This is a genomic window from Nocardioides daphniae (assembly GCF_004777465.1).
Taxonomy (GTDB): Bacteria; Actinomycetota; Actinomycetes; order Propionibacteriales; family Nocardioidaceae; genus Nocardioides; species Nocardioides daphniae.
On record NZ_CP038462.1, the window covers coordinates 3,198,606 to 3,558,816 of the forward strand.

At 71.4% G+C, this 360,211-nt stretch carries 352 protein-coding genes, 7 tRNA genes, 1 other RNA gene, 18 pseudogenes and 3 riboswitches (1 of these 381 running past the window's edge); of the genes and pseudogenes, 162 read left to right on the forward strand and 216 right to left on the reverse strand.

Going from position 1 to position 360,211, the window contains the following annotated elements:
- From E2C04_RS15745 to E2C04_RS15795, 11 genes are all read right to left on the reverse strand, one after another.
- Nucleotides 1–434: the 5' end (the start) of a TolB family protein gene (locus tag E2C04_RS15745; RefSeq protein WP_158630721.1), read on the reverse strand. 1,270 nt of this gene lie to the left of the window's left edge; only the first 434 of its 1,704 coding nucleotides appear in the window; the start codon lies at nt 432–434; its stop codon lies beyond the left edge, outside the window.
- 194 nt (nt 435–628) lie between these two features.
- Entirely contained in the window at nt 629–973 is a 345-nt protein-coding gene (locus E2C04_RS15750; protein WP_135833315.1) for a histone-like nucleoid-structuring protein Lsr2, read from the reverse strand.
- A gap of 279 nt (nt 974–1,252) precedes the next feature.
- Complete coding sequence (locus E2C04_RS15755) at nt 1,253–2,965, reverse strand: hypothetical protein (RefSeq protein WP_135833316.1); 1,713 nt, start codon at nt 2,963–2,965, stop codon at nt 1,253–1,255.
- 84 nt (nt 2,966–3,049) lie between these two features.
- Nucleotides 3,050–3,826: a type III pantothenate kinase gene (locus E2C04_RS15760; RefSeq protein WP_135833317.1), complete on the reverse strand. Its 777-nt coding sequence runs from the start codon at nt 3,824–3,826 to the stop codon at nt 3,050–3,052.
- 10 nt (nt 3,827–3,836) lie between these two features.
- Complete coding sequence (gene nadC / locus E2C04_RS15765; RefSeq protein WP_135833318.1) at nt 3,837–4,760, reverse strand: carboxylating nicotinate-nucleotide diphosphorylase; 924 nt, start codon at nt 4,758–4,760, stop codon at nt 3,837–3,839.
- 1 nt (nt 4,761) lies between these two features.
- Complete coding sequence (locus E2C04_RS15770) at nt 4,762–6,438, reverse strand: L-aspartate oxidase (protein ID WP_135833319.1); 1,677 nt, start codon at nt 6,436–6,438, stop codon at nt 4,762–4,764.
- Nucleotides 6,439–6,460: 22 nt separating this feature from the next.
- Nucleotides 6,461–6,877, reverse strand: coding sequence for an aspartate 1-decarboxylase (panD, locus tag E2C04_RS15775; protein ID WP_135833320.1), 417 nt, complete (start codon nt 6,875–6,877; stop codon nt 6,461–6,463).
- On the reverse strand, nt 6,877–7,821 hold the full coding sequence (panC, locus tag E2C04_RS15780) for a pantoate--beta-alanine ligase (protein WP_135833321.1): 945 nt from the start codon (nt 7,819–7,821) through the stop codon (nt 6,877–6,879). The genes panD and panC overlap by 1 nt, the downstream gene beginning before the upstream one ends.
- Complete coding sequence (locus tag E2C04_RS15785; RefSeq protein WP_135833322.1) at nt 7,818–8,759, reverse strand: Rossmann-like and DUF2520 domain-containing protein; 942 nt, start codon at nt 8,757–8,759, stop codon at nt 7,818–7,820. The genes panC and E2C04_RS15785 overlap by 4 nt, the downstream gene beginning before the upstream one ends.
- 160 nt (nt 8,760–8,919) lie before the next feature.
- The gene (locus tag E2C04_RS15790; RefSeq protein ID WP_135833323.1) at nt 8,920–9,858 is read right to left on the reverse strand and encodes a glycosyltransferase family protein; all 939 of its coding nucleotides are present in this window, start codon (nt 9,856–9,858) and stop codon (nt 8,920–8,922) included.
- A 7-nt stretch (nt 9,859–9,865) separates the two neighbouring features.
- Nucleotides 9,866–10,987, reverse strand: coding sequence for a sulfotransferase family protein (locus E2C04_RS15795; RefSeq protein WP_135833324.1), 1,122 nt, complete (start codon nt 10,985–10,987; stop codon nt 9,866–9,868).
- 41 nt (nt 10,988–11,028) lie between these two features.
- Here E2C04_RS15795 and E2C04_RS15800 point away from each other — a divergent pair, with 41 nt between their 5' ends.
- Complete coding sequence (locus E2C04_RS15800) at nt 11,029–12,144, forward strand: glycosyltransferase family 2 protein (RefSeq protein WP_135833325.1); 1,116 nt, start codon at nt 11,029–11,031, stop codon at nt 12,142–12,144.
- Between the two features lie 116 nt (nt 12,145–12,260).
- On the opposite strand, the gene E2C04_RS15805 is transcribed toward E2C04_RS15800, so the two are convergent.
- From E2C04_RS15805 to dacB, 11 genes are all read right to left on the reverse strand, one after another.
- Nucleotides 12,261–12,860: a hypothetical protein gene (locus tag E2C04_RS15805; protein WP_135833326.1), complete on the reverse strand. Its 600-nt coding sequence runs from the start codon at nt 12,858–12,860 to the stop codon at nt 12,261–12,263.
- A gap of 10 nt (nt 12,861–12,870) precedes the next feature.
- Nucleotides 12,871–13,389, reverse strand: a complete 519-nt coding sequence (locus tag E2C04_RS15810) for a DUF3180 domain-containing protein (protein WP_158630722.1) — start codon at nt 13,387–13,389, stop codon at nt 12,871–12,873.
- A complete protein-coding gene (gene folK, locus E2C04_RS15815) occupies nt 13,386–13,955 on the reverse strand; it encodes a 2-amino-4-hydroxy-6-hydroxymethyldihydropteridine diphosphokinase (RefSeq protein ID WP_135833328.1) in 570 nt (189 codons plus the stop codon). The genes E2C04_RS15810 and folK overlap by 4 nt, the downstream gene beginning before the upstream one ends.
- Nucleotides 13,952–14,323, reverse strand: coding sequence for a dihydroneopterin aldolase (gene folB / locus E2C04_RS15820; protein ID WP_135833329.1), 372 nt, complete (start codon nt 14,321–14,323; stop codon nt 13,952–13,954). The genes folK and folB overlap by 4 nt, the downstream gene beginning before the upstream one ends.
- Nucleotides 14,320–15,132, reverse strand: a complete 813-nt coding sequence (gene folP, locus E2C04_RS15825; RefSeq protein ID WP_135833831.1) for a dihydropteroate synthase — start codon at nt 15,130–15,132, stop codon at nt 14,320–14,322. Before folP ends, folB begins: the two co-directional genes overlap by 4 nt.
- A gap of 47 nt (nt 15,133–15,179) precedes the next feature.
- Nucleotides 15,180–15,797, reverse strand: a complete 618-nt coding sequence (gene folE / locus E2C04_RS15830) for a GTP cyclohydrolase I FolE (protein ID WP_371870077.1) — start codon at nt 15,795–15,797, stop codon at nt 15,180–15,182.
- The gene (ftsH, locus tag E2C04_RS15835; protein ID WP_135833330.1) at nt 15,794–17,872 is read right to left on the reverse strand and encodes an ATP-dependent zinc metalloprotease FtsH; all 2,079 of its coding nucleotides are present in this window, start codon (nt 17,870–17,872) and stop codon (nt 15,794–15,796) included. Before ftsH ends, folE begins: the two co-directional genes overlap by 4 nt.
- A gap of 129 nt (nt 17,873–18,001) precedes the next feature.
- Nucleotides 18,002–18,553: a hypoxanthine phosphoribosyltransferase gene (hpt, locus tag E2C04_RS15840; protein ID WP_135833331.1), complete on the reverse strand. Its 552-nt coding sequence runs from the start codon at nt 18,551–18,553 to the stop codon at nt 18,002–18,004.
- A gap of 71 nt (nt 18,554–18,624) precedes the next feature.
- Nucleotides 18,625–19,599: a tRNA lysidine(34) synthetase TilS gene (gene tilS, locus E2C04_RS15845; protein ID WP_135833332.1), complete on the reverse strand. Its 975-nt coding sequence runs from the start codon at nt 19,597–19,599 to the stop codon at nt 18,625–18,627.
- Entirely contained in the window at nt 19,596–20,693 is a 1,098-nt protein-coding gene (locus E2C04_RS15850; RefSeq protein ID WP_229721422.1) for a zinc-dependent metalloprotease, read from the reverse strand. Before E2C04_RS15850 ends, tilS begins: the two co-directional genes overlap by 4 nt.
- 48 nt (nt 20,694–20,741) lie before the next feature.
- Complete coding sequence (dacB, locus tag E2C04_RS15855; RefSeq protein ID WP_158630723.1) at nt 20,742–22,211, reverse strand: D-alanyl-D-alanine carboxypeptidase/D-alanyl-D-alanine endopeptidase; 1,470 nt, start codon at nt 22,209–22,211, stop codon at nt 20,742–20,744.
- A gap of 167 nt (nt 22,212–22,378) precedes the next feature.
- On the opposite strand from dacB, the gene E2C04_RS15860 reads away from it, so the two are divergent.
- Complete coding sequence (locus E2C04_RS15860; protein ID WP_135833834.1) at nt 22,379–22,870, forward strand: inorganic diphosphatase; 492 nt, start codon at nt 22,379–22,381, stop codon at nt 22,868–22,870.
- Between the two features lie 73 nt (nt 22,871–22,943).
- On the opposite strand, the gene E2C04_RS15865 is transcribed toward E2C04_RS15860, so the two are convergent.
- The 10 genes from E2C04_RS15865 to E2C04_RS15910 all read right to left on the reverse strand — a co-directional run bounded on the left by E2C04_RS15865 (nt 22,944) and on the right by E2C04_RS15910 (nt 35,269).
- The gene (locus tag E2C04_RS15865; protein WP_135833334.1) at nt 22,944–23,837 is read right to left on the reverse strand and encodes an RNA polymerase sigma-70 factor; all 894 of its coding nucleotides are present in this window, start codon (nt 23,835–23,837) and stop codon (nt 22,944–22,946) included.
- Nucleotides 23,834–24,439 (reverse strand): carboxymuconolactone decarboxylase family protein, encoded by a 606-nt coding sequence (locus E2C04_RS15870; protein ID WP_135833335.1) that lies wholly within the window; start codon nt 24,437–24,439, stop codon nt 23,834–23,836. Before E2C04_RS15870 ends, E2C04_RS15865 begins: the two co-directional genes overlap by 4 nt.
- Before the next feature lie 100 nt (nt 24,440–24,539).
- Nucleotides 24,540–26,558 (reverse strand): acyl-CoA dehydrogenase family protein, encoded by a 2,019-nt coding sequence (locus tag E2C04_RS15875; protein ID WP_135833336.1) that lies wholly within the window; start codon nt 26,556–26,558, stop codon nt 24,540–24,542.
- A gap of 53 nt (nt 26,559–26,611) precedes the next feature.
- Entirely contained in the window at nt 26,612–27,277 is a 666-nt protein-coding gene (locus tag E2C04_RS15880) for a potassium channel family protein (RefSeq protein ID WP_135833337.1), read from the reverse strand.
- Nucleotides 27,270–28,604 (reverse strand): TrkH family potassium uptake protein, encoded by a 1,335-nt coding sequence (locus E2C04_RS15885; protein ID WP_229721421.1) that lies wholly within the window; start codon nt 28,602–28,604, stop codon nt 27,270–27,272. Before E2C04_RS15885 ends, E2C04_RS15880 begins: the two co-directional genes overlap by 8 nt.
- Before the next feature lie 114 nt (nt 28,605–28,718).
- Nucleotides 28,719–30,032, reverse strand: a complete 1,314-nt coding sequence (locus tag E2C04_RS15890; protein ID WP_135833338.1) for a C40 family peptidase — start codon at nt 30,030–30,032, stop codon at nt 28,719–28,721.
- 331 nt (nt 30,033–30,363) lie between these two features.
- Nucleotides 30,364–31,440, reverse strand: coding sequence for a phosphatase PAP2 family protein (locus tag E2C04_RS15895; RefSeq protein WP_229721420.1), 1,077 nt, complete (start codon nt 31,438–31,440; stop codon nt 30,364–30,366).
- Nucleotides 31,441–31,516: 76 nt separating this feature from the next.
- Nucleotides 31,517–32,539 (reverse strand): ABC transporter ATP-binding protein, encoded by a 1,023-nt coding sequence (locus E2C04_RS15900; RefSeq protein ID WP_135833340.1) that lies wholly within the window; start codon nt 32,537–32,539, stop codon nt 31,517–31,519.
- A 13-nt stretch (nt 32,540–32,552) separates the two neighbouring features.
- Complete coding sequence (locus E2C04_RS15905; protein ID WP_135833341.1) at nt 32,553–34,190, reverse strand: ABC transporter permease; 1,638 nt, start codon at nt 34,188–34,190, stop codon at nt 32,553–32,555.
- Nucleotides 34,190–35,269 carry a thiamine ABC transporter substrate-binding protein gene (locus E2C04_RS15910; RefSeq protein WP_135833342.1) on the reverse strand — a complete coding sequence of 360 codons (1,080 nt, stop codon included), beginning with the start codon at nt 35,267–35,269 and terminating at the stop codon, nt 34,190–34,192. Before E2C04_RS15910 ends, E2C04_RS15905 begins: the two co-directional genes overlap by 1 nt.
- Nucleotides 35,262–35,372, reverse strand: a riboswitch (TPP riboswitch). (Overlaps the previous gene by 8 nt.)
- A 97-nt stretch (nt 35,373–35,469) precedes the next feature.
- Between E2C04_RS15910 and E2C04_RS15915 the strand changes: the two genes are divergently transcribed.
- From E2C04_RS15915 to E2C04_RS15925, 3 genes are all read left to right on the forward strand, one after another.
- Nucleotides 35,470–36,462, forward strand: a complete 993-nt coding sequence (locus tag E2C04_RS15915) for an alpha/beta hydrolase fold domain-containing protein (RefSeq protein WP_158630724.1) — start codon at nt 35,470–35,472, stop codon at nt 36,460–36,462.
- Complete coding sequence (locus tag E2C04_RS15920) at nt 36,459–37,883, forward strand: WS/DGAT domain-containing protein (protein ID WP_135833344.1); 1,425 nt, start codon at nt 36,459–36,461, stop codon at nt 37,881–37,883. Before E2C04_RS15915 ends, E2C04_RS15920 begins: the two co-directional genes overlap by 4 nt.
- Nucleotides 37,884–37,977: 94 nt before the next feature.
- On the forward strand, nt 37,978–38,763 hold the full coding sequence (locus tag E2C04_RS15925) for a hypothetical protein (protein WP_135833345.1): 786 nt from the start codon (nt 37,978–37,980) through the stop codon (nt 38,761–38,763).
- A gap of 39 nt (nt 38,764–38,802) precedes the next feature.
- Here E2C04_RS15925 and E2C04_RS17875 read toward each other — a convergent pair whose 3' ends face one another.
- The gene (locus E2C04_RS17875; protein ID WP_158630725.1) at nt 38,803–38,970 is read right to left on the reverse strand and encodes a hypothetical protein; all 168 of its coding nucleotides are present in this window, start codon (nt 38,968–38,970) and stop codon (nt 38,803–38,805) included.
- A 110-nt stretch (nt 38,971–39,080) separates the two neighbouring features.
- Here E2C04_RS17875 and E2C04_RS15930 point away from each other — a divergent pair, with 110 nt between their 5' ends.
- From E2C04_RS15930 to E2C04_RS15955, 6 genes are all read left to right on the forward strand, one after another.
- Entirely contained in the window at nt 39,081–40,019 is a 939-nt protein-coding gene (locus tag E2C04_RS15930; RefSeq protein WP_135833346.1) for a LysR family transcriptional regulator, read from the forward strand.
- Nucleotides 40,020–40,045: 26 nt separating this feature from the next.
- Entirely contained in the window at nt 40,046–41,524 is a 1,479-nt protein-coding gene (gene cls / locus E2C04_RS15935; protein WP_229721419.1) for a cardiolipin synthase, read from the forward strand.
- A gap of 112 nt (nt 41,525–41,636) precedes the next feature.
- Entirely contained in the window at nt 41,637–42,104 is a 468-nt protein-coding gene (locus E2C04_RS15940; RefSeq protein WP_135833347.1) for a hypothetical protein, read from the forward strand.
- An 871-nt stretch (nt 42,105–42,975) separates the two neighbouring features.
- Nucleotides 42,976–43,551: an ATP-binding cassette domain-containing protein gene (locus tag E2C04_RS15945; protein ID WP_158630726.1), complete on the forward strand. Its 576-nt coding sequence runs from the start codon at nt 42,976–42,978 to the stop codon at nt 43,549–43,551.
- A 104-nt stretch (nt 43,552–43,655) separates the two neighbouring features.
- Nucleotides 43,656–44,996 (forward strand): hypothetical protein, encoded by a 1,341-nt coding sequence (locus tag E2C04_RS15950; protein ID WP_135833349.1) that lies wholly within the window; start codon nt 43,656–43,658, stop codon nt 44,994–44,996.
- A complete protein-coding gene (locus E2C04_RS15955; RefSeq protein ID WP_135833350.1) occupies nt 44,993–45,628 on the forward strand; it encodes a hypothetical protein in 636 nt (211 codons plus the stop codon). The genes E2C04_RS15950 and E2C04_RS15955 overlap by 4 nt, the downstream gene beginning before the upstream one ends.
- Before the next feature lie 43 nt (nt 45,629–45,671).
- On the opposite strand, the gene E2C04_RS15960 is transcribed toward E2C04_RS15955, so the two are convergent.
- Together E2C04_RS15960 and E2C04_RS15965 are read right to left on the reverse strand one after the other, a co-directional pair.
- Nucleotides 45,672–48,215: a glycoside hydrolase family 65 protein gene (locus E2C04_RS15960; RefSeq protein ID WP_135833351.1), complete on the reverse strand. Its 2,544-nt coding sequence runs from the start codon at nt 48,213–48,215 to the stop codon at nt 45,672–45,674.
- Nucleotides 48,205–49,005, reverse strand: a complete 801-nt coding sequence (locus E2C04_RS15965; protein WP_135833352.1) for an HAD family hydrolase — start codon at nt 49,003–49,005, stop codon at nt 48,205–48,207. The genes E2C04_RS15960 and E2C04_RS15965 overlap by 11 nt, the downstream gene beginning before the upstream one ends.
- Before the next feature lie 65 nt (nt 49,006–49,070).
- Here E2C04_RS15965 and E2C04_RS15970 point away from each other — a divergent pair, with 65 nt between their 5' ends.
- Together E2C04_RS15970 and E2C04_RS15975 are read left to right on the forward strand one after the other, a co-directional pair.
- Nucleotides 49,071–49,679 carry a phytoene desaturase family protein gene (locus tag E2C04_RS15970; RefSeq protein ID WP_135833353.1) on the forward strand — a complete coding sequence of 203 codons (609 nt, stop codon included), beginning with the start codon at nt 49,071–49,073 and terminating at the stop codon, nt 49,677–49,679.
- Nucleotides 49,661–49,725, forward strand: a riboswitch (guanidine-III (ykkC-III) riboswitch). (Overlaps the previous gene by 19 nt.)
- 12 nt (nt 49,726–49,737) lie before the next feature.
- Complete coding sequence (locus tag E2C04_RS15975; RefSeq protein ID WP_135833354.1) at nt 49,738–50,052, forward strand: DMT family transporter; 315 nt, start codon at nt 49,738–49,740, stop codon at nt 50,050–50,052.
- A gap of 15 nt (nt 50,053–50,067) precedes the next feature.
- On the opposite strand, the gene E2C04_RS15980 is transcribed toward E2C04_RS15975, so the two are convergent.
- Nucleotides 50,068–50,523 (reverse strand): hypothetical protein, encoded by a 456-nt coding sequence (locus E2C04_RS15980; protein WP_188421068.1) that lies wholly within the window; start codon nt 50,521–50,523, stop codon nt 50,068–50,070.
- Between the two features lie 247 nt (nt 50,524–50,770).
- Nucleotides 50,771–54,148: a pyruvate carboxylase gene (locus tag E2C04_RS15985; RefSeq protein WP_135833355.1), complete on the reverse strand. Its 3,378-nt coding sequence runs from the start codon at nt 54,146–54,148 to the stop codon at nt 50,771–50,773.
- A gap of 340 nt (nt 54,149–54,488) precedes the next feature.
- Here E2C04_RS15985 and E2C04_RS15990 point away from each other — a divergent pair, with 340 nt between their 5' ends.
- Nucleotides 54,489–55,340: a hypothetical protein gene (locus E2C04_RS15990; RefSeq protein WP_135833356.1), complete on the forward strand. Its 852-nt coding sequence runs from the start codon at nt 54,489–54,491 to the stop codon at nt 55,338–55,340.
- 83 nt (nt 55,341–55,423) lie between these two features.
- On the opposite strand, the gene E2C04_RS15995 is transcribed toward E2C04_RS15990, so the two are convergent.
- The 7 genes and pseudogenes from E2C04_RS15995 to tmk form a co-directional block, all read right to left on the reverse strand.
- The gene (locus tag E2C04_RS15995) at nt 55,424–56,077 is read right to left on the reverse strand and encodes a TetR/AcrR family transcriptional regulator (protein ID WP_135833357.1); all 654 of its coding nucleotides are present in this window, start codon (nt 56,075–56,077) and stop codon (nt 55,424–55,426) included.
- Nucleotides 56,078–56,176: 99 nt separating this feature from the next.
- The gene (locus E2C04_RS16000; RefSeq protein WP_135833358.1) at nt 56,177–56,557 is read right to left on the reverse strand and encodes an MmcQ/YjbR family DNA-binding protein; all 381 of its coding nucleotides are present in this window, start codon (nt 56,555–56,557) and stop codon (nt 56,177–56,179) included.
- A gap of 99 nt (nt 56,558–56,656) precedes the next feature.
- Nucleotides 56,657–56,729: transfer RNA gene (locus E2C04_RS16005), tRNA-Thr, on the reverse strand.
- A gap of 115 nt (nt 56,730–56,844) precedes the next feature.
- Complete coding sequence (locus tag E2C04_RS16010; protein ID WP_135833359.1) at nt 56,845–57,219, reverse strand: DUF4259 domain-containing protein; 375 nt, start codon at nt 57,217–57,219, stop codon at nt 56,845–56,847.
- A 97-nt stretch (nt 57,220–57,316) separates the two neighbouring features.
- The gene (locus tag E2C04_RS16015) at nt 57,317–58,261 is read right to left on the reverse strand and encodes an alpha/beta hydrolase (RefSeq protein ID WP_135833360.1); all 945 of its coding nucleotides are present in this window, start codon (nt 58,259–58,261) and stop codon (nt 57,317–57,319) included.
- Nucleotides 58,262–58,868: 607 nt separating this feature from the next.
- A pseudogene (locus E2C04_RS16020) lies at nt 58,869–60,050 on the reverse strand (DNA polymerase III subunit delta').
- A complete protein-coding gene (gene tmk, locus E2C04_RS16025) occupies nt 60,047–60,703 on the reverse strand; it encodes a dTMP kinase (RefSeq protein WP_229721418.1) in 657 nt (218 codons plus the stop codon). The pseudogene E2C04_RS16020 and the gene tmk overlap by 4 nt, the downstream one beginning before the upstream one ends.
- Before the next feature lie 73 nt (nt 60,704–60,776).
- On the opposite strand from tmk, the gene E2C04_RS16030 reads away from it, so the two are divergent.
- Nucleotides 60,777–61,412: a class I SAM-dependent methyltransferase gene (locus E2C04_RS16030; RefSeq protein ID WP_135833362.1), complete on the forward strand. Its 636-nt coding sequence runs from the start codon at nt 60,777–60,779 to the stop codon at nt 61,410–61,412.
- A 1-nt stretch (nt 61,413) separates the two neighbouring features.
- Here E2C04_RS16030 and E2C04_RS16035 read toward each other — a convergent pair whose 3' ends face one another.
- On the reverse strand, nt 61,414–62,229 hold the full coding sequence (locus E2C04_RS16035) for a hypothetical protein (RefSeq protein ID WP_135833363.1): 816 nt from the start codon (nt 62,227–62,229) through the stop codon (nt 61,414–61,416).
- Nucleotides 62,230–62,434: 205 nt separating this feature from the next.
- Between E2C04_RS16035 and E2C04_RS16040 the strand changes: the two genes are divergently transcribed.
- A complete protein-coding gene (locus E2C04_RS16040) occupies nt 62,435–62,764 on the forward strand; it encodes a hypothetical protein (protein WP_135833364.1) in 330 nt (109 codons plus the stop codon).
- Nucleotides 62,765–62,908: 144 nt separating this feature from the next.
- Here the strand turns inward: E2C04_RS16040 and topA are convergent, their stop codons facing one another.
- The 3 genes and pseudogenes from topA to E2C04_RS21160 form a co-directional block, all read right to left on the reverse strand.
- The gene (topA, locus tag E2C04_RS16045; protein ID WP_135833365.1) at nt 62,909–65,656 is read right to left on the reverse strand and encodes a type I DNA topoisomerase; all 2,748 of its coding nucleotides are present in this window, start codon (nt 65,654–65,656) and stop codon (nt 62,909–62,911) included.
- 144 nt (nt 65,657–65,800) lie between these two features.
- Nucleotides 65,801–66,547 (reverse strand): ABC transporter substrate-binding protein, encoded by a 747-nt coding sequence (locus tag E2C04_RS16050; protein ID WP_275106523.1) that lies wholly within the window; start codon nt 66,545–66,547, stop codon nt 65,801–65,803.
- Nucleotides 66,548–66,651: 104 nt separating this feature from the next.
- Nucleotides 66,652–66,882: pseudogene (locus E2C04_RS21160) on the reverse strand (ABC transporter substrate-binding protein); the annotation flags it as partial.
- Nucleotides 66,883–67,046: 164 nt separating this feature from the next.
- Here E2C04_RS21160 and E2C04_RS16055 point away from each other — a divergent pair.
- The 13 genes from E2C04_RS16055 (at nt 67,047) to E2C04_RS16110 (ending at nt 77,169) form a co-directional block, all read left to right on the forward strand.
- Nucleotides 67,047–67,535: a MarR family winged helix-turn-helix transcriptional regulator gene (locus E2C04_RS16055; protein WP_135833366.1), complete on the forward strand. Its 489-nt coding sequence runs from the start codon at nt 67,047–67,049 to the stop codon at nt 67,533–67,535.
- Between the two features lie 188 nt (nt 67,536–67,723).
- Entirely contained in the window at nt 67,724–69,016 is a 1,293-nt protein-coding gene (gene urtA, locus E2C04_RS16060; protein WP_135833367.1) for an urea ABC transporter substrate-binding protein, read from the forward strand.
- A gap of 84 nt (nt 69,017–69,100) precedes the next feature.
- Nucleotides 69,101–69,982: an urea ABC transporter permease subunit UrtB gene (urtB, locus tag E2C04_RS16065; protein WP_135833368.1), complete on the forward strand. Its 882-nt coding sequence runs from the start codon at nt 69,101–69,103 to the stop codon at nt 69,980–69,982.
- The gene (locus E2C04_RS20355; protein ID WP_238694343.1) at nt 69,979–70,587 is read left to right on the forward strand and encodes an ABC transporter permease; all 609 of its coding nucleotides are present in this window, start codon (nt 69,979–69,981) and stop codon (nt 70,585–70,587) included. Before urtB ends, E2C04_RS20355 begins: the two co-directional genes overlap by 4 nt.
- Before the next feature lie 50 nt (nt 70,588–70,637).
- Nucleotides 70,638–71,180 (forward strand): branched-chain amino acid ABC transporter permease, encoded by a 543-nt coding sequence (locus E2C04_RS20360; RefSeq protein WP_238694530.1) that lies wholly within the window; start codon nt 70,638–70,640, stop codon nt 71,178–71,180.
- Nucleotides 71,177–71,932, forward strand: a complete 756-nt coding sequence (locus E2C04_RS16075) for an ABC transporter ATP-binding protein (RefSeq protein ID WP_135833369.1) — start codon at nt 71,177–71,179, stop codon at nt 71,930–71,932. Before E2C04_RS20360 ends, E2C04_RS16075 begins: the two co-directional genes overlap by 4 nt.
- Nucleotides 71,925–72,617, forward strand: a complete 693-nt coding sequence (locus E2C04_RS16080; protein ID WP_229721417.1) for an ATP-binding cassette domain-containing protein — start codon at nt 71,925–71,927, stop codon at nt 72,615–72,617. The genes E2C04_RS16075 and E2C04_RS16080 overlap by 8 nt, the downstream gene beginning before the upstream one ends.
- A 1-nt stretch (nt 72,618) precedes the next feature.
- Nucleotides 72,619–72,921: an urease subunit gamma gene (locus E2C04_RS16085; RefSeq protein WP_135833370.1), complete on the forward strand. Its 303-nt coding sequence runs from the start codon at nt 72,619–72,621 to the stop codon at nt 72,919–72,921.
- A gap of 45 nt (nt 72,922–72,966) precedes the next feature.
- A complete protein-coding gene (gene ureB / locus E2C04_RS16090) occupies nt 72,967–73,266 on the forward strand; it encodes an urease subunit beta (RefSeq protein ID WP_135833371.1) in 300 nt (99 codons plus the stop codon).
- Nucleotides 73,259–74,962, forward strand: coding sequence for an urease subunit alpha (locus tag E2C04_RS16095; RefSeq protein WP_135833372.1), 1,704 nt, complete (start codon nt 73,259–73,261; stop codon nt 74,960–74,962). Before ureB ends, E2C04_RS16095 begins: the two co-directional genes overlap by 8 nt.
- Nucleotides 74,963–75,003: 41 nt before the next feature.
- Nucleotides 75,004–75,654: an urease accessory protein UreF gene (locus E2C04_RS16100; protein ID WP_229721416.1), complete on the forward strand. Its 651-nt coding sequence runs from the start codon at nt 75,004–75,006 to the stop codon at nt 75,652–75,654.
- Nucleotides 75,647–76,399: an urease accessory protein UreG gene (gene ureG, locus E2C04_RS16105; RefSeq protein WP_135833374.1), complete on the forward strand. Its 753-nt coding sequence runs from the start codon at nt 75,647–75,649 to the stop codon at nt 76,397–76,399. The genes E2C04_RS16100 and ureG overlap by 8 nt, the downstream gene beginning before the upstream one ends.
- An 11-nt stretch (nt 76,400–76,410) precedes the next feature.
- Complete coding sequence (locus tag E2C04_RS16110) at nt 76,411–77,169, forward strand: urease accessory protein UreD (RefSeq protein WP_158630727.1); 759 nt, start codon at nt 76,411–76,413, stop codon at nt 77,167–77,169.
- A gap of 323 nt (nt 77,170–77,492) precedes the next feature.
- Here E2C04_RS16110 and E2C04_RS17880 read toward each other — a convergent pair whose 3' ends face one another.
- From E2C04_RS17880 to E2C04_RS16140, 7 genes are all read right to left on the reverse strand, one after another.
- The gene (locus tag E2C04_RS17880) at nt 77,493–77,669 is read right to left on the reverse strand and encodes a hypothetical protein (protein ID WP_158630728.1); all 177 of its coding nucleotides are present in this window, start codon (nt 77,667–77,669) and stop codon (nt 77,493–77,495) included.
- Nucleotides 77,666–78,586, reverse strand: a complete 921-nt coding sequence (locus E2C04_RS16115) for a phosphatase PAP2 family protein (RefSeq protein WP_135833376.1) — start codon at nt 78,584–78,586, stop codon at nt 77,666–77,668. Before E2C04_RS16115 ends, E2C04_RS17880 begins: the two co-directional genes overlap by 4 nt.
- A gap of 105 nt (nt 78,587–78,691) precedes the next feature.
- Nucleotides 78,692–78,865, reverse strand: a complete 174-nt coding sequence (locus tag E2C04_RS18875; RefSeq protein ID WP_202977815.1) for a hypothetical protein — start codon at nt 78,863–78,865, stop codon at nt 78,692–78,694.
- A gap of 401 nt (nt 78,866–79,266) precedes the next feature.
- A complete protein-coding gene (locus E2C04_RS16125) occupies nt 79,267–80,760 on the reverse strand; it encodes a DUF7059 domain-containing protein (protein WP_135833377.1) in 1,494 nt (497 codons plus the stop codon).
- A 32-nt stretch (nt 80,761–80,792) separates the two neighbouring features.
- Nucleotides 80,793–81,332 carry a hypothetical protein gene (locus E2C04_RS16130; RefSeq protein ID WP_135833378.1) on the reverse strand — a complete coding sequence of 180 codons (540 nt, stop codon included), beginning with the start codon at nt 81,330–81,332 and terminating at the stop codon, nt 80,793–80,795.
- 112 nt (nt 81,333–81,444) lie between these two features.
- Entirely contained in the window at nt 81,445–83,760 is a 2,316-nt protein-coding gene (locus E2C04_RS16135; protein WP_135833379.1) for a sodium-translocating pyrophosphatase, read from the reverse strand.
- 210 nt (nt 83,761–83,970) lie between these two features.
- Nucleotides 83,971–84,306: an STAS domain-containing protein gene (locus E2C04_RS16140; RefSeq protein ID WP_135833380.1), complete on the reverse strand. Its 336-nt coding sequence runs from the start codon at nt 84,304–84,306 to the stop codon at nt 83,971–83,973.
- A gap of 127 nt (nt 84,307–84,433) precedes the next feature.
- On the opposite strand from E2C04_RS16140, the gene E2C04_RS16145 reads away from it, so the two are divergent.
- Nucleotides 84,434–86,761, forward strand: coding sequence for a DEAD/DEAH box helicase (locus E2C04_RS16145; protein WP_229721415.1), 2,328 nt, complete (start codon nt 84,434–84,436; stop codon nt 86,759–86,761).
- 10 nt (nt 86,762–86,771) lie between these two features.
- Nucleotides 86,772–87,074, forward strand: coding sequence for a hypothetical protein (locus E2C04_RS16150; RefSeq protein WP_135833382.1), 303 nt, complete (start codon nt 86,772–86,774; stop codon nt 87,072–87,074).
- Between the two features lie 22 nt (nt 87,075–87,096).
- On the opposite strand, the gene E2C04_RS16155 is transcribed toward E2C04_RS16150, so the two are convergent.
- From E2C04_RS16155 to ssd, 7 genes are all read right to left on the reverse strand, one after another.
- Nucleotides 87,097–87,447 (reverse strand): Rv3654c family TadE-like protein, encoded by a 351-nt coding sequence (locus tag E2C04_RS16155; RefSeq protein ID WP_135833383.1) that lies wholly within the window; start codon nt 87,445–87,447, stop codon nt 87,097–87,099.
- A complete protein-coding gene (locus E2C04_RS16160; RefSeq protein ID WP_135833384.1) occupies nt 87,444–87,803 on the reverse strand; it encodes a TadE family type IV pilus minor pilin in 360 nt (119 codons plus the stop codon). The genes E2C04_RS16155 and E2C04_RS16160 overlap by 4 nt, the downstream gene beginning before the upstream one ends.
- Complete coding sequence (locus E2C04_RS16165) at nt 87,800–87,976, reverse strand: DUF4244 domain-containing protein (protein WP_135833385.1); 177 nt, start codon at nt 87,974–87,976, stop codon at nt 87,800–87,802. The genes E2C04_RS16160 and E2C04_RS16165 overlap by 4 nt, the downstream gene beginning before the upstream one ends.
- 136 nt (nt 87,977–88,112) lie before the next feature.
- Nucleotides 88,113–88,826, reverse strand: a complete 714-nt coding sequence (locus E2C04_RS16170) for a type II secretion system F family protein (protein ID WP_135833386.1) — start codon at nt 88,824–88,826, stop codon at nt 88,113–88,115.
- Complete coding sequence (locus E2C04_RS16175; protein ID WP_158630730.1) at nt 88,823–89,473, reverse strand: type II secretion system F family protein; 651 nt, start codon at nt 89,471–89,473, stop codon at nt 88,823–88,825. Before E2C04_RS16175 ends, E2C04_RS16170 begins: the two co-directional genes overlap by 4 nt.
- Nucleotides 89,470–90,618, reverse strand: coding sequence for a TadA family conjugal transfer-associated ATPase (locus E2C04_RS16180; RefSeq protein ID WP_229721414.1), 1,149 nt, complete (start codon nt 90,616–90,618; stop codon nt 89,470–89,472). Before E2C04_RS16180 ends, E2C04_RS16175 begins: the two co-directional genes overlap by 4 nt.
- Nucleotides 90,615–91,682 carry a septum site-determining protein Ssd gene (gene ssd, locus E2C04_RS16185; RefSeq protein WP_158630731.1) on the reverse strand — a complete coding sequence of 356 codons (1,068 nt, stop codon included), beginning with the start codon at nt 91,680–91,682 and terminating at the stop codon, nt 90,615–90,617. Before ssd ends, E2C04_RS16180 begins: the two co-directional genes overlap by 4 nt.
- Nucleotides 91,683–91,898: 216 nt before the next feature.
- Between ssd and E2C04_RS16190 the strand changes: the two are divergent.
- Nucleotides 91,899–92,694, forward strand: a pseudogene (locus tag E2C04_RS16190) (HAD family hydrolase).
- Nucleotides 92,695–93,069: 375 nt separating this feature from the next.
- Here E2C04_RS16190 and E2C04_RS16195 read toward each other — a convergent pair.
- Complete coding sequence (locus E2C04_RS16195) at nt 93,070–93,816, reverse strand: Fic family protein (RefSeq protein WP_135833389.1); 747 nt, start codon at nt 93,814–93,816, stop codon at nt 93,070–93,072.
- Nucleotides 93,817–93,844: 28 nt separating this feature from the next.
- Between E2C04_RS16195 and E2C04_RS16200 the strand changes: the two genes are divergently transcribed.
- The 8 genes from E2C04_RS16200 to E2C04_RS16230 all read left to right on the forward strand — a co-directional run bounded on the left by E2C04_RS16200 (nt 93,845) and on the right by E2C04_RS16230 (nt 100,793).
- The gene (locus tag E2C04_RS16200; protein WP_158630732.1) at nt 93,845–94,849 is read left to right on the forward strand and encodes a class I SAM-dependent methyltransferase; all 1,005 of its coding nucleotides are present in this window, start codon (nt 93,845–93,847) and stop codon (nt 94,847–94,849) included.
- A 30-nt stretch (nt 94,850–94,879) separates the two neighbouring features.
- Complete coding sequence (locus tag E2C04_RS16205) at nt 94,880–96,001, forward strand: sensor histidine kinase (RefSeq protein WP_135833391.1); 1,122 nt, start codon at nt 94,880–94,882, stop codon at nt 95,999–96,001.
- The gene (locus tag E2C04_RS16210; RefSeq protein WP_135833392.1) at nt 95,998–96,747 is read left to right on the forward strand and encodes a LytR/AlgR family response regulator transcription factor; all 750 of its coding nucleotides are present in this window, start codon (nt 95,998–96,000) and stop codon (nt 96,745–96,747) included. The genes E2C04_RS16205 and E2C04_RS16210 overlap by 4 nt, the downstream gene beginning before the upstream one ends.
- The gene (locus E2C04_RS16215; RefSeq protein WP_135833393.1) at nt 96,744–97,148 is read left to right on the forward strand and encodes a hypothetical protein; all 405 of its coding nucleotides are present in this window, start codon (nt 96,744–96,746) and stop codon (nt 97,146–97,148) included. The genes E2C04_RS16210 and E2C04_RS16215 overlap by 4 nt, the downstream gene beginning before the upstream one ends.
- Nucleotides 97,145–98,587 carry a sodium/solute symporter gene (locus E2C04_RS16220; protein ID WP_238694344.1) on the forward strand — a complete coding sequence of 481 codons (1,443 nt, stop codon included), beginning with the start codon at nt 97,145–97,147 and terminating at the stop codon, nt 98,585–98,587. Before E2C04_RS16215 ends, E2C04_RS16220 begins: the two co-directional genes overlap by 4 nt.
- A 241-nt stretch (nt 98,588–98,828) precedes the next feature.
- Nucleotides 98,829–99,197, forward strand: coding sequence for a DUF485 domain-containing protein (locus E2C04_RS16225; RefSeq protein WP_135833394.1), 369 nt, complete (start codon nt 98,829–98,831; stop codon nt 99,195–99,197).
- Nucleotide 99,198: 1 nt separating this feature from the next.
- Nucleotides 99,199–99,702: a solute symporter family protein gene (locus E2C04_RS22430; RefSeq protein WP_477529291.1), complete on the forward strand. Its 504-nt coding sequence runs from the start codon at nt 99,199–99,201 to the stop codon at nt 99,700–99,702.
- A complete protein-coding gene (locus E2C04_RS16230) occupies nt 99,702–100,793 on the forward strand; it encodes a solute symporter family protein (RefSeq protein WP_477529292.1) in 1,092 nt (363 codons plus the stop codon). Before E2C04_RS22430 ends, E2C04_RS16230 begins: the two co-directional genes overlap by 1 nt.
- A gap of 85 nt (nt 100,794–100,878) precedes the next feature.
- Here the strand turns inward: E2C04_RS16230 and E2C04_RS16235 are convergent, their stop codons facing one another.
- The 11 genes from E2C04_RS16235 to E2C04_RS20370 all read right to left on the reverse strand — a co-directional run bounded on the left by E2C04_RS16235 (nt 100,879) and on the right by E2C04_RS20370 (nt 112,209).
- Nucleotides 100,879–101,835: a hypothetical protein gene (locus E2C04_RS16235; RefSeq protein WP_135833395.1), complete on the reverse strand. Its 957-nt coding sequence runs from the start codon at nt 101,833–101,835 to the stop codon at nt 100,879–100,881.
- Nucleotides 101,836–101,948: 113 nt separating this feature from the next.
- Entirely contained in the window at nt 101,949–102,644 is a 696-nt protein-coding gene (locus tag E2C04_RS16240; protein ID WP_135833396.1) for a sirohydrochlorin chelatase, read from the reverse strand.
- On the reverse strand, nt 102,644–103,774 hold the full coding sequence (locus E2C04_RS16245; protein WP_135833397.1) for a uroporphyrinogen-III synthase: 1,131 nt from the start codon (nt 103,772–103,774) through the stop codon (nt 102,644–102,646). Before E2C04_RS16245 ends, E2C04_RS16240 begins: the two co-directional genes overlap by 1 nt.
- Nucleotides 103,775–103,830: 56 nt before the next feature.
- A complete protein-coding gene (gene nirD / locus E2C04_RS16250; RefSeq protein WP_229721412.1) occupies nt 103,831–104,223 on the reverse strand; it encodes a nitrite reductase small subunit NirD in 393 nt (130 codons plus the stop codon).
- The gene (nirB, locus tag E2C04_RS16255) at nt 104,220–106,787 is read right to left on the reverse strand and encodes a nitrite reductase large subunit NirB (protein ID WP_135833398.1); all 2,568 of its coding nucleotides are present in this window, start codon (nt 106,785–106,787) and stop codon (nt 104,220–104,222) included. Before nirB ends, nirD begins: the two co-directional genes overlap by 4 nt.
- A gap of 399 nt (nt 106,788–107,186) precedes the next feature.
- Nucleotides 107,187–107,618, reverse strand: coding sequence for a (2Fe-2S)-binding protein (locus E2C04_RS16260; RefSeq protein WP_158630733.1), 432 nt, complete (start codon nt 107,616–107,618; stop codon nt 107,187–107,189).
- The gene (locus E2C04_RS16265; RefSeq protein ID WP_135833400.1) at nt 107,588–108,634 is read right to left on the reverse strand and encodes an NAD(P)/FAD-dependent oxidoreductase; all 1,047 of its coding nucleotides are present in this window, start codon (nt 108,632–108,634) and stop codon (nt 107,588–107,590) included. Before E2C04_RS16265 ends, E2C04_RS16260 begins: the two co-directional genes overlap by 31 nt.
- Nucleotides 108,631–108,990: a molybdopterin oxidoreductase family protein gene (locus tag E2C04_RS20365; protein WP_238694345.1), complete on the reverse strand. Its 360-nt coding sequence runs from the start codon at nt 108,988–108,990 to the stop codon at nt 108,631–108,633. Before E2C04_RS20365 ends, E2C04_RS16265 begins: the two co-directional genes overlap by 4 nt.
- Nucleotides 108,960–110,729 carry a molybdopterin oxidoreductase family protein gene (locus E2C04_RS16270; RefSeq protein ID WP_238694346.1) on the reverse strand — a complete coding sequence of 590 codons (1,770 nt, stop codon included), beginning with the start codon at nt 110,727–110,729 and terminating at the stop codon, nt 108,960–108,962. Before E2C04_RS16270 ends, E2C04_RS20365 begins: the two co-directional genes overlap by 31 nt.
- A gap of 2 nt (nt 110,730–110,731) precedes the next feature.
- The gene (locus tag E2C04_RS16275; RefSeq protein ID WP_338088850.1) at nt 110,732–111,904 is read right to left on the reverse strand and encodes an MFS transporter; all 1,173 of its coding nucleotides are present in this window, start codon (nt 111,902–111,904) and stop codon (nt 110,732–110,734) included.
- Nucleotides 111,808–112,209: an MFS transporter gene (locus E2C04_RS20370; RefSeq protein WP_238694347.1), complete on the reverse strand. Its 402-nt coding sequence runs from the start codon at nt 112,207–112,209 to the stop codon at nt 111,808–111,810. Before E2C04_RS20370 ends, E2C04_RS16275 begins: the two co-directional genes overlap by 97 nt.
- A 266-nt stretch (nt 112,210–112,475) precedes the next feature.
- Between E2C04_RS20370 and acs the strand changes: the two genes are divergently transcribed.
- Nucleotides 112,476–114,446, forward strand: a complete 1,971-nt coding sequence (gene acs / locus E2C04_RS16280; RefSeq protein ID WP_135833401.1) for an acetate--CoA ligase — start codon at nt 112,476–112,478, stop codon at nt 114,444–114,446.
- Between the two features lie 79 nt (nt 114,447–114,525).
- On the opposite strand, the gene E2C04_RS16285 is transcribed toward acs, so the two are convergent.
- The 4 genes from E2C04_RS16285 to E2C04_RS16305 form a co-directional block, all read right to left on the reverse strand.
- Nucleotides 114,526–115,506 carry a TIGR03557 family F420-dependent LLM class oxidoreductase gene (locus tag E2C04_RS16285; RefSeq protein WP_135833402.1) on the reverse strand — a complete coding sequence of 327 codons (981 nt, stop codon included), beginning with the start codon at nt 115,504–115,506 and terminating at the stop codon, nt 114,526–114,528.
- A gap of 456 nt (nt 115,507–115,962) precedes the next feature.
- Nucleotides 115,963–117,135 carry an alcohol dehydrogenase catalytic domain-containing protein gene (locus E2C04_RS16295; RefSeq protein ID WP_238694348.1) on the reverse strand — a complete coding sequence of 391 codons (1,173 nt, stop codon included), beginning with the start codon at nt 117,133–117,135 and terminating at the stop codon, nt 115,963–115,965.
- Nucleotides 117,136–117,361: 226 nt separating this feature from the next.
- Nucleotides 117,362–117,580 (reverse strand): PspC domain-containing protein, encoded by a 219-nt coding sequence (locus E2C04_RS16300; protein WP_135833404.1) that lies wholly within the window; start codon nt 117,578–117,580, stop codon nt 117,362–117,364.
- A 104-nt stretch (nt 117,581–117,684) separates the two neighbouring features.
- Nucleotides 117,685–117,978, reverse strand: a complete 294-nt coding sequence (locus E2C04_RS16305; protein WP_135833405.1) for a hypothetical protein — start codon at nt 117,976–117,978, stop codon at nt 117,685–117,687.
- An 82-nt stretch (nt 117,979–118,060) separates the two neighbouring features.
- On the opposite strand from E2C04_RS16305, the gene E2C04_RS16310 reads away from it, so the two are divergent.
- Genes E2C04_RS16310 through E2C04_RS16315 form a run of 3 tightly spaced genes read left to right on the forward strand, consistent with a single transcriptional unit; the run spans nt 118,061 to nt 119,241 of the window.
- Nucleotides 118,061–118,579: a gamma carbonic anhydrase family protein gene (locus tag E2C04_RS16310; protein ID WP_135833406.1), complete on the forward strand. Its 519-nt coding sequence runs from the start codon at nt 118,061–118,063 to the stop codon at nt 118,577–118,579.
- Between the two features lie 32 nt (nt 118,580–118,611).
- Entirely contained in the window at nt 118,612–118,761 is a 150-nt protein-coding gene (locus E2C04_RS17885; protein ID WP_158630734.1) for a hypothetical protein, read from the forward strand.
- Nucleotides 118,762–118,800: 39 nt separating this feature from the next.
- Nucleotides 118,801–119,241 (forward strand): hypothetical protein, encoded by a 441-nt coding sequence (locus E2C04_RS16315; RefSeq protein WP_135833407.1) that lies wholly within the window; start codon nt 118,801–118,803, stop codon nt 119,239–119,241.
- On the opposite strand, the gene E2C04_RS16320 is transcribed toward E2C04_RS16315, so the two are convergent.
- Entirely contained in the window at nt 119,232–120,299 is a 1,068-nt protein-coding gene (locus tag E2C04_RS16320) for a PP2C family protein-serine/threonine phosphatase (protein ID WP_158630735.1), read from the reverse strand. The two genes, E2C04_RS16315 and E2C04_RS16320, sit on opposite strands and share 10 nt — an antisense overlap.
- Before the next feature lie 80 nt (nt 120,300–120,379).
- Nucleotides 120,380–121,801: a Na+/H+ antiporter NhaA gene (gene nhaA, locus E2C04_RS16325; protein WP_202977816.1), complete on the reverse strand. Its 1,422-nt coding sequence runs from the start codon at nt 121,799–121,801 to the stop codon at nt 120,380–120,382.
- A gap of 130 nt (nt 121,802–121,931) precedes the next feature.
- Between nhaA and E2C04_RS16330 the strand changes: the two genes are divergently transcribed.
- The gene (locus E2C04_RS16330; RefSeq protein ID WP_135833409.1) at nt 121,932–122,519 is read left to right on the forward strand and encodes a phage holin family protein; all 588 of its coding nucleotides are present in this window, start codon (nt 121,932–121,934) and stop codon (nt 122,517–122,519) included.
- On the opposite strand, the gene E2C04_RS16335 is transcribed toward E2C04_RS16330, so the two are convergent.
- The 4 genes from E2C04_RS16335 to nth are packed head-to-tail and all read right to left on the reverse strand — an operon-like array spanning nt 122,429 to nt 125,602.
- Complete coding sequence (locus tag E2C04_RS16335; protein WP_135833410.1) at nt 122,429–123,604, reverse strand: MarP family serine protease; 1,176 nt, start codon at nt 123,602–123,604, stop codon at nt 122,429–122,431. The genes E2C04_RS16330 and E2C04_RS16335 overlap by 91 nt on opposite strands.
- A 5-nt stretch (nt 123,605–123,609) precedes the next feature.
- Nucleotides 123,610–124,332 carry an NUDIX hydrolase gene (locus tag E2C04_RS16340; protein ID WP_135833411.1) on the reverse strand — a complete coding sequence of 241 codons (723 nt, stop codon included), beginning with the start codon at nt 124,330–124,332 and terminating at the stop codon, nt 123,610–123,612.
- Nucleotides 124,329–124,889 (reverse strand): TlpA family protein disulfide reductase, encoded by a 561-nt coding sequence (locus tag E2C04_RS16345; protein ID WP_135833412.1) that lies wholly within the window; start codon nt 124,887–124,889, stop codon nt 124,329–124,331. The genes E2C04_RS16340 and E2C04_RS16345 overlap by 4 nt, the downstream gene beginning before the upstream one ends.
- A complete protein-coding gene (nth, locus tag E2C04_RS16350) occupies nt 124,886–125,602 on the reverse strand; it encodes an endonuclease III (RefSeq protein WP_135833413.1) in 717 nt (238 codons plus the stop codon). Before nth ends, E2C04_RS16345 begins: the two co-directional genes overlap by 4 nt.
- A 217-nt stretch (nt 125,603–125,819) precedes the next feature.
- On the opposite strand from nth, the gene E2C04_RS16355 reads away from it, so the two are divergent.
- The 3 genes from E2C04_RS16355 to E2C04_RS16365 all read left to right on the forward strand — a co-directional run bounded on the left by E2C04_RS16355 (nt 125,820) and on the right by E2C04_RS16365 (nt 129,947).
- Entirely contained in the window at nt 125,820–126,497 is a 678-nt protein-coding gene (locus E2C04_RS16355; protein WP_135833414.1) for a Crp/Fnr family transcriptional regulator, read from the forward strand.
- Between the two features lie 151 nt (nt 126,498–126,648).
- Complete coding sequence (locus E2C04_RS16360; protein WP_135833415.1) at nt 126,649–127,146, forward strand: SigE family RNA polymerase sigma factor; 498 nt, start codon at nt 126,649–126,651, stop codon at nt 127,144–127,146.
- Nucleotides 127,143–129,947 (forward strand): PD40 domain-containing protein, encoded by a 2,805-nt coding sequence (locus E2C04_RS16365; protein WP_135833416.1) that lies wholly within the window; start codon nt 127,143–127,145, stop codon nt 129,945–129,947. Before E2C04_RS16360 ends, E2C04_RS16365 begins: the two co-directional genes overlap by 4 nt.
- A 588-nt stretch (nt 129,948–130,535) precedes the next feature.
- Here E2C04_RS16365 and E2C04_RS18160 read toward each other — a convergent pair.
- The 6 genes from E2C04_RS18160 to E2C04_RS18165 all read right to left on the reverse strand — a co-directional run bounded on the left by E2C04_RS18160 (nt 130,536) and on the right by E2C04_RS18165 (nt 134,802).
- Complete coding sequence (locus tag E2C04_RS18160) at nt 130,536–130,721, reverse strand: hypothetical protein (protein WP_170213474.1); 186 nt, start codon at nt 130,719–130,721, stop codon at nt 130,536–130,538.
- Nucleotides 130,722–130,928: 207 nt separating this feature from the next.
- Nucleotides 130,929–132,437 carry an acetyl-CoA hydrolase/transferase family protein gene (locus E2C04_RS16375; protein WP_135833418.1) on the reverse strand — a complete coding sequence of 503 codons (1,509 nt, stop codon included), beginning with the start codon at nt 132,435–132,437 and terminating at the stop codon, nt 130,929–130,931.
- A 42-nt stretch (nt 132,438–132,479) separates the two neighbouring features.
- A complete protein-coding gene (locus E2C04_RS16380; RefSeq protein ID WP_229721411.1) occupies nt 132,480–133,325 on the reverse strand; it encodes an MBL fold metallo-hydrolase in 846 nt (281 codons plus the stop codon).
- Nucleotides 133,322–134,191: an NUDIX hydrolase gene (locus tag E2C04_RS16385; protein WP_135833419.1), complete on the reverse strand. Its 870-nt coding sequence runs from the start codon at nt 134,189–134,191 to the stop codon at nt 133,322–133,324. Before E2C04_RS16385 ends, E2C04_RS16380 begins: the two co-directional genes overlap by 4 nt.
- On the reverse strand, nt 134,192–134,650 hold the full coding sequence (locus E2C04_RS16390) for a RidA family protein (protein WP_135833843.1): 459 nt from the start codon (nt 134,648–134,650) through the stop codon (nt 134,192–134,194).
- Nucleotides 134,647–134,802, reverse strand: coding sequence for a Sp36 family protein (locus tag E2C04_RS18165; RefSeq protein ID WP_170213519.1), 156 nt, complete (start codon nt 134,800–134,802; stop codon nt 134,647–134,649). Before E2C04_RS18165 ends, E2C04_RS16390 begins: the two co-directional genes overlap by 4 nt.
- 169 nt (nt 134,803–134,971) lie before the next feature.
- Here E2C04_RS18165 and ybaK point away from each other — a divergent pair, with 169 nt between their 5' ends.
- Together ybaK and E2C04_RS16400 are read left to right on the forward strand one after the other, a co-directional pair.
- The gene (ybaK, locus tag E2C04_RS16395) at nt 134,972–135,517 is read left to right on the forward strand and encodes a Cys-tRNA(Pro) deacylase (RefSeq protein ID WP_135833420.1); all 546 of its coding nucleotides are present in this window, start codon (nt 134,972–134,974) and stop codon (nt 135,515–135,517) included.
- 150 nt (nt 135,518–135,667) lie between these two features.
- Nucleotides 135,668–136,303 carry an MFS transporter gene (locus tag E2C04_RS16400; protein ID WP_135833421.1) on the forward strand — a complete coding sequence of 212 codons (636 nt, stop codon included), beginning with the start codon at nt 135,668–135,670 and terminating at the stop codon, nt 136,301–136,303.
- Nucleotides 136,304–136,983: 680 nt separating this feature from the next.
- Here E2C04_RS16400 and E2C04_RS16405 read toward each other — a convergent pair.
- The 6 genes and pseudogenes from E2C04_RS16405 to E2C04_RS18885 form a co-directional block, all read right to left on the reverse strand.
- Nucleotides 136,984–138,045: an LLM class flavin-dependent oxidoreductase gene (locus E2C04_RS16405; RefSeq protein WP_135833422.1), complete on the reverse strand. Its 1,062-nt coding sequence runs from the start codon at nt 138,043–138,045 to the stop codon at nt 136,984–136,986.
- 51 nt (nt 138,046–138,096) lie between these two features.
- The gene (locus E2C04_RS20375; RefSeq protein ID WP_238694532.1) at nt 138,097–138,492 is read right to left on the reverse strand and encodes a response regulator transcription factor; all 396 of its coding nucleotides are present in this window, start codon (nt 138,490–138,492) and stop codon (nt 138,097–138,099) included.
- Nucleotides 138,453–138,743, reverse strand: a pseudogene (locus E2C04_RS20380) (response regulator); the annotation flags it as partial. The pseudogene E2C04_RS20380 and the gene E2C04_RS20375, both read right to left, overlap by 40 nt.
- Complete coding sequence (locus E2C04_RS21690) at nt 138,736–139,038, reverse strand: sensor histidine kinase (protein WP_338088789.1); 303 nt, start codon at nt 139,036–139,038, stop codon at nt 138,736–138,738. The gene E2C04_RS21690 and the pseudogene E2C04_RS20380, both read right to left, overlap by 8 nt.
- Entirely contained in the window at nt 139,035–139,406 is a 372-nt protein-coding gene (locus E2C04_RS18880; RefSeq protein ID WP_202977817.1) for a histidine kinase, read from the reverse strand. The genes E2C04_RS21690 and E2C04_RS18880 overlap by 4 nt, the downstream gene beginning before the upstream one ends.
- Entirely contained in the window at nt 139,352–139,990 is a 639-nt protein-coding gene (locus E2C04_RS18885; protein WP_202977818.1) for a hypothetical protein, read from the reverse strand. The genes E2C04_RS18880 and E2C04_RS18885 overlap by 55 nt, the downstream gene beginning before the upstream one ends.
- Before the next feature lie 281 nt (nt 139,991–140,271).
- Here E2C04_RS18885 and E2C04_RS18890 point away from each other — a divergent pair, with 281 nt between their 5' ends.
- A complete protein-coding gene (locus E2C04_RS18890) occupies nt 140,272–140,577 on the forward strand; it encodes a hypothetical protein (RefSeq protein WP_202977819.1) in 306 nt (101 codons plus the stop codon).
- 157 nt (nt 140,578–140,734) lie between these two features.
- Here E2C04_RS18890 and E2C04_RS16420 read toward each other — a convergent pair whose 3' ends face one another.
- Nucleotides 140,735–141,487, reverse strand: coding sequence for a hypothetical protein (locus E2C04_RS16420; protein ID WP_202977820.1), 753 nt, complete (start codon nt 141,485–141,487; stop codon nt 140,735–140,737).
- Between the two features lie 167 nt (nt 141,488–141,654).
- On the opposite strand from E2C04_RS16420, the gene E2C04_RS16425 reads away from it, so the two are divergent.
- A complete protein-coding gene (locus E2C04_RS16425; protein WP_135833423.1) occupies nt 141,655–141,900 on the forward strand; it encodes a hypothetical protein in 246 nt (81 codons plus the stop codon).
- Between the two features lie 294 nt (nt 141,901–142,194).
- Here E2C04_RS16425 and E2C04_RS21695 read toward each other — a convergent pair whose 3' ends face one another.
- Nucleotides 142,195–142,830, reverse strand: a complete 636-nt coding sequence (locus E2C04_RS21695; protein WP_188421029.1) for a 3-oxoacid CoA-transferase subunit B — start codon at nt 142,828–142,830, stop codon at nt 142,195–142,197.
- 132 nt (nt 142,831–142,962) lie between these two features.
- Nucleotides 142,963–143,604, reverse strand: a pseudogene (locus tag E2C04_RS21700) (CoA transferase subunit A); the annotation flags it as partial.
- A 152-nt stretch (nt 143,605–143,756) separates the two neighbouring features.
- Here E2C04_RS21700 and E2C04_RS16435 point away from each other — a divergent pair.
- From E2C04_RS16435 to E2C04_RS16445, 3 genes are read left to right on the forward strand one after another with little or no spacing between them, the layout of a single operon-like run.
- Complete coding sequence (locus E2C04_RS16435; protein WP_135833425.1) at nt 143,757–144,518, forward strand: IclR family transcriptional regulator; 762 nt, start codon at nt 143,757–143,759, stop codon at nt 144,516–144,518.
- A gap of 10 nt (nt 144,519–144,528) precedes the next feature.
- Complete coding sequence (gene bagA, locus E2C04_RS16440; protein ID WP_188421025.1) at nt 144,529–145,551, forward strand: ATPase BagA; 1,023 nt, start codon at nt 144,529–144,531, stop codon at nt 145,549–145,551.
- Entirely contained in the window at nt 145,548–146,750 is a 1,203-nt protein-coding gene (locus tag E2C04_RS16445) for an ArsA family ATPase (RefSeq protein WP_338088790.1), read from the forward strand. Before bagA ends, E2C04_RS16445 begins: the two co-directional genes overlap by 4 nt.
- Before the next feature lie 99 nt (nt 146,751–146,849).
- Here E2C04_RS16445 and E2C04_RS16450 read toward each other — a convergent pair whose 3' ends face one another.
- Nucleotides 146,850–147,146, reverse strand: a complete 297-nt coding sequence (locus E2C04_RS16450) for a WhiB family transcriptional regulator (RefSeq protein ID WP_135833426.1) — start codon at nt 147,144–147,146, stop codon at nt 146,850–146,852.
- Between the two features lie 270 nt (nt 147,147–147,416).
- Here E2C04_RS16450 and E2C04_RS16455 point away from each other — a divergent pair, with 270 nt between their 5' ends.
- Nucleotides 147,417–149,804 carry a penicillin-binding protein gene (locus E2C04_RS16455; protein WP_158630736.1) on the forward strand — a complete coding sequence of 796 codons (2,388 nt, stop codon included), beginning with the start codon at nt 147,417–147,419 and terminating at the stop codon, nt 149,802–149,804.
- Nucleotides 149,805–149,883: 79 nt separating this feature from the next.
- Here the strand turns inward: E2C04_RS16455 and E2C04_RS16460 are convergent, their stop codons facing one another.
- Nucleotides 149,884–150,342: a GatB/YqeY domain-containing protein gene (locus E2C04_RS16460; RefSeq protein ID WP_135833427.1), complete on the reverse strand. Its 459-nt coding sequence runs from the start codon at nt 150,340–150,342 to the stop codon at nt 149,884–149,886.
- Between the two features lie 113 nt (nt 150,343–150,455).
- Here E2C04_RS16460 and E2C04_RS16465 point away from each other — a divergent pair, with 113 nt between their 5' ends.
- From E2C04_RS16465 to E2C04_RS17890, 4 genes are all read left to right on the forward strand, one after another.
- Entirely contained in the window at nt 150,456–150,911 is a 456-nt protein-coding gene (locus E2C04_RS16465) for a hypothetical protein (RefSeq protein ID WP_135833428.1), read from the forward strand.
- A 34-nt stretch (nt 150,912–150,945) separates the two neighbouring features.
- The gene (locus E2C04_RS16470; RefSeq protein ID WP_135833429.1) at nt 150,946–151,881 is read left to right on the forward strand and encodes a metallophosphoesterase; all 936 of its coding nucleotides are present in this window, start codon (nt 150,946–150,948) and stop codon (nt 151,879–151,881) included.
- An 82-nt stretch (nt 151,882–151,963) separates the two neighbouring features.
- Nucleotides 151,964–152,037 (forward strand) — tRNA-Pro (locus E2C04_RS16475).
- A gap of 124 nt (nt 152,038–152,161) precedes the next feature.
- Complete coding sequence (locus tag E2C04_RS17890) at nt 152,162–152,305, forward strand: hypothetical protein (protein WP_158630737.1); 144 nt, start codon at nt 152,162–152,164, stop codon at nt 152,303–152,305.
- A gap of 68 nt (nt 152,306–152,373) precedes the next feature.
- Here E2C04_RS17890 and E2C04_RS16480 read toward each other — a convergent pair.
- From E2C04_RS16480 to ffs, 7 genes and pseudogenes are all read right to left on the reverse strand, one after another.
- Nucleotides 152,374–153,407: pseudogene (locus E2C04_RS16480) on the reverse strand (aspartate-semialdehyde dehydrogenase).
- Nucleotides 153,404–154,678 carry an aspartate kinase gene (locus tag E2C04_RS16485; RefSeq protein ID WP_135833430.1) on the reverse strand — a complete coding sequence of 425 codons (1,275 nt, stop codon included), beginning with the start codon at nt 154,676–154,678 and terminating at the stop codon, nt 153,404–153,406. The pseudogene E2C04_RS16480 and the gene E2C04_RS16485 overlap by 4 nt, the downstream one beginning before the upstream one ends.
- A gap of 211 nt (nt 154,679–154,889) precedes the next feature.
- A pseudogene (locus E2C04_RS22435) lies at nt 154,890–155,362 on the reverse strand (DUF5063 domain-containing protein); the annotation flags it as partial.
- Nucleotides 155,346–155,954, reverse strand: a complete 609-nt coding sequence (gene recR / locus E2C04_RS16495; protein WP_135833431.1) for a recombination mediator RecR — start codon at nt 155,952–155,954, stop codon at nt 155,346–155,348. The gene recR and the pseudogene E2C04_RS22435, both read right to left, overlap by 17 nt.
- A gap of 18 nt (nt 155,955–155,972) precedes the next feature.
- Nucleotides 155,973–156,326: a YbaB/EbfC family nucleoid-associated protein gene (locus tag E2C04_RS16500; protein ID WP_135833432.1), complete on the reverse strand. Its 354-nt coding sequence runs from the start codon at nt 156,324–156,326 to the stop codon at nt 155,973–155,975.
- A 65-nt stretch (nt 156,327–156,391) separates the two neighbouring features.
- Nucleotides 156,392–158,734, reverse strand: a complete 2,343-nt coding sequence (locus E2C04_RS16505) for a DNA polymerase III subunit gamma and tau (protein WP_135833433.1) — start codon at nt 158,732–158,734, stop codon at nt 156,392–156,394.
- A gap of 77 nt (nt 158,735–158,811) precedes the next feature.
- Nucleotides 158,812–158,901: signal recognition particle sRNA small type (gene ffs, locus E2C04_RS16510), an RNA gene on the reverse strand.
- A gap of 130 nt (nt 158,902–159,031) precedes the next feature.
- On the opposite strand from ffs, the gene E2C04_RS16515 reads away from it, so the two are divergent.
- Nucleotides 159,032–159,119 (forward strand) — tRNA-Ser (locus tag E2C04_RS16515).
- Nucleotides 159,120–159,187: 68 nt separating this feature from the next.
- Here E2C04_RS16515 and E2C04_RS16520 read toward each other — a convergent pair.
- Genes E2C04_RS16520 through E2C04_RS16535 form a run of 4 tightly spaced genes read right to left on the reverse strand, consistent with a single transcriptional unit; the run spans nt 159,188 to nt 161,380 of the window.
- The gene (locus E2C04_RS16520) at nt 159,188–159,433 is read right to left on the reverse strand and encodes a hypothetical protein (RefSeq protein ID WP_135833434.1); all 246 of its coding nucleotides are present in this window, start codon (nt 159,431–159,433) and stop codon (nt 159,188–159,190) included.
- Complete coding sequence (locus tag E2C04_RS16525) at nt 159,430–160,752, reverse strand: EsaB/YukD family protein (RefSeq protein WP_135833435.1); 1,323 nt, start codon at nt 160,750–160,752, stop codon at nt 159,430–159,432. Before E2C04_RS16525 ends, E2C04_RS16520 begins: the two co-directional genes overlap by 4 nt.
- Before the next feature lie 2 nt (nt 160,753–160,754).
- Complete coding sequence (locus E2C04_RS16530; protein ID WP_135833436.1) at nt 160,755–161,045, reverse strand: WXG100 family type VII secretion target; 291 nt, start codon at nt 161,043–161,045, stop codon at nt 160,755–160,757.
- 11 nt (nt 161,046–161,056) lie between these two features.
- Nucleotides 161,057–161,380, reverse strand: coding sequence for a WXG100 family type VII secretion target (locus E2C04_RS16535; RefSeq protein ID WP_135833437.1), 324 nt, complete (start codon nt 161,378–161,380; stop codon nt 161,057–161,059).
- A 248-nt stretch (nt 161,381–161,628) separates the two neighbouring features.
- Between E2C04_RS16535 and eccCa the strand changes: the two are divergent.
- Together eccCa and E2C04_RS22190 are read left to right on the forward strand one after the other, a co-directional pair.
- Nucleotides 161,629–164,652 (forward strand): annotated as a pseudogene (eccCa, locus tag E2C04_RS16540) (type VII secretion protein EccCa); the annotation flags it as partial.
- A 65-nt stretch (nt 164,653–164,717) separates the two neighbouring features.
- On the forward strand, nt 164,718–165,371 hold the full coding sequence (locus E2C04_RS22190) for an FtsK/SpoIIIE domain-containing protein (protein ID WP_420873112.1): 654 nt from the start codon (nt 164,718–164,720) through the stop codon (nt 165,369–165,371).
- Here the strand turns inward: E2C04_RS22190 and E2C04_RS16545 are convergent.
- Nucleotides 165,352–166,935 carry a helicase HerA-like domain-containing protein gene (locus tag E2C04_RS16545; protein ID WP_135833439.1) on the reverse strand — a complete coding sequence of 528 codons (1,584 nt, stop codon included), beginning with the start codon at nt 166,933–166,935 and terminating at the stop codon, nt 165,352–165,354. The two genes, E2C04_RS22190 and E2C04_RS16545, sit on opposite strands and share 20 nt — an antisense overlap.
- A 64-nt stretch (nt 166,936–166,999) precedes the next feature.
- On the opposite strand from E2C04_RS16545, the gene E2C04_RS16550 reads away from it, so the two are divergent.
- Together E2C04_RS16550 and E2C04_RS16555 are read left to right on the forward strand one after the other, a co-directional pair.
- Entirely contained in the window at nt 167,000–167,302 is a 303-nt protein-coding gene (locus tag E2C04_RS16550; protein ID WP_135833846.1) for a type II toxin-antitoxin system VapB family antitoxin, read from the forward strand.
- Nucleotides 167,302–167,826 (forward strand): LytR C-terminal domain-containing protein, encoded by a 525-nt coding sequence (locus E2C04_RS16555; RefSeq protein WP_135833440.1) that lies wholly within the window; start codon nt 167,302–167,304, stop codon nt 167,824–167,826. The genes E2C04_RS16550 and E2C04_RS16555 overlap by 1 nt, the downstream gene beginning before the upstream one ends.
- A gap of 32 nt (nt 167,827–167,858) precedes the next feature.
- On the opposite strand, the gene E2C04_RS16560 is transcribed toward E2C04_RS16555, so the two are convergent.
- The 3 genes from E2C04_RS16560 to E2C04_RS16570 are packed head-to-tail and all read right to left on the reverse strand — an operon-like array spanning nt 167,859 to nt 171,001.
- Nucleotides 167,859–169,223 (reverse strand): vWA domain-containing protein, encoded by a 1,365-nt coding sequence (locus E2C04_RS16560; RefSeq protein WP_135833441.1) that lies wholly within the window; start codon nt 169,221–169,223, stop codon nt 167,859–167,861.
- Between the two features lie 33 nt (nt 169,224–169,256).
- Nucleotides 169,257–170,126: a universal stress protein gene (locus E2C04_RS16565; RefSeq protein WP_135833442.1), complete on the reverse strand. Its 870-nt coding sequence runs from the start codon at nt 170,124–170,126 to the stop codon at nt 169,257–169,259.
- Nucleotides 170,123–171,001, reverse strand: a complete 879-nt coding sequence (locus E2C04_RS16570) for an AAA family ATPase (protein WP_135833443.1) — start codon at nt 170,999–171,001, stop codon at nt 170,123–170,125. Before E2C04_RS16570 ends, E2C04_RS16565 begins: the two co-directional genes overlap by 4 nt.
- Before the next feature lie 103 nt (nt 171,002–171,104).
- Here E2C04_RS16570 and E2C04_RS16575 point away from each other — a divergent pair, with 103 nt between their 5' ends.
- Nucleotides 171,105–171,413 carry a hypothetical protein gene (locus E2C04_RS16575; protein ID WP_135833444.1) on the forward strand — a complete coding sequence of 103 codons (309 nt, stop codon included), beginning with the start codon at nt 171,105–171,107 and terminating at the stop codon, nt 171,411–171,413.
- Nucleotides 171,414–171,489: 76 nt separating this feature from the next.
- On the opposite strand, the gene E2C04_RS16580 is transcribed toward E2C04_RS16575, so the two are convergent.
- Together E2C04_RS16580 and E2C04_RS16585 are read right to left on the reverse strand one after the other, a co-directional pair.
- Nucleotides 171,490–171,577, reverse strand: a tRNA-Ser gene (locus tag E2C04_RS16580).
- Between the two features lie 67 nt (nt 171,578–171,644).
- Entirely contained in the window at nt 171,645–172,061 is a 417-nt protein-coding gene (locus E2C04_RS16585) for a hypothetical protein (RefSeq protein ID WP_135833445.1), read from the reverse strand.
- Nucleotides 172,062–172,171: 110 nt separating this feature from the next.
- On the opposite strand from E2C04_RS16585, the gene E2C04_RS16590 reads away from it, so the two are divergent.
- The 3 genes from E2C04_RS16590 (at nt 172,172) to E2C04_RS21165 (ending at nt 173,169) form a co-directional block, all read left to right on the forward strand.
- Nucleotides 172,172–172,621, forward strand: a complete 450-nt coding sequence (locus tag E2C04_RS16590) for a hypothetical protein (RefSeq protein WP_135833446.1) — start codon at nt 172,172–172,174, stop codon at nt 172,619–172,621.
- A gap of 43 nt (nt 172,622–172,664) precedes the next feature.
- Nucleotides 172,665–172,756 (forward strand) — tRNA-Ser (locus E2C04_RS16595).
- A gap of 287 nt (nt 172,757–173,043) precedes the next feature.
- On the forward strand, nt 173,044–173,169 hold the full coding sequence (locus tag E2C04_RS21165) for a hypothetical protein (RefSeq protein WP_268234018.1): 126 nt from the start codon (nt 173,044–173,046) through the stop codon (nt 173,167–173,169).
- A 153-nt stretch (nt 173,170–173,322) separates the two neighbouring features.
- Here E2C04_RS21165 and E2C04_RS16600 read toward each other — a convergent pair whose 3' ends face one another.
- Both E2C04_RS16600 and E2C04_RS16605 read right to left on the reverse strand, forming a co-directional pair.
- Nucleotides 173,323–174,324, reverse strand: a complete 1,002-nt coding sequence (locus E2C04_RS16600) for a LuxR family transcriptional regulator (RefSeq protein WP_135833447.1) — start codon at nt 174,322–174,324, stop codon at nt 173,323–173,325.
- A gap of 192 nt (nt 174,325–174,516) precedes the next feature.
- A complete protein-coding gene (locus E2C04_RS16605) occupies nt 174,517–176,328 on the reverse strand; it encodes a phosphoenolpyruvate carboxykinase (GTP) (protein ID WP_238694350.1) in 1,812 nt (603 codons plus the stop codon).
- Between the two features lie 499 nt (nt 176,329–176,827).
- Here E2C04_RS16605 and E2C04_RS16610 point away from each other — a divergent pair.
- Nucleotides 176,828–176,900: transfer RNA gene (locus E2C04_RS16610), tRNA-Arg, on the forward strand.
- A 123-nt stretch (nt 176,901–177,023) separates the two neighbouring features.
- On the opposite strand, the gene E2C04_RS16615 is transcribed toward E2C04_RS16610, so the two are convergent.
- The 9 genes and pseudogenes from E2C04_RS16615 to E2C04_RS16650 form a co-directional block, all read right to left on the reverse strand.
- Complete coding sequence (locus tag E2C04_RS16615; RefSeq protein ID WP_158630738.1) at nt 177,024–178,181, reverse strand: tyrosine-type recombinase/integrase; 1,158 nt, start codon at nt 178,179–178,181, stop codon at nt 177,024–177,026.
- Entirely contained in the window at nt 178,174–178,446 is a 273-nt protein-coding gene (locus E2C04_RS16620) for an excisionase family DNA-binding protein (RefSeq protein ID WP_202977821.1), read from the reverse strand. Before E2C04_RS16620 ends, E2C04_RS16615 begins: the two co-directional genes overlap by 8 nt.
- Nucleotides 178,447–178,532: 86 nt before the next feature.
- Nucleotides 178,533–178,970, reverse strand: coding sequence for a replication initiator (locus E2C04_RS18285; RefSeq protein WP_194098869.1), 438 nt, complete (start codon nt 178,968–178,970; stop codon nt 178,533–178,535).
- Nucleotides 178,971–178,974: 4 nt separating this feature from the next.
- Nucleotides 178,975–180,069 (reverse strand): annotated as a pseudogene (locus E2C04_RS22195) (replication initiator); the annotation flags it as partial.
- Nucleotides 180,069–180,314 carry a WhiB family transcriptional regulator gene (locus E2C04_RS16630; RefSeq protein ID WP_135833449.1) on the reverse strand — a complete coding sequence of 82 codons (246 nt, stop codon included), beginning with the start codon at nt 180,312–180,314 and terminating at the stop codon, nt 180,069–180,071. The gene E2C04_RS16630 and the pseudogene E2C04_RS22195, both read right to left, overlap by 1 nt.
- Nucleotides 180,311–181,669, reverse strand: a complete 1,359-nt coding sequence (locus tag E2C04_RS16635; protein ID WP_135833450.1) for an FtsK/SpoIIIE domain-containing protein — start codon at nt 181,667–181,669, stop codon at nt 180,311–180,313. The genes E2C04_RS16630 and E2C04_RS16635 overlap by 4 nt, the downstream gene beginning before the upstream one ends.
- A 9-nt stretch (nt 181,670–181,678) precedes the next feature.
- Nucleotides 181,679–181,945 (reverse strand): hypothetical protein, encoded by a 267-nt coding sequence (locus tag E2C04_RS16640; protein WP_135833451.1) that lies wholly within the window; start codon nt 181,943–181,945, stop codon nt 181,679–181,681.
- On the reverse strand, nt 181,945–182,268 hold the full coding sequence (locus E2C04_RS16645; RefSeq protein ID WP_145965140.1) for a hypothetical protein: 324 nt from the start codon (nt 182,266–182,268) through the stop codon (nt 181,945–181,947). The genes E2C04_RS16640 and E2C04_RS16645 overlap by 1 nt, the downstream gene beginning before the upstream one ends.
- Nucleotides 182,265–182,684, reverse strand: coding sequence for a plasmid replication, integration and excision activator (locus tag E2C04_RS16650; RefSeq protein ID WP_135833453.1), 420 nt, complete (start codon nt 182,682–182,684; stop codon nt 182,265–182,267). The genes E2C04_RS16645 and E2C04_RS16650 overlap by 4 nt, the downstream gene beginning before the upstream one ends.
- Before the next feature lie 148 nt (nt 182,685–182,832).
- On the opposite strand from E2C04_RS16650, the gene E2C04_RS16655 reads away from it, so the two are divergent.
- The gene (locus E2C04_RS16655; RefSeq protein WP_135833454.1) at nt 182,833–183,594 is read left to right on the forward strand and encodes a helix-turn-helix domain-containing protein; all 762 of its coding nucleotides are present in this window, start codon (nt 182,833–182,835) and stop codon (nt 183,592–183,594) included.
- Between the two features lie 214 nt (nt 183,595–183,808).
- Complete coding sequence (locus E2C04_RS16660; RefSeq protein ID WP_238694351.1) at nt 183,809–184,126, forward strand: NUDIX hydrolase; 318 nt, start codon at nt 183,809–183,811, stop codon at nt 184,124–184,126.
- Here E2C04_RS16660 and E2C04_RS16665 read toward each other — a convergent pair.
- Nucleotides 184,114–184,656, reverse strand: a complete 543-nt coding sequence (locus E2C04_RS16665) for an HD domain-containing protein (RefSeq protein ID WP_158630739.1) — start codon at nt 184,654–184,656, stop codon at nt 184,114–184,116. The two genes, E2C04_RS16660 and E2C04_RS16665, sit on opposite strands and share 13 nt — an antisense overlap.
- 204 nt (nt 184,657–184,860) lie before the next feature.
- On the opposite strand from E2C04_RS16665, the gene E2C04_RS16670 reads away from it, so the two are divergent.
- The 4 genes from E2C04_RS16670 to E2C04_RS20405 are packed head-to-tail and all read left to right on the forward strand — an operon-like array spanning nt 184,861 to nt 189,554.
- On the forward strand, nt 184,861–187,002 hold the full coding sequence (locus E2C04_RS16670; protein ID WP_135833456.1) for a site-specific DNA-methyltransferase: 2,142 nt from the start codon (nt 184,861–184,863) through the stop codon (nt 187,000–187,002).
- Nucleotides 187,002–187,187 (forward strand): DEAD/DEAH box helicase family protein, encoded by a 186-nt coding sequence (locus E2C04_RS20400; protein ID WP_238694352.1) that lies wholly within the window; start codon nt 187,002–187,004, stop codon nt 187,185–187,187. The genes E2C04_RS16670 and E2C04_RS20400 overlap by 1 nt, the downstream gene beginning before the upstream one ends.
- Nucleotides 187,188–187,221: 34 nt before the next feature.
- Nucleotides 187,222–188,991, forward strand: coding sequence for a DEAD/DEAH box helicase (locus tag E2C04_RS16675; RefSeq protein ID WP_238694353.1), 1,770 nt, complete (start codon nt 187,222–187,224; stop codon nt 188,989–188,991).
- A complete protein-coding gene (locus E2C04_RS20405) occupies nt 188,988–189,554 on the forward strand; it encodes a hypothetical protein (protein WP_238694354.1) in 567 nt (188 codons plus the stop codon). Before E2C04_RS16675 ends, E2C04_RS20405 begins: the two co-directional genes overlap by 4 nt.
- A 183-nt stretch (nt 189,555–189,737) precedes the next feature.
- On the opposite strand, the gene E2C04_RS16680 is transcribed toward E2C04_RS20405, so the two are convergent.
- From E2C04_RS16680 to E2C04_RS17895, 4 genes are all read right to left on the reverse strand, one after another.
- Nucleotides 189,738–190,034: a hypothetical protein gene (locus tag E2C04_RS16680; RefSeq protein ID WP_135833457.1), complete on the reverse strand. Its 297-nt coding sequence runs from the start codon at nt 190,032–190,034 to the stop codon at nt 189,738–189,740.
- 310 nt (nt 190,035–190,344) lie between these two features.
- Nucleotides 190,345–191,592 carry a M23 family metallopeptidase gene (locus tag E2C04_RS16685; RefSeq protein ID WP_135833458.1) on the reverse strand — a complete coding sequence of 416 codons (1,248 nt, stop codon included), beginning with the start codon at nt 191,590–191,592 and terminating at the stop codon, nt 190,345–190,347.
- Between the two features lie 277 nt (nt 191,593–191,869).
- Nucleotides 191,870–193,141: a hypothetical protein gene (locus E2C04_RS16690; RefSeq protein WP_135833459.1), complete on the reverse strand. Its 1,272-nt coding sequence runs from the start codon at nt 193,139–193,141 to the stop codon at nt 191,870–191,872.
- 544 nt (nt 193,142–193,685) lie between these two features.
- A complete protein-coding gene (locus tag E2C04_RS17895; protein ID WP_158630740.1) occupies nt 193,686–194,933 on the reverse strand; it encodes an ATP-binding protein in 1,248 nt (415 codons plus the stop codon).
- Between the two features lie 123 nt (nt 194,934–195,056).
- Here E2C04_RS17895 and E2C04_RS17900 point away from each other — a divergent pair, with 123 nt between their 5' ends.
- Nucleotides 195,057–195,362 carry a hypothetical protein gene (locus E2C04_RS17900; protein WP_158630741.1) on the forward strand — a complete coding sequence of 102 codons (306 nt, stop codon included), beginning with the start codon at nt 195,057–195,059 and terminating at the stop codon, nt 195,360–195,362.
- A 1,181-nt stretch (nt 195,363–196,543) separates the two neighbouring features.
- On the opposite strand, the gene E2C04_RS16700 is transcribed toward E2C04_RS17900, so the two are convergent.
- On the reverse strand, nt 196,544–196,804 hold the full coding sequence (locus E2C04_RS16700; RefSeq protein ID WP_135833461.1) for a hypothetical protein: 261 nt from the start codon (nt 196,802–196,804) through the stop codon (nt 196,544–196,546).
- A gap of 357 nt (nt 196,805–197,161) precedes the next feature.
- Between E2C04_RS16700 and E2C04_RS16705 the strand changes: the two genes are divergently transcribed.
- Nucleotides 197,162–197,857, forward strand: coding sequence for a DUF3800 domain-containing protein (locus tag E2C04_RS16705; RefSeq protein WP_135833462.1), 696 nt, complete (start codon nt 197,162–197,164; stop codon nt 197,855–197,857).
- Entirely contained in the window at nt 197,854–198,360 is a 507-nt protein-coding gene (locus tag E2C04_RS16710; RefSeq protein WP_135833463.1) for a hypothetical protein, read from the forward strand. Before E2C04_RS16705 ends, E2C04_RS16710 begins: the two co-directional genes overlap by 4 nt.
- A 457-nt stretch (nt 198,361–198,817) precedes the next feature.
- Here the strand turns inward: E2C04_RS16710 and E2C04_RS16715 are convergent, their stop codons facing one another.
- Nucleotides 198,818–199,048: a hypothetical protein gene (locus tag E2C04_RS16715; protein WP_135833464.1), complete on the reverse strand. Its 231-nt coding sequence runs from the start codon at nt 199,046–199,048 to the stop codon at nt 198,818–198,820.
- A gap of 178 nt (nt 199,049–199,226) precedes the next feature.
- Here E2C04_RS16715 and E2C04_RS16720 point away from each other — a divergent pair, with 178 nt between their 5' ends.
- Nucleotides 199,227–200,069 (forward strand): hypothetical protein, encoded by an 843-nt coding sequence (locus E2C04_RS16720; protein WP_135833465.1) that lies wholly within the window; start codon nt 199,227–199,229, stop codon nt 200,067–200,069.
- A 100-nt stretch (nt 200,070–200,169) separates the two neighbouring features.
- Here the strand turns inward: E2C04_RS16720 and E2C04_RS16725 are convergent, their stop codons facing one another.
- Complete coding sequence (locus E2C04_RS16725) at nt 200,170–200,598, reverse strand: peptidase inhibitor family I36 protein (protein WP_135833466.1); 429 nt, start codon at nt 200,596–200,598, stop codon at nt 200,170–200,172.
- A 177-nt stretch (nt 200,599–200,775) separates the two neighbouring features.
- Between E2C04_RS16725 and recC the strand changes: the two genes are divergently transcribed.
- The 5 genes from recC to E2C04_RS16745 all read left to right on the forward strand — a co-directional run bounded on the left by recC (nt 200,776) and on the right by E2C04_RS16745 (nt 210,155).
- Nucleotides 200,776–204,180: an exodeoxyribonuclease V subunit gamma gene (gene recC, locus E2C04_RS16730; RefSeq protein ID WP_135833467.1), complete on the forward strand. Its 3,405-nt coding sequence runs from the start codon at nt 200,776–200,778 to the stop codon at nt 204,178–204,180.
- Nucleotide 204,181: 1 nt separating this feature from the next.
- A complete protein-coding gene (locus E2C04_RS16735; protein ID WP_238694355.1) occupies nt 204,182–207,133 on the forward strand; it encodes a UvrD-helicase domain-containing protein in 2,952 nt (983 codons plus the stop codon).
- Entirely contained in the window at nt 207,031–207,582 is a 552-nt protein-coding gene (locus E2C04_RS20410; RefSeq protein ID WP_238694356.1) for a PDDEXK family nuclease, read from the forward strand. The genes E2C04_RS16735 and E2C04_RS20410 overlap by 103 nt, the downstream gene beginning before the upstream one ends.
- 154 nt (nt 207,583–207,736) lie before the next feature.
- The gene (recD, locus tag E2C04_RS16740; RefSeq protein ID WP_238694357.1) at nt 207,737–209,389 is read left to right on the forward strand and encodes an exodeoxyribonuclease V subunit alpha; all 1,653 of its coding nucleotides are present in this window, start codon (nt 207,737–207,739) and stop codon (nt 209,387–209,389) included.
- Between the two features lie 139 nt (nt 209,390–209,528).
- Entirely contained in the window at nt 209,529–210,155 is a 627-nt protein-coding gene (locus tag E2C04_RS16745; protein ID WP_135833468.1) for an ACT domain-containing protein, read from the forward strand.
- A 60-nt stretch (nt 210,156–210,215) separates the two neighbouring features.
- Here the strand turns inward: E2C04_RS16745 and E2C04_RS16750 are convergent, their stop codons facing one another.
- Nucleotides 210,216–211,637, reverse strand: a complete 1,422-nt coding sequence (locus E2C04_RS16750) for a wax ester/triacylglycerol synthase family O-acyltransferase (protein WP_135833469.1) — start codon at nt 211,635–211,637, stop codon at nt 210,216–210,218.
- Nucleotides 211,638–212,050: 413 nt separating this feature from the next.
- On the opposite strand from E2C04_RS16750, the gene E2C04_RS18905 reads away from it, so the two are divergent.
- From E2C04_RS18905 to E2C04_RS16780, 8 genes and pseudogenes are all read left to right on the forward strand, one after another.
- On the forward strand, nt 212,051–217,585 hold the full coding sequence (locus E2C04_RS18905) for a type I polyketide synthase (RefSeq protein WP_202977822.1): 5,535 nt from the start codon (nt 212,051–212,053) through the stop codon (nt 217,583–217,585).
- Nucleotides 217,567–219,432 (forward strand): KR domain-containing protein, encoded by a 1,866-nt coding sequence (locus tag E2C04_RS18910; protein WP_202977823.1) that lies wholly within the window; start codon nt 217,567–217,569, stop codon nt 219,430–219,432. Before E2C04_RS18905 ends, E2C04_RS18910 begins: the two co-directional genes overlap by 19 nt.
- Nucleotides 219,429–221,900 (forward strand): annotated as a pseudogene (locus E2C04_RS22200) (beta-ketoacyl synthase N-terminal-like domain-containing protein); the annotation flags it as partial. The gene E2C04_RS18910 and the pseudogene E2C04_RS22200, both read left to right, overlap by 4 nt.
- A gap of 884 nt (nt 221,901–222,784) precedes the next feature.
- Nucleotides 222,785–223,222: pseudogene (locus tag E2C04_RS22205) on the forward strand (polyketide synthase dehydratase domain-containing protein); the annotation flags it as partial.
- 461 nt (nt 223,223–223,683) lie between these two features.
- Entirely contained in the window at nt 223,684–224,112 is a 429-nt protein-coding gene (locus E2C04_RS17910; protein ID WP_238694358.1) for a 4'-phosphopantetheinyl transferase superfamily protein, read from the forward strand.
- Nucleotides 224,105–224,410, forward strand: coding sequence for an acyl carrier protein (locus E2C04_RS16770; RefSeq protein ID WP_135833472.1), 306 nt, complete (start codon nt 224,105–224,107; stop codon nt 224,408–224,410). The genes E2C04_RS17910 and E2C04_RS16770 overlap by 8 nt, the downstream gene beginning before the upstream one ends.
- 3 nt (nt 224,411–224,413) lie before the next feature.
- Nucleotides 224,414–225,352 (forward strand): alpha/beta fold hydrolase, encoded by a 939-nt coding sequence (locus E2C04_RS16775; protein WP_135833473.1) that lies wholly within the window; start codon nt 224,414–224,416, stop codon nt 225,350–225,352.
- 2 nt (nt 225,353–225,354) lie between these two features.
- Nucleotides 225,355–226,551 (forward strand): glycosyltransferase, encoded by a 1,197-nt coding sequence (locus E2C04_RS16780; RefSeq protein WP_135833474.1) that lies wholly within the window; start codon nt 225,355–225,357, stop codon nt 226,549–226,551.
- Nucleotides 226,552–226,630: 79 nt separating this feature from the next.
- Here the strand turns inward: E2C04_RS16780 and E2C04_RS16785 are convergent, their stop codons facing one another.
- Nucleotides 226,631–227,071 (reverse strand): nitroreductase family deazaflavin-dependent oxidoreductase, encoded by a 441-nt coding sequence (locus E2C04_RS16785; protein WP_135833475.1) that lies wholly within the window; start codon nt 227,069–227,071, stop codon nt 226,631–226,633.
- Nucleotides 227,072–227,146: 75 nt separating this feature from the next.
- Here E2C04_RS16785 and E2C04_RS16790 point away from each other — a divergent pair, with 75 nt between their 5' ends.
- A complete protein-coding gene (locus E2C04_RS16790; RefSeq protein ID WP_135833476.1) occupies nt 227,147–228,091 on the forward strand; it encodes a 1,4-dihydroxy-2-naphthoyl-CoA synthase in 945 nt (314 codons plus the stop codon).
- A 103-nt stretch (nt 228,092–228,194) separates the two neighbouring features.
- Here the strand turns inward: E2C04_RS16790 and ald are convergent, their stop codons facing one another.
- The 4 genes from ald to E2C04_RS16810 all read right to left on the reverse strand — a co-directional run bounded on the left by ald (nt 228,195) and on the right by E2C04_RS16810 (nt 232,450).
- On the reverse strand, nt 228,195–229,319 hold the full coding sequence (gene ald, locus E2C04_RS16795; RefSeq protein WP_135833477.1) for an alanine dehydrogenase: 1,125 nt from the start codon (nt 229,317–229,319) through the stop codon (nt 228,195–228,197).
- Nucleotides 229,320–229,382: 63 nt separating this feature from the next.
- Nucleotides 229,383–230,618, reverse strand: coding sequence for a kynureninase (gene kynU / locus E2C04_RS16800; protein ID WP_188420994.1), 1,236 nt, complete (start codon nt 230,616–230,618; stop codon nt 229,383–229,385).
- Nucleotides 230,611–231,603, reverse strand: coding sequence for an amidohydrolase family protein (locus E2C04_RS16805; protein ID WP_202977824.1), 993 nt, complete (start codon nt 231,601–231,603; stop codon nt 230,611–230,613). The genes kynU and E2C04_RS16805 overlap by 8 nt, the downstream gene beginning before the upstream one ends.
- The gene (locus E2C04_RS16810; RefSeq protein ID WP_135833479.1) at nt 231,596–232,450 is read right to left on the reverse strand and encodes a tryptophan 2,3-dioxygenase; all 855 of its coding nucleotides are present in this window, start codon (nt 232,448–232,450) and stop codon (nt 231,596–231,598) included. The genes E2C04_RS16805 and E2C04_RS16810 overlap by 8 nt, the downstream gene beginning before the upstream one ends.
- 91 nt (nt 232,451–232,541) lie before the next feature.
- Here E2C04_RS16810 and E2C04_RS16815 point away from each other — a divergent pair, with 91 nt between their 5' ends.
- Nucleotides 232,542–233,276 (forward strand): DNA alkylation repair protein, encoded by a 735-nt coding sequence (locus E2C04_RS16815; protein WP_135833480.1) that lies wholly within the window; start codon nt 232,542–232,544, stop codon nt 233,274–233,276.
- 91 nt (nt 233,277–233,367) lie between these two features.
- A complete protein-coding gene (locus E2C04_RS16820; RefSeq protein ID WP_135833481.1) occupies nt 233,368–234,060 on the forward strand; it encodes an NAD-dependent deacylase in 693 nt (230 codons plus the stop codon).
- A 35-nt stretch (nt 234,061–234,095) separates the two neighbouring features.
- Here the strand turns inward: E2C04_RS16820 and E2C04_RS22210 are convergent, their stop codons facing one another.
- The 3 genes and pseudogenes from E2C04_RS22210 to E2C04_RS22220 all read right to left on the reverse strand — a co-directional run.
- Nucleotides 234,096–234,743, reverse strand: coding sequence for a maleylpyruvate isomerase N-terminal domain-containing protein (locus E2C04_RS22210; protein WP_188420990.1), 648 nt, complete (start codon nt 234,741–234,743; stop codon nt 234,096–234,098).
- Nucleotides 234,740–234,916: an ATP-binding protein gene (locus tag E2C04_RS22215; RefSeq protein ID WP_420873113.1), complete on the reverse strand. Its 177-nt coding sequence runs from the start codon at nt 234,914–234,916 to the stop codon at nt 234,740–234,742. The genes E2C04_RS22210 and E2C04_RS22215 overlap by 4 nt, the downstream gene beginning before the upstream one ends.
- Before the next feature lie 313 nt (nt 234,917–235,229).
- Nucleotides 235,230–236,540, reverse strand: a pseudogene (locus E2C04_RS22220) (histidine kinase dimerization/phospho-acceptor domain-containing protein); the annotation flags it as partial.
- 92 nt (nt 236,541–236,632) lie between these two features.
- Between E2C04_RS22220 and E2C04_RS21705 the strand changes: the two are divergent.
- The 3 genes and pseudogenes from E2C04_RS21705 to E2C04_RS16835 form a co-directional block, all read left to right on the forward strand.
- A pseudogene (locus E2C04_RS21705) lies at nt 236,633–237,145 on the forward strand (acyl-CoA dehydrogenase family protein); the annotation flags it as partial.
- A 193-nt stretch (nt 237,146–237,338) separates the two neighbouring features.
- Nucleotides 237,339–237,776: an acyl-CoA dehydrogenase family protein gene (locus E2C04_RS21710; RefSeq protein WP_338088792.1), complete on the forward strand. Its 438-nt coding sequence runs from the start codon at nt 237,339–237,341 to the stop codon at nt 237,774–237,776.
- A 234-nt stretch (nt 237,777–238,010) separates the two neighbouring features.
- Nucleotides 238,011–238,847, forward strand: coding sequence for a hypothetical protein (locus E2C04_RS16835; protein WP_135833483.1), 837 nt, complete (start codon nt 238,011–238,013; stop codon nt 238,845–238,847).
- Between the two features lies 1 nt (nt 238,848).
- Here E2C04_RS16835 and E2C04_RS16840 read toward each other — a convergent pair whose 3' ends face one another.
- From E2C04_RS16840 to E2C04_RS16850, 3 genes are read right to left on the reverse strand one after another with little or no spacing between them, the layout of a single operon-like run.
- A complete protein-coding gene (locus E2C04_RS16840; RefSeq protein WP_135833484.1) occupies nt 238,849–239,889 on the reverse strand; it encodes a glutathione synthetase in 1,041 nt (346 codons plus the stop codon).
- Nucleotides 239,886–241,055 (reverse strand): peptidase MATCAP family protein, encoded by a 1,170-nt coding sequence (locus E2C04_RS16845; RefSeq protein ID WP_135833485.1) that lies wholly within the window; start codon nt 241,053–241,055, stop codon nt 239,886–239,888. The genes E2C04_RS16840 and E2C04_RS16845 overlap by 4 nt, the downstream gene beginning before the upstream one ends.
- Complete coding sequence (locus tag E2C04_RS16850) at nt 241,052–241,840, reverse strand: N-formylglutamate amidohydrolase (protein WP_135833486.1); 789 nt, start codon at nt 241,838–241,840, stop codon at nt 241,052–241,054. Before E2C04_RS16850 ends, E2C04_RS16845 begins: the two co-directional genes overlap by 4 nt.
- Nucleotides 241,841–241,963: 123 nt before the next feature.
- Here E2C04_RS16850 and E2C04_RS16855 point away from each other — a divergent pair, with 123 nt between their 5' ends.
- Both E2C04_RS16855 and thpR read left to right on the forward strand, forming a co-directional pair.
- Complete coding sequence (locus E2C04_RS16855) at nt 241,964–242,698, forward strand: VIT1/CCC1 transporter family protein (protein WP_229721408.1); 735 nt, start codon at nt 241,964–241,966, stop codon at nt 242,696–242,698.
- A 12-nt stretch (nt 242,699–242,710) separates the two neighbouring features.
- Entirely contained in the window at nt 242,711–243,274 is a 564-nt protein-coding gene (thpR, locus tag E2C04_RS16860) for an RNA 2',3'-cyclic phosphodiesterase (protein ID WP_135833487.1), read from the forward strand.
- A 6-nt stretch (nt 243,275–243,280) separates the two neighbouring features.
- Here the strand turns inward: thpR and E2C04_RS16865 are convergent, their stop codons facing one another.
- The 4 genes from E2C04_RS16865 to upp form a co-directional block, all read right to left on the reverse strand.
- Nucleotides 243,281–243,958, reverse strand: a complete 678-nt coding sequence (locus E2C04_RS16865; protein WP_229721437.1) for a potassium channel family protein — start codon at nt 243,956–243,958, stop codon at nt 243,281–243,283.
- Between the two features lie 110 nt (nt 243,959–244,068).
- Nucleotides 244,069–245,511, reverse strand: coding sequence for a Re/Si-specific NAD(P)(+) transhydrogenase subunit beta (pntB, locus tag E2C04_RS16870; RefSeq protein ID WP_135833488.1), 1,443 nt, complete (start codon nt 245,509–245,511; stop codon nt 244,069–244,071).
- 1 nt (nt 245,512) lies between these two features.
- Nucleotides 245,513–247,042, reverse strand: coding sequence for a Re/Si-specific NAD(P)(+) transhydrogenase subunit alpha (locus E2C04_RS16875; RefSeq protein ID WP_135833489.1), 1,530 nt, complete (start codon nt 247,040–247,042; stop codon nt 245,513–245,515).
- Between the two features lie 444 nt (nt 247,043–247,486).
- The gene (gene upp / locus E2C04_RS16880) at nt 247,487–248,128 is read right to left on the reverse strand and encodes a uracil phosphoribosyltransferase (RefSeq protein WP_135833490.1); all 642 of its coding nucleotides are present in this window, start codon (nt 248,126–248,128) and stop codon (nt 247,487–247,489) included.
- Between the two features lie 123 nt (nt 248,129–248,251).
- On the opposite strand from upp, the gene E2C04_RS16885 reads away from it, so the two are divergent.
- Both E2C04_RS16885 and tadA read left to right on the forward strand, forming a co-directional pair.
- Nucleotides 248,252–248,758, forward strand: coding sequence for a tRNA adenosine deaminase-associated protein (locus tag E2C04_RS16885; RefSeq protein ID WP_135833491.1), 507 nt, complete (start codon nt 248,252–248,254; stop codon nt 248,756–248,758).
- 29 nt (nt 248,759–248,787) lie between these two features.
- Nucleotides 248,788–249,222 carry a tRNA adenosine(34) deaminase TadA gene (gene tadA, locus E2C04_RS16890; protein WP_135833851.1) on the forward strand — a complete coding sequence of 145 codons (435 nt, stop codon included), beginning with the start codon at nt 248,788–248,790 and terminating at the stop codon, nt 249,220–249,222.
- A gap of 86 nt (nt 249,223–249,308) precedes the next feature.
- On the opposite strand, the gene E2C04_RS16895 is transcribed toward tadA, so the two are convergent.
- Nucleotides 249,309–249,650 (reverse strand): hypothetical protein, encoded by a 342-nt coding sequence (locus E2C04_RS16895; RefSeq protein ID WP_135833492.1) that lies wholly within the window; start codon nt 249,648–249,650, stop codon nt 249,309–249,311.
- A gap of 89 nt (nt 249,651–249,739) precedes the next feature.
- Here E2C04_RS16895 and E2C04_RS16900 point away from each other — a divergent pair.
- Nucleotides 249,740–249,829 (forward strand) — tRNA-Ser (locus E2C04_RS16900).
- A gap of 54 nt (nt 249,830–249,883) precedes the next feature.
- Here the strand turns inward: E2C04_RS16900 and E2C04_RS16905 are convergent.
- Nucleotides 249,884–251,188 (reverse strand): GDSL-type esterase/lipase family protein, encoded by a 1,305-nt coding sequence (locus E2C04_RS16905; RefSeq protein ID WP_158630745.1) that lies wholly within the window; start codon nt 251,186–251,188, stop codon nt 249,884–249,886.
- A gap of 175 nt (nt 251,189–251,363) precedes the next feature.
- Nucleotides 251,364–252,293 (reverse strand): calcium-binding protein, encoded by a 930-nt coding sequence (locus tag E2C04_RS16910; RefSeq protein ID WP_135833494.1) that lies wholly within the window; start codon nt 252,291–252,293, stop codon nt 251,364–251,366.
- Nucleotides 252,294–252,723: 430 nt separating this feature from the next.
- On the opposite strand from E2C04_RS16910, the gene E2C04_RS16915 reads away from it, so the two are divergent.
- The 3 genes from E2C04_RS16915 (at nt 252,724) to E2C04_RS16925 (ending at nt 255,871) form a co-directional block, all read left to right on the forward strand.
- Nucleotides 252,724–253,158, forward strand: coding sequence for a DUF4234 domain-containing protein (locus E2C04_RS16915; RefSeq protein ID WP_135833495.1), 435 nt, complete (start codon nt 252,724–252,726; stop codon nt 253,156–253,158).
- Between the two features lie 122 nt (nt 253,159–253,280).
- Nucleotides 253,281–254,231, forward strand: a complete 951-nt coding sequence (locus E2C04_RS16920) for a formylglycine-generating enzyme family protein (protein WP_135833496.1) — start codon at nt 253,281–253,283, stop codon at nt 254,229–254,231.
- 62 nt (nt 254,232–254,293) lie between these two features.
- A complete protein-coding gene (locus E2C04_RS16925) occupies nt 254,294–255,871 on the forward strand; it encodes a sulfatase family protein (RefSeq protein ID WP_135833497.1) in 1,578 nt (525 codons plus the stop codon).
- Between the two features lie 25 nt (nt 255,872–255,896).
- Here the strand turns inward: E2C04_RS16925 and E2C04_RS16930 are convergent, their stop codons facing one another.
- Nucleotides 255,897–258,185: an SCO7613 C-terminal domain-containing membrane protein gene (locus tag E2C04_RS16930; RefSeq protein ID WP_135833498.1), complete on the reverse strand. Its 2,289-nt coding sequence runs from the start codon at nt 258,183–258,185 to the stop codon at nt 255,897–255,899.
- 160 nt (nt 258,186–258,345) lie between these two features.
- Here E2C04_RS16930 and E2C04_RS16935 point away from each other — a divergent pair, with 160 nt between their 5' ends.
- From E2C04_RS16935 to E2C04_RS16945, 3 genes are all read left to right on the forward strand, one after another.
- Nucleotides 258,346–259,770 carry an MBL fold metallo-hydrolase gene (locus tag E2C04_RS16935; protein ID WP_135833499.1) on the forward strand — a complete coding sequence of 475 codons (1,425 nt, stop codon included), beginning with the start codon at nt 258,346–258,348 and terminating at the stop codon, nt 259,768–259,770.
- 1 nt (nt 259,771) lies between these two features.
- On the forward strand, nt 259,772–260,581 hold the full coding sequence (locus E2C04_RS16940; RefSeq protein ID WP_135833500.1) for a sulfite exporter TauE/SafE family protein: 810 nt from the start codon (nt 259,772–259,774) through the stop codon (nt 260,579–260,581).
- A gap of 216 nt (nt 260,582–260,797) precedes the next feature.
- Complete coding sequence (locus tag E2C04_RS16945; RefSeq protein WP_135833501.1) at nt 260,798–261,727, forward strand: TerC family protein; 930 nt, start codon at nt 260,798–260,800, stop codon at nt 261,725–261,727.
- Between the two features lie 28 nt (nt 261,728–261,755).
- Here the strand turns inward: E2C04_RS16945 and E2C04_RS16950 are convergent, their stop codons facing one another.
- The 3 genes from E2C04_RS16950 to E2C04_RS16960 all read right to left on the reverse strand — a co-directional run bounded on the left by E2C04_RS16950 (nt 261,756) and on the right by E2C04_RS16960 (nt 264,408).
- Nucleotides 261,756–261,986, reverse strand: a complete 231-nt coding sequence (locus E2C04_RS16950; protein WP_135833502.1) for a biotin/lipoyl-binding carrier protein — start codon at nt 261,984–261,986, stop codon at nt 261,756–261,758.
- 67 nt (nt 261,987–262,053) lie between these two features.
- The gene (locus tag E2C04_RS16955; protein ID WP_135833503.1) at nt 262,054–263,556 is read right to left on the reverse strand and encodes a hypothetical protein; all 1,503 of its coding nucleotides are present in this window, start codon (nt 263,554–263,556) and stop codon (nt 262,054–262,056) included.
- A 9-nt stretch (nt 263,557–263,565) separates the two neighbouring features.
- On the reverse strand, nt 263,566–264,408 hold the full coding sequence (locus E2C04_RS16960; protein ID WP_135833504.1) for a carbon-nitrogen hydrolase family protein: 843 nt from the start codon (nt 264,406–264,408) through the stop codon (nt 263,566–263,568).
- A gap of 58 nt (nt 264,409–264,466) precedes the next feature.
- Here E2C04_RS16960 and mobA point away from each other — a divergent pair, with 58 nt between their 5' ends.
- From mobA to E2C04_RS16975, 3 genes and pseudogenes are all read left to right on the forward strand, one after another.
- Nucleotides 264,467–264,988 (forward strand): molybdenum cofactor guanylyltransferase, encoded by a 522-nt coding sequence (mobA, locus tag E2C04_RS16965; RefSeq protein WP_158630746.1) that lies wholly within the window; start codon nt 264,467–264,469, stop codon nt 264,986–264,988.
- Between the two features lie 74 nt (nt 264,989–265,062).
- Entirely contained in the window at nt 265,063–266,046 is a 984-nt protein-coding gene (locus E2C04_RS16970; protein ID WP_135833506.1) for an NAD(P)H-quinone oxidoreductase, read from the forward strand.
- A 61-nt stretch (nt 266,047–266,107) separates the two neighbouring features.
- Nucleotides 266,108–266,757: pseudogene (locus tag E2C04_RS16975) on the forward strand (bacterial proteasome activator family protein).
- 123 nt (nt 266,758–266,880) lie between these two features.
- Here E2C04_RS16975 and E2C04_RS16980 read toward each other — a convergent pair.
- Genes E2C04_RS16980 through serS form a run of 4 tightly spaced genes read right to left on the reverse strand, consistent with a single transcriptional unit; the run spans nt 266,881 to nt 270,586 of the window.
- The gene (locus E2C04_RS16980) at nt 266,881–267,492 is read right to left on the reverse strand and encodes a DUF4131 domain-containing protein (protein ID WP_135833507.1); all 612 of its coding nucleotides are present in this window, start codon (nt 267,490–267,492) and stop codon (nt 266,881–266,883) included.
- A 47-nt stretch (nt 267,493–267,539) separates the two neighbouring features.
- Nucleotides 267,540–268,391 (reverse strand): HAD family hydrolase, encoded by an 852-nt coding sequence (locus E2C04_RS16985; RefSeq protein ID WP_229721406.1) that lies wholly within the window; start codon nt 268,389–268,391, stop codon nt 267,540–267,542.
- Nucleotides 268,392–268,398: 7 nt separating this feature from the next.
- Entirely contained in the window at nt 268,399–269,310 is a 912-nt protein-coding gene (locus tag E2C04_RS16990; RefSeq protein WP_135833508.1) for an HAD family hydrolase, read from the reverse strand.
- Complete coding sequence (gene serS, locus E2C04_RS16995; protein WP_135833509.1) at nt 269,303–270,586, reverse strand: serine--tRNA ligase; 1,284 nt, start codon at nt 270,584–270,586, stop codon at nt 269,303–269,305. Before serS ends, E2C04_RS16990 begins: the two co-directional genes overlap by 8 nt.
- A gap of 34 nt (nt 270,587–270,620) precedes the next feature.
- Between serS and E2C04_RS20415 the strand changes: the two genes are divergently transcribed.
- On the forward strand, nt 270,621–271,709 hold the full coding sequence (locus E2C04_RS20415; protein ID WP_238694359.1) for a bifunctional phosphatase PAP2/diacylglycerol kinase family protein: 1,089 nt from the start codon (nt 270,621–270,623) through the stop codon (nt 271,707–271,709).
- A 70-nt stretch (nt 271,710–271,779) separates the two neighbouring features.
- Nucleotides 271,780–272,193 (forward strand): diacylglycerol/lipid kinase family protein, encoded by a 414-nt coding sequence (locus tag E2C04_RS20420; protein WP_238694360.1) that lies wholly within the window; start codon nt 271,780–271,782, stop codon nt 272,191–272,193.
- 99 nt (nt 272,194–272,292) lie between these two features.
- Here the strand turns inward: E2C04_RS20420 and E2C04_RS17005 are convergent, their stop codons facing one another.
- Nucleotides 272,293–272,691, reverse strand: coding sequence for a DUF4446 family protein (locus E2C04_RS17005; protein WP_135833510.1), 399 nt, complete (start codon nt 272,689–272,691; stop codon nt 272,293–272,295).
- Nucleotides 272,692–272,779: 88 nt separating this feature from the next.
- Between E2C04_RS17005 and E2C04_RS17010 the strand changes: the two genes are divergently transcribed.
- On the forward strand, nt 272,780–273,634 hold the full coding sequence (locus tag E2C04_RS17010; RefSeq protein ID WP_135833511.1) for a prephenate dehydratase: 855 nt from the start codon (nt 272,780–272,782) through the stop codon (nt 273,632–273,634).
- 121 nt (nt 273,635–273,755) lie between these two features.
- Here E2C04_RS17010 and E2C04_RS17015 read toward each other — a convergent pair whose 3' ends face one another.
- A complete protein-coding gene (locus E2C04_RS17015) occupies nt 273,756–275,903 on the reverse strand; it encodes a M4 family metallopeptidase (protein ID WP_158630747.1) in 2,148 nt (715 codons plus the stop codon).
- Nucleotides 275,904–276,184: 281 nt separating this feature from the next.
- Here E2C04_RS17015 and E2C04_RS17020 point away from each other — a divergent pair, with 281 nt between their 5' ends.
- The 5 genes from E2C04_RS17020 (at nt 276,185) to E2C04_RS20430 (ending at nt 279,779) form a co-directional block, all read left to right on the forward strand.
- Nucleotides 276,185–276,700, forward strand: coding sequence for an acyl-CoA thioesterase (locus E2C04_RS17020; protein ID WP_135833513.1), 516 nt, complete (start codon nt 276,185–276,187; stop codon nt 276,698–276,700).
- 97 nt (nt 276,701–276,797) lie between these two features.
- A complete protein-coding gene (locus tag E2C04_RS17025; protein WP_135833514.1) occupies nt 276,798–278,456 on the forward strand; it encodes an alpha/beta-hydrolase family protein in 1,659 nt (552 codons plus the stop codon).
- A 14-nt stretch (nt 278,457–278,470) separates the two neighbouring features.
- On the forward strand, nt 278,471–278,929 hold the full coding sequence (locus E2C04_RS17030) for a GNAT family N-acetyltransferase (protein ID WP_202978002.1): 459 nt from the start codon (nt 278,471–278,473) through the stop codon (nt 278,927–278,929).
- 34 nt (nt 278,930–278,963) lie between these two features.
- Nucleotides 278,964–279,473 carry a class I SAM-dependent methyltransferase gene (locus tag E2C04_RS20425; RefSeq protein WP_229721404.1) on the forward strand — a complete coding sequence of 170 codons (510 nt, stop codon included), beginning with the start codon at nt 278,964–278,966 and terminating at the stop codon, nt 279,471–279,473.
- Nucleotides 279,474–279,548: 75 nt separating this feature from the next.
- Complete coding sequence (locus tag E2C04_RS20430; RefSeq protein ID WP_229721403.1) at nt 279,549–279,779, forward strand: hypothetical protein; 231 nt, start codon at nt 279,549–279,551, stop codon at nt 279,777–279,779.
- 4 nt (nt 279,780–279,783) lie between these two features.
- Here E2C04_RS20430 and E2C04_RS17040 read toward each other — a convergent pair whose 3' ends face one another.
- The 7 genes from E2C04_RS17040 to E2C04_RS17065 form a co-directional block, all read right to left on the reverse strand.
- Nucleotides 279,784–280,932, reverse strand: coding sequence for an acyl-CoA dehydrogenase family protein (locus E2C04_RS17040; RefSeq protein ID WP_135833516.1), 1,149 nt, complete (start codon nt 280,930–280,932; stop codon nt 279,784–279,786).
- A gap of 102 nt (nt 280,933–281,034) precedes the next feature.
- Nucleotides 281,035–281,187 carry a hypothetical protein gene (locus tag E2C04_RS17915; RefSeq protein ID WP_158630748.1) on the reverse strand — a complete coding sequence of 51 codons (153 nt, stop codon included), beginning with the start codon at nt 281,185–281,187 and terminating at the stop codon, nt 281,035–281,037.
- Nucleotides 281,188–281,230: 43 nt separating this feature from the next.
- Nucleotides 281,231–282,160: a methylenetetrahydrofolate reductase gene (locus E2C04_RS17045; protein WP_229721402.1), complete on the reverse strand. Its 930-nt coding sequence runs from the start codon at nt 282,158–282,160 to the stop codon at nt 281,231–281,233.
- 359 nt (nt 282,161–282,519) lie between these two features.
- The gene (locus E2C04_RS17050) at nt 282,520–283,731 is read right to left on the reverse strand and encodes an SGNH/GDSL hydrolase family protein (RefSeq protein WP_135833517.1); all 1,212 of its coding nucleotides are present in this window, start codon (nt 283,729–283,731) and stop codon (nt 282,520–282,522) included.
- A gap of 95 nt (nt 283,732–283,826) precedes the next feature.
- Nucleotides 283,827–285,056, reverse strand: a complete 1,230-nt coding sequence (locus tag E2C04_RS17055; RefSeq protein ID WP_135833518.1) for an SGNH/GDSL hydrolase family protein — start codon at nt 285,054–285,056, stop codon at nt 283,827–283,829.
- Nucleotides 285,057–285,135: 79 nt separating this feature from the next.
- Nucleotides 285,136–287,238 (reverse strand): TolB-like translocation protein, encoded by a 2,103-nt coding sequence (locus E2C04_RS17060; RefSeq protein WP_135833519.1) that lies wholly within the window; start codon nt 287,236–287,238, stop codon nt 285,136–285,138.
- 1 nt (nt 287,239) lies between these two features.
- Nucleotides 287,240–287,821 carry a SigE family RNA polymerase sigma factor gene (locus E2C04_RS17065; protein ID WP_135833520.1) on the reverse strand — a complete coding sequence of 194 codons (582 nt, stop codon included), beginning with the start codon at nt 287,819–287,821 and terminating at the stop codon, nt 287,240–287,242.
- Between the two features lie 107 nt (nt 287,822–287,928).
- Here E2C04_RS17065 and E2C04_RS17070 point away from each other — a divergent pair, with 107 nt between their 5' ends.
- The 3 genes from E2C04_RS17070 (at nt 287,929) to E2C04_RS18915 (ending at nt 289,875) form a co-directional block, all read left to right on the forward strand.
- The gene (locus tag E2C04_RS17070; protein ID WP_135833521.1) at nt 287,929–288,342 is read left to right on the forward strand and encodes a DUF1801 domain-containing protein; all 414 of its coding nucleotides are present in this window, start codon (nt 287,929–287,931) and stop codon (nt 288,340–288,342) included.
- A gap of 28 nt (nt 288,343–288,370) precedes the next feature.
- Nucleotides 288,371–288,871 (forward strand): FBP domain-containing protein, encoded by a 501-nt coding sequence (locus E2C04_RS17075; RefSeq protein ID WP_135833522.1) that lies wholly within the window; start codon nt 288,371–288,373, stop codon nt 288,869–288,871.
- Between the two features lie 74 nt (nt 288,872–288,945).
- A complete protein-coding gene (locus tag E2C04_RS18915; RefSeq protein WP_202977825.1) occupies nt 288,946–289,875 on the forward strand; it encodes a GNAT family N-acetyltransferase in 930 nt (309 codons plus the stop codon).
- 36 nt (nt 289,876–289,911) lie between these two features.
- On the opposite strand, the gene E2C04_RS17090 is transcribed toward E2C04_RS18915, so the two are convergent.
- Nucleotides 289,912–290,259: a DUF2218 domain-containing protein gene (locus E2C04_RS17090; RefSeq protein ID WP_135833523.1), complete on the reverse strand. Its 348-nt coding sequence runs from the start codon at nt 290,257–290,259 to the stop codon at nt 289,912–289,914.
- A 113-nt stretch (nt 290,260–290,372) separates the two neighbouring features.
- Here E2C04_RS17090 and E2C04_RS17095 point away from each other — a divergent pair, with 113 nt between their 5' ends.
- The 3 genes from E2C04_RS17095 to E2C04_RS17105 all read left to right on the forward strand — a co-directional run bounded on the left by E2C04_RS17095 (nt 290,373) and on the right by E2C04_RS17105 (nt 292,983).
- The gene (locus E2C04_RS17095) at nt 290,373–290,813 is read left to right on the forward strand and encodes an RrF2 family transcriptional regulator (protein ID WP_135833524.1); all 441 of its coding nucleotides are present in this window, start codon (nt 290,373–290,375) and stop codon (nt 290,811–290,813) included.
- A gap of 51 nt (nt 290,814–290,864) precedes the next feature.
- Nucleotides 290,865–292,082, forward strand: coding sequence for a globin domain-containing protein (locus tag E2C04_RS17100; RefSeq protein ID WP_135833525.1), 1,218 nt, complete (start codon nt 290,865–290,867; stop codon nt 292,080–292,082).
- Nucleotides 292,083–292,170: 88 nt separating this feature from the next.
- The gene (locus E2C04_RS17105) at nt 292,171–292,983 is read left to right on the forward strand and encodes a hypothetical protein (RefSeq protein ID WP_135833526.1); all 813 of its coding nucleotides are present in this window, start codon (nt 292,171–292,173) and stop codon (nt 292,981–292,983) included.
- Nucleotides 292,984–293,005: 22 nt separating this feature from the next.
- Here the strand turns inward: E2C04_RS17105 and E2C04_RS17110 are convergent, their stop codons facing one another.
- Complete coding sequence (locus E2C04_RS17110; protein ID WP_135833527.1) at nt 293,006–293,401, reverse strand: tautomerase family protein; 396 nt, start codon at nt 293,399–293,401, stop codon at nt 293,006–293,008.
- A 124-nt stretch (nt 293,402–293,525) separates the two neighbouring features.
- On the opposite strand from E2C04_RS17110, the gene E2C04_RS17115 reads away from it, so the two are divergent.
- From E2C04_RS17115 to E2C04_RS17150, 8 genes are all read left to right on the forward strand, one after another.
- Entirely contained in the window at nt 293,526–294,938 is a 1,413-nt protein-coding gene (locus E2C04_RS17115) for an APC family permease (protein WP_202977826.1), read from the forward strand.
- 192 nt (nt 294,939–295,130) lie between these two features.
- A complete protein-coding gene (locus tag E2C04_RS17120) occupies nt 295,131–295,532 on the forward strand; it encodes a hypothetical protein (RefSeq protein ID WP_135833529.1) in 402 nt (133 codons plus the stop codon).
- Nucleotides 295,533–295,637: 105 nt separating this feature from the next.
- A complete protein-coding gene (locus E2C04_RS17125) occupies nt 295,638–296,288 on the forward strand; it encodes a phospholipase D-like domain-containing protein (protein WP_135833530.1) in 651 nt (216 codons plus the stop codon).
- Nucleotides 296,279–296,797, forward strand: coding sequence for a phospholipase D-like domain-containing protein (locus E2C04_RS17130; protein ID WP_135833531.1), 519 nt, complete (start codon nt 296,279–296,281; stop codon nt 296,795–296,797). The genes E2C04_RS17125 and E2C04_RS17130 overlap by 10 nt, the downstream gene beginning before the upstream one ends.
- A gap of 144 nt (nt 296,798–296,941) precedes the next feature.
- Complete coding sequence (locus E2C04_RS17135; protein ID WP_135833532.1) at nt 296,942–297,337, forward strand: TOBE domain-containing protein; 396 nt, start codon at nt 296,942–296,944, stop codon at nt 297,335–297,337.
- Complete coding sequence (gene modA / locus E2C04_RS17140; RefSeq protein WP_135833533.1) at nt 297,334–298,098, forward strand: molybdate ABC transporter substrate-binding protein; 765 nt, start codon at nt 297,334–297,336, stop codon at nt 298,096–298,098. The genes E2C04_RS17135 and modA overlap by 4 nt, the downstream gene beginning before the upstream one ends.
- A gap of 400 nt (nt 298,099–298,498) precedes the next feature.
- Nucleotides 298,499–298,879, forward strand: coding sequence for a molybdate ABC transporter permease subunit (locus E2C04_RS20435; protein WP_238694361.1), 381 nt, complete (start codon nt 298,499–298,501; stop codon nt 298,877–298,879).
- A complete protein-coding gene (locus E2C04_RS17150; protein WP_135833534.1) occupies nt 298,876–299,943 on the forward strand; it encodes a sulfate/molybdate ABC transporter ATP-binding protein in 1,068 nt (355 codons plus the stop codon). Before E2C04_RS20435 ends, E2C04_RS17150 begins: the two co-directional genes overlap by 4 nt.
- Nucleotides 299,944–299,958: 15 nt before the next feature.
- On the opposite strand, the gene E2C04_RS17155 is transcribed toward E2C04_RS17150, so the two are convergent.
- On the reverse strand, nt 299,959–301,164 hold the full coding sequence (locus E2C04_RS17155) for an NAD(P)/FAD-dependent oxidoreductase (RefSeq protein ID WP_135833535.1): 1,206 nt from the start codon (nt 301,162–301,164) through the stop codon (nt 299,959–299,961).
- A gap of 193 nt (nt 301,165–301,357) precedes the next feature.
- On the opposite strand from E2C04_RS17155, the gene E2C04_RS17160 reads away from it, so the two are divergent.
- Nucleotides 301,358–301,939 (forward strand): hypothetical protein, encoded by a 582-nt coding sequence (locus E2C04_RS17160; RefSeq protein WP_135833536.1) that lies wholly within the window; start codon nt 301,358–301,360, stop codon nt 301,937–301,939.
- 39 nt (nt 301,940–301,978) lie between these two features.
- Here the strand turns inward: E2C04_RS17160 and E2C04_RS17165 are convergent, their stop codons facing one another.
- Nucleotides 301,979–302,194: an amphi-Trp domain-containing protein gene (locus E2C04_RS17165; protein WP_135833537.1), complete on the reverse strand. Its 216-nt coding sequence runs from the start codon at nt 302,192–302,194 to the stop codon at nt 301,979–301,981.
- 1,197 nt (nt 302,195–303,391) lie between these two features.
- On the opposite strand from E2C04_RS17165, the gene E2C04_RS17920 reads away from it, so the two are divergent.
- Nucleotides 303,392–303,688, forward strand: coding sequence for an RNA polymerase sigma factor (locus E2C04_RS17920; RefSeq protein WP_158630749.1), 297 nt, complete (start codon nt 303,392–303,394; stop codon nt 303,686–303,688).
- 92 nt (nt 303,689–303,780) lie between these two features.
- On the opposite strand, the gene E2C04_RS17175 is transcribed toward E2C04_RS17920, so the two are convergent.
- The 4 genes from E2C04_RS17175 to E2C04_RS17185 form a co-directional block, all read right to left on the reverse strand.
- Complete coding sequence (locus E2C04_RS17175) at nt 303,781–304,167, reverse strand: hypothetical protein (protein WP_135833539.1); 387 nt, start codon at nt 304,165–304,167, stop codon at nt 303,781–303,783.
- 154 nt (nt 304,168–304,321) lie between these two features.
- Nucleotides 304,322–304,549, reverse strand: coding sequence for a hypothetical protein (locus E2C04_RS17180; protein ID WP_135833540.1), 228 nt, complete (start codon nt 304,547–304,549; stop codon nt 304,322–304,324).
- Complete coding sequence (locus E2C04_RS21170; protein WP_275106524.1) at nt 304,531–304,653, reverse strand: hypothetical protein; 123 nt, start codon at nt 304,651–304,653, stop codon at nt 304,531–304,533. The genes E2C04_RS17180 and E2C04_RS21170 overlap by 19 nt, the downstream gene beginning before the upstream one ends.
- Nucleotides 304,654–304,929: 276 nt before the next feature.
- The gene (locus tag E2C04_RS17185) at nt 304,930–305,385 is read right to left on the reverse strand and encodes an Lrp/AsnC family transcriptional regulator (protein WP_135833541.1); all 456 of its coding nucleotides are present in this window, start codon (nt 305,383–305,385) and stop codon (nt 304,930–304,932) included.
- Nucleotides 305,386–305,467: 82 nt separating this feature from the next.
- Between E2C04_RS17185 and E2C04_RS17190 the strand changes: the two genes are divergently transcribed.
- Entirely contained in the window at nt 305,468–306,244 is a 777-nt protein-coding gene (locus tag E2C04_RS17190) for a LysE family translocator (protein WP_202977827.1), read from the forward strand.
- A gap of 1,452 nt (nt 306,245–307,696) precedes the next feature.
- Here E2C04_RS17190 and E2C04_RS17200 read toward each other — a convergent pair.
- A pseudogene (locus E2C04_RS17200) lies at nt 307,697–308,615 on the reverse strand (ABC transporter ATP-binding protein).
- Between the two features lie 78 nt (nt 308,616–308,693).
- On the opposite strand from E2C04_RS17200, the gene E2C04_RS17205 reads away from it, so the two are divergent.
- Nucleotides 308,694–309,134 carry a GNAT family N-acetyltransferase gene (locus E2C04_RS17205; protein ID WP_202978004.1) on the forward strand — a complete coding sequence of 147 codons (441 nt, stop codon included), beginning with the start codon at nt 308,694–308,696 and terminating at the stop codon, nt 309,132–309,134.
- A 13-nt stretch (nt 309,135–309,147) separates the two neighbouring features.
- On the opposite strand, the gene E2C04_RS17210 is transcribed toward E2C04_RS17205, so the two are convergent.
- From E2C04_RS17210 to E2C04_RS17930, 11 genes are all read right to left on the reverse strand, one after another.
- Complete coding sequence (locus tag E2C04_RS17210; RefSeq protein ID WP_135833543.1) at nt 309,148–309,561, reverse strand: VOC family protein; 414 nt, start codon at nt 309,559–309,561, stop codon at nt 309,148–309,150.
- Nucleotides 309,562–309,616: 55 nt separating this feature from the next.
- Nucleotides 309,617–310,105: an SRPBCC family protein gene (locus tag E2C04_RS17215; RefSeq protein WP_135833544.1), complete on the reverse strand. Its 489-nt coding sequence runs from the start codon at nt 310,103–310,105 to the stop codon at nt 309,617–309,619.
- Between the two features lie 29 nt (nt 310,106–310,134).
- Entirely contained in the window at nt 310,135–310,803 is a 669-nt protein-coding gene (locus tag E2C04_RS17220) for a hypothetical protein (protein WP_135833545.1), read from the reverse strand.
- 111 nt (nt 310,804–310,914) lie between these two features.
- Nucleotides 310,915–311,151: a hypothetical protein gene (locus E2C04_RS17225; RefSeq protein WP_135833546.1), complete on the reverse strand. Its 237-nt coding sequence runs from the start codon at nt 311,149–311,151 to the stop codon at nt 310,915–310,917.
- Nucleotides 311,152–311,217: 66 nt separating this feature from the next.
- The gene (locus tag E2C04_RS17230) at nt 311,218–312,081 is read right to left on the reverse strand and encodes a sigma-70 family RNA polymerase sigma factor (RefSeq protein WP_135833855.1); all 864 of its coding nucleotides are present in this window, start codon (nt 312,079–312,081) and stop codon (nt 311,218–311,220) included.
- Between the two features lie 110 nt (nt 312,082–312,191).
- Complete coding sequence (locus E2C04_RS17235) at nt 312,192–312,830, reverse strand: dihydrofolate reductase family protein (protein WP_202977828.1); 639 nt, start codon at nt 312,828–312,830, stop codon at nt 312,192–312,194.
- Nucleotides 312,831–312,841: 11 nt separating this feature from the next.
- Nucleotides 312,842–313,207 (reverse strand): YciI family protein, encoded by a 366-nt coding sequence (locus tag E2C04_RS17240; RefSeq protein ID WP_135833547.1) that lies wholly within the window; start codon nt 313,205–313,207, stop codon nt 312,842–312,844.
- Nucleotides 313,208–313,274: 67 nt separating this feature from the next.
- Nucleotides 313,275–314,408 (reverse strand): thiolase family protein, encoded by a 1,134-nt coding sequence (locus tag E2C04_RS17245; RefSeq protein ID WP_135833548.1) that lies wholly within the window; start codon nt 314,406–314,408, stop codon nt 313,275–313,277.
- Nucleotides 314,405–315,388: an AMP-binding protein gene (locus tag E2C04_RS17250; RefSeq protein ID WP_135833549.1), complete on the reverse strand. Its 984-nt coding sequence runs from the start codon at nt 315,386–315,388 to the stop codon at nt 314,405–314,407. Before E2C04_RS17250 ends, E2C04_RS17245 begins: the two co-directional genes overlap by 4 nt.
- A 19-nt stretch (nt 315,389–315,407) precedes the next feature.
- Nucleotides 315,408–315,881, reverse strand: coding sequence for an SRPBCC family protein (locus E2C04_RS17925; RefSeq protein WP_158630750.1), 474 nt, complete (start codon nt 315,879–315,881; stop codon nt 315,408–315,410).
- Nucleotides 315,882–315,979: 98 nt separating this feature from the next.
- Nucleotides 315,980–316,849 (reverse strand): hypothetical protein, encoded by an 870-nt coding sequence (locus tag E2C04_RS17930; RefSeq protein ID WP_158630751.1) that lies wholly within the window; start codon nt 316,847–316,849, stop codon nt 315,980–315,982.
- Nucleotides 316,850–316,959: 110 nt separating this feature from the next.
- Nucleotides 316,960–317,146, forward strand: a riboswitch (cobalamin riboswitch).
- A gap of 54 nt (nt 317,147–317,200) precedes the next feature.
- Between E2C04_RS17930 and E2C04_RS20440 the strand changes: the two genes are divergently transcribed.
- The 4 genes from E2C04_RS20440 (at nt 317,201) to E2C04_RS17270 (ending at nt 319,160) form a co-directional block, all read left to right on the forward strand.
- Nucleotides 317,201–317,503, forward strand: a complete 303-nt coding sequence (locus E2C04_RS20440) for a nitroreductase family protein (RefSeq protein ID WP_238694362.1) — start codon at nt 317,201–317,203, stop codon at nt 317,501–317,503.
- On the forward strand, nt 317,500–317,829 hold the full coding sequence (locus tag E2C04_RS20445) for a nitroreductase family protein (RefSeq protein ID WP_238694363.1): 330 nt from the start codon (nt 317,500–317,502) through the stop codon (nt 317,827–317,829). The genes E2C04_RS20440 and E2C04_RS20445 overlap by 4 nt, the downstream gene beginning before the upstream one ends.
- A 72-nt stretch (nt 317,830–317,901) precedes the next feature.
- Nucleotides 317,902–318,429 carry a SigE family RNA polymerase sigma factor gene (locus tag E2C04_RS17265; protein WP_135833550.1) on the forward strand — a complete coding sequence of 176 codons (528 nt, stop codon included), beginning with the start codon at nt 317,902–317,904 and terminating at the stop codon, nt 318,427–318,429.
- Nucleotides 318,429–319,160 (forward strand): hypothetical protein, encoded by a 732-nt coding sequence (locus E2C04_RS17270; RefSeq protein ID WP_135833551.1) that lies wholly within the window; start codon nt 318,429–318,431, stop codon nt 319,158–319,160. The genes E2C04_RS17265 and E2C04_RS17270 overlap by 1 nt, the downstream gene beginning before the upstream one ends.
- Nucleotides 319,161–319,191: 31 nt before the next feature.
- Here E2C04_RS17270 and E2C04_RS17275 read toward each other — a convergent pair whose 3' ends face one another.
- The 3 genes from E2C04_RS17275 to E2C04_RS21180 form a co-directional block, all read right to left on the reverse strand.
- Nucleotides 319,192–319,704: a GNAT family N-acetyltransferase gene (locus tag E2C04_RS17275; RefSeq protein WP_158630752.1), complete on the reverse strand. Its 513-nt coding sequence runs from the start codon at nt 319,702–319,704 to the stop codon at nt 319,192–319,194.
- A 44-nt stretch (nt 319,705–319,748) separates the two neighbouring features.
- Nucleotides 319,749–320,102, reverse strand: a complete 354-nt coding sequence (locus E2C04_RS21175; RefSeq protein WP_275106525.1) for a DnaB-like helicase C-terminal domain-containing protein — start codon at nt 320,100–320,102, stop codon at nt 319,749–319,751.
- 82 nt (nt 320,103–320,184) lie between these two features.
- The gene (locus E2C04_RS21180; protein WP_275106526.1) at nt 320,185–321,168 is read right to left on the reverse strand and encodes a replicative DNA helicase; all 984 of its coding nucleotides are present in this window, start codon (nt 321,166–321,168) and stop codon (nt 320,185–320,187) included.
- Between the two features lie 493 nt (nt 321,169–321,661).
- Here E2C04_RS21180 and E2C04_RS17285 point away from each other — a divergent pair.
- Nucleotides 321,662–323,001, forward strand: a pseudogene (locus E2C04_RS17285) (MATE family efflux transporter).
- Between the two features lie 66 nt (nt 323,002–323,067).
- Here E2C04_RS17285 and rplI read toward each other — a convergent pair.
- The 4 genes and pseudogenes from rplI to rpsF form a co-directional block, all read right to left on the reverse strand.
- Nucleotides 323,068–323,514 (reverse strand): 50S ribosomal protein L9, encoded by a 447-nt coding sequence (rplI, locus tag E2C04_RS17290; protein ID WP_135833553.1) that lies wholly within the window; start codon nt 323,512–323,514, stop codon nt 323,068–323,070.
- A 14-nt stretch (nt 323,515–323,528) separates the two neighbouring features.
- On the reverse strand, nt 323,529–323,765 hold the full coding sequence (gene rpsR, locus E2C04_RS17295; protein WP_101525917.1) for a 30S ribosomal protein S18: 237 nt from the start codon (nt 323,763–323,765) through the stop codon (nt 323,529–323,531).
- A 100-nt stretch (nt 323,766–323,865) separates the two neighbouring features.
- Nucleotides 323,866–324,463 (reverse strand): annotated as a pseudogene (locus E2C04_RS17300) (single-stranded DNA-binding protein).
- 115 nt (nt 324,464–324,578) lie between these two features.
- Complete coding sequence (gene rpsF, locus E2C04_RS17305; protein ID WP_135833554.1) at nt 324,579–324,869, reverse strand: 30S ribosomal protein S6; 291 nt, start codon at nt 324,867–324,869, stop codon at nt 324,579–324,581.
- Between the two features lie 273 nt (nt 324,870–325,142).
- On the opposite strand from rpsF, the gene E2C04_RS17310 reads away from it, so the two are divergent.
- Nucleotides 325,143–326,111, forward strand: a complete 969-nt coding sequence (locus tag E2C04_RS17310) for a serine/threonine-protein kinase (protein WP_135833555.1) — start codon at nt 325,143–325,145, stop codon at nt 326,109–326,111.
- A gap of 31 nt (nt 326,112–326,142) precedes the next feature.
- Complete coding sequence (locus E2C04_RS17315; RefSeq protein WP_135833556.1) at nt 326,143–326,940, forward strand: deoxyribonuclease IV; 798 nt, start codon at nt 326,143–326,145, stop codon at nt 326,938–326,940.
- Between the two features lie 167 nt (nt 326,941–327,107).
- Here E2C04_RS17315 and E2C04_RS17320 read toward each other — a convergent pair whose 3' ends face one another.
- Together E2C04_RS17320 and E2C04_RS17325 are read right to left on the reverse strand one after the other, a co-directional pair.
- Nucleotides 327,108–327,686, reverse strand: coding sequence for a DUF4386 family protein (locus tag E2C04_RS17320; protein ID WP_229721400.1), 579 nt, complete (start codon nt 327,684–327,686; stop codon nt 327,108–327,110).
- On the reverse strand, nt 327,683–328,705 hold the full coding sequence (locus E2C04_RS17325) for an NAD(P)-dependent alcohol dehydrogenase (protein WP_158630753.1): 1,023 nt from the start codon (nt 328,703–328,705) through the stop codon (nt 327,683–327,685). The genes E2C04_RS17320 and E2C04_RS17325 overlap by 4 nt, the downstream gene beginning before the upstream one ends.
- A 115-nt stretch (nt 328,706–328,820) precedes the next feature.
- Here E2C04_RS17325 and E2C04_RS17330 point away from each other — a divergent pair, with 115 nt between their 5' ends.
- The 3 genes from E2C04_RS17330 to E2C04_RS17340 all read left to right on the forward strand — a co-directional run bounded on the left by E2C04_RS17330 (nt 328,821) and on the right by E2C04_RS17340 (nt 331,751).
- Nucleotides 328,821–329,426 carry a TetR/AcrR family transcriptional regulator gene (locus tag E2C04_RS17330; RefSeq protein ID WP_238694364.1) on the forward strand — a complete coding sequence of 202 codons (606 nt, stop codon included), beginning with the start codon at nt 328,821–328,823 and terminating at the stop codon, nt 329,424–329,426.
- 74 nt (nt 329,427–329,500) lie between these two features.
- The gene (locus E2C04_RS17335) at nt 329,501–330,673 is read left to right on the forward strand and encodes a lipid II:glycine glycyltransferase FemX (protein ID WP_229721399.1); all 1,173 of its coding nucleotides are present in this window, start codon (nt 329,501–329,503) and stop codon (nt 330,671–330,673) included.
- A gap of 1 nt (nt 330,674) precedes the next feature.
- The gene (locus E2C04_RS17340; RefSeq protein ID WP_135833559.1) at nt 330,675–331,751 is read left to right on the forward strand and encodes an alanine racemase; all 1,077 of its coding nucleotides are present in this window, start codon (nt 330,675–330,677) and stop codon (nt 331,749–331,751) included.
- Nucleotides 331,752–331,978: 227 nt separating this feature from the next.
- Here the strand turns inward: E2C04_RS17340 and E2C04_RS17345 are convergent, their stop codons facing one another.
- A complete protein-coding gene (locus E2C04_RS17345; protein ID WP_135833560.1) occupies nt 331,979–332,452 on the reverse strand; it encodes a hypothetical protein in 474 nt (157 codons plus the stop codon).
- 211 nt (nt 332,453–332,663) lie between these two features.
- On the opposite strand from E2C04_RS17345, the gene E2C04_RS17350 reads away from it, so the two are divergent.
- Nucleotides 332,664–333,533, forward strand: a complete 870-nt coding sequence (locus E2C04_RS17350; RefSeq protein WP_135833561.1) for a pentapeptide repeat-containing protein — start codon at nt 332,664–332,666, stop codon at nt 333,531–333,533.
- A 27-nt stretch (nt 333,534–333,560) separates the two neighbouring features.
- Here the strand turns inward: E2C04_RS17350 and E2C04_RS17355 are convergent, their stop codons facing one another.
- From E2C04_RS17355 to E2C04_RS17365, 3 genes are read right to left on the reverse strand one after another with little or no spacing between them, the layout of a single operon-like run.
- The gene (locus E2C04_RS17355) at nt 333,561–334,943 is read right to left on the reverse strand and encodes a glycosyltransferase family 87 protein (RefSeq protein ID WP_229721398.1); all 1,383 of its coding nucleotides are present in this window, start codon (nt 334,941–334,943) and stop codon (nt 333,561–333,563) included.
- A gap of 27 nt (nt 334,944–334,970) precedes the next feature.
- Nucleotides 334,971–336,383, reverse strand: coding sequence for a transglycosylase domain-containing protein (locus E2C04_RS17360; protein ID WP_135833562.1), 1,413 nt, complete (start codon nt 336,381–336,383; stop codon nt 334,971–334,973).
- Nucleotides 336,281–337,255 (reverse strand): transglycosylase domain-containing protein, encoded by a 975-nt coding sequence (locus E2C04_RS17365; RefSeq protein WP_135833563.1) that lies wholly within the window; start codon nt 337,253–337,255, stop codon nt 336,281–336,283. Before E2C04_RS17365 ends, E2C04_RS17360 begins: the two co-directional genes overlap by 103 nt.
- A 93-nt stretch (nt 337,256–337,348) precedes the next feature.
- Between E2C04_RS17365 and E2C04_RS17370 the strand changes: the two genes are divergently transcribed.
- Both E2C04_RS17370 and E2C04_RS17375 read left to right on the forward strand, forming a co-directional pair.
- Entirely contained in the window at nt 337,349–337,996 is a 648-nt protein-coding gene (locus tag E2C04_RS17370; RefSeq protein ID WP_135833564.1) for a PadR family transcriptional regulator, read from the forward strand.
- Nucleotides 337,997–338,023: 27 nt separating this feature from the next.
- Nucleotides 338,024–339,105 (forward strand): annotated as a pseudogene (locus E2C04_RS17375) (inositol-3-phosphate synthase).
- A 419-nt stretch (nt 339,106–339,524) separates the two neighbouring features.
- Here the strand turns inward: E2C04_RS17375 and E2C04_RS17380 are convergent.
- Nucleotides 339,525–340,946 (reverse strand): CCA tRNA nucleotidyltransferase, encoded by a 1,422-nt coding sequence (locus E2C04_RS17380; protein ID WP_135833861.1) that lies wholly within the window; start codon nt 340,944–340,946, stop codon nt 339,525–339,527.
- A 143-nt stretch (nt 340,947–341,089) separates the two neighbouring features.
- Here E2C04_RS17380 and E2C04_RS17385 point away from each other — a divergent pair, with 143 nt between their 5' ends.
- The 8 genes from E2C04_RS17385 to trxA all read left to right on the forward strand — a co-directional run bounded on the left by E2C04_RS17385 (nt 341,090) and on the right by trxA (nt 350,103).
- Nucleotides 341,090–343,360: a DUF6049 family protein gene (locus E2C04_RS17385; protein ID WP_135833566.1), complete on the forward strand. Its 2,271-nt coding sequence runs from the start codon at nt 341,090–341,092 to the stop codon at nt 343,358–343,360.
- Nucleotides 343,357–345,045: a murein biosynthesis integral membrane protein MurJ gene (murJ, locus tag E2C04_RS17390; RefSeq protein ID WP_229721396.1), complete on the forward strand. Its 1,689-nt coding sequence runs from the start codon at nt 343,357–343,359 to the stop codon at nt 345,043–345,045. Before E2C04_RS17385 ends, murJ begins: the two co-directional genes overlap by 4 nt.
- 64 nt (nt 345,046–345,109) lie before the next feature.
- A complete protein-coding gene (locus E2C04_RS17395; protein ID WP_135833567.1) occupies nt 345,110–347,062 on the forward strand; it encodes a protein kinase family protein in 1,953 nt (650 codons plus the stop codon).
- A complete protein-coding gene (gene sigM / locus E2C04_RS17400) occupies nt 347,059–347,757 on the forward strand; it encodes an RNA polymerase sigma factor SigM (protein ID WP_135833568.1) in 699 nt (232 codons plus the stop codon). The genes E2C04_RS17395 and sigM overlap by 4 nt, the downstream gene beginning before the upstream one ends.
- Nucleotides 347,754–348,356: a hypothetical protein gene (locus E2C04_RS17405; protein ID WP_135833569.1), complete on the forward strand. Its 603-nt coding sequence runs from the start codon at nt 347,754–347,756 to the stop codon at nt 348,354–348,356. Before sigM ends, E2C04_RS17405 begins: the two co-directional genes overlap by 4 nt.
- 34 nt (nt 348,357–348,390) lie before the next feature.
- On the forward strand, nt 348,391–348,534 hold the full coding sequence (locus tag E2C04_RS17935) for a hypothetical protein (RefSeq protein WP_158630754.1): 144 nt from the start codon (nt 348,391–348,393) through the stop codon (nt 348,532–348,534).
- 151 nt (nt 348,535–348,685) lie between these two features.
- Complete coding sequence (gene trxB, locus E2C04_RS17410; protein WP_135833570.1) at nt 348,686–349,681, forward strand: thioredoxin-disulfide reductase; 996 nt, start codon at nt 348,686–348,688, stop codon at nt 349,679–349,681.
- Between the two features lie 98 nt (nt 349,682–349,779).
- Nucleotides 349,780–350,103, forward strand: coding sequence for a thioredoxin (gene trxA, locus E2C04_RS17415; RefSeq protein WP_135833571.1), 324 nt, complete (start codon nt 349,780–349,782; stop codon nt 350,101–350,103).
- Here trxA and E2C04_RS17420 read toward each other — a convergent pair.
- On the reverse strand, nt 350,078–350,758 hold the full coding sequence (locus tag E2C04_RS17420; RefSeq protein ID WP_135833572.1) for a GNAT family N-acetyltransferase: 681 nt from the start codon (nt 350,756–350,758) through the stop codon (nt 350,078–350,080). The genes trxA and E2C04_RS17420 overlap by 26 nt on opposite strands.
- A gap of 84 nt (nt 350,759–350,842) precedes the next feature.
- Between E2C04_RS17420 and E2C04_RS17425 the strand changes: the two genes are divergently transcribed.
- Both E2C04_RS17425 and E2C04_RS17430 read left to right on the forward strand, forming a co-directional pair.
- Nucleotides 350,843–352,057 carry a pyridoxal phosphate-dependent aminotransferase gene (locus E2C04_RS17425; protein WP_135833573.1) on the forward strand — a complete coding sequence of 405 codons (1,215 nt, stop codon included), beginning with the start codon at nt 350,843–350,845 and terminating at the stop codon, nt 352,055–352,057.
- Nucleotides 352,058–352,116: 59 nt separating this feature from the next.
- Complete coding sequence (locus E2C04_RS17430; protein WP_135833574.1) at nt 352,117–352,902, forward strand: lysophospholipid acyltransferase family protein; 786 nt, start codon at nt 352,117–352,119, stop codon at nt 352,900–352,902.
- Between the two features lie 1,317 nt (nt 352,903–354,219).
- Here the strand turns inward: E2C04_RS17430 and E2C04_RS17435 are convergent.
- From E2C04_RS17435 to rpmH, 8 genes are all read right to left on the reverse strand, one after another.
- Entirely contained in the window at nt 354,220–355,269 is a 1,050-nt protein-coding gene (locus E2C04_RS17435) for a ParB/RepB/Spo0J family partition protein (RefSeq protein ID WP_135833575.1), read from the reverse strand.
- Nucleotides 355,266–356,261: a ParA family protein gene (locus E2C04_RS17440; RefSeq protein ID WP_275106527.1), complete on the reverse strand. Its 996-nt coding sequence runs from the start codon at nt 356,259–356,261 to the stop codon at nt 355,266–355,268. Before E2C04_RS17440 ends, E2C04_RS17435 begins: the two co-directional genes overlap by 4 nt.
- Before the next feature lie 423 nt (nt 356,262–356,684).
- Nucleotides 356,685–357,365, reverse strand: a complete 681-nt coding sequence (gene rsmG / locus E2C04_RS17445) for a 16S rRNA (guanine(527)-N(7))-methyltransferase RsmG (protein ID WP_229721395.1) — start codon at nt 357,363–357,365, stop codon at nt 356,685–356,687.
- A gap of 86 nt (nt 357,366–357,451) precedes the next feature.
- Nucleotides 357,452–357,979, reverse strand: a complete 528-nt coding sequence (locus E2C04_RS17450) for a Jag family protein (protein ID WP_135833577.1) — start codon at nt 357,977–357,979, stop codon at nt 357,452–357,454.
- 55 nt (nt 357,980–358,034) lie between these two features.
- Entirely contained in the window at nt 358,035–358,994 is a 960-nt protein-coding gene (gene yidC, locus E2C04_RS17455; protein WP_268234016.1) for a membrane protein insertase YidC, read from the reverse strand.
- Nucleotides 358,995–359,243: a membrane protein insertion efficiency factor YidD gene (yidD, locus tag E2C04_RS17460; protein WP_135833578.1), complete on the reverse strand. Its 249-nt coding sequence runs from the start codon at nt 359,241–359,243 to the stop codon at nt 358,995–358,997.
- Nucleotides 359,240–359,506 carry a ribonuclease P protein component gene (gene rnpA, locus E2C04_RS17465; protein WP_135833579.1) on the reverse strand — a complete coding sequence of 89 codons (267 nt, stop codon included), beginning with the start codon at nt 359,504–359,506 and terminating at the stop codon, nt 359,240–359,242. Before rnpA ends, yidD begins: the two co-directional genes overlap by 4 nt.
- A gap of 114 nt (nt 359,507–359,620) precedes the next feature.
- Complete coding sequence (gene rpmH / locus E2C04_RS17470; RefSeq protein ID WP_135833580.1) at nt 359,621–359,758, reverse strand: 50S ribosomal protein L34; 138 nt, start codon at nt 359,756–359,758, stop codon at nt 359,621–359,623.
- Nucleotides 359,759–360,211 lie beyond the last annotated feature (453 nt).

Below are 360,211 nucleotides of genomic sequence, written 5' to 3' on the forward strand. Positions count from 1 at the left end.
TCGTCGGAGACCTGCGGCTGCGCAGAGCCCTCGTTGCCGGCGCTGCCGTCGACGCGGTCGCCGGAGACCAGCCACGTGGTGCCGGCCTCGGCGTCGGTGACGTAGACCTGCGAGGACGGGTCCCAGCCCTGGCCGCGCGCCGCGGTGCGGCGGGCCCAGGCGATGAAGCGGCCGTCGCCGCTGATGGAGGTCTCCGCCACCACCGCGCCGTCGACGCTCGCGAGTCGCCACGCCTGGCCGGACACCGGGTCGTAGCGGTAGAGGCCGCTGCTGCCGCCCTCGTCGCCGGCGAAGGCGATCCACCGCCCGTCCGCGGAGACCGAGAGGTCGCTGGGCCCCGACGGCACCTCGACGGGCGTGCCGGCGGCGTGCGCCGCTCCGGCACCCGCCGCGGCCAGGCCCGGCAGGACGGTCACCACCAGCGCCGTGGTCACGGCGCAGGTCAGTCTGCCGACGCATGCGTTCACTTCCCCCGATGAATGAACCCGGCTGGTCCACACCGGGCCCACAGGATCCCCCGGGAGGCGCATCGGATCGACCCCCATATTGGGGGTCACGGACGCGACGAGGCCCGGCGTCCCTCCGCTCGGGGGGCGCCGGGCCCGGTGGAGCGAGGCGTCCGCACGCCTCACTCGATCACGTCAGTTGCGGCCTCGTAGGCCGCGATGACGCTGGCGGGGACGCGTCCGCGCTCGGAGACCTCGTGGCCGTTGGCCCGGGCCCACTCGCGCACGGCCTTGGTGTCGGGGCCTCCGGCAGCGCTGCCCGAGTTCTTGCGGGCGGAGCCGCGCTTCGACCCGGTGACCTTGCGGGCGTGGCCCACGTAGCCGGAGAGCGCGTCGCGCAGCTTCTGGGCGTTCGCGTCGGTGAGGTCGATCTCGTACGTCGATCCGTCGAGGCCGAACGTGACGGTCTCGTCGGCAGGACTTCCGTCGAGATCGTCGATGAGGACGATGCTTACCTTCTGGGCCATGAATGACTACCTCTGCACGTGGGGGGTGAATATCGAATGTGACCGTACGCCCTTTTCCACTCACAGCAAAAGGGCAAACCGATGACGGGGACCTTTCTACACTCTGCAGAACTGCTCCTTGAGGAGAAAAGGCCGAAAGCCCCGGGAAATGTCCCGGGGCCCTCGGTCAATTCATTCAGCCGGACACGGTCCACGAAAGTGGAGCGCTATTCCATTTCCCGGCCATTCGCATTCAGCGGCGCCAGACGCGCACCTTCACCTTCACCACCGGGGCCGCCTTCACGAAGGGCGTCGGGAGAACGAGACGCGCACCGTGTGACGCCCGGAGCGCAGGCCGCGCACGCGCAGCGTCATCCGGCCGTCGGCATCGACCCGGACCCCGCGGGAGCGCTTGCCCCACCGGACCACGACCTTGCCCTGCGGGCGGACGCCGAGGCCGTGGGTCACCCGCACGCGCAGCACCACGGGGCGACCCACCTTCGTGGGCGCTGCCGTGGCCCGGAGCTGGCTGCTGGCCCTGGTCACCCGGGTCGCGGTCGAGGTGGCCTGCTCCGGCTCGCCCCAGGCGCGGCCGACGGTCTCGCGCACCGCGATCCGCCGGCCGAGGTCGGCGCGCCGCACGACGTACGAGGTGCCGGTCGCACCGGCGATCGGACGCCCGTCGCGCAGCCACTGGTGGCTGGTGGTGACGCCCGCGGCGTCGCTCCACGTGCCGGGGCGCACGGTGAGGGCGTACGACGGCCCCTTCGGTGCGCGGCCGCGCGACACGGCCGGCAGGGTGGTGTTGCGGGGTGCCGCAACAGCGGTGGGCTCTCCGAGGTCGGCGACCCACCGCCTGGTCCCGTCGGTGGCGAACGAGCTGTAGGCGACGAAGCGTCCGTCACCGCTGATCGCGCTGCCCGCAATGTAGAAGGCGCCCGGCTGCGAGGCGGTGGAGACCCAGTGCGTGGTGCCGAGGCCGAGGTCACGGACGAACGTCTCGATCGCGTGCTTCCCCCTGCCGAGGGCGACGGCCGTGAAGAGCACGAAGCGGCCGTCGTGGCTCAGCACCGGCGCGACGCCGGGGCTGCGCAGGACGCCGTCGACGTCGACGCCCGCGCGCTCCGTGGCCCCGCTCTCCAGCCGCGTGACGTGGATGCCGGAGTGGACCAGCTCGGGCGAGCTGCCCTCCGCGACCAGGTGGGCCACCGAGCCGCCGTCGGCGCTGATCGCGGGCGCGGTGGCGTTGGCCGTGCCCGCACCGGCGGAGACGAGGGCCAGGGTGTCGGTGCTGCGGGTGCGGACCGCGACGTCGAGGGAGGTGTCGTCGTCGCCGGGCACGGCGGCGTCGGTCACGAAGGCGACCCGGTCGCCGTCGCCGCTGATCGTCGGGGCCCATGCGCCGGCGGTGGCTCCCCCGGCGGAGACCAGCTCGCTGGCCCCGCTGCCGACCTCGCGCACCACCACGTCGCTGCCGGGGCCCGAGGTGCCGCTCACCAGGTTGGTCGCCCGGGAGGTGAAGGCGACGGCCGACCCGTCGTCGCTGATCTGCGGCTCGTAGGACACGCCGTTGCCGGCCGCCCCACCCGGCGTCGCGGAGACCAGGGTGTCGGTGCCGGCGGTGCGGTCGAGCAGGCGGACCTGCGCGTCACCGTCGTACGCCGCCCCCACGTCCCCCAGGACGTAGGCGATGCGCCTGCCGTCGGCGCTGACCGAGAGCTGGCCCACCGGCGTGCCGCCGGAGAGCACGGGCGAGGAGCTGCCAGTGGTGCGGTCGACGAGGTGGATCCCGTACGCCGCCCCCTTGCGCCCGGTGTGGACGACCCACCGGCCGTCGGCGCTCAGGTCGAAGCCCGCGGGTGTGCCGCCGAGATCGACGCCGTCGGGTGGGACGACCTCGACCGGCGCGGGGTCGTCGGCGTGCGCCGACCCCGTGGCGACGAGGGGCGACGCGAGCAGCGCCCCCACGACCACGATCGACCTGGCACGTGCACGACGACTGGAAATCTGCATGGCTGAGAGCCCCTCCCCCTGGACGCGCGCCCCCTCCGGGCGCGAGTCACAGCATGGCGTGAACCAGGTCACACTGCCAGAGGTTCAGCAGTTCCGGTCGAAGACCAGGCGCAGGCCCTGCAACGTCAGCCAGGGCTCGTGGTCGGTGAAGCACTCGACCTCCTCGAGCAGCAGCGGAGCGAGGTGGCCGGTGGCCACCACCCGCACCTCGTCGGGGTGCACGCCGAGCTCGCCGATCATCCGGGCCACCAGCCCGTCGACCTGGGCGGCGACGCCGAAGACCATCCCCGACTGCAGCGCCTCGACGGTGTTGCGGGCGATCGCCTGGCGCGGCCGCAGCAGCTCCACCTTGCGCAGCTGCGCGCCGCGACGGCCCAGCGCCTCCAGCGAGATCTCGATGCCGGGAGCGATCGCGCCACCGACGTACTGGCCCTTGGGGTTGAGCACGTCGTAGGTGATCGCGGTGCCGAAGTCGACCACGATCGCCGGGCCCCCGAAGAGGTGCAGGGCGGCGAGCGAGTTGACGATGCGGTCGGCGCCGACCTCGCGCGGGTTGTCCATCAGCACCGGCACGCCCGTGCGCACGCCGGGCTCGACGACCACGGCACGCACGTCGCCGAAGTGGGTCGCGAGCATCTCGCGCCACTCGTGGAGCACCGCCGGGACGGTGGCGCAGACGACGATGCCGTCGACGTGGGTGTCGAGCTCGGCCTCCCCGATCAGGCCGCGCACCAGCACCGCCCACTCGTCGGAGGTACGCCGCTCGTCGGTCGCCACGCGCCAGTGCGCGACGACCTCCTCACCGTCGAGGACGCCGAGGCTGGTGTGGGAGTTGCCGATGTCGGCAGCCAGCAACGTCACGGGGCGGCCCTCAGTCCTCGTCCAGGTCCAGACCCAGGTCGAAGACCTTCACCGAGTGGGTCAGGGCGCCCACCGAGATGAAATCGACGCCGGTCTCGCCGACCTCGCGGGCGCGCTCCAGGGTGAGGCCACCGGAGGCCTCCAGCAGGGCACGACCGGCGGTGAGGCGCACCGCCTCGGCCATCGTCTCGTTGCTCATGTTGTCGAGCAGGATGCGGTCGCAGCCGACCTCCAGGAGCTCACGCAGCTGGTCGAGGTCGGTCACCTCGACCTCCACGGGCAGACCGGGGAACTGCGCGCGGATGGCCTCCAGCGCCGGCACGACGCCACCGGCGGCGATGACGTGGTTGTCCTTGACCATGGCCATGTCGTTGAGGCCGAAGCGGTGGTTGACGCCGCCGCCCATGCGCACCGCGTACTTCTGCAGCGCACGCCAGCCCGGCAGCGTCTTGCGGGTGTCGAGGACCTGGGCGCCGGTGCCCTCGAGCGCGTCGACCCAGTGCATGGTCGCGGTCGAGACGCCCGAGAGGTGCGAGGCGAAGTTGAGGGCGGTGCGCTCGGCAGTGAGCAGGCCGCGGGCAGGCCCGGAGACCCGCATGACGACGTCGCCGGCCACGACCCGGGTGCCGTCGGGCACGCGGTCGGTGATCTCGACGGTGTCGCCCATGACGGCGTGGAAGACGAGGGCGGCCACGCCGAGGCCGGAGACGATGCCGGCCTCACGGGCACCGAAGACCCCCGACGCCGTGGCTTCGTCGGCGATCGTCGCGGCGCTGGTGGTGTCGGTCTCGCCCGGCGGCACGTCCTCGAGCAGGGCCAGCGTCAGGTGCTGCCACAGCGCCTCGACGTCGAGGCCGGCGTCGGTCAGCTCGGTGACCAGCCCGGCGGGGACCTGGCCCAACGTGATGGTGGGCAACGTGGGGGTCAGGGCCATCTCAGGCTCCCTTCACGACGGACGGATCGGTGGCCGGGGCGGGGACGAAGGTGGTGGTGGCGTGGCCGTGGACGACGCGCACGTCGACGTGGCCGCCGCCGAAACGTACGTCGTCGCGCTCGGGGAAGTCGTCGCGCCAGTGCGAGCCGCGGGTCTCCTCGCGCAGCAGCGCCGCGAGGGCGAGCGTGGTGCTGACCGCGAGCAGGTTGGTGGTCTCCCAGGCCGCGGTCGCGGGGGTGGCCGCACTGCGCTGGCCGATCTCGGCCAGCGCCTTGCCGGCGCCGGTGAGGCCGTCCGCGGAGCGCAGCACGCCGACCAGGTCGGTCATGACGCCCTGGAGGTCGCGGCGGGCCTCGGGGTCGACGAGGCCGGGCTCGCGGTGGTCCTCGACGGCGGGCGCCCAGGGTCGCAGCTCGCCGGGCAGCACCTCGGCGATGCGCCGGGAGAAGACCAGCCCCTCGAGCAGCGAGTTGGAGGCCAGGCGGTTGGCGCCGTGCACGCCGGAGCAGGCGACCTCGCCGGTGGCGTAGAGGCCGGGGACGGACGTACGCCCCCACAGGTCGGTGGCGACGCCGCCGGAGGCGAAGTGGTGGGCCGGGGCGACCGGGATCAGGTCGGTGGTCGGGTCGACGCCGTGGCTGCGGCAGGTGGCCAGGATCGTCGGGAAGCGCTGCTCCCAGAAGTCGGCGCCGAGGTGGCGGGCGTCGAGCCACATGTGCGGGCGCCCGGTCTCCATCATCCGGCGGGTGATCGCCTTGGCCACCACGTCGCGCGGCGCCAGGTCGGCCAGCGGGTGCACGCCGGCCATCAGCCGGTTGCCCTCGAAGTCGACCAGGAAGGCGCCCTCGCCGCGCACCGCCTCGGAGATCAGCGGCTGCTGACCCGTCGAGTCGGGGCCGAGGTACATCACCGTCGGGTGGAACTGGACGAACTCCAGGTCGCGCAGCACCGCACCGGCACGCAGGGCCAGCGCCATGCCGTCGCCGGTGGAGACGCTCGGGTTGGTGGAGGCGGAGAAGACCTGCCCGAAGCCGCCCGCGGCCAGGACCACCGCCCGGCAGCGGACCGCACCGACCCCGTCGTGCTGCCCCTCGCCCATGACGTGCAGGGTCACGCCGGCCACCCCGCCGTCGGCGGCGAGCTGCAGGTCGAGCGCCAGCGCGTGCTGGATGACCTCGATCTCCGGCGCCGCGGCGACCGCGGCGATCAGCGCGCGCTGGATCTCCGCGCCCGTGGCGTCGCCACCGGCGTGCGCGATCCGGTCACGGTGGTGGCCGCCCTCGCGGGTCAGCGACAGCTCCCCGTCGTGGTGGTCGAAGTTGGTGCCGAGCGAGATCAGCTCGCGCACCGCGTCCGGGCCCTCGGTGACCAGGATGCGTACGGCCTCGACGTCGCACGCCCCGGCCCCCGCGACCAGGGTGTCGACCTCGTGCTCGGCCGGGGTGTCCCCCGGGCCGAGCGCCGCGGCGATGCCGCCCTGGGCCCACTGGGTCGAGCCCGCGGCCAGCACGTCCTTGGTGACGAGCAGGACCTTGCCGACCCCGTCGCGCAGCCGCAGCGCGGCGGTGAGCCCGGCGATGCCCGAGCCGACCACCACCACGTCGGCCTCGATGGTCCACCCCGGCTCGGGGGCGGCGAGACGTCCGGGCAGCGCCGGTCCGGGGTCAGGGGCGTTCATCGCGGGGCGGGGACGCTCGACGTCAGTTCGCGACGAGGTCGCCGCGGACCAGGTCGTCGGCGCCGAAGGTGTCGGCCGGGTCGGCCGAGGTGCCCATGATCTTGTTGTCCTTGTCGACGAAGACGACCTTCGGCTCGAAGGCCTTGGCCTCGGCGGTCTCCATCTGGCCGTAGGCGATCAGGATCACCAGGTCGCCGGGGTGCACGAGGCGGGCCGCGGCGCCGTTGATGCCGATCACGCCCGAGCCGCGCTCGCCGGCGATGGTGTACGTCTCGAGTCGCGCGCCGTTGTCGATGTCGACGATGTGCACGAGCTCACCGGGGAGGATGTCGGAGGCCTCGAGGAGGTCCTCGTCGACGGTCACCGACCCGACGTAGTGCAGGTCCGCCTGGGTCACGGTGGCCCGGTGGATCTTGGACTTCATCATGGTGCGCAGCATCAGCTGTCTCCTTCAGTTGCGGCGGAAGCTGCGGCACGGGCGAGGTGGCGCGGGACTCCCAGGACCAGGGGCAGGTTGTCGATGAGTCGGGTGGTGCCGAGGCGGGCGGCAATGAGCACGCGCGCCTCGGTCTCCTCGGTGATCTCCGCCGGCAGCGGCGAGAGGTCGGGACGACGGAACTCGAGGTAGTCGAGGTCCACGCCGTGGGCCTGGCGCAGCTCGGCGCGCGCGGCCTCGACCGCGACGTCGAGCCCGTACCGGGCTGCCTCCTGGGCGGCCCGCAGGGTCTGGCTGAGCATCGCCGCGCGGCGACGCTGCTCGGGGTCGAGGTAACGGTTGCGGCTGCTCAGGGCCAGGCCGTCGGGCTCGCGGACCGTCTCGGCGCCGACCACCTCGACGCCCGTGCAGAGGTTCTCGGCCATCTGCCGGACCAGCACCAGCTGCTGGTAGTCCTTCTGGCCGAAGACCGCGACGTCGGGGCGTACGAGGCCGAAGAGCTTGGCGACCACGGTGAGCACGCCACGGAAGTGGGTCGGGCGGCTGACGCCCTCCAGCTCGGCGGCCAGCGGGCCCGGGTCGACGGTGACGGTCTCGTCGGTCTCGCCGGCGCGGACGCCGCCGGGGTAGACCTCGTCGGCGTCGGGGGCGAAGACCACGTCGACCCCCTCGGCCGCGCAGATCTCCAGGTCGGCGTCGAGCGTGCGCGGGTAGCGGTCGAGGTCTTCGCCGGGCGCGAACTGCAGCGGGTTGACGAAGATGCTCACGACGACGCGGCCGGCGTCGCCGACCTGCGCCCGGGCCTCGCGCACCAGGCTGGCGTGGCCCTCGTGGAGCGCGCCCATCGTGGGCACGTAGGCCACGCGCGCGCCGTCACGGCGGGCGTCGGCGAGCAGGCTGGTGAGCTCGGCGCGGCTGCGGGCCAGCGCCGGGGTGGGGTGGGTCATCGGATCTCCTGGTGCGGCGTACGACCCTGGTCGCTGCGCCCGTCGGCGGGCCCGTCACTGCGCCCGCTCGCGGCCCGGTCCAGCGCCGCGGCGATGCGGGAGGCGCGGATGGGCAGGAGGCGGCCGTCGGTGACGACGCGGGCGAGCGTGGCGCGAGCCAGGGCGACGTACGAGGCGAGGGTCTGCGGCGCGTGCGCCGTGATGTCGGTCAGGTGGGCGGAGACGGTCTCGACGTCGCCGCGGACGATCGGGCCGGTGAGGGCCGAGTCGCCGGCGCGCAGCGAGTTGTCGAGCGCCGCCTCCAGGAGCGGGCGGAGCGTGCCCGCGGGGTCGTCGGCACCGGCGGCGCGCAGCATCTCCATCGCCTCGGTCACCACGGTGACGAGGTGGTTGGCGCCGTGGGCCAGGCCTGCGTGGTAGAGCGTGCGGTGCTCCTCGGCGACCCACATCGGGGTGCCGCCTAGGTCGGCGACGAGGCGTTCGGTGAGCTCGCGCTCGGCCGCGGGGGCGGTGACGCCGAAGACGCAGCCGGCCAGGCGCGGCAGGTCGACGTGGGTGCCGGTGAAGGTCATCGCCGGGTGCAGCGCGACGACGCGGGCGCCGACCTCGGCCGCGGGGGCGAGCACGGCGAGGCCGTGGCGGCCCGAGGTGTGGGCGACGACCTGGCCCTCGTGGATCGCTCCGGCGGCGGCGAGCACGGTGACGACGTTGGCGAGCATGTCGTCGGGCACGGTGAGCAGCAGCAGGTCAGCGGCGCGCGCGACCTCGCTGGGCTTGGCCACCGGTACGCCCGGGAGCAGGGCACTGATGCGTCGACGCGAGGCGTCGGACTCGCCCGCGGCCGCGACGACGTCGTGGCCTGCGGAGCGCAGGGCGGCGGACAGGACGGCACCGACACGACCGGCGCCGACCACGCCCACCTTCATGGTGGTGCTCATTCAAGGCCTCACGTTTCAGTCCCTCCGACCATCCCCGAGGGGACCGGTGTGGGTACCAGACGATGTGCTCTGACGTAGTGGTCAACGTGAGCGTACGCCGCGTTCTTCCACCGCGGGAATCGAACTGGCCTGTGACCTGTGCCTCAGTCGGGCGCGTGGGTCAGGGCGTACGCCGGTGGCGCGGGTCGTCGACGCGGAAGGGGCGCGGCGCCCGCGGCATCCACTCGCCGGTCACGTGGTCGACGACGTGCACGCCCTCGGGCGCGTCGACCTGCACCACACCGGTCGGGACGCGGCCGTCGCGCAGCGCGTGGAAGACCTCCCACTCGCGGCGCTTGCGGTGGTTGCGCTCGCTCGTCGCGAACGACTCCGGGTCGCTCCAGTGGGCGAACTCGTCGCCGTCGAGCCACTTCAGCTCGACGCACAGGCCCTGGGGCAGCTCCAGCTCGCGGTAGCTCTCGGGCGTGGTCCGAATCTCCCACTCCGGCGCCTTCGTGTAGACGAAGTCGGGGCCGATCGGGAAGCCCCACTCCTCGGCGTTGCGCAGGCCGAGGTCGAGGTAGGCCCGCTGGGGGGACTCGACGTACAGGCTGTGGCGCGGCAGCCGGACGACCGCCTGCGCCGAGCCGACCTGCCACGACAGGGAGCCCAGCGACAGCTCGCCCTCGCGGGTGAGGACCATGTCGCCGTCCCACTTCCACGAGTAGCGGGTGGTGACCTGGGCGAAGCACCAGTTGTAGAAGTACGCCAGCGAGTGCACCGAGCGCTCGGGGGCGGCGCGGTGCTCGGCGCCGGCGCGGGCCACGTCGAAGGGGTAGTGCGCGACGGTCAGCTTCGCCGCGTGGCCCTCGGCCTCCGCGACGCGCAGCGCCTCCTCGGCCGTGCCGTCGGTGGAGTTGTTGTCGACGACCAGCACCTGGTCGACCGCCCGCAGCAGCGGCGGCAGGGCGTAGGCCAGGTTGCGCGCCTCGTCCTTGACCCGCAGCACGGCGGTGGCCCCGCGGCGCAGCGGCTCGTCCCGACGCCACGGCCAGGTCACGTCGAAGTCGGTGTGGCCCTCGAGGTTGCGGAGGCCGTCGCCGGTGGCGAGGGGGTTCATCGGGGCGTCACTGCCCGCCGGGCTGGGAGCCCTGCGCACCGCGCTCGCGCCCGAGTGCCTTGCGCACCCCACGGCGTACGCCGGCCGGGATCTTCGCGCGGACGTCGTGCGGCACGAGGTCGGCCAGGGCGGAGCTCGCGGCGGGTGCGGGGGCCGGGGCGACCGCAGCCTTGGCCCGGATCTTGCGGGCCTCGTCGAAGCGGGCGGCCACGGCGGTGGAGCGCGAGATCGCCTCGGACTCCTCGTAGAGGTCGGTGTAGGCCTCGCGCAGCTGGTCCATCACCGCGTGGACGGCGGGGGTGTCCTCGGCGGGGTCGGTCAGCAGGTTGAGCTGGTCCCAGGTCTCCTGGGTGAGCTCGTGCAGGCGCTTGGGCAGGCCGAGGTCGGCCAGGGTGACGGTGACCCGGCGCAGGTTGGGGTCGACGAAGCGGTGGACCTCGCGGATGTTCTCCGAGTCGGCGTGCAGCACGGCCTGCAGCTGCAGGTGCTCGGCCATGTCGGTGGTGGTGCGGACCCAGTCGGTGAGCAGGTCGGCGTAGCGCACGAACGTCCGACCCTGGCCGGGAGCGGCGCCGCTGCCCGTGGCGTCGCCGCGGGTGGCGCGCTCGGTGTGGAGCAGCATGTTGACCCAGCCGGCGGCCAGGTGGGCCGAGCCGAGCTTGTTGGCGTAGTACTTCTGCTTGGAGCCGACCACCTCGGCCGGCGGGCGCAGCATCGTGGCGAAGACCGGCTCGGCGCCGACGCGGAGCGCGCCGACCCGCCACAGGCCGAGGAACCAGCTCAGGCGCGGGTCCTTGACGACGAGCTCGGGAGCGACCTGGAAGTGGCTCTCCAGCCAGTCGGCGACCTTGATCCGGGCGGGCTCACGGGCCTCGACCTGACCGGTCTCGAGCCACGCCGAGGGGCGGGCGTCGCTGACCTGGACGTTGACCTCGGCCAGCCAGCGGTCGTGCTGCTCGACGCACCACTGCGGCTCTCCGAACCCCTTGGGGTTGGACTCGTCGGCGACGACCTCGGGCTGCGGGACGTGCATGCCGAGGATCGAGACGATGCCGGCGAGCGTGCTGGTGCCGCTGCGCCCGGCGCCAGCCACGAAGAGGGCCTTGCGGGAAGTGGGAGCCTGCGTCACAGTCGGCGAGCCTACTGCATGGCACCCCTAGACTCGCCGCCATGAAGTGGCCACGGAAGCGACGCCCGACGGTCGGGGTCGTCGTCCCCGCGTGGGGCGTCGAGCGGTGGCTGCCGGCCACCCTCGACAGCCTGCTGGCCCAGAGCCACCGGGCGTGGCGCGCGGTGGTCGTCGACGACGGCTCGCCCGACCGCTCCGGCGAGATCGCCGAGGCGTACGCCGCCCGCGACCCCCGGATCACCGTGCTGCACACCGACAACGGCGGGCTCGGCGCGGCGCGCAACCGCGGCACCGCGGTGGTCGAGGGTGACTACCTGGCCTTCGTCGACTCCGACGACGTGCTGCCGCCCGACTCGTTCGCGACCTCCGTGGCGACGCTCGAGGCGTCGGGGTCGGACTTCCTGGCTGCCTGCCTGCTGCGCGTCGAGGCCGAGCCGCCGGCGGGTCGTGGGGTGGCGGTGCCGCCGTGGATGGCGCGGATGCACTCCCCCGCGCTGACCGGCGCCCGCATCGAGGACCGGCCCGAGATCCTCGGCGACGTCTTCGCCCACAACAAGATGTTCCGCCGCTCCTTCTGGGACCGTGAGCAGCTCGCGTGGCCCGAGGGCGTGCGCTATGAGGACCAGCCGACCACGACGCGTGCCTTCCTGGCCGGGCGCTTCGACGTCACCCCGCAGGTCGTCTACCACTGGCAGATCCGCACCGACGGCACCTCCATCACCCAGCAGCGCTCGTCCCTCACCGACCTGGCCGACCGCTGGGCGACCAAGCGGATGGCGCTCGACTCCGTCACCGCCCACGGCGACGCCACCGTGACCCGGGTCTTCCGGACCAAGGTGCTGCCCGGGGACCTCTGGGTCTACCTGCACGCCGTGCCGGACTGCTCGCAGGAATGGTGGACCGTGCTGCGCGAGGGGATCCTGGAATTCTGGGGCCCCGACGGCCTGCGCGAGTCGATCCTGTCGCCGGCGATGCGGCTGGCAGCGTGGTTGGTCACCCAGGACCGGCGCTCCGACGCCGAGCGGTTCGTGACGTACGTCCGCAGCCTCGACGGGCGACCGGTCCCCCGGACGCCGGACGGCAGCGCCCTGGACGTGCCGGCCGACGTGCTCCCGGTCGGGTCCGTGCCGCCCGAGCGCCTGGTGCTGGCCGGCTGACGCGCCCCTCCCCGCCGGGCGGTCGTGGAATGAACGGCCGTTCGATCATTTCTGTGGACCCCCGGGAACGCGACGACGCCCCCGGAGCTGGGCTCCGGGGGCGTCGCGACGACTTCTCAGGCGCGCTTGCGCAGGTCCTTCGCGGCCTCGATCTTCCAGGCGTCGAGCTCGGCGCGCAGGGCGTCGAGCTCGACCTCGAGCTCGGCGACGGCGACGATCGCGTCGGCGGCGCGGCTCTCGCTCTCCTCGAGGGAGGTGGTGAGGCGGGCGACGGTCGACTCGGCGAGGTCGGCACGGCGGGCCTCGCCGTTCATCTTCAGCGTCGAGGTGGCGGCACGCTCGAGGGCCTTGCTGAGCTCGACCTCGAGGTGGCCGATGACTTCCTCGCGCTCGGCGATGCGGGCGCGCATCGACTGGGCGAAGGCCACGTTCTCGGCGGTACGACGCGCAGTGATGTCGCGGTAGGCCTCGGCCTGATGAGCGCGGTCGGCCGCAGCGTCCCGGCGGGTCTGGGCCAGCTCCGACCAGGTGATCCGCGTCGAGGCAGCGCCCAGGGCGACGGCCGCGAGGGCCGACAGGAGGACCAGCGTGAACTGGCCGGTGGCGGTCGCACCCAGGACGAGGGCGGCCGCGAGCACGAGCAGGCCGACGGCGACGGTGATGCGCGTGGAGCGCTGTCGGCGGCGGGCGCTGGAACGGGGAGACGGGGAAGTCATGACCCTCAGGTTAGAGATGAGGGTCTGACTTGGGTACTCGACACGCCCATTCGAGGAACTTGCCTGCAATGAGAACCGCCCCTCCTCCGAGCGCTGCGGCCACCGCGACCCCGACCCGTCCGAGGAGCAGGTCGGGGTGGGAGTCGAGCCAGGTCAGTCCGTAGCCCGCGTAGCCGCCGGCCAGGAGGGCACCGACCAGCGTCGCGGCCCGCGCCAGGACGAGCCGGTTGACCATCCGCTCGGGGTCGAGGGTGGCACCGTGACCGCGTACCGCACGGCGCGTCTGGACCGCGACGCCGCCGAGCACGGCGGCGAGGAAGGCGAGCGCCGCGACCTGGAGCCAGGAGACCGGCGCCGCGTCGTCGAGCGCGTCCGCGAGGTCGCGGAAGGCCCAGCCGAGGACCGCACCGGCCACCGCGGTGGCGGCCAGCGGCCCGGGCCCCAGCGGGGTCAGGTGCCGCGGCGACAGGTCGGGGCGCTCCTCCTCACCGTCCGGCGGAGGATCGAGCGGGTGGCGGTCCCGACTCACGGGAGTTCGAGGGAGATGTCCTCGCGCTTGACGACGCCGTCCGTGCCGACCTTCTCGAGCAGCTCGGCGACGGGGCCGTGGTCGAGGAGCACGGCGTCGGACTCGAGCTCGTGCCACGGGGCGAGGACGAAGCCACGCTCGGCCGCACGCGGGTGCGGGAGGACGAGGGTGTCGTCGTTGGCGCGGCGGTCGCCGACCTGGATCAGGTCGATGTCGAGCGTGCGCGGCGCGTTGCGCACCTCGGTGCGCTCGCGGTCGAAGGCCTGCTCGACGGTCAGCGCGCGCTCCATCAGGCGGTGCGCCGGCAGCGTGGTGTCGAGCAGGAGCACGGCGTTGAGGTAGTTCTTGGAGCCTTCGGGGGCGTCCACGGGCTCGGTCTCGTAGACCGAGGAGACGCTGGTCAGCCAGACGTCAGGGGTGTCGGCGAGCGCGTTGACGGCGCCCTGCAGCGCGTCCAGGCGGTCGCCGAGGTTGGAGCCGATGGAGACCACGACTCGGCGGATGGGGTGCATCTCTCCGGTGAGGGCGTCAGCGTCGATGATGTGGGGATTCGGCGTCTCAGTCACGTCTGTGTCCTCTTGTGTCTCGTGATGCTCAGGGTCACGTCCTTGAACGTGGCTTCAATCGGCGCATCCGGTTTGTGCACGGTCACTCGCGCCCATTCAACACGTTCGCCGGTGAGGGCGACATCGGCGATCCTCTGGGCGAGGGTCTCGATGAGGTCCACCGGGTCGGTCTCGACCGCCTCCTTGACGCGGTCGACAAGAAGACCGTAATGCTCGGTGTCGGCGAGGTCGTCACTGGCCGCGGCCGGGCGGGTGTCGATGCCGAGCGTCAGGTCGATGACGAAGACCTGGCCCTCGCGGCGCTCGAAGTCGAAGACGCCGTGGTGGCCGAAGCACTCGATGCCGGTGACGGTCAGCTCGTCGGTCATGCGTCCTCCTCGGGCGCGGTCGGGGCGAGACGGCGCCACACCGCCAGGGCGTCGGTGGTCGCGCGTACGTCGTGGACGCGCACGCTCCACACCCCGCGCTGGGCCAGCAGCGAGAGCGCGACGCCGGCGTGCTCGCGCTCCGCGATCGGCCGGGGCGTCCCGTCGGGCGCGGCCAGCAGCGACCCCAGAAAGCTCTTGCGTGAGGCGCCCACCAGCACCGGGAAGCCGAGCGACTCCACGGCGTCGAGGCCGGCGGTCAGCTCCCAGTTCTGGTCGGCGGTCTTGGCGAAGCCCAAGCCGGGGTCGAGCACGAGCTGCTCCTCGCGCACGCCGGCGGCCAGCGCCGCCTCGACGCGCGCGGCGAGCTCACGTCGTACGCCCACGACGACGCCCTCGGGGTAGTGCGTGAACTCCTGCATCCGCTCGGAGTGGGCCCGCCAGTGCATCGCGACGTAGACCGCACCGGTCTGCGCCACCACGTCGAGGATCTCGGGGTCGGAGAGGCCGCCGGAGACGTCGTTGACGACCACCGCACCGGCTGCGACCGCGGCGGCGGCCACCTCGGCCCGCATGGTGTCGACGGAGACCGCGACCCCGCGCCGGGCCAGCTCGGTGATCACCGGGACCACCCGGTCGAGCTCCTCGGCCGGCACCGGACGGGTGGCGCCGGGGCGGGTGGACTCCCCGCCCACGTCGAGCAGGTCGGCGCCGTCGGCCAGCAGCGTGGTGGCGTGCTCGAGCGCCAGGTCGGTGCTCGCCCATCGGCCCCCGTCGGAGAACGAGTCGGGGGTGACGTTGACGATGCCCATCACGACCGGGCCGGGCCGGCTCGGTCGGGGCAGCGCGAAGGGCTGCGTCACCGCGTCCCGGACCGGATCAGCGCCATCGCCTCCGACCGGGTGGCCGCGTCGCGCATCTGGCCGCGCACGGCGGAGGTGATGGTGCGGGCGCCGGCCTTGCGGACGCCGCGCATCGTCATGCACAGGTGCTCGGCCTCGATCACCACGATGACGCCGCGCGCCTCGAGGATGTCGGTCATCGCGTCGGCGATCTGCGTGGTCAGGCGCTCCTGCACCTGCGGGCGCTTGGAGTAGACGTCGACCAGGCGGGCCATCTTGGAGAGGCCGGTGATCTTGCCGGAGGTCGAGGGGATGTAGCCGACGTGGGCGACGCCGGTGAAGGGCACCAGGTGGTGCTCACACATCGACCACAGCTCGATGTCGCGGACCAGGACCATCTCGTCGTGGCCCAGGTCGAAGGTGGTCGTGAGGACGTCCTCGGGGCGCTGGTGCAGCCCGACGGTGAGCTCGGCGTACGCCCGTGCCACCCGCGCCGGGGTGTCGCGCAGCCCCTCGCGCTCGACGTCCTCGCCCATCGCGGCGAGGAGCTCACGCACGGCCGCCTCGGCGCGGGCGTGGTCGAAGGCAGGGACGTCGGCGGGGTCGCGCTCGGGGGCGACGATGGAGTCGGTCACGACGGCTCCGTCGGGTAGGTGGGCGGGCCGGGAGGGGTGGTCGGCGGGGCCGGGTCGACCGTCGGGTCGCCGTGCACGTCGCCACCCGGGCCGGGGGGCGTGATGACGGCGCCCGCGGGCTCCTCGTCCAGGCTCGCGGCATGGGCAGCGTCGCGCTCACGCACGTGCTGCGGCACCTCGACCGGCGGCTGCTGGGAGGGGACGCGGCGCTCCGAGCCGGTCCACGCCGGGCGGACCGGACGGCGGCGCAGGGCCTCGAAGATCTCGGCGACCTCGGCCTTGTCGAGGGTCTCCTTGTCCATCAGCGCGAGGACCAGCGCGTCGAGGACGTCACGGTTCTCGTCGAGGATCTCGAAGGCCTCGTGGTGGGCGGTGTCGAGCAGCGCCCGGACCTCGGCGTCGACCTGGGCGGCGACGGCCTCGGAGTAGTCGCGGCTGTGGCCCATGTCGCGACCCAGGAAGGGCTCGGAGTTGCTGGAGCCCAGCTTGACCGCGCCGAGGGTCTCGGTCATGCCGTACTGGGTGACCATCGCGCGGGCCACGTTGGTGGCCTTCTCGATGTCGTTGCCGGCACCGGTGGTCGGGTCGTGGAAGACCAGCTCCTCGGCGGCACGGCCACCGAGCATGTAGGCGAGCTTGTCGAGCATCTCACTGCGGGTCTGGGAGTACTTGTCCTCGTCGGGCAGCACCATCGTGTAGCCGAGCGCGCGACCGCGCGGAAGGATCGTCACCTTGTGCACGGGGTCGGTGCCGGGCAGCGCCGCGGCGACCAGGGCGTGGCCGCCCTCGTGGTAGGCGGTGACGAGCTTCTCGTGCTCGCTCATCAGGCGGGTGCGACGCTGCGGACCGGCGATCACGCGGTCGATGGCCTCGTCGAGCGCTGCGTTGGTGATCAGCTTCTCGTTGCTGCGGGCCGTCAGCAGGGCGGCCTCGTTGAGCACGTTGGCAAGGTCGGCGCCGGTGAAGCCGGGCGTACGCCGAGCCACCGACATGAGGTCGATGTCCTGGGCGATCGGCTTGCCGCGGGAGTGGACCTTGAGGATCTTGTGGCGACCGTCGAGGTTGGGGGCGTCGACCTGGATCTGGCGGTCGAAGCGGCCCGGACGGAGCAGGGCGGGGTCGAGCACGTCGGGGCGGTTGGTCGCGGCGATCAGGATGACGCCGCCGCGCACGTCGAAGCCGTCCATCTCGACCAGCAGCTGGTTGAGGGTCTGCTCGCGCTCGTCGTGGCCGCCGCCCATGCCGGCGCCGCGGTGGCGACCGACGGCGTCGATCTCGTCGATGAAGACGATGGCGGGGGCGTTCTCCTTGGCCTGCTCGAAGAGGTCCCGCACGCGGGAGGCACCGACGCCGACGAACATCTCGACGAAGTCGGAGCCGGAGATCGAGTAGAAGGGGACGCCCGCCTCGCCGGCGACGGCGCGCGCGAGGAGGGTCTTGCCGGTGCCGGGCGGACCGTAGAGCAGGACGCCCTTGGGGATCTTGGCGCCGACGGCCTGGAACTTGGCGGGCTCGGCGAGGAACTCCTTGATCTCGCTGAGCTCCTCGAGCGCCTCCTCGGCGCCGGCGACGTCGGCGAACGTCGTCTTCGGCATGTCCTTGGTGATCAGCTTGGCGCGGCTCTTGGCGAACTGCATGACGCCACGGCCGCCGCCGCCCTGGGCCTGGTTCATCAGGAAGATGAAGAGGAGCACGATCAGCGCGAAGGGCAGCAGAGTGATCAGCAGCGACCCGAGGACGCTCGGCTGCGGCACCTCGGTGTTGTACTTGTCGATCTTGCCGGCCTCGAACTGCTCCTGCACGGCGCGCTCGATGTCGTCCTGCGTGTGGGACAGCCAGAAGGCCATCACCTTGTCGTTCTCCTTGCGCACGCCCTCGTCGAGCGTGGCCCGGATCTCCTGGTCGCCGTCGACGAACGTGATCTCGTCGACCTGGCCCTTGGCGATGTAGCTGTTCATCTGCGAGGTCGTGACCTCGTCGTACCCGTCTCCGGGCGCGAGGAACTGGATGGCGAGCAGCACACCGAGCGCCGCCAGGACGACCCACAACCACGGGCCCTTGAAAATGCGCTTCACAGGCTTCTTTCCACTCTCACGTCGACCGACCAGCAGACGCCGCCGACGCTACACGCCGGGACCCACAGGCAACCGGACGCAGTCAGCACTCGCCGCCGCGCGGTCATTCTCGCAGGCGAGGCGAAACCGTCAGGAGTAGACGTGCGGCGCGAGCGTGCCGATGTCGCGCAGGTTGCGGTACTTCTCCTTGTAGTCGAGGCCGTAGCCGACCACGAACTCGTTGGGGATGTCCCAGCCGACGTACTTCGGCTCGACCGGCATCGACAGCGCCTCGGGCTTGCGCAGCAGCGTGGCGATCTCGATCGAGGCCGGGCCGCGGGTGCTGAGGCTGTTGACCAGCCACGACAGGGTGAGGCCGGTGTCGATGATCTCGTCGACGATCAGCACGTGACGCCCCGAGATGTCGGTGTCGAGGTCCTTGAGGATGCGCACGACGCCGGACGACTTGGTGCCGGAGCCGTAGGAGGAGATGGCCATCCAGTCCATCTCGACGTGGCGCGGGAGCTCCCGGGCCAGGTCGGCCATCACCATGACGGCGCCGCGGAGGACGCCGACCATGAGCACGTCACGGCCCGCGTAGTCCTCGTCGATCTGGGCTGCCATCTCGGCCAGTCGCTGCTGGATCTGCTCCTCGGTGAAGAGGATGTTGACCAGATCGTTCTCAACGTGGGAGGACTCCATGGGCGAGACGATACATGCCGCGACGGGGCCGGTTTCGAGGGTGGGACACCCTCACGACCCACCGCCTCGGGTCACCCCGCGGCGGGCTCGAAGACGATCTCGCCGTCGCGTCGCCGGGCCCGCAGGTGGCCCGGCAGGTCGATCCACTTCTGGCCCCGCCACGCGGTCACCAGCTCCTCGACGGCGAGCACGTGGGCGTGGAAGAGCTCGGCGTCGATCGCGCCGGCCCGCACGGCCGCGGCGCGCAGGACGCGACGGCGTACGGCGGTGGGCAGGCCGCCCAGCGCGGTGACCTGCAGGGCGTCGGGGCGTGCCGACCACTCCGCCGCGAGCTCGTCGAGCGCCTCCATGTCGACGCGGAGGCTGTCGGCCGTGCGGGCCAGGGTCTCCGCCACCCCGGGACCGAGCTGCTGCTCCAGCACCGGCAGCACGTCCATCCGCACCCGCGACCGCAGGAAGCGGGGGTCGGCGTTGTGCGGGTCGGACCAGAAGGCGATGCCCTCCGCGACGCAGGCGGCCTCCGTCTGCGACCGACGTACGTCGAGCAACGGGCGGCGGTAACGGTCGAACTCGCGACGCATCCCCGCGACCGAACGGCCCCCGCTGCCCCGGGTCAGACCCAGGAGGACGGTCTCGGCCTGGTCGTCGAGGGTGTGGCCCAGCAGCACGGCCGCGGCGCCGACCCGGTCGGCCACCTGGTCGAGCACGGCGTAGCGGGCCTGCCGGGCCGCCGCCTCGGGGCCCTGCCCGTCGCCGGAGACCGTCACGGTCACCGCGTAGGTCTCGTCGGCGCCGAGCGCGCTCATCTGGCTGACGGTGTGGCGGGCCTGGTCGGCCGAGCCCTCCTGGAGGCCGTGGTCGACGGTGACGCCGACGACCCGGTCGCCGGAGCTGCGCGCCTCGAAGACGGTCGCCGAGAGCAGGGCCAGGGAGTCGGCTCCCCCGCTGCAGGCCACCAGCACGACGCGGCGGTCGGCCGGGGGCAGCGCCGCGAGGACCCGGCGCACGCCCAGGCGTACGGCCGCGACCGCCGGGTGCAGGGTCACGCGTGCACGCGGGCGACCCAGGCCGCCGGGTCATGGATCTCCGCCTTGGTGGGCAGGTGCTCGGGGCCCTCCCACACGGCGTTGAAGCCCTCCATGCCGACGGTCTCGACGACCTCGCGCACGAAGATCGCGCCGTCGCGGTACTGCGCCATCTTGGCCTCCAGGCCGAGCAGGCGACGGACCAGGCGGTCCAGCGAGCCGGCCCCACCGCGGCGTTGGGTGAACTTGCGGCGGATCTCGGCGACGGTCGGGATGACCGACGGGCCGACGCCGTCCATCACCACGTCGGCGTGGCCCTCCAGCAGCGACATGACGGCGGTGACCCGCTCCAGCAGCTCGCGCTGCTCGGGGCTGCTCAGCACCTCGACCAGGCTGCCACCACCCTGGCCGCGGGCGACCTCGGCAGCCCGCTTGACGACGTCGCCGACGACGAGCTGGGGGTCGACGGTGCCGGTGACCTCGCCGATCAGGCTGCGCAGGTGGTCACGCATCCACGGCACGGCGGTGAACTGGACCCGGTGGGTCTCCTCGTGCAGGCAGACCCAGAGGCGGAAGTCGGTGGGGTCGACCTCGAGCTCGCGCTCGATGTGCACGACGTTGGGGGCGACCAGCAGCAGCCGCCCTGCCGGGCCGTGGAAGGGGTCGAACTGGCCCAGCACCTTGGAGGAGAGGAAGCCGAGCACCGCGCCGACCTCGGCGCCGGTGACCCGGGAGCCCACCGCGTGGGTGAGGCTGCCGGGGCGCGGGGCGCCGCGCCGGTCGGTGAGCTTGGCGACGACGGGGTCCATGAGGGTCGCGAACGACTCGGTGTTGGCGGTGATCCAGCCGTCGCGGTCGACCACGAGCACGGGGGCCCGGTCATCCAGCGCCTCCAGGCCGGTGAAGCCACGGACCAGGTCGGTGGAGCGGGCGGCCCCGGCGCGCAGCTCGGCGACCACCGCGGCGGCCTCGGCGGCGTCGACGACCGGGGGCGCGGGGGCGGTGCGTGAGCCCACCCGGGCCGCGAACGTCCAGTCGATCATCTGGCCGGAGCTGGCCGCGTCACGGGCCTGGCCGTCGCTCTGCCCCTCGCCGTGCCCCTCGCTCTGCGTCATGGCGCGACACTAGCCGGAACGCGGTTGGGGCCAGCCCCGGTCGGAGCCTCAGCTGCCGGAGCCCACCCCGCAGGAGCAGGAGGCGAGCGCGGCGGCCGCGCCGTCCAGCGCCGAGCGGGCGTCGAGGCTCTTGGCGGGCGAGACCTTGTCGGCGGCCACCACGAAGATCATCGGGACGCCGTCGGCGCCGGTGACGATGCCGGCCAGCGCGTGCACCCCGGTGAGGGTGCCGGTCTTGGCGCGCACCCGGCCCAGGCCGTCGCGCTGGTCGTCGAAGCGGGAGGTCAGCGAGCCGGTGAAGCCGGCCACCGGGAGCCCCTCGACGACGGCCCGCAGGTCGGGGTTGTCGGGCGAGGAGGCGATCCGCAGCACGTCGACGAGCGTGCGCGCCGCGAACCGGTTGTCGCGCGACAGCCCGGAGCCGTCGTACTGCTTCCAGCCGGTCAGGTCGACCGCGAGGTTGCTGAGCACCTCGCCGACGGCCCTGGTGCCCGCGGCGCTGCTCGCCTCGCCGAGGGCGACGCGGCCGACGTGGCGCAGCATCACCTCGGTGGTCTCGTTGTCGGAGACGTCGAGCAACCGTTGGACGATCTGGTCGACCGGCGGTGAGGTCACGTCGGCGACCTCCTCCGCACGCTCCGGCGCGGTGCCCGGCGCGACGCCGGTGACCTTCACGCCGGCGCGGCGCAGGGCCTTGGCGAAGACCACCGCGGCGGCGCGGGCCGGGTCCTCGACGCGTCCCCAGCCGCTCGGGTCGTGGCCGGAGTCGGCCCACAGGGCGGTGATCGGGGAGACCACCTGGTCGGGGACGTAGGAGGGCTCCCAGTGCGGGTTGACGGCCGGGCCGGTGAAGAGGGAGGCGTCGTAGGAGAGCTTGACGCGGGCGAGGCCGCGCTGGCGCAGGCCGTCGGCGGTGCGCTCGGCGAGCGTACGCAGGTCGGCGCGGACCGGCCACGCGTCCGGGTCGGGCTCGCTGGCCAGGAGCGGGTCGCCGCCGCCGACGAGCACGATCTCGCCGAGGCCGCCCTCGACCACGGTCGTGTCGAAGGTGGCGCCGGGGCCGAGCGTGCGCAGCGCGGCCACCGCGGTCAGCAGCTTCGTCGTGGAGGCGGGGAGCAGGGGGTCCTTGCCGCGGGCGAAGACCGGTTCGGTGCCGTCGAGCGCAGCCACCGCGGCCACGACGTGCGGCCCGAGGTCGTCGTCGCCCAGGCGCGGGGCGAGGGCACGGCGTACGGCGTCGGGGTCGAGCGGCGTCACGGGCGCGGCCTCGGCGACCTCGTCGGGCTCCTCGACGCGAGGCAGGTCGAGCCCGCCGGGCAGCGCGACGGCGGCCGGGTCCTTGCCGGGGTCGCCGCCCTTCCAGCCGAGGTGGGTGGGGCCCCAGCGGTACTCGTCGGCGGCGACCGCGCCACCCACCAGCCCGGCGACCAGCAGCACGGGCAGCGCCAGCGCGACCCGTCCCGGACCGCGGCGTCGCGCGCGCTTGCGCGTAGGGTGGTCTGCGTCACGTCGCGCCACTGATGGTCCCTCCCGAATGTGTGTGCGGGCCCATTGTGCGCGACACTGACCGGCGGCAGTACCTCGGTGGCGTCCGACGACGCCCCCGGTCTGCACGGGGGACGACCGCGGACACGTGGCCCCGACAAGTCTTTCAGGCAACACACGATGACGAGGTGAATGCGGTGCTGGAGTTCGACGTGCTGGTCGAGATCCCCAAGGGTGAGCGCAACAAGTACGAGGTCGACCACGAGTCCGGGCGCCTGCGCCTCGACCGGATGCTGTTCACCTCGACGGCCTACCCGACCGACTACGGCTACATCGAGAACACCCTCGGCCTCGACGGCGACCCGCTCGACGCGATGGTCATCCTGCAGGCGCCCACGTTCCCCGGCTGCCTGATCAAGTGCCGCGCGATCGGCATGTTCCGCATGACCGACGAGGCCGGCGGCGACGACAAGGTCCTGGTCGTCCCCTCCTCCGACCCGCGCCTCGAGCACCTGCGCGACATCAACCACGTCTCCAAGTTCGACCGCCTGGAGATCCAGCACTTCTTCGAGGTCTACAAGGACCTCGAGCCCGGCAAGTCCGTCGAGGGCGCTGACTGGGTCGGCCGCGCCGAGGCCGAGGCCGAGGTCCTGGCCTCCTTCGAGCGCTTCAAGGAGCAGGGCCACCACTGAGCCCTCCCGCGCCTCGACTGCCCCGTACGCCTCGGCGTACGGGGCAGTCGCCATTTCGGGGACAGTCGCCGGCTCAGCGGGTCAGCCGCACCCCGGGCGGCACGGCGAGCTTCTCCGGGTTGCGCACCACGAACATCTCCGCGACCACGAGCTGGCCGTCCGCGCCGCGCTCCAGGCGCGCGGTGGCCAGCGACTCGAGCACGCCGTCGACGCTGACCGCGAGGCCGGGGCCGCCGTTGACCTCGACGGCCTCGACACGCGCGCCCTGAGGCGTCACCGCCGCCAGGAAGCGCAGCACCTTCTCGACCCCGCGGATCGGGCGCAGCGCCGCCTGCACGAGCCCGCCGCCGTCGCTGTTCAGCACCACGTCGGGGCTGAGTACGTCGAGCAGCTGCTGGAGGTCGCCCTCGGTGATCGCCTTCTGGAAGCGCACCACCACCTCCTGCGCCTCGGCCGGCGCCACCACGACCCGGGGCCGACGGGCCTCGACGTGCGCCTTGGCCCGGCGGGCGACCTGGCGCACGTTGTCGGGCGTACGCCCCACGGCGGCGGCGATCTCGGCGTACGGCAGGTCGAAGACCTCCCGCAGCACGAAGACGGCCCGCTCGACCTCGCCGAGGGTCTCCAGGACGAGCAGCATGGCGGTGGAGACCGAGTCGGCGAGCGCGACGTCGTCGGCCACGTCCGGCGCGGTGAGCAGCGGCTCGGGCAGCCACGGGCCGACGTACGACTCCTTGCGCCGGGCCAGGGTCCGCACCCGGTTGAGGGCGAGGCGGGTGGTGATCCGCACGAGGTACGCCCGGGGCGAGTGAACCTCCTCGGCGTCCGGCCCGGCGGTGGCGCTGCTCCAGCGCAGCCAGGTCTCCTGGACGACGTCCTCGGCGTCGGCGGCCGAGCCGAGCATCTCGTAGGCGACGGTGAAGAGCAGCGAGCGGTGGGTCGTGAACTCCTCGAGCGGGTCGGTCACCGCGGCTCCCCGACGGCGCTCGCGCCAGCGGAGGGAGCGGGCGCGGCGAGCGGCAGGGCGCAGACGTCGCTGAACCCCTGGCTGGCCAGCCCGGCGGCGTGGTTGAAGCGTGAGCGTTGGTTCTCCACGGCGACCATCATGGTCAGCTCGACGAGCGCGCGCTCGCCCAACGCAGAACGCAGTGCGGCGACCTGCTCGTCGGTGACGGTGGGTGGCGTCGCGGTCATCGCCTCGGCGTAGGCCATCACCTCACGCTCCAGCGGGGTGAAGACGTCGCTCTCGCGCCAGCGCGGCACCTCGCGCACCTTGGCCTCGTCGAGCCCGGCGTCGTGGGCCAGGTAGTAGCCGAAGTCGAGGCACCAGGTGCAGCCGATCGGGGCGGCGGCCGCCATCACCGCGAAGGACGACAGGTGCGGGTCGAGCGCCGACCATCGGGCGATGCGTCGCTCGTGGGCCAGCGTGGCGCGCAGCAGCGGGCGGTGGTGCCACATCACCGGAACGATGTCGGGGACCTGCCCGTACGTCCGTCGTGCGACGGCGCGGACGACGCGGGCAAGGGGCCCCTCCATGGGCGCGGCGGGGATGCGGAACGTGCTGGGCATGGGTGCCTCCTGGGCTGGGACCTCGGACGAGGTCGGTCAGCATGAAGACACCGGCCGGGCCGGTTCCGTGACAGGTGGGCGTGGATTGAGTGGGAGCCGCTCAGCCGATCAGGTCCTCGGCGCGGAGCAGCTCGTCGGGCACGCCGAAGGCGTCGACCAGCTCGACGGCGATCGGGCGGACCTTGCGGCAGAGCGCGTTGACCTCGGTGGTGATCGCCTTGGATCGCTGCACGGTCAGGCGGCCGTGCTCCATGAACCAGGCCCGGTCGGCCTCGATGGTCGAGAGCGCGTAGAGGTCGCAGAGCAGGTTGAGCGCGACCTTCTCGTCGCTCTCCTCCATCGTCTCCATCTTGTCGACGAAGGCCTCCAGCACCAGGCGCTCGACGTGCGCGCGAGCCGTGGCGATCACGTGGTCCTGGACGGTCGAGAAGACCTCGCCGGGGTTGCCGCCGCGGTCGACGCCGCCCTTGATCCGGCGCGCGACGCCGCCGATCATGTGCTCCTCGCGGAAGCGCAGCATGGCCAGCTGGTAGTTCGGGTCGAGCAGGCCGGCCTCCTGGTCCCACTCGTCCTCGCGGCCACCCGGCAGCACGTCGCGGATCCGCTCCAGCACCTTGTGGACGTTGGTCTTCTCGAGCACCGTGTCGACGGCCAGCCCGGCGACGAAGCGGACCATCCCGAACTGGTCCATGTCGGCGAAGCCCGACGAGTAGTCGGTGAGCAGCCCCTTGGCCACCAGCTGGAGCAGGACGTGGTTGTCGCCCTCGAAGGTGGTGAAGACGTCGGTGTCGGCCTTGAGCGCGGCGAAGCGGTTCTCAGCCAGGTAGCCGGCGCCGCCGCACGCCTCGCGGCACTCCTGGATGACCCGGGTCGCGTGCCACGTGCCGAGGGCCTTGGTGCCGGCCGCGCGCGACTCCAGCAGCTTGCGCGCCTTCTCGTCGGCCGCGTCGGGGGCCGAGAAGACCTCGTGCAGCTGCCCGGCGACGACCTCCTGGGCGAAGTGCAGGGCGTAGGTCCGCGCCAGCAGCGGCAGCAGGCGGCGCTGGTGCATGCCGTAGTCGAGGAGCAGCTGCTCGGTGCCCTCCTCGCCGGCCTCGAACTGGCGGCGACGGTCGGCGTACTTCACCGCGATCGCCATCGCGACCTTGGCGGCGTTGATGCCGGCGCCGCCGACGCTGACCCGGCCCTGGACGAGAGTGCCGAGCATGGTGAAGAAGCGACGGCCCTGCGACTCGATGTCGCTGGTGTAGACGCCCTCGGGGCTGACGGAGGCGAAGCGGTCGAGCAGGTTCTCCCGCGGGACCCGGACGCCGTCGAAGTACAGCCGCCCGTTGTCGACGCCGTTGAGTCCGAGCTTGGTGCCACAGTCCTCGATGCGTACGCCGGGCGCCGGCTCCCCGTCGACCCGGATCGGGGTGACCAGGGCGTGGACGCCGTGGTGCTCACCGGCCACCTCGAGCTGCGCGAAGACGACGGCGAGCTCACCGTGGCGGGCGGCGTTGCCGATGTAGTCCTTGCGGGCCCCGGCGTGCGGGGTGGTGAGCACGAACTCCTGGGTCTCGGGGTCGTAGACCGCGGTGGTCTCGATGTCGGCGACGTTGGAGCCGTGGCCGCTCTCGGTCATCGCGAAGCAGCCGAGCAGGCGGCCGGCAGCGATGTCGGCCATCCACCGGTCGTGGTGCGACTTCGTGCCGAGCTGCAGGATCGCGCCGCCGAAGAGGCCGAACTGCACGCCCACCTTGGTCAGCACCGACAGGTCGCCGAAGGCCAGCGTCTCGAAGGCGGCGATCGAGGCGCCGATGTCGCCACCACCGCCGTACTCCTTCGGCAGGCCCATGGCGGTGGCACCGGTGCCGGCCATGTCGACGACGACGTCGCGCACCCGGTCGCGGTAGTCGTCCTTGGGCAGGTCGTCGGCCTCCGCCAGCAGCCCGGCGTGCTCGACCAGCCGCTCCCGGACCTCCTGACGCACCTCGGCGTAGTGACCGTCGAGGAACGCGGTGATCGTGGGGACGTCGAGGGAGAGCTGGCGCGGCTCGACCTGTACGTCGGGCGCCGGCTCGCGCACGGGGTCGCGGGGGGCGTCGGACGCGATCTGGGCAGGGGTGTCGGCCGTCATGCCGAGAGGGTACCGGCGGGGTCCTCGGCTCAAACCCGGCTCGCGCGAGGCACTCAGGCGAGCTCGCTGAAGCGTTCCACCTTCTCCTGGGGGCCCGAGACGATGATGATGTCCCCGGCCTCGACCACGGTCGTCTCCGTGGCGTGCGTGAAGTCGCGGCCGCCTCGCTTGACCCCCACGATCGTGACGCCGTACCGCGTACGCACCCCGGACTGGGCCAGGGTGACCCCGAGGACGCACCGCGGTGGGGTGGTCTTGACGATGGCGTATCCGTCGTCGAACTCGATGTAGTCCAGCATCCGCCCGCGCACGAGGTGGGCGACGCGCTTGCCCATGTCGTGCTCGGGACGCACCACGTGGTGGACGCCGATCTGGGTGAGGATGCGGGCGTGGGCGAGGCTGATCGCCTTGGCCCACACGTTGGGCACGCCCAGGTTCATCACGACGGACGCGGAGACCAGGCTTGCCTCGAGGTCGTTGCCCACGCCGATGACGGCCCGGTCGAACTCGTGCACGGAGAGCTGACGCATGGCCTCCTCGTTCGTCGAGTCGGCCTCGACGACGTGGGTGAGGCGCCCGGCAAGCGACTGGACGATCTTCCGGTCGCTGTCGATGCCGAGGACCTCGGTGCCCTCCTTCACCAGCTCGAGGGCCAGGGACTTCCCGAAGCGGCCCAGCCCGATGACGACGACTCCGTCGGTGCGCGTTGACCTAGCCAATGATCGGCCGCCCTTCTGGTAGTTCGTAGAGACGTTGCCGCTCGTGCAGCGCGAGCGCCGAGACCAAGGTGATCGGACCCAGTCTGCCGAGGAACATCAGCGCGGTCAGGACGAGGTGGCCCGACGTCGGCAGGTCGGCCGTGATGCCGGTGGACAGACCGACGGTCGCAAAGGCGCTGACCGCCTCGAACAGCACCTTGTCGGTCGAGAGGTCGGTCAGCACCAGGAGGACGAGCGTCGCGCTCATCACGGCGGCGATGGAGAGCAGCACCACGGAGAGGGCCTGGCGGGCGACACGGTCGTCGATGCGTCGGTCGAAGGCCTCGACGCTCCGCTCTCCCCTCACCTCCGCCAGCACCACGTAGAGGAGCACCAGGAACGTGGTGACCTTGATCCCTCCGGCCGTTCCTGCGGAGCCGCCTCCGATGAACATCAACACGTTGGTGCCCAGGAGCGTGCCCTCGTGCATCTGGCCGTAGTCGAGGGAGTTGAATCCCGCGGTGCGTGGCATCACCGCCTGGAAGAACCCGGCGAGGAGGCGCCCGGGGGTGTCGAGCGCGCCCAGGGTCGCAGGATTGCGCCACTCGCTGACGGTCACGAAGACGGCACCACCAGCGAGGAGGACCGCCGTCATGGTGACCGTCATCTTGGTGTGCAGGCTCCACCGGCGCGGTGCGTGCAGCTGCCTGCGGAGCTCCAGGAGGACGGGGAACCCCAACCCGCCCGCGATGACCGCGACGGCGATGGGCAGGCAGATCCACGGGTCGCCCACGAAGCCCATCAAGTTGTCGGAGTAGAGCGCGAAGCCAGCGTTGTTGAAGGCCGAGACGGCGTGGAACACCCCGTGGTAGGCGGCTGTCGCCAGTGACTCGTCGTAGGCGAACCGGAAGCGGATCGTGAGGCACACGGCGGTCACCGCCTCGAACAGCAGACTCACCTTGACGACCCCCTTCACCACCGCCCGGACGTCGCCCAACCCGACAGCCTTGGTCTCGGCTGCTGCGGTGAGCCGGGTGCGCAGCCCCATGCGACGCGAGACGAGCAGCCCGAGGAGGGACGCCAGCGTCATGATTCCGAAACCGCCGACCTGGATCAGCGCGAGGATGACGGCCTCGCCGAACCCCGACCAGTACGTCGGGGTGTCCACGACCGTGAGCCCCGTGACACACACGGCGCTGGTGGCCGTGAACAAGGCGGGGACGAACGCCGCACCACCCTCACCCGTGCGCGAGACGGGCAGCATCAGCAGCACGGTTCCCACCGCGACGGCGCCGGCGAAGCCCAGCACGACGGCCTGCGCCGGGTGCCGCACCACCCGGAACGACAAGGGCCTGTGCCCTGACAGTCCGTGCATGTTGAACACGACCACGCGCTTTCGACTCGCCGAGTGCTGACGAGCCACAGTAGAGCCCTCGGCGCCCGACCCGCGGGAGGACCCGGCTCAGGGACGGGTGAAGAAGTTGGGGCTGCGCCAGTAGTACATGGACTCCTTGACGACCGGGCGACCGGTGCGCGGAGCGTGGATGATCTGGCCGTCGCCGGCGTACAGCGCGACGTGGAAGATCGTGCTCGGGTCGCTCGTGTTGGACCAGAAGACCAGGTCGCCCTTGCGCAGGCTGCTCGCCTTGATCGGGGTGGTGGCCCGGTACTGGCCGACCGACCAGTGCGGCAGCGACTTGCCGCCGGCGGCCCAGGCCTTCATCGTCAGGCCGGAGCAGTCCCAGGCGTTCGGACCTGCGGCGCCCCAGACGTAGGGCTCGCCGAGCTGGGCGGCGGCGAAGTTGACGGCTGCGGAGGCGCCCTTCGCGGGGTCGGGGCGGAGCGGGGGCAGGCGCAGGCTTGGGGTCAGGCTTCGGCTCCGGCTTCGGGTCAGGCTCCGGTGCGGGCTCGGGCTTCGGCTCGTCGCTGGGGTCCGGCTTCGGCTTCGGCTGGGGCTCGGGCTGGGGGTCGGGCGCCGGCTGCGGGCGGGCGCCGGGTCGGGCTGGCGCTCCTGCTCCTGGCGTCGGGCCCGCTCGGCCTCCTCGGCCGCCTTCTCCTCCAGCGCCTGCTGGCGGCGGGTGGCGAGCTCGACGCTGATCCCCTCGAGCTCGGCGAGCTCGTTGATCAGCTCGGTCTTGCGGGCCGCGATCTGCTCGGCCTCGGCGATCGCGGCGGACGCGGCGCCGGCGGCGGCGTCGCGCAGCTCGCGCGACTCCTCCTCGAGCGCGGACGCCTCGTCCTCGGCGGTCTCGGCCCGGACGGAGGAGAGCTCGGCGACGGTGGCGGAGGCCCGGAAGCGGTCGTAGCGACCCTCGAGGGCGTCGACCGCGTTGTCCATGGTGACGCGCTGCTCGATGAAGGACTGGACGCCGTCGGATTCCAGCACGGCGGCGACGCCGGCGATCTCGGGCGAGGACTGGTACGAGCGGACCAGCGCGTCGCCGTACTCGCGCTGCTGACGTCGTACGTCTCCCGCGGCGTCGTCGGCGGCGCGGCGGGCCTCCTTGGCCGCGGCCTTCGCCTCCTCCAGCTGCCACAGGGCGCCGTTGTAGGCCTCGGCGGCCTGGGCGGCGGCGACGGCGGAGCTCTCGAGGCGCGCGTTGGCGAGCGCCAGGTCGGCCTTCACGACGGCGACGTCGCGGGCCTTGGCGCGGGCGGCCGACTCAGCTGCCTCGACCTCGTTCTGCGACGGGGTGTCGTCGGCGTGGGCGACGGCGGTGAGTCCGGAGACCAGCGCGAGGGTGAGACCGGCTGCGAGCGTGTGGCGCAGGCGCACTGGGTTCCCCTTCCGGGAGGTCACGGATCGGCGGCTGGCCCGGCGACGGGGGCGGCGGAGGGTCGCTCCGCCGCACGCACCGTCAGCCGGTCACAGCAGCACCTCGGGCGGCTTCCCCACCGTCCGAGGCACAGCCGCAACGCTAGTGCTCATTCGTCACATTGGAAACACTTTCCCCAGAAAAAGTGGAAAAGATCGGCGTGTCGGCTTGACTACTTACAACGTTGTCATTTCGAACTACACCGCTGTCATTCGTCTCCCCGGCGCAGCAACGCAGAACGCCCCGACCCGCGAAGGGTCGGGGCGTTCTGCGGCATCGGGCCAGCCAAGGTCAGGTCTTGCTGGCCGGCACCGGCTCGGGCTCTGACGGCTCCACGTCGGAGACCTCGTCAAGCGCCTCGCGCAGCGCCTTCTTGGAGAACTTCTGGCCCGCGGCCCAGCCGCCGACGGCGAAAGAGACCAGGGCGATGGCGATGCCGGCGATGTCGTCGGCGACGTAGTGCCAGCCGAAGTAGAGGGTGGCGATGATCGTGACTCCGAAGTTGCTCCACGCCAACGCCTTCACGACGCGGTTACGCAGCGTGTACTGGATCATCAGGGCCCACAGCAGCGTCACGCCGGTGTGCAGGCTGGCGAAGGCGGCCACCGACTGCACCTTCCGCGGGTCACCGTCGTGCAGCACGGTCTTGCGCCCGTAGAAGAGCGAGTCCATCAGGTCGCTGGTGCCCGTGTTGGGCAGGTCGGTGAAGAGCCAGTGGTAGCGGAAGCCGGGGCCGAGGCTCGGCAGGCAGTAGTACATCGCCGTGCCGAGGGTCCAGATCAGCACCTGCGAGGTGACGAACCAGTAGCCGAAGCGCAGGTTGCGCGACCACACGACGTACACCGCGACCATGATCGCGACCAGCGGCAGGAAGCCGACGTAGATGGTCGAGAGGAAGTGGGCGCTGAAGCCGGTGCCGAGCAGGTTGTGCAGCACGGTGGCCGGCTCGTTGCCGAAGAACATCGCCCGGTCGAGCACGTGCAGCTCACGGTCGTACTTCGTCTCGCCCATCACGAAGGGCAGGTACGACTTGATGTTGCGGTAGCTGACGTAGGTCACGTAGAAGCACGCGATGCCCAGCACGACCAGGATCCACCGGGCCTTGGTCCAGTGCAGGCGCCACCGGTTCTTCACCGCCGCCCAGCCGGTCGACGGGCGACCCCGACCGACCCAGAAGTACTGCGGGAGCATGTCCGCCAGCAGCGCCGCCAGCACCAGGAGCGGAAGCCGCAACCAGCTCGGACCGAGGAAGCCCTCGGGGTCGACGAACTTGCGGTCCAGCGCCACGGACATGACGAGGGCGATGATGCCCATGAGGGCGGTCGTCCCGATCAGGACGACGTAGGCACGGCGATACACGCGCGCCATCGTATCCATCGGATGGTCAGTCGCCCCGGTCACTGCCGGGCGGCGGCAGGCACCAGCGACGCGGGTCACGTCGAGGTCAGGTCGGTGGCGCGGTGGCCATCCGGGTCGCGTCCACCGACAGTCGTACGCTCGCGCCCACCGCCAGCGGTCGGCCGAGCGGCGCCACGGCGTCGACGGTCCCGACCTCGTCGACCTCCACCCGCAGCCGCAGCTGCTCTGGCGTGGAGGTCACCGCCAGCACCCGGCCGGCCAGCACGCCTGCGTCGTCGACGTGCAGCGCCGAGCGGCGCAGCGCGACCCAGCGGGCCTGCTCCACACCGGCGGCGCGGCAGAGCACCTCGGCCGGCTCACCGGCGCGCACGCCCGCGTAGCCGAGGAAGGTGGCGGTCTGCGGCGTCGCCGGGTGGGCCCACAGGTCGGCGATCGGCCCGTGCTGGACGACCCGGCCGTCGAACATCACCGCCATCGAGTCGGCGACCGCGAAGGCCTCGTCGTGGTCGTGGGTGACCATCACCGCGGTGGTGCCGGCAGCCCGCAGGATCTCGCGCAGGTCGCCAGCCAGGCTCTCGCGCAGGGTCGCGTCGAGCGCCGACAGCGGCTCGTCGAGCAGCAGCAGCCGGGGCTCGACGGCCAGCGCCCGGGCGAGCGCGACCCGCTGGCGCTCGCCGCCCGACAACGTGGCCGGCGACCGGTCGCCGTAGCCGGCCAGGCCGACCAGGGCGAGCAGCTCCTCCACCCGGGCCCTCGCCTCGGCGCGCGGCGTCCGGCGCAGCTTGAGCGGGTAGCCGACGTTGCCCGCCACCGACAGGTGGCCGAAGAGCTGGCCGTCCTGGAACATCAGCGCGAAGCCCCGGCGGTGGGTCGGGGTGCCCGCCAGGTCGACCCCGTCGAAGAGGACCCGGCCGCCACTGAGCGGCTCGAGCCCGGCCAGCGCCCGCAGCAGGGTCGACTTGCCGCAGCCCGACGGACCGAGCACGGCCAGCACCTCGCCGGGAGCCACGGCGAGCGACACGTCTCGCACGGCGGGGACGCCGGCGTACGTGACGTCGACGTGCTCGAGCCGCAGCGCCTCAGTCGTGCTCGTCGTCGTGCCTGTCATGGGTTCCTCTCGCTCACACGGACCCCAGGCTCGGGACCCGCAGCTGCTCGACGGCCAGCATGACCAGCGAGGTGGTCGCCGCGAGCACCACCGAGGCCGCCAGGGCCATGCCGTAGTTCATCTCACCGGGGTGGCCCAGCAGACGGAAGATCACGATCGGCAGCGTCGGCGCCTCGTCGCGCGCCAGGAAGCTGGTCGCGCCGAACTCCCCCAGTGACGCCGCGAAGGCGAAGCCGCTGGCCGCCAGCAGCGGCTTCCAGACCACCGGCACCTCGACGGTCAACCAGGTGCGCCAGGCACCGGCGCCCAGCGAGGCCGCCGCCTGGCGCTGCCGGTCGTCGATGCCGCCGAGCACCGGGACCAGGGTCCGGACCACCAGCGGCAGCGCGACCAGCGCCTGGGCGATCGGCACCAGCAGCGGGGAGTCGCGCAGGTCGAGCGGGCCGGAGTCGAGGGTGACCAGGAGGCCGAACCCCAAGGTCACCGCGGAGACGCCGAGCGGGAGCATGAAGACGGCGTCGAGCCCGCTGCGTACGCGCCTCTCGGCGGCCGAGTGCGAGCGCCGGGTCACCACGACGGCGAGCAGCAGCCCCAGGCTCAGCGCCATCCAGGTCGCGTCGACCGCGGTGCGCAGCGACGAGGCCAACGCCTCGGTCACCGGCACGAGCAGCGCCCGGTCGCTGCCCCGGCCGGTCAGGGCGCGGTAGTTGTCGAGGCTCCACGCGCCGTCGACCCGCAGCGAGCCCTGCACCAGCGTGACGATCGGCAGGGCAACGAAGGCCAGCGTCAGCGCGGTCACCGCGAGGGCGGGCGCATCCGTCAGCCGCACCCGGCGCGGGGCGGACGTACGCCGTGCCACCGGCGCCGCGGGGGCGCGGAAGCGGGCGGTGAGCACCAGCAGGGCGATGACCACGACCAGCTGCAGCACCGAGAGGGCGGCGGCTGCGCGGAGGTCGAAGAGGGAGGTGGTGAGCAGGTAAATCTCGGTCTCCACCGTCGCCCAGCGCACCCCGCCCAGGGTCAGCACGACGCCGAAGGAGGTCGCGCAGAAGAGGAAGACGACCGAGGCCGCGCTCACCACCGAGCCGCGCAGCGCCGGCCAGGTGACCGTGGTCAGCACCTGGAAGGGGCTCGCGCCCAGCGCCGCGGCCGCCTCGCCGGGGCGCGGGTCGAGCGACTCCCAGGCCGCGCCGACGGTCCGGATCACCACCGCGGCGTTGAAGAAGGCCAGGCCCAGCACGACCGCGACCGGCCCCTGCTCCCAGCCGAGGAAACCGAGCGGGCCGCCCTCGCCGAGCACGTCACGGAAGGCGACGCCGACCACGATCGTCGGCAGCACGAAGGGCACCAGCAGCACCGCCCGCACCACCCGGCGCGCGGGCAGGTCGAGGCGGGAGAGGACGTAGGCCGACGGCAGCCCCAGCAGCAGCGACAGGACGGTGCCGGCGGTGGCCGAGGCCAGGGTGAAGCCGAGCACGCGGGCGACCCGCGGGCGGCCCAGCACCTCCAGCACGCCGACCGGGTCGAAGGAGCCGTCGACGACGAATCCGCGCCCGACCATGCCGGCGACGGGCAGCAGGAAGAAGAGGGTGAGCACGACCAGGGGCCCGGCCGCCAACGCGGTCAGGCCCACCAGTCGGCGCAGCACCATCAGCCCGGGGGACGCTCGGTCAGCGGGTGACGACGTCGGTCCACTCCTCCAGCCAGCCACTTCTCGCGCTTCGCGGCGATCTCGGCCGGCTCGACCTCCCAGACCTTCTGCGGCTCGGGCGCGAAGGCGGCCCAGTCGTCGGGCAGGTCGGCCTCGCCGCTGACCGGGCGGACGTACATCGAGTCCGGCAGCTCGCGCTGCACCAGCGGGCTCAGCAGGAACTCGACGAGCTCCTGGGCGCCCTCGGGGTTCTTCGCACCCTTCAGCACGCCGGCGTACTCGACCTGGCGGAAGCAGGTGTCGAGCAACGCGGCGGTCGTGGTCTTCCCGTCCTTCACGGTGAAGGCGGGCGAGGAGTCGTACGACAGCACGACAGGTCGCGTGCCCTTCTCGCCGCCGGCGGTGAACTCGCCGTAGTAGGCCTCGGTCCAGCCGTCGACGATCTTCAGGCCGTTGTCGAGCAGGTCGGTCCAGTAGTCGTCCCAGCGCTGGCCGAAGGCGGCGCGGGTGGCCAGCAGGAAGGCCATGCCGGGCGAGGAGGTCGATGCGCTCGAGACGGCGGTGAGGTCCTTGTACGCCGGCTTCGTGAGGTCCTCGAAGGTGGCCGGCGCCCCGAGCTCCCGCTCCGCGAACCAGGCCGTGTCGACGTTGAGGCAGACGCTCGACTGGTCGACCGGCGCCAGCAGGTCGCCACCGTCGGCCAGGGCGTAGCGCTCAGCGCTGACCGGCAGCTCGGCGGTGTAGGGCGCGAAGACGCCGGCGTCGACGACGCGGGAGGCGAAGGTGTTGTCGATCCCGAAGGCGACGTCGCCCGACGGGTTGTCGGCCGAGAGGGCGAGCTTGGTGGCCAGGGCGCCGGCGTCGTTGGAGGCACGCACGACGAGCTCCTGGCCGGACTCCTCCTCGAAGGAGGCGATCAGCTCGTCGGGCAGGGTGAACGACTCGTGGGTGACCAGCACGACCTGGTCGGCGCGGTCGGCGTCCGAGGAGTCACCTCCCACCAGGCTGCAGCCGCTGAGGGCGGTGAGGCCGAGCAGGGCGGCGACCGCCACCGTCCGCGTACGGGCAGGCATGGACATCTTTCTGACTCCCTTCGCCGGTGCTAACCGGAGCAGGTTCGTAGGGTCTGCGGCTGGTCCGCACTCTCAGCACGCTGGTCCACGTGCTCCCCTGTCTGACGCCGACACCCTACGCCTGCCCCCTCCACGCAGCACGAGGAGTCCCGGAGGCTGCACCTGAACCGCCCCGTCGTCACCGGCCCTCGCCTAGGTTCGGAGGCGTGGACTCCCCCGTCGTCTCGCCGAGCCTGCTGCACCAGGTGGTCGCCACCGTGCTGCCCCGGGTGCGCCGGGCCCGCGACCTCGACGACGCCGACCTCGAGCGCGGCCGCATCCTGGCCTGGCAGCAGACGCTCGTCGGGGGCCTGCCGACGCGGCTGGTGCCGGGCTTCTCCCGGCGCTTCGACGTCGAGGTCGACCACAGCGCAGGCTTTCCGACGTACGTCCTCACGCCGCGTGGCGCCGACGTCACCCGCACCGTCCTCTACGGCCACGGCGGCGGCTACGTGAAGCCGATCGACGCCTTCCACGTGCGCTACGTCTCGATCCTGGCCCGACGGCTCGGGGCGCGGATCGTGCTGCCGGACTATCCGCTCGCGCCCACCCACACCTGGCGCGACTCCCACGAGGACCTGGTCGACCTGGCCGTCGCGTGGGCCGAGCACGCCGACTGCGCCGGCGAGCGGCCGCTGACCCTGATGGGCGACTCGGCCGGCGGCGGGCTGGTGCTGGCGCTCGCGCAGACCATGCGTGACCGCCTACGTCGTCACGGCTCCGGCGCGGTGGCGGGCTCGCTGGTGCTGCACGCGCCGTGGGCCGACCTGACGAGCACCGCGCCGGGCACCGAGGAGTTCTCCGCGCGCGACCCGTGGCTCTTCCTCTCGAAGATTCGGCTCTACGCCGAGTGGTGGGCAGGCTCGCCCGACGACCTCGACCGGCCGGAGGTCTCCCCCGCGCTGGGCGACCTCAGCGACCTGCCGCCGGCGCTGATGCTGCACGGCACCCGCGACACCCTCGCCGCGGCCTGCCGGATGCTGGTGCGCCGGGCGGAGGAGGCCGGGGGAGCTCACCTCCGTCGAGGAGCACGACCTGCTGCACGTCTACAGCCTCTTCCCGCTGATCCCCGAGGGGCGGCGCGCGATGCGCCAGGTGCTGGACTTCCTCGCCTGAGCGGGCGCGCGGGCACCGGCGGACGCCCTATGTTGGCCGGGTGACGTCGACCCCGATCCGTGCCGCCGACCAGACCTGGCTGCACATGGACCGCCTCGACAACCTGCTGCACGTGCGCTGCCTCATGTGGTTGGAGGCGGAGCCCGACCTCGACACGCTGCGGGCGCTGCTGCAGGAGCGGCTGGTCGATCGCCACCCGGTCCTGCGGCGACGGGCCTCCGAGCGCGACGGCGAGTGGTTCTGGGAGGACGCCGACGACTTCGACGTCGCCGACCACGTGCGGCTCGTGCGGCTCGACGGCGACGACGCGGCACTGCGTACGTGGATCGGGGAGCGCTTCGCCGAGCCCTTCACCCCCGGGCGCCCGTTGTGGAGCGCCGACCTGGTCACCGGCATCGAGGGCCGCGGGGCCGCCCTCTTCTGCCGCGTCCACCACGCCGTGACCGACGGCGTCCGGCTGGTGCAGCTGATGTTCAGCCTGTGCGAGACGGAGGCGGGCGGCACGGTGCCGCTGCCCGTGGGCCGGCCCCCGCGCACCGCGGGGCTGCTGGGCAGCGCCGCCGCCGTCGTACGCCGCGCCACCGCCGACCTGGCCGACCTCGCCCTGGGCTCCACCCGGGCGCCGCTGCGGCTCGCCACCTCGTTGAGCCCGCGCCTGCTTCCCCAAGGTCTGGGCCTGGTGCGCCACCCCCACCGCCTCATCGACCTGGTGCAGGGCCTCTCGTCGACCGACAACCAGACCGTCAACACGGTGGCCGAGCTGGGGCGCGTGCTCACCGCGAGCCGCACCCCGCGCACGGCGTGGACCGGCCGACCGGGCGTGGAGAAGTCGGTGGCCTGGGTGACCGACCTCGACCTCGCCCACGTCAGGGCGCTGGGCCGGGAGCACGGCGGCACGGTCAACGACGTCCTGGTCGCGCTCGTGGCGCAGGCGCTGACCCGCTACCTGGCCGAGAAGGACGCCCTGGTCGACGAGGTGGCGTGGATGGTGCCGGTCACGCTGCGACCCTTCGACGAGAGCCTGCCCGAGGAGCTGGGCAACCACTTCTCGCTGGTCTTCCTGCCGATGCCGTTGGGGTCACGCACCCCGCGGCAGGCAGTCGCAGCGGTGCGGCAGCGGATGGAGCGCATCAAGAACAGCCTCGAGCCCGTGGTCACCTTCGGGGTGCAGTGGGCGGTGGCCGAGTCGCCCCGCCTCGTGGCCCACCGGGTCACCAACCTGCTCGCCGACAAGGCGGTCGGCGTGCTGACCAACGTGCCCGGGCCGCGCCGACCCGTGCGGCTGGCCGGGATGAGGGTCACCCACGTGCTGGGGTGGGTGCCCAGCTCGGGCCACCAGCCCCTGGGCGTCTGCCTCTTCAGCTATGCCGGGGCGGTCACGGTCGGGATCGCCGCCGACACCGGGCTGGTGCCCGACCCGGACCGGATCGCGGAGCTGATCGAGGAGGAGTACCGCTCCTGGTGAGGCGAGCGATCGCCGACGCGGTCGTCCTTGTGAAGCCCTGACGGCAGGCGCACACTGGAGGGAGGTGATCCTTCGTCCCCCGGAGGTGAGCTCGATGGACACCCTCCTGATCGACGCCCGCGCCACCCACCAGCTCCTCGAGGAGCGGCTCGCCCGAGCGCGCGTCGCCCGGCCGAGCACCGACCCGGACCGCCCGCGCGACCAGTACCCACCGGTCGACACCTTCCTGGCCACCGCAAGCCGACACCTGGCTGCGACCGTCATGGTCCTGGTGCCGGCCGCGCGCAAACGGCTCCCCGACGGCGCCGAGCGCGCCAAGGAGTACCTGGCCCGGACACGGCAGCTGGCGATGGCGCTGGCGCAGGTGAAGGCGAAGCTCTACGGCTCCGCGTATGCCGTGCACAAGCCGTGGGCGACGGTGTGGGACGCGGTCGAGGAGGAGTTCACCGCGCTCGTCCCGCTGGAGGAGGCGCTCGCCCACGACCTCGACGTGCACCGCGGCGAGGGCGACTCCGACCTGCTGCTGGAACTCCACCAGGCCGAGCTCCACGCCCCCACTCGCCCGCACCCCTACATCCCGCAGCAGGGCGTCCCGGGCAAGGTCGCCCGCGCAGTCGCCCGCCGGGTCGACGCCTTCTGGGACGCCGCCGAAGGGCGGATGGTGCCCGAGCCGGTGCACCACCACGACCGTCGCGGCCAGGGGCTGCTGGTGCAGTACCTGCTCGCCGACCCGCACCTGGAGAACTGGCCCGTCGCGCCGGAGGAGCTGGCCCGGATGGACGTCGACGAGTTGGAGCGGACCGTGCAGGAGATGGGTGACCAGCGGGGCGTGACGCACCCGGGCACCGAGTCGTGGGGCGCCGACGAGCAGCCACGCTGAGGGCGGCTGCGTCGGAGGGCGCGGCCGCGAGGAGAGCGGTCAGGCGGAGGCGGTGAGCCCCGCCATCCGGTGACCCTGCTCGGCGCCGCACCAGCAGGTGAAGGTCAGCTCCACGGCGCCGTCGTCGGTGCTGCGCACGCCGTGGGCCTGGCTCGGGAAGATCAGCTGGGTGCGGTCGCAGGTGGTGCAGCGATGGGTGAACAGCACAGGAGTCTCCTCTCGCCGGATCGGCGACGTGGGTCAGGTTGGTTCAATTCTCATCTTCGGCGAGGCACAGGGGTAGCCTTGGTTTTCTTCGGCTGCCACAGGTGGTTCCTATGCTTTCGCTGCACCAGTTGACCTGCTTCCTCGCGACCTACGAGCACGGCTCCTTCACCGCCGCTGCCGAGGACCTGGGGTATGCCCAGCCCTCGGTCTCGGAGCAGGTGCGCGCCCTGGAGAAGACGGTCGGCGGCGCGCTCTTCACCCGTGTGGGACGCGGCGTGGTGCCGACGCAGACCGGCCACCTGCTGCGCCCGCACGCCGAGAAGGTGCTCGGCGCCGCCGACGAGGCGCTGCGCGCCGTCCGCAGCAGCCACGTCCTGGAGACCGGCACGATCCGGTTCGGGATGTTCGGCATCGCCCGGCTCTACGCCGGCGCCGGGCTGGTCTCCGACGTCGTCACCCGCCACCCCGGCGTGCGCGTCGAGCTGGTCGGGCAGAACTCCAGCGAGGTCACCGAGGAGCTGCGTCGTGGCCGACTCGAGGCGGCGATGGTCGCCGTGCCCGCGCTCGACAGCGAGGGGCTCGAGGTCCGCCCGGTCGCCCGCGACGAGCTGGTCTACGTCAGCGCCGACCCGGCCCGCACCGCGGCACCCGTCACCGTCGAGCAGCTCGCGGCGGCCGACCTGGTGATGCCGGAGGCGACGTGGCGCCGCTCCGACTCCACGCGGATCGTGCTGCGCCAGCTCATCCACGCCGCCGGCCTCACGCCGCGCACCCGGATCGAGGTCGAGGACGTCGAGACCGCGGTCGAGCTCGCCGGGATGGGCCACGCCGACACGGTGGTGCCGCGGGGAGCCGCCCGAGCGCTCCTGCCCCGTCTCGCACCTGACGCCGCGTACGTCTCGCTGGCGCCGCGGCAGTGGGACACGCTCGCGATCGTGCACCGCGCCGGCGCCACCCTCTCGCCCGCCGCCCGGCTGATGATCGAGCTGGCCACCCGACGCATCCAGACCGTCGCCGAGCCGATCGACGAGCCCGTCGGGAGCCGGTGAGGCGCAGCGCTCCCTATGCTGCGAGCGTGGACTTCTCCGACCTCTCCCTCGTCGCCGCCGTCGTCGGCGCGGTGGTGGTCGGGATCGAGATCTCGATGCGGGTCGCGGCGCTGGGCATCATCCCAGGCAACCGCAAGCCCTCCACCGGCATGGCGTGGTTGCTGCTGGTGCTGCTCAACCCGATGCTGGGCTTCATCGGCTTCGGCTTCTTCGGCAGCAACCGGGTGGGGCGACGTCGCCACCAGCGGCTCGAGGAGATCCGCGCGCTGGTCGACGAGCACACGCGTGAGCTGCCGCCGCCGGCCTCGGCCGCCGCCTTCTCCCCGGCCGTACGCTCCGCGGTCACCCTCAACCGCACGCTCGGCGCCCTGCCGCTGCACGACGACAACGACGTGATGCTGCTGCCCGACTACGCGGCCGCGATCGGGACGATGACGCAGGCGGTGCGCGAGGCCCGCGAGACGGTGCACGTCGAGTTCTACATCATGGCGCTCGACGAGGTGACCCGCCCGTTCTTCGACGCCCTGGTCGAGGCGACCGAGCGCGGGGTCACCGTGCGGCTGCTCTACGACCACCTCGGCACCCGCGGCATCCCCGGCTACCGGGGGCTGCTGCGCTTCCTGCGCCGGAGCCGGATCGAGTGGCACCCGATGCTCCCGATCAAGCCACTGTCGGGGCGCTTCCGCCGCCCCGACCTGCGCAACCACCGCAAGCTCCTCGTCGTCGACGGCGAGGTCGGCTTCACCGGCTCGCTCAACCTCACCGAGCCGGGCTACAACAAGCCGAGGAACCATCGCCTCGGGCGCGAGTGGGTCGAGCTGATGGTCCGCGTCGAGGGCCCGGTCGTGGCCTCCCTCGACGCGGTCTTCGTCGGCGACTGGTGGGTCGAGGCCGACGAGGAGCTGGAGGTCGTCGGCCACCCGGTGACCGGGCGCGCACCAGAGTCGCTGCACCACGTCCCGTGCCAGCTGGTGCCGAGCGGGCCGGGCTACCCCAGCGAGAACAGCCTGCGCCTCTTCACCACGCTCCTCTACGCCGCCGAGCGCCGGCTCTCGATCACCAGCCCCTACTTCGTGCCCGACGAGTCACTGCTGTACGCCGTGACCACGGCCGCCCAGCGCGGCGTCGCGGTCGAGCTCTTCGTCTCCGAGCAGTCCGACCAGTTCATGGTCGGCCACGCCCAGGCGTCGTACTACCGGGCGCTGCTCGAGGCGGGCGTCCGGATCCACCGCTACCCAGCGCCGTACGTGCTGCACTCCAAGCACTTCAGCGTCGACGACGAGGTCGCGGTGGTGGGGTCGAGCAACATGGACCAGCGCTCGTTCTCGCTCAACTACGAGCTGTCGCTGATGATGGTCGACGCCCACGTGGTGACCGCACTGCGCGAGGTCGAGGACGCCTACCGGGCCGTCTCGAAGGAGCTGACCCTCGGGGAGTGGGAGCGGCGCAGCGTGGGCGCGCGGTACGTCGACAACGTGATGCGGTTGACCAGCGCGCTGCAGTGAGGGGCTCGGGGTCGCAGGCCAGCCCGAGGGTGGTCGCCAGGTCCTTCTTCAGCAGCGCGACCACCCGGTCCCAGGCCTCCGGCCCCTGACCCGCAGCTGCGGCCTCGAGGCCGTGGGAGTAGCCGGCGAAGCGACGCATCTGGGCCGCCAGGCGACCGACCGCCTCGGCGACGGCCGCGTGGTCGTCGCCCCAGTGCGTGACCACGTCGTGGGTCTGGGCGACCAGCTCACGGGCACCGACCTGCTCCAGCTCGGCCGCCACCCCGCGGGCGTGCTCGGCACGGCCCGCGTCGGTGACCACCCAGGCGTCGGGGCCGTTGCCCCACTTCGCCGTGCCCACCGCAGCCATGTCCATCAGCTCGGCCTCGCAGTCGGAGTCCGGGAGCTCGCTGACGTACGAGAGCTCCGTCAGGTCGGTCTCCTCGAGCAGGGCGAGTTAGGTGAGGACCTTGAGGTGGATGTCGGTGAGGTGCTGCGTCACGGCGACACGGTGACCGCCGGGCATCCGAGGCTGGGAACCGCAGGCCGTGGTCGCATCGCCGGGACACTCCCGCACGGGCGAGCAAGAAGGCCGCCGTGAACCCTCACCACAAGGCCGAAGATGCTTGCCCGATGCACTCACACAACATGCCCGAGGCCTCTACCATACGAACCGATAGAAGAACATCCTTGAATGATCAAGGAATCCCGTGGACCGAAGGTCCGGAAAATATCCTTGACCCCTAGTTGGTTCTGGTCGCAACCCGCTGCCTCCGACAAGACCTGCTACTTTGCAGCCTCTGGAGAGAGATAGGGAGTCGGAGAATGCTGAAAAGATGGGCAAAGACCATTGCAGTGGTGGCCGCGCTGAGCTGCGCGCCAGCCTCCGCCACTGCGGTTGCTGTGAGTTCGAACAACGGAGACGGCAACGCGTGGCTTCAGTCGTGGATCGAAGGCAGTGCTTGGAACGACAGTCGCGTGAGATCGTCGACGGGCAAGATTGTGTACATTTCTGGCGGCATCGGCGTCCCACTTTCGGGTGACTACAAATGCCACCAGAAGGTAGCACCGGACACGACGAGTTCGACCTACAGGAACCACAGCAACCGGCGATGCAACTTCCTCTGGCCCGAGAACGGAATTCAAGGATTCAAGTATCAGCACTGCCGGAACTTGAACAATCTCCCAGACCCCTGCGGCGCCTGGTCCAAGAACGGCTTCTCATGATTTCCCTCGGGGGATAGCCAAGCCCCTACGTTGTTTTACGTTGCACACGAAGGCAATCGCCCAAAATGAAGAGGGATGCTCATCGACATGCTGCGGCGAGCATCCCTCGGTACGTTGTCCCGGGACCGACCACGCAGGAGGATGCGACAGTGCCTGACGGATCGACGAGCACGACGGCTGGCCACAGAGCCTTCGGCGTTGACGAGGTGACGGTCCGTTACGGCGACCACGCCGCTCTCGACGGGGTGAGTTGCACCTTGCAACCGGGAGTCAACGTCCTGCTGGGGCGCAACGGTGCCGGCAAGTCGACGCTGTGCCGGGTGCTGGCCAGCGCCGAGCAGCCCACCCGGGGGCTCCTCCTGACCTCCGAGGGACCGGTCACGGACCTGCGCTCCCACCGGTCCCGTGTCGGGTGGTTGCCCCAGACTCCACCTGTGGCAGCGCACATGCGGGCTGGCGACTACCTGCACTACGCAGCCTGGTTGAAGGGGCTTGCTCGCAGGGAACGGCAAGGGGCGGTTGCCGACGCCTTGGAGCGCACGGGTCTGGGGCCGCGCCGGCACTCCCGGATCGGGACGCTCTCGGGCGGGATGGTCCGACGGCTGGGAATTGCCCAGGCGATCGTGCACCGCCCTCAGCTCCTCGTGCTCGACGAACCGACCGTCGGCCTGGATCCTGAACAGCGAATCCAGTTCTACGCGACCTTGCGCGGCGCGCTCGACGACGACACGGTCACCCTGCTCTCCACCACCTGCTGGAGGACGTGGGCGAGCTGGCACAACGGGTGCTCGTGCTGGACGCCGGCAGGATGCGCTTCGTAGGCGCACTCGACTCGTTCCTCGCGACGACGCCCGAAGCGTCTGACCGGGAGGGTCGGATCAGGCAGGCATTCCTGGCACACCTCGCGGACGAAGGCGCGGCGTAGATGTTCCTGATCTCTCCCGGCCTGGGCCTGCGGATCCTCGTCCCGACCGTCGCTGCCTGCGCCGTCTATCTGCTCGGCGACCTCGACGGCTGGGTCGGACTGTGGGCCTACACGGCCACCACACTCAACATGGCTCTGCTCTTCGGCCTGTCCGCCGTCGCCGGCGGCGGTGCATGGGTGGGATCCACGCTTCGACGCGCCGGCGTCCTCACCATGGCGCGTCAGACGTCCCGCTCGCGGACGTGGGTGGAGCTGCGTCTCTTCGCCGAGCTCGCCGTCTACGTGGTGGCAGCCGTCGTCCTGGTGAGCCTCCTGGCCTGGCTGACCACGGCTCGCGTCGCAGCCACGGGGGGACCAGACCTCCCGGGGCTGGCCGCCCGGACGGCGATCTGCCTGGCCTTCGCCGCGGGCGGCTACGCCCTTGGACGTCGGTGGCCGGCGATCATCGTCGTGCCCGTTGCCGTGATCGTGCCGTACGTGGCAATCGGGACCTGTCTCTACCTGGCCAGCGACCTGCTCCCCGCGACAACTCCCTTGGACGACCGGTTCACCCCCTTCTCCCGCGACGTTCCACATGTCCAGCTCATCCAGGCCGGGGCGTGGGTGCTGGTGACGGTGGGCGTCGTGGCGCTCCTGGCTGCCAACCGCACCTTGGCCTTCGCCTGTACATGGAGCGCAGGCATCGCCGCGTCGTTCCTGATCCTGGTCGGACCTGCGGACCGCGTTCACGTCCCCGAAGCGGCAGCTCCGACGTGTGTGCACGAGGCCAGGGCCATGGTCTGCCTGCCCCTCGCCTCGAGCCATCTCGCACGGCCCCTCGCCCAGGACGTCGACGACGTCATCCGCGCCCTCCCGGGATTGGCTCCTGACTCCGCGAGCTGGGTAGAGGAGTACGTCGAGTGGAACGCGATGCCGCAGGAGAGCTGGCAGCAAGTCTCCGCACGTGCCGCGGCCGACGGATTCGACACCACGTGGGTTCCTGAGGCCGTCCAGGTGGGCATGGCCACCCAGGTGAACCACGGTCAGGTGCGACTGGCCTTGGTCTCGCGCCTCTTCGCTGCCTGGACCATCCCGGGCGGCCCCCCGGAGGGGGCAACCAGCGCCAACGAGGCGCTGTTCCGTTGGGCCGTTGCCGAGCTGGACCTCCCGACCGAGGGAGACGACCTCCACGGGACCCTCGGTGTCGAAGACCTCGAACCACCCACCGACGACCATGCTCGCGAGATGGAGTGGTTCACCGCCCTCTCCGAGCAGGAGCGAAGTGCCTTCTTCACCGAGCATGCTCGGGCGATCCGGTCGGGCACCCTCTCATGGTCCGCCTTCGGAGAAGCGTCCGAGTGAGGACGTTCCTGGCCGTACGACGCCTGGACAACGGCTGGTGGATCGGCGCCATGGCGGCGTCGTGGTTGGCCCTCGCCCTCTTCAACTGGGCCGCTCTCCCTCTGATGTTCCCCTTCGAGGATCCGCGGACCTTCGTGAGCAGCGGGACCGTTGTGGGGCTGGTCCTGCCGTTGGCCATGATGAGCGCCGTGCTCGTCGAAGGACCGCCCGCCCTCGTGGCCACGTCAAGCCGCAGCCTGGGCGTCAGCCGCGGTGCGTGGAGCCTCGGCTACGTACTCGTCTCCGGTGCGCTCGCGGCGCTCGTGGCGGCCTCGTTCGGGCTACCGGTCGGCATCCTGACGTCGGACGCCCTGCTCGTCGCCACGCTCAACGTGGTCGGCGTGGCCCTGCTCGGCGTCGCCCGAGGGTGGGTCGCGGGGGCAACAGTGGTCCTTCTGATGAGCGTCCCGGGCTTGGTCCCGTGGAGTGCCAACTGGGCCTACCGCGTCGACCGGGCGGCCGGAGTGCTCGCCGTCGCAGCACTGGTCGGGATCGTGGCCATCGCCCTCTTCATCCGCTTCGGGGCAATGGGCGCCAGGCAGCAGGCCGCGCGTCTCGGGACGACCGCCGAGCAGATCGATCTCGTCGGCTGACGAGTGCCCGGGGACGGGGCACCGCCCCCGGGCTCCGCCAGCGTCAGACCTCGTCGATCAGGCCCTCGTTGCGCGTCCACGCGGCGTACGGGTCGTTGTGCTCGGGCGTGATGACCGGGTCGGGCACGCCGGAGGTGATGCGCGTGCCGTCGGAGCGGACGCCACCGGTGTGCGGGATCTTGTCCAGCAGCCCGTTGATCCGCTCGCCCTGGTGGTCCAGCGGGACCTCGACCGGCTCGCCGACCGTCACGGTGAGCTTCTTGCCGCGCACGGTGACGTCGACCGGTCCGTCGCCCTCGACGATCGAGAGCTTCAGGGTGTCCTGCGACAGGTCCACCCCCAGGCGCGAGCCGTGCCAGGCCAGGCGGAACTGCATCCGGTCCCAGTCGACCGGCAGACGCGGGTCGAAGGAGAGCTTGCCCTCGTGGTCGCGCAGGCCGGCGAAGCCGAAGACCAGCGCGCTCCACACACCGCCGGCCGACGCGACGTGGATGCCGTCGACGGTGTTGTGGTGCAGGTCGCCCAGGTCGGTGTGCAGCGCGTGCCAGAAGTAGTCCATGGCCACCTCGTGGTAGCCGACCTCGGCCGCCACGATCGACTGCACGACCGCCGACAGCGTCGAGTCTCCGGTGGTGATCGGGTCGTAGTACTCGAAGTCGGCCTTCTTCTCCTCGGGGGTGAAGAGGTCGCCGTGCAGGAAGAGCGCGAGCACCACGTCGGCCTGCTTGAGCACCTGGAAGCGGTAGATGACCAGCGGGTGGTAGTGCAGCAGCAGCGGGCGCAGGTCCTTCGGCGTGCGGGAGAGGTCCCACACCTCGCGGTCGAGGAAGAAGTCGTCCTGCGGGTGGATGCCCAGGCCCTCGTCGAAGGGGACGTGCATCCCCTCGGCGCACTGCATCCACTCCTCGACCTCGTCGGGCTGGACGTGCAGGCGGTGCACCATGGCGCGGTGCGCGGCCGGGTGCTTCTCGCGCAGCCGCTCGACGACCAGCGCGGCGGAGCGCAGGTTGAAGCGCGCCATCAGGTTGGTGAAGAGGTTGTTGTTGACGACCGTCGTGTACTCGTCGGGCCCGGTCACGCCGTGGATGTGGAAGGTCGGGTTGCCGTTGCTGCGCCAGAAGCCGAGGTCGCGCCACATGCGGGCGGTCTCGACCAGCAGGTCGACGCCCTCCTCGGCGAGGAACTCGGTGTCGCCGGAGGCCGTCACGTACTTCATCAGCGCGTAGACCACGTCGCCGTTGATGTGCATCTGCGCCGAGCCGGCGGCGTAGTAGGCCGAGGCCTCCTCGCCGTTGATCGTGCGCCACGGGAAGAGCGCTCCGCTCTGCGCCATCTCGCCGGCGCGGATGCGGGCCGCAGGCAGCATCCGACGACGGAAGTGCAGCGCGTTGCGGGCCATGCCCGGCTGCGTGTAGGTGAGGAAGGGGACGACGTAGATCTCGGTGTCCCAGAAGTAGTGGCCCTCGTAGCCGCTGCCGGTGACGCCCTTGGCCGCGATGCCACCGCCGTCGGTGCGCCCGGCGGCCTGGGCCAGGCAGAAGAGGTTGAAGCGGATCGCCTGCTGCACCTCGGCGTCGGCCCCGACGACCACGTCGGAGCTGCGCCAGAACTCCTCGAACCAGTCCTTCTGCTCGGTCTCGAGACGGTCGAGGCCGTAGCGCAGCGCACGGTCGAGCGTCCGGTCGCAGCGGTCGGAGAGCTCGCTGACCGGGACGCCCTTGGAGGAGTGGTAGGCGACGTACTTCTCGAGCCGGGCGCACTCGCCCTCGGCCAGGTCGAAGCGGTGGACGGCCTTGGCCTGGTCCTCGCCGGCGCGCAGCACCACCTCGACGTCGTCGACGCCGGTGAAGCGGTGCTCGACCGCGGCTGCCATCGTCATCTTGGAGCGCTGGCACTGGTAGCCGAGGACCAGCCGACCGTCCTCGTGGCCGTGCACGCGGGGCATCAGCACGCGCCCCTCGAAGGCGCCCGCCTTGCGGGGGTCGCTCATGCCATCGGCCGACGACTCGGCGGCACGGAAGTCGTCGAGGCCGTCCTGGCGGTTGATCAGCTGCGAGGAGAGCACGACGGGCGCGGAGCCAGTCAGCATCGTGACCTCGAAGGTCATCACCGCGAGGTGACGCTGCTCCATGGAGACCATGCGCGTCGACTCGACCCGCACCCGCTTGCCCGACGGCGTGCGCCAGACCAGCTTGCGGCGCAGCACGCCCTCGCGCATGTCGAGCACGCGCTCGTAGGACTCCAGCTCGGAGACGCCGAGCACCAGCGGCTCGTCATCGACGTACAGCTTGATGACCTTGGCGTCGGGGACGTTGACGATCGTCTGGCCGGTGCGCGCGAAGCCGAAGGCGGCCTCGGCGTGCCGGATCTCCCAGGTCTCGTGGAAGCCGTTGATGAAGGTCCCGTGGGCGACGGCCTCGCGGCCCTCCTCGGGGTTGCCGCGCAGGCCGAGGTAGCCGTTGGCGACGGAGAAGAGGGTCTCCCCGGCTCCGACGCCCTGCGGCTCGTACGACAGCTCCCGCAGCCGCCACTCGTCGACCGGGTAGCGGTCGCGGTCGAGGGGGTGGTGCACCTTGTCACGCGCCATCGCGGGCCTCCTCGCGGTCGCCGGGGACGAGCTCGGCGAGGTCGGCGACGACGACGTCGGCGCCCGCCTCGGTCAGGGCGTCGGCACCGACGCCGCGGTCGACGCCCACGACGAGGGCGAAGTGGCCGGCAGCTCCGGCCCGGACGCCGGAGACGGCGTCCTCCAGGACGACGCAGCGCTCGACCGGGGCGCCCAGCACCTCGGCGGCGTGCACGAACGTGTCGGGAGCGGGCTTGCCGGGCAGGCCCAGCTCCTCGGCGACCGCGCCGGAGACGACGGTGACGAACCGGTCGGAGAGCCCGGCCGCGGCCAGGACGGCCGGGGCGTTGCGCGAGGAGGAGACGACGGCCAGCGGCGTACCGAGGTCGCGCAGGTGGTCGAGCAGGGCGACGGAGCCCGGGTAGGCGTCGACGCCGTCGCGCTCGAGCACCTCGTTGAAGGCGACGTCCTTGCGGTTGCCGAGGCCGTGGACCGTCAGCGTGTCGCCGGAGTCGGTGATCTCACCCTCGGGCAGCTCGATGCCGCGCGAGGCGAGGAAGTCGCGGACGCCGTCGTAGCGCGGCTTGCCGTCGACGTGGGCGAAGTAGTCGCCGGCCTCGTAGGGCGAGCGGTCGCCGCCGCCGGGGGCGTCGGGCAGGGCGAGGAAGTGGTTGAACATGTCCGCCCACGCGCGCATGTGCACCTCGGCGGTGGGGGTGACGACGCCGTCGAGGTCGAAGAGCACGGCCGCGTGCGCGGTCCAGTCGATGGGCGGAGCAGCAGGGCTCACGGTGGGGCGTGAATCGCTCATTGGACGAGCGTAGGCCCCGTACCCTCATGCGTCAGCGTCGTCAGGCAGGCGAAAGGATGTGAAACGTGCCGCACACCGGTCACTTCGCCCCTTTGCCTGCGGTCGTCCCCGACCGTCGTGGCGCGCGACCGACCAGGAGGAGCAGCCGAGAGCCGCACCACGCCGACGTGGCGGCCGGCCGGCTGCCCGCCCGGGTGCCGGTGATGATGACGGCACGGAGCGCCGTCGACCCGGACGGCGCCCAGGCCGGGCACGCCGTCCTGGAGCTGGTCGCCGTGGCGCCGCGCGAGCACCACACCTGGGGGCTGCGGGCCGGTGGTCCGGTCGCCGGCGAGCGCTACTCGACGAACCCCGACTACCTGGCCGCGAAGCAGCAGATGCGACGCACGTCGGCCTCCGGCGGCTCCGCGCTGGGCCTGGCGCTGACCGTGGACCAGGTCGGGAGCCGCAGGCCCGACGTCACCTCACCGCTCCCGGGCCTCTTCCTGACCGGCGCCGGCACCCGCCACCTGCCGGGCGTCCTCAACACGCTCCACGGAGGTGCGGCGACCGCGGGCGCGGTGCTGGGTCGCGACCTGCTGGCGGAGGTGGCGGCGGGGCGGACGTACGCGCGTGAGGGCGGGGGCGGGAGGGCCCGCGTTGCTACCCTTGCCGACGGACGTCAGGACCACTGACCCCCGGACGAGGGAGCCGTACCCGGAAAGCGACAAGACGGCCACCGGGAGGTGCGTCATGGCGTGGTTGGTGCTGGTGCTGTCGGGTGGGCTCGAGGCCGTCTGGGCGGTCGCCCTGGGCAGGTCGGAGGGGTTCACCCGCCCCGTCCCGACGGCCGTCTTCGGCGTCGCCGTCACCCTGAGCATGGTGGGGCTGGCCTGGGCGATGCGCACGCTGCCCGTCGGCACTGCGTACGCGGTGTGGGTCGGCATCGGCGCCTCCCTCACCGTCGCCTGGTCGATGGCGACCGGCGAGGAGCCGTTCAGCGTGGTGAAGCTGCTGCTGATCGCCGGCCTGATCGGCTGCGTGATCGGGCTCAAGCTGGCCCACTGACGGGGCCGCACCCGATCAGCTCAAGCCGTCGAGCCCCTCGAGCGAGTCGGGCACGACGATGTCGAGGTCGTCACCCTCCTCCGACGAGGCGGAGAGCAGACCGTCGGGGTCGCGGCGCACCGGCAGGTGCGACAGGGCCTCGGTGGTCAGGGCGACCTGCACGGCGACGGTCGCCTTGCGGCGCAGCTTGCCGCCGGCCTCGCCGACGACGGACTCCACGGCCTCGGTCACCTGGGCCGGGGTGAAGGTGGCGCGAGTGCCGGCCTCGACCTCGATGTCGGGCAGGGCGATGAGCACCGGGATGAGCTGGCTGCCAAGGCCTTCGATCAGCTGGTAGCGCTCGAACTTGTCCATCGTGCTCCACAGCTGCTCGACGTCGACCTTCTTCCTGCGGACGTCCTTGCGGGCGGCGAGCACCGACTTCGCCACGCCGTGGATCGCCTGGGTCAGCTCGTGCTCGGTGAATCGCATGGGGACAGTCTCGCGCATCCGTGGTCGAGCGCCGTCCCTGCCGGTGCCACCGCTGAGCGGTCGGCCGCCGTGAGCCGCACCACACGTGGCACCATTCCGCTAACTTAAACGCAGTCCAGAGTTATCGTCTTTCCACCGCTCGGGGGGCGGCCCGGACGGGCACGGCCATGCCACCAAGGGCACCAGCGGCGCAGCGGCCGTCACGGGGGGACAGCCGCTGCGCCCGGGGTCAGGCTCTGGGTCAGGCTCAGCCGCGGACGACCAGCACCAGGTCGCCGCCCTGCACCGCACGGGTGCCGGAGATCGCGATCCGCTCGACGACGCCGGCGACCGGGGTCGTGATGGAGGCCTCCATCTTCATCGCCTCGATCGTGGCCACGGTCGCGCCCGCCTCCACGGTGTCGCCCTCGGCGACGCCCACGGTGACCGTGCCGTCGAAGGGGGCCGCCACGTGGCCGGGCTGGTTGGCGTCGGCCTTCTCGGCGGCAGCGACCTCGGCCTCGACCGAACGGTCGCGCACCGGCACCGGACGCAGCTGGCCGTTGATGGTCGCCATCACCGTGCGGATGCCGCGCTCGTCGGGCTCGCCGATCGCCTCGAGGCCGAAGATGAGCCGTCGACCCGGGGCGATCTCGACGACGTGCTCCTCGCCGCGGCGCAGGCCGTAGAGGTACTCCAGCGTGGGCACGACCGAGAGGTCGCCGAACTGCTCGCGCGACTCGTGGAAGTCGCGGGTCGGGCCGGGGAAGAGCAGCTGGTTGAGCGTCTCGCGACGCTGGTTGACCAGGCCCACGGACTGCTCGTGGGTGAGCGTCTCGGCCGGCTGCTTCCAGGTGCGCCCGGCCAGCGCCTTGGTGCGGAAGGGCTCCGGCCAGCCGCCGGGCGGGTCGCCGAGCTCACCGTGCAGGAAGCCGATCACCGAGTCCGGGATGTCGTAGTTGCCCGGGTTCTCCTCGAAGTCGTGCCAGTCGGCACCGACCGCGACGAGGTGCAGCGCCAGGTCACCGATCACCTTCGACGACGGGGTCACCTTCGGCACGTTGCCGAGGATGTCGTTGGCCGCGGCGTACATCTCCTCGACCGCCTCGAACTTCTCGCCCAGGCCCAGCGCGATCGCCTGCTGGCGCAGGTTGGAGAGCTGACCGCCGGGGATCTCGTGGCGGTAGACGCGCCCGGTCGGCGACGGCAGGCCCGACTCGAACGGGGCGTAGACCCGTCGGGTGGCCTCCCAGTAGGGCTCCAGGGCGTTGACCGCGGCCAGGTCGAGGCCGGTCTCGCGCTCGGAGTGGTCGGTGGCCGCGACCAGTGCCGACAGGGGCGGCTGCGAGGTGGTGCCGGCCATCGCCGAGCAGGCCGCGTCGACGGCGTCGACACCGGCGTCGATCGCGGCGAGCAGCGTGGCGAGCTGGCCGCCGGTGGTGTCGTGGGTGTGCAGGTGCACCGGCAGGTCGAAGCGCTCGCGCAGCGCGGTCACCAGGGTGCGGGCCGCCGGGGCGCGGAGCAGGCCGGCCATGTCCTTGACGGCAAGCACGTGGGCGCCCGCCTCCACGATCTGCTCGGCCAGGCGCAGGTAGTAGTCGAGCGTGTAGAGCTTCTCGCCGCGCGCCGACAGGTCGCCGGTGTAGCAGAGCGCGACCTCGGCCACGGTCGTACCGGTGGCGCGCACCGCCTCGATCGCCGGACGCCTCTGCTCGACGTCGTTGAGGGCGTCGAAGATCCGGAAGACGTCGATGCCGGTGGCGGCCGCCTCGGCCACGAACGCGTCGGTGACCTCGCGCGGGTAGGGCGTGTAGCCGACGGTGTTGCGCCCGCGCAGCAGCATCTGCAGGTTGACGTTGGGCACCGCCTCGCGCAGCGCGGCGAGCCGCTCCCACGGGTCCTCGGCCAGGAAGCGCAGGGCCACGTCGTACGTCGCCCCGCCCCAGCACTCCAGCGACCACAGCTGCGGGGTGGTGCGGGCGACGTGCCCGGCGACGTCGAGCAGGTCCTTCGTCCGCACGCGGGTGGCGAGCAGCGACTGGTGCGCGTCGCGGAAGGTGGTGTCGGTGACGCCGACCCGGGTGGCGGCGCGCAGGGCGGCCGCGAAGCCCTCGGGACCGAGGCGGAGCAGCTCCTGGCGGGAGCCGTCGGGCACCTCGCCGGGCTCGAGGACGGGCAGCTTGGTGACCGGCGAGATGGTCACCGGCGCCGGTCCGTGCGGCTGGTTGACGGTGACGTCGGCCAGGTGGGCCAGCATCTTCGAGCCGCGGTCGCCGGTGCGGCGGGCCTGCAGCAGGTGCGGGTGGGTCTCGATGAAGGCGGTGGTGAGCCGGCCGGCAGCGAAGTCGGGGTCCTCCAGGACGGCCTGGAGGAAGGGGATGTTGGAGGCGACGCCACGGATCCGGAACTCCGCCACCGCGCGACGGGCCTTCTCGACGGCCGCGTCGAAGTCGGCGCCGCGGCAGGTGAGCTTGGCCAGCAGGGAGTCGAAGTGGGCGCTCACCTCGGCACCCGTGTAGGTGGTGCCGCCGTCGACGCGCACGCCCGGGCCGCCGGGCGAGCGGTAGGTGGTGATCTTGCCGGTGTCGGGGCGGAAGCCGTTGGAGGGGTCCTCGGTGGTGATGCGGCACTGCAGCGCCGCGCCACGCAGCCGGACACTCTCCTGCGACAGGCCCAGGTCGGCCAGGGTGGCGCCGGCGGCGATCCGCAGCTGCGCGCGTACGAGGTCGACGTCGGTGACCTCCTCGGTCACCGTGTGCTCGACCTGGATGCGCGGGTTCATCTCGATGAAGACGTAGCGACCGGCCGGGTCGAGCAGGAACTCCACGGTGCCGGCGTTCTTGTAGCCGATGGCGCGGGCGAAGCGCACGGCGTCGGCGCACATCCGCTCCCGCAGCTCGGGGTCGAGGTTGGGCGCGGGCGCGATCTCGACGACCTTCTGGTGGCGGCGCTGCACCGAGCAGTCACGCTCGAAGAGGTGGATCACGTTGCCCTCGCCGTCGGCGAGGATCTGCACCTCGATGTGACGGGGGTCGACGACGGCCTGCTCGATGAAGACGGTCGGGTCGCCGAAGGCGGCCTCGCCCTCGCGCATGCAGACCTCGATCGCTTCGCGCAGGTCGGCACGGTCGTCGACCCGGCGCATGCCGCGGCCACCGCCACCGGCGACGGCCTTGACGAAGAGCGGCATCTCGATGCTCTGCGCGGCCTCGAGGAGGGCGTCGACGTCGGTGGAGGGGTCGACCGACTCGAGCGTCGGCACGCCGGCCGCCTTGGCCGCGGCGATGGCGCGGGCCTTGTTGCCGGTCAGGGTGAGCACGTCGGCGTCGGGGCCGACGAAGGTGATCCCGGCGGCCGCGCAGGCCTCGGCCAGGTCGGGGTTCTCCGACAGGAAGCCGTAGCCCGGGTAGACGGCGTCGGCGCCGGCCTGCACCGCGACCTGCACGATCGCCTCGGCGTCGAGGTAGGCGCGCACCGGGTGGCCCGGCTCGCCGATCTCGTAGGCCTCGTCGGCACGCAGCCGGTGCTCGGAGCCGCGGTCCTCGTGCGGGAAGACGGCGACGGTGCGGGCACCCACCTCGTACGCGGCGCGGAACGCACGGATCGCGATCTCACCACGGTTGGCGACCAGGACCTTGCTGAACATCGGTGACCATCCTCCAGTCGTGGGCCGGGCCGGTACGGCCACCCGCACACAGTCCCGCGCGGGCAGGGTACGCGCAAGGCGCGTTCCGTTGGATGACTCCCCCGGCGGCCCGCAGGCGCGCCTGTGCGCGCCCGGAGCCCCGGTACCCCGCCCGCGACCCGCTGTGCGCGACGGCTGCGAGAAGGCTGCGTGTGACGGCGCTGTTACGGCCTGGGGCCGCGCGTGAACATCGTGTGAGAACCCTCGACGCCGCGCGGGTCGCTCCCCCACGCTGGGCCCAGGACCTGGCCTCTCTCGGCGGGCTCCGGACCTGTTCGCCTCCGACCACCCTGGAGGATCCATGACCGACCCCACCCCTGCCCCCGTCAGGTCGCTGGGCAACGCCTTCTCCCTCGGCCTCGACGGCAACGTCGCCGGCGACCCGACGCACGGCCTGCTCGCGGCGCAGCTGCGCTACGTGGCGCGGCTCGCAGCCGGCCTCGGCGAGACGCTGGCGCTCGGACGGCTCACCTCCGTCTCCACGACCGGCACCAGTGCCGTCTCGGCCCAGATCAGCTGGGACCTCGGGGGCGAGTGCGTGCTGCGGGGCCACGTCTTCCCGCCGCTGACGGGGCCGTTGCACCCGCCTGCCTTCCCGCTGGTCGCGCCGGGCACGTCCGGTGACGAGGCCGCGCTGGCCTGCCTGGCGCTGGCCCACGAGGTGCCGGGGCTGGAGTGGGGGGTGCTCGTACGCCGCGACCGCAGCGTCTTGGCGAGCGTCGGCGACCCGCAGCTCGCGCAGATGCCGGAGGTGGGCGTACGAGGTCTCGGGGTGCTGGCGGGGCTCGACGAGCGCTACCGCGAGACCTGCGTGTGGCTCGGCTTCGAGCACCGCACGGTCGTGGTCTCGCCGATGCCGAAGGGGTGCGTGGTGCTCTGCCTGACCAGCGTCGACACGGTGGCGCTGATCGGCGACCTGCTGCGGGTGCGCGCCACCCTGGCGCCGATCGACATGGACCGCGTCACGCCTCTGGCTGCGCCCTACCGCCCGGCCGAGCAGGTGCTCGACGAGGCCGAGGAGCTCGACGACGACTGGGCGTGGGAGCCGGACCCGACCCCGCTGACGGGAGCCCGCTTCGCCGGGTCGGTCGGCGCGGACCGGCCACGCAAGCCGCGGGAGGGCCGCTGGTTCCGGCGCTCGCAGGCGTCGTGAGGTCGCGGCGGCACCCGGGTGGTCGGTGGGAGGTCACTCGGGGCCGTCGTGGCTCGCAGGAGCCACGCGCCGCGGGGAGGGGGTCAGCCCTCGGTCGACCCGGCGACGGCCTCGCCGTGGAGGTGGCCCGCCATCTCCTCGATCTGGCCGACGGCCTCGATGAAGGCCTGCTCGCCGATGTCGGAGTCGCCACCGCCCTGGAGGATCGCGATCGCCGACTGCAGCGCGCTGCCGATGACCGAGATGACCACGATCGCCTCGTTGAGCAGGGGCACGTCGGTGAGCCGGCGGCGGGAGTGGTCGGCGTCGAGCCAGACGTAGACCAGGCCGGTGAGGTCGGTGGAGAGGGCGACGTAGGGCGCGAGCAGCATGGCTGCGCAGTCGGGCTGCTCCATCTGGAGGCGTGAACGGCCGGCGGCCACCTCGACGTTGACCGTCGACTGGCCGACGGAGCGGAGCGCCACGCGGTAGATCGCCCGCAGCAGGGAGGTGCTGGCGTGCTCCTCCATGAGGGCCCAGGCGTCCTCGAAGGGGATCATCTTCAGCGGACGACCGAAGATGGCGGCCTCGCGGTTGGGCATGTAGTTGAAGAAGGTGCTTCTGGAGATGTCCGCGCCGTCGCAGATCTCGGGCACGGTCACGTGGGCGTGCCCCTTCTCGAGAGCGAGACGGACGGCCGTCCGCTCGATCGCGTTCTCAGTCGCACGCTTCTTGCGCGCGCGAAGCCCTTCAGCCATGGTCCATCCTCGCCGGGTGCAGGTCTGCCAGAAACCTTACACATCGCGAGCGCCGCGGCTGGAACCTGTAACTCGACGCCCCCACGCGGAGGGGCGCCCTCACCTCGCGGGCCGCTCCACGAGCGCCACCAGGCCTGCCGGAGCCCGCAGGCAGTAGGAGTCGGTGAGCAGCTCGGCGAGCTCCTCCCAGTCGGTGCCGTCGTCGACGAGGAGGCCGATCACGTTGTCGCCCCACTGGCTGCGGAAGTAGGGCTCACCGAGGTGCTGGAAGGCCGAGACCTCGTCGGGCTCGCCGCGGAAGGTGATCCGGAAGAGCTGGTCCTCGCCGCCGAAGAGGTGCGCCACGGTGTTGCCGTGCACCCGCCACCGCACGCCCACCCAGGCGGGCTCCTCGACCACGTCGGGCAGTGCGTTCAGCACCGCGCCGACGCGGGCGACGTACGCCGTCGGGACCTCGGGTCGTTGCACCTTGCGAGCCATGCGGTCAGCGTGGCACAGGGGCCGACAACGGTGCAGCCCGAGCGCGCCCGGTCCACGAACGACGAAAGCCCCTCTCGCGGAGAGGGGCTTTCGTGTCGGAGCCGCCTGTCGGAATCGAACCGACGACCTAGTCATTACGAGTGACTCGCTCTACCGACTGAGCTAAGGCGGCGTGGCGTTCGCAGTTTCCCCCGGACGGATCCGCGGGACGGACGAGCAACCTCGCAGGAGTATACGGACACCCTCGCCGGGTGCGGAATCGGCGTCCGCCCCCGGCAACGGGTCGCTCAGGCCACGCCCACCGAGCCGAGTCCGTCCCGCAGCGCGGTGGTCTCGCGGAGCCAGGTGTCGTCACCCGACTCGTCCCACAGGTCGCGCAGCTCGGACTCCTGCAGCACGCCTTCGAGCGCGGCGACCGCGGCAGGCGCGAGGGCGCGCAGGTCGTCCTCGTCCTGGTCGACGAGCCACTGCTCGGCCTCCGGGCTCAGCGTCACCGGGACGCCGCAGGCGCTGGCCACGACCGCGGCAGCGGCGACGATCGCGGCGTCGCCCTCGTCGCCGGACAGGCCGACGGCGACGACCTCGGGGCCGGCTCCCTCGAGCTCGTAGCTCCAGTCGGCGGCGTCGTCGTTGTCGAATGGGTCGGTGCCCCAGGCGCCCATCTCTCTCCTCCTGTCACGGGTGTGGTGCGCCCGTCACGGACCCCCGAGGTGGGCGCGGCACCAGCATGGCCGAGCGCACCGGCGAGGGTGGGCGTTTTCAGCAGGAGAGCCCGTCCTCGGGCACCGTGCCGTCGAGCAGGTAGGCCTCGATGGCCTCGTCCACGCACTGGTTGCCGGAGTTGTACGCAGTGTGGCCGTCGCCGTCACGACGCACCAGCACGCCCGACTCGAGCTGCTCGGCCAGCGCCTCCGCCCACACCATCGGCGTGGCCGGGTCACGGGTGGTGCCGGTGACCAGGATCGGGGCGGCGCCGGAGCCGTCGATCTCGACCTTCTCCGACGGGCCGCCCTCGAAGCCGGCGCAGCCCATGAGGCCCCAGGCGAAGACCTTGCCGAAGGTCGGCGACGCCTTCTCGAACTCGTCGAAGTGGGTCGGCACCTCGTCGGCCGGCACGAAGGACGGGTCGTCGAGGCAGTTGATCGCGACGATCGCCTCGAGGCTGTTGTCCCGGTAGCCGCCGGCGTCGCGCGAGGCGTACAGGTCGGCGGACTCGAGCAGCCCCGAGCCGTCGCCGGCCAGCGCCTTGGCCAGCGCCAGGTCGAGCAGCTGCCAGTAGGAGCGGTTGTAGAGCGGCATCACGATGCCGTAGAACGCGAGCCCGGCGGTGAGCTGACGGTCCCCGCTGCCGGGCAGCGGCGTGCGGGAGACCTGCTCGACCAGGTCGGCGATGGTCGCCACGCCCTCGTCGACGCTGTCGCCGAGCCGGCAGTCGCCGCCGTCGACGCAGCTGCGGACGTACGCCCGCAGCGCGGTCTCGAAGCCGCCCGCCTGCACCAGGTTCTTCTCGAGCGTGCCCGCCGAGACGTCGACCGCCCCGTCGAGCACGAAGTAGCCGACGCGCTCGGGGAAGAGCTCGGCGTACGTCGCACCCAGGGCCGTGCCGTAGGAGGCGCCGAAGTAGTCCATCCGGTCCTCGCCGAGCGCCGCACGCAGCACGTCCATGTCGCGGGCGACCTCGACGGTGCTGACGTGGTCGACCATCGCACCGGACTTCCGGCGGCACCCTCGAAGAAGGCCTTGTTGGAGGCCACCACCTCGGCGACCTCGGCCGGGGTGTCGGGAGCCGGATCGGCCGCGACGTAGGCGTCGAGCTCGGCGTCGGTGAAGCAGTCGACCGGCTTGCTGGCACCGGTGCCGCGCGGGTCGAAGCCGACGACGTCGAAGTGGTCGAGGAGCGGTTGGCGGAAGACGCTCTGCGCCGCGGCGGCGTACTCCGTGCCGGGGGCACCGGGGCCGCCCGGGTTGACCACGAGGGCACCGACCCGCTCGTCGGTGGCGGCGTCGCGCTTGAGCAGGCGCAGGTCGATCCGCTCGCCCTCGGGGTCGGCGTAGTCGAGCGGGACCTTCAGCCACCCGCAGTCGAACCCGCCGCCGCAGTCCTGCCAGGCGATCACCTGGTCGTAGTAGGGCGCGAGCGCCGCGTCGGGGGCGGTGGTCGCGTCGCCCTCATCGTCGTCGCCTTCCAGGCGCTCGGGCGCGCCGGAACCTCCCAGGGGGCTGGAGTCCCACAGGGTCTTCACGAAGAAGCCCACGCCGACGGCCGAGCCCAGCAGGAGCGCCACCACGGCGACGAGCGCCACCACCCGCTTCATCGTCGGTCTCCCTCGAGTCGCAGCGCGACCATCATCGACTCCAGCGCCGTCGCCGGCTGCACGTTGAACTCCAGCATCTGCTCGCGCGCGATGAAGATCGCCTCGATCCGACGCAGGTGCTCCTCCGGCGAGGAGCGCCGCGCGAGCTGGGCGATGTCGGCGCGGATCTCCTCGTTGACCAGCTCGGACCGGGCGCCGACGCCGAAGGCGATGGCGTCGCGGTAGACCGAGACCAGGTCCATCAGGGCCCGGTCGATGACGTCGAGCAGGCGGCGCTTGGCGCGACGCTTCTGCCCGGCCTCCAGCTCCTTGAGGCGGGGGCGTACTCCCGCGGCCGCTTGCCGCGACCCTCGACCCCGTACGAGCGGTCCAGCTCGGCCTTCTCACGCGCCTCGACCTCCGCGGACTGGGCGTCGGTCTCCTGCTTGGCCACCTCGACCAGGTTGCCGGCCGCGTTCATGCAGGAGCCGAGCGAGGTCAGCTTGGCGGGCCAGCGGACCACCTCGGCCCGGCGGTTGCGCGTGCCCTCGTCGCGGGCCAGCGCCCGCGCCCGGCCGATGTGGCCTTGGCTGGCGCGGGCCGCGTGCGCGGCGATCGTCGGCGGGACGCCGTCGGTGCGCACCAGGAAGTCGCTCACCTGGGCGGCGGTCGGGGTGGTCAGCGTGACCAGGCGGCAGCGTGAGCGGATCGTGACCAGCACGTCCTCGGCGGTCGGGGCGCAGAGCAGCCAGACCGTGCGGGCGTTGGGCTCCTCGATCGCCTTGAGCAGCGCGTTGAAGCCGTGGTCGTTGAGGCGGTCGGCGTCCTCGATGAGGATCACCTGCCAGCGCTCGCCGTTGGGCGACAGGGCCGCCTTGCGCACCAGCTCGCGCACGTCCTTGACCGCGATGACCAGGGCGTCGGTGCGCACCGCGGTGACGTCGGCGTGCGTACCGCCCATGACCGTGCGGCAGGAGTGGCAGTCGTGGCAGCCGCCCCGCTCGCACTGCAGCGCGGCGGCGAAGGCGAGCGCGGCGTTGGAGCGGCCCGACCCGGGCGGGCCGGTGAAGAGCCAGGCGTGGGTCATGCCCGCCGCGGGCGGCGCGGTCGAGGGTGGAGATGACGTGGCGCTGGCCGACGAGGGTGTCCCAGATCGGGGCCGTGCGCTGCGGCGCCTGGCCGGTCGCGGCGCCCGTCATCGGGCCACCTCCGGCACGGCGGGCAGCAGCGGGGCGACCCGCTCACGGATGTCGGCGTGGATCGACTCGATCGAGTCGCGCGCCGAGAGCACCAGGTAGTGGTCGGGGTCGGCCGCGGCGAGCGCCAGGAACTTGGCGCGCACCCGCTCGTGGAAGTCGAGCGACTCCCCCTCGATCCGGTCGCGGCCCTCGAAGCGGCCCAGGCCGGCCTCGGGCGGCAGGTCGAGCACGACGGTCAGGTGGGGGCGCAGGCCTCCGGTCGCCCAGCGCATGACCTCCTCCACCTCGTCGACGTCGAGGGCCCGGCCGGCGCCCTGGTAGGCGAGCGCGGAGTCGACGTAGCGGTCGGTGATCACCACCTCGCCCCGCTCCAGCGCGGGACGCACGACGGCGTCGACGTGCTCGGCCTTGTCGGCCGCGTACGCCAAGGCCTCGGTGCGCGGCGACAGGTTGCCGGTCTCGGGCGAGAGGACGATGCGGCGGAACTCCTGCCCCACGGCCGTGCCGCCCGGCTGGCGGGTGAGCAGCGCGGTGTGGCCGAGCGAGGTCACCCAGTCGAGCAGCAGCTGCGACTGCGTGGACTTGCCGCCGCCGTCGCCGCCCTCGAAGCAGACGAAGAGACCGGAGTCGGCGTAGACGGCAGGTGAAGTCACGTGCCACACCCTACGGTTCGGCGCCGACAGTGCGGGCAGACGTACGCGCCCCTGTGGCCCTACGGTGGACGACATGGGCTGGTGGACCGATCACGTGGTGCCGCGGATGACCGACGCGACGCTCTCGGCACCTGAGATCGCCGCGCTGCGCGCGCAGGCGTGCAGGCCGCTCGGCGGGCGACTCCTCGAGATCGGCTTCGGCTCCGGGCTCAACCTCCCGCACCTGCCCGAGGCGGTGACCGCGGTCGACGCCGTCGAGCCGTCGGACGTCGGCTGGTCGCGCTCGGCCGACCGGCGCCGCACCGCACGGCTGCCGGTGCGCAGGGTCGGTCTCGACGGCCAGGCGATCGCGGCGCCCGACGCGTCGTACGACAGCGCGCTGGTCACCTTCTCGCTCTGCACGATCCCCGACCCGACGCTCGCGCTGACGGAGGTACGCCGGCTGCTGCGCCCCGGGGGCGTGCTGTCCTTCCTGGAGCACGGCCGCTCCCCAGACGAGCGGGTCGCGGCGTGGCAGCGGCGGCTCGACCCGATCGAGAAGCGGGTCGCGGGCGGCTGCCACCTGAGCCGCGACATCCCGGCGCTCGTACGCGGCGCAGGCTTCGACGTGGTCGCCCTCGAGGAGCGGATGCTGGTGGCAGCCCCCGCGGTGGCGGCCCCGTGGGGCCACGGGTTCGTGGGCGTGGCGCAGGCGGGCGCGGCGCTCTGACTCAGACCAAGGCGGCCGTGACCAGCCAGACGAGCACTCTGGTCAGGATCAGCGAGGCCAGGCCACCGACCCGCTGCGCCGGGACGGTCGAGCTCCTCGGCGCGAAGAGGCCGGTCGCACCACTCAGCAGCAGGAAGGCCGGCACGCCGACCGGCCAGGCGAGCAGGATCGGCCATGCCCAGCCCCATCGGGTGAGCCGCCACGGCTCCGGCCCCACCATCAGCCGGGTGACCGTGCCCAGCCAGACCGTCAGGCCGAGCAGCATGGCCCACGTGGGGCCTCCCCACTCCACGTCGAAGATCTCGATCGAGCCGCGCGAGGTCCAGGAACTGTCGTACTCCCCGATCGACAGCTGGGGCTGGACCTCCTCCAGCTGCTCCGCGAGCGTCTGCGGCGCGACGACGATGCCCACCGTACGGTCGTACTCCCGCGCCGCCTTGCGCGCCTCCTTCTCCGACGAGGCGACGACGTACGTCGTGTAGCGGTGCCACAGTCCCTCGCGCCAGCGCACCTCCACGGTGCGGTAGCCGTCCACGGGCGTCCGGGTGGCCGCGCGGGCCCCGCCCTCGTCCCACTCGCCGTGGCGGGCGATCTCGACGCTCGACCCGACACCCGCGAGGGCGTCGCGCTCCAGCATCTTCAGCAGGTCGAAGCGGGAGTCGGGCGCGGAGCCCTGCAGCACCAGCCCGGCGGAGGCGGCCACGAAGCCCACCAACAGCACCCAGCCGGCGACAAGGTTGAAGAGGGCCGCGCCACGCCCGCGCGACGGCACCTGGCTGAGCTCCGCCGGCCGTGGCTCCGCGATCGTGTCCTGCACCTGACCCCCTGAGGCTGAGGGCTCGCCCGTGCGCGCCACGAGCCGGACCCTAGCGCCGATCGCACCCGTTGTTCACAGGACCGCCACCTGACCGGGTCAAGTTTCACCTCCCCGAAACAAGGGAGAAGCACCGCGGTCGCATCGGCGGCGCAGGCTGTGACGCAGACGGTGACCAGCATCGTCGTCAGACCGAGAGGAGCCGGCCATGATGTTCTCCGCGAAGGCAGTCTTCACCGAACGACGCTCCGGCGTCGCCAACATGGTCGCCGGCATCACCGGGCAGGGCATGGCCCTGATGGCGCTGCGCAGCCAGCCCGGCTGGAACGGCATGCTCGTCGACGAGATCGTGCTGGCCACCCCCGGCGGCTGGACCGAGAAGCGGCTCGAGACCTTCCTGCTGGCCATCGGCGCCTCCACCGTCAAGGTCGTCCCCGTCGACGTCGACGGCCGCGCCCAGGGCGAGAGCGGCGAGCGCGAGGCCCGGATGGCCCACCCGGCCGGCTCCAACCGCGCGTGGATGGCCCGCGCCTCCTGAGCCCACCCCACCCGTCTGCTCGCCAACTCCCTCCGGTGGAGCAGCGCAACGAGCACGAGGGCGTCCGGTTCGTGGGGAACCGGACGCCCTCGTGTGTGTCGTGGGGCGTGCTGAGGTCGTACGCCTGACGTCTTCTCGGCCTGCTCAGGCCTGGTCGGCCGTGGCCTTCTTCGTCGCGGCCTTCTTGGCCGTCGAGGTCGCGGCCTTCTTGGCGGTGGTCTTCTTCGCCGCCGCCTTCTTGGTCGTCGTCTTCTTGGCGGCGGCCTTCTTGGTGGTCTTCTTCGCCGTCTTCTTGGCGCCCTTCTTGGCGGGGCCCTTGTCGCGGCGCTCCTGCAGCAGCTCGGCCGCCCGCTCGAGGGTGATCGCCTCGACGGTGTCGTCCTTGCGCAGGGTGGCGTTGTACTCACCGTCGGTGACGTACTCGCCGAAGCGACCCGCCTTGACCACGATCGGCTGGCCGGAGACCGGGTCGTTGCCGAGCTCCTTGAGCGGCGCGGTCGCCGCGCCACGGCCACGGGCCTTGGGCTGGGCGTAGATCTTCTCCGCCTCCTCCAAGGTGATCGTGAGGAGCTTCTCCTCCGCGTCGATCGTCCGGGAGTCGGTGCCCTTCTTCAGGTAGGGCCCGTAGCGGCCGTTCTGCGCGGTGATCTCGACGCCGTCCTCGCCGACGCCGACGACGCGCGGCAGGCTGAGCAGCTGCACGGCCTGGTCGAGCGTGACGGTGTCGAGGCTCATCGACTTGAAGAGCGAGGAGGTGCGCGCCTTCGCGCCCTTCTTCGCGTCCTCGGGAAGGACCTCGGTGACGTAGGGGCCGTAGCGGCCGTTCTTCGCCACGACGGTGAGGCCGGTCTCCGGGTGCTCGCCCAGCACGACCTCCTCGCCGGCGGGGTTGGCCAGCAGCTCCATCGCCTTGGCGACGGTCAGCTCGTCGGGCGGCAGGTCGTCGGGCACGTTGGCCCGCTTGCCGGCAGGCTCGCCGTCGTCACCCGGACCCTCGATGTAGGGACCGTAGCGGCCCACCCGCAGGTGGATGCCCGAGTCGGGCCCGCCGATGGGGAAGGTCGCCATCTCGCGGGCGTCGATGTCGCCCAGGCCGGTGACGAGCTGCTTGAGGCCCGCGACCTGGTCGGAGCCGTTGTAGAACTCGCCCAGCTCGTTGACCCGGTTGCGGCGTCCACCGGCGATGTCGTCGAGCACCTTCTCCATCTCGGCGGTGAACTCGTAGGAGATCTGCCGGGGGAAGTGCTCCTCCATCAGCCGGATCACCGAGAAGGCGATCCACGCCGGGACGAGCGCGGTGCCCTTCTTGTAGACGTAGCCGCGGTTGATGATCGTGGAGATGATCGAGGCGTAGGTCGACGGACGACCGATCTCGCGGTCCTCCAGCTCCTTGATCAGCGTGGCCTCGGTGAAGCGTGACGGCGGCTTGGTCTCGTGGCCGCTCGCCGAGACGCTGGCGGCGCTGACCGGCGCGCCCTCCTCCAGGTCGGGCAGGCGGGTCTCGGCGTCGTCGCGCTGCTTCGAGGAGTCGTCGAGCCCCTCGACGTAGGCCTTGAGGAAGCCGTGGAAGGTGATCACGCGGCCCGAGGAGCCGAAGACCACGTCGCGGCCGTCGGAGGCGACGCCACCCAGGCGTACGGAGACCGTGTTGCCGACGGCGTCCTTCATCTGGGAGGCGACGGTGCGCATCCAGATCAGCTCGTACAGGCGGAACTGGTCGCCCTTGAGGCCGGTCTGGGCAGGGGTCTTGAAGGTCTCACCGGCGGGGCGGATCGCCTCGTGCGCCTCCTGGGCGTTCTTCACCTTGGAGGCGTAGGTCCGGGGCGCGTCGGGCAGGTACTCCGCGCCGTACAGCTCACGCACCTGGTCGCGCGCCGCCCCGACGGCCGCCGCGGAGAGCGTCGTCGAGTCGGTACGCATGTAGGTGATGAAGCCGTTCTCGTAGAGGCGCTGGGCGACCGACATGGTCACCTGCGCGCTCATGCCGAGCTTGCGGCCCGCCTCCTGCTGCAGCGTGGTGGTGCGGAAGGGGGCGTACGGGGAGCGGCGGTAGGGCTTCGACTCGACCGAGCGGACCTCGTACGACGTGTCGCGCAGCGCCTCGGCGAGGCCCTCGGCGCCGGCGCGGTCGAGGTGGACGACGGAGTCGGACTTGAGCTCGCCGGCCTGGTTGAAGTCGGAGCCGCGGGCGACACGCTTGCCGTCGACGGAGTGGAGCTTGGCCGGGAAGATGCGCGGGTCGGCCTTGGCGCCGCCGTCGAAGGAGGCGTCGAGGTCCCAGTAGGAGGCGACGCGGAACTTCATCCGCTCCTTCTCCCGGTCGACCACGAGCCGGGTCGCGACCGACTGCACGCGGCCGGCGGACAGGCCGCTCATGACCTTCTTCCACAGCACCGGCGAGACCTCGTAGCCGTAGAGGCGGTCGAGGATGCGGCGCGCCTCCTGGGCCTCGACGAGGTCCATGTCGATCTCGCGGGGGTTGGCGGCGGCCTCGAGGATCGCGGGCTCGGTGATCTCGTGGAAGACCATGCGGCGCACCGGGATGCCCTTGGGCTTCAGCTCGTCGAGGAGGTGCCAGGCGATGGCCTCACCCTCGCGGTCCTCATCGGTGGCGAGGTAGAGCTCGTCGGCGTCCTTGAGGAGCTGCTTGAGCTTGGTGATGTGGCTCTTCTTGTCGCGCGGCACCACGTAGTAGGGCTCGAAGTCGTTGTCGACGTCGACGCCGAGGCGGCCCCAGGGCTTGTCCTTGATCTTGGCCGGGGTCTCTGCGGCGCTCTGCGGCAGGTCGCGGATGTGACCGATGGAGGACTCGACGACATAACCCTTGCCGAGGTATCCACCGATCTTGGTCGCCTTGGTCGGCGACTCCACGATGACCAGCTTGTGTGCCACTAGCGATTCCTTGCTCCAGAGTGCCCCGATCGGGCCGAACGCCGCCACGGTAGCGCGTGCTCCCGACAGCGGCTGCCACCGGAGCGATTCGTGGGGCGCGGCCAGTGCCGACGCCCACACGTCAGACTCCCGCGATCCGCTCCCTCACCCGGAACTGCACGCCGTCGGCCTGCGCCAGGTAGACGTCCTGGTCGGCCAGGTTGCCGCGCAGCCGCACCAGCCCGCGCGGGCCACCGTAGAACCAGCCCTCCGGCAGCCCCGCCGCGTCCGCGACCCGCAGGCTGCCGGTCGCGCGGTGCAGCCGCGCCAGGAACTGCACCGCCTCGTAGCAGGACTCCCCCACCACGTTGAGCGTCGGCGCCCACTCCCGAAACGGCGGGCGTAGCGCTCGGCGAGGTCGCCGGACTCGACAGTGTCCATCCCCTCGAAGTACGCGGCCGCGGCCCACAGGTCGTCGTGGGCACCGGCACCCGCCCCGAGCAGCGTGTTCTCCTCGACCGCGGGCGAGAGCCGGGTCAGCACCCCGCCCAGGCCCGCCGCGGCGAACTGCCGGTTGAAGTGCACGGCGTCCTGACCCATCAGCAGCATCAGCACCCCGTCGACGCCACCCTGCCCACCACCGTGCCCGGCCTCGAGCCCTGCGAGCACGGAGCGGAAGTCGGAGGTGCCGAGGGGGACGTACGTCTCGCGCACGACGCTGGAGCCGGTGCCGCGCAGCGACTCCCGGACGGCGCGGCCGGAAACCCGCGGGAAGACGTAGTCGTTGCCGACGACGGCCCACCGGCGTACGTCGCGGTGCTCGGCCAGCCAGCGGGCGGCGGGCAGCACTTGGTTGACCGGGCGCTCGCCGAGCATGAAGAGGCCGGGGGTGTCGTCGCGGCCCTCGTGCATCGCTGCGTACGAGTAGACGACCCGACCGCCGACCCGCCGGGTGATCCCTGCCGCACGGCCGAGATGTGCCAGCCGGCGACCGCCTCGACGGCGCCGGTGTCGACCAGGCGGGCCACGTCGGCGGCCACCACCTCAGGGGCGCGGCCCGCGTCGACGAGGACGAGCTCGACCCGGCGGCCACCGATGCCGGCGCCTGCGTTGAGCTCCTCGGCGGCGAGCTGCCCGCAGGCCACGCAGGAAGGACCGTAGAGACCGGTCGCGCCCTGCATCGGCACGACGAAGGCGATCGGCACGACGTCGGGCGCGCCGCTGGGTGAGTCGACGACCACGCCCATGCGCACTCCCTCCCCAGGGGCGGCTGACGCAGTGGGGCGTCGCGCCGCATGCCCTAGGGTAAGCACTCGTCAGCTCGCTCGCAGGGCCACGAGCCCTTCTGAGACGGGCGCGCAGCCCCTCGGGACACGCCCGTCGGCAGGCGCCGGACGACGAGGAGGCTGCGGTGGGTACCACTCGGGACGAGGCCAGGACCAGCACGCCCACTCCCAGCCCGACCACGACCAGCCCGCCCACGTCGCTGCCGCTGCTGCTGCGTCGCATCGAGCACGTCCTCGAGCAGCGCATCGCAGAAGGCATCGCGCCGGTGCTGGCCGACCTCGACCTCACCCCCGAGCGCTGGCGGGTGATGGCGACGCTCGCCGAGGAGCCCGGCCAGACGATGACGCGCCTGGCCGTCACTGCCGTGCTGCCGCCCGCCAGCCTGACCCGCCACGTCGACCGGCTGGTCGCCCGCGGGCTGGTGCTGCGCAAGACCCATGCCCGCGACCGCCGCCGCATCGTGGTGGCGCTGACCGACCGTGGCCGCGAGGCCTGGGCGCGGGTCGACGCCGAGGAGCAGCAGGTCCACGAGTCGTTGCGCGCCGCGCTCGGTCCGGGTCGCTTCGACGCACTGGTCGCCGAGCTCCACCTGGTCCCGCTGGCCCTGGGCTGAGCCCGGTCGAGCTACGCCGAACTGGGGACGACCTCCCCCGCCGGAGCCCCGATGTGACTCAGGCCACTGCCTCCGAGCACCCTCGCGTCAGAACGTGACGGCGGATTCACACGCACGAAACACTGACCCACTGAGATTGCTTCCATTCGGGAACACCTGACGGCAGGGCTCCCAGGGAGGAAGAACTCGTGCGCAACCACACCACCATCCGGCGCCGCACCGCAGCGGTCGCCTCAGTCCTCGTGATCGGCCTGGCCACGGCCGCCTGTGGCGGTTCCAAGGCGGCCGACGGCGACGACGCCCCCTCCGCGAAGCCGGCGAAGTCCTGCGTCGACGTGTCGGGAGACACCGTCAAGCTCGGCTTCATCAACTCCCTCACCGGCGCGATGGCCATCTCGGAGAAGACGGTCTCGGCCGTGCTCGGGATGGCTGCCGAGGAGATCAACGCGTCCGGCGGGATCATGGGCAAGAAGATCGAGCCGATCCAGGAGGACGGCGCGACCGACTGGCCCACCTTCGCGGAGAAGACCGAGAAGCTGCTCACCGACGACTGCGTCGCAGCGGTCTTCGGCGGATGGACCTCCTCGTCGCGCAAGGCGATGAAGCCGGTCGTCGAGAAGCACAACGGCCTGCTCTTCTACCCGGTCCAGTACGAGGGCCTGGAGTCGTCGAAGAACATCTACTACACCGGCGCGACGACCAACCAGCAGATCCTCCCGGCCATGGAGTTCCTCAAGGCCGAGGGCGTGAAGACGCTCTTCCTGGCCGGCTCCGACTACGTCTTCCCGCGCACCGCCAACGCGATCATCAAGCTCTACGCCAAGGAGCTCGGCATCGAGATCGTGGGCGAGGAGTACGTGCCGCTCGACAAGGACGACTGGACCACCCAGGTGGCCAAGATCGTCAAGGCCAAGCCCGACTTCGTCTTCAACACCATCAACGGCTCGTCCAACGTCGGCTTCGTCAAGGCCTACACCGACGCCGGGCTGAAGGCCGAGACCACGCCGATCATCTCGGTGTCGATCGCCGAGGAGGAGGCCCCCAACATGGGCGCCTCGGTCGAGGGCCAGTACGCCGCGTGGAACTACTTCCAGTCGGTCAAGTCGCCGGCCAACGAGAAGTTCATCAAGGACTGGGTCGCCTACGACGGCCCGAGCGACGTGACGTCCGACCCGATGGAGGCCGCGTACATCTCGCTCCACCTCTACAAGGCGATGGTGGAGAAGGCCGGGTCCTTCGACGTCGACAAGATCAACGCGGCCGCCGACGGCGTCTCCTTCGACGCCCCCGAGGGCAAGGTCGTGGTCGACGGCGACAACCACCACATCACCAAGCCGGGCCTGATCGGACAGATCAACGCCGACAACCAGTTCGACGTCGTCTGGTCGTCCGACGGGCCGATCGCCCCGGACCCGTACCTCGAGGGCTACACGTGGTTCCCGGAGGCGACGCGCGACGCCCTGGTGAAGGCAGCCGGCTGACGCCGCTGCTCCAGTGAGGGGTCCCGCACCCGGCGTGCGGGACCCCTCCCAGCCACTCGTCCCACTCCAGCTGAGAGGCCACCCATGGACTCCCTGATCGCGCCGTTCCTCAACGGCACCGCCGACGGCGCACTCCTGCTCATCGCCGCCCTCGGCCTCGCCCTCACCTTCGGGCAGATGGGCGTCATCAACATGGCGCACGGGGAGTTCCTGCTCGCCGGCGCCGTCTGCGCCTTCTGGACCCAGCAGGTGGTGGCCAGCACCGACGTCTCGATCCTGCTGGCGCTCCCCGTCGCGTTCGTCTTCGCCGGCCTGCTCGGACTCGTCCTCGAGGCCACGGTCCTGCAGTGGATGTACGACCGTCCGCTCGACACCCTGCTGGCCACGGTGGGGGTGAGCCTGGCGCTCCAGCAGGTCTTCCTCCAGCTGTACCCCAGCGGCGTCCCGGTCGAGAAGCCGAGCCTGCTCGACGGGCAGCTCGACGTCCTGGGCTACGCGTGGCCGCTGCGCCAGGTCTTCACGATCGTGCTCGCTGCTGGGTGCCTGGCCGGTCTCGGCGCACTGTTGAAGTACAGCTCGTTCGGCCGCCGGATCCGGGCCACGGTGCAGAACCGTGCGCTCGCCGAGACGCTGGGGGTCGCCACCCGGTCGGTCGACCGGATGACGTTCTTCATCGGCTCCGGCCTCGCTGGCGTCGGCGGCGTCGCCGCGTCGCTGATCGGCGGCACCAACTCCCAGCTGGGCACGCGCTACATCATCCTGGCCTTCCTCGTCGTCGTGGCCGGCGGCCTCGGGCAGCTGCGCGGGACCGTCATCGCGGCCTGGACGGTCGGCGTGGTCACGGCCTACCTGGCCGACTGGACGACGGGGAGCCTGGCGCAGGTCATCACCTTCGTGCTCGTCGTGGTCTTCCTGCAGGTGAGGCCCAACGGCCTCTTCACCGTCCGAACGCGAGGTCTGGCATGAGCACCCCCAGCACCACCAGCACCGTCGAGGGCCCGTCCGTCCAGGTCGCGGCCGGCCCACCCACAGACCGTCGCCGCCCCCGGTCCTCCCCCCGTCTCCCGCGCCGTCTCCCGCGCCGTCTGTCCAAGGACACGGTGTCGCTGCTCGGCATCGGGGTCTTCGCGTTCTTCATGCTGGTCGTGGCGCCGGCGGTGCTGAGCGACTTCCGGCTCAACAACCTCGGCAAGTACGCCTGCTGGGCGATGGTCGCGGTCGGCATCGGGCTGGCCTGGGGGCGCGGCGGCATGCTCGTGATGGGCCAGGGGGTCTACTTCGCCCTGGGCGCCTACGCGATGGCGATGCACCTCACCCTGGAGACCGCCGGGCCCGACGCGATCCCGGTCTTCATGATCCTGTACGACCCGCTCGCCCCGCTGCCCGGCTTCTGGGAGCCGTTCCGCAGCGGCACGTTCACGCTGCTGGCCATCGTCATCGCCCCGGTGCTCCTGGCCGGCACGCTCGGCTACGCGATCTTCAAGCGCCGGGTGAAGGGGGCGTACTTCGCCATCCTGTCCCAGGCGCTGGCCGTCGCCTGGCGTACCTCATCGGCGGCACGATCAAGCTGACCGGAGGCGACACCGGGCTGAGCGACTTCAAGTACTTCTTCGGCTACACCCTGTCCGACCCGGTCAACAAGCGGATGATCTACAGCATCACCGCCGGCCTGCTCGTGCTGTGCCTCCTCGTGGTCTGGCAGCTCTACCGCAGCCGCTTCGGCGAGCTGCTCGTCGCGACGCGCGACGCCGAGGAGCGGGTCCGGTTCCTGGGCCACGACCCGGCCAACATCAAGCTCGTCGCCTACGTGACGGCCGCCGTGATGGCGAGCATCGGAGGTGCCCTGTTCGTACCCATCGCAGGCATCATCTCGCCCAAGGAGATCGGCGCCGCAGCATCGATCTTCATGATCGCCGGGGCCGCCTTCGGGGGCCGGGCCACGCTGTTCGGCCCCGTCCTGGGCGCCCTCCTGCTGGGCTTCGGCCGTTCCTCGCTCTCGGAGCGGTGGGAGAACGGGTGGATCTACGCCCTGGCACTGATGTTCGTCGTGGTGACGCTGCTGGCCCCCGAGGGGGTCGCCTCCGTCCCCCGCCGGGTGGTGGAGCGCCTCCGCTCGTGGCGCGGCACCCCCGGACACACCGCAGCGAAGGAGGCGCGCCCATGAAGGGCCAGGACTACGTGGAGGTCAGGGGCCTCACCGTCGACTTCGACGGGTTCAAGGCCAACGAGGACGTCGACGTGACGTTCATGCAGGGCCGCATCCACTTCCTGATCGGTCCCAACGGTGCCGGCAAGACCACCCTGGTGGACGCGCTCACCGGGCTGGTCAAGGGCACCGGTCACGCGCGCTACGGCAACCTCGACCTGCTGTCGCTGAAGTCGCACCAGATCTCGCGGGCCGGGGTGGGCCGGACCTTCCAGACGGCCACCGTCTGCGAGGAGCTCTCGGTCCTGCAGAACCTCGACATCGCCGGCGGGGTGCACCGCCGGACGTGGGGCATGCTGCGGGCGCGCAAGGGCATCCCGGACTACGTCCAGGAGGCGATGGAGACCGTGGGCCTCGCCGACCTGAGGGACCGTCCGGCCGGGGTCCTCGCCCACGGCCAGAAGCAGTGGCTCGAGATCGGCATGCTGCTGGTGCAGGACGCGAAGGTGATGTTCCTCGACGAGACGGTCGCCGGCATGAGCCACGAGGAGCGCGACGAGACCGGCGAGCTGCTGCGCCGGATCGCCCCCAGCCGCACCATCGTCGTCATCGAGCACGACATGGACTTCGTGCGCAACCACGCCGACGTCGTCACCGTGCTGCATGCCGGCAAGGTGCTGGCCGAGGGGTCAGTCGCCGAGATCCAGGGCAACGCACGCGTCCAGGAGGTCTACCTCGGACGCCACATCGAAGAGGTGACGCATGACTGAGTCGATGCTCGAGCTGGTCGGAGTCACCGCGGGCTACGGCCGCAGCATGGTGCTGCACGACGTGAGCCTGACGGTCGCCTCCGGTGGCGGGACGGCGCTGATGGGGCACAACGGCGCCGGCAAGACGACGCTGCTCCGGGTGGCCGTCGGCCTGCTCCCGGTGCGCAGCGGAAAGGTGCTGCTCGACGGCGAGGACGTGACGAAGCTCAGGCCCAACGCCCGCGTACGACGTGGGCTGGGCTACGTGCCGCAGGGGCAGCTCTGCTTCCCGCAGATGACCACGCTGGAGAACCTCCAGCTCGTGACCCGCACCCGCGCGGAGATCGACGGGGTCCTCGACACCTTCCCTGCACTGCGTACGCTGCTCGCCCGCCGCGCCGGTCTGCTCTCGGGAGGCCAGCGCCAGCAGCTGGCGATCGCCCGCACGCTGCTGACGAAGCCGCGGATGCTGATCCTCGACGAGCCGACCGAGGGCATCCAGCCCAACGTGGTCGAGGACATCGAGCAGGTCATCACCGACCTCACCCGGCGCGGGGACCTGTCGGTGCTCCTGGTCGAGCAGCACGTCGGCTTCGCGCTGCGGGCGACCAGCGACTACTTCGTGCTGGAGTCGGGCCGGGTCACCGCGTCCGGGGTGGGCGGCGCGGGCGCCGTCGAGGCCGTCCGCGACGCGATGGCGGTGTGAGGTGCACCTGACTCCCGCGGACAGCGAGAAGCTGCTGCTCGCCGTCGCCGGCATGGTCGCGCGTGACCGCCTCGAGCGCGGCGTACGCCTCAACCACCCCGAATCGGTCGCCCTGCTCGCCACCTGGGTCATCGAGCGGGCCCGCGAGGGCGCGTCGGTCACCGACCTGATGGAGCGCGGGCGCAGCGTGCTGGGCCGCGACCAGGTCATGGAGGGCGTCGCCGAGATGCTCACCGACGTCCAGGTCGAGGCGACCTTCCCCGACGGGCGAAAGCTCGTGACGTTGCATCACCCCATCGGCTGAAAGGGACCCTGATGTCCCGCCTTCTCCGCCTCCGGCCCCGGCGCCGTGCGCTGCGCCCCGGGCACGGTCGTGCTCAACGGCGACCGTACGCCCGCCGAACGGCTGCGCCTTGTCGTGCTCAACACCGGCGACCGGCCCGTCCAGGTCGGCTCGCACGTGCACTTCGCGTTGGTCAACGACGCGCTCGCCTTCGACCGGGTGGCCGCCCACGGCTTCCGCCTCGACGTCCCCTCGGGCACGTCGCAACGCTTCGAGCCGGGCGCCTCGCGCGAGGTGGCCCTGGTCGCCCTGCGCGGCGAGCGGCTGGTGCCGGGCATCCAGGTGCAGGAGGGCTCCGGTGGTTGAGATCTCCCGCGAGGCGTACGCGGCGCTCTACGGCCCGACGGTCGGCGACCAGGTGCGCCTGGGCGACACCGACCTGTGGCTCGAGGTCGAGCGCGACCTCACGATCGGCGGCGAGGAGGCCGTCTTCGGCGGCGGCAAGTCGATCCGTGAGTCGATGGCCCAGTCGACCCGAACCCGCGCCGAGGGCGCGCTCGACACCGTCATCACCAACGCGATCGTCCTCGACCACTGGGGCGTCGTGAAGGCCGACGTCGGGATCCGCGACGGGCGGATCGTGGCGCTGGGACGCTCCGGCAACCCCGACATCGCCGACGGCGTGCACCCCGACCTGGCGATCGGCCCGTCGACCGACGTGGTCTCCGGCGAGGGCAAGATCCTCACCGCCGGCGCGATCGACGTGCACGTCCACTTCCTCTCCCGCAGCCAGGTCCACGAGGCGCTGGCCACCGGGATCACCACCGTCGGGGGCGGCGGGACCGGGCCGTCGGAGGGGTCGAAAGCGACCACCGTGACGCCGGGCGCCTGGCACCTTCAGGCGGTGCACCGCGCGCTCGACCCGCTGCCGGTCAACGTGCTGCTGATGGGCAAGGGCAACACCGTCTCCGCGGCAGGCCTGGCCGAGCAGGCGCTGGCGGGAGCGGCGGCGTACAAGGTGCACGAGGACTGGGGCTCGACCCCCGCCGCGATCAACGCCGCGCTGCGCGCGGCCGACGACCACGGTCTCCAGGTCGCGCTGCACTCCGACAGCCTCAACGAGGCCGGCTTCCTGGAGTCGACGCTCGGCGCGATCGCCGGGCGCGGCATCCACGCCTTCCACGCCGAGGGGGCGGGCGGTGGCCACGCGCCCGACATCATCAAGGTCGCCGGTCAGCCGCACGTCATCCCCGGGTCGACCAACCCGACGCTGCCGCACACCGTCAACACCGTCGCCGAGCACCTCGACATGCTGATGGTCTGCCACCACCTCAACCCGCGGGTGCCCGAGGACCTGGCCTTCGCCGAGTCGCGAATCCGCGAGACCACGATCGCCGCGGAGGACCTGCTGCACGACCTCGGCGCCATGTCGATCACCTCCTCCGACGCCCAGGCGATGGGCCGGATCGGTGAGGTCGTGGCCCGCACCTGGCAGGTCGCCCACGTGATGAAGGCGCGCTTCGGGGCGTTGAGCGGGAGCGAGCGGGCCGACAACGAGCGGGCGAAACGCTACGTCGCGAAGTACACGATCAACCCGGCCATCGCGCACGGCATCGGCCACGAGGTGGGGTCGGTCGAGGCCGGCAAGCTGGCCGACCTGGTGCTGTGGGACCCGCGCTTCTTCGGGATCCGGCCGTCGGTCGTGATGAAGGGCGGCGCGCTGGTCTGGGCGGCCCTCGGCGACCCCAACGCCTCCATCCCGACCCCGCAGCCGGTGCTGATGCGACCCACCCTGATCGAGGAGTCGGGTGCCGACCACGCGGTCACCTTCGTGGCGCCGGCGGCGCTCGAGGACGGGCTCGCCGAGCGGCTCGGCCTGCGACGTCGGCTCGCGGCGGTCACCCCGACCCGCGACGTCGGCAAGGCCGACATGGTCAACAACACCGCGCTGCCCGACATCGAGGTCGACTCGGAGACCTTCGCCATCACCGTCGACGGCGAGCTGGTCACGCCGTCGCCCGCGACCGAGCTGCCGTTGGCGCAGCTCTACTCGATGTTCTGAACGAGGACAGCGTTTTGATGCTGCGACCTTCGACCCCACACGTGCATCCAGAGATGCTCGCGCTGCTGCTGGCCGACGCCCGGTTGCCGGTCGCCGGCCACACCCAGTCGGCTGGCCTGGAGCCTGCGCTGGCCGCCGGGCCGGTGGACGTGCCGGCGTACGTCGCCCTGCGCCTGCGCACCGTGACCCGCACCGAGGCCGCGACCGCCGTGGTGGCGCGCGCGAGCGTGCTCGCCGGGGAGCCGCTGGAGGAGGTGCAGGACGCCTGGGCCGCGCGTACGCCGTCGGCCGCGATGCGCCGCACCTCGCGCGTGATGGGACGGGCCCTCGTACGCCTGGCGCCGCGTGTCGTGCCCGCGTACCCCGACTGGCCGACGCTGCCCGCGGAGCCCGCGCGGCCCGTGGTGCTCGGGATGCTGGCTGCGCTGGGTGGCCTCGACGCCGCCGCGACCGCACGGGTCGTCGGCTACGACGACGTGCAGACGGTGGTGGCCGCCGCCCTCAAGCTGACCCCGCTCGACCCGGCCGAGGCGACCGGCTGGGTGGTGGGCGCCTTCGCGGCGCTCGCCGGCCTCGTCGACGACGTCGCCGACCTGCTGCACCCCCACGAGATCCCGGCGCGCAACGCCCCGGTGATCGAGGACCACGCCGAACGTCACGCCCACACCACCCGGAGGTTGTTCAGTGCTTGAAACGTCTCGCCCCCGCGCCCTGCGCCTGGGGATCTGCGGCCCCGTCGGCACCGGCAAGAGCTCGCTGATCATGCTGCTCTGCTCGCGGCTGTCCGACGAGCTGCGGATCGGGGTCGTCACCAACGACATCTACACCGACGAGGACGCCCGGATGATCCGGGCAGCCGGGGTGCTCGACCCGGAGCGGATCGTCGCGGTGGAGACCGGGGCGTGCCCGCACACGGCGATCCGTGACGACATCACGGCGAACCTGATCGCGGTCGAGGACCTCGAGGCGGGATGCGTCTCCGGCGGCGATCCGCTCGATCTGGTGATGGTCGAGTCGGGCGGCGACAACCTGACCGCCACCTTCTCCCCCGCGCTGGTCGACACCCAGATCTTCCTGATCGACGTGGCCGGTGGCGGCGACGTCGCCCGCAAGGGCGGCCCGGGCATCGAGCGCGCCGACCTGCTGGTGGTCAACAAGACCGACCTGGCGCCGTACGTCGGGGTCGACGCCGTCCGCATGAAGGCCGACGCCGTCGCGGCGCGCGGGGGCGGGCCCGTGGTCGCGCTGTCGCGGACCGACGAGGCGTCGGTCGGCGAGCTGCTGGCCTGGGTACGCAGCCAGGTCGCCGCCCACCTCAGCGGGGCGCTCGTGCCGCAGGACCCGGGGCCGATGGCGCCGCACTCGCACGCAGGTGGAGATGGGCACAGCCACGCTGGCGAGGAAGCGCACAGCCACGACCACGCGCACGCGCATTGACGGAGTCAGTCGTGTCCCCCGCGCCCGCCGACTCCGCCGAGGTCACCCGGCTGGAGCTGCACGCCACCCCGGGCGGTGGGTGCCGCCTCAGCGGCGGGGGCGGGGTCTTCCGGGCGGTGCTGCAGGGCGCGGCGCCGACGGGCGCCCGGGTGGCGCTGGTGCCGGAGCGGGCGCTGCTGCTGGCCGGCGACGACGTGGCGCTGCACGTGACCGTCGGCCGTGGGCTGCGCCTGGAGCTGGTGGAGACCGGTGGGACGGTCGCCTACGACATGCGCGGCGGGTCGGCGCGCTGGGCGACCCGGTTCACGGTGGAGCCGGGGGGCTGCCTGGTCCACGAGACGCTGCCGTGGGTCTCCGCGGCCGGGTCGCAGGTCGAGCGCTCGCTCGAGCTCGACCTGGACATCGGGGCGCGGGCACTGCTGCGCGAGACGTTGGTCCTGGGTCGCCACGGCGAGGAGCCCGGCGCGCTGACCTCACGCACCCGCGTACGCAGGAACGGTCGCGACGTCTTCGTCGAGGAGCTCGACTCGGCAGACCTGGCACCGCATCGGGTGCTTGACCAGGTCTCCTCGTACGGCGACTTCCACCCGGCCAGCGTCGCGCCCGGGGTGCCTGCGTACGTCCGTGCGGACGCCATCGCGGCCCACGCCGCCCCCGCTGCCCCCGGCGTCACCTGCCTGGAGCTGGCCAGCGGCGACACGGTGTGGCGGCGGTTGGACAGCCAGGCGCACGTCGCGGCGGCGGGGTGGATCGGATCTTCCGGGACCTGAACTGCTGATCCGGGTCCGCCCCGCCCCGCCCCGCCCAGGCGCTCGCCCCCGCCCCGCGAACTGTGGAGTTGATGCTCGGACACGCCGGTCCCGCGGTCATCATTTCCACAGTTTTCGAGTGGGCCGAGCGCACATGAGGGTCAGGAGCTCGGTCGCTGGGTAGGGATCACCTCACTGCCCGGCCGGGCAGGGCCACGTTGCCGACCCAGGAGGCCCGATGTTCCTCTTCTTCAACAACCGCCTCGGCTGTGGTGGTTCGCTGCTGGTCTCACTCGTCCTGACCGCGCTGCTGATCGTCGTGCTGATGGCGCTGTGAGGCCGCCTCAGTCGCGCGCGAGGCCGATCCCCAGCGCCACACCGACCGCGAGCAGCGCCATGAGCCCGGCACCACCGAGGGCGTAGGAGGACCCAAGGACGAGCTCGGGATCGACGCTCTGGTCCAGCCCGGCACGGACGGCGCCGGCCATGAAGAGGGCAAGGGCTCCGAGGATGGCAGTCACGGCGAGTCGCATGGTGCACACGCTGGCACAGAAGACCGGGACGTGCTGGGACGTCGCGCCCACCACCGCTCGCCGGCCGCCCAGCCCCACCAGACCACCCCGACGACGGCAGCCCCGGCGATGATGTCGACGACGTAGTGCTCGGCGTAGTAGACGAGCATGAACGACATCGCGGCCGGATAGAGCAGCAGCGCCCAGCGCCACGGTGAGCGCAGGCGACTGATCAGCCAGACCGCGACGAAGATCGCGATCGCCGCGTGCAGCGACGGCATCGCCGCCACCTGGTTGCCGACGGCCGAGAAGCGTTGGTGCCACGTGCCGACCGGGTCCAGGTCGAACCAGCCGCGGGCGGTGATCCGCTCGACCGTGCCGGGCACGTGGCCCTGCTGCGCGGCCATCCACGGCGGGGCCATCGGGTAGAGCACGTAGATGACGAGCGCGACCACGTTGAGGCTGAGGTAGCGGCACATGTAGCGCAGCCACTCGGCGCGGTCGCGCAGCCACAGCACCACCGCCAGGCCCAGCCCGACGACGAAGTGGGAGACGTAGACGGTGGTCAGCAGCACGTCGTACCAGTGCGGGGGCGAGGTGCGCGAGCACGGCACCCCGCACAGCTGCGCCTGGAGGTACTCGGTCGGCAGCGTCCCGCCGAAGAGCCAGCGGTCCGCGGTGATCGGCTCGGTGACGTGGACCGAGACGATGCCGAGCTCGTCGGAGAGTCCTCGGCCGAAGAGGTAGAGGGTCAGCACGAGCACGGCCGGAGCCCAGTCGCGGACGAAGGCGAGGTGCACCCGCAGCGGGGCGCGGACGTTCCACGCGATGGTGGCCAGCCAGAGCCAGCCGATGACCAGGTGCACCTGCTTGGGCGGGCCGTGGCTGCTGACCCAGACCGCCAGCGCCAGCAGCCAGACCGCCATGGCCAGCGCGGATCAGGCGCGTGGCCGCCGCGACTCGCTCCTGCTCCTGCGAGAGCTCGACCAAGACCGGGCCTCCACGTGTCGGGGGACGGCTCCACCTTGGCATCAGGACGCCGGGCGCGCCACCGCCTCGGCGATCGTCTCCACCAGCCCGACGAACTGGTGCCCGCCGCGCGGATGCTCCACGACGTACGCCGACGGCATCCGCGCCGCGTTGAGCGCGAGGTGGTCGAACGGCACCTCCTCGTCGTCGCGGCAGTGGTGCAGCGCCACCGCCATCGCGGGCTCGGGGCCGTGGTGGACGTACTGGGCGACGTCCCACCCGTCGGGCGACCAGTCGGGCGCGGCCAGCAGCAGCGCCCGACGCGGCCCCCACCTGCTCCGCCAGCACCCACTGGAGGATCGTCGCCCCGAACGAGTGACCGATGACGACGTCGTCGCGCCCGAGGGCGGCGAGGTGACGGCGTACGGGCGCAGCCCACGCCTCGACGGACATGTCGTCGTCTCCGATCAGCGGCATCTCGACCGGCACCTGCAGCCGGTCGCGCAGCCCCGTGGCGAGCACCTTGTCGTCGAGGAACCCGCCCGCCCCGTGGACGAAGAGCAGCCGCATCCATCCATCCATCATGAGGCGTCGGGTGGAGGTTGTCAGCCCTGCTCCGCCCTGTCTCGTACGCGGCTCACGCCAGGTCGAGGAACCCCTCCGCGACCATCTCGCGCACGGCGGGCAGCACCTGCGCGCGCACCCCGACCGGGTCGGAGTCGAGGAGGCTGGCCACCGCGTCGAGGATCTGGCCGACGGTGAGGTCGCCGTCGCAGGCGCCGACCAGCGCGGCCTCGAGGGTGTCGACCTGGCGGGCGCGCCGCATGCCGCGCTGCTGGCGCAGCACGATGGTCTCCGGGTCCTCGGCGCCGGGCGAGCCCTGCGTCTCCTGGCGCACGTCGTTGCGCAGCACCAGGCGCTCCTCGGCCAGGTCGACCAGGCCGGCCAGCGCGTCGTGGGTGGTCTCCCACTCCTCGATCGCCGGCGCGATGGGCTGCTCGACGTCGTAGGGCCACTCGACCAGCTCACGGGCGGTGCCGCCGCGGCGTACGTTGATCCAGCCGAAGCCGACGCCGGCGATGCCCTGCTCCTCCATCCACGACAGCCACGCGTCGTAGCGCTGCAGGTAGTCGGGGCCGCCGTGCAGGCCCGCGTCCTTGAGCCACAGCTCCACGTAGCCCGCCGGGTCGAGGACCTCGCGCTGCACGACGAAGGCCGAGGTGTCGACGGGAAGCCAGCTGGCCAGGCGCTCGTCCCATTCGGTGCCCTCGGCGACCACCCAGTTGGCCAGCACCTGCAGCCAGCCGCCGTCGGTGAGGTGCTCGACGCCGCGTCGGACCACGTGCTCGACGACCTGGTCGCCGGGCAGGCCGGAGTCGCGGTAGACGAGCCGCTCACCGGTCGCGGGCGAGATGACGAAGGGCGGGTTGGTGGCGATCAGGTCGAACTTCTCCCCCGCCACCGGCTCGAAGAAGGAGCCGTCGCGCACGTCGACGTTGTCGATGCCGTTGAGGCGCATGGTGAAGCGGGTCATCGCCAGGGCCCGGGCGTTGACGTCGGTCGCCACCACCGCGTCGCTGTGCGCGGCGAGGTGGAGCGCCTGCACACCGCAGCCGGTGCCGAGGTCGAGGGAGCGGCCCACGGGCGTACGCATGGTGAGCTGGGCCAGCGACGTCGACGCGGGGCTGATCCCGAGCACGTAGTCACCGTCGACCTGGTTGGGGCGTCCGTCCATGCCGGGCGTGAGGTCGGAGAGGATCCACCGGTCGCCGCCGGCGCCCTCGTCGTCGGTGGCGTACGGGCGTACGTCCAGGGTTGCGCGCACCTCGCCGCCGGAGGTCTCCAGCACGCCGGCGGCAACCAGGCGCTGCACCAGCCCGGGCAGCGCGGCGTCGGCGTGCTCCGCCGTGACCGGGCGCTGCAGCGTGAAGAGCCGGGTCAGGGTCTCCAGCGGACTCCCACCGCGGGTGGCCCGCTCGCCCGGCGTCGTCTCGTTGCGGCCCAGCGCCTCGTGCGCGCGGACGCCGAGGGCGTCGGCCACCGCGTCGTAGGTGAACGACGCCCCCGACAGCGCGTCACGCAGGTCGTGGGGCAGCTGGTCGTCGGCAAGCAGCGGGGTGGACTCAGGCATGGCGCCCATCCTCCCAGCCGCCACCGACGACGTCAGCCCTGGTTCTGGATCAGGCCCTCGTAGCAGGTGACGATCGACTTCTCGAGCTTCTTCTGCGAGCCGGCGTCGAGCGAGGCCTTGCCGGTGCGCATCAGCGGCACGAAGAGGTTGCGCATCTGGCCCTCGGTGATCTTGCCCTTGAGGCAGTCCATCATCCCCTCGGGCAACGCGAGCTCGCTGTCGCCGAGCGCCGCGATCACCCGGCCGCGCATGTCGGCGCCGCAGTCGATGAAGTCGTCGAAGAGCTCGTTGGCCTCGGGCTCGGTGAGGTCGAGGTCCTCGAAGGTGAGCTGGGCGGCGTCGCGCTCGAAGTCCTCGGCGTCGTAGTCGTCCGCGAGGCGGTCGGTGCCCATCCGGCCGACGAAGCGCTCGGAGACGCACTCGGCCTTCGGCTTGGTGAGCGGCTGGGTCTCGGCGGAGGTGAGGCCGGACGACATCGCGTCGACGTACTCCTCCTCCGAGGCTCCGCCGCAGGCGGTCAGGACCAGCGCGACGACCGGCACCAGGGCCAGCGATCGGATGCGCAGCTTCATGGACGGGCTCCCTCTCCCTCGGGGCGCGCTCCGCCCCGCTGTGCGACGACCCTAGAGGGTGCGCCGCGGTCGAGGTAGTGCCGTCCCGCGATTGACGACGTACGCCGCCCGCTCACCCCACGTGCTGGCCGGCAGGCTCCGCCGTGGGGTCGCCGTCGGTCGCCAGGCCGCTCTCGCGGCTCTTGGACGCGGCCACGACACCGACGATCACGATGACCGCGACGGCGGCGATTCCGTAGCGGAGCAGCGCGTTCTCGTCGTCGCCCATCGACAGCTGGACGATGGTGCTGGCGATCAGCAGCGAGACCAGGTTCATCACCTTGAGCAACGGGTTGATGGCCGGGCCGGCGGTGTCCTTGAACGGGTCGCCCACGGTGTCGCCGATGACGGTGGCCGCGTGGGCCTCCGACCCCTTGCCCCCGTGGTGGCCGTCCTCGACCAGCTTCTTCGCGTTGTCCCAGGCGCCGCCGGCGTTGGCCAGGAAGACCGCCATCAGGGTGCCGGCGCCGATCGCACCGGCCAGGAAGCCGGCGAGCGCCTCGACGCCGAGGCCGAAGCCGACCGCGATCGGGGCCATCACGGCGAGGACGCCGGGGGTGACCAGCTCACGCAGCGAGTCGCGGGTGACGATGTCGACGACCTTGCCGTACTCCGGACGGCCGGTGCCCTCCATGATCCCCGGGATGTCGCGGAACTGGCGCCGGACCTCCATGACGACCGCGCCTGCCGCACGGGCCACCGCGTTGATCGCCAGCCCCGAGAAGAGGAAGACGACCGCGCCTCCCAGCAGGACGCCGACCAGGATGGCCGGGTCGAAGACCCGGAAGAGCAGGACGTCGTCCGCCCCGGAGTCGGCCACGGCGGAGAAGACCGAGGTTGCGTACGACCCGAAGAGCGCCGTGGCGGCCAGCACCGCGGTGGCGATCGCGATGCCCTTGGTGATCGCCTTCGTGGTGTTGCCGACGGCGTCGAGCTCGGTGAGGATCTGCGCGCCCTGCTCGGAGACGTCGCCCGACATCTCCGCGATGCCCTGGGCGTTGTCGGAGACCGGGCCGAAGGTGTCCATCGCGACGATCACGCCGACGGTGGTGAGCAGGCCACACCCGGCGAGGGCGACCGCGAAGAGCGAGAGGGTCAGCGTGGAGCCGCCGAGCAGGAAGCCGCCGAAGACCGCGGCACCGATGACCAGAGTCGTGTAGACGGCCGACTCGAAGCCGACGCTGAGGCCCGAGAGGATCACGGTCGCGGCGCCGGTGAGCGACGTGCGCCCGACGTCCTTGACGGGACGGTGCTCGGTGCCGGTGTAGTAGCCGGTCAGGCCGAGGATCGCGGCGGCCATGACCACGCCGATGACGACGGCGGCCGACGCGATGAGCCGCGGGTCGCCCGAGGCGTCGGCCATGTCGGTGCCGGTGACGTTGTCGAACGCGGCGAACGACGACGGCAGGTAGACGTAGGAGAGGACCACGCAGCCGAGCGCACCGACGGCCGAGGAGATGTAGAAGGCCCGGTTGATGGTGGTGAGGCCGTTCTCGCCGGCCTTCGCCTTGGTGAGCATGATGCCGAGCACCGCGGTGAGGGCGCCGACGGCGGGGATGAGCAGCGGGAAGACCAGGCCGGCGTCGCCGAAGGCCTGCGACCCGAGGATCAGCGCGGCGACCAGCGTGACGGCGTACGACTCGAAGAGGTCGGCGGCCATGCCGGCGCAGTCGCCGACGTTGTCACCGACGTTGTCGGCGATGGTGGCGGCGTTGCGCGGGTCGTCCTCGGGGATGTTCTGCTCGACCTTGCCGACCAGGTCGGCGCCGACGTCGGCGGCCTTGGTGAAGATGCCGCCACCGACGCGCATGAACATCGCGAGCAGCGCGGCGCCGAAGCCGAAGCCCTCGAGCACGTGGGCCGCCTCGTCACGGAAGATCAGCACGACCGAGCTGGCGCCCAGCAGGCCCAGGCCGACGGTGGCCATGCCGACGAAGGCCCCGGTGCGGAAGCCGACGGTCATGGCGGGCTCACGCCCCTGGGTGTTGGCGGCGGCCGCGACGCGGAGGTTGGCGCGCACGGCGAGCGACATGCCGAGGTAGCCGATGGCGGCCGAGAAGCCGGCACCCAGCAGGAAGAAGACGGAGCGCCCGATCCGCACACCCATGTCGGCGGCGGGCAGGGCGAGCAGGACGAAGAAGGCGATCGCGGCGAAGACGGCCAGCGTGCGGAACTGGCGCGCGAGGTAGGCGCTGGCCCCCTCCTGCACCGCCTGCGCGATCGTCTTCATGCGCTCGGTGCCCTCGGCGGCCGCGAGCACCTGCGACCGGAAGACCGCGGCCATCGCGAGGGCCGCGAGGGCGATCGCCAGGACCACGACCACCAGGGTGAGGTTGCCCCCGGAGAGCTCCGGGGTGGGTCCGTCGACTGCTCCAGCAAGAACCGTCATCTGCGCCCCTCCGTGCCTGTCTGTCAGATGCCTCGACACTCTACGCACATGTGACCTGCGTCACGCCAGCCCCAATTTCCAGACGTGTTCGTACGTCTGCCTGTGAATGCGTGGCGGTGGCGTCGAGAGCGTCCGCATCGGGCCGGAGAACGACAACACCCGCGTACCGAGGTACGCGGGTGCTCGTCGTCAGGTCGGACAGTCACGGCCTCACTGGGCCAGTGCGGTCTCCTGGTCGGGGTGGATCTCGAAGACCTTCGCCAGGCCCGTGATCCGGAAGATCTTCAACAGGCGGTCCTGGCCGCAGACCAGCGACATCGATCCGTCGTGGGAGCGGACCTTCTTGAGTCCCCCCACGAGCACGCCGAGGCCGGTGGAGTCGAGGAACTCCACGGCGCTCAGGTCGACGACGAGGTCGTAGGCGCCTGCCGCCACGAAGTCCGTGATCGTGTCACGCAGCTTGGGGGCCGTGTAGACGTCGATCTCACCCCCGACGGAAATGACGGTCCGACCGCCCTTTTCCTGGGCGTCCAGCGTCAGGTCCATGGTGTCGCTCCTCCCGGTTCGCACCCGGCCCCATGCCGAGCCGCCTCCCGGGTCTTACCCGAGTGGCTGCACGCAGGCTAACAAACGTCCAGCCGAAGTCGTCGGACCCACCAGACAGACTGGACTCGTGACCCCCACCGACCACCGCATCGCCGACGTCGTCGAGCGCCTTGCCGCCGTCCCCGGACGGGAGGACCGGCTGCGCCACCTCGAGGAGCTGCCGGCACGTGAGGCGACCCACGCACCGTGGCCCGAATGGGTCGATCCCGCCGTCCGCGGGGCCTTCGAGGCGCGGGGGGTCACCCAGCCGTGGCTGCACCAGGTGCTCGCCGCCGAGGCGGTGCACGCCGGACAGCACGTCGTGCTGGCGACCGGGACCGCGTCGGGCAAGTCGCTCGCCTACCAGGTTCCGGTGCTGTCGGGCACGCTCGGCGCGCGCGGGTCCCGCGACGAGCGCGGCGCGACCACGCTCTACCTCTCCCCGACCAAGGCGCTCGCCCAGGACCAGCTGGCCGGCCTGACGGCGCTGCGCACGGGCGTACGCGTCACCACGCACGACGGCGACAGCAGCCGGGAGCAGCGCGACTGGGCGCGGGACCACGGGGAGTACCTGCTCACCAACCCCGACATGCTGCACCGCTCGCTCCTGCCCTCGCACCATCGTTGGGCGCGCTTCCTCTCGAAGTTGGAGTGGGTGGTCGTCGACGAGTGCCACCACTACCGCGGCGTCTTCGGTGCCCATGTCGCCCAGGTGCTGCGGCGGCTCCGACGCGTCGCCGCGTCGTACGGCGCCTCCCCGACCTTCGTGCTCTGCTCGGCCACCGTCGCCGAGCCGGAGGTGGCGGCGCACCGTCTCACCGGCCTGGACCACCTGGCCCTGACGGCCGACCACTCGCCTCGCGGGCGGGTCTCCATCGGGCTCTGGGAGCCGCCGCTGACCTCCTTCATCGGAGAGAACGGGGCGCCCGTGCGCCGGGCTGCCTCCTCGGAGACCGCGGACCTGCTGGCCGACCTCGTGACCGAGGACGTCGCCACGCTGGCCTTCGTACGCTCGCGCCGCGGCGCCGAGCAGGTCGCCGTCCGCGCCCGAGAGCTGCTCGCCGACGTGGACGCGTCGCTGCCCGACCGGGTGGCCTCCTACCGGGGTGGCTACCTGCCCGAGGAGCGCCGCGACCTGGAGGAGTCGTTGCGCGCCGGGCGCCTGACCGGCCTGGCGGCGACCAACGCCCTCGAGCTCGGGATCGACATCAGCGGGCTGGACGCGGTCCTGATCGCCGGCTTCCCCGGCACCCGCGCCGCGCTGTGGCAGCAGGTGGGCCGGGCCGGGCGTGACGGGCAGGACGCGATGGCCGTGCTCGTGGCCCGCGACGACCCGCTCGACACCTACCTGGTCGCCCACCCCGAGGCGCTGCTCGGCGCCCCCGTAGAGGCGACGGCCTTCGACCCGGACAACCAGTACGTCCTGGCGCCGCAGCTGTGCGCCGCCGCCCACGAGATCCCCCTGACCGAGGCCGACCTCGACCTCTTCGGGCCGCAGGCCCGCGTGGTGGTCGACGGCCTGGTGGCGGCAGGGCTGCTGCGCAAGCGCCCACGGGGCTGGTTCTGGACCGACTCCTCGCGCCCCAGCGACCACACCGACATCCGCTCCACCGGCGGTGCCGCCTTCTCGCTGATGGAGGCCGAGAGTGGACGGGTGGTCGGCACCGTCGACGCCGCGTCCGTCCACAGCACCGCCCACCCCGGCGCCGTCTACGTGCACCGTGGCGAGACCTGGCTCGTGGAGAGCCTCGACCTCGACGACCACCTGGCCGTGATCACCCGGCGCGACGTCGACTTCTCGACCTCCGCCCGCGAGACCACCGACATCACCATCGCCGCGACCCGTGAGCGGGTGCCGTGGGGTGACTGCACGCTGCACTTCGGGGACGTCGACGTCACCAGCCAGGTCGTCTCCTACCTCGTACGTCGGCAGCCCTCCGGCGAGGTGGTCGCCGAGCACCCGCTCGACCTGCCGCCGCGCACGCTGCGTACGACGTCGGTGTGGTGGACCGTGCCCGACCACGCGCTCGACGCCGCCGGCCTCGACGCGGTCGACCTGCCTGGGGCCGCGCACGCCGCCGAGCACTGCTCGATCGGGTTGCTGCCGCTCTTCGCCACCTGCGACCGCTGGGACATCGGCGGCGTCTCCACGGCGCGCCACCCCGACACCGGCGTGCTGACCGTCTTCGTCCACGACGGCCACCCCGGTGGCGCCGGCTTCTCCGAGCGTGGCTTCCACGCGGCCCACCGGTGGCTCACTGCCACCCGCGACACCATCGCGGCCTGCGAGTGCTTCGAGGGCTGCCCCTCCTGCATCCAGTCGCCCAAGTGCGGCAACCAGAACAACCCGCTCGACAAGGCCGGCGCGCTGCGCCTGCTCGACGTGCTGCTGGCCGGGGCGCCGCCCGAGCAGTAGCGTCGAACGCATGGTGGCTCTCGGGTTGGTCCTCATGCTGGTGGGCCTGATCGCCCTGCTCTCCGCACTCTTCGTCTCCGAGGGCTCGGCCGAGCTGCTCGGCATGGAGCTCAGCGCGCTGACGATCTTCGCGATCGGACTGGTCTCCGGCGTCTGCCTGATCTGGGGCTTCGGGATCCTCAAGTGGGGCACCCGGCGCAGCATCGCCGGCCGCAAGGAGCGCAAGGAGCTGCTGCGTCGCGGCGACCGGCCCGACCGGGACGACCGGCCAGACCGGGACGCGGGTCCGGAGACCGGCAGCCGCCACCGCTGAGGCCACGTCACTTCACCCGACCTCACGAGGGACCTGCCTCGGCCTCACCCAGCAGCTCGTCGTCGAACCCGCCCCAGGCCGGACCGCGTACGCCGGCGACCACCCGCACCCGCCGGTCGGTGACGCGGCAGCGTACGAGGCTGGCGCCGTTGAGCGCCGCCACCTCGTCGGCCTGACCGCAGCCGTCGGCCCCCTGCTGCAGGGCTGCAGCACCGGCCAGCGCCGCCAGGTCGGCGGCCGCCTGGGCGCGGCGGTGGGCGTGCAGCAGGCCGACGCAGGCCGCCATCACGATCGCCATGGTCAGCAGCACCGTGGCGGTGGTGACGACCAAGATCGTCCCGGCCCCGCGCTCCGTCCTCGATCGCCCCGTCACGGCGCGCTCTCCAGCAGCGCCACCGCCTCGGCGTCGACCGGCACGGCCGGCAACGAGGCGAAGAGCCCGCCCGGCCCGCGGACCCTGGCGGTGACGCGGACCCGGACGTGGTCGCCCTGGCCGCTCACCACCGCCACGCGGGCCGAGGCGGGGGCGATGCGCTCCCCCACCTCGACCGCGTCGGCCGCCGCGTCACCCCGGGCCAGGGCACGGGCGGTCTCGCGCGCTGCGTCGACTGCCCGCACCTGGGCCGCGCCGGCCGCCAGGAGCCACACCAGGCCCACGGTCAGCGCCCCGAGCAGCGGCAGCCCCAGGGCGATCTCGGCGGTGACCGCGCCACGCTCGTCGCGCCTCATCCCAGGCCCAGCAGCGAGAGGACGTGGTCGAAGAGCGTGTTGAGCAGCTGGTCGCCGAAGCCACCGGTCAGCATCGCGAAGAGGAGGCCGGCGAAGCCAGCTCCTGCGGCCGTGCCGACCGCGTACTCCGCCGTGGTGATGCCTGCCTCGCTGCGGCCGTGCTGTCCTGCCATCGTTACCTCCTTGGTCGGCGGCCGCTCGTTCGGCCGTGGTTCCACCCTCGCGGCCGTCGGGTGCCGCTGCGTCCGCTCATCCACCGCCCGTCCGCGCCGTCAGGCATGTGCAGAAACGGCGGCCGTCATGACCTGCTCAGCCGAAGGAGAGGCTGCTCACCAGCCCCGCCACGACCGGCACGATCCCCAGCAGCAGGAAGGCGGGCAGCAGGCACAGTCCCAACGGCAGGGCGGCCCGCACGCCGACGGTGCGCGCCAGGTCCTCGACCTCCGTACGCCGTCGCGCCGCCAGGTCGCGCGCCAGCTCGGCCACCGCGTCAGAGACGGCCGCGCCGGTGCGGTGGGAGCGCGCCAACCGCCGACCCAGCGGGCCGAGCACGGGGTCGTGGGCCAGGTCGTCCCAGACCTCGGCGGGGTCCGTGCCCCACACGAGCCGGGCGGTGACCGGGGCCAACCGCTCGGAGACAGGCCCCGGGCTCGCCTCGCAGGCCGCCGTGAGCGCAGCAGCCGGGGAGGCGCCTGCCCGCAGCCCCGCCCCCAGCAGCAGGACCAGGTGCGGCAGGTCGCGTGCCACCTCCCGCTCCGCGCGCGCCGCCAGCAGCGCCGGCCCGCGCCGCAGCAGCCACCCGCACGCCATCGCCACCACCACGGTCCACACCAGCGCGCCCGGCCGCGGCCCGGCGAACGCCAGGCCGGCCACCGCGCCGGCCGCCAGGCAGAGCACGACCTGCGCGAGCCGCGACGACGGCCCACCCCGTCCCTCACGCGCAGTCCGGCGGCGCGCCGGTCGAGGGCGACCACTGAGCAGCAGCGCGCCGGCCCAGCCCAGCGCCGCGACCAGCGCACTCACGCCCGCGCCTCGACCGCGTCGGCGATCCGCTCGATCCAGGCCAGCCCTGCCGCCATCAGCACGAGACCGGCCAGCCCGCACAGCGCGCCGCCCACCCCGAGGAAGAACCGCCACGGCTCGGCGCCGCTCCACGTCACCACGACCAGGGCGAGCACCGGCAGCCCGACGAGCATCCGCGCGGTGGCACGGGCGGAGGCCAGCTCGGCGGTGACGACCCGGCGGGTCGCGGCCTCGAGCCGCAGCTCGTCGGCCACCGCCTCGAGCGCATCGGCCAGTCCCTGCCCGCTGCGGTGGGCCACCTGCCACGCGCCCGCCACCCGGGCCAGCGGCGCCACCCCGGTGCGACGGAGCGCGGCGGGCACGTCGGCACCGAGGTCGTACGCCTGCACCACCGGCCCCAGCTCCGGGCAGACCTCCCCCGCCCAGCGCAGGGCGGAGCCGGGGTCGCGCCCGCCGCGCAGCTCCTCGGCCAGCACGCTGCAGGCTTCGCCCGCCCGGGCCGACCGGGCCCGCCGCTCCGCCCGCGCCCGCCGAGGACGCGGCCAGCGGAGCGTGGGCAGCGTCCCGCCGGGCACCAGGCGTACGGGCCACGACAGCAGGACCGCACACGCCAGCGCCACTGCCGCCAGCGCCGTCGACCAGGTCACCGCCGCCCCTCCAACCGGTCGGCCAGCAAGGCTGCGCCCGGCCCCTCCTTGACCCGCCCGTCCCGGCCGAACTCCAACGCCCACACCGCCTCCGCTCCGCGCTCACCCAGCCGTGGCACCGCCACCTGCGCCAACCGGCGGCGGCCGTCGGCGCCACGGCTCACGTGGAGCAGCACGTCGACGGCGGCGACGAACTGGGCGGCGGCCGCAACGCGGTCGATGCCCGCGGGAGCCGCCAGCGCCTCGATGCGCGCCGGCACCTGCTCGGCGGAGTTGGCGTGCAGCGTGCCGCACCCGCCCTCGTGTCCGGTGTTCATCGCCGCCAGCAGGTCGACCACCTCGGCGCCACGCACCTCGCCGACCACCACCCGGTCGGGGCGCATCCGCAGGGCCTGGCGCACCAACGTACGCAGCGACACCTCACCGCTGCCCTCGGTGTTGGCCGGGCGCGCCTCCAGCCCCACGACCATCGGGTGGTCGGGCCGCAGCTCGGCCGAGTCCTCCACGACCACGACCCGCTCGCTCGGCGGCACCAGGCCCAGCAGCGTGGTGAGCAGGGTGGTCTTGCCGCTGCCGGTCCCGCCGCTGACGAGGTGGGCGAGCCGTCCGGCGACCACGTCGCGCAGCAGCCGCGCGCCCGGCTGGGTCACCATCCCGGCGTCGACCAGCTCGTCGAGGGTGAAGTTGCGGGCCCGCGGGATGCGCAGCGAGACGGCCGTGCCGGGGTGCGCGAGCGGCGCCAGCACCGCGTGGAACCGCGCCCCCTCCGGCAGCCGTACGTCGCAGAACGGCGATGCGTCGTCGAGTCGCCGCCCGCCTCGCGCGGCGAGTCGTTGCGCGATGCGTCGGACCTCGTCCTCCGAGGCCAGGACCACGTCCGTGACCTCGACCCCCTGTCCACGGTCCACCCAGACCGGGCCGGGTCCGTTGACCAGCACGTCGGTGACGGTGGGGTCGGCCACCAGCGGTGCGAGGGGGCCCAGGCCGTGGGCCGTGCGCAGCACGTGTTCGTGCACGTCGCTGACGGCGGTCGCACTGACCGGCAGGCCGAGGCGCTGCAGTGCCAGGGCGATCCGGTGCGGGGTGAGCTCTCCGCCGTGGCGAACCAGGTCGTCGCGGACCGCGTCGGCCATCTCCACGCTCACCGGGCCACCTCCGGGCCGGTGAGGTCGCCGTGCAGCACGTCGTCCAGGAGCCTGTCGACCGCCCGCGCCCAGCCGCCGCGCCGGGAACGGACCGGCCCCAGCCCCAGGTCGACCGACTCGTCGAGACCCCGCCGGAAGGGCAGCCGGGCGACGAGCCGGGCGCCGGTGGCGCTGCGTACCGCCTCGTCACCCACACCAGCAGCGCCCTCGCCACCCCGCCGCACCACCACGTCGAGGCCACCTCCCAGCTCGGAGACCTGACGGGTGGCAGCCGCCAGGCCCGCCACCGACGGCCGCACCACCAGCAGGGCGCGGTCGCACCGGGCGAGCACCTCACGGGCCAGCGCCACCTGCCCGCGCGGCAGGTCCACCACCACCAGGTCGTGGCCGAGCCGCGCGGCCTCCACGACGTCGCGCACGACCGCCGGCGCCAGCGCGTCGGAGGCCCCGACGACCAGCCCGATCCCCTCGTGCCGAGGGACGGCGGCCGCCAACGAGGCGGCCGCGATCCGCCCGGGCGAGGCGGCGATCTCGCGCCACCCGAGCCCGCTCCTCTCGTCGACCCCCACGGTGCGGTCCAGCCCCGGGCCCCACGGGTCACAGTCGAGCGCCACCACACGCAGCCCACGCCGCGCCGCCACCTGGGCCAGGGCCGCCGCAGCGGTGGTGGCGCCCGCCCCGCCCGACCCGGGGAGCAGGGCGACCACCCGTCCCGGCGGCCCCGCGGCTCGCTCCTGCAGCAGCCCGGTCAGCCACTCCCGCGCCCCGTCGAGCGCGGTGACGCTCTCCGCGCCCAGGCTGACGCCGGCCCGGAAGTGACCGGTGGTCGGTGCGCCCCGGCACAGCAGGTGCACGTCGGGGCGGCGCCGCGGACCAGCGGCCAGCACCGCCCCGAGGACGTCGTCGCCGACCAGCACCACCCGGGCGCTGGGCCAGCGCGCCGACGCCTCGACGACGCCGAGCACCTCGACACCACGCCCCGCCCCCGCGGCGCACCGCTGCACCTCGTCGACGACGGCCGCGTCCTGCGAGACCACCATCACGTCGGCGTACGGAGCCGTCACCCCCGGCTCCCCGGACCTCTCCCTCAACCTCATGCCGGCGAGCCTGACGCGCTCCGAGGCCGGCCGCTGGCGGCTGGGCGCAGGCCTGTGGAGGGTCCCGGTGCGAGCCAACTGTGGAGACCCCACGGCCCTGCCCGCCCGGTTGTGGCGCACGCCACATTCACGTACGAGCCGTTCAACTGTGCCCCGTCGGGGACCGTCGCGTGCCTACGATGAATCCATGCACCGCCCCGCAGCGGCCTTCTTCGATCTCGACAAGACGATCATCGCCGCGTCGAGCACCCTTGCGTTCAGCCGCCACTTCGCCGATGGCGGGCTGATCACCAAGCGCGCCATGCTGCGGTCGGCCTACGCCCAGTTTGTCTTCGCGGTCGCGGCGCCGACCACGACCAGATGGACAAGCTGCGCGAGTTCCTCTCCGGCCTGGTCACCGGCTGGGACGTCGCCACGGTCCGCGAGATCGTCGCCGACACCCTGCACAACGTGGTCGACCCGCTGGTCTACGACGAGGCGGTCTGCCTGATCGAGGAGCACAAGGCGGAGGGCCGCGACGTCATCATCGTCTCCGCCTCCGGCCTCGACGTCGTCGAGCCGATCGGCCAGCTGCTCGGCGCCGACGGCGTGGTGGCCACCGAGCTGGAGATCCCCCGAGGGCAAGTACACCGGCGAGATCACCCGCTACGTCTACGCCGAGGAGAAGGCGCGGGCGATCCGCGACCTCGCCGAGGAGGCGGGCTACGACCTGGCCGAGTGCTACGCCTACAGCGACTCGGTGACCGACGTGCCGATGCTCGAGGTGGTCGGCCACCCCTTCGCGGTCAACCCCGACAAGGAGCTGAAGAAGGTCGCCGAGCAGCACGAGTGGCCGGTCCTGGTCTTCAGCCGCCCGGTGGGCCTGAGCAGCCGCGCGAAGGTCTCCCGACCCACGCTGGCAGCGCTCGCGGTGGGCGGTGCGGTGGCCTTCGGCGGCTACGTCTGGGCCAACTCGCGCAAGCGTCCGCGCGGCGTCTGACACGGCGTCCGACACAGCGTCCGACCCGGCCCTCAGGACGCCCTCGACCCACCCTCGTACGCCCTTCCACGGGCGCGCGTATTGCGCCACCGGAGGGCGGACAAGTCAACCCTTGAAGGTCCCGCAGGATCGAGGTAGACAGGACAGCAACAACTCCAGAGCAGCACGTGAGTCGGGTACCCACGCGGCGACCATCCCTTCGAAAGGGCGCTGACCAGGCGGACTTCCGCAGGTCACAACATGAGACAGCACGCTTGATATCCCGCACCCACGTGTCAGCGGCGGCATCCGGTCCTCGACGAGCGGGTGCCGCTCGCATGCTCGGCCAGTCAGCCGCGCTCACGCTCCACCCTCAGCCGCGTTCGCGCTCCACCGTCAGCCGCGCTCGCGGCGTGGCCTCTTCACCGGCCGCAGCGGGCTCAGCTCCATGCCCTTCGCGTACGCCTCGGCGGCGTAGAGCGCCCACGCGTGGACGCCGCGCTGGCTGCCCGTCGCGTAGCCCCGCAGGTTGGACTCGTACTGCTCGCGCAACGCCAGGTGACCGGCCTCCGGCACCATCAGCGCCTTCGGGTCGACGCCGCGCGCGACCAGCACCAGCCGCTCGGCGGCCCGGGCCACGATCCCGTTGTGGGAGGCGAAGGGCGCGGCGGTGGCGATGTCGGCGTGGACCACGGCGGCCAGCAGCAGCGCCGGCACCTGGCTCGACGAGAGCACGACCTCGGCCAGGCCCTGGAGCCGCTTCGCCGACTCCGCGTCGCGCGGGCGACCGAGCGCCTCGGCGGGCAGGGCGGTGGAGGCAGCCACCGCGTGCAGGCGGGCGAAGACCTGGAGCGGCGACTGCTTGAGCTGCGGGGTCAGCGAGAGCACGGAGGCCGAGAGCCGCAGGGCGTCCTGGGCGATCTCGTCGCCCCGACCCTCGGCGATCTCCTCGATCGTCGCGGTCGACCCCTCCAGCACGGCGGAGGCGTGCGCACCCAGCGCGAGCGCCTCGGCGGTCGTCGCCGGGTCGGTCTGGCGCAGTCCGCGGTCGCGCAGCATGACGTCAATGCCGTCGCGCGTGGCGGCGTACGCGGAGGCCACGCCCTCGAGTTCCGCCAGCCAGGCGAGGGGATCGGTGCTCACGTCGCCCCACGCTAGTAGCCTTGTGACGATGGCGAGCGAACGACCCCCGGAGGAGCCGCGCGGCGCACGCAGCGTGGCCGCCGCCCATGTCCACGGTCGCCCCGGCTACCCGCGCGAGTGCGTCGACTGGGTCGTGCCCGGCCACGGCAAGACCGTGCTCGAGATCGGTGCCGGCATCGGCAAGCTGACCGAGCAGCTGGTCGCCGCCGGCCACGCCGTGCACGCGGTCGACCGCGACGCCTCCATGCTCGAGGTGCTGCGTACGCGGCTCCCCTCGGTCCCGGTCACCGAGGGCACCGTCGAGGAGCTCGAGCTGCGCCACCGGTCGGTCGACGCGGTCGTCTGCTCGACCGCCTTCACCTCGTTCGACCTCGACTGCACGCTCCCCGTCATCGCGAAGGCCCTGAAGACCGGCGGCCACCTCAGCGTGGTCTGGCACGAGCGTGACACGCGCATCCCGTGGGTGCGCCGCCTCGGCGCCTTCCTCGAGGGGCCCGTCGGCGCGCGTGACAACGAGCCGCGCACCACCACGATCACCGAGCGCCTGCTGCACTCCCCCCTCTTCAGCTTCGTCGAGGAGCAGACGTACACCATCTGGCAGGACATCGACCGCGAGACGGTCTCCGACCTCGTGCTGTCGCGTTCCTGGGTCGCGGCGCTCTCGCCGGAGGCGCGGGCCCGCGCGGTCGAGGAGGTCCAGGCCTTCTACGCCGACTACGGCCGCGGCATGGACGGCATGCAGCTGCCTTACCGCGTGCACGCGGTGCGCACCCAGGTGGTGCACCAGCCCGGTCTCTTCGACGACGGCACCGACGCGTTGCGGATCACCTCGGGCGCGGGGCCGGTCGCGAGCGTCGCCGGGGTGGCCGTCACAGCCGCGGCGACCGACGCGCAGGCCGACGCGCGAGAGGGCGACGCGCAGGGTGAGGCGCAGGGCGAGGCCAAGGAGGCACCCCCGAAGTTCCGCTTCGACGCCGACCTCTTCACCTCCGACGGCACCGACACGGACATGCTGCTCATCGACTTCACCTGAGCGACGGCGCTCACCTATAGGTTCGTAGGCATGAGCTGGATCCGCCTCCCTCGACGCCCTCCGCTGGGCACCGAGGCGGACCGCGCCACCTTCCAGACCCTCCACACGATCTCGCAGGCCTCCCCCGCGCTGCGCGAGGGGCTGACGCAGGACAGCGCCCAACGCGCCGTGAAGCACCTGCGCGCCCTGCTCGGTACGCCGGCGGTGGCGCTGGCGGACACCGCCGGGCTGCTGGTGTGGGACGGGCTCGGCGGCCACCACGGCCCGCAGGTCGCCGACCTGATCGTCCGCACCGTCGAGGAGGGCGGCACCGGCGCCACCGACCCCACCGGGCTGGAGTGCAACAACCCCGGCTGCCCGGTGCGCCACGCCTTCGCCACCCCGCTCACCGTCGAGGACCGCACCGTCGGCGTGCTGCTCGCGATGGCGCCGGAGCCGAGCGCCGGCCTGCTGCTCGCCGTGCACGAGGTGGCCCAGTGGGTCAGCGGCCAGCTCGAGCTGGCCGAGCTCGACGCCGAGCGGCGTCGCGCCATGGAGGCCGAGGTCCGGGCCCTGCGGGCCCAGATCAGCCCCCACTTCATCTACAACTCCCTGGGCGCGATCGCGAGCTTCGTGCGTACTGACCCCGACCGGGCCCGTGAGCTGCTGCTCGAGTTCGCCGACTTCACCCGCTACTCCTTCCGCAGCCACGGCGAGTTCACGACGCTGGCCGAGGAGCTGCACTCCATCGAGCGCTACCTGATGCTGGAGCAGGCCCGCTTCGGCGACCGGCTCCAGGTCACGCTGCGGGTCGCGCCCGAGGTGCTGGCGGTGACGGTGCCCTTCCTGTGCATCCAGCCGCTCGCGGAGAACGCGGTGCGCCACGGGCTGGAGGCCGTCGAGGGCACCGGCCACCTGTCGATCACCGCCAAGGACCTCGGCCACGAGTGCATCATCGAGGTCGAGGACAACGGTGTCGGCGAGGATCCCGAGCGGGTCCGACGCGCCCTGGCCGGCGACGCGTCGCTCGACTCGGTGGGGCTGGGCAACGTGGACGCCCGACTTCGCAATGCCTTCGGTGACGAGTACGGTCTCGTCGTCGAGACCGCCCCCGGCGCCGGCACCAAGGTCGTGGTGCGGGTGCCCAAGTTCGCTCCGGGAGTGCACTCATGAACCCCAGCCGTCAGCCCGTGCCGCCCAGCGGCCTGCGGGTGCTCGTGGTCGACGACGAGCGCCCGGCGCTCGACGAGCTCGCCTACCTGCTCTCCCGCGACGCACGGGTGGGCGGGGTGCTGACCTGCGACTCCGCGACCGAGGCGCTGCGGCTGCTGCGCGAGACCGAGGTCGACGCGGTCTTCCTGGACATCTCGATGCCGGGCCTGACCGGCCTGGAGATGGCGCAGGTGCTGGCCCGCTTCCGCACCCCGCCGCCGATCGTCTTCGTGACCGCCCACGAGCAGCACGCGGTGGAGGCCTTCGAGCTCGCCGCCGTCGACTACGTCCTCAAGCCGGTGCGCGAGGACCGGCTGGCCGAGGCCGTACGCCGCGTCGTCGAGGGCGCCGCGCCTGCCCCGGCGACCAGCGACGAGCAGATCGCCGTCGAGCTCGGGGGCGTGACCCGCTTCGTCAACCGGCGCGACATCACCCACGTCGAGGCGCAGGGTGACTACGTACGCCTGCACGTCGGCCCCGTCTCGCACCTGCTCCGCGCGCCGCTCTCGCAGCTGGAGGCCGAGTGGGGCGACGCCGGCTTCGTCCGGATCCACCGCTCCCTGCTGGTCGCCCTGGCCCACATCGACGAGGTCCGGATGGACCAGGGCCGCTGCACCGTGGTCGTCGACGGCGCCGAGCTGACCGTGAGCCGCCGGCACACCCGGGCCCTGCGGGAGATGCTCCTGAAGAGGCGCGCCCAGCCGTGAGCTCCACCCCGCCCGAGCGGGTCCGGGTCACCGGGCCCCCTCGGCGCGCGTCGCACACCCGCCGCCCCGGCGCGGGCGACATCGACGAGGGCACCCGGATCGGCGCGATCCTGGTCGGCAGCCTGGTCGGTGAGCAGCGCCGGCTCGCGGTGCGGGTGCTGAGCGTGCTGGCGGTGACCCTGGGCTCGCTGCCGCTGGTCTTCCGGCTGCTGCCCGCCCTGGCCGACGTGCGCCTGCTCGGCATCCCGCTGGCCTACCTGCTGCTGTGGGTGCTGGTGCACCCGCTGCTGATCGGGCTGGGCTGGTTCTACGTACGCCGCGCCGAGGCCAACGAGCGCGCCTTCGCCGCCCTGGTCGAGCACGACCGCCCCGACGACGACGACCGCCAGGCGTTGCGGTGATCGAGTCGTGGGCCGCCCTGGTCGGCGTCGTCGCGGTCGTGCTGGCCACGCTGGGCATCGGCACCTGGGGGCTGCGCTTCTCCCGGACCACCAGCGACTTCATGGTGGCCTCCCGCACCGTGCGCCCGGCGCTGAACGCCTCCGCGATCGGCGGCGAGTACCTCTCCGCCGCCTCGTTCCTGGGGGTGGCGGGGCTGGTCCTCGTCTTCGGCGCCGACATGCTCTGGTACCCGGTCGGCTGGACCGCCGGCTACCTCGTCCTGCTCGTCCTGGTCGCCGCCCCGCTGCGCCGCTCGGGGGCCTACACGCTGCCCGACTTCGCCGAGGCGCGGCTGGAGTCGACGCAGGTCCGGGCGGTCTGCTCGGTGCTGGTGGTGGCGATCGGCTGGCTCTACCTGCTGCCGCAGTTCCACGGCGCGGGCCTGATCCTGCGGGCCGCGGTCGGCGCCCCCGCCTGGGTGGGCACCGCGGTGGTCGCCCTGGTCGTGGTCGCCAACGTCGCCGGCGGGGGCATGCGCTCGATCACCTTCGTCCAGGCCTTCCAGTACTGGCTCAAGCTGACGGCGCTGCTCGTGCCCGCCGCCGTCCTGCTGGTCGTGTGGGTCGGCGACGGCGCGGTCAACCCCGCGGACATCGGGCCGATCGCCGGCAGCACCGCCGGCGACGTGGAGTGGTCCCGACCGATCGGCGTCGGCGCCCAGGGCCTCTACGTCACCTACTCGGTGATCATCGCGACCTTCCTCGGCACGATGGGGCTGCCGCACGTGGTGGTCCGCTTCTACACCAACCCCGACGGCCGCGGCGCCCGTCGTACGACCCTGGTCGTGCTGGGCCTGCTGGCTGCCTTCTACGTGCTGCCGCCCATCTACGGAGGACTCGGCCGGGTCTACGCCGACCGGCTCTCCACACCGCTGCAGACCGACTCCCTCCTGCTCGAGCTGCCCCGCGCGATGCTGCCCGGCTGGGGCGGCGAGGTGCTGACCGGGCTGCTGGCCGCCGGTGCGTTCGCGGCCTTCCTCTCCACCGCCTCGGGCCTCACCATCGCGGTGGCCGGGGTGCTGGGCCAGGACGTCACCAGCCGCACGTTCGGGCGTACGCGGCTCAGCGGCGTCGCCGCCTTCCGCGTCGGCGCCGTGCTCGCGGTGCTGGCGCCGGCGCTGGTCGCACTGACCGGCGTCGAGGTCTCCGTGGCCCGCATGGTGGGGCTCGCCTTCGCGGTCGCCGCCTCCACCTTCTGCCCGCTGCTGGTGCTCGGCATCTGTGGCCGGGGCTCACCGCGCGCGGGGCGCTCGCCGGACTGGCGGTCGGCGGCCTGGGCTCCGGCTCCGCGGTGGCGTGGACGCTGGTCGTCGCCCCGAGCGACACCTGGTGGTCGGTCCTGCTCGGCAGCCCGGCGGCCTGGAGCGTGCCGGCAGCCTTCGCCACGATGGTGCTGGTGAGCCGCTTCGGTGGCGGGCCGTCGGCCACCGCGCGCCGCTTCCTGGTCAGGCTGCACACGCCGGAGGACGTACGCCTCGACCGGGGCTGACCGTTCGTCGGGCTGCGGCGACCGTTGGGCGACCGAGCGTTTCCGCTGGCCGCGCCGCTGCCACCCGGGTGGTGACGCGGAGCTGTGACCTGCGCCACGGTGATCGGAGTCACATCCACCGCCGACGTGCGGCCAACACCCGGGAGGGTCCAGTGAGTCCACACGACCAGGCCGAGAGGCACGATCCCATCTACGACCACCTGGCGGCGAAGGACGAGTTCGCCCAGCTGCGTCACCTCTACCGCCGCTTCATCATCCCGGCCACCGTCGTCTTCCTCGGGTGGTACGCGCTCTACGTCGTGATGTCGATGTTCGCCTCCGACTTCATGAACCACGTCCTCTTCGGCAACGTCAACGTCGCCCTGGTCTTCGGGCTGCTGCAGTTCGTCAGCACCTTCGGGATCGCGTGGCTCTACAGCCGCTACTCCAACACCTACCTCGACCCGCTGGCCACCCAGCTCGCCGAGGAGTACGACGCCGACCGCGCCGGTCGCACGCCCCACGGAAAGCACGAGGCCTGACATGGACGGCAACCAGATCCTCACCTCCGGCCTCTTCCTGCTGGTCGTGCTGCTCACGATCGTCGTGACGCTGCGCGCCAGCCGGCAGACCTCCGGCACGGACGACTACTACGCCGGTGGCCGCGGCTTCTCCGGCTTCCAGAACGGCCTGGCGATCGGCGGCGACTACATGTCGGCCGCGTCGTTCCTGGGCATCACCGGAGCCATCGCGCTCTACGGCTACGACGGCTTCCTCTACTCGATCGGCTTCCTGGTCGCCTGGCTGGTGGCGCTGCTGCTCGTCGCCGAGGTGCTGCGCAACTCCGGCCGCTACACGATGGCCGACCAGCTCGCGTACCGGATGCGCCAGCGCCCGGTCCGCACCGCGGCAGCCACCTCCACGGTCGTCGTGTCGATCTTCTACCTGCTCGCCCAGATGGTCGGCGCGGGCGCCCTGGTGGCGCTGCTGCTCGGCATCGACTCCGCGCGGTCAAGAACCTCACGATCTTCATCGTCGGTGCGTTGATGGTCTTCTACGTGACCGTCGGAGGCATGAAGGGCACGACCTACGTCCAGATGATCAAGGCCGTCCTGCTGATGGTCGGCTCCGCGCTCGTCGTGGTGCTCGTGCTCATCCAGTTCGACTTCAACATCTCCGACCTGCTCGGCTCGGCTGCCGACAACTCCGGTGCGGGCCAGGCGTTCCTGGAGCCGGGCCTGCGCTACGGCGCCGACCTGACCAGCAAGATCGACTTCATCTCCCTCGGCATCGCGCTGGTGCTCGGCACCGCCGGCCTGCCGCACATCCTGATCCGCTTCTACACCACCCCGACGTCGCAGGCCGCCCGCAAGTCGGTGCTGTGGGCGATCGGCCTGATCGGCACCTTCTACCTCTTCACGCTGGTCCTCGGCTTCGGTGCCGCGGCCCTGCTGCAGAAGAGCGACTACGACGTGGCCGGCAACCTGGCCGCGCCGAAGCTGGCCGAGGAGGTCGGTGGCGGTATCGGCTCCACGAGCGGCGCGGTGATGCTGGCGCTGATCGCGGCGGTGGCCTTCGCGACGATCCTCGCGGTGGTCGCCGGGCTCACGCTCACGTCGTCGATGTCGGTGGCCCACGACGTGTGGAACCCGATCTTCCGCAACGGTGAGGCGACCGAGAAGGAGGAGATGAAGGTCTCCCGCATCGCCGCGGGCGTGATCGGACTGGTGGCCATCCTGCTGGCCATCCCGGCCCAGAGCCTCAACATCGCCTTCCTGGTGGCCCTCGCCTTCGCGGTGGCGGCCTCGGCCAACCTGCCGGCGATCCTGATGAACCTCTTCTGGCGCGGCTTCAACACCCGCGGCGCCGTCTGGAGCATCTACGGCGGCCTGATCTCGGCCGTCGGCCTGGTGATCTTCTCGCCGGTCATGTCGGGCTCGGAGACCTCGCTGCTCACCGATGTCGACTTCGCCTGGTTCCCGCTGCAGAACCCCGGCATCGTCTCCATCCCGATGGGCTTCATCCTCGGCTTCATCGGCTCCGTCACCTCGAAGGAGCCGGCGGCGGCCGAGCGCTACACCGAGCTCGAGGTCCGTGCCCTGACCGGCGCGGGCGCGGAGGGTGCCCTCAAGCACTGACGCACACCTCGTACGACGACGGCCCGTCGCACCGCAGGGGGTGCGACGGGCCGTCGCGTGTGCTGCAGCGTGTGCCGCGGCTCGCTCAGAGCTGGCGCAGCTCGAACCAGTCGACGACGAACGTCTGGGTCGGGAAGCGCTTGGAGTTGTTGGGCTTGAGGTGCGCCCGCGCGAAGACCTCGCCGTTGATGATGATCTTCCAGGCGGCGCTGCCGAGCAGGTTCTTGCAGCGCTTCTTGCCGATGTGCTTGAACTTGCCCTTGCCGCAGGTGTGCGTGGCGACCTTCACCGGGGCGCCGCCACCGGGCGTACGCCAGTAGGTGACCCTGTTGCCGACGCGACGGACCTTCCACTGGTACCAGACACCGGGCTCCATCGGAGACTTCGTCATCTGGCGCGCGGTGCGCTTCTTGTCCTTGGGGTCACAGCCGATGTGGGTGGTGTGCGAGGCCTTCCTCGGCTTGGAGCTCCACCACTCCAGCGGGTCGAACTCGACGATCTTCTGCTTGCCGTTGGTGCAGTAGGCGCCGCCCGCGGGGGCGTTGTTGGCCCACAGCGCCGGGCGGGTGCCCTTGGCGGAGCCCTTCGGCATGATCGCGCTGAACTCCATCTCGTAGTTGGAGCCGGCCGCGACGGGCAGGTCCTTCTCGACGCGGCCGGAGCTGTACTTGGTCTGGCGGTTCTTGCCGCAGGGCTTGACGCTGGCGTTCTTCAGCGACGGCTTCTGGCCCTTCTTGGTGCAGTGGCGGCGCGTGGTGATGCTGAGCGCGCCGTCAGCCCTGACGTTGAAGGCGCGGTAGATCGCCTTCGACTTGCCCTCCGGCCCCACCCGGAAGGCCTTGACGGTGGTCCAGCCCTCGAGGCTGTCGAAGCCGGTCGAGTAGACCGTGGTGGCAGCCCTGGCCGTCGTGGCCCTGTCGGCCTCGTCAGCCCTGACCGTCGTGCCTGCCTGGCCGGGTGAGCCGGTCAGCAGCGTGATGCCGATCCCCGTGGCCACTGCGGTGGCCAGGAGCCGGGTGGTGCCTGCGCCCGAGATGCGCATGTCGTTCCCCCTTCGTAGCGGCGGGGTCCGTCCCCGCCCTCACGGCAGGTACCCCCCGATCCGCCGCCGCCAACCGTCGTTCTGGTTTCACCGATCACGGGTTGGTTGGCGGTTCAGGAGACAGGCGCGGCGCCACCCACCGCAGCCCGCGCCCGCTCGGCAACGAGCTCCGCGATCAACGGGTGCGGCCCCAGGACGGGGGCCACCACCCCGGCGGCGTAGCACTCGTCGCGCACCCGCCCGGCGAAGAACCCCTCGGCCAGCAGGTAGGGCGACACCGCGTCGCCCGGGCGTACGACGTCGACGGGTCGCGGCAGCGGACCCGCCAACGCCGCCACACGTACGCTGCCCGCCCACGCCGCGGCGAGGTGGTCACGGGCCTGCTCGAGGTCGGCGACGGCGGCGCGGTCGCGGGAGCCGGCAGCCACCATCACGACGTCCTGGCCGGGACGGGCGCCGGCCAGCAGCAGTCGCACGACCTGCACGCGAGCCAGCATCGGGTCGGGGCCCAGGGCCGGCGCCAGGGCCACCGGGACACTCGCGCGGTCGACGGCGTTGGGGATGTCGGTGGACATGTGGAAGCCGGTCGACAGCAGCAGCGGGACCACGACCGACGGCTCGGTGGCGGCCTCCATGACGTCGGTCAGCAGCGGCTCGCACAGCTCCACGTAGGCGGTGGTCGCGGGCACGCCCATCAGGTCGCCGGCCAGGGCGGTGAGCTCACGCGCGACCTCGTTGCCGGGGGCGTGCCGGGTGCCGTGGGCCACCGTCACCAGCTGGTGGGTGCTGGGACTGTCGGGCTGGTCCATCACTCCACCGCCAGCCGGTAGCCACGCTTGATCACGGTCTGCACCGCGCGGGTGCCCAGGGCCGAACGCAGGCGGGCGACCGCCATCTCGACGGCGTGCTCGGAGCCGGCGCCGCCGCTCGGCAGGTGGGCCAGCAGGTCGGCGCGCGAGACCACCTGGCCGGGGTTGGTGACCAGGGCGTTGAGCACGGCCAGCGGCGAGCCCGACAGGTGCACCTCCACGCCGTCGAGCAGCACCGCGTCACCGTGCAGCAGCAACGTCGACCCGGTGGCCAGCGAGATCGACAGCCCCTGGCGACGCAGCGGCAGCTCGGTCTCGAGCAGCCGGACCATCGCCCCGAGGCGGGAGCGCTCGGGGTAGACCGTCGGCACGCCGTGGCGCTCGAAGGCGGCCGCGGCGACCGGGCCGACGCAGCAGGCGAGCACGTCGGACTGGAAGGCGGAGACCACGTCGTCACGGCGCCCGACCGAGGCGGCGGCCTCCATCAGCGCGGCCACGGCCGGGGCGGCGGTGAAGGTGACGGCGTCGAGCGAGCAGTCGGCGATCTGGTCGATCAGCGCGAAGAGGCGGGCCGGGTCCTCGGCACGCTCGACCCGGTAGATCGCGACCGTCTCGACGCGAGCCCCCTGGCGGCGCAGCGCGTGGGCGACCATCGAGAGGTCCTGGCCGTGCTCCTGCACGACGATCCGCCTGCCGCTGAGGTCGCGCCCGCGCAGGTGGGCGAGCACGTCGTCGAAGCACTCCGAGTCGGGCGACCAGAGCTCACGCAGGCCGTGACGTCGCAGCACGCCCATGCTCTTGGGGCCACGCGCCAGGATCTCGGCCTCGCCGAGCGCGGCGACCAGGGCGTCGTACAGGCCCCACTCCTGGGTGGCGGTGAACCAGCCCTTCATCCCGACGCCGGTGGTGGCTAGGAAGATGTCGACGGGCTCTGCGAGCACGCGCTCGGTGGCCGCCCGCAAGGTGTCGGCATCGACCAGGTGGGGCTCGAGCGAGAGCGCCGGACCCCACACGACCTCGGCCCCGCGGCGGGTGAAGAGCTGGATCTGCTCCTCGACCTTGCGGGCCGCGGTCACCCCGATCCGGAAGCCGTGCAGCGGGGGGTGACCATCAGCGTCGGGGGAGACCATGTCCCCATGATCTCTCGGCGCTGGTCTGACCGATCCCATCAGTGTCCCCAGTGGCGTCACACGCAGCCTCCCTGCCCGGCGGTGACCTCCTCCCCCACCCACACCACGCCGTCGACGACGCGGACGTCGTGCACGGCCAGCCGCACCGTCTCGTCGTCGAGACAGGTGCCGGAGCGGAGGTCGAAGGCCTGCTTGTGCATCGGGGAGGCCACGTAGGGCACGTCGCCCCGTGAGCCGACGATCCCCCGCGACATCACCGAGGCGTGCGACCAAGGGTCGTAGTTGGAGGTTGCGTGCACGTTTCCGTCGAATGTCCGGAAGATCGCGATCGCCCTCCCGCCGACCAGGGCCGCCACGCCACCCTCGACGGGCACCTGCTCGACCCGGCAGACCGCGACCATCTCGCCAGTGACGTCCGCGGCCACGGCCCCCACCTGCGGGCTGCTCATCGGGCACCGCCCACAGGGGCGCCGACGGGGATCGAGGCCGCCACCAGCACCGGGCCGGTCGAGGTGGCCGGCACGATCTGGTCGCGCTGGGTGTCGAAGGTGATGTGCGGGTCGGGCACGTCGGGGGCGTTGACGAAGGAGGTGAAGCGGGCCAGCTTGGCCGGGTCCTCCAGCGTCGCCCTCCACTCGTCGAAGTACGTCCCTACGTGCCGCGCCATCGCCGCCTCCAGCTCGCTGCCGAGGCTGAGCACGTCGTCGACGACGACCTCGCGCACCCGCTCCAGCCCGCCGTCGAGCGAGTCGACCCAGGTGGAGGTGCGCTGCAGGCGGTCGGCGGTGCGGATGTAGTACATGAGGAAGCGATCGACGTAGCGGACCAGCGTCTCGTCATCGAGGTCGCTGGCCAGCAGCTGCGCGTGGGCGGGCACGGCGCCGCCGTTGCCCCCGACGTACAGGTTCCAGCCCTTCTCGGTGGCGATCACGCCGAAGTCCTTGCCGCGGGCCTCCGCGCACTCGCGGGCGCAGCCGGAGACGCCGCCCTTGAGCTTGTGCGGCGAGCGCAGGCCGCGGTAGCGCAGCTCCAACGCGATCGCCATCGACGTGGAGTCCTGGACGCCGAAGCGGCACCAGGTCGAGCCGACGCACGACTTCACCGTGCGCAGCGACTTGCCGTAGGCGTGGCCGGACTCGAAGCCGGCGTCGACCAGCCGCGTCCAGATCGCCGGAAGGTCCTCCATGCGGGCGCCGAAGAGGTCGATCCGCTGGCCGCCGGTGATCTTCGTGTAGAGCCCGTAGTCGCGGGCCACCTCACCGATCACGATCAGCCCCTCGGGGGTGACCTCGCCGCCGGGGATGCGCGGGACGACCGAGTAGGAGCCGTTCTTCTGGATGTTGGCCAGGTAGCGGTCGTTGGTGTCCTGGAGCGCGAAGGCGTCGTCGTCGAGCACGTGGTGGTTGAGCAGGCTGGCCAGGATCGAGGCGATCGCGGGCTTGCAGATCTCGCAGCCGCGGCCGCGGCCGTGGGCGGCGACCACGTCGTCGAAGCGGGTGTGGCCGTGCACCGCGACCAAGTCGTAGAGCTCGGCGCGGGTCATCGCGAAGTGCTCGCACATCGAGGTGTCGACGGTCCGCCCGACCGAGGTGAACCAGTCCTCGACGATCTTCTTGACCAGCGGCTTGCAGGAGCCGCAGGTGGCGCCGGCCTTGGAGCAGGCGGTGACGCAGGCGGCGTCGGCGCACGGGTCGTCGTCGCGGGCGACGCGGTCGGTGATCTCGGCCTTGGTGACGTTGTTGCAGGAGCAGATGACCGCTTCGTCGGGGAGGCCGACGTCGACGCTGCTGCCGCTGCTGGCCGGGAGGATCAGCTCCTCCGGGTTGGCGGGGAGCGGCAGGCCCGAGGCCGCCATCGGGCGGAGGATCCCGTACGCCGACGCGTCGCCGACCAGGATGCCGCCCAGCAGCCGGGTGCCGTCGTCGGAGATGACGAGCTTCTTGTAGACGCCGGTGACGGCGTCGGAGTAGGTGAGCTCGAGGCTGTCGGGGGTGGTCGCGAAGGCGTCACCGAAGGAGGCGACGTCGACGCCCATCAGCTTGAGCTTGGTGGACATGTCGGCGCCGGTGAAGGTGCCGGGCCCGGCGAGCAGGGCGTCGGCGACGACCTCGGCCATCGCGTAGCCCGGTGCGACCAGGCCGTACATCTTGCCGGCGGGGGCGGCGCACTCCCCGATCGCGTAGACGTGCGGGTCGGAGGTTCGACACTGCTCGTCGACCAGGACGCCGCCGCGCTCGGCGACCTCCAGGCCGGCGGTGCGGGCCAGCGCGTCGCGGGGGCGGATGCCGGCGGAGAAGACGACGACCTCGGCCGGCACCGGCTCGTCGCGGTCGGCCAGGGTGAGTCCGGCGGCGCGGCCGTCGGCCTCGACGACCCCCTTGGTCATGGCGCCGGCGTGGATGGTGAGCCCGAGCTTCTCGATGTGGCGGCGCAGCATCGCGCCACCGGCGTCGTCGACCTGGACCGCCATCAGGCGCGGCGCCATCTCGACGACGTGGGTCTCCAGACCGAGCTGGGCCAGCGCGTTGGCGGCCTCCAGCCCGAGCAGTCCACCGCCGATCACGGCGCCGACCTTCGCGGTGGCGGCCGCCTCGCGGATCGCCTCCAGGTCGTCGATCGTGCGGTAGACAAAGCAACCCGGCAGGTCGTGGCCGGGCACCGGCGGCACGAACGGTGCGGCGCCCGTGGCGAGCACGCACACGTCGTACGCCAGCACCTCGCCGCCTGCCAGAGTCACGCTGCGGGCGGTCGTGTCGAGATCGGTGACCTCGATGCCGGTGAGCAGGCGTACGCGGGGGTCGTCGTAGGAACCCTCCGGCAGCAGGCTGAGCGCGTCGGCGCCGACCTCGAAGAAGGAGGTGAGCGCGACCCGGTCGTAGGCGGGCAGCCGCTCCTCACCGATCACGGTGATGTCGTGGGTCTCGGTGAGGCCCCGCTCGATCGCGGCCTGGACGAATCGGTGACCGACCATGCCGTGGCCGACGACCACGAGGTGCTTGCGCAGGTGCGTCATGGCTCTTCCTTCCCTTGCTTGGGAAGGACGCTAGGGAGCGGATGTTGTCACCGAGGTGACCTTCTGTTTCGCTTCGCGCACATTCACCTCACAACCTCTCAGCTCAAGCCGTGCAGGCGTGGGTGCGGCACGAGAAGGCGGTGCCAACTGCCCTGGACGCCTTCGGGAAGCGGCTCCTGAGCGCTTGGCACCGCCTTTTCGTCGCGGCTCGCCTCGCGCTCGCCCTCGCCCTCGCCCCGGAAGGAAACTCCTGCGCTGCGGTGCGCCGCTTGAGCGTCGGACGGTCAGTTGAGTGCGCGAGCTTCCTTCTGAGTCGTGGTCCCGGCAGGTGGAGACCGCCTCACGCTCGCCCCGGAAGGAAACTCCTGCGTTGCGGTGACCCACCTGAGCGTCAGACGCTCAGCCGAGGGCGCGAGCTTCCTGCGGAGTCGTGGTCCCCAGCAGCTGGCAGACCGCCTCCTTGCAGCCGCCGCAACCGGTGGTCGCCCGTGTCGTCTCGACCACCTGCTCCAGCGACGAGCAGGCGCGGACCTCGCCGGCACTCACGCCGGCACAGGAGCAGATCTCGGTGGAGTCGTGCAGCCGCGTGGGCCCGGTCGGGCGCGGTGGCATCAGCAGCGCGCCGGGCTCGTCGGGCCCCAGGCGGGTGCCGCGGTCGTAGTGCTGGGTGATCAGCCCGACGTGGCTGAGGTCGCCCACCAGGGTGGCGGCCACGATCACGCCGTGGCGCACCACCAGCTTGCGGTAGGAGCCAGCGAGCGGGTTGAAGATCTCGACGACCTCGGTCTGCTCGTCGGCGTTCATCTCCTCCGGCTCGCCGAGCACGGCCACGTCGAGGTCGGTGGCGCGGAGCCGGGCGACGCTGCGCGAGCCGCGGTAGGCGCGCTCCTCCCCGGCGAGGATCTCGGCCAGCAGGCTCGCCTGCTCCCAGGCCGGTGAGACGAAGCCGGTGGTCCGCGCCACACCCTCGGCGTCGACGAACTCGGCACAGTCGCCGATCGCGTGGATCTCGGGGTCGTCGACCGAGGCGAGGGGGAGTCGACGACGACCCCGCGGCGTACGGTCAGGCCCGCGTCACGCGCGAGCGCCATCGCCGGGCGTCCTCCCGCGGTGAGGATGACGAGGTCGGTCGACAGCGTGAAGCCGTTGTCGAGCACCAGTCCCTCGTCAGTCAGCCTCACCGCGCGCGACCCGGTGTAGACGCTGGTGCCGAGGCGGCGCAGGTCGCGGGCGAGCGCCTGTCCGCCCGGCGCGGAGAGCTGACGGCTCATCAGGTGCTCCGAGCCCTCGACGACCTCGCAGGCGAGGCCGCGGCCGGCGAGCGCACGGGCGACCTGGAGGCCGAGCAGCCCGCCGCCGACGACGACGGCCCGCCTCGCGTCGGGCAGCACGGCGAGCAGGTCGCGGCAGTCGGCCATCGTCCGGAAGGCGTGCACCTTCGGGTGCAGGTGGCCCTTGCGGTCGACCACCCCACGGATCGGCGGCAGCTTGGGGATCAGCCCGGTGGCCAGGACGAGGCGACCGAAGGCGACCTCGGCCTCCGCACCCGTGTCGTCAACCGTACGCACGACGCGGCGCCCCCGGTCGACCTCCACGACCCGCACCCCCAGGCGCAGGTCGACGCCGTGCTCGGCGAACCAGGCCGGGTCGCGCAGGGTCAGCGCGCCGGCGTCGTGGGTGCCCTCGAGGACCGCCGAGAGCAGGATCCGGTTGTAGGGGGCGTGGTGCTCCTTGCCCAGCACGGTGACCTGCGGCCCGAGGCCGCGCGCGACCAGCCCCTCGACCAGGCGGGCGGCGGCCATCCCGGCGCCGACGACGACGATCCGCCGCTCCCCTGCAGGGCTCATCGGTGGCCTCCCACCTTCAGCGCGGCCGCGCAGACCTTGAACTCCGGCATCCGGCTGCGCGGGTCGAGGGCGTCGTTGACGAGCCGGTTGACCCCCGCCCAGTGGAAGGGCACGAAGACGGTGTCCTCGCGGATCGTGTCGACCACCTTGGCGGCCGCGCGCAGGTCACCGCGGCGGGTGGTGAGCGTGACCAGCGAGCCGTCGTCGATCCCGAGCCGGGCGGCCACCAGCGGGTGCACCTCGATGAACGGGCCACTGTCGGGCAGCTCCTTGATCCGGCGGGTCTGGGCGCCGGACTGGTACTGCGCCAGCACCCGCCCGGTGGTCAGGTGCAGCGGGTAGTCGGCGTCCGGCACCTCGGCGGCGCCGCGGTGCTCGACGACGTGGCAGCGGGCCCGACCGTCCGGGGTGGCAAAGCGGTCGGCGAAGAGGTGGGTCGTGCCGGGGTGCGGCGCGGCCCCTTCCGGCGTCGCCGGGCACGGCCAGAAGACGCCCTGCTCGTCGCGGATCCGGTCGTAGGTGATGCCGGAGTAGTCGGCCCCCCCCGGCCGACGCGCGGCCGAGCTCGGCGAAGACCTTCTCGGGGTCGGTCGGGAAGTCGAGCGACGAGCCGAACCGGTGGGCCAACCCGGCGATGACGTCGAGGTCGCTGCGTACGCCCTCGGGCGGCGCGACCGCCCCGCTGCCGCAGGATGACGCGGCCCTCAAGGTTGGTCATCGTGCCGGTCTCCTCGGCCCACTGGGTGACCGGCAGGACCACGTCGGCCATCGCGGCCGTCTCGCTGAGCACGATGTCGGCGACGACGAGCAGGTCGAGCGAGGCGAGCCGCTCGGTGACGTGGCTGGCGCGCGGTGCGGAGACGACGATGTTGGAGCCGAAGACCAGCAGGCTGCGCGGTCCGTCCGCCTGGCCCAGCGCCTCCAGCAGCTCGTAGGCCGAGCGGCCCTTGCCGGGGATCGTGGCGGGGTCGACGCCCCACACCTCGGCGACGTGGGCGCGGGCGGCCGGATCCTCGATCGAGCGGTAGCCGGGCAGCTGGTCGGCCTTCTGCCCGTGCTCGCGCCCGCCCTGGCCGTTGCCCTGGCCGGTGAGGCAGCCCCACCCGGCGCCCTCGCGCCCCGGCAGCCCGAGGGCGAGCGCCACGTTGATCCAGGCCAGCACGGTGTCGGTGCCCTGCGACTGCTGCTCGGCGCCGCGGGCGGTGAGGATCATCGCCTTCGGGTGGGCAGCCAACAGGTCGGCGAGCGCCCGGACGTCGTCCGCGGGCACGCCGGTCACCCGCTCGACCTGCTCGGGCCACCACGCGGTGACCGAGCGGCGTACGTCGTCGAAGCCGGTGGTGCGCGCGGCGACGTACTCCTCGTCGACGGCGCCGGTGGCGACGAGGTGGTGCAGCACCCCGAGCGCCAGCGCGAGGTCGGTGCCGGGCACGGGCTGCAGGACGAGGTCGGCGCGCTCGGCCGTGGGCGTACGCCGCGGGTCGACGACCACGAGCCTCCCGCCGCTCGCGCGCAGACGGTCGAGGTGACGGGCTGCGGGGGGCATGGTCTCGGCCATGTTGGAGCCGACGAGCACGACCAGGTCGGCGGTCTCGACGTCGCGCAGCGGGAAGGGCAGGCCGCGGTCGAGGCCGAAGGAGAGGTTGGCGGCGGTGGCGGCCGACGACATGCACCAGCGGCCGTTGTAGTCGATCTGGCTGGTGCGCAGCACGGTCCGGGCGAACTTGCCGAGCGCGTAGGCCTTCTCGTTGGTGAGTCCGCCGCCGCCGAAGACGGCGATGCTGTCAGGGCCGGACTCGGCCTGGATCTCGGCGAGCCGGGCGGCGACGAGGTCGAGCGCCTCGTCCCATCCGGCTGCCCGGAACTCGCCCGTCGCGGGGTCACGGACCAGTGGCGTGGTGAGCCGTTCGCGGTGGCCGCGCAGCCCCGTGGCGGTGCGGCCCTTGCGGCACAGCGCCCCCTCGTTGACCCCGAACTCCGCCCACTCGGCGACCTGGAGGGTCCGTCCGACGCGCTCGAGGCGCATGCCGCACTGCAGGGAGCAGTAGGGGCAGTGGGTGGTGGTCGACGAGGGGGCTCTGCCGTCAACGACCATGCTCAGACTCCTGCAGGGGCGAGGCTCGGGAAGCGGGCGACGAGCACGCTGCGACGAAGGTAGACGGTCCAGGTGACGAAGCCGCAGACCACGTAGAAGCCGGCGAAGACGACGAAGGCGCTGCGCACGGCGGCGACCGGGTCCTCCACCCACGGGGCGCCGAAGATCATCGGGATCAGGAAGCCACCGATGGCGCCGACCGCGCCGATGATGCCGATGGCGGCGGAGGCCGACTTGGTGGCCTTGGCGACGGCGGCGGTGCGGCCGGCCTCGGTGCCGTCGCAGGCCTCGAGCGCCTTGGTGCGCCAGATCGTCGGGATCATCCGGTAGGTCGAGCCGTTGCCGATGCCGGTCGCGGCGAAGACGAAGAGGAAGAAGGCCAGGAAGGCCGGGAACCACGCCTGGTTGTCAAGCGCGATCGCCGGGTCGGCCGTCGGGTTGGGGGTGAGCTGCGTCAGCGTCCAGAGCACGCCGAGGGTGCCGAGGACCATGGCACCGAAGACGTAGACGGTGACGCGGGCGCCGCCGAACTTGTCAGCCAGCCAGCCGCCGAAGGGGCGGGTCAGCGACCCGACGAGCGCACCGAGGAAGGCGTAGTAGGCGAAGTTGATGCCGGTGCCGGTCGGGGCGGGCGTCGGCACGAAAAAGTTGAGCTTGATCAGCAGCGGCATCGCGGCGGAGTAGCCGATGAAGGAGCCGAAGGTGCCGATGTAGAGGAAGGCCATGATCCAGGTGTGACGCTCCTTGAGCACCGAGAGCTGCTCGCGCGGCTTCGACTCGGCGGTGGACAGGTTGTCCATGTAGCGGAACGCGAGGAGGGCGGCGACGAGCGAGAGGACGACGTACACCCAGCCCGCGCGCTCGAGGTGGATGCCGCCGTCGCTGGCCTTGACCAGGCCGAAGACGCCGGCGCCACCGATGACGACCGGCAGGCCGAACTGGATCAGCGCGACGCCGAGGTTGCCGCCGGCGGCGTTGAGGCCGAGCGCGGCGCCCTTCTTGGCGGCCGGGTAGAAGAAGTTGATGTTGGCCATCGACGAGGCGAAGTTGCCGCCGCCGAAGCCGGCGGTCGCCGCGATCAGGCAGAAGACCCAGTAGGGGTGGCCTGGTTCTGCACGGCGACCACGAAGAGGCCCGACGGGATGAGCAGCAGCAGCGCAGAGGCGATGGTCCAGTTGCGGCCCCCGAAGATCGGCACCGCCAGCGTGTAGGGCACCCGCAGCAGCGAGCCGACCAGGTTGGGCAGGGCGATCAGGAAGAAGAGCTCCTGCGGAGTGAACTCGAAGCCTGACGCCAGCAGGTAGGCCGACGAGACCGACCAGATCAGCCAGACCGAGAAGCCCAGGTGTTCGGCGAAGATGGAGACCGCGAGGTTGCGGCGGGCCACCTTCTGCCCGGTCTCGGCCCAGAACGTCTCGTCCTCGGGCCTCCAGTCGTCGATCCAGCGTCCGGTGCGGCGCTGCGTGGCGGCAGTGCTCATGGTCTCTCCTCGGTCAGTGGTGTGGCACCACGCTCCTGCCGTGAGGTTTCGGCTGGTTCGGCGTCGCTGCGACGCAACTGTGAACTTGTCCTCACAACCTCACGGTGGTCGCGCACGCGGCTGTGGGCGTACGCCGGTGGTCCCGCCCGCGGGACCGCTCACCGCACCAAGGAGGCCGCTGGCGGGACCGCATCTACCGACCTCCTGTGACGCGGAATACCTTTGGGGTGATCGCCATCACAAGCCACCGCGAAGGGACACCCCTCATGGCCGACGAGACCCTGTCGAACCTGCTGCACGAGAACCGGCGCTTCGAGCCGCCGGCGGAGCTCGCCGCCGACGCCAACGTGAAGGCGGAGGCGTACGACCGCGCGGCAGGAGACCGTGAAGCGTTCTGGGCCGAGGCCGCCGAGCGCCTCGACTGGGGCAAGAAGTGGGACCAGGTGCTCGACTGGAGCAACCCGCCCTTCGCGAAGTGGTTCGTCGGCGGCGAGATCAACGCCTCCGTCAACTGCGTCGACCGCCACGTCGACGCCGGTCGCGGCGACAAGGTCGCCCTGCACTGGGTCGGCGAGCCGGCCGACGACACCCGCGACATCACCTACGCCCAGCTCAAGGACGAGGTCTCGCGGGCCGCCAACGCGCTCACCGAGCTCGGCGTGAAGAAGGGCGACCGGGTCGCCATCTACATGCCGATGATCCCCGAGACGGTCGTGACGATGCTGGCCTGCGCCCGCCTGGGTGCGCCGCACACCGTGGTCTTCGGCGGCTTCTCCTCCGACGCGCTCGCCTCCCGCATCACCGACTGCGGCGCGGAGGTCGTGGTCACCTCCGACGGCGGCTACCGCCGTGGCGCCCCGTCGGCGCTCAAGCCCGCGGTCGACGAGGCCGTGCAGAAGGTCAACGCCGCGGGCGAGGTGACCGTGCGCAACGTGCTGGTGGTGCGTCGTACGGGTCAGGACGTCGCGTGGAACGAGGGCACCGACGTGTGGTGGCACGACGTCGTCGACGGCGCCTCACCCGACCACACCCCCGAGATGCACGACGCCGAGCACCCGCTCTACGTCATGTACACCTCCGGCACGACCGGCAAGCCGAAGGGCATCCTGCACACCACCGGCGGCTACCTCGTCGGGACGTCGTACACGCACTGGAGCGTCTTCGACCTCAAGCCGGAGACCGACGTCTACTGGTGCACCGCCGACGTCGGCTGGGTGACCGGCCACTCCTACATGGTCTACGGGCCGCTCGCCAACGGCGCCACGCAGGTGCTGTACGAGGGCACCCCCGACGCGCCGCACAAGGGCCGCTGGTGGGAGATCATCGAAAAGTACGGCGTGACGATCTTCTACACCGCGCCCACCGCGATCCGTACCTTCATGAAGCAGGGCGACGACATCCCGGCGAAGTTCGACCTGTCGTCGATCCGCCTGCTCGGGTCGGTCGGTGAGCCCATCAACCCCGAGGCCTACATCTGGTACCGCGAGCACATCGGCGGCAACAAGGCCCCGATCGTCGACACCTGGTGGCAGACCGAGACGGGCCAGATCCTGATCTCCCCGCTGCCCGGCGTGACGGCCGGAAAGCCGGGCTCCGCGATGCGGCCGCTGCCCGGCATCGTGGCCGACGTGGTCGACGACGAGGCGAAGTCGGTGCCCAACGGCTCCGGCGGCTACCTCGTCCTCAAGGAGCCGTGGCCCGCGATGCTGCGCACCCTGTGGGGCGACGACCAGCGCTTCGTCGACACCTACTGGTCCCGCTGGCAGGGCCTCTACTTCGCCGGTGACGGCGCGAAGAAGGACGAGGACGGCGACCTGTGGGTCCTCGGCCGCGTCGACGACGTGATGAACGTGTCGGGCCACCGGCTCTCCACCACCGAGATCGAGTCGGCCCTGGTGTCGCACCCGAAGGTCGCCGAGGCCGCCGTGGTCGGTGCCGCCGACGACATGACCGGCCAGGCCGTCTGCGCCTTCGTGATCCTGCGTGACAACGCGGGCGACGGCGGCGAGGACATCGTCACCGAGCTGCGCAACCACGTGGCCCACGAGATCGGCCCGATCGCCAAGCCGCGCCAGGTGATGGTCGTGCCCGAGCTGCCCAAGACCCGCTCCGGCAAGATCATGCGCCGCCTGCTCAAGGACGTCGCCGAGGGCCGCGACGTCGGCGACGTGACCACGCTCGCCGACTCGTCGGTGATGGAGCTGATCAAGGCGCGCGAGGCCGGCAACGCGAAGTGAGCTGACTGCGTGAGCTGAGCTCGTACGCAGCGACGGCGCGGCACCCGGGTGGGTGTCGCGCCGTCGTGCGTACGGGGGGTCAGGCACCGGTGGTGCCCACGGCCTCCCGCAGCCGCGGCAGTAGCTCGGCCTTCGCCACCTCCAGGAACTGCTCCTGGTACTGGTCGCCCACCTGCAGCAACGCGAGGTTGGTGAAGCCGGCGTCGGCGTAGGCCTTGACGTTCTCGACGATCTTGTCGAGGTCGGGGCCGCAGGCGATCGACTCGGCGACGTCCTCGGGGCGCACCGACTTCGTGGCTTCGTCGAAGGAGGCCGGCCCCGGCAGCTCGGCGTTGACCGCCCACCCGGACGCCGACCAGCGGAACTGGTCGTGGGCCAGCTCGAGGGCAGTGCGCTCGTCGGGCGCCCAGCAGATCGGGAGCTGACCGAACTTGCGACCCCCGGAGCCCTGCTTCGCGGCGTCCCACGCCTCCACCAGGCTCGCGTCGGGCGTCACGGCCACCATGTCGTCGGAGAGGGGCGCGAACTGGTCGATCCCCTGCTGGCCGGAGATCGCTGTCGCGATCCGCACCGGCTCGTCGGGCAGGTCCCACAGCTTCGCCTCGTGCACCTCGAAGTACGAGCCGTCGAAGTTGAGCGTCTCCCCACCGAGCAGGTGCGAGATGATCTCGATCGCCTCGACGAGCATCTCCTGCCGCACCCCGACCGAGGGCCACGCACCGACGACGTGCTCGTTGAGGTTCTCGCCCGACCCGAGCCCGAGGGTGAAGCGGCCGTCGCTCAGCAACCCCATGGTCGCGGCCTTCTGCGCCACAACGGCGGGGTGGTAGCGCCGCGTCGGACAGGTCACGAACGTCATCAGCCCGACGCGCTCGGTGGCCTGCGCGACCGCGCCCAGCACGCTCCAGGCGTACGGGGAGTGCCCCTGGCTCGCCAGCCACGGGAAGTAGTGGTCACTGCTCACCTCGAAGTCGAACCCGGCCGCCTCCGCGCCCTGGGCGTACCGCACCAGCTCGCGCGGTCCGGACTGCTCGGTCATCAACGTGTATCCCAGCCTCATGGGGGTCCGTTACCCCGGGAGCGCGCCCGGTACTCCCCCTCGTGCGCGCGACTCCGCCGGGCCTCCTGTCTGGACCAGTGGCCTCGCCGTCCCGCCGCTGCTTGACTGCCTCCCATGCTGCTGATGCTGGCCTGTGGGGGGCTGCTGGTCGTCGGGGTCGCGCTCGCGTGGCGGTGGCGTTGGGCTGCATCTTCCAGGCCAGGTGCACCACGACGTCCGCCCCGCGCAGCAAAGGCCTCAGGTCGTCGGAGGAGATGTCGACCGCCTGCCACGTGACGGACGTGGGCACTGCGTCGGGCGTGGGGGACGCCGTCTCCCCGGGGCAAGGACCTCACGCTCACCACCCGAGGCGACCTCGCTGCTGACCAGCGGGAGGGCACCCTTCGCGAGCACGCACCACGGCGCCGACTCCGAGGAGTCGACGCCGTGACGACAGGCGCTGGAAGAGCCGCAGGATCAGGGCTTGAAGACCACCTTCACCATGCCGTCCTCCTTCTTCTGGAAGTGCTTGTACGCCTGGGGCGCCTCGTCGAGCGGGAGGTGGTGGGTGGCGAAGGCGTCGACGCCGAACGGGTCGTCCTCGACCAGCATGGAGAGCAGCTCGTCGGTGTGGGCGCGCACGTTGGCCTGGCCCATCCGCAGCTGCACCTGCTTGTCGAACATCTGGAACATCGGCATTGGGTCGACCGCACCGCCGTAGACGCCCGAGAGCGAGACGGTGCCGCCGCGGCGTACGGCCTCGATCGCGGTGTGCAGGGCAGCGAGCCGGTCGATGCCGGCCTTCTTCATCATCGGCTCGGCGATCGCGTCGGGCAGCAGCCCCACGAACTTCTGCACGCCCTGGGCCACCGGGGACCCGTGGGCCTCCATGCCGACCGCGTCGATCACCGAGTCGGCGCCGCGACCGTCGGTCATCTCGCGGACGACGGCGGCGACCCCGCCGTCACCCTTCACCTCGTCGAAGTTGATCGTCTCCGCGCCGAAGGCCGCCGTGCGGGCGAGCCGCTCCGGCACCCGGTCGACGCTGATGACGCGGTGCCCGGCGCGTACGCCCATGCGTGCGGCCATGTCGCCGATCGGGCCCGCGCCGAGGACGAGCAGCGTGCCGCCGTCGGGGACGGCGGCGTACTTCAGGCCCTGCCAGGCCGTCGGCAGCACGTCGGAGAGGAAGAGGAACCGGTCGTCGGAGTGCTCGTGCGGCACCTTGACCGGGAGGAAGTTGCCGAACGGGACGCGCAGGTACTCCGCCTGACCGCCGGGCACCTGGCCGTAGAGCTTCGAGTAGCCGAAGAAGCTGGCGCCCGTGCCGTGCTCAGGGTTCTGCGTGGTCTCGCACTGGCTGAAGAGCTTCTGGTCGCACATCCAGCACGAGCCGCAGGAGACGTTGAACGGCACGACCACTCGGTCGCCCACCTTCACCTTCGTGACGTCGGCGCCGACCTCCTCCACGATGCCCATCGGCTCGTGCCCGACGATGTCGCCCGGCTCCATGAACGCGGCGAGCGTCTCGTAGAGGTGCAGGTCAGAGCCGCACAGGCCGGTCGAGGTGACGCGGATGATGATGTCGGTCGGCTCTTCGATGCGCGGGTCCGGCACCTCCGTGACCTGCATGTTGTGGTGCCCTGCCACGTCACTGCCTTCATGAGTCAACCACCTTCGAGTCGGGAGCGGGGCCACGGGACGAGCCCCTGCACAGGCACTACCCACAGAGTCGGGGTCGTACACGGACGCCCCGGGTCGGCCGCTCACGACGCGTCAGCGCAACTGGTCGATCGATGTCGCTCCCAGCGCCGGAATCTGCATCCATCGACCAGTTGTCACCGGCTCAGTTGTCACCAGCTCAGTTGTCACCAGTTCAGCGCGACAGCTCGTCCGGCATCAGGATCCACAGCACCGGATAGATCAGCAGCTGGCTGCCGGGCACGACCATCAGCAGCAGCACGAAGAGCAGCCTGGCCGTCCACGGGCCGAGGCCGAAGCGCTCACCGAGGCCGGCGCAGACGCCACCGAGGATGCGGTGGTCACGCGGGCGGTAGAGGCCTCGCTGGCCGAGGCTGGCACGGATGTCGGACATGGGTTCCTCCTGGGGTGGTAGTCCTCCCAGCCTGCTGCGCCGCGACGACCCGCACCATCGGGATCGACCCTGACCCGACCCGGGGATCGACCCTCGACGACGGCTCAGGCGAAGATCCCGAGCACCACCACGGCGACCCCGACACCGACGGCGAAACCCACCAGTGCGGTGCCGAGCCGCTCCAGCCACCAGCCGAACGCCACGGTGGCGACCGGCCAAACCGCGCTGAGACCGACGTACGCCGCGACGTTGAGCAGGCTGTCGCTCGTGCCGAAGCCACTCCGCGCGAAGCCGACCAGGAGCAGGCACGGCACGAAGACCCAGCCGGCGAGGAAGCCGCCCAGGCCGGCACCGAGGGCACGCATCGCCACGCGTGCTGCAGTCCCCGCGCCGGTCATGGGGCGACCCTAGGGGCGTCGGCACGCGCGTGAAGCGGAATCAGTGAGCCGCCTGTCGGCGCCGGGCGCTAGCCTCGCCCGCATGCTGATCGCACTCGGTGACCACGCCCCCACCATCGACGACTCCGCCTGGGTCGCCCCCAACGCCACCCTCGTCGGCCGCGTCCACCTGGCCGAGGGCGCCTCGGTCTTCTACGGCGCCGTGCTGCGCGCCGACAACGAGCCGATCACCATCGGCAAGGGCTCCAACGTGCAGGACAACTGCGTCTTCCACGTCGACCCCGGCAAGCCCGTCACGCTCGGCGAGGGCGTCTCCGTCGGCCACGGCGCCGTCGTGCACGGCGCCACCATCGGCGACCACGTCCTGGTCGGCATGAGCGCCACCGTGATGAACGGCGCCGTCATCGGCGACGAGGTCCTCATCGCCGCCGGCGCCCTGGTCACCGAGGGCATGCAGGTGCCCCCGCGTACGTTGGTCGCCGGCGTCCCCGCGAAGGTGCGACGCGAGCTCACCGACGACGAGGTCGCGAAGCTGCACCGCAACGCGGCCGTCTACGAGGCGCACCGCGAGACCCACCGGGGCGCCACCGTCGTCGACTGACGCGGAGGTCGTCGCGGGTCTACGGTGTCTCCATGACCGCCAGCACACCGAACGGGAAGTACAGCCAGCTGCCGAAGGCTCCCGCACTCGACGAGACCGTCACGAGCGTCGAGGTCGACCGCTCGGCGGAGCCGGACGACGTACGCAACGTCGACCAGCACGAGGCCCTGCGCGACGACTGACAGGGCGAAACCGTCGGCGGCACCGGGCAGACTCACCCCGTGACCGACGACGACCTCCTCGCCCTGCTCGACTCCACGCTGGGCCCGGTGCTCACGCCGGCCGGTTTCGACCGTGCCCAGGGCGACTGGAGCCAGGCCGTCTTCTGCGCACCGCAGGACGCGTTCATCGCCGCGCACCCGTGGCTCCCGCAGGCCAGGCCCGAGGAGTGGCAGCGAGGGCACTCCACCGACCTCACGATCGAGTTCGACCAGACCACCGGCCTGCTGGCGCGGGTCGACCTCGAGGGCCGGTCCCTCCCCTCGACCCTGTACGCCGTCGGCGAAGGCGCCCTGTCGGCCGAGCTGAAGGCGTCGTACGCGCGACCCCTCACGGAGAGCCTGGCCGTGGTGGTGCAGGCGCTCGAGGCTGTCTTCCGACCGCCCGCCGAGGCGCCCGACGCCGGGACGAGCGACGTCGACCCGATCGACGACTACGCGTAGAGCTCGAGCCAGTCGCGGTCGTCCACGACCGCCTGGGTGGTCTCCGCCTGCGGGGAGTACTCCATCAGCATCACCGCGACGTCGTCGCCGAGCTCGTGACGGTCGGAGTGGTCACGGACCTGCTGCAGCAGTCGGGAGAGGGCCACCTCGAGGGTGTTGTCGGCCAGGATGCGCGCGTGGGCGCCCAGGTCGAAGAACTCGCCGCGACGGTCCCGGGCCTCGGTGACGCCGTCGGTGTAGAGCAGCAGGCGGTCGCCGGGCTGCCAGGCGAACTCGTGGCGACCGAAGGTGAGGCCCAGCCCCAGGGGCAGGTCGGCGTCGCGCTCGACGAACTCCCACGTGCCGTCGGCATGCACCAGCAGCGGAGCGGGGTGTCCAGCGTTGACCATGCGGACCACACCGGCCTCGGTGGTGTCGAGCACCAGGGCGGTCACGAACTCCTCGTCGGAGAAGAAGGGGTGGAGGTAGCGGCTCATCTCCACCGCCACCGACTCCAGGTCCGGCTGGATCGCCGCGGCCTGGCGGAAGGCCCGGATCACGCGGGCCGACTGCTCGACCGCCTCGATCCCCTTGCCGCGCACGTCACCGATCAGGAAGCGGATGTGCGTGCTGGAGTGGTAGCAGTCGTAGAGGTCCCCACCGATCACCGTGTCCTGGGTGCCGGACTCGTACCGGACCGCGACGCCAGTCTGCCCGACGCGCGCCGGCACGACCGGCAGGACCGCGTACTGGGCGATCTCGGCCAACGCCTTCAGCTCGCCGATCCGCTTCGTCGAGCGGCGGCGTACGTAGGCGATGACGACCGCGACGCTGCTCATCAGGGCCACGTCGACGACGCGGACCAGGTGCTGCCCGCCCCAGAGGTCCTCGTTCCAGAGGTCGGAGCCGACAGCCAGGGCAGTAGCGGCGACGGCCAGCTCGCTGGTGTGCCGGGTGCGGAGCGCGATGCTTCCGACCACGGGCGCCAACGCGAAGAGCGGGGAGAGGGCGACGTCGACGACGACGACGTCCGCAACCACGAGCGCCGCCAGCAGGGTCACCGCGATGCGGCCGACCACCTGCGTCGGTGTCGCTCTCATCTCTTCGTCACGCCCTTCCCCACCTGCGGAGCGGGGCCGCTACCGGAAGTAACCCCAACCTAACGCACGTCAGGCTGATCCGAGGGGTCTTGGCGGGTACCCGAGGGCAAAGACTCGTGCACCGCCGTCGCATCGCTCCTCCGCGTCGCGGCGAGCAGGACCACGACGCCCACCACGGCGGCCGTCACCGAGGCGGCGATGATTCCGAGCTTGGCCTCGTCGGTCAGCAGCTGGGCGCCCGGGAAGGAGAGGCTCGCGATGAAGATCGACACCGTGAAGCCGACGCCGGCCACGGCGCCGAGGCCCAGCAGCATCGGCCACGTCGCGCCCTCGGGCAGACGCCCCACGCCCAGCTTCACCGCCACCACGGTGAAGAGCAGGATGCCCAGCGGCTTGCCGACCACGAGGCCGAGGATGACCCCCAGACCCACCTGCGAGGTCAGCGCCGCCGCCAGGTCCCCCAGGCTGAGCGGCACGCCGGCGTTGGCGAGCGCGAAGAGCGGGAGGACGACGTACGCGGAGAACGGGTGCAGCCGCGACTGGAGCAGCTCGACCGCGGGGACGGACTCGTCGAGCAGGAAGCGCAGACGCGCGATCTCGTCGGGGTCCAGGTGGTCGTCGCGCAGCGTCTCGACGGCGAAGCGGCGCGCCACCTCCTCCTTGAGCAGCGGCACGGCGGGGGTGAGCAGTCCGATCGCGACACCGGCGAGCGTCGCGTGCACCCCGGAGGCGAGCAGAGCGAGCCAGACGCCGACGCCGACCACGACGTAGGCCCACCGGTTCCAGATCCGCACCATGCGCATCGCGACCATCACCAGCAGGCCGCCCACGGCGAGCGCGAGCGCCGGCAGCGAGAGGTCGGCGGTGTAGAACACGGCGATCACCAGGATGGCGCCGATGTCGTCGACCACCGCCAGCGTGAGCAGGAAGAGCCGCGCCGCGCTCGGGATGCGCCGACCCAGCACGCCCAGCACCCCGACCGCGAAGGCGATGTCGGTGGCCATCGGGATGCCCCAACCAGCGGCCCCGTCGCCGCCGGCGTTGAGCGCCGCGTAGATCCCCGCCGGGACGACCATGCCGCCGACCGCGGCGATCATCGGCAGGGCCGCGCTGCGGGGGTCACGCAGGTCGCCGTTGACGAGCTCGTACTTGATCTCGAGCCCGACGACGAAGAAGAAGATGACCATCAGGGCGTCGTTGACCCAGTGCTGCAGCGACTCGCTCAGCGTCCACGAACCCACCTCGACGGTGATCGGGGTGTGCCAGAACGCGTCGTACGACGAGGACGCGTTGGCCCAGACGAGCGCCGCGACCGTGGCCAGGAGCAGCAGGATCGACCCCGCCGACTCGATGCGCATGAACTCCCGCACGGGTCGGGCGACCAGGCGGGCCAACGCGCGGTCGCTTCGGCTCCACACGGGCCCGCGGGTCCACACCTGGTCGGCGTCACGACGGCGCGAGAGGGGGCTGGGGGATGTCACGTCACTCCTTGAAGTCGGTCCTGCACCACCGCGTCACGTCGACGCGGGCCGACCAGACTTCCCGGCACTCCGGGAGCCACACTACAGCGTGCCGTGCATCACGCTCCGGCGGTTCTGTAGGGTGCGACGCATGGCAACCGAACCGGTCAAGGACACCGACCCCACCATCGGCCGTCTGATCAGCGACGCCAGTCGCGACGTCTCCTCCCTGATCCACAAGGAGATCGAGCTCGCGAAGTCGGAGCTCAAGGTCTCGGTGAAGGCGGGCGGAACGGGCATCGGCCTTTTCGCCGGCGCGGCCTTCATGGGCCTGATGGTCCTGATCCTGCTCTCGATCACCATCGCCCACTTCATCCACTGGGGCGGCAAGGGTCTCGACCTGCACTGGGCCTACCTCATCGTGACGGGCTTCTACCTGCTCGTCGCCGCCATCCTCGCGCTGGTCGGCCTGCGCAAGGTCAAGAAGGTCAAGGCGCCGGAGCGTGCGATCCGCCAGGCGCAGGACGACCCAGCTCCTCAAGCGCTGACCCGGCGCACGGTCATCGACCGTGCACCGTCGACCAAAGGCGCTCCTGCCACGCTCAGCCGATCCGGCAGGACCGACATTTGGTCGACGTTCGACGTCGCTCAGCCCGCGCAGGCGCCCGTGTCGACCGGTCGCGTCGCGGTCATCCCGATCGACGCCGACTCGCCCACCTGCTGCGAGGTCAACGCGTAGCCGGTCTGCCGGTCGGTGACCGAGGCCGCGAAGACCATGCCGACGACGTCACCGTCGGTGTCGACCACCGGACCGCCGGAGTTGCCGGGACGCACCAACGTACGCAGCGACAGGACCTCGCGGATCACGGTGCCCTCGCCGTAGATGTCAGGCGAGCGCAGGCGCTGCGTGGCGCGGACCCGGCCCGACTGCACGTCGTAGGGACCGTCCTGGGGGAAGCCGAGCACGGCCACCGCCTGCCTGTCGGCGACGTCCCGGGCGAAGTCCAGGTGCGGCACGCCGCGGGCGGAGAGCGCGAGGACAGCCACGTCGAGGTCGGGGTCGTAGAGCACGACGGTGGCCGGCACCCGCTCACCGTCGATCTCGACCTCGGGGGCGTCGACGCCGGCCACGACGTGGGCGTTGGTCATCACGCGCCCCGGCGCGTAGAAGAAGCCGGTGCCCTCGACGCCGCGGCCGCAGTCGTTGTTGCCGTAGACCTTGAACGTGCTCGCCTCGGCCGCCTTGACCTCGGGGTCGTTGAGCGTGCGCGGGTCACCCTGCGGCACCGCGACGATCCGCTCGGGGGCGAAGGGCTCGAGGTAGCGCGGGAAGAAGGTGGTGCCGACGACGTTGTTGAAGGCGTGCAGGGCCTCGGTCGCGCGGCCGGGCAGCACCTGGTCGACCTTGGCCAGGACGACCGAGGAGCGGACGACCGGGGTCACCGTGGAGAGCTGCGAGCCGGAGATCGCGACGCCGAGCACCCACGCCACCACCAGGACGGCGGCAGCCGACAGGGCGGCGCCGCCGACGGCGTCGAGGGCGCGCACGGGCTGCCAGGTGATCCGGTCGCGGATCTTCGCGCCGGCCCACTGCAGCGCGGCCTGGCCGAACGAGGCCGCCAGGATCACGATCAGCAGCGCGCCGAGGGAGACCCACAGCGACGGCTGGGCGTTGCCGAGGGCGACAGGAGCCAGCCAGACGCCGAAGAAACCACCGGCCAGCAGGCCGATGGTCGCGAAGGCGCCGGTGACGAACCCCTGCCAGTAGCCCGAGAGCGCATAGATGTAGGCGACGACCACCAGCACCCAGTCGAGGACGTTCACCCGGTCTACTCCCGCAGTTTCGTGTTGGGGGCGAGGTCCGCCTGCCCAGGGGCATTACCTTGCAGCATGAGGGGTGGCAGGTCGCGCACCCGGGACTTGTCCCACTGCGTCGTCCACCCCACGTGGTCGAAGAGCCGGGCGATGATCCCGGCGGTGAAGCCCCACAGGATCACCTCCTTCTCCGCGCCGACCGAGAAGCCCGGACCGACCCACCCGCTGGGGTGGCGCACGTTGAACCGGTGCTCGGGGTCGAGCAGCTCGGCGATGGACTCGTGGTGGATGGCGTGCACCTCGTCGGGGCTCGCCACGTGCACGATCCCGCGGTCGCGCCAGTAGCCCAGCACGGGGGTGACCACGTAGTTGGCCGGCGGGAGCCACAGGTCGGGCAGCTGGCCGAAGACGTCGATCTCGGCGGAGACCAGCCCGATCTCCTCGTACGCCTCGCGCAGCGCCGCCTCGACGACCGTCTCACCCTCGTCGATGCCGCCGCCGGGGAAGGAGACCTGCCCCGGCTGCGTACGCATGTGGTGGGCGCGCTCGGTGAGCAGCACCTCGGGCTCGCCGTTCTCCGACTCGGCGAAGAGCATCAGGACCGCGCCGCGCCGGGCGTCGACTCCCGGGGGTGGGGCGAAGCGGGTCAGGTCGTCGACGGTGATCGTCCCGGCGCCCTCGACGACCGGCCGGAGCCACTCGGGGAAGCGGTCGGGGTCCTGGACGACCTCGCTCACGACGCCTCCCCCAGGTCGAGGTGGCGCCCGACGAGCTCCTCGAACTCGGCGAGGTCGTCGAAGAGCTGCATCTCCACGCCGACGAGCTCACCGTCGGCGTCGACGAAGGCCAGGAACGGAAGGCCGGGCACCCGCGGCACGGGGTCGAGGCCGTCGAGCTCGCCCTTGAGGTCGACGACCATCGGGTAGGTCGCCCCGGTCTCCTCGACGAACTCCTCGGCTGCCTTGCTCTGGGCGTCCTGGTAGTTGACGCCGAGCACGTCGACGCGACCCTCGTACTTCTGCGAGAACTCCTCGATGAGGGGCATCTCCTTGCGGCACGGGTTGCACCACGACGCCCACAGGCTCACGACGGTCGGGGTGTCGATCGCGCCGAGGTCCACCGAGGGAGCCCCTGCGAAGCCGGGCAGGGTCAGCTCCGGCATCGGGGCGGGCAGGGCGGCAGGGCCCTGGGGGGAGCCGGGGTCGTCGGAGGTGCAGCCCGCGAGGGCGAGCACGGCGGCGGTGACGACGGCGGCGGCGCGCAGGAGCGGCGTACGACGGGAGGTGCGACTCATGCCGGCCCCTGCGTCTTCACGAGCTTCTCGGCCTCGACGGGGTCCGTGGGACCTTCACCGTACGACGGGCACCAGCGCGCGACAGGGCAGGCACCGCAGGCGGGCTTCTTGGCGTGGCAGCGACGACGCCCGTGCCAGATCACGTGGTGGGACAGCATCGTCCAGTCCTTCTTGGGGAAGAGCTCCCCCACTGCGAGCTCGACCTTCACCGGGTCGGTCTCGGTCGTCCAGCCGAAGCGGCGCACGAGGCGGCCGAAGTGGGTGTCGACGGTGATGCCGGGGACGTCGAAGGCGTTGCCCAGGACGACGTTGGCGGTCTTGCGGCCCACGCCCGGCAGGGTCACCAGGTCCTCCAGGCGCCCGGGCACCTCGCCGTCGAAGTTGTCGACGATCGCGGCGGAGAGCTTGAGCAGCGAGGTGGTCTTCTGGCGGAAGAAGCCCAGCGGTCCGACCAGCTGCTCGAGGTGCTCACGCGGCGCCGCGGCCATCGCGCGAGGGTCCGGGTAGGCCGCGAAGAGCGCCGGCCTCGCCGCGTTGACCCGACGGTCGGTGGTCTGCGCGGAGAGCACGGTGACGACCAGCAGCTGGAACGGGTCGTCGAAGTCGAGCTCGCAGTGGGCGTCGGGATAGGTCTCGGCGAGCACCCGGTTGACCTTGCGCGCACGGCGCACCAAGGAGGTGTCGGGCGGGGTGGAAACAGGGAGTGCTGGCACGCCGGTCAGCCTACGGTGGCGCTCCGACAATGACCGGGCCAACGACGCGTACGACGACGCGCGGCCAGCGCCGGAGACCGCTCACACCCGCCCGCAAGCGGTGGTTGACGGCCACGTTCGCACGACCTTCCGCCCCCAATGTGGGCGTGTGAGGTATACCACTGGTTAGGATGAGGTGCCCCCGGGGACTCGGGACGCCGCTACGACTGGAGGATCCGTGGACAACGACGTGCTTCGACAGGCACCGCTTTTCAGTGCACTGGACGACGAAGCCGCCACCGCGCTGAGCAACTCGATGGCCGAGACGAAGCTGCGCCGCGGCGACGTGCTCTTCCACGAGGGCGACTCGGGTGATCGGCTCTACGTCGTGCTCGACGGCAAGGTGAAGCTCGGACGCTCCGCCGCCGACGGCCGCGAGAACCTGCTGGCGGTCATGGGCCCCGGCCAGATGTTCGGCGAGCTGTCGCTCTTCGACCCGGGCCCGCGCTCGGCCACCGTCACCGCGGTCACCGACGCCTCCTTCGCCTCCCTCTCGCACGAGGACCTGCTGCGCTGGCTCGAGGGTCGCCCGACCGTGGCCCGCAGCCTGCTCAGCCAGCTCGCCTCGCGCCTGCGCAAGTCCAACGACGTCGTCGCCGATCTCGTCTTCTCGGACGTGCCCGGCCGTGTCGCCAAGGCACTGCTCGACCTCGCCGACCGCTTCGGCCGCTCCGCCGACGACGGCGTCCACGTGCACCACGACCTCACCCAGGAGGAGCTCGCCCAGCTGGTCGGCGCCTCCCGCGAGACGGTCAACAAGGCGCTGGCCGACTTCGCCTCGCGCGGCTGGATCCGCCTGGAGCCCCGCTCCGTGGTGATCATGGACATCGAGCGTCTGGGCAAGCGCGCGCGCTGACCCGTCGACGTACGGAAGGGCGAGGGTGATCCCTCGCCCTTCTGCCATTTTCTCGGCGGGCGCAGGCGAGATGCAGAAAAAGTCGGAACCCACTGCCAACCTTCTCGTCGGGGGCGGTCGTCTCCCCCTGTGACCGAGGAGGAGGTGAGAGGTGCTCACAGCAGACGAAGCGGGCTTCAACGAGTTCGTGGCGGCCCGTGGGCCGGCGTTCCAGCGCACCGCCTTCCTCCTCACCAGCGACCACCACACCGCGCAGGACCTCGTCCAGCAGGCGTTGCTGGAGGCGGCCCGGCGCTGGGAGAAGATCCACACCTCCCCCGAGGCGTACGTCCGGCGCACGATCTACACGGCCAACGTCTCGCGCTGGCGACGGCTCAGGTTCAGCGAGCACGAGCTCACTGGCGACCGGGTCGCCGACCCCGGGCACGATGCCGACGCACGCCTGACGCTCATGGCGGCGCTCGAGCGCCTCACCACCAAGCAGCGGGCCGTGATCGTGCTGCGCTACTACGAGGACCTCACCGAGACCCAGGCCGCCGAGGCGCTCGGTGTCTCCGTCGGCACCGTGAAGTCGACCCACAGCCAGGCGTTGCGCCGCCTCCGCGACCACGCTCCCCACCTCGCCGAACTCCTCGGGAGGACGCCATGAACGCGCACGAGACCCTCGAGCAGGAGCTGCGCCGCGGCCTCCACGAGGTGGCCGACGACTTCGTCCCCACTCCCCTTCCCGGCGACCTGTGGAGCCGCGGCCGCGCGCCGCGCCCCACGTCACGCATGAGTCTGGCGGTGGCGGCTGCCGTGGCCCTCCTGGTGCTCCTCGGTTCGGTCGCGCTGGTCAGGCCTGACGTGCTCGTACGTCCCGCTGACGCCCCGCGGGGAGGAGCGCTGCCCCAGGAGGTGTGGGTGCCGCAGGTGCGCGAGCTGGACGACCCACCGCGTCCGGTGGACGACGTCGGTCCTGCGTCGGTCGCGTTGCCGCTGGACGACGGAGCCGTGCTCCTGGTCTCCGCGAAGGACGCGCGCCACCACGTGCGTACGCTGCCCGACCTCGACGTGCCCGGCATGGCGTTGCCGCAGGTGGCACTGTCGCCTGACGGACGCCACCTGGCCCATGCCTCCTTCGTGCCGGGCGCCGTCCGCGACGAGGACATGGCGGGGGTGGCGATCGTCGACCTGTCGACCGGTGACCAGACGACGACCGTCCTGGAGGCCCCGGACGGCGCACCGTTGCGTGTCACCCGGCTGCAGTGGTCACCCGACGGGAGCCGGGTCGGGTGGGCCGCCCTTGCGTACGACCCCGAGGGCGGGAACGACGAACGGGTCTGGGCCGGCGTGGCCAGCCTTGACGACGAGCTCGGCGGTCCGTGGCGACTGCCGTCACGTTCCAGCCTCGGGGTGCTGGCCGCACGTCCCGACGGCGGACTCGTGGTGGGTGACTGGCGCAGGCTGTGGCAGCTCGACGCGGACACTCGCCCCGGGCCGCTGCGCGAGGACGAGGGGCAGCCGTACGACGCCGCCGAGACGTCGGGCGAGGAATCGCCCACGCCCCTGTCCACCGACCTCACGACGGTCGCGCTCTCGGGCGTGCAGGACGACGACGGGAGGGCGCAGACCTTCGACCTGGACCTGGACGACCCGGATCTGGGCCTCACCGGCCGTCCCTGGGACGTCTCCGGAGACTTCGCCACCACACCGTTGGGATGGACCCCTGACGGCGCCCTCCTCGCCACGACGTTGGACGAGCCGGTGATCCAGCGCTCGACCGACCGGGGCGCACCCAGCGACCTCATCCGGATCCATGGCGCCACCGGGGCGGACTTCAGCGTCGCCAGTGCGCTGGGCGACGCCGATCCGATCGCAGGACCACGGCCCGACTGGGCGCCTCGCTCCAACTGGCTCTGGTTCGTGCTCGGGTCGGCCGTCGTCGTGGTGGCACTCTGGCTCTTCGAGCGTCGTCGCCGTCGGACGGCGGCCGACGCGGCCGCGGCGACGAGACCGCGCAGCAAGGCGTCGGGGTGGGCTCTTGCCGCCCTGATCTCGTTGGGGATCGCCTCCCTCCCGTTCATCGGCGCGATCCGTTCCTGGTCCACCACCACGTTCGTGGTCGGCGGCGTGGTCGTGGCGCTGCTCCTCACCTGGATCCGCCTGCCCGGCAGCACCCTTGCCGGTTCGCGTCGCGCAGGGCTACGCCTGCTGGTCGTCGCAGGAGCGTTGGCCTGGGCCACCCAGCCGCTGTGGTCCTCCCTCGGGGCGCCCACCAGCGACGAGCCCGCGCTCCCGGCGCACGCCGAGTGGCGCTGGATGCGGGCAGGGATGGACGACGGCCCGGCGATCGCCCCGGTCACGGACGCCGCACCGGGTGTCACCTCGATGGTCTTCTCCGGGGACGAGGGCGTGGCGATCCTGGTCGACGCCCACGACGGACGGCACCGCCCGGTGCTCCTTCCCGGCTTCCCCCAGTACTACTTCGAGCGGTACGCCGGCATCCGGGCCCAGCTGAGCCCTGACGGGACACAGCTGGCCTGGCCCTACATCGACGCCGGCGACGGGATGGGTGGCTACTACGATTCCGACACGGCCGGCATCGCCGTGGCCGACCTGGTCGAGGGCACGATGCGCCGGCTCCCGCTGGTGGGTCGCAACGACCGTCCCGTCCGGGTGCTCCACCTGGCGTGGTCGCCGGACGGCAGCCGCTTGGCGTGGTTCGGTGACGAGGCGGCCGAGTGGGGCCCCGAGGGCATGGCCTTCCGGGGCAAGGTGCGCGTCGCCGGCAGCACCCCGCTCGACGAGCTCGACGGAGCCTTCCGGGTCCTCGACTCCGCAGAGGGGTGGTACGTCGGGCTCGCCGCCGCCGACGACGGAGCGGCCTACATCGTCTCGGGCCGCAGTCTCCTCACCCTGCCGGCCGACCCCGAGACCACCGTCTCCTCCCGTCGTGTCACCGGGATCGCCCTGAACTGGACCAGTGCCTCGCTCTCCCCCGACGGCACCAGCCTGGCGGTGGGGATGAACGGCGGGGTCGAGTACACCTACGGCTCCGGGCTGCGCCGTCTCGACCTCACCGATCCCACCAGCCAGCTGGAGCTGGACCCTTGGAACGCACCGCGTGACCTCGACCGGGTCGAGGTCCAGGGCCACACGCCGCGTGGCGACGTGATGATCATGCATGCGCGACCGATGGGGTCCGGGAGGATGACGCCCGCTGTCCTGGCCGTCGGCGCCCGGGGCGCAGCCGAGCTCACCGAGTTGCGGGGCGTGGACGACGCGACCGGCGTCTCCGCAGCGAGCGCCCTCGCCGCGTCACCGCCCTTCGACTTCGCGGGCCCGCGGTGGCCGCTCACGACGGTCCGCCAGGTGCTGATCGGAGTGCTGGTCACAGGGCTGGTGGTACAGCTCGTCGCGTTCGCCCCGTGGCGCTGGTGGAGGCGTCGAAACACGCGAATCACCTGACCCGGCGCGACCCGCCTGCCACGATCCCGGTATGAAGATCTTCGGGGCAGCACGTGGCCTGGTCGCGCGGGCGAAGGAGACCGTCGCCGAGTACGACGCCTCCAACCCCCACACCGCCGGACAGGTGCGCCAGGTCGTGGGCGGGCTGCTCATCACCGACGGCCTGGTGGGCCTCGAGAACCCGTTCGACGGGGCGAGGACCCGCCCCGGGATCCTGGCTCACCTCGCCCAGCTGGCCTTCGGCCTCATCTTTGTGGCGGTCGGAGTCACGCTCTTCGTCACCACCTCACCCCAGGGCGACACGGTCACCCAGGGCACTGTCACCCGGGTCAACAGCCACCAGGGCGACGACGGGACCACCTGCTCCCTGGAGGCCGAGTTCTGGGTGGATGAGCGCCCCTACAAGGCGTCGACTCCGCACAGCTCGAGCGGCCTGTGCTCAGAGAACGTGGGCCGCACCATCGACGTCCGCTACGAGGCCAGCAACCCGGCGAACGCCGACATCGACGACGCCACCTTCGCGTGGTTGACGCTGATCTTCGCCGCGGCCGGCGCCGTGGTGGCGCTTCCTTCGCTGATCGGTTTCGCCTACTCGTGCGCCGCCATCCTCTTCGGCTGGCGGTTGGTGCGGACCGGCCGCGCGATGGCGGCCGCCAACCCGCCCACCACGACGGACACCGGCATCGTCGCCGCAGTGAAGGACAAGTTCACCGAGACCGTGCTCGCCTTGCGGGGACGTACGACCAAGGCCGTGGCCGGGGGCTCGGCGAGCACCTCCGGCCTCTCTCCCGTCGAGCCGCCGACCCTGGGCCCGGACGGCCGTCCGGTCGCCCCGGCCCACATCCCGGCCGGCTGGTACCGCACCGCCGACGGGGCCTCGGAGCGCTGGCACGACGGGGTGCAGTGGACCGTGCACGTACGCCCGTACGCCCCGCGCCCCCACCCTGACCGCGCCCACCCCGAGGGGCGGGCGCGCCGACCTCACATCTGGCCGGAGTCGAGGAATCGCTGGTGCCAGCTCAGCGACTCGTCGAGCAGGTGCGGCGTGTGCCGGGCGGTGGGTCGGGCAGCCTCGGCGCGGGCGACGTACTCGGTGAGGGCGTCGCGGAACTTCGGGTGCGCGGCGTGCTCGATGACCCGCTCGGCGCGACGGCGCGGCGAGAGGCCTCGCAGGTCGGCGAGCCCCTGCTCGGTGACGACCACGTGCACGTCGTGCTCGGTGTGGTCGACGTGGCTGACCATCGGCACGATCGACGAGATCGCGCCGCCCTTCGCGGTGGAGGGCGAGACGAAGAAGTTGAGGAAGGCGTTGCGGGCGAAGTCGCCGGACCCACCGATGCCGTTCATGACGCTCGAGCCCATGACGTGGGTCGAGTTCACGTTGCCGTAGATGTCGGCCTCGATCATGCCGTTCATCGCGATCACGCCGAGGCGGCGCACCAGCTCGGGGTGGTTGGAGATCTCCTCGCTGCGCAGCAGGATCTTGCCCTTGTAGGCGTTGATGTTGTCCATGAAGCGGCGTACGCCCGCGTCGGAGAGCCCGAACGAGGTGGCCGAGGCGAAGCGCAGCGTGCCCGAGTCGAGCAGGTCGAGCATGCCGTCCTGGATCACCTCGGTGAAAGCGGTCAGTCCGGTGAACTCACTGGCGTCCAGCCCCGCGAGCACCGCGTTGGCCACGTTGCCGACACCGGACTGGATCGGCAGCAGCTCCGCAGGCATCCGGCCGGCCTTGACCTCGTGGCGCAGGAAGTCGACCAGGTGCTCGGCGATCGCCCGCGACACCTCGTCGACCGGGCTGAAGGCGCTGTTGCGGTCGGGCGCGTTGGTCTCGACCACGGCGACCACCTTGGCGGGGTCGACCTTGAGGTAGGGCTCACCGATGCGCTGGTCGGGCTCGGTCAGCGGGATCGGCAGGCGGTTCGGCGGCAGCGCCGTGCGGTGGTAGATGTCGTGGAAGCCCTCGAACTCGCGCGGCTGCCAGTGGTTGACCTCGAGGATCACCTTGTCGGCCTGGTCGAGCCAGGTCTTGTTGTTGCCCACCGACGAGCTCGGCACGAGGAGGCCGTCGGGCAGCACCGCGGTGACCTCGACGACGGCGATGTCGAGGTTGCCGTAGAAGCCGAACCACATGTGCTGGGCGGAGTGGCTCAGGTGCGCGTCGAGGTAGTCGACCGAGCCGGCGTTGATCTCGGCGCGCAGCACCGGGTCGGAGTTGTAGGGCAGCCGGCTCGAGATGCCGTCGACCGCCGCGAGCACGCCGTCGGCGTCGGGCGCGGTCGAGGCGCCGCTCCACAGCGCCACGCGGAACTCCTCGCCGCGGTCGCGGGCGGCCTGCATCCGTGCGGCCAGCGCGGCCGGCATGGCCTTGGGGTAGCCGGCGCCGGTGAAGCCGCTGATCCCGACGCTGTCGCCGGGGTAGATGTGCTTCACCGCTTCTTCGGCGGAGACGACCTTGGTGGCCAGGGTGGGGCAGGTGATCCGTGCATTCACCCGACGATCATCCCACCCGAGCGCCGATCCTTCGGCCTCCAGTCACGACTGGCGAGTAAGGTACGCGAGCTGCGCGCGCACCGAGAGCTCCGCGGCGCCCCACAGCACCGGGTCGACGTCGCGGTAGACGTGCTCGACGACCGTACGCGGCGTGACCGTCGCCCCGCTGCCGGGCGCGAGGTCGAGCTCGGTCACCGCCTGGGCCCACGTGTCGCGCTCGGCCAGGTCGAGGACGGCCTGCTCCACCTGCGCCAACCGGTCGCGCCGGTGGGCGATGTAGAAGTCCAAGGCGCCGAGGGCGTCGTCGATCACGGGGCCGTGCCCGGGCAGGATCCGCGTCGCCTCCTGGCGCTCGGCCAGCGCGTGCAGCCGGTCGAGGGAGTCGAGGTAGGCGCCGAGCTGGCCGTCGGGGTGGGCGACCACGGTCGTACCGCGCCCGAGCACCGTGTCGCCGGTCAGCACGGCGCCGTCACCGGGCAGCACGAAGGAGAGGGAGTCGGCGGTGTGGCCGGGCGTACCGACGACGTGCACCTCTAGGCCGTCGACCGCGACGACGTCACCGTCGCCCAGGCCTTCGGAGCCGAGCTGGTGGGCCGGGTCGAGGGCGCGGACGCCGCAGCCCATCCGCTCGGCGAACTCCTTGGCGGCCTCGGAGTGGTCGAGGTGGTGGTGGGTGAGCAGGACGACGCCGACCTCACCGGCGAGCTCGGCGACCTCGTCGAGGTGGCTGAGGATCGACGGGCCGGGGTCGACGACGACGCTGCGCCGGGCGCCGGGCTCGCGCAGCACCCAGGTGTTGGTGCCGTCGAGGGTCATCAGGTTGGGGTTGGGGGCGAGCACGCAGTGCGCCCGCTCCCCGAAGGCGCCGCCGCTCCAGGGCTGGGTCACTGCAGGCCGCCCCGGGTCGCAAGTGACTCCCAGTCCGGGTGCTGGGTGAGGCCGAACTCGCCCGCCTCGTCCTCGGCGACCTCGGGCATGAACATCTCGATCCGCCGGGTCGCGGCCTCGGCGAGGACCTCGGCGGGCGAGGCGTGCAGCGAGACGTCGAGGCAGTTCTGGAAGGTCGGCGGCATCATGATCACGGCGCCCTCGAGCGCCTGGTCGACGGCCGAGCGCGCGGTGCGCCACTCGACCGCGGAGGCCTCGGAGGAGATGTCGCGGGTGACCTGCCCCTCGGGGAGCAGCGCCACGAAGAACCAGGTGCGGTAGCGACGCGGCTCGAACTCGGGCGTCAGCCAGGCGCTGTACGCCCCGAGCAGGTCGCTGCGCAGCACCAGGCCGCGGCGCAGCAGGAAGTCATGGAAGCTGAGCTCGCGCGCCTCCAGGGCGACCCGGTCAGCCTCCCAGTCGTCGCCCGTGGTGTCGGCAACGACCGACTGCGCGTCCGGGCCGGCCAGCAGGACGCCGGACTCCTCGAAGGTCTCGCGCACCGCGGCGCAGACCAGCGAGCGGGCCAGCGACTCGTCGGCGCCGAGGATCTCGGCCCACTCCGCCGGGCTCGGGCCCGCCCAGGCGACGGCAGGGTCGTCGTCGGTCGGGTCGACGCCGCCGCCGGGGAAGACCCACATGCCACCTGCGAACGCCATCGACTGCTGGCGGCGCATCAGGTAGACCTCGGGGCCCTCGTCCGGGACGGACGCGGCGCGCAGCAGCAGCACGGTGGCGGCGTTGCGCGGCTCGGCCGGGGTCGCCTCACCGGAGGTGAAGGCGCGGCTCTGCTCGACGAGGTGCGGGGGCAGCGCGAGGCGCAGCACTCAGACCTCGACCATGATCTCGACCTCGACGGGCACGTCGAGCGGCAGCACGGCGACACCCACGGCGGAGCGGGCGTGGACGCCGGCGTCGCCGAAGACCTGGCCGAGCAGCTCGGAGGCGCCGTTGGCGACCTGCGGCTGGCCGGTGAAGTCGGGCGTCGAGGAGACGAAGACGACCACCTTCACCACGCGCTTCACCAGCGCGAGGTCACCGATCTCGGCCTTCACCGCGGCGATGGCGTTGAGCGTGCACTGCTGCGCACACTCGACGGCCACCTCGGGGGTGACGGTGTCGCCCACCTTGCCGGTCGCGACCGGGACACCACCGCGGACCGGGATCTGGCCCGAGGTGAGCACGAGGTTGCCGGTGCGCACCGCCGGGACGTACGCCGCGACAGGCTTCGCGACCTCGGGGACCGCGAGACCGAGCTCGGCCAACCGCTCCTCGGGGTGCATCAGTCGTCCTGCGGCCGCTTCAGGAAGGCGACGAGGCCACCCTGGGCATTGGTGTGGATGGCGACGAGCTCCCAGCCGTCGGCACCGAAGTTGTTGAGCATGAGGGCTTCGTTGTGGAGCGGGATCGGCGCCACCTGGTACTGCCATTTCGTCATGGGGGTGACCATATCCCGCCGCGCCGACAGCGCCAGTGGTCACTTGGTGGCCATGACGCCCGGACACCTGGGCACCAACTGACCACTGGCGCAAGAAGCCATCCAATGTGAGGAGTGAGCCGGAGGTACGCCGAGCGCAGCGAGGTGTGCCGGAGGCGAGCCCCGCAAGATGCCGGTCAATGAGCACAGTCATCTGAGGCCCACCTATCCTCAGCAGGTGGCGAAGAAGGCATCTGGAGGCACCCCGGCGACCGACGCCCTGAGCGCGGCCGGGGTGCCCTTTACGTTGCGTCCCTACGACCACGACCCGCGCGCCACGTCGTACGGCCTCGAGGCGGCCGAGGCTCTCGGCTTCCCGCCCGAGCAGGTCTTCAAGACCCTCGTCGTCGACGTCGCCACCTCCGGGCGTCCGGTCCTCGCGGTCGGCGTCGTCCCGGTCTCCGGCCAGCTCGACCTCAAGGCGGTCGCCGCGGCCCTGGGCGCCAAGAAGGCGGTGATGGCCGACCCGGCCGTCGCGTCGCGCTCCAGCGGGTACGTCGTCGGCGGGATCTCCCCGATCGGCCAACGTACGCCGCTGCCCACCGTCGTCGACGCGAGCGCGCTGCTGCACGAGACCGTCCTGGTCTCCGGCGGACGCCGCGGCCTCGACGTCGAGCTGTCCCCCCACGACCTGGTTGCCCTCACCGGCGCAACCCTTGCGGAGATCTCCCGTTGAGCACCCCCCAGACCGAGCCCAGCGGCGGCATCCTGTCGCCCGCCTACCTGGCCACCACCCTCGGCACCTTCGCGATCATCGTGCTGGTCGCCTTCGAGAACCTCGCCGTCACCACGGTGATGCCGACCCTCACCGACGCGCTCGACGGGCGTGACTGTGTACGCCCTCGGCTTCGCCGCGCCTCTGGCCAGCGGTGTCGTCGGCATGGTCGCGGCCGGCATGGTCAGCGACCGCCGCGGACCGGCGATGCCCCTGCTGGTGGCGCTGACCGTCTTCGGCGCCGGCCTGCTGCTCGCCGGGGCGGCGACCTCGATGGAGCTCTTCGTCGCCGGTCGAGTGCTCCAGGGTCTGGGCGGTGGCGCGGCCACCGTGGTGCTCTACGTGGTGATCGGACTGATCTACCCGACCACCCTGCAGGCGTCGGTCTTCGCCTCGCTGGCCGCCGCCTGGGTGCTGCCGTCGCTCTTCGGACCGGCCGTCGCCGCGGTCATCGCCGACGCCTTCGGCTGGCGCTGGGTCTTCCTCGGCACCGTGGTGCTGGTCGCGCTGGTCGGGGTCGGGTTGGCGCGCCGTGTGCTGGGGCTCCCGAAGCCGAGCAGCAGCCGGAGCACACGTCGTACGCCCCGCTCGTGTGGGCGGTCGTCGCGGCCGCCGCCGTGCTCGGCGTACGCCTGGTCGGCGACCGCGTCGTGCTCTCGCTCGCCTGTGCGGCGCTGGTGCTGTACGCCCTCACCCACCTGCTGCCGAAGGGCTCGCTGCGGCTGGCCGAGGGGTTGCCGTCGGTGATCTCGACGCGCGGCTTCCTCGCCGGATCCTTCTTCATGGCCGAGGGCTACGTCGTGCTGACGCTGGAGGAGAAGTGGGGCCTGACCCCGACCGTCGCCGGCCTGACGCTCTCGGCGGTCGGCATCGTCTGGGCGCTCACCAGCTGGCTGCAGGCCCGGATGCGGCGGCTCGGCCACACCCGCGCGATGACCGTCGGCTCACTCGTCATCGTGCTGGGACTGACGCTGCTCACCGGGGCGATCTGGTTCGAGGTGAACCCGTGGATCACCGGTGCGGTCTACGTGGTCGCCGGCGCCGGCATGGGCTTCGCCTACCCGCGCACCGGGGTCGCGATGCTGCAGGCGTCGACGGACGTCGACCGGGGCTTCAACTCGGCCGCGCTCAACGCCGCCGACTCCATGGGCGGCGCACTGTCGCTGGCCCTGGCCGGCGTGGTCTTCTCGACCGTCGAGGCAGCGGGGGTGACCCGTTCACGGCGGTCTACACGTTCGCGAGCGTGATCGCGGTGGTCAGCGTGCTCGCGGCGTCGCGGACCGCTGCGTACGGCACGCCCGACGGCGCCGCGCACTGATCACGACTCCGTGGGCACGACTCGGAAGGAAGCTCGCGGGTGACGGGGGCAGGCTGAGCGTGCCCCACGCCCGCTTGGGAAGGAGTTTCCTTCCGAGGCGCGGCGAGCCTCAGCCAGCCAGCAACCGCAGCGTCGTCTCGCGCGACGGCGTACGGTCGATCGGGTCGCCGGCCCTGGCCCCACCGATCGGCTGGACCATCACCTCGTCGACCTGGTGCAGGTAGGCGAACTCCGCGATCCGCTCACGCGCCGACGTCGGCTCGTCGATGATCCAGCTGCGGCGCATCGCGTGGACCATGTCGAGCTGCTCCATCGGGAAGCCGATCTCGACGGCCTCCTCGACGGTGCGCTGGGCGTTGAACGGGCCGCCGGTGCGCAGCGCGATCATCGACTGCATGTGCGGGGTGGCCAGCTCGAAGGCCTCGTCCTCGGTCTCGGCCACCGACGCGTTGAGCGTGAGGAAGGTCCGCGGCTCGGGGTAGGCCTCCGAGGGCTGGTAGTTGGCGCGGTAGAGCTCGAGCGCCTGGGCGGTGCCCTGCCCGAAGAAGTGGTGGGCGAAGACGTACGGGAGCCCCTGCTGGGCGGCGAGCCGGGCGGAGTAGTCCGACGACCCGAGCAGCCACATCCGCGGCACGCTCGCGGCCAGCGGCGTGGCGCGCAGGCTCTGGCGACGCGAACCGTAGGCCATCTCGACGCCTTCGGGGCGCAGCAGCATGGCGATGTCGGAGACGTACTCGGGGAAACGGTTGACCGCCTCGTCCGGCGACTCCATCTCCTGCCCGCGCAGCACGAAGCGGGTCAGCGCGTCGGTGCCCGGCGCGCGACCGATGCCGAGGTCGATCCGGCCCGGGAATGCCGCCTCGAGCAGGGCGAACTGCTCGGCGACGACGAGCGGCGAGTGGTTGGGCAGCATGACCCCGCCCGAGCCCACGGAGATCTGCTCGGTGGCCGAGGCCAGCATCGCGATCAGGACCGGCGGGTTGGTCGAGGCGACCGAGACGGTGTTGTGGTGCTCGGCGACCCAGTAGCGCCGGTAGTCCAGCTGGTCCGCGACCTGGGCGAGCGCCGTGCTCGCGCGCAGCGCCTCCCCGGTGGTCTGGCCGCTGCGGACGGGGATCAGGTCGAGGACGGAGAGCTGGGTATCGAGGTCACGCCCGCGTGAACCGCTCAGCTCGGGCGGCTATTCCGGCCGCAACGCGCGGCGTACGCCCCCACTCACCGCTCAGTCCTGCCCCAGCCCCGCGTCGCGGGCCCGGATCACCGCGTCCGTGCGGTCGGCGGCACCGATCTTGGCGAGCACGTTGGAGACATGGTTGCGCACGGTCTTGGGGCTGAGCACCAGCCGCCGAGCGATCGTCGGGTTGTCGTGGCCGCGGGCCAGCAGGTCGAGGACCTCCCGCTCGCGGTCGGTGAGCTCGGGGAAGGCGACGCGACCGCCGCCTCGACCGGAGAGCACCGCAGCCAGTGCCGCTCGGCGACGCCGGGGCCGAGGATCATCTCGCCGTGGGTCACGGCGCGCACCGCCCTCTCGAGCGCGTCCGGGGCCGCCGACTTGAGCAGGTAGCCGTGGGCGCCGGCCCGCATCGCCGCCGCCACCGAGTCCGTCGTCCTCCTGCATGGTGGGACCACCAACACCTTCAGCCCGGGATGGCGCCGCACGAGGTCGCGGGTCGCCTCGATCCCGGACCCGGCGCCGAGGTGGAGATCCATCAGGACCACGTCGACGGCGTCATCGACGACCTCCAGCGCCTCGGCGTGCGAGGCGGCCTCGGCGACCACGTCGAAGTCGGGCAGCGAGCGCAGCAGGGCCACCAGCCCGAGGCGGAAGACCGGGTGGTCGTCGACGACGGCGATCCGCACCTCAGCCACCTGCCACCTCCCTCACCGCCAGGTCGGCTCCTCGCAGCGGGAGCGTCGCGGTGACCAGTGTGCCCTCCCCGGGCGCGCTCACGACCTCGACGCGACCACCGATCTCCTCGGCCCGCTCGTGCATCGAACGGGTGCCGACGCCGGCCGCCCGGTCGGGCGCGATCCCGACCCCGTCGTCGCGCACCTCGAGACGCAGCGCCCCCTCGACGAGGCCCGCCCGCACCACGCAGTGCGTGGCGTCGGCGTGCCGCCGGACGTTGGTCACCGCCTCCACCGCAATCCCGTACGCCGTCACGGCGACCCCCGCCGGCAGCTCACCGCCCGCGTCGATCCCGGCGACCTCGACGTCGACGTCGAGCCCGTCGTGGCTGCTGCGGTGGGCCAGCTCCGCCAGGGCGGGCCCCAGGCCGAGCTCGTCGAGCACCGGTGGGAGCAGGTGTGGGAGAGCTCGCGCACGGTGTCGACCCGCTCGCCGAGCTCGGCCTGGAGGGCGTCGAGCAGCCGGGCCGCGGCCTCGGGGTCGGTGCGCAGCAGGTTCTGGACGCCCTGGACGCCGAAGCGCAGGCCGGCCAGGGAGGGGCCGAGCCCGTCGTGGATCTCGCGGCGGATCAGGCGCCGCTCGGCCAGCCGGGCGCCGGCCAGCGAGTCCCGGAGCCGGGCCACCTCCTTGGCCCCGCGGGAGACGGCGACGGCGGCGGCCAGCACGCCGGCCAGGTCGGAGAGCACGCGCCGGTCGCGGGCCGAGATCGCCTCGCCGGGGGCACGCTGACGAGGAGGTGGCCCACCACCACGCCGCGGTGCTCGAGGGTGACCTCGGCCGGGTCGAGCAGTGGGTCGGGACCGAGGCCGGGCCGCACCCAGCGGGCCAGCTCGGTCTGCCGGTCCTCGGCAACCACCCGCACCGCGGAGAGCCGCATGGCCTCGGCCAGGCTGCGGGCCAGGCCGGGCAGCAGGTCGTCGTCGTCGCGGCCGATCTCGGCGCCGAGGCGGCGCACCGCCTGAGCGGGGTCGGCCGCGAGCCCGTGGACGAGGCGCCGGACCCGGGTGGTCGCCCACAGGCGTACGGGTTGGACCGCCACGGCGACGGCACCGGCCGCCACCACCTGCGACACACCCTCTCCGGGCAGCAGCCGCCCCAGCGCGACGACGACGGCGACGTAGATCGCCAGGAGCGCGACCGCCACGATCGCCACGACGGTGGCCCGGCTGACGACCAGGTCGAGGTCCCACATCCGTCCACGCAGCACCGCGACCAGGATCGCGGCGGGGAAGACCGCCTGCGAGACGAGAGAGCAGCACCGGTGTCATCCAGACGCCGGGGTCCTCCCCGACCGGGAAGAGCAGCGGGACGAACGAGAGCGCCATCACCAGCGTCCCGAGCGCGAGCCAGCCGAGGCCGTTGCGCTCGTGCACCGGGCCGCGGCGACGGCGTACCTCCACCGCGGCGGCGGTGACCAGGCCCCACGGGATGGAGAGGACGAGCCCGACCCCGACCAGCGCCTGGAGGTCGAGGAGCCCACCCATCGTCATGCCGGCGGTGATCAGCACGCCGACGGCGACGCCGACCCGGGCCGGCCACCGCATCGGGTGGTCGCGCACCAGCCACGGCACGACCAGGAAGAGCGCCATCGTGCCCGGCACCCAGCCGGTCGAGTTGCCGCGGTCGATCAGCGCCGGGAGGTCGTCGCGCGTCAGCTGCGGATGCGCCTCCAGCCACCACGACTCGACCAGGAAGGCGAGGGCGGCGACGCCCCCACCGACGCCGGTCAACGCGGCCAGCCAGCCGACCGGGTGGCTGCGCCGCGTCAGGACGAGGTGGGCGACGGTCGAGTAGACGCAGGCGACCACCACGTCGACCAGGTAGAACCAGAGGTTCTCGTCGAGCGGCGGTCGCAGGTAGGCCAGCAGCGCCAACGAGAGCGCGGCGAGGCCCCAGCCGGTCACGGCGACTGCCGCGGCCGGCCGGGGCCTCTGCTTCCCCCGTTCGAGCGTCATGCTCGGCAACCTAGCGGCGGCCGCCGACACCTGCATCCCTTCTCCGGCGTAGGCCTCAACGTCGGTCGCCGAAGGTGAACCCGAGCGCCAGGACGAGCAGCAGCAGCGGACCGGTGAAGCCGGCTACTGCCGTGCAGCGGCGAGATGCCGAAGAGCAGCGTGATCCCGCCGAGCACGTAGCCCGTCCAGCCCATCCAGCGGGCCGCGGCCCCCTGGCGCAGCGCGGCGTGGCCGACGGCGAGACCGGTCAGGCCGGCGCCCACCCACAGCCAGTTGACGGTGCCGACCCAGTGGCCGTAGAGCGCGGCGACCTCCGGGACGACCCGCTCGGTGTCGCTCAGACCGAAGATGAACTCGGTGTTGAGCGCAGTGCCCATGAGTCCGGCCACGGCGACCAGCATCAGGCCTGCAGCGGCCACGTCGGCGACCAGGCTGCCCGGACGGGTCTGCGCGGCGAGGCGGCGTCGGAGACCGGCCGCGAAGACCGGCAGGGAGACGACCGCGACCATCGTCGCGAGGTGGAAGACGAGCAGCTGCGGGACCTGCGTGGAGAGCGTCTCGGTGATCGCCGCGGCGTCGCCGCCGTTCTCCGGGCGGTAGACGGCGTCGACCATCGAGGAGGCCTGGACGCCGACGATGCCGGCGAGACCGGCCAGGACGCCGAGTCGGGCCCAGCCGCGGCCGGGCGTCGTACGCGGGTGGTCGGCGCCTGCGGTGGTGGCAGGTGCGTCGTGGAGCGTGCTGTGCATGGTGGTGCCTTTCTGGATCTGGTGTGTTCCAGAAGGCTCACGCGCCCGGCGTCCCGGGCGGCAGGGCTCGGTGTCCCGACTTCCCGGGACGCTGCCCCCCCGTCCGGAAGCTCCCCGGACAATCGGACACCTGTCCGGGCGAGGGCAAAGAGCCCTAGATTGCCACCATGTTCAGTATCGGTCCCGCAGAGCTCGTCGTCTTCCTGCTCATCCCCATGCTCGCGCTCTGGATCTGGTGGTTCGTGATGCTCATCGAGGCGCTGCGCGTCCCCGGACACCGCTGGACCGCCGCGGGTCACAACCAGGTGCTCTACGTGGTCGGGATGTTCGTCGTCGGCTGGCTCGGGACGCTGCTCTACGTGCTGATCCCCCGCAAGGACCTGAAGGCGCGCGGCGGCACCGCTGCGGCCTGAGGCCGCCCGGTCGTACGACGCGTCCCCTCATCGATATCGGGGACCGGCGCGCGATCCGCTCCGCTGCCCCGCGCCCGACGCCTACGGTCCGGCGCATGAACTCCAGCCTGCTCTCCCTGCTCATCGTCCTGCTGCTCGCCGTGATCGTCGGGCTCGCCATGGCCCTGGTCGAGAACCTGTCGGCCAGCCGCGACTGAGCAGGCGCCCGCGACGGAAGACACTGCACCCCGCTCGGCAAGCCGAACGGGGTGCGGTGGACGGGCAGGTCAGAGCGCCCTGGTCAGAGCGCCCATGTCAGAGTGCGGAGATCAGCTCCGGCTCGGTCTTCTCCCGGACCTCTTCCTCAGTCACGCCGGGGGCGAGCTCGACGAGCACCAGGCCCTCGGGGGTGATGTCGATGACGGCGAGGTCGGTGATGATCCGCTGGATCACCTTCTTGCCGGTGTAGGGCAGCGAGCACTCGTCGACGATCTTGTAGGAGCGGTCACGCGCGACGTGCTCCATCAGCACGATGACCCGCTTGGCGCCGTGCACCAGGTCCATCGCCCCGCCCATGCCCTTGACCATCTTGCCGGGGATCATCCAGTTGGCGATGTCGCCGGCCTTCGAGACCTGCATGGCGCCCAGGATGGCGGCGTCGATCTTGCCGCCGCGGATCATCCCGAAGCTGGTCGCAGAGTCGAAGAACGACGCGCCCCGGCGGACCGTGACGGTCTCCTTGCCTGCGTTGATCAGGTCCGGGTCCTCCTCGCCCTCGAGCGGGTAGGCGCCCACGCCGAGGATGCCGTTCTCCGACTGGAGCACCAGCTCGACGTCGTCCGGGACGTAGTTGGGCACCAGCGTCGGCAGGCCGATGCCGAGGTTGACGTACTGGCCGTCGCTCAGCTCGGCGGCGGCGCGGGCCGCCATCTCTTCACGCGTCCACGCCATCTCAGGCCTCCTGTCCGGTGCGCGGGGTGACCGTGCGCTTCTCGATCCGCTTTCCGCGGCCTGCTCGGGGGTCAGCGCGACGACGCGCTGGACGTACACGCCCGGGGTGTGGATGTCGTTGGGGTCGAGCTCGCCGGGCTCGACGAGCTCCTCGACCTCGGCGATCGTGATCTTTCCGCACATCGCCGCGAGCGGGTTGAAGTTGCGGGCGGAGTCGCGGAAGACGAGGTTGCCGTGGCGGTCGCCCTTCCAGGCGCGCACCAGGCCGAAGTCGGCGACCAGCGCCTCCTCCATCACGTACTCCTGGCCGTTGAACTCGCGCGTCTCCTTCTTCGGGGAGGCGACTGCGACGTTGCCGTCGGCGTCGTAGCGCCACGGCAGACCGCCCTCGGCGATCTGGGTGCCGACGCCGGTGACGGTGAAGAAGGCGGGGATGCCGGAGCCGCCGGCGCGCATGCGCTCGGCGAGCGTGCCCTGCGGGGTCAGCTCGACCTCGAGCTCTCCGGAGAGGTACTGGCGCGCGAACTCCTTGTTCTCCCCGACGTAGGAGGAGACCATCCGACGGATCCGCTTCTCCATGAGCAGCTTGCCCAGGCCCCAGTCGTCGACGCCGCAGTTGTTCGAGAACGCCTCGATGTCAGTCACGCCGGCCTCGAGCAGGGCGTCGATCAGCACTGCGGGGATGCCGCAGAGTCCGAATCCGCCGACCGAGAGCTTCGCGCCGGACGGGATGTCCGCGACTGCCTCGGCGGCGCTGGCCACCACCTTGTCCATTCGGAGCTTCCTTCCTTGCCGGGAGTCCGCGCCGACGCGGGCTCCGCACCTCCTCGATTCCAACGGAGGGGCGTCGTGGCGTCAATCGAAGGCCATCCAGCTGACGCGAATCTCTCGTCCTGCGACACATAGTGACGTGTAGCGTTCACTCAATGAACACTCCGGCCGACGTCGTCGGACGCGTCTCCGCGCTGCTGCGCGCGGTGGCCGCCGCCGAGCCGTCGGGCGCGCGTACGACCGAGCTCGCCCGCACCGTCGGGCTCGCCCGTCCCACCGCGCACCGCCTGCTCAGCCAGCTCGCCGAGGCCGGGCTCGCCGACCGTGACGCCGAGAGCGGCCGCTGGCTGCTCGGCCCCGAGCTCTTCTTCATGGGCAACGCGGCCAAGGCCCGGTACGACGTCACCGCGCTCGCCCAGCCCGTCGTGCGGCGGCTGTCGCAGCTGACCGGCGAGAGCGCCTTCTTCTCCGCCCGCCGCGGCGACGAGACCATCTGCCTGCTGCGCGAGGACGGTTCGTTCCCGATCCGCTCGCACGTGCTGCACGAAGGCATCCGCTTCCCGCTCGGCGTCGCCTCCGCCGGCCTGGCCGTGCTGTCGTTCCTGCCCGACGCCGAGGTCGAGGACCACCTGGCCCGGGTCGACCTGGGCACCGACTTCGGCCCGACGCACACGGCCGACGCGGTGCGCGCACGGATCGCCACCACCCGCGAGGAGGGGTGGGCCACCAACCCGGGCCTGATCATCGAGGGCTCGTGGGGGATGGGCGCCGCCGTCTTCGACGCCGCCGAGCGCCCGGCGTGGGCGCTGAGCCTGACCGGCATCGAGCAGCGCTTCACTCCTGCACGGCGTCGTGAGCTCGGCCCGTTGCTGTTGCGCGAGGCACACGCGCTGTCGATCGCCTTGTCCCGCCACTAGGTTGGGCGACGTGGAGACCAAGACCAAGAATTCCCCCGACTGGTCCGGCGTGCAGCTGCACGTCGTCACCGGCAAGGGCGGCACCGGGAAGTCGACGGTGGCCGCCGCCCTCGCCCTGGCGCTCGCCTCGTCGGGGCGCACCGTCCTGCTCTGCGAGGTCGAGGGACGCCAGGGCATCGCCCGGATGTTCGACGTCGACCCGCTCCCCTACGCCGAGACCCGGATCGCCCGAGGCTTGGCCGACGAGGAGGGCCGCGCCGGCACGGTGCACGCGCTGCACATCGACGCCGAGTCGGCCCTGCTGGAGTACCTGGCGATGTACTACAAGCTCGGTCGCGCCGGGAAGGCGCTGGAGAGGTTCGGCGTCATGGAGTTCGCCACCACGGTGGCCCCGGGCGTACGCGACGTGCTGCTGACCGGCAAGGTCTTCGAGGCCGTGCAGCGCAACAGCCGCCACAAGGGCGCGCTCACCTACGACGCCGTCGTGCTCGACGCCCCGCCCACCGGGCGGATCGCCCAGTTCCTCAACGTCAACGGCGAGCTCGCCGGGCTGGCCAAGGTCGGGCCGATCCGCGGCCAGGCCGACAAGGTGATGACGCTCTTCCGCTCCGGGCGCACGGCGATCCACCTGGTCACCCTGCTCGAGGAGATGCCGGTGACCGAGACGGTCGACGGGATCGCCGAGCTGCACGACGTCGACCTGCCGGTCGGCGCGATCGTCGCCAACCTCGTACGACCGCAGGAGCTCGACGACGACCTGCTCACGCACGCCGCCTCCGGGACCCTCGACGGCGACGCGGTGGCTCGGGGCCTCTCCACGGCCGGGTTGGAGCCCGACCCGGCCCTGGTCGACACCCTCCTCGCCCAGGGCCGCGACCACGCCCTGCGCCTCGAGCTCGAGGCCACCCAGCGCCAGGTCGTCGAGGGGGTCGGGGTGCCGACGTACGCCCTCCCCCAGCTCGTCGACGGCGTCGACCTCGGCGGGCTCTACGAGCTCGCCGCCCTCCTCAAGGACCAGGGGCTCGGACGATGACCCGCACCCGCGTCGGACCGCTCGCCAGCACGGCCCACGCCGCGCCCGCCCTCGACGTCGACGCCCTGGTCGACGACCGCGACATCGGGATCGTCGTCTGCTGCGGCTCCGGCGGCGTCGGCAAGACGACCACGGCCGCCAGCCTCGCGCTGCGCGCGGCCGAGCGAGGCCGCAAGGTCGTGGTGCTGACCATCGACCCGGCCCGCCGGCTCGCGCAGTCGATGGGCATCGAGAAGCTCGACAACACCCCCCGGCCGGTGCCGGACGTGGGCGGCGAGGGCTCGCTCGACGCGATGATGCTGGACATGAAGCGCACCTTCGACGAGGTGGTGCTCTCGCAGGCCTCGCCGGAGAAGGCGCAACAGATCCTCTCCAACCCCTTCTACGTCGCGCTGTCGAGCTCGTTCGCGGGCACGCAGGAATACATGGCGATGGAGAAGCTCGGCCAGATCCACCGTCAGGCGCAGAAGGACGGCAGCTACGACCTGATCGTGGTCGACACCCCGCCGTCGCGCTCGGCCCTGGACTTCCTCGACGCGCCGGAGCGGCTCTCGAGCTTCCTTGACGGTCGCTTCATCCGGATCCTGCTGGCCCCGGCCAAGGGCCCGGCTCGCTTCATGACCGCCGGGCTCGGCATCGTGACCGCTGCCCTCAACCGGGTGCTGGGCGGGCAGGTGCTGAATGACATGCAGGTATTCATCGCCGCCTTCGACACGCTCTTCGGCGGTTTCCGGGCGCGGGCGGAGAAGACGTACGCCCTGCTCCAGGCCGACGGGACGGCCTTCCTGGTGATCGCCGCGCCCGAGGAGGACGCGCTGCGGGAGGCGGCGTACTTCGTCGAGCGGCTCAACGAGGACGAGATGCCGCTGGCCGGGCTGGTCGTCAACCGTGCGGCGCGCGAGAGCGACGGCGACCTGACCGCGGACGAGGCGGGGGCCGCGGCGGCGCGCCTGTCGCGTACGCGCCGTCTCCCGACAACGACCTCACCGCCGGCCTGCTGCGCCTGCACGCGCGCCGCCTGCGGCTGGTGGAGCGGGAGGGCCGCGTACGCCGTCGCTTCGCCGCGGCCCACCCGACGGTGCCGACCGTGGTGGTCCCGGCGTTGCCGACCGACGTCCATGACCTCGAGGGCCTACGCCAGATCGGGGAGCTGCTCGCCGAGGGGTGAGCTCCCCTTGACGCGGGCGTCCCGCCCCTGAAATGCCAGACGCCCCCGGCCCTTTCGGGTGGCCGGGGACGTCCGTGGTCCGGCAGCGCTGCCTGCCCCTGGGAATGGACCGAGGGGGGTCAGCGTCGGGTCAGAGCTGCAGGCTCTGGACCCCCGTACGTGCGTGGTCCTCGCGAGCGGACTCGAGGACGGTGCGCCACGAGGCACCCGGGCGACGGCGGAGCAGCGCGCGGCGCTCACGCTCGGTCATGCCGCCCCAGACGCCCCACTCGATCTGGTTGTCGAGAGCCTCCGCCAGGCACTCGGTACGGACGGAGCAGCCGTTGCAGAGCTGCTTCGCCTTGTTCTGCTCAGCGCCCCGGACGAACAGCTGGTCCGGTGACGAGTCCTTGCAAGCCGCCTTTGACGACCAGTCCTCAACCCACATGTCTCTCTCCCCAAAAGATCCTCAATATGGTGGTGGACATCCCCACGACTCCGACTCACCATTGATGCTGCATTAACAAAGGTATGGACCAGCCTGGCGCAGGGACAGACACCTTTAGCCCAGATCGCATAGTCACGTGTGACTAGTCACTAATGACTACATCGGGTGGGGGACGACCAGGGCCGAGACCGTGAAAACTCCGGCAGAAGCCCCACGCAGGCGTGGAAAGTGTGATGGGGTGTCCTCCGCGACTCACGTAGGCTGACCCTCATGTCCACGCCTGACCACTCGCCGAGTCGCAAGCGCCGCATCGCCCAGCACCTGGGGATCATGGCCGCCGTCTCCACCGCCCTCGGAGTCCTGGCTGCCGGCATGGTCATGCCGTTCGCCTTCGTCGCCAGCTCGATGGCCACCGACGTCTCCGAGCAGATGGAGGACCTCCCGGCCGAGCTCGACTTCAAGCCGCTCGCCCAGAAGACCAACGTCTACTCGGCGAAGGGTGACCTGATCGCCTCGTTCTACGACGAGAACAGGGTCACGGTCACCCTCAACCAGATCTCCAAGCCGATGGTGCAGGCCATCCTGGCGATCGAGGACTACCGCTTCTACGAGCACGGCGCGCTCGACCTCAAGGGCACCCTGCGCGCCCTCATCAGCAACCAGGCCGCCGACAACGTGGTCCAGGGTGGCTCCTCGATCACCCAGCAGATGGTGAAGCTGACCCTGGTCGACCAGGCGAAGGACGACCCGGAGGCCCGCGCCGCGGCCACCGACGACACGTACGAGCGCAAGCTGCGCGAGCTGCGCTACGCGATCGCGTTCGAGCAGAAGTACTCCAAGGACTGGATCCTGGAGCGCTACCTCAACATCGCCTACTTCGGCGACGGTGCCTACGGCGTCCAGGCCGCAGCCAAGCGCTACTTCAACAAGAACGCCAAGAAGCTGACGGTCAAGGAGGCCGCGCTGCTGGCGGGCATGGTGAAGAACCCGGTCGGCTACGACCCGGTCAACTACCCCGACCGCGCCAAGGCGCGTCGCAACGTGGTGCTCGCCCGGATGGCCCAGCTCAACGTGATCCCCGCCGAGCAGGCCGAGCGCCTGCAGGAGAAGGGTCTCGGTCTCGACCGCCAGCCCGCCGCCAACGGCTGCGTGAACTCCCCCGCCGCGTTCTTCTGCGACTACGTCTACCGCTACCTCCTCGAGGACAAGGCGCTGGGCAAGACCAAGGAGGAGCGTCGCGACCTGCTCCGCTCCGGCGGCCTGACGATCAAGACGACCGTCGACCTCAACTTCCAGAAGGCGGCCGACGAGTCGGTACGCCGTCGCGTCTTCCCCACCGACCAGGCGATCGGCGGCCTGGCCATGGTCGAGCCGCGCACCGGTGACGTGAAGGCGCTGGCCCAGTCGCGTCCGATGGGCACCAAGAAGAAGATCGGGCAGACGATGCTCAACTACGTCGTCCCGAAGCGGCTGGGTGACTCCAACGGTTTCCAGGCCGGCTCGACCTTCAAGGTCTTCGTGCTCGCAGCCGCGCTCAACCAGGGCAAGATCTCGATGACGCAGTCGATCAACTCGCCCCCGAAGATGATGTTCAACGAGAGTGAGTTCGAGGACTGCGACGGGGAGCCCTACGGCTACGCGCCCTTCGAGACGAACAACTCCACCCGGTCCGGGCCCATGAACATGTACACGGGCACCCGGCTCTCGGTGAACACCTACTTCCTGCAGCTGACGAGGTCGACCGGCCTCTGCGAGCCGTACGAGCTCGCCAAGGAGATGGGCATCGAGCTCACCAACCCCGAGGGCAAGGAGCCCGGCGGCGGCCTGCCCGAGCGGGTGCCCACCTTCGGGCTCGGCATCGCGGACACCAGCCCGCTCGAGGTCGCGGAGGCGTACGCGACCTTCGGCGGCCGCGGCCTGCACTGCGCCGCGCGGCCGGTCACCTCCATCGAGGACGCCGCCGGCAACGTGCTGAAGAACTACCCCAAGGACTGCACCCAGGTGCTGGCCGGCTCCGTCGCCGACGCGGTCAACGACGTGCTGCGCGGCGTCCAGGAGCCCGGCGGCTTCGGCTACGGCCGCGGCCTGGCTCTGCCGCAGCAGTCGGCTGGCAAGACCGGAACCACCAGCGACAACAAGGCCGTGTGGTTCGCGGGCTACACGCCCAACCTGGCGGCCGCCTCGATGATCGCCGGCGCCAACTCCTACGGCACCCCGATCACCCTCAACGGCCAGTCGGTCGGCGGCGCCTACGTCAGCTCCGCCTCCGGCTCCGGCACCGCCGGACCGATGTGGGGCGACGCGATGAAGGTGGTCGCCCAGTACCTGCCCGACGAGGAGTTCCAGCGGCCCTCCGGATCCCAGATCCTGGGTGCCCTCACCCCGGTGCCCTCGGTCAGCGGGATGACCATCGACAAGGCCACCAAGGTCCTCGAGGACGCCGGCTTCGAGGTCTCCGTCGGCGGCACGGTCAACTCCAACGTGAGCGAGGGCCTCGTCGCCTGGTCGTCGCCGGGCAGCGGCTCCTCGCTGAGCAGCGGCGACACGGTCTACATCTACCCGTCGTCAGGCTACGTGCCGAAGTCCAAGCCGAAGCCGAAGAAGAAGCCGCGCGGCGAAGGCCGGGGCCGCGGCCGCGGCGGGCCCAACCGCCGCTGAGGCACTTGCGTACGAGAACGGGTACCGAGGATGACCTCGGTGCCCGTTCTGCGTCTGTCTCGCCCCGCGGGTGGGTGGCTCAGCCGAGCTGGCGACGCACCTCGGCGGCGACGGCGCCACCGTCGGCGCGGCCCTTCACCTGCGGCGTCACGACACCCATGACCTTGCCCATCGCCTTCATCCCGTCGGCGGCGGCGCCAGTCTGCTCGATGGCGGCAGCGACGATCGCGGAGACCTCCTCGGCGGTGAGCGGGGTCGGGAGGTAGTCGGCGATGACCTCGGCCTCGGCCTTCTCCTTGGCCGCCATCTCGTCGCGCCCCGCCTCCGCGAAGGCGGCGTGCGCCTCGCGGCGCTTCTTCGCCTCGCTCGTCAGCACGGTCAGCACGTCGTCGTCGCTGAGCTCCTTGGCCTGCTTGCCGGCGACCTCGGCGTTGGTGATCGCGGTCAGCACCATGCGCAGCGTCGAGGAACGCACCTCGTCGCGGGCCTTGATGGCGGCGGTCAGGTCACTGCGGAGACGGTCCTTCAGCTCACTCATGGGACCAGTGTGTCAGGCATTGCCTGCTCCGGCACCGGGGCCGCCGCCCCCTTGTGCGGGGTTCGCCGACGTCATCGGTCGTCACGCCACGCACGGCTGGAAGGATCTTTCCCATGACCCGATCCCTTCGCTCCCGGGCGACCACCCGGCCGCGCGGGGCGGCCCTGCTGACCGGGCTGGTGCTCCTGGCAGGCTGCAGCTCACTCCAGGACGATGCCGACGAGCAGGCGGCGCAGCTGGCCGACGGCCCGCTGCTGTCGGGTCTGGAGCGCGAGATGCAGACGGCGGGAGCCACGACCGAGGAGGAGCGCGGCGCCGCGGCCGAAGCGTGGCTCTCCACACCGGCCCCGGCCATCACGGAGAGTCACGGCGGATCGACGTGGGTGGTGCGTGAGCGGGAAGGAGCGTCGGTGACGGTCGCCGTCTACCAGTACTGGGAGTCCGGGAGCTTCTTCCCACCCGACCAGGGAGAAGCCGCCTGGGGCCTGGCGTGCCGGGAGTACGAGGTGGCCCCCCAGGTCACGGCGCGCTCCATCCCCTGCCCCGAGGGGACCCCCGCCGCTCCGTGACCTGAGGACGCCGCCGTGTGACACGCTGTGACGCGTGAACGCACTCACCGCACTGGGACGCACCGCCGGCCTCGGCCTGATCGCCGGCAGTACGTTGGCGGCGTACGCAGCCTGGGAGGCCCGCCAGTACACGCTGCGGGAGGTCACGGTGCCGCTGCTGCCCGCAGGCCACGAGCCACTGCGGGTGCTCCACCTCTCCGACATCCACATGACCCCAGCCCAGCGCGCCAAGCAGGAGTGGCTGGCCTCGCTCGCCGACCTCGATCCTGACCTGGTGATCAACACCGGCGACAACCTGGCCCACCGGCACGCGGTGCCGCACGTGGTCGAGTCGCTGGCGGGGCTGCTGACCCATCCGGGGGCCTACGTGATGGGCTCCAACGACTACTTCGCGCCCACCATGCGCAACCCGTTCGCCTACCTGCTCCCCGACCGCGGCAAGCGGCACACGTCGACGCCGCACCTGCCGTGGCCCGAGCTCAAGCAGGCCTTCGACGGCGGTGGCTGGCTCGACCTGGGCAACGGGTTCGGGTCGCTGACGGTGAAGGGCACCCGGATCGCCTTCGCCGGCGTCGACGACCCGCACCTGGGCTACGACGAGCTCGACCGCGTCGCGGGGCCTGCGGACGCGACCTCCGACGTACGCCTGGCCGTGGTGCACGCGCCCTACCTGCGGGTGCTCGACGCATTCGCCCGTGACGGCTACGACGCGATCATCGCGGGCCACACGCACGGGGGGCAGGTCTGCCTGCCGACGGTCGACGGGCGAGGTCGAGCACTCACCACCAACTGCGACCTCGAGCCGGCGCGCGCCAAGGGGCTGCACCGCCATCCCGCCGGGTCGAAGCCCGGGGAGGCGGGGTCGAGCTGGCTGCACGTCTCGGCCGGCGTGGGCACCAACCCGTACGTCCGGTTCCGCGTCGCCTGCCGCCCCGAGGCGACGCTGATGACCCTCGTCCCGAAGGCGTGACCCGATTTAGTACCGCTGCGCCCCCTCGGCTATGCTCACTTCGTTCGTGAGTGCCCGGAGCAATCCATCAGGTGCTCACGATCGGGCTGTGGCGCAGCTTGGTAGCGCGCCTCGTTCGGGACGAGGAGGCCGCAGGTTCAAATCCTGTCAGCCCGACAGTTTCTCCCCGGATCCTTCTGGATCCGGGGAGTTCTGCATTTACGGCTTCCCCACGGGGCGTTCCCGCCCTCCACGCTTTAGTCGAGTATGTTGGTGTATATACGCGACACAAGGAGTGGTCATGGAGGTGCCGTCCCGTCTTGCTGCGCTCGTCGGCCTGGTCGCGACCGGTGTCCTGGCGCTCACCGAGCAGTTCGACGCGGTGCCCACCGCCCTCGCCGCGAGCGCAGGGGCGTGGTGGATCCTGCGCGGGACGCCCGCCTGAGCCCGGATGTACGAACGCCTGCCCCGGAGGCCGGGACAGGCGTTCGAGTGGCTCTCAGAGCCAGCGCGTCACTTCTGGACGAGCAGCTCCGCGATCTGCACGGTGTTGAGGGCAGCGCCCTTGCGCAGGTTGTCGTTGCTGATGAAGAGCGCCAGGCCGCGGTTGCCGTCGACGCCCTCGTCCTGACGGATGCGACCGACGTACGACGGGTCCTTGCCCGCCGCCTTCCGCGGCGTCGGGATCTCCTCCAGCTGCACGCCCGGGGCGTCGGCCAGCAGCTCGCGGGCCTTCTCCGGGGTCAGCTCGGCCTCGAACTCGGCGTTGACCGCGAGCGAGTGGCCGCTGAAGACCGGGACGCGCACGCAGATGCCGGAGACCTTGAGGTCGGGGATGCCGAGGATCTTGCGGGACTCGTTGCGGAGCTTCTGCTCCTCGTCGGTCTCGTTGAGGCCGTCGTCGACGATCGAGCCGGCCAGCGGCAGCACGTTGTAGGCGATGGACTCGACGTAGGGCGCGGGCTCGCCGAGCGGGACGGCGGTGCCGTCGTACGCCAGCGGGCGCGGGTCCTCGATCGCCTCGACGCCCGAGGCGAGCGCCTCGACACCGGCGACGCCGGAGCCGGAGACGGCCTGGTACGTCGACACGACGAGGCGCTTGAGGCCTGCGGCGTCGTGCAGCACCTTGAGGATCGGCATGGCCGCCATGGTGGTGCAGTTGGGTTGGCGATGATGCCGCGGCCCGCCTCGACCACGCCGGCAAACGCCTCGGGGTTGACCTCGGAGACGACCAGCGGGATCTCGGGGTCCTTGCGGAAGGCCGAGGAGTTGTCGACGACGATCACGCCGGCGTCGACGAAGCGCTGGGCCTGGGCCCGCGAGGTTGTGGCGCCGGCCGAGAACAGCGCGATGTCGAGCCCGGTCGGGTCGGCGGTCGCGACGTCCTCGACGACGACGTCCTTGCCCTGGAACTGCAGCACCTTGCCCGCCGAGCGGGCCGAGGCGAAGAAGCGGACCTCGGTCGCGGGGAAGTTCCGCTCCTCGAGGATCTGGCGCATCGCGACGCCCACCTGGCCGGTGGCGCCGACGATCCCGATCGCAGTCATCGGCCGGTACCTCCGTAGACCACGGCCTCGACCTCGTCGGCGTCGAGGCCGAACGCGGTGTGGGTCGCCTGCACGGCGTTGTCGACGTCGGCGGAGTCGACGATGACCGAGATGCGGATCTCCGACGTGGAGATCATCTCGATGTTGATGCCGGCGCTGGCCAGCGACGCGAAGAACTTGGCGGTCACGCCCGGGTAGGAGCGCATGCCGGCGCCGATCAGCGAGACCTTGCCGATCTGGTCGTCGAAGAGCAGCTTCTCGTAGCCGATCTGGGACTCGACCTTCGCCAGGGCGCCCATGGCGGTCTGGCCGTCCTCGCGCGGCAGCGTGAAGGAGATGTCGGTCAGGCCGGTGGCGGCGGCGGAGATGTTCTGCACGACCATGTCGATGTTGACGCCGGCGTCGGCGAGCGCCTCGAAGATGCGCGCGGCCTCGCCGACCTTGTCGGGCACGCCGACGACGGTGATCTTGGCTTCGCTGCGGTCGTGGGCGACGCCGGAGATGATGGCCTGTTCCATGGTTGCCTCGTTCTCGCTGGGGGTCGGCAGGATCCAGGTGCCTTCCTTCGTGGAGAAGGAGGAGCGCACGTGGACGGGCATGTTGAAGCGGCGCGCGTACTCGACGCACCGCAGGTGGAGGATCTTGGCGCCGGAGGCAGCCATCTCCAGCATCTCCTCGTAGGAGACGCTGTCGAGCTTCTTGGCGGTCGGGACGATGCGCGGGTCGGCGGTGAAGACACCGTCGACGTCGGAGTAGATCTCGCAGACGTCGGCGCCGAGGGCGGCGGCGAGCGCGACCGCGGTGGTGTCCGAGGCACCGCGACCCAGCGTGGTCACGTCCTTGGTGTCCTGGGAGACGCCCTGGAAGCCCGCGACGATGGCGATGGAGCCCTCGTCGATAGCGGCTTGGATGCGGCCCGGCGTGATGTCGATGATCTTCGCCTTGCCGTGCTCGGCGGTGGTGATCACGCCAGCCTGCGACCCGGTGAACGACTGCGCCTTGTGGCCGAGCTGGGCGATCGCCATCGCGACCAGGGCCATCGAGATGCGCTCGCCGGCGGTGAGCAGCATGTCGAGCTCACGCGGCGGCGGGAGCGGGCTCACCTCCTCGGCGAGGTCACGCAGCTCGTCCGTGGTGTCACCCATGGCCGAGACCACGACGACGACGTCGTTGCCGGCCTTCTTGGTGTTGACGATCCGCTGGGCGACCCGCTTGATGCCGGCTGCGTCAGCGACGGAGGAGCCCCCGTACTTCTGCACGACGATGCCCACGGAGTTACCACCTTGCTTGTTGGCTGGGGAATGCCGACGCGGCGCGCCGACGCCGGCAAGTCTAATCGGGGGTGTCGGCACCGCTGACGAGGATCTCATCGGCCACCGCGACGGCCTCCTCGTCGATGGGGTCCTCCACGTCGAGGCGGGCGTGCTGCACGACCGACCAGAGGGCGTTGAGCGCCGCACCGGCCAGGTTGCCCCACGAGGAGACGTACGAGAACTGCCACCACCACAGGGCCTCGACGAGGTCGCCGCGCCGGTAGTGGCGCAGGCCGTTCTCCAGGTCGGTGGCGATGCTCGCGACGTCGTCGGAGAGCTGGCTCTCGACGACCTCGGGCGAGTACGGGTCGAAGACGAACGAGTACGTGTCGACCGGACCCAGCGCCAGGGCGAGGGCGCGGCGCAGCTCGTCGACGTCCCCTCCATCCCGACGTCGGGCTGGTGCTCGGCCACCGGGCGGAAGTCCATCTGGGCGCCCAGCCGCGCGCCGGCCAAGGAGATCTGCGCCATCTCGAGCAGCAGGATCGGGATCGCCCGACCGCTGTCGCCCTCGTGGGCCACCGCGTTGACCGCGATCAGGAACGACTCGACCTGGTCGGCGATCTGACCTGCGAAGACCTCCAGGTCGGCGTCGACGACCGTGGGCACCACGGCCCCGGTCGGCTCAGCTTCCAGCGTCATCTGCAGCCCTCCGTCCGGCGAACGCCCTGCCCAAGGTGACCTCGTCGGCGTACTCGAGGTCGCCACCTACCGGCAGTCCACTCGCCAGACGCGTCACGCGCAACCCCAGGGGCTTCAGCATGCGTGTGAGGTAGGTCGCGGTGGCCTCGCCCTCGAGGTTCGGGTCGGTCGCGAGGATGACCTCGGTGACGGTGCCGTCGGCCAGGCGCATCATCAGCTCACGCACGTGCAGCTGCTCGGGGCCGATGCCGTCGATGGGCGAGATCGCCCCGCCCAGCACGTGGTAACGCCCCTTGAACTCGCGGGTGCGCTCGATGGCGACGACGTCCTTGTACTCCTCGACGCAGCACAGCACCGTCGGGTCACGCCGCGGGTCGCGGCAGATGCGGCATTGCGCGTCCTCGGAGACGTTGAAGCAGATCGAGCAGAACTTGACCTTCTCCTTGACCTCGATGAGCACGTCGGCGAGCCGCTTCACGTCCTCCGGGTCGTTCTGGAGGATGTGGAACGCGATGCGCTGCGCGCTCTTGGGACCGACACCGGGGAGCCTGCCGAGCTCGTCGATGAGGTCCTGGACGACACCTTCGTACAAGTTGTGTCCCTGCCCGGGTCAGCCGAGGCCGGGGAAGCCGCCGGCGATGGGGCCCATGACGGCCGTCGCCTCCGCCTCCGCCTTCGCCTTGGCGTCGCGGTAGGCGGCGACCAGCAGGTCACCGAGGTCCTCGAGGTCCTCGGTGGACGAGCCGTCGAAGGTGCCGGGGGTGATCTGCACCGAGGTGAGCTCGCCGGCGCCGGAGACCTGGACCTTCACGCCTCCGGACTCGCCGGGGAACTGGGCGGCGCGCAGGCGGGCCTGCGCGTCCTCCATCTGGCTCTGCAGCTGCTGCGCCTGGGCGAGCAGGGCGTTCATGTCGAAACCGCCGCCGCCGGCTCCGCCGAGGGCGTCGAAGGGGTTCTCGCTCATGTTCAGTCCTCTTGTCGTGTCTCTGGTTCCGGCCACGTCGGCCGGAGGGTGGGTGCGGTGCGGGTCTACTGGTGCCGGATCTCTTCGATGACCCGGGCGCCCAGGGTGCGCTTGAGCAGCTCGGCGCCGTCCATCTCCTGGGTCTCCGCGTCCGGGTCGTCGCGGCTGACGGCGGCGTCGGCCAGGGCCCGGTCGTCGTCGCGCTTGGGCATCTCGCCGCTACGAGTCTGCTGGATGGCCTCACGCGCTGCCTGGACGGACTGGCGGTCGACGGGCGGCTGCGGGTTGGCGGGCGGGCGGTCGTACGTCTCCGGTGGCGGCGGACCGTCGTCGTCGGGCGGGTCCATCGGCGGGGGCGGCTCGTAGCCGTCGTCGTTGCCGCGGTCGGCCTGCTGCTTCGGCTGCGCCTGCTCGGGCTGGCGCTGCTCGGGCTGGCGCTGCTCGGGCTGGCGCTGCTCGGGCTGGCGCTGCTCGGGCTGGGCGGCAGGCTTCACCGCGGGGGTGGTGACGTTGTACGCCGGCCCTGCTCCCCCGGGGACCGCGCCGGGGTCGACGACGGCGTCGATGTTCCACGCGACGCCGATGACGTCGATCGCGGCCTCGCGGACGACCAGGTCGCTGCCGCCCTTGACGAACGACTCACGCGCTCCGGCGTTGTTGAAGCCGAGGGTGAGGGTGTTGCCGTCGACGCCGGTGACCTGGGCGTTCTGGGTGAGCAGCATCCAGGCGAGCCGGCGGCGGCTGCGGACCGCGTCGACCACGTCGGGCCAGAGCCGTCGGACGTCGACCAGGGTCAGGCCGCCCGCCGGGGCACCGGGCGGGTTGGTCGGCGTGGTCGGGGACTGGGTCGACGACTGGGCAGGCGGCTGAGTCGGCGGCTGAGCGGGCTGCGGGGCTGACCCGGGGGCACCCCAACCGGCAGGCTCCTGCGCTGCGGGTGCCGCGGGAGCGGCCGGCGTGGCCTCACGGGACGGCTGGGTCTCCTGGGTCGGAGCCGGCTGGGTCTCCTGGGTCGGAGCCGGCTGGGTCTCCTGGGTCGGAGCCGGCTGGGTCTCCTGGGTCGGAGCCGGCTGGGTGGGAGCCGGCCGGGCCGGAGCGGACGGGGCAGCCTGCTGCGGCGCGGCCGCCTGCGCTGCCTGTCGGGCTGCCTGCTGGGGCGACAGCTGCGGCGCCTGCTGGGCCACCGGCTGACCCGCAGGCTGACCCGCCGCAGGGGCGGAGTGACCGGACGGGACGGCGCCGATGGCGAACCGCTTCTCCATCCGGTCGAGGCGCGCCTGCACGCCGTCGGCACTGTGGTCGGCGCCGGGCAGCAGCACCCGGGCGCAGATGAGCTCGAGGAGGAGGCGCGGCGAGATGGCGCCCTTCATGTCCATCAGGCCGGCAGCGACGAGGTCGGCGGCGCGCGACAGGTCGGAGCCGCCGAACCGGGCAGCCTGGGCCCCCAGGCGCTCGCCCTGGTCCTGGGAGACGTCGATCAGGCCGGTCGTCGGGGCGTCGGGCACGGCGGCCACGATGACGAGGTCGCGGAGGCGACGCAGGAGGTCCTCGGCGAAGCGGCGCGGGTCCTGGCCGGACTCGATGACCTTGTCGACGACACCGAAGACCGCGGCCCCGTCGGAGGCGGCGAAGGCGTCGACGATCTCGTCGAGCAGCGTGTCCGGGGTGAAGCCGAGCAGGGCGACCGCCAGCTGGTGGGTCACCCCCTCGGGACCGGCACCACCGATCAGCTGGTCGAGCACGCTGAGGGTGTCGCGCGCCGACCCCGCGCCGGCACGGACGACCAGCGGCACGGCGGCCGGCTCGATCTGGACGCCCTCGCGGGCGCACAGGTCGGCGATGTGGTCCGACAGCATCCGCGGCGGGATCAGGCGGAACGGGTAGTGGTGCGTGCGCGACCGGATGGTCGGGATGACCTTCTCCGGCTCGGTCGTCGCGAAGATGAAGCGCAGGTGCGGCGGCGGCTCCTCCACCAGCTTCAGCAGGGCGTTGAAGCCCTGGTTCGAGACCATGTGGGCCTCGTCGATGATGTAGATCTTGAAGCGGTCGCGCACCGGCGCGAAGAACGCCTTCTCCCGCAGGTCACGCGCGTCCTCGACGCCACCGTGGGAGGCCGCGTCGATCTCGATCACGTCGATGGAGCCGCCCCCGCCGGTGGCCAGGTCGCGGCACGAGTCGCACTCGCCGCAGGGCTCGGCGGTGGGCGCCTGCGCGCAGTTGAGCGTACGAGCGAGGATGCGCGCCGACGTCGTCTTGCCGCAGCCGCGTGGCCCGGAGAAGAGGTAGGCGTGGTTGACCCGGTCGTTCGCCAAGGCGTTGCGCAGCGGCTGCGTGACGTGGTCCTGGCCGATGACCTGGGAGAACGTCTCGGGCCGGTAGCGGCGATAGAGAGCGAGCGGTGAGTCCACGTCTGAACCCTAACCACCCGCACCGACGATTCCGCACCGCGTGGGGAGATCGGTGACCAGAGTGAGAGGAGAAACGCAAAGGCCCCCCGTGCACCCGACAGAGCCCACCTGCCCTTGCTGCCTTCCGGCCCTGGGGGATTCAGTGAGATGCCGCCGCACGGGGGGTTGTCGGGGAGTCTAGGACAGTGAGGGTGACGGCCACAAAGTGAGAGCCGTCCAGCCGTTGCCGAGGGCCGTTCCCACGCGTGGTGCAGGGCGATTTCCGGGCCGGGGGGAGGTACGGGTAACCTCTCCGGCGGAGGTATCGCCTAGTGGCCTATGGCGCTCGCTTGGAAAGCGGGTTGGGTTAACGCCCTCGGGGGTTCGAATCCCCCTACCTCCGCCACAGCAGCATCGACAGGACGCCGGCTCGCCCACGCGAGCCGGCGTCCTGCGTTTCCGGTGTCGCCACCGTCACCGTCCCGCGAGCGCCGGCGCCGGAGGGTGGCCCGGCTCTCCCGAGGACGGAGCTCCTTGGCGCACGGCGTCGACGACGACCGGCGCGGCCCACACGACGCAGGCCATGAGGACGCCGGTCAGCACGCCCGCGCCCGGCGCCGGGCCCTGGGGACGTGCGTACGCCCGTGCCCGGCCGAAGAGTGAGGCCGCCGCATGGTTCCGGATCCACCGGTGGGCGGCGAGCTCCTCCGCCCGCGTCACCACGTGAACCACCGGTCCCACCACAGCGCAGCGGTCACGGTGAGCGGCAGCACGACCACCAGGACCATCTCCGCGGCGTCCCCGCACCATCCCCACCACGCCCCGGCACCCGCTCGCTCGCGGGCTCCACCCGTCAGGGCAGTGGCCAGGCAAACGGCCACCGCGGCACCGAGCGCGACGGCCAGGACCCAAGGGACCCAGTCCGGACGGGCGAGCACGACGTGCAGCACCAGCCACGCCGAGGTCAGGAGCGCACTGGCGAGGCCAGCGGCCACCATCGCGGCGGTGCGCTGGTGCCGCAGCCGGAGCAGCCGCACGGCACCGAGGACGAGGAGGGCGCCGACCGGCAGCGCGCCGCCGCCCACGGCGTACGGCACGAGCGCCAGTAGCAGGAGGCTGCCGGCCAGGTGCAGGGCGAGGACCAGGCGGTGCGCCGTGAGGATGTCGACGTCCAACCGTTCCACGTCGATCGTCGACTCCGGCTCGCCCCGGTTGCGGGCCACGGTGGCGCCGACCGTGAGGGCCGGGACCGCCGTCGAGACGAGCGTGGCTCCGGCGAGCACCACCAGCAGCACCTCCCACCGCGGCACCCCCACGGGGACGGTCAACGCTCCGGCCGCGGTCCACACCGCGACGGCGACGAGGGGCGGGAGGTGCAGTGGCCAGTACGCGCCGTGCACGAGGAGCGCGACGAGGCCGACCGCGCCGGCCGCCAGCGCGGCGACCACCCCCACGTCGCCGGCACCGAGCCCCAGCACGAGCGCCCCGGAACGTCCCACCGACGAGGCGCAGGCCACCGCCAGCCAGGCCGTCGTGACCGCGCCCCAGGTCGGGCCGTCGCGTCCGACGTACGCCGCCACGGCAAGGACCCCGAGCGTCCCTGACGAGGCCACGGCCACGAGGAGCGGAGGGAGCGGCGCGGTGGACAGGACCGCCACCACCAGCCCGGCGAGGACCAGTGGTGCGACGACGCGGGCACGTGCCGCAGCCCCGTCGCTCCACGACGGCAGCACCACCCGCGCACGCTCGTGGACCGCCTCGATCAGGTCGTCACGCAGGACGGCGGGCTGGTGCTCCTGGGCGTGCGCCACGGTCAGGACGTCACCGTCGACGACGTCCTGACCGTGCAGCCCCCGCTCCGGGTCGAGCCGCCTCCCGGCCGCCGTCACCAGGACGGTGCGCGCGTGGTCGTGCCGCCACCCGAGCCCGCGCAGCACCTCGGGGAGGAACTCCCACAGGGCCACCTCGGCCGGCAGGCTGACGTCGAGTCGACGGCGCTGGGCCGTGACCTGAACCCGGAGCAGGGACGGGGTCGCCACGGTCAGCCGAAGCGTCGGGAACCGCGAAGGTCCGCGGCCCGGTAGGCCTCGTTGGCCTCGGTGACCCCGACCGAGAAGTCACGCAGCAGCGTGACCATCTCGACCATGGCTGCGTCCCACTGGCGCTGGGCGAGCACGTAGCTCTCCTGCGCGGACCCGCCCCAGCTGGAGCGCAGCGGCGCGAGCTCCGACTCCAGCTGGTCGAGGCGCCCCTCGATCCGGACGGCTGCCTGGACGAGGTCGCGGCTCGCCTCGTCGAGCTGACCGTGGTCGACCTGGATTCCGCTGAACATGTCGTCTCCCCTCAACCCAGCCGGCTGATCAGCCGCTGGGTGGCGTCGGCCTGTGCGGTGTCGGTGGCGACCGCGTCGCGACCGGTCTCCTCCAGCGCGGCGGAGAGGCCGTCGAGTGCCCCCACGACCCGCTGCTGCTTGTCCTGCCACGCGCGGTGCAGCCGCTCGAACGCGCGCGCACCGTCGCCCTTCCAGCTGCTCTCCAAGGCCTCGATCTGCCCCGCCAGCTGCTGGCTGAGGGTGGCCACGTCGGAGCGCGCCTGCGTCACGGCATCGGCGGCGGCGGCCAGCACCCCCTCTCCGACGACGAGGTCTCCATGGCTCAACTGACTCATCCGTTCCTCCCCTGGTCCGAGACTGCGGCGACGGTCGTCCCCGCCCCGAGCACCTTTCCGACCGGTCAGGGGCCGGCGCCACCGTCGCGGAGCAGAAGGGCGAAATCTGTGGAGAACGACGTTCCCGGGCGCCACTTCCCGTCCACAGGAGCCGGCGGACGACGTTGCTCACAGGAGCGACCCGCGACCTCGGCAGGGCATGCCGCGCGCCACCTACTGTTCCCGGACACCCGACCCCAGGAGGCACCGTGAGCACCCAGACGACTGGTCCGACCACCGTCCCGGCGCCCCCGACGCTGCCCACCCCGGAGGGCAGCAGCACCGTGCTGACCGGTGCGTTGCCGATGCTCGCGGGCTTCGGCTCGATGGTGATGATGGCCGGGATGTCGGGCGTGGGCCAGACCCGTGCCCTGGTGGGCGGCGGCTTCTTCCTGCTCTCCACCTCTCTGCTGCTCGGCACCCAGCTCGTGCGGCAGCGCCGGCAGCACCAGCAGCGCATCGACGACGTACGCCGGACCTTCCTGCGCCAGCTCGCCCGGGCGCGGGAGCAGGTCGACGCCGCCGCGTCGGAGCGCCGGGCCCGTCTTGAGGCCGAGCTGCCGTCGCTCCTCTGCCGGGTCCACGAGGCAGGCGCTGGGGGGCGTGAACTCGGCCCTGTCCGCATCGGCTCCGCCTCGCTGCCCCCTGAGCATGCGCCGCAGGTGTCACCGCCCGAGGACCCCGACCGCGCCGACCCGATGGCGGTGGGCGCCGTGCGGGCCCTGACGGCCGACGCGCGCCTGCACCGGGTGCTCCCGCTGGGCCTCGACTGGCGGGACTGGGACGAGGTGACCGTCACCGGCGACGCCGCCGAGCGGCTGGCCTTCGTACGACTGCTGCTGGCGCAGAGTGCGGCGGCGCACCACCCTGCCGCCCTGCGGATCGCCCTGCTGGCGCCACCCGAGGAGCTGCCCCACTGGGACTGGGTGAAGTGGCTGCCGCACCACCGCTCGGAGACCGAGCACGACGTGGCAGCCGGCCTCCGCCTGGTCCTGGCCCACGTCGAGGACCTGCCGGTAGACGAGCGCCGTCACACCCTGCTGGTCGTTGGCGAGCACCACTCCCCAGGGTCGGTGCCCGACGCCACCACGGTCGTGAGGCTGACCCCTCGAGACCTCGCCGAGCCGGTCAGCCGGAGGAGCGTCGTACGCCTGCACGGCACCACCGCGACGTGGCAGACCCCGGACGCGACGACCGGCTTCACGCCGGACCCGTGCAGCCCCACGCTGGCAGAGAAAGTCGCGCGACGCCTCGACGGCGCCCACCGGCCGTCGAGGGCCGAGGACCGCCCCGCCCTCGACGACCTCCCGTCCCTGATCGGGCTCCAGGACCTCGACGGCTGGTCACCGCAGACGACCTGGCCCACCCACCACTCGCGGCTGGCCGTGCCCATCGGGCTCGACGAGGACCACCGACCGGTCGTGCTGGACCTCAAGGAGTCGGCGCACGGCGGTGACGGCCCGCACGGGCTGGTGGTCGGCGCGACTGGGTCGGGCAAGTCGGAGCTGCTGCGGACGTTGGTGCTCGGTCTCGCCATGACGCACTCCCCCGACGACCTGGCGATGGTGCTCGTCGACTTCAAGGGTGGCGCGACCTTCGCCGGCCTCTCCGACCTGCCGCACGTCTCGGCCCTGGTCACCAACCTCGGCGACGACCTGTCGCTGGTCGACCGGATGGCCGACACGCTCACCGGTGAGCTCGTCCGCCGCCAGGAGCTGCTGCGGGCCCACGGCCACTCCTCCCTGGCCGACCACCGCGAGGCCCGTGCCCGCGACGCCTCGTCGGAGGCCCTGCCGAGCCTCTTCGTCTGCATCGACGAGTTCTCCGAGCTGCTCTCCGCCCGCCCTGAGTTCATCGACGTCTTCGTCGCCATCGGCCGCGTGGGGCGCTCCTTGGGCGTGCACCTTCTGCTGGCCTCCCAACGCATCGAGGAGGGGCGGCTGCGTGGGCTCGAGACGCACCTGTCCTTCCGGATCGGGCTGCGCACCTTCTCCGCCGCGGAGTCCCGCGCCGCGATCGGCGTCCCCGATGCCTTCTCGCTGCCGTCGGTGCCCGGCGCCGGCTACCTCAGCACCGGGACGGGCGGCCTGCGGCGGTTCACCGCGGCGTACGTCTCGGGACCGCCGCCCACACGCGTCGCCGCCGCTCCGGTCCAGCGCCGCCCGCTGCCCTGGACCCTGCTCCCCCTGCCCTGGCCGCCGACCGCGCCGGTCGACCGCCTGCCCGCTCCCACGAAGGCGTCGACGCTGAGCACGCTCGACCTCGTCGTACGCCGCGTCGCAGGCACCCCTCGGGCCCGCGCGATCTGGCTGCCACCCCTGGAGAAGTCGCTCTCGCTGGGCGAGCTGCTCGGGGACGTACGCCGCGACCCGACCCTCGGGCTGCACTCGCCGCGCGGTCGTTCCGCGCCCGGACGACTGGTTCCGGTCGGCGTCGTCGACCGACCTCGCGAGCAGCGCCGTGACGTCTGGACCCTCGACCTGACCGGAGCGACGGGCCACTGCGCCGTCGTGGGCGGCCCGCGCAGCGGCCGGACCACGGCGCTGCGCACGATCGTGGCCGGCCTCGCGCTCAGCGCCACCCCGGTCGAGGTGCAGCTCTTCCTCCTGGACTTCGGCGGCGGGGGCCTCGGACCGCTGGCGTCGCTCCCCCACGTCGTCGGGCACGCCGCCCGCGGTGACGACCTGCTCCCGCGGGTCACCCAGGAGATCAAGGAGGTCGTCGACCGCCGCGAGGCGCTCTTCCGCGACCACGGCCTCGACGGCTTCGAGGCGTACGTCCGTGCCCGCGCCGCCGGGCAGGTCGACGACGGCTACGGGGAGGTCTTCGTGGTCGTCGACGGATGGGGCACGCTGCGCGGCGACGACTACGAGCTCGAGTCCGCGCTGCAACGGCTCGCCGAGCGCGCCCTCACCTTCGGGGTCCACCTGGTGGTGGCCACGCCTCGGTGGGCCGACCTGCGCCCCGCCGTGCGCGACCTCTTCGGCTCCCGGCTGGAGCTGCGCCTCGGCGACCCGGCCGAGTCGGTGGTCCACAGGGCCCGCGCGGCGACCGTGCCCGCTTCCGTCCCCGGGCGAGGGCTCGTGGGCGTCGGCCTGCACCTGCTGACCGCTCTCCCCGCCCTCGACGAGAGTTCCGAGGTGGTTGACCTGGTGGCCGCCGTCGACCTGCACTGGAGCGGGCCCCGGCCCGCCCGGATCGTCCGACTTCCCGAGTCCGTCGACCTCGACGCCCTGCGCCGCGGCGCCCCCCCGCCCGTGCCCTCCTGCTGGGTGCCGACGGCGACCCGGAGCCGGTGGTGCTCGACCTCGACACGGAGCGGCACCTCGTCGTCCGGGGCACCCACGGCTCGGGGCGCAGCAGCGCGCTGCGGACGTACCTGCACGAAGTCACCCGGGTCCACACCCCGAGCGAGCTCCAGGTCGTCGTCGTCGACCCGCGCGGCACGCTCGAGGGGGTCGTGGGCCACGACCACCTGCTGCACCTCCTGGTCTCACGACGACAGACCGGGGCCGCCCTCGCCGACCTCGCCACCTACCTGGAGGGACGGGTGCCCGGACCGGGCGTGGACGCCGAGTCACTGCGCTCACGCAGCTGGTGGACCGGCGCCGAGGTGGTCGTGGTGGTCGACGACCACGACCTGGTCACTGCCGGCGGCGGGCAGGAGAGCGGGCTGCACCGGCTCGCACCGCTGCTACCCGTGGCCCGGGACGTCGGCCTGCGGGTCGTGGTGGCCCAGCGCACCGGACGTGGCACCCGCGGCCACGACCCGTTGGTCCAGGCGCTCACGGACCTCGACGCGGCCACGCTGGACCTGACCGCCACCCCCGACTCCCGTACGCCGCCCGGTCGCGCCCGCCTCACGACGCGCGGCCGCGCCCCTCGGGCGTTCCAGGTGGCGCAGGTGCCCGCCCGAACCCCCGTGGTCGCCGTCAGCGGCGACCGGACCTGAACATGCCTCGGGCGATCTCGCGCGCGGCCGTGCGCATGAAGTCCTTGAAGACCGGCGACTTCACCACCTGGTCGACGATGCCGTCGGGCTCCTTGGCCGGCGCCTTCTTGCGGGCGGGTGCCTTCTTCGCGGCCTTGGCCTCCGCCTCCGCCTCGCGGGCCTGCTCCTTGGCGGCAGCGTCCTCGGCGGCCTTGCGCGCGCCCTCCTCCAGCTTGGCGGTGAGGATCTCGTGGGCCGACTCGCGGTCGACGGGCTCGGCGTACTTGGCGTGGCGGGGGCTGGCCGCGACGACGGCCTGCATGGCGTCGGTGTCGGCGGCGCCCATGCGGGACTCGGGCGCGCGCAGCCGCGTCCAGGCGACCGGGGTGGGCGCGCCCCGCTCGCTCATCACGGTCACGACCGCCTCACCGATGCCGAGGCCGGTGATGACCTGGCCCAGGTCGTCGTACTCGGTCGTGGGATACGTGTTGACGGTGGCCTTGAGCGCCTTGGCGTCGTTGGGGGTGTGGGCACGCAGCTGGTGCTGGATGCGCGACCCGAGCTGGGCCAGCACCTCGTCAGGCACGTCGGTGGGGCTCTGGGTCACGAAGAAGACGCCGACCCCCTTCGACCGGATCAGGCGCACGGTCTGGGCGATCTGGTCGAGGAAGCCCTGGGAGGCGTTCTTGAAGAGCAGGTGCGCCTCGTCGAAGAAGAAGACCAGCTTGGGCCGGTCGAGGTCGCCGACCTCGGGCAGGTCGTGGAAGAGGTCCGCGAGCAGCCACATCAGGAAGGTCGAGAAGACGGCCGGCTTGCTGGCCAGGGTGGGCAGCTCGACCAGGCTGATCAGGCCGCGTCCGTCGGGCGTCACCTGGATCAGGTCCGCGGCCTCGAACTCGGGCTCGCCGAAGAAGACGTCGGCGCCCTGGGCCTCGAAGGCGATGAGCTCGCGCAGGATGACCCCGGCGGTCGCGCTGGAGAGCCCACCGAGTCCCTTGAGGTCGGCCCGGCCCTCGTCGCTGACGAGGTGCGCCACCACGGCCCGCAGGTCGGCGAGGTCGAGCAGGGGCAGTCCGTTGACGTCGGCGTAGTGGAAGATCAGCCCGAGGCTGGACTCCTGGGTGTCGTTGAGCTCGAGCACCTTGGCCAGCAGCATCGGGCCGAAGGCGGCCATGGTCACGCGCAGCGGGATGCCGATCCCGTCGCCGCCGATGGCGTAGTACTCGACCGGGTTCGACCTCGCCTGCCAGTCCTGCCCGATGGCGGAGGTGCGGGCGAGCAGCTTCTCCCCGCCCGCCCCCTCGAGGCTGAGCCCGGAGAGGTCGCCCTTGACGTCGGCCGCGAAGACCGGGACGCCCTGGGAGGAGAGCTGCTCGGCCAGGAGCTGCAGGGTGACGGTCTTGCCCGTGCCGGTGGCTCCGGCGACGAGTCCGTGCCGGTTGACCATCGCCAGCGGGATCCGCACCGGGACGTCGGTGACCGTCGCCTCGTCGACCACCAGGCCACCGAGCTCGATCGCGGGTCCGGTGAAGGCGTAGCCGTCGAGCACCTTCTGCACCACGGGGTGGCTGGGCATGTCGCTCATGGCTGCACCCTAACCAGCGGACGGACCTCCGAGCATGCACCCAGACCGTCGATATAGTCGCGGCGTGATCTTCAAGCGCGTGGGCGACGGTCGGCCCTACCCCGACCCCCAGCTGTCCTCGCGCGCCTGGGCAGCGATCCCGCCCAGCCAGGTCCGGCTCGACCAGCTGGTCACCACGAAGGACACCCTGCAGCTGGCCGCGCTGCTGGACGAGGACTCCACCTTCTACGGCGACCTCTTCGCCCACGTGGTGCGCTGGAAGGGCGACCTCTACCTCGAGGACGGGCTGCACCGCGCCCTGCGGGCGGCGCTCCACCAGCGCAGCGTCCTGCACGCCCGCATCCACGTGATCGACGGGGACGGCTGATGAGCCCCGCCGCCACCGCGCGGGTGACGCTGGCGTCCCTGGTCGCCCTCGTCGTCCTCGCCGCTGTCGTCGGCTGGGTCGCGCTGACCTCTCCCTTCCCGACGAGTGAGGACCTGCCTCCCTGCGTGGACACCCGGATCGCCAAGGGCCAGGAGGTCTTCCCGGCGCAGGTGACCGTCAGCGTCTTCAACGCCAGCAGGCGCAACGGCCTCGCCTCCCGCACCATGGGTGACCTGGCCGGCCGCGGGTTCGTCGAGGCCAGGACCGGCAACGTCCCCGACGCCAAGGTGCGCGGGGTCCAGATCTGGGCCGAGAACGCCAAGAACCCGGCCGTGGCGCTGGTGCGGGCGCAGTTCCGCAACGCCACGGTGGTCAAGGGCAAGGCGCTCGGTCCCGGCGTGGTCGTCGTCGTCGGCGACGGTCGGGTGCCGATGCGCGACGTCGGAAAGGCCCCGACCTCCGTGAAGTCCGTGGGCCCGGCGACGATCTGCAGCCCGCCCGGCTCCGCCGACACCCCCGCCTGACCGGCCGCCCGCTCCACCGCAGCGCCTGACCCTCACACCAGGTCGTGCACGAACTCCGACAGCTGGGTGAGGTTACGGCACTCCGTCATCGGCACGACCTCGCCGTAGACCGGCGCCGCGGAGTCGCCGGTCCCCCAGTGACGGGTGTGCTCGGGGTTGAGCCAGATGGCACGCCGTGACCGGTCGACCATGTCGGCCAGCACCTCCTCGGCGAGGTTGCGGTAGTTCGACCGCGCGTCCCCCAGGATCAGCAGGGTGGTCCTGGGGCCGAGCGCGTCGGCGTACTCCTCGACGAAGCGGCTGAACGCGGCCCCGTAGTTCGTCCGTCCGAAGCGGGCCGCGTGGGCGCTGCGGGAGGCGAGCTCGGCGAAGACCTCGCCCGGGTCGGCGCCCGGCCGGAAGACGTCGGTGACCTCGTGGACGTCGTCGACGAAGGTGAAGGCCCGCACCTTGGTGAACTGCTCGCGCAGGGCGAAGACCAGCATCAACGTGAACTGGGCGAAGTTGGCCACCGACCCCGACACGTCGCACAGCACGACGAGCTCGCTGCGGTGCGGCCGCTTCGGCCGGTGGTGGGTCTCCAGCGGCACCCCACCGGTGGCGAGCGACGACCGCACGGTCCGCCGGAAGTCCAGCGTCCCCCGTCGCCGCGCGTGCTGCTCCTTGGTCAGGCGTGTCGCGAGCTTGCGGGCCAACGGATAGAGCGCCTTGCGCAGCTCCTCCAGGTCGGCCTTGCGCGCGGAGGTGAACTCCAGCTTCTCGATCGTGGGGCGCAACGTCGTGCGCGCGAGCTCGACCAGGTCGCGCTCGGCGGCGAGCCGACGCAGCGCCTCGGCCTCCACCTGCGTACGGAAGCCCTGGACCCGGGCGCGGGCCTCCTGGTCGGCCTCCTCCTCGCCCATCCCCTGGCCCATCAGCGCCTCGACGAGCCGACCGACGAGCTCGTCCGGCGCCACCCGGCGCAGCGTGTTGTAGGGCGACCACCCGGTCTGCCCCGGTGCGCGCCCGGGCATCCGACCGAAGCGACCCATCGCCTCGGTCGCCATCTCCGGGCTCTGCTCGGGCGGCCCCTCGGACATCCGTTCGGCCAGCCGCTCGCGGAAGTCCCGCAGCTGCGCCGCCGAGTCGCGCAACCCGGTCTCGTCCTCGAGCGGCTCGGCGCCGGCGCCCTCCCCGACCAGCCGGGGGAACCACAGGTCGAAGAGGCCGTCGAAGGTGACGCGCTGGGTCTGCCGCTTGACCACGGTCGCGGCATAGACGGTGCGGACGGTCTCCCGGTCGTGCCAGCCCACCGCACCCAGTGCCGCCACCGCGTCGAGCCCCTCCGCGAGGGAGACGGAGAGTCCCGCCTCACGCAGGGCCTCGACGAAGCCGAGGTGGCGGTCCAGGAGCGACATCGACAGCTCAGCCAGGTTCAGTCAGGCTCGGGCTCAGGCGGGGATCACGGCGACGGGCACGTCGGAGTGGTGCAGCACGCCGCGGGCCACCGACCCCAGGGAGAAGCCGCTGAGGCGCTCCTTGGCGTCACGGCCGAGCACCAGTGCCTGGGCCTGGCTGGCCTCCTCGAGCAGGTGCCGGGCGGGCTGCCCGATGACCTGCACGACCTCGACCACCACGTCGGGGAAGTCGGTCGCCATCTCCTTGAGCCGCGTCTTGAACTCGGCGCCCGAGGCGGCCACCCAGTCGTCGAAGGCGGTGAGGTAGACCTGCGAGTCGGCGGTGAGCGCCGGGTGCGGCTCCCACACCTGCACGGCCTTGAGGTCGACGTTGCGCGCCTTCGCCAGCTCGAAGGCGAAGCGGAGCCCGGCCGTGTGGTCCTTGTCGACGTCGACGCCGACCACCACCGGGGCGTCGAGGCGCGACTGCGCCTCCCAGCCGTCGGGCACGACGACGACGGGCGCGGACGAGCGACCGGCGACGGCGATGGAGGTCGAACCCATCACGAGGCGGCCGAAGGCTCCCAGGCCGCGCTTTCCGAGCACGAGGACGTCGTACGACGCGGAGAGCTCCTGCAGCACCGGCACGGGGTGCCCGAGGGTCAGCGATGTCTTCACCCGCTCGGCGGGGAGGGTCTCGCGGGCCTTCTCGACGGCGGCACGCACCACCGGCTCGAGGTACTCGGTCGGGGAGATCTCGGGGACGTAGGGGCCGATGACCTCGTACGGCTCGGCGACCGTGACGACGAGCAGGTCGGCTCCGGCGGCCTCCGCGTGCATCACCGCCCAGTCGAGGGCGGCCCGGTTGGCGTCCGAGCCGTCGACGGCGACGGCGACGGTGCGGGTGGTGGTGGGAGTGGTCATCGTGTCCTCCTGTGTGCCTTGAGTTCGCGTACGGCCTTGTCGAGGTCGGACGCATGCTTGAGCACCGCGCCGAGCGTGGCGACGACGGCGGCCTCGTCGAGGTCACCGATCTCGAGCGCGACGAGGGTGCGGGCCCAGTCGATCGTCTCGGCGATCGAGGGGGCCTTCTTGAGGTCGAGGTCGCGCAGCCGACCGACGACCTCGACGACCTGGCGGGCGACGGCCTCGTCGACCTCGGGCACCTGTCCCATCACGATCTCGCGCTCCCGCTCGAGGTCGGGGTAGTCGAGGTGCAGGTAGAGGCAGCGCCGCTTCACGGCCTCGGAGAGCTCACGGGTGGCGTTGGAGGTGAGCACGACGAAGGGGCGGCAGGTGGCGGTGATGGTGCCGAGCTCGGGGATGGTCACCTGGAAGTCGCTGAGCACCTCCAGCAGCAGGCCCTCGACCTCGACGTCGGTCTTGTCGACCTCGTCGATCAGCAGCACCGTCGGCTCCTCGCGCCGGATCGCGGTGAGCAGCGGGCGGGTGAGCAGGAACTCCTCGTCGAAGATGTCGTCGTGGGTGCTCGACCAGTCCTGGTCACCGCCGGCGGCCTGGATGCGCAGCAGCTGCTTCTTGTAGTTCCACTCGTAGAGCGCACGGGCCTCGTCGAGCCCCTCGTAGCACTGCAGGCGCACGAGGTCGGCGCCGCACGCCCGCGCCACCGCCTTGGCGAGCTCGGTCTTGCCGACGCCGGCCGGGCCCTCGAGGAGCAGCGGCTTCTCCAGCGCGCCGGTCAGGAAGGTGGTCGTCGCGGTGGCGGTGTCGGCGAGGTAGCCCGCCGCCCGCAACCGCTCGGCCGCGTCGTCGGGGGACGAGAACCATCGCTGCCTCATGGGGCCAATGTAGGACCTTCACGGGGTGGCGCGCCCGCAAGGCCGGGAGACCTCACTCACACGCTCGGGCTAGGCTCGCTCCACCCAGCGACCAAGGAGACCCATGAGCCACGACCACGACCACGAAGAGGCAGTGCTGAGCATCGCCGCACAGATGATCGCCGACGAGTCCGCGGAGCACGTCGCGACCGTCAGCCACGAGAGCCCGGGCCTCCACCTCGAGCTCGTGGACCTCAGCGAGGGCGCCCCCGAGGACGACGAGTGGGACTTCGACCTCCCCGCCGACCTGGGCCTGAAGATCCTGCTGGGCGGCGTCGACCCGGAGGTGGCCGTGCAGCTGCTGCGTGCCGCCGCTGACTACCTCGAGGAGGCCATCGAGGAGGGCGACGACGAGGACGAGGACGACGACTGAGTTCGCTCGACACCTGACGACGACGCAGCCCCCGGTCATTCCGACCGGGGGCTGTGGCGTTCCTGCGGGGCAGGCGTGGCAGAGGGGGCGGGATTCGAACCCGCGGTAGGTCTCCCTACGACCGCTTTCAAGGCGGTTCCGATCGGCCGCTCCGGCACCCCTCCTCGGCGCCCTGGGGCGCTCGCGGAGCAGTCTAGGCGCTCCGACGACCCGCAGTCTCGGTGTGCCGCCTCACTCCGACCCGCCCGCCTCGAACTCCACCTCGTCGTAGGCGATGTCGTGCAGCCGCTGCAGGTGACGTCGTACGTCCGCGACCAGGCGCCGCACCTCGTACGACGTGCGGTCGACGTCCTCGACGCCCAGCACCTGGTGGCGCTGCACGGTGAGTCGGTCGAGCAGCACGTTGCGCTCGCGCACCGCGACCGACCGGCGCGCCTCGAGCCAGTCGACCGGACCGGGCGACTCCACCACCAGCAGCTCGCGCACCTCGTCGAGCCGGGCGAGCAGGGTCGCACGCCAGACCCCGAGCGGTCCGTCGGCGAGGCGGTCGAGGTCGGCGATGGCGCGGGTGAGTGCGTCGGCGCTGTCGGGCGCCTGCCGCTGGACGGGGATCGAGGGATCCAGGGCCCCTGCTCCGGATTTGCTCATGACGCCTCCCGAGAAGGTGAAATGCTCGTGACCCCCGAGTGTGACGTCCGTCACGTCACGCTGGCAAGGCCGTTTTGGAGGAGAGTTCACGGGTTGTGTTCAATCGGGTCGTGGTGTCCGACTATCGATTCTCCCCCGCCCTGACCGCCCGCCTGCTGGGACTGACGATGCTGGCCATGGCCGTCGTCGTCGCGCTCGTGACCCTGGGCGTCGCGGTGGCCAACTGGCACAGCGCCGTGCTGCTCGTGCCGTGCCTGGTCGTCATCGTCGCCGTCGTCGGCCTGATGGTCTTCACCAACGGCTGGGTCGTCCGGTTCACCGACGAGGGCTACCAGGTCCGCCGGATCCGCGGCGCCGGCGTCGACGCCGCCCGCTGGAAGGACGTCGAGGACGCCGTCACCAGCGAGCGACTGGGCTCGCCCGTCGTGGTGCTGCGGCTGCGCGACGGGCGTACGACGTCGATCCCCGTCGCTGTCCTCCACGTCGACCGCGAGGAGTTCGCCAACGACGTCGCCGCCCACCTCAACCGAGGTCACGGCATCCGGCCCCTGGGGGGCTGATTGGCGACCGGGCAGGCTGCCTTGTAGCCTGTGGTCGCTGCATGGAGGCGTCGCCTAGTCCGGTCTATGGCGCCCGCCTGCTAAGCGGGTTGAGGGTCAAACCTCTCGCGAGTTCAAATCTCGCCGCCTCCGCCAGTCAGGACTCCGCCCGAGCCACGCTCGGGCGGAGTCTTCGCATTTCGCCTCACGACCTCACGGATCTGCACATCTCTGCACGGCGGCGACGCGAGCGGCACCTTGCGCGGAGGGGTTTCGGTCTGCGAGTTTGGGTGCAGAGACCCCGCTGACTCGGCAGCGTCCCGTTCTACAAGTTCGTGCATTGCAGAAACTTGCAGTGCCATTCCGAGTGACGGAACTGATTCGTCACCCAAGAATGAGAGCAGTTGGGAACCCCACCCCCACTACCCCGAGAAGGTGACCAGATGAAGATCGCCCGCGTACTTGCCATTGCTGCCGTTGCTGCACTCCTCAGCGTCAACGCCAGCGTCGCGTCAGCCCAAGCCAAGCTCGACACGAGCTGGGGCTACATCAGCGGCGGAGGTCGCTGACAACTGGCAAGCGAGACCAGGTGCGTCCCCGATCCCCCGTCGGACCACGCATCCCACGCCTCCGCCAAGGCCGGTCTCGCGAGGACGACGGCAGCGACCCCAGGGCCGCTGCCGTCGTCCTTTCATGTCTCCTGACGACGCGCGTACGACGCGTCAGTCGCCGTCCGACTCCTCGAAGACCTCCTGGCCCGAGACTCCGCGGCGACCCATCTCGTACCCCAGCTGGAAGCGCGTCTGCGCCTCGAACTCGGCCTTCAGCTCCGAGACGTAGCCGGCGTAGGTGCGCGGGCTGACCCCGAGGCGCTTGGCGCTGGCGGGGTCGGCGTAGCCGGCGATCAGCATCCGGATCGTCATCGCCCGCTGCTCGGCGGCGATGTCGCGGCTCACCGTGCTCTCGCGGTTGGCGAAGGGGCGCGACCGCTCCCAGGTCCGCTCGAACATGTCGACCAGGTAGGCGACCATCGAGGGTTCGCGCACCGCCAGCGCCACGGCCAGGCCCTCGTGGCCGGGGACGACCGCGATCCGGCGGTCGACCACGATGAGGCGGTTGAAGAACTCGTCGAGCGTACGCACCTCCGCACCGCGCGCGCTGACGGCTGCGACGTACTTGTGGGTGACGCGGCTGCGGCGGGCCGAGTGCTGGTAGAGCGTGCGCATCTTGACGCCGCGCTCGAGGGCGGCGATGTCGCGCTGGGTGGCCGCGGCGAGGGTCGCGGCGTTGCGCCCCGTCTGCGGCTGGGCGGTCAGCAGCTCGAACTCGGCGTCGGCGACCACGGAGGCGATGAAGGGGTTGATGGCCTCGCCGCGCACCTCGGTGAAGGCACCGGTGGCGACGCCCGGCGCCTTGCGCCACATGTGGCCGAGGCCGGTGAAGGCCTGGGCCCAGTGCGCCGACTCGGAGATCAGCGTGGCGCCTTGCTGGCCCATCGGGGCGACGACGAGCGAGGAGACAGTGGACGGGTCGACCGGGACCATCCGGTCGCCCTCGGCGACGAGCAGGCCCATCCGCACGAGCAGGTCGAAGGCCGCTCGCGTCTCGGCGACGGCGAGGCGGGCGTCGTCGGCGGAGATGCTCCCCGTCGCGACCACGGCCTCGTACAAGGGGGTCGCGACCTGCTCGAACAGCTCCCTGTCCTCAGGGCCGTACTGGGGCACGGACCTCACCCTCTCGTCCCCGGCGTGCGCGGCAGAGCGCGCCTGACTTGCAGATAATTGCACACGTGGCGAGCAAACGTGGACGGCATACAAATGCAACCGGCCCCGGACTCCGAGGAGTCCGGGGCCGGTCGGCAGAACGAGTCCGCTCAGACGACTGAGATCACTCGCCGTCGGCCTCCAGGGCGGCCTTCACACGGTTGTGGGCCTCCCAGATCTCCTCGGCATGTTCGGGAACTGCTCGAGGTGCTCGGTGCGGTGACCGATCTCCTGCTGCCAGCGGGCGTTGTCGATGCGCAGGACGGCGTCGAGGTCGTCCGCGTCGATCTCGAGGCCCTCGAGGTTGAGCTCCTCCTTCTTGGGGAGGATGCCGACCGGCGTCTGCACGCCCTCGACCTCGCCGTTCTTGAGCTGCATGAGCCACAGGAGCGGACGCAGGTTGTCGCGGTAGCCGGGCCACAGGAAGCGACCGTCCTCGCCACGCTGGAACCAGTTGACGTGCGCGAAGAGCGGCTTGTCGCTGGCGGCGTTGATGATGTCGAGGTAGTGACGCGCGTAGTCGCCCTCGCCGTACGCCATGAAGGGGCGGTTCGACATGGGGTCGTAGCGCAGGACGCCCTCGGTGCCCTCGGCGGCGAAGGTGGCCTCCGCGCCCAGGGTGAGGCCGTCGTACACGCCCTCGGCGACGTCGGTGATCGCACGGATCAGCGGCTCGCGGTCACGGGTGCGGCCACCGAAGATGATCGCGTCGACCGGCACGCCGGCCGCCTCGTCCCAGTCGGGGGCGATGTTGGGGACCTTGGACAGCGTGGTGGTGAAGCGGCTGTTCGGGTGCGCCCACGGGTCGTCCTTCTGGGCCTCGGTGCGCTCCGAAATCAGGTTGCCGCGCCAGTCCTCCCAGCCGGTGACGTCGGCCGGCGGGTTCTTGGTGCGACCCTCCCACCAGACCTCCTGGGTGGTGGGGTTGTAGGCGACGTTGGTGAAGATGGCCTCGCTGGACTCGTCGATCGAGCCGAGCGCGGTCGGGTTGGTGGTCTCGTTGGTGTCCTTGGCGACACCGAAGACACCGTTCTCCGGGTTCATCGCCATCAACTTGCCGGTCTTCTCGTCGACCCACAGCCAGGCGATGTCGTCGCCGTAGAAGTAGACCTCGTAGCGGTCGCCCAGGGCGTCCGGCGGGAGCATCATGGCGAGGTTGGTCTTGCCCGAGGCGCTCGGGAAACCGCCGGTGACGTGGTAGGTCTTGCCGGTCTCCTTGTCCTTGATGCCGATGAGCATGTACTGCTCGCCGAGGAACTTCTTGGAGGACCAGCCGTCGTACGCAGCCTGGCGCAGGCCGTGGGCGATCTTGCCCAGGAGCGCGTTGCCGCCGTACGAGGAGCCGTAGTGCAGGATCGTGCGCTCGTCGGCGACGGTCACGAACCAGCGCTGGTCGTCGTCGGTGCCCTGGCCCAGGTTGGGGAGGTCGCCGGTGACGTGGACGGCGCGGACGAACTGGTTCTGGTCCTCGAGCTCGTTGACGAAGCAGGCGCCGACGCGAGCCATGCGGATCATGTGGAGCACGACCGGACGGTTGTCGGTCAGCTCGACACCCACGCCCCACGGCGCGAGGGCGTTGCCCGCCGGTGCCATCAGGTAGGGGATCACGTACATGGTCTTGCCGGCGGAAGCGCCCTTCATCTTCTCGTGAAGGAGGGGCTTCATCTCCGAAGCCGGCTTCCAGTTGTTGTAGACGCCCTTGTCCTTCTCGTCGTTGGTCGCGACGACGGTGCGCTCCTCGGAGCGGGCGGTGTCCTTGTGGTACGAGCGCGAGTAGTAGCGGCCCTTGCCGGCCGGCAGGAGCTCACCTGCGTCGAGCGCCTCCTGGATCAGTCGAGCGTCGTCGTCAGCAGACACCACCTCGACCCGCTCAGCGCCGGTGAGGTCAGCGTACTGCTGGACGTACTCACGCACGTGCGGGTTGGTGATGCCCGCCGCGTCGAGGACTGCTTCAACGTCTGCCATCGTGCCTTGCTCCAATTCATGGAATGTGCCGGTGATTCCGGAGGGCTGGCGCCCGCCCTTTTGTGTGTGCAGCAGGGCTGCGCACCATCCCCCTCGATCTCACCGAAGCGTTAGATGCGCAACCACGGTAATCCGCACGCCTCCCGCGCTGGCGCGCGGGGAGGTCCCCCGCATCATGACAGCCGCGCGCGGTCTTACCAAACGAGCCCGTGCTGTGGCGACGGTCACGAATTTCGGCGTACGTCCCGGGCTGCTGGTCGAGCAGCCGGAGCCGCCGCGAGCGTCGCGGCCGGCCAGGGAGGACTGGGTTCTGCGCCGTGCGGTGGGTGGTCCGTGAGGCGGGCGGTCACCAGTTCCTGCCGTCAGGGTACGCCCGTTGTCGGCCCCCGCCCTCCGGCGTCCGCTCCCTGTCACCTCGCGCCGCCCGGGACCCTGATTTCGCATCCCGTCGACTGTTCGGCTAATGTCTACCGAGTCGCAGCGCCGAGCGCCACGACGGGCGCCTGTAGCTCAACGGATAGAGCATCTGACTACGGATCAGAAGGTTTGGGGTTCGAATCCCTACAGGCGCACAGACCAGAACCGCAGGACCATCCACCGGATGACCTGCGGTTTTGTCGTTTCTGAATGGCGCCTGCTGCGCTCCGCGGCATCTGTCGCTCGCCAGTTGACAGCGATCTTGACAGCAACGACGTTCATTCCGTGTCCTCCGGGGCCTCTTCGCCGAAGAGCCCGCCCAGCTTGTTGAGGGCGTCGCGCTTGTCGTCCAGGGACACGTGCGCGTAGACGTTCATCGTCATCTCCAACGCCGAGTGGCCGGCGATCTCCATGACGATGCGGGGCGGCACGCCCAGGGCCAGAAGTACGGAGACGCATCCGTGGCGGAAGTCGTGCATGCGCACCTTCCGCACCCCAGCTGCCTTGAGCGATGCCTGGACGAACTTGGAGCAGTTGTCCGGATCGATCGGTGTGCCGATGGGCGTGGTGAAGACGAACCCCGACGAGGGCCAACGCTCCGCCAGGTCCACCCGCTCCTTCTCCTGATGATCCCGGTGGTCGCGAAGCACCTCGGCCACGACGTCGGGCAGCGGAAGGGTCCGGCGAGAGCGAGCCGTCTTGGTCGGCATCACTTGGAGCTTGCCGTCCACGCGATGGAGCCCCTGGTTGACGGTGAGCGTGCCGGCCTCCAGGTCGACGTCCTCCCAGCGGAGCCCAAGGGCCTCGCTGCGACGAAGACCGAGCAGAGCAATGACGACGAGCAGCGCGTGGAGTCGGTTGTCACGTGACTGCCGAAAGAGCACCTTCACCTCGTCGACCGTCAGGGGCTGCCGTTCTGCGCGCGGTGCTGACGGTGGGCGTACGAGCTTCGCCACGTTCTTCTCGATGAGTTCCTCGCGGACTGCGTCCTCGAGGGCTGCCCGCAGCGTGGCGTGGACGTACCTGATCGTCCTTACCCCTCGCCCGGCCCGTCCCAGCGAATCAAGGTAGAGCCGCACCTCGCGGGCGGTCAGCTTGCCCAGCTGCCGTGTGCCGAGGTCCGGGACCAGGTATTTGTCGATGTGGAAGGCGTAGTGGCTCAACGTGTTCGGTCGGACCCTGGGGGCCACGATTTGCTCCAACCACTCGCCAAGGAACCGCTCCAGCGTCAGCTGCGTGGAGGGGATGGGAACCCCGTTGTCCGACTTGGAGCGCAAGTCAGCGAGCTTCGTCTCGGCCTCCTTGCGGGTCTTGCCGTAGACCTGACGACGGACGCGGCGGCCGTCTGACTGATTCACGTACAACTCGCCCACCCAGCGCCCGTCCTTGCGCTGGTAGATCGAACCTTCTCCGTTGGAACGCTTGCGGTTAGCCACTGGTGACCTCCAGCGCAGCGACGTAGTCGGCCAGGGCACGAGCCGAGATACGGCGCGAGTTTCCGACCTTGACCGACCGGAGCTCACCGACTCGGATGAGATCGAAGATGCGGTGGCGACCGACGTTGAGGAAGCGAGCTGCCTGCTCACAGGTGAAGAGCAGCGGCGGGATCTCGTCGCTGCTGAGCAGCCAGACGTTGGGCCGCACGGTGACCGGCTCCGGGCCGGTGGTCGTCTGCGGCATCTCGAACAGGTGCTGGGTCATCGTGAGCCTCCTGGGTTGCGGTACCCCGTCCTCCCGAACGGAGAGGTTCTGCTTGGTGCGTCGCCCGTCAAGGGCACTTCGTGTCACTACGTGAGTTCGCTTCGCTCCCCCTTGACCGACGCCACCCCAAGCAGGGGGCGCTGGTTATCGGGAGGACGGGGTGGTGCGTTCGTGGGGCCTGCTCGCGCCTTGGCGGCTTCGTAGTCGGTGCGCCACTGGATGCGTTGTGCGATGGCACGAGTCATCACCTGGCGATAGACGGGAGCTCTGGCTTCGAGCGGATCCCACACTCGCCACTGGAAGCGCTGTTGGCCGTCCTCCCGGACCACGCTCGCGTCGATACGTTCGAGCTCGGGCACCTCGACGCCAGCAGCCAACAGGGTCTGGCGGACGACCTCTGCCCGGTCGGCCTGATGGATCTTGAGTGTCTTGCCGGTCCACTTGCGCGAGACCAGGACTCGCCGGCCACCGCATCCCAAGGTGTGTTCGGCGTGGGCCTTGGAGCCGCATGCGCCGGGAGCCATCCCCTCCGCAGCCTCGGAAGGCTGGATGCCGAAGCGCAGCCAGTTGCTGCACCGCGGGGAGCAGGGCAGGTGGCGGATCTCTTCGTGGAGTCGGCGAACGTGTGCGCGCTGGCGTCGGGTGAGCTCTGGCCGCGTTGAGCGAGTCGGTGAAGCTCTTGGCCAGGTACTTCGTCAGGTAGGCCACGCGGCGGTCAGCGTCGCCTTCGGAGGCGATGATCCCTTGCATGTCGACCTGAGATCCGAGCCGGAGGGTGTGAGCAGGGCGGGCCTCAGGATCGGCATCGAGCTCGTCCATGGCCTCGTCCCAGGTCGGAAGCGGCACGCCCGTCGCAGGGTCCACGTAGCCGTGCTCGTCAGTCCAGACGGGCAGCTCGTCGTCGAGGTAGCGAGGCGTGGAGTGGTCCGGCCACCAGACCTGGTGGTAGGTCGCTCGGCTCACGGCGCGCAGGAGCTCGCGCGGGATGGCACCGCGGATCGCGGCGTGCAGGTGCGGAGCCCCGCGGCGTTGTGCCTCGACGGTGGCGAAGTACTGGACCTGGTAGCCGGTGGAGCGGCGCAGGTTCTGCCAGACCCGGTCGATCAGCTTGGGGAAGTGCATGGCGTCGAGGGCCGCGCGGCGGTAGTTGTAGGTCTTCGGGTTGCGGGGTGTCCCGTCCTCGCGTACGGCTCCGTAGCTGGGCAGCGTGAAGGTGACGAACATCGACGGCCGGTAGGTCTTGCCGGTGCGGCTGATGAACGTGGATCCGACGGTGCGCTTCTCGATGGGCAGGTGCGGCAGGTCGGGCGCGTCCTGACGACGCCGGGTCGAGCGCACGCGGCGGGTGGGCTTCCGATCCGGCTTCTCTTCGGGGTCCTTGGGCTCAGGTCCGGGCGGTTCTTCCTCGAGGTGCCAGCCTTCTCGGCACTGTTGCATCCGCAGCACCCGGCGCTTCTGCGCACATGGCGGGCACTTCGAGGCGAGGGTGGCGCCGCACGGGGTGGCGACGACGCGGACGTGTCCGGTGTCGGTGTCGGTGACCTCGTGGACGACGGGGCGGATGCAGACCCCGTTGGCTTCGGCCAGCTCACGGATGGCGGTGGTCGGGAGCCTGTTCCACATCACGCAGCCCCGTTCGCGTGCGATTCCTTGGCCTCGACCTCCGGGGTGCGATCACGACCGGCGTAGAAGGCGCTGGTGACGCGGTGATGAGAGGCGAAGTCGGCACAGGCGTCGGCAACGGGACAGGCGCGACAGACGGCTTCAAGGGCCTGCTGGGCGCCTTCGCTACGGTCCTGGGGTTCCGCGATCCAGGGAAGGTCTGGAAAGCGACGGCACAGGGCGTGATCACGCCAGTCGTCGTTCATGCCACATCCTCCCTCGATCGGGGGCGTCGACGGGGACCGAGCGAGTCACGCACTGCAGCCACGTCGATCTCGCGTGTTTCGGGGGCGGCGTACGTCTGGGCGACCTCGCGGATGAGCTCGTCGCTCGCATACCCGGCACGGACGAGGATGGGATGTCCGCCGTCCTCCGGCACGACGTAGCCAGTGCCTGGGACGTCTCGCCTGATCCGGTGGCAGTGGGCACCCGTCAGGGCAGCGGTCTCGCCCAGGACCATGGTGGTCTCACTGATGTCCTTGAGCCGAAGACCGACCATCTGGGTGAAGAGGCCCCGCGACGGGATGACTTCCTTGCGGGGATCCTGCAGGCAGGCGAAGACCATGAAGCCGGGCGCCCGGCCTTGCGAGCACAGAAGGTTGATGGCCGTCTCTGCCCGGCGCTGGAGCTCGCGCTCGTTGTTGTAGGCGGTGAGGGCGGCCAGCTCATCGATCATGACGATGTGCAACGGGTTCTCCGTGGTGGCGCAGTGTGAGCGTTGCGTGCCGGCGTACTGCCGAGCTCGTTCCTGCATGTCCGCAACCAGGTCCTCGAGCAGGGCGACTGCCTCGACCGCGTCGGTGGCGACACTCGTGAAGAGACCGCGGCCCATGAGCACCTCCATTCCGGCCTTGAGGTCGATCCCATGCAGGTGGACCGAGCCGGCACGCACCGCAGGAGCGAGTGCCACGGCGAAGGACCAGAAGACCGAACCCTTGCCAGCACCCGAGCTCCCCGCCACGAGCGTGTGAGGTCCCAGTGCAAGGCGCCAGGGGCGGCCGTCCTCCTGACGGCCGAGAGTTGCGTGCTCGAGCGCCGTCACCTCGTCGGGCACGGTGCTGGGGAAGGTGGCGCGAAGGCTCTCCACCACCGTGAAGATCATGCGAACGTCACGCGGCCCGTGGGACTCGAGCCGCAGGCGGGAGGCCTGGACGCCCGAGCGCAGAGGCTCTGACACGGCGGCGAAGTGCTGCAAGGTCTGTCCGAGCAACGGAGTCACCAGAAGCTCGACGTGAGGACCACGCACACGGCGTCTGCGAACCGTTGGGCAGGCACCCTCCCTGTCGAGACCGCACGAGGCACAGACATCAGGCCAGGCACGGACCAGGTTGCGTGCCTTCCGTCGGGCCGCGAGAGCGACGGAGAAGCGGGCGTAGGACGCAGGGCGCCGTCGCGCCCACAGACGAAGTCCGATGGCACCGGCCAACACCAAGGCACCGGTGGTCAGGAGCCATCCGGGAAACCACCAGGCCAGGGCCACCGCGAAACAGAGCGCAGCGGGCCGCGCGAGGAAGGCGCGCCCGAACTGGATCCACCATCGGACTTCGTCGTGGACAGTCACCTGAACTCCTCAGGCCGCTTCGGGGTCGCCGTTTTCCATGCGACGCCGGGCAGCGGTCAGAGAGTTCATCGCCTCGATCAGGGTCGACCGGGTGATGAACAGGATGCTGTCGACCTCGTCGCCGGGCGCGCCGTTGAGGAGCTTGAGCACGTAGTTGACCGTGTCGTACGCGTCGTCGAGCCGGGTGATCAAGCGGTGCAGCTCAGCCCTGGCCTCGTGAGTGTCCTGGGCCCCGAGGAAACGGCACCACTCGCTGATGCTGGCTGTGGAAGCCATCAGTCCTCCTCCTTCACGGAGAGCACCACGTAGAGGTCGCCAAGGAAGGCGGACCAGAAGTGGGGCTCGGGGTTGAACCCGTGCTCGACCTCGTACTCCGAGGCACACGCGGCCTCTCGGAGCGTCTCGAGGTCGGCGACGGTGCTGGCGACGATCCGGGCGACGGGGAGGTCGGGGACGCCGTCCTTCTCCCGAGGGGCGGAGATCTGGACGGACGCCACCTCTCCCGCGCTCCCGAAGACATCGCGGACGACCCTGGCCCAGTCGAGCAGGTCGCCCAAGGCCCATGCACCCCAGCGCGCGGGGGCGCCGTGGGCGCTCACGCGCTGGCCTTCACCGGCGCGGGCTTGGCACCCCTGGCGGGCTCCCTGACACCACCAGCTCGCAGGGACCAGGCGAGCTTCGAGAAGTTGCCGTTGTCCTCGATGTAGGGGGTGGCCGTGAGGTTGTCGAACTCGACCGGAGTGAAGGGCAGGCCGTCGAGGCTGGTCGGCAGGACGGGCTGCACCTTGGCGAGGATCTTGACGCTCATGGTGCGGTTGGCCTTGCGGGCGTCGGGGTCACCGTCGACGACGTCGACGGACCAGAGCAGGACCCCGGTGTCGGGGTCGGTCGCCTGGACCAGGTTGTCCTTGGTGGAGCGGTCGTAGTCGCGGACCGGCTGCACCTCGCCGACGGCGTAGGCACCGAACGGGAACACGACCCCGAAGTCGACGGGGATCTTTCGCGGCATCGCCATGGCTGCCTCCTGTGGTGAGCGAATGGGGCGATGCACTCACCTCACCGCTTATCCACAGGACGCAGTCACCCTGTTACGGGGACGCTGAGAAAGGTCTACTTTGGAATGGAAACGTCCCAACGCCAGTCACTTCTCTCGGGGGGAAGCCATGGGAAACGATCGCCTTCGCCAGCTGATGCAACTCAAAGGCACCAGCACCACTGACCTTGCCACGCTCGTCGAGGTGGATCCCAAGACCGTGAGCCGATGGATCGAGACTGGGCGGGTGCCCCATCCTCGACACCGCGCGTCTGTCGCACGGCTCCTGGAGAGTGAGGAGACCTTCCTGTGGCCCCAACTCATTCAGGACCCGTCGACGCACGTTGCCAGCCGAGCTGAGATCGCGGCGGTGTACCCCAGTCGGGCAGCGGTGCCGGCCACGCTCTGGCGCCGGCTGCTGGAGTCGGCGACCGAGAACCTCGACATCTTGGTCTACTCAGGGCTCTTCCTGATCGACACCAACCCGGACCTGCCGCAACTGCTCGAGAAGAAGGCGGCAGCGGGACTCAGGGCTCGGTTGCTCTACGGGGATCCCGACTCCGCCGTGGTCACTAACCGTGGCGCTGAGGAAGGTATTGGCGAGAACCTCGCTGCCCGGGTACGGATGAGCCTGTCCTACATGAGTGGTCTCCTGGATGCGTCTGGCGTCGAGATCCGCCAGCACCACGCGGTCCTCTACAACTCGATCTACCGCTTCGACGACGACATGCTCGTGAATACGCATGTCCTGGGGTTCCCGGCCGGCCAGAACCCTGTCCTCCACGTCCAGCGCGTCGAGGGCGGCAAGCTCTTCGAGCACTACGGAGCGTCCTTCGACCGACTATGGGCGGATGCCTTGGAGTGCTCCACCACGCCCACGTGCTCCGTCTGACCTGCCCAAAGGGCAGAGCAGCGTTGATCCACCGGGAACGAGCCTGCCACGATGAGCGCCATGGGACGACGCATCGACTACATCGACGATCTGGACGCACCTCCCGCCAACAGCGTTGTTCCCTCGGTCGTCGCCATCGTCTGTGACGAGGCCGGTCGCGTCCTCCTCATTCACAAGACGGACAACGACCTCTGGGCCCTGCCCGGCGGCGGGCATGAGAATCGGGGAGTCCATCGCCGAAGCGGTGGTACGAGAGGTCCGCGAGGAGACGGGGTACGAGGTGGAGGTGACCGGGCTGACCGGCACCTACACCAACCCGAAGCACGTCATGGCCTACGAGGACGGAGAGGTCCGCCAGCAGTTCTCCATCGCTTTTACCGCCCGTCTCCTAGGCGGTGAGCCCCGCACGAGTTCGGAGAGCAAGCGCGTCGAATGGTTCCACCCCGAGGACACCCACGACCTGCCTATGCACCCCTCAATGCGAATGCGCTTGGCTCACGCACTGAGCGGCGGGCCGGTCTACATCGGTTGAGAGAGCCGCTTAGCCGCTCGTGCAGCAGTCGCCTGCAGACCCAGTCCTGAGCGGGTGACGGCCCGGTGTACCGGATGTTGTTCCTCGTAACGGGTATAAATCTCTGCCAAACGTTCGACAACCGTCACTCGTTCGCCCTCGGGTCCGCGAGTGAGATCCGCGAGTGTAAGCGCATCCAAATTCCGCTCCTCCGGGGCATCGAAGACCGCAAGTTGACCGGTCAACCCACGCTCTTCTGCTTCCGCCCATGCCCCCGTGTGGTGAGCAACCAAGGCGATGACTTCGGCGTCCAGGCCGTGAAGGTCGAGGTACCTAGCCCCGTCGAGCGCGTGCATCCCTGTGCGAATCACGCGGCGGGAGTACCCCACGTCATGAAGCCAGGCAGCCTTGACCACAACGTCAGATACCAATCCCTTGCGGGACCAAGAGTCGACCAGTTCAGCGACAGCGCGCACGTGCTTCCAACGAGCCGGCATCTCGTCTAGCGACTCTTCGGCCAACTCACGACACTCTGCGACAGTCCAAGACACCTCGCCAACGTACTCCGGTGACCGCTGCCTGCCAGACCCGCTCCACCAGCCCGCAGGTCCCGTGGGGCGCCCTTCGCTCGAGGTCCAGGTCAGGTGATATCTCGGACTGCCTCTCATGCCCCAACCGGCACCGATACCATCACTGTTCGTCCGCCCGAACGCCGCGATGGGGGCGGGCCCTGGCAATTTCGGGTGAGGATGGGAATGTCACGACTGTCGGACCTGCTGAAAGCCGTTGAGAATCTTGATCCACAATTGGGTAAGGACCTCATCTCCGAGATCGCACCGATACGTGAGCGCGTCCCATTCGGCCTCAACTTCGAGCGTCACGTGCCTGAAGCGGTGCAGTTACCCGGCCATCCGATTCGCAAGGGCTCCAAGGTCCACGTGCTACCTCCACGGGGCTCCACCGCTAGAGGCGACAGAAGACTTTGGGCCGTACGAGCGATCAATCAAGACCTTGGGACGGTCGAAATCGAGGCTACCAGCCGAGAGGGTGTTGAAAGTCGCACCGTACACCGAGACGATCTCGTCTTGGTAGCGGAATTCAGTGACCATATCTACCCAGGGTTGCGTCTCACCGATTCCGTCCAGCGCTCCGACACGAAGCCATTTCACACGGTGATCAACGGCGAAAACTATCACGTCCTGGAGCAACTCACCTTCACCCATGGACACTCCGTCGACGCGATCTATATCGACCCTCCGTATAACACGGGTGCCCGTGACTGGAAATATAACAACGACTACGTCGAGAGCGATGATCTGTATCGACACTCAAAGTGGCTCGCGTTCATGGAAAGGCGCTTGAAGCTCGCCGAGCGCCTTTTAAACCCTGATGACTCCGTACTCATCCTCGCAATTGACGAGAACGAAGTTCATCGGGTTCACCTTTTGCTTGAGCAAGTGTTTCGCAAATCGAAGATTCAGATGGTCACGGTCTTGATCAACCCCGCGGGGGCCTCAATCATCGATCAATTCTCTCGAGTTGATGAACACCTACTTTTCGTTCACATCGGGACCGCACGGCCGCAGCGCACTTTTACTGACACCACTCCGGGTACGTCCAATTTTGTTACCGTGGACGGAGAAGCGAAACCGTTTCGATGGGAGCCCTTCCAACGCTCCGGCGGCAATTCGAGACGGGAAGACACTAAGGCCAAATTCTTTCCTGTTTGGATTCACGAAGAGACAGGAACGATTGTTGGTTGCGGCGATCACCTTCCCGAGGGAGTTGATCGAAAGGACGCACCACCGCCACCGCCGGGGTGCGTGGCACAGTGGCCGATCAAACAGGATGGCAGCGAGGCCTGTTGGCAGCTTTCCGCCCCCACCTTTCGTCAGTATCTGAAGGAGGGACGCATCAAGATCGGCACCCGCAAGAAGACCACCGGACGCTGGGGTATCGGATTTGCAGGCAAGGGCGCCATGGCAGCCATCGCTGCTGGAGAGCTGATGACCGAAGGCCGAGACGACAAGGGGTCGCTGATCATCAAGAACGCCGAGGGAAAGGTACGTAGCCAAGTCGGAAAGACCATGTGGACCAACGGTGCGTACAGCGCAACCGAACACGGGTCAACCCTTCTCAGAAACTTTCTACCTCGGCGGAAGTTCCCATTTCCCAAGAGTCTTTATGCCGTCGAGGACGCCTTGAGATACTACATCGGACATAAGCCAGATGCCGTTGTCCTCGATTTTTTTGCGGGATCCGGAACTACAGCGCACGCAGTGATGCGCCTTAATCGCCAAGACGGCGGAAACCGAACTTCGATCTCCGTAACGAACAACGAGGTATCCGACGAAGAGCAAGCTGCGCTGCGACGCCAGGGACACCGGCCGGGCGATTTCGAGTGGGAGGCTCTTGGAATATTCGAACATATCACTAAGCCGCGTCTGCGAGCGGCCATTACTGGAGTCAATAGCGATGGGAAGCCGGCTCCTGGGAGGTACCGGTTCGCTGACGAATTTCCAATGTCCGAAGGATTCGAAGAGAACGCTGCATTCTTCACGTTGACCTACGAGTCAAAGTGGCTCGTCGGAGTCGACCGGGCCTTCGCGGCTATCGCCCCAATGCTGTGGCTCCGGGCCGGTGCGCGCGGGCGCATCATCGAATCTCTTCCGGAGTCCGGCTTCGATGTTGCAGAGGCTTACGGGGTAATCCGTGACCTCGACCGGGCAGACGAATTCCTCGACGCTCTAACCGAGCACCGCGAGATTCGGATCGCCTACATCATCACCGATGACGAGGGGCGCTACCAGCAACTGGCTCACGAGATCCCCCACCTCGAAACAGTTCGTCTGTACGAGGACTATCTCCGCAACTGCGAAACGAGCGGCACCGTCTGATGCGTTACACACTCAAAGACTATCAAGCCGACGCTGTGGGCGAGACTCTCGCTGAACTCGTGTCTGCCCGCGACTTCTATCGCAGCGCCAGTAAGCGGGTCAGCTCGGTGGCGCTGGCAGCGACCACCGGCGCCGGCAAGACCGTCATGGCCGCCGCGGCGATCGAGACTCTTTTTCGGGAGTGACGAATACAGCATTGCTCCTGCTAACGACGCCGTGGTGCTTTGGTTCAGCGACGACCCCTCGCTGAACCAACAGACATTGCGTCGTATCCAGCAGGCCAGCGACCGCCTGCGTCGGCGTCTGGTAACCGTCGAGCACCCATTCCCGCACCGGAAACTCAAGGCTGGCCACGTCTACTTCCTGAACACGTCGAAGCTGTCACGCAACAGCCTGCTGGTACGGCGCACCCAGACGGATAATTCTGATCCTCTCCCAGGCACTGCCAACCCAGATACGGTGCCGTTCACGTTCTGGGAAACCTTACGCAACACCATTAATGACACGGATCTGACACTGTTCATGGTGTTGGACGAGGCCCACCGGGGAATGGGCAAGCGCGCGGCTGAACGCCCAACCATCGTGCAGCGATTGATCAACGGCCACGACGACGTGCCTCCGATCCCAGTGGTGTGGGGCATTTCAGCAACCCCCAAGCGTTTCGACGAGGCCATGACTGAGGCCAACGTCCAGCAATCAAGAGTGCACCTGGGCACCATTCAGGTCGACCCAGTCCGCATCCAGGAGTCCGGTCTGATCAAGGACGACGTGATCCTGGACTTTCCTCGTGAGGCTGGCGACTTCTCGACCGTTCTGCTTGCCCGGGGTGTGCGCAGGGTTCGGGAGATGTCGCGGGCTTGGGACGATTACGTCTCGGCGCAAGAGGAATCCGAAAAGGTCAAGCCATTGCTGGTGTTGCAGGTGCCCAACAGGCCCGACTCGACCCAGGTCGCAAACGCCCTTAACACGATCCGTGAGGAGTGGCCCGAGCTAGAACACGATGCCGTAGCCCATGTGTTTGGTGAACGCACCACTATGGCCTTCGGGGGGCACGTCGTGCCTTACATCCAGCCCGAGCGAGTGCAGGACACCGAACATGTTCGCGTGCTGCTGGCCAAGGACGCGATCAGCACCGGATGGGACTGCCCACGAGCCGAGGTGATGGTCTCCTTCCGGCCGGCTAAGGACGAGGACCACATCACTCAGCTGTTGGGCCGGATGGTGCGTACACCGCTGGCACGCCGCATCGAAGGCAACAACGTCCTGAACAGTGTCGAGTGCATCCTGCCGCGTTTCGATAAGGCAAACGCCGTTAGGGTCATCGAGCGCATCATGGGCGGGGAGGCAGGCACCCCTGGGACAGGAAGTCGAGTCCTGGTCGATCCCCAGGTGATGATGCCCAACCCCAACATCGCTGATGAGGTCTGGCAGATCTTTGCCGACCTGCCCACCGAGACCTTGCCGCGCAAGCATGCAAATCCGATTAAACGTCTGACGTCGTTGGCTCACGCCTTGGCGATGGACAAACTGGTGGAGCGAGCTGGGCGCTTGGCGCACAACCACCTCCATAACGTCCTCAACGGGGTCGCTGCCCAGTACGCCAAGGACCTTGAAACTGCCGTCAATGACGTCCTTACCGTCGAAGGCGGAAGCCTTCACGCTCACAAGGGCATGATCAGCGAGGCGAACTGGACCGAGATCGCCGACGACCGATCGATTCAGGAGTCCTACCGCCGTGGAGCTCGCGTCGTCTCCCCTGACGTAGCCCGCACCTACCTTGATCATCTCGCACAGGACGCCGACGATGAGGAAAGCCTTCGTGACGCCCACGTCAAGGTGGCCGCGTTGGCGATGCTGCCGCAGACCCGGCCCCGTCTCGACGAAGCTGCTGACGAGTTGGCGACTCAATGGCTGAGCCAGCACAGGGTCGCCATCAAATCCTTGCTGCTGAAGCCCGCCAAAGTCTCTACGCGGAAATTGCCGCCATGAGCACTGACCCACAGAGGGTCTCCATCGCCATGCCGCGCAATCGCCAGGAGGAGACCCAGCGTGAGGTCGACGGTGAGCCGCAGCGCATGGAACACCGCGAATCCCATTTGTTAAGCGGCCCAGACGGGCTCTTCCCTGTCGGCAAGCTCAATGACGACGAGCTCGCCGTACTCGACACGGAATCCCAGCGCCCGGGCTTCCTCGCCTGGTACCGCAACCCGACCGGGGGCCGCGACGCCCTCGGTGTCGCCTACCAGGACCGCCACGGAGAGTGGCGCACCCTGCGTCCCGACTTCGTCTTCTTCCACGACGTAGTTGGAGTGGGCGTCCGCCCGAGCATTGTCGACCCGCATGGGGCGTGGTTGCCAGACGCGTTGGCCAAACTGCGCGGCTTGGCACGCTTCGCTGAGCAGTACGGTCAGGAATTCCACCGGATCGAAGCGATCTCGAAGATCGACAACAGGCTGCGTGTGATCGACTTGCAGGTCGAAAAGGTGCGCCAGCGTGTCCTCGAGGCCGCCGACGCGGAGACCGCCTATCTGGAGAACGCCATCGCCTACTGAGCATTGAGGGCGAGGCGCTCCGGGGACACCCGGTGGTGAACGCCGCCTACCCCAAACCCATTCGCCAATAGCAGCCCACTCCTGGGCGAATACATTCACCTTGCCGAGTTGGTCTCTACTAGATCAAGGCGCCGGCTGCGCCGGCGCACGGCCTGCGGGCGGCGCTGGCGCGCCGTCCTCGGCCTACTCCACCCAGACCAAGCGTGCTGGATAGGTCACGATCGTCGGTTGCTCCTGGGTGAACATCCACCGGAAGTACTCCTCCTCGGTCACGACTTCGACGCACAGGTGTCCGTCATCGTTCGTCCAGAGCTCGCTGACGGCGCGGACGTCGTACACGAAGCCGTGGGGTCTCGACAGGACCACGCGCTTGCCCCGAAGGGTGGGTTCCTCGACGACGAGGCGAGGCGTACGAGATGGGGGCGCACCGAAGTAGGGAAGACGACGCTCGTCCCTCCCCAGGGCTTCGTCCCCTGCCATCTTGTTCACCCCGTTGGTCTGATCGCCACCCACAGGGCCCGGTGCCCCGAAGGGCTGCGGTCCAGACACCCCTGGTCGACCGCAGCAAGATATCCAGGGTTGTAGGCGAAGCCGTCCGCTCGGCCAAGCTCCGGTGAGGTGCCACGGCATGGATCCCCGTGACGCCAGTTCGTGGTCATACCGACTTCGCGGAGCCTCGAGGTCGGAGTCCACGATCCGCGATGATCGAGGGGATGTCCCCAGCCGCCTCCCACGATGGGTGGGAGACCAGCCGCGTTCATCTCGCTGATGAGGTTGACGTATCGCCGTGTCATGCTCTTGATCTCCGGCGACGCGAGCTCTCGGGTGCTCTGTCTGGCATGTGCACGTTGAGGACGGGGATCGCGCCGGCCTGTGACTGGAGCACCACCCACGGCATCCATCGCTCCATGTTCCCGTCCCTCAGGCCGAACGCGTTGCCTCTCTGGGTGACGGCGAACTGGTTGCGGTCCCAGATAATGGCGCTGCTCCCTCTAGCACCGGCCGGATGCCACACACCCCAACGTCCGCGAGAGCGTTGCACCATCACGTCGAGGTTCCGGCCTTCGACCTCCTGCAGCAAGAGCACATCGGGCTTCCTACGGAGCAGGTTTCCCACCAGACGAGCGGCCTCCTTCGCGGAGAGGCTGGCACCGACCTGGGCTGTCATGGCAACCGCAGACGCGTCTGCTGTCGTGTCCGACACAGGCACCGTCTTGCCGACGTTCGCAGCCAGCCAGACGCTCGGATTGATGGGGTCACCCCCATCAGGGCGGACTTCGAAGTGCAGATGACATCCCGTGGAGTTGCCTTCACTTCCGACGGCACCGATGGGTTGGCCAGGGCTGACGATGTCGCCGCTCGCAACCGACACGGACTGCATGTGGGCGTACCAAGTAATGACTCCGCTCTCGCCTGCGTCGAGAGTGACCAGCCATCTCCCCGACCAGCCTTGGTCCGTCCGCACCGTGATGGTGCCGCCAGTTGAGGCCAAGACCGGGGTGCCGCAGGCAGATGAGAAGTCAGTGCCAGTGTGCGTCTTGGTCCAGCGCGAGCCGCTCTTCCCGAAGTTCTTGGCGTCGACGTAGCCAGAGCCGGCCAGCGGCATCACGACCTCGCCGCTGAAGACGGTGTTGGCGCACTCGGCGGTGGAGCCGTAGTAGGCCACCTCGGCGACCGTGTCGGTCCCACCCGCAGCAGCCAGGAGCTTTCGCGCCAGGGCGACGTCGTCGTCGTACGCGTCGGGGAAGGCAGAACGTTGCACCGCCTGGCCGGCCTCCCCGATGCTCATGCCTTCCCACCCCTCGACCTCGTTGAGGGCGGAGTAGAACTTCTCGGCCGCCGACGCCGGGTCCATGAGGTCGCGCATGGTTCCCCACCACGGCCACTGCTGTTGGAAGACGCCCAGCGAACCGTGGTCGGTGCCCACAGCGTCATGTGGCAGGCGCAGCGAGGCAGCGATCCCCCGCTGCTCGGGGGCCAGGTCACCACCTCGGCCGTCGTTGGCGTAGTTCTGGAAGCGAGACTCCTGGGACGCCACCGCCAGAGCAACGAGAAGCGCCCGGTCCTGTTGACCCGAGGCCCGACCGGTCGAGATGACAACCCCAGCGACCTCGACTGCCTGGCTGACAAGTCGTAGCCCTCTGGTGCTGCCACCACGACCGTCCCGCCGCCCGGCTTCCCGCAGGATCCTGAGGTCTCCGCCGACCCGCCCATCACAGACATCACCATGACGAGCGGAAGAGCGGTAAAGGCTGCGAGACCGAGGACTCCCGCGACGATCAGAAGGCTGGTGGAACGCTGCACGGCGTCACCTCTCAGGCGTCGTGTGCGGGGTCTGTCCCCGTCTGGGTGTCGGTAGGCCGGTAGATGACGAAGACGTCCTCGCCCTCGAACTCGTCCGGCGCCGCTGCTTCAAGGTCCGGGAGCCATGGCTTCGGGGCCGTGACGTCACTCGCGTGGCGATCCCTGTCGTCCCACTCACGTGCCCGACGAGGCGACGGACCCGACGGAGGTGCCGGATGCGGCGCGGGGCTCGGCGAAGCAGCGGCCTGGTCATGCCGCACTGGTGCGGATTCGAGCTGCGGCATGGGGCGCACCGGTGCCTGCTGCGGGGGCATGGGCGGGTGCGCCTCGACTCGATCGGGACGCTTCTCCGTCTCCACCTCGTCCTGCACGACCGCGGCCACAGCACCAGCCGCCGCTCCTCCCGTGGCTGCTACCAACGCCGATCGGACGGTACGACCCGCCCAACGTGGAGCCTCCGGTGAGCGGATGAACTGACTGTGGGGGCTGACCATCGCGGTCAGGCGACGGAAGGGCTTGAGGACCACCCACATGACAACCGTGAAGACGGGCATCAGGACCAACCCCAGCCATGGAGGCGACCCTCCGCCAGGACTGAGCAGCACGCCAAGAATCGCCGCCGTGACGAGGGCACCCGCGCCGAAGATGATCGCGTTGACCACTGCGGCGCCCACGATGCGCCCCAGGCCGACGACTACGCCGCGAGCGGACGGGAAGGCGCCAATGGTGGCGAAAGCAGGGAAGAGCATCACCGCGAGCCGCACGATCAGGAAGCACCCGAGAAGCAGCAGCGACGACATCAGCAGGAAGGGCAGGGCAAGGACCACACCAAGCGCCGCCAGGCTCGCGTACGCCACCCTGGTCTCCGAACGGACGCCTTGGAGGTACTCGTACGCCTCGGGGTCATCGGACTTGATCTTCTCGGCAATCTCGGCGAAGTCGTCCTTCTTCTGCTCGATGAGTTGCTTGCCGGCCGAAGGGTTGCGCTCCACGAGGCGCGCTTCTCGCCACGTCAACGCCTGCGACTTGAAGAGCGCGGCACCGTACTTGCGTGCCGCGCGGCTGTCATGGCTGCCGAATGTCCCTGCCAGCCAGGATCGGTAGAGGATCGCCTCGTGGGCTCCCGACGCCACCGCGGTGCCCGGATCGACCCGCTCACTGTGACCGATGAGTTCGCCCGCCACCGCGCCCAAGGTCGTGGTGACCGTGGCGTCAGCTGCCCGCCCAGCCTCGACGGGCCAACGTACGACCGCGGTCGCCAACAGGATGACGAGCGCGCCCACCCACCGGCCGCTGACGTCGCCAGGGCAGAACGCCGTGCCTTGACCAGGATGAGCGCGCCCAGTGCAGCCAGGACGATGGGGATCCAGGAGACGAAGAAGTTCTCCTGCAGTGCTTCGGTCACCCCGGCCACCGACGCGTCCAATCCCGTCAGGAACTGCGGAGCGAAGGCCACCTTGGTCACTGCTCCCGTCAGTGCCGTGAAGGCGATGGGGAGCTGCATGATCCAGTTGCTTATGGTCGATCCGATGACTGCGTCCGGGTGCCGCATGGCGTCTGGCCCGCACCCAAGGTCGTACGTCCGCCACCGGAGCCCCGCGAAGCCGTACTGCTCGTGGATGGTGGTGTCCGAACCCTTGGCAAACGGATCCCCGGTCGGCGGCAGCGTTGCCGGTTCACTCTCGAAGAAGCCTGCGACACCGCGTCCTGGGAACTCCGGCGTGGGCGCCTCCTTGCAGTCGAAGAGCTCGAATGCGTGGGCGGGAGCAGGTATCGCCAGCACGATGATCACTGCCGCCAGCGCCATCCCGAGACGTGCCAGCGCGTTCATGCCACGAGCCCGTCGTCGTCCGCGGCGGGTCGCGCCGTGGTGTTCAGCACGTCCAGCAACCCCGGGTTGGCGCTGAGGTCGATCCGGACTCTGTCGACGTTGCCGTCCACGTCCCGCATGACGAACTCGCGGGAGCTCTCGTCGCCACGCTGCTGTGACAACGACGCGAGCACTCGCTCGTAACCCACTCCGGTCGGCACGCGGAGCATGCGCAGTCCGTCGCGGGCATTGTCTTCGTCCTCGATGCGACCGACGAAGGCAGCGGACATGAAGTTGGCGACGTCCATGCCCAAGACGTCTGAGGGGTTCTGCGACGCGGCCAGGACGCAGGTGTTCCACTTGCGCGAGTCTCGACCGAGTCGCGTGAAGAGCGCCCGCCCTGCTGACCACTCACCCAGGAAGTGGGTCTCGTCCAGCGCGACGAGCTTGCGGCTCTGCATCGTTCGTCCGTAGACGGCACGTGCGGCGTACCAGGACGCCAGATGCAGGAGGGGAACGGACAGCTGCTCCGTGGTGGACCAGTGGTCGCGCGGGACGCTGCGAGGCGGGAGGCTGAGACCAGGCATCGTGAGCACGGTCAGCCTGGCGCCAAGCCGTCGAGCCGAGGTCTGCTCGGTGCTCGGGAAGAAGAGCCGCGCGAGCGGCAGCTCCGCCATGTCCCTAAGATAGTTGGCGACCACGCGAGCATGGGGGTCCTGGTGCTGCTCGAGGAGCTGGACCACGTGCCACAAGGACGTCTCTGCCGTGCCTCGTGTCGCCCTGACGGCGTCAGAGATAACGAGCGACGTGCTCGGCATCGCATCCACCGAGGCCGGCAACAGCATGCGGATGACGTCCATCGCGAGCAGCTTGCGGTCCTGGGCTGCCAAGACTTCCGCTTCGGCGAAGGCCTTGTCGTCCGAGAACGCCTGCCGAACGGGCGGTGCCACGACCTCGAACGGGTTGAGCGTCCCGCTGGCCGCCGTCGTCAGGTCAAGGTGCTCGCTGTGTTCGCGCAGCTCGGGCAGTTCGGTCAGGCGCGACAACGGACCCGATGGGTCCAGAATCACCGACGGGATTCCGCGTCGAACGGCTTCGTAGGTGACGAGACCGATCAGCACACTCTTGCCGGCACCGAGACCTCCGACGACGGGAACAAGACCCGACGTCTCCCGGACCTCAGTGGCGTAGTGAGTGTCGAACATGACGGCTTGGCGCGAAGCACCGGCGGTGAAGCCGATGTAGGGACCCCGGCGGTCGCCCACCCGGTTGGAGGCTGTGGGCACGCCGGCCGCCACGTACAGGGCGGGGAGCCGACGCCGGTAGGCGGTGCTCGAGACCGGTTCACCGGGGATGAACTCCCGGAGCAGTCGATACTGGCCCTTGGGGTGCTCGATGGTGACGCGGCGCGAACGGTAGGAGGTCTTGATCTTCCGTGCGCGCTCCAGGCACTCGTCCTCGGTGCGCCCGGTGACCGCGACGCGGAACCACCCGTGAACTCGAGCGGCTGCTACGTCGACACCGCGCGTCATCTGGTCTTCGACCTCCCGGGCGTGCCGAGCTTGGCGGTCGAGCGCCAGAGGCTCGTCCAGTTCGTGCTCGTTGAAGTGCCGCTGCATGTCGCGGACGACGAGCAGCTTCTTCTGGATCGAGCGGCGAGCGTCGACGCCGGTCAGGACGTCCATGTGGGCTGACCACTCGACAGGGAAGGGCAGACGGTCGGTGTGCGAGAGCCACGGTTCGTGGCCCGGGTCGGGCGCCTCGATCTCCTCGACTCTGCCCACGGTCAGGACGGCGACGTGGCGCTCGACCGGGTCGGAGTCGCCACGCGATGTGAGGCGTACGGTCCGACCGAGCAGGTCCGTGTCGTACTGCACGCGATCAGAGAAGCTGTGAAGGTCGTCGGTCCCCCAGATGGCGCTGACCAATGGAGAGAGGTCACGCGGAGCCGGCATCCCGAGACCCACTGAACGCCGCATGAGCCACTCCATCTCGGGAGCAGTCGCAGGGCGTCCCTCGAAGCCCGGCAGGCTGACGGCTTCGCTGATGCGCTCGATGAGAGGCAGGAGCCGGGCGTGCTCGATGTTGCCTGGTTGCCGGAAGACCAAGCTCGAGAACCGGCTACCGAGAGTCCGTGTGGCGAGGCGAACCCCGAGGAAGACCTGCTTCTCGGCCATCGTCTGGTGGCGGAGGTGCTTCTGCATCGTCACCATGTGCTCTGACCACGACTGCACATCTGGGGTGTCCAGAGGTGAAGGCGTGAGCTGGTGCAATCGTCTGGCCCACTCAGCCGAGGGATAGGGACGGGTCGTCACCCGAAGGTGCAGCCGATGTCCCGCCAACCAGCTCAGCGCGTCGCCCGTGCCGAAGAGCAACCGCTCCCGCTGAGCGTCCGAGCGGAACGCCCAGGGCTGCGTGGGCAAACGAAACCATGCCCACGCCTCGTCCTGCGTGAAGCAGATGTTGTCGTCGATGAAACGCAGCGCGAGGGCGGCCCGCGCGACCTTGTCCGTCTTAGACATCACGCACCCTCACCTTCACGGTGCTGGCCTGTACTAGCCGAGCAGGCAGGGCGCGGGGACGAGGAGCCGCTGCCTCTGCTCGTACGAGTCCGAGGACGCTGCTCAACGGTCGCTCGTGGTCGATGACGCCACTCAAGCCGTAGGTGGCCAGAATCGCCAAGACCATCTCCCACACGGGAGGGACGCTGACGCGCATCGGCAGGATGGCCTCGATTAAGAGAATGGCGACGAACAGAACCAGCCAGATCCCGTACGCCGAGTACCTCGCAGTCCAGGGCAGGGTGAAGCCCCGCGGTCCCAGCCACACCGCGTCAACGCGGTAGACCTCGTCATCCGGTCGCAGGCGCATGACATCACCCGGCGAACACGAACGAGGCGAGGTTGTCAGCGAAGCCGTAGATGAGCGCGGCGCCACCGATCACGACGCAGCCAAGCATCACGTTGGTGACCGTGAGCGCGTTCTGCGACATCTGTCCCTTACGGGCACTCGCGATGATGCCGATGCCGATGAAGAGCAGGACGATCGGAATCAGGTTCTTGACGCCCCACTCCACGAGACCTTCGGAGTTGAGGCGAGGGGCGGCCATCACGGCCAAGTTGTTGATCCACTGCATGTCGTTACCTCCCGAGATGGCTCACGGAGGCTGAGCGGCCGGACGCCGTCTCTCCCGAGTGAGCACGGACAGTTCCTGGTGAGCTGTACGCAACCACCAAAGCAAGGATCGAAGGGCGGCCGCGAAAGTTATCCACAGACCTCGCTGGATCCGGCGCGCCGCAGGACTCAGTGCGGGATGGACGTCGTCGCTGGGTTGCCATAGGGCAAACAAACAGGCGAAAGCATGGACGTCGTTACCACCCGCGCGGGACGTTTCGCCCCGTCCCGGGCAGCGCAGCTGTCATACCTGCGCAAATAGCCGTGACGCAGGGCGCTGGTACTGTTCCGCGGGTTATCACTGCGAGAGGCGGCCACGGTGGGCAACACCACGAACATCTACTGCGATGAGAGTTGCCACCTACCAGACGACGGCCAACGGGTCATGGTGCTGGGCGCAGTAACCTGCCCGGTGGATAAGTCACGCGAGGTCTCGCAAAGGCTGCGCGAAATTCGTGAGCGACACCACCTGCCGGCACCCTTCGAAGTGAAGTGGACCAAGGTGTCACCGGCCAAGTTTGACTACTACCGCGACCTCGTCGACTACTTCTTCGACGATGACGACTTGAAGTTCCGCGCAGTGGTCGCCCCCAAGGAGGGGCTGAACCACGCCCAATTCGATCAGACACACGACGACTGGTACTACAAGATGATGTACCAGTTGCTGACGCGGTTGCTCGTTCCCGGGTCGACCTACCGCATCTACCTGGACAAGAAGGACACACGCAGCGGAGAGAAGGTCGATCGGCTGCACCGCGTGCTTAGCAACAGCGTGTATGACTTTGACCGTCGAATCGTGGAGCGAGTCCAGATCGTGCAGTCGCATGACGTCGCCCAGCTGCAATTGGCTGACCTGTTGCTGGGTGCAATCTCTTACGTCAACCGACACTTGGACGGCAGCCGCGCGAAACTAGGTCTAGTCGACCGCATCCGGGAGCGGTCCGGGTACGACCTCACGCGTTCCACGCTGCTTCGCGAGGAGAAGTTCAACATCTTCCACTGGCGGTCCGCATGAATCACGGCTGGCCACCACTTGGCCTTCACCTCAACGATGCAGGCGGCGACTTCTGGGGTTACGTCGACAAGTGCTATCAACTCTATTACGACACGGTTCACGTGCAACCGCGCCCGTGGCCAGTACCGGGACAGTCTCTCAATATAAAAAGACAGCCCGTCGACGAGAAGGGCCGGTGCAACACGTTCTGGCACCTGGTGACCGAGGGCGAGATCGAAGATGAACGCACTCCGAGCACCTCGCGATTGGAGCGCGTTGGTTGGCCCATGGCCCTCATCAGTGAATTCAATGACATCTACCCTGCGGCTCAGTCATCCCGGATCCGCTGGTGGAAGACCAAGCGCGGAGCAGAAGAGCGCTACGCCATCGCGCTAGAGGACTTTTCATACGTCGTGATCGTGGCCGACCGTAAGACATACTGCTTGCTCTGGACGGCCTACCCCGTCGAGTATGAGAGCCGGCGCAGGAAGCTCCGCCGCGAGTTCGAAGAGTTCTGGAAATGACTAGAGCCGCCCTCACTGAGGACGGCTCCGCTACTCCTTCTACCGCTGGTAGATGAGTTGGCTACAACCTAGCACCAGTGTCCGGTGCTTGGTACCCCGTTCCGGGGTGTTTGGCATCACCTCCTGGCGGCTTAGCCGCGGTACACGCCGTAGCGGCTCCACGTACGAGGACTGCGCTCACATGGCAAGGCCGCCCACCTGCGCGTAGCAGCCCGCACAGCAACGCCCCTTCACGTCCACGACCCCCAGCGCACACCTGGACGTTTCAGAGGAAAGTCATCTCACCCCTGCGGACGGCTACGCACAACCCCGCCGTGCCTACGGATCAGAAGGTTTGGGGTTCGAATCCCTACAGGCGCACAGATCAGGACCGCAGGACATCTTCGGATGTCCTGCGGTTCTTGCGTTTCCGGGCGTGGCCGCAGATGCGTGGGCCGCTGCCCCGGAGTCCGTCCACTCACAGCGGTTCGAGATCGACGGACTCCAGATACAGGGGAACCAGCAGTGCAGCGAGAACCGCCACGACCACCAGCGTCATGCCCAGCGCCACCCAGACCCACGGCCGGGGCGAGCGGCGTACGCGCCGAGCCATCCAGGGCGTGACAGCGAGGACGACGACCACTGCGCACCACAGCGCGACCCTCGTCTCGTCGGTGAAGTGCGTGGCAAAGCTCTCGAGCACGGACACCTCCACCACTGCCGCCGCCTGGACCTGACAGCGGGTGCTTTCACGCGGTGGGCGACATCACGGCGCGACCTTCCGTGTCAACTGACCTACTTGTCGCAATATCGAGGGGTACATCTCTCGGGTCTCTCTCGTGGGGGCGCTTCAGCAACGCCCCGGCCCGCTCTACCAGGAGACCCCTGTGATCACTTCTGCGCGCCCTGCTAACCCCTCCGTCGACCGCCGTACGCTCATGCGTGCAGCCGCCTGGACGGCCCCCGCCGTGACGCTCGCGGCCGCCTCGCCGGCGTACGCCAGCTCCGGCCTCGGCGCGAGGCCCGGCGCCTGCCGCGTCGTCCAGGTGACGCGCAGCAGCTGGAGCGTCGTCACCGGCGGCATCGTCGACCGAGGCAACACCGGGTGGCTGGTCCGCGGCCAGTACGACCAGCCCGGCATGGTCAGCAGCGCCCAGGCCACGTGGTTCGACGGGACGAAGACGGGTGCCGGCACCTCGGTGCAGCCCGACGACTCCTTCCTCTCCTTCGGCAACAACGCGTCGATGACCGGGGCCACGGTGATCAAGGTGCGCTACGCCTTCGAGCTGACCGGCTCGGCGACCGTCCAGCTCGAGGGTGTCGTCCGGCTCGGCTACGGCGACTCCGGCACCCCGGTCCAGCTGACCGAGCGCCAGGTGCTCGACGTGGCGGTGGTGGACGGCAACCAGAACGTGCGCGTCGCCGGCATCGCCCACCGCCGTCGCAACGGCAACACCTACTACCCCGCGACGGCGGACTCCGCTGCCTACGCGCTGCTCGCCCGCACGGACGAGGAGGTCGGCGCGCACCACACGCTGCACACGGCGATCCAGGGGGAGCACACCTACCGCGCGGAGTACACCAGCCAGCCGATCGCCCTGACGGGCAAGAGCTCGGTGCGACGCACCGTGCACCTCGACTACACGCTGACGCTGGACCGCCGAGCCAGCAGCGCCTGGGTCAACGACGACGTGGTGATCAACCCACCGACGGTGACCGTCTGCCAGTGACCGTCTGCCACTGACCGTCCCCGACTGACCATCCCCGAGACGCGGACCGGCGGGCGCCCCTGCCGCGCAGGAGCACCCGCCGGTGCTGGGCAACGCAGGGTCAGCCGATGACCTTGTCGCAGCCGCTCGGCCGCGAAGTTCCCATCCGCTTGGTGCTGGAGATCTCGTCCTCCAGGGCCGAGTCGGTCAGGTCCATGCTGTAACCCCAGGGGCGCAGGCACACGGTGTGCCCCTTGTAGTCCTTGTCCTTGAACAGCTTCCACCAGTCGCCGGTGTTGTTGGAGACGCTGGAGGCGTCATCGCCGAAGGTGGTGTCGTAGATCCCGCACGACAGGTCGCACGGGTCGTTGTGGAAGTCGCTGTCGTACGACGCCCTCTCCAGGCAGGTCGGCGTGTAGTTGTCGCTCGCACAGATGTAGAGCCGGTTGGACGGACCAGCCGCCTGCGCGGGCACGGCGCCCACCAACATCACCAGCACGCTCGCCATGAGCATCCCGCTGAACCGGACCACGGTGGTCTTGAACTTCATCTCGTCACTCCCCTGTGTATGAAACGGACGCGTCGACACTAGGAGCGGTTCTGCGCCACGCCGGGGGCGGTTCCATGCCCCGGGAAAGGTCGCCGCGGGGCCTTCGGCTCGGGTATGGGAGCGCCACTCGTGCGTCGCCGGACGAACCTGTCGGCGCCGCGTGGCACATTTGCTCGCGTGCCGCTCACCTTGCACCACGCCACCCGCACCGACCAGCTCGCCGACGAGCTCGCCGGGCTGCTGGCGACCCCACTGCCCGACCCGTTCGCGCAGGAGGTCGTCGTGGTGCCCGCGCGCGGCGTGGAGCGGTGGCTCACCCAACGGCTCTCGCACCGACTCGGCACCGGCGAGCGCGGCGGCGACGGAGTCTGTGCAGGCGTGCGCTTCATGGCCCCCCACTCCCTCGTCTCCATGCTGCTCGGCCGCGAGCACGACGACCCGTGGTCGCCCGACCACCTCGTCTGGCCGTTGCTCGGCGTCATCGACGACTCCCTCGGCGAGGCCCAGTTCGCGACCCTGGCCGACCACCTCGGCCACGGCGACCCCGACGACGAGCGCAGCGCCCGCCGCTACTCGGTCGCGCGGCGGCTCGCCGGGCTCTTCTCCTCGTACGCCGTGCAGCGCCCCCCGCTGCTGGCCGACTGGCGCGCAGGGCGCGACCTCGACGGCTCAGGTCACCCGCTCGACCCGGACCTGCACTGGCAGGCCGAGCTGTGGCGTCGCCTCGAGCGGGTCGTGCCGGCCGACCCGCCGGACGTGCGGCACGCCCACACCCTCGAGCGGCTGCGCAGCGGCGGCGACGGGCTCGACCTGCCCGCCCGCCTGTCCCTCTTCGGCCACACCCGCCTGCCGGCCTCCGAGGTCGAGCTGCTGCGGGCGCTGGCCGAGCAGCGCGAGGTGCACCTCTGGCTGCCGCAGGCCTCGCCCTCGCTGTGGGACGACCTCGAGGGCGCCGCCGCCGAGGGCCCGGTGCGGCGTGTCGACGACACCTCCGCACGCCTCGTCGACCACCCGCTGCTCGCCTCGCTCGGTCGCGACAGCCGTGAGCTGCGTCGTACGCTCGGCCCCCTGCCCGCCGTCACCCCCGACTCCGAGCCGCCCCTGCCGGCCACCCTCCTCGGCTGGCTCCAGGGAGACCTGCGCAGCAACGCCGCCCCCGACGCCGCCACCCGTGCCGCCCGCGTGGTCACCGACGACGACCGGTCGGTGCAGATCCACTCCTGCCACGGCGCCGCCCGCCAGGTCGACGTGCTCCGCGAGGTGCTCGTCGGGCTCCTCGAGGACGACCCGACGCTCGAGCCGCGCGACATCCTCGTGATGTGCCCCGACATCGAGAGCTACGCCCCGTTGATCTCCGCCGGGTTCGGCCTGGCCGACGTCGCCGAGGGCGCCGAGGCGGCCTCTGCCCACCCCGCCCACCAGCTTCGGGTGCGCCTGGCCGACCGGGCGATCGGGGCGACCAACCCCCTTCTCGGCATCGCCGCCACCCTCGTCGAGCTCTCCGGTGGCCGGATGACCGCGACCGAGGTGCTCGACCTGGCGGCCGCCGCGCCCGTGCGGCTGCGTTTCGGCTTCACCGACGACCACCTCGAGCGGATCTCCGGCTGGGTGCGCGACGCCGGCGTCCGCTGGGGCCACGACCTCGCCCACCGCGGACGCTTCGGCCTCACCACCGACGCCAACACCTGGCTCACCGGCATGCGCCGCGTCCTGCTCGGGGCCGCCATGTCGGGCCAGGGCCACCGCTTCGTCGGCGCGACCCTCCCCCTCGACGACGTGGGTGACGCCGACCTCGACCTGCTGGGGCGCTTCGCGGAGTTCGTCGACCGGCTGCACACCTTCACCACCGCGGCCACCGCAGCGCACAGCGCCGCCGACTGGAGCACCGCCCTGAAGGAGGGCGTCGCCGGGCTCACCCAGGTCACCCTCGACGACGCCTGGCAGGAGGCCCAGTTCACCCGCGAGATGGAGCGGATCACCAGCGGGCCGAGCGAGGGCAGCACCCGGCTGCGCCACGCCGACGTCCGCGCGCTCCTCGCCCGCAGCCTGCGCGGACGTCCCACCCGCTCCAACTTCCGCACCGGCACTCTCACGGTCTGCACCATGGTGCCGATGCGTTCGGTGCCGCACCGCGTCGTCGCCCTGGTCGGCCTCGACGACGGCACCTTCCCGCGGATCTCCTCGGTCGACGGCGACGACGTGCTCGCCCGCTCCCCGATGACCGGCGAGCGCGACCTGCGCTCGGAGGACCGCCAGCTTCTGCTCGACGCCATCGGCGCCGCCACCGAGACCCTCGTCCTGACCTACAGCGGACGCGGCGAGCACACCGGCGCGGAGCACCCGCCCGCGGTGCCCGTCGGTGAGCTCGTCGACGCCCTCGACGCGACGGCCTCCCGGCCCGGCGGCGAGGCGGTGCGCGACCACGTCGTCGTCCAGCACCCGCTGCAGCCGTTCGACGAGGCCAACCTGGTCGCCGGCCGCCTGGTCGGCGACGAGCCGTTCAGCTTCGACCGCACCGCGCTCGCCGGCGCCACGGCCGCGCGTACGCCCGTGGTCGCCGTCCGCGAGCTCGTCCTCGCCCCGCTGCCGGTGGTCGCCGCGGAGGAGGCCTCGGTCTCCCTGGCCGACCTGCACGACTTCTATCGGCACCCGGTCAAGGCGTTCCTGCGCTCACGGCTGCGCGTCACCACCCCGCTCGACGGCGAGGAGGGCAAGGACGCGGTCCCGATCGAGCTCGACGCCCTCGAGCAGTGGGGCGTCGGCGACCGTCTGGTCCGCGACGTCCTGGCCGGCGCCGACCCCCGGTCGGCGATGGTGGCCGAGCAGCTGCGCGGCCTCCTGCCGCCGGGCGACCTCGGCGTCGGGGTGCTGACCCAGATCGTCGGCAAGGTCCGTCCGCTCGTGGAGTACGCGGTGCCCCTGCGGGCCGGGACGGCCCACGCGGTCGACGTCGACATCGACCTGGGCGACGTCCGCCTGACCGGCACCGTGCCCGACCTCTACGGCAACAACCACGTCACCGTCAGCTTCTCGAGCCTCGGGGCCAAGCACCGGATCGCCGGGTGGATCAACGCGCTGGCGCTGGCGGTCGGCGCCCCCGACCAGAACTGGACCGTCCACACCGTCGGGCGCTACCGCTCCAGCGGGAAGTTCTCGATGATCAGGCCGCTCCCGGTCGACGAGGCGACGGCGTGGCTGCGCGACCTCGTACGCGTGCAGCAGCAGGGGTTGCGAGAGCCGCTGCCCCTCCCGCTCAAGACGTCCCTGGCGTGGGCCGAGGAGCGCGTGCACGAGCTGGGCGGCCGCGAGGTCAATCCCGACAGCGCCGCCGTGCGCGAGTGGCTGACCCCGCCCTTCAACGACACCGGCTTCCCCCGCGAGGACGGCGACGCCTGGCACGTGCGGGCCTTCGGCGCCCAGGCGCCGTTCGCCGTGCTGACCCACGACCTGCGCCCCGACGAGGTGGCCCTGGACACCGGGCTGCCCGAGGGCGTTGCGTCCCCGCACCGGCTCGGTCACTACGCGTGGCGGGTGTGGGGTCCGATGCTCACCGGTGACCGCGAGCTCGTGAGGGGGATCTGACGTGCAGGCGTTCGACATCGCCGGTCCGCTGCCGACCGGGACCACCCTGCTGGAGGCCAGCGCCGGCACCGGCAAGACCTGGACCATCGCGGCCCTGGTCACCCGCTACGTCGCCGCGGGCGAGGCCTGCGTCGACGAGCTGCTCGTCGTGACCTTCACGCGTGCCGCCAGCCAGGAGCTCCGCGACCGCGTACGCGGACAGCTCGCCGACGCCGCACGGGTGCTGACCGACCCCTCGGCGGCCGACCCGACCAACCGGCTGCACGGCTGGCTCCTCGACGGCGACGAGGCCGAGCTGCGGCTGCGCCGCGAGCGGGTCACCGACGCCCTGACCTCCTTCGACGCCGCCACGATCGCCACCATCCACCAGTTCTGCCAGCTGGTGCTGCGCGGCCTGGGCGTGGCCGGTGACACCGACCCCGACGCCGTCCTCGTCGAGGACCTCGAGCAGCTCACCGGCGAGGTCGTCGACGACCTCTATCTGGCCCGCTTCGCCGGCACCACGACCCCGCCGTGGGACCGGGCCACCGCGATGCAGATCGCCCGGGAGGTGGTCGACGACCCCGGCGCCCGGATCGAGCCGCAGGCCGCGCTCGACGACCAGCCCGACTCGGTCGCCGCGGCCCGGGTCCGTTTCGCCCGCGACGTGCTCGACGAGGTCGAGACCCGCAAGCGACGTCTCGGCATCCTCAGCTACAACGACCTGCTCTCCCAGCTGGCCGACGCCCTCGAGGACCCCGCGGCGCCCGCCCGTCACCGCATGCGGCACCGCTGGAAGATCGCCCTGATCGACGAGTTCCAGGACACCGACCCGGTGCAGTGGCAGGTCTTCGAGCGCGCCTTCGCCGGCGTCTCCACGCTCGTCCTGATCGGCGACCCGAAGCAGGCCATCTACGCCTTCCGCGGCGGTGACATCGCCTCGTACCTCCGCGCCGCCGAGCTCGCCACCCACCGGCAGACCCTCGGCACCAACTTCCGCTCCGACGCCCCGCTGCTCTCCGCGGTGCAGTCGATGCTGGAGGGCGCCGAGCTCGGCTCGCCCGAGATCGTGGTCCACCCCGTGCAGGCCAGGCACACCGAGTCCCGCCTGGTCGGGGCCGGCGCGCCGCTGCGGATGCGCGTCGTGCGCCGCCACGAGCTCGGCGTCGGTCCGCGCGCCAAGGCCCCCGTCGACCGGTGGCGCGAGCACGTGGTCACCGACCTCGCGCGCGACATCAAGAAGCTCCTCACCAGCGACGCCACCTTCGACGGCAAGAAGGTCCAGCCCGGGCAGGTGGCCGTGCTGGCCGCGCGCCGGGCGACCCTCCAGGCCGTGCAGAAGGCGCTGCAGGACCTCGGCGTGCCGGCGGTCGTCAACGCCGGCGGCTCCGTCTTCCACACCCCGGCCGCCACCGAGTGGCTGACGCTGCTCGAGGCCCTCGAGCAGCCCCACCGCAGCGACCGGGTGCGGGCCGCCGCACTCACCTCCTTCTTCCCCCACGACGCCGTCGCGCTCGACCTCGACGAGGGCCGGCGCGGAGGCGGCCTCACCGACGAGCTCGCCGAGGAGATGCGGGTCCTGGCCAGCGTCCTGAACGCCCGCGGCGTCGCCGCGGTCATGGAGTGCGCGGTGCTCGGTGGACTCACCGCCCGCGTCCTGGGCGTCGCCGGCGGCGAGCGCACCCTCACCGACCTGCGCCACATCGGCGAGCTGCTGCACCGCGTCGCCATCTCCGAGCGGCTCGGCGTCGTCGGCCTCGTCGGCTGGCTGCGCGAGCAGGTGAGCGACGAGAAGCTCGAGGTCGCCTCCGAGCGCACCCGTCGCCTCGACTCCGACGCCGAGGCGGTCCAGCTGGTCACGATCCACGGCAGCAAGGGGCTGGAGTACCCGGTCGTCTACCTGCCGACCCTGTGGGACCGGTGGACCGGCCGCGACCCCCAGGTCGCCCTCTTCCACGACGCCGAGGGCCACCGGTGCCGCGACGTCGGCGGCCCCAGCCCCCACCAGCGGGCCCACCTCGAGTGCTACCGCAAGGAGGACGCCGGCGAGTCCCTGCGCCTGCTCTACGTCGCGCTCACCCGGGCCCAGTCGCAGGTCGTCGCCTGGTACGCCCCGAGCAACAACACACCCTGCTCCCCGCTGCACCGGATGCTGCTGGGTCGCACGCCGGGCATGGCCAGCGTCCCCGACGAGCAACCGCTCGTCGACGACCAGCGGCTCACCGAGATCTTCGGGCACTGGCGCGACGCCGGGGCGTTCACCCCCGAGCTGGCCAACCACGCGCCGATCAGCAAGGCCCCGCTGCAGCCCGGCGAGGAGGCGCTCGACGTCCGTGACTTCACCCGCGACGTCGACGTCGAGTGGCGGCGTACGTCCTACTCGTCGCTCTCGGCGGTCTCCGCCCACCACGCGGCGTACGCCGACGGCTCACTCTCCGAGGTCGAGCCCGACGACGTCCCCGAGACCGGCGACGCGGAGACGCTCGAGGTCGCCCTCGTGGACGACCTGCCCGAGCTGCTGGCGGTCCCCTCACCGATGGCCGACCTCCCGGTCGGCGCGACCTTCGGCTCGCTCGTCCACGCCGTGCTGGAGCACGCCGACCCGGCCGCCGAGGACTGGCGTGAGGAGCTGCGGGGCCACGTCGTCGAGCAGCTCGAGTGGTGGGCCGTGCCGGGGCTGGACGTCGACGCCCTCGTCGAGGCGCTCGTCGCCGTCAGCACCTCGCCGACCGGCCCGCTCACCGGCGGGAGGACTCTGCTGGAGATGAAGCTGCCCGACAGGTTGCGGGAGATGGAGTTCGAGCTCCCCTCGCCGGTGGCGACGTCCGGGGCTACCCCGTCGACGACGTACGACTGGGCGACCTCGCCCCGTTGCTGCGCCGACACCTGCCCGAGGGTGACCCGCTCCTGGGCTACGCCGACCAGCTCGACTCCGACCCGCTGCTGGCCGGACAGGCGTTGCGCGGCTACCTGACCGGGTCGATCGACGTGGTGCTCCGCGTCGAGGTCGACGGGCAGCAGCGCTTCGTCACCGTCGACTACAAGACCAACTGGCTCGGCGACCTCAACGCCCCGCTGACCGCGCACACCTACCGGCCGGCGGCGCTCGCCGAGGCGATGGGCCACTCCGACTACCCGCTGCAGGCGCTGCTCTACACGGTCGTGCTGCACCGCTACCTGCGCTGGCGGCTGCCCGGCTACGACCCGGCGACCCACCTCGGCGGGGTGCTCTACCTCTACCTGCGTGGCATGTGCGGTCCGCAGACCCCCGAGGTCGACGGGATGCCGTGCGGCGTCTTCTCGTGGCGCGCGCCGGTCCCGCTCGTCGAGGCGCTCTCGGCACTGCTGGACGGCCAGCCTGACCCTGCCGGCGGCACCGCCCGGCCCATCCAGCCCGCCAGCACAGGACGGAGCCCGCGATGAGTGACGTCTTCATCCCGACCGGGACCCACGACCCCCGCCTCGTACGCTCCGAGCACGGCCTCCTGGCCCGCTTCAACGAAGCCGGCGTGATCACCGCCGGCGACGTCCACGTGGCCCCGCCCTCGGCGAGATCGGCCAGGAGCGGGACCCCGACGTGCTGCTCGCCGTCGCGCTCACCTGCCGCGCGGTCCGCAGCGGATCGGTCTGCCTCGACCTCGCCGCGGTGGCCGACGACCTGCTCGGCGCGGCGGTGCCCGACACGGCGCTCCCGACGACCGACGAGGTGGTCGAGCCCACGGCGTACGACGAGCTGCCCTGGCCGGAGACCGAGGCGTGGGTCGCCGCTGTGGCACGCAGCCCGCTGGTGGGGCTGGGCGTCCTGCACTGGACCGGCCAGCTGCTCTACCTGGACCGGTACTTCGAGCAGGAGACCCAGGTCCTCGACGACCTGGTCGCCCGCGCCGCCACCGTGCCCGACCACGACCTGGCCCTGATGCAGGCCTCGCTCGACCGGGTCTTCCCCGGCAACGGGTACGACGAGCAGCGCGCCGCCTGCCTGCGCGCCGCCCACCAGTGGACCACCGTCATCACCGGCGGCCCGGGCACCGGCAAGACCACCGCGGTCGCCGGCCTGCTGGTGGCGCTGCACGAGCAGTACGCCGCGCGCGGCCAGCGGGTCCGGATCGCGATGGCCGCCCCCACCGGCAAGGCGGCGGCCCGCCTCCAGGAGGCCGTGCGCGGTGCCGCCTCCGACTTCAGCGACGAGGACCGGGCCCGGCTCGAGGGCATCCAGGCCAGCACCCTGCACCGGCTGCTGCGCCTCGACCCCGGCAACAGCACCCGCTTCCGCCACCACCGCTCCAACCGCCTGCCCCACGACGTCGTGGTCGTCGACGAGACCTCGATGGTGTCGCTGACGCTGATGGCCCGCCTGCTGGAGGCCGTGCGCCCCGACGCCCGACTCGTGCTGGTGGGCGACCCCGACCAGCTCTCCTCCGTCGACGCCGGAGCGGTGCTGGGCGACCTGGTCGACGGCTACCGCCACCGCGCCGACTCCCCGGTCGCCGCGCTCTCCACCTCCCACCGCTTCCAGGGCGGGATCGGCCTGCTCGCCGAGGCGCTGCGCAGCGACGACCCGGACGCCGTGCTCGCCGTGCTCGGCCACGGCCACCCCGACGTGGAGTGGGTCCGCGACGGTGACCCGGCGACGACGATCCGCACCGTCACCCTCGACGTCGCCCAGCGCGCCCGGGACGCGGCGCTCACCGACGACCGCTCGGGCGCGATCAGCGAGCTGGCGGCCCACCGCCTGCTCTGCGCGCACCGCGACGGCCCCTTCGGCGTCACCCACTGGAACCGGCGCATCGAGCAGTGGCTGAGCGCGGTGGTGGGCGACCCGCTCCAGGAGGCCTACTACGTGGGCCGACCGCTCCTGGTGACCAGCAACGACTACTCGCTGGGCGTCTACAACGGCGACTCCGGCGTGGTCGTCCAGACCGACCAGGGGCGCCGCGTCGTGATCGACACCAGTGACGGGCTGCGCGAGTTCGCCCCCTCACGGATGAGCGACGTCGACACGATGCACGCGATGACGATCCACAAGGCCCAGGGCAGCCAGGCCCGCGAGATCACCGTGCTGCTCCCCCCCGAGGACTCCCGGCTGCTGACCCGCGAGCTCTTCTACACCGCGGTCACCCGCGCCCAGGAGAAGGTGCGCGTCATCGGGTCGGAGGCCGAGGTGCGGGCCGCCGTGCAGCGTACGGCCCAACGAGCCAGCGGCCTCGCCGATCGCCTAGCGGGAGGCTGACGAGGCACGCCGCGGAAACCCGCCCGTCACACCGATTGAGTAGGGTCGTGACGGCGCAGCACGCGTACGCGGGTGCGTACGGCCGTCGCGCCACGACCAGTACCGCCACGAGGAGACCCCTCGACGAGGAGACCACGTCATGCCCTTCCTGCTCCGCCTCGAGCTGCCCGACGTCCCCGGTTCGCTGGGGCGCGTCGCGAGCGCCATCGGTGAGTCAGGAGCCGACATCGAGGCGATCCTCATCGTGGAGAAGACCGACCGCGGCACCGCCATCGACGACGTCCTGCTCGAGCTCCCGCCCGGCAAGATGCCCGACTCGGTGCTCTCCGCGTGCGCCACGCTCGACGGGGTCAAGGTGCTCTGGATCAGCCGCTACGCCGCCGGCACCAACCTCACCATGGACCTCGAGCTCGTCGAGGAGCTGACCGCCCACCCGGGCGAGACCCACGAGCGGATGCTCCGCCTGATGCCGGAGACCTTCCGCGTCGACTGGGCGGTCCGCGCCCGCAAGAACTCGCACGGCGAGGCCGAGATCGTCGACCACACCGGGGCGGCGCCCGAAGAGGTCCGCTGGTTCGACGTCGACCGCGCGAGCCACGTCGAGAGCTGGGACGACAACCAGGTCGTCTGCGTCGTGCCCCTCGGCAGCGAGATCTTCCTGCTGGGCCGCCGCGGCGGCCCCGAGTTCCTCGACTCCGAGGTGGCACGCATGGGCCACCTGGTCGCGCTGTCGAACTCGATCCGCCACGGCGGCTTCGGCAGCTGACCGCAGCAGGCCCGGCGGACGACGGCCCGAACGACGGCCCCGCCACGGTCCGGGCGACCGTCAGGCCGCCGGCCGCCCCGTCCGCTCCCGGGCCAGCTCGACCAGCTCGGCGCAGCTGTCGGTGAGCGCGGCGCGGAACTCCTGCGGGTCGTCGAGCACGTCGGCGTACGCCAGGACCCCGAGCAGCATCCGCTGCCCGTAGCTCCACACCATCACGTTGCAGCCCACGCCGTTGCTCGGCGGACCGTCGATGTGGAGGTCGCCGAAGACCCGGCCACCGAGGCTGTAGGGCTCGGCAGGTCCGCGCACGTTCGAGACCAGGATCGAGGCGTCGACGTCCTGCTCGGGGTCGGCCATCCGCTCGAGCGTGCCGCGGATCGCCTGCTTGGCCAGGAAGGGCGGCAGCACGTCGAGCCAGTCCGCGACCAGGTCGACGCCGAGCAGCTCGAGCCGCCTCTTGGCGGCGGCGGAGACGGTGCTGATCTGCTGCAGCCGCTCCCACGGGTCGGCGACGTCGGTCGCCAGTGACGTGGTGAACGACCAGAACCGGTTGCCGAACTGCCGCACCGGCGCCCCCGGCGCCTCGGCGGCCATCGGCACCGACGCGAGCAGCGGCCGCTCCGGCACGCCACCCCGGGAGGCGAGGTGGCGCTCGCAGGCCCCTGCGACCACCGCCAGCACCACGTCGTTGAGCGTCACCCCGGCCGCCGTCTTGACCGCCTTGAGGTCGGCCAGGTCGAGCGAGGCACGGACGTACGCCCGGTGCGGTGACCCGAGGCTGTTCAGTGCGGTGCGTGGGGCGCCCGCTGACGGCTGCGGCACGTCGACCCCGCTGCCCAGCCGTTCGCTGCGGACCCGGCGCACCGCCCGCACGGTACGGACGACCAGCCACGGCACGCGCAGCAGCATGACCAGCATCGTGACCACGGCTCCGACCAGCAGCCGCAGCCGCCCTGGCACCCGCTCGGCGCGGAACGGTCGACCGTCGTGCCCCGGCACCGGCGGCAAGGGATCGAAGGGCAGGTCGGAGAAGACCCGCGCGATCGTCGTCATCGCCCCGGCCCCGTCGGCCAGGGCGTGGTGGAACTTGAGCGCGACGGCCTGGCTGCCGTCGTCGAGACCGGTCACCAGCCACACCTGCCACAACGGGCGGTCCGTCGGGAGGTGCTCCTCCGCCAGGCTGGCGAACCACGCCTCCAGCTCGGCGGGGCCGCCGGACACGGTCACCTCGCGGACGTGGGCGCCGAGGTCGAAGTCGGGGTCGCGCACCGCCACCGGCGGCTGCAGGTCGCCGGGCACGCCGACGATCCGCCAGCGCCACGACGGCAGCTCGTCGAGCCGGGAGTCGAGGTGGGCACGGAGCTCGGCCAGCGTGAGGGTCGCGTGCTCGCCGGCCAGCACCCCGATCACCATCGAGTTCATCGGTTGCCCTGGCAGGTCCATGTGCAGGAAGCCGGCGTCCTCGCCGTTGAGCCGGTGCATCACGCCGCCTGCTCGCCGACGCTGCGTCGACGTGCTGCTCTCGGCGCAGGTGTCTGCGCAGGTCTCGGCATGGCTCTCTGCATTGGGACGGCCCCCTCCAGGCGTGCTCCCGCGGTCCTGACGAACTCGCCGGACGCCCTCACGTCCGGACAGGAGCGACGAGCATGACACGGACCGCGCGATCGAGTCACGTGTCTCGTTTCGGAGGGCGGACGACGGACTGGACTGGCATGTCCAGTCAGGTTTGACCCCTCAATGTGATCTGGTTCACACTCCTTGGAGTTGTCTGAGACGTGGCTTACAGTCGACGAGCACGTAAGTGACCGGCCGGTAACGAGGGAGACGTTGCCGACCCGGACTCTTGAGGGAGGGTCCGGCGCATCCCGGTCATGCAAGGGACGAGGGAGCCCCACATGCCGCAGTGCGCCAGCTCGACCCTGCCCGCAGGATCGGAGACGGTGGTCGCCGCCGACCCCACCGGCCAACCCAACCCCGCGCTCGTCGCAGCCGCGCTGCGTGCCGGCGGCACCGGGCTCCTCGACGCCCCCACCCCCACCGCGTACGCCCGTGCGCACGCCGAGCTGACCCGTCGCCGCGCGCTCGACGCCTGGCTCCGTCCGGGCCCTGCGCTGGACGCCGCGGCCGAGCAGGTCGCCGCCGCGGTCGTCGTGCTCGAGCTGGCCGGCCGCGGCGCACCGGCTGAGGTCGTCGCCCGGTGGACTGCCCCCGGTCGGCGCCTCATCGCCCAGGTCACCAGCCGCGCGGAGGCCCTCGCGGCCCGCGACGCCGGCTTCGACGGACTGCTCGCCTCGGGCTGCGAGGCCGGTGGCCGGGTCGGCGAGACCGAGGCCTTCATCCTGCTCCAGCAGACGCTCGACCTCGGGCTGCCGGTCTGGTTGCGCGGCGGCATCGGCCTGCACACCGCGGCGGCCGTGGTCGCCGGCGGTGGCGCCGGGGTCGTGCTCGACACCCAGCTGGGCCTGACGCGCGAGTCCCTGTTCGACGCCGCGACCCGCACCGCCCTGACCGCGATGGACGGCAGCGAGACCCGTGTGGTCAACGGCGTCCGCTTCTTCACCCGCCCCGACCTGCCGTCGGCGCAGGTCAGCGAGGAGACCGGCACCGACGAGCTCGTCGGCCGGCTCGGGGCCTCGATCACGACCCACCTGGTGCCCTTCGGCCAGGACAGCGCCACCGCTGCGGGGCTGGCCGAGCGCTTCGTGACCGTCGGTGGGGTGGTCCAGGGGATCACCACCTCGATCACCGAGCACCTCGCCGCGGCGGCGACGGCTCCCCCGCTGGCGCCCGGCGCCGGCGTGAGCGTCGCGCACGGCACGACGTACCCGATCGCCCAGGGCCCGATGACCCGGGTGAGCGACCGTGCAGGGTTCGCCGACGCGGTGGCCACCGGCGGCGGCCTGCCCTTCCTGGCGCTCGCCCTGCTGCCGGCCCACGAGGTCCGCGCGCTGCTCACCGAGACCAAGGAGCTGCTCGGCGACAGGCCGTGGGGCGTCGGCCTGCTCGGCTTCGCCCCGCCGGAGCTGCTCACCGAGCAGCTGGCCGTGGTCCACGAGGTCGCGCCGCCCTTCGCGCTCGTCGCGGGCGGTCGCCCGTCGCAGTCCGCAGCGCTCGACGCGGCCGGCATCGCGTCGTACCTGCACGTCCCCTCGCCGGGGCTGCTCGACCGTTTCCTCGCCGACGGCGCCCGCGCCTTCGTCTTCGAGGGCCGTGAGTGCGGCGGCCACGTGGGCCCGCGCTCCAGCTTCGCTCTGTGGGAGGCGCAGATCGAGCGCCTGATGGCGGTCGAGGACCCGGAGAACCTGCGCGTCCTGCTCGCCGGCGGCATCCACGACGCCCGCTCGGCCGCAATGGCCGGCGCCGCGCTCGCGCCGCTCGCCGCGAAGGGCGCCCAGGTCGGCGTCCTGATGGGCACCGCCTACCTCTTCACCACCGAGGCCGTCGCCGCCGAGGCGATCCAGCCGGCCTTCCAGGAGGTGGCCGTCGCGTGCGACACCACCGTGCTGGTCGAGACCGCCCCGGGCCACGCCACCCGCTGCGTGGAGACCGACTTCGTACGCGCCTTCGCCGCCCGCCGTGACGAGCTGGTCGCTGCCGGCGTCGACGCCAAGGAGCGCTGGGCCGAGCTCGAGCAGCTCAACCTGGGCCGCCTGCGGATCGCCTCGAAGGGGCTGACCCGCGGCGAGTCCGGCCTGGAGCCGGTCGACGTGGAGCAGCAGCGCGCCGAGGGCATGTACATGATCGGCGAGGTCGCCACCCTGCGCCACGAAGTCACCACCGTGGCCGACCTGCACGCCGAGGTCAGCGCCGGCAGCGCCGCCTGGCAGCTGCCCGGCATGGAGACCGAGGCCGCAGCGGCCCCCGAGGCCGACCCGTTCGACATCGCGATCGTCGGCATGGAGTCGTTCTTCCCCGGCGCGGTCGGCGCCGAGCAGTTCTGGGCCAACGTCGTCGCCGGCACCGACCACGTCACCGAGGTGCCGGCCGACCGCTGGGAGGCCGACCTCTACTACGACGCGGAGGCCACCGGCCGCAGCGCCGGCCACAAGACCCCGTCGAAGTGGGGCGGCTTCATCGAGGCCGTCGGCTTCGACCCGCTGGCCTACGGCATCCCGCCGGCCTCGCTCGCCGCGATCGAGCCGGTCCAGCTGCTCAGCCTGGAGGTCGCCGCCCGCGCCCTGGCCGACGCCGGCTACGCCACCCGCGACTTCGACCGCGAGCGCGCCTCGGTGGTCTTCGGCGCCGAGTCCGGCAACGAGCTCGGCGGCATGTACGGCGTACGCGCCTTCCTGCCGCAGCTGCTCGGCGAGGTGCCCGACGAGCTCCAGGACTGGCTGCCGACGCTCACCGAGGACTCCTTCCCCGGTGTGCTCGCCAACGTGATCGCCGGCCGCATCGCCAACCGCCTCGACCTCGGCGGGGTCAACTACACCGTCGACGCCGCCTGCGGCTCGTCGCTCGCCGCCCTCGACGCGGCCTGCAAGGAGCTGCGTACCGGCACCTCCGACCTGGTCATCGCCGGTGGCGCCGACCTGCACAACGGCCTCAACGACTACCTGATGTTCTCGTCGGTGCACGCCCTGTCGCCGACCGGACGTTGCCGCACCTTCGACGCCGACGCCGACGGCATCGCGCTGGGTGAGGGCATCGCCGCGGTCGTGCTCAAGCGCCGCGTCGACGCCGAGCGCGACGGCGACCGGATCTACGCGGTCATCGACGCCGTCGCCGGCTCCTCCGACGGCCGCCACCTCGGCCTCACCGCGCCCCGCAAGGAGGGCCAGCAGCGGGCGGTCGTCCGGGCGCTCGAGGCCTCCGGCGTCGACCTCCACGAGGTCGGGCTGGTCGAGGCCCACGGCACCGGCACCGTCGTCGGCGACCGCACCGAGATGGCCACCCTCACCGAGCTGTTCGCCGAGGCTGACGTCGAGGCCGGCTCGGTCGTGCTCGGCTCGGTGAAGTCGCAGATAGGCCACACCAAGTGCGCGGCCGGGCTCGCCGGGCTGATCAAGGTCGCCAAGGCCGTGCACCACGGCGTGCTGCCGCCGACCATCAACCTGGTCGACCCCAACCCGTACTACGACCCCGAGGCCAGTCCCTTCCGCTTCCACGACAAGGCCCGCCCCTGGGCCGCGGAGACCCGCCGTGCCGGCGTCAGCGCCTTCGGCTTCGGCGGCACCAACTTCCACGCGGTGGTCTCCTCCTACGACGCGGGCGACCGCCCCGCCCACAGCCTCACCCAGTGGCCGGCCGAGCTCTTCGTCGTCCGCGGCGCGACCGAGGCCGACGCCGCCAAGGCCGTCGCCGGGCTGCGTACGACCGTGGCCGCCGTCGCCGAGAGCGACCCGGGCGCCCAGCGCCACCGGCTGCGTGACCTCGCCTGGGCGGTCTCGCGCCAGGGCCGCGGCCCGGTGCGGGCAGCGTTCGTCGCCTCCTCGTTCGCCGAGGTGCTGCGCCGCCTGGACGAGGCCGAGGCGCGTGGCTTCGCCGCGACCGACGCCGCCGAGCGCGGTCAGGTCGCCTTCCTCTACCCGGGTCAGGGCAGCCAGCGTCCGGGCATGCTCAACGACCTCTTCGTCACCTTCGGCGGTCTCGACGACCTGCTGCGTGAGGGAGCCGAGTGGGCGGGGCCGATGTTCCCGCCGACCGCCTTCACCAAGGAGCAGCGCGCCGCCCAGCAGGCCGCGATCACCTCCACCGACGTCGCCCAGCCCACGCTCGGCATCGCCGCCGTGGCGATGACCCGCCTTCTCGGCCGGGTCGGGATCACCCCCGACGTCGCCGCGGGCCACTCCTACGGCGAGCTCGCCGCGCTGGCCGCCGCCGGCTCCTTCGACGACGCCACTCTGCTGTCGCTGAGCGCGGCCCGCGGTCGCGCCGTGCTGACCGCGGTCGAGCGCTCGGGCGGTGACCCCGGCACCATGGCCGCCGTCTCGCTGACGCTGCCCGAGGTCACCGAGCGGATCGCCGCCTGGCCCGACGTCGTGGTCGCCAACCACAACGCCCCCCGGCAGGTCGTCGTCTCCGGCCCGACCTCGTCGGTGCGCGCGTGCGTCGAGGCGCTGGAGGCCGACGGCGTACGCGCCACCCTGATCCCGGTCGCGTGCGCCTTCCACTCGCCGCTGGTCGCCGAGGCGTCGACGATCCTGGCCGAGCGCCTGGCCGAGGTCGAGGTCTCCGCCCCTGCCTTCCCGGTCTGGTCGAACAGCACCGCCGAGCCGTACCCGAGCGACCCCGCCGCCGTCCGCGCGCTGCTCGCCGACCAGGTCGCCGAGGGCGTCCGTTTCGTCGACCAGGTCGAGTCGATGTACGCCGCCGGCGTCCGCACCTTCGTCGAGGCCGGCCCCGGCCGCGTCCTGTCGGGCCAGGTCGCGAAGATCCTGGGCGACCGCTCGCACACCGTGGTCGCCACCGAGGTGCCCGGTGAGCCCGGCGTACGACGCTTCCTCGAGGCCGTCGCCCAGCTCGCGCTGCTGGGCGTCGAGGTCGACGAGTCCAGCCTCTTCGCCGGTCGCGCCGACGCCGTCGACCTGCGTACGTGGCCGCTCAAGGCCCCCGGCTGGACCATCGACGGCGCCTTCGTACGTCGCGCCGACGGCACCGTGCTGCCCAACAGCTTTCAGCCCGCCGGGACCATGCCGGCGCTGGCGGCCGCCGCTCCCGCGCCGGTCGCGGACCCCGTCCTCACCAGCAGTGCCGTCGCCAGCGACGAGGAAGGACTCCACATGACTGCCTACGACGCGGACACGTCCGGCCACGCCATGGACGCCCCCACCTTCGCCGGGTCCGGTGCCGACGCCGTGGTCCACGAGTACCTGCGCTCGATGCGCCAGGTCGTGGCCGCCGAGCGCGACGTGCTGCTGCGCTACCTGGGCGCGCCCGCTGCTGCGCCCGTCGCCGCGCCCGTTGTCGCCGCCCCCGCAAGGCAGCGTCATCACGAGGGGTCGGCCCAGCAGCCGCTCGTGATGACGTCCGCAGAGCCGACTCCGCAACGTGATCACGAGCGGTCGGCCCAGCAGCCGCTCGCGATGACGCCCGCCGCCCCGATCGTGCCCGTCGCCCCTGCCGCAGCCCCGGCCCTCGACTACATGGCCGAGGTCCAGGCCGTCGTCTCCGAGCGCACCGGCTACCCCGTCGACATGCTCGAGCCCGACCTCGACCTCGAGGCCGACCTCTCCATCGACTCCATCAAGCGCATCGAGATCGTCGGCGAGCTCGCCGAGCGCATCGGCCTCGGCACCGGCGGCACCCTCGCCGACGACGTCGTCGAGGAGCTCTCCCGCCACAAGACCCTGCGGGCGATCGTCGACTGGGTCACCGCCCAGGTCGGCGCGCCGGCCACCCTGCCCCGGCAGCCGAGGCACCTGCCGCGGTCTCGGCCGCCGGGGCACCCGCCGCCGCAGCTCCCCCCGCCGTGCTCGCCGTCGACCTGATGGTGGCCGTGCAGGAGGTCGTCTCCGAGCGCACCGGCTACCCCATCGACATGCTCGAGCCCGACCTCGACCTCGAGGCCGACCTCTCCATCGACTCCATCAAGCGCATCGAGATCGTCGGCGAGCTCGCCGAACGCATCGGCCTCGGCACCGGCGGCACCCTCGCCGACGACGTCGTCGAGGAGCTCTCCCGCCACAAGACCCTGCGGGCGATCGTCGACTGGATCGAGGCGCAGTCCGGTACGAGCGCCCCCGCGGCCCCGGCTCCTGTCGCGCCCCCCGCTGCCACCGCCCCGTCGACTCCCACCCAGGCAACTGCCCCCGCCGAGGAGCTGGTCCTGCCCACGGCCCTCTTCGAGGTCGTCGTCGAGCCGCTCGGCCCGACCATGGCCCTGGGCGACCTGTCCGGCGCGACCGTCGCCCTGGTCGAGGGCCACGCCACCCTCACCGACGAGGTCGAGTCGACACTCTCCGACCGCGGCGCCCAGGTGGTCCGCGTACGCCACACCGACGCGCACGAGCACCAGGAGCTGCTCGCCCAGGTCGACGTCCTGCTCGACCTGGGCGCCACCGCAGGTGACCCCCGCGTCGACGCCCGCACCGTCTTCGGCACGGTCCAGCCGGCCCTCCTGGGCCGGGCCGGCCGGATCCTCGCCGTCGGCGTCGCCCTCCACGCCGACCCCGAGCGGGTCGACGCGAGCGGCACCCCGACGGGCCTGCCGGGGATGTTCCGCTCCCTGGCCCGCGAGTACGCCGACCGGGTGCTGCGCTCGGTCGAGATCGACGCCGACGACCTCGTCGGTGACCTCGCCCCGCTGGCCGCTGCCGTGGTCGACGAGCTGCTCGACGTGGACGCCCCCGCGGCGCTGTCGTGGGCCGGCGGCCTGCGCACCACCCGGGTCGCGGGCGAGGTCCGTCGCCTCGAGGAGCAGGTCGCAGCGCTCGACCTGACCCCGGAGTCGGTCGTCGTGCTCACCGGCGGAGCCCGCGGCATCACCGCCCGGATCGCCGAGGGAGTGGCCCGCGCGGCCCGGTGCCGTCTGGTCCTGGTCGGCCGCTCGCCCTACCCGACCGAGGCCGAGGACCCGCGCCTCGCCGACGCCCGTACGCTGCCCGAGCTGCGCCGCCGCCTCCTCGACCTCGGCGAGGTGCGCACGCCGGCCGAGGTCGAGCGCGCCTGCTCCGAGGTGCTCGCCTCCCGCGAGGTGATCGGCACGCTGGAGCGGCTGCGTGAGCTCGGCGCCGACGCCGAGTACGTCGCCATGGACGTCCGCTCCCCCGGGTTCGGTGCGCTGCTCGACGCGCTGCACGCGACCTTCGGCCGTCTCGACGGCGTCATCCACGGCGCCGGCGTGCTCGACGACCGCTTGGTCCGCGACAAGACCGCCGACGGCTTCGACCGGGTCTTCGGCACCAAGGTCGACTCCGCCCGGGCGATCCTCGAGCGCCAGCACCTGGGCATCCGCTTCGTCGTGCTTTTCGGCTCGATCAGCGGCGTCTTCGGCAACAAGGGGCAGGTCGACTACGCGGCCGCCAACGACGCCCTCGACACGCTCGCCCACGCCCACGACGGCCGCCACGGCTGCCGCGTCCTGTCGCTGGACTGGGGCCCGTGGGCCGGTGGCGGCATGGTGTCGCCCGAGCTCGAGCGGGAGTACGCACGGCGCGGCATCGGCATGCTGCCGCCCGCCGACGGCGTACGAGCGCTGCTGCAGGAGGTCGCCCGCCCCGGCGGCGCCTCGCAGGTCGTGGTGATGGCCGGCAGCCCCGACGCCTTCGCGCCCGCTCCGCCGGCCCGCCCGGCCGGTGCTGGGGCCCGGATCCGCCAGGGGACGCTCGCCCCATGACCCGCCGCCGCACCCTCGACCAGGGCCCCCGCCCCGACGACGTCGCCATCGTGGGCGTCGCCGGGGTGTTCCCGGGCGCCGGCGACGCGGCCACCTTCTGGCGCAACGTCGTCGACGGGGTCGACTCGATCACCGACGCCCCCGCCAGTCGCTGGGACCCGGTCTTCTTCGACGCCGACGCCAAGTCGGCGGACCGCTTCTACACCCGGCGCGGGGGCTTCGTCGACGACGTCGCGACCTTCGACCCGCTGGCCTTCGGAATCATGCCGGTGGCCATGGAGGGCTGTGAGCCCGACCAGCTGCTCGCCCTCGGCGCCGCGGCGGCCTGCCTGGCCGACGCCGGCGACGTCCACGAGGACGTCGACCCGAGCAAGGTGGCGGTGCTGATCGGTCGCGGTGGCTACCTGGGTGACGGGATCGCCCGCCTCGACCAGCGCGTACGCACGGCGCAGCAGGTCGTCGAGGTGCTGCGCAGCGTGGTCCCCGGCATCACCGAGGCGCAGCTCGACCGGGTGAAGTCGCAGTTCCAGGACTCCCTGGGCCCGGAGCGTCCCGAGGGCGCGATCGGCCTGGTGCCCAACCTGGCGGCCTCGCGGATCGCCAACCGCTTTGACTTCCAGGGGCCGGCCTACACGGTCGACGCCGCGTGCGCGAGCTCGCTGATCGCCGTCGAGCAGGCCGTCGACCTGCTGCGCTCGGGCCGCAGCGACCTGGTGCTGGCCGGCGGCGTGCACCACTGCCACGACCTGACGTTGTGGAGCGTCTTCTCCCAGTTGCGCGCGCTGTCGCCCAGCGGCGGGATCCGCCCCTTCTCCGACGCCGCCGACGGTGTGCTGATCGGGGAGGGCACCGGCCTGATGGCGCTGCGTCGCCTGGCCGACGCCGAGCGCGACGGCGACCGGGTCTACGCGGTGATCCGCGGCACCGGCGTGGCCAGCGACGGGCGCGGCTCCTCGCCGATGAGCCCGCGCCTCGAGGGGCAGGTCCAGGCCGTCACCGCTGCCTGGCAGGCGGCCGGGCTCGACCCGCGCGACGTCGGGCTGGTCGAGGCCCACGGCACCGCGACCCCGCTCGGCGACCGCACCGAGCTCGCCACCCTGCGCAGTTTCTTCGGGGCGTACGACCCCGCCTCCGGCCCCCGCGCGGTGCTCGGGTCGGTGAAGTCCAACATCGGTCATGCCATGCCGGCCGCCGGCGCCGCCGGGATGATCAAGGCAGCGCTCGCGCTGCACCACCGCGTGCTCCCCCCGACCCTGCACGCCGAGGAGCCGCACGCCGACGTGGAGTCGACGCGCTTCCGGCTGCTGTCCCAGGCCGAGCCGTGGGAGGGCGACGGCGAACGGCTGGCCGGCGTCAACGCCTTCGGCTTCGGCGGGATCAACGCCCACGTGGTGCTCTCGGAGGCCCCGGGACGCGATCACGAGGGTGGCCCGGGGGCGACGCTGACGACGGCGTCCGGCGAGCGGCCCGCGCCCGCCCCGACCGCCGACGAGGAGATCATCCTGCTCGCCGGCACCGACGCGATCGACCTGCTGCGCCAGCTCGACGAGCTCACCGCCAGCGGGCGCACCGCGACCACCGTCGTACCGCCCGCCGACGCCGGCCCCGCCCGCCTGGCCGTCGTCAACCCCGACGAGCGCCGCCTCACCCTCGCCCGCAAGGTGCTTGCCCGCGGCACCGCCTTCCGCGGCCGCAACGACGTCTGGTTCGACCCGACGGGCCTGCTGCGCGACGGCGAGGTCTGCTTCCTCTTCCCGGGCGTCGAGCCCGAGTTCGACCCGCAGGTCGACGACCTCGCCGAGCTCCTCGGCCTGCCGTGGATCAGCACCGCGTCGGCCGCCGACGGGGTCCAGGGCCAGGGCATCGGCATCACCGAGGTCGGCCACTTCCTCGCCGACGCGCTGGCCGCGATCGGGGTCCGCCCCGACCAGATCGCCGGCCACAGCCTGGGCGAGTGGACCGGCCACGTGGTCAGCGGGATGATCCCCTACGAGCACGTCCACACCATGCTGGCCGGGCTGCGGCCGGGCGTGATGGAGTTTCCCGACGTCGTCTTCGTGGCGCTGGGCTGCGGGGTCGAGGTGGCCGGCGAGATCATCGACGGGGTCGCCGACGCCCACGTGAGCCACGACAACTGCCCACGCCAGTCGATCGTCTGCGCGCCGCAGGCGGCCGTGCCCGAGCTGCTCGCCCGCGCCAAGGAGCGCAGGGTGATGGCCCAGGAGATGCCCTTCCGCTCCGGCTTCCACTCGCCGCTCTTCGCGCCCTACGTCGACGGGCTGCTCCAGCTCTTCCGCACCCTGCCGATGAGCCCGGCCGCGGTGCCGCTCTGGTCGGCCACCACACTCGAGCCCTACCCCGACGACGAGGCCTCGATCCAGGCCCTCGCGACCCGGCACCTGCTCGAGCCGGTCCGCTTCCGCGAGCTCACGCTGAAGCTCCACGCGCGCGGCGTCCGGGCCTTCGTCCAGGTCGGCTCGGGCAGCCTCAACGGCTTCCTCGACGACACCTTACGCGGCGAGGACGTGCTCACTGTCTCGGCCCTGCCGGCACCCGGCGCCCGGTCGTCGCACTCGAGCGTGGGGCAGCTGCGACGAGTGGCGGCGGCGCTGTGGAGCGCCGGCTACGACGTCGACCTGGCCCCGCTCGGCCACGGTGACCGCAGTGGCCGCAGGGACCCCAAGGACCGCAGTGGCCGCACGGTCGAGGGGGCGCCGCGCGACGACGTACGCCCGTCACCGCGCGCGGGCATGCCCGTACGCCTGGGGTCGACGCTGGTCCGCGACCTGACGCCGCTGGCTCCCCAGGCCCCCTCGGGCGTCACCGCCCCGGGCACCGCACCGGAGCTGCCGGCGCCGACGCCCACCACCTCGCCGTTCGCCAGCGAGTTCCAGGCGCTGGTGCGCGACGCGACCCAGGCCGCGCAGCAGGTCGTCGCAGCGGCCGGCAGCGCCGTCCGCCCAGCCGTCCGCCGAGCCGCGCGCCCGGCCACGCGCCCCGTCGCGACCAGGCACGTGCAGCAGGCCCCGGCACGCGTCCTCACCCCGACCGCGCAGGAGTCCGAGACCGTCCTCGAGCTCTCGGTCGCGGCGCAACCGTGGTGGGGCGATCACGCCTTCTACCCCCAGCCTGAGGGCTGGGAGTGCCTGGAGGACCGGTTCCCGCTGGTCCCGATGACCGCCCTGATCGAGATGCTCGCCGACGAGGCGCAGAAGCTGGTGCCCGGCAGCGTCGTCGTCGCGGTCGAGCAGGTCAGGGCCTTCAAGTGGCTGGCCGTCGAGCCCGCCGCCACGGTCACCGTCCGGGCCACCCTGGACGCCGAGGCCAGCACAGCCGCCGGACCCGGGAGCTGGTGCGTCAAGGCATCGATCGACGGCCACACCCGGGCCGTCGTACGCCTGGCCGCCGAGCACCCGCAGGCCCCCGCGCCCGCCCGACCCGGATCACCGGCGAGATCCCCCGGGAGTGGACCGTCGAGCAGATCTACGCCGACGGCCATCTCTTCCACGGGCCCGCCTACCAGGGCATCGCCTCCGTCGAGGCCTTCGGCACCGACGGGGTCGCCGGCCACCTGGAGACCAAGCCGTTCCCCGGGTCGCTGCTCGACAACGCCGGCCAGCTCTTCGGCATCTGGGTCGCGGCCCGCGCCGACAAGGACCGGCTCGTCCTGCCGACCTCGGTCGACCGCTTCGCCTTCTTCGGGCCGCACCCCGAGCCCGGCACCGTGGTCCGGTGCGTGGTCACCTGCACCGCGCTGGAGGAGACGCACGTGCGCGCCGACCTCGAGCTCACCGTCGACGGCCGGGTGTGGTGCCGCATCGAGGGGTGGGAGGACCGTCGCTTCCAGAGCGACGACCGCCTCTTCATGATGCTGCGCGAGCCCGGCGACCACCTGCTCGCGCTGCCCCAGCCCAGCGGCTGGTTCCTGGTCGTCGAGGGCTGGCCCGACTCGGCGTCGCGCGAGGTCGTGATGCGCCGCTTCCTCAACCAGGCGGAGCGGGCCACCCACATGGGCCTCAACCCGCGGGCGCAGCGCACGCGCCTGCTCGGGAGGATCGCCGCGAAGGACGCCGTGCGGGCGCGCCTGTACGCCGCCGGACGGTCCTCGGTCTTCCCGCTGAGCTCGGGATCGAGAACGCCGACTCCGGTCGTCCGCACGTCCTGCTCCCGGGCCAGGACGTCGCCGGCACGCCGGGGCTCGGTGACCTCCGGATCTCGATCGGCCACACCCTCGGCGGCCGGGGGGCGCCGGTGGGCCTCGGCGTCGCGATCGCCGCCGACGGGGTCGACGTCGGCATCGACGTGGAGCGCGTCGACACCCGCGGCGACCAGTTCGCCAGCACCGCCATGGCCCAGCCCGAGCTCGACCTCTTCGACCACCACTTCGGCGCCCTCACCGGCCGCGACCGCGACCGCGAGCTGACGCGGTGGTGGGCCGCGAAGGAGGCCGCGGCGAAGGCGCTCGGCACCGGGCTCCAGGGGCGTCCCCGCGACTTCGTGGTCGCCGAGGTCGCGCAGGCCGACGGCGAGGTCGCGCTGCGCGTCGGCGAGCGCTGGATCGCGACCACCAGCGTCTTCCCCACCACCACAGATCCCAGCACCACCACGGCGTCGTCCGACGCTGCCGCACCGGAGGAGTACATCGTTGCCTGGACAGACCTCGAGCCACGCCATGGCTGAGACCCCCGCACCCGTCACCGTCACCCGGGAGTCCGTGCTGGCCGACCTCGAGCGCATCCTGCTCGAGGTGGTCGGTGACGACCTCCTCATGGACGGCCCCCTGGAGATGGAGACCTCGTTCAGCGACGACCTCCAGCTGGAGAGCATCGAGTTCGTCGCGCTCGCCGAGGAGCTCCTCAACACCTACGGCGAGAAGGTCGACTTCGTGACCTGGATGTCGGGCATGGAGCTCGACCAGGTGGTCTCGCTGACCGCCGGCCAGGTCGTCGACTTCGTCGTCGCGTCACTGGAGGCCTGAGCCGTGCCCTACATCGAGTCCAACGGACTGAAGTTCCACGTGCAGGTCCTCGGCGGCGGCGTCGACGACAGCGGCGCCAAGCGGCCCAAGGTCGTGATGCTCCACGGGCTGGTCATCGACAACCTGTCGAGCTGGTTCTACACGCTCGGCCACCCGATGGCGCAGCAGGTCGACGCGCACCTGGTCGACCTCCGCGGCCACGGGCGTACCGAGATCGCCGACTCCGGCTACCACGTCGCCGACCACGTCGCCGACCTGCTGGGCCTGCTCGAGGCGTGGGAGATCGACGAGCCGATCCACTTCTTCGGCAACTCCTTCGGCTGCGTCGTGGGGCTGGCGCTGGCCAAGCAGCACCCCGAGAAGGTGGCCAGCCTCTTCCTGATCGAGGCGCACTTCTCGGTGCCCGGCTGGGGCGAGCACATGGCCGGCACCCTGGCGCTGGCCGCCTTCGGGCTCGACGAGGTGGCCGTACGCGAGTACCTCGCCACCGAGGCCGACCGGAAGACGTCGCGCCTGGCGAAGCGCACCGAGAAGCTCTTCTTCGGCACGTCGCTGATCGAGGACCTGAAGACCGAGACGCCGATCGACTGGCTCGACGAGATCCAGTGCCCAGTCTTCGCGATCTACGGCTCGGAGTCCGACATCCTCGACCGGGCCCGTGAGCTCGAGGCGAAGGTGCCGCACTGCACCCTCGAGGTCGTCGAGAACGCGAGCCACTCACTGCTCATCGAGAACGCCGCGCTCATCAAGTCGCGCGCCTTCGCGTGGCTCAACACCCACGTCGGCACCGACTTCGTCGTCGAGCACGTCGACGTCGCCAGCCGCGAGGGCGCGCTCGGCACGATGGGTGCCCCCGAGGCGATGGAGGTGCTCAACCAGATGGCGGCGGAGAACAGGCACCTGCTCGACGAGCGGGCCGTCCCCGTACGACGCGTGGTCTGAGCGTGGCGCGCTTCCTCTTCGTCGTCCCGCCCTTCGCCGGACACGTCAACCCGACCATCCCGGTCGCGGCGGAGCTGACCCGGCGCGGCCACGAGGTCGCGTGGGCGGGCCTGCCCGGCCAGCTCCGGGCGATGCTGCCCGAGTGGGGCCGGTTCATCCCGGCGGGCTCGGAGGAGTGGGCGGCAGTGGTGGCCGAGCGCAACGTGCTCCGGTCCGACCTGCGGGGCGCGGCGGCGTACAAGTTCCTCATGGAGGAGGCGCTGATCCCCATGTGCCTGGTGATGCTCGAGGGCGTCGACCAGGCCGTCACCGACTTCGCCCCCGACGTGCTGGTGAGTGACCAGCAGACGTGGGCGGGCGCGGTCGTGGCGCGGCGGCGTGGCCTGGTGTGGGCGACGTCGGCGACCACGTCAGCCGAGATGGTCGACCCGCTGGCCGGGCTGCCGAAGGTCGCCGAGACCTTCCACCGCACCCGGGTCGAGCTGCAGGTCGACCACGGGGTCGCGCCCGAGGTGGCCGAGGCCGGCGACCTGCGGCTGTCGGAGCACCTGGTGCTCGCCTACACGTCCAGCGCGCTGGTCGGCGACGGGCTGGAGAGCGTCAGCGGGTCGGTGCCCGTGGCGTACGTCGGCCCGTCGGGCCTGGACCGCGACGAGGTCGACGACTTCGACTGGAGCCTGGTCGACCCCGAGAAGCCGCTGGTGCTGGTCTCGCTGGGCACGCTGAGCGCGGAGTCGGGGACCCGGTTCTGGCAGGTGGCCGCCGAGGCCTTCGCCGACCAGCCGTGGCAGGGGATCTTCGTGGCGCCTCCGGCGCTCGTGCCCGACGCGCCGGCCAACGTGGTCGTGCGCGAGCGGGTGCCACAGCTGGCGGTGCTGCGCCGCGCGGCGGCCGTGGTGTCGCACGGCGGCCACAACACGGTGTGCGAGTCGCTGTCGAACGGGTTGCCGCTGGTGGTGGCGCCGATCCGCGACGACCAGCCGGTGATCGCCGACCAGGTGGTGCGGGCCGGGGCGGGCGTACGGGTGAAGTTTGCCCGGGTCAGGGCGGAGGCCCTGCGGGCGGCTGTCGACCAGGCGTTGCACGACGAGTCGCTGCGGGCCGGGTCGCAGTCGATGGCCGCCGACCTCGCCTCGTGCGGGGGCAAGGCGGCTGCGGCGGACGCGCTGCTGGGGCTGGCCGCGCGGGTGCCTGCCTGACGACGTGTGGAACGTCGACCAAAGGTGCCGATGAGGGTCTGAAACGGACTCCTCACGCGACCTTTGGTCGACGTTTCGCTCAGACGCGCTCGAGCAGGAAGAGCGGGATCTCCCGGTCGGTCTTCTTCTGGTACTCGCCGTAGGTCGACCACGTGGCGACGGCGTGCTCCCACCAGTCGGCGCGCTCCTCGCCCTCGAGCAGTCGCACGGAGTAGGTGTGCTTCTCGGGGCCGTCCTGCAGGTCGACCTCGGGGTGCGCCACGAAGTTGGCGTACCAGGACGGGTTCTTCGGGCCTCCGCCGTACGACGCCACGGCCAGGTACTTGCCGTCGCGCTCGACGCGCATCACCGGGTTCTTGCGGAGGTTGCCCGACTTGGCGCCGCGCGAGGTGATCACCACGACGGGGTCGTCGGTGCCGGGCAAGGTGGTGGCCCGGGTGCCGCCGGACGCCTCGTACTCAGCGACCTGGTCACGGACCCACTGGGCGTTGGACGGGACATAGGTTCCTTCGAGTGCCATGTGGGGGCAACCCGCGCGTGACCGCGGCCATTCCCCGCCCCGTCCCGACGCGCGCCGGCCCGATAGCCTGCCGCCATGAGTGCGATCGACGGAGTGAGCGACACGTTCGACCCCGACGCCTGGGACGTGGTTCCCGGGTTCGAGGGCCTGACCGACATGACCTACCACCGGGCGAAGGCGCACGGGACGGTCCGCATCGCGTTCGACCGCCCGGACGTGCTCAACGCCTTCCGGCCGCACACGGTCGACGAGCTGATCGCGACCCTTGAGCACGCGCGTACGTCGGCCGACGTGGGCTGCGTCCTACTCACCGGCAACGGGCCGTCGGCGAAGTCGGGCAAGTACTCGTTCTGCTCCGGTGGCGACCAGCGCATCCGCGGCAAGGCGGGCTACCAGTACGAGGACAAGGAGATCGGCGCGGACGACACCGGCGCCGAGGCCCCGTCCCCGATCGACAAGGCCAAGCTGGCGCGGCTGCACGTGCTCGAGGCGCAGCGCCTGATCCGCTTCATGCCCAAGGTCGTCATCTGCGTGGTGCCCGGCTGGGCCGCCGGCGGCGGCCACTCGCTGCACGCCGTGGCCGACCTGACCATCGCGAGCCGCGAGCACGCGGTCTTCAAGCAGACCGACGCCGACGTGGGCTCCTTCGACGGCGGTTACGGCTCGGCCTACCTGGCGCGCCAGGTGGGTCAGAAGTTCGCCCGCGAGATCTTCTTCCTCGGCGACGCGTACGACGCCGAGACGATGCACCGCATGGGCGCGGTCAACAAGGTCGTCGACCACGCCGACCTGGAGAAGGTCGCGCTGGAGTGGGGCGCCAAGATCAACGGCAAGTCGCCGACCGCCCAGCGCATGCTCAAGTACTCGTTCAACCTGCTCGACGACGGCCTGGTCGGCCAGCAGCTCTTCGCCGGCGAGACCACGCGCCTGGCGTACATGACGGACGAGGCGCAGGAGGGCCGCGACCAGTTCGTCGAGAAGCGTGAGCCCGACTGGAGCCCCTACCCCTGGTACTACTGAGCCGCTACTACTGAGCCGCTACTACTGAGCCGCACAGCGGGATGGCGGAAGGTTCGGGTCACCTGGTGACCTGAACCTTCCGCCATCTCTCACTTCCTGAGCCTCAGGTCTGCGCCAGCACCTCCTCGTGCCCCACCGACTCCAGCCCCAGCGCCTCTCCGACCGGCGCGCTGGTCAGCAGGCCGGCGTGGGTGCTGAGGCCACGGGCCAGACTCGCGTCCGCCCGTAGCGCGCCGCGCCAGCCCTGGTCGGCCACCGCCACGGCGTACGGCAGGGTCGCGTTCGTCAGGGCGTACGTCGAGGTGTTGGGCACGGCGCCGGGCATGTTGGCCACGCAGTAGAAGGTCGAGCCGTGCACCTGGAAGGTCGGGTCATCGTGGGTGGTCGGGCGGGAGTCCTCGAAGCAGCCGCTCTGGTCGATCGCGATGTCGACCAGCACGGAGCCGGGCTTCATCTGGGCCACCAGGTCGTTGCTGACCAGCTTGGGTGCGGCGGCGCCGGGGATCAACACGGCACCGATGACCAGGTCGGCCTCGCGGACCTGGTCCTCGATCACCAGCTTGGACGAGGCCAGCCCGTGGACCCGGTTGTCGTAGCGCCAGAACGACATCCGCAGCTTGTCGAGGTCGGTGTCGAGCAGGGTGACGTCGGCACCCATGCCGAGCGCGATGTTGGCGGCGTTCTGCCCGGAGACGCCGGCGCCGATGATGACCACCTTGGCGTTGGCGACACCACCGACGCCGCCCATGAGCACGCCGCGCCCGCCCTCGGCCTTGAGCAGCGCGTGCGCCCCCACCTGCGGCGCCAGGCAGCCGGCCACCTCCGACATCGGGTAGAGCAGCGGCAGCGAGCCGGAGGGGAGCTGGACGGTCTCGTACGCGATCGCGGTGACCTTGCTGTGGATGAGCGCCTCGGTGAGCGGCTTGTCGGCGGCCAGGTGCAGGTAGGTGAAGAGGGTCAGGTCCTCGCGCAGCCGGTGGTACTCCTCGGCGACGGGCTCCTTGACCTTGAGCACCATGTCGGCGGAGCCCCAGACCTCGTCCGGGTCGGTGACGAGGGTGGCGCCGGCGGCTGCGTACTCCTCGTCCGTGACCAGTGAGCCGAGCCCCGCGCCGGACTCGACGAGCACCTGGTGCCCGCGCGAGACGAGCTCGTGCACGCCGACGCGGGTGATGGCCACCCTGTACTCGTTGTTCTTGACCTCGCGGGGAACGCCGATGACGGTCATGGTGGATGCCTTCTCTCTGTCCGCGCCGGTGGGCGCTGGGTGGGGCCGCGGGGGTGTGCGGCGTCAGGTGGAGATCTCGGTCAGCAGCTCGCGTACGTGGCCGAGCGCGAGCAGCACCTCGCCGAAGCTCGTGCTCAGGGGCGACAGGCCGGCGCGCAGGCCGCGCGGGTGGCGGAAGTCGGGGATGACGCCGCGCTCCCACAGGCCGGCGACGACGTCGCGCATCGCGTCGTGCTCGAGCAGGACGTGGCTGCCCCGGCACTCGGGGTCGCGGGGTGAGGCGACGGTGACGCCGTGGGGCGCGAGCAGCTCCTCGGCGACCCGGATCGTGAAGTCGGTCAGCAGCACCGACTTGGCCCGGATCGCCGGCATCCCCGCCTTCTCGACCAGGTCGAGCATGTCCTGCAGCGGCAGCATCCCGACGATCGGCGGGGTGCCGCTGATGAAGCGCCGCATGCCGGCCGCCGGCTCGTAGGCCCCGCCCATCGCGAACGGCTCCGCGTGACCCATCCACCCGGCGATCGGCTGGACCAGGCGCCCCTGCAGCCGCTCAGCGACGTAGCCGAACGCAGGCGCGCCCGGCCCGCCGTTGAGGTACTTGTAGCTGCACCCCACCGCCAGGTCGACGCCGTCGGCATCCAGGGCGAGCTCGACCGCGCCCGCCGAGTGGCAGAGGTCCCAGAGCACCAGCGCGCCCGCCTCGTGGACGGCGGCGGTGATCGCCGGGAGGTCGGCGACGTACGCCGACTTGTAGGCAACGTGGCTGAGCAGGACGACCGCGGTGCTCGACGAGACGGCGGCGCGCACCTCCTCGACCGTCACCCCGGCCGCGGGGTCGGGCTCGATCCAGCGCACGGTCAGGCCGCGCTCGGCGGCGATCGCGTCGACGATGTAGCGGTCGGTGGGGAAGTTCTCGGTGTCGGCGACGACCTCCGTACGCCCGGGGCTGGCGTCCACCGCGGCCCGCAGCAGCTTGTAGAGCATCACCGTGGTCGAGTCGGCGACGACGGTCTGGCCGGGCGCCGCGCCGAGGACCACCCGCCCGAGCTGGTCGCCCAGCACCAGCGGATGCTCCATCCACCGCTCGTCCCAGGAGCGGATCAGGCGTGCGCCCCACTCCTCGGCGACGAACGAGCCGACGCGGTCGCGCGTCCGCACCAGCGGGCGGCCGAGCGAGTTGCCGTCGAGGTAGGCCAGCACGCCGTCGGGCAGGACGAAGGCGTCACGGTAGGAGGCCAGCGGGTCCTCGGCGTCGAGCCGCCGGGCCTGATCGAGGAGGTGGGCAGGCAGGTCAGGCACGAATCTCCTCCAGGGGTGCAGCAGTGAGGCGCCGGCAGTCGGCGAGCCAGGCGATGGTCTCCTCGGCGGTCGTCGGCAGGGGCCGTGGCGACACGAGCAGCCGGTCGACCGGCACCGGGCCGGGTCCGGTCACCCCGGTGAGGGCGACGAGCAGCTCGTCGCCCGCGAGCCCCGCCTCACCCAACGCACGGATCTCGCCCGGGTTCACCCCGGCCGGCGCGGGCCCGTTGCCGGCGTCGGTGCCGTACACGACCCGCCCGCCGAGGGCGCGGAACCGGCGTACGTTGTCGAGCGCGCGCTCACGGTCCGCACCGTCGTGGATGGCCAGGGTCGAGCACCAGGTCATCGACCGGCCGCGACGCAGCAGCTCGTCGGGCACGCTCTCGGTCCACGGCGCGTGGGCGAGCAGGTCGGCACCGACCTCGACGGCCCGGGCGACCTGGCCCTCCCCCTCGGCGTGCACGGCGACCGGCAGGCCGGCGTCGTGCGCCGCCGCGACCAGCGCCGCCAGCGTCGCGTCGTCGAGCAGCGCCATGTCGGCATTGAGGGCGACCTTGACCAGGTCGTACCCGGCCGCGACGACCGCCGTCACCGCACGCCGTGCCGCCGCCGGGGCGTCGACGGCGCGGATCGACGCTTCCGGCGCCCACGACCGGCCCGACGGGTAGCCCCCGGGCGCGGTGTGGAACGGCCCCGCGACCCGGACCTGCAGCCCACTCGGCGGGCGGCCCCGCCACCCCAGCGCAGCCTCGGGCTCCCAGCCGAGGTCGTGCACCTCGACCACGGGCGACTCCGCCAGGTCGGCCAGGTCGACGAGCCCGAGGTGGACGTGCCGGTCGACCACACCGGGCATCACCGTCACAGGCTGCGGTCGTACGCCCGCAGGCACCGCCCCGACCCGCTCCACGACGCCGTCGCTCACCCGGAGCAGGGACGGTCCGCGCCGCTCCCCGTCCCAGCAGTCGGCGACCGCGTGCTCAGGCACCGATCTGGGTCCGCACGCGGTAGAGCTCGGGGAAGAAGGTCAGGTCGAGCGCCCGCCTCAAGAAGTCGACGCCCGAGCTGCCGCCGGTGCCGGTCTTGAAGCCGATGGTGCGCTGCACCGTGCGCAGGTGGCGGAAGCGCCAGAGCTGGAAGGCGTCCTCGAGGTCGACCAGGTCCTCGCAGACCGCGTACGCCGCCCAGTGCCGCTCGGGGTCGCCGTAGACCTCCGCGAAGACGTCGACCAGCTCGGGCACCTCGACCCACGCCCGGCGGACGTCGCGCTCGAGGACAGCGGCCGGGACGTCGAGCCCGGTCCGCGCGAGGTGGCGCAAAAACTCGTCGTACACGGTCGGCTCGTCGAGCAGCCGGGCCAGCGAGGCCTGCGTCCCGGGCCGCGCGTGGAAGACGGGCAGCATCTCGGCGTTCTTGTTGCCGAGGATGAACTCGACCGAGCGGTACTGGTGCGACTGGAAGCCCGACGAGGAGCCCAGGAAGCCGCGGAACTCGGCGTACTCGCTCGGCGTCAGGGTGGCGAGCACCGACCACTGCTCAGCCAGCGTGCGGAAGATGTGCTTGACCCGGGCGAGCGCCTTACGGGCCCGGCTCGGCTCGTCGGCGGCGAAGTGCGCGCGCACCGCGGTCAGCTCGTGCAGGACCAGCTTGAACCAGAGCTCGGTGGTCTGGTGCTGGACGATGAAGAGCAGCTCGTCGGGGTGCTCGGGCTGGCTCAGCGGGTGCTGCGCGGCGAGCAGCTGGTCGAGGCCGAGGTAGGAGGCGTAGTCCAGGACGCTGGAGAAATCCGTGCGGATCCCCTCCTCGAGCGGACGTTCGCCGGGTCCGCCTGCCATCCACCTCACCACCTTTCGTTGCGGAGCACTGTCACCATCTTGACCGAGGAGGTGGCGTGCGTCACATCGTTGCACCCGCCAGACTGACGGCGTGCCCACCGCCTCCGACGTCCGCTCCGCCCTCGCCGCAGTCGCCGACCCCGACGACGCGGTCGGCTACGCGCGCTTCTTCCAGACCCAGCCCGGCGGCTACGGCGAGGGCGACGTCTTCATCGGCGTACGGGTGCCGAAGGCGCGGAAGGTCGCGACGGCGTACGCAGCCCTTCCGCTCGACGAGGTGCGCGACCTGCTCGACGACGTCGAGCACGAGCACCGGTTCACCGCGCTGGTGATCGCGGTCGAGGCGTTCAAGCGGGCGCTGCGGCCGCGTACGCGCGACGACGAGCTGCGCGCACGGCTCCACGCGCTCTACCTCGACGCGGTGCTCGCCGGCTGCGTCGACAACTGGGACCTGGTCGACGTCTCCGCCGAGTGGCTGGTCGGTGAGCACGTGCGTACGACCGGGGCCGGCACCGCGCTCCTCCACCGGCTCGCGGGCGACGACGACCTGTGGCGGCGACGCGTCGGGGTCATCGCCACCGTTGCCTTCATCAAGGCCGGCGACCCCGCGCCCACCTTCGCGGTGGCCGAGCAGGTGCTCGACGACCGGCGCGACCTCGTCCAGAAGGCGACCGGGTGGATGCTGCGCGAGGTCGGCAAGCGGGTCGACCGGGCCCTGCTGGTCGACTTCCTCACCGACCACGCCGCCGGCATGGGGCGCACCGCGCTCTCCTACGCCACCGAGCACCTCGACGCCGAGCTGCGTGCGCACCTGCGCTCCCTGTGAGGCTCCGTCGACGTGACGCGCCACCACTTGCGCGCCACAATGGGCCGGCGCCCGCTCCACCGGAGACGTGGGCGGACGGTGAGGGGGTCAGATGAAGGTCGTCGTGCTGACGGGAGCCGGCATCTCCGCGGAGAGCGGCGTGCCGACGTTCCGCGACAGTGACGGGCTCTGGGAGGGCCACGACGTCATGGAGGTGGCCACCCCCGAGGGGTTCGCCGCCGACCCCGCGCTGGTGCAGCGCTTCTACGACCTGCGCCGCGCCCACCTCGCCAAGGTCGACACCAACCCGGCGCACCTCGCGCTGGCCCGCCTCGAGCAGGCGCTCGGCGACGACCTGCTCGTCATCACGCAGAACGTCGACGACCTCCACGAGCGCGCCGGCTCCACGCGCGTCCTGCACATGCACGGCGAGCTCAGGTCGGCGCTCTGCCTGGCCTGCGCCGACCGCTTCCCGTGGGAGGGCGACCTCGCCCACTCCCCCGCCTGCCCCGGCTGCGACGAGGCGATGCTCCGCCCCGACGTGGTCTGGTTCGGCGAGATGCCCTACCGCATGGACGAGGCGCTGCAGGCCCTGCAAGAGGCCGACCTCTTCGTCGCCGTCGGCACCTCCGCGCACGTGCAACCGGCCGCTGCCTTCGTCCACTGGGCGGCCGAGCAGGGCGCCCGCACCCTGGAGATCAACCTCGCGGAGACCCTCTCCACCGACGACTTCGACGAGTCCCGGCAGGGGCGTGCTGGCGACCTCGTGCCGCGCTGGGTCGAGGAGCTCCTGGCCGGTCGCTGAGCAGCCGCTGGGCAGTCGCTGGGCAGTCGCGGGCCTCAGGGCCAGGGCGGCAGCTCGGGCAGCCCGGGACGTCCGCGGCCGACCAGCCAGGCCAACGTCTGGCGCTCGTCGAGCCCGCCCGGGACCTCGACCCCCGGCGCCCGTCGCGGCAGCCGGCGCAACTCGCCGGGCAGCAGGAAGGCGACGAAGTCGTCGGACCAGTCGTCGGCGGTGAAGCCAAGGTCGAGGTCGATGCGGTGGATCTCCACCTCCCGCCAGCGCGCGACCAGCAGTCGGGTCGCGGGGCGCAGGTGCCCGTCCCACTCGAGCTCGTACGTCCACCCCTCCGCGTCGACGGCCCGGATCGCGGCCAGGCAGCGGGTGTCGGCGGCGACGAGGTCGTGGACCAGCGCGGAGGCCGGCTGGGTGGCGCTGCTCTCGATCTCGGCCTCACGCCCGGCGGTGCCGCCCGGGTAGCGCACGGCCGGCGTGCGGGAGCGTGCTCCCTCCGCCAGCCGGGTCGTGGAGTCGGCGTGCCGGGCCAGGTGGGCGATGACGTGGGAGCGGTCCCAGCCGGGCAGCGGGCTGGGCTCGTCGACCTGGCGCTGGGTCACGCCGGCGAGCTGCGCCTCGAGCGCGGCGTGGCTGCGCGCGATCTGCTCGACCAGCGCGGGCGCCTCCTCGGGCGTGGGCAGCGGACTCATGCGTCGGCCGCCGGCAGGAGGACGCGGATGGTGGTGCCCACGCCCAGCTCGGAGTCGACGGTGACCCGGCCGCCGTGGCGCTGGACGATGCGGCGCAGGATCGGCAGGCCGAGCCCGGTGGGTCGCTTGAGGGCGTCGGGGTTGGTCGACCGGAAGAACTCGGCGAAGAGCATCGAGCGGTCGGTCTCGGAGATGCCGATGCCCTCGTCGCGGCACTCCAGCACCACGCACTCGCTCGCGGGCGACGCTGAGGGTGACCTGGTCGCCGGGGTCGGAGTACTTGATGGCGTTGGAGAGCACGTTGGTGACCACGCGGACCAGCTCGGCCCGGTCGCCCTCGACGACCTGCGGCTGCTCGCAGGGCTCGATCCGTACGCTGACCCCGCGCCGCTCGGCGGCCAGCTGCTGCATCTCGACGGCCTCCTCGAGCACCCCGACGAGGTCGATCCGCACCCGTTCGAGCGGGTGGGCGGGGTTGCCCAGCCGGCTGAGCGTGAGCAGGTCCTCGGCGAGGCGGTCGAGGCGTTGGGCGCCCCTGCCGATCGCGGCGAGCGACCGCTGCCAGTCGTGCGGGACGTCGGGGGAGGACTCGAGCAGCTCGAGGTGGCCGAGGATGACGCCGATCGGGTTGCGCAGCTCGTGGGACATCGTGGAGATCAGCTGGCTGCGGTAGGCGTCGAGCCGCAGGAGCTGCTCGGTCAGCTGCTGCTCGCGCTCGTGGGCCCGGGCGTTGAGCACCGCCCGGCCGAGGTCGCGGCCGACGTCGAGGGCGGCGACGCTCTCGCTGGCGGTCCAGCGCGGGGTGTCGAGCGCGCGGACGATGACGATCGTCCCGATGAACTCACCCGCCGCCCCGATCGGCACCAGCACGCAGGTCCCGATGCCGGTGGAGCTCATGAACTTCTCCACGACCATCACGTGCTCGGCGGTGAGGATGTCGTCGGCCCACACCTCGCCGGGCTCGAAGACGACGACCGTGTTGGTGCGCCAGGCACGCTCCACCATCAGGTCGAGCGCCTCGAAGAGGAACCGCCCACCTCGCATCTTCTCCGGGATCACCTTGTAGGTGCCGGACTCACGCAGGTGCACCTGGAAGTCGGTGGCGCTGAAGCCCTCGCGCAGCTTGGAGTGGGCCAGTTCGAGCAGCTCGTCCAGCCCCATGGCGTTGCTCGCCTGCCGGATGAACCGGCGGGTGAGGTCGGCGAACCGGACGCGCTGGAGCAGCTCCTCGCGCTCCACGGCGTTGACCACGGCGGTGAAGCCGAGCTGGAGGCGGTCGGAGAGCTCGAGCAGGTCGTCGCCCTTGGGCCGTCGCCCGTCCTCGGGCTCGTCGAGGTGCAGCACGGCACGCAGCCGGTCGTCCTCGTCGGTGAGCAGCGCGACGATCATGTCGTCGGTGTGCCAGGCGTCCGGCCCCTCGATCTCCTCGAACGTCGGCATGTAGCCGTAGGTCTCGAGCAGGTCGTAGGTCTGCGGCGTACGCCACTCGCGGGCGATGAAGGTGAAGGCGCCGTAGGTCGCCCCGGTCTCGTAGACCGGGGCCATCACGTCGAAGGGGCGGGCCTGGCCGAGCAGCTTCGCCTCGGCGTCGGGGTTGTTGTGGATGGCGACGAACTCGAGCATCCGGTCGGCTCGGAGCACCTCGATGGCACAGACCTTGAAGGGGGTCTGCTCGGCGATCGACTCGGCGAAGCGTGCGATCGCCTGCCGGTCGGCAGGCGTGCCCCACATGTCCGTGCGCACGCGCTCGGCAGCCGGCGCTGGCTGCTGCCTTTCGTCCATCGACCCGTCCCCCATTGGCTCACTGTGCCACCGATCACATCAAACACGGGAACGTCACGCTCCTGTACCCCTTCGACACCGGGAAAATTCTGGTTACTCTTCAGTACATGACGCGCGAGATCTACAACGAGGACCACGAGGCATTCCGAGCATCGGTCAAGGAGTTCCTGGACCGTGAGGTCGTCCCCCACCTCGACACCTACACCGAGAACCACGGCCTGACCCGCGACTTCTGGCTCGCGGCCGGCGCAGCGGGCCTCCTGGGCCTGGAGATCCCGGAGGAGTTCGGCGGCTCCGAGGCCGGCGACTACCGCTTCAACGCGGTCATGACCGAGGAGCTGGCCAAGGTCAACATGACCCTGCCGAGCTGCCTGGGCATCCACGCCGACATCACCGTGCCCTACCTGGTGCACCTCACCGACGACGAGCAGAAGAAGCGCTGGCTGCCGAAGGCCGCCTCCGGCGAGCTGCTCACCGCCATCGGCATGACCGAGCCCGGCGGCGGCTCCGACCTCGCCAACCTGAAGACCACCGCGGTGCGCGACGGTGACGACTGGATCATCAACGGCTCCAAGACCTTCATCACCAACGGCGGCTCGGCCGACCTGGTGCTGGTCGCCGCCCGCACCGCCCCGGAGAAGAAGGCCAAGGGCATCTCGCTCTTCGCCGTCGACACCTCGCTGCGGGATTCTCCGTCGGCCGCGTGCTCGACAAGGTCGCCAGGACGACTCCGACACCGCCGAGCTGGCCTTCGAGAACGTCCGCGTCTCGAACGACGACCTGGTCGGCCCCCTCGACACCGGCTTCATCTCGATGATGCAGTTCCTGCCGCAGGAGCGCCTCGGCTCGGCCGTCACCAACCTGGCCCACGCTGCGCAGATCCTCGAGGAGACGATCCAGTACGCCAAGGACCGGAAGGCCTTCGGCGTCTCGATCGGCTCCTTCCAGAACACCCAGTTCCTGCTGGCCGAGCTGACCACCAAGGTCGAGGTCACCCAGGCCTACATCGACCAGTGCGTCATGAAGCACACCCGCCACGAGCTCACCCCGGTCGACGCCGCGAAGGCCAAGTGGTGGTCGTCGCAGGTGCAGTCGGAGGTGCTGGACCACTGCGTCCAGATCCACGGCGGGTACGGCTACATGAACGAGTACCGCGTGGCGCGTGCCTGGCGCGACGCCCGCGTGACGAAGATCTGGGCCGGCTCCAACGAGATCATGAAGATGCTGATCGGTCGTGATCTGGGTCTCTGACCCTGCATCCGACTCCACGGAAGGCCGTCACCCCTCGGGGTGGCGGCCTTCCTGCGTCCGGGCGGCTCCGCTCGACGGGCGCCAGGAGGGTCCCGAGAAATGAACGGCCGTTCGATCATTTCCCACACCCGCCCCCGGGCGGGCAACGAGCCGGCCCGTCAGGCAAGACACCCGGCGCCCTGTCGGCGCCAACTGCTTGGGTGGTCGTACGCACATTCCTCGGGAGGGCATGCGATGCGACGCTTCACCTTGCGTACGACGACGGCACTGGTCGGCACGGCACTGGCGGCCTCACTGGTCGCGGGGTGTGCCCAGGAACCGCCCGCGGCCGAGCCGCGACGCAGCGTCAGCCCCGAACCCAGCGCGGAACCGTCCGACTCACCCTCGGAGTCTCCTTCCGAGTCGGTCGACCCCGAGGAGCCGCAGGAGGTCGAGACGGCCGTCGAGCGGCCCTCCCCCTTCCGCCGGATCCCCGACGGCCTGGTGGAGACACCGTCGGAGGTGGAGCTCGGGCGGCTCTCGGTCGGGGGACGGGACAGGCTGAGCGGTGAGAAGTTCGCGATCGCCGTGGCCCAGTTCATCGTCGACACCGGTGAGGCCCGCAACCAGGGCGCGGTGATCGACGCGGTCGCCTCCCCGCGACTCTCCGAGACGGCCCGAGACCAGGTGGTCGCCGACTACGACGGGCAGCGCGGCCTCCAGGTGGAGCGGGTCCTCACGGCCGACGGAGAGACCTGGATGCGCTCCGGCACCACCGGCAAGCGGAAGGCGCCCCGCGAGGTGCGCGTCGAGCTGGCCGGGGTGATGGACAACGGCGTCCCCGACCAGGTCTTCGTGGGCGCGGTCCGCGTCGACGTCGTACGCCGCGCCGGTCGCTGGGAGGTCTCGCACGTCGCCGGCCCCGCCGTGCGCGCCCCGCTCCCCACGCGGCTCGCCAGCGTGAAGCCGTTCCTCGAGGGGCGGCACTGGCGCCAGCTCCCGGCAGTCGGTGACGCGAGGAAGCCGGCGGCCGAGCCCGGGCGCAAGCCCAGGCCCGACCGAGCCTCCGCCAAGAGGAAGAGGAAGCGCTGACTCAGCTGGTCGCCAGCCGCGTGTTGTCGATCTCGGGGTAGTGCCGACGCATCGCGACCTTGCGCTCCAGCTCCTCGATGATCCGCGGCGCGAAGTCGACGCCGTTGAGCTCCTGGGCGCTGCCCAGGCCGCCGGGGCTGAAGACGTTGATCTCCATCAGCTTGTCGCCCACGATGTCGAGCCCGACCAGGAACATCCCGTCGGAGACCAGCTTGGGCCGGACCACGTCGACCAGCTCCAGCATCTCGTCGGTCACCGCCACCTTCACCGCCTTGCCGCCGGCCGACATGTTGGAGCGGATGTCGCCCTTCGGCGTGGTGCGGCGGAAGGCGGCGTACGAGCCGTCGACCTCGAGCGGGCGCCCGTTCATCACGAAGAGCCGCACGTCGCCGTTGACCGCGTCGGGCAGGAACTCCTGCGCCACCACGTAGCCGTCACGGGCGATCGCCTCGATGATCTGGTTGAGGTTGGCAGACTCCTTGTCGTCGATCAGGAAGACACCCGCGCCACCGGACCCCTGCAGCGGCTTCAGGACCGCCTTGCCGCCGAGCTCGTCGACGAACGCGCTGATCTGCTGCTCGTCGCGCGAGATGAGGGTGCGCGGGCGGACCACCTCGGGGAAGTGCTGGAAGTAGGCCTTCGAGAGCGCGTTGGCCAGGCTGGTGGGGTCGTTGACGACCAGGACGCCGGTGCTGGCGATGAGCTGGCCGAAGGCGACGCCTGCGTTGTTGGCCCACGGTGACGAGTCGGCGTCGTCAGCGGGGTCGTTGCGGAGCATCACGACGTCGAACTCGTCGAGCGCGATCAGCCTCTCCATGTCGGGGCGCTGCACGTCCTCGAGGTGCTTCTTCAGCGAGCGGTAGTTCTTTGCCTCCCCGGCCCGCGCCTTGGCGGTCAGCGTGCCGTCGGGCTGGTAGGAGAAGTCCCCGATGCCCATGAACCAGGCCTCGTGACCCATCTGGCGTGCGGTGACGGCGAGCCGGTTGGTGGTGTAGTACTCCTGCTCGGTCTCGATCGCGTTGACCACGAATCCGATCTTCATGCGTGTCCTTCCACTAGTTGGCTCAGGTCAGTCACCCCTGAGGCCCACCCGAGTCGCTCGGTCGACGTCGGGTCGTCCAGGTAGCGCGGCAGCAGCCGCGGCGGCGCGAGCGCGCCTCGTTCGTCGAGCTCGGCGATGAGCGGCAGGTCCTGCAGGGAGAACTTGCCCAGCCAGAGCAGGTCGAGGTCGCCGTCGTCGGCGAGGTGGGCCAGCAGGTCGACGACACCCCGCAGGTAGATCGCGTCCTTCGTCGTGCCGCCCGCGCGGTAGACGCGCATGACGGTGGTGAAGGCGCTGCCCTCCGGCACCCCCGCCTCGACCAGGGCCGCGTACGCCTGTGCGAACGACGCGCCGTCGACCATCCGGTGCACGGTGAGCACCCGGTCGGCGAGCTGGCGCAGGCGGAAGGGCGTCAAACCGCCGCAAGCCACCTCGCCCAGCACGGCGAGCCCCTCCTGGGTCTCGTCGTAGCCGGCGAGCCCGGTGCCCAGCACCTTGACCGGCTGGGCCAGGCCGTTGACGTGGGTGACCAGGTGGGTGCCGACCTCGTGGTGGAGCAGCGCGGCGGCGCGGTTGCGCTGGATCGTGCTCTCCGGGCCGATCAGCAGGGTGTCGCCGGAGACCATGACGCCGTTGACGTCGGGCCGGATCTCGGCGTGCATCTCGATGCCGGGCGCCTGCTCGCGGTAGTAGCCGATCTCCTCGGTGGCGAGCGCACAGAACTGCTCCGCGTCCAGCGGGTCACCTGCCGGTTCGACCCACCCGATCCCGGCCAGCACCCGCTCGGCGTGCTCACGCAGGCCGGGCGAAACGCCGCCGTACAGCTCGATGCTCAGCGCGTGGAAGTCGGCGGTGTCGCGGGCCTTCAGCATCTCGAGCTGGAGGGCCAGCTCACGGTGCTTGGCGCGCAGCAGGTGCGCGAGGGTGCGGTCCTCGACGGTCGTCACGTCGATCCCGGCGAGCTGCTCCTCCAGGACGGCGGGCTCGTCGGAGAGCTCGCGGTAGGTGAAGACCGGGTCGGTGACGCGGCCGGCGAGGAACTCCTGCTTCGCCTCGTCGGCGTCGACCGGGGTGATGTGGAGCAGGAAGCTGAAGCTCTCCGAGACCTGCGCGAGCGCCCGGTCGACAGCCAGGTCGGCGGCGGAGAAGGGGGAGGTGCCGCTCATCGGTCGAGGTCGGCCAGGGACTTCTCGAGCACCGGGAGCGTGGCCGTGAGTGCGGCACGGATCTCCTCGAGGTGGTCGTCGCGGACCTCTCCGGTCCACTCGTCCATCCAGGTCTTCTTGAACTCCAGCGCCAGCACGCAGCCGACCCCGGGATATCGGGTGTGGACGAACCAGGCCAACGCCCGCCCCTTGAAGGCGACGTTCTCCCGGGCGTCGACCCGATGTCCTCGCACGACCTGCTCCCCGAGGGCGCGGACGAAGCGGTCGACCAGCGGCCCGAAGACCTCCTGGTTGACGCTGCCGGTGCCCACGTTGACCTCGGGGTTGTCCGCGTCGGGCGCGGGCTGGGCGGCGGCACCGTCGCGGCGGTGGTTGTACGAGTGCACGTCGAGCAGCACGAACGGGCCGCGGGCGGCAACCTCGTCCAGCCGCTCGGCGAGGGCTGCGTACACGTGGTCGTAGACGGCGAGGCTGCCCTCGGTCAGCTCCTTCGACAGCGGCGGGTCGCGCCACACGTCGAGACCCCAGCAGTCGTCGGGCTCGCGGTAGACGGCCTCCTCGCGGGGCCGGTTGAGGTCGACCTCGAAGCGGGAGCGGTGGGTGACCATCCGGCTCGGCACCACCGAGGCGATCCGGTCGGTGAAGGGGTCCTCCTCGCGCAGCCGGGTGTCCTCGTCGAGCACCATCTCGGGCTGCAGCTCCGGTCGCACCTCGTGGCCGGCGTGCACCGACGTGGCGACGACCTGACCGTCCCAGGGGCCGACGAACTCAACGATCTCGTCCATGGGGGTTCCCTACCCACGGGCGGCGCTGGCTCAACCATCAGCGGGCTGAGCGGTGACGCGACACCCACCCAGCACAGCCTCACCTTCGTTGCGTCGCCCCGCCGCCGGAGTCACGATGTGGGCGTGAGCTTCGACATCGGCACCGACGACGACCCGCAGCACTTCCACGACCAGATGAAGGGCTCCGTGACGGGCCGTCTCAACTGGCTGCGCGCGGCCGTGCTCGGCGCCAACGACGGCATCATCTCCACCGCTGGCGTGGTGATGGGTGTCGCGGGCGCCACCACCGACGAGTCCGCGATCCTGCTGGCCGGCGTGGCCGCGCTGACGGCCGGCGCGATCAGCATGGCCGCCGGCGAGTACGTCTCGGTCTCCACCCAGCGCGACTCCGAGAAGTCGATCCTGGCCATGGAGAAGATCGAGTTGGAGCAGATGCCCGAGACCGAGCGCAACGAGCTGGCCAGGATGCTGCGCGACAAGGGTCTCAGTGAGGCGACGGCCCAGCAGGTCGCCACCGAGATGCACGAGCACGACGCGCTGGCCGCCCACGCCGAGATCGAGTTCGGCATCGACCCCGACGAGCTCACCAACCCGTGGCACGCGGCCTGGGCGTCGATGGTGGCCTTCACCCTGGGTGCCCTCGTGCCGCTGCTGGTGCTCGCCCTGCTGCCGGCGTCCGTACGCCTGCCGCTCACCGTCGTGGTGGTCGCCGTGGCGCTCGCCGTCACCGGCGCCGTCAGCGCCCACCTGGGCTTCAGCCCCAAGCTCCGCGCGGTCATGCGCAACGTCGTGGGCGGCCTCCTGGCGATGGGCATCACCTACCTCGTCGGCATGCTCTTCGGCGTGACCGTGGGCTGACCCCGGGCCGCCGTGCGCTGCTTCGTCGCCGTCCTGCCACCGCCCGAGGCCGTCGAGCACCTCGCCGACTTCCTCGAGCCACGCCGGGCGGCGGCCGACTTCCGGTGGACCGCGCCCGACCAGGTGCACCTCACGCTCGCCTTCGTCGGCGACCTCGCCGAGCGCCGGCTCGACGACCTCGTCGAACGCCTCGAGCGGGCGGCGGGCCGGCGGCGTACGGTCGAGACGGCGATCACCGGAGGCGGTGCCTTTCCGCACGTCGCCGGCGCGAAGGTGCTCTGGGCGGGGCTCGACCTCGACGAGGACGACGCGGTGGAGGTACGCCGGATGGCCGACGGCGCCCGGGCCGCCGCCAACCGGGCGGGGGCCGCGGTCGACGGCCAGCGCTTCCGGCCGCACCTGACCGTGGCCCGCTGCGGCAGGCCCACCGAGGTCAGCGACTGGGTGCGCCTGCTCGACACCTACCGCGGCCCGGCGTGGACGATCGACACCTTCACGCTCGTGGAGTCACACCTGGGCGAGGGGCCGCGCGGGCGGCCGCGGTACGAGGTGGTGGCGGAGCTCCCGCTGGGCTGACGCCGCTCAGCTGCGCCGCAGCACGGTCAGCCCCACCAGGCGCGAGACCACCATCGCGACGTAGAAGACGCCGATGACCTGCTCGACCATCACGAACGAGCGCGCGTGGTCGACGACGGGGTAGACGTCGGAGAGCCCGACGCTGGTGAGCGTCGTGAACGACAGGTAGAGCAGGTCGAACCAGGCCAGCGGCTCCGCGCCGTCCGGGCTGGCGGCCCCGACGAAGGAGCCCGGCCAGACCACCTGGACCGCGGCGTACAGGTAGGCGAACGCCCAGGCCACGACCGTGAAGGCCGCGCCGGTCGCGAAGAGCTCGTCGCGGGTGACGTGGTCGTCGTGGAAGAGATGGCGGAGCATCGCCCACGAGACGAAGAAGTAGAACGGCACGTGGAAGGCCGCCGACACCAGCACCACCGGCCCCGAGTCCGGCACCACCGCCTCGGCCACCGCCAGCCCCATCGCCGGCAGGCCGAGCAGGATCGCCACCCAGGTGAGCACCTGCGTACGCCGCACCACCATCACGGCCGCCAGCACGGCAACCATCTGGAAGACGCCGGCCACCGCCCGCCCCAGCGTCGACTCGTCCAGGCTCGGGTAGGAGAGCACCACCAGCAGCTGGGCGGCGAGCAGCACGGCCGAGGGGTAGCGCGCCATCAGCGCCGGCAGCGTACGCCGCTCTGTCATCTCCACGAGGTGATCCTAGGAACGACCTCGGCGGACGTCATCACCATTGGCTCCCGCAGGAGCCGCTGACGATGACGTCCGCCGAAGGGCGACCGTACGAGGTCACGTCGTCAGGAGAGCGCCTTCACGATGTCCTCGACGCGGTCCTTCGCGTCGCCGAAGAGCATCCGGCTGTTCTCCTTGAAGAAGAGCGGGTTCTGCACGCCCGCGTAGCCGGTGGCCATGGAGCGCTTGAAGACGACGACGTCCTTGGCGTTCCACACCTCCAGCACCGGCATGCCCGCGATCGGCGAGTTGGGCTCCTCGATCGCGGCCGGGTTGACCGTGTCGTTGGCACCGATCACCAGCACCACGTCGGTCTCGCCGAAGTCCTCGTTGATCTCGTCCATCTCCAGGACGATGTCGTAGGGGACCTTCGCCTCCGCGAGCAGCACGTTCATGTGGCCCGGCAGGCGACCCGCGACGGGGTGGATGCCGAAGCGCACGTCCACGCCCTTCGCCTGCAGCTTGCGGGTCATCTCCGCGACCGGGTACTGCGCCTGCGCCACGGCCATGCCGTAGCCGGGCGTGATCACCACGGACCTCGCGTTGGCCAGCAGCTCGGCGGTCTCGTCCGCGAGGATCTCGCGGTGCTCGCCGTAGTCGCGGGCCTCACCCTGCACGGCGCCGTCGGAGCCGAAGCCACCGGCGATCACGGAGACGAACGAACGGTTCATCGCCTTGCACATGATGTAGCTGAGGATCGCACCCGAGGAGCCGACCAGCGCACCGGTGATGATCAGCAGGTTGTTGCCGAGCATGAAGCCGGCGGCAGCCGCGGCCCATCCGGAGTACGAGTTCAGCATCGAGACCACGACCGGCATGTCGCCGCCGCCGATAGCCGCCACGAGGTGGAAGCCGAGGAAGAGCGCGAGCGCGGTCATCACGACCAGCGGGATGGTGCCGAGGTGCTCGTCGGCGTAGCCGTCGATGTTCATGAACCAGACCATCAGCACCAGCGAGATGACGATGACGGCCAGGTTGAGCCAGTGGCGGCCCGGCAGGACCACCGGCGCCGACTTCATCTTCGCGCTCAGCTTGAGGTTGGCGATGATCGAGCCGGTGAAGGTCACCGCACCGATGAAGACGCCGAGGAAGATCTCGACGCCGTGCGCGCCACCCGAGGCCTCGGGGTGCGCGAAGTAGGTGTTGAAGCCGACCAGGACGGCCGCGAGGCCGACGAACGAGTGGAGCAGCGCCACCAGCTCGGGCATGCCCGTCATCTCGACGGTCTTCGCCTTGCGGGCACCGATCACCGCGCCGATCGCGATCGGGACGAGGATCAGCACCAGGGTCAGGCCGACGCCGTGGCCGTAGCCGAACTCGGCCTGCTGGAGGGCCAGCAGGATGGTCGCCACCAGGGCGATGCCCATGCCGGCGATGCCGGCCTGGTTGCCGCGCTTGGCGGTCTCGTGCTTCGACAGCCCGGCGAGGGCGACGATGAAGAGGACGCCGGCGACGACGTACGCGCCCTGGATCAGGCCCGAGAGCTTCTCGGAGGTCAGGAGGTCCATGTCAGTCCTTCCTGAACATCTCGAGCATGCGGACGGTCACCAGGAAGCCACCGAAGATGTTGATGGAGGCGACCAGGATCGCCACCACCGCCAGCACGGTGACCAACGGGTTGTCGTTGCCGACCTGCAGGATTCCGCCGACCAGGATGATCCCCGAGATCGCGTTGGTCTCGGCCATCAGCGGGGTGTGCAGGGCGTGCGCCACGTTGGAGATCACGTAGTAGCCGACGAAGACCGACAGCATCAGCACGGTGAGCTGCTCGAGCAGCGTCGAGGTCGAGAACATGGCGACCGCGCCGAAGAGCACGGCGGCGGCAGCGGCGGCGTACAGCTTGACCTTGGGGTCGACCGGCTTCTTCTCCGCCTTGACCGGGGCCGCGGCCTCGGGGGCGGCGGCCGGGGCGGCCGAGACCTGCACGGGCGGCGGCGGCCACATCGACTCACCGTCGAGCGTGACCGTGATGCCGCGCTGGATGACGTCGTCGAAGTCGAGGGTGACCTGTCCGTCCTTGCCCGGGGTGAGCAGCTTGAACAGGTTGACGATGTTGGTGCCGTAGAGCTGGCTGGTCTGGGCAGCCAGGCGTCCGGCCAGGTCGGTGTAGCCGAGGACCACGACGCCGTTGTCGGTGACCACCCGCTCCCCGGTCCTGGTTGCGGCAGCGTTGCCACCGTTGGCGGCAGCCATGTCGACGATGACGCTGCCGCCACGCATGGCGGCGATCGTCTCGGCGGTGATGAGCTTCGGGGCCGGGCGGCCCGGGATCAGCGCGGTGGTGATGACGATGTCGGCGTTGCGCGCCTCCTCGTCGTACATCAGCGCGGTGGCCGCCTCCTGCTCGGCGGTCATCTCCTTGGCGTAGCCGTCGGAGGAGACCTCCTGCTCCATCTGGACGTGGACGAACTCCGCACCCATGGACTCGACCTGCTCCGCCACCTCGGGGCGTACGTCGAAGGCACGCACGACGGCGCCCATCGACGACGCCGCACCGATCGCGGCGAGGCCGGCCACGCCCGCGCCCACCACGAAGACCCTGGCGGGGGCGGTCTTGCCGGCGGCGGTGACCTGGCCGGTGAACATCCGGCCGAACTCGTGGGCCGCCTCGATGACGGCGCGGTAGCCCGCGACGTTGGCCATCGACGACAGCACGTCCATGGACTGCGCGCGCGAGATGCGCGGCACCGCGTCCATGGCCAGGGCGGTGACGCCCGCGGCGGTGAACTTCTCGATCAGCTCGGGGCTTCGGCCCGGAGCCATGATGGACACGACGGTGGAGCCTCGGCGCAGCTGGCCGATCTCCTCGTCGGTGGGGGCGTTGACCTTGACGATGACGTCGCTCGACCACACGGTCGCGTGGTCGCCGACCCTGATGCCGGCGGCGGTGTACGCCTCGTCCGGCTGGTCCGCTGCCTGTCCGGCGCCGGACTCGACGACGACGTCATAGCCGAGCTTGGTCAGCTGCTCGGCCGTCTTCGCCGTGGCTGCGACGAGTGACTCGCCGGGCCAGGCTTCCCGGGGGATCCCGATTCGCACGACTACCTCCTGTAGGGGCTCCCCCACCGGCTCTGCCGTCGTGCAACGACAGGGGTGGGGCAGCGTCAAGGTACCTGCCGAAGCCGGAGGTCACAGGAGGGTCTCATCGTGGGCCGCCTCACACGGGGCGTGACCGGCGACCACGGGTCGGACCGGGCGTGCTCAGCCCAGCATCATCACGAAGGGCGCCACCAGCAGAAACAGCGTGATGCTGAAGGCGACCAGCGGCGGGGGTGCAGGCTGCTCGGTGGACTGCGGCTCGAGGATGGCCATGACGTACGTCCTTCCACTCGGACTCCCCGGGCCGGATGCCCGGGACGCCTCGAGCGTCGGCGTACGCAGTGTCGTCGCGGCGACCCGTGCGGGTCGCCGAGGTGAACAGGGCGCGAAGGTGCGCACCCGTCAGTCGGCCAACGTCAGTCGGCCGGGCTCAGGGGGTCGGGCTCAGTGGGCCACGCCGTAGAGGCGGTCGCCCGCGTCACCGAGGCCGGGCACGATGTAGCCCCTCTCGTTGAGGCGCTCGTCCATCGCGGCGGTCACGATCGAGACCGGCACGGTGAGGTCGGCGATCCCGGCCTCGAGGCGCTCGCAGCCCTCCGGGGCGGCGAGCAGGCAGATCGCGGTGATGTCGTCGGCACCGCGGTCGGTGAGGAAGCGGATCGCCGCGGCGAGCGTGCCGCCGGTCGCCAGCATCGGGTCGAGGACGTACACCTGACGACCGGAGAGGTCGTCGGGGAGGCGCTCGGCATAGGTGTGCACCTCGAGGGTGTCCTCGTTGCGGACCATGCCGAGGAAGCCGACCTCGGCGGTCGGGAGGAGGCGCATCATCCCGTCGAGCATGCCCAGTCCGGCGCGCAGGATCGGCACCACGAGCGGGGTCGGGGTCGACAGCTTCACGCCGGTGGTGGGGGCGACCGGGGTGGTGATGTCGACGCTCTCGACGCGGATCCCGCGGGTGGCCTCGTAGGCGAGCAGGGTGACGAGCTCGTCGGTGAGGCGACGGAAGGTCGGTGAGTCCGTGCGTACGTCCCGCAGGGTCGTGAGCTTGTGGGAGACGAGCGGGTGGTCCACGACCTGGGTGCGCATGGGGCAACCCTAGACGAAATGGGCGTGAACTCCCCGGTCGAGCAGCCCGCTCCGGGGTTGGCCCCGCCGCCGATCTCTGTCAGTGTGGACGAGGTCCGGAGGGTCCACGAACGAGGGCGAGCGATGTCGGAGTCTGGGTCGGTCACGCGGGTGGTGCACGACGACACCATCGACTTCGCGCTGGCCGCCTACCGCACCGACGGCGAGTGGCAGCTCGGCGAGCTCGCCGACACCGCGCTGGAGTCGGTGGAGACGCTGGCCGCCGGGCTGCGTCGCTTCGACACCGGCGAGGGCGCCCTCGGCATGGTCGGGGTCGACGAGGACTTCTTCGTGCTCGTGCGGGTCGACGGACACGCCACCCGCGTCCTGCTCTCCGACGTCACCGCCGCGCAGGAGTGGGAGATCGCCGAGTCGGTGGTCGACTTCCTGGGGCTGCCCGACCCGGAGGACGACGACTACGGGCCCGCCGGCGACCTGGGGATCGTGGCCGACCTCGGGATGCACGCCGACGACATGGGTGCGCTGGTCGACGACGTCGAGCTCTACCCTGACGAGATGCTCTCTGACATCGCCACCCGTCTCGGGTTCGGTCCTGCCTTCGACGACGCCGTCGGCCTCGAGGGTCTCTGAGCGTGACGGGCCACCACTGGGACGAGGCGATGCGCCTCGCCCTCGCCGAGGCTGACGCCGCGCTGGCGACCGAGGACGTGCCGATCGGCGCCGTCGTGCTCTCGCCGACCGGACAGGTGATCGGCACCGGACGCAACGTGCGCGAGGCCGACCACGACCCCACCGGCCACGCCGAGGTGGTGGCGATCCGCCGGGCCGCGCAGGCGGTCGGCGAGTGGCGACTGGAGGGGTGCACGTTGGTCGTGACGCTGGAGCCCTGCACGATGTGCGCCGGCGCGATCGTGCTGTCGCGCCTGGAGCGGCTCGTCTTCGGGGCGTACGACGTCAAGGCCGGCGCCGTGGGCTCGCTGTGGGACGTGGTGCGCGACCGTCGGCTCAACCACCGTCCCGAGGTGATCGCCGGGGTGCTGGCCGAGGAGTCGACGCAGCGGTTGGACGCCTTCTTCGCGTGTCAGCGCGGCTGAGGTCGCCCACTCCTCCGCAACTGTGGAGCTGATGGGCCACACGCCGGCGGCAGACGCATCAACTCGACAGTTGCGCTCGTACGACGTCAGCCCAGCTGCGGGTCGTCGCGGCGCAGCGTGTCGATCACGATGACCGCCAGGTCGGGCTCCTCGCCACGGTGCTCCCGGGCCAGGGCCAGGACGTCCTCGACGGCCTCCTCCAACGTCCGGACCGGGTCGTCCTCGTGGAGGCCCCGGGTGCGGGCGATGATCGCGCCGGCGAGGTGCGGGGAGATCTCGTCGTGGGCGTACGCCAGGTCCTTCGCCGCCTTGACCTGGCGCCTGACCCGCTCGAGCCGCACCGGCGAGACCGCCGGGCGGCTGGCGTAGAAGTAGACGACCGCGACGACGGCCGCGATCACCAGCACCATCAGCAGGAGCCTGATCATGGCCCGAGTCTAGGAGCCGGAGACGCCTCCGGAGGGGCAGGTGGGATCCGATTTAGTGCCCGGGTGAGGGGTCCGGTAACGTTCGTCGCGGTGACGTGTCCGAGCGGCCTAAGGAGAACGCCTCGAAAGCGTTTGTGGGCGCAAGTCCACCGAGGGTTCAAATCCCTCCGTCACCGCCAGCAGTGAAGCCCCGTCCTCGGACGGGGCTTCACTCGTTCCTGGACCCCTCCTCGTCAGGGGATCCAGACCGATGCCGTGCTGGACCAGGTGCCCTTGCCGTACTGCGTGTAGCCGCGCACCTGGTAGTCGTAGCGACGGCCGCCCGGCAGCATGAAGTCGTGGAACGAGGTCGACGTGGTCGGCCACAGGAGCTCCCACTCGCCCTGGCCGACCCGCTTGCGGATCTCGTAGCCCTGCACGTGGTTGATGCTGCTCCACGAGAGCCAGAGCTGGTTCGCACCGCCGGTGGCCGACACGGTCGGCGCCGGGGTGGTGTGCAGGCGCGTGTTGGACCACGCCCCCGGGTCGCGGCCGAAGAACGACTTCACCGGCCGCACCGCGTACTCCGACCGCTCGCCCGGGTGCAGCGGGAGCGACACCGAGCGCTCGTTCCAGTGCCGCAGGGCCGTCACCGGGAACCACGGCGCGTCCGGATCGGTGGTGACCAGGCGGCGGTAGACCTGGTACTGCATGGCGCCCGGCACCTTGCTCCACGACAGGTCCACGTTGAACCCGTCGGGAATGCTGGTGAGCGTGGGCGGCGTACGCGGCCCCAGCGGCGGGTTGGCGAGCGGGCGCGGATAGCTGGTGCCGACCCCGAAGCCGGCCAGGGCGTCGGCGAAGGCGGCCGCGATCCTGACCTCGCCGCGCGAGTTGGGGTGGACCCCGTCGTAGGTGTGCAGCGCCGGGTCGAAGTCGGTCCGGGTGAAGGCCAGCCGGATGGGTGACCGGGTGGTGCTCATCGTGTCCCGGATGTCGACGATGCCGAAGTTGGCCGCGCGCGCCAGGTCACGGAAGTCGGTGCGGTCGGCCTGCAGCTCGATCTCGGTCGGCACCAGGGTGCCGAGGACGATCCTGACGTCGGGCTTCGCCGCCCGCGCGTTGCGGATGACCTGCTTCAGCGCGGCCGTCGGGTCCTGGTCGGCGGCGACGTCGTTGATGCCCATCAGCAGCAGGAGGTAGTGCGGCTGCGTCGCCTGCACCTCAGCCTGGATCTGGCTGACCTTGTCGGCAGCCCTCTGGCCCCACCAGGCGGCGTGGTCCTGGTCGAACGGGTGCACGTAGGCCATCCGGTCGGGGCCGGTCTGCGAGTCGGCGACGTTGTCGAAGAGGTGGCGCCGCACCCCGACCATGTCGGGCGTCACGTCCGAGGCCTTCAGGTGGGTGTAGAGCCGGTAGCGCCAGGTGAAGTCACCGGCGCTCCCCTGGGAGATCGAGTCCCCACCACCATGATCCGTGGCGTCCCGCCGTCGGCGGCCACGGCGGACGAGGTCGGAAAGGCCAACCCCACCACCACCATCGACACGGCCGCGATCCACGCGCGTCCCCTCATCTGTCCTCCCGAGATCCTGACCGCTCCCTGCGGCCCTCAGCAACCTAGGGGTCACCGGCGACACCTTCGGGTGTGGTCACCGCTCGGACGTACGAGGTCCCGGCCGGAGCGCTCCGGTCGGGACCTCGTCAGTGGTGTGCGAAGGACTCGGTGCGTCCCCCTCAGTACGGCCAGTCGTCCGGCGTCGAGGTCCGGTAGACCACCGACTCGCAGTCCCAGTTGAAGTAGTCACCGGTGGGCGTGCCGTTCGGCGCCACGATGTAGACGATGTCGTCGCCGTCGCCGCAGTAGACCGCGTCGTAGTTGCCGTCGAAGTACAGCCAGACCGTGTCGGCACCGTCGCCGGCGTCGACGTAGTCACCGCCCGCACCGACGTAGAACAGGTCCTTGCCGCTGCCGCCGTAGACCGCGTCGTAGCCGTCGCCGTCGATCAGGAAGTCGGCACCGTTCTGACCCTCGATCGAGTCGGCACCGTCGCCGCCGTCCATGTAGTCGTTGCCGGAGCCGCCGGTCATGTAGTCGCCGTCGTCCTCGCCACCCATGAAGTCGTAGCCGTCGCCGCCGTGCATGGTGTCGTAGCCGTCGCCACCCCACATGGAGTCGTCGTCGTTGTCACCCGACAGGTAGTCGTCGTCGCCGCGCCCCTCCAGGGTGTCGTAGCCGTTGCCGCCGTAGAGCTGGTCGTGGCCGGCCGCCCCGATCAGCGAGTCGCTGCCGTTCTGGCCGTACAGCTGGTCGCTGCCCAGGCCGCCGCGCACGATGTCGTGGCCGTTGTTGCCGTAGCCCTTGTCGTCGCCCGCGTCGAGCAGCAGCTCGTCGTTGCCGTTGCCACCCCAGGCGCGGTCGTTGCCGTTGCCGCCGACGACCCGGTCTCGCCCGGCGTCGCCGTAGAGGCGGTCGTTGCCGCCGAAGCCGCGGACGCGGTCGTTGCCGGCCCGGGCCGAGATCGTGTCGGCACCCGCCGTGCCGCGCAGGTTGTCAGCGTTCTTGGTCCCCACGATCACCGCTGCGTACGCCGACGGCGCCATGATGCAGACGGCGACGGCACCGATGAGTGCCACCCGCAGTGGACGCTTCCCCCGAATGTCCATGATTGTTCCGTTCTGTGTGTGCTCGCCCGTGAAGGGTCGTTCTCCTGGACCACGCGGGACTGGACGTGCCCGGTGGACGTGGTGGTGCGCAGCACGGGACACGGCGCCCACGCACGGTGGCGCCGACCACGTCGTACGTGGCTGACGGCCGGCGGTGTCACCCAGATGTCGGGCCGCGAAGTGGCACCGTCGACGGAGTCGTCGCCGGTGGTCGAGGCCGGAGACCGCAAGTGGACCTTCCCCCGAGATGTCCACGTCCTGTCTAACCCCCTCGACCGGCGTTGACCACCTCCCGATTTGGGGATTGGTCTAGACCAGCGAAGCGTCGGCGCGCTCCACCGGGGTGGACATCACGCAAACCGTCGCCTCGGGCCGCTAGCCTGCGACGCCGTAGTCCACCAGCACCGAAGACCGAAAGCCCGAGGTACACATGTCCACCGAAGCCACCCCCGGATCCGCGCCCTACGCCCCGCCCGCGGGCGACCAGTACGCCGGCTCCGGCACCGGCCCCGTCGGCAAGGTGCGCGGCACCGGCCTCGTGATCGTGCTGACGATCGTGACGTTCGGCATCTACTCGCTCTACTGGTACTACAAGATCCACCAGGAGATGAAGGCCCACTCGGGTGCCGGCATCGGCGGCCCGATCGCCCTCCTCCTCGCCTTCTTCGTCGGCTTCGTGATGCCCTTCATCTCGTCGCACGAGATCGGCAGCCTGCGCGAGCGCGCGGGCCAGGAGCCCAAGGTCTCCGCCGTCACCGGCCTCTGGGTGATCCCCGGCTGCCTCCTGCTGGTCCTGCCGCTGGTGTGGCTCGTCAAGACCAACGGCGCCATCAACGACTACTGGCGCTCGCTCGGCGCCGCCTGACCGTACGCCGTTGACGCGCCGACAGCGCCCCGTGCCACGATGCACGGGGCGCTGTTGCATCCCGCCCGCGACGACGGACCGGCACCCACCGGCACCCACCGCGACTGACCCAGGAGACACCGATGGCGAGCGACTGCTGCGGCCCCGCCGCCGGCGGCGCGCCCGCCGCCCCGGGTGACGGCTGGGTCGACGCCCCGCGCCCGCCCTCCCCCGCGACCCCGAGCCGCAAGGGCCAGGTCCTGGTGCCCGGCGGCGACTTCTGGATGGGCGACTCGTTCGGCGAGGGCTACCCCGCCGACGGCGAGGGCCCTGCCCGCGTGGTCACCGTCCCCTCCTTCTGGATCGACGAGACGGCCGTGACCAACGACCGGTTCGCCGCCTTCGTCAAGGCCACCGGGCACGTCACCACCGCCGAGGCCGAGGGGTTCTCGGCGGTCTTCCACCTGGCGTACGACGGCGAGGCCCGCCACGTGCGCGGCCGCCCCGCCCAGGCCCCGTGGTGGCTGATGGTCGACGGTGCCGACTGGCGCCACCCCGAGGGGCCGGGCAGCGACGTCGCCCAGCGCGGCAACCACCCGGTCGTGCACGTCACCCACGCCGACGCCACCGCGTACGCAGCGTGGGCCGGCAAGCGGCTCCCGACCGAGGCCGAGTGGGAGAAGGCGGCCCGGGGCGGTCTCGACCGGGCCCGCTTCGTGTGGGGCGACGAGCTGCTGCCGCGCGGGCGCTGGATGGCCAACCTCTTCCAAGGTGACTTCCCGACCCGCAACACCCTCGACGACGGCTGGCTGACCACCGCGCCGGTGAAGTCCTACACCCGCAACGGCCACGGCCTGTGGCAGATGGCCGGCAACGTCTGGGAGTGGTGCGCCGACTGGTTCTCCCCCGAGACGCCGCTGCACCGCACCGACGACCCGACCGGTCCCGCGCAGGGCGAGAGCCGGGTGATGCGGGGCGGCTCCTACCTGTGCCACGACTCCTACTGCCACCGCTACCGGGTCGCGGCGCGCACCTCGTCGCCACCCGACTCGAGTGCTGCAAATCTCGGCTTCCGCTGCGCGAACGACGCCTGAGTCCGACGCCCCAGCCGATAGTCTCGTCGGGGCGTCCACACCAGAAGTCGGGAGAAGCCTGGATGAAGAAGCGGCCATGGCTGGTCGGCCTCGCGGCGGCAGCGACGGTGGCGACGCTGACCTCGGGGTGCACCCTGGGTGACGAGCCCGAGGCGAAGCCCGGACCGGGCACCGCCTCCAAGGTGCCGAGCGCCCCCGAGGAGGAGCGCGTCGGCAAGCCCAACATCCTGCTCATCACCGTCGACGACGCCTCCGCGACCGACGTGCTCGACATGCCGCACGTGCAGCGGCTCATCGCCGACGAGGGCGCCACGGTCGACACCGCGCTGGCGCCGACCCCGATCTGCGTCCCGGCCCGCGCCTCCCTGCTCACCGGGCAGTACACCCACAACCACGGCGCCCTGGGCATCTCCGGGCCCTACGGCAGCGTCACCTCCTTCATGGGCGACGGCAAGGACGACGACACCCTCCCGGTCTGGCTCAACGCGGCCGGCTACGAGACCTTCTTCGTCGGCAAGTACCTCAACGGCTACGGCAAGAACAACGGCACCGAGACCTACGTGCCGCCGGGCTGGACGCGCTGGCTGGCCAGCGTCGACACGACGACGTACGACTACGACAAGACGCAGCTCTCCAACAACGGCGCGGTCGAGGAGGTCTCCTCGACCTACAACGCCGACGGCTTCGCGGAGCGGGTCGACGACCTGCTCGGCCAGCCGCGGCGCACGACGCGCCCCTGGTTCCTGAACGTCAACTACGTGGCGCCGCACTTCGGCGGCCCGTGGGAGGACGACGACCCGAAGTACGTCGAGCAGGAGGTGCGCGGCAACGACTCCGCGCGCACCAACCCGCGCTTCCCCCCGACGCCGTACGTCCACCCCGACGACCGCGACAGCTTCGCGACACGCGAGCTGCCCGACGACCCGAGCATGTTCTACGACGTGCCCGACCAGCAGGCGGGCCGGGAGCGGAAGTTCCTGGCGAAGCCGAAGCGCAAGCGCTACCTGCGTGAGCTGCACCAGCAGCGGCTCGAGTCGCTGCAGGCGGTCGACCGGGCCGTGGGCCGGCACGTCGAGACCCTCGAGGAGTCGGGCCAGCTCGACGACACGGTCATCGTCTTCACCTCCGACAACGGCTACAGCGTCGGCCAGCACAACCTCGACGGCAAGCTCTTCTTCTACGAGCCCCAGCTCACCGTGCCGCTGGTGATCCGCGGGCCGGGCGTGCGGCCCGACTCCACCGTGGAGTCGGTCGTCACCCATGCCGACCTGCCGGTGACGCTGGCGGCGATGGCGGGCGCGACCCCGAGCCGCCCGGTCGACGGGCTCGACGTCTCACGACTGCTGGAGCAGCCGGAGAAGTACGTGGACCGCGTCGTCCCGCTCGAGGCGTACGCGGTCGATGCCCAGGACGACCAGCGGCTCTACTCGGGCATCCGGGTCGGCAACCGGTGGAAGTACGCCCGCATGAAGAGTGGCTTCGAGGAGGTCTACGACCTGGTCGAGGACCCCTACGAGCTGACCAACCTGGCCGAGCGCCGCCCGGCGCTCACCGCCCAGCTCCGCAGGCTCGACGAGCGCTACCGCGACTGCGCGGCCCGGACCTGCCCGCAGCTGGGCGAGGTGCCCGCCGTCAGGTGACGGGCACCCTCCCTGCTGGGCGGGCCTACTGCATCGCCGCCAGCAGGGCGTAGGTCCGGCGACCCAGCGCGATCGAGCGCTCCCACATCACGCCGACGACGAGCAGCACCGCGCCCGAGCCGACCAGCAGGACGAAGTTGGGGACGTACGCGAGCAGCGGACCGCCCTGGGTGAAGGCCACGATCCCGAGCGCCAGCGCGCCCAGCACCAGCGGCGCCCGCCAGCGCCGGGCGATGCCGACGACGAGCAGCAGGGCCGCCACCAGGGTGACCACGGTCAGGCGCCACGGCGAGTCGTCGGCGATCCCGGCCATCAGGCTCGGCAGGAGGCCGATGACGATCGCGGGACCCATGGTGAGGAAGGTCGGCGCCTGCCGGTCGCGCAGCCACTGCAGCGCGCCGAGGCCGGCGAGCAGGGCGGCGACGGGCAGGACGTACGCCTCGACCGTGGAGACGTCGCGGTCGACGAGCTGGACCCACAGGCCCGCCCCCAGCAGCACGATGGCGACGTAGGCGACCTCGAGGCGGCCGGGCAGAGCTGCGTACGCGGCGAGCAGCGCTCCGAGGGCGACGAGCACGGTCGCCAGCACGAAGGCGTCGACGTCGAGGCCCGCGGTGACCGCCGTGACGGCGTACGCGGCGGCAGCGGCCAGCGCGATCGGCTCCATCGCCCAGTGGCCCCGCTCGAGCGCCGACCAGCGGGCTCCGCCCGCGACGGCGACCGCCACGACCGCGGCCACCAGGGCCGCGACCGCCGAGGTGACGGGCTCGGCGTCGCGCAGCGCCACCAGCACGCCGGCGACGGCGGCGGCGTGGGCGAAGGCCGCCATCGACGGGTCGTTGCGCCGGACGGCAGTGACCGTCGTGGCCAGGGCCAGCGCGACCAGCGGGACCACCGGCAGCCACCAGTCGGCCGGCCCGGCACCGCCACGCAGGGCGGCGAGGTCGAGCCCGCTGGCGTGGCCACCCTCGGCCAGGGCGAGCAGCAGCGCGGAGAGGAGCACCAGGGCCAGGCGCAGGGTCCAGCTCAGGAGGTCGCCCCAGCCGAAGCGGTGCCCGAAGGTCCCGTCCCGGCCGAGGACGGCGAGCCCGAGCAGGACCAGGCCGACGACCGCGGCGACCGCCGCCACCGCGCCCCGGGGCGCGTCGACGACCGGCACACCCAGGGCCACGAGCAGCCCCAGCAGGCCGACCATCCGCAGGGCGAGGCGGGCGTCGCCCACCGCGGGGACCAGGCGCTGCACGACCAGCAGGGCCACCGGCAGCAGCACCAGGAGCACCATCGCCAGGTAGCGGTCGCCCGCAGGGCCGTCCTCGTAGCCGACGGCGAAGGCGACGAGGAGGTGGATGAGCAGCCCCACCACCGCGGAGAGCAGCGGCACCACCGAGGAGGGTGAGACGAGGCCCGTACGCCCGTCCAGGCGCACCGCAGCCCAGGCGAGGCCGACGCTGGCCACGGCGACGAGCAGGCCGGCGACCGAGGCCCCGAGGCCGTCGGGGTCGGCGACGACCACGGCCGACCACAGCGCGGCGACCGCGAAGACCAGGGCGACCGGGCGGTAGACGACGATCCGGCGCAGCTCGCCGGTCGCGTCGTGGCGCGGCACGAGGGCGTCGAAGCCGAGCAGCAGACCGGTGCCGACGAGGCCGGCGACGGTCCAGTACTGCTCGACGGGCAGCGCGTCGAGGCCGGCCAGCCCGAGTCGGTGCGCGGCCCAGAGATCGAGCCAGACCAGGCCGGAGGCGATCACGGCGGCGGTCTCGGCGGCGGCGGGCAGACGCTTGCGGGTGGCCAGGGCGGCGCCGCCGGCGGCGAGCCCGGTGAGGACGACCATGACGAGGGCCTGGCCGACCAGGCCGATCAGGCTCCACACGACGAGCAGGAAGAACGAGAGACCCGACAGGAGCAGGAAGGCGGCGATGCCGAGCAGGACCTGCTGCCCGCTCAACGCCTTGCGCGGCAGAGTCGGGGCGAGGTGGCCCGGGTGCTGCGGCAGGGGTGCCGGGGAGCTCGGGCGTACGCCCTCGGAACGGCCCTGGGCGACCTCCGCCGGGCTGGGCGGCTGGAGGAGCAGGGCACGCAGGCGCCTCGACTCGGCCGACAGGCTGCCGATGCGCTGCTCGACCTCCCACAGCTGGCGCGCGAGCGGACCGGTGAGCCGGATGCCGCAGGTGGGGCACAGCGGCGTACCGACCGGAAGCGCGGAGCGGCACTCGGGGCAGGCGAAGGTCGTCGGCAGCGCGGAGCCGGGGGCGGGGCGCTCCTGGGCGGCTCGTTCCCGGGCCGCCTGCTCCGGGGCAGGGAGATCGTTCATGGGCGTCATCCTCGTGGACTTCACGTCGACGGGGAATGGGCACCCGTACTCAACGCCCCACCGGCACCGACCAAGCCCTCGCGAGGTGAAGAGTCGCATGGTCCTGCGAGGAGTGCTACCGTGATTTCATAACCCCCGGGGGGATAGGAGAGGAAGCACAGTGACCCAGTCCAGCGCAGTCCAGTCAGGCACCACCGTCAGCGTCGTCCCCGTCGAGACCCCGAGCCTCGGCGACCGCAGCTACCTCGCCCACGACGGCGAGGTCGCCTTCGTCGTCGACCCGCAGCGCGACATCGACAGGTTCACCAGCCTCCTCGACGAGCTGGGCGTGCGGCTCACCCACGTCTTCGAGACCCACATCCACAACGACTACGTCACCGGCGGCCGCGCGCTCGCCGACGCCACCGGCGCGACGTACGTCGTCAACGCCGACGACCCGGTCAGCTTCGAGCGCCTCGGAGTCCGCGACGGCGACGTGATCGAGGTCGGGTCGATGCAGGTCACCGCCGTGGCCACCCCCGGCCACACCTACACGCACCTCTCGTACGCCCTCGCGCACGACACCGGCTCGGGCGAGCCCACCCACGTCGCGGTCTTCTCCGGCGGCTCGCTGCTCTTCGGCGCCACCGGCCGCCCCGACCTGCTCGGCCCCGAGCACACCGACGCGCTGGTCCGTCACCAGCACGCCTCCGCGCACCGTCTGGCCGACCTGCTCCCCGACACCGCCGAGGTCTTCCCGACCCACGGCTTCGGCTCCTTCTGCTCGGCCAGCCAGTCCGACGCCACCGCCTCCACGATCGGGCAGGAGCGACGCAGCAACCCCGTCCTCACCCAGGACGAGGAGACGTACGTCCGTGAGCTGCTCGCCGGGCTCAACGCGTGGCCGACCTACTACGCCCACATGGCGCCGGCCAACCTCGCCGGCCCCGACGCGCCCTCGCTGGAGCTGCCCGCGCTCGCCGACGCCACCGAGTTGCGCCGCCGGATCGAGGCGGGCGAGTGGGTCGTCGACCTGCGCAACCGCACCACCTTCGCCGCTGGCCACGCCCCCGGCACCCTCAACTTCGGCATCGACGGCCAGTTCGCGACCTACCTCGGCTGGCTGATCGAGTGGGGCACCCCGCTGACCCTGCTGGGTGAGAGCGCCGACCAGGTCGCCGAGGCCCAGCGCGAGCTGGTCAGGATCGGCATCGACCGCCTCGAGGCGCACGCCACCGGCGGCCCCGAGCAGTGGACCGACGGCCCGCTGGCCTCCTTCGAGACCGCGACCTTCGCCGACCTCGCCCAGGTGCGGCACCACCGCGAGGTCGTCGTGCTCGACGTGCGGCGTGACGACGAGTACGCCTCCTCCCACGTCGACGGCGCGGTCAACGTGCCGCTGCACGCGCTGACCCGCTCGCTCGCCGACGTGCCCGCAGGTGAGGTCTGGGTGCACTGCGCCGGTGGCTACCGCGCCTCGATCGGTGCCTCGCTGCTCTCCGCGGGCGGGCGCCACGTGGTGGCGATCGACGACTCCTTCGACAACGCCGGTTCGTCGGGGCTGCCGCTGGTCAGCGACCCCGCGGGCGAAGACGCCACCGACTGAGGTGGTCACGACGCTCCTGGCGATCGCCGTCGGCCTGGCGATCGGCCTGACCCTGGGCGCCCTCGGCGCGGGCGGCTCGATCCTGGCCGTTCCGGTGCTGCTGCACCTCTTCGACCAGTCGCCGACGACCGCCACCACGGGCTCCCTGATCGTGGTCGGCACGTCGGCACTGGTCGGCGCGGTCACGGCCCGCCGGGCCGGGCGGGCGCTCGTGCTGCGGGGCCTCGTCTTCGGCGCGACCGCGACCGGTGGCACCGTGCTGGGAGCCCTGGCCTCCACGCACGTGCCGGAGGTCGCCCTCACGGCCAGCTTCGCCGTGCTGATGCTGCTGGTCGGCGCCCTGATGGTGCGTCAGCTGCGCAGGCGGGAGACGGCCCAGGAGGAGGCCGACGACTTCGCCGAGCCCGTCCTCACCTTCGACCCCCGACTGACCATCAACTGGCCGGTGGCCCTGAAGGTGCTCGCCACCGCCACCGCGGTGGGCCTGCTCACCGGCTTCCTCGGCGTCGGCGGAGGCTTCCTGATCGTGCCGGCCCTGGTGCTCGCGCTCGGACTGCCGATGCGGCACGCGGCCGGGACCTCGCTCGTCGTGATCGCCCTGACCAGCGCGACCGCGCTGGCCACCCGCGCCGGGCTCGGCAGCCAGCCCGACTGGTCGGTGGTCGTCCCGCTGGCCGCAGCCGCGGTCGTGGGAGCCGTGGCCGGCACCGGCCTGGCCGGACGGGTCAACCGCCGCGCGCTCTCCGGCGCCTTCGCCGCGCTGGTCATCGGCGTCGGCATCTTCACCGGCGTCGAGGTGCTGCTGGGCTGACCGCCCCGGCACCACCGCGGGCCCGGCGCCTGCGGTGACCCTTGACGTACGAAGCGCAGCTCACGGACAATGCTGCGCACGAGGGGAGTACCCCACCTCGACGCCTCGTCAGTTCGGTCGGCCCTGTCCGACCCGGTGCGTCGGCCGCACTCGACCCGGTCGAGTCGGCGGGGGAGACCTCCAACCGCCCGCCACGCGGGCAGCTGGAGGTGTGTCATGGATGTCCCCATCTGGGCCTGGGCCGCGGTCCTGGCCGTCATCGTCGCGATGCTCGCGATCGACCTGTTCGCGCACCGAACGGCCCACGTCGTGTCGGTGCGGGAGGCCGCCGCCTGGTCGGCGCTCTGGGTCTCGCTCGGGGTGGCGTTCGGTGGTGTCGTCTGGTGGGCCTACGGCCCCCGCGCCGGCGGTGAGTACTTCGCCGGCTACCTGATCGAGAAGTCGCTGGCGGTGGACAACGTCTTCGTGTTCGCCCTGATCTTCACCTCGTTCGCCGTCCCCAGGGAGTACCAGCACCGGGTGCTGTTCTACGGCGTGCTGGGGGCCTTGGTGTTCCGGGCGGTCTTCATCGCCGGCGGGGTGGTGCTGATCGAGAACTTCGCCTGGGTCCTCTACGTGTTCGGGGCCTTCCTCGTCTACACCGGCGCGAAGATGCTCATCCACCGCGCCGACGAATGGGACCCCACCCGCAGCCCCGTGCTGCGCTGGGCCCAGAGGCGGATCCCCTCGACGCCGGAGCTCCACGGGCAGAGGTTCTGGGTGCGGCGGGCGGGCGGCTGGGTGGCCACCCCGCTCTTCTTCGTGCTCCTGCTGATCGAGACGACCGACATCATCTTCGCGGTCGACTCCATCCCCGCGATCTTCGCGGTCACCCAGGAGCCGTTCCTCGTCTTCACCAGCAACGCCTTCGCGATCCTCGGCCTGCGGGCGATGTACTTCCTGCTCGCCGACCTCATGCACCGCTTTGTCCACCTCAAGGTGGGGCTGGCGGCGATCCTGGTCTTCGTCGGCGTCAAGATGCTGCTGCTCGACGTCGTGAAGATCCCGATCTGGCTCTCGCTCGGCGTCATCGCCACCAGCATCACCGTCGCGGTGCTGTGGAGCCTGCGCGCCACCGGGGACGAGCGCGAGGGGGCAGGAGTCTGAGCCGCAGCCCGGGCGTCGGGCGGGCGGGTCAGTAGGTGAGGACGAGCAGCACGTCGCCCTCCTGGACGACGGCGCCGGGCTCGAAGCGTACGTCGCTGACGACGCCGGAGACCTCGGCGAGCACGGGGATCTCCATCTTCATCGACTCCAGCAGCACGACGGTCTCGCCGATCTCGACGGAGTCACCGACGGCGACCGGCACCTCCAGGACGTTCGCCACCATGTCGGCGGTGACGGGGAAGGTCTTCTCGCGGGCCATGCGAGGGACGCTAAGCGTTACCGGCAGGTACCAGAAACCCGACCCACGAGCCGACCCGCGGCACCGCTCAGAGGGACGAGAAGCGGGGAGGCTCCGGGCGTACGGCGTGGGCCTCCTCGGCGGCCCGCGCCCGCGCCCCGCGCTGGCCCGTGAAGGCCAGGTCGAGGCGGATGATCAGGTAGCCGACGACCAGGCCGAGCGCGACGCTGTACGCGGTCTGGAGCCCCGCCTCGACGTACGAGGTGTCGAGGTTGACCAGGCGCTGCGCGACCGGCAGCGTCGCGGCGGCACCGAAGGCGCAGACCCACCAGCCCTGGCGGCGACGGGCGCGCATGTGCACGCCCCAGACCAGCGCGGGCACGCCCAGGAAGATCGTCAGCGGCCGCGGCACGGCACCGATCGTCGAGCGCATCCACTCGGCCAGGTCGTCGCCGCTGCGAGCCAGGCCACCGCCGCCGTAGCTGCGCAGCAGCTCGGTGTAGACGAGGCTGACGGCGAGCACCAGGGAGCCGACGACGACGATCACCAGGCCGCGGGTGCCGAGGCCGTGCAGACCGGCGGCGAAGCGCCAGACCAGGGCGAACATCAGCAGGAAGCCGACGGCGAGGGTCACGTACTCGAAGCGGGTGGTGGAGGCGACCGGCTCGAAGCCGACCGTCGCAAAGGCGCCGATGGAGGCGATCGCGGTGGCGACCACGACCTCGCGCACGGCCGCCAGGAAGGTGCGGGCGGGCACGGTGAGCACCACCGCCAGCAGCGCGCTGGTCACGCAGGTCAGCACCGCGGCACCGCTGCGCAGGATCGGTTCGTCCCAGGCCACGGCCGTCACCCCGATGGCGACCGCCAGGACCGAGAAGACGACCTGGCGACCGCCGGTGCGCGCCATCACCGCCCAGGCGTACGTCGCGAGGACGCAGACCGCGCCCGCACCGTCGAGCCACTCGGGGCCACGGTGCAAGGCGGCCGCGCCGAGCAGCATGGTGCCGGCGAGCAGCAGGCAGGACCAGAAGAACAGACGTGCGCGGGCTGCCCGGCGCCGCTGCAGCGAGGCCTCGGAGCGCTCGCGGTCGACGGCGACCGGCACGGGCGGCTCGGCGACGTAGCCCTCCGGCGCCCGGAAGTCGGGGTCGGGGGCGGGCGGCAGGTCGAGCGGCGCCGGCGCCAGGTCGACGACCGGCTCGACGACGGGCGGCACCGCTCCGACGACGGCGTCCTGGGAGACGTGGTTGACCACCGGGCCTGCTGCAGGGAGCGTGACCTCGGGCAGGACGGGGGCGACGGCGGGCGGCAGCACCGGCGGCGCGACCGGGGCCGGGGCGGCCGGCGTGGAGAGCGCGGCCCGGATGCCGAACGGGTCGGAGTCGAGCAGCGGCCGGTCGAGCGGGTCGGGATGCACCGCCATGGGCTCGCTCTCGCGCAGCGGCTCCTGCACGACCGGGATCGACGTCGTCGTGTCCCCCGGCCCGGCGATGCGGCGCCCGGCCGGCGGCTTTCCGTTGCGGGTCACCTTGAAGCCGCCGAAACGGGAGGGCTTCGGGGCAGCTCGGCGACCGGGACGTTGAGCAGACACGCAGCGAGGTTACCCGCGTCGGTTCGCCAACGACGGGTTCACGGTCCTGGCACGGACCAGCTGCTCACGATCCAGCGTCGCCACCACGTTGCCCTCACCGCAGCCGAGCTCGACCAGCACGTCGCCCATCGGGCTGACGACGGTCGAATGGCCGGTGTAGCGCGGCTCGGGCTGCCCGACGGCGACCACGAAGACGGTGTTCTCGATGGCGCGCGCGTGCACGAGGGTGCGCCAGTGGTCGCGCTTGCGCTCGCCGGCCACCCACGCGGCGGGGAGCACCAGCACCTCCGCGCCGGCGTCGACCAGGGCGCGGGCCAGCTCGGGGAAGCGCAGGTCGTAGCAGGTCATCAGGCCGACCTTGAAGCCGTTGACGTCGACGACCACCGGCTTCCACGCGCCCGCGCTGAGCCGGTCGGACTCCTGGTAGCCGAACGAGTCGTAGAGGTGGATCTTGTCGTACTCGGCGTTGGCGGCGCCCCGCACGACCAAGGTGTTGTAGGGCCGCGCGGGGTCCTCGCCGGCGCGGATCATCCCGGCCACGATCGTGATCCCCCGGTCGGCGGCCGTCTTGGCGAGCGTCGTCACGAACTCGCCGTCGAGCTCCTCGGCGAAGGGCGACAGGTCGCTGCCCGGCTTGCCGAAGTCGCGGGCGAAGACCTCCGGGAAGACGACGAGCTCACCCGGCTCGGCGTGGGCGACCAGGGCGGTGAGGCGCTCCCGGTTCTCGGCGGGATCCAGGCTGGCGGCGGCCTGCACGAGCCGCACCTGCAGCGTGGAGTGGTCCTCGGAACTGTCCTGGGAGCTGTCCTGGGAGCTGTCCTGGGAGTGGTCCTCGGTGTGTCCCGGTGCCATGCCCTCCAGAGTGGCACGCGGACCCCTCCGATCCCAAGGGGCTGCGAGCATGGTCTCCGTGAGTGGACAGCTTCCTGCCTTCGGCGCCGTCGTGCTGACCGGGGGGACGGGCGTACGCATGGGTGGGGTCGACAAGGCGGGCGTCGTCCTGCATGGTCGGACGCTGCTCGACCATGCCCTGGCGGCGGTCGAGGAGGCGGCCGACGTGGTCATCGTGGGGGCACCGGTGGCGGGGAGGCCGGAGGTCCGGACGGCCCGGGAGGAGCCTGCGGGAGGTGGCCCGGCGGCCGGGCTGCTGGCGGGTCGCGACGCGCTCGGGGCGACCGGGGCCACCGAGTGGCTGGTGGGGTTGGCGGTCGACATGCCGCTGGTGACCCCGGCGACCGTACGCCGCCTGCTCGCCGCCGCGACGGAGGGCGACCGCGACGGGGCGGTCCTGGTCGACGGTGACGGCCGCAGGCAGCTCTGCCTGGCGCTGCGCACGGCGCGGCTCGACGACGTACGCCCGTCGGACGCCCACGGAGGGACTCTTCCGCCTGCTCGCGGGGCTCGACCTGGCCGCGGTCGTGGCGGAGGGTGACGAGGCGAGCGACCTGGACACACCTGCGGACGTGGCAGCCCTCGAGGAGTAGGGCCGGGGCTACGCTCGGGGCCATGCGCGCCGTCACGATCACCGAGCCCGTAGGGCCTGAGGTCCTCACCGTCGTCGACCTGCCCGACCTCACGCCCGGAGCGGGCGAGGTCCTCGTCGAGGTGGTCGCGACCGCCGTCAACAAGGCCGACACCCTGCAGCGCAAGGGCTTCTACCCGGCGCCGCCCGGTGCGTCGGAGGTGCTGGGCCTGGAGTGCAGCGGCCGGGTCGCCGCGCTGGGCGAGGGCGTCACCGACTGGCAGGTGGGCGACGAGGTCTGCGCGCTGCTCGCCGGCGGTGGCTACGCCAGCCAGGTGGTCGTGCCGCAGGGCCAGCTCATGCCGGTGCCGGAGGGTGTCGACCTGGTCTCGGCCGCGGCGCTGCCCGAGGTCGCGGCGACCGTCTGGTCCAACGTCTTCATGACCGCCGGCCTCGACTCCGGCGACTCGTTCCTGGTGCACGGCGGAGCGGGCGGCATCGGCACCTTCGCCATCCAGCTCGCCTCCGCGATGGGGATCAAGGTCTTCACCACGGCCGGCTCCGCGGAGAAGCTGGCGGTCTGCGCCGAGCTGGGCGCCGACGTGACGATCAACTACCGCGAGGAGAGCTTCCTCGAGGTCGTGCGCGAGGCCACCGACGGCCGTGGCGTCGACGTCGTGCTCGACAACATGGGCGCCAAGTACCTCGCCGACAACGTCTCGGCGCTGGCCGACGACGGACGCCTGGTGATCATCGGGATGCAGGGCGGGGTGAAGGCCGAGCTCAACATCTCCCAGCTGCTGGCCAAGCGCGGCTCGGTGATCGCGACCTCGCTGCGCGCCCGGCCCGAGGAGCAGAAGGCGCTCATCTGCGCCGACGTGGTCGAGCACGTGTGGCCGCTGGTCGCCGACGGTCAGGTGCAGCCGGTGGTCCACGAGGTGCTCCCCCTGGAGGAGGTGGCCCGCGCCCACCAGCTGATGGACGACAGCGGCCACGTCGGCAAGATCGTCCTCAAGGTCGCTGACTGAGCGTGCGGTCCGGGGCTCACCTGGCGACGGGCATGACCGACGCCGAACTAGGGTGGGGCCCATGACTGACGCCCCCGCCGAGAACCCGTCGAGCCCCGACCAGGACGAGGTCGTGACCGAGGTGCAGGTCGAGGTCCCTGAGGGACACGTCCTGGTGATCGGTCCCGACGGCACCCCGGTCGGCACCGTGCCTGCCGAGGTCGTCGCCCAGGCCCAGGGTGACGCCGACGACGACGGGTCGTCCGCGAGCGTCACCGAGCTGGTCGAGCAGCCCGCCAAGGTGATGCGGATCGGCTCGATGATCCGCCAGCTGCTCGAGGAGGTGAAGGCGGCCCGCTCGACGAGGCCAGCCGCGCCCGTCTGCGTGACATCCACCAGGCCTCCATCAAGGAGCTCGAGTCGGGCCTGGCCCCCGAGCTGATCGAGGAGCTGGAGCGCATCGCGCTGCCCTTCACCGACGACGCCACCCCGTCCGAGGGTGAGCTCCGGATCGCCCAGGCCCAGCTGGTCGGGTGGCTGGAGGGCCTCTTCCACGGCATCCAGACCGCGATCTACGCCCAGCAGATGGCGAGCCGCGCCCAGCTGGAGCAGATGCGGCGCGCGCTCCCCGGGATGGCGCCCGGCGGTGACGGCCAGGGCCAGGCTCCCCAGCAGGGCGGCCAGCAGGCCTCGGACGGTACGCCGCACCCCACGGGCGGCATGTACCTCTGAGGGCGGCGCCCCTGGCTCAGCCGGACGTCTCGGACACCCTTCGCGAAATGAACGGCCGTTCGATCATTTCGTGAACTACTTCGGAACGGCGGGCCACGTCACTCGTACGCCGTGGCGCCCGCGTCAGTGGCGGTTGAGCCGCCCCACCACGGCGAGGCCGAGCAGGCCGAGCAGGATCGCTGCCGCACCGGGCGCCGCGAGTCGAGCGAAGTCGACGGGCGCCGCGCCCTCGACCTTCGTGCGTACGGCCTTGGCAGGGTCGGGGGCGGGAAGCCGCTCCCCCACGCCGAGAGACCTCTGCACCTTCACCAGGTCGCGCTGCTTCAACGGGCGCGTGCCGGAGCAGAGGCCGGTCGCATTGGCGGTCGTGGTGAGGAAGAGCCAGCGCTCCCCCTCCTCCGGCTCGCCGATGCCGCAGCCTGCGCCGATCGCGTCGGTGACCGTGACGCGAGCACTCGCGAGGTCACCCTTGAAGAGCCGCTGGGCGACCACCTGGAACTGCCGCTGCCCCTCGTCGGTGGTCGAGCTGCTCTGCACGACGCCGGTGTAGACGACGTCGGCCTGCTTGGTCAGCTTCCTGAGGTCGCTGGTCTGGCAGGTGCACGCCTGCGCCGGGGTCGCCGTGGCCAGGATCCCGCCCCCCGCGAGCAACGCGGTGAGCAGCAGGGTCAGGACGGCGCGCGACCACTCACGGGGGTGCGCGCCGCGGCGGGGACGTGGGGCGGCGTACGGCATGGCGACAGCGTAGCGCCGCCCCACAGGGCTGGCTCCGCGCGCCGACCTCAGAGGCCGAAGAGCCGCGCCAACGTCCGGGCGACACCGTCGTCGGCGTGGTGCGGGGCCGCGTGCTCGGCGCTGGCCAGCACCGAGGGGTGGGCGTTCTCCATCGCGTAGGCGTGCCCCGCCCAGTCGAGCAGCGGCAGGTCGTTGGGCATGTCGCCGAAGGCGACGACCTCGCTGCGGTCGATGCCGAGGTCGCCGCAGAGCGACGCCAGCGTCGAGGCCTTGGTGACGCCCGCGCCGGAGATCTCCACGAGCGTGCCGACCGACGACCAGGTGGTGGTGACCTCGTGGCCCACCGCCTCCTCGGCCAGGCGCCAGAACTCCTCCGGCTCCTGCTCCTCGTGGCGGGCGAGCAGCTTCACGACCTGGTCGTCGACCAGCTCCTCCAGCGCGCCGACCGGGAAGCCGGGGTCGGTGTTGACCTGCATCCGCGGCATGAAGTCGGGCTCGCGGGAGAAGCCGGTCGTCTTCTCCAGGGCGAAGGTGGTGCCGGGCACTGCGGCGCGCAGCAGCGCGGCCACGCGGACCAGGACGTCGGGCGCGATGGTGTGCGCGCGGCGTACGGAGTGCGAGGCGACGTCGTAGACGATGCCACCGTTGCTGAGGATCGCCAGGCCGTGGCCGCCGACCTCCGCCCACAGCGTCTCCATCCAGCGGATCGGGCGCCCGGTCACGAAGACCACCGGGACGTCGCGCTCCTCCAGCGCCAGCAGCACCTCACGGGTGTAGCTGCTCACCGCGCCGTCGGGGCCGAGCAGCGTCCCGTCGAGGTCGGTCGCCACCAGGCGCGGCGGGGCCGGGGGCGCGACGGCGCCGTCCTCGTCGGCCCTCGGCACGTCGCTGGTGGTCACGGCGGCCTCAGCCCTGGCCGAACCAGCGGTCGAGCTCGACGGCCACGCCGTCGTCGTGGACCGTCGCGGTCACCGCGTCGGCAGCCGCCCGGACCTCCTCGATCGCCTGGCCCATCGCCACCCCCCGGCCGGCCCAGGCCAGCATCTCGAGGTCGTTGCGGCCGTCACCGATCGCCAGCACGTCGACCGGGTCGACACCGAGGGCGTCGCAGACGTGCTGCAGGCCCGACGCCTTGGAGACACCCGCCGGCGCGAAGTCGATCCAGGCGCTCCAGCCGACGACGTAGTCGGTGCCGTGCAGACCCAGCTTGGCGGCGGTCTCGAGGAAGTCGTCGGCCGTCGACTCGGGGTCACGCACGACGACACGGTTGACCGGCTGCCCGACGATCTCCTCGACCGGCGTGATCACCTGCTCGCCGTTGAGCTCGCCCGGCGGGAAGGGCCGGTTGACCAGGTAGCCACCGATCTCGCGCTCCTCCGCGGCGACCAGGGCGTCGGGGTGGTGCTCGAGGATCGCGCGCACGGCCGGAGCCGCGTCGAAGACCTCCTCGTGGACGACCTCCGTCGGGGCGTAGCGGAAGATCACCGACCCGTTGGAGGCGACGACCCAGAGCCGGTCGTCGACGTCGGGCGTCGGGTCCTCCGGCGATCCCTCGACCGGCAGCTTGAGCAGGTCGGCGATCGTCGTCATGCCGTGCGGCGAGCGGCCGCTGGCCAGCACGATGTGGGCGCCGGCGTCACGGGCCCGGTGGATCGCGTCGAAGACGGGCTGGCGGATCGTCTCGTAGGGCACGTCCTGCCCGTCGACCCACGCCAGCAGCGTGCCGTCGATGTCGAGCGCGACCAGGGCAGGGCGCCACCCCGGCTCGGGCTCGGCGCCCGACCGGGTCCTCCCCTGCTCGACCGAGGCTTCAGCCAACGGGGATCACCGGCTCCAGGACCTCGCGGCCCATCCACTTCTGCAGCGCCTTCGGCACCTTCACCGAGCCGTCGGCCTGCTGGTGCGTCTCGAGCACCGCGACGATGGCGCGGGTGATCGCGGTGAGCGTGCCGTTGAGCGTGGCGACCGGGACGGTCGAGCCCTCGGCGTCACGCGTACGCACGTCGAGGCGACGCGACTGGAAGTCGGTGCAGTTGGAGGTCGAGGTGAGCTCGCGGTACTTGCCCTGGGTGGGGATCCACGCCTCGAGGTCGAACTTGCGGCTGGCGCTCAGGCCGAGGTCGCCGGCCGCGATCGAGACGACCTGGTAGGCCACCTCGAGCTTGTCCATGAAGGCACGCTCCCAGGCCAGCAGGCGCGCGTGCTCGGCCTCGGCCTCCTCGAGCGTGGTGTAGACGAACATCTCGACCTTGTCGAACCAGTGCACCCGGATGATGCCCTTGGTGTCCTTGCCGTGCGAGCCGGCCTCCTTGCGGAAGCAGGGGCTGAAGGCGGCGTAACGGCGCGGCAGCGACTCCGCGTCGAGGATCTCTCCGGAGTGGTAGGCAGCCATCGCGACCTCGGACGTACCGACGAGGTAGAGGTCCTCGCCCTCGATCCGGTAGACGTCGTCGGCGGCCTGGCCGAGGAAGCCGGTGCCGTCCATCGCCTCGGGCTTGACCAGCGAGGGGGCGATGACCTGGGTGAAGCCGGCCTCGCGGGCCAGCTCCATCGCCATGTTGACGAGCGCGAGCTCGAGCTCGGCGCCGACGCCGGTGAGGAAGTAGAAGCGCGAGCCGGAGACCTTGGCGCCGCGGTCGAGGTCGATCGCGCCGAGGATCTTGCCGAGCTCGACGTGGTCGCGGGGCTCGAAGCCCTCGGCGGCGAAGTCGCGGGGGGTGCCGACGTACTCGAGCACGACCGAGTCGTCCTCGCCGCCCTCGGGGACGTCGGGGTGGGTCATGTTGGGGAAGGTCTTGAGCAGGTCGACCCACACGGCCTCGGCGGCCTTCTGGGACTCCTCGGCGGCCTTGACGTCGGCGGCCAGCGTCTTGGTGCGCGCCAGCAGCTCGGCCTTCTCGTCGGGGGCGGCCTTCGGGATCAGCTTGCCGAGCTGCTTCTGCTCCGCGCGCTTGGCCTCGAAGGAGGCGATCGCCTCGCGCCGCGCGGTGTCGGCGGCCAGGGCCCGGTCGACGACCTCGTCGGAGTGTCCACGCTTGGCCAGGCTGGCTCGCACACGGTCGGGGCTCTCGCGCAACAGGCGGGGATCGATCATGCTGCAAGGCTAGCCTTTGGGCATACTCGCTCGTGTGCTGGATCGAACCCGACCGAAGCTCCTGACCGCTGCCGGCGTCTGCGCCCTGCTCTTCGCTGCGCTCGCCTTCGCGGTGACCTGGGAGCGTACGCCGCTCGCCGGCCTCGACGACCTCGGTCAGGAGGCCGCTGGCTGGACGGCGCGCCACGACCTGCTGACCCAGGTGCTGCTGGTGGTCGAGGACCTCTTCAACACCGTCGGCATGACGGTGCTGACGGTGCTGCTGGCCGGGGCGCTGCTGTGGAAGAAGCATCCGCGCGCCGCGATCATCACGGTCGTGGTGATGGTCGTGACCTCACTGCTGACCACCGGACTGAAACTCCTTCTGAGCCGAGAGCGCCCCGACTGGCAGGAGGCGCTCGGGCTGCACGACACGCTCAGCTTCCCCTCGGGTCACGCGTCCTCGATCACCGCCTACACCGGGCTGCTGGCCGTGCTCGCCGTGATCTTCCTGCGCAAGCAGGCGATGCGCCGCGCCGCCATGACCGGTCTGAGCCTGATCTGGCTGGTCGTGGTGCTCGACCGCGTGCTGCTCGGTCGCCACTACCCCACCGACGTCATCGCCGGCACGCTGCTGGCACTCTCCGTGCTGCTCGTGGCGCTGGTCTGGTTCGACCCGCGCCCGAAGAGCATCGCGGAGAAGATCGAGCCGTTGCAGGAGGTCTACTCCTCGCGCAAGCGGCTCGCGGTGGTGCTCAACCCGATCAAGGTGGAGGACGTCGGCGCCTTCCGCGACCTGGTCACCAACCTGGCCCGCGACGCCGGTTGGCAGGAGCCGACCTGGCACTACACGACCGTCGAGGACCCGGGCACCGGGATGGCGGCCGCCGCTGCCGCCGACGGCGTCGACCTCGTCCTGGTCTGCGGTGGCGACGGCACGGTGCGCGAGGTCTGCGCCCAGCTCGCCGGCTCCGGCATCCCGGTCGGCATCATCCCCGCCGGCACCGGCAACCTTCTGGCCCGCAACCTCGACGTCCCGCTCTACATCCGCTCTGCGATCGACGTCGGCCTCAACGGCCAGGACCGCGCCATCGACATGGTCGAGGTGACCGGCGACGGCATCGAGAAGAGCCACTTCATGTGATGGCCGGCATGGGCTTCGACGCCGCGATCATGGAGGCGTCAACGACGACATCAAGAAGCGAATCGGCTGGGTGGCCTACATCGTGTCGGGCCTGAAGTCGCTGATGTTCCCCGCGGTGAAGGTGGAGATCTCGATCGACGGGGGCCCGGCGACGACGCACCGCGCCCGTACGGTCGTGGTCGGCAACGTCGGCTACCTCCAGGCCGGCATGCCGCTGCTGCCCGACGCGACCATCGACGACGGCCAGATCGACGTCGTGATCCTGCACCCGAAGAGCTTCCTGTCGTGGGTGCCGCTGGCCGCGCGCGTGCTGGTGCGCAGCAAGCGGACCGACTCCACCATCGACCGGTTGACCGGGTCGACCGTGGCGATCCGGGCCGCGATCGCGACCCCGCGCCAGCTCGACGGCGACTCGATCGGTGAGGGCCGCGAGCTGACGATGACCTGCGTGCCGGGTCGGTTGCTGGTGCGCGTGCCGCGCTGATTCACGGAGCCGCGTTCCGCGCTGATCCAACCCACAACGTCATCACGGGCGGCGGCCCCAGCCACCGGCCATGATGACGTCCCGCCAGGAAGGGGAGGGTCAGCCCCGCGCGTGCGCGACGGCCTCCTCCTCCTCGGGGGAGAGCTGGGCGTCGCTCGACCACGAGCTGATCGTCTTCGCGTACGTCCGCGCCTCGCTGCGCCCGTGGATCGAGGTGAGCACCACCCCGTCGCCGGCGTCGTCGAGCAGCGCGACCGACCACGAGAGGTGACCGCCGACGTCACCGAAGGCGTCGTACCGGACCACCGAGAGGTGGCGCAGCGCGCCGTTGGAGGCGGCCTGGAGCGCAGCGACCTCGCGGCGCAGGCCGACCACGTCCTCGGGCAGCGGAGCGGCACCGGGGACCGGGCGGGAGCCGGCCGTACGCCGCAGCGCGACGACCGAGAAGACCACCGCGACGACGGCGAGGAGCAGGGCAGGGACCGCGAGGTAGGACACGGCGGCAGCCTAGTCGCGGCGACGTGCTGGTGACCGCGCGACGCGGCCTCGGCGCAAACGGGCTCGGGCTCGTGGGAAAGTGGTCCGTGTGAGTGCCACCGAGAAGACCCGCCGCATCGCCTACCAGGGCGAGCCCGGCGCCAACTCCCACATCGTCTGCGCCCAGCACTACCACCACGAAGCCGTGCCGTGCGCCTCGTTCGAGGACGTCTTCGCGGCCGTCGAGAGCGGCGACGCCGACCTGGCGATGATCCCGATCGACAACTCGCTGGCTGGCCGCGTCGCCGACATCCACCACTTCCTGCCGGCGTCGTCGCTGCACATCATCGCCGAGCACTTTCTGCGCATCACCTTCAACCTGATGGCGCTGCCCGGGGCCGACGAGGCGGGCGTGCGGACCATCCACAGCCACGTCCACGCGCTGGGCCAGTGCCGCAAGGTGATCAAGGAGCTCGGCGCCACCCCGGTCATCTCGGGTGACACCGCCGGCGCTGCCCGGGAGGTCGCCGAGTCGGGCGACACCTCGCAGGCCGCGCTCGCCCCGCCGCTCGCCGCCGAGATCTACGGCCTCGACGTGCTGCGTACGGAGGTCGAGGACGAGGACCACAACACCACCCGCTTCGTGGTGCTGTCGCGCGACTACGTCAAGGCGCCGCAGGGCAACGGCCCGGTCGTCACCAGCTTCATCTTCAACGTGCGCAACCTCCCGGCCGCGCTCTACAAGGCGCTCGGCGGCTTCGCCACCAACAGCGTCAACATGACCAAGCTGGAGAGCTACATGGTGGGCGGCGGCTTCACCGCGACCCAGTTCCTGGCGGAGGTCGACGGCCACCCCGACGACACCGGCCTGGCCCGGGCGCTCGAGGAGCTCGCCTTCTTCACCACCGAGATCAAGGTGCTCGGCGTCTATCCCGCCGCCCCGGAGCGCGCCGACCACAGCTGAGGCCAGCGCCCACGCAGCATCGCCGCTCAGCTGCCCCACGAATGGCCGACGCCGGGAACGAGATCACTCTCGCTCCCGGCGTCGCCGTTCTCCTCGACCTCAGAAGGTCATGCGCTGAGCATCACTTGCAGCGGCCGACTCCGATGTCGTCGATGAACCAGCCGAGCGCGTAGATGTTGACCGACGCCTCGGTGGCGATCCCGAACCGGAGGAAGACCTTCTTGCCGCGGGCCTTCTTCGGGAACTTCACGACCTGCTGGCGGTAGCCGCCACTCTCACCGGCGAACGCGCGCTTGCCGGCGAACTTGGAGCCCTTGGCGTGCACCTTGTTCGGGTACTTGCCGTTGAAGAGGTCCATCCACTTCTTGCCGTTGTACGAGTACTCGACGCGACCGCCGTCGTAGTTCTTGCCGTTGTCGGTGTCGAAGAGGTAGGCGTGGCGGAAGCGCAGGAAGGAGCTCTTGTGCTTGGGCACCTTGACCTTGTGCTTGGTGCGGACCGAGTAGTCCTTCGCCCGGCCCTTGTTGCTGTCCGGGAACCAGTTGCCCGGACGGTCGAAGCCCCACATGTTCTTCTTGCCGGTGCTGGCGTAGGTGGCGTCGAAGCCCAGGTTGTTGGGGTTGCCCGGGACGAACCAGGGGCGCTGCGCCTTCCACTTCTTGCCGCCCTTCTCCAGACCGTCGGAGAAGGTCCAGCTGACCCGCTTGCAGGTCTGCATGTCCTTGGCGTTGGAGCGCGGGATGTCCATCTGGGTCGCCTTGACGGCCTTGTCGACCTGCGAGCAGTTGGAGTAGGAGATCCCCTTCGTGCCGACCAGGTTCTTGCAGGCCTGGCGCAGCGCACGGGCCAGGTCCTGGTAGTCGCTGGCCGAGGTGAGGATGCCGGTGTTGGCCTCGTACCAGACAGCAGCGGTCTTCGCGATGCCGATGCCGGTGACGGTCTGGCCGTTGAACGAGCCGCCGTCGACCATCAGGGTGGCGGCCTTGTTGCCGACGCCGCTGTTGTAGTGGACGCCGCCGTTGTCACCCGTGCCGCGGTAGTAGAGCGGGTCGTTCATCCGCGCCGGCTGGTCGTAGAGGTTCGGGTTGGACATGTGGCGGATCGCGCCGATCGGCAGCGACTCGCCGAGCTTCCAGCGGTCGGCGGCGGTGTCGTTCGGCGAGCTGGTGGCCAGGTCGACGAACTCACCGAAGATGTCGGAGATCGACTCGTTGATCGCACCCGACTGGTACGAGTAGAAGAGCTTCGAGGAGCGCTCGGTGACGCCGTGCGCGAGCTCGTGGCCCACCACGTCGTCGGCGGAGGCGTAGCCCGCGCCGTAGGTCATCTGCGAACCGTTCCAGAACGCGTTGGCGTAGGGGCAGCCGGCGTCCGGCGGGCAGTAGCGCACCGTCGAGATGAGCGGCATCCCCTTGCCGTCGATCGAGTCACGGTTGAACTGCGCCTTGAACCAGTCGTACGTGGCGCCGGAGTAGACGTAGGCCTGCTGGACCTCGGCGTTCTGCGCGGCAGCGTTGCCACCCTCGACCAGGACCGGGCTCTTGCACGGCAGGCCGGCGGCGGTGTTGCCGGCGTCGCAGACGCGACGGTTCTTGGCGGTGTGGATCTCGTCGAACGCGTCGACGATCGCGCCGATCTGGGCGTCGACGAAGACCTGGCGACGTACGTGGTCGGAGAAGGAGACCTCGACCGCGTGGACCGTGCGGGCACCGGGGATCTTGTCGCTGCCGATGATGGCGGCGTCGTAGACCTTGAGGCCCTCGTGGACGGCGGTGACCTGGCTCGGCTTCACCCCGGCGCCGCGGGCGACGTACGCCTTGGCGGAGCGGATCGCTGCGGCCTGGCTGATGGTCGCGCGACCGACCGAGGCGGTGCTGCGGTCGGGCAGCACCTCGCCCGAGGCGGAGACGACGCGGTTGTCCTCGTCGAGCTGGACGGCGAGCTCGCCGCCGAGCACCTCGACGCCGTCGAGCTGCTGCACGACGCGGACCGTGGTGTTGCCGGTGGCCTGGGCGTGGACCCGGTCGGCCTTCAGCGTCGAGCGCTTGCCGAGGCCGAACTCACCGGCGTGCTGCGCCACGAAGGCACGGGCGGCGGCCTGCGGGCTCGAGGACGGCTTGATCCCCTTGGGGGCGGCCAGAGGCTTGCCCGCCTCGGTGCCGACGAAGCTCACCAGCCCGCCCTTGGCGTGCACCTGGGCGCGGGCACCGAAGCCCTCGTCGGCGGCGGTCGCGGGCGAGGTCGCCACGACCCCGGCTGCGGTGGACACGGCGAGCGCGAGGATGGTCCCCGCCGCAGCCGTCTTTCTGGTCAGACGTGGTCGCATGTGTTCCTTCTCCCCCAAGAGTCAAGCGAACGGATTCCGCATCGTATGTGGCGCGGCCGACAAAAGCACCCGTGGAACTACGCAGACGACGCACCCGGACCCACGGGCCGGGGGCCATCCTCGCGCATGCATCGGGCCGGGGGCCATCCTCGCGCATGCATCGGGCCGGCCCACCCCTCGGACGGGCCATGGCGTCCGGCGCGCCGGCGGACCAGACTTCGCCGGTGAACCTCTACTGGCGCCTCATCTGGCTCATGCTCAACATCAAGCGCCGCCCGCGCACCCTCCTGTGGGGCACCACCCGCTCGCCCTTCCGGGTGCTGCCCAGCGACCTGGACGCGCTGGGCCACATGAACAACGCCAAGTACTTCGGCTTCATGGACCTCGGCCGCGTCGACCAGATGGTCCGCTCCGGCCTGTGGCAGCACTGCCAGGAGCGGGGCTGGTACTCGGTCGTGGCGAGCCAGACGATCCGCTACCGGCGCTCGCTCAAGCCCTGGCAGCGCTTCGACCTGCACACCCGGGTGATCGGCTTCGACGAGAAGGCGATGTACATCGAGTCGCGCTTCATGCAGCGCGGCACGCTCGCCGCGCACGCGGTCGGACAGGTGCGCTTCCTGCACAAGAAGGGCGGCGACGTCCCGCCCAGCGCGGTGCGCGAGCTGATCCCGGAGGCTCCCGAGCTCGAGCTGCCCGCGTGGGTCTCGACGTGGGCCGAGGCAGTGCGGAGCGCCGTCTGAGCGGTCCGGTCGAGAGCCCGACGGGGCCAACGACCCGGGCACCCGGGCGCCGACAGGGCTAGGGTCCGAGGTGGACCTCCGCACCCGAGGAGCAGCCATGGACGAGACGCCCCGGTTGTCGCGCGCCCTGGCACGTCCGCGCCTGCTCGGGATGGCGCTGGCGCTGGTCGCCTTCCAGCAGTCGCTGGTGCCGTCGCTGCTGGTGCGCAACTGGTACTTCCAGGGCGTGGTCAGCGGCGTCGCGGTCGCGGTGGGCTACGGGCTCGGCGCCGGCATGACCCGCGGCGTCGAGTGGGGCGTACGACGCTCGTCGTGGACCCCGCCCCGGCTCTCGCGCCGCACCGACCACCGTCTCCGCCTGGGCGTGCTGGTCGCCCTGGTCGTCGCGGTCGCGCTGATGTCGCGCCGGGCCGTGGCGCAGCACCGGTGGACGTGGGAGCGGCTCGACCACTCGCCCTCCTCGAGCTGGCTCGTCCACGGCGGCACCGTCGCCGTCACCCTGGCGGTCGCCGCGGTGCTGGTGCTCCTCGCGCTGGGCCTCGGCTGGCTGCGGCGCCGGGTCGCGCGCGCCGGCGGACGCGTCCTGCCGCGCTGGGTCGCCGGTGTCGTGGCCACCGTGCTGGTGGTCTGGGCGGTGACCTCGGCGCTGAACACGTGGGTCTACCAGCGCACCCTCGACGGCCTCAACGCCACCTTCACCCTGAGCGACCTGGAGGTCGAGGACGGCATGACCCCGCCGGAGTCGTCGTCGCGCTCGACCGGTCCCGCCTCCGAGGTCGCGTGGGAGGAGGTCGGCGACGAGGGCCGCCGCTTCCTCACCCGCGGGCCGTCGGTAGAGCGGCTGCAGGAGTTCCGCACCGACGGCGAGGCGGCGGCCGTCGAGCCGGTGCGGGTCTACGTGGGGCGGGCGACGACCCCCGAGCCGGACGAGCAGGCCGCCCTGGCGCTGGAGGAGCTGGAACGGTTCGACGCCTTCGACCGCAGCGTCGTCCTGGTCGTCGTGCCGACCGGCACCGGGTGGGTCAACGAGCAGATCGTGCAGCCGGTCGAGTACCTCTACGGCGGCGACGTCGCCACGGTCTCGGTGCAGTACTCCCACCTGCCCAGCCCGCTGGCCTTCCTCACCGAGTCGCACGCCGCCGGCGACGCGGGCGCCGCGCTCGTCGACGCGGTCCGCGATCGCGTCGAGCAGGAGCCCGCGGACGAGCGCCCGCTGCTGCTGGTCGCCGGCGAGTCGCTCGGCTCCTTCGGCGGCAGCAACGCGTACGCCTCCCTCGACGCCATGCGCGAGGGCGCCGACGCCTCGCTGTGGGTGGGGCCGCCGGCGATGATGCACCTGCGCCGCGAGGCCGAGGCCGAGCGCGCGCCCGGGTCGCTGCAGATCAAGCCGGACGTGGGCGACGACCTCCTCTTCGCCAACCGGGCCTCCGACGTCGTCGGCCACCCGCGGTCGGTCTTCCTCCAGCAGGCCGACGACGCGATCGTGTGGTGGGACTGGCCCGTGCTGTGGGAGGAGCCCGACTGGCTGCGCGAGCCGCTCGACCCGGCGGTCAACCCGGAGATGGAGTGGTATCCGGTGACCACGTTCCTCAACCTGGCCGTCGACATGGCCGTCAGCACCGCCTTCGAGCACGACCAGGGTCACAAGTACGGCACCCAGCCGCTGCTCGCCTGGGCGGCGATGCTGCAGCCCGCGGGGTGGAGCCCCGACCGGGTCACCGAGCTGCGGGCCGCACTGGCCGGGACCGGCCCGTGAGCGCGCCCCGACCCGTGCGGGTGCGGGTCGCGACGGTCGCCGACGCGGCCACCGTCGCCGGTCTGCTGCACGACTTCAACGTGGAGTTCGAGGCGCCGACGCCCTCGGCCGCCGACTTCACCCGCCGCCTCTCCACCCAGCTGGGGCACGACGGCGTACGCGCGTGGCTCGCCGAGGCGGACGGTGACGGGGAGCCGGTCGGCTTCGCTCTGGCGACCCTGCGCCCCAGCCCCTACTCCGACGGCGGCACCGTCCTCCTCGAGGAGCTGTACGCCCGCCCCGCGCGCCGCGGCACGGGTGTGGGCACCGCGCTGATGGAGGCGCTCGCGACGTGGGTGGTCGAGCGGGGCGCCGGTGAGGTGCAGATCAACGTCGACGAGGTCGACACCGACGCACGGCGCTTCTACGAGCGGCTCGGCTTCACCAACGTCGAGGACGGCTCGCGGATGCTGCTCTACGTGCGAGAAGCCTGAGGCGCGCGGCCGCGCTGGGGGGAGAATCAGGTCCATGACCCGACCCGGTGACGAGAACTACCTGCACGGCCACCACGCCAGCGTCCTGGCGGCGCACGGCGCCCGCACCGCGGAGAACTCGGCGGCCTACCTCCTGCCGCACCTCGCGCCGGGCACGAGCCTGCTCGACGTCGGCTTCGGGCCGGGCAGCATCACCGCCGACCTGGCCAAGGTCGTGGCGCCCGCGGAGGTGGTCGGCATCGAGGCCGCGCCCGACGCACTGGCGGCCGCGCAGGCGCTGATGGAGGCGCGCGGGGTCGACAACGTCACCCTGCGGACCGGCTCGGTCTACGAGCTGCCCTTCGAGGACGGCTCCTTCGACGTGGTGCACTGCCACCAGGTGCTGCAGTACCTCACCGATCCGCCGGCCGCGCTGCGCGAGATGGCCCGGGTGGCCCGCCGCGTGGTCGCCGCCCGCGAGGTCGACTATGCGGTGATGCACTGGTACCCGCCGAACCCCGGCATGGAGGACTGGCTCGACAGCTACCGCTCCGCGGCCCGCTAGGCGGGCGGCGAGCCGGATGCGGCCCGCCACCTGCGCGCGTGGGCCAACGCGGCCGGCCTCGACCTCCTCGGCGAGGTGCGGCTCGACGCGTCGACGTGGACGTACGCCACCGCCGGGTCGACCGGCTGGTGGGGTGACGTCCAGGCCGCGCGCGTCCTGGAGTCGGAGCAGAACGCCAAGCTCCGCGCCCTCGGGGTCTCCGAGGAGCGGATCGCCCGGATGGCCGCCGACTGGAAGGCCTGGGGCCAGCACCCGGACGCCTGGTTCTCGATGGTCCACGGAGAGCTGCTGCTGCTCAAGTGGTGAGGGGTCAGATCCCCAGCATCCGCCCGATGATCTCCTTCTGGATCTCGGTCGTCCCGCCGTAGATCGTCTGGATCCGGCTGTCCAGGAAGGCCTTCGCGATCGGGTACTCCATCATGTAGCCGTAGCCGCCGTGCAGCTGCACGCCCGCGTCGACGAACTTCTTCTGCAGCTCGGTGGTCCACCACTTCGCCATCGAGGCCAGGCTGGCGTCGGCCGTGCCGGCGTTGAGCTGCTCGATGCAGTCGTTGACGAAGACGCGGGCGACGTGGGCCTCGGTCGCCATCTCGGCGAGCAGGAAGCGGTTGTGCTGGAAGTTGCCGATCGAGCGCCCGAACGCCTTGCGCTCCTTGGCGTAGTCGAGGCAGAGGTCGAGGACGTGCTCCATCGCGGCGACCGCGATCACGGCGATCGAGATCCGCTCCTGGGGCAGGTTCTCCATGAGGTGGATGAAGCCGCCGCCGAGCTGGCCGAGCAGGTTCTCCTTCGGCACCACGACGTCGTCGAAGAAGAGCTCGGCGGTGTCCTGCGCCTTGAGCCCCATCTTCTCGAGGTTGCGGCCGCGGGTGAACCCCTCCATCCCGCGCTCGACGACGAGCAGGCTGATGCCGGAGTGGCCTGCCTCGGGGTCGGTCTTCGCGACCACGATGACCAGGTCGGACAGGATGCCGTTGGAGATGAAGGTCTTCGACCCGTTGAGGACGAAGTGGTCGCCCTTGTCGACGGCGTGGGTGGCGATGCCCTGGAGGTCGGAGCCGGCGCCGGGCTCGGTCATCGCGATGGCGGAGATCGTCTCGCCGCTGACCAGGCCGGGCAGCCAGCGCTGCTTCTGCTCGTCGGTGCCGAGCGAGGTGATGTAGGGGACGACGATGTCGCTGTGCAGGCCGAAGCCCAGCCCGCTGGCGCCGGCCCGGATGGTCTCCTCGGCCAGCACGGCGGTGTAGCGGAAGTCGCGGACGCCCGCGCCGCCGTACTCCTCCGGCACGTCGAGGCAGAGCAGCCCGGCCGCGCCCGCCTTCACCCAGACGTCACGGTCGACCTGGCCCGCAGCCTCCCACGCCTCGTGGTGCGGGACGACCTCCTTCTCCAGGAAGGAGCGCACGGTGGAGCGGAAGTCCTCGTGCTCGGTCTCGTAGATCGACGGCCTGGTGGGCATGCGTACCTCCGTGCTCGAGGCGCGCACGCCTCACTGTGACAGTAGAACTGTCACATTAGACGAGAGGGACGTGACTGTCATCACTCCGCGAGGAATGCGCAGTCACTCCTCGGCGAAGAGCGCCTCCGCGGCGCGCGAGTCCGCGTACTCCTCGAAGCGGGCGATCCGACCGTCGACCAGCGGCAGCCAGCGACGGGCGACCTCGAGCGCCTGCTCGATGCCGGCGGCGGTGGGGGTCTCGATCGGGACGTCCATGGGGCGCATCATCACCCGACGCACGCGCCCCGCGGGCGGCGACTCAGAAGTCGCGGTACTCCTCGAGCCGCTTGCGGATGTGGCCCGCGAGCTCGACGGACGCCTCGATCTCAGCCTTGCGGATCGCCACCGACTCGACGTTGAAGCCGATCGGCAGGCCCAGGCGGTCGGCGAAGGCGATCAGCTCGTCGGCGGTCGCCACGCACTGGTCGTAGGACTGCTGCAGGGTGTCGGAGGAGTGGCGCAGGTCGTTCTGCACCCAGCGGGGCACGTTGACGCCCAGCCACTCCAGGAACTCCAGCGTCTTGAGCGAGCCGCAGACCGAGAGCGTGAAGACCAGCGGCACCGGCTCGACGCCGGCCTCGCGGCAGGCGTAGTGGTAGTCGGAGAGCAGGTCCTTGGCGGCGTTGACGTCGTAGACCACCTGGCTGACGAAGAAGCTCACGCCGGCCGACTGCTTGGCGAGCAGGCGGGCCTGCTCGTCGCCACGCGACTGGTGGCGCTCGGGGATCGCGACGCCGCCGAGCAGCAGGTCGGGCTGCACCTCACGGCGCAGCTCCTGGGCCTGCGGCAGCGAGACCGCGACCTCCTTGTCACGCGAGGAGGCGCCGACGAAGACGGTCATCACGCGGTCAGGGTCCTGCGCGCCCAGCCACTCGCCGAGGTGGTCGGGGGTGTACTTGCCGACGCAGCGGTAGATGACGACCGGCTTCTTCCAGCCGTCGAGCTGGTCGGCGAAGTCGGCAGGGTCGAGCGTCGCGGAGTAGGGGAACGGGCGCTCGGCCGGGTTGCGGTCGGACTCGTCGTCGATGTCGTAGAGGACCAGGGCGTCGACGTCGAGCGGCTCGAGGCGCTGCACGGTGCGCTCGGCGACCTGGCGGACGTCCTCGCTCGGGGTGCCCTGCCGCGGCGGGGTCATCCCGAAGAGGACGATGCCCCCACGGCGCTCGGCGATGCGCTGGCGCAGCTCCACGACGACTCCTTCATGCTCGGGCGGTGCTGACGCAAGTCTCGCACCGCGCGAGCGGGCCGGACGAACCCTCGCCACGCTCCGAGACCGTGCCGCCCTTCGGCCGAGGGGGTACTGGTCGGGGTGGCAGCGCCCCTCGCCTCCCGGGTGCTCTGTCCCCACGACAGCCCCCACACCCGACAGGCGCGCACAGCAGCGCCACCACCCCGACAGTCCTCCGCCAAGTGGACCCTTGTACACCCCTTACGGTGGGCCCTCGACCAACGCACTTCCGTCACGTTCTTGGGTCGGCGGCCACCGTGTCAACGGCTACCCGTCAGTCACCCGAATCTCGGGTACGGATTGGGCCGCAACGGTGCCGTTCAGAGGCACCGGGGCCGCCCCGCGGTGAATCGACGCTTCAGCTCCAGCGCCCCGTCACGCAGCGTGACGGTGGCGCGGACCGGACCCCGCGTCGTACGCAGCGGCGTGGTCGCCGTCGCCGTCACCCAGGGTGCGGTGGTGTCACTGGAGACCAGGCGCTCCCCCACGCGTACGTCGACCTGCGCGACCGCCCCGCGGCCACCGGTCACCTCGGTGCGCAGCACGGTGCCGAGCAGGCGACAGGAGACGTCGAGCTCGAGGCTGCGGGCCTTGCGGCGCAGGGCGTCGCGCCGGATCTGCTCGACCGTGGTGCCGCGCGCCTGGGCCAGGGTCGCCACGACGTGCGCGGCCGTGGCCGCCATGCCGGCGGCGGAGGGGTGCAGCGGGGCGCCGTCGCCGTAGGTGGAGATGGCGCGGATCCACTGCTGGTCGGGAGCGGCGCAGGCGGTGTGGTCGATGGCCCCGGGGATGGTGCGCTGGTCGACGAAGATCGAGCCGGTGGCCGCGGCGACCTCGGCGAGCAGGTCGGAGAGCCGGTCGATCTGGCCCTGGACGTAGTCGGCCTCGGCCGCGCTGAGCCCGGGAATCACGGTCGGGCAACCGCCGGGCGGCAGGTAGGTGCCGTAGCCGACGACGAGGACGTCGGCGCGTGGCGCGCGACGCTGCGTCTCCCGCACCGCCGCGAGGAGGTCGACCTCGACCTGGGCGAACTTCGGGCCCAGCGGGTCGGTGCCCGCGGGCGGGACGCAGTTGAGCAGCAGGCAGCCGGTGGCCAGCCCGACGAGGCCGATGTCGTTGCCGCCGATGGTGCCGAAGGAGACCAGGCTGGTGCTGCGCGAGAGCGAGTCGAGCTGCGGCGGGTTGGCACCCTGGGCGACGTACAGGTCCTCCACCACGGCGCCGCTGCAGCTGGCGTCGGTGAAGGCGTTGACGTCGAGGGTCTCCGCGACGACCGTCGGGAAGTTGCGCTTGCTGCGCAGGCACGCGCCCGAGTCGAGGCGCTGGGGGTTGATCAGCGGGCCGGCGACGAAGGAGTCACCGAAGGAGACGTAGCGCTCCCCGCCGGGGCGCTCCCAGATCGGCGGGAGTCCGGAGCCGGCCGGGGCGGCGTGCGAGGCCGGGCTGACGAGCAGCACGGCGAGGAAGGGGGCGAGGAGCGGGAGGGTCACCAGGGGTGCGCCCCGCGAGAGAAGACGAGAGAGTCGGCGCATGCCTCGACGCTAGGGCGCGGTGTGACCCACGTCATTGTCGGATCGCGACAGATGCTGGGCGTCGTACGCCGCTCGGCGAGCCGCGCGGACGTCCGTCAGCGTGCGCAGCCCGGACGTCGCGGCTGCAGCGTGCGTACGACCTTCAGCTCCTGGTCGCGGAGGGTGACGTGGAGGCGTTGCGTGCCCCGCACGCGGCTCACCTTGGCGGCCCGGGCGGTGAGGACGAAGGGTGCCTTGCGGTCGACACCGATCCGACGAGCACCCACCTTCCACTCCACCTGCGTGACCGCGCCCCGGCCGCCCGTCACGCGGGCCCGGACCTGGCGGCCCTTCTGTTGGCAGGTGACGGCGGCGCGCACCGTCCTCGCCTTGGCCTTCAGGGCGGCCAGGCGCTGCGCCTTCGTCGGGCCGGGGTCCGGCGCCTTCGCCCTCTCCTCGGCGACGCGGGTCAGGACGTGGTCACCGATCGCCTTCATGCCGGCGCTCGAGGGGTGCATCAGGTAGCCGTCGCCGAATTCGTTGATCCCGCGGATCCACTGCTGGTCCGGCCAGGCGCAGACGGTGTGGTCGATGGCACCGGGGATGTCGCGCTGGTCGACGAAGGCCACGTCCTCCTCGGCAGCGATCTTCTCCAGCAGGTCGGAGAGCCGGTCGATCTGGCTCTGCAGGTAGTCGAACTCGGCGGGCGAGACCAGGTCGAAGAAGGTGGCCGGGCAGCCGCCCGGCGGCACGTAGGTCCCGTAGCCGACGACGTAGATCTCGGCCTTCGGTGAGCGCTGCTTCGTCACGTCGAGGGCGGCGACGAGTCGGTCGCGCACCTCGCTGAAGGCGGCGGCGTACGGGTCGGTGCCGGGGGCCGGGACGCAGGAGGTCGTGGCCGACGCGGCGCAGTCGTTGCCGAGCTGGACCAGCCCGATGTCGTTGCCGCCCATCGTGCCGAAGGTGACCAGGGTGGTGTCGGCGCTCAGCGCGTTGAGCTGCGCGGCGTTGACGTAGGAGCCGGCCACCTGCCGGTTGGCGAAGTGGTGCGTGGTCGCGGCGCTGCACGACGCGTCGACGAAGGAGTTCACGTCCAGCCCGGTCGCCACCACGGTAGGGAAGTTGCGCTCACTGCGGGTGCAGCGACCCGTCTCGGTGCGCTGGGGCGAGATGCCGGGCCCCGCCACGAACGAGTCACCGAAGGCGACGTAGCGCTCCCCGCCCGGGCCCTTGTCCCAGACCGGCACGTGGCCCGGCGGCTCGGCGGCGTGCGCCGGAAGGGTGAGGGCTGAGGCCACGAGGGGTGCCACCGCCAGGGCTGACACGAGGTGGGCGAGTCGACGCATGCGCGGGACACTAGCCGAGGTGACGCCCCTCACACCATGCTCGACCCACAGGCCCGACTCACGTGCCCGGCCGGCCGGGTCAGGGCAGCAGCCGGACGGGGTACCTCTGCCGGCCGACGGCGACCGTGAAGGTGGGGTCGTCCCACCGCGGCAGCACGAACAAACCGGCCGGCGGGCTGACCACGCTGGCCTGCCCCTGGGTCGCCGTGCCGTCACCGTCGGGTCGGGCGTAGACCCCACGCCAGGTGCGGCCGCCCGAGGAGACCCGGAGCTTGATCTCGCCGGCCCGCACGGCCTGGTCGAAGGCGAGCCCGGCCTCGACGGCGCGGTCGGAGTCGAAGGGGACGAAACGGAAGTCGACGAACGCCTGGCGCTTCCTCGGGACGTACGTGCTGCGGTCGGCGAACTGCACGCCCCGGGGGCGTACGACGCGGACCGTGTGCACGAAGCCGCCCACCGTGACCCGGCCACGGGCGACCAGCTCGGCGCCGTAGCGGCGCACCGGGCCGGTCTCGGTCGGGCCGGCCGGGAGGGTGCGCGGCCACCCCTTCGGCTGCGCGACCTCGGGGTCCCACTCGCCCTCCTCGCCGTCGGCGCGCACGAGGGTGAGCGAGCGGCGTACGACGCCCGGTGCGACCGGCGCCAGGCCGGTCGGCACCAGCCTGACGCTGCCCGTCTCGGGAGCCTCCGGGGTGAACTGCACCTGCACCCACTCGGCGGCGCGCGTCCCGAGCCCGCGGAAGGGACCGCAGACGCCCTGCTGCTGGAGCGCCCCGTCGTCGGAGATGAACCAGCACCGGGAGTCGTCGGGGACGGCTACCACCTGGTCCCAGGTGGGCCAGGCCCGCCGCCACATCTCGTCGGCGTCGGCCAGCGACTCCTCCGCGTCGACCACCTCGTCACCGAGGTAGGTCAACCCGCTGGGCTTCCCGGCGGGCTCGTCGTCGGAGGTGCAGGCCGCCAGGGCGCCGAGGCCGAGCGCGACCGCCAGGACGACACCCAGCCGCCGCCTCACTGCCTCGACCACCTGTACGCGTGCCACCCTGCAGACGCTAGCGCCCCTGGTCCGCCGGAGGGTCGAGGAGGCGGCACCTGCCCTGCTCCGGGAGCAGCGCACCAGGGCCTGGTCCCCGTCGCCCAGGGCCTGGTCGCTGGCCCGGACCACCGGCGAGACGAACTGGGCGTCGTCCTCCCACACCCGTCCGTCGAGGGAGAAGGCCCACCCGTCCGGTGGTCGTAGCGTGACGTCCTCGCCGGAGGCGGGCGCCACCACGCGCAGGGCGGCGAGCTCGGACACCTCGCCACCCACGGAGTCGGGATCGGTGAGGACCATCCACGTGCCGCCGGGGCTCGCCACCACGCCGGGCGAGGGCGGGACCTCGCGACGCGGGTCCACCTTGCCGTCGGCGTCGATCCAGACCAGGAAGGACGTCGTGGTGCCTCCCTCGGTGCGCTCCGCCTTCAGGGCGTCGCCGACCGGTCCGACGACCTCCCAGCCGGGAGCGGTCCGGGAGAGGTCGACGAGGTCGTCCGGGGCCGCGAACTGCCAGAGGAACTGCCGCCCACCGTCGCTGACCACCACCTGGCCACCGTCGGTCACGGCGATCGCGTAGGGCTGCGGCCCCTCGCTCAGCCTGGGCACGGGGTCCTGGGAGAGGACGGTCCCGGTCCCGGTGCTGGTCTCGACGACGGCCACCCGGAAGTCGCCGTCGACCGTCGCCACGTAGGCGATGTACTGGCCGCGGGGCGAGATCCTCACGCCCTGCTCGGCAGGATGCTCGAGCGGTCGGACGTCCGTGCCCGTCCCCCACACCCAGGTGTCGTCGTCGCGTCCACCGACCCAGACGTCGCCGCCCGAGGCGACGTACCACCACGTCCCCGGGACGACCGACCCGTCGACGTGCAGCGCCTCGTCGAGGACGTACGGCACCTGCGGCTGCTGGACCCCGAGGTCGGGGGACGGCGCGGGGGCCGGCCTGCGGTCAGGGCTCCAGACGGCCAGGGCCCACGTCGTCCCGACCAGCAGGGCCAGCACGGCCGCGGCCACCAGCATCGGGAGCCAGGGGCGCGGCGCACGAGGGCTCGCACTGCTCGTCGCGAAGCTCGGCAGCGGGGGCACGGTCACCCGGTCGGCCACCTGCCGCAGGTCGCTGCGCAGCATCTCTTCCACGTCGTACGACATTTCAGGCCTCCTTCCCTTCGGTGAGTGACTCCGACGCCGACTCGGACCCCGACTCCGACGCCGACTCCGCGTCGAGGGTCGCCCGCAACGACCGCAGCGCGCGGTGCGCGCTGGCCTTGACCGTGCCGGGGGCGCAGCCGAGGGCATCGGCGATCTCGCGCTCGCTCAACCCCTCGTAGTAGCGCAGCACCACGACCGCGCGCTGTCGCGGTGGCAGCGCGAGCACGTGCGGCCACAGGCTCGCCCGTTCGTCGACGTCGACGACCGCGTCGCCACCGGGCGAGCGGGACGTCTCGGCGTCGTCGACCTCGTCGGTGAGCCGCTCGGGGCGCCTGGCCCGGCTGCGCCGACCGGAGATGAACGCGTTGGTCAACATGCGGCGGACGTAGGCGGTGGGTGAGTCGGCCGCCGACACCATGCCCCAGGCCTGGTGCGCCTGGAGGAGCGTCTGCTGGGCGAGGTCCTCCGCGTCGGCGTGCTGGCCGGTGAGCAGGTAGGCCGCGCGGTAGATCCGTGGCCACACGTCGGCCGCGAACGCCTCGAAGTCGACGCCCGTCGGCGACCCCCGCATCGTGCCTTCCATCGCTCCCCCTCGTCGCTGCGTGCCGTCACCTGACTGACGCCGTCGACCTCCCACCGGTTTACCGTCGCGCACCGACAGTTCGTCGCCAACCCGCCTACAGTCGGTTCATGAGCGATCGGAAGACCAGGCCCGGCCCCGAGTCACCGGACGCGGTGCTGGACGCCGTGGCCGACCCCCGTCGCGCGGCCGACGCCCGCCAGGTCCTGGCCCTCATGCGCGAGGTCACCGGCGTCGAGCCGACCGTCTGGGCGGGCTCGATGATCGGCTTCGGCCGCCAGCCCTACACAACCGCCGACGGGGTGACCCGCGACTACTTCGCCATCGGCCTGGCCGCGCGCAAGGCGGCGCTGACCCTCTACGGCCTCACGTTCTACGGCTCGAACGCCGACCTGCTCGAGCGGCTCGGCCCGCACACGACCGGCAAGGGCTGCCTCTACCTGAAGCGGCTCGACGGCGTCGACCTCGACGTGCTGCGCGAGCTCGTCGAGCTCGGGTGGCGCACCAACCACGTCCCCGAGTGACGCCGCGACCCGTGACACCCTGAGGCCCATGCAGTCCCTCACCCCCGACGAGATCCGCGCCTCCTTCGTCAACTGCTCCAAGGGCGAGGCGAAGCGGCTGCCGCTGCCCACGGCGTACGACGCGATCCGTTGGCCGGACCTCGACTTCCTCGGCTGGCGCGACCTCGCCGGCCCCGGCACGGCGTACGTCGTGGCGCCCTGGCGCGGGGAGCCCACCGGGCTCGTGCTGCGCGTCGGCAACCGCGCCGGGCACGGGGGCCGCAAGAACATGTGCGCCTTCTGCCTCACCACGCACTCGTCCTCCGACATGGACCTGATGGTCGCGCCACGCGCCGGGGCGGCCGGGCGCAACGGCAACACCGTCGGCACCTACCTGTGCGCCGACCTGGCCTGCTCGCTCTACGTGCGCAAGCTCAAGCGGCCGGCGCGCGTGCAGCCGGAGGAGACGACCACGACCGAGGTGCGCGTCGCGCGGCTGCAGGAGAACCTCGACGCCTTCGTGCGCCGGGTCACCGCTCCCACCGGCTGAGCCCTGCGAGGACGTAACGCTGCGCACACGGACGGCGCGTGTGCCCGGACGCCGCGACGGGCACACTGGCCCCCATGCCCTGGGACCGCACACGCCTGACCGCCGACGGATTCACCGGGTGGATCCGGATCTCCGACCTGCCGCGAGCCGACGTGCCGTCGGGCGCGGGCGTCTACGTGGTCGTACGGGAGAACACCCTCCCGCCGCGCTTCCGCGCCACCAACCCCGGGGGCCGGGCGAGCGAGAAGGACCCGACCGTCCCCGTCGCCGAGCTGCGCGAGGCGTGGGTCGACGGCGCCGAGGTGCTCTTCGTCGGGCGCGCGACCCGCGGCGTCGGCAAGCGGCAGGGGCTGGCCAAGCGGCTCGCCGAGCTGCGCCGCTTCGGCCTCGGCCAGACCGGCAACCACTGGGGCGGGCGGTACGTGTGGCAGCTCGCCGACTCCGACGACCTGCTCGTGGCCTGGAAGGAGACCGGCGAGGCGGACCCCGAGGAGGTGGCGGCGCAGCTGCTGGCCCGCTTCGAGGTCGACCACGGCCAGCTGCCCTTCGCCAACCTGGTGCGCGGCTCCGCGACCGCGACCCAGCTGCCGCAGATCCGCGCGGCGCGCGTCGAGGACATCGAGGAGGTCGTCGAGCTGTGGACGCGGGCCGGCGAGAACCGCGGGCGTCCTGCGGACCGGCCCGACCTCGTACGCCTGCTCATCGAGCGCGACCCCGAAGCGTTGCTGCTGGCCGTGGACGACGGCGTCGTCGTCGGCAGCGTCATCGCCGGGTGGGACGGCTGGCGGGCGAGCCTCTACCGCCTGGCGGTCGCCCCGGAGCACCGACGTCGCGGCACCGCGCGACTCCTCGTCGGTCGCGCGGAGGCGCGGCTCAAGGCGTTCGGCGCGAGCCGCATCCACGCCATGGTGCTCGAGGAGAACCAGGACGGCCACGGCCTGTGGCAGGCCTTGGGCTACACCCCGCAGCCGGACTGGCGGCGATGGGTGAAGGCGACACGCTGAGCAGCGCTGGCTGAACTTCTGCTGGCTGAGCCCCGCTCAGGCGTGGGCCGACTCGTCGGACTCGCTCGGGGCGGTCTGCGTCGTGCCCTCGCTGCCGTCGGCGCGCGTCCAGGCGCAGACGAGCTCGTCGCGCGCACCGAAGCGGACGAGGTGGCGACCCACGACGTCCTCGAGGCGGGCGAGGTCGGCCTCGGGGGCCGTGAGCTGCAGGTCGAGGAACTCGTTGGCGACGCTGGCCTCCAGTCGGCCGTCGCCGAGGACGACCCAGCCGGTGTTGCTGGACTCGTCCCACTCGCCGCCCTGCTTGCGGCCGAGGTGGTTGACCAGCTGCTTGCCATAACGGGCAGGACGCTGGGTGGGGACCAGGGCGTGGGTGTCCGACATCGACTTCTCCTTGCTGGGGCTGCTGGGTCGAGGGTACCGGGACCGCTCCAGAGAGACGTAGGTCACGTCCTCATTAATTAGGAATCTTTCTTTCCGATTATTAGGTTCGGACCGTGCAGCTGACCCGGTTCACCGATCTCGGCCTCCGCATCCTGATGCGGCTGGCAGTGCCCACCGGCGCGCCGACGACCACCCAGTCGGTGGCACAGCAGATGGCCGTCAGCCCCACCCATGCCGCCAAGGTGGTCGCCCGACTCCAGAGCCTCGGCCTGGTCGAGACCCGACGGGGCCGCACCGGCGGCCTCGCGATCACCGAGGCCGGACGCCGCGCGTCCGCCGGCCGCCTCGCCCGCACCCTGGAGGGCCAGGGCGAGGTCATCGAGTGCGAGGGCGAGAACCCCTGCCCCCTGGCCAACGCGTGCCGCCTGCGCGGCCTGCTGCGCCAGGCCCAGGAGGCCTTCTTCGCGACGCTCGACCCCTATTCGATCGCCGACCTCGCTGGGTCGCCGACCGCAGACGTGCTGCTCTCGATCACCTCGAGGCCGCCGGACTGACCTGCCCACGGTTCTCGGACCGCTCACTCGGAACAACTCTCGGAGGAACCCATGCTGTCGCCCACCTCGACCGACGTCGTCAAGGCCACCCTTCCCGCCATCGGCGCAGCCATCGGGGACATCACCCCGCTCTTCTACCGCAAGATGTTCGACGCGCACCCCGAGCTGGAGCGCGACCTCTTCAACCGCGGCAACCAGAAGGCCGGCGACCAGCCGCGTGCCCTGGCCGCCTCGATCGCGACGTACGCGACCGTGCTCGTCACCCCCGACGCCCCCGCGCCGCTCGACCTGCTGCGTCGCATCGGACACAAGCACGCCTCCCTCGGCATCAAGCCCGAGGAGTACGAGATCGTGCACACCCACCTCTTCGCCGCCATCGTCGAGGTGCTCGGCGACGCCGTGACGCCCGAGGTCGCCGCCGCGTGGGACGAGGTCTACTGGCTGATGGCCAACGACCTGATCACGCTGGAGAAGGAGCTGTACGCCGAGGCCGAGGTGACCCCCGAGACCGTGTGGCGTGACGTCGTCGTCACCGAGCGGCGTCAGGAGTCGCCCGACACCGTCTCCTTCACGGTGGCCGCACCCGACGGCAGCCCGCTGGCGACCGCCAAGCCCGGCCAGTACGTCTCGGTCGCGGTGCGGCTGCCCGACGGGGCCCGCCAGATCCGTCAGTACAGCCTGACCCGCGCCGCGGCCGGGCAGTGGGCGTTCAGCGTGAAGGCGATCGCCGCCAGCGTCGCCGAGGACGGCACCGAGATCCCCGAGGGCGAGGTGTCGAACTTCCTCCACCGCACCGTCTTCGAGGGCGACACATTGACCACCTCGGTGCCCTTCGGCGACCTGGTGCTCGACGACTCCGACGACCCGCTGCTGCTGGTCTCGGCCGGCATCGGCTCGACCCCGATCCTCGGCATGCTCAACTACCTGAGCCACACCGGCAGCAACCGCCGCGTCACCGTCCTGCACGCCGACCGCTCGCTGGCCCGCCACGCGCACCGCCAGCAGCTCAGCGCGCTCGTCGCCACGCTTCCCGACGCGACCCTGCACCGCTGGTACGAGGAGCTCGGCGAGCGCGGCGCGGCGGCCGACGTCAGGGCCGGCCGGGTCGACCTCGCCGGGGTCGAGATCCAAGGTGGCGCACGGGCGTACCTCTGCGGCCCGCTCCCCTTCATGCAGGCCGTACGCAGCGACCTCGTCGACCGCGGCGTCGCTGCGGACCGCATCCACTACGAGGTCTTCGGCCCCGACAAGTGGGTCGCGGCCAACTGACCTGGCCGCTGCGTCCACCGGGCTGACACGCCCGCGCGGTCCCCTTCCTTCCGGCTACGCTGCCGCCACACCGGAGGGAAGGGGACCCATGCGCATCGGGTCGAGGAACGCGCGCGCCGGCAACGCCACCATGGCCGCGCTCGCACTGGTCACCGGACTCGCCCTCGCGGGCTGCTCCGGCGACGACGAGCCCGAGGCCGGGCCGGCCGACGAGACGCTGGCCGCGGCGGTGGCCGCCTTCACCGACGCCGGCACGGGCGACTACACCTTCCAGCTCGGCGACGACGACGAGCCGATGATCCGGAGCGAGGGCAAGTTCGGGGTCGCCGACTCCGTGGCCACCCTGGACCTGACGCTCACGAACGGCGAGCGCAGCCTGCGCTCCGAGCACGTGCGGGTCGGCGACGACGTCTGGTTCCGTACGTCGCAGGACAGCACCGGTCCGGCGAGCGGGTGCTGGCGGGCCGGCCGCCCGGACCGCGCCTCGGGCCTGCTGGGCCCCGGACCGGCGGAGTCGGGCGAGGGCACGCCCGCGCCTCCGGCCGTGGCGGTCGTCGCGACTGCCGAGGGTGAGGAGTGGGTGGCGAAGGGCGACACCGTGCGGGGCACCGCGGACCTCTTCACCGTCGCCTCCACCCTCGGCGAGGTCGTCTCGTCCCTGGAGCTGGCCCCGGAGCAGACCCAGGGTCGTGTCGAGGTCACCTTCCTGGTGGACGGGGAGGACGTGGTGGCGTGGCGCACCGACCTGGTCACCGTGCTCCGGGCGCTGGCCGACAGCGGCGCCGAGCTCGACCCCGAGATGGTGCGCCTGCTCGACGGCGACATCGACATACCGGTGATGGCTGGTTTCAGCCAGCTGGGCGAGGACGTCTCGGTGGAGCCGCCGAGCGATCTCTGCTGACCGACTCGCGGACCTGCACAGCTCAGACGTTGACGTGGAAACCCAGGTCGACGTCGCAGGCTGCCTGACCGGCGCGGATGCCCCAGCTCTCCAGAGGTAGGTCGCGCACCACGACGGTGACGTGGTCGGCGGGGATGCCGAGGTCGCCGAGGTGGGCGGTGAGCGCGGCGTACAGCTGACGCTTCGCGTCGACCGAGCGGCCGGCGAAGCAGTCGACCTGCACCAGGGTGAAGCGGTCCGGGTCGGAGAGGTGCGGCGGCACCGCGCATCGGTGGGGCTCGTGGACCACCAGCCGCACGTGCTTGTCCCCCTCGGGGATCCGGAAGGCCTCGACCAGTGACGCGTGCACGGCGTCGATGATCGTCACCTCTTCCTCGGGGGCATACGGACGACGGATCTCGACCACGGTGCTCGGCATGCCGGCCAGCGTGGCGCACCACCGACGCACCGCCGCGCCATTTCTCACGGCTGGCGCCGACGTTTCCCGGGTACCCCGTGGGGGGGACTGGGTCTCCCAGGCCCACTCACCCTCGGAGGACACCGTGAGCGACAGCTCCGCCGACACCATCGGCAACGTCAAGAAGAAGCGACGCGAGCCGAAGGTCAAGCTGCGTCGGTCGATCACGACCAAGCTGCTCTTCTTCTACGTGCTGGGCGACGTGCTCGGCTCGGGGGTCTACGTCCTCATCGGTGCGGTCGCGGGTGCGGTCGGTGGTGCGTTCTGGATCGCCTTCGCCGTCGGCGTGAGCGTCGCGGCGATCACGGGGCTCGCGTACGCCGAGCTCGCCACCAAGTATCCGCACGCCGCCGGGGCGTCCCTCTACGTGAACCGTGCCTTCGACAACAGGATCCTGGCCTTCCTGGTCACCGTCTCCTTCCTCTCGGCCAGCTTCGCGGCAGCGGGGTCGCTGAGCGTCGGCTTCGCCAGCTACTTCCTCGAGCTGTGGGACCCCCCGCCGGCGCTGCTGGTCTCCCTGGTCTTCATCGCGATCCTCGCCCTGATCAACTTCATCGGCATCACGGAGTCGGTCGTGGTCACGATGCTGATGACCTTCGTCGAGATCGCCGGCCTGGTCATCGTGATCGGCATCGGCATCTGGTTCGTGGCCCAGGGCGGGGCCGACTTCAGTCGCCTCACCGAGTTCGAGGCCTCCGGCAACCCCATCTGGGCCATCGTGGCCGGCGTCGCGCTGGCCTTCTTCGCGATGACCGGCTTCGAGAACGTCGTCAACGTCGCCGAGGAGACCGTCGACCCGCACCGCGCCTTCCCGCGGGCCCTGGTCGGCGGCATGATCGCCGCCGGCGTGATCTACGTCCTCGTCGCGATGGTGGCGTCGCTGGTCGTCGGCGCCCCCACGCTGAGCACCTCGGACGTCGCGCTGCTGGAGGTCGTGAAGGCCGACGTGGTGCCGCTGCCGGTGACCTTCATGACCACCCTCTTCGCCATCATCGCCTGCGTCGCGATCACCAACACCTCGCTCGTGGCGACCGTGACCCAGCCGCGCGTGCTCTACGGGATGGCCAACGAGGACGTCGTGCCCCCGATCTTCTCGAAGCTGCACCCGAAGCGCCGCAGCCCGTGGGTCGGTCTGCTCTTCTCCCTCCTGGTCGTCTCGGGACTCCTCGTCATCGGCAGCCTCGTCGTGGCGGGTGGTGGTGGCATCAACCTGGTCGAGCGCCTGGCCACGGTCACCGTCGTCCTCCTGCTCTTCATCTACTGCCTGGTGATCCTGGCGGCGCTCAAGCTCACCAAGGAGGACGTCACCGACCGCACGTTCAAGGCCCCGCGCTGGCTGCTCGTCCCGGGCCTGATCGGCAACTTCGTCCTGCTCGCGTACGTCGTGCGGGACGACCCGGCCTCGGTCCTCTGGTGCCTGGGGCTGCTGGGGGTGGGCGGCGCCCTGCTGGTCGTGGAGTACTTCGCGCGACGACGTCGTACGCCCGCCACCGCCTGATGACGGCCCGTGCGGGTGCGGGCCAAAGAGGCGTAGGTCACACTCGTCGTGTCGCATCGGTCGTTGTCGGGTTGCGATCGGACCCCTAGGTGTCTCGCGGACACGGCGAGCTGCGGCGCAGCGACTCTCGGGGAGACCCCTTGACGCTCCGTACGCCCCTCGGCCCGCCAGACCTGGATCTCCGTCACCGTCATGGCGGCGGCATCGGCCCTCCTCACCGCCTGCGGTGACGACGTCCGCAACGACTACGTGGCTCCACCTCCGCGCCCCGCCCCGTCGGTCGCGGAGATGAAGGCCGCGCTGCTCGACACTGCCGAGGAGCAGTGCCCCGGTGGCGAGGTCGAGACCAACGACGTCGAGCTCCAGGGCGCGTCCTTCGTCGGCACGAGCAACGTCAGCGTGGCCGAGCGGGGCGAGTGGACCGGCTTCACCTGCCGGCTGGAGGGCGCGGAGTCCCGGCCCGACGGACCGGCGCAGGTCACCCGCGCCCTCGCCCTCCTCCACCGCGACGGCCTGGCCGTCCGGGTCGACTCGGCCGAGCCCGAGGTGACGGCCAACTTCCTCGACGAGTACTTCGTACGCCTGGGCGCCTGAGCCCGTCCCGGTCGGCGGGCCGACCGACGACCCTTGCCGCAGCACGGGCGGCAGGAGGATGCTCGGGAGTGACGGCGCGGGGGCGCCGGGACTCGGGGGCGGGCGATGGCTCAGTTCGCGGACGACAGGATCGAGGCGTACGTCGGTCCCCAGGAGCTGGGTGCGGCCGACGACCTGGAGTCGGTGGTCCAGGACTTCATCGCCGGTGCCCGCACCAGTCTCAGCATCGCCGTGCAGGAGCTCGACAGCGAGCCGATCGCCCAGGCGATCATCGACGCCAGCTGGCGGGGACTGCGGGTCGAGGTCTTCCTGGAGCAGGACTACCTGCGGACGCCGCTTCCCGGCAGTCCGCCCGCTCTGCCGACCCCGCGCGACGGCGAGAGTGACGACGAGGCGCTCCGGCGCGTGCAGTGGGTCGAGGACACCACGGAGCTGGCCACCAACCGCCGGATCCTGGCGGCGCTGCTGCGCTCGGACGTGCAGGTGCGGGGCGACTACAACCCGAAGATCTTCCACCAGAAGTTCGTGCTGCGGGACTACGACGGCAAGGCCGCGCCGACGTCGGCGCTGCTCAGCGGGTCGGCCAACTTCACGCAGACCGACACGCACCGCAACCTGAACCACCTCTTCGTCTTCCGGGACGCCGACGTCTGCCGGCAGTACCTCACCGAGGTGGAGCAGCTGCGCCGAGGACGGTTCGGCCGCGAGCTGCACGGGCGACGCCCCGGACGTACGACGTGGGCGGGGTGCCCGTGAAGGTCCTCTTCGCCCCCGACCCACACCCCCCCGAGCTCGAGATCATGAAGCAGATGCTCAAGGGCAGTCGGGAGATCTGGTTCGCGATCTTCACCTTCGCCGGCTCCTCGGGGATCGACGACACGATGCTCGCCCTGGCGCGCGGCGGCATGACGATCCAGGGCGTCCTCGACCCCGCCCAGGCGAAGCAGAAGTGGGCGGCCCCGGCGTGGTTGGTCCACGACAACATCGAGCTGTACGTCCCGCGCAGGGCCGGCGACTTCGCGACACTGCGCAAGCTGCACCACAAGCTGATGGTGATCGACGAGCAGGTCGTGGTGGCCGGCAGCTTCAACTACACCGAGCCCGCCAACGAGTTCAACGACGAGAACATCTTCGTGTTGGGCACGGTGCACGACGAGGTCGACGGGGTCGCGGTCGAGCACCAGCCCGCCGCCGCCGTGGCGCGGCACATGAAGGCTGAGATCAAGCGCATCATCGACCTGAGTGAGCGCTACGTGCCGGGCTGAAGGTCCACGCCGCGCGATGTCGTCGGACGAGTGTGCAGATGATGCATCCGACACCTGCACGTCCGACATCTTCTGCACACTCGACGGAGCGGTGTGCCCGCGTAGCCCTTTTGCATCCGCAGGTGCGGCACTAACCTGTGATTCATGCCGCAACTGAGGATCACCGACGCCGCCGCCCACCTCGGCGTCAGCGACGACACCCTCCGTCGGTGGATCGATCGCGGGCAGCTGACGGCCACCACCGACGCCGCCGGACGGAAGGTCGTCGACGCCTACGAGGTCGCCCTCGCCGCCCGCGAGCACGCCCGCGCCCTGGCGCTGCCCGACGGCGTCGCGAGCTCCGCGCGCAACCGCTTCGTCGGGCTCGTCACCGACATCGTGACCGACACCGTCATGGCCCAGGTCGAGCTCCAGTGCGGCCCCTTCCGCGTCGTCTCGCTGATGAGCAGCGAGGCCGTCCGCGACCTCGGCCTCGAGCTGGGCTCGGTCGCGGTGGCCTCGATCAAGTCGACCAACGTCGTCGTCGAGACGGTCCGATGAGGCGACCGGCACCGCGTGCGGCACTCCTGGTCGTCACCCTCACCGCCCTCGCCGCGGCCACCGTCGCCTGCGGGCGGGCCGACCAGCCGGAGACCACCGTCCTCACCGTCCACGCCGCCGCCTCCCTGCGGGAACCCTTCGAGCAGCTCGCGCGCGAGTTCGAGGCGGAGCACGACGGCGTGGAGGTCAGGCTCAACGTCGCCGGCTCCGCCGACCTCGTCGCGCAGGTCACCGAGGGCGCACCGGCCGACGTCGTCGCGACCGCCGACACCGCGACGATGGACACCCTCGCCGCCGACGACCTCGTCAACGAGGTCACCCCCTTCGCCACCAACACCTTGGTGATCGTCGTCCCGCCGGGCAACCCCGCCGGCGTCGCCGGGCTGGACGACCTCGCCGGGGACCTCGACCTGGTGGTGTGCGCACCGCAGGTCCCGTGCGGCGCGGCAACCGCGCAGGTCGAGACGGCGGCCGGGCTGACCTTCACGCCGGTCAGCGAGGAGCAGAGCGTCACCGACGTCCTGGGCAAGGTCCGCGCGGGCGAGGCCGACGCGGGGCTGGTCTACGTCACCGACGTCGAGGCCGCGGGCGGAGACGTCGAGGGCGTCGCGTTTCCCGAGGCCCGCGACGCCGTCAACACCTACCCCGTCGCCGTCGCCACCGGGAGCGACCACCCGTCCCTGGCCCGCGCCTTCGCCGACCTGGTGACCTCGCTCGCCGGCGAGCAGGTGCTGACCTCGGCTGGCTTCGACCGCCCATGAGGCACCGCTCGGTCACCGGACTCCCCGGCTGGATCTGGCTGCCGGCCGCCCTGGCGACCCTGCTGATGCTGCTGCCGCTGGTCGCGATGACGGCGCGGGTCGACTGGGCCTCCTTCCGCGCTGGTGACCAGCGACTCCGCGCGCGCGGCGCTCGCGCTGAGCCTGCGTACGTCCGCACTCAGCACCCTGGTCTGCCTCGTCCTCGGCGTCCCGTTGGCCGTCGTGCTGGCCCGCAGCCGGCTCGGCGGCCGCGACCTGCTGCGCTCGCTGGTCATGGTGCCGCTGGTCCTGCCACCGGTGGTCGGCGGCATCGCTCTACTGGCGGCCTTCGGTCGACGGGGCTTGCTCGGCGAGACCCTCGAGGTCCGGCCTCCAGATCGCCTTCTCGACCGCTGCGGTGGTGCTGGCCCAGAGCTTCGTGGCGCTGCCCTTCCTGGTGATCTCGCTCGAGGGGGCGCTGGTCACGGCCGGCACCCGCTACGAGACCGCCGCGGCGAGCCTCGGCGCGCGCCCCTCGACCGTGCTGCGCCGGGTCACGCTGCCGCTGGTCTGGCCGGCGCTGGCGTCGGGCACGGTGCTGTCGTTCGCTCGGGCGTTGGGCGAGTTCGGTGCGACGATCACCTTCGCCGGCAGCCTCCAGGGCGTCACCCGCACCCTGCCGCTGGAGATCTACCTCCAGCGCGAGGTCGACCCCGACGCCGCCGTCGCCCTGTCGCTGGTGCTGGTCGTCGTCGCGGTGCTGGTCATCGCACTCACCCGCCGCACCCGGGCGGTCCTGTGACGCTCTCCCTCGATGCCGCCGTCACCGACCGCGACGTCGCCGCCCAGCTCGAGGTCGCCGACGGCGAGACCCTGGCCCTGCTCGGACCCAACGGCGCCGGCAAGTCGACGCTGCTGGCCCTGGTGGCCGGACTGCTGCGACCCGACCACGGCACCGTGACGCTCGACGGGCGCCTGCTCACCGACGTCCGCGACGGGCGTACGCACGCCTGGGTGCCGGCGTACGACCGCCACGTCGCGACGCTGACGCAGGAGGCGCTCCTGCTGCCCCACCTCTCGGTCCGGGCCAACGTGGAGTTCGGCCCCCGGGCCCAGGGTCGCTCGCGTCGCGAGGCGCGCGCCACGGCGCTCGAGTGGCTGGAGCGGGTCGGGGTGGCCGACCTGGCCGACCGGCGACCGGGGTCGCTGTCGGGTGGCCAGGCCCAGCGCGTCGCCGTGGCCCGCGCCCTGGCTGCACGCCCCCGTCTCCTGCTGCTCGACGAACCGATGGCCGCGCTCGACGTCGAGGTCACCCCGGCGGTCCGCGAGACGTTGCGCCAGGTGCTGGCGGAGATGACCTGCGTGGTCGTCACCCACGACGTGCTCGACGCGGCGCTGCTGGCCGACCGGGTGGCCGTCATCGAGGGCGGGCGGGTCGTCGAGCAGGGCAGGACCACCGACGTGCTGGCCCGGCCCCGGAGTGCCTTCGGCGCCCGGATCGCCGGGCTCAACCTGCTGCGGGGCACGTGGCACGCCGACGGCGGTCCCACGGGCGGCGAGCTTGTGGCGACGACCGGCGAGCGCGTGCACGGAATCGCCGACGGCCTTCCGTCCCGCGCCGAGGCGGTCGCGGTCTTCCGGCCCAGTGCGGTCGCCGTCTACTCCACCCCGGTGCACGGGTCGCCGCGCAACACCTTCGAGGTGACGGTGACCTCGGTGGAGCCCAACGGCGACCTGGTCCGGATCCGGGCCGGCCACCTGGCTGCCGACGTGACCGCGCAGGCCGCCGCCGAGCTGGGCGTCGGCCCGGGCGCGCGGGTCTGGTTCAGCGTCAAGGCGACCGAGGTGGCGCTGCACCCGGCCTGAAGCTGCAGAACCCGCTCACTCGAAGGGGATGCGCCCCCGCAGCGTGCTCGGGTCGTCGAGCGGGTCACGGGCGGTCTCCTCGATCAGCTCGACCGCCTTCGGGGTGCTGTCCCAGACGTTCCAGAGCAGCACGCCGCGCACACTGCCGCCGTCGAGGTAGTAGACGACGCCGGTGCCGCCGACCTCGCCGTCCTTCCAGTCCTCGACCGTCTCGTGGCGCGAGGTCACCTCGCCGACCGCCTCGTAGCCGGCGTCGAAGAGGTCGGACCAGAAGATCGGGGTGTGCCGGTAGGTCTCGGCGGCGCCAGCCATGATCCGGCCCGCGGCCTCGCCCATGGTCTCGGCGGCGTCGACGTGCTCCACCCGACGGCGACCCAGCCGGAGGTCGGGGTAGGCGGCGACGTCGCCCGCGGCGTACACGTCGAGGGCGGAGGTGCGGAGCTGGTCGTCGACGAGCAGGCCTCCGTGGTCGGCGTCGAGGTGGATCCCGATCGCCTCGGCCACCTCCGTGCGGGGCAGCACCCCGAGCCCGAGCACGGCGGCGTCGCCGGTCAGGGTGGTGCCGTCGTCGAGGCGCACGGTCACCGAGTCGTCGGCGACCTCGCCGCCGGCGACCGTGCCGTGCACGAGCGTCACGCCGTGGGCCTCGAACTGCTCGGTGACGCGTCGGGCCAACGCCTCGGGAAACATCGACGACTGCACGTGGTCGGTGTCGACCACCAGCGTCACGCGGACGTCGTTCTGCGCGAGGGCGGAGGCCATCTCGGAGCCGATGTAGCCACCGCCCACGACGACGACCTCGGCGCCGGGCACGGCGAGCGGCCGCAACGTACGGAAGTCGGAGGCGGTGCGGAAGTAGACGACCCGCGGGCCTGCGGGGAGCTCCGTCGTACGCGGTGCGGCACCGGTCGCCAGGAGCAGCTTGCCGTAGCCGATGCGACTGCCGTCGGTGAGCGTGACGGTGTGCCCCACGGTGTCGAGCGACTCCACACGGGTGTCAACGCGGAGGTCGGCGTCACCCACGTCGAGCTGCGACTTCTCCAGGCTCGCGTCGTCCTTGAGCCAGAGCGTCTTGGAGAGGTCCGGGCGGTAGACGGGCGGGTCCGGCTCGGCGCCGAGGACGCCGATGCTGCCGGCGGGGTCGACCGCGCGGATGCCCTGCACGGCCTTGGCGGCGGCCACCCCGGCGCCGACGATGACGTAGTCGTAGGAGCTGGTCATGTCGTCGACCCTAGACCCGGACGCCGACGGCGGCGAGGGGTCGAATTCCGGCCCGCCCGGACCCCTCGGCAAAGCCAATGTGGAATCCCTGTCCGAGCCGCCTCCGCACCACTAGCATGAGCGCGGCGCTCACCCCGGGCGACCGGAACGAGCGGCCCGTCGGACGGCGAGCCCCGTGGCGAGGAGGACTGCCATGAGCGCACACCCCGCCATTGCGCCGTTGCGCATCCTGCTGGTGGTCGCCCTGCTGTCGGTGATGGGCTTCCTCGGCTGGGCCTCCACCTGGCCCGAGGACGAGGGCGACGACAGCAACCGCGTGGCGGTGCCCACCGCGCCGCAGCCGCTGGAGGAGAGCGTCGGGGAGCCGAAGTCCGACGACGGCGCCCAGGACGGCGCCGAGGGTGACGGCGAGGACGTGGCGATCGGCAACCCCCGCGCCGACACGATCCCGGCCACCGGGGCCCTGGGCGACTACCAGGTGCCGATCGACGCGGGGAAGAAGCTGCTGCGGGTCGTCGAGCGCATCAGGTACCTCGACGGCTACTCCGACGGCGACCGGCTCAAGCACGCGATCGTGGTCTGCGAGAAGGTCGCCTTCCAGGGGTGGACGTGGCAGCAGCAGGTGGCCGGCGACGTGGCCTTCGAGGTCCCCGACCGCACCGCGTCGAGGTTCGCCGAGCACCTCGAGGTGGAGTTCTGCCCGGCCGTGCGCCTGGTGCCGGACGCCCCCGAGGAGCCCGAGCTCCCCGAGGACGAGGACGTCGTGCTGCCCTGACCCGTCCGGTCAGTGCCAGTCAGGGCCAGCGGACGGGCGTCACCAGCTGAGCTCGATCTCCAGCTCGTTGTCGTCGCCCAGCTCGACCTCGATCGCGAGCTCGACCTGGTCGGGGACCGAGACGGTGAGGGTCTTGCCGGCCTTCTGGAACTCCACCGAGTTGTGCCGCGACAGGGAGTCGGCCAGGGCGCGCAGCTTGTCGGCCGCCGCCTCGCGGGACATGCGCTGCTTCTCGTCGATCTCGAACAGGTCCATGGGTGCTCCTCGGGTCGGTGACGTACGCCGCCACGGTAGCGGCCCTGCCTCGGCACGGGCGGGCCGGCCGGCGACGTGAGCAGCCTCGATCACTGCACGTCCGTCGGTGACCGGAGTTATCGTGAGGTCCACCCACCACGAAGGTTTCCGATGACGTCCCCTCGCCCGACCTGCGGCTCAGCGCCCCGACGATCGAACCTCCCGACCACCTGGTCCACCAGCTGTCGGAGCTCGCGCGTGCCAGCGCGACGAGCACGCCTGCCCGCAGCCGACGTCGGGTGGCCGCCGTCTCCGGGGTCGCGGCGGGAGCGGTGCTCGCCTCCGTCGGCGGCGCGTGGGCCACCGGGGCGATCGAGGTGCCCGGCCTGCCGTCGCAGCGGCAGGAGTCGCCGGCCCCCGTGAGGCCGACGGGCGGGACGGACGGGTCCCCGGGCAGCGACGGAAGTGCCGGCCCGACGTCCGGCCCCAGCGACGACGCGTCACGCCCGGACTCCTCGAAGGGGTCGCGTGACGACACCCGGCCGACGGCCGCAACGGCCAGGGCGTCCCGGGCGACGGCTCCGGCGGTGCCGAGCCCGGCGACTCCGGCCAAGGCCACGGCAACCAGGGCAACGGCAACCAGGGCAAGGCCGGCCAGAACGGTGGCAATCAGGGCGACCAGGGCAAGGGCCAGACCAAGGAGAAGCCCCAGAAGGGCTCGGAGAAGCCGCAGAAGGGCTCGGACTCCCAGGGCAAGTCACAGGGCAAGGACAAGCCGGACAGTCCAACGGCAAGAAGCCCGAGAAGGAGCCCGCCGACGACAAGGCCAAGGGTGGCAAGGGCGGTCAGGGCGAGGACGCGCCGGACGACAGTGCGACCAGCGGCGAGGCGCCGACCCTCGGCGTGGGGGCGGGCGTACGCCCATGAAGGACGACGCGACCGTCGCGCGCGCCAAGCAGGGCGACGCCGACGCTTGGCGCACGCTCTACCGCCAGCACGGCGGCCGCCTGATCGTGTGGCTCCAGTCGCGTCCGACCGGTGACACCGCTGCCGCGCCGGAGGACGTCGCCGCGGAGGCGTGGTTCGTCGCTGCCCAGAAGATCGCGGACTTCCACGGCTCGGCCACCGACTTCGCGGGATGGCTCTTCGGATGGGACGCGCCGGATCAGCGCCACTGCCAAACGTACGTCCGACCGACGCGCGACCTCCCCCGGCGAGGTGACCGAGCTGGTCGGCGCCGTCGACGGACCGCACGTCGACATCGTGGCCAACGACTGGGTGCGCTCGGTGCTGGCCACGCTGCCGCCCCGGGAGCGCTCGGTGATCGGGCTCGTCGACGGCCTCGGCATCGACACGGCGATGGCGGCGGAGATCCTCGGCATCAGCACGGTCGCGCTGCGCGTCGCGCGCCACCGCGGGCTCAAGCGCCTGAAGGGCTCGCTCGGCACGCCGCACCTGGAGGTCGTACGCGACTCCGCACCGCACCCGGAAGCCGGACCGGCCGCCGCCTCCTGAGCGTCGCCCCCCCCGAGAACGACGAAACGGGCGGCGAGATCGAAGTCCCACCGCCCGCTCTTTCCCCGACCCCGTCATGGGGCCAAGGCCACTCAGCCCTCGGAGGGCGCAGCCTCGTCGGCGAGGCAGTCGGCGAGGCGCTCCTTGGCCTTCGCCACGCGCTGCTGCTGCGCCTTCTTGGTCTTCTGCGCGGTGTCGCGCTGCTTCTTCGCAGTGGCGAGGGCCTTCTTGGCCTTGGCCTTCTTCTCCTTGCCCTTGGCCTTCTCGACGGCCTTCTTGGCCTTCTTGACCTTGGTCTGCGCCTTGGCGAAGACGGCGGTCACGCGCTCGAGGGCGTCCTCGGCCTTCTCGACCTGGACCTGCTCCTTGGCGCAGGGCTCCTTCGGGGCCGGCTCGGCGGCGTGGGCCGGCGCAGCGAGCGTGCCGAAGGAAAGGGCGGCCGCGGCAACGGCCGCGGCGATGCGGGTCTTGATCTGCATGGGGGTCTCCTTGACTGTCCGTCTGGTCCGGGTTGGCGGACACCCCCTACCTGTCACGAGGTGGGCGAGGCGTTACATCGAACTTCCTTCTGGCCCCCGGAACGCGACGATGCGGCCGAGGGCGAGCGTCCTCGACCGCATCGAACGGTGACCCTCAGCTGAGCGGGCACCCCAGGTTGTTGTCGGCGTCCAGGCGCGACGCCAGGTCCAGGATCGTGGCGCGGTCGCCCGACGCGAGCGCCGCCCTGACGGTGGCGATCAGCGGGCCACGTCCGTCGAGCCCGGTCTCCCACCGACGCCACGGGTAGCCGAGGCCCTCGTGCGCGGCGTTGAGGTAGGCGGCCGCGGCCGCACGAGCGAGGATCAGCTCCGCGCCGGCCACACCCGGCCACCGCCACCCTGCAGCGCCTGCAGGAACGTGAGCCCGTCCAGGGCACCCGACGTACCGGAGCGGAAGCGGCTGCTGAACAGCTCACCGGGAGTCATCTCCTCCCAGCTGTCCGTGTGCGTCTTCCAGTATCCGGGCGTGCAACCCTCACGCCCGATGTCGTTGGCCGTGGCCGTGGGGGCGGCGAGGCCCCACCAGTGCTCCGGCGAGGACGCCGACCAACCCGATCTTCACACTCTTCATCGCTGACTCCCCTGTGTTCACTACGCCTGTGTTCCTACGACCCGGGCCTCGTTGCCACGAGTCCTTCTCGAGTGTTCGCGGGGTCGCGCGGAACCGTCATCCCCAAATGTGGTGGCTGACCGGGGTGTCCGTCAGTCGAGCGGCAGCGGCCGGTTCTCCGCGACGGTCTTCATCACCAGGGTCGAGGTGAGCCGTTGCACGCCGGGCAGGGTCGCCAGGTGGTCGTCGTAGATCAGCTGGAAGGCGGCGAGGTCGCGGGCGATGACGCGCAGCAGGAAGTCGGGGTCGCCGAAGAGCCGCTGCGCCTCGAGCACGTACGGGATCTCCACGACGGCGGACTCGAAGGCGTCCAGGGTGGCGCGGTCGGCGGCGGTCATGGTGACGAAGACCAGCGCCTCGAACCCGAGCCCCAGGGCGGCCGAGTCGAGGTAGGCGCGGTAGCCGGCGATGGCACCGGACCGCTCGAGGGCGCGTACGCGGCGGTGGCACGGCGAGACGCTCAGCTGCACGCGCTCGGCCAGGTCGGTGACGCTCAGCCGCCCATCCTGCTGCAGCTCGGCAAGAATCTGTCGGTCGATGGCATCCACGCGCAAAAGTTTGCCACCCGATGCCTCGCTGCTGGCAAAAGTTGGAACCAGCTTCCGCCTGCTCCGCCATAAAATCGCTCCCATGGAACTGGCCCAGGTCGCTGCGTTCACGGTCGTGACGTTGCTCTTCGTCTTCACCCCCGGCGCCGACTGGGCGTACGCGATCTCCGCTGGTCTGCAGCACCGCACGGTCACCCCGGCGATCACCGGAATGCTGCTCGGCCACCTCACCGCCACCCTGGCCGTGGCCGGTGGCGTCGCTGCCGTGATGGCCGGCGCCCCCGTCCTGCTCACGACGCTCACCGTGCTCGGTGCGGTCTACCTGGTCTGGCTCGGCATCGGCGTGCTGCGCTCGCCGGCGACCCCGGAGGAGGCCGGCTCGGTCGTCGAGGGGTCCGCCCTGCGCCGCCTGGCGAAGGGGTTCGGCGTGAGCGGCCTCAACCCCAAGGTGGTGCTGCTCTTCCTGGCCGTACTGCCCCAGTTCGCCGACCCGTCCGCGGCCTGGCCGGTGCCGCTGCAGATCATGGCGCTGGCCAGCATCCACCTGGTCGCCACCGCGATCGTCTACACGGCGGTGGCCGTCGGGCGCGCGTGGTGCTGCGTACGCGCCCTGCCGCCGCCCGGGCGGTCAGCCGCTTCTCGGGGGCGGCGATGGTCGGCATCGGTGCCTACCTGCTGGTGGGCCAGGTCGCTGCCTGACTCGTTGCCTCAGCACCCGGCGAGCTTCAGAGCAGGTCGCGGCGGCGGAAGCCGACGAAGCCGGCCACCGTCAGCGCGGCGACCAGCACCAGCAGCCCCACCAGTCCGCTCCAGTCGGCGGCGGGCAGGACGACCCGAGGCACGTGGCGCAGCGGACTGATGTCCAGCGCCCAGTCGGGCAGCCGGAAGGTCGGCCCCAGCAGCGTCAGCGCGAAGGTCGCCACCACGCCCAGCCAGGCCACCGCCCGCACCCGCGGTGCGGCACCGACCACCAGCAACGCGATGCCGACGAGCACCCACACCCCGGGCACGGTCACGACGGCCTGGAGCACGACGTCACCGAACTCCAGGCTCTCCTCGCGGGCCGAGGCGACCAGTCCCAGGGAGACGCCGGCGACCAGCATCGCCAGCCCGGTGGCCACGAAGGCGACCAGCGCGTTGCTGGCCAGGTAGGTCCGGCGGCGCAACGAGCCGGCCAGCAACGGGTCGACCCGCACGTCGAGCTCCTCCGCGCAGATCCGCAGCACCACCTGCACGCCCAGCACCGAGGCGACGATCGCGATGACCTGCAGGATCGTCACCACGTAGGCGGCCGTGAAGTCGGAGTCACGCACCACCCCGGCGGCCACGATCGACGCCATCGCCGGGTTGTCGGCCACCACGTCGTCGATGGTGGTGGCCAGGTTGCCGACGAGCAGGCCCAGCGCGGCGAAGCCCGCCATCCAGCCCACCAGGGCTTCGCGGTGCAGGGAGAGCGCCAGGCCCCAGACGCTGCCGGTCATCCCGGCCCGCTCCGGCCCGCGCCGCGGTGCGAGGAGCCCGTGTCCGAAGTCGCGGCGCGACTGGAGCGCGAAGGCCACCGCGACCAGGACGAGGGTCGCGACGACTGAGAGCAGCAGGGGGCGCGGGTCGTCGTCGACCGACGGGGCGGCGAGCTCGCCCCACCCGAAGGGCGTCCACCACTGACCACGCTCCCCGGCCCCGCTCATGTCGAGGTAGCCGCGCAGCACGTAGAGGCCCGCGAGCGCCCCCACGGCCAGGCTGCTGGCCGACCGGGCGTCGGAGCCGACCTGCGCCGTCACCGCGGCGACGCCCGCGAAGACCAACCCGGAGGCGGTGAAGCTGGCGGCCAGCACCGCGGTCGCCGCCACACCCCCACCCACCGCCACGGTGAGCACGAAGCAGACCACCCCGAGCGCGACGGAGGCGATGACGGCCAGGAGCACGGCCACGGCCAGCCGCGCCGGGCGGCCGACGACCGCGGAGGCGACCAGCTCGGCCTGTCCGGAGTCCTCCCCGGCGCGGCTGTTGCGGACCACGACCAGGATCGTCATCAGTCCTGCGAAGAGCGCCCCGAGCTGGCCGGCGCGCCAGGCGTTGAACCCGTCGGCCGTGGCCAGGTCACGCACCGGCCCGAAGACCAGCGACAGCGCAGGGTTGCCGGCCAGCGCCAGCTCCAGGGCGGAGCGGTCGGCCGGGTCGGGGAAGACGAGGGCGAAGGCGAGGATCGACGAGGCCGACAGCACGGAGATCAGCACCACCCACGGAGCGATGGCGCGGGCGTCCTGGTGCAGCGTGGCGGCGAGCAGCGGTCGTACGCCCGTGGTGGCGCTCACCGGCCGGGCTCCGGGCCGCGGAAGTAGTGCTCCATGAAGAGCTCCTCGAGCGTGGCCGCGGCGACGCTGAGGTCGGTCATGTCGTGGGCGACGAGCTGCGCCATCACCTCGTTCACGTGCGCCGGGTCGACCTGGGCGGTGAGGCGCCCGGTGGCGTCGAGGTGCGGCGAGCGCAGCAGGTCGAGCTCGTCGAGGGAGGCGGGCGGACGCCGCAGGGTCACCCGGACCGTCACCTGGGCGTCGCCGCGCAGCTCGGTGAGCGCTCCCGTGCGGACCACCCGGCCGGCGCGGATGATGCTGACCCGGTCAGCCAGCGCCTCGACCTCGGAGAGGATGTGGCTGGAGAGCAGGATCGTCGTGCCGCGGGCCTTCTCCCGCGCGACCTCCTCGGCGAAGACCGCCTCCATCAGAGGGTCGAGCCCTGAGGTCGGCTCGTCGAGGATGACGCAGCTCGACGTCGGAGGCCAGCGCCGCGACCAGCGCGACCTTCTGCCGGTTGCCCTTGGAGTACTGCCGCCCGCGCTTGGTGGGGTCGAGCTCGAAGCGCTCCAGCAGCTCACGGCGGCGCTGCTCGTCGAGGCCGCCGCGCAACCGGCCGAGCAGGTCGATCGCTTCCCCGCCGGACAGGTGCGGCCACAGCACGACGTCTCCCGGGACGTACGCCAGTCGTCGGTGCAGCGCGACGACGTCTCGCCACGGGTCCCCACCGAGCAGCTCGACGCTGCCGGCGTCGGCCCGCAGCAGCCCGAGGAGGACCCGCAGCGTGGTCGACTTGCCGGCGCCGTTGGGGCCGAGGAAGCCGTGCACCTCGCCGCGGGCCACCTCCAGGTCGAGTCCGTCGAGGGCGGGGAAGGCACCGAACCTCTTGATGAGGCCCGTGGCGCGGATCGCGGCATCGCCCGCTGGGAGGGTCATGCGCTCGACGCTAGTGACGCGGGGCGGACGGGTCTACGGTGACGAGCATGAGCCTCGTACGCCTGCGCGAACTCACCCCTGACGACCTCGACCTGCTCTTCGTCTGGGAGCAGGACCCGCGAGCGGTCGAGATTTCACCCGACCCGACCCGACGCGGGCGACCGGGAGGCCTTCGACGCCCACCACCGGCGGATCCGCGACAACCCGGAGACCACGCTGCTGGCCGTCGAGACCGACGGGGAGCTCGCCGGCACCATCGGGAGCTATCCGATGGAGGGCGACATCGAGGTGACCTACTGGATCGACCCCGCCCGCTGGGGCCGCGGGATCGCGTCGGCTGCGCTCGCCGAGTTCCTGGCCGTCGAGCGTCGGCGTCCGTTGTCGGCGCGGGTCGCCGAGCACAACCACGGCTCGATCGCCGTGCTGCAGCGCGCGGGCTTCGTCCGCGTCGGGGAGGAGACGTCGTACGCCGACGGCGTGGGCCGTGACGTGGTCGAGCTCGTCCACCGCCTCGACTGAGGATCGCGGGGCGTCAGCCCGCCGACTCGACCCCCGACCAGACCCCCAGCTCGTTGCCGCTGGGATCGACGAAGTGGAGCCGTCGACCACCGGGGAAGTCGTAGGGCCCGGCCACCACGTCACCACCGGCGGCGACGATCGCCTGCTGCGTGGCATCCAGGTCGTCGGAGTAGAGAAGGACGAAGGGGCCACCCACCGCACGTGCCGTGGGCTGGAGGAGCAGGCCCCCGACCTCGTCGCTCCCCTCGCCGCCGTCGAGGATGCCCGAGTACTCCGGTCCGTAGTCGACGAAGTGCCACCCGAAGGCACCTCTGTAGAAGGCCTTGGCCGCGGCGAGGTCGGTGACGGTGAGCTCGACGTAGTTGAGGGAGTGGTGGCGCGGCCCGGGGCCGCCCGCCGAGACGGTGGAGGAGGTCGAAGTAGCCATGTCCTCGCCCGTAGACCCGGCCACCGACAGTCGTCTCCTGGTCATGACGGGCCGGTCATGACGGCTCGGTCACCACGACGCGACCCGCGACCGCCCGGGCCAGGCCTTCGCGGCAGCCCTGCATCATCGCGTGGTGGTTCCAGTGCAGCACCGGCCGTGCGGCCCGAGAGGCGAGCCCGAGCCAGCCGTACGTGAGCACCTCCTGGTGGAAGTCGAGCCGCGTACGCATGCGTTCCCCACTGGCCTGATCCTCACGGGCCTGCTCCTCGCTGAGGTCGAAGCGGACCCACCCCACCAGGTCACCGTCGACCTCGACCTCCAGGCGCGAGGTGCTGCGGGTCCGCGCGGTCAGCACCAGGTCGAGGACGTAGGGCAATCGCGACCGGCACAGCACCCGGGCGCTGTCGTCGCCGAGGGCCGCGACGGCGACGACCTCGGGCCACCAGGTGGGGTAGGCCGCGAGGTCGTCGAGCACCGCCGCGACGTCCTCAACAGGGGCGTCGACGGACCAGCTCTCGTGGAAGTGGTGCTCGGCGGGGGTCACTCCGGGGGAGTACCCCGCCACCGCGCGGCTCAGTCCTGCTCGCGGGGGGCCCGTGGCATCCCGTCGATGGAGGTGTCCGAGTCCAGCGCGGTGAACCCCTCCAGCGCCTCACCCCGCGCCACCAGCTCACCGGGCACCTGGAACGACCACGACGAGTCGCTCGCGATCGTGACCAGCTCTGCCCGGGTGAGCGCCTGGGCAGCGCCGTTCGGGGCGCTGGCACCCACCAGGACGCGCAGGTCGCGGCTGCTGCTCAGCAGCTCGGCGACGAGGCGGGTGGCGTCGGGCTTGGAGTCGGTGTCGACGTAGGTGCGCACCTTGTCGCCGTTGGGCATGGTGGTCACCTCGCACTCGGTCCCGGCGTACTCCGCCGAGCAGGCGTCACCCTCGGCCATCCGGAGCGGCTGCACGTTGACCCCGACCGTCGAGGTGCCGCGGGAGCTGCTCGCCACGAGCTCGGCGTAGGTGAGCGGGAAGTCGCTCGCCGACAGCGAGACGCTGCCCTCCTCGTCGAGCAGGTCGACGCCGCCCTGGCCCTTGAAGTCGCTGGTGGTGCTGCCCGCGGGGGCGACGGCCTTGACCAGGTCGTCGAGCAGGACCGCCGTCGTGCGACCGATGAGGCGCTGGGTGGAGGGGGCTACCGGGGCCGAGGGCGGCGCCGGGGGGTCGTCGGGCCGGCCGCCAGTTGTTGTGCTCACACCCGACTAGATGGACCGAGCGCGAGAAATGTTGCAGACCTCGCGCGATCCGTCAGCCGGTTCAGTCATTTGGCCCGTCATGAGGCCCACTCATCGGCTCAGTCATCCGCCTCAGTCATCCGGCAGAGCAGCGAAGGCCGCCTTCATGTCGCGGTACCAGCCGAGCGACTGCTTCGGCCGCTTCCACCGACCCTTCATCGCGTCCCGCGCCTCCTGGTGGGTGGCGTCGCCGGCCTTCTCGGCCTCCTTGAGGTGCTTGTCCTGCGCAGCGATCACCTCGTCCGCGGTCTCGCCGCGGTGCGGCAGGTCGCAGGGGCCACCGAACTGGCGGCAGGTCATGGTCTTCATCTGACTTCCTCTCTCGTGGGGATTCTGAAGGTGTGACGACGGGGGCGGGCTGGATGTGACCGCACCTCACCTGCGGTCGGCGCCGCGACGGCGTACGACCTCGGCCAACGTCTCGGGGGCGGCGCGGAAGGTGATCTGCTCGACGCGGCCCTCGCGCAGCGTGAAGTCGAAGACGACCTTGGCCTCGCCGCGGTCGTACCAGGCCGAGGCCGGCCGGTCGCCGACGTAGACGGCCAGGGCGGCGTGGGCGGCGCCGTTGAAGAACTGCGCCACCGCGTCGCGTCCGTCGATCCGGGACGGGGTACCGGCGAGCACGGCGGCCTCGTCGGCGCGGACCACGGCGTCGGGGGCGAGCATGGCCAGCAGCCGCTCGAAGTCGCCCTCGCGGGCGGCGGCCATGAAGGCGTCGACCACCTCCCAGTCGGCCAGGGCGTCCTGGGGCGCCGGCTGCGCGACCTTGGCCCGGGCCCGCGAGGCCAGCTTGCGAGCGGCAGCCGGCGAGGTGTCGAGCACGCTGGCGATCGTCGCGAACTCGAAGCCGAAGCTGTCGTGGAGCACGAAGGCGACCCGCTCCGACGGGGTCAGCCGGTCGAGCACGACGTGCAGCGCGACCCCGACGGCGTCGGCGAGCGCGACGTGGTCGGCGGGGTCCTCGGGGTGCGACCCGGCGGTCACCTCGGCGATGCCGGACTCGTGCTCGGCCAGGTCGTCGACGAGCAACGGGCTGCGCGCCTTCAGCCGGTCGAGGCAGAGCCGTGTGGTGACGGTGGTGAGCCAGGCCGGCAGGCTGTCGATCTCGGCCTCGGTGCGCTCCAGGCGCAGCCAGGCCTGCTGGACGACGTCCTCGGCCTCGGTGCGGTCACCGAGCACCTTGGCGGCCAGCCCGGTGAGGCGCGGTCGCTCGGCCTCGAACTCGGCAGTGCGGTCCACGTTGGTCACGGTGCTCACTCTCCCATCAGCCGGCCCATCAGCCGGCCCATCAGCCGGCCCATCAGCGGGCCGTCGCTCGACGCCCTTCGGGAGGATGACGAGCCGAGGGGTCAGGATGTGACCGAGGGCTTCCGGGAGAAGACGAGGTGCGTGACACCGCTGGGCGAGGCGGTGACCTCGACGTCGTACGACGCCTCAAGGCCCTCGAGCCCGTCCCACAGCTGCGTGCCGCGGCCGAGCACGATCGGCACCTGCACCAGGTGGATGTGGTCGACCAGTCCGGCGGCGACGAAGTCGCGCACGACGGTGGCGCCGCCCCCGATGCGTACGTCCTGTCCCCCGGCCGCCTCGGTCGCCAGACGCAGCGCCTCCTGCGGGGTCGCGGTGAGGAAGTGGAAGGTCGTCGCGCCCACCGCGAGCGGCTCACGGGCGTGGTGGGTGAGCACGAAGACCGGGGTGCGGAAGGGCGGCTCCTCGCCCCACCAGCCGCGCCAGTCGGGGTCGTCCTGCCAGCCGGGCGGGCCGAACTTGTGGGCGCCCATGATCTCGGCACCGATGCCGGGGTCGTGCTGCTGGGCGAAGGCGTCGTCCATCCCGGCGGAGCCGTGGACCGGGTCCCACATCCGGGTCGCCATCATCCAGGCGTGCAGCCGCTGGCCGGCGTGGCCGAACGGGGTCTCGAACGACTGGGGCTCGCCGGAGCCGAAGCCGTCGAGCGAGATCGAGAAGTTGTGGATCCTGGTGGCCACTCGTCGTCCTGTCAGGTGTCGGGGTCGCCGGCGCCGGTCCGGCCGAAGGCGTCACCGTCCAGCAGCTCGCGGACCTCCTGGGCGGCGCGGCAGGCCACCGCGATCCGGCGGGCCCACTCGTGCGCCTCCTCCTCGGTGTCGACGTCGACGACCGTGAAGCCGGCGACGTTGGCCGAGAGCAGGGCATAGCTGGGGATGAGCGTGCCGTCGGGCTCGACGACCATCGCGTCGTAGCCCTTCAGGCCGGCACCAAGGACCCAGACGCCGGCCTCCTTGGCCGCGGCGACGACCTCGGCGGCGTCGGAGACGACGTCGCGCAGGTCCTCGGCGGGGAAGGTGATCGACTCCTCGGAGAACGTGATCAGGTACCGCGTCACGCGCCGCTCCTTCCCCGTCGTCGGTCCGACCTGTCTACACCCGGTGGCGCGTCAGGGGAAGGCCGATTCAGGGGATCCGCTCGACGACTGCGGCCACGCCCATCCCGCCACCGGCGGCGATGGCGGCCAGGCCGTGCCGGCCCTGGCCGCGGGTGACGAGCTGCGTGAAGAGGCGGACCATCAGCACCGCGCCGGAGGCACCCCACGGGTGGCCGAGCGCCAGCGCCCCGCCCTCGCGGCAGACCCGGTCGGGGTCGAGCTCCAGCTCGTCGCAGCAGGCCAGGACCTGGCCGGCGAACGCCTCGTTGAGCTCAATGACATCCACCTGGTCGAGCGTCAGTCCGGCGCGCTGGAGCGCCAGTCGGGTCGCCGGTACGAGGCCCACGCCCGGTCGCGTCGGGCTCACCCCGCTGGTGGCGGTGGCCAGGATCCGCAGCCCCGGGACACCGAGGCGCTGCTGGGTCTCGGCAGGCACGACGGCGACGGCTGCGGCGCCGTCGCTGATGCCGCACGAGTTGCCCGCAGTCACCGTGCCACCCTCCCGGAAAGCGGGCCGCAGACGGGCGAGCCGCTCGGGGGTGAGCCCCGCTCGGGGCCGGTCGTCGCGATCGACTCCCGCGACCGTGAGCAGCTCGTCGGCGAACGCGCCGCGCTGCTGGGCGGCGACGGCCAGGGCGTGGGAGCGGGCGGCGTACGCGTCCTGGCGGGCGCGGGTGACGCCGGCCTCGGCCGCGAGGAGGTCGTTGGAGAGACCCATGTCGAGGTCGTCGGCGGCGGTCGGGGCGAAGGGGGCGCGCTCGTAGCGGACCGGCTCGGCGTCGCCGACCGGTGGCCAGAAGCGCCACGGCGCGGTGCTCGCCGACTCGACGCCACCGGCGACGACCAGTCCGGCGCCGCTGCGCACCAGCTGGGCGGAGAGGTCGATCGCGGCCAGGCCGCTGGCGCACTGCCGGTCGACGGTCAGACCGGGCACGGTGTCGGGCAGGCCCGCGGCCAGGGCGCTGACGCGGGCGACGTTGCCGCCCGGGCCGAGGCAGTTGCCGAGCACGACGTCGTGGACAGTTGCCGCGTCGAGGCCCGTACGCCGCACGGCGGCCGCGACGACCGGTCCGGCGAGCTGCTCGACGGTGAGGTCGCGCAGCGAGTGCTTGGCGGTGCCGATCGGGGTGCGGACGGCGCTGATGATGACGGGGTCGCTCATGCGTCCTCCCGCTCGGTGCTGACGTCACGGGTGAGCGCCGCTCGGTCGACCTTGCCGTGGCGGGTGAGCGGGAGCGTGGCGCGGTGCACCCAGCGACGGGGTCGTTGCGGCGGCATCAGCGCGGTGCGCGCGAGCGCCTTGAGCGGGGCCACGTCGGCGGCGTCGGTGACGACCGCGACGACCACCTCCCCCAGGTCGGGATGGGCGACGCCGGTGACGACGACGTCGCCGCGCGCCTGCGGCCGCAGGACCCGCTCGACGTCGGCGACGAGGACGGTGGCCCCCGCGGTCGTGATGCCGCCAGCGCGCCCGTGGACCTCGAGCGTACTGCCGCGTACGAGGCCCCGGTCGCCGACGGTGACCCAGCCGTCGGCGTCGCGCATGGCCACCTGGTCCGGCTCGAGGTAGCCGGCGCAGAGGTAGGGCGAGCGGACCCACAGCTCGCCGTCGCGCGCCTGCGCCTCGACGCCGGGGAAGAGCCGCAGGGTCTCGCCGTCGGCCCAAGCCACGAAGGAGAGCTCGGCGGCGCCGTAGTAGTGGCTGACCTGCGCGCCGGCGGCGTGGGCCGAGGCCAGGGTGGCGGGGTCGAGGCGGTCCCCGGCGACGACGACGCGTACGCCCGCCAGCACCGCGGGCTCGGCGAGGAGCCGCCGCAGCGCGGCAGGCGTCAGGTACGCGTGGGTCGCCTCGGTCAGCCCTGCGACCCGGGTGGCGCCCACCCAGTCGGCGTGGACGGCGGCGAAGAGGTTCATGGTCGCGGTGAGCGGCCCTGGGATCCAGACGCGGCTGGCGGCGCTGAGCCCGGTGAGGCGGGCGACGTGGTCGAAGGAGTCGACCCAGGAGTCCGTCGTCCGCAGCACGGTGCGCGGGGTCGTCGTGGTGCCCGAGGTACGCAGCGCGACCTGCTGCCCGGCGGCGTGCGCGCGGCGGAAGGCGGCGAGCGGGTCGGCGCCGGCGAGGAGGTCGACGGGGTCGTTCACGGGCGTGCGTTCCGAGGGGTCAGGCGCCCTCGACGGCCGCCTTGATCGCGGCCAGCGTGGCCGCCATCGAGTCGAGCAGCTGGGCCTGGAACTGCTCCTGCCCGCCCATGAAGCCGTCGGTGAGCTCGTGCGAGAGCTCCGAGATGCCCTCGGGGGTCTCGCGGCGCTGCGTGAGCCGCGTACGACCGTCGCCGGCGTCGGTGAGGTGGAGCGACCAGATCGCCCAGTTCTCCTTGATCCGCCAAGCCAGGTGCTCGTCCGCGTCGAAGGCGGTGATCTCGCCGTGCGTGACCCACACCAGCTCGCCGAGCTCGTTGCGGTTGGAGAACTCGGAGCCCAAGCGCGGGTGCGGGCCGTCGCCCTTGTAGCGCACGCCGGTGACGCCGGAGCTCCACTCGGGCATCCGCGACACGTCGCTGACGACGGCCCAGACGGCGGCGCGGTCGGCGTCGATCTCGACGGACTGCTCGAGCAGCGGTTGGACGTCCTGCACGGTGGCTCCCTGGGTGTCGCGGTGGTCTGTGGAGACCGTACGCCACGGGTGGCGGCGATGGGCGGCGTACCGCGGAGTGACCGGGCGACGGACGCGGGTCAGGCGTCGGGAGGTGGCTTGGCCGCGAAGTGACGCTCGAGCGCGGCCAGGACGTCCGGGTCGAGCACCGCCTCCGGGTCGGCGACCAGGTCGCGTTGGAACCGCTCGCGCGCCACCGCGTGAACCGAGCCGCCGAGGGCGAAGGGGAGGTGGCGGACGTACCAGTCGCGGAAGACCCGCGCCCCCAGCTGCTGCCAGGCCGAGGCGATCAGCCCGGGCCTCCCCCGGCGGATCCAGAAGCCGACGGCCTGGCCCAGGAGGGCGGCGACCACGAGGGCCACGACCATCACGAAGACCGTGCCCGCGACCTCGTCGCTGGCGAAGTTGTCGACGGCCGCGACCACCCCGCCCTGGTAGACGGGCACCAGCACCTCGACCTGCTCGGCGTAGGGGGCGACCTCCTCGGCGGCCTCCGCCAGCTGTTGGATCGACTCCCGGTCGGGCCTGACCTGCCACGCCTCACGGACCTGGCCGAAGGCTTCCCGTACGTCGAGGCGTTCGGCGGCGTCCCTGGCCCGGGCGACCGCGTCGGAGGTCGCCTCGATGTCACGCAGCGTGTCGCCGGCCTCCTCGACGCGCGCCTGCAGCTCGGCCTGGGGCGGAGTGTGCTGGTCGACGTAATCGATGGCGGCCTGGATCTCCTGCCGGTGGTCGATGACGTACTGCGCCTGGTGGTAGCGGTCGAGCAGGTGGGGCACGGCCGCGACCGCGTCACCTGACTTGCCGCTGACGGTCTCCGCGTCGCTCACCACCACGCTCAGGGCGGCGGCGGCGCCGTAGGCCCGGATCGTCATGTCGGCGGCCGCGCCCACGACCAGACGGCCCACCTCCAGCCGGCGGTGCAGCGGCAGCGGGTCGACCTCCCCCACGGCAGGGGTCTCCTCCGAGGGAGACGCTGGCCCACCGATGCGCACGGGGGAGGCTGCCCGGGGAGGGCGGGGGCAAACCCCAGGGAGCGCGTGGCGGTACGGTGGCGCCGGCACAACCTGCGAGGTGCCCCTCACGGGGAGAATCGGGAAGCCGGTGTGACTCCGGCACAGGGCCCGCTGCGGTGACCTCGAGTCGCCGGTCGTGCGCGACGCGCAGCCACTGGGACCACGGTCCTGGGAAGGCGACCGGTGGCGGTGACGGGAAGTCCGAAGACCGGCCTCGCTGAACAGCCGTCCGACCTGCCCGCACCCGTGGGTGGCAGCGGACGGCCCTGACTGCGGGAGCCCTTCATGACTGACCTGTACGACGCCATCTTCCGACGCCGTGACGTGCGCGCCGAGTTCACCGGCGAGCCGATCGCCGACGCCACGCTGGAGCGGATCCTCACCGCCGCGCACGCCGCGCCGAGCGTGGGCAACAGCCAACCGTGGGACTTCGTCCTCGTCCGCGGCGAGGAGACGCGGCGCCGCTTCCACGAGCACGTCGCGATCGAGCGCGAGACCTTCGCGTCGACGCTGGAGGGCGAGCGCGCCGCCACGTTCTCCCGGATCAAGGTCGAGGGGTCCTGGAGTCGACCCTCGGGGTCGTCGTGACGTACGACGCCGAGCGCGGTGGGCCGGCGGTCCTCGGCCGGCACGCGATCGCCGACGCCGGCCTCTACTCGAGCTGCCTGGCCATCCAGAACCTGTGGCTCGCCGCCACGGCGGAGGGGCTCGGGATGGGTTGGGTGTCGTTCTACCGCGAGGAGTTCCTGCAGGAGCTCCTCGGGATCCCCGCAAGCGTGCGGCCGGTGGCGTGGCTCTGCCTGGGGCCGGTCACGCAGCTGCAGGAGGTGCCCGACCTCGTACGCCACGGGTGGCGCCCGAAGCGGCCGCTCGCCGAGGCCGTGCACGTGGATCGATTTCGGGTGCGCGCCTGACGCAACCGCCGGCCCTCGGCGTGCGTCACTGTGGGCAAGGGGGCGAGGCTCGACCCTCGGAGAGGATCCGCGATGGCGCGCCGGGACGAACAGCGGTTCGTGGAGTTCGTCGACGCCCACCAGGGACGGCTGAGGCGCGCGGCCTTCCTGATCACCGGTGACTGGGCCTCGGCGGACGACGTCACGCAGGAAGCGTTGGTGCGGATGTACGTCGCGCTGCCCCGCATCGGTCAGGTCGAGAGCCTCTTCGGCTACGCGCGCCGCACCGTGGTCAACGTCGCCATCGACGCCGCTCGCCGCCGCGGGACGCGGGAGCGCTACGAGGCGAAGGAGTCCGTGCCGCCGCCGCTGACCGACGGCGCGGGCGCGTACGCCGACCGCGCGGCTGTCATGGCCGCCCTCGGTCTGCTGGCTCCCCGGCAGCGAGCGGTGGTGGTCCTGCGCTACTTCGAGGACCTCAGCGTCGACGAGACCGCCCGGGTGCTGGGCTGCTCGCCGGGCACCGTGAAGAGCCAGACCGCCCGCGGACTCGACGCCCTGCGCCGCGCGTTGGTCGAGGCTGGCTGGCACCACGAGGTGGAACTGGAAGTGAGTGAGTGATGGTCGACCTCAAGAACCTGCTGGACGACGCCAGCCGCGAGGACGCCGGGAGCACGGTCGACGCCCTCGACGTCGTGCGCGCCGGGCGTCGCCGCGTACGCCGTCGTGGCCTCCTGCGCGCCAGCGCCGCCCTTGCCCTGGTGCTCGTCGTCTCGGCCACGGCGCTCTCCGTGCGTCCGTGGGAGTCGGAGGAACCCCGCCTGCTGGAGCCGGTGCGTCCGCCGGCGCCGTCCGCGCCGCCTGCGGTCAGTGAGTTCACGCCGCCCGGCTCACTGCTGGACATCGGCGAGACCGCACGGGTCCCGGTCGAGCACGTCGAGGACGAGGGCAAGGTCGAGCTCACCGTCACCGACGTACGTCGCGGCGACACCGCCGACATGCTCGCGGAGCCCGATCTGTCCGCCAGCCTCCGCGAGCTCCTCGAGACCGGGCAGATCTGGTACGTCGACGTCACGATCAGGCACGTGTCCGGGAAGATCGGTGGGTACTACCTGGACTCTGACGTGGCGCCGGTGCTCCGCGGCGGTGGCGGGCACAACCAGGTGAGCTACCTCTTCGACTTCACGCCGTGTCCGTCGCGCGGACTCTCGAATCCGGCTGTCCCCCGGGAGGTCGTGAAGGACTGCATCGCCTTCCGGACCCCGCCCGGCACCGACGTGGTGGGGCTGCGATGGGGGCCGTTCGAGAGCGCGTACTACGTCGGGACCGAGAAGCCGGTGGTCTGGCGGTGAGGCGGGGCCGTGGGTGACATGGATCGAGATGTCAGGTGCGGTCCAGCCACCGCGGTCGTGTGACGCGAAAGAGCATGTGTGGCCCGAGCGGGTGCTCGAAGGACCCCTCGCGTACGAAGCCGAGACGATCCAGGACCGCGAGCGAGCTGTCGTTGCCGTCGCGGGCAAGAGCCACGACGGAGGGAAATGACCGGTCCTGCAGGGCGAAGTTGAGGACACACTCGCAGGCTTCGGTGGCGTAACCCCGTCCTTCGTGCCCCGGCAGCAGGGCGTAGCCGATCTCGATCTCGCTGCGCCCGCGCATCACGTGAGCCAGCTTGATGGTCCCGATGGATTGGGCGGCCAGGCGTACCACCCACCGCCCAAGACCATGAGTGCGCCACTGCTCCACGGCCTCCGCGACAAGGGGCACGATGCGCTCCGGGTCGCGGACGCCGCCCAGGTGGGCCATCACCTCCGGGTCCTGCCACAGCTCGGCGAAGAAGGGCACGTCGTCCGAGGTCACGGGCGTCAGCCGCAGTCTCGGAGTCTCCAGGGTCGTCACGGGAACAGCGTAGGTAGGCCTGCCGGCGGCAGTCAGGCGAGCACTCAGTGCGCCATGTCCACGAACCGGCTGTAGTGACCCTGGAAGGCGACGGTGATGTCGCGGGTCGCACCGTTGCGGTGCTTGGCGACGATCAGGTCGGCCTCGCCGGGGCGGGTCGACTCCTTCTCGTAGACGTCCTCGCGGTGGAGCAGGATCACCATGTCGGCGTCCTGCTCGATCGAGCCGGACTCACGCAGGTCGGACATCATCGGGCGCTTGTCGCCACGCTGCTCGGGGCCACGGTTGAGCTGCGAGAGCGCGATGATCGGGACTCGATCTCCTTCGCCAGCAGCTGATCTGGCGGGAGAACTCCGAGACCTCGAGCTGGCGGACTCCACCTTCTTGCCCGAGCTCATCAGCTGGAGGTAGTCGATGACGATGAGCTTGAGGTCGGCTTCTGCTTGAGGCGACGGGCCTTGGCCCGGATCTCCATCATCGTCATGTTGGGCGAGTCGTCGTGTACATCGGCGCAGCCGACACCTCCCCCATCTTCTTGGCCATGCATGGCTGCTCCCAGTCGTCCTCGGTCATGTTGCCGGTACGGATGTGGTTGAGCGCGACCTTCGCCTCGGCCGAGAGCAGGCGCATCACGATCTCGGCGCGCGTCATCTCCAGGCTGAAGAAGACGCTGGTCATGTTGTTGTGGATCGACGCGGCGCGGCAGAAGTCGAGGGCCAGCGTCGACTTACCCATGGCGGGTCGGGCGGCGACGATGATCATCTGGCCGGAGTGCAGACCGTTGGTCAGGTCGTCGAAGTCGGCGAAGCCGGTCGGAACGCCGTAGACGCCCTGCTCACGGTTGGCGATCGCCTCGATCTCGTCGAGGACGTCGTTCATGATGTCGCTCAGCGGGACGTAGTCCTCCGCCGCGCGCTTCTCGGTGATCTTGTAGACCTCGGCCTGCGCCTGGTCGACGACGTCGTCGACCTGACCCTCACCTGCATATCCGAGCTGCACGATCTTCGTGCCGGCCTCGACGAGGCGGCGCAGCATCGCCTTCTCGCGCACGATCTCGGCGTAGTAGCCCGCGTTGGCGGCGATCGGGACGTTGGCGGCGAGCGTGTGGAGGTACGGCGCCCCGCCGACCTTGGCGAGCTCACCGCGGCGCTGCAGCTCGGCCGCGACCGTCACCGGGTCGGCGGGCTCGCTGCGGCCGTACAGGTCGATGATCGCGTCGTGGATCTGCTCGTGGGCCGGGCGGTAGAAGTCGATGCCGCGCAGGACCTCGGAGACGTCGGCGATGGCGTCCTTGCTCAGCAGCATGGAGCCCAGCACGCTCTGCTCGGCGGCGTTGTCCTGCGGCGGCGTACGGTCGTTGGCGCCGCGCGGGGCCTCGCCCGGCTCGTACGCCGCGGGGCCGTCGCCCCAGTCCTCGAACGAGGGCTCGCCCGGGCCGAGCAGGTGCTGCTCAGAGATGCTCATCAAGTCCTCCGGACACGTGGTTCTGGTTGGTTGCGCGGGCCGCACCGAACCCGCGCTCCCACGCTAGGAGGGGGCACCGACAGCATTGGCGACCTCGCGAACGTACGCGTCCGGGAGGCCTCTCCACCACCGGCCTATCCACAGGCTCTGTGGATAACTTGGGCATGAGCGGTGCGTCATCCCCAACAAGTGCCCACGATCTGTGAGGCCGACTGTGGACAACCTTGTCCACAACTCACCAGCACCCCGTCTGACCTGCGGAAACGTCGTCCCCAGCCTGTGGAGAAAAAGAATCTCCCCACGCAGTTCTCGACATGTGAACAGAAGCACAAAATTGTCGACAAGCCGCTGAAACGCTTTCGTCGAGTGTGATATCCCAAGCCTGTCCACAGGGTCTGGGGATGAGCTTGTACCCGATATTTCGGCTCTGACCTGCGGTTTTACCTGACAGTAGGTCGTGACGTGGGTCACACGACAGACCTGCCTAGACTCGATGACTGTGCACCAGACCGATCGGCAGATCTTCCGACTTGCCATTCCGGCGTTCTTCGCCCTGGTGGCCGAACCCCTCTTCCTCCTCACCGACACCGCCATCGTGGGCCGTCTCGGCACCCCCGAGCTGGCCGGTGTCGGCATCGCGGCCGTCGTCATGCAGACCGCTGTCGGCCTCTGCGTCTTCCTCGCCTACGGCACCACCGCCGGGGTCTCCCGCCACCTCGGCGCCGGGGACGCACGCCGCGCGCTGGCCCTGGGTGCCGACGGGATCTGGCTCGCCGTCGGGCTAGGCGTCCTGCTCACCACCGTCCTGCTGACGGTCACCGGTCCACTCGTCGATGCCTTCGGCGTGGGGGAGGCGGTGGCCGGCCACGCGCAGGACTACCTGGTCGTCGCCCTGCTCGGGGTCACGCCGCTGCTGGTCATGCTGGCGGCCACCGGCGTGCTGCGCGGGCTGCAGGACACGCGTACGCCGTTGTGGGTGGCGGTCGGCGGCAACGCCGTCAACGTCGTCCTCAACCTCGTCCTGGTCTTCGGCTACGGCCCGTTCCCCGCGCTCGGCGTCGCTGGCTCCGCACTCGGCTCGGTGATCGCCCAGGTGCTCAGCGCCGCCGTGCTCGTCGCCGTCGTGGTGCGAGCCGCGCGCGCCGAGGGCGCCTCGCTGGCGCCTGACCTGCCCGGCATCCGCGACGCAGGACGGGCCAGCGTGCCGCTGGTCGTGCGTACGCTCGCCCTGCGCGCCGCCCTCGTCGTGGGCGCGTGGGCGGTCGCCAGCAGTGGCGACCCGGAGGGCGAGGCGGTCGCCGCCCACCAGGTGGCGTTCACGATCTGGACCTTCCTCGTCTTCGCGCTCGACGCGATCGCGATCGCCGCGCAGACCCTCACCGGGCACGCCCTCGGGCGGGCGACCGGGACCGGACCCGCGAGCTGACGCGGCGGATGATCCGGTGGGGGTGGGCCTCCGGTGTCGTCGCCGGCCTCGTCCTGGCCGCGAGCAGCCCGTGGCTGGGCCCCCTCTTCAGCCAGGACCCGGCCGTGCACGAGCTCCTCGTGCCGATCCTGCTCGTGGCAGCACTCAGCCAGCCCATGGCCGGCGTGGTCTTCGTGCTCGACGGGGTGCTGATCGGCGCCGGTGACGGACGGTTCCTCGCGTGGGCCGGGGTGTGGACGCTGGTGGCCTACGTGCCGCCGGTGCTCGCGGTGCCGCTGCTCGTCACCCAGGCGCAGTCACTGCTGTGGATCTGGATCCTCTTCAGCGGCCTCTTCATGGGGGTGCGGTGCGCCGTGCTGCTGCACCGCGCCCGCGGGGAGCGGTGGATGGTGCTCGGGGCCTCCTGACCCCGGGACGCACGAAGGCCCGCCCACCCCGAAGGGTGGACGGGCCTTCGCCGTCAGACGCAGAGGTCAGGCGGAGATCACGTTGAGCGCGACCTGGGCGGTCACGTCGTCGTGCAGCTTGACCGACACCGTGTGGGAGCCGAGCGACTTGATCGGGTTGCCGAGGACGAGCGTGCGCTTGTCGACGGACTCGCCAGCGGCCTCGGAGAGGGCGTCGGCAATGTCGTTGGCGGTGACGGCGCCGAACAGGCGACCACCCTCACCAGCGCGCACCTTGAGCGCCACGGCGGCACCCTCGAGCTTGCCCTTGATCTCCTCGGCGTGAGCCTGGTCGCGGACGGCGCGGGACTTGCGGGCAGCCTTGATGGCCTCCACAGTCTTCTCGCCACCCTTCGTCCAGCGAATGCCCTCGCCGCGCGGGATGAGGTAGTTGCGGCCGTAGCCGTCCTTCACCTCGACGATGTCACCGGGGCCACCGAGGCCGGTCACTTCCTGGGTCAGGATGAGCTTCATGTTCCTGGCTCCCTTCAGCGTCCGGTCGAGGTGTACGGCAGGAGAGCGACCTCGCGGGCGTTCTTCACAGCCATGGCCACGTCGCGCTGGTGCTGGACGCAGTTTCCGGTCACGCGACGCGCACGGATCTTGCCGCGGTCGGAGATGAACTTACGGAGGAGGGTGGTGTCCTTGTAGTCGACACCGGTCGCCTTCTCCTTGCAGAACTGGCAAACCTTCTTCTTGGGCTTGCGAATCACTGCCTTGGCCATTGTGGTGCTTCCTTTCTAGAAGCCCGACCGTGAGGTCGGAATGGTTGAGGTGTATTCGGATGGGTTGACGGATCTCGTCGTCAGGGAGCCGATCCAGCGATCAGAACGGGGGCTCCTCCGAGCCCACGCCCGGCGCGCCCCACGGGTCGGGCTGAGCGCCGCCCTGCTGGCCGCCGCCGTAGCCGCCGCCCTGGGGAGCCTGCGGGGCCGCCGGAGCGCCCCACGGGTCGTCAGCCTGCTGGCCGCCGCCGAAGCCGCCGCCACCCCTGCTGACCGCCGCCGAAGCCGCCACGGTTGCCGCCGCCGCCTCCGCCGAAGCCACCGCCCCCGCCGCCGGAAGCACGCGTCACCTTGGCGGTGGCGTACTTCAGCGAGGGACCGATCTCCTCGACCTCGAGCTCGACGACCGTGCGCTTCTCGCCTTCACGGGTCTCGTACTGGCGCTGCTTGAGCCGTCCCTGCACCACGACCCGCATGCCCTTCTGGAGCGACTCGGCAACGTTCTCGGCTGCCTGGCGCCAGATCGAGCAGGAGAGGAACAGCGCGTCGCCGTCCTTCCACTCGTTGGTCTGCCGGTCGAAGGTCCGCGGCGTGGAAGCGATCCGGAAGTTCGCCACGGGTGCACCCGAGGGGGTGAAGCGCAGCTCCGGGTCGTCGACCAGGTTGCCGACCACGGTGATGACGGTCTCGCCTGCCATTCAAGGTCTCCCTTGGTTAGATCCATCAGTTGGTGTTGCGGGGTTGAATCCGCCACTGCTTGCCAGTGACATCGTTGCCGACGTCACCGACAGTTACGCGAAGTTGTGCACAGGCTCAGCGGTTGCCGGGCTTGATGACCTTCGTGCGCAGGATGGACTCGTTGAGGGTCAGCTGGCGGTCGAACTCCTTGACCGTGGCCGGCTCGGCCTCGATCGAGATGACTGCGTAGATGCCTTCGGCGTTCTTCTTGATCTCGTACGCGAGACGACGGCGTCCCCAGACGTCGACCTTCTCGACGGTGCCACCGTCGGTGCGGATGACGTTGAGGTACTTGTCGAGCGAAGGCTCGATCGTGCGCTCTTCGAGACTGGGGTCGAGGATGACCATCACTTCATACTTACGCAAAGCGGTCTCCACCTCCTCTGGACTCAGGCGGCCACGGACTTTCCGTGGCAGGAGGGCTTGCGTGCGCGACGCCGATCCACTGGACGGACCGGGTCACGGCTCCCGGCACGTCCTCCTACTGAGAAGGGCACACCAAGAACTGCAGCAGGCTACCAGCGGCGCGTAGCTCCCGGGGAATCCGCGCACAGGGGCTCCGCCGCTCCCGTCGGGCCGCCTCCGAGCCTGTGGAGAACGGCGACGGGCACCGCTCCCGGATCGCTACGTTGCCGTGGCATGAGAGCTCCGCGCGCCACCCTCCCGCCGGGCCGCACCGGGCGGCGTACGGTCGCCGGCCGCTGGTGCCTGCTCGACCAGGTCGGCGCCGGAGCCACGGCCTCCGTCTGGCGCGCGCGGGACCTGCACACCGGTGGCCTGGTCGCGGTGAAGGTGCTCGGCGCGCACACGGGAGCCCTGATGGCGCGCTTCTTTCGTGAGCAGGAAATCCGGTTGCGCCACCCGCACCTGCTCACCGCGACGGGATGGGCCGCCGAGGAGGACGTGGTGCTGCTGACCACGGACCTGGTCACCGGCGGCACGGTGCGGGCGCTGCTCGCCGAGCACGGTCCGTTGCCCGAGCCGGTCGTGGCGCGCATCCTCCAGCAGACCCTGCGGGCGCTGGCCGTGGTGCACGCCGCCGGGCTGGTGCACCGCGACGTGAAGCCGGGCAACCTGTTGCTCGAGGGTCGCGACGACGGCGGAATCCACGTCCGTCTGGGTGACTTCGGCGTCGCCCTGGACCCGTCGGCGCCGCGGCTCACCGTGGCGGGGCCGGTCGGCACCGAGGGCTACCTGCCTCCCGACGCCACGCTGACGCCTGACCTGCGCCACGACCTGTACGCCGTGGGCGTGCTGGGGCTGCACCTGCTCACGGCCCGGAGGCCGCACCCGGGTGGCCCCACCGACCCTGGCTCGCCCTGGCCGCCGACGCGGCTGCGCGCCTTGCTCGAGCGGCTCGTCGCGCCCCGTGCCGACGACAGGCCCGACTCGGCCGGCCACGCCCTGGCGCTGCTGGAGTCGCTGGCGATCGAGGCGCCGCAGGGCGCCTGGGTGCGCGACTGCCTGGGCCCGGCCCCGGACGAGGTCGCGGCCCTGGCCCACCGGGTGCACGAGCGCCGCGTACGCCTGACCTCCGCCGCCGTCCTGCTCGCGTCGGGCGCGGTGATCGGCGGCTGCGCCACCTTCCTCCGCGTCCTCCTGGGCTGAGCTGTCGGCGCCCACCCCTACGCTGGAACGCATGACGAACCTCGCCATCGGTGCCCACGTCGCCTCCGACGACCCCGTCCAGCACGCCCGGGCGCGGGGCATGTCGGTCGTCCAGATGTTCCTCGGCGACCCGCAGAGCTACAAGGGCCCGGTCATCGACCACGCCGGCGGCGCCGAGGGCCTCAAGGCGGAGGCCGAGGAGGCAGGCGTCGACATCTACGTCCACGCCCCCTACGTCATCAACGTGGCCACCACCAACAACCGCATCCGCATCCCCAGTCGCAAGCTCCTGCAGCAGCACGTCAGTGCGGCGGCATCGATCGGGGCCAAGGGTTTGATCGTCCACGGCGGTCACGTCAACAAGGCCGACGACCCCGAGAAGGGGTTCGACAACTGGCGCAAGGCGATCGAGGCGACCGACCTCGCCGTGCCCGTGCTCATCGAGAACACGGCCGGCGGTGACAACGCCATGGCCCGCTACCTCGACCGGATCGCCCGCGTCTTCGACGCGATCGGCAGTGCCGAGGGGGCCGACCAGGTCGGCTTCTGCCTCGACACCTGCCACGCCCACGCGGGTGGCAATGCGCTGGAGACCGTCGTCGAGCAGGTCCGCGCCATCACCGGGCGGATCGACCTCGTGCACTGCAACGACTCCCGCGACGCGTTCGACTCCGGAGCCGACCGCCACGCCAACCTGGGCCAGGGCCAGATCGACCCCGAGCTGCTCGCCGCCGTGATCCGCGACGCCGGCGCGCCGGTCATCCTGGAGACCCCGGGCGGGGCCGAGGACCACAAGGCCGACGCGAGCTGGCTGGCCGCGCGCATCTGATTCTTTTCGGCTGGTCGCCGGTTCCACGTGGAACAAATCGCGTGGTTCCGCGTCATGGGTCGCATTTCCATCCGTCTCACCCACGAACACCTCGGGTCGAGGAGTGGCGGACCTGCCCCGCGGGGGCGGGCAGGTTCGCCCCCATGCCGCCGCGCGCGGCGGCATGGTCATTGGCGACCGCAGCGCACCAGCAGCCACAGCAGCAGGACGACCTCACCCACGAAGGTGACGGCCCCGAGCGAGAACGCTGACTCCGCGCCGACCGCGACCACGACGGCATCGAACGCATAGCCGGCGCCGGCCAGCACGACGAGCCAGCCGATCCAGGTCGGGACGAGCGTGCTGCGTACGCACGCTGCTCCGGCGACCAGCAGGTGGGCGCCGAAGACGAGGAGCCCGGCGTCCCAGACGGCATGGAAGCGCGCCTCGTCCACCGGAGCGAGAAGAGAGGCTCCCGCCACGGTGAAGACCGCCGCGTACGCCACCCGCAGCGTCGCCGCGATCCACGCCCACAGCTCGCCCCCGGTCGCGAGCACCGGCAGGAGCGCGACGGCCGCGACGACGTCCAGCACGGCCACGGTCAGCGCGACGAGCGCAGCCACACCGAAGTGACCGGCCGGAAGTGCGAGGAGGAGTCCGAGCGGCGCGAGCACGGCCATCACCAGCAGAGCCGCGCCCGCCACGACAGCCGGGGTGCGCAGGTCGGGGGCCGTCACCGGGTCGGCCGCGATGACCCCTGCGGTCACTGGGCACCACCCACGCGGACCGCGACCTTGCCGGTGACCCGGCCATCAGCCAACTCGTCGAGCGCGCGGGGCGTCTCCTCCAGCGGCACCGTCCCGTGCACGTGCGGCCGCAGGCCGTCGACCGCCACCGCCTCGGCGATGCGCTCCAGGTCGACATGGGTCTCCCGCGCCATCAGCATCACGTAGCGCTGCCGCGCAGCGAGCATCCGCAGGGCGAGGAACATCGGGCGTACGAAGCCGCCCGTCCATCCGCCGCCGGTCTCGACACCCACGAAGACGATCGTGCCGGTGGGGGTCAGCACCCGCCGTAGGCGCCGCAGCGACGTGCCTCCCGCGACGTCGATGACCGCGTCGCAGCTCAGCCCGGCCAGCGGGTCACCGACGGCGTGGTCGACGACCCGGTCGGCTCCCCACGACCGCACGGCCTCCGCCTTGACAGCGCTGCAGACCGCGGTCACCCGCGCCCCGCGCGCGACCGCCAGCTTCACGGCGAAGCTGCCCACCCCACCGGAGGCTCCGATGACCAGGACGTGGTCGCCGGCGTCGACCCGGGCGGCGTCGAGCGCCTGCAGCGCCGTCAGCCCCGAGACGCCCAGCACCGCGCACTCCGTCGGCGCGAGTCCGGCGGGCGCAAGGGCCAGCTTGGTCTCCAGGGCGACGGCCTGCTCGGTCAACGACCCCCGGGCGATGCCGAAGACCTGCTGCCCGACCTGCAGACGGGTCACTCCCTCGCCCACCGCGACCACCCGGCCCGCCACGTCCAGCCCCGGGACCAGCCGCTTGGGCTGCCGCAACCCCACGGCCAGGCGAGCCATCCGCGGCAGCCCGGTGAGCAGGTGCAGCGTCCCGCGGTCGATGGCGGCGGCCTGCACGTCCAGCAGCACCTCACCCGGCCCCGGCGACGGGGCGGCGATCGTCTCGACGCGGAGCACGTCGGTGCCGCCGTACTCCCGCTGCACCAGCGCACGGACCCGCTCGCCCGCCTCGTTGGCCTCCGCCTGTGCGTCCAGCTCTGTCATCACTGCCCCCCTCCCCGTTCCCGTACGTTGTACGGTACGACGTACGGTAATGGTACCGTGACGCCGTGTCCAGCCCCCCCGTGCCCCGCGCCACACCCTCAGCCGCGAGCGCCTGGTGGCCGCGGCCCTCGACCTGGCCGACTCCGAGGGCATCTCCGCGCTGACGATCCGCGCGCTGGCCTCCGGGCTGGGCGTGAAGCCGATGGCGATCTACCACCACGTGGCGAACAAGGACGAGATCCTCGACGCGATCGTCGACGCGGTCTACGCCGAGACCTACCTGCCGCGGCCCTACGCCCCCTGGCGCGAGGAGCTGGCTCGGCGGACACGGTCCGTCCACGACGCCCTCAACCGGCACCCGTGGGCGCTCGGGCTGATGGAGACCCGCAAGGCACCGGGACCGGCCAACCTGGCCAGCCACGAGGCGGTGCTCGAGGTGCTGCTCACCGCCGGCTTCTCGCTCGGGGCCACGGCCCACGCGTACGCCACGCTCGACGCCTTCGTCTACGGCTTCTGCCTGCAGGAGGTGATGCTCGACTCGATCGACCTGGCCGGCTCCGCCGACGACCTGCTGGCCGGCATGAACCTCACCGGTCACCCGCGGATGGCGCAGTTCGCCGCCGAGCACGTCCTGCAGCCCGGCTACGCCTTCGGCGACTCCTTCGAGGTGGGCCTCGGTCTGGTCCTCGACGGCCTGGAGCAGCTGCGGCGCTCGGCCTGAGCCACCGTCGTACGCCGCCGGCCGCCGGCCGCACCGAGGCGGCAGCACGCCGACGACCCGGTAGCCTCGGGGCCGTGTCTTCCCGCCAGCTCGTCCAGCCCCTGACCCTGCGCCCGGTGACCGCGGCCGACCACCTCGCGTTCATCCGCACCCAGCCGTCGGCCTCCTTCCTGCAGGTGCCCGCGTGGGGACCGGTGAAGTCGGAGTGGCAGCACGAGTCGCTCGGCTGGTTCCGCCCCGGAGCCGACGGCGAGGAGATGGTGGGCGCCGCGCTGGTGCTCTACCGCCAGCTGCCCAAGGTCAAGCGCTACCTCGCCTACCTGCCCGAGGGACCGGTCCTCGACTGGGCCTCCTTCACCGACCCCGACGCGCGCCTCGCCGACTGGCTCGAGCCGCTGCGCGACTACCTGAAGACCAAGGGCGCCTTCGGCATCCGCATCGGCCCGCCCGTGGTGACGCGCCGCTGGTCGGCCGCCCAGATCAAGGAGGGCGTCTCCGACCCGGCCGTCCGCCGCCTCGACGACATCGCCCCGCTCGAGCGCACCCCCACCGGCGCCGCGGTCGTCTCCCAGCTCCACGAGCTGGGGTGGCAGCCGCAGGCCGCCGAGGGTGGCTTCGCCGCCGGCCAGCCGCAGTACAACTTCCACGTCCCGCTGACCGTCGACGGGCGCGCCAAGACCGAGGACGAGGTCCTCAAGTCGATGAACCAGCTGTGGCGCCGCAACATCAAGAAGGCCGCCAAGGAGGGCGTCGAGGTCACCCGCGGCACCCGTGACGACCTGGCCGCCTTCCACGCGCTCTACGTGCACACCGCCGAGCGCGACCACTTCACGCCGCGGCCGCTCGCGTACTTCGAGAAGATGTGGGACTCCCTGACCCCGGAGGAGGACGACCGCTTCGTCCTCCACCTGGCCCGCCACGAGGGCGACCTGGTCGCGGCCACCATCTCGATCCGCGTCGGCCAGCACTCCTGGTACTCCTACGGCGCCTCCTCGACCGAGAAGCGCGAGGTCCGCGGCTCCAACGCCGTGCAGTGGGAGATGATCCGCAGCGCACTGGCGGCCGGCGCGGCCGTCTACGACATGCGCGGCATCACCGACACCCTCGACGCCGACGACCCGCACGTGGGGCTCATCCAGTTCAAGGTCGGCACCGGCGGCGAGGCCGTCGAGTACGTCGGCGAGTGGGACCTGCCGATCAACCGCGCGATCTACGCCGCGTTCCAGCTCTACATGAAGAGGCGTTGAGATGACCCTGACCCTCCACGTCGACGGCCCCCGCTGGCGCGACCACCTGGTCGCCGTCGCCGAGCGCACCCCCGGCATGGTCCCGGTCGCCAAGGGCAACGGCTACGGCTTCGGCCTCCCCCGCCTCGCCAGGCGTACGCAGTGGCTCGCCGACCGGGGTGCCGCTGCGGGCCACACGTGGGGCGACGTCCTCGCGGTCGGCACGTACGACGAGATCGGCGAGGTGGCCAGCCGCTACGACGGCAGCATCCTGGTGCTGACCCCGTGGCGCCCGTTCGGGGCGGCCCTCGACGTCGACCCGGCGCTCGCGCACCGGGTGATCCACACGGTGAGCCGCGCCGAGGACCTCGCCACGCTGCTGGAGCGCCAGCCCGACGCGCGCTACGTGCTGGAGCTCGTCACCTCGATGCTGCGCCACGGCATGACCGGGCGCGAGCTGCGGGGCCTCGGCGGCCTCACCGCCCGCGGCACCCTCGAGGGCGTCGCCATGCACCTCCCGCTCGCCCAGGGATCGCACCTGTCGCAGGTGCAGCGCCTGGTCACCGACGCGATCGCTGCCGACCTGCCGACCCGCACGCTGTGGGTCAGCCACCTCACGCGCTCCGAGCTCGACCGGTTGCGCACGTCGTACTCCGACTTCACCATCCGTCCGCGCATCGGCACCGACCTGTGGCTGGGTGACCGTGGCGCGCTGAAGGTGACCGCGCAGGTGCTCGACGTGCACGCCGTCGAGCGTGGCGACGTCTTCGGCTACCGCTCGCGCACCGCCCCGAAGAGCGGCCACGTCCTGGTCGTCTCCGGCGGCACCGCGCACGGCATCGGCCTGGAGGCCCCGTCCGGCGACCAGTCCCTGAAGGCGCGCGCGGCCACCCTGGCCCGGGGCGGCCTGGACGCGGTCGGCTTCGTGCGCAGCCCCTACTCGATCGGCGGCAAGCAGCGGCTCTTCGCCGAGCCGCCGCACATGCAGGCCTCGATGCTCTTCCTGCCGCACGGCTCGCAGGTGCCCCAGGTGGGCGACGAGATCGACGTGCGGGTGCGCTTCACGGCCACCGCCTTCGACCGCGTCGAGGTCTCCTGAGCGAGCGAAGGTGGCGCACAGACTCGGTCGGGCGCTGACACCAGCGCACCGCTGACCGGCCGAGAGACATCCCCGGCGGCCCCGCGGCTCACCCTACGCCGCGGGGCCCCACTCATTTCTGGGGCGAGTCGGCCCGCCGAGCCGCTTCGTCGCCGCCGCACAGGCCGGCCTCGATGCCTTTCCTACCCCGGGCGCGTAGGCACATCGCGACGTGGGCCACTACAGCCTCAGGCTGCGAAGCACTTGATCTCGCGGGCCGGCGAAGCGGCCACGTCGGGGGTGTCAATCGCCCCGACGATGTCCACGTCGACCCGGGAGCGGTACTCGTAGGTCTTCGAGCTGGTGTCGCACGACTTCGTGTGGATGGTCTTCTGCGTGCAGCCAGACTTGATGGTCTTCGTCGTAGAACCCGACACCCGATTCCACGTGTCGCTTCCGGGGCTGCGGCGCTCGATCCACACCTTGACCTTGGCCCGCTTCGTCGGATCAGCCTTGGCCAGCTTCCAGCACCCCTTGGTGCGCAGGGTGTCCGCAGGCTTCTCACGGACGATCTCAGCGACGGTGACAAAGAATTTGGTCGGTTTGGCGGCTGCTTGACCGCTCTCATGGACGGGCGGGGAACCAGTGGCCCCGGCGGATGCCGCCGAAGCGGTGAGGGTCAGGGGAAGCGCGAGGCAGAGGGAGACGAGTGTCCGTTTCATGCGGGGCACAGTAACGATTCACGCCGACACCGTGCCGTGCGTCCTACGCTCCGGTCGCTCATCCCCAGTGAGGGATGAGCGAAGCCGTCCCGTGGCTGTCGTGGTCGGAGCCTGAGTCACCGGGTCACGGGCTGAGTAGGATCCCTCCATCCAGAAGAGGAAGGAGCGACGGTTGAATCGCCACCCCGTCTCGAGCCCGTCAGGTGCGCTCGTGGATGCCGTCGAACAGCTCGGGCACACGAAGATCTCCGTGCGCATTGGCGCGATCTACGCCCTCGGTCATCTCGCCCTGCACGACGACCAGCTGCTGGACGTGGTCGACCGCATCCTCAGCGCCCACCTGCGCCTGGTCTTCCACGAGATCAACCACGACGTCCGGCCAGCAGCCTCCCCCCTCTCCGACGACCTTGGACCGGACCCGGCTCCCTCACCGCAGGCGAGGGAGACCACCAGTGCGCCCCAGGCCGCGTTCGAGGAGGCCACCGCCTGCTTGCGAGCGCTCAGCATGGTCGCGGAGAAGTCACCGTTCGACGGCTTCCGTCTGGACCACGTGCGCTGGCCGTCAGGGACCTGGGGTCCCGACGTCCGTGCCACCAAGGTCAACGCCCCTGGCGCAGACCTGCGCGGCGTGAGCCTCTGCGGCGCAGAGCTCACCCACGCTGATCTCTCCAACGCCAGCTGGGCCCACGGCGCCCTGGCCGATGCAGTGCTGGCGGGCGCCGACCTGAGTCACGCCGACCTGTCCAGCGCCGACCTGTCCAACGCCGACCTGAGTGGCACCGACCTCACCGGGGCACATCTTGTCCGCGCAGATCTCACCGGGGCCAACCTCACCGCGGCCTATCTGGCGCACGCCGACCTGACGGCAGCGGACCTCACCACGGTCAGGTGCGAGGGAGCCGATCTGACGGGGGCCGACCTCAGCCACGCCGACCTCACCGAGGCGGAGCTGTCCGGAGCCGACCTCACCGGGTCTGTGGTGGACGAGGCCACCTACGCCAGGCACAGGGTGGAGTTGGCCCAGTGGGAGCTCACGGACGGCGAGCTCCGGCGTGCCCAGGACGCGACCACAGGTCGTTGAGACCGTTCCGCGGAAGTCGTCGCCGTCTCAGGTCCGGAGGGAAGCCGTCTCCCGGGGCTCCTCCCGTCCTACCGGGTCCTCATCCGGATCCAGCACCCCGCGCACGACCATCGTCACCAGCCACAGCTGGGCGGCCAGACGCAGCACGATCGCGGCCCAGTAGACGACCGAGTACTCACCCTGCGCAGGCGCCAGGAAGCCGCCCAGCCACCACCAGACGGCGGCGAAGTAGAAGATCTCGCCGGCCTGCCAGATCAGCAGGTCGCGCCACCTGGGGTGGGCGAGGACGGCCAGCGGCAGCAGCCAGAGGACGTACTGCGGGGAGTAGACCTTGTTGACCAGCAGGAAGCCGGCCAGGATCAGGAAGCCCAGCTGGGCGAAGCGAGGCGTCGACGGGGCCTTGAGCCCCAGCACCAGCACCCCGGCGCACCAGAGCAGGAAGAAGGCCCACGACCCGAGGTTGATGGTGTCGACGTCGATCCAGGCGCCCGGGCCCATCCACTGCTGGGCCAGCAGCCACACCGACCCGAGGTCGGCGCCGCGGTCGGAGTTGAACGTCCAGAAGACCTTCCACTCCGCCGGGCCCGTGACCAGCGCCGGCACGTTGGCCAGCAGCCAGGCGATCACCGCCGCCGAGAAGGCGCTGGCCAGCGCCGCCCAGCGCCGGTTGCGCAGGCAGAGCACGAGCACGGCACCCAGCAGGAAGAGCGGGTAGAGCTTCACCGCCGTTCCGAGCCCGATCAGCACCCCGGTCAGCACCGGCCGCTCCCGGGCCCAGGCCCACGCCGCGCCGGCGACGAAGACGACGGCCAGCAGGTCCCAGTTCATGATGCCGGTGAGCGCCAGCGTCGGGGCGAGGGCGAAGCCGGCGGCGTCCCAGGGTCGGCGGCGGGTCACCCCGGCCAGCAGCCACGTCGTGGCCAGCGCCACCAGGCCGAAGCCGACCGCGTTGACCGCGACGTACACGGTGCCCTCGCGAGCCAGGTCTCGCTCCGGGTCGTCGACGTCGGGGGCGCCACTCAGCGCCCAGGTGACGATGCCGGTGCCCCAGGCCCAGTAGGAGATCCCGACGGGATACTCCATGACCTCGAACTCGGCACGCACCTCCGGGTCGTCGGTGTAGGGCCAGTGCAGGTCGGACATGCCGCGCCAGCCGTAGAGGTACGGCAGGTCGGAGTAGCACATGTGGCTGTAGCGCTGGGTGGTGTCCTGCCACTCCTCCTCGGCGCAGGGCGCCTTGGAGAGCATGCCCGCCGCGAAGGTGAGCGCGGTCAGCAGCAGCAGCACCCGGACCGGGGACCACCACGGGTGGCGACCCGCCCGTCTGCCCATCGGCCCCCCGACGGACTCCGACAGCGCGGCGACCGTCGGGTCGTCGCGGGTGGGGTGCACCCACGACGACTCACTCACCGACCCTCCCACCGGCGAGCTCACCTGTCAGTCCCGGGGTTCCAGGCGTCCCGGACCGCCGCCAGGCCCGCCCGGCCCGCCCTGGCCGCCTCCGCCGCCGCCTCCCCCGCCACCGGGAGTCGGCGTGGGAGCCGGCGGCGTCGGGGTCGGCGTCGGGGTCGGCGTCGGGTTCTCGGTCGGCGTCGGCGTCGGCGTCGGCGTCGGGGTGGGGGTCGGCGTGGGCGTCGGGGTCGGCGTCGGCTTCTTCGACGGCTTCTGCGACGGCTGCGGCCGGCTCGGCGGGGTGTAGGTGTTCTTGGTGGACTTGCCGCCGTCGAGGAACTCCGGCTCCGGGAAGTCCTCGACCTCCATGCCCTCGCTCAGGCGGTCCATGATCGCGGTCCAGGTCGACGTCGGGTAGCGGCCGCCGTAGAACGACGGCAGCCAGTCGTCGAGCTTGTCGTCGCCGTCACCACGGACGTACATCACGGCCGTCGAGAGCTGCGGCGTGAAGCCGACGAACCACGACGAGGAGACGTGGACGTTCTCGCGGTCGGCACCCGCGGTCGCGGTGCCGGTCTTGCCGGCGGCCGGGCGGTTGATGCCGCGGGCAGTGGTGCCCGAGCCGCTCTTCACGACCTCCTCGAGGGCGGCGTAGACGGTGTCGGCGTTGACCTCGGGGTCGATCGCCTGACGGGTCTCGACCTTGCGGCTGAAGGAGGTCTCGCCGTCGGCCTCGACGACCTTGGCCACGACGTGCACGTCGGCGCGCTCGCCGAAGTTGGCGAAGGTGGCGTAGGCGTTGGCCATGTTGATCGGGCTGACACGGGCCTTGCCCAGCGTGATCAGCGAGTCCTTCGGGGTGAGGTCGCCGGTGCGCATCGGGATGCCCGGAAACTCGCTGTCGGCCTCCTCGGGCGGCAGGCCGGCGCGCAGCATCGTGCGGTAGATCTTGCGCGGGCCGTCGTCCATGGAGTCGGACATGTCGACGAAGGCGGTGTTGGTCGACTTCGCGGTGGCGGTCGTCATGGAGACGGAGCTGCCCAGGTCGGCCGCGCCCTCACCGGCGTTGTAGACCTTCAGCCCGCCGTTGAAGACGTACGGGGAGTTGCCCTGGAAGGTGTCGCGCAGCGAGAAGCCTTCCTCGATCGCGGTGGCCACGGTGAAGGCCTTCATCGTCGAGCCGGCCATGCCGCCGGTGGCGGCCCAGTTGATCTGCGACTGGAGGAAGTCCTGGCCACCGTAGAAGGCGCGGAGCCGACCGGTGCCCGGCTCGACGGTGGCGGCGCCGATGTGGAGCTGCTTGTCACCGAAGCCCTCGGGACGCTGCTCGACGACCGACTCGGCCATCTTCTTCATCATCTCGTCGTTGAGCGTGGTGGTGACCCGCAGGCCGCCGCCGACGATCTCCTCCTCGGTGTAGCCGAGGCGCAGGAGCTCGTCGCGGACCAGCTTGAGCATGTGGCCGCGCTGGCCGCCCTGGGCCGACTGGGCCCGCTGCTTCGGGAAGGGGGCAGCTTCTTGGCCGCCTGCCTCGCCTTCTCCGCCTCGACGGCCTCGTCGGCGGCCATCCGGCGCAGCGTGTAGTCGAAGCGCTCCTTCAGCTCGGCCTTCGCCTCCGGGCCGTTGGCCGGGTCGAGGGCGTTGGGGCTGTTGAGCACGCTGGCCAGCACGGCGGCCTGGCGCAGGTTGATGTCCTTGACGTCCTTGCCGAAGTACGCCTGGGATGCGGCCTGCACGCCGTAGGCGCCGCGGCCGAAGTAGATGGTGTTGAGGTAGCCCTCGAGGATCTCCCGCTTGCTCATCTCACGCTGGATCTTGAGCGAGAGAATCGCCTCCTTCACCTTGCGGGTGATCCGCTGCTCGCTGGTGAGGTAGAGGATCTTCACGTACTGCTGGGTGATCGTGGAGCCGCCGCCGACGGTCTGACCGGCCTTCGCGTTGGAGAAGGCGGCGCGCAGGATGCCCTTGGGGTCGATGCCGGAGTCGGTCCAGAAGGTCTTGTTCTCGGCGGAGACCACCGCGTCCTGCAGGTGCTGCGGCATGTCGTCCAGCGGCACCGCGACACGGTTCTGCGTCACGTAGCGCCCGATCTCCTTCTCGCCGTCGTCGTAGTAGACGAAGGAGGTCTGGGTCTTGAACTCGGCGTTCGCGTCCGGCAGGTCGATGGTCTGGTAGGCGACCAGGAAGGCCGCGACGGCGCCGAGGGCACCGATCAGTCCGAGGGCGCAGACCCACATCAGGGCCCTGCGTACGCGCTGACCGGCCGACTTCTTCGGCTTCCCCGGACGGCGGGTGACCGCCTTGCCGGGGGCTCTACGGGAGTTCGTCACGACGCAAGGGTAGAGGGGAATCCGAGGAGGACCCGATTGTTGGCGGTGCGGTCCAGTCTGGACCTGGCCGGATATATCGGTACGATAGATCGCATGTCACGACGCGGCGAGACGATCGAGCTGGCAGTCCTCGGGCTGCTGCACGAGGGTCCGCTGCACGGGTACGAGCTGCGCCGCCGCCTCAACCTGATGCTGGGGTGGGGTCTCGGGCGAGTGCTCTCGTACGGCTCCCTCTACCCGGCCCTGAAGAAGATGTCGCGCGGCGGCCTGATCAGCGAGGACGACTCCGTCCCCACCCTGGTCACGGGTCGTCCCCGGATCGTCTACCGGGTGACCGACGACGGCCGCGCGGCCTTCGCGCGACTCATGTCGGAGGCGGGACCCTCCGCCTGGGAGGACGACGACTTCGGGATCCGTTTCAGCTTCTTCGCCTCGGCACCCACCGAGATCCGCCTGCGGGTCCTCGAGGGGCGTCGTACGCGGTTGGAGGAGCGTCTGGCACGCGTCCGGACCGACCTGGAACGGTCACCGAGGAAGGCCGACCGCTACGCCTCGGAGTTCCACCGCCACCGCGTCGAGTCCGTCGAGCGCGAGGTCCGTTGGCTCTCCGACCTGATCGCTGCAGAGCGCGAGCGGCAGGAGACCCGGGGTGGGGCCGGCCGGCCGGAGCACCCGCAGCACCAGACAGAGAACCACGCAGGACACCACTCAGAACACGGTCACGCCGCCCCCGGCGCCTGACCCCAGCAAGGATTGAAGGAGAGCCCCATGAGTTCAGTACGGGTTGGGATCGTCGCGTGGGCAACTGCGCCACCTCGCTCATCCAGGGCGTGGAGTACTACAAGGACGCGGACCCGGCGGGCACCGTCCCCGGGCTCATGCACGTCAAGTTCGGTGACTACCACGTCTCCGACGTGAAGTTCGTCGCCGCGTTCGACGTCGACGCCAAGAAGGTCGGCTTCGACCTCTCGGAGGCCATCAACAACTCCGAGAACAACACCATCAAGATCACCGACGTCCCGCCGCTCGGCGTGACCGTCCAGCGTGGCCCGACCCTCGACGGCCTCGGCAAGTACTACTCGATGACCATCGAGGAGTCCGACGCCGTCGCGGTCGACGTGGTCCAGGCGCTCAAGGACGCCGAGGTCGACGTGCTCGTCTCCTACCTCCCGGTGGGCTCCGAGGACGCGGACAAGTTCTACGCCCAGTGCGCCATCGACGCGGGTGTGGCCTTCGTCAACGCGCTGCCCGTCTTCATCGCCTCCGACCCCGAGTGGGCCGCGAAGTTCGAGGCGGCCGGCGTGCCGATCGTCGGTGACGACATCAAGTCGCAGGTCGGTGCCACCATCACCCACCGCGTGATGGCGAAGCTGTTCGAGGACCGTGGCGTGACGCTGGACCGCACCTACCAGCTCAACGTCGGCGGCAACATGGACTTCAAGAACATGCTCGAGCGCGAGCGCCTCGAGTCCAAGAAGGTCTCCAAGACCCAGGCCGTCACCTCGAACCTGACCGGTTCGCTGGCCGGCAAGATCGACGACAAGAACGTCCACATCGGCCCGTCCGACTACGTGGCGTGGCTCGACGACCGCAAGTGGGCGTACGTCCGCCTCGAGGGCCGCGCGTTCGGTGACGTCCCGCTCAACCTGGAGTACAAGCTCGAGGTCTGGGACTCGCCCAACTCGGCCGGCATCATCATCGACGCCGTCCGTGCCGCGAAGATCGCGCTCGACCGGGGCATCGGTGGCCCGATCCTCCCGGCCTCGGCCTACCTGATGAAGTCGCCGCCGGTGCAGATGGCCGACGACGAGGGCCGCGCCAAGCTCGAGGCCTTCATCATCGGCGCCTGAGCCACCTCGTACGACCCCGGACCCCCGTCGCCCCTGTGGGCGGCGGGGGTTCGTCGTTCCGTGGACGACGTGTCGCGCCCCGGCTGCCGCCAGGGTCAGCGCACCACGTCGTACACGAGTCTCGTGATCCCGTTCGCGTACGTCCTGGCCTCGGCGACCGCGAGCCGGCGCTTCGGCTGGGCCACACCAGCAGGCCGCGGTGGTTGAGGTTGAGCAGGCGTGAGCCCTCGCGGACCGGGCCGCGGGTGAAGGTCTTGACGACCTGCGGGCCCAACTCGGAGATCCGCGGCAGGTCGCTGACCAGCGCCCACACCGTCGCGGGCGGCGACGTCGACGGACTGCTCGATGTGCTTGAGGATCAGTGCCGCGTGCTCTTGGTCGCAATGAGCGCCAGTGTCGCGGCTCCCTGCGCGCCGGGTCTACCCCTGCGCGCGCTGCTCCCACCACGTACGCAGCGCAGCCTCGGCCGCCTCGGGGCTCTGCGGCCCCTCGTCGAGGCGCAGCTCCAGCAGGAACTTGTAGGCCTCGCCGACCTCACGCCCGGGCTTGAGCCCGAGGATCTCCATGATCTGGGTGCCGTCGAGGTCCGGACGCACGGCGTCCATCTCCTCCTTCTCGGCGAGGTGGGCGATGCGGGCCTCGAGCTCGTCGTACGTCCGGCGCAGCCGCGCCGCCTTGCGCGCGTTGCGCGTGGTGCAGTCGGCGCGGGTGAGGATGTGGAGGCGCTCGAGCTGGTCGCCGGCGTCACGCACGTAGCGGCGCACGGCGGAGTCGGTCCACTCCCCGCTGCCGTAGCCGTGGAAGCGCAGGTGCAGCTCGACCAGCTTGCTGACCGCGTCGATCTCGTCGTTGGAGAAGCGCAGCGCCTTCATCCGCTTGCGGGTGATCTTGGCGCCGACCACGTCGTGGTGGTGGAAGGTGACGGTGCCGTCCTCGACGAACTTGCGCGTGCGCGGCTTGCCCACGTCGTGCATCAGGGCGGCGAAGCGGGCCACGAAGTCGGGTCCGCCGAGACGGTCCTCCTGGTCGATGGTCTGCTCGAGCACGGTCAGCGTGTGCTCGTAGACGTCCTTGTGGCGGTGGTGCTCGTCGCGCTCCAGCGCCAGCGCCGGCAGCTCGGGCAGCACCAGCTCGGCCAGCCCGGTCTCCACCAGCAGGGTCAGCCCGCGGCGCGGCCAGGGCGCGCAGATCAGCTTCACCAGCTCGTCACGGACCCGCTCGGCGGAGATGATCTCGATGCGCGGGGCCATCTCCTTCATCGCCTCGACCACCTCGGGGGCGACGTCGAAGCCGAGCTGGGCGGCGAAGCGGGCGGCCCGCATCATCCGCAGCGGGTCGTCGGAGAAGGAGTCCTGCGGACGGCCCGGCGTGCGGAGCACGCGCTGCGCCAGGTCGACCACGCCGTGGTGCGGGTCCTCGAAGGCGCGACCCGGGACGGCGACCGCCATCGCGTTGACGGTGAAGTCGCGGCGGCCCAGGTCGCCGGCCAGGCTGTCACCGAAGTCGACCTCGGGCTTGCGGGAGTCGGGGTCGTAGGACTCGGCGCGGTACGTCGTGATCTCGACCTGCCAGTCGCCCTTGCGGCAGCCGATGGTGCCGAAGGCGCGGCCCATGTCCCAGGTGGCGTCGGCCCAGCCCTTCAGCAGCCGCTCGGTCTCGTCGGGTCGGGCCGAGGTGGTGAAGTCGAGGTCGTTCTGCAGGCGGCCGAGCATGGCGTCGCGCACCGGGCCGCCGACCAGGAAGAGCTCGTGGCCGGCGGCGGCGAACCGCTCGCCCAGCGGATCGATGACCTCGCTGATCCGGTCCAGCTCCGCGCCGACGGCCTGCTGGATCTCGACCATGCTGAGGGCGGGGGGAAGCGCTGCGTCGGACACGAGGAGCCAGTCTAGGCCACGTGGGGCCCCACGCCGTGGTCGAGAAGACGGCCCGCCGACGCGCAGACGGCCAACCCGGCACCCACCCGCGCAACAACTAGGATCGCGGGGTGCCCCGCCGATCTCCGCTGACGTCGCTGAGCGCGTTCGTGGTCTCCCTCGGCGTGCTGCTGGCCGCTCCGGTGACGGCCGCCGTCGCCGCTCCGGGCACCGTCGACCCGTCGCAGGCCGACCCGCTCGAGCTCAGCATCGAGCGGATGTCGCCCACCGTGATGACCGGTGACCGCGACGTCGTGATCTCGGGCACCGTGACCAACGCCAGCGACGAGACCTGGCGCGAGATCAACATCGCCCCCTTCCGGGCCGCCTTCCCGATCACCGACACCTCCACGCTCAACGCGGCGGCCGACCTGCCCGCCGACCAGTACGTCGGTGACCGGCTCACCGACGTCGAGGTGATCTACAAGATCGACTCGCTGGCCCCCGGTGCCACCACCTCCTTCACCGCCCGGATCCCGCGCGCCCGCCTGGGTCGCACCAACGGCGTCTACTGGGTGGGCGTGCACGCCAGCGGCGTCACCGACACCCAGCCGCGCGACGACTTCACCGACGGCCGCGCGCGCACCTTCCTCCCGGTCGCTGCGGGCGACGCCGCACCACTGCGTACGGCGGTCGTGCTGCCGCTGAAGGCGGCCGTGCGCCACACCGCCGACGGTCGAGTCGACAACGGCGAGGGCTGGGCCACCCTGCTCGGCCCCGGCGGGCGCCTCGACGCCCTGCTCGAGACCGCCGAGGAGACCGACGTCCCCATCACCTGGGTCGTCGACCCGGCCGTGCCGCACGCGGTCAGCCGACTCGCCGCCGGCAACCCCGGCTGGACGCTGACCGCGCTGCCGCGGGAGGAGCCCACCGAGACCCCGCGCGGCGACGAGGAGGCGGAGCCCGACCCCAGCCTGCCCGTCCTGCCGTCGGACTCCCCGACGCCCGAGGAGGAGGTCGACCCCGAGGTCGCGGCGCTGGCCGAGGTCGCCCAGAGCTGGCTCGACCGCTTCACCGCGGTGATGGCCGACGCCGACGTCCTCGCGCTGCCCTACGGCGACGTGGACGTGGCCGCCCTCAGCGACGCCGACCCCGAGTCGCTCGCCGCCGCCCACGTCCGCTCGACCGAGGTCCTCGAGGCGCTCGGTGTCGACTCCACGCCCGTGGTCGCCTCCCCCGACGGCCGCCTCACCCGCGCCGCCGTGGAGAGCTCGCCCGACGCCGCTTTGGTCCTGCTCAACGAACGTGGCCTCACCGGCGACGAGGGGCCGGTCCCGACCACCGGCACCGTGCTGGGCCACGACTTCGCCGCCACCTCCGCCGGCATCGCCCGCGGCGGCCCCGGCCCCGAGGACGCCACCTCCGCCGTCGGCGTACGCCAGCGCGTGGTCAGCGAGGCGGTCCTGCGCCAGCTCGCCGGTGACCGCACGCCGTTGGTCGTGAAGCCGCCGACCGGGTGGGACGCCGCCGACGGCGCCGACGAGCTCTTCGCCGCCCTGGAGACCCGGCGCTTCAGGGTCCGCCCGCTCGGCGCGCTGGTCGCGCAGGCCGACGGCCCCGCCCTCGGCGCCCGCTCCCTCGTGCACACGGCGGCCGACCGCGAGGCCCAGCTGCCGCGGGAGCACGTGGACGCCGCCCGCAAGCTCGTCGCCCGCGCCACCACGCTGGAGTCGGTGCTGACCAACCCGGCCGGCTTCGACCTGCAGGTGCGCGACGTCGCCTGGAGCGACCTGGCCCACGTGACCCGGCGGCGCCCCGACCCCGCGCTCGAGCGCATCGAGGACGGCCTCGACCACGTCGACGAGCTGCTCGGCTCGGTCACCGTCTCGGGCCCCGACTCCGCCCGCATCTCCGGCGACGGCACGATCGGCACCACCGTCACCAACGGCCTCGATGTGCCGGTCAACGTCAACGTCGCGGTCGACTCCTCCAGCGACCTGCGGGTGTCGGTGCCCAACCCGGTGGCGATCCCGCCGGAGTCGCGCCGTCGCCTGCTGCTGCCCACGAAGGCCGGACGCGAGGGCGTGCAGTCGCTGACGCTGCGGGTGACCGACGCCGAGGGTCAGTCGCTGGGCAGCAGGGCCACGGTGCAGGTGCGCGCCTCGGAGACCAGCGGTCTGCTGTGGATCATCATGGGCGCGGGGGGACTCGTCCTGCTGGGCGCGATCGTCGTACGCCTCTCCCGTCGCGGCCTGGCGACCCGCGGCCAGCTCGCCGACGCCGAGCCGGAGCAGCCGGACGAGCCCGACGAGCCCGACGAGCCTGAGCAGGCGGAGCAGCCGGAGCAGTCCGAGCAGCTGGAGGCCCGTCCGGAAGCAGCGGCGAAGGCAGAGGAGCAGTGAGCGACACCGTGGACGAGGTCGACGACACCCGCCGCCCGGTCGGCGAGAAGGCCAAGCAGTCGATCCTCGCCTCGAGCGCGGTGATGGCCGCCGGCACGACCTTCTCCCGCCTCTCCGGCTTCATCCGCTCGGCGCTGCTGGTCGCGGCGCTGGCCTCGGGTCTGCAGGGCGACGTCTTCCAGGTCGCCAACACCGTGCCCAACATGCTCTACATCCTGCTGGCCGGCGGCGTCTTCAACGCCGTCCTGGTGCCGCAGCTGGTGCGGGCGCTGAAGAACGACCCCGACGGCGGCGAGGCCTACACCAACCGCGTCGTCACCCTGGCCGCGCTCTTCCTGGGCACCGTGACGGTGCTGCTGGTCGCGCTCGCCCCGCTCGTCATGCAGGTGATGCTCGACAACGAGTACGACGCCGCCGCCCTGGCCGGGCACCGCGAGTCGGCGATCATGCTGGCCCGCTACTGCCTGCCCCAGGTCTTCTTCTACGGGATGTTCGTGCTGGTCGGGCAGGTGCTCAACGCGCGCGGCAACTTCGGCCCGATGATGTGGGCGCCGATCGCCAACAACGTGATCGCGGTCGGCGTGCTCGTCACCTACCTCTTCGTCTTCGGCCCGGCCGCCGACAAGGACGACGTCCTCACCCCCGGGCGCGAGGCGCTGCTCGGCATCGGCTCCACGGTCGGCATCGCGGTGCAGTTCCTGATCCTGCTGCCGGTGCTGCGCCGGGTCGGCTTCCGCTACCGCCCGCGCTTCGACTTCCGCGGCACCGGGCTGGGCCACACCCTGCGCCTGGGCCTGTGGACCGTGCTCTTCGTGATCGTCAACCAGGCCGCCTACGTGGTCGTCACCCGCCTGGCCACCAGCGGCACGGCCGACGGCGGCACCGGCGCCACGGTCTACGCCAACTCGTTCCTGGTGACGATGCTGCCGCACGGCATCATCACGGTCTCGCTGGTCACCGCCCTGCTGCCGCGGCTCTCCTCGTACGCCGCCGAGGGTCGCCCCGAGCGGATCGGCGTCACGCTCGCCTCGACCCTGCGCACCGCGATGCTGGTGGTGCTCCCGTTCGCCGCGCTGCTGCCGGTGCTCGGCGGCGACATCGCCAACGTGATCTACGGCTTCGGCGCCGGCGACGGCTCCGCCGGCGACTACGCCCTGACGCTGGCCGTCTTCGGCGCCGCCCTGGTGGTCTTCACGATCCACTACTTCATGCTGCGCGGCTTCTACTCCCTGGAGCAGACCCGAGCCGTCTTCCTCATCCAGTGCGTCGTCGGCACCGTCAACGTGGTCGCCGCCGTCGTGCTGGTCGGCCTCACCTCGGCGCAGCACACCGCGCCTGCCCTGGCCGCGTCGTACGCCCTGGCCTACCTGGTCGGGTCGGTCGTCAGCTGGAGCGTGCTGCGCCGCCGCGTCGGCGGCCTCGACGAGGGGCGCACGGTGCGCTTCGGCATCCGGCTGGTGATCGTCGTCGCGCTCTCGACCGGGCTCTCGTACGCCGTGTGGTGGCTGCTGCGCGGCAGCGACCCCGACCCGGCGCAGGCGCTGTCGCTGCTGCGCGGCGCCGTGGTCGGCGTGGTCCAGCTCGTCGCCTTCCTGGTGCTCACCCGGGTCTTCCGGATCCGCGAGGTCGCCGAGATCGTCGACCCGGTGCGCAACGCCGTGCTGCGTCGCCTCGGACGCGGCTGATCGCGGCCTAGGATGACCGGGACGGGGCACCGAGGTGCCGTGGCCGCTCGAGACCGGGGGGAACGTGGGAGCCGCGATCCGCGCTGGTGACGTCCTGGCGGGGCGTTATCGCATGGTCGACCTGCTCGGCGAGGCCGAGGGCGGGTGGTTCTGGTGTGCCCACGACGAGATCCTGCACCGGCCCGTGGCGGTCCACCTGCTGGCCGCCGACGACGACCGTGCCCCGGTCCTGATGGACGCCGCCCGTCGCGCCGCCGTGCTCAACGACCGGCGCAACCTGCGGGTGCTCGACGCGGACACCAACGACCGGCTCGCCTACGTCGTCAACGAGTGGGGGCAGGGCGAGTCGCTCGACCTGCTGCTGGCCGAGGGACCGATGTCGCCCTACCGGGCAGCGTGGGTCGTCTCGGAGGTCGCCGACACGATCGCCCGTGCCCACGCCGCCGGCGTCTCCCACGACCAGCTCACCCCCGAGCACGTGCTCCTCGACGAGAACGGCGAGGTCCGGATCATCGGCCTGGCCGTCGACGCCGCCCTGCACGGCGTGCCCGCGCACCGCGCCGCCGAGGACGTCACCCACCTCGGCTCGCTGCTGTACGCCGCCCTCACCGGCAAGTGGCCCGGCCCCGGCTTCTCCCTGCTCGCCCCTGCACCGACCGAGCACGACAAGGTGCTCCGCCCCCGCCAGGTGCGCGCCGGCATCCCGCGCGCCCTCGACCGGGTCTGCGACGAGATGCTGCTCGGCGGCCAGCACTCCCGCTCACTGGGGCTGGGAAGCATGCTCGGCCACCGCGCCGAGCACGACCTCACCACGCCGCAGGGGGTGCGGGACGCCCTGCAGGAGTTCCTCGACGACCCGGCGGCCCAGGCGGCCGCGGAGCACGAGGAGGACGAGCGCGCTGCCGGCAACGGCCGTCGCCCCTCGGCGCCGGTGATGCCACCCGCGCCGGAGTGGTTGCCGCGTACGCCGCCGTCGCGCCCGACCCAGCCGTCGAAGCCGCGCGAGTCGGTCGACGCCCACACCCCCGGTGGCGGCACCGCCCGTGCTGCCGGCCCAGCCAGCCCTGCAAGCCCTGCAAGCCCTGCCAAGCCTTCCAGCACGGAGTCGCGCGAGCCCGGCTCCGCGACCGCCTCGGAGGACCTCGGCATCCCGACCGAGGCCGGCATGCCGGTCTTCCACGGGGAGGACGTCGAGTGGATGCGGGCCCGCGCCAACAAGCCGGCACCCCCGCCCGCCTTCGACGAGGAGGCCGAGCGACCCCTCTTCGCCCCCGAGCCGAGCGACGGCCAGCCTGCACGTCGTACGCGGCACACGCCGACCCCACCGCACCGCGGCGACGACTACTGGCCGTGGGACACCAGCACCGGCAGCGGACCGTCCTCGCTGTCGGGCTCCGGCCTGCAGCCGATCGCCGAGCCCGTCCCGGGGCGGTCGATGATGCGTCTGGCCTGGGGGGTGGCGCTGTCGGCCCTGCTGGTGCTCGCGGTGGCAGCCGCCTACCAGTTCGGGATGACCAGCAACGACGACCCGCCGGCCGACGACCCCTCCGCGTCGCCGACGCGGGGTGGCGCGACGACCGCGACGCTGCCCGTGACCGCGCGCGACTTCGACCCGCAGGGTGACCCGCCCGAGGAGAATCCGGACACCGTGGGCCTGGCGGTCGACGACGACCCCTCGACCGCGTGGACCACCTCCTCCTACAAGCAGCAGCTCGGCCCCGACGGCTTCAAGACCGGGGTCGGCCTGGTGCTCGACCTGGGCGGGGCGCAGTCGGTGCGCCAGGTGCAGGTGACCGTGCTGGGCGGTGAGACGGCCGCGCAGCTCTACGTGACCGACCGTGACCCCACGTCGTTGGAGGGCCTCGAGCCGGTCGCCGCGGGCGCCAGCGACGGGGTGGTGACGATGACCCTGGACGAGCCGGTGCGCGGGTCGCACGTGGTCGTCTGGCTGACCAAGCTGCCCGCCTCCGCCGACGGCTTCCGGGGCCAGGTCGCCGAGGTCGAGGTCTTCGGGTGAGCGCGCCCGGACCGACCGACGCGCAGCTCCTCGCCGACCACGTCGCAGGTGACCACGAGGCGTTCGGGCTGCTCTTCGCCCGTCACCGCGACCGGCTGTGGGCGGTCGCCCTGCGCACCGCCGGCAACCCGGACGACGCCGCCGACGCCCTCCAGGACGCCATGGTCTCGGCCTTCCGACGGGCCGAGACCTTCCGTGGCCAGTCGTCGGTGACCACCTGGCTGCACCGGATCGTCGTCAACGCCTGCCTCGACCGGCACCGCCACCTCAAGGTGCGCGCCGCCCAGCCGCTGCCCGACGACGTCGACCGGATGCCCCCGGCCACCAGCCCGCCAGGGCAGGACGCCCCCGTCGACCCGGCGGACGCGGCCGTCGACTCCGACCGTCGCCAGCGGGTGCTGGCGGCGCTGGCCACGCTGCCGCCGGAGCACCGCGCCGCCCTCGTCCTGGTCGACATGGAGGGCTACTCCGTCGCGGAGGCCGCCACGATGCTGAGCTGCCCCGAGGGCACGGTGAAGTCCCGCTGCTCACGGGCTCGGGCCAGGCTCCGGGTGCTGCTGGCCGCCGACCTCGGCCCGCCCCGCGGGAACCCCGACGCCGCCGCCCCCGTCCCATCCCCGGAGAGCCCACCGCCCCCGTCCGGCTCACCGACCGTCCCGCCCACACCGACCAGCCCCGGAGGAGGTGCCCCGTGACCGACCACGACCCGTCCGACGACCACCTCCGCGACAGCGACGACGTCGTCGACGAGGAGGTGCGCAGCCTCCTCGCCGACGTACGTGCTGACGCGCCGATGCCTGCGTCCGTGGCGTCGCGGCTCGACGACGTCCTGGCCTCGCTGGTCGCCGAACGGGCGGACGGGGGCGTCGACGACGCTGCCCCGGTCGCCCCCACCGCCGTCGACCTGGCGGCCGAACGGGGTCGCCGCCGCCGTCGTACGTGGCTGGGCGTCGCCGCCGCTGCTGTCGTGCTCGTCGCGGCCGGTGCGGTCGTGCCCCAGCTGGTCTCCTCCGACGACCGTTCGACCAGCGCCGACTCGGTCCGCGACCCCGACGCGGCCGGCTCCGTCGACGGGGTGCCGTCCCTGACCCGGGCAGACCTGGCCGAGGAGCTGCAGAGCTACCTGCTGGCGGAGGCCGTGACCGAGTCGGCCGCCGCCGCTGCCTCCGAGACCCCGGCCTCCACGTCCGCCGACGAGGTGCCGGGGGCCGAGGCCCCCCTCGACGAGTCGCTCGACACCTCGGCTCAGGCCGACCGCAGGCCGATGCGTGGGGGCGACGTTCTCGAACGGTGACTGCGTCTGGACCGGCGCCGGTCAGGTGCGCGACGTGGTCTACGAGAGCGAGCCAGCGCTCCTGGTGCTCACCGAGAACGCGCGCGGCCGGGTGGTCGCGCGGGTGGTGAGCTGCGTGGCGGGCGAGAGCACCGTCGTACGCACGGTGACGCTCCCCTCCGACGTGCCCCTGCCCTGACGTCGGGCTGACGCCGGCCGGGTCTCGATGCGGACGTCCGCCCCGTGGGGGAACACGCAGCACCTACGATCGGTTGTGCACGTGTCGGTCGCCTCGGGTGACCGCCGCCCTAGACCCTCCGCCTCGCACACCCCAGGGAGTCACCGCCGCCATGAGCGAGACCCAGCCGCGCAACGTGATCATCATCGGCTCCGGCCCGTCGGGCTACACCGCCGCCGTGTACGCCGCCCGTGCCAACCTGGAGCCCCTGGTCTTCGAGGGCTCCGTCACCGCCGGTGGCGCGCTCATGAACACCACCGAGGTCGAGAACTTCCCCGGCTTCCGCGACGGCATCATGGGCCCGGCCCTGATGGACGAGATGCGCGCCCAGGCCGAGCGCTTCGGCGCCGAGCTGGTCACCGACGACGTGGTCGAGGTCGACCTGACCGGCGACGTCAAGGTCGTGAAGACCTACGACAAGACCTACACCGCCCGCTCGGTGATCCTCGCCACCGGCTCGGCCTACCGCAAGCTCGGCCTGCCGCGTGAGGACGAGCTCTCGGGCCGCGGCGTCTCCTGGTGCGCGACCTGCGACGGCTTCTTCTTCCGCGACAAGGTGATCGCGGTCGTCGGCGGTGGCGACTCCGCCGTCGAGGAGGCCACCTTCCTCACCCGCTTCGCCTCCAAGGTCTACCTGCTGCACCGCCGCGACGAGCTGCGCGCCTCCAAGGTCATGCAGGAGCGCGCCTTCGCCGACCCGAAGCTCGAGATCGTCTGGAACTCCGAGGTCGCCGAGATCCACGGCGCCGAGTCGCTCGAGAAGATCACCGTCCGCGACACCGTCACCGGTGACCTCAAGGACCTGGAGATCTCCGGCCTCTTCATCGCCATCGGCCACGACCCGCGCTCCGAGCTGGTCAAGGGCCAGGTCGACCTCGACGACGAGGGCTTCGTGAAGGTCTCCTCGCCCTCGACGGCGACCAACCTCCCGGGCGTCTTCGCCGCGGGCGACCTGGTCGACCACACCTACCAGCAGGCGATCACCGCGGCCGGCACCGGCTGCGCGGCGGCCCTGGACGCGGAGCGCTTCATCGCCGCCCTCGACCACGAGGCCTCCAGCGCGGGCTCGGCCGCCGAGACCGCGGCCCTGGTCGCCGAGAGCGTCTGACCCTCGCACCCCGGCGCGGGGAACAATTCGTCCCCGTCGCACTGTTCATCCCACACGGGCAGCAGCTGCCCACCACCGAACGTCCGGAAGGATCCACGATGTCCAACCTCAACGCCGTCACCGACGCGAACTTCGAGACCGAGGTCCTCAAGTCCGACAAGCCCGTGCTCGTCGACTTCTGGGCCGAGTGGTGCGGGCCGTGCCGTCAGGTCGCCCCGATCCTCGACGAGATCGCCGGCGCCCACGGCGACAAGATGAACTTCGTGAAGCTCAACATCGACGAGAACCCGGTCACCCCGTCGACCTACCGCGTCACCGGCATCCCGACCATCAACGTGTACCAGAACGGCGAGGTCGTCCGGACCATCGTCGGTGCCCGTCCGAAGGCCGCGATCCTCAAGGAGCTCGAGGGTCTGATCTGAGACCCCCGGCCTCGGGCTTCATCGCCGGGGGCCGCAACCCAGGCTTCATCGCAGGGCGCACAGCACCCACCAGGCGCTCCCACGCCGACTCGACCTCGCTCCGCCAGGTCCGTGTCGCACGGAGCTCCATCCGCAGCCGCGGGGTGGTGCTGTGCGCCCTGTGCGTCGTGAAGCCCACCGACTCCAGGAAGTCGATCGGCTGCAGGCAGCGTGCGCGTACGTCGTCGTCCCCGCCGCCGTGGGTCCCGAAGGCCTCGATCGCCGGGACGTCCCGGGTGACGAGGTCGCGGGCCATCGCCTGGATCAGCCGCTTCCCGTCGGCGGCACGGGCGGCGTCGAGGGGCAGGGCGAGCTCGGCCAGCACCACCGCGTCGGGCGAGGCGGGGGCGGTGGGCACGTCACCGAGCCCGGGCAGGAAGGTCGGCGGGGCGTAGAGGACGTAGCCGCAGGGAGCGTCGTCGACCACCAGCAGCTGTCCACAGACGCCCCAGTGCTCCTCGACCTCGGCCACCCACTCCTCGAGGGCCTCGCCCGCGCGCTCGTCGGGGATGGTCGCGGCGGTGACCGCGTCGTACTTCCAGCGCAGGCAGGTGCCGGTCTCCGGGCGCAGCTCCCGCAGCGCGACCGTGTCCAGGTCGAGCGTCCTGCGAGCCACGAGAACCTCCGTCGACTGTGTGCCACACCACCTCTGCGGGATATTCAATGGTAGGCGCTGGACCCCACCTGACAGGATGACCGCGTGCGCCAGATCAAGCAGAGCAAGAAGTTGCAGAACGTCCGCTACGACGTGCGGGGTCCCATCCTCGTCGAGGCCCAGCGGCTGGAGGCCGAGGGCCACCGCATCCTCAAGCTCAACATCGGCAACACCGCGCCCTTCGGCTTCGAGGCGCCGCAGGCGATCCTCGCCGACATGATCCACCACCTGCCGCACTCGACGGGCTACAGCGACTCGCGCGGCATCTGGTCGGCGCGCACCGCGGTGATGAACTACTACCAGTCGCACGGGCTGCGCGAGGTCGGCGTCGAGGACGTCTTCATCGGCAACGGTGTCTCCGAGCTGATCTCCATGGTGCTGCAGGCCTTCGTGGACGACGGCAACGAGATCCTGGTGCCGGCGCCCGACTACCCGCTGTGGACCGGCGCCGTCACGCTCTCCGGTGGTACGCCGGTGCACTACGTCTGCGACGAGGAGAACGACTGGAACCCCGACCTCGCCGACATCGAGTCGAAGATCACCGAGAACACGCACGGCTTGGTGATCATCAACCCGAACAACCCCACGGGCGCGGTCTACAGCGAGGAGATCGTGAAGGGTCTGGTCGACATCGCACGCCGCCACGACCTGGTCATCTTCGCCGACGAGATCTACGAGAAGATCCTCTTCGAGGACGCCAAGCACCACCACGTCGCCACGTACGCCGGCGACGACGTCCTGGTGCTGACCTTCTCGGGCCTGTCGAAGGCCTACCGGGTCTGCGGCTACCGCGCCGGCTGGGTGATGATCTCCGGCCCCAAGGAGCTGGCCTCCGACTTCCTCGAGGGGCTCACCTTGATTGCCAACATGCGCATGTGCGCCAACGTGCCTGCGCAGCACGCCATCCAGACGGCGCTCGGCGGCTACCAGTCGATCGAGGAGTTCATCGGTCCCGGCGGTCGGTTCTACGAGCAGTCGATGCTCGCCCACCGTCTGCTCAACGAGATCCCGGGCGTCTCCAACGTGAAGCCGCGCGGCGCCCTCTACTGCTTCCCCCGCCTCGACCCCGAGGTCTACCAGATCGACGACGACCAGGAGTTTGTGCTCGACCTGCTGCGGGCGAAGAAGATCCTGGTCACGCACGGCAGCGGCTTCAACTGGCCGGCCCCCGACCACTTCCGGCTGGTGACCCTCCCGGACGCAGAGGTCCTGGAAGAGGCGATCGGTCGTATCGCGGACTTCCTCGCCACCCGGCGGTGAGTCCGCTGCTCTAGGCTTCGGGCAGTCCCCCGTCCCGACTGCCAGGAGCTTCTTGCACCATGCGTGACATCACCTATCCCCCGGTCATCCTGACCTGCAAGGCCTTGTTCAAGGCCCTGGGCCAGAAGATCACCATCACCGGGGCGGAGAACATCCCACGCAGCGGTGGCGCCCTGATGGCGTACAACCACATCGGCTACGTCGACTTCGTCTACGGCGGCCTGGCGGCCCAGCCGGCCGGTGGACGCCTCGTGCGCTTCATGGCGAAGAAGGAGGTCTTCGACCACCCGGTCGGCGGACCGATCATGCGCTCGCTCCACCACATCCCCGTCGACCGCGGTGACGGCATCGCCTCCTTCCACCACGCCGTCGACTTCCTGAAGAAGGGTGAGCTGGTCGGCATCTTCCCGGAGGCGACCATCTCCCGGGCGATGGAGCTCAAGGAGTTCAAGAACGGCGCCGTCCGCATCGCGGCCACCGCTGGCGTCCCGGTCATCCCCGTCGTGCTGTGGGGGACGCAGCTCATGATGACCAAGGACCACCCCAAGGACTTCAAGCGCGGCAAGCACATCCACATCAAGGTCGGCGAGCCCCTGATGTTCAACGGTGAGGACGCGAACGCTGACAACGCGGAGCTCCACCGCGTCATGACGGAGATGCTGGACGAGGTCATCGCTGGCTACCCGGCCGACCAGCAGCCGCCCGGCTCCTGGTGGCTGCCGGCTCGTCACGGCGGCGGTGCCCCCACGTTGGAGCGTGCTGCTGAGATGGACGCCGAGGAGAAGCGCGAGCGAGCCCGCCGCAAGGTGGAGAAGCGCGCGGCGAAGGCTCAGAAGAAGAAGTAGCGCTATTGGTTTCACGTGAAACCAAATGAGTCCTCTTGTCGAGTAATCGGCAAGGGGACTTGTCGTTTTGTCGACAATTGAGTCTCTACGGGTGCAGCGGGTCGTGCAGTCCAAGAGAGCACCGCGGGTCCCGCGGCCGCGGCGAGAAGTGGTTGGGGTCAGCGGGGGGTGGGATCAGTGGGTGACGTGACAGTGGTTGACGGGGGGCAGCCTCGAGCTTTGCGCCGGAGCCGGGTCATCAGTGCTCGGGTTCAGTCAGCCCCGGGCGCGTGTCCCCGTGGAACCGGTACGTGATCGCCCTGTTGTCGCGGGGCCTGGGTCACGGCTTCGATGGCACCGTGGACGCCGAAAACGGGTTTCCCTGCAGCGATCTGGGGTCGTACGCCGTTCGACGGGCGGATCACCACTTCGCTCAAAATCGCTCTCACAGAACTCGCGCACGTAGCTCTACGGCTCCACCAAAACCGATATGTCGACATATTAATGAATGGTCTGGGACTGCCGAGCGATGGGATCCCGTAGGGAACACCCCGGCCAGAGGGTGGAGCTGGTCCCTGACGCACCTCGGCGCGCGGCTGACCCCGGCTCCGTCCAGCCTGGGTCGGACTGCGACGGCAAGCCGGATTCTGATGAGTCACCACGTGGTGTGGTGGTCGCCGGACCGCGGCCAGGGAGATCGAGAGAGGAGTCGCGACTCGAAGACCGATGAGGAGCCTGGTAGTGCCCCTGGCTGCATCGGTACGAGGCTGATCGCCTGCCGCCCGGCCAGGTGGTCGCCGGGTCGCTGCTCCTCGGGCAACCGTTCCACGTGAAACACGACCGCCACCCCACGCCTGCCAGTTGGCGTCGGGGCGACACAGTCTCGTTCGGGACGAGGCTTCAGCCGCGCGCTCCTCGCGCCGCTGCAGGACGACCACCTGGACCCCGAGTCGCTCACGTTGGTGCGGTAGCGCACGAGGACCGTACCCCGCCCGTCGCACTCACCTCGGGTGTGCACGACGGGCCGCTCGCCCTAGACGGAGACCTTTCCGCCAAATTCCTGGACCTCCTGGACGGGCACCGGCCCACGGTCCTCGTCCTCGTTGTGCTCGATGAGGGCGGCGCGCCCAGACGGTCCTCGAGGCGGTAGGACTGGCGTTGCTCCAGCTCCCACGCCACGCGGGGCAACGAGGGCGACTGACGTTTCACGTGAAACGCGGCGCGACCCACGCCGTGGACACACACCCGGATACAACTGTCCGCCTACCCAGCACACGGGGAAAGAAGAGCGGGCCGGCTGCACCTGCAACCGGCCCGTCCACTGGTTCTCTTTCACGCTCAGATGGCGCGATCCTCACGATTGCGCGGGTCCATGAGCGTCATGATGCGCTGCAAGTCGTCCATGGAGGCGAACTCAACCGTGATCTTGCCCTTGGAGCGACCCAGATCCACCTTCACACGCGTCTCAAAGCGATCTGAGAGCCGATCAGCGAGCTCGGCGAGCCCGGGTGCCGTGGGCTTCTTCCGACGCGCCACACGCTCGGGACGGCCGTGGTCACCCATGGCCACGATCTCCTCGAGTGCCCGCACACTGATGACCTCGGCGACCACACGCTGTGCCAGCCGGTCCTGCGTCTCGGAGTCGTCAACAGCCAGGAGAGCGCGGGCGTGACCTGCGGACAGCACCCCGGCAGCCACGCGTCGCTGCACAGCGGGACTCAACTTCAAGAGGCGGAGGGTGTTGCTGATCTGCGGCCGTGAACGCCCGATGCGTTGAGCCAGCTCGTCATGCGTGCAGCCGAAGTCCTCGAGGAGCTGGCCGTACGCCGCAGCCTCCTCCAAAGGATTGAGTTGCGAACGGTGAAGGTTCTCCAGGAGCGCGTCGCGAAGCATGTCCGCGTCCTCGGTCTCACGCACGATCGCCGGAATGGTCTCCAGACCGGCTTCCTGCGATGCACGCCAGCGCCGCTCACCCATGATGAGCTCGTACTCGTCGTCACCCGCAGGGCGTACGACGATCGGCTGCAGCAGTCCGATCTCCTTGATGGAGTGCACCAGCTCAGCAAGCGCCTCCTCCTCGAAGACCTGCCGCGGCTGCCACTGGTTCGGGCGCACCTGTCCGATCGGCAGCTCCCGGAAGTAGGCACCGGCAACCGGGAGAGCGTCGGTGGCTTCGGAGGCTACAGAACCAGTTCTGTCAGAGCGATTTTGAGCGGAGTGGGTTTCGGCGCCGCGGGCGCCATTGGCCCCAGAATCCGGCGTGGAGAACGCAGATTCGGGGGTCTCACCGACCTCCCTCGGGGCCGGCGCCGGGCTGGTGGGGATCAAGGCCCCCAGGCCACGGCCCAGGCCTCGACGCGTCGGGGGACGGCTGCTCGGGTTGCTCATGACGTGGGTGCTCCCTTCGTGGCGATCTCGCGTGCCGCCTCCAAGTAGGAGAGGGCGCCGGGCGAGGCCGGGTCGTACGTCATCACGGTCTGGCTGTACGACGGCGCCTCGGAGACACGCACCGATCGCGGAACCATCGTCTTGAGGACCGTGTCGCCAAAGTGGTCGCGAACCTCGCTGGCCACGTTGGCGGCCAGTCGGGTGCGAGCGTCGTACATCGTGAGGAGGATGGTGGAGACGCTGAGCCGCTGGTTCAGGTGGGCGCGCACCATCTCCACGGTTTCGAGCAGCTGGCCGAGACCCTCCAGGGCGTAGTACTCAGCCTGGATCGGGATCATCATCTCCTCACCCGCCACGAGGGCGTTGAGGGTGAGGAGGCCCAGCGACGGCGGGCAGTCCACGAAGACGAAGTCGAAGCGCTCGGGACCGACATCGGCGGCGGTGCCCACCAACGGGTGCGCCTGGATCGCCTTGTGGAGCCGGCTCTCACGGGCCACCACGGACACCAGCTCGATCTCGGCGCCGGCCAGGTCGATGGTCGCCGGGACGACCTTGAGGTTCGGCAGCTCAGGGCAGTCCGTGATGACGTCGGTCAGGGCCGCTCCGTCGACCAGCAGGTCGTACGTCGACGGCGTGCCGCGACGGTGGTCCACGTTGAGGGCCGTCGACGCGTTTCCCTGCGGATCGAGGTCGATCACCAGGACGCGCTGCCCGAGCTGCGAGAGGGCCGCGGCCAGGTTGACCGTGCTGGTGGTCTTGCCGACTCCACCCTTCTGGTTCGCTACGACCATGACGCGCGTCTTGTCGGGACGAGGCGGGGCGTTCTTCACCAGGTGCCCGTGACGGGCCAGGACGACGTGCTCCGCTGCCCTGGCGAGGGGGGTGCTGTCGTCGTACGGCGTGCTCCCCGAAGCAGCGATGTCCGCCGCCGTGCGGAACTTGGTTCCACGTGAAACAGCGCGTTCGGAACCGGTGGGCTCGTTGCTCGACAAGTCGTTCGCTCCTGTGAGGGTGGCGGAGGGGGTGAGTGGCTCCGGGGGCATGGAAGCAGGGGGCAAGGGCCCGACAATGAGCGCGTCGTACGGATCGGCGACGGGGGCTACGCGCCGCTCGGCCAGGTCCTGGCCAGAGACGGGAGTCAGCGGCGAGGACAAGACGTCCACCAGGTGCCGGGCGTTTCACGTGAAACAGCGGGTGACGAAGCGAGATCCGAGTGCCGGGTCTCCGCCCCTCGGAAATCGCCATCCTGTGGATAACTTCGGGACAACTGTGGAGAGTCACGCTCAGACGAGGTGATTTCGTCGGTGGATAACTCTGGGGGCATCGCGGGTGACTTCTCGTCCCGATCCACGACGTCTCCCCTCGGCAAGTGGTTTGGTGCAGGTCCGTGTCTGCTGTCGGCCCATGCTCGCACGTCACCGGCGGCGTCGCTTGGCCTTGCTCTTCGATCCTGTGGACGAGGCAGACTTGCCACGGATCAGGTGCAACGGTAGCGCGGAGGGATCGGCCCACGAAACCCTGACGGCGTACGTGGGGGACTCGAGGACGTCGGTGCCCAGCTCCACCACCACGGGCTCGTCGCACCTGAATTTCTCCAGCGTGGGTCGGGCGTTCTCGATCTCGTCCGCGATCGACGATCCCTTCAGCGCCAACAGCTCACCCTCGGGCGCGACGAGGGGCATCGACCACTCGAGCAGGCGGTCCAGGGGGGCCACTGCCCGCGACGTCACCATGTCGAACGTGCGACTGCCGTGCAGGGCATCAGCCCGGCCTCGCACCACCTCGACGTTGTCCAGCCCCAACGCCTCCACGACCTCGTCGAGGAACGTCGTACGCCGCAGCAACGGCTCCACGAGGGTGACCTTCAGGTCAGGGCGGACGATGGCCACCACCATGCCGGGAAGTCCGGCACCTGTCCCCACGTCACACAAGGTGATCCCCTCGGGGACCACGGTGCTGAGAATCGCGGAGTTGGCGATGTGGCGGTCCCACAGCCGCGGTACCTCACGCGGACCGATGAGGCCACGTACGACGCCGTCGGTCGCAAGCATGGCGGCGTACTGCTCGAGCAGGGGGAGGCGCTCAGACGCACACACCCCCCGTACCGACTCCGGAGGGGAAGGCAAGGGGGGTGTGTCCATAAGCCCTAGTGTTTCACGTGAAACACGGGGAGGCGAAGCGACTACGAGGCAGGCAGGATGACCACGCGACGGCGGGGCTCCACGCCCTCCGACTCGGAGACCAGGCCAGCGGCGGTCACCTCGTCGTGGACGACCTTGCGCTCGAAGGACGTCATCGGGTCGAGCGAGACCTTCTGACCGGTCTCCCGGACCTGGGCAATCAGACGCGCCGCCAGCTCGACCAGCTCCTCGCGCTTCTTCGCGCGGTAGCCGGAGATGTCCAGCATCAGGCGCGAGCGCTCGCCAGTCTCACGGTAGACGGCCAGACGGGTCAGCTCCTGGAGCGCGTCGAGGACCTCGCCGTTGCTGCCGACCAGCATCGACAGGTCGGCACCGACGATGGAGACCGATGCGCGGTCGCCGTCGACGTCCATGTCCAGGTCGCCGTCCAGGTCGGCGATGTCGAGGAGCTCCTCCAGGTAGTCGGCGGCGATGTCGCCCTCCGCCTCCAGGCGCTCCACCTTGCTGGGTCGCGGAGCCTCCGCTACCACGGTGCCCTCGTTGGGGGCGTCGTTCTGGGTCTCGCTCACAACTTCTCCTGCTGCGTAGGGAAAGGGTGGCGCCGCGGCGCCACGGAAATCTGGGTCAGCTCTTCTTCCGCTGCGAGCGCGTCTGGCGCTTCGGCTGCTGGCGAGCGGGCTTGTGGGTGACGTCGGGGGCCTCGACGACCTGCTCGGGGGCTGCCTCGGGCGCACCCTTGCGGATGCCCTTGCGAGCAGCCTTGGCGTCGTCGCGGGCCTGCTTGGCGGTCGCCGCGGGGGTGCCGGGCGCCGGGTTGTTCCGGATCACGTAGAACTGCTGACCCATGGTCCACAGGTTCGAGACGGTCCAGTAGATGAGGACGCCGATGGGGAAGGCGATGCCACCCACACCGAAGACGACGGGAAGCACGTAGAGCAGCATCTTCTGCTGCTGGGCGTAGGGACCGCTCAGGGCGTCGGCCGGCATGTTCTTGGCCATCAGCTGGCGCTGGGTCATGAAGGTGGTGGCCGTCATGGCGAGCACCAGGATGATGGCCACGACGACGACCGCGACGCTGCCGCCGCCACCGAGGTTGCCGAGGAAGGTCTCGGAGATCGGCACGCTGCCGAAGAGCTTGGCCTCACCGAACTGCTCGGCCAGCTTCTCCGTCAGGACACCACGCGACTCACCGTGCGAGGCACGATCGAGCAGGCGGAAGAGCGCCAGGAAGATCGGCATCTGGATGAGGATCGGCAGGCAGGAGGCGAACGGGTTGGTCCCGGCCTCCTTGTAGAGGTTCATCGTCTCCTGCGCGAGACGCTCCCGGTCGTGGCCGTACTTCTTCTGCAGCTCCCGGACCTTGGGCTGGATCAGCTGCATGTTGCGGCTGGACTTGATCTGCTTCACGAAGAGCGGGATCAGCGCAGCGCGGATGACGACGGTGAGGCCGATGATGGAGAGCACCCAGGCGGCACCGCTGTCCGGAGCGAGCACGGTGCTGAAGAGCTTGTGGAAGCCAACCAGCACCACGGAGATGATGTAGTAGAGCGGCGCCATGATCGCGCTGCCGATGTCGCCGAACACTCAAGCTCCTCGAGTTGGGGTGGAGTCCGCGCTGGTGCGGGGTGGAACTGGGTCGTAGCCGCCGGCGGCCCACGGGTGGCACCGACTCAGTCGGCGCACGGCAAGCCAGGAGCCCTTGAGGCTCCCATACTCGCGCACCGCGTCAAGTGCGTACGCCGAACAGCTGGGGTGGTAGCGGCACACCTGGCCGTAGAGCGGGCTGATGAAGGTCCGGTACAGCTTCAGGAACCCGATCAGCAGGTGCTTCACGACGGCGACCCGGCGGGCTGCAGGCGGACGAGCCCCTTCGTGAGGTCACCCTTGAGGGTCGCGTACGACGCCTCGGCTGCGGCCGGGTTGGCACGGACCACGAGGACACCACGACCCGGGAGCTCCTGGAGGTGCTCCCGGGTCAGGTGACGAAGTCGTCGCTGCACGCGATTGCGGACCACGGCGTTTCCCACTGCCTTGCTCACCACGAAGCCCACCTGCGACGAGTCGATGCCGTCGTCGGCGAGCCAGTGGAGGACCACGGTGCGGCTGCCGGTGCGGCGCCCCGCCTGACCGCCTGCCGAAAGCCGGAACTCTCGGTCAGACGATGGCGACGCGGCAGCACGGAGTCCCGCTCAGTGGGCCGAGGTCGGCCCTCAGACCGTGAGGCTGCTGCGGCCCTTGCGGCGGCGCGCCGACAGGATGGCGCGGCCGGCGCGAGTGCGCATGCGCAGGCGGAAACCGTGCACCTTGTGACGGCGACGGTTGTTCGGCTGGTACGTACGCTTGCTCACGAGAATTCTCCAGTGTTCTTGTTGCGGGGTGTCCACTCCGGCGGAGGCGCGGATTCAGCATTCGGCTGGCACCGCCCTCCCCACGGCACACCCTTTGATGTGGGTGAATTTCCGTGGACGTGCGGCACCGGTCGACCACGAGCGGACGTCGGGCGACCTGCCAACGGTACGCGGAGCGTCGTCCGAGGGTCAAACCAGCGCGCACCCCTTGGGGAGGCCGGACGGGAACACGCCGACGGGGCCTGTGGATGACGCCTTGCTACGAGCCGCCCGGGTTGTTACTTTCACTGCTCGCTCGAAGCTTTCCACTGGCAGCTCCTGACGCGTTCCAGCGCATGTGTGACCTGTGCCACAAAGTGCCGAAAACCCGGTCTGACCAGCACACATCGTGTTCCTTGGACCTTCTCCGGATGCCGGCGGCACCAGCAACGTCACCCATTTGGGGCAACATGC

What these genes read in the sequence shown, in the direction of transcription:
- E2C04_RS16555 (WP_135833440.1), top strand. Translation starts at nt 167,302, where the DNA reads ATGAGCCCCGCCGCCACCGCGCGGGTGACGCTGGCGTCCCTGGTCGCC.
- E2C04_RS16240 (WP_135833396.1), bottom strand. Translation starts at nt 102,644, where the DNA reads ATGGACCAGCCCGACAGTCCCAGCACCCACCAGCTGGTGACGGTGGCC.
- E2C04_RS15930 (WP_135833346.1), top strand. Translation starts at nt 39,081, where the DNA reads ATGCTTTCGCTGCACCAGTTGACCTGCTTCCTCGCGACCTACGAGCAC.
- E2C04_RS16570 (WP_135833443.1), bottom strand. Translation starts at nt 171,001, where the DNA reads ATGAGGCAGCGATGGTTCTCGTCCCCCGACGACGCGGCCGAGCGGTTG.
- E2C04_RS17175 (WP_135833539.1), bottom strand. Translation starts at nt 304,167, where the DNA reads ATGCAGATCAAGACCCGCATCGCCGCGGCCGTTGCCGCGGCCGCCCTT.
- E2C04_RS17210 (WP_135833543.1), bottom strand. Translation starts at nt 309,561, where the DNA reads ATGGCTACTTCGACCTCCTCCACCGTCTCGGCGGGCGGCCCCGGGCCG.
- E2C04_RS20405 (WP_238694354.1), top strand. Translation starts at nt 188,988, where the DNA reads ATGAGCACTGACCCACAGAGGGTCTCCATCGCCATGCCGCGCAATCGC.
- E2C04_RS15750 (WP_135833315.1), bottom strand. Translation starts at nt 973, where the DNA reads ATGGCCCAGAAGGTAAGCATCGTCCTCATCGACGATCTCGACGGAAGT.
- E2C04_RS17890 (WP_158630737.1), top strand. Translation starts at nt 152,162, where the DNA reads ATGGAGGTGCCGTCCCGTCTTGCTGCGCTCGTCGGCCTGGTCGCGACC.
- E2C04_RS17155 (WP_135833535.1), bottom strand. Translation starts at nt 301,164, where the DNA reads ATGACCAGCTCCTACGACTACGTCATCGTCGGCGCCGGGGTGGCCGCC.
- E2C04_RS16700 (WP_135833461.1), bottom strand. Translation starts at nt 196,804, where the DNA reads ATGCAGTGGATCAACAACTTGGCCGTGATGGCCGCCCCTCGCCTCAAC.
- E2C04_RS17070 (WP_135833521.1), top strand. Translation starts at nt 287,929, where the DNA reads ATGAGCGATCGGAAGACCAGGCCCGGCCCCGAGTCACCGGACGCGGTG.
- E2C04_RS16770 (WP_135833472.1), top strand. Translation starts at nt 224,105, where the DNA reads ATGGCTGAGACCCCCGCACCCGTCACCGTCACCCGGGAGTCCGTGCTG.
- E2C04_RS15925 (WP_135833345.1), top strand. Translation starts at nt 37,978, where the DNA reads ATGGACACCCTCCTGATCGACGCCCGCGCCACCCACCAGCTCCTCGAG.
- E2C04_RS16970 (WP_135833506.1), top strand. Translation starts at nt 265,063, where the DNA reads ATGCGCGCCGTCACGATCACCGAGCCCGTAGGGCCTGAGGTCCTCACC.
- E2C04_RS16455 (WP_158630736.1), top strand. Translation starts at nt 147,417, where the DNA reads ATGTCCACGCCTGACCACTCGCCGAGTCGCAAGCGCCGCATCGCCCAG.
- nirD (WP_229721412.1), bottom strand. Translation starts at nt 104,223, where the DNA reads ATGAGCAGCCCGCAGGTGGGGGCCGTGGCCGCGGACGTCACTGGCGAG.
- E2C04_RS16135 (WP_135833379.1), bottom strand. Translation starts at nt 83,760, where the DNA reads ATGACGGTTCTTGCTGGAGCAGTCGACGGACCCACCCCGGAGCTCTCC.
- folP (WP_135833831.1), bottom strand. Translation starts at nt 15,132, where the DNA reads ATGGGCATCGTCAACGTCACCCCCGACTCGTTCTCCGACGGGGGCCGA.
- E2C04_RS21710 (WP_338088792.1), top strand. Translation starts at nt 237,339, where the DNA reads ATGATGCAGTTCCTGCCGCAGGAGCGCCTCGGCTCGGCCGTCACCAAC.
- E2C04_RS16345 (WP_135833412.1), bottom strand. Translation starts at nt 124,889, where the DNA reads ATGAGTCGCACCTCCCGTCGTACGCCGCTCCTGCGCGCCGCCGCCGTC.
- E2C04_RS16945 (WP_135833501.1), top strand. Translation starts at nt 260,798, where the DNA reads ATGGATGTCCCCATCTGGGCCTGGGCCGCGGTCCTGGCCGTCATCGTC.
- E2C04_RS20440 (WP_238694362.1), top strand. Translation starts at nt 317,201, where the DNA reads ATGACTGACCTGTACGACGCCATCTTCCGACGCCGTGACGTGCGCGCC.
- E2C04_RS18890 (WP_202977819.1), top strand. Translation starts at nt 140,272, where the DNA reads ATGCCGGCGGTGATCAGCACGCCGACGGCGACGCCGACCCGGGCCGGC.
- E2C04_RS16915 (WP_135833495.1), top strand. Translation starts at nt 252,724, where the DNA reads ATGTCCACCGAAGCCACCCCCGGATCCGCGCCCTACGCCCCGCCCGCG.
- E2C04_RS16640 (WP_135833451.1), bottom strand. Translation starts at nt 181,945, where the DNA reads ATGGCTTCCACAGCCAGCATCAGCGAGTGGTGCCGTTTCCTCGGGGCC.
- E2C04_RS16790 (WP_135833476.1), top strand. Translation starts at nt 227,147, where the DNA reads ATGAGTGCGATCGACGGAGTGAGCGACACGTTCGACCCCGACGCCTGG.
- tadA (WP_135833851.1), top strand. Translation starts at nt 248,788, where the DNA reads ATGCGCCTCGCCCTCGCCGAGGCTGACGCCGCGCTGGCGACCGAGGAC.
- E2C04_RS15980 (WP_188421068.1), bottom strand. Translation starts at nt 50,523, where the DNA reads ATGCGATTCACCGAGCACGAGCTGACCCAGGCGATCCACGGCGTGGCG.
- E2C04_RS15960 (WP_135833351.1), bottom strand. Translation starts at nt 48,215, where the DNA reads ATGGCGCGTGACAAGGTGCACCACCCCCTCGACCGCGACCGCTACCCG.
- E2C04_RS22210 (WP_188420990.1), bottom strand. Translation starts at nt 234,743, where the DNA reads ATGAGTCCGCTGCCCACGCCCGAGGAGGCGCCCGCGCTGGTCGAGCAG.
- E2C04_RS16810 (WP_135833479.1), bottom strand. Translation starts at nt 232,450, where the DNA reads ATGGCAGGCGGACCCGGCGAACGTCCGCTCGAGGAGGGGATCCGCACG.
- E2C04_RS16465 (WP_135833428.1), top strand. Translation starts at nt 150,456, where the DNA reads ATGACCCGATCCCTTCGCTCCCGGGCGACCACCCGGCCGCGCGGGGCG.
- E2C04_RS15755 (WP_135833316.1), bottom strand. Translation starts at nt 2,965, where the DNA reads ATGCAGATTTCCAGTCGTCGTGCACGTGCCAGGTCGATCGTGGTCGTG.
- E2C04_RS16210 (WP_135833392.1), top strand. Translation starts at nt 95,998, where the DNA reads ATGAACCCCAGCCGTCAGCCCGTGCCGCCCAGCGGCCTGCGGGTGCTC.
- E2C04_RS16605 (WP_238694350.1), bottom strand. Translation starts at nt 176,328, where the DNA reads ATGGCAGACGTTGAAGCAGTCCTCGACGCGGCGGGCATCACCAACCCG.
- E2C04_RS16365 (WP_135833416.1), top strand. Translation starts at nt 127,143, where the DNA reads ATGAACGCGCACGAGACCCTCGAGCAGGAGCTGCGCCGCGGCCTCCAC.
- trxB (WP_135833570.1), top strand. Translation starts at nt 348,686, where the DNA reads ATGAGCGAGACCCAGCCGCGCAACGTGATCATCATCGGCTCCGGCCCG.
- E2C04_RS16960 (WP_135833504.1), bottom strand. Translation starts at nt 264,408, where the DNA reads ATGGCACCGGGACACACCGAGGACCACTCCCAGGACAGCTCCCAGGAC.
- E2C04_RS22215 (WP_420873113.1), bottom strand. Translation starts at nt 234,916, where the DNA reads ATGCTCTTCGCCGAGTTCTTCCGGTCGACCAACCCCGACGCCCTCAAG.
- hpt (WP_135833331.1), bottom strand. Translation starts at nt 18,553, where the DNA reads ATGGAGTCCTCCCACGTTGAGAACGATCTGGTCAACATCCTCTTCACC.
- E2C04_RS16535 (WP_135833437.1), bottom strand. Translation starts at nt 161,380, where the DNA reads ATGAGTCAGTTGAGCCATGGAGACCTCGTCGTCGGAGAGGGGGTGCTG.
- E2C04_RS15985 (WP_135833355.1), bottom strand. Translation starts at nt 54,148, where the DNA reads ATGTTCAGCAAGGTCCTGGTCGCCAACCGTGGTGAGATCGCGATCCGT.
- E2C04_RS16310 (WP_135833406.1), top strand. Translation starts at nt 118,061, where the DNA reads ATGCTGATCGCACTCGGTGACCACGCCCCCACCATCGACGACTCCGCC.
- E2C04_RS16930 (WP_135833498.1), bottom strand. Translation starts at nt 258,185, where the DNA reads ATGAACGATCTCCCTGCCCCGGAGCAGGCGGCCCGGGAACGAGCCGCC.
- E2C04_RS16575 (WP_135833444.1), top strand. Translation starts at nt 171,105, where the DNA reads ATGAGCCACGACCACGACCACGAAGAGGCAGTGCTGAGCATCGCCGCA.
- E2C04_RS16205 (WP_135833391.1), top strand. Translation starts at nt 94,880, where the DNA reads ATGAGCTGGATCCGCCTCCCTCGACGCCCTCCGCTGGGCACCGAGGCG.
- E2C04_RS16160 (WP_135833384.1), bottom strand. Translation starts at nt 87,803, where the DNA reads ATGAGGCGCGACGAGCGTGGCGCGGTCACCGCCGAGATCGCCCTGGGG.
- E2C04_RS15950 (WP_135833349.1), top strand. Translation starts at nt 43,656, where the DNA reads ATGTTCCTGATCTCTCCCGGCCTGGGCCTGCGGATCCTCGTCCCGACC.
- E2C04_RS16200 (WP_158630732.1), top strand. Translation starts at nt 93,845, where the DNA reads ATGGCGAGCGAACGACCCCCGGAGGAGCCGCGCGGCGCACGCAGCGTG.
- E2C04_RS16125 (WP_135833377.1), bottom strand. Translation starts at nt 80,760, where the DNA reads ATGCCTGAGTCCACCCCGCTGCTTGCCGACGACCAGCTGCCCCACGAC.
- E2C04_RS16835 (WP_135833483.1), top strand. Translation starts at nt 238,011, where the DNA reads ATGCGACGCTTCACCTTGCGTACGACGACGGCACTGGTCGGCACGGCA.
- E2C04_RS16445 (WP_338088790.1), top strand. Translation starts at nt 145,548, where the DNA reads ATGACCCGCACCCGCGTCGGACCGCTCGCCAGCACGGCCCACGCCGCG.
- E2C04_RS20355 (WP_238694343.1), top strand. Translation starts at nt 69,979, where the DNA reads ATGAGCACCCCCAGCACCACCAGCACCGTCGAGGGCCCGTCCGTCCAG.
- ald (WP_135833477.1), bottom strand. Translation starts at nt 229,319, where the DNA reads ATGACCGTCATCGGCGTTCCCCGCGAGGTCAAGAACAACGAGTACAGG.
- E2C04_RS18285 (WP_194098869.1), bottom strand. Translation starts at nt 178,970, where the DNA reads ATGGCTCCCGGCGCATGCGGCTCCAAGGCCCACGCCGAACACACCTTG.
- E2C04_RS16560 (WP_135833441.1), bottom strand. Translation starts at nt 169,223, where the DNA reads ATGTCGCTCCTGGACCGCCACCTCGGCTTCGTCGAGGCCCTGCGTGAG.
- E2C04_RS16565 (WP_135833442.1), bottom strand. Translation starts at nt 170,126, where the DNA reads ATGACCACTCCCACCACCACCCGCACCGTCGCCGTCGCCGTCGACGGC.
- serS (WP_135833509.1), bottom strand. Translation starts at nt 270,586, where the DNA reads ATGATCGATCCCCGCCTGTTGCGCGAGAGCCCCGACCGTGTGCGAGCC.
- E2C04_RS16650 (WP_135833453.1), bottom strand. Translation starts at nt 182,684, where the DNA reads ATGGCGATGCCGCGAAAGATCCCCGTCGACTTCGGGGTCGTGTTCCCG.
- E2C04_RS16895 (WP_135833492.1), bottom strand. Translation starts at nt 249,650, where the DNA reads ATGATCAGGCTCCTGCTGATGGTGCTGGTGATCGCGGCCGTCGTCGCG.
- E2C04_RS16000 (WP_135833358.1), bottom strand. Translation starts at nt 56,557, where the DNA reads ATGGCTCGCAAGGTGCAACGACCCGAGGTCCCGACGGCGTACGTCGCC.
- E2C04_RS17370 (WP_135833564.1), top strand. Translation starts at nt 337,349, where the DNA reads ATGTCACGACGCGGCGAGACGATCGAGCTGGCAGTCCTCGGGCTGCTG.
- E2C04_RS18905 (WP_202977822.1), top strand. Translation starts at nt 212,051, where the DNA reads ATGCCGCAGTGCGCCAGCTCGACCCTGCCCGCAGGATCGGAGACGGTG.
- E2C04_RS16130 (WP_135833378.1), bottom strand. Translation starts at nt 81,332, where the DNA reads ATGAAGCTGCGCATCCGATCGCTGGCCCTGGTGCCGGTCGTCGCGCTG.
- E2C04_RS17225 (WP_135833546.1), bottom strand. Translation starts at nt 311,151, where the DNA reads ATGAAGACCATGACCTGCCGCCAGTTCGGTGGCCCCTGCGACCTGCCG.
- E2C04_RS20375 (WP_238694532.1), bottom strand. Translation starts at nt 138,492, where the DNA reads ATGCAGGAGGACGACGGACTCGGTGGCGGCGGCGATGCGGGCCGGCGC.
- E2C04_RS17245 (WP_135833548.1), bottom strand. Translation starts at nt 314,408, where the DNA reads ATGAGCGACCCCGTCATCATCAGCGCCGTCCGCACCCCGATCGGCACC.
- pntB (WP_135833488.1), bottom strand. Translation starts at nt 245,511, where the DNA reads ATGGACCTCCTGACCTCCGAGAAGCTCTCGGGCCTGATCCAGGGCGCG.
- E2C04_RS16820 (WP_135833481.1), top strand. Translation starts at nt 233,368, where the DNA reads ATGAAGGTCGTCGTGCTGACGGGAGCCGGCATCTCCGCGGAGAGCGGC.
- E2C04_RS16845 (WP_135833485.1), bottom strand. Translation starts at nt 241,055, where the DNA reads ATGAGCGGCACCTCCCCCTTCTCCGCCGCCGACCTGGCTGTCGACCGG.
- E2C04_RS17025 (WP_135833514.1), top strand. Translation starts at nt 276,798, where the DNA reads ATGGACGAGACGCCCCGGTTGTCGCGCGCCCTGGCACGTCCGCGCCTG.
- E2C04_RS16050 (WP_275106523.1), bottom strand. Translation starts at nt 66,547, where the DNA reads ATGCACGAGGGCCGCGACGACACCCCCGGCCTCTTCATGCTCGGCGAG.
- E2C04_RS21180 (WP_275106526.1), bottom strand. Translation starts at nt 321,168, where the DNA reads ATGAGCATCTCTGAGCAGCACCTGCTCGGCCCGGGCGAGCCCTCGTTC.
- E2C04_RS17060 (WP_135833519.1), bottom strand. Translation starts at nt 287,238, where the DNA reads ATGTCGTACGACGTGGAAGAGATGCTGCGCAGCGACCTGCGGCAGGTG.
- E2C04_RS15805 (WP_135833326.1), bottom strand. Translation starts at nt 12,860, where the DNA reads ATGACTTCCCCGTCTCCCCGTTCCAGCGCCCGCCGCCGACAGCGCTCC.
- E2C04_RS16075 (WP_135833369.1), top strand. Translation starts at nt 71,177, where the DNA reads ATGAAGGGCCAGGACTACGTGGAGGTCAGGGGCCTCACCGTCGACTTC.
- E2C04_RS16785 (WP_135833475.1), bottom strand. Translation starts at nt 227,071, where the DNA reads ATGGCACTCGAAGGAACCTATGTCCCGTCCAACGCCCAGTGGGTCCGT.
- E2C04_RS16265 (WP_135833400.1), bottom strand. Translation starts at nt 108,634, where the DNA reads ATGAGCCCTGCAGGGGAGCGGCGGATCGTCGTCGTCGGCGCCGGGATG.
- rplI (WP_135833553.1), bottom strand. Translation starts at nt 323,514, where the DNA reads ATGAAGCTCATCCTGACCCAGGAAGTGACCGGCCTCGGTGGCCCCGGT.
- E2C04_RS17040 (WP_135833516.1), bottom strand. Translation starts at nt 280,932, where the DNA reads ATGCCCACCAGGCCGTCGATCTACGAGACCGAGCACGAGGACTTCCGC.
- E2C04_RS16885 (WP_135833491.1), top strand. Translation starts at nt 248,252, where the DNA reads ATGTCGGAGTCTGGGTCGGTCACGCGGGTGGTGCACGACGACACCATC.
- E2C04_RS17310 (WP_135833555.1), top strand. Translation starts at nt 325,143, where the DNA reads ATGAGAGCTCCGCGCGCCACCCTCCCGCCGGGCCGCACCGGGCGGCGT.
- E2C04_RS18915 (WP_202977825.1), top strand. Translation starts at nt 288,946, where the DNA reads ATGCCCTGGGACCGCACACGCCTGACCGCCGACGGATTCACCGGGTGG.
- E2C04_RS16165 (WP_135833385.1), bottom strand. Translation starts at nt 87,976, where the DNA reads ATGGCAGGACAGCACGGCCGCAGCGAGGCAGGCATCACCACGGCGGAG.
- nirB (WP_135833398.1), bottom strand. Translation starts at nt 106,787, where the DNA reads ATGACGCACCTGCGCAAGCACCTCGTGGTCGTCGGCCACGGCATGGTC.
- E2C04_RS15800 (WP_135833325.1), top strand. Translation starts at nt 11,029, where the DNA reads ATGAAGTGGCCACGGAAGCGACGCCCGACGGTCGGGGTCGTCGTCCCC.
- E2C04_RS17345 (WP_135833560.1), bottom strand. Translation starts at nt 332,452, where the DNA reads ATGAAACGGACACTCGTCTCCCTCTGCCTCGCGCTTCCCCTGACCCTC.
- E2C04_RS16670 (WP_135833456.1), top strand. Translation starts at nt 184,861, where the DNA reads ATGTCACGACTGTCGGACCTGCTGAAAGCCGTTGAGAATCTTGATCCA.
- E2C04_RS15870 (WP_135833335.1), bottom strand. Translation starts at nt 24,439, where the DNA reads ATGCCCAGCACGTTCCGCATCCCCGCCGCGCCCATGGAGGGGCCCCTT.
- E2C04_RS16300 (WP_135833404.1), bottom strand. Translation starts at nt 117,580, where the DNA reads ATGTCCGACATCCGTGCCAGCCTCGGCCAGCGAGGCCTCTACCGCCCG.
- E2C04_RS22430 (WP_477529291.1), top strand. Translation starts at nt 99,199, where the DNA reads ATGGACGGCAACCAGATCCTCACCTCCGGCCTCTTCCTGCTGGTCGTG.
- acs (WP_135833401.1), top strand. Translation starts at nt 112,476, where the DNA reads ATGGCCGACGAGACCCTGTCGAACCTGCTGCACGAGAACCGGCGCTTC.
- E2C04_RS16920 (WP_135833496.1), top strand. Translation starts at nt 253,281, where the DNA reads ATGGCGAGCGACTGCTGCGGCCCCGCCGCCGGCGGCGCGCCCGCCGCC.
- E2C04_RS20425 (WP_229721404.1), top strand. Translation starts at nt 278,964, where the DNA reads ATGACCCGACCCGGTGACGAGAACTACCTGCACGGCCACCACGCCAGC.
- E2C04_RS17075 (WP_135833522.1), top strand. Translation starts at nt 288,371, where the DNA reads ATGCAGTCCCTCACCCCCGACGAGATCCGCGCCTCCTTCGTCAACTGC.
- E2C04_RS15965 (WP_135833352.1), bottom strand. Translation starts at nt 49,005, where the DNA reads ATGAGCGATTCACGCCCCACCGTGAGCCCTGCTGCTCCGCCCATCGAC.
- E2C04_RS17265 (WP_135833550.1), top strand. Translation starts at nt 317,902, where the DNA reads ATGGCGCGCCGGGACGAACAGCGGTTCGTGGAGTTCGTCGACGCCCAC.
- E2C04_RS16925 (WP_135833497.1), top strand. Translation starts at nt 254,294, where the DNA reads ATGAAGAAGCGGCCATGGCTGGTCGGCCTCGCGGCGGCAGCGACGGTG.
- E2C04_RS16425 (WP_135833423.1), top strand. Translation starts at nt 141,655, where the DNA reads ATGTTCAGTATCGGTCCCGCAGAGCTCGTCGTCTTCCTGCTCATCCCC.
- E2C04_RS21170 (WP_275106524.1), bottom strand. Translation starts at nt 304,653, where the DNA reads ATGACTCCCGGTGAGCTGTTCAGCAGCCGCTTCCGCTCCGGTACGTCG.
- E2C04_RS16745 (WP_135833468.1), top strand. Translation starts at nt 209,529, where the DNA reads ATGCCCTTCCTGCTCCGCCTCGAGCTGCCCGACGTCCCCGGTTCGCTG.
- E2C04_RS18165 (WP_170213519.1), bottom strand. Translation starts at nt 134,802, where the DNA reads ATGACGAAATGGCAGTACCAGGTGGCGCCGATCCCGCTCCACAACGAA.
- E2C04_RS15875 (WP_135833336.1), bottom strand. Translation starts at nt 26,558, where the DNA reads ATGACGGCCGACACCCCTGCCCAGATCGCGTCCGACGCCCCCCGCGAC.
- E2C04_RS16630 (WP_135833449.1), bottom strand. Translation starts at nt 180,314, where the DNA reads ATGAACGACGACTGGCGTGATCACGCCCTGTGCCGTCGCTTTCCAGAC.
- E2C04_RS20370 (WP_238694347.1), bottom strand. Translation starts at nt 112,209, where the DNA reads ATGAGCACTGCCGCCACGCAGCGCCGCACCGGACGCTGGATCGACGAC.
- E2C04_RS17315 (WP_135833556.1), top strand. Translation starts at nt 326,143, where the DNA reads ATGACGAACCTCGCCATCGGTGCCCACGTCGCCTCCGACGACCCCGTC.
- E2C04_RS17360 (WP_135833562.1), bottom strand. Translation starts at nt 336,383, where the DNA reads ATGCTCAAGCTGGTCCGCGACGAGCTCCTGCGCCTCGGCTACACCGAG.
- E2C04_RS16450 (WP_135833426.1), bottom strand. Translation starts at nt 147,146, where the DNA reads ATGTGGGTTGAGGACTGGTCGTCAAAGGCGGCTTGCAAGGACTCGTCA.
- E2C04_RS17100 (WP_135833525.1), top strand. Translation starts at nt 290,865, where the DNA reads ATGCTGTCGCCCACCTCGACCGACGTCGTCAAGGCCACCCTTCCCGCC.
- urtB (WP_135833368.1), top strand. Translation starts at nt 69,101, where the DNA reads ATGGACTCCCTGATCGCGCCGTTCCTCAACGGCACCGCCGACGGCGCA.
- E2C04_RS16230 (WP_477529292.1), top strand. Translation starts at nt 99,702, where the DNA reads ATGGTCTTCTACGTGACCGTCGGAGGCATGAAGGGCACGACCTACGTC.
- rpsR (WP_101525917.1), bottom strand. Translation starts at nt 323,765, where the DNA reads ATGGCCAAGGCAGTGATTCGCAAGCCCAAGAAGAAGGTTTGCCAGTTC.
- E2C04_RS15910 (WP_135833342.1), bottom strand. Translation starts at nt 35,269, where the DNA reads ATGTCCATGCCTGCCCGTACGCGGACGGTGGCGGTCGCCGCCCTGCTC.
- E2C04_RS17090 (WP_135833523.1), bottom strand. Translation starts at nt 290,259, where the DNA reads ATGTCGGACACCCACGCCCTGGTCCCCACCCAGCGTCCTGCCCGTTAT.
- E2C04_RS16655 (WP_135833454.1), top strand. Translation starts at nt 182,833, where the DNA reads ATGGGAAACGATCGCCTTCGCCAGCTGATGCAACTCAAAGGCACCAGC.
- E2C04_RS20400 (WP_238694352.1), top strand. Translation starts at nt 187,002, where the DNA reads ATGCGTTACACACTCAAAGACTATCAAGCCGACGCTGTGGGCGAGACT.
- E2C04_RS16850 (WP_135833486.1), bottom strand. Translation starts at nt 241,840, where the DNA reads ATGGACGAGATCGTTGAGTTCGTCGGCCCCTGGGACGGTCAGGTCGTC.
- E2C04_RS21165 (WP_268234018.1), top strand. Translation starts at nt 173,044, where the DNA reads ATGAAGATCGCCCGCGTACTTGCCATTGCTGCCGTTGCTGCACTCCTC.
- E2C04_RS15990 (WP_135833356.1), top strand. Translation starts at nt 54,489, where the DNA reads ATGACCGACCCCACCCCTGCCCCCGTCAGGTCGCTGGGCAACGCCTTC.
- modA (WP_135833533.1), top strand. Translation starts at nt 297,334, where the DNA reads ATGAGGCGACCGGCACCGCGTGCGGCACTCCTGGTCGTCACCCTCACC.
- E2C04_RS16235 (WP_135833395.1), bottom strand. Translation starts at nt 101,835, where the DNA reads ATGCGCATCTCGGGCGCAGGCACCACCCGGCTCCTGGCCACCGCAGTG.
- E2C04_RS16840 (WP_135833484.1), bottom strand. Translation starts at nt 239,889, where the DNA reads ATGAAGATCGGATTCGTGGTCAACGCGATCGAGACCGAGCAGGAGTAC.
- E2C04_RS17125 (WP_135833530.1), top strand. Translation starts at nt 295,638, where the DNA reads ATGGCTCAGTTCGCGGACGACAGGATCGAGGCGTACGTCGGTCCCCAG.
- E2C04_RS16030 (WP_135833362.1), top strand. Translation starts at nt 60,777, where the DNA reads ATGGGCTGGTGGACCGATCACGTGGTGCCGCGGATGACCGACGCGACG.
- E2C04_RS17190 (WP_202977827.1), top strand. Translation starts at nt 305,468, where the DNA reads ATGGAACTGGCCCAGGTCGCTGCGTTCACGGTCGTGACGTTGCTCTTC.
- E2C04_RS16040 (WP_135833364.1), top strand. Translation starts at nt 62,435, where the DNA reads ATGATGTTCTCCGCGAAGGCAGTCTTCACCGAACGACGCTCCGGCGTC.
- panD (WP_135833320.1), bottom strand. Translation starts at nt 6,877, where the DNA reads ATGCTGCGCACCATGATGAAGTCCAAGATCCACCGGGCCACCGTGACC.
- E2C04_RS16285 (WP_135833402.1), bottom strand. Translation starts at nt 115,506, where the DNA reads ATGAGGCTGGGATACACGTTGATGACCGAGCAGTCCGGACCGCGCGAG.
- E2C04_RS16420 (WP_202977820.1), bottom strand. Translation starts at nt 141,487, where the DNA reads ATGCACAGCACGCTCCACGACGCACCTGCCACCACCGCAGGCGCCGAC.
- E2C04_RS16500 (WP_135833432.1), bottom strand. Translation starts at nt 156,326, where the DNA reads ATGAGCGAGAACCCCTTCGACGCCCTCGGCGGAGCCGGCGGCGGCGGT.
- E2C04_RS17050 (WP_135833517.1), bottom strand. Translation starts at nt 283,731, where the DNA reads ATGCGCCGACTCTCTCGTCTTCTCTCGCGGGGCGCACCCCTGGTGACC.
- E2C04_RS17430 (WP_135833574.1), top strand. Translation starts at nt 352,117, where the DNA reads ATGCGTGACATCACCTATCCCCCGGTCATCCTGACCTGCAAGGCCTTG.
- E2C04_RS16710 (WP_135833463.1), top strand. Translation starts at nt 197,854, where the DNA reads ATGAATCACGGCTGGCCACCACTTGGCCTTCACCTCAACGATGCAGGC.
- E2C04_RS15975 (WP_135833354.1), top strand. Translation starts at nt 49,738, where the DNA reads ATGGCGTGGTTGGTGCTGGTGCTGTCGGGTGGGCTCGAGGCCGTCTGG.
- E2C04_RS15995 (WP_135833357.1), bottom strand. Translation starts at nt 56,077, where the DNA reads ATGGCTGAAGGGCTTCGCGCGCGCAAGAAGCGTGCGACTGAGAACGCG.
- E2C04_RS17105 (WP_135833526.1), top strand. Translation starts at nt 292,171, where the DNA reads ATGCGCATCGGGTCGAGGAACGCGCGCGCCGGCAACGCCACCATGGCC.
- E2C04_RS16460 (WP_135833427.1), bottom strand. Translation starts at nt 150,342, where the DNA reads ATGAGTGAGCTGAAGGACCGTCTCCGCAGTGACCTGACCGCCGCCATC.
- E2C04_RS21175 (WP_275106525.1), bottom strand. Translation starts at nt 320,102, where the DNA reads ATGAGCTCGGGCAAGAAGGTGGAGTCCGCCAGCTCGAGGTCTCGGAGT.
- E2C04_RS17435 (WP_135833575.1), bottom strand. Translation starts at nt 355,269, where the DNA reads ATGAGCAACCCGAGCAGCCGTCCCCCGACGCGTCGAGGCCTGGGCCGT.
- E2C04_RS17270 (WP_135833551.1), top strand. Translation starts at nt 318,429, where the DNA reads ATGGTCGACCTCAAGAACCTGCTGGACGACGCCAGCCGCGAGGACGCC.
- E2C04_RS16140 (WP_135833380.1), bottom strand. Translation starts at nt 84,306, where the DNA reads ATGGACCTGACGCTGGACGCCCAGGAAAAGGGCGGTCGGACCGTCATT.
- upp (WP_135833490.1), bottom strand. Translation starts at nt 248,128, where the DNA reads ATGCGCACCCAGGTCGTGGACCACCCGCTCGTCTCCCACAAGCTCACG.
- E2C04_RS16270 (WP_238694346.1), bottom strand. Translation starts at nt 110,729, where the DNA reads ATGGTCGTTGACGGCAGAGCCCCCTCGTCGACCACCACCCACTGCCCC.
- E2C04_RS16015 (WP_135833360.1), bottom strand. Translation starts at nt 58,261, where the DNA reads ATGGTCGACCACGTCAGCACCGTCGAGGTCGCCCGCGACATGGACGTG.
- E2C04_RS15850 (WP_229721422.1), bottom strand. Translation starts at nt 20,693, where the DNA reads ATGACGCAGAGCGAGGGGCACGGCGAGGGGCAGAGCGACGGCCAGGCC.
- E2C04_RS15895 (WP_229721420.1), bottom strand. Translation starts at nt 31,440, where the DNA reads ATGGCGCGCGTGTATCGCCGTGCCTACGTCGTCCTGATCGGGACGACC.
- E2C04_RS16435 (WP_135833425.1), top strand. Translation starts at nt 143,757, where the DNA reads ATGAACACTCCGGCCGACGTCGTCGGACGCGTCTCCGCGCTGCTGCGC.
- E2C04_RS17325 (WP_158630753.1), bottom strand. Translation starts at nt 328,705, where the DNA reads ATGACAGAGCTGGACGCACAGGCGGAGGCCAACGAGGCGGGCGAGCGG.
- E2C04_RS17165 (WP_135833537.1), bottom strand. Translation starts at nt 302,194, where the DNA reads ATGGACCTGTTCGAGATCGACGAGAAGCAGCGCATGTCCCGCGAGGCG.
- E2C04_RS16305 (WP_135833405.1), bottom strand. Translation starts at nt 117,978, where the DNA reads ATGACCGGCGCGGGGACTGCAGCACGCGTGGCGATGCGTGCCCTCGGT.
- E2C04_RS16010 (WP_135833359.1), bottom strand. Translation starts at nt 57,219, where the DNA reads ATGGGCGCCTGGGGCACCGACCCATTCGACAACGACGACGCCGCCGAC.
- E2C04_RS15905 (WP_135833341.1), bottom strand. Translation starts at nt 34,190, where the DNA reads ATGGTGCTGCGCCGACTGGTGGGCCTGACCGCGTTGGCGGCCGGGCCC.
- E2C04_RS17340 (WP_135833559.1), top strand. Translation starts at nt 330,675, where the DNA reads ATGACCCTGACCCTCCACGTCGACGGCCCCCGCTGGCGCGACCACCTG.
- E2C04_RS16620 (WP_202977821.1), bottom strand. Translation starts at nt 178,446, where the DNA reads ATGACCCAGCACCTGTTCGAGATGCCGCAGACGACCACCGGCCCGGAG.
- E2C04_RS16545 (WP_135833439.1), bottom strand. Translation starts at nt 166,935, where the DNA reads ATGAGCGACATGCCCAGCCACCCCGTGGTGCAGAAGGTGCTCGACGGC.
- ybaK (WP_135833420.1), top strand. Translation starts at nt 134,972, where the DNA reads ATGCCGGTCAATGAGCACAGTCATCTGAGGCCCACCTATCCTCAGCAG.
- E2C04_RS17135 (WP_135833532.1), top strand. Translation starts at nt 296,942, where the DNA reads ATGCCGCAACTGAGGATCACCGACGCCGCCGCCCACCTCGGCGTCAGC.
- trxA (WP_135833571.1), top strand. Translation starts at nt 349,780, where the DNA reads ATGTCCAACCTCAACGCCGTCACCGACGCGAACTTCGAGACCGAGGTC.
- E2C04_RS16910 (WP_135833494.1), bottom strand. Translation starts at nt 252,293, where the DNA reads ATGGACATTCGGGGGAAGCGTCCACTGCGGGTGGCACTCATCGGTGCC.
- E2C04_RS16725 (WP_135833466.1), bottom strand. Translation starts at nt 200,598, where the DNA reads ATGAAGTTCAAGACCACCGTGGTCCGGTTCAGCGGGATGCTCATGGCG.
- E2C04_RS17055 (WP_135833518.1), bottom strand. Translation starts at nt 285,056, where the DNA reads ATGCGTCGACTCGCCCACCTCGTGTCAGCCCTGGCGGTGGCACCCCTC.
- E2C04_RS17885 (WP_158630734.1), top strand. Translation starts at nt 118,612, where the DNA reads ATGACCGCCAGCACACCGAACGGGAAGTACAGCCAGCTGCCGAAGGCT.
- E2C04_RS16330 (WP_135833409.1), top strand. Translation starts at nt 121,932, where the DNA reads ATGGCAACCGAACCGGTCAAGGACACCGACCCCACCATCGGCCGTCTG.
- E2C04_RS16530 (WP_135833436.1), bottom strand. Translation starts at nt 161,045, where the DNA reads ATGTTCAGCGGAATCCAGGTCGACCACGGTCAGCTCGACGAGGCGAGC.
- E2C04_RS16585 (WP_135833445.1), bottom strand. Translation starts at nt 172,061, where the DNA reads ATGAGCAAATCCGGAGCAGGGGCCCTGGATCCCTCGATCCCCGTCCAG.
- E2C04_RS17380 (WP_135833861.1), bottom strand. Translation starts at nt 340,946, where the DNA reads ATGGTCGAGATCCAGCAGGCCGTCGGCGCGGAGCTGGACCGGATCAGC.
- E2C04_RS18875 (WP_202977815.1), bottom strand. Translation starts at nt 78,865, where the DNA reads ATGGCGGTGGCGCTGCACCACTGCCGCGACGACGAGGAGGTGCCGTTC.
- E2C04_RS16660 (WP_238694351.1), top strand. Translation starts at nt 183,809, where the DNA reads ATGAGAATCGGGGAGTCCATCGCCGAAGCGGTGGTACGAGAGGTCCGC.
- E2C04_RS17110 (WP_135833527.1), bottom strand. Translation starts at nt 293,401, where the DNA reads ATGCCGAGCACCGTGGTCGAGATCCGTCGTCCGTATGCCCCCGAGGAA.
- E2C04_RS16950 (WP_135833502.1), bottom strand. Translation starts at nt 261,986, where the DNA reads ATGGCCCGCGAGAAGACCTTCCCCGTCACCGCCGACATGGTGGCGAAC.
- E2C04_RS15790 (WP_135833323.1), bottom strand. Translation starts at nt 9,858, where the DNA reads ATGAACCCCCTCGCCACCGGCGACGGCCTCCGCAACCTCGAGGGCCAC.
- E2C04_RS16980 (WP_135833507.1), bottom strand. Translation starts at nt 267,492, where the DNA reads ATGCCGTACGCCGCCCCACGTCCCCGCCGCGGCGCGCACCCCCGTGAG.
- E2C04_RS16750 (WP_135833469.1), bottom strand. Translation starts at nt 211,637, where the DNA reads ATGCACCGGCTCAACGGCGAGGACGCCGGCTTCCTGCACATGGACCTG.
- E2C04_RS21695 (WP_188421029.1), bottom strand. Translation starts at nt 142,830, where the DNA reads ATGGCGTGGACGCGTGAAGAGATGGCGGCCCGCGCCGCCGCCGAGCTG.
- E2C04_RS17120 (WP_135833529.1), top strand. Translation starts at nt 295,131, where the DNA reads ATGGCGGCGGCATCGGCCCTCCTCACCGCCTGCGGTGACGACGTCCGC.
- folB (WP_135833329.1), bottom strand. Translation starts at nt 14,323, where the DNA reads ATGACCGACGAGCTGACCGTCACCGGCATCGAGTGCTTCGGCCACCAC.
- E2C04_RS17915 (WP_158630748.1), bottom strand. Translation starts at nt 281,187, where the DNA reads ATGGACGTCCCGATCGAGACCCCCACCGCCGCCGGCATCGAGCAGGCG.
- E2C04_RS16865 (WP_229721437.1), bottom strand. Translation starts at nt 243,958, where the DNA reads ATGACAGAGCGGCGTACGCTGCCGGCGCTGATGGCGCGCTACCCCTCG.
- E2C04_RS17065 (WP_135833520.1), bottom strand. Translation starts at nt 287,821, where the DNA reads ATGGAAGGCACGATGCGGGGGTCGCCGACGGGCGTCGACTTCGAGGCG.
- E2C04_RS16680 (WP_135833457.1), bottom strand. Translation starts at nt 190,034, where the DNA reads ATGGCAGGGGACGAAGCCCTGGGGAGGGACGAGCGTCGTCTTCCCTAC.
- E2C04_RS16080 (WP_229721417.1), top strand. Translation starts at nt 71,925, where the DNA reads ATGACTGAGTCGATGCTCGAGCTGGTCGGAGTCACCGCGGGCTACGGC.
- E2C04_RS17160 (WP_135833536.1), top strand. Translation starts at nt 301,358, where the DNA reads ATGAGCGCACACCCCGCCATTGCGCCGTTGCGCATCCTGCTGGTGGTC.
- E2C04_RS15900 (WP_135833340.1), bottom strand. Translation starts at nt 32,539, where the DNA reads ATGACAGGCACGACGACGAGCACGACTGAGGCGCTGCGGCTCGAGCAC.
- E2C04_RS16115 (WP_135833376.1), bottom strand. Translation starts at nt 78,586, where the DNA reads ATGGCGGTCTGGCTGCTGGCGCTGGCGGTCTGGGTCAGCAGCCACGGC.
- nadC (WP_135833318.1), bottom strand. Translation starts at nt 4,760, where the DNA reads ATGGCCCTGACCCCCACGTTGCCCACCATCACGTTGGGCCAGGTCCCC.
- panC (WP_135833321.1), bottom strand. Translation starts at nt 7,821, where the DNA reads ATGACCCACCCCACCCCGGCGCTGGCCCGCAGCCGCGCCGAGCTCACC.
- E2C04_RS15785 (WP_135833322.1), bottom strand. Translation starts at nt 8,759, where the DNA reads ATGAGCACCACCATGAAGGTGGGCGTGGTCGGCGCCGGTCGTGTCGGT.
- E2C04_RS15770 (WP_135833319.1), bottom strand. Translation starts at nt 6,438, where the DNA reads ATGAACGCCCCTGACCCCGGACCGGCGCTGCCCGGACGTCTCGCCGCC.
- E2C04_RS16245 (WP_135833397.1), bottom strand. Translation starts at nt 103,774, where the DNA reads ATGGTCTCCCCCGACGCTGATGGTCACCCCCCGCTGCACGGCTTCCGG.
- E2C04_RS16150 (WP_135833382.1), top strand. Translation starts at nt 86,772, where the DNA reads ATGGTGGCTCTCGGGTTGGTCCTCATGCTGGTGGGCCTGATCGCCCTG.